Raw genomic sequence first — 455,172 nt, forward strand, 5'->3', positions numbered from 1 at the left:
CCCACACGGGCCCGGGGCTTCCAGCGGACCCGGCTTTTGAACTGACCGTCTACAGGATCGTTCAGGAGTCGCTGACCAATGTCCTGCGCTACGGTCGGTCGCTGAGCCGCGTTGACGTGCAAGTAGCCCGCGACGGCGATTTGGTCACCATTGACGTGCTCGACGACGGCCGGGGAACCCGCGAGGGCAGCAGCGAATCCGTGGGCAGCCTGGGAACCGGCCAGGGCATTGCGGGAATGAATGAACGTGCCGGAATTTATGCTGGAATCGTTACTGCCGGTCCAGGAAAAAGGGGAGGCTGGGCGGTCCATGCCGAGCTCCGCTGGAACGGCGAAAAGGGGGAATCATGACCGAAGGCAACATCAAAGTGCTGCTGGTGGACGATCAGCCACTGCTGCGGATGGGCTTCCGGCTCATTCTTGAAGGCCAGGAGGACTTCCACGTTGTGGGCGAGGCTTCCGATGGGATTGAGGCCGTGCGCCAGGTGGAGGCCCTGCAACCGGACGTCGTGCTGATGGACGTACGCATGCCCGGAATGGACGGCATTGAAGCCACGCGTCGGATCTCGGATTCAGGCTCCGATGCACGGGTCATCATCCTGACCACGTTTGACCTTGATGAGTACGCTTTCACCGGGCTGCAGGCCGGGGCCTCCGCTTTCCTGCTCAAGGATGTTGCTCCCTCTGAGCTGGTCCACGCAGTCCGCCTGGTGGCCAGTGGAGATGCTGTGGTTGCGCCGAGGGTCACCCAACGGCTGCTGGAAACGTACGTTCGTGGCGCCGTCGTGCCCGGTCACTCACCGAGTCCGCACCGGGACCCGCTCCTGGACGAACTCACACCGCGGGAAACTGAAATCCTTACCACCATCGCGGAGGGCCTCTCCAATGCTGAGATCGCCCACAAGTTTTTCCTATCCGAGGCTACGGTGAAGACCCACGTCCGGAGAATCTTGAGCAAGCTGCAGCTCAGGGACCGGGTTCAGGTTGTGGTCTACGCCTACGAAACCGGGCTCGTGGTGCCGAGCAACCCGGACTACTGATACTCCGTTGTTGCCGCGAACGAGGGCGACGTGTGGCGGGTCGCATCGCGGCGCGGTGTGCGTTATATACATTCATAAATGCATTTAACGCTCATACGAGCTTCGTTCTGTGTTACCTTCGTCACTACAAGCGCCGCTTCCGCCCCCAATACCGAAAGTCTCGGCGCGCCGTTCGCATCTGTCACTTAACGGAGACAAGACATGGAATCTTCTACACCCCTGAAATTGGACGATCCATCCGACGCCCTTCCGGCGCCGGTGGAAACCGGCCTGCGCCGCTCAATGGGACCACGGCACTTGATCATGATTGCAATGGGAGGCGTCATTGGTTCAGGCCTGTTCCTGAGCTCCGGTTACACCATCTCCCAAGCAGGACCCCTCGGCGCCGTCATTGCCTATCTGGTGGGAGCCTTCGTGGTCTACCTGGTGATGGCCTGCCTCGGAGAGTTGGCCATTGCGTACCCGGTCTCCGGCGCCTTTCACATCTACGCTTCCCGTTCCATCGGTCCGGCAACAGGCTTCGCCACCGCTTGGCTTTACTGGCTCTGCTGGGCCGTGGCAATCGGATCTGAGTTCACAGCCTCGGGATTGCTCATGCAGCGGTGGTTCCCGGACATTGAGGTCTGGGTGTGGTGCCTCGTCTTCGCCGCCATGCTGTTCGGCTTCAACGCCTTTTCCTCCAAGTTCTTTGGGGAATCCGAATTCTGGTTCTCAATCGTCAAGGTGGGGGCCATCATTGCCCTGATCGTCTTCGGCGGGGCTGCCCTGTTCGGCTTCCACCCATTGTCGGAGTCCAACAACCACCCGTTCCTCTTGGAAAACTTCAACACCTCGGATGGTCTATTCCCCAACGGCTTTACCGGAGTTCTGGTTACTGCGCTGGCTGTCTTCTATGCCTTTTCCGGCTCGGAACTCATTGGCGTAGCGGCCGGGGAAACCAAGGATCCGGCCAAGAACATCCCCAAAGCCATGCGCAGCACAGTCATCCGACTCCTGATCTTCTTTGTGGGTGCCATTGCAGTCATCGCGGCCACTGTGCCCTTCGACCAGGTGGGCCTGGACGAGAGCCCTTTCGTCACGGTCTTTTCCTCCGTCGGTATCCCCTTCGCAGCGGACATCATGAACTTTGTGATCATTACCGCGCTTTTGTCCGCCGGGAACAGCGGCCTGTTCTCCTGCGCACGCATGCTCTACTCACTGGCAGATGAAGGGCATGCTCCCAGAGCGCTCAAGCGCCTGACCCGGCGTGGGATACCCCTCATTGCCCTTTCCGTCAGCATGGTGGGTGGGCTGGCATCACTGGTCAGCAGTGTGGCTGCACCGGAGACCGTCTACCTTGCGCTCGTTTCCATCGCAGGCTTTGCCGTGGTGGGAGTATGGATGTCCATTACGGCATCCCATTTCTTCCACCGCAGGGCTTTTGTCCGTAATGGTGGGCGAGTGGAGGATCTGGCTTACAAAGCCCCTCTTTTTCCCTTGGTGCCCATCCTGGCCTTCACGCTCTGCCTGGTGTCCCTGGTGGGCATCGCTTTTGACCCGTCCCAGATTGCCGCCCTGTACTTCGGTGTTCCCTTCGTGGCCGCCTGCTACCTGTTCTTCCACTTCCGGTACGGCCGGAAGTCCAGGGTAAAGCGGCCTGCTTGATCTGACCCCTTCACCAAGCTTCGCGGCCGGGCGACTTATCCGGCCGCGAAGCCTGCTTTGCTAGCGAGCCGCAATGACCATGCGCTAACACCCGCGTGTGAGAATTGCGTGAACGCTTGGTGGAAGGAGCGGTTTCGTGGATGTGTCACCCGAAGCGTCGTCATTGGCGCAGGGCCTTCGTCTTGTTCGCTTGGTAACGGACCGCGAGAAGCAGGGCCGCCAACTCTTGGGAGTGTCGCAGCTGGCGGCGGAGCTGGACATGGAGCAAAGCCGGGTGTCCCGGTTGGCTCAGGAGCTGTGTGATCTGGGACTGCTCGAACGCGTAGACCGCGGTCCCTTTCGGACAGGACCTCGGTTCTTAAGTCTCGCTGCCGCCCTTAATACCGGGTGGGTTCTTCAGTCACGTGCTGAGCTGGAGGAGCTGGTATCTGCTTTTGATTTGAGGTCCCGGCTCTCGGTGCGCGACGGCGTCAGGGTTCTCTTGCTGCGTTCGTCCACAAATAATTCGGTGCTGGGTGGGTTCGCCAAACCCGGCATGGTCACTCCGGTGTGGTGCACGGGCTCGGGGCGGGCATTGCTATGGGACCACTCAGTCACTGAGTTGGAGTCCCTGCTTACCGAGGTCAATTTCATTGGCGTCGGCGGGCCGGCTGCAGCGCATTCTGCAGCGGAGGTCGCCGGACTGATGGAACGCGATCGACCCCAGGGTTTTGTGCTGGCCACCGAAGAGTTTGAGCACGGAGTATCGGAGTTGGCTGTCCCTGTCCGCGAAACCGGAGGCCGAATTGTGGCGGCCCTCAGCGTTCTGGGAAGCCGGTCAAACCTTGATACGGCCGCCCCGGAGATTGCTGCGGTTCTTCAGTCTGCTTCGAAGCGGCTGGGGGCAGGGGGAGAGCTCGCTGTTCAAGGCTGAATGAGGGACGACCCGCGCCCGCCCACCTGGACCTCAAGCCACTCACGCCATGAGCCGAGTGCTATGGCGAATGCCTCCCGTTGGGGTTCGATGCGTGATTTGGGCCCAACGATCTGCAGCGCCGCTGAGACGTCCCCCTTGAAGTCCCTGATCGGGGCTGCCAGGGAATAGAGTTCGGGCTCGGCTTCCTCATCAACTATTGAGTAGCCGCGGGTGCGCGCTTTGTTGAGCCGCTTCAGGAAGTCGTCGACGGACTCCGGCGTATTGGGTGCGTGTTTGACGAACTCCACGTCATCAAAGATCTTTCCTATCTCAGCGTCGTCGGCATCCCAAAGGAGCGCTTGGCCGGCGTCGCTACAGTAGGCAGGGTAGGGGCGCCCAAGCCATGAACCCACAAGATTGGCACTTTCCGGAACTTGCTCGCCGATGGTAACCGTGCTGTTTCCGCTGAGCACGCCCAGGAAACAGGCCTCATTGGTTTCGGAAGCCAGGCCTTCCAAGGCAGTGAGGCCGTCAGTCTTCAGCCGTTGCTCCGTCACCAATTGAGCGTCCGTCAGGATGGACCAGTCCAAGCTATATTCACGCTGCCCGGTACGCCTGAGGAAGCCTTCCAGCTGTGCACCCTTGAGGCTCCGCGACACTTGACTACGGTCCTTGCCCAAGCGGGCTGCGATGTCAGCCACCGTGCCGCCGTCGAATCCCTCGGCATGACGTGCCCCCACTGCAAGAAGGGCCATCATTCCACGGCCCATGCTGGAGGTCTTTGACATGGATCGATTCTAGCCACCCGGCAAAGGCATCCGTGTAAGGAGACGGACAGGCTTAGTGAATGGAGAAGACCCTGGCCGGGAAGCCACTTCCCTCGAGCGGCTTTGCCCACGACGCGATCAGGGCGGCTCCAGCCTCAGGAACATGTTCCAGGTTGGCCATTAGTTCGATCTGCCATTTGTCCTGTGCAAGGACGTATGTTTCCAAGCTGAAATCCTGGCGGGAGGTGGCCATGCCAGGGTCGGTGTCAGTTTGTTCATGGCCGACGGCGGTGATCCGCCGCTTTTCGATGAGGTACTCCAGCGCTTCCCGGGACCACCCGGGAGTATGGCTTATTCCGGCGTCGTCGACGTTCGCCATGGCTACGGTGTCCGGCCAGCGGCGACTCCATCCAGTGCGCAGGGCCACGAATGAACCTGCCAGGATGGTGCCGTTTCGCGCTTCCCACTGCAGGATATCGTCCACGCTGGGTGTGGCATCCGGATCGGCGTGGACCCGGTTGCGAATATCCAGGACAACCAACGGCAAGACCATGTCCTCGACGGGAAGCTGATCGAGTGTCCGTCCGCCGCGGACAAAATGCGACGGCGGATCCACGTGGGTGCCCCACTGACCCACAATCGAATACCTGTGGGCAGTGAAACCATCCCCCTTCTCCAGGTCGAAGAGTGTTTCCCTCGCCTCGTCCGGGAATGCCGGAAAGTGGGGCTGGCCGGGATGAAAGGCATGGGTCAGGTCCGTGAAAGTTCTGTTGAGGAGAACTGGCGCCAAGTCCTGCCATAGGGGGGAGGTCATGATGCCAGCCTCGTTTCGACCTGAGCGGCGCTGCTGGAGACACTGAGTGGTCCCGAGACTTCGATGACGGGAACTTCCCACGGGTGGATGTCGACTATTCGTTGAACGAGGGCTTGGACAGCGGACTGATCCAGGGAGTCGTCAAAGTAGGTGGTGAACACGAACGTGGGTGAGATTGTTCGCTGGCCTACGGTGCCCAGCGTGGGGTTGGCACCTTCGGCCACGGTGAAGCCTTCGAAGCCCGCGGAAGACTCGAAGACGTGGTGATAGTTACCGAAGCCGCCCAGTTCCGGTGTGTCCTGAAGTTCATCCAGCAGGGAGGTGATGCCCACATCCGTGTTCAGTGCTCGGAGGTCGCCGCCTGCCAGTTGCGTCATCGTCTCCGCTGCAATGGGCCAGTGGATGCGAAGCTTACGCACCGCTTTGAGTTCGATGTTCATGTGGGGACCCTTCCGTCGGTGTGTCTTCGAGTTATCGTGCCATGATGTGACGGTCATTACAAGCATATAGAAATGTTTATATTGCACAAACTCGCTATTCTTCACAGACGGGGCCGAGTTACCCCATGTACAACCCGTAGGCGCGGCGCGTTTCATGGATGCATGAACACTCCTCACCCGAACCACGATCGTGGCCTTGAATTCGATCTCTCCACGCTCTTGAGCCGGCGTCGAAGTTTGGGGGTTCTTTTGGGTGCCGGGACGGCAGCAGCCCTTGCGGCCTGTACGCCTGGTACGGGAGGCGGCAGTGCATCGCCGTCGAGCCCGGCCACCACTACCGCAGCGGCAACGGAAGGCACGACGGCGGCCGCGTCACCATCCGCGACGAGCACGGTGACCCGCGCCTTCGCAGAATGCGGAGTGGAGATTCCGGAAGAGACTCTGGGGCCCTACCCGGGTGACGGTTCCAACGGCCCCAACGCGCTGGAGGCGTCCGGAGTGGTCCGCCGCGACATCAGGTCCAGCTTTGGAGGGTCCACCACCAAGGCCGAGGGCGTGCCGTTGACGGTTACCTTGACGCTCCTGGACAACGCCAACGGTTGCGCTCCTTTGGCCGGCGCGGCTGTGTATGCCTGGCACTGCGACAAGGATGGCAAGTACTCGCTTTACGATTCAGGCCTTGAGAATGAGAACTACCTTCGCGGCGTCCAGGAAGCCGACGCCAACGGTCAACTCACGTTCAGCACCATTTACCCCGGTGCTTACAACGGACGCTGGCCTCATATTCACTTCGAGGTATTTGAGTCCTTGGGCAACACCACAGCTGCCGGGCAAGTGCTCGCGGTCTCGCAAATCGCCCTCACTGAGACGGCGTGCAAGGAGGTCTACGCAAGTTCCGGTTACGAGTCCAGCGCCCGAAACTTCCCGAAGACTACCCTGACCTCGGACAACGTCTTTGGGGACGACGGAGGCATATACCAGCTGGCGACTGTGTCCGGTTCAGTCGCGGGCGGTTATACGGCCGCGCTGAACGTCACCGTTTAGGCCGTTCTGCTACCCAAGCGGGGCTAGACTCGGGGGCATGCCTTCGAATGCAACCGCCGCAGTTGACCACATCAAGGACCTGGGCGAGTACGTATCCGCGTCTCCGTCGAGCTTCCACGCGGTGCATGAGGCTGCTCGGCGGCTGGACGCGGCAGGCTTCACCGCGTTGGATGAACTGCAGCCCTGGGACGGGGGAGCAGGCAAGTTCTACATCATCCGGGACGGTGCGCTCATTGCGTGGGTGACCCCCGAGAACGCAGGCCCAACCACTGGTTTCAATATCCTGGGTGCACACACAGATTCGCCGTCGTTCAAACTCAAGCCGAAGCCAACCACCGGTAAATTCGGCTGGCTACAAGCGGGGGTCGAGGTCTACGGCGGACCCTTGCTCAACTCCTGGCTGGACCGTGAATTGCAACTGGCCGGCCGATTGGTGCTGCGTGACGGCACTCAGCACCTGACCGCAACGGGTCCGCTCCTTCGCTTCCCGCAGCTTGCCATTCACTTGGATCGCGGCGTCAACGACAATGGGCTCCATTTATCCAAGCAACAGCATATGAACCCAATCTTCGGCCAGGGCAACCCCGCCGGTGAGGACCTTTTGGGGCTGCTCGCCTCTCGTGTAGAAGGCATCACCATTGATGCTGCGGACATCGGTGGTTACGACGTCGTCGTGGCGGACACGCAGGCGCCGGCAGTTTTCGGGGCCAAGGGTGAGTTCTTTGCTTCCGGCCGCTTGGACAACCTTTCATCCACACACGCAGGCCTGGTGGCGTTGGTAGCGCACGCGTCCTCTGCACCGACGACGGGTCCGATCGCTGTCCTCGCGGCGTTCGATCATGAGGAGATCGGCTCCAACTCGCGCTCCGGTGCCTGCGGACCTATCCTCGAGGACGTCCTGGTGCGCATCTCCGACGATCTGGGCGCGTCGGTGAGCCAAAGGCGGCAGGCTATCGCGGCGTCGTTCTGTGTTTCCGCGGACGCCGGCCACGCTGTCCACCCGAACTACGCGGAGAAGCACGATCCCGCCAACAGGCCGGTGCTGAACGGGGGTCCGCTGCTCAAGATCAACGCCAACCAGCGCTACGCCACGGATGCTGCAGGCGCGGCTTTGTGGGCCCGGCTCTGCGATGAGTCCGGCGTTCCGTATCAAGAGTACGTTTCCAACAACGACCTCCCCTGTGGTTCCACCATCGGGCCCCTGACTGCTACCCGCCTCGGCATCCGAACGGTGGATGTGGGTATCCCGCTCTTGTCCATGCACTCTGCGCGCGAGCTGTGTGGAGTGGAGGATGCAAAGAGCCTGGGGACTGTAGCTGAGGTGTTCTTCCGCGCAGTGGCCTAGCGGAAGCCTCAAGCAGTCATTTCAGGGGCATTACAAAAGTTTTCTATAGGAAACTTTAGATTCCCCACGGTTTACATTTTGTGCTCGCATCTCTTTTTGCCGCGCGCAATTTGTTCAGTTGCACAGGATGAGTGCTGGCGTAGCAGGTTAGCGTGATTTAGTCATGTGGCCCGTGGCACACCACTGCGGCCAACCTCAATACCTAAAGGACGGCGCCGATCCATGCACGCTGACCAACAGCTTTCAAAGTCCCTCAAGCCCCGACACTTGTCCATGATCGCTATCGCCGGCGTCATTGGAGCAGGCCTCTTCGTTGGCTCCGGGGCTGCCATCCAGCAGGCGGGCCCGGGCATCCTTGTGGCTTACCTTGCGGCCGGCCTCGTGGTCATCCTCGTCATGCGCATGCTTGGTGAGATGGCTGCGGCCAACCCTGAGACCGGGTCGTTCTCCACCTATGCTGACAAAGCGTTAGGCCGTTGGGCCGGATTCAGCATCGGTTGGCTTTACGCCTGGTTCTGGATCATTGTGCTCGGCATCGAAGCAACGGCCGGTGCGGCCATCATGCATCGCTGGGTGCCGGGCGTTGACCAATGGGTCTGGGCACTCATCCTCATGGTGCTCCTCACGCTGACCAACCTCGGCTCAGTGAAGTCCTACGGCGAGTTCGAATTCTGGTTCGCGTCCATCAAAGTAGCGGCAATCGTCATCTTCCTGCTCGCGGGAATCGTGGCCATTCTCGGTTTCATGCCGGGCGTCCCGGCACCCGGCGTCGCCAACCTGCTGGAGCAGGGTGGCTTCATGCCCAACGGTCCGGGCGCGGTCCTCGCGGGCATCCTCGTGGTGGTGTTCTCGTTCTTCGGCGCGGAGATCGCAACCATTGCTGCTGGCGAATCCGAGAACCCGGTGGACGCCGTAAAGAAGGCCGTGAAGTCTACTGTGTGGCGCATCCTGATCTTCTACATCGGCTCCATTGCCATCGTGGTGACTTTGCTGCCTTGGAATGACGCCTCCGTCGCCAAGAGCCCGTACGTTGCAGTCATCGAGCTCTACGGAATCCCGGGCGCCGGCACCATCATGGACATTGTTGTCCTCACCTCGGTGCTCTCCTGCCTGAACTCGGGCCTGTACACCGCCAGCCGTATGCTGTTCTCGCTCTCGCAGCGCGGTGACGCTCCCAAGTCCTGGATGAAGATCTCCAAGCGTGGCGTGCCTGCCGCGGCAGTGCTCGCTTCCACCGTGGTGGGATTCCTCACCGTCGGCGCGAATTACATTGCCCCGGACTCAGTGTTCCTGTTCCTCGTGAACACCTCGGGTGCCATCGCGTTGTTTGTCTGGCTGGTCATCGCGACCTCGCAGCTCATCCTGCGCAAGCGAATGGGCGCGGCCGCCAAGGATCTCGACCTCAAGATGTGGTTCTTCCCGTACCTCACCTGGATTGCGATCGGCGCCATCGTGGCACTCATCATCGGTATGGTCATCATCGAATCCACCCGCGAATCGCTGTTCCTGTCGCTGGCCTTGGCCGCGATTGTGGTGGGCATCGGCGTGCTTCGCTACCGCAATAAAGGCAACACCCCCGCCACTCCGGTGCTTGGCGGGGAAGCCGAACGCGCCAGGATCGGTTCCTGACCGGCGTCGCCTTTTCGCAGCGGGACAGCCGCCGTCAATGCTCGACGGCGGCTGTCCTGTTTCGCTTTATAGTTCGGCTTGCTCGTTGCGTTTTTTGTCGGCCTGCAGAATGCCGTCGCGTACGCCAGCGCGGATCACGAAGTACAGGAAATAGAGGGCGATCGCTGAGAACACAACTGTCAGGACCAGGGCGTTCAGGGGTGTGGCATCCATGGCCCCAACCCTAATGGGAGGCTCCCCGGGCAACAGGAATCCACGGATTGCCGTACTTCGTGTTAGGGTTTTTGACGCTGTCAAGGAGAATAACGAAACATGTTCTCCTGATCACCTTGCGCGGGTGGCGGAATGGCAGACGCGCTAGCTTGAGGTGCTAGTCCTCGAAAGGGGGTGGGGGTTCAAGTCCCCCTCCGCGCACAAAGAAACCCCCGGAAGTTATCTTCCGGGGGTTTTGAGGTTCCTGGGCCTTGTTCCGGGCCTTAGGTGCCCCGCTTAAGCCGTCCCACTTCAGGCGCCCGGTCTCGGCGCAAACATGATGACGCCAACCCCAACCAGACAGATTGCGGCGCCGATAACGTCCCAGCGGTCCGGCCTGAAGCCATCCATGAGCATGCCCCATGCGAGCGAGCCTGCGATGAACACGCCGCCGTAGGCCGCCAGGACCCGGCCAAAGTGTGCGTCCGGTTGGAAGGCCGCGAAAAAGCCGTAGATGCCAAGGGCCGCTATGCCGAGTCCTGCCCACCACCAGGCTTTGCCTTCGCGCACAGACTGCCAGATCAGCCAGGCCCCGCCGATCTCTGCGACGGCGGCCAAAACGAACAGAATGATGGACTTCAGGACGGTCATTACCCCAGTATTCCGTGCTGTGCCGCCAAGTTATCCACATACGTAACCTGACCGGTTCCGGCCGACCATCCCGCCGAATAGCTTTGAGTGCAGGAGATGCACTAAGATATTGAAGTCTGTGTTACGCCCTCTTGCCGTGTTTTCGGTCGGGGAGCGCCAACGCAGCATCGCAAATGAACCTCCTGTTACGGAAATACCGTAACCGCTTAGCCCAAAGGAGGTGGGTTCACATATGCGTCCTTACGAATTGATGGTAATCATCGACCCCGAGGTCGAAGAGCGTACCGTAGAGTCGTCGCTTCAGAAGTTCCTCAATGTCATCACCACCGATGGTGGAACCATCGAAAAGGTAGACATCTGGGGCCGTCGCCGTCTGGCGTACGACATCAAGAAGAAGTCCGAAGGTATCTACGCCGTGGTGAACTTCACCGCAGCACCGGCTACCGCCAAGGAACTTGATCGCCAGCTGTCTCTCAACGAGACGATCATGCGCACCAAGATCATCCGCCCTGAAGACCAGAAGGTCGTTGCTGAGTAATCAGCCCCTTCCAGATCTTTACCCCGAAGGAACGAACAAGGAGGCAGTAGATGGCAGGCGAAACCACTATTACGGTCATCGGTAATCTCACCAATGACCCCGAGCTGCGGTTCACCCCGTCTGGCTCAGCAGTAGCGAACTTCACCATCGCTTCTACTCCCCGGACCTTTGACCGCCAGTCCAATGAGTGGAAGGACGGGGAAACCCTGTTCCTCCGCGCATCGGTATGGCGCGAAGCAGCCGAGAACGTAGCAGAGTCCCTCACCAAGGGCATGCGCGTCATCGTTTCCGGCCGTTTGAAGAGCCGTTCTTACGAAACAAAAGAAGGCGAGAAGCGCACTGTAATCGAGCTTGAGGTCGATGAAATCGGCCCGAGCCTGCGTTACGCAAACGCCAAGGTCAACCGTACCCAGCGCTCCGGCGGTGGCCAGGGTGGCTTCGGTGGCGGTAACGCCGGTAATTCCGGTGGCTTCGGAGGTGGCGCTCCTGGTGGAAACCAGGGCGGCGGCAACTCCGGTGGAACCTGGGGCGGCAACCAGCCCGCACAACAGCAGGATGACCCTTGGGCTACGCCCGGTGTCAGCAACGCTGGCGGCTGGGGCAACGGCCCGGATTCCGAACCTCCCTTCTAAACACCAAATAAACGTCCGACGCCGGACGCTCGCCGGAAGTGCCGAAGGGCGCCATGGCGATAACCGCCGTCGAACACCACCATCCCGTGGATCAATATCCACGGGCTCCATAGAAAAGGAGCTCCACGATGGCTAAGGCTGAACTCCGTAAGCCCAAACCAAAGTCCAACCCCTTGAAGGCCGCTGACATCACTGTCATCGACTACAAGGACGTAGCATTGCTGCGCAAGTTCATCTCCGACCGCGGAAAGATCCGCGCTCGTCGCGTCACTGGCGTTACCGTTCAGGAACAGCGCAAGATCGCCCAGGCAATCAAGAACGCCCGCGAAGTTGCTCTGCTGCCTTACTCCGGCGCTGGCCGCGGCTAAGGGAAGGGATTAACTAACATGGCAAAGCTCATTCTGACCCACGAAGTAACCGGTCTCGGTGCTGCTGGCGATGTCGTCGAGGTGAAGGACGGTTACGCACGTAACTTCCTGCTGCCCCGCGGCTTCGCTCTGACCTGGAGCAAGGGTGGCGAGAAGCAGGTTGAGTCCATCAAGGCTGCTCGTGCCGCTCGTGCGCACGCTTCTGTTGAAGCTGCACAGGCACAGGCTCAGGCTCTGTCCTCCAAGAAGGTCAAGCTCGAGGTGAAGGCCGGCGAGTCCGGTCGTCTCTTCGGTACCGTCAAGCCTGCTGATGTCGCTGCTGCTGTTGAGGCCGCTGGCCTCGGCGCCATCGACAAGCGCAACGTTGAACTGCCGAACCACATCAAGTCTGTCGGTTCGTACACGGCTAACGTTCGCCTGCACGAGGATGTTTCTGCTGTCATCGACCTCGAGGTCGTAGCCAGCAAGTAGTCTCTGACTGCATCTGAAGACCCCCGCTACCGGATTCCGGTGGCGGGGGTCTTTTGTTGCCCGGACCCCACGCCGAGATGGCACTTAACCCCCATCTTTGCGCGCAACATGGGGGTTAAGTGCCATCTCGGCGAGGGATTTACGGGGTGTGGAGCTCTTCCATGACGTGCTTGTAACCGGTGCGGATCATCTCGGCCAGAGTGTTCCGGTCCACGTCGTCCAGCTTGTTAACGTAGAGGCAGGCGGCACCGGTCTTGTGCTTGCCGAGATCAGGAAGCAGGCGATCGGCATCGGGTCCGTAGGTGAGCCCGTACAGTGCCAGATTGCCCTTGCGCGGTGAAAAGCCGACGGCGGCTGAGTCACCTTCGCGCCCGGTTTCGTATTTGTAGTGATAGCTGCCGAATCCAATGATCGACGGGCCCCACATGACGGGTTCCTGGCCGGTGATGTCGCGCATCATTTCCAGCAACTCGAAACCGTCCTCGCGTCGCTGTGCGTGCTCCACCGCGGCCAGGAATTCTTCCACGGAGACGTCCGTGGGCTGGGTCTTGTTCTCTGCCATAGGGGTAGTTTCGCAGACGTGGGACGGGTGCGTCAGCAAAATCCGGTCAGCACCCGATGATAGCCTTCAGCGGTGACTTCAGAAGCCCTGCGCATCCGCCCGTTCCACCAAGTGGACGTCTTCTCCGAGGTGCCGTATCTCGGCAACCCACTCGCCGTCGTCGTGGATGCGGAAGGCCTCAGCAATGAGACGATGCAGCACTTCGCTCACTGGACCAACCTCTCCGAGACCACGTTCCTACTCCCGCCCACTGACCCCCGAGCAGACTACAAGGTGCGGATTTTTACCGGCAGTGAGGAGTTCCCGTTCGCCGGTCACCCCACGCTCGGTTCAGCTCATACGTGGTTGCAGGCAGGGGGAGTGCCCAAGACTGACGGCGTTCTGGTCCAGGAATGCGGGGCGGGTTTGGTGAGGGTAAAGCACGACGCCGGTCGATTGGCTTTCGCTGCGCCACCGTTGACCCGCTTCGGCCCGGTGGATAACGAGGTTCGGGCGCAGCTCGCGGCCGGCCTGCAGCTGCCCGAGGATGCCCTGCTGGATGTATCGTGGTTGGTCAACGGGCCCACATGGATCGGCGTTCTTCTCGGTTCAGCGGAACAAGTCCTGGCCATCGAACCGGACCTCGTCGCCATGGGTGACCTCAAGGTCGGGGTGATTGGCCCACACGAGCCGGGTGCCGGCGTCGACTTTGAAGTCCGCACCTTCATTCCGGGCGACGCCATGGTGGAGGACCCGGTGACGGGCAGTTTCAATGCCGGTGCAGCTCAGTGGCTGATTGGCAGCGGCCGCGCCCCTGATGAGTATGTAGCCGCTCAAGGTACTGCCCTAGGCAGGGCTGGCAGGGTTCACATCAAAGCTGATGACGGAGAGATTTGGGTTGGTGGAGCGTCGGCCACCTGCATCGAAGGTACGGTGCTCCTTTAGCGCCCCATCAGATGCGCTTTGCCCGCGACAGCACCACCACCAGGAAAATGCAGGCGCTGAAGACCGCTTGGATAATCACAATGGACATTGGCACGCTGCCCAGGTACAACACCAACAGCAGTGGAACCATGGCCAGGATGGTCACGTCCAGCCCGCGCATCAGTGAGCCCAGCTGAGCACGCGGGACCGGGCCGAACGGGGTTTCCACCGGCGGCGCGGTCCAGTCCGGCGGGGTCCTGGTTGCCGCGCGGAGAGTCCCCGCACCCATGCCCACGCCGGTGAGGGCACCTACTCCTATCAACCAGGGATTCGCCGCCCCCAGGACAACCAATAGCCCACTCAGCACGGCCATCCACAGAGCCATCGCCAAGCACGGCATGAGCGCACGACTGGTCCTCACCAGTGCAGGATGCAGCGGCAGCAGCGCGTCGAGCTCAGGAACCAGGGCCGTCTTGCGGGCCACCACCCCCATCTCGGAGGCCGTGGCACAGCCGGAGATCACGATGACCGCCAACTGCGCGAACGCGGGCAGCCCGCCTTCCACAAGCAATATGGCAATGCAGGCGGTGAGCCAAAGAACCGGCGGCACCACCGGGGGATTGAGCCTCAGGAAAGCGACCACATCAGCGCGAATCAGTGCGCGAAATGGCCCCTGCACAGGGCGGGCGTAGAACTGGGCTGCCCGGCCGCCGTCGACCGTCTTGCGGGTGCCACTAAGCGAACGCAGCACCTCGTTGGAGTCCATCATGAACAACGATGCACTCGCGTGACCTGCGACGGCGCCGCCGCGGACCAGCTCGTCACCCCGCACCTGACCGGTGCGCGGCACAACAAAGGCAAAGAGTCCGACGGCGGCGACGGCCACCAGCGTTGTCGGCCATGGCGAGGATGACCACGCAGGAAGGACAGAGCACGCAAGAAGTACGGTCGCCGTCGTCGCCTTGCCAAGCCGGGGGCCCAGTAAAGCGAGTTGCTGTGCGGCCGCCAGCACCACCGCAATAGCGCCGGCGGCGCCGAAGGCGAGTGAGGCAAGAATGTGCTCGAGCGGCGCGCGGCTAACAGCAGTCACCATGCTGAAAGGCAGGTAAATGACGGCCGAGCCAGCTGCCGTAAGCGCGACTTTGCGAACGAAGGGTGGCAGGACCATGGGGCGGCGGTCAACCGGAAGCGTCAGCCACCACGTGCTCTCTGCTCCATTGACAGTCATTGGTCCAAGCTTCCGCGCAAGGTTGCTGATCACGACGAGGGCAGCGAAAGTAACGGATACCCACAGCAGTGACTCCGGCAGGACGAGCCATTGTGACCGGATGATGCTGTTGGTTGTTGATGACCGGTCTGCGATCTCGTTGCGCAACGCAAAGACGAACGAGGCAGCAATAGTCAGCGAAACACCAATTCCGAGTCCCCAGCTGTAAGCATCGACAAAAAGGTCCCCCCACGATGTCCGGCTGCGTTTGTAGCGTCTGGCGGAGCGGCGGGTGAACCGGACAATCTCAGAGGCCAGCTCCCGATTCTGCGAGGAGCGTTCAGGGGCGAGCATGTCAGGACCCGGCAATGATCGAGGCCCCCTGCTCCGGTTTGAACTCCCGTACTTCCTCGTCAATGACCAAACACGTGGAGGCGGTGGCGAGCAGCATTTGTGGATCGTGGGTGACCAGCACTACTGCGCCGCCGTCCCTGGCATGGTCTGCGATCCGCTCCCCAACGGCTACCCGCATCCGGGGGTCAAGCCGCTGTTCCGGCTCGTCCAGGATCAGCAGCGACGATGGGCGGATGAGTCCAGCGGCAAGCAGCAACCTGCGACGCTGGCCGGAAGACAACGCATCGGGGATGGCGTGGCCCCTACCCAGCAGCCCGAAGAACTCCAGTTCTTCCTCAACACGCGCTTCGGGGTCATCCAAGGAGTGCCCCCGCGCGATGAGGAGCAAGTGCTCGCGGACGGTAAGGGAGGGGAAGAAGAGGTCATCGTCGAAAACGGCGGAGACTTGCCGGCGGAACGGCACGGCGTCCGGATCGATGAGGAGGCCGTGGACCTTCACGTCTCCAGCCAGGGAGGCCTGCCGCCCCGCAATGGTTCGGGCTACCGTGGACTTTCCTGCGCCGTTGACGCCGACGATTCCCAAGACCTCACCCGCGTCCACCGACGCAGAAACTTCGCCGCAAACCGGAGCCCCGGCATAGCCAACCAGCAGGCCTTCGGCCTCCAAAACTGTCCCCATGGTGCAACCCTACCGGCGGGATTGGCGCGACCCCGCTGCAGCGTTTAGCGTGAGTCTTATGTCCGCATCTGATGCTTCCGCGAAGGCCAACGGCAACCCTTTGCTTGTCCTGGGCAAGATCACGTCCATCCTGGATGCCTTTTCCTTGTCAAAGCCGGTACTTCAGTTGGCCGATATCCGCGAATTCACCGGCATGCCCACGTCCACGGTGCAGCGACTGGTCACGAATCTGACATCTCAAGGCTTTCTTGACCGCGAGGGCGACGCTTACCGCATCGGAATGCGGATGGCCTACTGGGCAGCGCCTGCAACCCGGGGGATGGAGGTTGTGGACATCCTGAGTCCGCTGCTCAAGACCCTGCGGGACGCCACCGGCGAGACTGCATGCTTTTTCAAGGCCGAGCAGCACTATCGGGTTTGTGTCGCCATGGCCGATACCCATCACGCGTTGCGGCGCGAAATGCACTTGGGCAAGATTGTCCCGCTTCATGCAGGTTCTGCAGGCAGGGTTCTGCTCGCATGGTCTCCCGAACTGATGGACGCTGTCCTGCGGGATCCCTTGGAGTCCATCACGGACTACACCATCACTAGCTCTGAGGAACTGGAAGCCGCTGTAAAAAAGACCCATGCGGACGGGTTTGCGATCACTGTGGGCGAGAGGGAAGACGGGGCATCAGGCCTTTCTGCGCCCGTTTTCGACTCTGCTGCGGGTTTGGTGGGAGCCGTGACCATCAGCGGACCGACTCTTCGAATGCCACTGGAGACCTGCGAGGCCTGGGTGGAACCCCTTCTCGCTACAGCCGAGCACATGACCAGGCTCATCGGCGGCCGGTTCCCCGGCGAGAGCTGAATCCTCAACCCCAGGGAGAATGACGATGACTGAGAAACCCTCAACGGTGGACGCGTACATCTCCGCCCAACCTGACGCCACTCAGCAGATTCTTCAGGAAATCCGCCGGACCATGCACGCTGCCGTGCCGGATGCCGGGGAGATGATCAGTTACGGCATTCCCACCATCACCATTGGCGGGCACTACGTGGTGTACTTCGCGGCCTGGGCGCACCACGTTTCGATCTATCCGGTCCCTCGTGGTGATGAAGGCCTGGCCACGGAGATGGCCCCGTACCTGTCCGGCAGAGGGACATTGAAATTTCCGCTGGCCAAAGAAATTCCCTTGGATTTGATAGCCAAAGTTGCTGCCCAGCTGGCGGCAGAGAAGAGATAAGAGCCCCCGACTTCTCCGTTGAGGGCTATCGTGACAAACTCAAGGAGCTGGACAAACAAATGAGAGCTGGCCGCCCCTTCATCGCTCACTCCACCCGGCACCTGATTGACGCCCAGCGCATTGGGTAGAAGTTAAGCGGGCGCAACTAGGAGGAGCACGTATGGATTCTGCACGGACCTTTGAGTCGATTGTCATCATCTTCAATCCCAACAGCACTGGGGATGCGCCTGAGCTGGCGCAGCAACTGCACGACAGGCTGAAGGAGCTGCTGACCTATCAGCCCGAAATAACACTCCAACCCACCGAGCACGCCGGGCATGCCGTGGACCTGGCCCGGGAAGCAGCATCGAAGGGCGGTGACGTCCTGGTGGTCTCGGTGAGTGGCGACGGTGGCTACAACGAGGTGGTCAACGGTGTGATGCAGGCCGGGAACCCGAGGGCCGTCTGCGCGGTCAGGGCCGCCGGAAATGCGAACGACCATAGCCGGATCATCGCGACTAAACCTTTGGAAGAGGCCATCGCAGAGGGGCATGTCCACAACATTGACCTTCTCCGGATTCACACAGGCCAAAAAGAGAATGAGCCTCTTGAATACGCCCACTCTTATATCGGATTCGGCCTCACCCCGGTGGTTGCCACTGAACTCGAAAAGGGAAGCAAAGGCGCTCTCAAGGAAATGGTGACGGTGATCCAGACCTTCTCCAAGTTTGAGCCCTTTGGGATCCGCTTAGCTGACGGAAAACGCCGGAAGTTCGACAGTCTCGTCTTCGCCAACATCAATGAAATGGCAAAGTACGCCACATTGAGCGAAGCAGAGGACCACCCCTCGGATGGGAAATTCGAAGTGATCGTCTTCCCGCACATGCCTAAATGGCGCACTCTCCTGACTGCACTGAAGGCCACCACGCAAGGCCTGGGCGATCAGCCGAGTGTGAGTAGCTACGAATTCACCACGCTCAAGCCGCTGCCATACCAAATGGACGGCGAAGTGAAGTCCGTGGAGGCAAACGTCAAGGTCAAAGTGGAGTGCGCTCCACGGGCCTTGGCTACCCTCGGTTAGGCCCTTAGCCTGCGCAGGCCGCCGTGACGAAGTCGTAGATCCGGCCGCGCAAGTCATTCGGCGCTGCAATCTTCAGCACGCCCTTCCTGTCGCCAATGGCCACCCTCAGCGGCAAGAGCGTACCCACCTTGTCCTCAGCAACAGCATGCGGATCACAACGGGCGGGCCGGATGGTCAGTAGCAGCTCTTGCTTGGCCGCGCCTAGGGAGACATTGCTGGGCCAGGGGGCAGCGGGGGATTGGGCCAATAAGGTGGTTTCATCGATCGATTCAATAGTGAGGCTTTGTGCGTCAGTTCCCGGCGTGGCTGGCGAGATAACAAGGCGTACGACGGCGGTGCGGCCGTCGGCGGCCACCTCAAGTACCGGATCCAAGACGATTGTTGCGACGGCGGCTGCTTCCGCTGCAATGCATAGCTCGTCGGCGTTCCTGGGCAGGACACCGAAGGGATCACTTGCGCTCGTCCTCGCCTCCACAGGGTCCCTGCCAGGCGTTGAGTAGTTGATCGTGGCATTGAGTTCAGGTGGCGCGTCCTCTGATGTGTCGCAGGCGGCTGCGGGCAATGCAGCAGGAAGGCTCTTGGGCTGATGGGGTGGCAACTCAAGGCTGCCCGCTGAAGATGCCCAGGAAATGTCACCTTCAAACAGCATGGATCGCAAGCGGGCTTCGGTGACGGTCAGGGGCGTGTCTGTGGTGTTGGTGAGCTGTATTTGGATGGCTTGCTTCCCGTATTGATCCCGCGATTGATTGATCTCCACGGTGACGGGTCCGGAACTTCCGCTGGTGGGCCCTGAGGCTGAAACGCCCGGGTCACATCCGGCCACGAGCGGCAGCGTGACAGCGACCAGACCCACAGCGAAAGAATGCCACCGCCGGCTCATCATGCCATCAGTGTAGGGGCGCCGCTAAGTTGCACGGTACCTAAGCAGGACACTGCAGGATAAACATGTAATTGTTCGGATCAGGGCCAGCCACTGAACTGATCTTCGCTGTGATTCGTGGGTGGCGGGTTCTTATAGATCCGGCCGCGCTGGGATTTTGCCACTCCCTGGTGCCGTGGCGGCCGCGTCCGCCGATGCCAGATCATGTTCAAGATGAAAACGGTCACCATGACCAGGAGCAAACAGCCTAGGCACGCCAGCAATGCAATGCTCTGGTCCATCGGTCACCCTTCTCTGTGACGCTGATGCCTTATTGGGTCCTATCTTAGCGAGCCGGGCATCAAAGCCCCCCATGCCCGAGGGGCGGTGCCAGTAGGATGTGGCTCACGCGTATCTTCGAATTCCGCCCATGAAGTTAATAAGCGAAAGGCGACACTGATGTCATTCCAGGCTTACCTCGACGCTATTGAAGATAAAACAGGGCTCACCCCGCTGCAACTAGTCGAAATTGCGGAAACCAAGGGATTCAAAGACCCGTCGGTTAAGGCCGGAACCATCCTTGAATGGCTCAAAGCTGATTACGATCTTGGCCGTGGCCACGGAATGGCACTGGTGCACGTCATCAAAAAGGGGCCAAGGATCGACAGCAAGCACGTGGCATCCGACGGGACCCACCGCGACGATTCGGACATGCTCTGGCTGGATGGCAAGGCCAGCAAGCCAACTCCCTGAAACATGCTGGCAAGCCAACACTAAGCATGCTTAGCTTAGTGTTCAGCCATTTCTTGATGTGCACGCAGAGAGGAACACCATGTCTACCGTGACGCAGCTGTTCAAATCCCCTGCCGCTGACATCTGGAAGGTCATTGAAGACGGCTGGCTCTATTCCGGCTGGGTTGTGGGTGCCTCAAGAATCCGCGCCGTGGACGAGCAGTGGCCGCACGTGGGCGCAAAGTTGCACCATTCCGTTGGCTCTTGGCCTTTCCTGATAGATGACAGTACCCGGGTGACAAGCATGGAACCTGGCCAAAAGTTGGAGCTGCTCGCAAGGGGGTGGCCCTTGGGCGAGGCAAAAGTGCTGATCATCCTTGAGGACCTCGGAGGCGCTCAATGCCGCGTCTCCATAGCCGAGGATGCCGTGCGTGGGCCGGGAAAAGTGGTGCCCAAGGCCGTGCGGGATCCACTGATTTCCGTACGAAACCGCGAGACCCTCAGGCGTCTGGAACTCATGGCCGCGGGCGGGGCTGGCCGGAAGAACTAAAGGCAGACGCGATTACCCTGCCCCTTGAAACTGTCCGGGGTCACCAGGATGCTCATGCCCGTACGAGCGCGCTGACGGGGTGGAGTGGTAGGCGGCCTTCGGCGATGGCGATGGCGTTGAGGGCGCTGAGTCTGGCCATCTCGGCGCGCACGGGGACGGTTGCGCTACCCACGTGGGGCAGAAGGACCGTATTGGGGAGCTCGGTGAGGCCCGGCGCGAGTTGTGGCTCATCCTCAAAGACATCCAGGCCAGCGCCCGCGATCACGCCGTTGCGGAGCGCTTCCACCAGCGCGGCTTCGTTCACCACCGGTCCCCGGGCCGTGTTGATGAGGATGGCCTCGGACTTCATCCGTTGCATAACAGGCGCGTCCACAAGATGCCTGGTTTGCTCGTTGAGCGGAACGTGCAGGGACAGGAAATCGCTGCGTTCCACGAGTGATGCCCACGGTACTTGCCGGACCTTGCCCGCGAACTCACCCAATTCCTCATCGCTGACCGCACGGTCACCCGGAGGACGCGGTGAGAACAGAACTTCCATGCCGAATCCCAGGGCACGTCGAGCAACGGCGCGGGCGATCCTGCCGAAACCAGCGAGCCCGAGGACGGCGCCGGAGACATCCCGGCCCAACATGAACTCAGGCTCCCACCCGAGGAACTTTCCCTCACGAACTACTCGGTCCGCTTCCACCACGCGGCGTGCGGTGCCCAGGATCAGCAGCATGGCGATGTCCGCGGTGGCATCTGTCAGAACGCCGGGTGTGTTGCCCACTAGGATGCCGTGCCGGGTGGCGGCCTCCACATCGATGTTGTTGTAGCCCACCGCATAGTTGGAGACACCCTTCACCCGGGCGTTCGCCAGGAGGGGCTCGTCGATGACATCACGCAGTTGCGTCAGCACGACGTCGTAATCGCCTGTGGCGCACAATGCCGAGAGTGTTGCGTAGTCAGGCGGCTCGGGCAGGACGGTGACCTGACCGGCGTCGGACAGCAGTTGCAGCCCACATTCCGGGATGGCCGTGGTGACCAGAAAATGGTGCCCCATGGTCAGTTGCCTCCGGCGGAGGAAGTCTTTTTAGCGCCAGGCATGACCCAGTTAAAGGCCTCAGCCTTGGAGCGGGCTCCCTGGGCTGCCTTGGAGCGGTTCGGTTCGCCCAGTTCGGCCAGCAGCTTTTCCGAAAGCACCACCAGCTCGCCGAACGCGTCCGGAGTGAGCCACCCAGGGCGGGTTGCAAAGAGAATGTCTTCGCTGGAGGTGTTGCCGCTGGCGCCGGGTGCGAACGGGCAGCCGCCCAGACCGCCGAGGGCGCCGTCCACCATGGCAGCTCCGGCTTGTATGGCGGCGAGTGTGTTCGCTACACCCAAACCCCAGGTGTCGTGGCCGTGGTACACGATCCGCCGCGCAGGCGACTCCTCCCGCACTCGGGTGATGAGCCGTGCTACCTGCGCTGGTACGGCTTGCCCCAGGGTGTCGCAGATGACGATGTCCGTGGTGCCTGCAGCGCGGGCATCGTTGGCGATGGCGAGGATGCGCTCCTCCGGAACGTAACCCTCAAACGGGCACGTGAAGGAGGTGGCAATGCACAGCTGGATTCGGCCGTTCACTGCACGGGTGTACTCGACGGCCTCGGGCAAAGCGGCCAGACTCTCGTCCGTGGTCCGCCCGATGTTCGCCTTGTTGTGCGAATCCGAGGCTGACAAGCAGTACTGGAAGTTCCTCGCTCCGGCAGCGGAAGCCTTGGCAACGTGGCCCGGTGTAGCTACCCAGATCCAGCACTTTTCCAGTTCCTCAGGGGTGAGGGCCTTGACCACTTCCAGTGTGTTGGCCATGGTGGGGACCAGGTCTGCGCGGGCCATGGAACCCAGCTCGATCGCGGGCACTCCCAGTCGCAGCAGTTCCCGCACGGTCTCGATCTTCTGCTCTGTCGGCAGGAGTTTACCGGTGAGCTGGAGCCCATCGCGCAGCGTGACGTCCCTCAGGATGACGTTGCCCAGCGTTGAGGCAAGGGGGCTTTCAAAGCGGTTCATGGTCGGAGGGCCTCCTCGCGGCCGGAAGCCGCATTGATCTGTGCGGCGTCCATGTTCAGGAGCCCGCCAAGAATTTCTTGCGTGTTTTCGCCCAGGTCCGGGCCCAGGTTCCGAATGGGCAGGGACTGGTCCCCGATCACCGGAACAATGCCCGGGAAACCAACGCCGGGGAGGATTTCCTCACCTGTGGATACATCGAACTTTTGGATCATGTTTCGGGCGGCGTACTGGCTGTCCGTGCTGATATCGGCCGCGGTATAAATGGGGCCGGCGGGGACACCGGCGGCTTCAAGCGCTGTCAGGGCTTCAGCTCCTGAAAGCGTCGCTGCCCACTCGCCGATTGCCTGATCCAGTTCTTCGCGCTTTGCCCAGCGCCCGGCATTCGTTTGCAAGGAAGGGTCCTCTGCGAGGTCGGGGCGGCCGATTGTCTGCATGTATCGCTGGTAGATCGAGTCACCGTTGCCGGCTACCACGATGCTCGCACCGTCCTTGCACACATACGCGTTGGAGGGAGCGATGCCCTCCATGCGGCCACCAACTCGCTGCCGGTCCACACCGTAGGCCTGATAGTCCGGAATCAACGATTCCATCATCGAGAACATGGCCTCGTTCAGCGCGACGTCGATGATGCGCTCGGTGAGCGGAACAGCGCCAGCCGAGTCCCGGCGTCGTGCTTCACGTTGGTAGAGGCTCATCATGGAGCCGAAGGCGGCATACAGGCCCGCGATGGAATCCCCGATGGAGACACCAACCCGGACCGGCGCTCGGTCCGGGTCGCCCACCAGGTTGCGGAATCCGCCGTAGGCTTCGGCGACGGCGGCGAAGCCTGGCCGCTCGGACAGCGGCCCGGTCTGTCCGAAAGCAGAGATGCGGGTGACAATCAGGTCCGGATTGGCTTCATTGAGGACCTCTGGGCCCAAGCCCCACTTCTCCAGGGTGCCGGGGCGGAAGTTCTCCAGCAGGATGTCGCACTTGGCCACTAGTTCCAGCACTGCCTGCTTGCCTGCCTCTGTGCGGAGATCCAGAACCACGGACTTTTTGTTGCGGTTCAGCGTTCGGTAGAGCATGGACGTGTTGCCCTTATGCAGGCGCCAGTTACGCAGTTCGTCGCCGGTGCCGGGCCGCTCCACTTTGATGACCTCAGCTCCGAAGTCGGCCAGCAGCCTGCCGGCCGTTGGCGCGGCGATGTAGTTACCGAGTTCCAAGACCCGGACGCCGTCCAGAGGGGCGATTGTTTGGTGTGTCATGGTCTTCTTTCGTGCGTGGTGGGTAGGCGGTAGGCGGGACCGGTCAGAACAGCAGGCTCATGGGCAGGATCAGCAGGATCGCCACCACGGAGGCTACGGACACTCCCACCGTGACGGATTTGAGTGCACCCCTCACACTCTGACCTAAAAGTGACTGTAGGAGCCAGAACGTGTTGCTGGTGACGTGAACCATGAAGAGCGATCCCGCGCCTGCTGCCAGCGCGATGAGTACCGGGTCCAGGCCGATGGCCGGTGCAATAGGTGCCAGCAACCCGGCCGCAGTGATGGCGGACAACGTTACGGACCCGACGGCGATGTGCAGCACGGCGGCGACAGCCCAGACCACCAGCAGCGGGGCCACAGTGCTCGCGGAGAAGAAGCCGCCCAGAATGTCTCCCAATCCGGCTGCCGCGACTGTTGCGGCGAGCGATCCGCCCACACCCGTGAGGATGAGGATCTGGCCGCTTTCCTTGAAACCGACCGCGATGGCCTCCTCCACTTTTTTCTGTCCGATGGCCGCCCGGGTCACCAGGCAGGTACCGATCAGGCCGATAAGCAGGGCAATCACCGGCTCGCCGAGGAGCTGCAACCAAGGGAGCTGGATTTCGAAGATCTCCAGGATGGCGCCTGCGCCGATGAGAAGCAGGGAAGTCAGCAGCGGTGCGAAGAGAAGGATCAGCGGGGCTTCTTTGCGCTCGCGTTCGACGACGGCGACACTTCCGCCGGCAGGCTGGGTGCTTGATGCCGTAGTGCCACGCTCGCTGCTGGTGGTCGGCGGCACTGGTGCCTGGCCGTTGTCCGCAGACTTCTCGCCTTCGCTGTCCTCCTCGGCCACGAACGTGCGGTCCTCGTCCTTGGCCTCATTCCAGAATCCGCGGCGGAACAGGAACGTCATGATGGCAATGGAGATGATGATCGTGGGGATGACAAGCAGGAGGCCGAAGAGCAGCATCTTGCCGAGCGGCACATTCAGTAGGCCGGCCAGCGCGAGCGAGGCGACGCCGGGAACCGTGAACACGATGCCGCATTCCAGCGCAATAGCCATGGCCGCAGCCATCCGTGCCGTACCGAGTTTGCCGATTTTCGGCGCCAATTTGCGGGCAAGCGGCGCCGAGATGACCAGCAGGACATCCAGGAAGATCGATTGAAGGACCGTTCCGATGGCCAAGCCCATGGTGTAGGGGAGCCGCTTGGGCCCGAAGGTCTTGAGGAGGTGCTCCACCAGGCGGCGGATAGCCCCGCTCTGGTTGAGGATGGAGCCCATCAGCACGCCAAAAGCGATGAGTAGGCCGACGTCCACCATAATCTCGCCAAACCCGCCGGTGATGGTCTTGACGGTTTCTTCGACGCCGAGGCCCACCGCCAAGCCGAGATACACAGAAGCAAGTATCAGCGAAATCACCGGGTTGACCCGGAAGCGGACGATCAACAGGACAGCGGCTAGGACCGCCACAGCTGTGTTGATCAGAACAGCAATGTCTGACATGGGGAAATCCGATCGTTGGGCCTTCCGCACTGAAGGCAGGAATCTGATGCGCGCCGTGAGGGAGGCCACATCGCTAATCCCATATTATGAGTTTGAACTCATAATGCAAGCCTTTCCCGAAACTAAACTAACAACATGACCTTTGTGATTCGTGCGGCAAGCCAAGCTGACGTTCCCGGCATCCTCGCTGCGGAACTGGATGCCGGACGCACTTCAATCGCTCACGCTGACCGATTCGCAGCGAGTATTAGCGCCGCGGTCGAGGACCAAGCACGTGTCGTCGTCGTCGCCGAAGTGCAAGATGACGCGAATGCGGGCGGAGGGGCCGACGTCGTAGGTTGGGCAAAAACCCATTGCTGGGACTATGCCGACGGCCCTGCGTTGTCCGGTCATTACTTGGGTGGTGTCACTGTGCGGCCGGATTTTCGGCGCCTTGGAGTGGCTTCGGAACTGACGGGCGCCCGCATGGCGTGGATTTGGGAGCGGGCTGACCACGCTTGGTATGTGGTGAATGCGCTGAACGAGGCGTCGCTGGCTTTGCACCGGAGGTGGGGATTTCGTGAGGTTGCTAGGGGGCCCGGATTTCATACGGTAACGTTCGACGGCGGCGAAGGGGTCCTGCTGCAGGCGGCGCGGCCGCTGTCCTGACCCTCGGGGACGCCCTTCAGCCTTAGCATGGTCCTCAGATGCGCCGACCGGGGGAGTGTGTGATGGGGCCGTTGGAATCAATTCAAGCGAGCACGAGGCAGAGTGGGCCAGCCCGAAAGGGATTGCCCTCGAAGACCCAGCGGAAGCGGTCTACGCGGCAACGAAAACTCGAGTTGGCGATTTTGCTGGTGCTGCTCGTAGCCCTGGCACTTTCGGCTACGCCATGGCCTTCGGCAATGCTGATACGAAGTGTTTTTGAACGCGGGGCGCAGGCAACGATTGACGAAATGACGCCGTACGTTCCGGATACACCGCTGCAAACCCAGGCCGGCGTCGTGTACAAGCCCGGTTCCACCTTCGATGTATTCAGTCCTGCAGGCACTACTGCGCCCCTTCCTACTGTGGTGTGGATTCACGGCGGCGCTTGGATTTCCGGTGCCCAGCGTGATGTCAATCCGTACCTCCAGATCATCGCGGCCGAGGGTTACACCACCATTGGCATGAGTTATCCGATTGCCCCCGAGGCCACCTACCCCACGGCTGTGGGTGACATCAACGAAGCCCTTGCCTATATCAAGGCCCATGCCGCCGAGCTGAACGTGGACACCAGCCGCATCGTCCTGGCCGGTGACTCTGCCGGTGCACAACTCGCGAGCCAGATGACCACGCTCACCGTAAATCCGGAGTATGCCAATCTCATGGGAATCCAACCTGCGCTACAGAAGTCGGAGCTGGCGGCCACCATCCTGCATTGTGGCGTCTATGACCTTCGGGCTATGGCCGATCTCAGCGGAATCGTAGCTTGGGGATTCAAGACGTCCTTGTGGGCTTACACGGGCACGAAGGATTGGTCCGCTACCTATGCTGGCGCGACTATGTCCACCATCGATTTCGTGACCGACGACTTCCCGCCGACGTTCGTCAGTGGCGGCAACGGCGACGGGCTCACGTGGCTGCAGTCTGTTCCCTACAGCAACCGGCTGAAGGACGCGGGAGTCCCGGTGACCGAGCTCTTCTGGCCGGCTACGCACGAGCCTGAACTGCCGCACGAGTACCAGTTCCACCTGAACTTCGACGAGGCACGCGAAGCGCGGGACAAGACCTTCGACTTCCTCTCCACGCACGCCCAGAGGCAGTAGTCGCTGGGCGCCAGGGAGGATCGGCCCAAGGGCGGATTGCCGAGGCGACTGTGTCGTTTTTGATGCAGCTCAAGGGTAGCTAGGGCGTCCCGGGAATACTTCGGGGCACGGCCCTGTTCATTGATTTAGATGCAAACGCATGTAAGCTGGATGAACGAGCAACAGGAGAATGCCATGGAAACCCGCCGAATCACCGTACTTTCCGCCGGACTCGGCGTCCCGTCGTCGAGCCGCTTGCTGGCCGACCAGCTGGCCGCGTCCGCTGAGAGGCAACTCCGCGCGGCAGGGTATGACGCGAAGATTGACGTTGTTGAACTGCGCGACCTCGCGGTGGACATCGCCAACAACTTCGTCACCGGCTATGCCGCGCCCCGCCTCGCGGACGTGATTGCCGGCGTCGAGGATTCAGACGCCATCATCGCGGTCAGCCCTGTCTTCAGCGCGTCCTACAGCGGTCTGTTCAAGTCGTTCATCGACGTCCTGGACCCGAAGTCGTTGGAAGGCAAGGCTGTAGTGCTTGGAGCTACGGGCGGCACCGACCGTCACCAGATGGTCCTCGACTACGCAATGCGTCCCCTATTCAGCTACTTGCGCACCAGGATCGCAGCCACCGGCGTCTTTGCAGGGCCCCAGGACTGGGGAAACACCGACGACGGCGCCTCGCCCCTCTCGGTGCGCGTAGACCGGGCCGCGGGTGAACTCGTGCAGCTGTTGAGCGGGTCGCAGCCGCGCCGCAAGAACGACTCGCTTGAGTCGCTGCCATTCGAACAGCTGCTTGCCGGGATCTCAGCAGGCAGATAGAGCGAACTTATTACCCGGGCCGATCGTTGGGGCAAACATGAAGTGTCCTGTGGATTCCATTGACCTGGTGATGAGTGAACGAAGCGGCGTGGAGATCGACTACTGCCCGCAGTGTAGGGGTGTGTGGCTGGACCGTGGGGAGCTGGACAAGATCATTGATCGCGTCGCGGCGGAAACCATTCCAGCTCCGGCCCGGCCCGCCGCCGCGCCGTCCCAGCCTCCTATCGCGCCGCCGCCCATCTACAATCCCTTTGAGTCACGTCCCCAACAGCCGCGTTACGACGATAGGGACCGGCGCGACTACGACCGGAGGGACAACGATCGTCGCGACGGCTACGACCAGTACGGCCGCAAGCGCAAGAAGAAGGAAGGCTTCCTGGGCGACTTGTTCGACTTCTAGTCGCCCTTAGTCGTCCAAGAGTTCGATGAACTCACGGGCCTGCTTGATGTTGATGTCTGAGTGGCGCGTCAAAGCAAGTGCCGCGCCCTCCACATCACCGCTCTTTGCCAGCGTGCGGATTCGTCCGTAGATCTCGTCGTTGAGCATGTTGCTGCTCACTTCGCGGGTGACGTCGCCCTTGCTGACGATTGCCCTGTACCTGTAGGGGAAGCGTTCGGGCTCGTCGTCGTCATCGGCAAGCAAGTCTTTGGGCGTGGCCTCCGGCGTGAACGGCTGGGGATGCGCCGCGAGAGCGCCGACGGCGTTGCGCGAGGCCCGTAGGCCCTCTCCAGTCGCCTGCAGGTAAAGTTTGATGGCCGCCATGCCCTGTCCTTGGGCGATGAGCGAGTAAAGCTGTCGGTGCTGTTCCTGGTTGAGTTTGGCCGCAGACTCCTTGGCCAGCTCCAACGGGTCCTTGGGTGCATTCGCCGCTGCGATGCTGGCTTTGCTTTCAGCTGAGCGTTTGGTGAACGAGCGAATAAGCAGGAGCACGCCCGCAATGACCGCAATGAGGATCAGGAGCGGGATGAGGATGGAATCCATGGCGTTGTCAGAGCCGATCTACGTAGTTCTTGGCGGTAAGTAAATCTGAGTGGGTGGCCTGGCGCAGGACTTTGATGGCCTCGATCTTTTTCCCGCTCCGGACCAGGTTCTGTAGCTCGAAGGCGAGTTGCGGGTTCAACTGACCATTTGGAAGTACGGCGGGCTGATGTGCCGTTTGACCCCCAGGGCGTCCGGTCTGGGCTTGGATGGGGGTCCTGGCGTTCTCGGCCTGCTCCCTTTGACTGGCCACGTTCTGGCTCGGCTTGGTGGTGGCTTCGATTCGCGCACGTAGAGCCAGTGCTTCCTGTACTTGGGAGGCTTGATGCGCAGCGGAACGTGCCGCTAGTTCACGCTGATACTTCTCGGCATCCGAGAGGCCCGTGTCGCGCGGTTTGAAGGCCGCCGTGAGTGCCCACAGCAGGCCTACGAGGACAAGAAGCGGAAGGACAATCGTCAGTACGTCACCAAAGTTCATCCCCATGCTTAGAGCTTATGCCAGAAGTTGGTTATCCACAGCACATTCCACTTCCGGCATAGGCTTCTGAGAGGGTTGTGTCAAATTAAGGGACTCTTTGTTAGACGCATCACAATTTCGGCATGTTTAGCATGATTTACCGTGCCTGAAGGACCCGGCGCCGCACGGTCACTGTGGATTAGTTTCGTCCAAATCTTTCTTCAGTCCACAGCGTGTGAAAAGCGTTTCCGCAGGTCAGAGGCTAATTTCCCGCAAAAGAAATTCTCTATCCACAGGGTAACGCACAGTCTGTGCACAACGTGGAGCTTGTATTCCACAGGTTTTCCACAGGGGGTGTCAGGCACCTGCTGTAACGTGTCTGAAGTGTCCATTTTGGGCATGAATATCCCGCGCTGGGTTTCCCGGATTCCTATAAAGTCACTGCTTATGACGGGTCTACGGAACCGACTGTGGATAACTTGTGGATACGGCTATTCTGTCGGACCTGCCTGACATCGTGGGATGCACCAGGCGGACCCTGTAGCCACACTGCGCTTTACGGGCCGCCAGGGAAGTACACCCTGCAGCGGTACACAAATGGAGGACGGCTTTGTCAGTTACGCACTTGGACTCAATCGAGGGCTCACGCGCTTCGGACTCGAGCCGGAAACCTCCCCAGGACATCCCCGCTGAACAGTCGGTGCTCGGCGGCATGATGCTCTCCAAGGATGCCATTGCCGATGTAGTCGAAATCGTCCGCGGGCACGACTTCTACCGGCCAGCACACGAGACCATCTACGAGTCCATCATTGATCTCTACGGCCGTGGCGAACCCGCCGACGCCGTCACAGTCTCAGATGAACTGACCAAACGGGGTGAGATCAACCGGATCGGCGGTCCCGCCTACCTCCACGAGCTCATCCAGACTGTCCCCACTGCGGCCAACGCCGGCTACTATGCCGAGATCGTTGCGGAACGCGCAGTTCTGCGCCGCCTGGTCAACGCCGGTACCAAGATCGTTCAGATGGGCTACGGCCAGGACGGCGAAGTGGAAGACCTCGTCAACCAGGCCCAGGCGGAGGTGTACGCGGTAGCTGAAAAGCGTACTGCGGAGGACTACGTGGCGTTGAAGGACGTCATGGAATCCACGGTGGATGAAATTGAAGCGTCTGGTCACCGCGGCGAAGGCATGACGGGCGTTCCTACCGGCTTCTACGAGTTGGACGAGTTGACGCACGGACTCCACCCCGGCCAGATGATTGTTATCGCGGCCCGTCCTGCCGTGGGTAAATCCACGTTCGCACTGGACTTTGCCCGATCCGCGGCCATCAAGAACAACTTGGCCACGGTCATGTTCTCCCTGGAAATGGGCCGGAACGAGATCGCTATGCGTCTTCTCTCCGCAGAAGCAACCATTGGCTTGCAGGATCTGCGCAAGGGCACCATCAAGGACGAGCAATGGTCCAAGATCGCCACCACCATGGGCCGCATGAACGATGCTCCGCTGTTTATTGACGACAGCCCCAACATGTCCCTCATGGAAATTCGTGCCAAGTGCCGCCGCTTGAAGCAGCAGCACGACCTCAAACTCGTGATCCTCGACTACCTCCAGCTCATGAGCTCCGGTAAGAAAGTTGAATCACGCCAGCAGGAAGTCTCCGAGTTCTCCCGTGCCCTCAAGCTGCTGGCCAAGGAGCTGCAGGTTCCCGTCATCGCACTGTCACAGCTGAACCGCGGTTCCGAGCAGCGCCAGGACAAGCGCCCCATGGTGTCCGACCTCCGTGAATCAGGCTCCATCGAGCAGGACGCCGACATGGTCATCCTGCTCCACCGCGAAGATGTCTACGACAAGGAATCGCCCCGCGCCGGCGAGGCAGACATTCTGATCGCCAAGCACCGTAACGGTCCCACCAAGGACATTGTGGTCGCCTTCCAGGGTCACTACTCACGCTTTGCTAACATGGCGGGCGAAACAGGTGCCGGGGGCGGCGGCTTCTAACGGCAGCGCGGCCTGGCCGCGAGAGAGTATCCGGGACAGTAGTGTTGTTTGCTCCGCATCCGCGGGCGCACCACGCAGATTTATTTGGGGGAAACAAGTGAAGAAGAATTTGTTGCTCGGCTTTGGGGCATCGGCACTGGCAGCCATGGCCCTGACAGCATGCAGTGGCGGTACTGCGGCGGCACCAGTCTCGGCCCCGCAGAGCGAAACTGCGACAGCAACGCCGACGCCCGTCAAGCAGTACAGCAATGAGGAGCTCGTGTCTTTGGTCAGCCAGATCAAGGCCTCCGACGGCAGCAGCCTCTCAGCAGTTTCAGGCGAAGAACTCGCCGGCCGGTATCAGCCGCTTCGGGACACCTTGGGCAAGACAACCATTGAACCAGCCGCGTGCAAGGATCTGAGTGCAGTCGGCGTGCCCCAGACTATTGCCGGATCAACGTCGGCGGGAAGCACGCGGGTCAAGACTGACGGTGTGTTCACCGATCTGACCCTTACCTCCGGCGTCGATGTCGAGCTTCTCGAGGCGAAATTGGACGCTAGCAAGTCCAAGGCAGAGGAGTGCAGCCAAATGACATTCTCCTCATCGGGCCAATCGATCAAAAGCACCACTGAGAAGTTTGCTGGCATCGGTTCCGTCCCTGGCACTATCGCTTTCAAGACCGCCATGGTGTTGCCTGACGGAACAGAGGGAATCATTTATACAGCGCATGTGATTAAGGATGGTGTCCTGATCTCTGCCACTGCCTCCAGCGATGCCGCCGAAACCGGCGGACCGGCTGCTGCCGGTGCCCTCCTGGATCAGTCCGCCGCGCTTATTAAGTAGTTACACCCCAAGGGGCTCTGCCGGCGTCGATTCATCCGTCGGTAGAGCCCTTTTGGGTGCCCTATTGAGTGGACACGGCTAAGGTCTCCATGAGGCGCGTGTACGTCTCCTCAATGTGGTCTCTGCGGCTGGTGATGGTGGCGGCAGTTGGACGGGCATCAAGGCCGATCCTGAGGTCCTCATACATCGACTCCAACAGGCGAGAACCACCACCTTGTTCCACAATGGCGGTAACGCGGGAATGCCAGGGATCATGGCTGTCCTTGCGGGAATAGAACCTCTCAACAGAGGCCTCGCGGCTGTCTATCAGGACGATTTCCCTAAACCGGGCGCCCGCCTCTTCCGCAACACTACGGAACAGCAACACTTCATCTCCGGAGTCGAGATACTGCGGCATGATCACGGTGTGCCCAGCCGTCAGGTGCGTGACAGCCATGCTGAGCGCAATCGGACGCACTAGGTTCCCGGCAGCTTGGAAGTCCTCCTCCCAGCCTCCGATCAAGCATCGAACCTTATCGACATCCAGGTTGAGGACACCGGGATGACCATCCGCGTACATTCTGGCGAGCGTCGATTTCCCAATGCCGGGCGGACCGTTCAGCAGGATCAGTTCAGCCATCGAGTGGCCTGTCGCTTGAAGCACGTGGTAGTAGACATGCCTGACACTCTAGCCAACCCGAGGGCTAGGACTGGGCGTTCGGCGACAGGCTGGTTCGGCTGGGCTGGTTCAGCCGAGCAACAAGTAGAAAACCACGGCAAGGCCTGGGAAGAGTGCCTGCCCTATGGCGCTTAGAAGCAGGCGCTTTTCCGTGACCCACAGCCAGAAACCCAGAAATACATGGCTCGCGCAGCAAAAAAGGACAATAGCTGCCCCGCCGGCCGGGTTGCCGGAGTTCACCATCCACAAACCCACGGCCATGCCGACCCCGAAGGTTACGTTGTAGGCGCCAACGTTCATTGCCCACATGCGGACGGCACGAACATCCTGAGGTTCGATCAGAAAAAACCGGTGCAGACGCTGATCACCGTGCCGGAAGATCTCCATCAAGCCGACGCTGATCAGTGCCAGCGCAGTAGCGCCGGCCAGAACCTGACTCAGTAGATTCATGAGCGCGTCCTCCAGACGGAAGCCAGGATACCCAATTGCCTGTTCGTGGAGAATACGCCGCCGACGCAACGCCCTTCAAGAGGTACTCAGCAGCCTTCGAAGTCGCTGAGTACCTTCACTTTCGCGGCCGAACCTGATGAAGGATCGAACGCGTAGCCGATCCACTCCTTGGCCAGGCGACGGGCCAACTCCACTCCCACAACGCGCTGTCCCATGGTGAGGACCTGGCAGTCGTTGGACAGGATTGAGCGTTCCACGGAGAACGAATCGTGTGCTGCTGTGGCCCTGATGCCAGGAACCTTGTTGGCCGCGATGGCCACGCCGATCCCTGTGCCGCAGAACAGGATGGCACGGTCAGCTTGGCCGTCGCGGATCATTTCACCGGCCGCGATACCCACGTAGGGGTACGGCCTGGTGAAGTCCTCATCTGCGCGGTTCACGCCTATATCTATGACCTCCGTGATGCGGGGGTCAGCTTCGAGGTCCGCCAGGATCCGGTCTTTGTAATCGACGCCGGCTTCATCGGCACCCACAATGATGCGCATGAAAATTCTCCTAGTTGCTTGCTGCGGCTGGAACGGGAATTGCGGTGAAGTGTGGCCCGACGGCGGCAAACACCATGGCGAGCGACGTCGCACCGGGATCCGGCGTGCCTATGCTCTTCTCGGCCAACGGTCTGGCGCGTCCCTTGAGGGGACGAAGACCTGCGGTAGACGCAGCCGCCGCGGTAGCGTCTGATGCAGCTGCTGCCCACGCGTCCTCCGCAGCAGCGCCCGACAGGACGCGGTCTTCAAGTGAGGATGCAAAGGGCAGCAGCGCATCCATCATGGTTTTGTCGCCGATCTCGGCCTTTCCAAGGTTCGAGATCCGGTCCGCGAAGGCTCGAACAGACTGGGCGAGGACATCCGGCGTCGGGGTCTCTGCATCTCCCAACCGCTCGCCAAAGGCGCGTAGTCCCGCGCCCCACAGCACGCCGGACGTTCCGCCTGCTTTGTCTGCCCAGGCGTCTCCGGCTGCCGCCAGCAGCGAACCGGCGCCCGCGCCGCGTTCGAAAGCAAGGGCCGCGGCGTCCAGGGCTGCCGTGGATCCACGCACCATACCGCGGCCGTGATCGCCGTCGCCGGCAATCGCATCCATGTCGCCCAGCATTGCTTCGGAATCGCGAAGCAGTGCGACCGTGGTCTCCAAAGCGCTCAGGCACTGCGCAGCGTAGACACGGGACTCGTCTGTGGAGGAGTAGTCGGCAGCGGCAACGGCGTCCAGCTCAGCTTCCGCGGCCTGTGAGGAAGCGACGTCGAGCCCAACAGCACCCCGGCGGTACGCTGGCGTCAGCGCCGGAGCGGTCCAGTACTGTTCCAGCTCCTCATCCAACCACGTCACCGTCAGCGAAGCGCCGGCCATGTCCAGGCTGGTCACCAACTCACCCACCTCCGGCATCACCAGGGTGTAGCCGGCTTCGCGCAGCAACGGAGCCACGGTACGCCAGAGGACAAACAGTTCCTCGTGCTTCGTGGAACCCAAGCCGTTGAGGATCACTGCCAGCCGGGTTGAGCCGCTCGAGGGATTTTCCGCCAACACGCGACGCACGAGTTCCTGCCCCAGCTCGACGGCGGACGGCAGTTCCGTATCGAATAGTCCAGGCTCGCCGTGGATACCCAGGCCCAGGCCCATCTGCCCCTCGGGAAGGCGGAACAACGGCTGATCGGCACCGGGGAAAGTGCAGCCGCTGAAGGCTGTGCCAATGGTCCGCGTAAACTCATTCGCCTTCCGCCCCAAGCGAACCACGGAATCCAGGTCCAGTCCGGCTTCGGCCGCTGCTCCCATGACCTTGAACACCACAAAGTCACCGGCGATGCCGCGGCGCTTCTCGATCTCCTCGAGGGAGGCGCTGGCGATATCGTCCGTGACCAGCACGTTTTCCGTGGCGATTCCCTCGGCATTCAGTCGCTCACTGGCCATACCGAAGTTCATGACATCCCCGGCGTAGTTGCCGTAGGTGAACACAACGCCGGCTCCGGAGTCGGCAGCCTTGGCCACGGAATAGGCCTGCTGGGCTGAGGGTGAGGTGAAGATGTTGCCCACCACGGCACCGTCAGCGAAGCCCGGCCCGATGATGCCGGCGAAGGCAGGGTAGTGTCCCGAGCCCCCGCCCGCGATGACGGCGACTTTCGGCGTTGCCGGGCGGCTGCGACGGACAGCGCCGCCTTCAACCTGGCGGACAAGGTCCGAGTGGGCGTCACAGAAACCGGCGAGGGCTTCGTCAGCGAAGTCGGCGGGATCGTTGAAGATTCTGGTCATGGGGTCCTGATTCTGAATTTCGGACTGGGGGAGGGACTTAGTGGATGTGGCTGCCGCCGTTGATGTCGATGGTGGTGCCTGTGAGGTACGCGGAGTCCTCGGAGGAGAGGAACGTGATGACGGCCGCTACTTCCTCCGTGGTGGCGTTGCGGCCCAAGGGGATGCCGGCGTTGATGGCGGCTTCCTGCTCTTCGGTGCTGCCGACGCGGATGTTGGTGTCCACGGCGCCGGGAGTGATGGCGTTGACGGTCACGCCGGTTTCGCCGATTTCGCGGGCCAGTGCCTTGGTGAAGCCGAGGATGGCGGCCTTGGCTGCGGAGTAGGGAACCTTGCCGAACACGCCGCCGCCGCGCTGCGCGGAGACCGAGGACATGTTGACGATGCGGCCCCAGCCGTTGGTGATCATGTCAGGCAGGAACGCCTTGGTGACGAGATAGGTGCCAGTGGCGTTGACGTCCATGACCTTGTGCCACAGCTCAAGCGTGGTTTCCAGGAAAGGAACGGGGGAGGTGATGCCGGCGATGTTGGCCAGGGCGCCCACGGGCGGGAGGTTTCCGGCGGCAACTTCTGCCGCGACTGCGGCCTGGGCTGCGGTGACGGAGGCTTCGTTGGCTACGTCGATCTCATAGCCGAAGGCCGGAACGTTGAATTCGTTGGCGATCTCGGCGGCAACCTTGGCGGACTTCTCGCCGTCGAGGTCCAGGATGACGATGCCCCAGCCCTGGTTGGCGTAGCGGCGGGCGGTGGTCAGGCCGATGCCGCGATCGGAGGTAGCTCCGGTGAGGACGGCGGTGCGCTGGATGGTGGTCATGGTGCTCCTTGAATATGAGGTGACGCGGTTTAGATGAGGTCTGAGATGTAGCTGGCCGCTTTGGCAGCGGCGGCGGGGCGTTCGTCGTGGGTAACGTCCCGGGTTTCGAGTTCCAGGGAGAAGTGGCCGGTGTAGCCAACGCTCCGTAGTGCTGCCAGTCCGGCCGCGAAGTCGGCCTCGCCGTTGCCGATACTAAGGTTGATATTCCCCGGTTCGTCGTCGGTGGCCGCTACGGCGTCCCGCAGGTGGACGTGCTTGACGCGGCCAGCGAAACGGTCCACGAAGTCCACGGGGTCGCCGCCGGAAGCGACGATGTGGCTGAAGTCCATGACAATTCCGACGTCGGAACCGGCAAGGCGGTCGGCGAGCAGCTGTGCACGCTCAGTGTTCCAGCACAGCCGGTAGTAGTGCAGGGATTCGGTCCACAGCTCCACGCCGAACTCCGCCGCGCGCCCAGCAGCATGGATCAGTTGCGCGGCCACGAGGTCGATGTCCTCATCAAGGCTCCGCAGCGGCTCGTGATCGATAGCCCCGCACGGCAGGACGAGCGCCCTCGCGCCGGTCTTGGCGGCCAGGGTGAGCAGCATCTCAAGGTGCCGTTCGCGCGCTTCTTGCGCACCGGCGTCGAGCTCTGCATTTAAGTCACCGATATCGCCGTTCACCGAACGGACGCGCAGTCCCGAGATATTTACGACGGCGGCGACCGCCTCCACAGCCTCGGTGTCCAGCACGTAGGGCACGTGGTCGCAGACGCCCGGGAGTGCACCTAGGTCGATTTCCTCGAAGCCAAGGCCGCGCATGGTGTGCAGGGCAGTGGCCAGATCCTGGTGGCGGAAGCTGATGGACGAACAGCCCAGTCGTTGATGAAACATCGTCGTTGATCCTCAGATTGGGGCCCTCGCCAGAGAGGGACCTTAGTGATGGGGACCACGTTACTGCCGTTAACTGTTAACAGTCAACCTCCTAAGTTGACTGTTGACATACCTGGTGTCGTCGGTCACAGTTGACGTATTATGTTGACTGTCGACAGTGGGGTTGCCGAAGAAGCGCCGCACTTTTGAAAGGGAAAGACACACATGAGCAATGAAGCTCTGACCATGCGTGGTCCGGTTCATGGAACCAAGGAAGCAAAGCGCGTCGCCGTCGGTTCCGGCGTTGGCGCAGTCATCGAAACCTACGACTTCATCGGTTTCGGCACCGCCGCAGCACTGTACTTCGGTACAGCGTTCTTCCCGGGCGCCGACCCGGTGACTGGCACCCTGGCCTCCTTCGCGACCCTCGGCGTCGGCTTCGCTGCCCGTCCGCTGGGTGGCATCATCGGTGGCCACCTCGGCGACAAGCTTGGCCGCAAGCCGGTCCTGGTTGCATCACTCATTTTGATGGGCCTTGCCACCTTCGCCATTGGCCTGTTGCCCACTTACCAGCAAGTGGGGCTCCTGGCTCCCGCACTGCTGGTCCTCGTCCGCATCATTCAAGGCCTGGCCTTCGGTGCTGAATGGGGCGGTGCCATCCTCATGAGTTACGAGCACGCGCCGTGGCGGAAGAAGGGGCAGTTCACGGGCATCGTCCAGGCCGGCTTCCCCGTTGGCCTCCTGCTCGCCAACCTCGTCTTCCTGAGCAGCGTGGGCCTCGGCAGCGAATGGGCCTGGCGTGTACCGTTCCTGGCCAGCATTGTATTGGTGGCCGTCGGCTTGATCATCCGGTCCAAGGTTCCCGAGTCCCCGGTATTCGAGGACGTCAAGGCCAAGGGCGACATCGTGAAGTCGCCCATCGTCGAGGTCATCAAGACCGACTGGCGAAACATCGTCCGCGGCATCGGCCTCCGCATCGCTGAAACTGCCGGCTACGCCGTGTCCGTGACGTACATGATTTCTTACCTGCACACCAACAACCTGGCGGACAAGACCGAAACGCTGGTGGCACTCTGCATCGCGGCCGGCATCGGTATCTTCGCCACGTACTTCTGGGGCAAACTGACGGACCGCGTTGGTCGCCGCCCTGTCTACATCTGGTCCACTGGGTTCGCAGTTGTGTTCGGCATCCCGATGTTCATGCTGGTCAACACCGGCCTGTTCCTCCTGATCATCGCAACAATCGTCATCGCCTACGCTGTTTGCCAGAACTCCCTCGCCGGCGCCCAGGGTGCTTGGTTCCCGGAGCTCTTCCAAGCCAAGACCCGATCTTCCGGTGCCTCGCTGTCCTACCAGATCTCCGCCATGGTCTCCGGCTTCACACCCTTCGTCACCACCCTGCTGTTCGTCAGCATGGGATGGATGGGGCCGGCCCTGCTGTTCAGCATCTACGCAGCCATCGGTCTGTGGGCAGCACTGATTACCCGGGAAACCTGGGGAAAGCGTGAGCGTGCTCTCGCTGAAGAAGCCGCCAGCAAAACTCCCCAGACGGTAAACGCCTAAGTAGCCATCGACGTCGGGCGCGTTCTCCCAGCAGCACGCGCCCGACTCCGGAAGGAAACCAATGACTCTCTCTTCAGTCGAAGTGGCACCCGTGGCCACTCCTACACCCGAGCGTGTGGACCGCATCCGGGCCGCCGCCTACCGCATCCGTCATCACGCCCTGAATATGGGCGAAGTGCAAGGCCAGGGCTATGTTGGCCAAGCCCTCGGTGCGGCCGATATGCTCGCCGCCGTCTACGCCGATCAGCTGACGTACCGCGCCGAAGATCCGCACTGGGACGGGCGCGACCGCTTCCTTCTTTCCACCGGGCACTACGCCATTGGTCACTATGCAGCGCTGGCCGAAGCTGGAATCGTTCCCGTGGCTGAGCTCGAAACGTACGGTTCCGATGATTCCCGCCTGCCGATGTCCGGTATGTCCACCTACACCCCGGGCATGGAAATCTCAGGCGGTTCGCTGGGACACGGCTTGACGGTTGCCGTCGGAATGGCTCTGGGCTTGCGCCTTCAGAGCTCAACGTCCCGCGTGATCAACTTCCTGTCCGACGGTGAGTTGGATGAGGGTTCCACCTGGGAAGCTGCCATGGGTGCACACCACCACCAACTCGGAAACCTTACCGCCATGGTAGACATCAACGCCCTCCAAGCAGATGGGGCCACAGACACAGTGCTCCGCACAGAACCGGTCACCGAAAAGTGGGAATCGTTCGGCTGGTACACCCAGCGCGTGGACGGGAACGACGTCGGTGCGCTGCTGGCAGCGTTCGACAACATCGCTGCTGTCGCGGCTCCCGTCGGGCGGCCCTCGGTGATCCTCTGTGACACCAAGGTAGGTCGTGGTGTGCCGCTCTTGGAGACCCGCGAGAAAGCGCACTTCATGCGCATCGAAGAAAACGAGTGGCAGATCTGCCGCGAACAGTTGACCGCAGGATTCGAAGGGACGGCTTCAGCATGAGCACAATTACGACGACGACCAGTGCCGCTGCTTCATCGTCCGCCGCTTCATCCGTCGCCGCTTCCGCGGCCAAGCCGAAGCTGAAGACCTCCGCCATGATCGCGTCCTTCGCCGATCCCGGCCAAAAGACCACCTCCGCCCCGTTCGGGCATGCGCTGGTCAAGGCGGCCGAAGCCGACTCCCGGATCGTGGGTCTGACCGCGGATCTTGGTAAGTACACGGACATGCACATCTTCGCCAAGGCGTTCACGGAGCGGTTCTTCCAGATGGGCATGGCCGAGCAGCTCCTCTTCGGCGCTGCTGCAGGCATGGCAGAGACTGGCTTGATCCCGTTCGCTTCCACCTACTCGGTGTTCGCGGCACGGCGTGCATATGACTTCCTGTGCTTGGACATCGCCGAGCCGAACCTCAACGTCAACATCATCGGGGGGCTCCCTGGCCTCACCACCGGGTACGGACCGAGCCACCAGGCCACCGAGGACATGGCAATCTTCCGCGGCATGCCCAACCTCACCATCGTGGATCCCTGCGACTCCGTCGACATCGAGCAGGCCGTTCCGCAACTTGCGGCCTCCGATGGACCAACGTACCTGCGCTTGCTGCGCGGTAACGTGCCCACCGTCCTGGACGAGTACGACTACACGTTTGAGCTGGGCAAGGCCAAGGTCCTGCGCGGTGGCAACGATGTTGTCTTCGTTTCCTCCGGCCTGATGACCATGCGTGCTTTGCAGGCGGCAGATGCGCTGGCGAAGCACAACGTGGATGTCGCCGTGGTGCACACGCCCACCATCAAGCCCTTCGACTCCGCCACCGTACTGGCAGAGCTGAACACCGACCGGCTGGCCGTCACTTTGGAAAACCACACGGTTGTTGGCGGTCTGTTCGAAACTGTTGCCTCCGCCGTCGTAACCGCCGGCCTCGGCAAGCGCGTGGTGCCCATCGCGCTTCCCGACCAGTTCCTCGACGCCGGTGCGTTGCCCACCCTGCACGAACGGTACGGATTGTCCGTGGACCGGATCGTGGCAAAGGTGCTTGCCGAACTCGGCTGAGCTTTCCTGGCGGGGCGGGCGGACATGACTGCCCGTCCCGCCCCGCTGCCCGTAGTATCGACTGTTAACAACGGACTGTTAGCAGTCGCCCAATGAACCGAGGACACACCATGACCGTCACCGCATCCCTGCTGGGACTTGAGAAGAAGAGCCTGCGCGAACAGGCACTCGCAGCACTGCGGACCGCGATCACCAGTGGCGAACTCGAACCCGGGCGACACCTCGTGGAAACCGAGCTCTCCGAGATGCTCCAAATCAGCCGCGGCACCCTTCGGGAAGCCCTGCGCCAGCTGGAACAGGAAGGCCTGATCTCCGCCGGAGCACGCGGCCGCATGTCCGTACGGCACCTGGACGTCAAGGAAATCCGGGATATCTTCGCCGTCCGCGGAGTATTGGAATCGTTGGCCGCCAGGACCCTCAGTGACATGCCGGACAAGGAAGCCGCGCTCGCAGAACTGCGTGCCGCCGTCGACAATATGGACAAGGCCGCCAAGTCCTCACTGCAGGAACGGATCGAATCCGACCTTGAGTTCCACCGCACGCTCTGCCGCCTGTCCGGAAACGAAACGTTGCTGCACTCCTGGGAATCCCTGGAAGGCTCCATCCGGATGTCCATCATGTTCGCCGGATTGGAACGCGCCACACGGAACATGAGCGTTGGCCGGCATCACGACATCGTTGCTGCCATCGAGACTGGAAATGCGGCGAAAGCACGGGAAACGATCATTGCGCACATGGACAGTGCGGCGGAGAATCTGGTCGGCTAGTTCCGCGATTGCGTTGGTTGCCCGCTTTTCCGTTGTTGGGCAACCACACAGCAGCGGGGAGCAGCGGTGTTGCCGGAATGAGGCAGGGGTATAGGGTAAGTCGTCATGGCGTTGAGACTTGTTCAGGTGAATTTCAAAGCAAGGGATGATTCAGCTCTCGGGCAGTTTTGGGCTGAAGCTCTCGGCTGGGGAGTCTCCAGTGAGGGACCCGGTGTGACCAACGTTGAACCCCTGGATTTCACTTGGCCGGACCCCTCAGCTGTGTGCGTTGACGTTGTGACAGTTCCGGATCCGGAAACGGTGCAATACCGCGCGCACCTCGATCTCGCTACCACTTCCGCAGCTCATCAAAAGGAGCTGGTGGCGCGGCTCAAAGAGCTTGGCGCTACGCCGGCGGACGTGGGCCAGGGAGATGTGCCGTGGACAGTCTTGGCTGACCCCGAGGGCAACCTGTTCTGCGTTCTGGAACCCCGTCCGATCTACCAGGACACAGGTCCCATCGCCACTGTGGTGGTCAACTGTACCGATCCGCGGGTCATGGCCGACTTCTGGAGTGAGGCGATGGACTGGACCCTGCACGAAGTGAACGATGATCATGCGAGGCTGCGTTCGTCCGAGGGAGTCGGGCCATATTTGGAGCTGCTTCGCACGCCGGACCCCGACACACTGCCGAACCGTATCCATCTGGACCTGATGCCGTATCCCGGTGATGATCAAGCCGCTGAAGTGGCCCGGCTACACAGACTGGGCGCGGCTAACATCGACATCGGCCAAGGCGATGTGCCGTGGCGTTGCCTCACAGACCCTGAAGGCAACGAGTTCTGCGTCCTGACGCCTGGCTGACAATGTGGCTCTTACACCCCGGCCGTGGCGGCTGTTAGCTGCCTGACGCCTTCAACAGGTGATCGGGCAGCCGGTTTCCGGGAGCACGCCCACGGATTTCCAAGAGTTCACGGGCGTGTGCGTGCAGCTTCTTGTCTTCCTCGGATACTGGCACCCAGGAAGGAATCGGTACGGCAGTCCCTGTTTCGTCGCGCGCCACCATCACAGTGAGGCAATACGTGGTGAGGTTCATTTCGCGGGTCTTGGGATCCCCGGAGCGTACGTGGACCGCGATGTGCATGCCCTTGGCACCGGTGTAGACCAGACGCGCCTCTACCTCGACGACGTGGCCAATCAGCAGGGGTCGGTAGAAACGGACGCCCCCGGAGAACACAGCCACGGTGTCTTTACCGCAGTATCGGGAGGCGCAAACGTACGCTGCTTCGTCGATCCACTTCATCACGATGCCACCGTGGACCTTGCCGCCCCAGTTCACGTCGGTGGGGGAAGCCATAAACCGCAGGACAACACGCTCGGCGGTCCCGGCGTCGGTATATTCCTGGGCGTTCATCGCGTTGACAATCTGTTCGCGGACCTCGATACGCGCGAGTGCGTGGTCGCGCTGCTCGACCTCCTCGGGCGTGGACGGCTCAAACTGGGGAACAGGAATTGGCTTGCCGTCGGGTCCAACGGCCACGAAGATCACCATGCATTGGCTGTGCATCGTCTCCGGTCCGCCTTTGGGATCGCGGGAGCTGACCACTGTATGGATATGCATGGAGGAGCGGCCTGTGTAGACGATGGTGGAGGTCACTTCCACCATGTCGCCACTGTTGACCGGATCCGTGAAGTGGATGTTGCCCACATATGCGGTGACGCAGTACGACTTCGACCAGCCAACTGCTGCTGCGTAAGCGGCCTTGTCCACCCATTCCAGGACGGTGCCGGCGTCGACTGACCCGCTGTGTCCTACGTCCATGGGCGCCGCAAGGAAGCGGAGGGTCACTGAATTGGTGGCGTCATCGCTCATGCTTGGAATCTTACTGTCGTCGTGTTTCTGTTACGTGACTAAGTCCGATTACCCGCGCTGGATGCCAAGGGTGGCAATCAGGTCCTCGTGGAGTTCGAACCAGACCCGGTGGAAGGAATCCCGGTCGGTAGCTGTCAACCAGGCTGTGTCCTGGACGGCGTGCTTGAGCGCCCCCAGCAGGCGCTCGGAGTAGCCCTCGAACCGAGGCAACAAACCGCTCAGCTGTGCTTCCAGTAGACGCCAGGACGCTAAGGCGCCTATCAGGACGTCCATGGCGCCTTCACCTGCCGAAGATTGCAGTTGGATGGCACTGCAGGCACCGACGACGCCGGTGTTGATGTCCGTGAAATTGTCATGGGCTGCCAGCACCGCGTCTCGTGCGCCGGCGCGGTCCAGTTCATCGGCCAGCAGCCGCTCGTTCTCCATTCTCCCGCGACTCGACAATGACCAACCGCTGGTCCCCGCGAAGGTGCTGTGGGAAACAAAGCCGTTCACGCCGGCGTCGATGAGCTGGGACTCCACCAACCCGGGGTCTTGCGAGAAACGAGCCGCCACCGCGTGGGTATCAGCGAAACCGAGAAGCCGGACCGCGTGGAGGGTGAGGAGTGTCATTCGGTATCCATCAGGGTGACTGTTCCCCGGGACCCGTCAATGGCCAGGGTCCCTCCGTCAGCGAGAAGGTTCAGCGCATCCCGTACACCCAGTACGGCAGGGATCCCGAACTCCCGTGCAACGATCGCGGCGTGCGACAACATTCCACCCGTTTCCGTGACCACTGCCGATGCCATTCCGAAGAGCGGCGTCCACGCGGGGTCGGTGGTACGGCAGACCAAAACATCCCCTGACTGGAATCGCGTGAACTCGTCGGGTCCGTGAATGAGCCGGGCATTGCCGCGGGCTGTACCAGTGCTGGCGCCGACGCCGCTGAGGATGGTCATCATCAGGCTATTTCTACTACAGAAAACCCTGCCCCGGCACCAACTACCGATGCGGCCGTCGAGCCAGCTGAGGCATCAAACCTGGAACGGTCTCTCACATCCCGGCCCTTAAAGCCCGATGCTCTCTCACTTTCCTGAAGAAAGTGAGAGAGCGATCGGCTGAAGGGCTTGTTATGTGCGAGAGGGTCGGGGGGTGGGGGCGCTACGCGAGGACGCGGAGTTTCGAACCCGAGCGGCCGAACAGTGCGGCGTCGGCAGAAAGCTTGCCCGCGCCGGCCAGCGCCAGGGCCAAGGCGGCGCCTGCGAAGAGCAGTACAAGCTCATACCCGCCGTTGCCGACGAAAACCCCGGCCGGCGCGTGCACCAGGAACAGCGCGCCGAGCATGTTGACGGCCAGCAAGGCTGCGAAGACGCGCGTCAGGAGGCCGATGATCAGGGCAATGCCGCCCACGAGTTCGAGGGTTGCGACGATCGGCGCTACTGCCGATGCGGCCGGGACTCCCATCTGGGTGAAAGAGGCCTGGGTTCCGGCGATAGTGAATTCGTTGAACTTCTGCCAACCGTGCGCGGCGAAGAGAAATCCTGCGATGACTCGCAGGATGGTCAGGGCTGTGGTGGTCAAGCTGGACTTGTTCATACCTTCAACCATTCCCGAGGAAACTTGAAGTGTCAACTAATTGTGGTCCTTTATGACCAAACTCCCAGCTACCGGCCCTGCAACCGCCGCTTGCTGCGCGGCTTAGCCTGGAGCCAAGGCTGCAGCAGCCGCGTAGTGATGGGCAGGAAGATGTAGGTCATCAGCGGGGTCAGGATCACGATGTTCAGCAGCACCGCGAATACCAGCGGCCAGTCCTGAGTCAACGGGTGCAACAGGAAATTGGCCAACAGGCTGAGCGGGAAGAACGGCAGGAAAATGCTGATGGCTTGCTTCCAGCGCGGCGGAACTACTGTTTCCGGCACAACCACAGAGACATCTCCGGGCCGCGAGAACCATCCTTCGATCCCCGTGTGGCGCTCCACCCGGGTTGTCTCCATCATGTCCCTGGCACTATCAATCCACCAGCGACGCTCCTCGGAGTCCTCCCACTCTTGCAGCGATTCGGCGTCTGCGAACCGGTAAAGCATGTGCCATTCAGTGGAATCCACCCCATTGCGTACCCATCCGGATCCCAGATATCCAGGCCATTCGCGGGCGAGTTCCTGTCCGGCGTGGGCCCAGGCATTCGCCTGCCGGGTATAGCCGGGAAGGATAGTGCGGGCGACGGAAACGGTGACGGGATGCTCATGTGACACGGCCCAAATGTACCCGGCCTGCGGCGGACTAGGCTTGTTTAGTGCCTCAAACCACAACCGCCCCCGCCCGCTCCAACGCCCGCGAGATCCTGCGCCTGGCCGTACCGGCATTCGGTGCGCTCATCGCCGAGCCCCTATTCCTGTTGGCTGACTCCGCCATTGTGGGGCACCTGGGCGTCGATCAACTCGCCGGCGTGGGACTTGCGTCCACCATTCTGCACACCGCTGTGGGGCTGATGGTCTTTCTGGCATATTCGACGACGCCGGCAGTCGCCCGGGCGATCGGCGACGGTAAGTTGGGGAAGGCTTTGGCAGCAGGGCGCGACGGCGTCTGGCTGGCGCTGCTGCTCGGGTTGGCGCTCGCTGTGGTCGGCTTCGTGGCGGCCGAACCGTTGGTTGGCTTCATGGGGGCGACCGGAGAGGTTAAGCAATTCGCCGTCGACTATCTGCGATGGTCCATGCCTGGGCTGGCCGCGATGCTCCTCATCTTCGCCGGCACGGGTGTCCTTCGTGGACTACAGGACACCCGGACACCGTTGGTGGTGGCAACCGCAGGCTTCGCCCTGAACATCGCCCTCAATCTGTTCTTCGTCTATGGGTTGAACATGTCCGTGGCGGGTTCGGCGGTGGGTACAAGCATCGCGCAGTGGGCCATGGCTGCCGTATATCTGGTGATGGTCAGCCGGAATGCGCGGCAACACGGCGTGTCCTTGAAGCCCGACTGGCACGGCGTCCGGGCCATGACCAAGGTGGGTTCGTGGCTCATGCTGCGTACGCTGAGCCTCCGCCTCGCCATCCTTGCGACTGTTTTGGTGGTGACTGCGCAGGGTGCCGTCAACCTGGCCGCGCACCAGTTGGCCATGACCATCTTTTCCTTCCTTGCCTTTGCCCTGGATGCGTTGGCGATCGCCGCGCAAGCCCTGATCGGCAAGGAACTTGGCGCCCGGAACGCCCAACGCGTCCGTGAATTGACCCGCACCATGATTCGTTGGGGCCTCGGATTCGGTGTGATCACCGGCGCGCTCCTGGCGATCGTGGCCCCGTGGGCCGGTTACCTCTTCACGTCCGACTCCGGCGTTCGATCAGCCCTGACCATCGCCCTCTGGGTCCTCGCGGTGGGACAGCCGCTTGCCGGCTATGTCTTCGTCCTGGACGGTGTCCTCATCGGCGCAGGCGACGCACGCTACCTGGCGATTGCCGGCGTCGTAAACCTGGTGGTCTACTTGCCGTTGCTGCTGGCCATCCACCAGACAAGGCCCGACGGCGAGGCGGGGCTGCTGTGGTTGTGGGCCGCGTTTGCGCTGGGCTACATGCTGGCCCGAGGCGTGACTTTGGGGCTCCGCGCGCGGACGGATCGGTGGATGGTGCTCGGTTCGCACTAAACTGGACGGGTGACTCTCCCAGCGACTCCTGCCCAGACTCCTTCTGCTCCCGCGGACGGACTCTGGAAACCCGTGCTGATCCGTGCCACGGTTGCGCTGCTGTTCGGGGCGGTCACCATCTTCTGGGCGTCGCCGTCGGTACACGTCCTGGCGTGGGCTGTGGGGCTGTATTTGCTCGCGACTGCAGGCGCTGTGTGGATGTCCAGGGCGTTACCAGTGGCCGTTCCGGTGGTTGTTGCACTCGGAGGCATCGGTGCGTTGGTCACCCAGTCTGACGAGGGTGTTGCCCTCTCGGCCATGTTCGCGTTGCTGGTATTGGGCCTCCTTGAGTTCGTCCATGGTCTCCGGAAGCGGGACGTGTTGGCGCGTGATTGGCTCATTTCGGGTGTTATCGCCGTGGGCACTGCCGTGATGCTGCCCTTCTTTACTTCGCTGGGCGCACATGCGCTGCTGGGCGTGGCTGGTGGTGGTGCCATCATTTCCGGCGTGCTGTGGATCCTCTCCGGGTTGACGCTGCGGCACGATGCCCGGAACGGGGCAGGCGGCCCTTCCCGGAACGCTGCGCCCGGCGCTTCGCCCGAGGCCGTAAACTAGTAGCTGGACGTTCTACTCTTTGTAGAACTTTTGCAGACCGGCGGATACGAACCGCCATCATTGGAGGAATGACCGTGGCAGACCAGACACCAGGAGAACCGCGCAAGATGCGGACCTCGGTCAAGGGACCCCTCATGTTCTCCGCGTTCTTTGCAGTACTGGCCTTCGTTGCCGTGCTCATCTTCGCCTCCGGCGGCAGCGCTCGCGCGCCACGCTTCGACCTCGCCTTCACGGGTGCAGGCATCGCGTTCATCGTGAGCCTCGTTGTGGCGGCCATGCTGTCCATGAGCCACAAGGAGAACGCCGACCACCTCGGCAAAGGCTCCGGCGTCAACCTCAGCTCCAAGCGCCCCGGCCACGGTGGCCCGGGCGCTCCGGATAGCGAGACTGAAACCCCCGACGCCGGCCACTAACCTTCCACGGTTCGGCGCTCCACTCCCGTGGAGCTGGCCTTGAGTGGACGGATGCTGACTAATTCCTGGTGTTGCGCCGGTTCCTTACGAACAGGAGTCCTGCGCCGACGACCAGGAGTGCTCCGGCTGCGTAGAGCAGGCCGGTTCCGACGCCACCGGTGAGGGGCAGTTCGAAGCCGCCGTTGGACGGGATGTTCTTCACGCTCAGGTCAATGCCGACACTGGTGCTGGCAGAGTTGATCAGGAAGGAGATCGGCTCGGCGAGCAGCTCGTATCCGGCCGGGGCGGTGGTCTCGACCAGGTAGTAGGTGCGGTAGTCAACCGAGCCCGGTGCAACAGCTGCACCATCTGCCCAGTCCGAGTAGCGCAGACCGGAGATGGTCAGCGTGCCATCGGCAGCGACGGTGAAGACGCTCTGGCCGTTCAGCGCGACCGGGTTGGTGCCGGCCAGTGCGTCAGCTTCGTTGGTGTAGACCGAGAAGGAAGCGCCGGCGAGGGCTGTGCCGTTCTCGTTGACCTTCTGCAGGGTCATTTCGCCCCACTTGGTCACGACCGGGGGAGTTACGATCGGGCCGCCGGGCTGGCCCGGGGTGATGGTGAAGCTGCCCAGGTTCGGGTAAACCAGAGCCTCGTTCTCGATTTCACCGATGGTGTTGACGGTGGTGTTCACGATGACCTGAACGCGGGTGTCCACGTGTGCGGCCAGTACTGCCAGGCCTGCGGGGGTGAAGACGATGGAGGCCGTGTTCGTTGCTGCGTCGAAGACCACGTTGTAGTGGGTGCCTTCGGTGATGACGGTGCCATCAAGCAGGGTGGCGGTGGCGCCCACGTAGGTCAGTTTGGGATCGAGGACGTCCACGATCTTGTAACCATCAATGACGGCTTCGTTGGGAATGTCACCGGTGATGGTGAAGTCAATCTGGTCGCCCAGCTTCACGTCGGGGGCATCCGTGACGGTCTTTTCTGCACCGGCAATGGAGTTCTTCGGGTAAACGTGAACATCGTAGATCCAGTTGTCCTGGTTATCCGGGTCGGTCAAGGGAACCGAGACCAGGAAAGGAGCTGCAGGAGTCACACCGGCGGGGTAGTTGGTCTCGGTGACCAGGTACAGACCCACGGGGAGGTTGGCGAACGCTGCGGTGCCGTCAGCAGCGGTGGTCTGAGCCTGCCCTGCACCCAAGGTGTAGCCGGCACCGGTAATGGAACCGGCCGGGTCCGACGGGGCGAAGACGCTGCTCAGGTTATGGGCTGCGTCCCAACCGGCGTTGGTCGACAGGTCAATGGTATTGACCTGCTGAATCGTGAACTCAATGCCACCCAACGGCGTCAACCCGGAGGTGTCGGGTGTTGCCATGGCGAGAGCGTCCCCCGCTCCAAAGTTGTTCCCGCCGCCATTGATCGGGGGTCGCGGTGGTTTCTCAAATTTGTGGATAGTAATGGAACCGCTCTGGTCCCCGTCAACCACCGGGGCGGCAGACGCCGGGGCAACGGAGAAGGACATTGCCAAGACCGCTCCGGCAATCGCTGTGGCCAAGGTGCGTGTACGCTCGAACTTTTTCCGCATGGAATTCCTATCCCTGACGCGCTGGCGGGCGGCCCTCGCGGAGGGTTGCCCGGATGTCCTTGCTTAGGGATAGGTGACGTCAATCCGGGATTCGTGATGCAAAACGAGGTGTGAACGTAGTCACATCTGGATAAGACGTGCGGCCTTGCCCGCCAGAGTAAGCGGCCTGCAGGTCGTTATCACTCGCCCTCGGCCGCCTTCCTGGCGCGATATGCAGCAACGTGGGCGCGGTTGGCGCAGTTCCCTGTGTCGCAGTAGAGCTTGGAGCGGTTGCGGCTGAGGTCAAGCACGACGGCGTCGCAGTCGTCCGCCGCGCACACCCGCATGCGGTCCATTTCCTTGCTTCGGATGACGTCGATGATGGCCATGGCGGCTTCGGTCCCCATCCGGACTGCCAGTGGTGCTTCCGGGGTGGTGGCGTGGAGATGCCAGTCCCAGTGGTCATGTTTCACGAGTTGGGGGAGCGCCTTCGCGTCGGAGAGCAGCTTGTTGACGGACTTTGCCGCAGTGTCCTCGTCAGCGCTCCAGAGTGCCGTCAGTTCGCTGCGGAGGCGCTTGATGCTGCTCAGTTCCGCCGGAGTGTTTACCCGTGATCCGGTGAACTCTTCGGCGTCCAGGAAAGAGTCAAGATCCTCTACGGTCACCAGTAATTCCCCGCCGTTGGCGGCCGTGTTGATCAAATTGACGACGCTACGAAGGGCAACCACGGTGTCAGGCGCAAAAAGCACTTTGACTCCTTACATGTTTCGAGAGTACTGTCATGACCATAAGCCCACTTTACTCCTGACAGGAGGCTGCTGTGTCAGCTCCAACGACGAAGGCTGATGCAAAGAGTTTCCTGGCATCAGGACTCGGCATCGCACTCTTTTCTTCCGCTGTTTTCGGCACGTCCGGCTCGTTTGCCAAGTCGATGCTTGAAACCGGTTGGTCACCCGGCGCCGCAGTTGCCGTGCGCCTCACCGGTGCCGCACTGATCTTGGTGATTCCCGCCGTCGTGGTTCTCCGCGGCCGATGGCACCAACTCAAGGACAACTGGCTTACTATCCTGCTGTTCGGGCTCATCGGAGTTGCAGGGTGCCAGCTCTTTTACTTCAATGCCGTGGCCCGCTTGTCCGTGGGCGTAGCTCTGCTGCTTGAGTATCTGGCTCCGGTGATGATTGTGCTGTGGCTCTGGATTGCCAGCCGACGGCGGCCCCGCGCGCTCACTGCTTCCGGTGCCCTGTTGTCCCTGGGCGGACTGGTCATGGTGCTTGATCTGACGGGTGCCGTGAAGGTCGACTTTATTGGAGTCCTTTGGGGTATGGCCGCCGCAGTCTGCCTAGTGATCTACTTCTTCATCACTGCCAAGGAGAATGACAGCCTCCCTCCGCTGGTGCTCGCTTCCGGGGGCCTCTTGGTGGGCGCGCTGGTCATGTGGCTCGTCGGGCTGCTGGGGCTGCTGCCCATGACCTTCAGCACCGCAGACACTACGCTTGGGCCGTGGACCACTCCGTGGTGGGTCTCCGCCGTCGGCCTCATCATCCTAGCCACAGTGCTCGCGTACGTTTCCGGCATCATGGCAGCACGCAGCCTGGGTTCCAAGGTGGCGTCCTTCGTGTCCCTGACCGAAGTTTTGTTCGCCGTGATCTGGGCTTGGCTGCTCCTGGGTGAACTCCCCGGTCCCATTCAGCTGCTGGGCGGCCTCCTCATCGTGGGCGGCGTGGTCCTGGTCCGGGTTGATGAGCTGCGGGGAGATCGCAGGGCGGCCAATACTGCCCAAGAAGCGGCCCGCGTTCTGGATCACCCGAACGACGTGGAACCCGTCCCTTACGGTCACATCACCAAGGCGCCCCGCAACTAAGCCACGGAACTCCCGGGTTTGTTCGAAGTCCCAGCCATACAACGGCGGTACGGGCGAACAACACCGGGAGCCCTGCTCTTAACAGTGAAAACCCCGGACGCTGATGCGTCCGGGGTTTTCCCAACTGTCTTAGTTGGAGGCCTGCTGCTGCTGCTCAGCGTTCTTCTGAGCGCGGTCGCCGGCTTCGCGAAGTGCGTCGGCAACCTTCTTCAGGTTGGAAGCGTGCTGGCTGTCCCACTCGCCGCGGAACTTGTCAGCGTCCGGGCCCTTCCAGTCGGTGCCGTCAAGTGCGCCCTTGAGCTGTGAACGCTGCTGCTCGATGTTCTCAGCACCGGCCTTCAGCTTGTTGCCGAGCTGACGAAGCTGATCAACATCTGCACCCCAAATAGCCATGAGATTCTCCTTCATTTTTTCGGACCCGAGCTCTTCGGCATCCCCAACGGCCTCCGGCTCATCCGGAAGATCCAATAGCTAAAACCTATCCCGGGAATCCAAAAACCGTCGATGGGCACCCCTCCCCATGTAGCAGTGCCCATAGTTAGCATGGGGTTATGTGCCGCAATATCAGGACCCTGCATAACTTCGAACCGCACGCTACGAGCGCCGAAGTGGAGGCCGCTGCCCTGCAATACGTGCGCAAAATCAGCGGATCCACCAAGCCATCCAAGGCCAACGAGGAAGCCTTCGCGGAGGCTGTCCACGAGATCGCGCACATTACGCAGCATCTCTTGGACTCCTTGGTGAGCCACGCCCCGGCGAAGAACCGCGACGAGGAAGCCGCCAAAGCGAAGGCCCGGGCTGCGGTCCGTTTCGGAACCGCGTAGCCCGGGCCACAACTGCCAGTCAGTTGCGTTACTTCCCGAACGAGCGCAGTCTCAGCGAGTTGGCAACTACCAGCACCGAGCTGGCTGCCATTGCTGCGCCCGCGATCATCGGGTTCAGGAATCCAAGTGCTGCCACCGGGATGCCAATCGCGTTGTAGAAGAACGCCCAGAACAGGTTGGTCTTGATGGTGGACAGTGTCTTGCGGGACAGCTCGATTGCCTGCACCAGCTGACCCAAATCACTGCCCATCACGGTCAGGTCCGACGCTTCGATGGCAACGTCCGTTCCAGAACCCATCGCGATACCGAGGTCCGACTGTGCCAAAGCTGCGGCGTCGTTGACGCCATCACCGGCCATAGCAACCGTGGCGCCGGATGCTTGGAGCTTCCGGACCGCCTCAACTTTCCCCTCCGGCAGCACACCGGCGAACACGTCGTCGGGTGAAATCCCGACGGCGGCAGCCACTTGGGCGGCTACGGCAGCATTATCACCGGTCAGCAGGATGGGGCGGATGCCCATGTCCTTCAGCTTCTGTATCGCAGCTGCGGAACCGGGCTTGATGGTGTCGCTCAGGCTTACGATTCCTGCGGCCTGGCCGTCCACTGCAACCCAGATAGCTGTGGCACCGCCGTTTTCCTCTGCCGCCAAGGCTTCCCGTTGGCTTGAATCGAGCGCGACACCGTTCTGCTCGAGCCAGCCTGAGCGTCCCACAACCACGATCTTTGAGGCCCCGTCCACTACAACGGTTCCCCTCACGCCGCCGCCGGGAGCGGAACTGAAGACGTCAACACCAGGCAAGGTGCCGGCGTCGGGCATGGCGTCCTTTGCCGCGGCGGCAATCGCGTGGGCGATCGGATGCTCAGAGGCCGCTTCAACAGCGCCCGCCAAGGTCAGGACGGTGGCCGGGGCGTAGCCGTTGAGGCCCACAGTGTGGTCCACAGCGAGCTTGCCGCTGGTCACGGTGCCCGTCTTGTCCAGCAGGATGGTGTCTACGTGGCGGGTGTCCTCAAGAACCTGCGGGCCCTTGATGAGGATGCCCAGTTGAGCTCCGCGGCCCGTACCCGTCAGCAGCCCGACGGGAGTTGCCAGGCCTAAGGCGCAGGGGCAAGCGATCACCAGAACGGCAACGGCTGCCGTGAAAGCCGCGTTGAGGTCGCCGGAGAAGAACAACCAAAGGATGAACGTGAGCAGGGCAATGACCAGCACGATTGGAACGAAGACGGCACTGATTCTGTCCGCGAGCCGCGCAATGGGTGCCTTACCCGTCTGTGCCTGGCTGACCAAGCGCCCCATCTGAGCGAGCGTCGTGTCGGAGCCCACGCGGGTGGCCCGGACCAGCAAACGACCGGAGGTGTTGATCGTAGCGCCCGTCACCAGGCTGCCCGGTCCAACCTCCACCGGCACCGATTCGCCAGTGACCAACGAGGCGTCGACGGCGGAAGCACCGTCCGTGACCACGCCATCGGTGGCAATTTTCTCGCCCGGGCGGACAACAATAACGTCATCCACGAGGAGTTGATCGGCGGGGATCTTCTGCTCCATCCCCTCCACGAGGATGGTTGCATCCTTGGCACCCAGGTTCAGCAGCGCCTTGAGAGCGTTGCCGGCTTTAGCCTTGGCGTTCGCTTCAAGGTAGCGGCCCAGAAGCAGGAATGTTGTGACCACCGCGGCAACCTCGAAGTACAGGCCGCCCCCGGACATGTTTTCCATGCCGGGGTGTTCAGTCATGCGGGGATCCACAAAGAGTTGCCACGCCGAGTAGAGGTAAGCAGCGATGACGCCAATGGAAACGAGCGTGTCCATGGTGGAGGCGAAGTGCCGGGCATTGACAGCCGCTGCCCTGTGGAAGGGCCAGGCCGCCCAGCTCACCACCGGTAGGGCCATCGCGCCCACAACCCATCCCCAGTTGGCGAACTGCAAGGCGGGGATCATCGAGATTGCGAACACTGGAATGGTCAGCAGCGCCGCGACGATCAGGCGGGGGCGCAGGGTTGAGGCTGCGGGGCCGTGAGCCATATGGTCTGTGTGCGCGGAGTGCTCATCGTGGTTGGCTTCGGCGGCGCCACTGGTGCCATGCTCGGCATGCTCGGTCGTGCCTCCCTTAGACGCATGCTGCCGCACGCCACCGGCGGCGCCGTGTGGTGCGGTTTCCGGTGTCAGTACAGCGCCAGCATGCTCCTGGGGTCCTTTAGTGGAGGTGTGTCCGTGGGCAACGTGGGCCTGAAGGTCATTGGTGTGCTGATGGGTGGTTTGGGGTTCGGGGGAGCGGGGGTTGCGGGTGTGGGGCGCGGGGGCTTGGCGGACAGTGGCTTTGTAACCCGTGGCGTTTACGGTGTCCACAATCTGCTGATCTGTCACGGTTGCCGGGACTGTGACGTGGGCTGATTCGAGGGGGAGGTTGACGCTGGCCTCCACGCCTTCGAGCTTGCCCAGTTTTCGTTCCACTCGATTAACGCACGAGGCGCAGGTCATGCCCTCGATGTCCAGTTCGATGACCCTGTGTGCGGGTTGGTTGAAGGTCTCCTGGCTACTCAAGAGGACTCCTAAGCTTCGTTGGCTACCACCAGGTAGCCGGCTTCTGCCACGGCCTCGCCAATTTCTGACGGCGAGAGCTCCTTGGTTGATGTGATGGTCACGGTGGACAGGCCGCCGGGGTTGAGATCCACGGCCACGTTTTCGACGCCGCTGAGCGACTCAAGTTCTTCGCTCACGCTGGATATGCAGTGGCCGCAGGTCATACCCGAAACGTTGACGTTGGTCTGGATGGTCTGGCTCATGGCGCTCTCCTTGGTGATGAGTTGAATGGTGTGGTGGTTATTGGCGGAGTTACCGCAGCAGGCGCCCGATGGCATCGGTGGCCTCCTTTACTTTGGCGTCGATCTGTTCGGCGCGGGCTTCGGGGTTGGGCTCGGAGGCGGCACCCACGACGCAGTGGCCGATGTGCTCTTCTACGAGTCCCAAGCTGACTGCATGGAGGGCCTTGGTGGCAGCTGCTACCTGGGTGAGGATGTCGATGCAGTATTTGTCGTCCTCCACCATCCGCGCGATACCGCGGACTTGCCCTTCAATCCGTTTCAAGCGTTTGAGGTAGGCATCCTTGTTGCTGGTGTACCCATGGGGTGCGGCGTGCTCCAGATCCACCTCGATGATGGGTGCATCCGGATTGCTCATGCTCAGGTCTGGCGTGCTCATGACTTGAAGCTATACCCATAGGGGGTATCACGTCAAGTACCCCCTGGGGGTATAAAAACAATCATGAACCCACGAGCCCTAATAGTCATCACGCCAGTAAAGGACTAGACCAACCAAGGCGGTAGGTATAGACCAAAAGATCCAAAAACTGGATTCTTGTTTTGCAATGCAAACCTTTTGGTAAATGTGCTTCCGCCCACACCCGCACGTTCATAGTGTTTGGTCTCATAGCCGCGGAGGGGGAAATCCCGCGGAACCCAACTTTCTCCTTGGAGGACACTTGAAACTCGCACGCTCCGCAGCGGCCATAGCCATCGCAGCGCTCGCCTTGACCGCTTGCGCTCCGCCCACCTCAAACAACGCAGCCTCCAGCTCGGACGAGCAGACGGGCACCGTCCGCGTCTGGCTCTTCTCCGAGGTCAATCAGGATCCCAAGGCCGCAGTGGTCAAGGAAGCCGTTGCTGAATTCGAAGCGGAACACAGCGGTGCCAAGATCGATGTCCAGTACATTCCCGTCGACAGCCGCGCCGAGCGATTCAAGGCGGCATTCAACGATCCTTCCAGCGCGCCGGACGTGGCTGAGTTCGGTAATACCGACCTCGCTAGTTACGTTGCATCCGGCGGACTGGCCGACGTCACCGAGGACATCAAGTCCTGGGATGAGTCCAAGGACCTGGACGAGAAAATCCTGGACACCACTGAGATCGACGGCAAGAACTACGGTGTTCCGTGGTTCGTTGGCGTTCGCGCCCTCTACTACCGCACGGACCTCCTGCAGCAGCTGGGCCTTGAGGTTCCCAAGACCTTGGATGAGGTAGAAACCGTTGCCCGTGCTGTCCGTGCAGCGAACCCGGACCTGCTGGGCATTTCCGTGGGTGGCGCCGCGCAGTTCTCGGCCATGCCGTACCTGTGGGCCAACGGCGGCGAGATCGCCACGAAGGAAGGCGACGCGTTCGTTTCCGGACTGGACTCCGCTGAGTCGCGTGAAGGCGTCGCCGCCTACACGCGACTCCTCAAGGACGATATTTGCCCGGCCCAAACCTGCGCCGAGTTCGGTGGAAATGCCAGTGTCCAGCAGTTCATTGCAGGTAAATCGGCCATGACCATCGGCGGCGACTTCAACTACAAGGCTGTCGCAGCCAGCGCCATCAAGGACAAGTTCGCCGTGGTTCCCGTTCCCGGCAAGACGGCCGGCTCCATCGCACCGGCCTTTGCTGGCGGTAACAACCTGGGTGTCTTCAACAGCAGCGAACGCCGCACCCTCGCAGCCGACTTCGTAAAGACGCTGGCCAGCAAGAAGTACCAGCAGAAGATGTTCGATTCCATGGGCAACCTCCCCACCTTCAGCGACGTGCAGAAGTCCGTAGCGGAGAACAACAAGCAGGTGGAACCGTTCATCAACACCCTCGGCGCCGGCACCAAGTTCGTCCCGGTCACTGAAAGCTGGTCAACCATCGACGCCCAGGGTGTGTTCACCGGCATGTACCAGAAGGTGGTCACAGGGAAGGCTGACGTCAACGCCGCAACCACCGAGGCTGCAACGGCCATGAATACGGCATTCGGGTCCAAGTGATGCGCTGCAGTATAAAAATCAAAGGCACATCATGACGGCGCTCACACCGGTTCTGCCGGATGCGCCGCAGGGCGGCAGGCCGGGTAAGGGATCGACGACGGCGGCCCGCAAGTCCCGGCGTTTCTCCAACGGAAAGCGCCGGCTGGAGCCATGGCTCTACCTGGCCCCGGCGTTCATAGTCCTGATCGCACTGCTTGGCTACCCGATCTTCCAGCTGATCAACGTCTCGCTGTACGACTACCGCCAGGCACAGGTCAGCGGCAAGGCGCCCCTGAACTTCGTGGGCCTCGAGAACTACCAGAAGCTCTTCGCTGACCCACAGTTCTGGACTGTCCTTGGCAATACGGTGGTGTTTGCCACCGCCTGCGTGGTCTTCACCTTGCTGGTGGGCAGCTCCCTCGCAGTGCTCGCAACCAGGCTGCGCCCGTGGGTCCGTTCGATGCTGTTCGTCGTCTCGCTCGGCGCGTGGGCTACCCCTGCGGTCACGGGCAGTGCCGTTTGGCTTTTCCTGTTCGAGCCAACCTTGGGCCTGGTCAACAAGACGCTGGTGGCTATCGGGCTCACCCAGTTTGAGGGCTACTCCTGGACCTACGACAAATGGTCGGCGTTTGGGCTCGTTGCCAGCGAAGTGGTGTGGTGCTCGTTCCCGTTCGTGCTGGTCACGGTCTACGCCGGCATCCAGGCGATCCCCACGGAGGTCATTGAAGCGGCCAGGATTGACGGTGCTTCCATGCCCAGGATTGCGCGCAGCATCATGCTCCCGATGCTCAGGCCAATCGTGATCGTGGTGACCATCCAATCCATCATTTGGAACTTCAAGATCTTCTCGCAGATCTACATCATGACCAACGGCGGTGGGATCGCGGGCCAGAACCTGGTGCTCAACGTGTACGGCTACCAGCAGGCATTCGCCGCCAGCCTCTATGGCCTCGGTTCTGCGCTCGGCGTCATCATGACGGCCCTCCTCATGGTCATCACCCTGGTCTACCTCCGGATCCTCAAGAGAACAGGCGAAGCCCTATGACCGCCGTCGACGTTTCCTCAGTCCCTCACAGAAAGACGCAAGCGGAGGCTCCGCAGAAGCTGCGCAAGCAAGGCAAGCGCCGCTTCGGAGCCGATGCCGCGGCGATTGTCATCGCCCTGATCGTTGCCTTCCCACTGTTTTGGATGGTGCTGTCCGCGCTGAAACCCAAAACTGCGCTCGACGCCGGTGATGCGGCACCGTACACGGTGGAACCGTCGCTGGACTCGTTCGGGCGCGTCCTGGGTGTGAACAATTTTGGCCAGTACTTCCTCAACAGCGTGATTGTGGCTCTGGTGGTGGTGGTGCTATCCACCGTCCTGGCGTTCCTCGCAGCCGTGGCCCTGACCCGCTACAACTTCAAGATGCGCACCAAGCTGCTGATTATCATCCTGGTCTCGCAAATGGTGCCAGTTGAAGCACTGACCATTCCGCTGTTCTTCCTCCTGCGCAATGCCGGGGAGGCCATCCCATTAGTGGGGCTGAACCAGTTGGGTTCGCTGGTGCTGGTGCACGTGGGATTCAGCATTCCGTTCGCTATTTGGATGCTGCGTGGTTTCGTGGCTGCTGTACCGCTGGAGGTTGAGGAGGCCGCCCGCTTGGACGGCGCCAGCAGCTTCCGGTTTGTCCGTTCCATCCTGTTCCCGCTGGTGGCACCCGGAGTGGTGGCATGTTCGGTGTTCTCCTTCATTTCCACTTGGAACGACTTCCTGTTTGCCAAAACATTCATCATCTCCGCCCAGGAGAACCAGACGCTGCCCATGGCACTGCTGACGTTCTTCAAGCCTGACCAAAACGATTGGGGAGCCATCATGGCCGGCTCGGTCATCATGACCATTCCTGTGCTGATCTTCTTCGTATCAGTTCAGCGCAAGCTCGTGTCCGGACTGGCCGGGGCGGTGAAGGGATGAGCGCAGCGCACCAGTTGGTTCCCGCACCGTGGTCTTACTCTGCGGGCACGGGCGAGTTGGAGCTCGACGCCGGCACAACCTTGGGCGCCGATCCTGAACTGCGCGGTCCTCGCCGCTGGCTCGCCCGGGCTTTGGGCGCATCGACGGGTTGGGACGTGGCCCCCGTGCCGTCTGAGGAAGCGGACATTCGCCTCCGGCTGGACCCTACGCTCGACGCCGAGGCCTACCGCTTGGAGGTGAGTGACGCCGTCGTGATTTCTGCGGGTGGTGCTGCCGGTGCCTTCTACGGTGCACAGACGCTGTTGCAGTTGATGGGGCCAGCGGCCCTACGGCAGGCTCCCCTTGCTTCCGTTCGAACCTGGCCAGTGCCGCGGGTTTCTGTGGAGGACAAGCCGCGCTTTGGCTACCGCGGGACCATGCTGGATGTCGCGCGGCACTTTATGCCCAAGGACAACGTGCTCCGGTTCATCGAGGTGATGGCCATGCACAAGCTCAATGTCCTGCACCTGCACCTCACGGATGATCAGGGGTGGCGAATCCAGATCAACCGGTATCCCAAGCTGACGGAGGTCGGGGCGTGGCGACGTGAATCATCGCTGGGTTCCTGGCGCGCAGGCGTCTTCGATGGCCGCCCGCATGGCGGCTTCTATACGCAGGACGACCTCCGGGAGATTGTGGCCTTCGCAGCTGACCGGCACATCACCGTCATCCCGGAGATCGACGTTCCCGGGCACAGCCAGGCTGCCATCGCTGCCTATCCGGAGCTCGGCGCGACGTCATCCGATGAATCAGCGCCTGTGGAGGTGTGGACGCGGTGGGGTATCAGTGAAACGGTCCTGGAAGTGTCCGATACCTCGCTCGAGTTCTACCGGAACGTGCTGGACGAAGTGGTGAAGATCTTCCCCTCCCCGTGGATAAGTCTCGGCGGGGACGAAGTGCCACTCACCCAATGGCAAGCCAGTGCAGAGGCGCAAGCGAAGGCCAATGAGCTGGGCTTGGAGGATGTTTCCGGCTTGCACAGTTGGTTCGTGGGGCAGTTGGCGTTGCATCTGAAACGCCATGGCCGCGCCACCTCCGTGTGGGATGAAATCGGCGACGGCGGCCTCCCGGACGGTGCCCTCGTGGCCTCTTGGCGCGGATACGAGGGCGGGATGGATGCCCTGAGGAACGGGTACGACGTTGTGATGTGCCCTGAGCACAAGCTGTACCTCGACCATCGCCAAGCCGATGGTGACGACGAGCCAGTGCCCGTTGGCTTTGTGACAACTCTGCAGGCGGTCTACGAGTTTGAGCCATTACCAGGTGTAGACGGCACGGAATTCCCCGGACGTCTCCTGGGTGCCCAGGCCAACATTTGGAGCGAGCATCTGGATTCGCCCCGGCGCGTGCAGTTCGCAGCGTTCCCGCGCCTCAGCGCCATCTCCGAAGTGTTCTGGTCCAAGCCGGAGGGCCGGGACTACGATGAGTTCCTGACCCGGCTTACAGGTGCACATCTGGCGCGCCTCGAGGATATGGGCGTGGAATACCGTCCCCTTGCAGGGCCGGCACCATGGCAGCAGCGGCCGGGTGTGGAGGGTTGGAAACGAGATTACGACGCCGAGCAGCTCGTGAGGAACTGAGTGACTACTGAAGGCAAGGATGCCCGTAATTCCTCGGCATCGCTTCGCAAGGCGCTGGCTTTGCTGACTGTGGTGGCCGAGGAGCCCGGCAACGGTGACGGGCTTGCGCTCGTGGAGCTTACCCGGCTGTCCGGTTTGAACAAGAGCACGCTGTTGCGTTTAGCCGCACCTTTGCTGGAGGAAAATCTGCTGGAGCGCGACCACGAGACAGGCAAGTTCCGCCTGGGCCACGGCTGTTTGCGGCTGGGCCAGTCATACCTTGACCGGGTGGATCTGCGCAGCGTAGCCAACGGCGAGCTCCGGAGCCTCATGCGCGCCACGGAAAGCACCTGCCACTTGGTGGTGCTTTCAGGGCACGACGTCGTCTACCTGGACAAGGTGGAGGACGAGGCCACGGTGCGGATGGCTTCCCGCGTCGGAGCCACCATGCCGGCGTACTGCACTGCCGTGGGCAAGGCCATGCTGGCGTTCAGTCCGGAGGAAGTGGTAGGACCGATCCTCGCGGCGGAGCTCCACCCGCTGACGGAGAAGACCATTACGGACCCTTCCCTGCTTCGCGCTGATTTTGAGGCCATCCGGCGGCGTGGCTATTCCATAGACGATCGTGAGAATGAACCGGAAGTACGCTGCGTGGCCGCTCCGATCTTCGGCCACGACGATCACGTGGTTGCCGCACTATCCGTATCGTCGTTGTCCTCCCGGATGACTGCTAAGCGTGTCCGGGAGGTTGGGCCCATGGCAGCTGAGACCAGCCTCCGGATCTCCGCCAAGCTGGGCTCGCGGCGGGCAAGCGCGAAACTGGCGAAGCTCGCATGAGTATCAGCGCAGCGGACTACTTTCGCGCCAAGCTGCAGTGCGAGATTGATGTCATGGAAGTGGCTGAGTCCCAACCCGGTTCATTGGTTGTGGTGGACACACGCCGGCAGTCCTCGTGGGATCACGGACATATTCCCCATGCCGTACATATTCCGACGGCGGATATTCCGGCCTTGGCACAAGAACTCATCCCAGCCGGTTCCCAAGTAGTGGTCTACTCCTGGGGGCCCGGGTGCAACGGGAGCACCTTCGCTGCGCTCGCCTTCGCTGAACTCGGCTACTCCGTGAAGGAAATGGTCGGTGGCATTGAGTACTGGATCCGGAACGGGCTTCCCATGGCAACAGCAACAGCCGCGGGGACCGTGCAAAGCAAGCCGGATTCGTTGGTGACAGCACACACGTCCTGAAGTGAAAGCGGGAATGATGGCGGTTTTCGTACTGATTCACGGTGGTGGTTCCACCGCATGGGACTGGCATTTGGTCAGCCCGCTGCTTGAAGCATCAGGGCATGGTGTGGTGGCAGTTGACCTGCGCATCGAAGACATCGACGCCGGACTTGAGGACTATACCCGCGCGATGACGGAAGCAGTTGGCGATGCTGAGCACACCATCGTGGTGGGCCACTCGCTGGGAGGCTTCACGGCACCGTTGGTGTGCGACAAACTCCACTCCGACGGCCTGGTGTATCTCTCGGCCATGATTCCCATGCCGGGTGAGACCTTCGGGGACTGGTGGGCCAACACCGGGCATGACCGGGAGACGATCCCCGATGACGCTTTCTTCAATCTCGTGCCTGATGAGTTGGCTCGCGAAGCCACTGAGAGGGAACGGGACCAGCAAGGCGCTTGGATGTCAGGGCCGTGGCCCGGCCTTCATCCGAACGTTCCCACCTTGGCAATTTTGTGCCGGGATGACCAGTTCTTCCCAGCGCCCTTCATGAGGCGACAAGTACAAGAGCGGCTTGGGGTTGAACCGGTCGAGATTCCAGGGGGCCACTACGTTACCCTGAGCCATCCGGACGCTGTTGCGGCGGTACTCACCGACTTTGCTGAACGCACCGCAAGGGAACGCTGAGGAACCCGTTAGGCGGGGTCGATGTCGGTTCGCTTTGCCCGGACAACGTCCTTGGCGTCGGTGACATCGGACGGCTGGGGAGCAGGCACGAACAATGCAAGAGGCGGCGCGGCAGTACTGCAGTCCAAATCCGGAAGTGTAACGACGCTGCTGATCCGTTGTTGCCCTCCCGCGAGTTGTTCCATCCGGAACATCACGCCGGAGGCACTCAAATCATCGGGCACGTCGCCCGTTTCTGATGCCCAACGCACCAAGCAGCCGTGCACTTCGGCAGTCCCGGGAACCGGACCGGGTTGGACCTTCATGGGGAGGAATGGATCAGGTCCCGGGCGGATGTCCGGGCGACGTTTCTGTACGACGTCGTTCAACGGAGGCCTCGAAATGCGGACGCGGACTTCCAGGCCAGTGGTCTCCACTAACTCGGGCAGGGTGAAGTCCGTAATATTCTGCGCGACAGCCTGGGCCTCGAGGGATTTGCGGGCCGCCATGACCCACGGGTCAGCCTCAATGGGCTCACTCGGCGCACCCCCTTGCCATTCAACCGCCGGATAAGGGGGTGCAGGTTTCTTCTCCTCCCCGCACGCCGAGAGTCCGCCGGAGACGGTAACCAGCAACAGCGATGCAGCAACAGCCTTGAAATACCGCGGCCGGGATGTCCTTGCGTCGCCCATGGTCAACCACCTTTGTTTGCGTTTTTTCGCCTGTCGAATCTATCACGGGCTATTCCTCTGGCTCCTGCCGGCGTCCAGTCCGATATCGGCGAGGTGGCCGCCGTACAGCGCCGTAGCCCCAGCGCATAGGCTTGGACCATGCTGAACCTGGTCCTTGGACTTCTCTTTGCGGGGTTCTTCCTTGCCTCGTTCCAGTCCGACCGGCGTCGGCTCCGAAATGGTGTGTTCCTGCTGGTGGCGGCATGGTTCCTCTTGCAGGCTCTTCTGGAGTTCCTCATAGACCTGAACCCGTGGTTCGAATGGTTGAACCTGGTGGTCTTGGTAGTCCCGGTGGTGAGCATTTTCGTGTTCGCCGGTTTCCTGATCGCCAACGGCATCACGATGGTCCGCAGGGAAGGCCCCGGTATCACCAGTTTCCTGCCGATCGCAGTGGGTCTGGCAGTGTTCCTCGCCCCGGTAGTCGCCTTCCTTTTTGTTCTGAGCGGCCAGCCGGTGTTGGCCGGCATTGCTGCTCTGGCCTTCTTCCTCTGCTCCTACCTGGGCTGCGCTTTCGTGGTGTTCCTGGGGTACGCGGTGGTGTATTCACGGATGCGCTTCAGCCCGAACCCGGCGGCCGTCATCGTCCTCGGCTCCGGCCTGATCAACGGCAAGGTCCCGCCGTTGCTCGCCGCGCGCTTGAACAAGGCACTTGAAATTTACGACGGCGGTACCCCGGCCAAGCCGGTCCTGGTACCTTCCGGCGGCCAGGGGTGGGATGAGCCGCGGCCAGAGTCCACCGCCATGAAGGAGTACTTGGTGGCAAAGGGCGCGGCTGCTACGGATGTTTTGGAGGAGAACCAAGCTACCACCACCCGCGAGAACCTGGCTTATTCCGTTGCACTGCTGGCAGACAAGGGCATTCAGGGGCCCTTGCTGGTGTGCACCAACAATTACCACGTATTGCGCGCAGCACTCTTATCCCGTCGGCAACGGATTAACGCCGAGGTTGTGGGTGCTCCCACGGCCAGATACTTCGTGCCCAGTGCCTTCCTTAGGGAGTTCGTGGCCGTGATGAGGGACAACCGCCTGACAAACATCATTCTTTGCCTGCCGATGTTCGGGATTGCCCTGCTCATCACGGTCGCACTGATGAACTCTCCGGTGGTGTAGCTCTTCCTAGGGCTTGGGGAGCCCTGTGGTGAATGTGTGGCTCCACTCCGTGACGGAGCCAGCGGTGAAGACGTATCCCGGCTTGGGTTCCGCTGTGACGGTCACAGTGCCGGCAGGCTTCCTGTAGCTCCCGGCTGCGACTTCCTTGCCGTCAATCAGGTAGGTCACACCCGGTACGGAGGGGATGGTGTAGTCATCCTGCCCTTGACCCGGGCGGTCAGTAAAGGTGACGGCCGCCGGCGTCGCCGATTCGTAGCTCAGACCGAAGCCCAGCGGCAACAGCACGCCGTCGCCGTCGGCTTCGGGAATGTTGACCGGCAGCTTGCCGCTCGGGTTGATCGCGCCCGAAATGGCGCGGACGGCACCGTGGAAGTTAACCTCCTTGACCCCATAACTGTTGAGCGCGGCGTCGGCACCGGGGAAGACGCTGATGTCGTAGGGATTTCGCGTGGCCACAACGATGACCGGCGTCCCCGTGGCTGCCAGTTCCGCAACCATCTGTTGCTGTGCAGCATTGCTGGTTGCGTTGTACGAAGCGAAGACGACGGCGTCGACGTTGCTGGCGGCGGCTACTGCACGCGCGCGGTAGGCCGCGGACGGCGAGGCCCCATCCTCGTAGTCTTCTGTCACCGCGAATCCCTGATTCTTAAGCATTGGACCCACGAGCTCCGGCCATGCCGATCCGGCACCCACCATGAGCACCGAGCTGCCCGAAGCGAGCGGCAAAACCTGGCCTTCGTTGCGGAGCAGCGTGACAGCACGCTCGGAGATCAGCTCGGCTGTGGCCAGGTTCCCTGCGCTTCCAACAAGGGCGTCCACGGCGGCGGGGTCGGCCAACGGTTGTTCGAAGACCCCGCGCTTGACCTTCCATTCAAGGATCCTTCGGACTGAATCGTCCAAGCGGGCTTCGGTGATCTCGCCGGACTCGACGGCGGCGCGAACCCCAGCGAACGATGCATCCACATCCGGGGAGTTGAGGAGGATGTCAGAGCCGGCCTGGATCGCCTTCACTGCGATCTCTTCTTGAGGCCATTCGGCAGCCATTGCCGCCATATCCAGGGCATCCGTTGTCACCAAACCCTTGAAGCCCATTTCATCCCGAAGCAAGCCCGTGAGTACCTTGTGGGACAGGGTGCCGGGCATCTCTGCGTCAATGGCCTCCACAATGATGTGAGCCGTCATGACCATATCCACGCCGCCATCAATTGCGGCTTTGAACGGCTTGAGATGCTGGTTGAGGGTCTCGCGATCGTAGGTGACGGTGGGCAATCCATAGTGCGAATCGACTGAGGTGTCGCCGTGGCCGGGGAAGTGCTTTGCGGCTGCACCTACGTTGTGGGCTTGAATGCCTTCAATCTGGGCGACGCCGAGTGCACTGACCAGCGCCGGGTCTTCACCCATGGAACGGATGCCAATGACGGGGTTGTCAGGATTGGAGTTGAGATCCAGGACCGGTGCGAAGTCAACATTGATACCCATGGCACGCATTTCGGATCCCAGGATTTCACCTTGCGCCCTGGCGAGACTAGCGTCTGCGGTGGCGCCGAGGGCCATGTTCCCCGGGAGCACTGTGGCCGGCGGCCCGATGCGGGCAACCAAACCGCCTTCCTGGTCAATGGTGACTGCCAGCGGGATGCCGTTTCCATCCTCCCTCATTGCCGTTTGCTGCAGACCGTTGGAGAGGCCCGCGACCTGCTGAGGATTGGCGGTGTTTCCCGACCATGCGAAGTAGAGGACGCCGCCGAGGTTGTACTTTTCCACCACCTCCGCGGGCGTGTTGACGCCATACCGCTCTTGGTTCTTTGCTGCCATGGAGGTGTCGTCCGCTGAGGAACCGTAAACATGCGTCCACGTCATCTGGCCGATCTTTTCGTCCAGCGTCATGGCGGCAATCATCGCCTCGATATCCGGCGAGGCGGAGACCGTCGTCGTACTTCCCGTGGTGGGTACGGCCGCAAGTGCCGTGCCCGCGCCAGCCAACACCCCCGCGCCTGTCATCAGGAGCGCAGTGGCGGCCGCCGTCATGAGTGAAGTCCGTTGTCTTTGCATGTGAATCCCAATCCCATCGTCCTTGTTGCGGTTGAGGTTTGCGTGTCTGTAGGACTAGCGCTTGCCGTTATAGAGGAGGTACTCGCGGGTGTCGCGCACGAATTGGTCAAGTTCGGACCGCCAGCTGTCCATGATCGTCTTGGCATCAGCACCGGCGTCGAGCTGTTCAGCAAAGCGGGCCGAGCCGCTTAAGAGGCCCATCCATCGTCCGCCGTCGCCACGCCAACCGAAACCGGGGTACAGGCGCTTGGCTTCGACCAGCATGTGGGTTCCCACTTCCAGGGCTTCGACGCGGGTGGTGTCGGTGATGTGAACTTGGACGCCGCCACAAATGAGGCCCTGGTTCTTTGAGAGGGTCGGCTGGAAGTACGCCTCGCGGAAGACGACGCCGGCGAGGCCCTTGCTGTTCAGGGCCTCCGCCCAGCGATAGTCCACGTAGGGTGCGCCGATGAGCTCAAACGGCCGGGTGGTTCCGCGCCCTTCTGACATGTTGGTGGCCTCGAACAGGGCTGTGCCGGGGTACAGAGTCGCGGTTTCAGGTGTTGGCATGTTGGGGCTCGGCAGGATCCACGCCGCCCGATTGTCCGGTCCCGTCATATCGCGGCGCCACCCCTGGACCTCCACCACCTGAAGGTCATGGATGGGTGTGAGGCCGGCGGCCGGAAGGTGAACTGCGTTGAAGTATTTGGCGAGCTCGCCCACGGTCATCCCATGCTGCAGCGCAATGCCCAGTTGGCCGACGCCGGATTCGAACCCCTTTTGCAGGACCGGCCCACGGGCCTGACCCCCGATGGGGTTCGGGCGGTCGAGGACAACAAACGTGGCTCCTGTCTTCGACGCGGCCTGCATGGCGCCCCACATGGTCCAGATGTAGGTGTAGAAGCGTGCGCCGACGTCCTGGATGTCGAAGCAGATGGTGTCCACCCCGGAGGCTTCGAAGAAGCCCACATAGTCGGCAACGGTGGCCCCGTAGGAGTCGTAGACCGTGATGCCGGTCCGAGGGTCCACGGATGTTCCTTCGCTGGCGCCATCCTGGGCGGTCCCCCTGAAACCGTGCTCGGGTCCAAAAACCGCTCCGACCTCCACGCCTTTGACCGCCATATCATCCACGATGGAGCGGAAGTTGGCGAGGACGCCCGTGGGGTTGGTGATGACTCCCACCTTGCGGCCGGCGAAGATGCTCCAGTTGTTGGCGGCGGCTACATCGGCGCCGCAGATGGGAGATCCCGGCTTCCCCGGCCTGTTCTGGTGAGGACTGGCGGTTGCGCTGGGGGCGAAGGGCGCGACGACGGCGGCAGCGGCCGCCAGCCCCGATGCATGGAGCAGCTTTCTACGGTCGAGTGCCATCAAGAAGCCTTTCGAAAGGGAGCGAAGAGCATGACAAGGTTTGTGATCTTCCTTACATTGACCGTATTCGCTCTCCGGGAGGGCGTCAATGACTTACCTTTCTGTCGTTGCCTGTGTAACTTAATGACAGGCCCTGGATTAGGACCTTGGATCGGTACCGTGGGTAGGGTTCGACCCATCGGAAGGAAATGATGCTGGAAGCGCCGGGAAATGCGCAGCTGTCCCGCACTGTTTTGGTGCGGATTCGCTCTGTCCTGCCAGCGTTACGCCCATCGGAGCAGGCCGTAGCTGAGTTGGTCCTGTCGGATCCATCACGGGCTGCCACCATGTCCATCGGCGACCTTGCCGAGGAATGCGGAACATCCACTACCTCGGTGGTCCGCTTCTACAAGAAGGTGGGCTACGGCGGCTACTCGGATTTTCGCCTGGATCTTGCCCGTGAAACTGCCCGTGAGAGTGTGGCACATGGCGTTTCGACCGAGGTCTACGAGGACATCAACACTGCCGACTCGCTGCAAGACATCGTTTCCAAAATCGCCTTCAACGAAACCATGTCCATCGCCGATACTGCCCAGGTGCTGGATGTCGAACAGCTGGCTCGGGCCATTGACGTGGTGTCCGGCTCCCGCAAGATCGACATCTTCGGCGTGGGAGCGGGAGGTTTGGTGGGCCAGGACCTGCAGCAAAAGTTGCACAGGATTGGCCTGGTTTCCTTTGTTTGGCCCGAAGTGCATGCCGCCCTTACCTCAGCGGCACTTCTGGATTCCGACGGCGTTGCTGTCGCCATCTCCCACTCGGGTGCCACCTCGGACACCATCGATTTCCTGAAGGCGGGCAAAGCAGCCGGCGCCGCCGCCATCGCCATCACCAACCATGCCGACTCACCACTGGGGAGGGTGGCTGACATTGTGCTGAGCACGGCAGCCCGTGAAACTCCTTTCCGCCCTGGTGCCATGGGGAGTCGGATAGCGCAGATGATGATCATCGACTGCCTGTTTGTGGGCGTCGCCCAGAAGTCCTACGACTCTTCCATTGATGCGCTGCACAAAACGCACGCAGCTGTCCAAAGCCGGAAGTTACGCCGGGGCAACTGACATGCGCATTGCCTGTACGGGACAGCCTCGAGTTACTGGACAGGTTCCGTCTGCTTGACCTCTCCTTTTACTTCACTCGGCCTCAGCATGGAGTCTGAATTGATCGCAAGAATTCCCGAAAGCAGGGCCGCCAGGAGGATGGAGCCAAAGGCCATGAATGATGAGACGCCCATCAAGAATGTGGCAACTGCAAGGCTGAGGGGACTGGATACAGTTTCAAGAAACTGGACGGCCGTCATGGTCTTGCCCAGGTCAGATGAGGGAATCTGTTGATGGATAAGGGATGTACGTCCCACCGTCCATGCAATGCCGCCCGTGCAGACGACGAAAAGGGCGCCTGCCACAGCAATCCACGATGGGATGAAGAAGAGCAAGGCCCCTGCTGCCATAAGCCACGAGGAGCGTTGCATAAGAAGATTTGGGCGCCAGTCGGAGAGCAAGCCTGACAGAATCGAACCGCAGAAGAGCCCCGCCGCTGCTGCTGCGCCCACGATTCCTACTTCCGTAGTGGACCCCTTGAGGCCAACCGAGGTCTGGAAAATCGCCAACGTGGACAAGGGGGCCGACAGGAAGCCGACGAGGACAACTGTCCCGGCAAAACGCCACCAACCATGGATTTGGGTAAGCCTCCGGTACCCGGCAGAAAGTTCCTTGAAGAAACCCGGCCGATCCGGCAGGCTGCCAGGGCGCTCCGGCCAAGGCAGGAAATTCATGATCAAGGCAATTACCGTAAACGACACTGCGTCAACAGCCAGCAACCACCACGGACCCCAGACGGCGCTCAAAGCTCCACCAATTGCCGGACCCACGATGGAAGCTGAGGTCCACGCGGTGGACACTGCGGCGTTGAACTTCGCAGTGCCGTCGCCGTACATCTTCGGGATGGCCACGAAGGTGGCTGTCCGGGCGAACATGTCGAGGCTGCCGCGTAGGAAGGCGCCTAGTACGAGGACCCAAAAGGGCGTGTGCCAAGGGCCTATCAGCAGCGCCATCGCAGCAACAACCAGTGCTTGACCCCAATAGCCTATGTGGGTCATGGTGCGGGGGGACATGCGATCTGCGAGTCCGCCGATGAGCACTCCGGGGAAAGCCTTCGGAAGTTGTGATGCCACGGCAACGATGGACATCTGGGCAAGGCTGCCGCTTGTCTGCAGAACTATGAGCGGGAGTGCAATGTTGTACGCACCTCCACCCAACGAATTCACCCACATTCCCGTGAGGTGCAGGCGCCTTTGCCATGGTTTTGCTAATGACACTTCAGTTACCTCGGGATGAATGGAGAATGGTGACAAGGTCGGGCTGCTTTTCCACCGATGTGAGAAGCCATTGCATCACGGGAGCCTGCCAAAAGCTGATATTCCACGTGCGGGCAATGACCATGTGAAAGATGGTGGTGCAGCAGGGAACTACAATCCGCCATTTGCCGGGAAGAATGAGTGCAAGGGGGAGTGCGGCTAATTCAAGAAGGGGAATTGCGCGGGTCAGGGCACGAACGGGAACTCTGTACCGCTCTTGGGCAAACGGGTGAGTATCCGCGGCCAACAGGTGCGAGTGATAAATATGGTTGGCATCGCCGCGCCTGACCCAAGCGTCATAGCCGTGGAGGAGTTTGGACAAGCCGGCCTGAGTGTAGGGCAGATATAGCGCAACCCGTGAGACCGAAAGCGGCAGGTTCGGGGACTGGCCACTGCCCGGCTTGGACATCTGACTGATGACGAGTACCGCTTCAATGAACGTGTCATATGGCCAGCGGCCCGGTAGGGATCGGGCATCCAAAGCCCGTGTTCCCAAAAACAATCCCAGCGCTGCCCGCCGAATCCAAGAAGAGGGCTTTGAGTCGGGGTTTCCACAAACCTCGCCGGCCGCCGCGGCCGCCATCAGAAGCCCGGCCGCCGCACGTCGGCTCTTCCAAGCGGTCCCGTCATCGGGCGTGGGATCCACCGCTGACTCCTGTGAAGCAACCGCAGCTCGATAATCCCGGGAAGCAGCCGGGCCGGGGCGGAGCGTCAGCGCCAGGGCGGCAACGACCCACACTGCCGCATTGCGTAGATGCTGGAGTTGGACTGGTCTACTGCGAAGTTGTCGGAACATAGCTGTACACAATTTCCTTTTCCTCAGGCATTCCGCGAACAGTAGTTGCCACCAGGATGTCCATCCTCAAGGGAAGACCAGGCAGGTGAGCGGGGGTGCGAACCTCGTCAAACGCTTTCCACGCGTTGCTTCGAAGCCTCTGGATGATTCTCTGGCAGAGGACCTTCTTTGGTTGTTCATCCTCACCCATGAAGATGCCGGCGAACACTGCTCCGGCCCGGAAGAACTGGGTTGGCAGGCAGTTTGCCGGGCCGCAAGCAATGGCTGTTCCATCAGGCATGTGAAATTCAACTGCGAATCGTGAGACGCGGTCCCGGAACTTTGCATTGAACATATTGTTTGACGCGATTGGCCAGAAGTTTCTGTTGGCCACCGTTGCGGCTATCGACGCGACTGCGTAGGCCCCCGCTAGGGCAACAAGTGCCGTGCCCTTATTGCAGTCAGGAGCACGTAGCACAGTGGTCATTCCTGGCGAAATCCTCGAACTCCGACGCCAACTCCAGGGAGTCAAACACCAGCCTCCTGCCGTCAAGGTTGGTGGATCCGGTCAGCAGGTAGCGGAACACTTCCATGGCGGTAATGGAAGCCACGATGGAATTAAGCGGCCCAAAGCTTGGAGCCTGGTACGAGCTATTGAGGTTTGTTGTGGAGAGCGAGGCCTGTGATTGTGTCCTGCCGTCGTTATCTGTTGCTGCGCATTGCAGGCAGGGGGTGATGCCTGGCCGTACAACAGGGCCTACCACTCCACGCGTATCTTGATACCCCGCGCAGGTGAAAGGTGTGCCGGTGGCGATGGACGCCTGGTTGGACCATTCGAGCACATCCTGTGGCGTGTCGGCGGAGACCACAACGAAGTCTGAGTCCTGAAAAACAGGCAAGAGATCTTCCACTCCGGAGATCATGGAGGCGACTTCCACCGTGTTGATGTCGGGGGCCCTGAGGTGAAGGTTTCTTGCAGCGGCCTGGATCTTGGGGGAACCAATATCTTGCGCCGTGAAGAGGTACTGCCGGGTCAGGTTGCTTTCTTCCACAGTGTCCCCGTCGACCAGGACAATGGAACCAACTCCGGCCGTTGCAAGTTGCATGGCTACGTTTGTTCCGATTCCTCCCACGCCGATCAGCGTGACCCTTCGGTTGCTCAGCATATCGCTGGCTCCGGGACCGGTGCTGTGTGCAAGTTCAAAGTACAAGTCGTGGCGGCTGTACCGGCCGGAGAGGTCGAACCTGTACGGCACCAGAATCTCGGCGTCGATAAGTTCCTCGACGATCGCTCCGGAGCCTTCGCCCAACAGGAGTTGGGCCTTCCCGCCCAAATCGTCGAGCGTCCGTGGCTGTGAAGCGAAGCTGAGTAGTTCAGCCAGCCCGTCAGGAGCGTCTTCGATTTCGATTGCGTTGGGTGGTGCCAATCCGATCTGCACGGCCGTTGCCGTGGTGATCACCGGTAGCGACTGCTTGAGGGAGTAGGTTACGGCTGCCAATTCTTGCCTCCAATGATGAGTGGGGACCACGCGGTGCGTGGTCCCCACTTTTTATTCTTGGGTTAGTTGAACACGAAGTTCAGCTTCGAACGGCGCTTGGCCAGTCGCTTGAGCTTAAGCACTTGAATCACTCCTTTGTGTTTATAAACTTGTTGGACGGAATGAATCTACGACACCTGTCATGGATATGACAAGTTTGTCGATTACTTTCTTCTGCGTGTCGCTTCGAGGGGTCCCTGGCGGGGTGCGTGCGGTATAGAGTCGAGGACATGTTTGAAATCGTCCCGCCGAATGTTGCCTTCCACCAGTCATTCCTCGAGTCCCACCGTGAGTGGGCAGGAGCCCATCAGGATGGTGCCGCCGTCTTCATGGCGGGCGACGTCACCAGCTCCGAGGGCTTCGCTGATTGGGTTGGTAAGTTGCTGGACGCTGAAAGCGCGTCCGAGAAGGATGGCATTGTTCCGTGCACCTACCTCTGGATCACGGAGGGCCTGCGCTACGTCGGAGCCATTGCTTTCCGTCACCATTTGACTCCGGCTCTCCTGAACTCGGGTGGGCACATCGGCTACGGGGTTCGACCCTCGGACCGCAGGAGGGGGGCGGCGTCCTGGGCCTTGCGGGAACTGCTGTCCCGGTTGGCTGTGCAGGGCGAGTTGGGTGGGGCTCTGCCGGATCGTGTTCTGCTGACCTGTGACGACGACAATTCGGCGTCGATTAGAACCATCGAGCGTTGCGGTGGGCTGCTCGACGATGTGCGGACGGGTGAAGATGGGCGGCCTTTCCGCCGGTACTGGATTGACGTGGGAACGTTCGGGAAGGTTGCTACATTCTTCTGACTGCCGGACATTAACAGGGTATGAGCTTGCAAACGGAGCAGGGGGATCGCGTGGAGCCGGGCAGGCAGGAGCATTTCCTTGCAGCCCACGCGGCGTGCCACGACAAGGTCTACCGCTACTTCCGACGTCGAACGGAGGGCGCGTCCACGGCAGAGGATCTCACAGCCGACGTGTTTCGCATCGCTTGGGAGAAATCCATCCAGGACCAGGAGCTGTCCGTGCTGGTTGTGTTTGGCATTGCCCGCAATGTCCTTCGAAACCACTACCGTTCAAGCCTTCGCTCTATGAACCTCACGCAGCAACTGGAGCGGCAGAGAACGCGCGAGCTGGATTCCGACGACGGCGAAGTGAGGGACGCGCTGGACCGGCTCAAGCCCGAGGAGCGCGAGGTTCTCCTGCTGACGTACTGGGACGGATTCAGTTCCGCCGAGGTCTCGGACCTGCTCGATGTCACTGCCACGGCCGTCAGGATGCGTCTGCACAGAGCAAGAAAACAACTCAGCAATCTGCTTCGGGCGGACAACATCACAGAGGATGCCAGCAATGAATAGGGAAGAGCGAACTGTGGAATGCCTGACTGCTGCAGATCCGGCCTTGTTGGTCACCGAAGATGACCTGGCCCGCAGCAGGGAGAAGAGCCTGGCTGTCCTGGCCACCGACGCGGAGCAGCTCAGCGTTGGTGGGTCCGTCACAGATTTCCGTCAACTGCCTGCCGGGCGACGTTTGCGTTTGATGGCAGGATTTGGCTTGCTGACGGCGGTAGCTGCAGCTGTAGTTGCCGGGGTGGTGGTGACGTCCTCCATTACGGCTCCGCCGAGGGAGCAAGCTGCGCCGGCGGTCACGCAGTCGGATACGGCGCCGGAAACAGGCTCCTCCAGCGGGCTACCGCTGCCCGAAATTACGGGCATGATGCCGACGTTCGAGGCCGAAATCATCACCGGCGGCAACGGCACCAAGGCAGCTGTTTCCATAGGCAGAGAGTCAGACTTTCACATGGACGCTCTGAACATGGGAAAGCTTGGCCTAAACGCCGCCGGGTGTTTTTCCGACGTCACCACCGAGGGCAGCCCGGGCGGACTCATTTTTCCCTTCGGGACAAGAGTCACAGAGACGGGAGTGGTCTTCCCGGATGGCAAATCCTTGAATATCGGAGATGAATTCGCGTTCGGTGGAGGACTTTCACCAGACCGTGAACTGGGGGAATGCTCCCCAACGGGAGCGGCCTTCCTGGTTCAAAGCTGGGACTCGTTGCCCTGATCTGCACCCTGCGCAACCAAACCGCGACGTCGGCACTCACCGTAAGTGCCGACGTCGTGCTTCCTATTCGGTGACCTCGTCCTCCACTACCGGGTCCTTCAAGAGAAGCGCAGTGCCTTGGAAGGCGGGCAGTTCCAGGAAGAAGCTGTGGAGGTCATCCACTTGGCTGACGTCCTCGCTGCTGAACAGATCATGGACGGTAGACCCCGGAACCAGGTGCGAGGACTGGATGCTGCCGGCAATGTCCTGGTCCGAGAAGTTCAGGACGGTGACTTGTAGCGCTCCGTCGGCGAGCTGGTTGACCAGCACCAGCAGCCCTCGGTGGGAAACGTCGGGCACATCCAGGAGCGTGCTGGTGGCGATTCCCGACTCCTCCCGCACAGTCAGGATCTGCTGGAGCCGCCGGGCGTAGGAGTTGGGATCCTTCAGCTGCTCGGGCAGCGGACCGTAGAGGCTCCGGGCACGGGGCATGCCGGCCAGGGAGGTTTTCGCGTCCGGGCTGGTGCCCATGAGATCGTGTGCGCCACGGTTGATCCAGCGGGTATCACCCTGCGACGTGAGCTCGCGGACCGTCTGGCGATCAAGCGCTGTGATGCCCGTGAGGTCCCAACCGGAAAGCGCGAAAACCCCAGGCTGCAGCGCGTTGTACATGGACAGCAGCACGTGGGCGTCCAGGACCTGCGCTTCCTGCTCCTCAGTGATGGCATCCTGGTCCTTGATGCCAAGGGCAGCCATGATGAAGCTGACCGTGGTGCAGGCAATGCCGTTGGTGGTGAACACCGCGTTGTACGGTCCGTTCTCCCCCGTGAGCCGTTCCCGCATGGTGTTCTGGACCTTCTCGGCCACCTCAGCGCCGCTGAGCTCCTCGCCGGCAAGTTCGAAGACGTCGTCCCTGTGTCCCGCGGCAAAGTGAAGCAGCTCGTAAGTCAGTTCGTCGTGGTTTTGGAGGGCGTGGACCAACGATGCCTGGTCCACGCCGATCTCCATGGAAAGCCGCAGGGTCAGGCGCAGGAACTCTGTATCTCCGATGACTAAGGCGTAGTGATACGCGGGCCTGGTGATGAAGTCGTAGGAGAGATCCGGGCCGGACTCAGACTGGGTCTTGATGTCATCAATGGTGAGGTTGAGTTCCTGGAAGGAGAACCCACCCACCTTGCGTATCATGGAACCAATCAGCTGGTTGGCGGCCTCGGACAAGGGGTGGCCCTCGGACCAACCCGGTTCTTCCTCGGCGCTCTTCTCCACGCCCAGGAACCCGTTGGCATCAAGTCGGAGAGCGCCGGTTCCCAGGTCCAGCAAAGAGTGCAGGGCATCGCCAACCACAAGGCGCATGCCGGCGAACGTTGGGTCCAACCAGTTGATGGAAGGCTGGCCGGCCTTGAAGTAGTGCAAATAGACCCACCGGCGGGTTTTGCCCGTGGTGTCGATGATGGGCTTAGTGGCGCTCCAGTTGGTTTCCTTGACGCCGGGTTCGTAGAAGATGACCCTCTGCAATCGGCCGATGATGTACCCGGCCTTTTGCAGGGCTTCCTCAGTTGCCGGACTAATGTTTACCGAATCCTCGCCCTCGGGGACGTCGGGCAGCAGGTGCCAGTCCTCTTCGGGGATATCCACCATGTGATAAATGCCGGGGTAGTCCCGGAAGTTCATTTCGGCGAGGCGGAAGTCCGCTCCCTTGCCTGTGTGCCCGGGAACGATGTCGTCGATGACGGTGCCGCCATGGTCATTGGCCACCTCGCACATCTGGCGGAACTCTTCCTCGGTGCCGAAGGCGGGGTCGATCGCCATGCTGATCCGGTCAAAGTGGCCGTCCACGCTGGGTGTTTGGGACCATCCGCGGATACCACCGGCAAGCTTGACCGGTCCGGTGTGCAGGCCCCGGATGCCGATCTCGCTGAACGCGTCCCAGAGTGCGGGATCACCCAGCGCTGAAAGGAAGGACTGTCCGTCCTTGGTGATGAAGGACAAGGGGTAGGCCGTGAACCAGACGGGTGCACGCTCCACGGCTGAGCGCGGATTCGGCCTGGCATAGGAGTTTTGCCACATGCTGGCCTGCCCGGACAATTGCCGGGCCATGGTGTTGGCGTCACCCAGCATGGATTGGTTTCTGAGCCAGTCCACATAGGTGGAGTTCAGGCCGTCGAATTCCAAGGAGGGCCGGGCGGCGAAGAATTGCCGCCTCCGGGCGATCGGCCGCAGTGCCTTGGGGCGAGCTGGATAGAACTGTTCGTCAAACGTGATTTCCGCCGGTTCGCTTGCGGTTTCATCGGGCGTTTCCTGTGGCGTCTCCTCCGGATTTTCTTCCGAAGTTTCGCTGATTTCTGACACGCTCTCGTTGACTGCAGGCTCCCGCACAGTTTTCTCCTTTACGTGGTCGCCGCGTCAACGCCGACCGTCCGAGGGGGTCGTTCAAGAGGTCACGTACCCGGGCTTGCCCGGACTATTCATGCTAGTCCGGGGAGCCTGCCGTTTGTCTAACCCGGGAACAAGTAAGTCTCGTTATTATGTGTTGGGTTGACCTTGGTGGTGCTGCGGTTTAGCCAAACTGTGCCTCGTGGAGATCGGAGAACAATGAGAATCGTTGTGATCGGCGGCAGCGGCCATATCGGGTCCTTCCTTGTCCCCAGGCTCGTGCGGGGTGGTCACGAGGTCATCAACATCAGTCGCGGGACCAGCGCGTCCTATGCTGATGTCCCCGAATGGCAGCAGGTCCGCCAAGTGGTCGCTGACCGGGAGCAGGAGGACCGAGAGGGCAGCTTTGGTGACCGGGTAGCGGCGCTGGGTGCCGACGTCGTGGTTGACCTGATCTGCTTCACGCTCGAATCAGCCACTGCGCTGGTTGAAAGTCTCCGAAACGAGGTGGGGCATCTGCTGCACTGCGGCTCCATTTGGCGGTACGGCGTCAGCTTGAAGTTGCCCCTGACCGAAGGAGCCTCGTCCGCGGAAGGAGCCGCGTGCGCCGCCGAGCCTCTGGACGAGTACGGGATCCAGAAGCGCGACATTGCCCGCATGCTCAAGGAGGAGACTGCTTCCGGAGGTTTGGCCACAACATCGATTCACCCCGGCCACATCGTGGGCCCCGGCTGGCAGCCGATCGGACCGCTGGGCAATCTGGATCCTGGGGTTTGGCAGACGATTGCGTCCGGGCAGACACTTCAGGTTCCCGGAAGCGGGACAGAGTCGATGCACCATGTGCATGCCGACGACGTCGCGCAGGCCTTCGAGAAAGCCATCCGGAAACGGGACGCTGCAGCCGGTGAGGACTTCAATATTGTCGCTCCCACCGCGTTGACTGTTCGGGGTTACGTGGGCATCGCTGCTTCCTGGTTCGGGCAGGAACCCCGCATGGAAACCGTCAGCTGGGAAGAGTTCCGCCGGAACACCACGCCGGAATCTGCCGATATCAGCTGGGCGCACCTCTCCCGGAACCACTGCATGTCCATTAACAAGGCCACGTCGCTTATTGGGTACGCGCCGGCGTATGAGCCGGAATTGGCGGTGCACGAATCCGTGCAATGGCTCATCGACAACGGGCAGCTCCGAGTGCCGAACCTGCTGCCCTAAGCCTGTACAACTCCTACCCGAAGCCTGAAGCTTAAGGGGCACAAGGGGGAGCTATATGTACAAGGTGCCGAACAAGGAAGTCACTGACAGTCGGCTTGACCATGGATTCTTCATCCTCGGCGGAGCAGCAGCAGTGTGGCTGGCTTTCCTGCTGGTGGGGGAGAGCTTCCATCTGGGGTGGGGGCAGTTGTGGTTTTCTGTCGTGTTTTGGGCGTTCCTCGCGTACCTGCTGTTGCCCCGGCTACATCGGATCCTGACCACCATCTACGTGCCCGGCTACTTCATTGGCCGCGCGCGGACCAGCGACGGCCTGCTCGGTGACCCCGTCAACGTTGCTTTGCTGGGTGCCGAACCCCAGATCCACGCGATGATGAGGTCCGGCGGCTGGACCATGGCCGACGACGTCACTTTCGCCAGCAGCCGGCGCATCATCAGCTCCACCATCTTCAGGCAGAGCTACACGGAGGCGCCGGTCAGTCCCCTTTATCTTTTCGACCGCCAACAGGACTTCGCGTACCAGCAGGAGGTCAATAACACCCCTGGCAAACGCCACCACGTCCGCTTCTGGCGTTGCCCCGAGGGCTGGCTCCTGCCGGGCGGCCACAAAGTGGATTGGCTGGCGGCGGGCACGTACGACCGTAGCGTGGGCTTCTCCCTGTTTACCCTGCAGATCACGCACAAGATTGAACAGAACACCGACGTTGAACGGGACCACATCGTTTCTACCGTTTCGGCCGCTGAGCCCGCTGTGACTGTGCAGGTCATCGAGGACTTCTCCACCGGGTATCACACGCGCAATGGCGGGGGTGACTCCATCTCCACCGACGGCGACTTGCCGATCATCGATGCACGCCGTGTCCGGGTCCCCTCGGATCAGCCGCCCGGCCGCACCGACAGCAGGGACAGGCGGCCCGCCCCCATCTTGATGGGCGCTGCTTTGGTGGTGGCCAGGGCGGTGGCGGCACTGGTCCTGGCGATCACCTTGTTCACCTCCGGGGGCGAAATATCCGGGCTCACCTTCGATGACGACTCGTCAGACCCGCAAAGCACGACGGCGGCAATCGCCTTGATAGCGGCTGTGGTCCTGATGTTCGGGCTGGGTGAAGTTTTCCTGGCCTGGCGCATCTTCCTTGGGAGCAACGGCGCACGCGTGATTGCCATGGGCTTGAGTTCCATCTCGATCCTGGTCCAGGCAATCGACTATTCCACGGGCAGCGCAAACATCACCCTCGAAGCCGGCCTCTCCGGCCTCGCCACTGACATCCTGGTGCTCCTGGCACTGTCCAGCCAACGTGCCCGCGTGTATGCAAAGCGACAGCGCATTCCGGCGGTCCCGGCGTCGGTAGTTGGCCGGCGCGTGGCTTCCTGACCCACTTTGGGGGCCGCCTAGGTCCGACGCGCCGTCGTTCGCGGCGTGTCGGGGTGGTTTCAGATCCAAAGCGGGTGGTGAAGCTACACGCCTTGGTCAGCGCCGCTACTCCCCGGGAGCGCTTTTAGCTTGTTGGGGCCGGATCAATAGACTGACTGGGCCGACCATGTGTGCAAAATAGCACCGCGCTTTGGCTTGATTCGAAAACGAATTGGGGACCCACGCTTTGACTGCAAATCCGAAAATCACCGTTGTTGTGCCTACTTACAATGAGCGGGAAAACCTACCTCTTCTCATTGACCAGCTCGGCTCACTGGGGAGGCAGGATCTCAAGGTGCTGATTGTGGATGACAATTCGCCGGATGGAACCGGGGCCGTCGCTGATCAGCTGGCTAAAGAATCCAACGGGACGGTGTCGGTCCTGCATCGGAAGGAAAAAGATGGGCTGGGCCGGGCATATGTGGCAGGCATGACCCGTGCCTTGGCTGAGAACGCAGACGTCATCATTCAAATGGACGCGGACCTGTCCCACCCCGTGTCGGCCATTCCCACGATGCTTGACCGTATCCGCACCTCCGGCGCCGAGGTGGTTATCGGCTCACGCTATGTTGCCGGTGGATCTACGGCGACAGAATGGCCTTGGCACCGAAAGGCACTCTCTGCATGGGCGAATTTCTACGTGGGTGTAATTCTGGGTTTGAAGGTGAAAGATTCCACAGCGGGATTCAAAGCGTGGACAGCCTCCGCTCTCCGCCAAGTTGATGTGGCGTCGATTCGAAGCGATGGCTACTCATTCCAGGTTGAGATGAATTACCGGGCGGCCCGGGGGAGCCTGAAAATCGTCGAGGTGCCCATTCATTTTGAAGAACGGGTGGAGGGCGCTTCCAAGATGAATATCCGTGAACAGCTGGAGTCCGCGCTGACGCCGTGGAAGCTTCGGTTTCAAAAATAGGGTGTGCTGTCACCACCAACTTTGAACCCGGGAGGCTTGAACACGCCCGGCATCGCGGCGTGTCGCCTCGCTGGGAAAACCAAAGTGGGTTGTGACGGCACACAGCTAGGAACCCAGCCACCCATAAAAGCTCGACGGCGGCACTCAAGGTGAGTGCCGCCGTCGTGTGCTTCAGCGGATGTGACAGAGCGTCAGCGTGAAGCTGTAGGGATGTGAGAGAGCGTTACGCAGTGACCGCCAGGGCATCGATCTCCACAAGCATGACCTCGTGCGGCAGATCAACGAACACGGTGGTGCGGCTCGGCAGCAAACCGCTGGGAACGTTCTCCCGGATGAACTCGCCGTAGACCTCATTCATGGCGGCGAAGTCGTCGCGGGTGGTGAGGTAGACACGGAACATGAGGACGTCTTCAACGGAAGATCCGCCGGCTTCGAGGATGGCCTTGACGTTCTCCAGGGTGCGACGGGTCTGGACGCGGACGTCGCCCTCGCCGATGTACTGGTTGGTGGCGGGGTCCATGGGGCCCTGGCCGGAGACCTGGAACATGCCGCCCTTCTTGATGCCCTGCGAGAATACGTGCGCCGGGGCGGGGGCGTTTTCGGTCAGTACTACGGTTTTTTCACTCATGCTGAGTTCCTTTCGTGGCTGATCCAGCCGAGGTCGTTGGAGATGGCCTCGGTGCTGGCTTTGAGGTCGGGCAGCAGCTCAAGCAAGCCTTCATAGCTGAGCATCACTACCGGTACCGAACAAGAGGCTGCGGCAACAACAGCGCCGCTGGCGTCGCGGATGGGGGCCGCGATGCAGTGCACGAAGGCTTCGTGCTCAGCGTTGTCGTGGGCCCAGCCCTGTTCCTTGACCTGCTCGAGTTCGGCCAGTAAGGCCTCCGGCGAGGTCAGGGTGTTCTCGGTAACTTTGACGTAGTCCAACCCCGCGGCGATCTTTTCCTGCCGGCTGCGCGGCATATCGGAGAGGAGGACTTTGGACACAGCGGCCGAGTGCAGCGATGCAGTCAGGCCGATGCGCGAGTACATGCGGACGGGATGGTGCGACTCGAACTTGTCGATGTACACCACCTCATTCCCTTCAAATGCGGCGAGGTGCACAGTGTGCCCGGTTCGGCCGTTGAGTTCGGCCAGGTGCGGATGCGCCACTTTGCGGATGTCCCGCTGTTCCAAAGCCAGCGATGACAGTTCAAAGAGCTTGGAGCCGAGCATGAACCGTTGGTCTTCGTCCCGCACCACGAAGCGCTTTTCTTCCATGGCGTGCAGGAGCCGCATCACGGTGGTCTTGTGCACGGCGGCCTTGGACGCGAGCTCGTCCAGGGTTGCTGGCTTTGCGGCGAGTTCGCCGAGCAGGTCGATGGCTCGCATGAGGCTCTGGCTCACGATGTCACGCTCCGGTTCTGGTGTTGAATTGTCCGTCTTCAACATGGATAGCAGCCCACGCGTCATCCGAAGAATCGAGAATGACTGCGAGCTCGGCGGCGTGGGGCAGCGGACCGCGATCACCGTGGACAGTCAGGGTGCACGCTGCGGCTACATGTCCGCGCCGGAGGCTTTCCTTTTGGCCCAGACCGAACAGCATGCCGCTGAGGTAGCCGGCGGCGAACGAGTCGCCGGCGCCAACAGGTTCGACGACGGCGACGGACAGTGCGGGCACCTCTTCCCGGGTGCCGGTCCGGTCCAAGGAGATGGCGCTGATCGCCTCGTTCTTGATGACCAGCACCTTCGGATCCGGCATCATGCGGCGAAGTTCTGCTTCATCGGTGGTACCGAAGGCGTGTTCGGCTTCGTCTTTCCCAACGAGCACGACGTCGGCCAGGTTCGCCAGGCGCTGCAGGACAGAGCGGTCCTGGCCTGCCCAGAGGGCTTCGCGCCAGTTGACGTCGAAGCTGATGATCCGGCCATTGCGAGGTGTGGTGAGGATTGCTTCCAACAGGGAAAGGCACTCGGGGGAGAGGGCAGCGGTGATTCCACTCAGGTGGATGAGTGCAGCGTTCTCAAGCAACGAGGAAACGGCGGGATTGGAAAGTGTGTTCCGTCCCATGGCCGACGCCGCGGATCCTTGCCGGTAGTACAAAACCGAACTGCCGCCGTCGGGGTCCGTATCCTGCGCCGGGACCTTGACGTACAGGCCCGTGGGCAAGGACTCGTCCACTTCCACGCCGGAGATTCCCACGCCGTGATCCTGGAGCTCGTGCAGGATCCGGGTGCCGAAGCCATCGTGGCCCACCCGGCTGACCCAGTGCGCGTCCAGGCCCATGGCTGCCAAACCGATGGCGACGTTGGATTCCGCGCCGCCGATGCCGAAGTGGAGTTCCGTTGCCAGGTGCAGGGGGACGGCGTGGACAGGGGTAAGCATGGCCATGGTTTCGCCCACGCATACAGCTGAAAGCATCGTTCTCCCACTAGTTCGTGCGCTTCTCAGCGGCCTTGACTCTCGATCCGCCACCATGTTAGACATATCACCAGCAGGTTTGCAACCAGCGTTGCAAAATACGCAACGCATCAGAATTACCCGGCAACCCCACAACGCAGCTTCAAGAACGCAGCACCGCGAAGGGAATGAAACGCGTGAACACCTCCGAAGCCATCTCGGCATCCGCTGTGTCAGGCCTGGCTGAACGCCGTCTCGACTGGCGTCACAAAGCTGTGCCCGCAACCGCGAACGGCACCACCCACGCGGACTTCCTCGCCGCCAAGCACACGCTCGCTGACCTCCAGACGCCGCTGCTCACCCTCGATGCCGGAGCGCTCCGCGCCAATACCGATCGGCTGGCCGACTGGTGCAGAGACCACGGTGTCTTGCTCGCCCCGCACGGCAAAACCACCATGTCGCCGCAGCTCTGGACCCAGCAGCTCGACCGAGGCGCCTGGGGCATTACGTTGGCGAACTTCGCACAGCTCCGCGTGGCCCGCGAGTTCGGCGTGAGGAACCTGCAGCTCGCCAACAGCCTCACGGATCCGCACGCCATTGAGTGGGTTGCCCGCGTTGCCACGCCGGACGCGCCCATCCTTTCCTGGATCGATTCCTTGGGGACCGTGGACGTCATCAACCGAACGCTCGCCGGCAGTGATGCTGTGCTGGACGTCCTTGTGGAGCTCGGCGCGCACGGTGGCCGGACCGGTGCCCGCTCTGTGGAGGCTGCCATGGAGATTTCCCGCGCTGTTTCCGAGTCACCAAACCTGCGTTTGGTGGGCGTCAGCGGCTATGAAGGCTCCCTCGCGCACACAGCGGACGACGCCGGATTGGCCGCCGTTCGCGGCTATCTCGCCCAGATGCGGCTGCTTCACGAGGAACTGCTCGCCGCAGGGTTGTATGGCGCCAACAAAGTGATCATCACTGCAGGGGGCAGCGCCTACTTCGACGACGTCGTGACCGTCCTCTCCCCGTGCATCAGCACCGGCGCTGAACTTGGCGGACCCGCTGTGGACCTCATGATCCGCAGCGGCGCCTACATCATCCACGACGACGGTTTCTACCGCGGAATTTCGCCATTTTCCCGCGAGGGCGGCCAACCCTTCAAAGCCGGCATGTACGGCTGGGCAAGGGTTGTGTCGCAGACTGAACCCGGCCTCGCCATCCTCGACGCCGGGAAACGCGACCTCCCGTTCGACGAAGGCCTGCCCGAACCGCAGTTCATTGGACCTGTTCTGGGCGGGGCAATGGAGCCGCTACTTGGCGCCCGGATCACCTCGGTCAACGATCAACACAGCTTCATGACCTATGACGCCACCTCCACCACGGTCCGTCCCGGCGACGTCGTCCGGCTGGGCCTCTCCCACCCGTGCACCGCGTTCGACAAGTGGACCGTCATTCCAGTGCTCGCGGACAGCGGGTCCGCCGAAGGCCCAGGTAACCAGACCGTCGTCGACCTCATCCATACCTTCTTCTAGGACCATGCCATGAAGACCCTCATCAGCAATGCCACCTTGGTGGATGGAACGGGAACAGACCGGCGCCGTGCGGACGTCCTGCTGGACGGAGCGGTGATTGCCGCCGTCGTCGACGCCGGAAGGCTCGACGCCGATTCCCTCAGCGAAACCGGCACGGACCGCGTCATCGATGCCACGGGCCTTGTCCTGAGCCCGGGTTTCATTGACATGCACGCACACTCGGACCTGCAGCTCCTGGTGAACAGGGACCACTACCCCAAGCTCAGCCAAGGTGTCACCACCGAACTGCTGGGCCAGGATGGCTTGTCCTACGCGCCCGTGGACGATGCCACCCTGGCCGGCGTCCGCGAGAAAATCGCCGGCTGGAACGACAACCCGGCCGACTTCGACTGGAACTGGCGGACCGTGCGCGAGTATCTGGACCGACTCGATGCAGACGAAAACGGTGGCCGCATCGCCACCAACGCCGCCTACCTTGTTCCCCAAGGAACCGTCAGGGCCATGGTGATGGGATTCGCCGAAGGTGACCCCACGCCGGAGCAGCAGCGGCAGATGCAGGACGTCATCCGCACGGCGATGGAGGAAGGCGCGGTGGGAATGTCCTCAGGCCTGACCTACACGCCGGGCATGTATGCGCAGACCGAGGAACTGGCTGGGCTCTGCCGGACCGTGGGCGAGCTCGGGGGTTTCTACGCGCCGCACCATCGCTCCTACGGCAAGGGTGCCCTGGGTGCTTACGCTGAGATGATTGGGCTGAGCCGCGACACCGGCTGCGCACTCCATCTATCCCACGCCACCATGAATTTCGCGGAAAACAAGGGCCGCGCCGGGGAACTCCTGGACCTGATCGACGAAGCGCTGGACCACGGCGTGGACATCACCCTGGACACCTACCCGTATCTTCCCGGCGCCACCACGTTGAGCGCGATCCTGCCGAGCTGGGCGTCATCGGGCGGGACAGAGGCAACGTTGGCGCGGCTGGCCGACCCGACAACCCGGGCACGCATCCGGGAAGCCGTGGAGATCTACGGCTCCGACGGCTGCCACGGCGTGGTGGCCGAGTGGGACACCCTGGAAATCAGCGGCGTACAGAACCCGGCGCTCGCGGGCTACGTCGGCAGAACCATCAGGGACATCGCTTCAGAGACCGGCGAAGATCCGTTCGACGTTTTCGCACAGATCCTCACAGAAGACCGCCTCGGCACAGGCATCCTCCAACACGTCGGCCACGAGGAAAACGTCCAGGCCATCATGAAGCACCGAACCCACACCGGCGGCAGCGACGGACTCCTGGTCGGCGCCAAGCCACACCCGCGAGCCTGGGGCACGTTCCCGCGCTACCTCGGCCACTACTCACGTGACCTCGGACTCCTGAGCCTTGAGGACATGGTCCATCACCTCACGGGCCGGCCCGCCGCACGACTCAAGCTCCATAACAGGGGACTCGTTCGGGAAGGCTACGCGGCCGACGTCGTGCTTTTCGATCCGGAAACCGTCCGCGATGAAGCCACTTTTGAGAATCCACGCCAGGCCGCCAGCGGCATCCAGTACGTCTTCGTCAACGGCACGGCAGCGATCGACGGCGGCAAAGCCACCGGTGCCCGCGCCGGCCGGGCCCTCCGTCGCAGCAGCGACGGCCTCACCAGAGAAGGACAGCATGACTCCTGAACAATTCCTCCAGCAGCTCGAAGCCGACCGAACCCTGGCCGTGGTCCGCGCCCCGTCCATCACGGACGCCGCGGATCTTTGCCGGGCACTGTCCGACGGCGGCATCCGCAGCGTCGAACTGACATTCACCACCCCGGATGTGCTCAAGCACGTCCAGCGCGCGGCGGAGACTGCGGCGGAGCATGGTGCCGCCGTCGGAATTGGCACCGTGATGACCGCTGACCAAGCCCGTGCAGCGATCGACGCCGGTGCGCAGTTCCTGGTGACGCCCGGCCTTCGCCCCGAGGTGGCCGCCGTTGCAGTCGCCGCCGGCATCCCGTTCAGCCTCGGTGCCATGACCCCCACGGAGGTGGCGCAGGCCTTGGACCTGGGCTCGGCCGCCGTCAAGATTTTCCCCGCCCGCCAGCTCGGCCCGGCGTATTTGAAGGATCTGCAGGGCCCGTACCCGGGCATCCGCTTGCTGCCTTCGGGGGGCATCGACGCCTCCAACGCCAAGAGCTACCTCGACGCCGGTGCTGCCGCAGTCTGCTGCGGCACCAGCGTAGTCCCGCCCGCAGCGGTTGCTGCAGGTGACTGGGCAGACATCGCGGCACGTGCCGCAGCCTTCACCGGCACCCTCAAGTAGGACTTACCCAGAAAGACTCGTCATGACTGAATTCCTTGAATGGCTGCGGCACGACACCGCCGGCCTGCTCCTCCTGGCAGGTGCCGGCATCGCCCTCCTGCTGTTCCTGATCATCAAGGTCAAGCTCGAACCGTTCATCGCCTTGGTGGGAACCGGTGTGATCGTGGCTCTGGTGGGCGGGATTTCCGTGGAGGCCCTCGTCGGTTCGGCCACCAAAAGCAGCGACGCCCTGATTGAAAAGGGCTTTGCCGGCATCCTTGGCCACATCACGGTAATCATCGGCCTCGGTACCGTCCTCGGTGCCATTCTTGAGCGGTCCGGTGGTGCTGAGGTGCTGCTCGGAAGACTGGTGAAGATCTTCGGCGAAAAGGGCACTCCGTTGGCCATGGGTATCACCGGCTTCGTGCTGGGTATCCCCGTGTTCTTCGACATCGGCATCTTTGTCCTTGCTCCGCTTGTTTACGTCGCCGCAATCCGTGGCGGCAAGTCGCTGGCCCTTTACGCACTGCCGTTGCTCGCAGGACTCTCCGTAACGCACGCCTTCCTTCCCCCGCACCCCGGCCCCGTTGCTGCTGCCGGACTGTTCGGCGTGGACCTTGGCTGGATCATCCTCATGGGCCTCATCTGCGGTATTCCTGCATGGTTCGCTTCGGGCATCCTGTGGGGCACCTGGATCGGTAAGCGCGTCATGGTTTCCGTACCGGAGGATCGGATCGTCCCCGAGTCCGACGCCGCCAAGGGTCACGAACCGTCCATCGGGCTGGTCCTGCTGGCCATCGGCTTGCCCATGATCCTCATTCTCGGCGGCACATTCGGCAACATCTTTGCTCCCGCCGGCACGTTCCGCGATATCCTCCAGTTCTTCGGCAACCCCGCCATCGCGCTGACCGTCGCCGTGCTCCTGGCCATGTGGCTCCTGGGAATCCGCCGCGGCATGACCTCGTCCGAACTCAGCGAAATCACGGGTTCCTCATTGCGTCCCGTGGGCATGATCCTGCTGGTTGTTGGTGCGGGTGCCTTCTTCGGTGCCGTCCTCTCCGCCACTGGTGTTGGCAAGGCTGTGGCGGATACGTTGTCCCAGGCCGGGCTTCCCATCATCCTGTCCGCGTTCGTGATCAGCGCCGGTATGCGCATCGCCCAGGGCTCGGCCACGGTGGCGATCGTGACCACCGGCGGCATCCTGGCTCCAAGCCTCGCTTCGGGGTACTCGCAGCCGCAGCTCGCGTTGATCGTGGTGGCCATCTCGTCGGGCTCCATCATCGCCAGCCACGTGAATGACGGCGGATTCTGGATCATCTCCAAGTACTTCAACATGTCAGTCAAGGACACCCTGAAGACGTGGACCGTGCTCGAAACGGTGCTCTCCATAGTGGGCTTCGGGATGGCGGCGCTGCTGTACACGTTCGTTAGGTGATCCGGCGGCAGGTGAGTTTCCGTCAGGTGAGCCGGCGGCACTCAAGCCAGGTGGCGGCGTCGTGCGCTTCTTCCCGCGAGCTGTACCGTCACCACCCGCTTTGAAATGAGAACGGCCTCGACGCGCCTACAAAAGGGTGTGTCGGGGCCGTTTTGCGTGAAAGAAGGTGGTGGCAGCACGCGGTGCAAACCCTTAATTGAACGGTGAAACCGTCGCTTAAACAAAGAGCTCCGGAGTGCGTTATTGGGGGATACGCACTCCGGAGCGGTCTTTGAGCAGGGGCTCTCGCCGTCCTGCAGTAATTACTCTACGTGCCGTGCGACGCCTTCGCCACCACCTCGAATAAGTACTTTCGCTTTAGTTTTTATGGGCAGCTTCGTGCCTCTTCTTTTGGGGCACAATCAGCACCGGTCGCCTTTGGTGATGACTCAGCCAAGCTGCCACCGAGCCGTTAAGGGCTTCGGAAATCCGGTGTCCCAATCCAAGTTCGGGGGTCCCTACGATGATCATTGACGCATCGATATCCGAGGCCAAGCGACCCAGGGCACGAGCAGGATCACCGGCGAGCAAGCGCAGCGTCCAATCCGCCGTGCCGCCATCCATTGCCTCCGCGATGGCCTTGCCCAGATCACCACGGACGGCAGCGACGTCCTCGTCATCCTTTTCGGGATGCAGCGACATCCGGTGAGTCTCGCGCGAGGGGTCCCACTCCACCAGGTAGCTGGCCTCATCCACATAAGCGCAAACCAGCGGCACGCCCATTTGTTCGGCGAGGATCCTTGCAGTCTGGAGGACCTCCACATGCTGATCCGGCAGCACTCCGACCACCAAGGGGATCCGTCCGCTGAAACCTTCCGCAGCCATACCCTTATTGTTGCGCTGCGGCGCGTCCTTGAACAGCTACTTGGGCTCATCGGACCCTTGTAGACGTTCCTGACGCGGCCTACGGTTAATCCGGGTCCACGGCTCATCCGAAGGAAGGCGGTCCGCGATGGAAATCTACATGTGGTGGCTCGATCTGCACTTGGACAGCAAGGAATGGCTGCGCGAAAACCTGCGCGCCGAAGAACTGCCGCTGCAGGTGCTGCAGCACATTGCCGAGGCCGGCGGGCCTCATCCGGACAAGGTCAGTGGTGTGCTGACCGTTGCGGATTGGGACTTCATCGAGACCCAGTCAGAATTCGTGGACTGACGGAGTTCGTGGAGTTACGGGGCCTCTCCCCAGCGGGGTGGCGGTTCCCCGTGAGGTCGCTAGGCGCAGCCCGCGGCTGGCCGAGCGGCTGAGACGATGACCTGGGCGGCAGTGTCCGGACCAAGTGAAGGGCTCTCTTGAGTTTGGGCCACGGTCTGCGCAGGCCTCTGCTTGGCCCGCATCCGGAGGAGGGCTACGGCTGAAATCAAGAACCAAGCCACGTTCGTCACTACGGAAGGCCATGCTCCATGGAGCGTGCCGTTGACGATGAAGGCGCACGAACCAAAGAGATTCACGGTCTGGAAGGTGCTGCCCGCCTGCAACCAGCCCATGGACACCGCCATATAGCCGCCGAGCATCGCCACTGCGCCGGCCCAACCGGTAATTTCGAACAGCAGTTCCATGGGAGTCCTTTCAGAATTTGGGCATTCCGAATGAAGCCGACGGGCGGCGTTCGATCCGGGATGGGGGCTTGATTCGTAGTCGGTATTGGGCGACTGAATCGTGCTTTTGAGTCAATATTGAGTGACGAACTCGTTTAGTTCAATTGCAATATTCTGAAGCCGGTGTTTAGGAGTGCTTAACATGGAGATGGACCCCCGCCGGCTGCTCGTGCTTCTTGCTGTCGCGCGCACTGGAGGCGTCCTTGCGGCAGCTGATGAATTGCGGATTACGGCCTCCGCAGTGTCGCAGCAACTGAGCAAACTCGAGAACGAGGCAGGGCAGGCGCTACTCCTCCGCACCCCCAAAGGCTCAGTACTCACCCCCGCAGGCCTGGCAATGGCAGAGGCGGGGGAGGAGATAGAACGGGCGCTCAACGTGGCCCGGGCCCGGATGCAAAGCGAAGTCAATATCGCGGGAGTGGTGCGGGTGGGCGGATTCACCAGTTTCATGCGCACCGTGGTCATCCCGCGCCTTCCGGAATGGCGCAGCCAATACCCCCAGTTGCAGATTCAGATCGTTGAGGACAGTTTTCCAGCTCTGATGCGGCTGCTCCGGCAGCGGCAGCTCGACGCTGTTGTGATTGAACAGGATTCGACGGCGGCGGAGCAGCGTCCGATGGCGGCCGGAATGGTCCAGGAACCCCTGTTGGATGAGCCGTGGAAGCTCGTGGTGCCCGCAGGAAGCCTGCTCGGCACGGACAACATTGACCTGAGCCGCTTGCACTTGCCGTGGCTGGGAGTCGAGCCATCAGCGGCAAACACTGCAGTACTTGGGCGCCTCCGTCACTCGACGGGGGCCCGGATTGAAACTGTTCATCAGTATCACGACACACTCACCGCGCTGGCACTCGTCGCTGCTGGTGAGGGAGTTGCGATTGTGCCCACTCTGGCGCTGACGGGCGTCGTCCATGACCAAGTGGACATCCTGGATGTTCCGGGCCTGGGAACCCGGCACATCGCGTTGCGTCGCTTCGACCGGAGAAAGGCCGCGAGCCTGCCCTTGGACACGGTGGCCCGCCTGCTTCGGGAGTCGGCGGCCGCGTTCGACACCCGTTCGGGTTCCTGACCTGTCCCGCCACCAAAGACGGGACAGGTCAGGACCGGTCAGGCAGACTGCACCCGGGCAGGCGTCAGCTAGTTCAGCGCAGGCGTGTCGGTAGGGACTACGCCCGAACCATAGAGGTCCGTGGCCAAGTCCCGAAGGGCCCGCAGAGCCACCCGCTGGGTAAACGGACCATAGGAAACGCGGGCCACACCAAGTTCCTGAAGCTCGGCTGCCGGGAGGGCGCCGGGTGCGCCAATCACGGAGAGCTTCCCGTGTCCGAGGCCTTCAACCAGAGGTTCGATGACCTCACGGGTCATGGCACCGGGCACGAAGACCAGCGAAGCGCCGGCGTCGAGGAAGGCGCGTCCCCTGACGATGGCGTCCTCAATGCTGTCCTTAATGGGACGGTCCCCACCACGGGCAATCGCGTCAGTGCGTGCGTTCAGCTGGAACGCGACGCCTTCATCCGCGGCGGCCGAAATGATGGCCTGCACGCGGGCAACGGCTTCGTCGAAGGGCCGCAGGCGGTCCTCAACATTCGCCCCAACCACGCCGATGCCAATCGCCCGGCGGATGGTCTCGGCAGGGTCCTCGTAGCCGTCGTCCAGGTCTGCAGTGACCGGGTGATCCACGGCGTCGACAATTCGCTTGACACCATCCAGCGCAACGTCCAACGGCATGCTTCCGTCGGCATAGCCAAAGGCTGCAGCAATGGAATGCCCTGCTGTGGCGATGGCCTTGGTTTCAGGAAGTTCTGCAACAGTGCGGGCACTGACGGCGTCCCACACATTAACCACGCTCAGGATTTCCGGTGCCTCGTGCAGGGCTTTCAGCTGTTGCGCACGTACGTTGGTGTTTGCTTCAGTCATCGTTGCTCTCCATCATCGTTGTTCTCGGTCATCCACGCAGGGGAACTCTCACTTGCCACCCACAGCCTAGGCATAACGTCACACAACGCGATACCAGGCGCTTGCAGTGGGAGCGGGCAGGACGGGTGACAGCATCAATATCGAGTGCAAAACGGGCCGTAAGAAGAGGTTACGGGTGAGGCCCGACACTATGTCCATGTACTACGGCCCTTGGTGAAACTCAGGCAGTGAAATTTCCGCTGGGTCTGCGCCGACAACCCTGTTACGTCCTTGGGCCTTGGCGCTATACAGCGCGGCGTCTGCCACTTTGATCATGAAATCCAGGTCTGGAGCCTCAGTACCAGTGGACGTGACGCCATAGCTGACTGTGGGAAACGGCAAGCCTTCCGGATCTTGCATGGCAGATAGGCGGTGGCTGATCTCCGAGGCAATGGCTTCAGCCCGCTGTTGCGTCGCCCCGGGCAGCAACAGGATAAATTCTTCTCCGCCGTATCGCCCAACAAGGTCGGTTGACCTCACCGAAGCGGTGCAGGCCTCAGCGAAGGCACACAAGGCGGCGTCCCCGGCCGCATGTCCATGTTCATCATTGACGGCTTTGAAGTAATCGAGATCGGCCAGGATCAAGGCACCACCTCGTTGGGAAGACGGACCTGACAGTTCCTTGGCAGCCAGGCCAAGGAAGGCGCCCCTGTTTAACAGACCGGTGAGATGGTCCCGTTCGGCGCGTTCCCTGAGTTTTGTGATCAGGTGGTTATTGCTGAGCGCGTTCATGGTGAAGGACAGCGACACCAGGAGAATAAGGTGCACCAGCGCGGCCGGCGCATAGCTGAAGATGGTCCGGAAGAGATTCCCATCAGGCCCTTCCAGGACAAACGTGATTGCCCGGCCCAAGTAGTACAGGGAGGTAAATGCTGCCGTGAGGGCCAGGAACTTGGTGGCCCGGGAATGGGTTGATTTCGTGAACCACAATTCTGCCGCAGACATGCCAAGGCCTGCCGCCGTCAGACCCAGATAGACCAAACCACCGGACCAGAGACTGGATTCCGCGTTGTCCATCACCGACGCAACGTAGGTGATTAGTGGGGCCGGTGCCAACTGCCAAGCGCTGACTTTACGGTTCCGAAGTTTTCGTGCTCCTGCCCAGACGCTGAATGCTCCGGCGACCACCAGCGCTTTGCCGGGCGGATTGGCCCACGTCAGTAAGGAGGTTCCATTGAGCAGGAAGGCGCAATTTCCGGCAAAGAAAAGGCACAGGGCTACCCGCCACCAATCGGTGAACGGTGACCGGAGGCGTCGGGAGGAGACGCAGGAGAGAACTATCAGGGTTAGGATGACGGCGCCGAGGACCATTCTTACGGAGAACGGGTCCAGGACTATCGCTCCCTCTTGCATCGAGACTGCAATCATGGCTCGGTTCCGCTTACCGGCCGACCACCGCGAAATTCCCTTTTGTTGGTCTCATGGCTCTTTGACCTCGCGAAACATGTATTCCCCCAGTAAGTTGTTGCGGCCTCTTGACCGCAAAACCACAGTCAAGCACGTTTTCTCCAATCAGTAGACAACGGCCGCCACATCAGGCGGAAAAAGTTTTTTCGATTTTCGCGTCACGATTCGGAGTTTGGGCGCACTGTAACCGTAAGGAAGGTTTTGCTCGGAAATCGGACTATCCACATAGGCCCAAAAAACCGTTGCCACCCATACGCCCTGATGGTTCGATGGGGATCATGGCTACTGCAGAGAGTTACGTCATCGCGATCGGGACCAAGAAAGGACTGTGGCTGGCAACCAGCCCGGACCGCAAAGAATGGTCCCTCTCCGGCCCGCACTTCCTGATGAGTGAGATACCCAGCATCGGGATAGACACGCGGAACGGCACTACACGAATCATGGTTGGCGTAAGATCCGAACACTGGGGTCCCACAGTGGCCCACTCCGACGACCTTGGCGCCACATGGACCGAGCCCGAGCAGGGCGCCATCAAATTTCCGGACGGTACGGACGCCGCGCTGGAACGCATCTGGCAGATATACCCCGACGCCGACTCCCGACCAGGTGTGGTCTGGGCCGGTTGTGAGCCCATTTCGGTGTGGAAATCAACCGACGGCGGCGAACACTTCGAGCTGAACCGCGGACTTTGGGACCACCCCCACCGCAGCGAGTGGGGTGCCGGCTACGGCGGAGCGGCCGCACACTCCATCGTGGTTGATCCGTCAGGCGAGAAGGTCCACATCGCCATGAGCACGGGCGGCGTTTACAGATCGCTCGACGGCGGTGCCTCCTGGGAGCCCCGCAACAAGGGAATTTCGGCCTACTTCATGCCCGATCCCAACCCCGAGTTCGGCCAGTGCGTTCACAAGATCGCGGCGGATGCCGCCGTCGAGAATCGTTTGTACGCGCAGAACCATCACGGGGTGTACCGCACGGACGACGGCGGCGAGAACTGGGATTCAATCGCGGACGGGTTGCCGGCGGATTTTGGGTTCGTCATGCTGACCCATCCGCGCCGCGAGGGCACCGCTTGGGTGATCCCGTTGAAAGCGGACGGCGAACGCATCCCGCCGGACAGCAAGCTCAGCGTCCACCGCACAGACGATGCCGGCGGAACGTGGAAAGAACTGCACACGGGCCTTCCGGACCACGAATACAACGCCGTGCTCAGGGACGCCGCTTCCGTGGACACCGCCGAACCAACCGGCGTGTACTTCGGAACCCGCGGGGGTGCCGTGTATGCCAGTGCTGACGAGGGCGAGACGTTTACTGAAGTGGCCTCGCACTTGCCCGACGTGCTGTGCGTGCGTGCCGCCGTCGTGGTTGGCGCATCTGCCGGCACCGAAGAAAAAGCCAGCGCCCCGGTGCTTGGGTAGGCCCGGGGTGGCTGAGTTTACGGTCCTGCTACCTGGTGTCCTGCAGCCCCTCGTTGGCGGACAGTCCTATCTGACTGCGTCCGCCGACGGGGCTGTGACCGTTGGACAGTTGCTGGACTCGGTAACCGGAGATTATCCGGTGCTGGCCAGGCGTTTACGTGATGAAACCGGGGCGCTGCGCCGCTACGTGAATATTTACGTGAACGGTGATGAGATCCGGCGGATGAAAGGTCTTGAAACGGAGGTTGCGGCTGGCCAGGAGGTCTTGATCATCCAATCCGTGGCTGGCGGCTGAGAGGCGTTTGGGGTCAAGCCGGATCAGGCGACGCGCCAAACACTGCATTCGTCAGTATTGATGGCTTTCCGCATTCCGGAGGCGTGGTCCATGATCCACACCACGCCGATTCCCGGAGCCGTTTCCTGGACGCGTCCGCGGCGGATCACTACGTCATCGTAAGCGGGCCCTACGGACAGGCGGGCTTCGATCTCGTCTCCGCGGTGGAGCTGGCTGATAGCACGTATACGTGTTGTGTGAGTGGTGGCTTCCTTCAGCATGGTTTCCTCCTGGCTGGAGCTGGTGCCTGCACTTGCCGGCTATTCCAGTGTGGCGCGGCAATGTTGCCACGGTATTTCGGCCCGGTTAGGGTCCCGTTAGCATTCCGGGATGGTTGGGTTTCCACGCGGCCAGCCCCGCCTGCCGGGCTCGCCGCCTGCCCGGTTGTAGCCTGATCTCGGTTGTTGAGTCTCACAGCAACCACAGGCTCCGTCCCCGGGGAGATCAAATGGGTATGCTACGGCGAACAATCGCGTTGTCTACAGGCTTGGTGGTTTTTGCTACCGGCCTGTTTTTCGTACAAACCCCCGCGACGGCGGTGCCGTTGCCCGGGCCGGACAACCCAAATGTCCAGTTCGTGGAGGGAACCCCGCACTCTGAGCATACGTTCGAGGTTCCCCCCGAGCTCGCCACCCCGTTCAACACGTCACCCGACGCCGGTCCGGCAGTGGTGGGGCCCAGTGGCGACATCCGGGTACGGCTGGTCACTGCCAAACTAGCGGACAACACCAATACGGTGTCCATGACGGGCGCGGAACAGGCTGTTGCGGCGTCCAGCAACTATTGGAAAGCGATGACAGCCAACAAGCTGTCCATGACGGTGAGCACCAAGGTTGCCGGCCACCAATCCAAGGCGAAGTCCACGGATAGCTACAGCACCATCATGTCCATCATCACCAGTGAACTGAACTGGTCGGCAAGCCCGTACACGGCGCTGGTGATTTTCATTCCTACATCCACTCTGTCCGGAAACGCCCTCGGAGCCGGATACAGCAGCGGAAGCTACAGTGGCCGCGTCCTCCTGCCGCAGATCAGCGGGTTCACGAACAACGTGATAAGCCACGAGTTCGGGCACGTCATCGGCCTCATGCACGCGGACGCGTTGCAGTGCGGAAGTGGAGCGTCCGACGTCGGAGTTGACGGTAGCGGACGATTCACGGATCCCTCCTGCTACATCCGGGAGTACGGCGACACCACGGACATCATGGGGGCAGCGCAATTCGCATCGCCCGTGATCAGCAGCTCGCTGTGGGACTATGCAGGATTGGGCCGTGGTGATGAAATCCGTGATGTTGGCGTCGCTACGGGCGCCAAGACCTACACGCTCAAACCGTGGGGCGGGACTGAAGCACAGCGTGCCATCAAGTTCACCGATCCCATCAGCAAAGAGGTCTACTACCTGGAGTTGCGGCAGGCCGCAGGCTATGACAGTTACCTCGACGACTCGGGAAGGCCGGCCGGAAACAGGGGTGTCAAGATCGTCCAGCGCGGCGGAGCCACCGTCGCTTCGTCCCTGATCCTCATGCCATCCACCAAGCCGTTCCCGGAGCCCTGGTATGCCAGCAACCACGCCTGGCAGGCGGGCAGCACTTTCACCACCTATACCGGCACCCAGGTGACCATCAATTCGGTGTCCACCACATCGGCGTCGGTCACTATCTTTGCCGATCCCAAGCTCACGGCGAAGATCCGCTTCTCGGCGGGCGACTTCGACGGCGACAGGCTCGCCGATGTCCTCACCCGCGAGGCTGACGGCTCCCTGATGCTCTACGCAGGGCTGCCCGGCAACAGGCTTGATAATCCCCGGAAGATCGGCTCGGGATGGAACATCTTCGACGCCATCACCGGCATCGCGGACTTCAATGGCGATCGTCGAGGCGACATCCTGGCGCGCACCAGCGACGGCGTCCTCTGGCTGTATCCGGGTGACGGAAATGGCGGTTTCCTGGCCAAACGGCAGGTCGGTTCCGGTTGGCAGGGCTTCTCGAACCTCATAGGCGTGGGGGACTTCGACGGCGACGCCCGGCCCGACGTCATGGCCACCAAGCCCGACGGCACTCTGTGGCTCTACCCAAGCGACGGCCAGGGGGGCTTCCGTGCATGGTCGCAGATCGGCTCGGGCTGGAATGGCTTCACCAGCATCACTTCTGACGGTTCCTTTAGCGGTGCCGGAGCCGGACTGCTCGCGCGGGCCAGCGACGGCACTCTCTACCTATACCCCGGCAATGGTTGGGGTGGTTTCGCGCCGCGAATCGCCGTCGGAAGTGGCTGGAATGCCGTGGGCGACATCGTGGGCGGGCAAGACTTCACGGGTGACACGCGCTCCGACGTCCTGACGGTGACATCGGCAGGAACCATGCGTCTCTACCCGGGCAGCGGCTCAGGTTTTGCCGAACGCCTGGCCATCGGGGCCGGGTGGAACCAGTTCAGCCAGGTGTGGGAGGCGGGAGACTTCGACGGCGATGCTGTCGCTGACATTCTGGCGCGCGGCACCGACGGCGTCCTGTGGCTTTACCCCGGCAATGGTTCCGGCGCTTTCCTGCCGCGAGTGCAGGTGGGGTCGGGTTGGGGTGCGTTCACTTCGGTCCTCAGTGCAGGTGATTTCGACGGCGATGGCCACCCGGACCTTGTGGCGCGGGCGTCCAACGGGGTGTTGTGGCTGTATCCGACGGATGGTCGTGGTCAGTTCCTGGCGCGTAAGCAGATCGGAACGGGGTGGCAAGGGTTCACTCAACTGCTCGCACCGGGTGATTTCTCAGGTGACGGCAAAGCGGACCTTGTGGCGCGGGCTGCCGATGGAAGCCTGTGGCTCTACCCGGGTAACGGAGTTGGAGGTTTCCAGCCGTGGCGTCAGATCGGCACGGGCTGGAACATCTTCAATTCGCTCATGCAGGGCGGTGACTTCAACGGCGATGGCTGGGAAGACATCATGGCCCGCGGAACCGATGGCGCGCTGTGGTTATACCCGGGTAACGGCAACGGAGGCTTCCTGGCCCGGGTGGCCATGGGGGCTGGATGGAACATCTTTAGTTCCTTCGCAGCCTTGGGTAATGCCTTTACCGGGACAGGCAATCCTTCCGTGGTTGGCGTGGCCGGCGACGGCGCACTATTCCTCTACACAGGTACCGGCCGGGGGGCGTTCCAAACGGTGGTGCTGGACCCGCGATAGGTCTTTGGCAGAGGTGAGATCCGGATTCCATTTTTGTCGTGGCAAGGCACTAGCATTGGCCCTATTCGTCGTGACTGCCACGGCAATCCACTCTTGATCTTGGGGGAAATCCGTGTCTTTTTTGAGGATCTGGCATTGGCGTAAGGCCGCCATGGCCATGATTGCAACACTGACGGCTTCACTGGTGTTGGGGTTGTTTCCTGCGCCGGCCTTGGCTTTGGGCCAAACGACGGTTCCAGCGGAGACCGCAACGGTCAGCGGCACAACGGGCGGTTCGATCAGCGGAACCATTACAGTGCGTTCAGATGTGGATTTGGGGAAGGTAGCTGTCTGGGCCATCAACCTTTACAACCCGGCGAACTCCGGTGGCGCCGTATCGGTGCAGCCTAACGGTACCTATACGATTTCCGGGCTGCAGGCCGGTGAATACAAGGTCTACTTCTATTCCAGCGAGGCCGAGTGGTGGCCCGAGGAAATCTATGGCGGTTCCAACTTCGACACTTTCGTGCCGGTGGCGGTCAACGACGGGCAGCAGGTGACTGGAATCGATCTCCGTATGGGTGGCGGACGGATTCAGGGCAGAGTCGAGATGCCCTATCACGTGGACACGAACACGGTAGTAGTGGAAGCCCTTGACGGTTCGGGTGGGATTGCGGCGTCCGAATATCCGGATTCCACCGGCAATTATGATCTTCGTGGACTACCCAGCGGAGACTACAAGGTCCGGGTCTCCGGCGGTGTACTGCCCACTTGGTATGGCGGTGGCGCGTCTTTCTCTGAAGCGGCAACGGTCTCCATCGCAGGAGAACAAGACGTCTGGAACACCCCAATAAATGCTGACGCTGGCGCGAGCATCAGCGGCTACGTGAATGGGCCCTGGCCCACAGCCGGAACCATCAGTCACCAGATTTCTGTATGGGATCTCGAAGGCAATATCGTCAAGGAAGTCATCGTTGGCCAAAGTGGACGAAGCTTCACAGTGAGTGGCCTACTGCCGGGACAGTACAAGCTTGGCTTGGATATCTTTACTGGTCGCCGGGCCTTCGAGGGGCAGTTCTACAGCGGAATCCTTGAGCATGAGGGTGCTGACGCGGCGCCGGTCATCACACTCGCAGCAAACGAGGAAAAGACGCGATTCGACTTCACTGCCACAAATGGCGGAACTATGACTGGGACGCTTCGCGACCAGCAGGGCCATCCTTTGCCCTTCGCGGTAGTCGAGGCTTACACGCGCGACGGTTCGCTGAGCACCCGAAAAGCCGTCACCGATGCCCAAGGAAAATTCGAGATCACAGGCCTGACCACCGGATCTTATCGTCTTCGTGGCAACACGATGAACGTGCGTTTCGCTGGACTCACCTATTCGGGAAATGTTGCTGAGCAATCCGAGGCGAAAGAGATCGCGATCACCAGTGGCGCCCGGACCGACGTCGGAACGGTGGGGTATTGGTCCCGCGCCAACTTCACCGACGTCTTCGAAGGCCAACAGTTCGACCACCAGATCAGTTGGATGAAGTCCACCGGCATCTCCACGGGCTGGCCTGACGCCACGTTCCGCCCCTTGCTGTCCGTGAACCGTGACGCCATGGCTGCGTTCCTGTACCGGTTGGCAGGGCAACCCGCATTCAAGCCGCCGGCTACATCGCCCTTCGTGGACGTCCCCACAACCAACCAGTTCTACAAGGAAATCGCGTGGCTCGCGTCCACCAAGATTTCGGGTGGTTGGCCGGACAAAACCTTCCGACCCGTGGAGCCAGTGAACCGCGACGCGATGGCTGCGTTCTTGTACCGCTTCTCCAAGGTCACAGACTTTGAGCCGCCGGCCACCTCGCCGTTTACCGACGTTCCGGCCAACGGCCAGTTCTACAAGGAAATCGCTTGGTTGGCTTCCGCGGAAATCAGCACTGGCTGGGACGATCACACCTTCCGGCCGGTGACACCCGTCAATCGTGATGCCATGGCGGCCTTCATGTACAGGTTCAACGCACTGGACAACTAAGGACAACGAAATGCCCGGCATGTCAGGAAGACGTGCCGGGCATTTCCGCGCTCCAAGACCCGCAACCGGGAAGGAGCTCAAGGCTTTCTTAGTGGTGGGCCTGCTTAGTGCTGGGCCTGCTTAGTGGTGTGGTGGCTCAGTGAACTTGCTTGTGCAGGCCGAGCTCCGTGGTGGGAGTTTTGGCTGATTCGCGGGCGGTCATGGCCGAGACAGCTGCGATCACACAGATCACGGCGGTGAAGATGGAGATCTGGACCCATCCGCCGGGCTTGGTGCCACCCAAGGCTGTGACGATGGCGGGTGCGAAGCCTGCCATGAGGAAGCCCAACTGGGTGCCAATGGCCAAGCCGGAGAAACGGACCTTGGTGCTGAACATTTCGCCGTAGAAGGACGGCCATACGGCGTTGGCGGCAGCGTATCCAAAGGAGAAGAACACCACGGAGACCAGGAACATCAGCGGCACGTTGCCGCCTTCGAGGGTCAGCAGGAACACCGGCGTCATGATCGCGCTGGAAAGGGCTCCGTAGATAAACACGGGCTTGCGGCCGATCTTGTCCGAGAGCATGCCGAACAGCGGCTGCGTTCCCAAAGCAACAACGTTGGCTGCGACCACCAGCCAGAGTGTGATGGTGCTGTTCACCCCTGCAACATCCTGGGCGTACTTGATGGCTAGTGTTCCAAAGACCGTACTCACTGCGGCGATGAAGGCGCAGCAGACTACGCGGAGGACATCGCGCCAGTGCAGCCTCAGGAGATCGGCAACGGGGAGCTTGGAGATCTCATTGTTCTTCTTGGCTTCCGCGAAGGCCGGCGGCTCGTGGAGGGTGCGGCGGATGAAGAAGGCCACCAAGACAACCACTGCGCTGAGCCAGAACGGAATGCGCCAACCGATGCCGTACTTGATGTCGTCCGGAAGTGCCACCACAGGAATGAACACCAACGCAGCGAGGATCTGGCCACCCTGGGTCCCGGTGAGGGTCCAAGAGGTGAAGAAGGAGCGGCGGTTGTCCGGGGCGTGCTCCAGTGTCATGGAGGAAGCGCCGGCCTGCTCACCAGCGGCGGAAAGTCCTTGGCAAAGGCGGGCAACTACCAGCAGGATGGGTGCCCACCAGCCGATTGTCTTGAAGTCCGGGAGGCAGCCAATCACGAAAGTGGCGGCACCCATGAGGACCAGCGTGAACATGAGGACCTTCTGCCGGCCAATGCGGTCACCGAAATGGCCCAGGATCACGGCACCCACGGGACGTGCGATGTATGCGAAACCGAAGGTCGCGAAGGACATGATCGCCGCGTTGGCATCGGCGGAGGGGAAGAAAACGTGGGGGAAGATCAGGGCCGCGGCAGAGCCGAAGATGAAGAAGTCGTAGTACTCGACGGCACTGCCCAGGAAGCTGGCAAGCGCGGCCTTCTTTGGGGTTCCGGCGGTGGTTTCAGTGCCTGGCGTCGCTGACGGCATTGTTTGGCTCATGGGTGTTCCTTCTGTGACGACGATGTCGCGGATCTGGCTTCTGTAGGGAGACCCAAGCGAGGTGCGGCCGGTCAATCCCTGCATAAGTAACCGCATGGTGAGAGCTACTTGTGCAATACAGCAATAGTGGCTGTGAGTGGGGTCACTTGTCAAGAGAAGTCCCCACCATCTAGAAATAGCTCTCACTATGTGAGAGCATCGAGTTATGAATGTGAAAGAGGACACAAAGACCGACATGGTCGGCAAGGCCTTGAGCCTGCTGGTTTTACTGGGCAATGAACCCCGCGGGGCGAGTGCAGCGGACCTGGCGAGGAGTGCGAACCTCCCCTTCAGTACTACCTACAGGCTGTTGGGCTCGCTGACGCGCGATGGGTTTGTTGACTACGAGCCGGATGGGCGCCGCTACCACCTGGGATTGCGCGTCTTCCAACTCGGTCAGCGTGTCTCCAATCATCATGGTTTCGCCGCTACAGCGCTACCGGTCCTTCAGCGGGTCACCGAGCGCACGCATGAGGCCACAATCTTGTCCGTCCGCGACGGCAATCATCACCTCACCGTGAACAAGGTGGATGGCCCGAAGACCTTTCGCGTCACCAGTGACCCGGGCCATCTCGGCGCACTCCACACCACCTCTGTGGGCAAGGCGATCGTCGCGTTCGAGGATGAGCTTGAGCGGAAGCGGCTCCTAGAGGAGCTGCCCCTCGATCCATTGACCGATCGCTCCATTACCGACAGGGACAAGTTTCGGGAGGAAATCGAACAGGTCCGCCGTCAGGGCTACGCCGTGATGGATGAAGAAAACGAGATCGGTATGCGGGCAGTTGCGGTGCCGGTCCTCAACTCCCAGGGGCACGCGTTTGCCTCGCTGGCCACGGCCGTGCCGGTGTTCCGCCTCACCATGGAGGAGCTCATCTCGCATGTGCCTACTCTCCAGGAGGCCGCGGCCGAACTCGCGGCCCGCCTGCCTCAGCGATGACCTCCTTGTTGCGGGGCCTGATGTGCGCGGCAAATGCGCGGCGGAGGGTGCAGAGTGGGCCCCGCAACCTCAGCTACCTCCGTTGTGAGGCCCGCTTTGCATGCCAAATGCGCGCCGGAGGGTGTAAAGCGGGCCTCGCAACGAACCGGCCGCAATGCCCTTGTTCGCGATAAGAACAAGCGTGCGGAATATGAACACTTGTAGTAATCTAAATAACACCCGGTCAGGCGGCGCCCTAGAACAGCGCCAAAAGCCCCGGTGCTGAAGTCAAAGGAGCTTTAGGATGAGCAACCGAGCCGAGTCCGTTCTGGTGGGCCTCATAGGCGAAGGCGTCATGCCCTCGCTCACACCGCCCATGCATGAGCGCGAAGCCGATGTGCAGGGCCTTCGCTTGCTGTACCGCCCCATCGACCTGCTGGAACTCGCGTTGCCGGCCGCCGCCGTCGGAGATCTCCTGACCGCGGCGCAGCGCATGGGCTTCAACGGCCTGAACATCACGCACCCGTGCAAGCAGTTGGTGCTGGAGCACCTCGATGACATTTCCGACGACGCCCGTCGCCTGGGTGCAGTCAACACAGTCCTGATCCAGGACGGTCGGTTTATTGGCCACAACACAGACTTCTCGGGTTTTGGCTCGGCGCTCGCCGACGGGCTCCCTGGCGCGAAGCTGGGCCGTGTGGTCCAGCTTGGTGCTGGCGGTGCCGGTTCGGCAGTCGCCTACGCCCTCCTTACAGCCGGCGTCAGCACTTTGGACCTGGTGGACATGGATGCGGCCCGCGCAGCGGAACGTGCCGCCGAACTCGGCGGCCTCTTCCCTGAAGCCATTGTCACTCCACGCACTCCTGCAGAACTCGGTGAGATCATGCCCCTTGCCGACGGCTTGGTGCACTGCACCCCGATCGGCATGGCCGCCCACCCGGGCCTTCCCCTGGACATCGGGCTGCTTGAGTCGCGGCACTGGGTAGCGGACATTGTCTACCGCCCCATCGAGACTCAGCTGGTCCGCGAAGCGCGCGCCAAGGGTTGCGACATCCTCGACGGCGGCCGCATGGCAGTTGGGCAGGCGGCCGACGCTTTCCAGCTCATCACAGGACGCGAAGCCGACCGGGAACGGATGCGCGCGCACTTCCTTGAGCTGATCGCGGTGGAGGACGCCCAAGCTGCGGCCCCCGAGCTGGCGAAGGCAGGCCACTGATGCGCACCGGCATAGCGACCGTCTGCCTGTCCGGCACGCTGAAAGAAAAGATGCAGGCCTGCGCCATCGCGGGCTTTGACGGCATCGAGATCTTCGAGCAGGATCTGGTCACTTCGCCGCTCAGCCCTGAAGACGTACGGAAAATGGCCGCGGATCTTGGCCTTGGTCTGGATCTGTACCAGCCGTTCCGCGATTTCGACGGCGTCACTCCGGAGCTGCTGAAGGCCAACCTCAAGCGGGCCGAGGCCAAGTTCAACCTGATGGAACGCCTTGGCATGGACACCATCCTGGTCTGCTCCAACGTCGCAACGGCCACGATCGACGACGACGACCTCAGGGCCGAGCAGCTGGGGCAACTCGCCCGGCTTGCCGGGAATTATGGCGTCAAGGTTGCCTACGAGGCCCTCGCCTGGGGTAAGTACGTGAACGATTATGAGCACGCGTACCGTCTGGTCGAGGCCGTGGACCATCCCAACCTCGGCACCTGTCTGGACTCCTTCCACATTCTGTCCCGCGACTGGGACACCGCGCCGATCGAGAACATCAACGCGGAGAAGATCTTCTTCGTCCAGGTTGCCGACGCCCCCAAACTCTCCATGGATGTGCTCTCTTGGAGCCGCCATTACCGCGTTTTCCCGGGTGAGGGTCAGTTTGAGCTCGCCAAGTTCATGGGTCACGTGGTCCGGGCAGGCTACACAGGTCCGGTCTCCCTCGAAGTCTTCAACGACGTCTTCCGACAGTCAGACACGGAGCGCACCGCCGTCGACGCTATGCGCTCCCTGATCTGGCTGGAGGAGCAGAGCGCCAAGTGGCTGGCAGGCACCTCTAAGGACGCCGCGGGCGGCAACGGCAGCGCGTCCCGCCGTCGTTACCCCATGGAACTGGCCACGCTGCCCAAGGTGAATGAACCCGCCGGTTTCAACTTCGCCGAGGTCAAGGCGGACGACACCGCGCAGCTGGAGAAGCTCCTGGGGCAGCTCGGCTTTGAATTCGAAGGCCGCCACCGTACCAAGGATGTCCAGCTGTGGACCATGGGCCAGGCCCGGGTGATCATCAACGAGCAAGCGGCATCGCACTCGGAACCGGCTATCGCCGCGTTGGGGTTCGACGTCGATTCGCCAGTGATTGCCTCCGCTCGCGCCCAGCAACTCAAGGCGCCGGTAGTGGCTCGCAAGGTTCAGGCCGACGAGGAAGTCTTCCAAGGCATCTCAGCTCCGGACTCCACCGAGATTTTCCTCTGCCAAGGCAGCCCGGATGGCACCGCTGCGTGGACGCATGAGTTCGGCGAAGGGCTGGAGCACTCCGCAGGGCAGCAGAACGCCGTCATTGACCACGTGAACCTCGCCCAGCCCTGGCAGCACTTTGACGAAGCTGTCCTCTTTTACACCAGCGCCCTTGCCCTTGAACCGCAGCCGTTCGCCGAGGTCCCCAGCCCCAGTGGGCTGGTTCGCTCGCAGGTCATGGAGACCAGCAACGGAGCGGTCAGGCTGGTTTTGAACCTGGCACCCGCGCAGCAGGCACAAGCAGCCCGCAAAACGTACCAGGAACACATCGCCTTCGCTGTGGACGACCTCGTGGCGACTGCCCGGTCTGCCCGTGATCGTGGCCTCGAGTTCCTGCAGATTCCGGCCAATTACTACGAGGACCTGGACGCCCGGTTCGATCTTGAATCCGGATTCCTGGCCACCCTCCAGGAGCTTAACCTCCTGTATGACCGGGATGCCGACGGCGAATTCCTCCACTTCTACACCGCCACCGTGGGCAGCGTGTTCTTCGAAATGGTGGAACGCCGGGGCAACTACGACGGCTACGGGGCGCCCAACGCTCCAGTACGCCACGCCGTCCAATACGACTCGCTTCACCGGGTTTAGGCCCGTAAACCAACAAGACCCATAAACCGAAAGGAGCCGGCCGTGCCGCAAGAACAGACCGCACAAGTCACTACCGCACAAGCGCTCGAATCCGAGGAACTCGTGCCGCCCGCCGAGGCGCATGCCGCGCACGTTTCCCCCAAGAAGGTGGAAACCCAAGCGGACCTCAGTGCTGAGATGAAGGGCATCAGCGATCGCTACGCCGCGGCCCTGACGAACGGCCGGGGGCCGGAGACCATGCCGCGCCTCGACTACGCGCCGTACCGCAGCAGCATCCTGCGCCACCCCACGAAGAGCCTGCATCACGCGGACCCGGAGACCATTGAGCTCTACTCGCCCGCGTTCGGCCACCAGGACGTGCATGCGCTGGAATCCGACCTGACCATCCAACACAACGGCGAGCCACAGGGTGAGCGCATCATCGTTGCAGGCCGTGTCCTTGATGGCGACGGTCGCCCTGTTGCCGGCCAACTCGTGGAGATCTGGCAGGCCAACGCCGCCGGACGCTACATCCACAAGCGCGATCAGCACCCCGCGCCGCTGGACCCGAACTTCACCGGCGTCGGCCGTTGCATCACAGGTGATGACGGCTCCTACAGCTTCACCACCATCAAGCCCGGCGCATACCCGTGGAAGAACCACCTGAACGCCTGGCGGCCGGCGCACATCCACTTCTCCATGTTCGGCTCGGAATTCACCCAGCGCATTGTTACCCAGATGTACTTCCCGGGCGATCAGCTGTTCCCGCTGGATCCCATCTACCAGTCGATCGTGGACCAGGACGCGCGCGACCGCCTCGTGGCCGAGTACGACCACGAACTCACCAGTCCTGAATGGGCGCTCGGCTACAAGTGGGACATCATCCTGACCGGTTCCAAGCGCACCTGGACGGAAAACGAAGCATACGGCGACGCCGGGGATGAGGAGTAAGCACATGGGCAAGCTGACACCCACACCGGGCCAGACCGTAGGACCGTTCTACGGCTACGCACTTCCCTTCAACAAGGACAACGAACTGCTGGCACCAGGCAGCCCGGGCAGCATCCGCCTGCAGGGCACGGTGTACGACGGTTCCGGCAGCACCATCCCGGACGCCATCCTGGAGATCTGGCAGCCCGACTCCGACGGCAACATTGTTCAGCGCACCGGCTCCTTGGTCCGCGACGGCTACACGTTCACCGGCTGGGGCCGCGGCTCCGTTGGCAACTCCGGCGTGTACACCTTCACCACCGTAAACCCCGGCCCCACGGCTCCCGGCGCTGCAGCCTTCATCTCCGTGGCCGTCTTCGCCCGCGGACTCATGAACCGCCTCTTCACCCGCGTGTACCTGCCGGAAAACGAGGAAGCATTGGCCAACGACCCGCTGCTGCGCTCCCTGGAACCTGAACGCCGCAAGACGCTCATCGCCCGCCGCGACCCCGACGGCGGCCTCACTTGGGATATCCGCCTGCAGGGCGGTGACGAGACCGTCTTCCTGGACTTCCAGCAGGACGGCTCACTGGAAACCAGCGTCAACGCGGACCATCCTTCAACGGAAAACCAAGCATGACCGACGGCGACTTCGGCCTCCTCAGCCCCGTCTCGGCGTCGCCCGCTGTGGCGGCACTGACGGGCGACCATGCCGTCATCGCGGCAATCCTCGACGTCGAAGCCTCCTGGGCTGCCGTCCTCGAGGAAGCGGGGCTGGTCCCGGCTGGCTCCGCCGCTGTGGTGGCCGAAGCCGCCGATGCCGGCTCATATGACGCAGCTTCTGTGGCGGAACGTGCCCAGGGTGGCGGCAACCCGGTCATTCCGCTGCTCGGCGACCTTCGCGCCCGGGTGAAATCCTTGGACGCCGGCGCGGTAGCCGCTGTCCACACCTCGCTGACCAGCCAGGACGTCCTCGACTCCGCCTTGATGCTCCTCGCCAACCGCACCATCTCTGCGTTGCTGGATAACGCGAAGCGCACGACGACGGCGCTCGCCACCTTGGCCGGAGAGCATGCGGACACGCTGTGCGTGAGCAGGAGCCTGACGCAGCATGCGCTGCCGTACACGTTCGGGCTTAGGGCTGCACAGTGGTTCCAGGGCGTCGCGGCTGCGGCTGCTCGGCTGGAGTCGCTTCGGTTGCCGGTTCAGTTCGGCGGAGCCGGAGGAACGCTGGCTTCGGGGACCAAGCTGACTGCGGGATCTGCTTCCACTCCGTTCGATCTGGCTGATTCCTTGGCCTCCCGGCTTGGCCTTGCACCAGCTCCCGCTCCCTGGCACACCAATCGCCTCGCAGTCACAGCCCTGGGTGATGGCCTCGCTGCCCTCCTTGATTCCTTCGGGAAGATCGCCGCGGACCTGTTGTTCCTGAGCCGCCCGGAAGTTGGGGAAGTTGGCGAACCCCTGGCCGCCGGACGCGGAGTTTCCTCGGCCATGCCGCAGAAGCAAAACCCTGTGCTGTCCGTACTGATCCGTAGCGCGGCATTGCAGGCGCCCGGACTCGCATCGCAATTGCACCTCGCCGCCACCATCTTCAACGATGAGCGGCCGGACGGTGCCTGGCACAGTGAGTGGCCCGCTCTCCGGCAGTTGCTGGCGTTGGCCTTGGGCGCTGCCGGACACCTCCGTGAACTCACGGAGGGCCTCCGTGTCTTCCCCGATGCCATGCGCCGGAACCTCGAGATCTCGGGACCGCTGCTGCTCAGCGAAGGCGTGACGGCCGCCGTCGCGCCTCTCCTGGGCGAGGAAGGAAAGCAGAAGCTGCAAGCCGTCGTCGACCAAACCCTCAAGGCGCCCACAGGGGAACAGTCCCGCATCTACACCAAGCTGCTGCGCGAAACCGTCCCTGCGGACAAGCTCTCGGATACCCAACTCGATGCGCTGCTTGACCCCGCGAGCTACCTCGGGGAAGCCCAGGAGATCGGCCGACGGATCCTTGCTTCTTACCCGCAATTCACTGGAATCTCTTCGAAGGGAACCGCCCGTGGCTAAGCCAACTGTGAAGGGCGTGCTGCTCTCCCCGCAGCGCGAACTGGGAACCAATCCGCTCCTGGTGGTGGGCCCGTCTCTGGGTACGTCCACTGTTCTCTGGACCGAAACCGCGGCACTTCTTGGCGATCACTTTGACGTCATCGGATGGGACCTCCCCGGCCACGGCATTTCGCCGACCGTCACCGAGGGTTTCGATGTGGCGGAACTGGCTGACGCCGTCGTGGATCTTGTTGACTCTGTTTCGCCGGGCGCGAGGTTCCACTACGCCGGCGTCTCGCTGGGTGGGGCCACCGGCCTGCAGCTCGGCATCAAGCACGGTGACCGACTGCTCAGCTTGTCCGTCCAGTGCAGTGGCGCCAAGCTCGGCACCCCGGAAGGCTGGCTGGAGCGCGCCGAAACCGTGCGGAAACTCGGCACCCCTGTCATGATCCAAGGCTCCGCTGAACGCTGGTTCGGTCCCGGTTTCATGGACCGTCAGCCGGACATTAGTAGCCGGCTCCTGCACGCCCTGCGCGATGCCGACCGCTTCGGCTACGCGTTCTGCTGCGAAGCCCTTGCCGTGTTCGATGTCCGCGAGCAGCTCGGCAGCATCACCGTCCCCACGCAGGTGATTGCCGGCGTCGAGGATTCGGTAGCGCCGCCGTCGATGGCTGACGCTGTTGCCGCTGGCATCAGCGCTGGAGGTGGTACTGCTCAGGCGGTGGCGCTCGACGGCGTCGCCCACCTCGCCCCTGCCGAGGCGCCGGCCGCCGTGGCTGATTTGATGCGCACCTTCATGAAGGAGAACGGACGATGAGCACTTCTTCCCCCGATAGCTTCGCCCGGAATGGCGCAGTCCAGCCCGACGCCACCGCCCAGGACATTTACGACGCCGGCATGGTGGTCCGCCGCGAAGTGCTGGGCAATGAGCATGTGGACCGCGCCAACGCCAACAAGGATTCCTTTACCGAGGACTACCAGGACATGATCACCAGGATTGCCTGGGGTGGCATCTGGACGCGGCCAGGCTTGAGCCGGCAAATGCGCTCGGCGGTCACCCTCACGGCGCTGGTGGCGCACGGTCACTGGGAGGAGCTGGCCATGCATATTCGGGCAGCCCTCAACAACGGCCTGAGCAGGGACGAGGTCAAGGAAATCCTGCTGCAGACCGCCATCTATTGCAGTGTGCCGTCGGCCAATTCGGCTTTCAAGACGGCCCAAAAAGTATTCGCAGAGATCGACGCTGCTTCCCCGCTTAACGAACCCAACTAATTTCCCCACCCCACCCAACTAGGTCGCACTTCAGGTCGTTTTCAGCCTTCAGAACGGCCTGAACTGCGACCTAGTTGGGCAGACAGAAAGAGAAACCCATGAACCAGGCTTTTGTGTACGACGCCGTGCGCACGCCCTTTGGTAAGTTCGGGTCCGGACTTGCTGCTGTCCGCCCGGATGACCTTGCCGCCCATGTGGTCCGCGAGTCCGTTCGCCGGGCGCCGGGGCTGGATGTTGAGCGGATCGACGAGGTGGTGTTCGGCAACGCCAACGGCGCCGGCGAGGAAAACCGGAACGTCGCCCGCATGGCTACCCTGCTCGCTGGGCTCCCGGTCTCCATCCCGGGCACCACGGTGAACCGTCTCTGCGGCTCGTCCCTGGATGCGGCGATCATTGCCTCCCGTCAGATCAACGCCGGCGACGCCGACCTGATGCTGGTGGGCGGCGCGGAGTCCATGTCCCGTGCGCCCTGGGTGCTGCCGAAGACCTCCAAGCCCTACCCCGCCGGTGACATGACACTCGCGTCCACCACACTCGGTTGGCGCCTGGTGAACCCGGCCATGAACAAGGACTGGACCATCTCCCTGGGTGAAGCCACCGAGCGTCTGCGCGAGAAGTACGGGATTACCCGTGAACGCCAGGACCAGTTCGCTGCTGACTCGCATAATCTGGCTGATGCAGCGTGGAATGACGGCTTCTACGACAACCTTGTGGCTCCGGTTCCGGGCACCGACCTGGTCCGTGATGAGGGAATCCGTGCCGGTTCTACGGCCGAGAAGCTCGCCACACTGAAGACCGTGTTCCGGAACGAGCCCGAGGGTGCAGAGGTTGGCGGGACGGTCACCGCCGGCAACGCTTCTCCTTTGTCTGATGGCGCATCCGCGTCATGGATCGGCTCGGAAGCCGCTGCTGGGATGCTGGGCTTGGAGCCCCTGGCCCGCATCGCTGGCCGTGGTGCGCATGGCAACGATCCCCAGTACTTCGGTTTCGCACCGGTGGAGGCCGCGAACAAGGCCCTCGCGAAGGCGGGCATCGGCTGGGACCAGGTCGGCGCCGTCGAACTTAATGAGGCGTTTGCCGCGCAATCGCTGGCGTGCGTTGACGCGTGGGGGATCGACCCCGCAATCGTGAACCAGCACGGCGGTGCGATCGCGATGGGCCACCCGCTCGGCGCCTCCGGTACCCGCATCCTCGGAACGCTCGCCCGGTCACTGCAGGCTTCGGGGCAGCGTTGGGGTGTCGCGGCAATCTGCATCGGCGTGGGTCAGGGCCTGGCCGTGGTGCTCGAAAACGTCACTGCCGGCGCATCGGCATAGAAGGGTAAAGAGTCATGCTGAATTTCATTGACACTGTTGGCGAGGCTGTCGCCGGCATCAAGGACGGTTCCACAGTGATGATCGGCGGGTTCGGCAACGCCGGGCAGCCGTTCGAACTGATCGACGCCCTGATGGATTGCGGCGCGAAGGACCTGACCGTGGTGAACAACAACGCCGGCCAAGGCGATCAAGGCCTCGCGCTGCTGATCAAGGAAGGCCGCGTTCGCAAGATGATCTGCTCCTTCCCGCGGCAGTCCGATTCCTGGCACTTCGACGCCAAGTTCCACGCCGGTGAGATCGAGCTGGAACTCGTCCCGCAGGGCAACCTTGCTGAACGCATCCGCGCCGCGGGGGCCGGCATCGGGGGCTTCTTCACGCCCACCGGGTACGGCACCACCCTGGCTGAGGGCAAGGAAACCCGGTTGCTGGACGGGAAATGGCAGGTCTTCGAGACACCCATCCACGCTGATGTCGCGCTGATCAAGGCACTCAAGGCTGACGGCAAGGGCAACCTCGTGTACCGCAAAACTGCCCGGAACTTCGGTCCCATCATGGCCGCTGCAGCCAAGCACACCATCGTGCAGGTCTCGGAGATCGTGCCCACGGGTTCCTTGGATCCAGAGAACGTGGTGACCCCGGGGATCTATGTCAACAGCGTGGTCCGCGTCGATTCTGCTGACTCAGTCGATTCTGCTGACTCAAACAAAAAGGTGGCGTGATCATGAGCACCCAAACCAGCATCCAGACCTCCGAAAAGCCGCTGGGCCGCGACGAACTCGCCCAGTTGGTGGCCCGCGACATCGCCCCCGGCTCCTTCGTGAACCTGGGCATCGGCCAGCCAACCTTGGTGTCCAACTACCTCACAGAGGAACAGAACATCACGCTCCACACGGAGAACGGGATGCTCGGCATGGGCCCGGCCGCCCTTGGGGCTGACGTCGACGGTGACCTCATCAACGCCGGTAAGATCCCCGTGACCGAACTGCCTGGGGCTTCGTACTTCCACCACGCTGACTCGTTCGCGATCATGCGTGGCGGGCACTTGGACATCTGCGTGCTCGGTGCCTTCCAGGTATCCGCCACGGGTGACCTCGCCAACTGGCACACCGGCGCCCCGGACGCGATCCCCGCCGTCGGTGGCGCGATGGACTTGGCGACGGGAGCCAAGGACGTGTTCGTGATGATGACGTTGCTGACGCGAGAGGGCGTGTCCAAGCTTGTGGAACAGTGCACCTACCCGCTTACCGGCGTCGGCTGCGTCACCCGCGTGTACACGGACAAAGGTGTGTTCCTCACAGGACCTGACGGCGTCACCGTGCGCGAGACGTTCGGCTGCACGTTCGAGGAAATCCAAGAGCTCGTGCCGTTACCCCTGAAGAAGGCAGAGTAGGCCCCGCAAGTTGCGGCCCTCCCGTTGTGGGGCCCGCTCTGCTTGGTATTTCGCGAGCTAAACGCGCAGAGTAGGCCCCGCAACGCAATCTAGGATTGGTAACCATGACCGATTCCGCGCTTACCCCCGATTCCCCGGTAACCCCGCAGGCCAGCGACCAGTATGTTCAGTCGTTGGCGCGGGGTCTGGCCGTGATTCGGGCGTTCGATGCGAACAACCCCCTGATGACCCTCAGTGAGGTGGCGGCCCGCACGGACCTGACCCGGGCCACGGCACGCCGTTTCCTGCATACCCTGGTTGAGCTCGGCTACGTCCGCACCGACGGCAAGACCTTCGCGCTCACGGCCAAAGTGCTGCAGCTTGGTTACTCGTACTTGTCGGCCTTGTCCCTGCCGCAGCTGGCCCAGCCGCACTTGGAACAGTTGAGCCTGAGGCTGGGCGAGTCGACGTCCGCCGCGGTCCTGGACGGTCAGGACATCTTCTACGTAGCCCGCGTCGCCACACGCCGGATCATGAACGTAGGCATTACCGTGGGCACGCGCTTCCCGGCGTACGCCACGTCCATGGGTCGCGTCCTGCTCGCCGGATTGCCGCAGGCCAAGCTTGAGGCCTACCTCTCGACGGCGGAACTAACGCCGCTCACGCCGCGAACCGTCGCCAGCGTTCCCGACTTGAGGGCCGCCGTCGAGCAGGTCCGTTCGCAAGGATGGTGCCTGCTGGACCAGGAGCTGGAGATCGGGCTGATGTCCATTGCAGCGCCGGTGTGGAACCACAACAATGGCGACAACGTCGCGGCCATTAACGTGTCCCTGCAAGCTCAGGCCGTCGCGTCCCAGCCGAACCCGGCGAAGTACCTCGACGCCGTGCGCCAGGAAGTGGTGGCTACGGCCAACACCATCTCGCAGGATGTTTCCGCCAAGCACTAACCCACCCAAGTAGGTCGCAGTTCAGGTCGTTATGAGGGGGTGGTTTCTAGCGGTTATCGCAACAGGAAGGTTCTGATCATCTCATTGGGGGTGCAGAAGTCGAATCGTTGGCGGGGTCTGTCGTTGAGTTCGTGGGCGACGTAGTCGAGGTCGGTTTGGCTGTAGATGCTTAGGTCTGCGCCTTTGGGGAAGTACTGGCGCAGGAGCCCGTTGGTGTTCTCGTTCGAGCCGCGTTGCCAAGGTGAGTGGGGATCGCAGAAGTAGATGTCGATGTCGGCTGCGATCTTCACTTCCTTGTGCCTGCGCATTTCGGTGCCTTGGTCCCAGGTCAGTGAGAGCCTCAGTTCGTCGGGAAGGGCGCCCATTTTGCGGATCAGCCCATCCCGAACAGACTCGGCACGGTTTTGACCGGTCGGGACATGGAGGAGCATCACGAACCCGGTTGTGCGCTCCACGATGGTGCCGATGGCGGTTTTTCCGTCCTTGCCTACGATCAGGTCCCCTTCCCAATGCCCTGGCACGGCACGGTCTTCGACCTCGGCGGGACGGTCGGCGATCATGACCTTGTCCTGGATTCTGCCGCGGCGTTCGTCGGGGCGGCGTTGGGGTTTGCGCAGGGTCCGGCCGGTGCGCAGGTTCTTGACCAGTTCCCGCTTTAGCCCGCCCCGGGACTCGAGATAGAGGGACTGGTAGATGGTCTCGTGTGACACCCACATCTCCGGGTTGTTCGGGAAGTCCTTGCGGAGTCTGCCAGCGATCTGGACCGGTGAGTCTTTCTTTTCGAGCCGCTTTTCGACTTCCAGGCGCAAGGGCTTGTTGCTGTTGAGCTTAGCGGTCTTGGGCCTGGCTGCCCGGGCGTGGGCGCGGGCATGGGCGGTGGTAGCCCGGTAGAAAAAGACCTTGTCAGCGTTCCGCCGGAGCTCCCGGGAGATCGTTGACGGGGAACGACCCAAACGTCTGGCGATCTCACGGACCGATTCCTTGCCCCGCCATAACGAGATCAACTCCCGCTCCTGGAACGATAGGGAACGGCCGGTCAGGGTCCGGCCCCGACGGGGCCGGACCCCTCCTGAGGACCTCAGCTCACGGCGGACCGTCGTTACGGACCACCCGACGAACGCACCAGCATCTTCAAAACGGGCACCGTCCGCAACCTGCTGCCAGAACGACTGGACAACCTCAGCAACCAAACGATTCGTGAACTTCACCATGGCAATCGACACCCTTCAATAATCAGGTGTTGCGATCACCGCATGATTCAGCGGGCTCAAAACGACCTGAACTGCGACCTAGTTGGGTCCGGACGGGGCTACTTTCGGATCGCTGCCAACCGCGTCTCAAGGATCCGGCGCACCATGGAGTCCGGCACGGGATTATCCGCAGAAAAACGAAGCGTCCCCGGCGACCACGAATAACCCCCAAGCTCCTCCGACATCTCCGGCAGGATCTGCCCGCTGAATGGGTACAGGGCCAAGTGCTTTGTGGTTTCCTGCACGCTCAGGAAGCCCTTGCCATCAACCAGCAGCGCGGGCATTCCGTAGCTGACGCCTTCTTCGGCGTCGGGGGCCAGCTCGCGGGCGATCCCCACAATCCGCTCCAGAATCGAGCGGTTGGCCTCGCTGACGCCCTCAAGATATTCGGTGACGGTTCCCATAGGGACATGCTTCACTACGGGCACCGCAAGGGCCAGAGGTTTAGCGTTCCGGAATCACCGCGATGCCCTGGATTTCGATCAGGGCCTCTTTCTGCCAGAGGCGAGTGACGCCGATGCCGGCCATTGCGGGGTACTGCGAGCCCGCCATTTCCCGCCAGATTCGTCCGATTTCGCGACCGTTGGCCATGTAGTCGTCCACATCGGTGAGGTAGATGGTCACGTTGACCAGGTCTTCGGGCTCTCCGCCGGCTTCACGCAGCGTGGTGATCACGTTGGAGAACGCCTGCGTGAACTGCTCCACGATTCCGCCGGGAACGATGTTCATGTTCTTGTCCAAGGCGGTCTGCCCGCCCAGGAAAACGGTGTTGCCGGCAAGGATGCCGTGTGCGTAGCCGGATGGTTTGGCCAGCGATTCCGGGTTGATCGTTGTGTGGCTCATGCTGTTCCTCCTCGTTGTGGCAACTGCAAAAACTTTTGGAAAGCCTCTGTGCAGATCATTTCCGCCGTGCTACGTTGAGCATATGTGACGATCGTAAAAAAGTCGACACATCACAAAACCTCGAAGGGAACCCGCAATGAAACTAGCCACCTTGCGCACGGCCGGCGGAAGTACGACGGCGGCACTCGCCACGGGCGCCGGCTCTTACCTCACGTTGCCCGCCACTGACGTCGGGGCGCTCCTGGCGCAGACGGGGTGGCGGTTGGTCATCGAGAAGGCAAAAGGGGCTGCCGCGTCCAAGGAGCAGAAAGTCATCGCGGAAGGCGAAGCCCACCTCGCACCGCTCCTTCCCCGCGCCGGCAAAGTCATCTGCTGTGGCCTGAACTACGGCGACCACATCCAGGAAATGGGACGCGAACTTCCCCAGTACCCCACGCTCTTCGCCAAGTACGCGGACACCCTGGTGGGAGCAAACGACACTGTAGAGGTCCATGGCAGCGGCCGCGTCGACTGGGAAGCCGAGCTCGCCGTCGTCGTGGGTTCTGAACTGTTCCGTGCGGACGAGGACCAGGCCCGTGAGGCCATTGCCGGCTACACAATTGCCAACGACGTTTCCATGCGCGACTGGCAAAACCGGACCCTGCAGTGGTTCCAAGGCAAAGCCTGGGACGGCACCACCCCCGTAGGCCCGGTCATGGTCACGGCAGATGAAGCCGGGGAACATTTCGACGTCCGCGGCTACGTCAACGGCGAACTCGTGCAGCAGGGGAACACCAGCACTTTGGTGTTCGGCCCGGCGCAGCTGCTGTCCTACATTTCGCAATTCACCACCCTGCGCCCCGGCGACCTCGTCCTCACCGGAACGCCCGGGGGAGTGGGGATGGGAATGACCCCGCCGCGCTTCCTCAAGGACGGCGACGTCCTCACCACCGAAATTGATGGGATCGGCCGGCTGGAAAACCAGTTCCGGATCCACGCAGCAGTCCCAGCAAACGCCTAAAGCCTCACACCTCAATAAAAGGAGAGACCAAATGAGCCAGACCACCACCGAATACCGCCTCGAAGGCGACAACTCCATCTACGCTCAGGCTGACGGCAAAGTTGTCCCCGTCGTCACCCGCGCCGGTGCCGAAGACACCAACACGGCGCAGTCCGGCGATTGCATCCGCGTCTCCGGCGTGAGTATCCAGCACACCCCGGCAACCAAAATCTGGTTCGGCCAGGTGTCCAACACCCCGGGCTACCGCTCACTTCCGCACCACCACGGCGAGGCAGAGACCGGTGGCTACGTGCTCCGCGGCCACGGCCGGATCTACTTCGGCGAGAACTACTCAGAATTCATGGACATGAAGGCCGGCGACTGGGTATTCGTTCCGCCGTTCATGCCCCACGTCGAGGCAAACATGTCCGTCACGGAAGAACTCGTCTGGCTCACCGCGCGCACGCCGGAGAACCTCGTGGTCAACCTCGAAGACGTCGCCGACGAAACTCTCGCCGACTACCGCCGGGCCTAAGCCATGATTACTGGAACCCTGACGTCCGAAACCTTCCTCAAGGCCGTTGAACTCACGCCCACAACGGCCGAGGTTTTCGACGAAGCCTATGAAGCAACCACCCAGTACGTGCCGTGGCCAAAAGCCTATGGTGGAGACATGGTGGCACAGGCTGCGGCCGCAATGATGCGGTCCGTTGATGCTGACAGGACTTTGCACTCGATGCACAGCTACTTCATGCGTCCGGTGGATATCGGTTCCAGTGTCCGCTACGAAGTGGAGCGTCTGCGGGACGGTCGCGGGTACTCCACCCGCACGGTCCGCGGCTTCCAGAACGGCAAGCCAGTCTACGCAGCCATGGGCTCGTTCCAAGTGCCCGAGAGCGGGCCGGACTTCCAGCCCGAGGCCCCTGCCGCCGTCGAGCCTGAATCACTGCGGACTGCGGCCGAAGCACTGGACGGAACGGATGGTCCGGCTGCGGACTACTGGTCCACGGGCCGCAGTTTCGATATGCGCCATATTCCAGGACCCGTATATATCGAACTCGAGGGCGGATCGGTGCCCCAGCAGGCGATTTGGGTCAAGGCTTTCGACGCCCTGCCTGACGACGCCGACCTCCACCGCACAGCGCTGGCTTACGTCTGCGACTACACAATTTTGGAGCCGCTGCTCCGGGTGAACGGATTCAATTGGTCCAGCCCGGGACTCGCCACCGCCAGCTTGGACCACTCCATGTGGTTCCACCGCGAGGGTCGCGCTGACGACTGGGTGCTCTACGCCCAGGAAGCTATCTCCGGTCAGAGCAACAGGGGCCTCGCCATGGGCCGCTTCTTTGATCGGCAAGGAAGACTGCTGGCCACGGTGGCCCAAGAGGGCATGATCCGGGCCGGCTCCTAAACAGTTTTGAACCTCCCCAACCCCAATCCGCTTCAACGACGCACCACTGAAAGGAACGGCCATGAGCATGATGCCATCGGCCCACGTGGACACGTTCACCCGCGACCACCTGCCGCCCGCCGATACCTGGCCTGCGCTTGAATTCACCCTCCCCGAACTCCACTACCCGGAACGGCTCAATGCTGCTGCCGTACTGATCGACGACGGCGTTGAACAGTACGGCGCGGACAGCCCGGCCCTGCGGACCCCGGACGGCGTTATCTGGACCTACGGTCAGCTCCAGCAGCATTCCAATCAGGTGGCCCAGGTCCTCACCGAAGACCTTGGTGTTGTGCCGGGCAATCGCGTGTTGCTGCGCGGGCCCAACAACCCCTGGATCGTTGCTGCCTGGCTCGGTGTGCTGAAAGCCGGCGCCGTGGTGGTCACCACCATGCCCATGCTGCGTTCCAACGAAGTCTCCACGCTCATCGGCCTCACCAAGCCGGTGGTGGCCATCTCTGATCACCGCTTCGTGGACGAGCTCAGGGTCGCGGCGGGGGACGAGGTTAGGGTCCTGAGCTACGGAGCACACGACGACGACGATCTCTCCTCGCGCTGCGGGCAAAAGAGCGGCGTGTTCACGGCTGTGGATACCTCAGCCGACGACGTTGCGCTGCTGGGTCCGACGTCGGGGACTACCGGAGTGCCGAAGGTGACCATGCACTTCCACCGGGACATCCTGGCAAACGCGGACACCTTCGCCCGCTTCATTCTGGAGCCAACGGCCGATGACGTCTTCGCTGGTTCGCCGCCTCTGGCTTTCACTTTCGGGCTGGGTGGCCTGGTGGTCTTCCCTCTCCGGTTCGGCGCATCGTCGCTCCTGACTGAGAAGGCCGGGCCCGTGGAATTGGCCGAGCACGCCTCAGCCGCTGGTGCCACGATCCTCTTCACTGCACCCACTGCGTACCGGGCCATCCTGAAGGAGAAGCGCGGGGACCTCCTGCGCGGACTCCGCGTTGCTGTCTCTGCTGGAGAGCACCTGTCCAAGGAAACCTGGGAAGCTGTTCGGGAGGCTACCGGCCTGCGTCTGGTCAACGGAATCGGTGCTACTGAGCTACTGCACGTGTTTATTTCCGCCGCTGGCGATGACATCCGTCCTGGAACCACGGGGCGTGCCGTTCCGGGCTTCCGGGCCACCATCTTGGACGACGACGGCAACGAGCTCGGCCCGGGCAGCATCGGCCGCCTCGCCGTCATTGGGCCCACGGGCTGCCGCTACCTCGACGATGCCAGGCAGGCAAACTACGTGGTCCGGGGCTGGAACGTCACCGGCGACACGTTCGCCATGGACGCCGACGGATACTTCACCTATCAGGCCCGCTCGGACAACATGATCGTTTCCTCCGGTTACAACATCGGTGCACCAGAGGTTGAAACGGCCATAGACCAGCACCCGGATGTAGTGGAAAACGCGGTCATCGGCGTCCCGGACGAAGAGCGTGGCAGCATCGTCTGCGCTTTCATCGTGCTGCGCGAAGGCGTCACCGGCGACGCCGCAAAACGCAAGGAAATCCAGGACTTCGTGAAGCAGGCCATCGCCCCATACAAGTACCCCCGGGACGTCCGCTTCGTCAGCGAACTGCCACGCAATCCCAGCGGCAAACTCCAGCACTTCAAGCTCCGCGACGGCCTCCAGAAGGAGAACCCCGCAGCCAAGAACGAACAACTTACCCCTGCCGGCCAGAGCCAGGCCTGAGAAGGAGAAACACCCATGAAAATCGCAATCGTTGGAGGCGGCCCCGGCGGCCTGTACTTCGCAGCACTGATGAAGCAGCTGGATCCGTCGCACGACATCACCCTCTGGGAACGCAATGCTGCCAGCGACACCTTTGGCTTCGGCGTCGTGTTTTCCGATGAGACCCTCGGCGGCATCGGCAACGCCGATCCCGTGGTGGCTGAATACATGAGCCGCCGCTTCGCCCGCTGGTCCGACATCGACATCCACTTCCGCGGCGAAATGATGACAGTCGGCGGCCAGGGCTTCGCTGCCATGAGCCGCAAGGAACTGCTGGAGCTGCTGCAGCGCCGCTGCATCGAACTGAACGTTGACGTGCGGTTCAGCACCTTGGCTCCCGCCGTTGAGGAACTTGAAGCCAACTACGATCTGGTTCTTGCCGCGGACGGCATCAACTCGCAGATCCGCGCCAAGTACGCTGACTCCTTCAAACCAAACCTGGACATGCGGAGCAACAAGTTCATGTGGCTTGGCACAGACCAGGTGTTTGAGGCCTTCAAGTTCTTCGTGAAGGAAACCGAGTGGGGCGTCATGCAGATCCACGGTTACCCCTACTCGGATGAGGGCTCCACTTTCATTGTGGAAATGCACCAGGACGTGTGGCACGCGGCAGGTTTCGACGAGACCGACAACGAGGTTTTCCCTCCCGGCGTCTCGGATGAGAAGGCGATTGCCAAGATCCGCGAGATCTTCGCCGAGGAACTGAACGGCTACGAGGTCCTCACCAACAACTCAAAGTGGATCAACTTCACCACGGTCCGCAACGAAAACTGGCGCCACAACAACGTTGTGCTCCTGGGCGATGCCGCCCACACAGCCCACTTCTCCATTGGTTCGGGCACCAAGCTGGCCATGGAGGACTCGCTGGCACTGGCCGCTTGCCTGCACGAGCACGCAGATGTTGAGTCGGCTCTGGCAGCTTATGAGGCTGAGCGCCGGCCCGTGGTCGCTTCCACACAGCGCGCAGCCCAGGCTTCCCTTGAGTGGTTCGAACGGATCGGACAATACAAGGACCAGGACCCCACCCAGTTCGCGTTTAACCTGCTCACCCGCAGCCGCCGCATCACCCAGGAAAACCTGCGCCTGCGTGATCCCGAGTTCGCAGAGGCGGTGGACCGCGGCTTCGCTTCCTCGCAGGGACTGTCCGAGGTTGCCCCGGCCATGTTCCAGCCATTCCGTATCGGCGAGCTGGAGCTGAAGAACCGTATTGTGGTCTCCCCAATGGACATGTACTCGGCCACGGACGGCGTTCCGGGCGACTTCCACAAGGTTCACCTGGGCTCCAAAGCACTCGGTGGCGCCGGCTTGGTCATGACCGAAATGGTGTGTGTTTCCGAATCCGGCCGCATCACCCCTGGCTGCAGCGGCCTCTACACAGATGGCCAGCGTGACAGCTGGAAGGAAATTGTGGACTTCGTTCACAGCCGCTCCACCGCCAAAATCGGCGCGCAGCTGGGCCACTCCGGCCGGAAGGGTTCCACCAAGCTCATGTGGGAAGGCATTGACCAGCCCCTCGACTCCGGAAACTGGACCGCCGTCGGCCCTTCTGCCCTTCCTTACAGCCCGGAGAACCAGACCCCCGTGGAGTTGGATCGTGCGGGAATGGATGTCATCAAGGCGGAGTTCGTCGCTTCGACAGTCCGTGCTGAGGATGCTGGTTTCGACCTCCTGGAAATCCACGCCGCCCACGGCTACCTGCTGTCCTCCTTCCTGTCGCCGGTCTCCAACAAGCGAACAGACGAGTACGGTGGCAGCTTGGAGAACCGGCTGCGGTTCCCGCTGGAAGTGTTCGACGCCGTTCTCGCGGCATGGCCTGCCCATAAGCCTGTGACGGTGCGCATTTCCGCGACGGACTGGATCGAGGGTGGCAACACTTCTGACGATTCGGTGGCCATCGCCAAGGCGTTCGTTGAGCACGGCGCTGCAGGCTTGGATGTTTCCACCGGCCAGGTGGCCAAGGAAGAGAAGCCCGCCTTCGGCCGCAGCTACCAGACCCCGTTCGCCGACCGCATTCGCCAGGAAGTTGCCGCCCCGGCAGGCGTGGCGGTGATCGCCGTCGGCGCCATCTCCACCTACGACGACGTGAACTCCATCCTCCTCGCGGGCCGTGCCGACCTGATCGCCTTGGGCCGTACGCACCTTTACGATCCTCAGTGGACGCTGCACGCTGCAGCTGAACAGGAATACAAGGGCCCTGGCGCTGACTGGATTCCGCAATTCCATGCCGGACGCCGGAAACCACCGAGCTCGCGCACTGACGCCGTTCGACCCCGACTGTCGCTGCTCAAGGAAGCCGATATCCAAGAGGCCAACACCCACCTTCGCTGGACTCCCGAGTCCGCCGCGGCATCGGTTTTGGTGAAGTAGCCATGGCAACCGCACCCCTCAACACCTGGAATGTGCCCAAGAAGACCACCGGACTGGTGTTGTTCTGCTGCTGGCTCGCGATCCTCGCCGAAGGCTATGACGTGGGCGTACTCGGGGCCATCCTTCCTGCCCTTGCCGAGTACAAGGAATGGAACCTTAGCCCGCTGGCACTCGGTGGTCTCGGCTCATATGCCCTGATCGGCATGCTTATCGGAGCCCTGTTCATCGGTACTCTTAGCGACCTTGTAGGCCGGAAGAAGATGCTCCTGGCTTCCATGGCGATCTTCACGCTCACCCAAGCCGGCGCCGCGTGGGCCCCGACGCCGGAGCTCTTCGGCCTGTTCAGGCTCATCGGCGGCCTGGGAATGGGCGGTGTCATCCCGGTGGCAGCGGCCCTGACCATTGAATACTCGGCACCGAACAAGCGCTCTTACAACTACGGCCTCATGTATTCCGGTTACTCGTTGGGCATCGTCGCCGCCGCTCTTGCCGCCCTGTTCGTCCTGCCCATGGGCGGCTGGCGTGCGGTCATCGCCATTGGTGCTGCACCTGTGGTGCTGATTCCGATCATCTGGAAGTTCCTTCCCGAGTCCTTGGAATTCCTGGAGTCAAAGGGCCGGAAGTCCGAAGCGAAGGCGTTGGCAGCGAAATTGAACATCGCGGACTACCGCCCCGTGGTCCCAGTGGCTCCTGCAGCTCCTGGTGCCCAAGGCGGTCAGGCCGATCCTTGGTGGAAGACCATCACCACCATGTTCTCCCGGAAGTACCTCCGTTCTACGGTGTTCTTCTGGATCTCACTGTTCTGCGGTTTGGTGCTGGTCTACGGCCTGAACACGTGGCTGCCGAGCATCATGAAGAAGGCCGGCTACGACCTCGGCTCGTCCTTGACGTTCCTCCTGGTCTTCAGCCTTGCTTCCGCGATTGGTGGCCTGCTCCTGGGTCGCGCCGCGGACAAGTACGGGAAGAAGCTCATCCTGGTAGTGTTCTACATCCTGGGCGGTCTGGGCATCATGCTCCTGGTCTTCCCTAACACCATGGTGGTCAACCTGCTGTTCGTGGCCTTCGCGGGCGTGGGTTCCATCTCCACCTCGCTGGTCCTGACCGGCTACATCGCCGACTACTATCCGGCGAAGGTTCGTGGCACGGCAACGGGCTGGGCCCTGAGCTTCGCTCGACTGGGTGCCATTTCCGGACCGTTGATCGGTGGCTGGATCGCAGGCTCGAAGCTTCCCTTCGAGGCCAACTTCGCCATCTTCGCAGGTATTGCCGTACTGGCAGCAAGCGCTGTGGCAATGATTCCAAAGCCGCAGCCTGAGGTGCCGGTTGCCGCCGTCGACGTTGATCCTGACGACGCCACCGTCAGCGCGCGCTAGGAGAATCATGGATAGGTTTCCGGAGGCATGCGTCGAGCGAACGGTGGAATGGGTGGACACCGATGCCTCCGGACACCAGCACAACTCGGCAATCCTGCGCTGGGTTGAGGCTGCGGAAGCTGAGCTTTTCCGCTCGCTGGAGTTGCCGGACTACTTCCCCAGTGCTCCGCGGGTGCAGCAAGTGATCAATTACAAGGCCAAGCTGTGGTTCGGCCAGCGCATCACCGCCACGGTGAAGATTCAGGCGCTCGGCCGGACTTCGCTGACCATGGCTTTTGATGTAACGTCCGACGCCGGTGAGGTCGCCGCGTACGGGACGGTCACCACGGTGCACGTCCCTCACGGCAGCACCGCTGCGCAGCCTTGGCCGGAACATCTGATCCGGGCCATCACGGCTGTGCAGGCAGCCGAATAGCCCCGGCGAGATGGCAGTTAACACCCATGTTGAACCTTGGGATTGGTGTTAACTGCCGTCTCGGCGAGTGGTTTTTGGCTAGCGCAGGCCTTTCAAGATGTTCTTGGGTCGCTGCATCTCACCGTGCTTGGCACCCAGAATGATCACCCAGGCAGCGAACGCAGGAATGGCCCACTGGAGTGCTTTCAGCTGAGTCTGAGCGGCTTTCAACTCGTCCGATGCGTCGGGCCGCGGCTCCGTGGCACCCTCGGCGCCTTCGTCGGAGAGCTCATCCACCTTCTTGCCCACTACACCTGCGTACAAGGTGACAGCTGCACCAGCCAAGGTCACCACTGTCTTGTAGATGGTGTTTGCGGCGACGCTGTCCTGCTTGGCGATCCGGCCTTTGTTTTCCCAAGCGATGGCCAGGTCAGCGGCCAGGTGTCCGGCGAAAGCTGCCGTCTGAACCGGAGCCCACTTACCCCAGCCTTTGCTTGAGAGGCGGGTTCGCTCGGTGGGGTCCTTGGCTTCCGCTGCGGCACCGTTGAGTCCGATGGCCCCCATCAGTGAACCGCCGAACCATGCTGCGGCTGTGAGGTCGTGAATGGAACGGGCTACGAGATTTCCTGCCATGATGTGCTTCCTATCGTCGATCCGGAAAGTACCTATTAGGCCGTGTCAGCCTCGAAACAGCGTGCTTCTATACTAAGCATGCTTACTAAGATGCGGCCAGTCGGTAGAGCGACACCTTGCGGTTACGCTTAGCCCGTGGAACAGCTCTACGCGATTCTCGCATGCATAATTCTTGGTTGTTTGACCGTTTTCCAGCTGGCGTTGGTGGTTGGCGCGCCCCTAGGGCGGTTCGCTTGGGGTGGGCAGCATGACGTCCTGCCGCAAAAGCTACGGGTGGGCAGTGTGGTCTCTATCGTGCTGTACGCCCTGTTCGGCTACACGGCGTTGGCAAAGGCCGGATTGGTGCCGGTGCTGGTCAGCGAAACCTTCACCGATATTTTCATGTGGGTACTTACCGCCTACTTCATTCTGGGCGTTGCCATGAATGCGATCTCCCGCAGCAAGCCCGAGCGTTTCGTGATGACCCCGGTGGCGTTGGTTCTGGCGGCCCTCTTCCTGCTTCTTTCATTGGGTTGATCCCGAACCCGGGACGCACGCGGCCGCGACGCTCCAGTTAACCCCGATGTTCGTCCCGAGCATGGGGGTTACCTGCCAACTCGGCGGGGACCACGCCGCACCTATGATGAACTGGACTGGCGCCGGAACTACGGCGCGGAAATGAGGACCCTTAGATGTTCGCCGTCCCGGTACCCCCGGTGCGCCATCAGCAACTGCTCGTCACGATTTTCGGTCTTTACGGCCGGAACGCCGGCGACGCGTTGCCGGTTTCTGCGCTGATCTCCATGCTGGGCTCCCTAGGGTACGACGCTCCCGGTGTGAGGTCGTCCGTCTCCAGGCTTAAGGCCAAGGGCGTACTGAAGAGTGTCCGTGAGGGAGGAATCGCCAAGTACAAGATCTCCGAGTCCGTCAGCGACGTGTTCCGTGAGGGTGACCGGCGAATCTTCGCGCCAGAGCAGCCTGCGCCGGTGGATACCTGGGTGCTGGCCGTCTTCTCAGTGCCCGAATCCATGCGAAACCGTAGGCACCAACTGCGGTCTGCTCTGCTGGGGCTTGGTTTTGGTTCCGTTGCCAACGGTGTGTGGATCGCGCCCGCACATAAGCTGGAGCAAGCCCGGGAACGCCTTACTGCGAGCGGGCTGATCGAGTTCGTTGATCTTTTCCGGAGCGACTACGTGTTCGACGGTCCCATGCGCCCCAAAATATCTGAGTGGTGGGACCTCAAGGAACTCGATCAGCAGTTCACCGAGTTCCTCGAGGTGTACAAAGGCGCGGAGCAGCAATGGACCGAGCGGGTAGGAGATGATCCGGAAGCTGCGCTGGCTACCTCCACCGAAGAGCTGCGCCGCGACGCATTCCGCTATTACATTCCCATGCTCACCATGTGGCGTAAGTTCCCGTACCGGGACCCGAACCTGCCCACCGACTACCTTCCGCCCGAGTGGCACGGACCAGCGGTGCGCAAGACCTTCCTGGCCGTACACCGCTTGGCGGCGCCCCTGGCAGCGGCCCACGCACATGAGGTCATTGCGGAGGCCTTGAACCCGGCCGCCGCCTGAACCTGCCCCTTTCTGAGCCCTGAGGCCTTGACCCCGGCTGCCTGGGACTTGGGCTGTTCGGTTACTCGTCGATGCGGGGTGCGTCGATGATGCCGAACACTTCACCCTGCGGCGCCTGAATGATGGCCATGCGTCCCAGGGGGCTCTCCGTTACGGGCATGAGAAGGGTGGAACCGAGCTCCACTGCCCGTTCCGCAGTGCCTTGGACGTAGTCGCTGGCGAACCAGGTCAACCAGTGATTGGGGGTAGCCTCGGGGATGTCGGCGTCATGCTGGATTCCTCCCACTTCCCGGCCGTCGAGCGGCCTGCGAAAAGTGGAGTAGGGAAGGCCGTCCTCGGTGGCGTCCTGGTAGCTGATATCGAAGACCTCAGAGTAGAACGACCTGGCGGCGGTGAAGTCCCGGGTGTGGAGCTCGTTCCAGCACAGTGCGCCGTGTTCATTGACGCGTTCCGCCCCGATATGGGTGCCGGCTTGCCAGATGCCGAAGGCCGCACCAACGGTGTCCATGGCCATCGCCATGCGGCCGGATTCCATGACATCGAACGGAGGCGCGATCATTTCTCCCCCGGCCGCGCTGATTTTTTTGGCAGTGACGTCCACATCGTCCGACGCCAGGAACGTGGTCCAGACGGTGGGTATGCCCGGTGCCTGCTTCGGCCCCAAGCCCGCGACGGCGCGCCCGCCAAGGTGCGCCAGGAGGTACTCCCCGGCGTCCTGGCCACCGGATACGAATTCCCAGCCGAAAAGATCCGCGTAAAAGGATTTCGCCGCTGCGACGTTGTCCACGCCCAGGTCCACCCACATGGGCGTTGCTGCCGGCCAGCTCGAGATTTTGGTGGACATGGGACTCCTCGGGGTAGGGCGCTTAGGGGGCGGCTGACCCTCCGGACGCCCGATGCGCCGGGCGTCCGGAGAGACAGCCACTATAAAGTGCGCCGTAGTCCCGGTTCGTGACACGATTTCGACCTCGGATTTTGAGCCCCTCTAAACCGCTGACCCCAAAAGTGCCAACTCCAAAACAGCCAGCCCCGAAAAGATGGCGGGAAAGCGAAAGCCGCCTTCCCGCCGTCGTGCGTTTCCAGTTAGACCGTGCGCGTTGCCTTCGCGAGGTTCTCGCGGAGTTCGTCCGCGTTCTGCCGGATGACGTAGGCCGGGCGGTCGCGCTCAACGCGCCAGCTGTCCTCCAGCGGGCCGATGTTGACGGTGTCGAAGCCGAACTCGTCGTAGATCTTGGAGACAAGCTCGGCTGCTTCCGGGAAGTCACTCGAGGTGGCCAGGGCGCGACGGTTGGCGCTGCCTGCGGGGGCGCCGTCGGTGGTGATGTCTTTGGCAAAGATGTGGTTGAAACCCTTGGCCACCTTGGAGGTTGGGAGGTGCTTCTGGAGCAGGCCGGAGGTGGTGGCTTCTCCGTTATCCAGCTCGGGAATGCGGCCGTCGCGCTCCCAGTAGTAGTTGTTGGTGTCGATGACGATCTTGCCCTCGAGCGGCTCAGTCGGGATGTCTTGGTAGTTCTTGAGGGGAACGGTCACGACGGCGAAATCACCCGCCGCTGCTGCTTCGGCTGCCGTCGCAGCCCGGGCGCGCGGCCCCAGCTCCGCCACCAGCTCGCCGAGGGTCTCGGGACCCCGTGAGTTGCTGATGACGACGTCATAGCCAAGTTCTACCGCTTTGCGGGCGACCTGGCTGCCAATGTGTCCTGCACCGATGATTCCGATTGTTGTCATGACCTTGCCAACACCAAGTTGCAGACGCCTCATTCCCGCGTTACGTAATATTTCCGAGAGGCCTATACTAAGTAGTCTTACTATGCTGGTTTGCATCGAAGACGAGGAGGTAGGGATGGCCGGGCATTTGGAGCTGGTTGAAACGCCTGATGGGGAATTCCGGATTTTGATGGTGGACGGCCAAGACGTGTTGATGGGCCTTTCCAAGCGGTTCGCCTCAGTGGATGAGGCTGTTGAGGGAGTTGCCGCCATCAGGGAAGTGGCGGGGACCGGTCTCCTTCGCACCTCAACGGCAGAGCGATATGCCGTGCTGATGTTGGAGGAACCTGTGATTGATTCAGCGCTGGCAGCGCAGGGTGCGCAGGGCGCACACGGAGCGCAAGCCCAGGCGAAGGTGGTTAGCTGTGGCAGCTGAAATGACGACTCAAAAGAAGCGCGGTGTTCTCTTCGATGTGGATGGAACGCTGATCGATTCGAGCTACTTCCACGCGATGGCCTGGTGGCAGGCGTTCCGACGCGAAGGGTTGGATATCGAAATGTCCGCCATCCATCGTCGAGTAGGCATGGGTGGCGACCGGCTCATCCAGAGCCTGGTTCCGGACTGCCCTGAGGATATGCAGGAAGATCTGAAATCCGCGCACGGTGCGGTCTTCTCAACCTTTTGGCCGACGCTGCGTACCTTCGATTCGGTTCGGGACCTTCTTGCAGCGTGCTCCGACGCCGGATTGGCGGTGGGCTTGGCGTCCTCGGCGCAGGAGCGCGACCTGGAAGTGAGCAGGCACCTCCTGGACGCCGCATCTTCCATTGATGCGTGGACCAGTTCCAATGACGCCAAGGAGAGCAAGCCCGCTCCGGACATCCTTGAGGCGTGCCTGGAGAAGCTCGGGCTTAGCCCGGAAGACGTGGCGTTTGTTGGGGACGCAGTATGGGACGTGAAGGCCGGCGGTGCCATTGGCATTCCTGTCATCGCACTGACCTGCGGTGGAATCAGTGAAGCCGAGCTGCGGGACGCCGGTGCCGCGGAAGTCTATGACAATCCGCGGCACCTGTTGGAGCAGCTGGAGACCAGCATGATCGGCAAGTTGATGGCTGGTTCGCGCGACGCCTAGTGGCGGTCGCTGGCGCCTCTAGCGCGGCTCGTCGCTGATTCCTTTGTCCCGCCCGCGCCGGTTCCGCAGGGTCCAAATGATCAACGCAATGATGATGACTGCCGCAACGCCCGCCAGAATCCACGGAACGACGTCGGTGCGGGTCTGCTCCTGCTGTTCGGTCTCGCTGGTGCCAGGGTTGGCGGGCCCGGTGCCCGCGGGATTCGAGACGTCCGTGGTCGGCTCCGCGGTGGGCGTCGCCGTGGATGGCCCGGAGGGGTTGCTGGGTTCCGGCGAGGGGGTGGTGGTGGCAGCTACGCTGCCCTGCACACCCACTGCTGCGTTGGCTGCAACGGCAGTGGAAAGCATGGACCCGGCGAAAAGGGTCAAAGCAAGGGTGGTCATGGCTAATCTGCGAAGCATCGTTCCTCCTGGGTTACTAGCATGATTCCTCATATAGTAAGCATACTGACTAAGCCCCGGCTGTGGATGCTTTTTAGCGGGCGCCGCTGGCAGTAGATCCGCAGCGGCACCCGCGGGCGCCTTAGCGCGTAAGCTTGGCGGAATCCGGTTCCTGATCGCCGATGTGGCCCGGCGCGTTGGCAGCGAGGACGCGCTGGACGAACGCACTGTACTCCTCCATGTAGTGCCGCAACAGCCCGGCGGTTCCTTCGTCCTTAACTGAACCGTCGTCGTCGTACGCGTCTGCGACGAAGCGGATATAGGCCTCAGGCGCGTTCAGCTGCGGCGCGTCCAGGAAGCTCAAAACGCTGCGCATGGACGACTGCATGACCGCTGTCCCGATACCGCCCGGTGAGGCGCCGATGATTCCGGTGGGCTTGCGCGCGAACGAGTTGCTGCCCCAGGGGCGTGAACCCCAGTCGATGGCGTTCTTCAACGCGCCCGGAATGGAGCGGTTGTACTCGGGGGAGACGAAAAGGATGCCGTCCGACGCGGCGATGGCATCCTTCAATTCCCGGCCTGCCGGAGGAAAGTTAGCGTCGTAGTCCGAGCTGTACAGAGGGAGGTCCTTGATGGCGATTTCATGGAACTCGAGTTCCGGCGGCGCCACGCTGATGAGGGCCTTGGAGAGGACCCGATTGATGGAATTGCTTGCCAGGCTTCCGACGAAATAACCGATTTTGAACGTGTCCATAGCGGCCTTCCTTTCCGACGGCACGGCCGGAACCGGCTCGTCGACGGTGTGGTGGCTGGTTGCCCCAGCTTCCACCGACCCTAGTTGACTTATGCACATAGCGCAGCCCCTACTCCCGTCGGGACCGTTGCGGTCATAGACTCATGCCAACTGAGTTCTGGATAGTTCCGGAAAAGGGGTGGCGGGTGAAAGCAGGCATAGCGCGTGAGACGCTCGACGGCGAGCGACGTGTTGCCGCAACGCCGGAAACGGTGAAGCAACTGGTGGCCTTGGGCCTTGAGGTCGAGATCGAGTCCGGCGCGGGGCTGGCGTCCGGCCATAGCGACGGCGACTACCGGACCGTGGGCGCCACTGTGGTGCAGTCATTGGATCTCGGATCGCTGGATGTTTACTGCCACGTGCGTCCCATGGAACCGTCGACGGCGGGAGCTCTCCGCCGCGGTTCGGTCACCGTCGGTTTAGGGTCACCGTCCTCGGAGCTTCCTACTGTGCGGGCACTTGCCGCTGGAGGAATCACGTCCTTTGCACTTGAACTGGTTCCGCGTATATCGCGTGCCCAGTCCATGGATGCACTCACTTCCCAGGCCCTGGTGGCTGGCTATCGCTGCGTCCTCGAGGCGGCCATGCGGCTCCCACGGTTCTTCCCGCTGTACATGACGGCAGCAGGGACCATTCCACCCGCGCGCGTCCTGGTCCTCGGTGCTGGAGTGGCTGGCTTGCAGGCTATCGGAACGGCGAAGAGGCTCGGTGCACGGGTTTCAGCCAACGATATCCGCCCGGCCTCGGCTGACGAGGTGGCATCCATGGGAGGCACGTTCATCAAGCTGGACCTGGAGACCGCCGAGGCATCCGGCGGGTACGCGCGGGAACTCAGCGCGGACCGGGGTGCCCTGCAGCGGGCCCTTTTGGCGCCACACGTGGCCCAAACCGATGTCCTGATCACCACCGCCGCTGTCCCTGGAAGACGTGCGCCGCTCCTGGTAACCCGCGAGATGGTCCAAGGCATGCGCCCGGGATCCGTGGTGGTGGACCTGGCAGCGGAATCCGGCGGGAACGTGGAGGGCAGCATCCCCGGCCAAGACATTTCCATCCCCACTGGCGACGGCCAGGGTGTGGTGACACTGGTGGGCATCAAGGACCCGGCCTCGGCGATGCCCGCTGACGCCTCGCGCTTGTACGCCAAGAACGTGTCCAACCTATTGGCCCTGATCACCCAGGACGGCGTAGTCGCTCCGGACTTTGAGGATGAAGTTGTTTCCGGCACGTGCCTCACCCACGCCGGCGAGGTCCGGCACGCGCCAACTGCGGAAGCTCTGACGGCGCTCGCAGGGGAGACCGCCCCCTTTGGTGGCGGGCATGCAGGCAGTTCCCATACCGGCAGTTCTCACACGGGCAGTGAAGGAGTGCGCTGATGGACGGCATGAGCCTGCTAACGATCACGGTCCTGGCGGTGTTCGTGGGCTTTGAAGTGGTTTCCAAGGTCTCCAGCACCCTGCACACGCCGCTCATGTCAGGGGCCAACGCCATCCACGGCATCATCCTGGTGGGCGCCATCATCGTGGCCGGACAGGCTGCTGATCCATGGGTGTTGGCGGTCGCCCTGCTGGCTGTAGTCCTGGCCACGGCCAACCTCGTGGGTGGGTTCGTGGTGACCGACCGCATGCTGGAGATGTTCCGCGGACGGCAACGGCCGCCGTCGAACGCTGGCCAGGGAGGTCAAGGAAGCTCAGGAGGCCGGGGAAGGTCGGTTGCTCCCAACGGTCCTGAGGGTTCCGGCGCCGGGGAACCGGTTCGAGGGGAGCGCCTGTAATGACGATTCTCAATCCCACTTGGACGGCACTTCTGTACCTGGCCGCCGCGGCCTGCTTCATCCTCGCCCTGAAGGGACTGAATTCGCCAAAGACTGCACGGCGCGGCAACCTGATCGGAGCATTTGGCGCCCTGCTGGCTGTGGTGACGGTGTTTGTTTCGGTGAAGCTGGACAATATTCCGTGGATTCTTGGGGCCATAGCTGTGGGCTCGGGCGTTGCTGCGCCTGTGGCCCGTCGCGTGCAAATGACTCAGATGCCGCAGCTCGTCGCCCTCTTCAATGGTGTGGGTGGTGGTGCCGCGGCGCTTGTCGCACTACTGGAACTCTCGCATGCGGACGACCCGTGGGTTCGACTGGCGATCGTCTTCACGTTGCTGGTGGGTGCGGTGTCCTTCGCTGGCTCCGGTGTCACTTTCGCCAAACTTCAGGGGCTCATGACCACCCGGCCGGTGACGTTCCCTGGCCTGCCCGCCCTGATGGCCGTGGTGCTGCTGGCCGCCGTGGGAGCCGGCGTCGTGGTGATCCTGAACGGCTCGTTGGCGTTGGCGCTGGTCCTGCTACTTTTGGGGCTGGTTACCGGAGTCCTGTTGGTGCTCCCGGTGGGTGGTGCTGATGTGCCGATTGTCATTTCGCTCCTGAATGCCTTCACCGGCCTGGCCGTCGCGGCCTCTGGATTGGTCCTGGGCAATGTCCTCCTTGTGGTTGCCGGCACGCTGGTGGGAGCTTCCGGCACCATCCTTACCCGTGCCATGGCTGCTGCGATGGGACGCAGTGTTGCAGGCATCATGTTCGGGGCCTTCAAGGGTGGGTCCACGGCTGGATCCACTGCCGTGAGTGAGCGGCCCGTGCGTTCCTCCAGTGCGGAAGACGTGGCAGTACTGCTCGGCTATGCGCAGCGGGTGATCATCGTCCCCGGCTATGGGCTCGCGGTCGCGCAGGGGCAGCACACCGCCGCAGAGCTTGCACTTGCCTTGGAAGCACGCGGTATTGAAGTGGACTTCGCCATTCATCCTGTAGCCGGACGCATGCCGGGCCATATGAACGTGCTGCTCGCGGAGGCCAACGTACCGTACGAGTCCCTGAAGGAAATGAGCGACATCAACTCAGAATTCAAGACCACCGATGTGGCCTTGGTGGTGGGCGCCAACGATGTTGTTAATCCTGCAGCAAAGACCACCTCGGGATCACCGATCTACGGAATGCCCATCTTGGAGGTCGCCGACGCCCGCCAGGTGGTGTTCCTCAAACGCTCCATGCGTCCAGGGTTTGCAGGGATTGAGAATGAACTGTTGTACGAACCGCAAACCACCCTGCTATTTGGCGATGCCAAGGACTCGTTGACTAAGGTTCTGGGTGCCGTCAAGGCGCTCTAAGATCGACGTCTTGGAAGCATCCTCGCTTGGCTGCGGGACCTTCCGGACGGTCCGGGGTGGTCCTATGCTGAACCGTACGAGTTGCCCTACCCATGCCGAACCGCCAGACCCAAGCGAGGTTGCGCCATGACCGTGAAACTCAACAAGAAGGCTTTTGACCACGCGAAGCATCTGATTCGCGACGGCAAGGTGGTCAAGGACACCCGCGATGACTGGAGTGAGCACGCCCCCACCGCCAAGGAGGAGAGCGCGTTCCTGGACAAACACGGGCACTCCGAGTACTCAAAGTGGTTCCTGGGCGTGGACGACGATCACCCGGACGACCAAAAGGGCCACTACAAATTCCCGATTGGTGACTTCAAGAAGATCCACCGCTGTGGTGTGATCTCCGCTGAGAGCAGGGCCGGCCAGTACGACTACGACGATATTCGTGATGCCTTGGGAAAGCTGCTCGATAAGATCGACGAGGGGTGAGCACTCCTGACCACTAAGTTGCGTGCAAGGGTGCGGTGACACCGACGTTTCGCGCGGAACTATTGCTGTTCGATGCACTAACCGGGAGGGACCGCGCAGACTGCAGGCCTATACGCCAGGATTTCTGCGAGCTCGGCCAACCTGTGCGCGCGTGCCGATTCGGCGGGAGAAAATGGTTCGCCGGGTCGGGAAAAGACCAGCGGCCCGTGCCACGCCGTCGGGATTTTGAGGATGTCAGTTGAAGGCCCGACGACGGTGGGCACCTCAGGCCTGGGACGCTCCGGATCGATCGGGACCACTTTTGCGGACAGGAGTTCGGCCACAGCCATGGCAAGTTCCGTCGGGTTCCCGGCAATACGGGCGGCGAGACTCAAGGCCTTGGTTTGGCCATCGGCCATGGCCAAAGCAGTGGTGGGCCAGACGTAAGACTCATGCCCGCCGCCGTCGTGCAGTGCTTTCAGCAGTTCCTGTTCCGTGACCTCGCCCGGGGTGGAGAGAACGAACTCATCCATCACCCGCCCATTGAGGCCCGTCTGAGCGGAGCCTGTTCCGGTCATCGGGTGGACGTGGAGGCTGAGGATGTTGGCGTCCATCTTGGCGAGGGCATGGGTAATTTTCTGCAGGGACCCTGGCTGGTCCATCAGCACTGTTCGTGCACGCCACAGGGCAGGAGCGAGGTGCAGTTTGTGCCGTTGTCGGAGGGCAGGCGCATGCAACCAGCGCCGGAGGACTTTGGCTGCCGAAGGTTCAGCCACCCAAATGACCAACACAGTGGCGGTAACGGCCAGCAGCAGGACCTTGGCCACGTAGGGAAGGGTGGTTCCAACCACTGCCGCATGAACCAGTAATTCGATGGGAAGCATAACTGCGATGTTCGCGATGGTAAGCCGGGCTTTGGGCGGTTCGGGCAACTGACCGCAGACGTCACAGAGGAGCTCAGCGGTGACGGGCGTGCTCGGGTTGGGCTTCATGATTTCATGCTGCCCCGCCCCTGTTTCGGACCCGTTGCCTTCGCGTCACGTTCTGGGGACAGGCCTGTGAACGAACGAACCCGGCACCCTCGAGGTGAGGACGCCGGGTTCGGTCAAGCAAGTGGGAAGGAGCGCTCGCGGAGAGCGATCGGCCTTTAGCGCGTGCGGTCGGAGTCGAAATCCGGGTCCAGTTCGGAAGCCTGGCTTGCGTTGCGATGGGCCGCCGCGTCCTTGAGAAGATCCCGGATTTCGGCAAGCAGGGCAGTATCTGCGGGGAGCGGCTCTTCCTCGGGTTCCTCGGTGGACAGGCGGTTCTTGACCAGGGAATTGATCTTGTTCATCGGCGCTACGAAGATGAAGTAGACCACGGCGGCGGTGATCACGAAGGTCACGAGCGCGGTCAGTACAGCGCCGAAGTTGATGAACGTGGCGGGGTTGTTTTCCCAGATCTTGAAGCCGAGTCCGTCAGCGTTCATGCCACCGGCGGCGGCGATCACGGGATTAATGATGTTGGTGGTGAAGGCAGCAACGAGGGCGGTGAACGCACTGCCAATGACCACGGCAATGGCCAACTCGATCACGTTGCCGCGAAGTATGAAGTCCTTGAAACCCTTAAGCATGGATGTTCCTCCGAATAGGTGCAGTTTCTGCCTCCAGCAGAGATCAAACTACCACTCCGAAGTTTCAGGGAGTTGTCACAGGGATGTGAGAGAAGGTTGGGGAAAGGGGCCGGGATGTGAGAGACGGTTGGCCGGAAGGGCTAGGGATGTGAGAGACGGTTGGGGGGAAGGGGCAGGGATGTGAGAGAGGATCCCGGCCCCTTCCCCGTCAGGCGAGCAGCGACCTGGTGTGGTCGTTGAGGAACATTCCGCGGGGATCAAATTCCCTGCGGACCTGGATGAAGGTGTCCAGCTCCGGATAGAGGCGTTCCAGCCGGCTCCGGGTCATGAAGTGGATCTTCCCCCAGTGGGCTCGCGGCTCGAACTCCTGAAGGACGGCATCGGCGTCGCGGAAGAACTGCCAGTAGTCGGTTCCAGGCTCGGTGGTCAGTGTGATGACGGTGCTGTCGCGGCCTTGGAACTGGGACATGTAGGCGTCGTCGGACTTTACCCAGCGGACCTCCACGGGGTACTTCTGTTCGGGATACTTGCTGCGGATAAGGTCCTGGATAGCCTCTACGGCGACCAAACCGTCCTCGCTGCGGACGAAGTACTCGAGTTCATGGAACTGGGTGGTGAAGCCGCCCGGGTAGATCCGGTAGGAACGGTCCAGCCGCGCACCTTCAACACTGGATATCTGGCTTTCGTCCTGGACGGAGGCAACGTTGTATCGCTTGGTGTAGCTGCGGCCTCCCATGCTGTGGTCCGGCGAACCTGGAAGGTCCAAGAGCTCACAAGAGTCATCTTCCGGGCACCACAGGAAGGAGTAATGCCGGTTGTCATCGATGTCGCCCTGCCATGTCGAAGCAGTTTCCGCCCACGTGGGGTAGGTGATCTGTTCTTGGAGGTAGTAGCTGTCCTCCACGGCCAGCTCCACCTCCAGGAAGATCCCCAGCGTGCCCAACGCAACCTGCGCTGCCCGCAGCTCGCGGAGCTGGCTCTCCCCGATTTCCACAATCTCGCCATAGCCGTTGATCAACTTCACCCAGCGAAGGTTGGAGGAGAAGCTGCCCAGGTTTTTGCCCGAGCCGTGCGTGCTGGTGGCCAGGGCGCCGGCGATCTGCTGCTTGTCGATGTCCCCCTGGTTCCCCAAAGCCAGCCCCTTCTCCCACAAGGCATCCCCGAAAGCGTTGATGGTTGTGCCGGCCAAGGCCCGCGCGCGGCGCCCCGACTGGTCAGTTCCGGTGATGGCCGAAAGGCCGGCCATGTCCATCAGGACCCCGCCGGTTTGAACCAAGGGCGACGACGAGTGTCCTGAGCCGACTGCCCGCACAGGCAAGCCTTCGCGGATGGCGAAACGGACGGCGTCGAGCGCTTCTTGTTCATTCCTGGGCCGAACGGTGAAGGCAGGCGTCGCGCTTTGATTACCGCCCCAGTTGGTCCAGGTGGCGTCCGTGGCAAAAGGGGCCGAAGGGGTAGCGGCACCTGGCAAGGAGGCCGGGCGGGAAACATTGGTGGTCATGGTGGAAGCTCCGTTGCTTGTCTGAACGCTCACGCGCCGTGGTTGATCATGACGTGCTTGGTGCGCGAGTAATCGTCCAGGGCGTAGAGCGAGAGGTCGCGGCCGTAGCCGGAACCTTTGAATCCGCCCCACGGTACCTCGCACGCGAGAACAAGGTGTGCATTGACCCACACGGTGCCGAAGTCCAACTGCTTGGGAATCCGGAGGGAAAGGCTTGAATCGCGCGTCCACACCGAGGCTGACAAACCGTACGGGCTCTCGTTGGCGCGGGTCACAGCTTCTTCGGTAGTGCTGAAGGTTTCCACAGTGACCACTGGGCCGAAGATCTCGTGCGTGGCGATGTGAGCGCCCGCGGGCACCTTGCTGATGACCGTGGGCTCGATGAAGTAACCGGGACCTTCCAGCGCGGAGCCGCCGATAGCCACGGTGAGGCCTGCCTCCTGGGCTTCCGCGAGCGACTCCTTGACTCGTTCGTAGTGCGGGAGGGAGATCATGGGACCGATTTCGACGTCGTCGCCGGCGTCGGGTGCGCCGATCACGAGGGTGCTGACTTCCCTGACCAGGTGTTCGGTGAATTCTTCGGCCACGGACTCGTGCACCAGCACGCGGCAGGCGGCACCGCAGTCCTGGCCGGCGTTCCAGAAGCCGGCGTTTCGCACGCCCGCAGCGGCAGCGCGGAGGTCGGCGTCGGGGAAGACAATAACGGGAGCCTTGCCGCCGAGTTCCAAGTGGACGCGCTTGACGGATTTTGCGGCAGTTTCGGCCACTGCCTGGCCACTGACGACGCTGCCGGTCAGGGCGACCAAGGCAATATCAGGATGCTCGGACAGGCGCTGTCCCACGGTCCGGCCACGGCCGGTGACCACGTTGAGGATCCCGTCAGGGATGCGTCCGGCCAGCACTTCCACCAGCTTCAGCGTAGACAACGGGGTTTGCTCGGAGGGCTTGATGACGATGCTGTTGCCTGCTGCGAGGATGGGTGCGATCTTCCATGCGGCCATCAGCAGCGGGTAATTCCACGGCGTGATCACGCCGACCACACCCACAGGTTCGCGGAGGATCACCGACGTGTGGTCCGTGGCGTAGTCGCCGCCGGCCATGGAGGTCAAAGTCCGTGAGGCGCCGGCCATGAACCGGAAGGTGTCGATGGTGCTGGAGACGTCGTCCTCGGACACGGCCTGCGGCTTGCCGGTGTTGGCGGATTCCAGGACTTCGAAGACCTTGCGGTTCTCCTCAACGATGTTCGCTATGAGGTTCAGGACATCAGCGCGTTCCTTCGGAGTGGTGGCACCCCAGGTCTTTTGAGCCACGACGGCGGCAGCAACAGCGACGTCCACATCATCGGCCGTGCCGGCCTGCACGGAGGCGATGACCTGTTCCGTGGTGGGATCCACGACGTCGATGGACTGGCCTGAGGAGCCCTGGACGAAGGATCCGTTGATGAAGTGCCCTGCCGGAGGCAGCGGCAGTTGCAGCGGGAGCGACGAGGCTTGGGCGTCGGCGGATGCGCGTCGGACGGTGAACTGTTCAGTCTGGGTGGTAGTCATGATGATTCGCTTTCAGATGAGGTCTGGCGTGAGTGCAGTTGCGGGAAAGGGGGCGGCTTCTGTCTTCTTGCCGAACAACCGGGCCGCGAAGTAATAGAGGGGAGCGACGACGACGAGGCCGACGATCCAGGAGATGTCCACACCGCCCATCGCGGCGGCCAACGGACCCGTGTAGATGGCGGTGGCCGAGAAGGGAACCTGGATCAGGGCGCCTGCTACATAGGAGCCGATGGCGACCCAATTGAACCGCCCGTACACGCCGCCGTCGCGCTTGAAGAAGTCTTCAACCCGGTACTCGCCGTGCCGCAGAAGGTAGTAGTCCACCAGGTTGATGGCCGTCCACGGAACCAGGACGTACATCAGGAAGGAGAGGAAGTTGGTGTAGAAGAGGATGAAGTTATCGCGGGCAAAGAGGGCGATGGAGACTGCGACAACGAAGAGGATGATCGCGGCGATGCTACGGGTCTTGGCGCGTGGCAACCAGCTCGGCTTGAAGGTTTGCCCGATGGTGAGGGTGCATAGGACGCCGCAGTACAGGTTCATGGCGTTCGACGCCGCCACGCCCAGGCAGAAGATGCCAACGATGATCAGGGTCCACGGCTGAAGCATCTCACCCAGGCTGCCCACGATTTCCACGTCCCCTGTGCTCATGGAGACGGCTAGCGTGCCCACCAAAGCGCCAAGGATCATGGGGAAGAGGGTTCCCAAGACGCAGCCCGAATAGGAAGCCCAGAACGCCGGGGCGGAACCGGTTCCCTGCGGCATGTAGCGGGAGTAATCAGAGACATAAGGCGCGTAGGCCAGTTGCCACAGGGCGGAGACTGAGATGGTCCCCATGAAGCCGACCCAGTTGAAGTTGCCCGTCTCCAGGAAGTTGCCGGGCAATCCGTGGACCATCAGGATCCAACCGAAGGCCAGCAACAAGGCCAGGCCGGCTGCGACGCTGAGGACGCGTGCATAGGCGTGGATGAGCCGGTAACCGAAGATCGTGGCGACAACGCTGACAACGCCAATGATGATGATTCCCGCGTCAACGCTGATGCCCGGGCTCACCGCAGCCATTGCTTCCCCGCCAAATACCAGGTTCGCTGCGAAGAAACCGACGTACATGATCACTACGATGACCACGATCAGCAGGGCTCCGAAGGAACCAAACTGGCCACGGGTCTGGATCATCTGGGCCACACCCAATTGCGGGCCTTGGGCTGAGTGCAGCGCCATGAAGATGCCGCCCACCACGTTGCCGATGATGATTCCCACGATTGCCGGAACGAAGCCGAGGCCGAACACCGTGGTGGCGAGTCCGCCGGTCACGATGGTCATGATCATGATGTTGGAGCCGAACCAGATGGTGAAGAGGTCCCGGGCCTTGCCGTGCCGCTCATTCAAGGGGATGGGCTGGATGGTTTTGTCCTCGAGCCGGGGTACGTCCGTGGTGGGCCTCGGTGCCTCGGTGGAGGTACTCATGACGCGCTCCGGGATGCCGAAGCGAGTTCACGAACAGCCGTGTTGTCCGCTTTGCTGCGGTTCACCATGAGGCCGAGAAGGTCGAACACCAAGGTGGCCGCGGCCACCGTGGTGATGTCCGCATGGTCGTAGGCCGGGGCGACTTCCACGACGTCGGCGCCCACGATGTTGATGCCGTCCAGTCCGCGGAGCAAGGCCAGGAGCTCGCGGGAGTGGAGCCCGCCCATTTCGGGGGTTCCGGTGCCGGGTGCGAACGCGGGGTCCAGGACGTCGATGTCGATGGAGACGTAGACGGGGGTATCGCCGAGCCTGTCCTTCACGCGCTGGATAGCTGCCGGAACACCGATCACGTCCAAGTCCGAGCAACGGATGATCTGGAACCCGAACTCGTGGTCACGGAGGAAGTCGTTGCGGTCATAGACCGGTCCGCGGATACCCACGTGCATGGACTTGTCCTCCACCAGGAGGCCTTCCTCGAACGCGCGCCGGAAGATGGTTCCGTGCGTGATCGGCTGGTCGAAATAGGTGTCCCAGGTGTCCAGGTGAGCATCGAAGTGCAACAGGGCCACAGGGCCATGGACCTTGTTCAGGGCCCGCAGCATGGGAAGGGCGATGGTGTGGTCGCCGCCGATGGAAATGAGGCGCTTGTCCGCGCTGATCAGGGGCAATGCCTGCTCTTCGATCTCACGGACTGCCCGGGTGATGTCATAGGGGGTGCAGGCGATGTCGCCGGCGTCCACAACCTGGGCTTCGTACACCGGTTCCACGTCGAGCTCCGGGTGGTAGCCGGGGCGCAGGAGCCGTGAGGCCTCGCGGACTGCGGCAGGACCAAAGCGGGCGCCCGGCCGGAAGGAGGTTCCGCCGTCGAACGGTACGCCGACGATCGCGATGTCGTAATCCGGGACGCGGTCGATTTGGGGAAGGCGGGCGAAGGTGCCGAGGCCTGCATACCTGGGGACTTTGGTTGCGTCGACAGGACCGATGGGCTTGTGGGTTGTCATTGACGGATCCTTGGGTTGAGGGGTGCTCGCCGTTGAGCGGGAAGTAAGTAATTCCATTCTTGGTGACGTGGATCACCCCCGATAGCGGTACATTGACTACAAATGGCCGAGCCATTTAGACGAATGTCTAAGTGCCACTCAATCCGGCGGCAAAAGCCGAACAAACAGAAGGAATCGGGGCGGAAAATGGCGATCACCGTGGCTGAACTCATCGCCGAGCCGCAGCTTGGACTCACCCTGATGGCCGGACCCGGTGGCTTGGACAACCGCATCACCTGGGCCCATACCTCGGACCTGCCCAGGCTGTGGGAGTGGGTAACCGGCGGAGAGCTCATGATGACCAACGGCCTCTCCATTCCTGCCGACGCCGAAGGCCAGGTAGCGCTCGCCGAAGCTTTGATGGACAGCGGCGCCAGCGCGTTGGCGATCGGTGAGAAGATGCACGCGCCGCCGCTCACGAAGGAATTCCTGGAGGCCTGCAACCGCCTTCCGCTGCCCCTGATCAACATCCCGTACCCGCTGCCGTTCATCGCGATCGCCCGTTCGGTGGCCGAATCCTCGCTGCTCGAAGAGTCCCGCCGTTTACGGCAAACGGCCCGTGTTTACGACCTCCTCCGCACTGCGGGAGCTTCCGAGGACCATTGGCAGAGCCTCGTGCAAAGGCTCACCACCGAGCTCGATGCGGACCTGTTCGTGGTGGACCGGCGCTGCCTCCATCCGTGGCATCCCGATGGACAATCACTCCCGGTGTTCCTCGCCGAGGAGTGGGCTCCGCTATCCGGCCAGGCATCACTCGCCGGGAAGAACTTCCAGTGGCACCGTATCCGTGGCAGGCACGTGCTCACCATGGATATTCCCACCCATGCCAACGCGCTCCTAGTGGTGCTGCCCAACAGCGAACCGCACCCGGACGCCGTCGTGCTTCTTCACGCCGCAACCGTGCTGGGGCTGCAGCTTTCGCGCATCGTTTTGTCGCTGGAAGGGCGCCACCGACTGGCGGGCGAGTTCCTGCTGCAGGCCATGGATGGGCGTTTGGGCGCGGCCGAGATGGAGAGCCGGCTGGCCGGTTTCGAGGTTCCGCCACAGGATTTCCTGATCGCCTCCATGGCCAAGGCTGCCGGCCATAAAACAGCGGACGACGGCGACAGGCTGGCTAATGTTCATATCGAACTGTGGCGGCACGGGGTTGCGTCGGCCACGTTGAAGCGGAACAACAGGCTCCACGTGGTGGTCGCGGCCGACGTTTCTGGCGACGTCCTGGTGCACTGCGCCGGGGCGGATGCCGCCATTGGAATCAGTGCGCCTGCGGCCGTCGCCACCATCCAGCGCGCACTGCAGGAGTCCCTCTGGGCGCTCGGTTCGGCCCGAGCCGCCAACCTGGGACTGACCCGTTATGCGGAGGGGCCATCGTGGCTTGGACTCACCAGTTTCGAGGAAGGAACGGCGCTGGTGCGGCGTCTTTTGGGCCCAATTTTCGATTACGAGCAGGGCCAGGAAGGCGATCTCCTGGTCACCTTGAAGACGTATTTGGACTCGCAACGCTCTTGGCAAAAGACTGCTACGGCACTCTTCGCCCACCGGCAGACCATCATCTATCGAATGCGGAAAATCGGCGAACTGACGGGGCTGGACATGGGTGAAACGTCCACGATTGCCCAATTGTGGTTTGCGCTGCAGATCCATGAAGCGATGCATCAGTAGTCATACCTTGCTTGCGCATTTTCACAACAACCAGCTATGGTGTGAAGCGTGTCACCCAGGTGATGCAACGCTATTGATCTGCGGCGGGAGAGTCCTGCCGGTACATCCAGTCAGGCGCCGTAGGAGCAAATCCTCCCCAGGAATCTCTCAGGCCCATGTACCGCCGCGGTTAGGCAACTCTGGAAAGCAGTCCGGGTAACCGGGCTCACCGACGGTGCAAGCAGGCAACATTCCTGCGGAATCTCTCAGGTCCAATACAGAGCGGGGAGGAACCCACATCATCGTGGCGCTCACTGGGCGCCTGAATCATGGAGTTCCTCTTGACTGTTCAATCAACCCCCACCGCCTTCGCGGACCGGCACATCGGCGCCCGCCGCCAAGCCGACGTTGACACCATGCTCAAGGCCATCGGCTACGACTCTGTCGACGGCTTGGTAGACGTCGCCGTCCCCGATTCCATCCGCCAGGAAACTGCGCTCAAGCTGCAGGACGCCCTCACCGAGGTGCAGGTCCTTACCGAGCTCCGCAAGCTCGCGTCCAAGAATAAGACCGCTGTCCAGATGATCGGGCAGGGCTACTACGACACCGTGACGCCGCCGGTGATCCGCCGCAACATACTGGAAGCTCCCGCTTGGTACACGGCCTACACGCCGTACCAGCCGGAAATTTCACAGGGCCGCCTTGAGGCACTGCTCAACTTCCAGACCATGGTGCAGGACCTCACGGGACTTCCCGTAGCCAACGCCTCGCTGCTGGATGAAGCCACCGCCGTGGCCGAAGCCGTGCTGCTGATGCGCCGTGCCAACAAGAACAAGACTGCCAAGGATGGCAAGACTGTCCTCGACGCCGACCTCCTTCCGCAGACCATCGCGATCGTGAAGGGCCGCGCCGAGGCGCTGGGCTTCGAGGTTGAGATTGCCGACCTTTCGGCGGGCCTTCCTGACGGCGACATCAACGGCGTCGTCCTGCAGCAGCCCGGCGTTTCCGGCCGCGTATTCGACCACTCCGGTGTCATAGCGTCGGCCAAGGAACGCGGTGCGCTGGTCACCGTTGCAGCTGACCTGCTGGCGCTCACGCTCATCACGCCCCCGGGCGAACAAGGTGCGGACATCGCCGTCGGAACCGCGCAGCGCTTCGGCGTCCCGCTGTTCTTCGGTGGCCCGCACGCTGCCTACATGGCCGTGCGTGAAGGAATGGAGCGCACACTTCCTGGCCGCATTGTTGGTGTTTCCAAGGACAACGCCGGCGTCCCTGCTTACCGTCTGGCCCTCCAGACCCGCGAGCAGCACATCCGCCGCGAAAAGGCTACGTCCAACATCTGCACCGCGCAGGCTCTGCTCGCGATCGTGGCCTCGATGTACGCGGTTTACCACGGTCCGGAAGGCCTGAAGGCGATTGCTGAAACCGTCCACGGCCAGGCCCGTGTTTTGGCTGCGACCCTACAGAAGGCCGGCCGCGAACTCGTGTCCGAGGTCTTCTTCGACACCCTCACCGTCCGGGTGCCCGGCAAGGCCGACAAAGTCATTGCCGCCGCCGAAGCGCGCGGCATCAACTTGCGTCTGATCGATGCGGACACCGTTGGCGTCTCCGTTGATGAAACCACGACGCCGGAGGTCCTCTCCGCGGTGGCCGTCGCCTTTGGTGCCGGTCCGGTAGGGGACACCGCTGGGTTCGAGCTTCCCGCCAACGTGGTCCGTACCTCCGATTTCCTGCAGCACCCGGTGTTCAACACGCACCGTTCCGAGACACAGCTGTTGCGCTATATCCGCAAGCTGTCCGACCGGGACCTTGCCCTGGACCGCACCATGATCCCGTTGGGTTCCTGCACCATGAAACTCAACGCGACGGCTGAGATGGAAGCAATCTCCTGGCCGGAGTTCGCCTCCATCCACCCGTTCGCTCCGGACCATCAGACAGCAGGTTGGCGCGAACTGATCGAGGACCTGGAAGCTGACCTCACTGAGATCACTGGCTACGACCAGGTCTCCATCCAGCCGAATGCCGGCTCCCAGGGTGAGCTCGCCGGGCTGCTGGCGATCCGCGGCTACCACCTGTCCCGCGGAGATGAGCAGCGCACCGTCTGTTTGATTCCGGCATCTGCCCACGGCACCAACGCAGCCTCTGCTGTGCTGGCGGGCATGAAGGTTGTGGTTGTGGCCACGGCCGGTGACGGCACGATCGATCACGCAGACCTGGCCGCCAAGATCGAAGCCAACAAGGACGTCCTGTCCTGCATCATGATCACCTACCCGTCTACTCACGGTGTGTACGACGCCGACGTCCGCGAGGTCTGCGACGCGATCCACGCCGCCGGCGGCCAGGTGTACGTGGACGGTGCGAACCTGAACGCGTTGGTTGGCCTGGCCCAGCCGGGCAAGTTTGGCGGCGATGTTTCCCACCTGAACCTGCACAAGACGTTCTGCATCCCGCACGGCGGCGGTGGACCGGGTGTTGGCCCTGTTGCTGCGAAAGCTCACTTGGCTCCGTTTATGCCCGGCGACGCTAACAGTGCTGCTACTCCTGAGGACGCTGCCTCTACCGGTGTGGCAATCTCTGCCTCGCGTTATGGCTCTGCCGGTGTGCTCCCGATTTCGTGGGCATATGTGAAGCTCATGGGCGGTCAGGGGCTGACGGAAGCTACCAAGTCGGCGTTGCTGGCAGCCAACTACGTTGCTTCTCGCCTGGATGAGCACTTCCCCATCCTCTACACGGGCGAGGGCGGACTCGTGGCCCACGAATGCATCCTGGACCTCCGCGAATTGACCGCTCGCACCGGTGTGACGGCCGAAGACGTAGCCAAACGCCTGATCGACTTCGGCTTCCACGCCCCCACCCTCGCGTTCCCGGTTGCCGGCACCTTGATGGTGGAGCCCACCGAGTCCGAGGACCTGGCCGAGATCGACCGCTTCATCGAAGCCATGATCACCATCCGCGCCGAGATCGAGCAGGTGGCAAGCGGTGATTTCACTGTTGAGAAGTCGCCGCTGCGCAACGCACCGCACACGGCTGCCGCCGTCGTGAGTTCCGACTGGGACCGCGAGTACCCGCGTGAGCAGGCAGCGTTCCCCGTCCACCACCTCAAGCAGGACAAGTACTTCCCGCCGGTCGGCAGGATCGACGGCGCCGCAGGTGACCGGAATCTTGTGTGCTCCTGCCCGCCTCTCGAAGCATTTGAGAACACTGCTGACTTCGAAAAATAAGGACTCCCGATATGTCTGAGAACTACACAGCCCTCTATGAGCAACACAAAAAGGCCGGCGCTTCCTTCACCGACTTCGGCGGCTGGCAGATGCCCCTCAAGTACGAGTCCGAGCTCGCCGAGCACCACGCCGTCCGCAAGACCGCCGGCCTGTTCGACCTCTCCCACATGGGCGAAGTGTGGGTCACTGGTCCCGAGGCTGCCGCCTTCCTGGACTACGCGCTGGTGGGCAAGATGTCCGCGGTAGCCGTGGGCAAGGCCAAGTACTCGCTGATTTGCAACGCCGACGGCGGCATCATCGACGACCTCATTTCTTACCGTCGCCCCTCTCCCGAAGAAGGCGTGGACAAGTACCTGGTGGTCCCTAATGCGGGCAACGCGACGGTAGTTGCCGCTGCGCTGGTGGAGCGCGCATCCGGTTTCGACGTCGTGGTGGAGGACGCCTCGGCTGAAACCTCCCTCATCGCAGTGCAGGGCCCGAACGCCGAAGCCATCCTGCTGACCCTTGTCCCGGCCGAACAGCACGCGCGGGTTACCGAGTTGAAGTACTACGCGGCGGCGGAGGTCGCCGTCAACGGGCAGGACCTGTTACTGGCCCGCACCGGGTACACGGGCGAGGACGGCTTCGAGATTTACATCCCGAACGTCGACGCTGCTGGCCTCTGGGAAGCGCTGCTCGAAGCGGGCGAAGGCCACGGACTCATCCCTGCCGGCCTAGCAGCCCGCGACTCCCTGCGCCTTGAAGCCGGGATGCCTCTGTACGGCAACGAGCTTTCGCGCCACGTCAATGCCTACGCGGCAGGGCTTGGTCCGGTAGTTTCCCTTGCCAAGGAAAGCGACTTCATTGGCCGCGACGCGCTCACTGCTATCAAGGCTGCCGGCGTCGGCTCCGCTCTTGGACAGAAGCTCGTGGGCCTCAAGGGCGCCGGACGCCGCGCCGCCCGCGCCCATTACTCGGTGCTCAAAGACGGTTCGCTCATCGGTGAAGTCACCTCCGGCCAGCCAAGCCCGACGCTCGGCTACCCGATCGCCTTGGCGTATGTCGACGTCGAGCATTCAGAGCCGGGCACCATCGTGGACGTCGACCTCCGCGGCAAAGCCGAACCGTTCGAAGTTGTGACGCTGCCGTTCTACAAGCGCGCTAGGTAGCCGGCGGGAGTGACTGGGTGTTACGAAGCCCGGCGGGAGTGACATCCTCCGCGGGCTCGGTCGCAGAAGCGCCCGCTGGGCGGACGCGATGCTTCCTTGGACGCCCGCTTCCGGATGTCACTCCCGCAGGGGCGTGTTGCCGGATGTCACTCCCACAGGGCTGCGGCGCTGGTTGAACCCCTAAGCGCTGGGGATGGGTCAACCTGCCGCAAGAGATCTTGGAAAGTTTTCAGTAAGTGAGAGAAGGAATTGGAATGAGCAAAGTAGTCGCCGAGCTGAAGTATTCGGCTGAACACGAGTGGGTTGCCGTCGATGGTGACGGGCCTGTGGGGATTGGGATTTCTGCGGTGGCCGCTGACGCCCTGGGCGACATTGTGTATGTGGACCTGCCCGAGGTTGGCTCCACTGTGACCGCCGGCGAGACGTGTGGCGAGGTGGAATCGACCAAGTCCGTATCGGACCTGTACTCACCCGTAACGGGCGAGGTGACCGAGATCAACGACGCCGTAGTGAGTGATCCCGCCCTCATCAACAACGATCCCTATGGTGCCGGCTGGCTGTTCAAGGTGGCCGCCACCGAAGAAGGGCCGCTCATGTCGGCCGAAGAATACGCTGCAACGAACGGTGGAGAACTGTGAACCCGGTATCTGTAACTGACTTTCAGCAGGTTGTGTCGGCGTCGTTGGACGCCCAGCTGTCCGAGCTGGATCCTGAGATCGCTGCAAAGATCGACGACGAACTGGGTCGCCAGCGCGACGGCCTGGAAATGATCGCTTCCGAAAACCACACAGCTGTTGCCGTGATGCAGGCTCAGGGTTCCGTGCTGACCAACAAGTACGCCGAGGGTTACCCAGGCAAGCGGTACTACGGTGGCTGCGAACACGTTGACGTGATCGAACAGCTTGCGATTGACCGCATCAAGTCCCTGTTCGGCGCAGAGTTTGCCAACGTTCAGCCCCACTCCGGAGCCCAGGCCAACGCCTCCGTGATGCACGCCCTCATCAAGCCCGGCGACACCATCATGGGCCTCAACTTGGCCCACGGCGGCCACCTGACCCACGGCATGCGGATCAACTTCTCCGGCAAGCTCTACAACGTGGTCCCTTACGGCGTCCGCGAGGACACCCACACGGTAGACATGGCCGAAGTTGAGCGCTTGGCGCAGGAGCATAAACCTGCACTCATCGTTGCCGGCTGGTCCGCGTATGCGCGGCAGCTGGACTTCGCCGAATTCCGCCGGATCGCCGACTCCGTTGGTGCCTACCTCATGGTGGACATGGCCCACTTCGCCGGTCTGGTTGCTGCAGGCCTCCACCCGTCACCGGTCCCGCACGCCCACGTCACCACGTCCACCACGCACAAGACCCTCGCCGGTCCGCGAGGCGGCATCATCCTCTCCAACGACGCCGACATCGCCAAGAAGATCAACTCGGCCGTGTTCCCGGGCCAGCAAGGCGGACCGCTGGAACACGTCATCGCCGGGAAGGCCGTCGCGTTCAAAATCGCCGCTTCCGAAGAGTTCCGTGAGCGCCAGGAACGCGTTCTGGCCGGTGCCCGGATCCTCGCAGAACGACTCGTCCAGGCCGACGTCGCCGCCAAGGGCATCAGCGTGGTCTCCGGCGGCACCGACGTGCACCTGGTCCTCGTCGACCTCCGCAACTGCGAACTCGACGGCCAGCAAGCCGAAGACCGCCTCGCCGCGATCGATATCACCGTCAACCGCAACGCCGTCCCCTTCGACCCCCGCCCGCCCATGGTCACCTCCGGCCTGCGCATCGGCACCCCTGCGTTGGCTACGCGCGGGTTCGGCGAAGAGGCGTTCCGCGAGGTTGCGGATGTCATCGCCGAAGTGTTGATCGCCGACGCCGATGCGGACCTTTCCGGGTTGCGGCACCGTGTTGATGTGCTGGCGAAGGCACACCCGCTGTACCCGGGTGTTGCGAACCTCGGCTGATCGGTCGGGTTCGCCCATTGGGGCCGGCATCCTCTGCGGGCTGGGTCGGGTTCGCCCGTTGGGGCCGGCATCCTCCGCGGGCTCGGTCGCAGAGGCACCCGCTGAGCGGATGCGATGCTCCCTTAGACGCCCGCTTCCGGATGTCGGCCCCAAAGGGGGCGGCGGCCCGGGCACCGGGATGGTTTGGCAGCGTGGGGGTGTCCTGGTCCGTTTCGGGGGTTGGCTGCGGAAGGTGCCGGGCGCACGGCATGTTTGGCAGGGAACCCACGAAACGGCGACGGGGTCGGGCCGATTGGTCGTCCGGGCGCCGGGTTTTGTTGGGGGTCGCTCCGCTGCTTCGTTCGGTACCGGGATTGAGTGGTTTAGCTGCCGGGGGTGTTCCTTGGGGGCGGGGATGGTTTGGCAGCGTGGGGGTGTTCTGGTCCGATTCGGGGGATGGCTGCGGAGCGTGCCGTGCGCACGGCATGTTTGGCAGGGAACCCACGAAACGGCGACCGGGGCGGGCCGGGGTGGTCGTCCGGGCGCCGGGTTTTGTTGGGGGTCGCTCCGCTGCTTCGTTCGGTACCGGGATTGAGTGTTTTAGCTGCCGGGGGTGTTCCTTGGGCGCCGGGTTGGTTTGGCAGCGTGGGGGTGTCCTGGTCCGTTTCGGGGGTTGGCTGCGGAAGGTGCCGTGCGCACGGCATGTTTGGCAGCGAAGCATCGAAACGGTGAAGGGGCGGGCCGGAGTGGTCGTCCGGGCGCCGGGGTTTGTTGGGGGCGGGGCGGGTTCTTTTTCGTTTTACTTAGTTAGGAAATGACATGGCCGTTGGGGTCTTTGATCTGTTCTCTGTGGGTATTGGTCCGTCGAGCTCTCACACTGTGGGGCCGATGCGCGCCGGGGCGGTGTTTGCCCATGAGCTGCGTGAGTCCGGAATGCTCGAATCCGTTGCCGGGTTGCGGGTTGACCTGTACGGATCCCTGGCTGCTACGGGCAAGGGACACGGGACTTTCACGGCCGTCTTGCTGGGGCTTGAGGGCTTCGATCCCGAGGAGATCCTGCCTGACGAGGTAGAGGAGCGATTGGCTTCAATTGCCGAGACGGGGAAGCTCAACCTCGCTGGCGGTGTGCTCTTGGACTACGCAGTGGCGGACATGATCTTGCATCCGTTGACGGTGTTGCCGCGGCATACGAATGGGATGAAGTTTGCTGTCTCTGATGCTGAGGGGAAGGTGCTGAGGGAGGCGACGTTCTTTTCGGTGGGTGGTGGGTTCATTGTCCGTGAGGGTGAGGAGAGCGCTGCGCAGCAGGAGTTGGAGGAGTCGAAGAAGGAGTTGCCGTTGCCGTTCAGGACGGCTGCGGAGTTGCTGGGCCGGTGTTCCTCGAAAGGTTTGGGGATTTCCGAGATCATGTTCATCAATGAGCGTGCGTCCCGGTCTGAGGAGGAGATCCGGGAGGGTCTGCTGCATATTTGGTCCGTGATGGAGGCCTGTGTTGAAACGAGTCTGAAGCGTGAGGGTGTGTTGCCTGGGGGGTTGAAGGTTCGTCGTCGTTCTCCTGATTGGTTGGAGCGGTTGTTGAAGGAGGACAAGGACCGGAACGATCCTAAGTACTGGCAGGAGTGGGTGAACCTGATCGCGTTGGCGGTCAATGAGGAGAACGCTTCTGGTGGGCGGGTGGTGACGGCGCCGACGAATGGTGCTGCGGGGATCATTCCGGCGGTGCTGTATTACGCGTTGAATTACGCGCCGGGGATGGACAAGGCCACGCAAGCCGATCGGGACGATGTGGTGGTGAAGTTTCTGCTTACTGCCGGGGCTGTGGGTGTGTTGTATAAGGAGCAGGCGTCCATTTCCGGGGCTGAGGTTGGTTGTCAGGGTGAGGTGGGTTCGGCGTCGTCGATGGCTGCTGCTGGGTTGGCTGAGGTGATGGGTGGTACGCCGGGTCAGGTGGAGAACGCGGCGGAGATCGCGATGGAGCACAATCTGGGGTTGACGTGTGATCCGATCGGGGGTTTGGTGCAGATTCCGTGTATTGAGCGGAATGCGATTGCGGCGGCGAAGGCGATCAACGCGGCGAAGATGGCGTTGTGGGGTGATGGGACGCATCGGGTGTCGCTTGATGAGGTGATCGTGACCATGCGTGAAACGGGCAAGGACATGTCCTCCAAGTACAAGGAAACCGCGATGGGCGGCCTCGCCGTCAACGTCGTCGAATGCTGACGCCGGGCCCACCTGCGAAAATGGAATACCAACAAGGAAGAAACTCATGACACTCGCACCTGAAGGCCGTAAGTTGCTGCGCGTTGAGCAGCGTAACTCGGCGGTCCCGGTTGAACGTAAGCCTGAGTGGATCAAGGCCAAGGTCCAGATGGGTCCGGAGTTCGTCCAGCTCAAGAACCTGGTGAAGAAGGAAGGCCTGCACACGGTGTGTGAAGAGGCCGGGTGCCCGAACATTTTTGAGTGCTGGGAAGACAAGGAAGCAACATTCCTGATCGGCGGGTCCGAGTGCACCCGGCGCTGTGATTTCTGTCAGATCGATACCGGCAAACCCTCCCCGGTGGACATGTTCGAACCCACCAAGGTGGCCAGGAGTGTGCAGGCGATGCAGCTGCGCTACGCGACCGTGACCGGGGTGGCCCGTGATGACCTGGCCGATGAAGGTGTGTGGTTGTACGCCGAAACGGTCCGGAAGATCCATGAACTGAACCCGGGCACCGGGGTGGAGTTGCTGATCCCTGATTTCTCCGGCAAGCCCGAGCACATCGCGGTGATCTGTGATTCCAAGCCCGAGGTGTTCGCGCACAACGTCGAGACCGTGCCGAGGATTTTCAAGCGGATCCGTCCGGCGTTCCGGTATGAGCGGTCCCTGGATGTCATCACACAGGGCCGGGATCTGGGCATGGTGACCAAGTCCAACCTGATCCTGGGCATGGGTGAGACCCGCGAGGAAATCTCCGAAGCGCTGCGGGATCTGCACGCGGCCGGGTGTGATTTGATCACGATTACCCAGTACCTGCGCCCGTCCGAGCGGCACTTGCCGGTGGACCGGTGGGTCAAGCCGCAGGAGTTCGTGGACCTCCAGCACGAGGCCGAGGAGATCGGGTTCCTCGGGGTCATGTCAGGTCCGTTGGTGCGCTCCTCGTACCGGGCCGGGCGTTTGTGGGCCACCGCGATGCGGAAGAAGGGCTGGGAGATCCCGGTGGCCCTGGCCCACATCGAGTCCTCCGGAACCACCCGCCAGGAAGCCTCCACCATCCTCGCCGCCCACGGCTAAGCACCACGCACAGCAGCCGGTCTGATCTCATCCGGGCGATGTTCGCCCGCCGGACGGGTGTCAGTATCGTCACCAGCAGTAGTACGACGGCGGTTGGTTGCCTCTCTGAGGTGACTGGCCGCCGTCGGAGGTTAAGTGCCGCGGCGTTAGGTAATGAAACCGAAGCAATCGAACACCAGCGCAGTTTTTGCTCAAGACAGGCACAATGTTCGCGCATTGCTCAAGGAGAGCCGGACGCGTCCGGCGGTTTTGGCTCCGCAAGTGCCCTGAAGCTGCGACTCCACAACTGAGTACAAATGGCCCCGTCCTGACTGGGGACACGGGCTCGCATCCAAGTAGTCCGCCGCCAAAAACTGAGTACTTGCCTGTGGGATGAACGTATTTCCGACCCCTTGGTCGGGCGGAAAAGTGGGGTACATCCGAGAGTAGCCACGGCTGGGCACGTGGCTGAACTATTGGGGTCATCGCTTCATCCGACAACACCGATCGGATGCTGGGGGCTGCGATGCGGCTCCCCGGGACGTAGATCAACCAAGGAGCCTTATCATGCGCAAGCTTTCCAAGAAGAGCCGGATTACAGCAGCCGTCGCCGGTGTGGCACTGGTGGCAGTTGGCGGCGGAGCCGCTTACGCCTACTGGACCACCACGGGTTCGGGCAGCGGCGAGGCCACCAATGCGGCCGGTGGCGGAACCGTAACCCTCCACGCTACGTTTGCCGGCGGGCTCGCTCCGGGCAACGAGGTTGCTGTGGCCTACACGGCAGACAACGCCACAACCTCCAGCACGGTAGTGGGCGATCTCAGCGCCAACGTCACCACCAATGTGGCGACCTGTCTTCCGGCCTGGTTCGAGGTCACCGCTGTCACCACCAACACCCCCGTGGCAGCAAATTCCACCGGAACGTCGGTGGGCAGCGGCGTGCTGAAGTTCAACGACAGCACCACGGCCAACCAGGACGCCTGCAAGGGCGCAGTGGTAACGGTCAACGTCACCAGCCTGTAGCGCCTGACCGCCGGGGACCACCTTGCGAGTGGTGGTCCCCGGCCCACGCTTTCCCTGTTGCCTGCAATGAACCCAGCACTGAACACGCCTGAAAAGAGCCTCCATGGACCCCCGAGCAAAGCGCGCCGCGTCACCGCAGATTACCGGGCCGTTGCACAGCGCTGGCCTTCCACTACGGGCGTTGTTCCTGGTGCTTGTGGTGGCGCTCGTGCCCATGGTCACGCTGGCCGCCAGCGGCGGACAGAGCGACGCCCTGGCGAATGCGGCCAAGGTATCCAAGGGGATCACGGTGACGCTGTCTCCCTCCAGCCGCACCGTGGACCAGGGGCAATCTGCCAGCTATACGGTGTCTGCCTCATCGGTCGGAGGCTTCGCCGGTCAGGTGACATTCTCCGTCGTCGGCCTTCCAACAGGAGCGGCGGCCACGTGGCAACCGTCGTCGGTGGTCCTCTCCTCCGGCGGCACAGCCCAGGCGACTCTGACCGTGGCCACGGCCCCCACCACGCCTGCAGGAAAGACTGACTTCACGCTGAAGGCGACAAGCGGAACAACTCAGGTGTCATCGCAAGCACAACTGCACGTCCTGGAAGCCAATCGGACGTTCGGTGTTTCCGGCTCAGTGGACGGGCTGCTGGCCCCCGGAGTCTCCAGCCCCCTGGATCTGCAAATTTCCAACCCGAACAACAAAAGCATCGCGGTAACCAACCTGACTGTGGCCATTAGCCAGGTGATCAGAACCCCAATGGCGGTGGCAGCCAACTTGCCCTGCACCACTGCCGACTACAACCTGGTCCAATACTCCGGCCAGTATCCGTTGACCGTGGTGCCGGGCACCCGCTCATTGTCGGCCCTAGGTGTTTCCCAAACGAAGTGGCCCCGAATCCAGATGCTCGACACCGCCCAGCTTCAAGACGGTTGCAAAGGCGCGACCCTCAAGCTCACGTACTCCGGCACGGGACAGGCGAACTGAAATGACTGCAACAGTCCGAAACCCCCGCGCTCCTCGCACCGGGCGACTTGCCCGAACAGCTGCTGCCACTGTGGCCCTCTCCATCCTGGGCGGGGCAGGGACAGCCTATGCGTACTGGGCCTCGACGGGCACCGGAAGTGGATCAGCAACGAATGGCACCTTGCAGGCCGTCTCGGTGGACGCACTCGTCCCGGGCGATACCCTGCAAACCAGCCTGGCGCCCGGTGGAACCGCCGACGTCGTCCTCCGCGCCTCCAACCCGAATCCTCACCCCGTGACCATCCATGGTTTTATGGCAAACGGCCCAGTGACAGCCGACGCCGCCCATCCCGCCTGCACCATCACAGGCGTGACGTTCACGCCTCCGCCAACACCGCTGACGCCGCCGGTAACCATTCAGGCGAACACGTCCATGTTGTTGACGCTTCAGGGGGCCGCAAGCATGAGCGCGGCTTCGCAGTCAGCGTGCCAGGGCGCCCAGTTCAACGTTCCCGTGACGCTGGAGGTTCGGAAGTGAGCAAGCATCGCCGGTCAACGGGTCCAGGGGTCACCTTTAGCCTCTGGAACAGAATTGCCGTGATTGTGGCCGGCGTTCTCCTCGTCTCATGGGGAGGGCCGGCCGCCACCGCCTTTTGGGGCTCGATCAGCGGTGGCTCCGGAGTAGCCACGGCCGACGCCGTAGCCCAAGGCTCCAAGCCCATTACCGCCGTTTCCGGCACCAGCGTGACGGTCACCTGGACTGCAAGTACGACGGCGGCAGGTCGGCCCGTGACCGGCTACAGCATCGCTCGCTACGCCACAGCGACTGCGGGTACCGGGATCGCAGCGGCTGGAACCTGCACGGGAACTATCGCCGGCCCAAGTTGCGTGGACACCAACGTTCCTACCGGTACTTGGTACTACGCAGTCACCCCGTTGCTCTCGGCATGGCAGGGCGCGGAAAGCACGCGGAGCGTCCCTACGGCCGTGGACGCGACAGCGCCTGGAGCACCTGCGCTTACGGTTCCCGCTAACGTCAATCTCAACAACGTGAACGCAGTTCCCGTCTCAGGCACGGCGGAAGCAAACTCGTCAGTTTCGTTGACAGTTACAGACGCCGGTGCGGCTAACACATCGACCCAAACAGTCACTGCCAACAGCTCGGGAAACTGGACTGCTACGCCGCTGAACCTGAGCACTTTCAATGAAGGAACCATCACCTATTCAGCCCGGGCGACGGACGCGGCGGGCAACTCCGGACCTGCGGGAACGGCGGCCTCCACCAAGGACGTGACGGCGCCGACCGTGACCGGGGTTCAGCTGAACAACGGCGGAAACAACCCGGGCAAGGTTGAACAGGGCGACTCGGTAACGTTGAGCTTCTCTGAAGCGCTCAATCCGAGCATGATCTGTGGTGCGTGGACCAACAGCACCGCCACCCAAACTCATTCCGGCAACAACAGCAATCAGGTCGTTGTAAGAATCAGTGCCGAGAATCTCCTTACGGTAACCGCTCCAGGCTGCTCCACCCTCAGGATCGGAACTGTAGCGCTAGGCGCCACCTACACCTCCACAGCCCTCACTTTCGCAGGAAACGGTGGCAACGGATCGAGCCTCCAGTGGAATAACTCGGCCAAGACCCTCACCATCACTTTGGGAGCAGGGCCAACCCCTCCGAGCACGGCACCTCTGACCACAGCTCCTGCTACCTATACCCCAGCCTCCGGTCTGATCGACACCGCGGGCAACTCACTGACCCCTTCACCGGTCACAGGGACTCCGTCCCGGTTCTAGTCCAGCTACCTACCCCGACAGTACGGCGCAGATAGTGCCCCTCGCATTCGTGATGAGGGGCACTATCCGGGCCTAATGCCGGGGCAGCCCTAAAGCCCGGGCGTAACCTTGAAGCGGACGCCAGCGCCGCCGTCGTACGTTTGATCCTGCGACGAAAGGCGAGCTGCCACTTGAAGGCTGTAACGGAAATGTTCACGATGGGTCCTGGCAACAAGGACCACCATCCCGCTCTCCGCTGCGCTGTAGGTGTGTTTGTTCCGCTGATTACGTTGACCGTGCTGGGACGACAGGACCTGGCAGTGTTCGCCTCGTTCGGTGCGTTCACCGGAATTTATGGCCGGAATGAGCCCCACAGCGTGCGTTTTCGGAGCCAGTTGCGCGCCGGCGGCTTCATGCTTTTGATCGTTCTCCTGGCCACACTTATGGCCCGCTTTGCGCAGGCCGCGGGCATCGAAGGTGCAGCGTATTCCTGGCTCCTGACGGCTGCCACCACTGTGGTGGCCGGTGTCTGCTCCGTGGTGGTGGCTGCTTGGAGGTTACGGCCCGGCGGCTCGCTCTTTCACATTTTTGCCTTCGCTGCCATTGCCTCCATCGCCGCGCAGCCTCCCCTTTGGGAAGCAATGCTGGTGGCGGTGGGGACTACCGTCTTTTGCTTGCTCATCGGCATGTCTTCACGCGTGCTCAGAAGCCACCGGACACCGTGGAAACGGCCGCCACCCATCCGTCACACCGCAGCTGAGCGCCGGGCGATCTGGCTAGAGGGCGGTGGCTATCTCGTGGCAGCAGGCCTGGCGGGGACCATCGCAACGCTGGTAGGGGAGCGGCTCGGGTTCGGGCACACCTATTGGGCCATGGTGGCGGCCGTGGTTCCGTTGGTGGGTCACTCGACGCGCCACAGGGTCAGTCGTGGCATCCAAAGGATCGCGGGAACGGTGATCGGGCTGGTGCTGCTGGCTGGCATTCTCTGGCTGAACCCTGCACCGTGGGCCATGGTCCTGGTCATTGCCGCGTGCCAGTTCGGGGCGGAGATGTTCATCGCGCGCCAGTATTTGGTGGCACAGGTCTTCGTGACGCCGCTGGCCTTGATTGCCACGCTGTTGGCCGCGCCGGTTGATCCGGCTTTGCTGCTCCGTGACCGCATCATCGAGACCGTCATTGGTGCCGCCGTCGGAGTTGCGGTAGTAGTTGCTCCGGCTGTTTGGCGGCGTCTGCGGGCAAGTGGGCCGGGCGCCTAAGCTCTGATACCCAAGGGCCGGGTCCGCATCACCTCTGCATATCACCTAGGATCAACTGGTTAGACAAGCGAGATATACGTCTACCAAAGGACTGGTGATGAGCGACAAAAGTGAACGTCAGGGCTATTGGTACGGGCTGGAGAGCCGCAAGCGGATGGGTGCCGTGGACGTGCTGAATGCACTCAGGGACTACCGATCCGCCGAAGCCGAGATGCGGCGCCGAACTCAGGCATCCATGGGGATGGGCGAAACGGACCTCATGGCGCTGCGTTACTTGCTGGAAGCGGAGCGTGCAGGCCGCGACGTGGGACCCAAGGAGTTGACTGTCCGCTTAGGAATCACTTCCGCTTCCATGACCTCGCTGGTGGACCGGCTGGTCAGGTCGGGCTATGTCACCCGGGAGCCGCATCCTACTGATCGACGAGCACTTATTCTCCGACCAACTCCAGGATCGGACCAGGAGGTCCGCGGTACGTTGGGCGATATGCATGCCCGAATGATGGAGGTGGCTGGCACCCTGAACGCGGAAGAATCAGCGGTTGTGGTGGGCTTTCTTAGACGTATGCGAGGAGCGATCGACGGCGTTGCCACCTGAGCCCGACTGGACTTAAGTAGTAAGTACACATATAACTAGATAGCCAAGATACTTACTAGGGAATGTGTGGGAGAGAACGATGACAGTCGCGCTGCGTGAACCAAGCTCCACACCAGTGGCTGAGAACACCGTGGACGTTGTCACGGAACAGGCTATCCCCCAGGGCCCCGTGCACTGCGGTTCCCGTATGGCAATCTCCGCCGGGCCATCCTACGACTCCATGCAGTGGGTCTCCGTCGAGCCAATCTGGCCGGAGTGGGCCTGCGGTTGCGGCTTCCGGATGGATATTGACGCCTTGGACCCCGTAAGCGGTGTCTGGATTGCGGCTCTCCGCCGCCAGAGCCTGCAGCATGAACTTGCCGTCGCCCAGAACACCCTCGAGCTCACGTTCAAAAAGGCGGTCGACGCCGGTGTCGATCCTCGCGCTCTGGCCGACGTGACCGGAGTGCCTGCCACCGAAATTGAATCCCTCCTTCAGTGATGCTCCTTGACCGGGCGGCCGTCCGCGCTGATCGCGGGGCCGCTGGAATCGATCGGCAGATCGCTGGAAATGATCGCGGCACATTAGCTGGCCACCGCGCCCTAGCTGTAAACGCGGTGCACCCTGAGGTGGTGCTTGGAGGACGCTACCGACTCGGCGCCCAGCTGGGTGGAGGTTCGGAAGCGTATGTCAACGAGGCCTGGGACCTGCTCTCAGGCAAATCTGTAGCGGTGAAGATTTTCAGGTCAACGGACACCATGGACAACGCCCCATTTCGGCGGGAGCTTGAAATCCATGGGCGGCTGCGACACAAGAACATCGTTCGGGTCCTCGACTCCGGAGACACCGGTAAAACCGTGGACGGCGGCAGCCAGAAAAGCCGCAGGTTCGTGGTGATGGAGCTGGCAGGCGGAAAGGACCTGCGCGGGTACCTGCAAAATAATGCCGCCTCTCCGAAGCAAACGGCCACCTGGATGACCGACATTGCCCGCGCCTTGGCCCACGTCCACCGCAGGGGAATCGTCCACAACGACATCAAGCCAGGCAACATCCTGGTGGACTTCGCGTCGGACCCGGGCGGTCCTGGAATCGCGAAACTGGCGGACTTCGGAATTGCCCTCGACGGCCGCCGCGCGGCGCCCAACTCTTCCTCGGGTACGCCGCATTACCTCAGTCCCGAAGAGGTATGCGGCGGAACGTCCACAACCGCCAGCGACATCTACTCGCTGGGCCTGGTTGCGCTCGAATGCCTGACAGGAACCAAAGCGTTCCCAGGCCCTCCCCTCGAGTCCATGGTGGCAAGGACTCTGGGGGAACCCCGAATTCCCGGCACGGTGCGGCGGCGCTGGTCCATGGTTCTTCATGCCATGACAGACCCCGATCCTGCCGGCAGGCCGTCTGCCAGCCAAGCCGTCGGTATGCTCCGACGGCTCAGCTGGTAGCCAACAATCAGGCAGATAGCGGCATGCGTCCTTATGCCGAACTGGGGCCTCCTTTATGAAAGAGGGAATGAAAAATGGGAATCATTGGTTGGATTATTTTGGGTTTGATTGCCGGCGCCATTGCAAAGGCCATCATGCCCGGTAAGCAGGGTGGCGGTTGGATCACCACCATCCTCCTCGGTGTCGTGGGCGCCGTGCTTGGCGGTTGGATCGGCAGCGCACTCTTCAAGGTGGGCATCAACGAGTTCTGGTCGCTTTCCACCTGGCTGCTCGCAATCGGCGGCGCCCTGCTGGTCCTCATCATCTGGGGACTGGTCACGCGCAAGAAGGCCTAACTGCCTGAACGCCAAGAGGCCCCGGCCCTGCAGTTTCTGCAGGGTCGGGGCCTCTTGGCTGTGTTCGCGACCCTGACGTCTACCTGATCATATTCGCGTAGAAAGCGATGGGCAGGGGCGTCCTGGCTGATGGAGGCGCGAAGACGTACCCGAGCGAGCAGCCCTGATGCGACAGAGCCCGTAGTCGCCGCCCCTGTTTCGATGTGCAAAGCGATATCCACATCAGCCCTTCGGTCACAAATCCCCCATAGCTGGACGACTGCAGACGACATCGAAGGGTCGGTTACGCTGCTCAAAGCCACGCCCACTCCGCACGCATAGGGCCACCAATGACGCACTCTTTTGCAGCTGACCACGCCACCCCGCAGCCGGGAACTCCGCCCGAACCCACGGCCGAACCCGGCGTCGAACGCAGCGCTGCCGGCACTGCGTTCGGAGCCTTCGGAATGGTGGCCGTCGTCGGTATATTCGCACTTCTCCTCCATATGCTGGCCCAGCATTCGCCGCAGATTGGTCCTGGCTACGTGGGATGGCCGCAAGACGCCGTTGACACCCCGGGGGCCGCAGTGCGCTGGTTCGTGGGCGACATGACCGAGCCACTGTTCTACAAGTCCCATCTCGCAGGGCTCGGACTACTCGCAGGCGCCGCGGCCGCATGGTGGGCTGGCCGACGAGGTGCGAAATGGGCGGGATCGCTCAGTTACGGGACGGGCCTTTGGCCTTGGGTTCTGGCATCCGCGTCAATGAGTTTGATTCTGTCCAACCTGGTGTTCGGATGGATGCTCGACGGCGGATGGCAGCCTACGTTCGTGCCTTTCGTTTGCGTCGCGCCCGCTCTGGTCCTTATGTACGGGGCGGGTTGGCGGACCTGCATCACCGGTGCGGTCCTTGGGGCAGCCACCACCACACCCTTGGCCTTGTTGTTCATAGCAACGGTCTCAGAACCGTTCGGCCTCCCGGCCGTGGTTGGGAGCGTCCTCGCTATGTCGGTGGGCTCGGTCATCTCGTTCCTGGTCGCGCGGCGGATGCCGTGGCTTGTCCTTCGGGAGCCTCCACCCGGGACGAAACCGGAGTTGCCGCCGTCGAGCCTCAACCGAAACTTGGCCGGCGACGCTGCCTGGGCTGCGCGCAGGGTGCTCAAGGACTTCACTGAAACGCATTTTTTCGCCAACGAGCTCGCCGCCGCCTGCGTGATCCTGGCTGTGGCGGCGGCCTTTGTCCTGAACCCGGCGCTGCCGTCGTACGGGACGGGCCTGCTGCCGCACATACTTTTTGCCCAAGCGTTGACCTCGGCCATCGGCGTCACGCTGTGGCGGGGCTGGTACCGCGACGGCGGGTGGGCGGCCACCTACGCGTCCGTGGTGTCGGTTGCTCCTGCCGCAGTCCTCGCGTATGCCGGCTCGTGGACGGGAATGGTGGGCGGTGCCGTGATGGGTGCTGTCCTCGCGCCGCCTCTGGCCAGGGCAATCTCCGCGCGGCTGCCGGCCGGCTTCCATCCGGTCATCGGCAATACAGCGGCCATGGCAGTCTCGACGGCGGTTGCCTTGCCGGTGCTTGGGCTCCTGCCTTAGGTTGCAGGGACTTTGCCTACGACAACTCAGCCGCCGATGTGGTGAATAGTAAAGGCGCTCAGGAATCCGACGGCGGCCGTCAGCCCGGTCAGGTTGTGGTGCTGCTCAAAGGCTTCAGGGATCATAGTGTCGGCAAGCATGGCCAGGATTCCACCTGCGGCGATGGCCGTGATGAACGCGATCACGGTCTCCGGAGCGTTTTCCAGGGCGGTGTACCCGAGGAGTGCGGCAAGCCCACTGAACACCGCAATGCCAGCCCACGTGCCAAAGACGTATGCGGGGCTGCGTCCGGCCTTCTTCATGCCTGCTGTGCTGGACAGGCCCTCCGGAACGTTCGATATGAAGACGGCGGCGAGCATGGCCGGGCTGACTGCCCCTCCTGCGAGGAGGCCCACGCCAAGGACCACTGATTCGGGAATGCCGTCGATGAGTGCACCTACTGCGATGGCGGTGCCGCTTCCAGGGGAGTCCTTTTCCGAGGGCTGGGCTCCGCCGGAGCGCTTACGATGCTTGGCGCCGGCGCGGGCAAGCACGGCGTTGGAACCCACAAAAATCAGTGCGCCAAGGAGAAAGCCCAGAACTGTGGGAAACAACCCGCCGCCTTCCACGGCTTCGTCCACTAATTCGAAAGCCAAGGCAGAGATCAGTACCCCGGCGCCGAAGGCCATCACCGTAGACACGATTTTGGGCGGGACTTTCCACATCCAGGCGATACCCGCCCCGAGGACCAATGCACCCCCGGCAAGCGTTCCCCACGCCAGGGCCTGTAACCACATTGGCATTGTCGTGCTCCAATCAGCCGTTTATGTGCACCATGAAGTGTTGCACATGAGGTCTGTGTGGCTGCTGAAAGTCTTGATGGTTTCCTGAGGAAGAGCAGGATTTGTTCTTGATCCGGGCCCGGCACAGTAGTTCTTGTCAGCCAGAGAGGCTGGAAAATGAACGGCCGGCCGGACCCGCGGTGGCCTCCCGAAAGGACCATACTCAGATGGCCATCAGCCTCAAGACCACCTCCGGTAAGATCCTCGCGTCCGTCGCACTGGTCGGCACCGCAGCCGCAGTAGCAGGCATGGGCACCTACGGCGCCTTCACCTCCTCCACCTCCGCCTCCCAGGCAGTCACCGCCGGCACCGTCACCATCGCCCTCGGCGCCCCTGGCCCGGCCAACACCCTCAACGTCCCCGTCGCAGGCCTGCTCCCGGGCGACAAGGTCGAAAAACTCGTCACCCTGGCCAACACCGGCAACTCGGACCTGAACAACGTCACCCTCACCACCTCCGCCGGGACCACCGCGTCCCTGCTCACCACCGACGCCACCAACGGCCTGCAACTGACCATCGAAAACTGCTCCGTTGCCTGGACCGGCACCGCAGCCCCCTACACCTGCACCGGCACCAAAACCACCGTGGTCGCGTCCTCACCGGTGATCGCCGCGAACAAAGTCCTGAACAACCTCACCTCCCTGACCTCGGCCAAAACCGACAACCTCAAAGTCACCACCGCGTTCCCGACCACCGCGAACAACGACTTCCAAGGCGCCACCTCCACCATCGCCTTCGCCTTCACAGGCACCCAACGCACCGAAACCACCAAATAAACGCAGCAACACAACAGCCCCGCCGGGCCTGGTCGGGCGCCCCCCTGCCCGATCAGGTCCGCCGGTAAAGCCCTACCCAATAACGAAAGGAACGCCAGGCAATGAGCACCATCACCAGCATCAACGAACCCGCAGTCCAGGGCCGGCGTTCCGCCGAGCAGATCATTGAAACCGCAGCACCCGTCACTGGGGCGGGCGCCGTAGTGACACCCGCCTCCGGGACCCGGCCCACCGCCGTCGTGATTCCGCCCGAAGCTGCCATCACAGCAACGGGCAGTGGAAAACCGAGTGCCTTCCGTAGGGTTGCCGGCACGGTGGTGAAGGGCATGGGCGTGGGCATGCTGGTCCTGGCCGCCGTGGTGTTCCTTTTCCTGGCCATCGGGCCGCGGACCTTCGGCTACCAAACTTCAACCATGCTCACCGGTTCCATGGCCCCGCTGATCAACCCGGGCGACGTCGTCGTCACCGTCCCCACCTCCATCACGGACATCAAAGTAGGCGACGTCATCACCTACCACATCCCCGTGGAAGACCAGCGCGTGGAAACCCACCGCATCACCGAAATCACCACCACCGCTGACGGTGGCGTCGCAGTCCAAACCAAAGGCGACGCCAACAACGGCATCGACCCCTGGATTGCCACCCTCCAAGGCACAACCGTGGACAAGCAAGTCGCCGCCATCCCCTACGTCGGCAACGCCATCCGCACCCTCCGCGAACCCATCGTCATGAACACGCTCATGTACGGTGCCCCGGCCATCCTGGTCATTGGAATGCTCGCCTCCATCTGGACCAAAGACCCCAACAAGTCAGCCCTGGAAGGCACCCCAGTTCCCCAGGCAGCAAGCGGTGAATGAGGACCCGGGCCCCACACCCGAGGTGGTCGTCCTGGAACCTTGCAGGCTGCAAGCGCTGGCTGATGAGTTGGGAGACTCAACTCCAGCGCTCCGTTTTCTCTCTACCTACTTGTCCATGCTGCCTGAACGCATTCGTAGTATCTCCAGCGGCCTGTGCGAGCACGACGTCAGCGCCAGCATGGATGCCGTCCTGAGCCTGAAGATTTCCTCGGCCATGGTCGGTGCCCTGGAGACGGAGAGCCAGTGCCGGGCCATCGAGCAGATGATCCGGGAAGACCACTTCGACTCGGCAGTCCAGGCATTCCCGGCTCTTCAAAACTCAACCGACCGTTGCTTTGCTGCCGGACCTCAGCTGCTGGGCAAGGCTTGGGAGTCGCTCTGCTCCCCGCCCCGGACTCGCTTTTAGCGCTCAGGGTACCGTTCAGCGCTCGACCGGCACGCTGCTGTCTGTGGCCTTGACCTCATGCGGCACAAGGAACAGCGCTGCTACTGCCAACACGCCTGCGGCAGCGAACACATAGAAGCCGGTGGGGTAGGCAATGTTTGCGGCAACCAAGGTCCCCGTCACTGCAGGTCCAACGATCGCGCCGAGCCTTCCTACCCCTGCGGCGAAGCCCAGCGCGGTTCCGCGGAGACGGGACGGGAATAGCTGACTAACCCAGGCGTAGACCAGCACCTGCGAGCTGAAGACAAAGACGCCAGTGACAAACACGGCAGCGTTGAGCAGGAACTCGTTCTGGATCTTGACGCTCAGAATGGCCAGGAACACGGCCGAAAGGCCGAACCACATCAGCACGATCTTCTTGGTCCCATGCTTATCGGCCAGAATTCCGGCCACGAACAGGCCCGCGACGGCACCGAGATTCAGGACCAACAGCAACGTCAGTCCAGTGCTCACGGGATATCCGGCGGCAGCCATCAACTGCGGCAGCCAGGTGTTCAGGCCGTAAACCAGCAGCAGCCCCATGAACGACGCGATGCCAATGCCCACCGCAACCAGCGGATAAGGCTTCTGCAGGAGGTCGCGGAACCCGGTCTTCGGCTTTGTGCCCGTTGAATGCTCGACGGCGGTTGGTGCCTTTTCGGATGCCCTCGGTGTTCGTTCGCCATTCTTGGTGGAGCCAGCCTTGGCGGAGGCAGCTTCGGGAAGCGATTCCGGCAGCTTGACCCACAGGAAGGGCAGGAGCAGCAGGCCAGCGACGCCACCGATGATGAACATGAGTCGCCAGTTGGGAACGATGAAGATGGCCAGTAGTGCCGTTGCTACGGCGCCAACGTGGTAACCGGTCATGGTTCGGGTGGTGGACTTGCCCGCAGATCCGGCTGGTGCGTAGTCGTTGATGTATGCCAAGGCTGCAGGAAGGCAGGCTCCCAGTCCGAGCCCTGCCAGCATGCGAAGCAAAGAGAAGACGGCGACGTTCGGGGCGAAAGCGACACCAATGGTGAAGAGCGAGAAGCTTGCCACGCAGGCGATCAGCAGTTTCCGGCGTCCGAACTTGTCCGAAAGCGGCGCGATAAAGAGGGCGCCAAGGCCCACGCCCACCAAGGAAATGGTGGCTGCGAAGGTGGCACCGACGGCGTCGAAGCCTAGCTCACCGGTCTTGATGAGTGTTGGGATGACGGTGCCCAGGACCACGAGATCGAACCCGTCCAGAACCATGGCCAGCCAACAGAGCCAGACGGGCCATTGGGAGCGGTGGGCAGATGACATCGTTGGCATAGCGTCCTCGGTGGTTAGTGCCGACCCCAGAACGGTCGGTCGGTCGGGTTATGAGAGTTGTATCACCGCACGATGTTGCCTGGCACACGTTCTACCATTGAATGGAAGACGGCTCACCGATAACCCAAGGAGCGCATCATGGCCAACTCAGCATCAGGTGATTCTGTGGTGGACCGCGTTGTGCGGGTTATCGAAGCTTTTCCGGAAGGCGTCACCTCCCTGCAACTGAGCGATTTGGCCGACCGCGCCGGACTTCCGTTGTCATCAGCTCATCGGCTGGTGCGGCAACTTTCAGAGCACGGGCTCCTGGATCTTGGGGCCGGCGGGACTGTTCGTTTGGGACTGCGCTTATGGGAGCTCGTCAACCGGAATTCACCTACGCTGGCTCTCCGGCAGGCCGCCATGCCCTTCATGGAGGACATTCAGCAGGTCCTCAACCAGAATGTGAACCTGGCCGTACTTGATGGATGGGAAGCGCTTTTTGTTGAGCGGCTTTCCCGGCGGGGGTCGGTAGCCAACCGGGCGCGTGTCGCCGGGCGGATGCCGGTCCACATATCCTCTGCGGGACTTGCGCTGATGTCCCACCAGCCGCGTGAACTGCAGGCGGAGTACCTCGAGCAGTTCGCAGATCCATCCGGAAAAGTGACTGTCGACGTCGTGCGTCATTTCCTGGCCGAAGCAGCCCAGCAGGGGTACGCGCAACTGGCTGGTGTGGTGGATCCGGAGACGTGGGGCATTGCCGTACCGGTGATCAATGCCAAGCGTCGAACCGTGGCGGCGCTCGGAGTAGTGGTGCCCCTTGCGGAGATGCGGCTGCAGGCTCTGGTGCCCGCGCTCCAAACAGCGGCCCGGGGGATCGGCCGCCAATTGGGGGACTAGCCCGGCCTTCCGTTCAACGGAATTGTTGTAACGCCAATCACGCCATGCGGGCCACACTGATTCCAGATTCATCCCGCTTCCGAGTAAGCCGGGATCCGCAACGAAGCGAGGAAAACCATGGCACGTACACCAATCACCACCCAAGTCGCCATCATGGGCGCAGGTCCCGCGGGCCTCATGCTCTCGCACTTGCTGGCCAAGCAGGGCATCGAATCCGTGGTGGTGGAGATCCGCAGCCGCAAGGAAATTCAGGAGACTGTCCGCGCTGGAATTCTCGAGCACGGCACCGTTAACCTGCTGGTCGATTCCGGCGTCTCTGACCGGGTGCTGCGCGAAGGTGACCGGCACGATGGCATCGAACTGCGCTTCAACGGCGAGAGCCACCGCATCAACTTCAAGGAACTGGTGGGGGAATCTGTGTGGCTATACCCCCAGACGGATGTCTTCATGGACCTCGCCGCGAAACGGGAGGCCGACGGCGGCGACGTCCGGTACAGCGTCACCGACACCACCGTGCACGACCTCGAGGGCAAGCCCAAGGTATGGTTCACGGACGCCAATGGCCAGGAATTCGAAATCCAGGCCGACTTCCTGGTCGGAGCCGACGGGTCGCGCAGCCACTGCCGTTTCCAGATTCCCGAAGCGAACCGCAAGTGGTACTTCCATGAGTACCCGTTCGCATGGTTCGGCATCCTCGCAGAGGCCCCCCGCAGCGCCGACGAGCTCATCTATGCCAACTCTGAGAACGGCTTCGCCTTGATCAGTCAGCGCACCGAAACTGTTCAGCGCATGTATTTCCAATGCGACCCCAAGGAAAACGTGGCCGATTGGGATGACGAACGAATCTGGACGGAGTTTCGCAAGCGCGTCAACGGCAACGGCTTTGAGCTCAAAGAGGGACCCGTCCTGGAAAAGATGGTCCTGCCTTTCCGCAGCTTCGTGCACACCCCTATGCGCCATGGCAACCTTTTCCTCGCGGGCGACGCTGCCCACACCGTCCCACCCACCGGCGCCAAGGGCCTCAATCTGGCTATCCACGACGTCAAGGTGCTCTTCGAAGGCCTTGATTCCTTCTACTCGAACGGTTCGACTGCGCTGCTCGATTCCTATAGCGAGCGAGCCCTGGACCGTGTGTGGAAGGCCCAGCACTTCTCGTACTGGATGACGTCCATGCTGCACACCGTTCCCGGAGCCGACGACTTCGATCGCGCCCGCCAGCTTGGTGAACTTCACTCAGTCGTCACGTCCGAGCACGCCAAGGCATATCTGGCGGAGTCATACACAGGCTGGCCGACTGCGCGGTAGATCAGGTCGCTGGTCGCCAGTAGGCGGCACCGGCGCACCCGCGTAAAGCGGGTCGCAGGCAGCACCCGCGTACCCCCATGCTCTGCCTTGCACACCCCACGCAGCGCCGTACCCCACACACCCTTACTCAGACAGTCCCGCCGATCACACCACCTCTTATGTTCTGTGGGGTGTGTGGTGGTGGTTGCGGTGGGGTGTTTGTTGGGGGTCGATGTGGGGTGGGGGGATGAACCAGGGGGTCCCGGTTGTGATGTTGATGCGCCATTGTTCTTTGTGGATGAGGTGGTGGTGGTGGCTGCAGAGGAGGGTGCCGTTGTGTGTTGAGGTGGTGCCGCCGTTTGACCAGTAGGTGGTGTGGTGGGCTTCGCACCAGGGTGCGGGGATGGTGCAGTCGGGGAAGGCGCAGCCGCCGTCGCGGGCGGTGATGGCTTTGCGGATGTGGGGTGGGAAGATCCGGGTGGTGCGGCCGATGTCCAGGACGCGGGAGTCGGTTCCGAGGAGGACGGGGATGATGTCGGCGTCGCAGGCGATTTTGCGGATGGTGTTCGGGTGGATCGGGCCGGTGAAGGTTGCTGTGCCGGTGCTGAGCGGGTTCCGTGCGGGTCCGGCGCCGGGTTGTTCGTGGTTGTTGTGGTTGTTGAGTCGTTCGAAGAGGTCTCGTTCGTCGATGGTGACGGTGAGTTGGGGTCGGAGTCCGCCGTTGGAGGGCAGTTTCCCGGTGGTCATCGCGAGGGCGCAGGCTCCGACGAGTCCGTTGAGGAGTTTCTGGGCCCGGCTGCGCCGGTCCAGGTCGGGGCCGGTGCCGGGCCCGTCGTTGTTGGTGGTGAGTCGTGGGTTGGTGGCGGTGTTCATGGCGGTGGCCAGGGTTTCGTATTGTTCGGCGGTGGCGAAGATTTCGATGTGGTGGAGTCCGTGGCGGCGTCGGCGGCGGAGGAACGCGCCTTGGAGTTGGCGGAGGACTTCTTCGGAGGGTTCGGGGCCGTCCTGGTCGATCATGTCGGTCCAGCGTTTGGTCATTTTGGTGAGGAAGTCCGGGTCGGAGTCAATGGCTGTGGCGGTGAGGGCGTGTTCCATCCGGGTGATGGTCTCGTCATCGGTGAGCTGCCGGACCTGGTCCAGCGCGGTGCTGATGATCGTCGCGGACCGGGAAGATACCAGGGCTGAGGCCACCGCGTCGGCCAGCGCTTCGCGCCGGGCCGGGATCTGTTGCCCGGCCATTCCGGCCTGCGGCAGCACCTCGGGGGCGAGGGCCAACCTGCGCCGGGCCTCCGCGATGCTGATCCGCAGCCGGGCCCGAAGGAACTCAGCGGCGTTCCGGTACCCGTCATCCAAAGGGCTCGCTTGTGAATCGGCGCTCAGTCCTCCGGAGTCCGCGCTGAAGACCGAACCGCGCCCAGGTACTGGCCCTGGACTGGTCACGGAATCGGGTCCAGGTACTGGCCCTGGACTGGTCACGGAGCCTGCCCCACTCACGGCAGCTCCTGCGCTTGCGGAGCGTGCTTCACCAGCGGAAACGGATGCCACACCGGATGCTGGCTCTGGTTCTGTCCAACCGGTCCGCCATTCCGGCGCCGCTGCCGACGACCCCGCCACCCCTGACGACCCCGCCGCCCCTGACGACCCCGCCGACCCCGCCGACCCCGGCGACGCTTGCTGTGCTTCCTTCCGGGTTCGTTCCACCGCCTGCGCCGCGACAACCTGCAAGTACTCCAACGACCGGGAGATCTCCTCGATCCGCCCGGCAAAGTCAGCAGCCTCAACGAACCCAAACAACCGCGCCTCATCGGAAGCTATTGATCTCAACGCGTCCGCTGCGGCAGCACCCTCAAGGAGCGCCGCTTCCAGTACCGGCAAAACCGGCGCCGAGGATTCCGGCCACAGCGACTCAGGCCACAGCGACTCCGGCAACTGTTCGGGGGCGGAGGCCTTTGGCCAGGGCAACTGCCCGGGCACCTCCTCAGGAGCTGCACTTTCCGGCGCGGACGTTGCGGGCGCCCCTAGTGGCGGGGAATCTCCGGCGTTAGGCGCCGACGCGAATCCAAGAAGCAGCTCAGGGGTCCGTGAGGTTTCCGCGTCGGTGCCGGCCGCCGTCGGGCACTCAGGCGTTGAAAGCCGAGAAAGCGTGTCTGGCGAGACGCGCCTGGGCACCTCACTGGCATCGGACGGACCCGTCCGCCGCACCAAAACCTGCCCTTTGCCTTCCATAACTCAACCCTGTCAGGATGGCGCGACAGCTATCAGCCCTCATCGACGCTATGTGGAAAAAGTCAGTCTAAGTCTCCGGTTGTGGAAAGATGCGGGCTGCAGGACCTACCGTACAGACATGACTAACGACCCAAGTCCAAAATCACCGGTCCGGCAGCTGCGCCTCGTCGTGCAGGCGGAGGACTACGAAGCTGCGTTGGCGTTTTTCCGTGATGCCCTGGGCCTCCCCGAGCAGGCTGCTTTCGAAGGAGATGGGGATGCCCGCGTTACGATCCTCGAAGCCGGCCGCGCCACCCTGGAGATCTCTAATCCCGCCCAAGTGCGGCTGATCGACCAGGTAGAGGCCGATGGCCAGCCCAGTGCCAAGATTCGCATCGCCTTCGAAGTGGATGATTCCGCCGCAACCACTAATGAGTTGGTGGAAGCAGGGGGCACCTTGATTGCTGAACCCAGGGAAACCCCATGGAAGTCATTGAATTCACGACTCGAAACACCCGCAGGTCTCCAGATCACGCTGTTCCAGGAGCTTGAATCAATCGACGAACGCAGCGCGAAGCCCGGTTTCAAACGACCGTGAGCAGGTGACCCCTAGTCGACGACTCCGTCTTGGTGATCGATGCCCACCTGGTCGACTTTTCTGTGGAAGCGCATGCCTGCCTTGCCGCCGACGATGGCGCCGAGGAGGGGGATGATCAGCGCGATGACGAGACCAATGATGCCGCTGGTGGTCATCAGGCTTCCGTCGACGGGAATCTGGGGTGCGCCGTTAAGATTGTCGAGAATGTTGAACTGGCTCCCTGCCACTGCAGCAAGGACTGCCACGATGATGGCGATGATGATGCCCCACAGCCAGACGGCCAGACCTTGCTTGGCTCCGTCGAAACGGGCCATCCGACCGGCGACGTAGCCTCCGCAGTAATACGCCAGGAACAAGACCACTGCAAGGACGATTCCACTGACGATTCCCAGGGTTTCCACGTTCTGCTGCGCCTGGTCTGCTGCTTGGTCGGCGCCGGATGGATTCGCTGCTCCTACGCCTACGCCGATGGCAGTAGCCAAGGCGCTGAGCAGGACGGTCATCCCGATCGCCGTCAGCCAACCAAAGAAAGCCGAGCCCCATTTGATGCCGCCGAAGCGATCCTTTTCCGCTCTGACGACGTCGTTCCTGCGGGCTTTGGGAGTGCTTGAGCCCGCACCGTTTTCGTAGACCATGTCAGCTCCTAAGCCGGGTGCCTTTGGTTAATCAAGCAAAACACCACCCTCAGTAAGAAAGCAAGCATGCTTACTAAATTCCCGCATGGCTCACGAGTCTATTTCTACCAAGCTACGCGGGACTCCTTCGGTGTCACCTGAAACCTGAAGCAATTGCAGGGCTCCCGCAGCCGCTGATCCCGGGTCTGCGGCGTACAGGAGCACCCGGTGCCCCGATTCATCCGGCGGCGTGAGTACCTCGAAGTTCAACTCCAGATATCCCACTTCAGGATGATGCAGGTATTTCACACCGGACATGCAGTTCTCCACGGGGTGCCGCGCCCAGAGCTTTGCAAAATCAGGGCTCTTCAATGTCAGCTCACCAACCAGGGACGCCAATTCCTGGTCATCAGCGGACTTTCCCGCCACGAGGCGCAATGACGCAACCGCCCTTCTCGCCTCCTCCGGCCAGTGCGCATACAGCTCCCGTGTGTGATCGTCGAGGAACAACAGCCGGGTCATGTTGGGACGAGTAGAAGGGGCCTCCGGTGCTGCGAAGTCCACGTGGCCGGCAACGAGCCGGTGCCCTAACGCATTCCACGCCAGCACCTCACTTCGACGCCCCAATACCACTGCCGGCGTACCGGACATGGACTGGATCAGCCGCAGTGTCCCGGGCCGCACTCTATCCGGCTTTGCCGGCATGCGCCGTTTCTTATTTCCCGGACGCGCCAGGTTGAAGAGATGCACGCGTTCGTCCTTGCTGAGGTTCAGGGCGCGAGCGATTGCATCGATGACAGCTTCTGAGGCGTTTGTGCTCAGGCCCTGCTCCAGACGTGTGTAATACGTGGTGCTGACCCCGGCCAGCATGGCCAGTTCCTCCCTCCGCAGGCCAGGGACGCGCCGGATGCCGTAATTCAGAACGCCCACGTCCTCGGGCTGCAAGGCTGCCCGACGCACGCGAAGGAACTCCCCAAGTTCACTGTGTGTACCCATGCCCTCATTGTTCAGCTAATTGCCGGGGTTGTCCTGTCACTGCGAGTGGTACCCACGGCGGGGTGTGGTTGCCACTCACAAAGACGGTCACGCTGAACGCATGCCAACAACCAAACGCATGCCAACAACCAATACAGTCAGCCATCCCCGCGTCGAGCCAGCACAAAACAAGGCCCCACAAAGCATGACCACCAGGCAGCGTCTGGCGCTCATCGTCCTCCTGGCTGCGAGTTTCACCTTGGCCGTCGATTTCTCGATCCTCAACGTCGCCCTGCCTGCAATTGGCTCCGACGTCGGTTTCTCGCTGGAAAACCTCCAATGGGTCGCAACGGCTTTTGCACTGTGTGCCGCTGGCTTAACCTTGCTGTTCGGCCGGGTGGCAGACTTGGCGGGGCGCCGAAGGATATTCCTGATCGGTATGGCGCTGCTCGGGGCAGCCTCACTGGCGGGTGGCCTCGCCACCGAACCGGCGTTGCTGCTCCTGGCAAGGGTGGGCCAAGGCATCGCCACGGCGATGGTGGTGCCGGCGGCCCTGTCGCTGTTGCTGGTTTCATTCCCGGAAGGTCCTCTGCGGGACAAAGCACTCGGGCTCAACGGATCCCTGATGGCTGCCGGATTCACCACCGGGGCAATCCTGGGTGGGCTGCTGACCGACCTCCTGAGCTGGCGATGGGCGTTCTTCATCAATGTGCCCGTGGCGGTAGCCGTTCTCCTCATCGCACCCGTTGTAATCGCCGAAAGCCGGGCAACATCCAAGCTCCGGCTCGACGTTCCGGGCGCCGTCACGGTCACCCTTGGCCTGCTCGCCTTGGTCTTCGGACTCACGCATGCCGCCGAACACTCCTGGACCCACCCCTTGACGCTCGGTGCGCTTGCGGCCGCCGTCGTCCTCTTTGCGGGGTTTGCCATGGTTGAAAGCCGGACGCCGCATCCGTTGGTGCCCCTCGGCATCCTCAAGCGTTCGAGCATAGCGTGGGGCAACCTCGCCGGGTTGCTGGCGTTCCTTACCGAGACGTCGCTGGTGTTCCTGCTGACCCTGTACCTGCAGCAGGTCCTCGGCTACACGCCGCTCGGTGCGGGTCTTTCTTTCGCGGTCCTTGGCTTGGGCACCGTCCTCGGCGGCATGCTGGGACCCAAAATAATTGCGAGGATCGGCAGCAAAAAGGCAATCGTGTACGGGTTCGTGGTTCAGGCAGTGGCTACCGGAGCATTGGTCTTGCTCAGCTCAGATCAGGCCTCCATAGGGCTCCTCCTGGTAGCGACATTCATTGGAGGTGTCGCCAACCTGGTGGTCATTGTGGGGTTCATGGTTGCCGCCACTTCAGGCTTGCCGGACGCAGATCAAGGCATGGCGACCGGTCTGGCCACCATGAGCCAGCAGATCGGCATCACCATGGGCATCCCGGTGATGAGCGCGGTATTCACCGCTCAACTGCTTGCCGCCGGCGCCAGCGACAAGCCAGCGGTGCTCACTGCCGTCACGGTGGCCATCACGGTGAATGCCGCCCTATGCCTCGCGGCTGCCACAGCAGTGGCGGTCTTACTCAAGAAGCCGGTGTGCCAGAACGTCGGCTAAGCGGTATACCGCCGCAGAAAGGCGCCAAGCGCACGACGGCGGTGGCTCGCCGTCGTGCGCTCTTTCGCTCTGGTTCCGGTGAAGTCAGTCGCGGGTGGCATCAGTGCCGATGATCAAGCGGAGCTACTCGGGAATCTCCATCTGGAACCCGCACTCATCGCAGTGCAGGACCCTCGTGTTGAGATACACCTCCAGTTCCGGGTCAACGGTCTGGCCGGTGGCATCGACCATGAGGACGTGTTGCTTCCCGGCCCCCGTATGCATGGGAACTCCGCAGTGGAGGTGATGGTTGCCGAACTGGAGCAGGCCGGGCGGATTCGTGGATCTGTGCAGGACATCCGCGACGTCGGCAACTGTTGCTGCGTGGGCAAGGAACGAGCCGCATTTTTCGCAGTTGTAGCCCACCTCCACCAGCCCGGAGGCGAGGTCGTGATGGGCGCCAATGGTGTCCACTGTGAGGTGCTGGCTGCTGCCGCAAAGGTGGCATCGGGGAGCTTTCGCGGGAGTTGGGCTGGGGAGGGGGAAGTGTTCTGGCTGAGCAGACATGATGAACCCTCGCGGGTAAGAGAGAGTGGATACCTTTGGGCACAAGTACTAATTTCTCCGCCTCGAGCCTACGGTCGGCGGGGCAGTGTGGCAAGCGCCACTGATTCTCCAATTAGGGCTTGCCAAGCAAACACTAAGCATGCTTATTGTATTGGTGTTCCTTAACGTCCGCGGGTTGAATCCACTCCCCGTTCCGGCGTCCGGAAACCATGCCTGGTGATGCAGCCCGCTTGGCAATCCACAGTAAGAGAACCGCATTCCAAGGAGACATCATGCTCGCGAGGGAAAACATTGACCGTTTGATGGGGCTCAACGGAAACGTCCGCACCACCGAAGGTGACAAGGTCGGCTCCATTGGCACGTTCTACACCGACGACGACACGGGTGAACCCACGTGGGTGACCGTTAAGACTGGCCTCTTTGGCAGCTCGGAATCGTTCATTCCGCTGCAGGACGCCACGGTGGAAGGTGACGACGTAGTGGTTCCCTTCAGCAAGGACCACATCAAGGACGCACCCCGCGTTGCCGAAGACGGGCACCTGGATCCGGGCGAGGAGAGCCGCCTGTACAACCACTATGGACTGGAAGGCAGGGACGGCTTCAGCGGCCACGGCGACTACGCCGGCACCACTACCGGGACTGTCGGGACGACGGGCACTACCGGCACTCGGGATGCCGTGGATACAGACGCCAGCTATGCCCGGGATGCAGACACCAGCCGCGGCGACGACGCCATGACCCGGTCGGAAGAGCAACTGAACGTGGGTACCGAAAGGCAGGCCACCGGAAGGGCACGACTGCGCAAGTACATCACCACGGAAAATGTCACCACCACAGTGCCGGTAGAGCGCGAAGAAGTCCGTTTGGAGCGCGAGCCCATTACGGACGCCAACGCCGGCGACGCCATGTCCGGTCCGGATCTGACCGAGAGCGAACACGAGGTAACCCTTCATGAGGAACGTCCTGTGGTGGAGAAGGAAACCGTTCCTGTTGAGCGCGTTCGCCTCGAAAAGGACACGGTGCGGGATGACGTCCAGGTAGACGAGGAAGTCCGTAAGGAACGCATCGAAACCGAAGGAACCGGCACAGGCGAGACCCGCCGCTAAACGCTGATTGTGAGGCCCGCCCTGCGCCCCAAAACTCGAATGAGTGCGCAGGGCGGGCCTCGCAACGGCAGTTTTAGCTATCGCTGGCGAACTGGTGATGGGACCATTGGGGTATGGGCGAACAAGAGCAAGTGCAGCCCGCCGCGTCAATCGGCGCAGCGTCGGAAGATCGGGGTGACCCCACCACGCAGCAGATGCGGACCGTAGGCCAGCGTCGGCGCGAAGCCGAACGCAAGCTGGACCTCCATTTGGAGGAAGCGAGCCACAAGGGCGAACCGTCTGCTACCGAAGGCGAGGATCATTCCGAAGGGTAGAGCCGCTTGCCTGCGCCGGATGCTTGGGTTTGTGAAGCGGGGTGTCGCTGCTGTGGGCCTCGCCTTGGTGAAGTTGCAGCGCGCTGTGAATCAGCGGGAAATGGCTGAACGCCTGCGGGGTGTTGCCCAGGTGCCGCTGCGTCCGCGGATCCCACTCCTCACTGAGCAGTCCCACATCGTTTCGCAAGCTAAGCAGTCGCTCAAATAGCTCGGTAGCCTCGCCGGAGCGGCCGATTCCCAGCAGCGCATCCACCAGCCAGAACGAACATGCCAGAAACACGCCTTCATCACCCGGCAGTCCGTCATGCCCGGACTGGGTGCGGTACCGAAGGACCAGTCCGTCGTCGGTGAGTCCTTTCTGGATGGCGTCCACCGTTCCTATAACCCGCGGATGCCGGTGGGGCAGGAAGCCGACGCGCGGAATCAGGAGCAGGCTCGCATCCAGTTCCTTGCTGCCGTAGGACTGGACGAAGCTGTTGAGCTCATTATCGAAGCCCTTGGTCATGACGTCTGCATGGATTTCATTACGGAGGGTAGCCCACCTGTCGGCGGGACCCGGCAAACCCGACGTTCGGACGGCTTTGACCATTCGGTCCGCAGCCACCCACGCCATCACCTTGGAGTGGGTGAAGTGCTGCCTTGGTCCGCGCATTTCCCACAGCCCGTTGTCCGGCTGGTCCCACGCCCCCTCCAGGAATTCCATCAGAGCCACTTGAATGTCCCAGGAGCTATCCACTGTGCCATCCGGGGATGCCGCCCGGGTCAGTGAAAGCCCATCCAGGACCTCGCCCCACACATCGAGTTGAAGCTGCGGAGCGGCCGCGTTTCCGGTGCGGACGGGCAGGGAACCTTCGTAACCCGATAACCAGGGAATGTCCGCCTCCGGGAGTCTCCGGGCGCCGTCGAGCCCGTACACAATCTGAAGTTCTGACGGGTCGCCCGCTATCGCCCGCAGCAGCCAGTCGCGCCACGCGGCGGCCTCTTCCGTGTAGCCGGCAGCGAGCAGTGATTGCAGGGTCAGGGTGGCGTCCCGCAGCCAGCAATACCGATAATCCCAGTTGCGGGGCCCGCCGATTTGCTCGGGCAGGGACGTTGTTGCGGCGGCCACAATGCCGCCTGTGGGTGCATACGTCAGCGCCTTGAGGGTGATCAGTGACCGCTCCACTGGTTCTTTGTACTTGCCGGTCATCTCGCTGCGGCCGATCCATTCCAACCAGAACGACTCCGTCGCCTCCAGGGCATGCAGCGGATTGATCCGGCGTGGCGCGCGTTCGTGGCTTGGCGCCCAGCGAAGCACGAAGGGAACGCGTTCGCCCGCACGGACGGTGAATTCGCTGACCGTGCGCTTGTCCCGGCCCTGCAGGGGAGCAAGGGTGGTGAGGTAGGCCGAATCGGGGCCGGCCACCGCGCTGATGCCGTGCTCGCCGTGCCGTACCCAGGGCACTACCCTGCCGTAATCGAAGCGCAGCACCAGCTCCATCTGCATGGTGACCTCGCCGGACAGTCCTTCGACGATTCGCACCAGATCCACGGCGTCGTCGCGGACGGGCATAAAGTCGATGACCCGGACGGATCCGCCGTCTACTTCCCATTCCGTTTCCAGGATGAGGGTGTCCTCACGGTATTGGCGTCGCGTGCAGTCGCCCCCGTCAGGTGTCCCGGCGGGCGCCAGCAGCCAGCGGCCTGCGTCGGGAGTGTGCAGCAGTGCTGCAAAGCACGCAGGGGAGTCGAAGCGCGGCAGGCACATCCAATCGATGGAACCGCTGCGCCCCACCAGGGCAGCAGTGTTCAAGTCCCCGATGATCGCATAGTCCTCGATCCTGGCCATGAACTCAGCTCCCTCACCTCGGCGTCGTCAGCTATGCCTGACCGTACCCCGTTGGCCTGGGCGCCTCCAATGAGACTCGCGACTCCAGCACAAAGGAGCTCATTCCTCGCCGGTTTTCAGCCGGTTGAGGCCATCGAGGATGAGGTTCAGGCCGAACTCGAACTCGTCACCAAAGTCGTAGCCGGGTTTGAGGACATGTTCGACGGCGATCTCCACCATGCGCGGATACTCACCGGTGGCGAAGCGCTCCATGATGGGGTTGGTAATCTCGGCCGCGGTGTCCCTGCCCTCGAAGGGGAGAGCTGCTTCCTGAAGGGCGAAGCCGTAGATGTAGCTGTCCAGCAGGGCGTAGGCGTGGGCTGTCAGCTGGACGGAGAAGCCGGCCTCCCGCAGCGTCGCCAACGTTGCTTCATGGTGCCGGAGCGTTGCCGGTCCCGGCGCTGACCGGCTTTCCAGCAGCCCGACTGCCCACGGGTGGCGCTTGAGCGCTGATCGCACTCCGTGGGCCCTCTGCTGCATTTCCCCGCGCCAATCACGCCCCGGCATCGGCGGCTCGATTTCGCTGAAGACCATGTCCACGATCCCATCAAGGATCTCTTCCTTGTTGGCTACGTAGTAGTAAAGCGACATGGGCTTGGTTCCCATGCTCTGGGCAAGCGTGCGGATGGTCAGCGCGCTTAGCCCGGATTCGTCAGCGAGGGCAACTGCGCACTCCAGTACTCGTTCCCTGCTGAGGGGCAGGCGCTGGGATGCTGCGGTGGACACGTGGACTCCTTGTTCGAGTGAAGGACTCTAGCGGTTTAGTACAGTGTACGGTAGCGTATTTAGTACAGCGTACGAAAAGCGTAGCCCCCCAATCGAGCGTTATCGGTACTGAAAGGTCAGGCCATGACCACTGGTCAGCAATCCAAGGAAGCACGCAAGGATCAGGCGTCGCCCGGAACCATGCGGGCCATCGTCCAGGAGGCATACGGCTCCGCCGATGTGCTTCATGAGGCGCAGGTTCCCCGCCCGGCCATCAAGGAGAACGAGGTGCTGGTGAAGGTCCGGGCAGCCGGGCTCGATCGAGGTACGTGGCACGTCACCACGGGCTTGCCCTATGCGTTGCGCCTCGCCTACGGCTTCCGCGCGCCAAGGAACCCCGTTCCCGGGCTGGACCTCGCGGGCACTGTGGAGGCTGTAGGGGCAAAAGTGACGCGGTTTGCCGTGGGCGACCAGATTTTCGGGTCAGGGAAAGGAGCATTCGCAGAGTACGCCGCTGCCCGCGAAAACCAGCTGGCCCACAAACCGGCGGGCATCAGCTTCGAGCAAGCGGCCGCGGTTCCTGTGTCCGCCTGCACGGCCCTGATCGCGTTGCGTGCCGGCGGTATCGATCCGGGCAAAAGCCCGGTAGCGAAGGAGCTCAAGGTCCTGATCACTGGTGCCTCGGGCGGTGTGGGCAGTTACGCGGTCCAGATTGCCAAGGCGGCCGGCGCCGACGTGACCGGGATGGCCAGCGCTGCCAAGGCGGACCTGGTTCGGGACCTCGGCGCCGACCATGTCATCGACTACACCTCACGGGACTTCGCTGATGGCAGCGAGCGCTACGACGTCATTATCGACATCGCCGGTAACCCTTCGGTTTCCCGTCTTCGCCGGGCGCTCACCCCTTCGGGAACAGCGGTGATCACCGGTGGTGAGGAAGGCGGGTCCTGGACAGGCAGCTTGGATCGCCAGTTCCGGGCCGTGGCGCTGTCTCCCTTCATCCGCCAGCGGCTCACCATGATCGTGGGCACGCAAAATGCAGCGGATCTGGAATACCTTGGGGGCATCCTCGAAGCGGGAATCATTAGGCCCGCAATAGACCGCACGTATCCGCTGGCCCAGGTCCCGGATGCCATGCGATATTTCGACGCCGGTAAAGCCCGCGGGAAGGTTGTCATCACCATTTGAGTTTTAGTGTGAAGCTGAAACGCCCCTAGCCCCGAGCTCCAGCCGCGTGCTACCACTGACCCTAGGAACAAACCCCTGAGGAGAAACTGTGGCCGAAGACCTGCCTGTCCTTGTTGTTGGTGCCACTGGGTTCTTGGGTGGACAAGTGGTGGACGAGCTTCTCAAGCGCGGAAAGAAGGTCCGGGCCTTGGTGCGGCCCAAGTCCAATGCCGCCAAGCTTGAGGCCAAGGGCGTAGAGATTGCCCGCGGAGACATGTTGGGCGCCGCCTCCTTAATCAGTGCGATGACCGGCGTTTCCGCGGCCATATCTACGGCCGCGGGCTACACGCGGAACGACAAGAACGCCAAAGCCATTGACACTTTCGGCAACAGCAACCTGGCTGTGGCTGCCAAGCACGCCGGAGTGCGCCGTTTCGTGCTGATCAGTATCGTCACCAGCGATCAAACTCCCCAGATTCCCCACTTCTGGAACAAGAAGCTGGCCGAGGACAAATTTGAGGAGCTCGGCGTTCCCTTTGTGGCACTGCGCCCGGGTGCCTTCTTCGACCAAGCGGTAGGTATGGGTGGCGATCCCTTCGCTAAGGGGCGCTTCGTCTGGCTTGGGTCCAAGGACGCCAGGCTCACGTTCGTCCTGGCCAGCGACGTCGCCGGCTACCTTGCGGAGGCGGTTGACGCGGACATTGTTGAGGGGGAGCGCATCGATATTGGCTGGAGTCGGCCCGTGAGTATCCACGAAGCCGCGGAAATCGCCGGACGCCGTGCCGGGAAACAGATCAAGGTGATGTCCATTCCCGCCGGCGCCATTGCGGGTCTCGGGAAGGTGACCGCGAAAATCCTTCCGTTAGTGGGTGATATGGCAAGTATGGTGGCGTGGTTCGAGACCGGAAAGTACGTTGCGGATGTCACGCGTCAGGAGCAGGTCTTCGGCCCCGCGCCCACGCCCGAGGACGCCATCGCCCGGGTGGCGGCACGCTACGGTCACTGACAAGCGCGCCGGGTTGATGCTGGTCGGCGAGGTGGAACGTAAGTATCCTGATGATACAGATTCGGCTGCAGGCCCTGACTGAGCCGAAAAAACATGAGGAGCACGTTATGAGAATTGGTTCTTCCATCGCCCTGATTGCCATCGGAGCTATTCTGGCTTTCGCGCTCGCCCCCGGAATCATCCCCTTCCTCGACCAGGTCCTGGTCGGCTACATCTTGATGGTGGTCGGCGTTATCGGCCTCATCATTTCCATCGCCATGTCCAACCGGACCCGCCGCAGCGTTGTTGAGCGCCGCGGCGATCCCCACACGGTTGTCGAGCGGCGCCCGGAGGTCTAGCAACTGCAAGCTACAGAAGAAGCGCACGACGGCGGGCACCCGCCGTCGTGCGCTTTCTTTCGTCAGTGCCTCTTGGGTTTAAGCTCCAGCGGCTCAGGCGAGCGAGAGCGTGAATGACAAGACAAATCCTGCCGCCGTACTCAGGGCAACGGCCGGCCCGCCGTGTTCATAGGCCTCCGGCATCAGTGTGTCCGCGAGCGACGCAATCACGGCGCCCGCTGCAAATGCCAAGGGTAGGGAGATTGTCTCGGGCTGGGCTGAGGAGAGTGGCCCTGCGCCCAGCACAACGGCGGCAACCAGCAACACCGCGCACGCGCTCCAGAGCAGCAGGATGAAGCCGGCCTTTTTGCCCTGGCTGCGCATGGACGACGCCCCCACCAAGGCTTCGGGCAGGTTGGAAACGAAGATTGCCGCCAGTAGTGCCAGGCCTCCTGATCCCTCTCCCAAGGAGATCCCCAAGGCAACGTTTTCGGGCACGCCGTCCAGGGTGACCGCGGCCAAGAGTGCCATGCCGGCAGCGCCTCGTGTTGAGGCGGAGGTGGCGGCTTTATCGGACGCGGCTGCATCGGTGTCCAGCTTGGGGCTGCCCTGTATTTCATCTGCGGGTTTGGATTTCGAAGCCCGCCCGGGTTGCGCCCAGCGGTCCAACAGGGCGCTCAACGCCGTGAACACGATGGCCCCGGCAAGGAGCCCCACCGCCGCGCGCACGATTCCGCCCTGTTCGTACGCGTCCTCGAACAGTTCGAAGGCCAAAGCCGTGATGAGTGAGCCGGCGGCGAAGGACAGCAGGATGGCCAGGAGCCGTTTCGGCAGTTCGAAACGCACGCCGATGATTGCGCCCATGACCAGGGCGCTGGAGGCAATCAATCCGAACCATAATGACGCCATCACAACGCCAGTATAGAAGTAAGTAGCCTGATCTTCTCTAGGGTGGGGAAAAGCGTTCGACGGCGGCAGCCCGCCGTCGAACGCTTCTCAGGTTTGGCGTGTGGTCAGGCCCGTCCGCTGCCCTGTCGTGCTGGAGCGGAATCCTCACTCCACTCCGGCGCTTGGAAGTGGGCTCCGCCGAACATCGGGAAGCGCAGCAGGCCTTCCTGGTCCCGGAGCTGGGCCCAGGGGCGGTTGATGCCGTGAGTTCCATAGCGGCGGAGTTGCGTGACGCGGTCCAAGTCCAGGATGGCGAACAGGATCTCTTCACCGCCTCGGGCGTGCTGCATGATGGTGCCCTCGGGGTCCACGATGACGCTCTCGCCCACGCCGGAGGGGGATGCTCCGTTGACGTTCACCACGTACACCTGGTTGGCGAAGGCGTTGGCCTGGGACATGACGATTTCCATGGCACGGTCCCGCGTGGTGGTGAGCGTGGGCTGGATGATGACCTCTGCGCCGAGCCATGCCAACTGGCGTGCTACCTCCGGGAAGCTGCCGTCGAAGCAGATGGCCAGCCCGATGCGTCCGCAGCCGGGGATGTCGAAAGTGACGAAGGAATCGCCGGGGGTGGTGGTTTCGAACGGGCGCCATGGAAAAAGCTTCCGGTAGCGCGCCACGATCTCGCCTTGCGGAGAGACAGCGATTGCTGTGTTGTACGTGTTTCCGTTGTCCGTTTCCAGCAACGAGCCGGGCACAAGCCATACGTTAAGCCTGCGGGCCAGCGCGGAAATGCGGTGGGTGAGAGGGCTGGGGATGGGCGCGGCGGAACGGGTTTCGCCGTCGGGGTCCGGGAGCAGGAACTCGCCCGGCGCGGACAGCAGCAGTTCCGGCACCACAATGACGTCCACATCGGGGCCCAGCTTCTTGGCTGATTCGGCTTGGGCCTCGAACCGGGACCACGTGGCCTCAAGGTCATGAGGGACGGGGTTGGTCTGAATTGCTGCGATGGACAGGATACGCATTTATGCCTCGGTTTCGTTGCTGAGAGTTTCGTTGTCAAGAATGTCGTTGCTGAGAATGGACGAAAGTTGGTGGCGGGCGGTGATGTTTCCACGCGGGATGGCTTCGCCTGAGAAGAAGCGGCGCAGCCTGGTCCTGAGGATCGCGGTGACCAGCAGGCCCAAGACCAGCGCACCGATGCCGATCCAGAACACAGAGCCGATGCCCAGCCACGACAACCCCACATATTCAGGGGACAGCATGTCCACGGCGCTGTAGGCGAACGCTCCGATCATGAGGACTGCTCCGAGGCCGGGAAGGATACCTTTCAGGATCAGCGCCGATGCAGAGGTGCGCATCAGCGGGGCGAAGTACACCACCGAGGCCAAGGCTGTCGCGGCGTAGTAGGCCGCGATCATCAGGCCCACCGAAAGGATGCCCAGCCCGATGAAGTCCGGGCTGATTGCCGTCAGCCCCAACGTTATGGCCATGGTGATGATTGCCCACCAGACGATGGAGGTGGTGGGGGTACCCCTCTTGGAATGCATCTTCGTGGTCGACCTGGGCAGCGCGCCATAGGTGCCCATGCTGAGCCAGGTCCGCGGCGTGCTGACAGCAACAGTCATCAGTGCTGCCAGCGCCGAAAGTCCCACCGCCAGGATGATGACCTGGCCAAACACTTCTCCTGTCGCCTGCGGGCCGAGGACTGAAAGGACATCCGAGACGGTTTCCGGATTGGTGATGCTTGCAGTTCCGGCGTATCCGACGGCGGCCGTAGCGGTCACTACGTAGAAGAACAGCAGGATGACCGTGGTGATGACTACTGCCTTGCCGGGCGTTCCCTTGCGGTCCGTGGTTTCCTCATTCACCGCTATCAGCGCATCCCAGCCCCAGTAGATGAACAGGCACAGAATGACGCCGGACACCAGGCCGGATATGTCGCCCGAGGCAAAGGGGTTGAACCATTCCAAGGCCGGTTTTTCTGAGCCTTCGGTGGCGTTGCCCGTGGCCATGGCGCTGAAAGCCGCAAGGCAGAATCCGCCGAGTGCCACTAGCTGGAGGCCAATCAGTGCGTACTGTACCCAGGCAGAGAGCTCGATTCCCCTTGCCGCGATCCATGCACTCAAGGCGATCAGCCCGCTGGCGATGGCAGCTACAGCGATAGGCTCCGCGGCGATCCAGGCCAAGCCAAAGAAGTTGAGCAGATAGGTGGTGGCCACTTGGGCTAGTGCGGCGCTCGCAATGAAGGTGGCCACTTGTGGCACCCACCCGCCGAGGAACCAGCCAGCGGTCGGCCCGAAAACACGCGTGATCCAGACGAACACGCCACCGCAGTCGGGCATTTCCTTGTTGAGGTCCCTGAACGCGAGGGCGGTGAAGAGGATGGGGACGAAACCCAGCAGGAACGCGGCAGGGGTGCTCGCTCCAACGGCGAGGACCACGAAGCCGAGCGTCACGGCCAGGCTATAGGCCGGAGCGACGGCGGCCAGCCCGAGGGCCACGGTCGGGCCGATGCCAATGGAGCCGGCTTTCAGGCCCTTGGACGTTGACTCGCTTGGTGCCGGGTTTTTTGATGTTGCGTCTTTTGGGGTTGGGTGGCGTGGGGTCGGGTCGCTCGCGAGCGGAGTGGGGGAGGGGGGATGTGACACGGAGACTCCTCGTTGAATCAGTAAGTCGTATCTGGGATCAGTAATTTGAATCACATTCAAATTTGAATGCCATTCAATACTCGTCTAGAGTCAATGTCAACAGGAATCTTCGGGAGTCCACAGGGGAGCGGCAGTGGCCAAGGCAGACAAGAAGGACATCCGGCGGCAGGAAATCGTTGCGGCAGCCCAGGCCGTGGCAGCCCGCGACGGTGCTGAAGGGGGCACGCTCCGCGCCATCGCGGCCGAGGCAGGCATGGCCGCCAATGCCGTGCTCTACTACTTCGGCAGCCACGCCGAGATCATCGCTGCCGCCGTGCAGGCTTCCTCCGGCAGATTTCTGGAGAAGCTCGCAGACGCCGATGACCTGGAGATGGCTCCCACCGCCAGGCTCGCCGCCGTCATCAGCGCCGGCACTACTGCAGGATTGGACGACGACGTCTCCCGGATCCTCTACGAGTACTGGCCCCACATGCTCCGCGACGCGGAGCAACGCCGGATCCAGGACGAGCTCACCAGCGCACAGGAACGCGTCTACCGGGAAATCATCGACGCCGGAAGGAGCTCAGGTGAGTTCTCTCCCCTGCTGGATCCAGCCAAGATCGCCCGCACCCTTGTTGCCCAGGAGGATGGCCTCGTCATGGATGTGCTGGCCGGGAGCGCCACCAGTGAGTATGTGCTCGACTTGATGGCTAGCCTTGCGGCCGCCCTTCTTGGCATCAAGGCAGAGGCGCTGCTTGAGCTCATTGCTGTCCGGGGCGGGTCAGTTCCTGCTACGTAACGGCGTAGGCTGCTGCCATGGAGAAGTCATTCGACATTGAACTGGTCAATCAGAACGAGTACTTGGTGCGTTGGGCATCGGAAGGGCAGAACGGGGAATCCCTGGTTCACACCAACCCGGAGTTCCTTGCAGAGGTGGGTCTGGGTGGCTTCGACGAGCAGCTTGTTGTCGAAGAAACCACCAACTACTTGGCAGAACACCAACCCGTGATCGACTTCCCGCAAACGGTTGACCTGGAAGAGATTGCCGCCGCCTACGCGGACTACGCTGAGCAGCTGAAGGCGCGGCTCGAAGCCAAATGACTGACTGCTGAAATCAGGCCTCGACGTCGGCCGTGATGCGCTCGCCGTTGAAGTACTCCAGTTGCCAGCCGTCCGTGACGTGGTGATGGGCCAGGTTGAGCACCGCGTTCTGCACGCTGTCCAAAGTGCGCCCGATGGCGCGGCTCAACGTCAGTCGGATTAAAGTTCCGTGCGCCACTACCAGGACGCGCTTCCCGGCAAACTCCCCGGCCAGCTCTTCCAAGGCAGCGATGCCACGGTCAGCCGCGGCCTCGTCGGACTCGCCTCCGCGGAAACCTCCGGGAATCCGAAGGGCTTCCAGCTCAGGACCGGCTTGAAGACCCTCAGCCGGGCCAAAGCTGCGCTCGGTTAGCTCCGGAACCAGTCGAGCAACCGTGAGTCCCAGGCCTTCGGCAATGATGCCGGCCGTCTCGGCAGCGCGGCTCAGGGGTGAGGACACTACGGTGTCCCATTGCTGACCGGACAGGAAGGCGACGGCGTCGCGCGCCTGGCCGCGGCCGACGTCGTTAAGCGGGATGTCAGTGGATCCCTGCAACCGGCGCTCCGCGTTCCAATCGGTCTGGCCGTGGCGGACGAGGGCGAAAGTTGTGAGGGTCATGCGTTCCATTGTGCCTTGCGGGTGCGCCGGGCCGCAGTTTCCTACGTCACGTAAGGCCGCTACGTCATGCTTGGACCGAATGCGTACACCGTCCGCCCGCCCACCACTGTCTGAAGAACCTTCGCGTCCAAGAGTGCGTCCGGGCTCTCGGCAGCGAGAACGTCGGTGTCCAGGACCACGAAGTCCGCGTACAGGCCAGCAGCAAGCCGACCAATCTCGTGCTCCGCGCCGCACGTCCACGCGGAGTCGCGCGTAGCATGTTCGATCGACTCGGCCAGAGGCAGTGAGAAGTCCGGGAGGTTGGTTCCGGCGGAAGCGTCCAGGGCTGAAGCCCGGGTGGTGGCTACGTACATGTTGGGCAGCGGCGCGTGCGGGGACGTGGGGGAGTCCGTGCCGAAAGCCAGCCGCGCACCCGCCTGGGTAATCCACGGCCACGGGAAGCCGCGCTCCACGCGGTCATCGCCCAACTTAGCTGCCCAGTTTTCGCTGATGGCCGGATCGGCGTGGACCGGCTGCATGCTGGCGGTGATGCCCAGCGCGGCGAGGCGATCGACGTCGGCCCTGTCCACCAACTCGAGATGCTCGATGCGATGGCGGCGTTCGCGGGGCCCGTTCTCGGCCACGGCGTGTTCTACGGCACCGATGGCGATCCGCACCGCTTGGTCGCCGATGGCGTGCATGGCAACCTTCAGACCGGCGGCATCGGCAGCGGCAACCACCGGCGCGAGTTGCTCGAGGCTCCAAATCGGTTCCGCGTTGGAACCATCGGCGTACGGCATTCCGAGGGTGGCCGTGCACCCATCGATGGTGCCGTCAATGATGACCTTGATTCCCACCACGCGAAGGAACGGCGATCCATGCTCGACGGCGAGCGCTGCCGCCCGCTGGACCTGGGCGATGTTTTCCTCCGCCGATCCAGTGTTGTTCACACGCCAATAGGCGATAAGCCGGCTGGTCAGCGTGCCGTCCTTGTCGGCACGGATAAAGGCTTCAAGGTCAATCTCGTTGAAGCCCATATCGCACGCAGTGGTCACGCCGGTCTCGCGGTAAGCCTGCTGGACTGCCGCAATGCTGGCCTCATGTTCATCCTTGCCTACTTGGGCATCGAGGTAGGGGAGCACCATGTCGTAGAACGCGTTCTCATCGATGTAGCCGGTGGCGTGGCCGTCTGCGTCACGCTTGATGGTGCCGCCGTGGGGATCCTTCGTGTTGTCGTCAATCCCCAGCTCAGCCAGCGCCGCCGAGTTCACCCACACTGAGTGGAAGTCGTAGGCGAAGGCATAGACCGGCTTGTCCTGGACCACGGCATCGAGCATCGCCGCGTCGGGGACGCCGCCCGGAATTGCGCCATGCAGCCAGCCGGTAGCCAGAATCCGCTCGACATCCGGGCGTTCGGTTGCCCTTGCCCTGATTCGATGCTGGATCTCCTCCACTGACTTGGCACCCCACAGGCTGACCTGTCCCAAGGCTTCGCCGGTACCGACAACGTGGGCATGCCCGTCGACGAAGCCGGGGACAACCAGTCGGCCTTCGAGGTCAATCCGCTCGGCGTCCGGGCGAAGGCGTTCCGCTGTGTTGGTGTCTCCGACGTAAAGGATGCGCTCGCCCTGAACGAGTAGCGCTTCAGCCCAGCGACGGGTATCGGAGGTGAAGATGCGGGCGTTGGTGTAGAGCTGGGTGGTCACGCTGCGTTTTCCTTGCTTTCCGGTGCTGATTCTTCTTCTGGGATTTCTTTTGTTGCGAGGGGCTCATCCAGGGATTTGCTGACATCGAGGAGCAGCTGATTCTGAAGTTCGTGCAGGTGCCCGCTGTCCGGTTCCGGCCACGTGGACATCTTCACGATCACGGTATCGGTGCCGGGGTCGAGCCAGAGGTATTGGCCGTAGATGCCGATCCCGGTGACATTGCCGCGCTCATTGCCCGTGCACCACCACTGCCGGGTGTAGGAGCCGCGGGGGTGAATGGCGGTGAAGGAGGAGTCGGCCATGGCTTCGGGGTCTCCGCCAGCGAGGACGCTGCGGACCCACCCCTCGGACACCACCCGACCTGCTGGACCTTCGCCGCCGTCGAGCATTAACCGGCCCACCCGGGCGAGGTCGCGGGCGGTGCACGAGACCCCGCCGTTCGCGAAGCCGAAACCAGCGGAATCAACTGTGATGCTGGCGTCCCGATCTGCGTCCAGCCGGGACCACAGGTACTTGGAGAGTGCGTCCGAATACCGCAGTCCGGTCACGCGCTCGATGATCCAAGCCAGGACGTCCGTGTTCGCGGAACAGTACTGGAACGTGCCCACGGTGCCGTTGCCCGTGAGGGTGGTGAGGAAGGCGTACGTGTCCTCAGGGTCGCCATCTTGTCGGGTGCGCCAGCCGGAGGAGCGATCATGCGTCTGAACTTCGGAAGCGGGATCCAGATAGTCCTCGCTGTAGTTGAGGTGGATGACCATATCGAGTACGTGCTGGACGGTGGGCCCGTCGTAGGCCGATCCGGCTAGTTCGGGTACATAGTCAACCACGCGGTCGGACGTGTTGATATCTCCAGAATCAACCAACGCCCCCACCACCAGGCCGCACATGGACTTCGAAATGCTCATGACCAGATGAAGATCATCCGGGGCAAAGCCAGGTCGGTAATACTCCGCGATGAGATCGTTGCGGTGCAGGACCAGGAAGGCATCGGTGTAGCTCTCTTCCAGCCGTTGCTTTAAACCAGGAACAGCCAAGGAGCTCAAACGGTCAGTAGCCGACGCCGGGGCGGTCGGAAAGCGGCGGGTGACTGACGCCGTCGGCAGTAATTCGCTCAGGCGCGCGAACGCCCAGCGGTTGTGCGGTCCCTCCTGCCAGGTGTCCAGGGTTGGCTGGCCCACGGCGCCGCGGTAACGCGGGGGATGGCTTTGGGCGGTGGTCATGCGGGGGCTCCCTCTATGGCGGGTGTTTTGTGGATGCCGCGGCGTAACGCCGGGCTCAGGGCGATGTACACGCCGGCGCTGACGATCATGGATACCGGCACGGAAAGGTCCATGGAGCCCATTGCTGCTGCGATAGGACCCGTCCACGCCGCGTTGCTGAGGAAGAGTGAGGCCACAACCGCACCGAGGATGACGGCGAGCAGGCCTGGGATGTGCCAGCCCCCGCTGTACCAGAAGGGGCTGCCGGGCTTCTCATTGAAGAGGTCCTCACCCCTATAGCGGTTGCGCCGAAGGATGACGTCAGTGGCGAAGATGGTCATAGTCGGGCCCGAAATGAGGACCAAGAGCTGCAGCATCAGGTTGACGGCCTCAAGGAGGCTCGTGGACATGACGAGGTAGATGGTCAGCGCTGTGCCGATCGCTCCCACCACCACCGCGGACGGGATGCGGCGGATCGGGACGCCGATGGACTGAAACGCCATGCTCGCCGTGTAGGTGGTCATGCCGTTCAGCGAAATGGTGTTGATGATGACGCCCACCACGAAGATTGGTCCGAGCCAGGCTGGCAGTAGGGCAAGAAGCGCGGATTCGATGCCAAGGTCCATCGCTGCTGCATCAATTCCCGTGGCGAGCAACGCACCTACCGAAGTGAAGAAGATGCCTGGTAGGGCGCCGCCGAGGGCCGTAGCCGCAATGATGTGTGACCGCTTGGTGGACGTGGGGAGGTAGCGTGCCAGGTCGGGGCTGTTCGAGTACGACAGGGGAGAGGACGCCAGGATGGCGAAGCCGATGGTCATCGCGGCCCACAACGGCACACCTTCCAAAGGTGACGGAGCAGCATAGCCCCACTGCACGTGGGGCAGGATGAAAGCCGTAACCAGCAGGAAGATGGCCAGCAATACCGACGCCACAATGGGGTAGCTGCGCAGGATCAAACTGTGGCCGAACACCGCCACCAGAACGGTGATCGCGGCAACCAGGATGGTGACGAATAACGGAACCAGGACAGGATCCGTGAAACCAAGCTGTGCCAGGAGCTCAGCGCCCATGAACGAGGATGCGAGCCAGTTCAGGGCCAGGAAGACCGCGGAGATGAACCATCCAAAGAAGGCGACTACAACTCTGTTGCCGCGGATTCCGTAGATAGCCCTGGTGATGACGGAGCCTGACGTCCCCGCTGCCGGGCCACTGGTGGCGACGATGCCGGTGAGGATCCAGGGGAGGCTTCCGGCGATGATGACAACGAACGCCTGCCAGAGTTCCATTCCGAGCAGGATCAGTGAGGCGCCCACCGTGAAGTTCAGGACGCTGACGTTTGGGGCCGCCCAGACCGGGAAGAGGTCTCTGGCGCGGCCATGACGTTCGGAAGCTTCAATGAATTCGATGCCCCGGGTTTCGGGGTGGGCCAGGGGTTCCGGGTAGCTGGCCGGACCGGTCATGTGGGGTTGGGACAACGCTGTTCCTCTCGGGCAAGGTCCGGCTCGCAACGCTGGGAAGCCGGTCCGTTGACGCTATTGGTCGCACGACCAATGAGCTATTGGTCACTAATCCAATAGACTGAACGGCATGGTGTCAAGCCCCGCATCCCAACGCGTCCGCAAGTTACCCGACGAGCGCCGCGCCGAAATCCTGGCCGAAGCCGCTTCCATTGCCTTGGGTGAGGGGCTCGAGCGGATAACCCTTCGCGCCGTTGCCGACCGCCTTGGTGTCCGGCCTGGCCTGATCAGCCATTACTACCCGGCTGCCGAGGATCTGGTGATCGCCGCGTTTGTGCGCGCCGTTTCAGAGGAGCGGGAAGAACTGTTTCCCGACGACGGCACTCCCCTTGAGCGTATGGCTCACCTGGTTTCGCGCATCGAAGGCAGCGGCACCGTTGAACTCACGCGGCTATGGCTCAACGCCAGGCATCTTTGCCGCTTTATCCCTGCCCTGACCGAGGCGCTGTTGGGGCAGGAATACCTCGATCGGAACCGGCTGACCGCGCTCATCGAGGACGGAGTCGCGTCCGGCGATTTCATGGTGGAGGACCCCTTTGCGGCTTGCATCCGGATATGGGTGGCCATTGACGGCGTGGGCTCCTACGTTAACAACGCCGAGACCTTCGAATATGACGCCTTCAAGCGGTTCGTCACCGACGTCGCAGAATGGTCGCTGGGCGTTCAGGCGGGCGAACTTCGCGCGGCTGTGGACCGGCTGCAAGCCGCCTGATTTCGCAGCCGCTGAGCCTTCACATTGCCCTTCCCGCGATTTAATCAGTATCCTGATAACTTATCTGGTGAAACCGGATGATGCTGTTTGGGCTCATTGCCTGGGCCGCACGTGGCTGAAGCAGTCGGCCGCGCGGCCATCGTGAAAGTTTGATTGACGGCATTGCTTGGTGACGCAGGGACAGTGGTTAAGTCCGTGTCTCCAGGTATGCCTGAAGGACGTGACATTCGTGGGCAACAATGACGAGGCCGTGGACCCCCAACTCCGCGCCTCCAGCGAAACCGCAGGAACAGACGCCACTGAAGTACTTGCCGGCCGCTACCAGCTGGGCTCTTTGCTGGGTAGGGGAGCTATGTCTGCCGTCTACCAGGCGACTGACATGCTTCTTGGCCGCGAGGTAGCCATCAAGATTTTCCTGCCCGGTTCAGGCGACGAGTCGTTCCGTGCCCGGCAGGAAAATGAAATGCGGCTCCTGGCCGCCTTTGATCACCCAGGGTTGGTGGCCGCCTTTGACGCCGGCGTCGATACGCGCAACGACGAAGAACGCGCGTTTCTGGTCATGGAACTGGCTGAGGGCCGGGATTTGCGCGCCATACTGGCCGAGGGACCACTCACTGTTCCCGAGACCGCGCGCATCGGGATCCGGCTCGCCGGGGCACTGTCCCAGGTACATGAACACGGAGTTATCCACCGCGACATCAAGCCGGCCAACATCCTGGTATCCGATGACGACGGCGTGGGACAGTCGGTGAAGTTAGCGGACTTTGGCGTCGCACTGGTCATGAACGACAACCGCCTCACCGCAACAGGCTTTACCGTGGGAACCGCCCAATACCTCAGCCCGGAACAGGCGCAGGGGCTTGGGCTGACTCCCGCGAGCGATATCTACTCGCTGGGCTTGGTACTCCTCGAATGCCTCACCGGCAGGGCCGAGTACCCGGGGACGCCTATTGAAACGGCATCAGCCCGTCTTCACCGCCCGCCGCAGGTTCCCCTGGAGTTGCCTGGTCCGCTACGGGAGCTCCTCGAAGCCATGACGGACATGGATCCCGAAAAGCGCCCAACGGCACAGCACGTCGAACAGGCGCTCGGGGATGAAGGGATCCAGTCCGGGCGCAGGACTGCGCTGCTGCCGGCCGTGCCTTCGCGGCCACCACTCCGCACGCCAACTAAGAGGCAGGCCACAGTCACCAGCCTCAGGGACTTCAATAAGCGACGACCCAGGACCGTTCGGGGCGTGGCCGCAGCGGCGGTCACCATTCCGCTCGCTTTGCTGATCCTGTCCCAGGGGCTTACGCCTACGGGCAACACAACGGACCCCTCCCAGACTGGGGATAGCGGCGTTTCCCAAGCCGAGCCGCAGCCGACGACGCCGGTGGTGCCAGCTCTCCCTGTTGCGCCGGCGACCGCCGAAGCCGTGCCCGCCGAAGCCGTGCCCGCGGATGACCAGCCCGCCGAAGTGGTCAATCTGCAGGAGCCCGCGCAAGCTCCAGTGCCTGCACCCGTTCAGGAGCCTGCGCCGGCTGTAGTGCCTGGCCCGGAGATCGCCAAGGAAAAGAGCGACGGCAAGAGCGAGAAAAAGCCAGAAAAGGGCAAGGGGTCCGGGGACGGCAAGTAGCCCTGGCAGCGTGAACAACGCACGACGGCGACCTGCCGCCGTCGTGGGATGCTTTCCGGAAGTTCAGCGTTCTTGGAGGTCAACGTTCTTGGAGTTCAGCGTCCGGCAACGCATCCCGGCGCTGTTCCGCGGCACTTGTAGGACGCGCCGGGCTTCAGTTCGATTCCCGCGAAAAGCTGCGGGAGCGTGACCAGGTAGAAGCCCTTGCCTTTGAGTTGGGCAATGAGCTCCACCTGGCCATCCACGGTGGAAGCGTGGACGTCGTGCTGGAGGATGATGGATCCAGGCTTAACCAGGCTCATGACCCGGGGTAGGAACAGGGATTTGTTCTTGGACTGCCAATCCAGGGAGTCGACGTCCCAGATAATTTGGGGCAACCCCACAGAGGCGGAAACCGTCTTGTTAGTTGCTCCGTACGGTGGCCGCATGTAAGCGGGCACCACACCTGTTGCCATTTCTATGGCGCCTTGGGCCCGCTGAACTTCGCTCTCGATGCTCGACGGCGACAATTTCGTCAGGTATGGATGGCTCATGGTGTGGTTTGCGATGGTGTGGCCCGCAGCTGCCACGGCTTTCGCCACCGTCGGATTGGCCTTGACGTAGCCTCCCTGCTGGAAGAACGTGGCGAGCACTTTGTGCTTTTCGAGTATCGCCAGAAGACGGGTGGTTTGGGCGTTGGGCCCGTCATCGTAGGTGAGGGCAGCACAGGCCACCAGTTCGCAGTTGATCGGAGCCAGCCCGCCGGGTGCGGGCTGGGGGGCCTTGAACGGAGCCCCAGTGATGACTGCGGCGCGAAGGATCTGTCCTGCAGGCGAAATCACCTCGCCCGTTGCTGCGGCGTTCAAAGTAACGGTGACGGGGCCGGACAAGGCGGCGCCTGTTACAGGGTCCCGGTGGATGGTGACGCTGAGATTTCCGGCGGAGGTAAACGCGACGGCGGTGAGCAACTCGGCGTCGGAAACCGGGCCTGGTGCCGGGGGCTGGCTTGGGTCCGGGCCCGGAGGCTGCGTCGGGGACGCAGGACCGATGGCGTCTCCGAGTATTGTCCGTAAGGTGCTGGTCATGGCCTGGTTGATCAAGCTGGCACTGCCCGTCACATCGCCCGTGCTGAGGTCCTCGTAGGTGATCTCGTCGCTGCGAGCGGTGCGGACGCCTCCGTCCATGGTTGTTTGCACGAACCTGGATCCAACAACACTTCCGGTGGCCAGGACAATTTCATGGGTGATTGAAACGCCGTCGGCCAGCAGCGCAGCGGGGGTAGCCGGCAGTGCCGCGGGTTCGTGGCGACCGCCGGCCCGGGCATCAAAAATGCTGAGCAGTCGGGCATCGAGCTTGCTGTTGAAGGTCTCGGCACCGCTGATGTATTGCCACGTCGCAACCGTGGGCGTTGCTCCGGCTGTGCGGGTGGTCATGTCCACGACGGATGTCGGGAGGGCGATCCTGGATGGAGGTGTCCCGATGACTGCCGTTGGTGCCTGGGACGTCGGCGGGGTGGCCATAGGGACACAGGCCACCATGAAGAGCACGATGACTACGAGCGGGATCGTGAACGGTGAGCGGACTGGGGCGGGCCGCTGCATGGTTTCCTCTACCGGAAGTACGAGGTGGTCATGCCTCGAATAATGGCAGTCGCAGCGCCAAAGTCTCCGGAGACACCCCGGAGGGGCTAGAAACCGGCTGGAAAGCTAACAGTGACTGTGGTTCCGCCGTCGGGAGTTTCAGCCAGGGTGAGATCGCCTCCATGTGCTTTGGCAATGTTGCTGCAGGTGGCAAGGCCGAGCCCGGACCCCGGGCCATCACCTTGCCGCCGCAGACGCACCAAGGGTTCCAGGACCTTGGCGCGATCCTCGGGTTTGATGCCCTTGCCGTTGTCCGCCACGAAGATCGTGGTGCCCTGATAGTTGGAAACCCCGCTCACCCGGACTCGGAGATCGCGCTCGGGACTGCGGTAGTTCATGGCGTTGGAGAGCAGGTTTTGCAGCAGCGTGCGGAGCTGTCCGCGGTCGGCCTGGAGAGTCAGATCTTCGACGTCCACAATGCCGTCGTTTTCGATGCCCAAGTCGCGTGCCACTTCTTCGGCGATCTCGCGCAGGGAAACTTGCACCGGCTGGATTGCGCCGCCCACGCGGGAGTAGCTCAGCACATCTTCGAGCATGCCGAGCATCCGCCGTCCACTGGAGCCAATGCGGTCCAGGTAGCGCGCGGCGGTGCTGTTCGGTTCCACGTCGGGATCGTCTTCCACCAGTTCCACATAGCCCAGGATGGTGGTGAGGGGAATGCGGAGATCGTGGCTGACGCGGCCGGCGAATCCGGCGAGCTTGGCGTTGCTGTCCCTCAACTCGGCATAGGTGCGGTCCAGCTGTACCGTGCGGTGCTGAAGCTCCAAAAGCTCAACTACCTGCTTCGCCAGGACCTCCAGCATGCTCACCTGTTCGGGGCGCAGCTCATTGGTTTTATCCGAGAACACGCACAATGTTCCGGGCACGAAACCCGATTCTGTCTGCAGCGGGACGGACGCATAGAAGCGGACTCTGCCAATTTCGCCAGTGACAAAGGGATTGTTCGCGAAGCGGGGGTCCTTGGACGCATCGGCCACCACTGTTCGCTCGCGGGTGAGGAAGACCTTGGCGCACATGGAATCCTCGCGCGAGCAAACCCCGGGATCAACGCCCCAAGCACCGATTTGGTGCTGGTACTCCGCGCTGATGATGTTGACCACGCCAAAAGGTGCGCCGCAAAGCTCGGTAGCCAGCCGCACGAGGTTTTGCAGGGCACTCATGACGGCGGTATTGGGAAGGAGCGTGGAATCCACCGCGGGGTCCAGGCCATACTCCTGCAATTCCAGGTCACGGCTGATGTCATCGGTGAAGGACAGATGCCCTTGAACTTCCGTCATGTTATTACTCCCCCAAGCGTCTTTAGGATTCCTTGCCGATACTACCGGGACGCTGGCGGCGGTGGTTTACTGGGACGCATGACCGAGCAGGAACCGGCCTCCGCCGCGTCTACTGACAGCATCGATCTCTCCGTACGCACTCCCGCGCAAAGATCCCGGACCTTCACCGGGATACTGGTGAACACCGCCTTCGCGAACATCACCACAAGCTATCTGTGGTTCGCCCTGACGTTCTGGGTGTACTTGGAGACGCGGAATGTGATCGCCACGGGGGTGATCGGCGGTGCATACATGCTCCTGATCGCCCTCTCCAGCATCAGTTTCGGAACCTTCGTGGACCGTTACCGCAAACTTGCCGTGATGCGTTTCGCCGCAGCCTTCACCATGGTGATGTTCGTCCTCTCAGGCATCATGTTCCTGCTGACACCCGAGCAGGCACTACTAGACCTGACACAGCCATGGTTCTGGATTTTCACCATGATCATCCTGATCGGCGCAGTGGTGGAGAACATGCGGAATATTGCCCTGTCCACCACCGTGACCATCCTGATCGAACCTGATCGGCGGGCCAATGCCAACGGGCTCGTAGGCATGGTGCAGGGGCTCATGTTCATCGTCACCTCGGTCCTTTCCGGGCTATCGGTAGGGCTCCTGGGCATGGGCTGGACGGTAGTTGTCGCCTTGGTGCTGACCGCCTTGGCCTTTGGGCACTTGCTCATGCTGCGCCTGCCCGAGGAAGTGAAGGCAGCGCCCTCCGACGCACAAGGCGGATTCGACTTGCGCGGATCGTGGGCCGCCGTCATGGCGATATCCGGCCTGTTTGCGCTGATTCTCTTCTCCACGTTCAACAACTTCATTGGCGGCGTCTATATGGCGTTGATGGATCCATACGGCCTGGAGATGTTCTCGGTGGAGATGTGGGGAGTTGTCTTCGCCATTGGTGCCACGGGGTTCATTGTTGGCGGTGCGCTGATCGGGAAGTTCGGCCTCGGGTCGAATCCTCTGCGGACCATGCTCATCGCTGTGGTGCTGATGGGGTTCATCGGTGCGGTGTTTACCCTTCGCGAGTGGGCCTGGCTTTATATCGTCGGAATCTGGCTCTACATGGCGCTGGTGCCTGTGGTTGAAGCCGCTGAGCAGACTGTCATCCAAAAAGTAGTGCCACTTCCTCGGCAGGGCAGGGTGTTTGGTTTTGCCATGGCCTTCGAGTCCGCGGCGGCGCCCATCACCGCGTTCCTCATCGCACCGATCGCCCAGTTCTGGATCATCCCCTACGCCCGATCCGAGGAGGGGGCGGCCAGCCTTGATCCATTGCTGGGCGAAGGGATTTCCCGGGGCATCGCCTTGGTGTTCCTGGTGGCGGGCATCATCATGATCTTGGTGGCGCTGATCGCTTTCCTGACACCCGTCTACCGCCGCGTGTCTGCCTCGTATGCGCAGACAGCGGCGGAAGAACGGGAAGGCCAGGACGCGGAGTCGCCGTCGTCGCATTGAAGTGCGTCCTCGCATGGAGGGCGAACACGATCCTGATCAGGAAGCTGCCTGCAAGGCGGCTCCTGCCATGGCAGAGCTGCCCAGATCGCTCTTTTCCAAGGCTTGCCCGGACTCAACGGCCGTGGCCCATGATTCGGTGGGTGCAACGGCGGCCCAGTTGGAATTCAACAGCGCCATCAATGTGGTGTGAACGGTCTTCGCATCCGCGGTTCCGGCGTCGTTGCTGAGGTTGATGGAACCCGTGGCATCTGAAAGTACTTCGGTGGAGAAGCCGAGGAATTCTGCTTCAACGGCCGAGGCCAGGATGCAGTTGTTGGTCATATAACCCACCAAGGTGACGGTGTCGACGTCGTGCTTCCGCAGCCAGGCGGTAACATCCGTGCCGGCGTACACCGAGCTGTACTGTTTGGTGACGTCTTTCCAGGAACCGGTCCTGCGGGCTTCCACTTCGGGGTGCAGCTCATACTCCGCTGTTTCCGGGGCGAAGACTGGTGCGCCTTCTCCGGCACTGTGCTGGATGGCCGCAATGGGGATACCGGCTGCTGTTGCGGCGTCAATAGCTTTGGTGATCATCGCAAGCGACTCTTGGTGCTGCGGGTACTGAATTTCCAGGGGCCCGCTGAAGTACTGCTGCTGGACATCGACCAGGACGAGGGCGCGGCGGGGTGTGCTCATGGTGTTCTCCCGTAGTGGTTGTTCGGCGCCTTTTGGCGGTCCCTTTCATCATTCGTCCATTACCCGGCAACCACCAGTGGCACGAATGCCCATATACGATTGATTCGGGCCAAAGAATAGGGGAGGCCATTATGAGGATCGCGGTGTACGCATTCAACGGGGTCACGATGTTTCACCTTGCCGTGCCGCAGATGGTTTTCGACGAGGTCTCGCGCCAGGGTTTGGCCGAGTGGAACACCGTCCTGTTCTCAGACCGGGCTGGCCATATCCGAACCGCCGAGGGTTACGTGCTGGGGGAAGTCCAAGGACCCTCGACGGCGGAACACGCCGACGTCGTAGTGGTGCCGTCCTGGTTCGACGACGAACGCGAGACCGGCGAAGCCCTCAGCAATGTCCTCCGGCAAGCCCACGGTAGGGGAGCAACCATCGTGGGTCTCTGCTTGGGAGCCATTCCCGTCGCCGACGCCGGGCTCCTGAACGGACGATCCGCCGTGACCCACTGGCAGGCCTTTGACTCCCTCGCCGTCCGGCACCCCGATGTCACGCTCGACCAAACGGTGCTGTACATCGATCACGGCGACGTCCTGACCTCGGCCGGTACAGCATCCGGACTCGATGCGTGCTTGCACGTGGTGAGAGGCCGTTTGGGGGCGGAAGCAGCCAACCAGGTGGCACGAAGCCTGGTCATCGCCCCGCACCGTGAAGGTGGGCAGGCCCAGTACATCGAGCGTCCCCTTCCCGCGCGAGCTGAAGGCGACCCCATGGCCCGGCTGCTTGAGTGGGCGATTGGCCGGCTGGGTGAACCGCTCAGCATTGACCGGCTCGCGGCCCAAGCCCACATGAGCCGGCGAACTTTCGTGCGCGCCTTCCGCGCCTCAACCGGGACCACGCCGTCGTCCTGGATACGCACGCGCCGACTGGATGCTGCCCGCCGTCTGTTGGAAACCACTGACCTGTCCATCGACCAGGTTGCGGCCGACTGCGGGTTCGGCAGTGCCGTGACCCTCAGGCAGAACTTCGCCAGCGCCTTTTCCACCTCACCCACGGACTACCGGCGCCGCTTTACCGCCTGACGGCCTTCACGGCAGGCCACGGAAACCAAAGCAAAGATCATTCTTTTCGGATGAGACGTGGTGATTGCTGCGTAGTGCAGGGTGGAGTCAGCCCGTGGCTTGCGGGCAGTCCTGCAATCCTGCAGAGATGGAGACGGTTCTATGGCTGAAGCGGACCACATCGATTACACCATCCAGCTCGGACCGGACAATGTCTTGTTACTGGCTTGGGAGCCGGGCGTCAGAATCGAAGCCGGCAACGCCCGGGCTGCCGTGGACGCCGTCAACGAGTTCGCTGCCGGTAGTCGCTATCCCTTGCTGGTCAGGATGGCCAATGCAAGCCATTTGAGCCGCGCGGCACGTGACGTTTTCATCGAGCCTTGTGCGGCCTCCAGAATCGCTTTGCTGGGTGAAAACGCCGTTGACCGCATACTCGTCGACTACCAACTGGCCGCCCAGCCCGCGCCCTGCCCTACGAGGTTCTTTACCTCCCAAGCGGAGGCGATGACTTGGCTCTTGGAACGGGAGCAGAAAGTCGATGAGCAGCAACAGGGCAGCACAGCAACTTGGTGAGAACTCCGTGACGCTCTATACCTCCAACAGGAGGTGTGGAATCATCGGCGAATGGACCAATATCTGTGGGTGTTGAAACAAGATCAACTTGATTTGATTCGCGAATTGGAGCCAGCCAGACTTGAGCTCCTCGACGAGGAAGGCCTGCTCCAACTCCATAAACGGGTGCGGAAGGCCCGGAACAAATACACCACCAACTATCGACGCAAAGCGGCAGACGAAGTGCTGGAAGCTGGCGGTCGCGGAGCCGCAGCCAACAAGTCAGACAAAGCGCGTGCCCGTGCTTTCGTGTTCGAGGAAGCACTCTCCATCGTGAGCACCGAACTCGCCAGGGTGGCTCACGAGGCGGCAGAAGAACTCAAGGATGAGCGACTGGAACGTGCCAGCGCCGACAAGTCCACCGGGCCGGAGAGCTCTGGAACCGGCAGCAAATCCACCACCGGTTCAGGCAGGGCAAAGTCTCATCAGAAGACCACCGGCGGTGTGAAGCGGGACGCTTCCAGCCGGTCGCAAGGTGCCCAACGCCAAGCAAAAAAGGACGCACGCTAAGATCCTTTTCCTTCAGCCGGACCCGCCGAGATGGCACTTGATGACAATCGCGACGCGGAACATTGCCATTAAATGCCATCTCGGCGGGGCGGATTCGCCGCGCCGGGAGGAATCTTGAGGGAATCTTGAGATGACCCGGCGTCCTTCTTGAGGACCCCGTCCGATGGTTGAAACATCAGCCAATCAGCTGACGGGAACTTCCAGGAAGGACCACCGAAATGACTGATCAGACCTCCGCCAAGTCCGTGACTACCGGCGCTGCCCACACGAACTCCGACGCCTTCGCAGGCACGGCGGACGCTGCCGGTCACACTGGAGAAACCGCTAGCCAGACCCGTGCAGTGGTGACAGTCCGTGAGCAGTTCAACCCCCTTGGTGCGGGGCTTCGGAGCATCTGGCCGCAGTCGGTCGTCGGGTTCTAGGGCGCCAGGCTTTACTAGGGCAGGCACCTCGTTATTCGGGCGAGTACCTGCCCGTCGCCGTTTAAGGGACGATGGAGTCCAGCGCGAAAATAAGGAGGCTTGCCATCAAGGAAGAGATGAGAAAGGCCGCTGATGTGGCCGAGGAAGCCGCGAATTCGCAGGCTTTCGCAGCTGTTGCCCGGGCCGGATATGCCGTGAGCGGGCTGCTGCACCTACTCATTGGCGTGATCGCAATCCAACTCGCGGTGGGCCGCGGCGGCGAGGCTGATGTCAGCGGCGCGGTGACCGAGTTGGCCAACAAACCGGCAGGACCCCTCCTACTCTGGGCCTGCTTTGGAGCCTGTGCGGCGCTGGCCCTGTGGCAATTGGGAAATGCCATCCTTGGCTATCGCATCGCCTCCGACAACAAACTGACCAAGCGGTTATCGGCTTTAGGCCAGGCCTTGGTGTTCGCTGCATTGGCGGCCACCATCATGTCGTTCGTCATAGGGCGGGGCCAGAACAGCCGGGAGTCCAGCAGCGACTTCACGGTCACTCTTATGAAGGCACCGTTCGGGGTATTCCTGCTGATCGCCATCGGCACCGGTGTCGCGATTACCGGCATCGTCTTCGCGGTGAGGGGGTTCCGTCGAAAGTTCACCAAGGACCTTTCCCTGTCATCCAGCCCGGGCGTGCACAAGTTCCAAATCTGGGTTGGCGTGGTGGGTTACATTGCAAAGGGGATCGCCCTCTTCCTTGTGGGTCTGTTGGTGGTCATTGCCGCGGTTCGGGCCCAGCCCGAGCAATCAACCGGGCTTGACGGAAGTTTGAAAGCATTGAAGGAACAGCCTTATGGTCCATACTTGTTGGCTGCCGTGGCACTTGGGCTCATCGCCTACGGGCTGTTCCTTATGGTCAAAGCGAGGACCCTCCGGACCTAGTCCTGACTGCGTTTAGGAGATCGCGGGGCGGGGTACAGGGCAAAAGTACCGGCAGTGAAATCCGAAAAGGGGCAGAACCATGACTCAAGGTGATTCGAACCAGGCTGATAAGCCGCAAACCGACGGGAACCGCCTCACCTCGCCGCCATCGGACCCCCGCAGCGGATACCATTCGGGCGAATTCCCCCAGCAGGAGCAGGAACAACCGGGCCTCACCAAGCCACTGGATCCGCAACCGGACCATGGCGAGAAGAGTTACGTGGGGCATGGACGCTTGCAGGGTAAGACCGCGCTGATCACCGGCGGTGACTCCGGCATCGGTGCTGCGGTAGCCATTGCCTACGCGCGCGAGGGCGCTAACGTGGCCATTAGCTATCTTCCGGAGGAAGAGGAAGACGCGCAGTCGACGGCGGAATGGATCCGTGAGTGCGGAGCGCAGGTCCTGCTGTTGCCCGGTGATGCGCGGGATGAAGGTTTCGCGGCTGAGATCGTGGAACGTACAGTGAAGGAGCTTGGCGGGCTCAACGTGGTGGTGTTGAACGCGGCTTATCAAAAGAACCGCGAAGGCCTGGAAACCATACCCACCGAGGAGTTCGACCGTGTCTTCAAAACCAACCTCTACTCGCTGATCTGGACGGCGCAGGCAGCCATTCCGCATCTCCGGCCGGGCGCCTCAATCATTGTCACGGCATCCATCCAGGCGTTCAATCCGTCCGCCCAGTTGATCGACTATGCCATGACCAAAGCGGCCCAAGTGGCCTTCACCAAGGCCATGGCCGAGGAACTCGGGCCCAAGGGAATCCGCGTCAATGCAGTGGCGCCAGGCCCCATCTGGACTCCACTGATCCCAGCTACCGAATGGCCGGACAAGCTCCCCACCTTTGGGCAGGACACGCCACTGGGCCGTGCCGGCCAGCCTGCAGAGCTGGCGCCCGCCTACGTGCTGCTGGCATCCGACGAAGGGTCCTATATTTCGGGTGCAGTCCTTCCTGTCACGGGCGGCAAGGGACTCTGATCCCTGTCCGGGCGGTTTGTTGAGGTTCACGTGTGAGGGGAGAAAGAATGATCGCTGTGTTGGTGATCGACATGCAGAACGCCTACTTCGAAGACCCTGCTCTGAAGGGGCGTCAGGAAGAAATTGTTGCTGCCTGCAATTCGTTGACCAGTGCAGCGCTCCAAGCCGGGGCCAAAGTGCTCCTGGTAGGAACCGTGCATGAACGGGACAAATCCACGTGGAGCCTGAACATGCTCGACGATGACCAGGGCTTCATCTTCAGGGGCAGTGAGCAGGCCGAGTTCGTTCCCGGACTGCTCACTGCCGATCATCCCCGGTTGGTCAAGACTCGGGACAGCGCCTTTTTCGGGACAGACCTGAACATGCGGCTGAGGAACTGGGGTGTGGACACCGTCATTCTTGCCGGTATTTCAGCACATAACTGCATCGCCCAAACGGCCGCTGACGCCTTTGCCCACAACATCAAGGTGATTTATGCGGCCGAGGCCATTGGGACGGAGAATGCAGAGGCCGCCGAGTCCGTACTCCGTGCCCTTACCCGTGAATACCGGCAGAATGTGTTGCCCCTGGAAGAGATCCGTCAGCTTCTGGAGTCAGTTCCTTCAGCGTAGTTCCTCCCTTTCAATGGGGATCCACAGTTGCCCGCGGCCATGCGTGCCGCCGGGTTCCACGTGGACGCTGAGCATTTCCGGTCCCGGTGCCCACCTGTAGGGGTTGGCGGGAAACCACTCCGTGGCGGCATCAGCCCACATGCCCTGCAAGACTTCCGGGAACCTTCCCTCGGTTTCGAAGACCACCCACAGACCGGCCGGGACCTCAAGGAAGTCGAAACCTTCCGGGACCGATTTGGTAGAGGCCACTGCGTGCCAGTAGTCCAGTTCGCTTCCCTCGGTGCGCTGCTCTTTGATGTTGTCAGTAACTGAGAGGGGGCCCACCGGATCCAAATCCGCAAGCTCCAGTAGGGACTTGGTGACCGCAGGGTCCAGTCCTTTCTGGAAGTCGATGATGGCCTGGTTGGGTCCCTCGTGGACCAATGGGACACGTGCTTTCAGGCCGATGAGGCGGAAAGCGGGTTGATCTTCTATGCGGTGCTTCATGTCGGTGTTTCCTTCGACTCGGAGGTGGAACCTCAATTGAGGTTGGGAATGGAGAACCGCGCCCGGCATTCGCGCCTCTGAGGGGCTTAGCCCGTGCAGGGCCCTGAAAGCGCGGGTGAAGGCCTCTGCCGATCCGTAGCCATAGCGAACGGCAACGTCCAGCACAGTCCCGCCCTCCAGGATTTCCGCAGTGGCTGCTGTCAGGCGCCGTCTGCGGATGTACTCAGAGATTGGCAGACCGGCCAGGGAGGAAAACATCCGCCGAAAGTGATACTCGGATGTCAAAGCGGCACGCGCCAAGACGCCCACCTCGATATCCGCGGCCAGGTCTTGCTCAATGAGCTCTATGGCCCGGTTCCACCCCTGCATCATGTCTCCCTCTTCCACCCGGTGCTCCATCCTTTTCATCGACGCTACGCGGACTTCCGAGTCGATGACCCAACAATCCATGCCCGAAAATATCAGGTCGGACAGCGTAAGAAACGGGACACTGTAGGCCCCGGACAACGCAAGAACCCGGAGACTGCAGCTGCAGTTCTCCGGGTTCTTGGCTGTATTCAGATATTACGGTCGACTGGAGCCTGACGCTTCTTCGTCCGGTTCAGAGGAGAAGGGCCGGTCTTCAGGGACGTCTTCCGTGTTCTTCTCATTCAGTTCGGCGTCGGCCGAAGGCACCGTCTTCTCGGCGTAGTCACCCTCGGTGTAGTCGCCTCCGGCATCTTCCTTCAGGGTTTCCGGGGACACTCCGGTGTCGCCGTAGTCGCCTTCGGAGTACTGGCCTTCGAGTTCGTCGCCGTTGGCGTCGCGGTCCTGGTTATTAGCCATGGTGTGTCCTGCGACGTCCGGTGACCAGGCCGTAGATCAGCAGCACGATGATGGAGCCGCCGATGGCCAGGAGCCACGTGGTGAGGGAGAAGAATTCCTGCAGGCCCGTGTTAAAGATGAGCCCGCCGATCCAGCCGCCCAGGAGTGCGCCGACGACGCCCAACAGGAGGGTGACCAGCCAGCCGCCACCCTGGCGACCGGGAAGAATAAGCTTTGCGATAGCGCCGGCCAAAAGGCCGAGCAGAAGAAAACCAAAGAAACCCATTTTTGCTCCTACTTTCTTGTTGATGGAAATTCCATGAACGTGATGAAGCGAGTAAGTTCATCGGGTGCCTGTTCCAAGCTGTAGGCACCGTAATGGGGCCCCTGAAGGCCCTATGGAATGTGGGGAATTGGAACTAGTGTGAAACCCCGATGAATTTATGAAATGAAGCCAATAAAGCACTCCTGCCGATTGGGTCGGACTCAGTACTACACGAGCAACGCTAGCGGCTCCCGGGGCAAGTAGCAAGTAACCTGACTATTAGCCGCCCCTTGCTTGCGGGCCCGGAATGCCGCGGATTCGCGGCCTAGTGGTCCTTCAGGGAGTCCGCAACTCCCTTGGCCGCGTCCTTGACTTTCTCGCCCGACTGCTTGAGGTTCGCCTCGGATTGCTCGCCGACCCCTTCGGCTTGCAGGTCCCTGTCGCCGGTTGTTTCGCCGGTCTTTTCCTTAACCTTGCCGCCTGCTTCTTCGGCAGCATTATTAATCTTGTCACCCAGTCCCATGGTTTTCGCTCCTCGGGTTGTGATGCAGTTACTTCCTGCGGTTGTCCGCTGGTTGGCATAACAGTTTAGTCGAATGTTCTATTTCGGCAAATTACTATTAACCGGCGCGCAATCAATGGGCAGGTGACAGGGCGTGCTCTGCGGGGATAGTGTCGAGGAATAACACCTCGGAAGGAGTGATTGCTGTGAAAGGCAAAGCATTGTTCGCCGTTGGCGTGGCTGTCGGTTACGTATGGGGATCGAAGTCCTGGCCGGAGGTGTACCGGCGGGTCCGCGGAGGCACCGAGAAGCTTTGGAAGAACCCTGAAGTTCAAGAGAACGTGCACCAGGCCACGGAAGCAGTCCAGGAATCCGTGCCGGATATTCTGGACAACCTGTATGAGGCCGGCAAGAAGTTGCTGGAAAAGGCAGAAGCGATGTTCCCTGGCATCACTTCCCCTAAGGCGGGTCAGCATACTGACTCCTCTTCCAGCAGCAAGCCCACCGTCACTACCGTGCCCACTATCACGTCCGACGTGGTGTCCGATCCTGCCTTGGATGACGCCACGGGAAGTGACTGGACGGACGAAGGCGGCGCTGCCCCGGAAGGACCGGCGACCAACACGCCGCCCAAGGCCTGAACCCTCCTCACTGAAGGCGACAGCGTCGGGAAAGTGCCGACGTCGGGGTCTACTTGGTGCGATCCACTGCCGTCAGGATCGCTTCGCCCAGCTCTTTGGGTTTGGTGAACTGCGGCCAGTGTCCGGTGGGGAGGTCGATGTACTCGACGTCCCGGATCCTGGCGAGTTCCGCCGTGAACGGGTGCCCGGCATCCATCCACTCCTTGAGGAGCGATGACGGGAATTGGCAAGCAATGATCGTGGCTGGTACGTCGTAGCGCCGGACGTCGCTCAGGTGTTGCTGGTCGAAGGCAACGCCCTTGGGCTCCGGAATGGCCTGTGCCCGGAAGGCCTCCTTGAGGTCGTCAGTCAGGTCTACGAGGTCTTCTTCCTCGAACAATTCCCACTGCGGCAGCGGGACGTCGTGGCCGTCGTCGGGCAGTTCGTCATTGATGACCCCTCCCTCACCGAGCGGTCCGCTGTCAACGTAAATGGCGCGGGCAACTCGGTCCGGGCGGGCGTCTGCCACACCGTGGATGATGGCACCGCCACCTGAATGGCCCACCAGGATGGCCTTGCCGTCGAGGGAGTCTACTTTTGCCACCACGGCGTCGATATGGGTGCGAAGGCCGATGCCCGCGCGTGATGCGTCCACCGACTCCAGCCCTGGCAGCGTCAGCGGATGAACCGTGTGGCCGGCTGCTTCCAGCGGCGGCGTCACCTCCTCCCACGACGACGCGTCCAACCAGAAACCGGGTACAAGGATGATGTCCATGCCGGTACCCTACGGGAGCCCACCGACAGTTTGTAAGAGTAGCTAGCTTCGCTCGGCCAGCTTCTCCACTGCCTTCGCCAGGATCTTGGCGCGCGACTCCGGGGAACGGGCTTTTAGCACCTGCAAAATGATGAGGTAGCGCTCTGTCTTGCCCAGATTTTCAAAGGTTTCCTTTGCAGCCCGGTTTCCGGCGAGTGCGGCCTGCAGATCCTCCGGAACTTCTGCGTTGGCCTGCGAAACGTAAGCGGCTTCCCACCGGCCATCAGCTTTGGCTGCATCTATTTCGGCGTATCCGGCCGGTTGCATGCGTCCTGCGCTTATCAGTGTTTCCACTTTGCCCACGTTCACTTGGGACCACGAACTCCGGGCCCGGCGCCGCGAATAGCGTTGGAGGAAGGTTTTCTCGTCGTGGCCCTTGCGTTGGCCGTCGATCCAGCCGAAGCAGAGGGCGCCGTCCAAGGCGTCCTGTATCTCGATGAGGCCTGCGCCCGAGTTCCTCTTCCCGATCACAAGCCAGGCTTCGGCCTTGGTGTTGTGGTTCGCGGAGAGCCAGTCTTCCCACTCCGCGCCGCTGGCAAATCTCAGCAACTCCGGCTCACTCTTCTGCTCCATGCTTTTCCCTGCCCGCTGCTCCTCGTTCACGTACCCAGCATCCCCCAAGTAAGTAGCAGATCAGGTCGTTCTGAGGGCGCTGAATCATGCGGTGATCGCAACACCTGATTATTGAAGGGTGTCGATTGCCATGGTGAAGTTCACGAATCGTTTGGTTGCTGAGGTTGTCCAGTCGTTCTGGCAGCAGGTTGCGGACGGTGCCCGTTTTGAAGATGCTGGTGCGTTCGTCGGGTGGTCCGTAATGACGGTCCGCCGTGAGCTGAGGTCCTCAGGAGGGGTCCGGCCCCGTCGGGGCCGGACCCTGACCGGCCGGTCCCTATCGTTCCAGGAGCGGGAGTTGATCTCGTTATGGCGGGGCAAGGAATCGGTCCGTGAGATCGCCAGACGTTTGGGTCGTTCCCCGTCAACGATCTCCCGGGAGCTCCGGCGGAACGCTGACAAGGTCTTTTTCTACCGGGCTACCACCGCCCATGCCCGCGCCCACGCCCGGGCAGCCAGGCCCAAGACCGCTAAGCTCAACAGCAACAAGCCCTTGCGCCTGGAAGTCGAAAAGCGGCTCGAAAAGAAAGACTCACCGGTCCAGATCGCTGGCAGACTCCGCAAGGACTTCCCGAACAACCCGGAGATGTGGGTGTCACACGAGACCATCTACCAGTCCCTCTATCTCGAGTCCCGGGGCGGGCTAAAGCGGGAACTGGTCAAGAACCTGCGCACCGGCCGGACCCTGCGCAAACCCCAACGCCGCCCCGACGAACGCCGCGGCAGAATCCAGGACAAGGTCATGATCGCCGACCGTCCCGCCGAGGTCGAAGACCGTGCCGTGCCAGGGCATTGGGAAGGGGACCTGATCGTAGGCAAGGACGGAAAAACCGCCATCGGCACCATCGTGGAGCGCACAACCGGGTTCGTGATGCTCCTCCATGTCCCGACCGGTCAAAACCGTGCCGAGTCTGTTCGGGATGGGCTGATCCGCAAAATGGGCGCCCTTCCCGACGAACTGAGGCTCTCACTGACCTGGGACCAAGGCACCGAAATGCGCAGGCACAAGGAAGTGAAGATCGCAGCCGACATCGACATCTACTTCTGCGATCCCCACTCACCTTGGCAACGCGGCTCGAACGAGAACACCAACGGGCTCCTGCGCCAGTACTTCCCCAAAGGCGCAGACCTAAGCATCTACAGCCAAACCGACCTCGACTACGTCGCCCACGAACTCAACGACAGACCCCGCCAACGATTCGACTTCTGCACCCCCAATGAGATGATCAGAACCTTCCTGTTGCGATAACCGCTAGAAACCACCGGCTCAAAACGACCTGATCTGCTACTTACTTGGGTTTGAAAAGGGGGTTGACGTAGATCACGTTCCGGTCCATAGTTATCGTATACGATTTCGTACTTGATAAATGTTCGATCAGGAGGAGGCGCCGTGACACTGGAGTTCCGGACCCAGGAAGTCAGCCAGGACATGCTGGCTCGGACGCGCAAGGTCATTGCCGTACACATCAACTACCCCAGCCGTGCGGCGCAGCGCGGGCGTACTCCTGAACAGCCGTCGTACTTTCTGAAGCCTTCTTCTTCTCTGGCGCTCGGCTCTACGGAGGTGCCCGGCACGGTTGAGCGCCCCTCAGGGTGTGAACTGCTGGGCTATGAGGGCGAGATCGCCTTGGTGATGGGCAAGTCCGCCCGTCGTGTCGGGTTGGAGGATGCCTGGAGCCACGTCGAATGGGTCACTGCGTCCAACGACCTTGGCGTGTACGACCTTCGTTATGCAGACAAGGGATCCAACGTCCGGTCCAAGGGCGGCGATGGCTTCACTCCCGTTGGCCCCGCGTTAATCCCTGCCGACGCCGTCGACCCGGCCGGATTACGAATCCGCACTTGGCATAACGGAGACCTGGTTCAGGACGACACCACCGAGGACCTGCTCTTCCCGTTCGCCCAACTCGTCGCGGACCTCTCCCAGTTGCTCACGCTCGAAGAGGGCGACATCATCCTCACCGGCACCCCCGCCGGCGCCTCCGTGGCCAAGCCGGGCGACGTCGTCGAAATTGAGGTCACCGGCGGTGACTTCAGCAGCGGCCGCCTGGCCACCAAGGTAACGGAAGGCACGACGCCGTTCGCGGACTTTGGTGCCCGTCCCAAGACTGATGACACCCAGCGGGAAGAGGCGTTCGGATCGCGGGAAGCTGCCGGGCTGCCTGCCCCGGTTTCCCAGGCTTCGGTGCTAATGCCGGAGCTGAAGGCGAAGCTGGAGTCAGTTGCTACGGCCACACTTTCTTCCCAGCTCCGCAAGCGCGGGCTGAACAACGTGAGCATCGATGGCCTGCAGGCCACCCGCCCGGACCGCAAGGTAGTAGGCCTGGCCCGCACCCTGCGCTACGTGCCCAACCGCGAGGACCTCTTCAAGACCCACGGCGGCGGATTCAACGCCCAGAAGCGCGCCATTGATTCCGTGAATGAGGGCGAAATCCTGGTCATGGAAGCCCGCGGCGAAAAGGGCACCGGCACCGTGGGAGACATCCTGGCGCTGCGTGCCCAAGTCCGCGGGGCTGCGGCCATCATCACCGACGGCGGCGTCCGCGACTACTCCGCCGTGGCCGACTTGGAAATGCCAACCTACTTCGCCAACCCGCACCCGGCAGTACTGGGGCGCCGGCACATCCCCTGGGACACCGACATCACCATCGCCTGCGGCGGCGCCACCGTCCAGCCCGGGGACATCATCGTGGCCGACTCGGACGGCATCCTGGTGATCCCTCCGGCCATCGCCGAAGAACTGGTGGACGACTGCATCCAGCAGGAAAAGGAAGAGACGTTCATCTTGCAGATGGTCCAGGAAGGCAACAGCGTTGACGGGCTGTACCCGATGAACAAGGAATGGCAGGCACGCTTCCAGGAGTGGTCGGCCAGCCAAAGCCCGGAAGGAGCCTCCGGTGACTGAAACCGCCGTCGAAAGCAAGTCCCAGCAGGCGTATGCCGCCGTGAAGGCGCGCATCATCGAGGGCACGTACACACCCGGTTACCGGCTGGTGCTCGCCAAGATCGCGGAGGACCTGGGCTTCAGCGTAGTCCCCGTGCGCGAAGCGATCCGTCGACTGGAAGCCGAAGGATTGGTGAAGTTCGAGCGCAACGTGGGCGCGACGGTGTCCGGGATCGACCCCACCGAGTACCTCTATACGATGCAGACTTTGAGCATCGTGGAGGGCGCGGCCACGGCATTGTCAGCGCCGATGATCGATTCTGTAGCCATTGCCCGCGCCCGTGCGGTGAACGAGGAGATGCGTGAGTGCCTGGAGCACTTCGACCCCGTCCGTTTTACCGCACTGAACCAAGACTTCCACAGCGTCCTCTTTGAACACTGCCCTAATCCGCACATTCTGGACCTGGTCCACCGCGGCTGGAACCGGCTGGCCTCGCTTCGTTCGTCAACTTTCCGGTTTGTTCCGGGCCGCGCCCAGGAATCGGTGCGCGAGCACGAGGCTTTGCTGCAGCTTATTGAGGGCGCTGCAGACGCCGACACCATCGAAAAAGCAGCCCGGCAACACCGCGCCGCCACGCTGGACGCATATCTGGCCCAAGCCAAGCAATAATCACCGCCCCAAAGCAATCACCAGCCACTGATCACTAGTTAGGACTTCAACGATGACGACCTCAGTAGAGACCGCCAAGCATTACATCCCCGAGAACCTGCCGTCTCACATTCAGCACTTCATCAACGGCGAGTTCGTTGACTCCCTGTCCGGCAAGACTTTCGATGTCCTGGATCCGGTATCCAACGGCAACTATGCCACCGCTGCTGCTGGCCAGAAGGAAGACATCGACCTCGCTGTCGCCGCCGCCCGCGAAGCATTCGTCAATGGTCCGTGGCCGAAGATGAAGCCGCGTGAGCGTGCCCGGGTGTTGAACAAGATCGCCGACGCGGTTGAGGCGCAGGAAGCCCGCCTCGCTGAGCTCGAAACCTTCGATACCGGCCTGCCGATCACCCAGGCCAAGGGCCAAGCACTCCGCGCTGCCGAGAACTTCCGCTTCTTCGCAGACTTGATCGTTGCGCAGTTCGATGACGCCATGAAGGTCCCGGGTTCGCAGATCAACTACGTGAACCGTAAGCCGATCGGCGTCGCGGGCCTGATCACGCCGTGGAACACCCCGTTCATGCTGGAGTCCTGGAAGCTCGCCCCGGCTTTGGCCACCGGTAACACCGTGGTGCTGAAACCGGCCGAGTTCACCCCGCTGTCTGCCTCACTGTGGGCGCAGATTTTCAAGGATGCAGGCCTGCCCGACGGCGTGTTCAACCTGGTCAATGGCCTGGGCGAAGAAGCCGGTGACGCGCTGGTGAAGCACCCGGACGTGCCGCTGATTTCCTTCACCGGCGAGACCACCACGGGCCAGACAATCTTCCGTAACGCCGCAGCCAACCTCAAGGGCCTGTCCATGGAGCTCGGCGGAAAGTCCCCGTGCGTTGTCTTTGCCGACGCCGACCTTGATGCTGCCATTGATTCGGCTCTGTTCGGTGTGTTCTCCCTCAACGGCGAACGTTGCACCGCCGGCTCCCGCATCCTGGTTGAGCGCGCCATCTACGACGAGTTCTGCGAGAAGTACGCCGCCCGTGCCAAGAACATCGTGGTGGGCGATCCTCACGATCCCAAGACCCAGGTAGGCGCGCTGGTCCACCCCGAGCACTACCGGAAAGTGGCTTCGTACGTGGAGATCGGCAAGTCCGAAGGCCGGCTCCTGGCTGGCGGTGGCCGACCCGACCACCTCCCCGAAGGTAACTACATCGCACCCACGGTGTTTGCCGACGTCGCGCCTGACGCGCGGATCTTCCAAGAGGAAATCTTCGGTCCCGTCGTGGCCATCACGCCGTTCGAGAACGACGACGAAGCCCTCGCCTTGGCGAACAACACCAAGTACGGCCTGGCGGCCTATATCTGGACCCAGAACCTGACCCGGGCACACAACTTCTCCCAGAACGTCGAGGCCGGCATGGTGTGGCTTAACAGCCACAACGTTCGCGATCTCCGCACCCCGTTCGGTGGGGTCAAGGCCTCCGGCCTGGGCCACGAGGGTGGCTACCGTTCCATCGACTTCTACACCGACCAGCAAGCCGTGCACATCACGCTCGGCTCTGTGCACACCCCCAAGTTCGGCAGCATCGACGCTTCTGCTGCCAACGAGGGCTAAATCGACTCCCCACTGACCCCTTTCAACGAAGAGAGACCATCATGAGCAACCCCTTCACCGGCCCCATCGCCACCCCCACAGTCCCGGCACCGGACATCGTGCGCTGCGCCTACCTGGAACTCGTGGTCACGGACCTGGCCAAATCCCGCGCGTTCTACGTGGACCTCCTGGGCCTGCACGTCACCGAAGAGGACGAGAACACCATTTACCTGCGCTCCTTTGAGGAGTTCATCCACCACAACCTGGTCCTCCGCAAGGGCCCGGTTGCGGCGGCTGCAGCCTTCGCGTACCGGGTGAAGTCCCCGGCCGAGGTTGACGCCGCTGAAGCGTACTACCGCGAACTCGGTTGCCGGGTGGAGCGACGCAAGGAAGGCTTCACCAAGGGCGTGGGCGACTCCGTCCGCGTGGAGGACCCGCTGGGCTTCCCGTATGAGTTCTTCTACGACGTAGAGCACGTCGAGCGCCTGACCCAGCGCTACGACCTCTACTCCGCCGGCGAACTGGTCCGCCTGGACCACTTCAACCAGGTCACCCCGGACGTCCCGCGCGGCCGCAAGTACCTGGAGGACCTCGGCTTCCGCGTCTCGGAAGACATCAAGGATTCCGACGGCGTCACGTACGCCGCGTGGATGCACCGCAAGCAGACGGTGCACGACACCGCGTTGACCGGTGGCAATGGCCCCCGCCTGCACCACATCGCGTTCTCCACCCACGAGAAGCACAACATCATCCAGATCTGCGACAAGATGGGCGCCCTGCGCATCTCCGACCGGATCGAACGCGGTCCAGGACGGCACGGTGTGTCCAACGCGTTCTACCTCTACATCCTGGACCCGGACGGCCACCGCGTAGAGATCTACACCCAGGACTACTACACCGGTGATCCGGACAACCCCACCGTCACCTGGGACGTCCACGACAACCAGCGTCGGGACTGGTGGGGCAACCCCGTGGTCCCGTCCTGGTACACCGAAGCCTCCCTGGTTCTGGACCTCGACGGCAACCCGCAACCGCTCATCGAACGCGAGGACAAGTCCGAAATGGCTGTTACAGTTGGCGCCGACGGCTTCTCCTACACGCGCCCCGAGGGTGCCTCCGGCGACGCCGCAGAGGGCTTCAAGCTGGGAGCGCAGGTCTAGAGCATGCTGGACGCGAAGACGATCGAAGCCATTGCCGACGAGCTCCTTGAAGCCGGCCGGAACCGCAAGCCGGTCCCGCGCCTCACGGCCCGCTACCCGGACATGACGGTGGAGGATTCCTACGCCGTTCAGCAGCTGTGGATGCGGCGGAACGAGGAAGCCGGACGCACGTTGGTGGGGCGCAAGATCGGCCTCACGTCCAAGGCCATGCAGGCCGCCACGGGGATTACGGAGCCGGATTACGGAGCCATTTTTGATGACATGGTCCTGGAAACCGGCTGCTCCCTGGAGTGGGACAAGTACACGCACCCCCGGGTTGAGGTGGAGCTGGCATTCGTGCTCAAGTCGGGTCTCAAAGGGCCGGGCTGCACAATTTTCGACGTCCTCAACGCCACCGACTACGTGGTTCCGGCCCTCGAGATCCTGGACTCCAGGATCGAAATGGAGGGCCGGACCATCGTGGACACCATCTCGGACAATGCCGCGATGGGCGCCATGGTGGTGGGTGGTCGACCGGTGCGTCCCGACGCCGTCGACCTCCGCTGGGTGTCGGCCATTCTGTACAAAAACCAGACCGTGGAGGAGACCGGAGTGGCCGCTGGCGTGCTGGATCACCCGGCCAACGGAGTCCATTGGCTGGCCAACAAAATCGCAGCACACGGGGACTCAATGAAAGCTGGAGATATCATCCTTGCGGGCTCGTTTACACGCCCCTTATGGGTGTACAAAGGTGATACCGTACACGCGGACTACGGACCGTTGGGAGTTGTGACATGTCACTTCAGCTGAGCCCCACCTTCTATTCGGCCCTTGGCGACGCGGCTCGCCCGCTGGCCGGAATGTGGGTGTGTTCCGGTAGCCCGCTGGTGGCGGAGATCTGTGCCGGCTCCGGTTTGGACTGGCTGCTGATTGATGCGGAGCATAGCCCCAACGGGCTCGAATCCATTGTGGCGCAGCTTCATGCGGTGAGCGGCTATCCGCTCCAGGTCATGGTTCGACCTCCGGTGAATGACACCGTGGTCATCAAGCAGTATTTGGACCTCGGCGTGCAGAACCTGCTGATTCCCATGGTGAACTCGGCATTCGAGGCCGCGGCGGCCGTTGCCGCGGTTCGTTATCCACCGCTCGGCGTTCGCGGCGTTGGCTCGGCACTGGCCCGGGCCTCGCGATGGAACCGCGTGCCGGACTACTTGGCTGTGGCTTCCGACTCGATCAGTCTCACCGTTCAGATCGAGTCCGAGGCCGCGGCATCCGCCGTTGAGGAGATTCTTGCCGTCGACGGCGTTGACGGAATCTTCCTTGGTCCCTCGGATCTCGCCGCCTCCATGGGCCTGCTGGGACAGCAGGAGAATCCCTTGGTGAGGGCCGTCGTCGAGCATTGCCTTGCAGCCGCGAAAGCCGCCGGGAAACCGGCAGGCGTGAATGCCTTCAATGAGGCAACTGCCCGCGCATATCTCGACGCCGGTGCCTCCTTTGTGCTGGTCGGCGCGGATGTCGCTGTTCTGGCCCGCGCTTCCGAGGGCTTCGCGTCAAAGTTCATTCCGGTGTCTGAAACGGCTGAGCGCGAAAGCTACTAAGCCAGTTGCCCGGGCTAGCTGGATGATGAGTTCTTGCGGGCCATGTACCACTCGGTGAATTCGCGGGCGCGACCGTCTTCGGCGAACCGGATAACCCAGAGATTGTCATAGGTGGGCTCGCCGTTCAGGTACGTGGTGAGGCCCTGGACGAATACGGTGTCACCGTCCTGGCCGAGCAGCGTCCATTCGAAGGTCCAGTCCTCGGGCTTGTCGCCGGCGTCTGCCCAGGCTTTGACGATCTCGTCGTGGCCGTTCCATTGTTTTTCGGTGTTCGGCCGATCGGAATAGACGGCATCTTCGGTAAACAGGGCACGGATATCGTCGGGCTCGTTCGAGGTCCACGCGCGTACGTACTGATCCATCCAAGAGTTCACGTCGTTGGTCATTTATCCGTTCTACCCTCCGGTGGTCCGAGGTTCAACGGTGGCTTGCGCTGTTTGCCCAACGTTCCTGCCTGGTTGGCGGGCTGGTTTCACGCCGCCAACCTGCAGGAACGCACGACGCCGGGTGGTTCAGTCCTCGTCCAGGGTTTCCGTGAGGTGGTGGGTGGGAATGCGGTCGCGATCGTACGTGATCTCGGTATAGCCATGCGGCTGAGGCCGGCCGTCGGCGCCGAGATTTACGAAGACGATTTCCTCGATGGTGAGGATGGCCTCCCGCGTGATCATGTTGCGGACCTCGGCCCGCATGGTCAGGGACGTGCGTCCGAAGCGTTTCGCCGTCAGGCCCATCTCCACCAAGTCGCCCTGGACCGCGGAGCTCACAAAGTTGATCTCGGAAATGTACTTGGTGACGGCGCGGCCGTTGCCCAATTGGAGGATGGCGTAGATCGCGGCCTCTTCATCGATCCACTTCAGCAGGCTGCCACCAAAGAGTGTGCCGTTGGCGTTAAGGTCCTCGGGCCGCACCCATTTGCGGGTGCGAAAGGTGATGTCTGCTTTTTCCATAATCCGAGATTATCGAACCGGCGCAACCTTCGCTTGATATTGCACCCGTGACCTATGCCATTGCAGTGTGCGAGGCGCTGTGTGAGTCGATTCGCTTGGAATAGCAATACGATTCGCTGACGCCGACGTACGGACCGAAATTTGGCACGGCGGCAAACCCCGCACTTTCATAGAAACTCCGACCATCCGACTGGGCCGACCCTGCCTCAGCTGCGATCACACTGAATCCATGGGAATGAGCCTGCGCTTCGAGCGCTGCGAGGATGGAACTCGCCACTCCCGAACCCCGGGCGTAGGGGACGACGTAAAGCCGCTTGATTTCGGCGGTCTTCTCATCCAGCATTCTCAGGCCGCCGCAGCCGAGAGGTTGGCCTGAGCACTTCTCGTAGGCCACAACAAACACGGCGGTGTCGGCCTCCGACGGCGGGGGACCGGGCTCGTGGTCCGTGGTTCCGAACCTCGCATCGAGTTCTGCCTGCTGTGCGGCGCGGAGGTCTGCGCCCACGGGGTTCGCCCAAGTTACCTGTCGGATGTTGAGCCGTGGGTTGGTCTGCATCTTGCCTCATTTCGCCGGGTTTCGGGGAGGTGTCTATGCGTCTTAAGCCTAGGGAACTGTGGTTACCGCGGTGTTTCCTGCGCGTAAGCGTCGGGAGAAATGCAGGCCTCTTCGCGTTGCGGGGCCTGCTCTGCGCCCTCCGGAGTAGGTTTTCCATGCAAAGCAGGCCCCGCAACGTACCGGAGCCCTGCAACGTCCCTAAATGGGTCATACGTATCAGGGCTGAAGGGCCTCGCCTGTGGGATCCTCGGCGGTTTGGTCTGCCAGCGCCATGCCGCCAACCGGGATCTGGTCCCAATGCAGAACGCGCCATCCGCCTTCGGGATCGCCTTCCAAGGCCACGATCCCGGTGTTCGGGAGTTGATGCGTTTCGGCGAACGCCGTGTCTATGTCCGTTGCCCTGCGTCCTGCCCAGCAGCGGATCGCCGCACCGTGGCTGACGATGGCCGCTGTGGAGTGTCCAGCTTCGGCGACTTTCTGTACGGAAGCATCAAATCTGGCGAAGAAGTCGTGCCCGCTGAATGCTCCGGGCATGCGCACATCCAAGTCACCGTCTGTCCAAGCGAAGACCGTGCTCATGTAGCGGAGGTGGGATTCGTGGTCGGTCTTCTTCTCCAACGCCCCAGCCTCAATTTCATGGACACCGTCCAGAATTGTCGGCTCCAATCCGGTGGCCTTCGCCAAAGGTGCGACGGTCCGGTGGGTGCGCAGCAACGTCGAGGTGTACAGCGCTTCAATGGCTTCGTCAGCCAAGGCCTCAGGCAGTGCGGCCGCTTGCCGTTCGCCGAGCTCGGTGAGCCCCGGCCCCGGGAACGCTGTGTCCAATTGGCCCGCGACGTTGCCGGGTGTCTGTCCGTGCCTGATCAACAGGAGCTTCATGCGTGCTCCGCTCCTTACGTCGTAACTGTTCCGGGATTATCGGGTGAGGGAACGCGATTCTGTTCACCAGCCTAAACGCCGACGGCGGGCCGAGGCACCAAGCCCCGGTCCGCCGTCGTCGAGCGTTTGCATTACTGCAAGTGGTCCTTACTGCAGGTGGTCCACCAGTTTGTCGGCGATGCCGGTGTACTTGCCCGGGGTCAGGGCGAGCAGACGCGCCTCGGCGTCGGGGGAGAGGCCAAGACCCTGAACGAATTCCTGCATGCGGGCGCCGTCCACGCGCTGGCCGCGGGTCAGGTCCTTAAGTCGTTCGTACGGGTTTTCCATGCCTTCGACGCCTGCGATGGCTTCGGCGCGCATAACCATTTGGATGGCTTCACCCAGGACTTCCCAGTTGGTGTTGAGGTCGCCAGCAAGGACTTCCTCTGCGACGTCCAAGGCCTTCAGACCCTTGGCTACGTTGGAGATCGCGAGCAGCGAGTGGCCGAAGGCAACACCGATGTTCCGCTGTGAGGAGGAGTCCGTGAGGTCGCGCTGCCAACGGGAGGTGACCAGTGTGGCGCCCAGGGTGTCCAGGAGGCCGTTGGAAATTTCCAGGTTGGCTTCGGCGTTCTCGAAGCGGATCGGGTTGACCTTGTGCGGCATCGTAGAGGAACCGGTGGCTCCGGCGACCGGGATCTGACGGAAGTAACCGATGGAGATGTAGCTCCAGATGTCCGTGCAGACGTTGTGCAGGATGCGGTTGAAGCGTGCGATGTCGGCGTAAAGCTCTGCCTGCCAGTCGTGGCTTTCGATCTGCGTGGTGAGTGGGTTCCAGGTGAGGCCCAGACCTTCCACGAACGTTTTGGCGACAGCTTCCCAGTCAGCACTGGGAACGGAAGCGACGTGCGCAGCGTAGGTGCCGGTGGCGCCGTTGATCTTGCCCAGGTATTCAGTTTTTGCAATGCGCGCCAGTTGGCGGTTCAAGCGGTGCGCTATGACAGCAAGTTCCTTGCCAAGGGTGGTGGGCGTTGCAGGCTGGCCGTGGGTACGGGACAGCATGGGGACGGAGCGGTTTGCTTCCGCCATGGCTTCGATCTGCTTCACGAGGGCGGTGGCGTTGGGCAGCCACACGTTCTCCACGGCACCCTTGATGCCAACAGCGTAGGAGAGGTTGTTGATGTCCTCTGAGGTGCATCCGAAATGCACCATGGCGGTGAGGTTCTCGATGCCAATGGCCGGCAGCCGGCGGCCGATGTAGTACTCAACGGCCTTGACGTCGTGGACGGTGACGGCTTCGATCTCGGCGAGTTCGTTAACAGAGGCGGCATCGAATTCGTTAACGATGGCACGCAGCTGGGAAACCTGCGCGTCGGACAGCGGCCCCGCGCCGGGCAGTACGGACTGGCCGGTCAGGTGGATGAGCCATTCAACTTCGACGTGAACGCGATCGCGGTTAAGCGCAGCCTCGGACAAGTAGTCAACGAGGGGTGCGACGGCGGCACGGTAGCGGCCATCAAGGGCGCCAAGGGCGAGGGGTTCGGAAGCGAGGGACACGCGGGTGGATTCAGCCATGTCGCCTATTGTTTCATGCTCCGCGCAGGGGTCGGGAGTCGATGACGAGCCTATGTGGACGGCTGATCGGGTTATCCACATAGGCGACGGCGGCCCTTCCGTTGGGTTCGGCCGCTGCGTAGCGTCGACCCTACCGATCAGCAGAACAATCAATGGAGTACACAGACAATGAGCGTCGGCTTGATGCCTGCACCCAACCCGCCCATTTTTGATCCCTTGGAGTGTGCTTCGCGAAGCCACGAAGTCCAAAGGCTCGCTTGGCGGATGCAAGCGTGCGTAGACCAAGTGGACCAGGTTCTCACGTCCCTGCGGAGAGCGCAGGTGGATGACTGGCTTTCTCCCGCGGGACGGGCCTACCGGACCACCCTTGCCCTGCATGCTTCAGCGTTGATGCGTGCGCGTGAGTCGGTGGAAGCTTCCGTTGCCATCGTGCTCCGACACTCTCAGAACGTCTCCGTCTCAGGCGAACGGGGTCTGTAATGGCAGATGCATCTCCCGTTGGCGCCGGCGCAGCGCCACAGCCCTCTCGCCCAGCCAGTGACGGAATCCTCAGTATCAGGGGAGGGGTGGGAGGGATGTCTTTTCAACTTGAGGAGCTCCTAAGGGGTGCGGGCACGCTGGACGACCTGGTCCAACAGCTCGTGGCCATCGAAGAAGAAGCGCGCCAGGTCCAAGACTGCCTGGAACTCTTTCTCTACGATTCCTATGACACCGGCTGTAATGCCCTCAACGCTGTGGCTGAGAGCCGGACGCAAGTGGGAAAGGTTCGCCAGGAATTGGTGGAGGTCAGTGGAAGTGTGCGCGCCAGCCACCGGGATTACGAGGCAGCGGAGGCCAAGAACGCCAGGCCGCACGCGTTGAGTTTTGACCAGTATCGATTCTCTGACGCACCTGTCCTTTTGTCACTGGGGCGGGACCTCACGGAGGAGGGCTATAACCGCCTCATCCCCGATGGCTATGAGCTATCAGACATACTGCGTACACTTCTTGATTCACCACTAGTGGCCACCTATCAACCCCGCCCGATAAGCATCGAAAAGATGGGTATAACGGACGAAGACGTGGATCCGTCCATGGCGGAAAGCCTTCGTCGTCTCGAGAGGCTTCACGCCCGGAACGACGGTGAGGTCGAAGTGATTCGCTTTGATAACAACGGCTCTGCTTCGTGGATGGTGCTGATCCCTGGAACCCAGCCTGATTCACCCCCTACCAATCCTTTCGACATGCAAGGAATTGGCGAAGCAATGGGCTATGACTCCGAAGAAGTTGTCCCGGCCGTTGGCGCGGCGCTGCGTGAAGCCGGGGCTGAAGCGGGCGATCAAGTGGTGGCAGTGGGACACAGCCAGGGAGGTATCCACGCCATGAACCTCAGCCGGGACAAGGCGTTTCTCAGCGAATTCGATCTCAAGTATGTTCTGACGGCGGGGGCACCCGTCGGCGGCATCTCGGCTGAGTCTGGCATCAGTTCACTCCATTTGGAACACTTCCAAGACTGGGTTCCAGGGGCAGACGGCCGAATCAACGCCGATACAAAGGATCGTGTGACCGTCACTCTGACTAACGAGGTCAAGACACCCGAAGGGGAAGACTCCGGCATCGGCCCTGGACACGATCAGGAAAACTACGCTGCAGGAGCAGAACTGGTTGAGGCAAGCCACGACGAGTCACTCGCAGCATCGACTGCCGCGTTCGCGGGCGTTATCGGAGCTGGTGGCGTTGCCAAGGTGACGCGGTTCAAGCTGGAAAGAGCGCCCCTCCAGGTTCTCCGTCCCGCAACGCCAGCCACTTCCGGATACGAGGGCTGGAGCCGGAAAAAGGTAAAGCCCTGAAGAAGGAGACGACGAGTATCCGGAGCTGCTAGCGCTTCCTTGCACCCGGAATCAGGCCTGCCACCATGGAGATGATGCTGATGATGATCGACGCCAGGATTGCTGTCCAGAAGAAAGAATCGATAGTGAGGTGCACGGGTGTGAAGGTGCTCAGCCATGCCGTCAGATACAGCATCGCTGCGTTGATCACGATGGTGAACAAGCCAAGCGTCAGGATGGTCACAGGCAGGGACAACAGCCTCACCAACGGACGGACAAAGGCGTTCACCACTCCAAAGATCAGGCCGATGAACAGATACGCCAAAATGATGCCGGCGGTGTCTGCCCCCTGCGTAAGTCCTGCGTTAGCTGCGGCCGACTCTGTGGCACTTGTGGAGATGTCCATGCCTTGCAGGAGCCAGGTTGCAACCCACAGGGCAAGCCCGTTGATCAGGACACGAATGATGAAGGAACCCATGAGCCCATGCTTTCACACGCGCCTGTTAAAGAGCTCGGCGCCAGCCGTAAATGGGCAAGTAGGCTTGAAGCCATGACTACTACTGACAACGTACCGGAGAGCGTACTCCCTCGTCCGGTCGTGGACAGGCTCCCCAAATATGCGGCGGGTAAACCCCCCGCTGCGATTGAGGGCCTCACCAGCTACAAATTGTCGTCCAACGAAAACCCTCTGCCTCCGATTCCTGCAGTGTTGCAGGCAATTGCTGACCAGACCGACATCAATCGCTACCCGGACCCCCTGGCTACCAAGCTACGGAACGCTTTGGCCGGCTTCCTGGAGGTTCCCGCTGACGATGTCGTCACTGGCGCCGGGAGCCTTGGGGCACTGAACCAGATCCTGGCCACCTTCGCCGGCCAGAATGAGGACGGCAAGCAGGACGAAGTGATCTACGCCTGGCGTTCCTTTGAGGCCTACCCCATCTGCGTGGGCCTTGCAGGGGCAGCCAGTGTGCTAATCCCCCTGTTGTCGGACGGGCGCCACGACCTCGAGACCATGGCTGCCGCAGTCACCGTACGCACCAAAGTGATTCTCCTGTGCACGCCCAATAACCCCACCGGACCGATTCTCACGGCCGAGGAAACGGAGCAGTTCATCCAAGCCGTGCCGCCCAATGTTGTGGTGGTCATCGATGAGGCCTACCAGGAATTCGTGCGGGACGCGGAGGCTGTGGACGGCATCAAGCTCTACAGCAAATATCCCAACGTGGTGGTGCTCAGGACTTTCTCGAAAGCCCACGGCCTGGCTGGCCTGCGTGTTGGCTACAGTGTCGCCGGTCCTTTGCTTACTCAGCACCTCCGGGTGACGGCCACTCCTTTTGCCGTTTCCCAAATTGCAGAACGTGCCGCTGTTACTTCGCTCGAGAATTTCGATCAGGTTGTGGAAAGGGTACAAAGCCTGGTGGACGAACGGGATCGCGTGACGGCTGGCCTGAGGGAACTGGGATGGTTCGTTCCCGAGGCTCAAGGCAACTTCGTTTGGTTGAATCTCGGGGAGAACAGCGGGGAGTTTGCTGCCTTGGCGGCAGAGCAAGCCTTGTCTGTTCGTGCCTTTGGAAGTGAGGGTGTTCGGGTCAGCATCGGCGAGGTGGAAGCCAACACCCGGTTCTTGGATCTCTGTGCAGGTTATACAAAGGCTCCGCAAGGTTCCTAGCGGTTAACAAATGCGCCAACGCTACTTACTGCGGATAAAGTAAGGGACGAAAGCCAAAATATATGCCCGTTCCGGAATGCATTCCGGAACGGGCATATATCCCAGCGACAGACATTGCCCGGCGCCTCGCCACGGCAAGCAAGGAGACGGAATGGGCTCGACACAACTGCCCCCCGGGACGGAAGAAAGTCTCGCGGCAACCACCGCGGCAGCAGCCGCACCAGGCGAACCAGTGGAAATGGTGCAGTTGCTCGGGCCCGACGGGAAACTCGGATCCGATCCCGTCTTCTCGGACTATGCCAAGCGGATTGATCCGGAAAAGCTCCGTGTTTTCTACACAGACATGGCCAGGATCCGTCGCTTTGACCAGGAGGCCACCGCACTGCAGCGCCAAGGCGAGCTTGCCTTGTGGGTGCCGCTGACCGGCCAGGAGGCCGCGCAGATTGGTTCGGGCCACGCAAGCCAGTCCCAGGACTACATCTTCCCCACCTACCGCGAACACGGCGTCGCGCTGGTCCGCAATGTAGACCTCGCCGAGCTGCTCAAGCAGTTCCGCGGTGTATCCAACGGCGGCTGGGATCCTCGGGAGAACAACTTCCACCTCTATACATTGGTGCTCGCAGCCCAGACGCTTCACGCTGTTGGCTACGCCATGGGTATTCAAAGGGACCAGAAGTTCGCAGCGGCATCTGACTCCACAGACCCCAAGGCTGCCGTCATCGCTTACTTCGGTGATGGCGCCAGCTCCGAAGGCGACGTCCATGAGTCGATGGTCTTTGCGGCTTCGTACAACGCCCCGGTTGTTTTCTTCTGCCAGAACAACCACTGGGCCATTTCCGTGCCTACTGAAGTCCAGACGAAGGTTCCGCTCGCGAACCGCGCCAAGGGCTATGGTTTCCCTGGAATCCGAGTGGACGGCAACGACGTCATCGCAGTCCATGCCGTTACGGAGTGGGCACTCGAGCACGCCCGGGAGGGCCGGGGCCCTGTACTGATCGAGGCCTACACCTACCGGGTGGGCGCACACACCACTGCCGATGACCCAACCAAGTACCGGGAATCCGCCGAAGAAGCTGCCTGGCGCGAGAAAGATCCGCTGGACCGCCTGGAGAAGTACCTGCGCGCGGAGGGCCTGGCGGATGAAGCCTTCTTCGACCAGGTCAAGGCCGACGGCGATGAGCTCGCCAAGTACGTCCGAAGCACAACACATGGCCTTGAGGTCCCGGATATCCGCGAAGCCTTTGCCAGTGTCTACGTCGAACAACACCCGCTGATCGCGGAAGAACTGGCTTGGTTCGAGGAATACTCGGCCGGCTTCGAGAGCGACCAGGAGGCAGCTAACTGATGGCAACAATGACCATTGCGAAAGCCATCAACGAAGGTCTCCGGGCATCGCTGACGAAGAACCCCAAGTCGTTGCTGATGGGCGAGGACATCGGACACCTGGGCGGTGTTTACCGCGTCACCGATGGCCTGATTAAGGAGTTCGGCGACGAACGCGTCGTGGACACGCCCCTGGCCGAGTCCGGCATCGTCGGTACCGCCATTGGGCTCGCTCTTCGCGGATACTCGCCAGTCTGCGAGATCCAATTCGACGGCTTCGTTTACCCGGCTTTCAACCAGATCACCACCCAGCTGGCCAAGATTCACTCCCGCAGCCTCGGCAAGTTGACTGTTCCTGTGGTCATTCGCATTCCGTACGGCGGCGGCATTGGCTCTATCGAGCATCACTCGGAGTCTCCTGAAGCTCTGTTCGCCCACACCGCGGGCCTGCGCATCATCTCCCCTTCCAATGCCCATGACGCCTATTGGATGATCCAAAAGGCCATCGAGTGCCAGGACCCCGTCATCTTCTTCGAACCCAAGCGCCGTTACTGGCTCAAGGGTGAGGTGGATGTCCAGAATGCAGGTCTTTCCGAGGACCCCTTCAAAGCGCACGTTGTCCGTGAAGGAACGGATGCGACCATTGTGGCCTATGGCCCGCTGGTTCCGGTTGCGCTGGCGGCTGCCAATGCTGCCACTGAGGACGGAAGGAGCATTGAAGTCATCGACCTCCGTTCCATCTCACCTTTGGACTTTGACACTGTGGAAGCCTCGGTCAAGAAGACGGGCCGCCTGATCGTAGCCCATGAAGCCCCTACCTTTGGTGGCATCGGTGGTGAGATCGCCGCGCGCATCAGCGAGCGGGCATTCCTGCACTTGGAGGCACCGGTCATTCGCGTTGGCGGGTTCCATATGCCGTACCCCGTCGCCAAGGTGGAAGAGGACTACTTGCCGGACATTGACAAGATCCTTGAGGCGCTCGACCGCTCCTTGTCCTACTAGAACTGCGGTCCTGGCAAGACCTCTTGCTCTACCAACCGCCGTCCTACTAACCGCCCTGATCCAGCCCGGCTTCGCTGCCGGGTGACCGGAAATCGAGGACCACTGTGACTGTAAAGAAATTCAACCTGCCGGACGTTGGCGAAGGCCTGACCGAGGCCGAGGTAGTGGCTTGGAAGGTCAAGCCAGGTGACGTCGTCGCCATCAATGATGTCTTGTGCGAGATCGAGACAGCCAAGTCCCTCGTCGAGCTCCCTTCGCCTTTTGCGGGCACTGTCACGGAGCTGCTGGTTGAGGAAGGCATCACGGTTGAAGTCGGCACGGCGATCATCGCTGTTTCGGAAGGCCAAGAGGGTGACCCGGCGCCGGTGACGCCTGCTGCCCCGGAGGTACCCGCCGTCGAGATGCCCCTATATGGCAAGCTACCCGCCGACGACGACACCGACGACAACCGTCCGGCCGGCGGTCCGCTTGTGGGTTCAGGACCCAAGGCCGACGCCGTGAAGCGCCGCGCGCGCAAGCGTCCGGCCGGGGCCGTGGTTGAGGCAGCTACCCTCGCAGAGAGCGCCGAAGGTACCGTCCAGGACCACCAAGCGGTGGTGGAAGCCAAAGCGGCCGAATCACCGGTTTCACACCGCACGACGTCGGCCCCCGCCGTCGTCACGACTGGCATCCAGGCGCCTGTTACGCAAGCCCCTGTCGCCCAAGCACAGTCCGTCTCGCCGGGAGCCCAAGCGCCGCAGGCGACGGCATCCCGCGGTGCAGCTATCAGCGGAACGATTAGTGGGCTGGTCAACAAGGTCCTGGCGAAGCCCCCAGTGCGCAAGTTTGCCCGCGACCTTGGCATCGATCTCGCTGACGTCGTGGCTACCGGTGAGCGCGGTGAAGTGACTCGCGAGGACTTGGTGAGCTACCAAGCCCAGCGCGACGCCGAGCATGACCAAGCGGATAGTTTCTGGGGTGCCTCGAAGAAACCGCAGGATCAGCGAGTGGAACGGATGCCCGTCAAGGGGGTTCGTAAGGCGACCGCCAAGGCCATGGTTGATTCAGCTTTCTCGGCTCCCCACGTCAGCATTTTCGTGGACGTGGATGCCAGCCGCACCATGGAGTTCGTCAAGCGGCTGAAGGTCTCCCGCGACTTTGAAGGTATCAAGGTTTCGCCGCTGCTCATCCTTGCAAAGGCAGTGATCTGGGCTGCTGCCCGGAACCCCAGCGTCAACGCAACCTGGGTGGAGAACGCTGACGGTAAGGGTGGCGCGGAGATCCTGGTGAAGCACTACATGAACCTTGGCATCGCCGCAGCAACCCCACGCGGACTCATGGTGCCCAACATCAAGGACGCCCAGGACCTTTCCCTCAAGGAACTGGCCCTTGCGCTTAACGAGTTGGCGACCAAGGCCCGGGCTGGGAAGACTCAGCCTGCTGAGATGCAGGGTGGAAGCCTGACCATCACCAACATCGGCGCGCTTGGCATTGATACCGGAACCCCTATTATCAACCCGGGTGAAGTAGCCATCATTGCCTTCGGAACCATCAAGCAGAAGCCTTGGGTCCTGGACGGCGAAGTAATCCCGCGCTGGATCACCACGCTTGGCGGTTCGTTCGACCACCGCGTGGTGGACGGGGATTTGTCCGCTCGTTTCATGGCGGACGTCGCATCCATTCTTGAAGAACCGGCACTTCTGCTTGACTGACGAGCAAGCCGACCCAGGCGCTGGCCGTGGAACGGAGACCATAACAGAGGAGTCGGGCCATGTGCCCCCTCAGTGGGTGACGGGTCCATGGCGCACGGTAGCCAGGGTGCTGACGGAAGTTTTCCAGCCACCGGTTGTTGTTCTGGTCCTCCTGCTGATCAGTCCTGCCATTGAACCGGGTTTCCCGGGCACTATGTGGTTCGGGCTGCTCGCGGCTATGTTCGTCTGTGTCCTGCCGCTGGCCTACGTGCTGGTGATGGTGAAGCTGGGCAGAATCACGGATCACCATGTCAGTGATCGACGCCAGCGGCCCGCGTTGCTGCTGATGACGTTGGCGTCAGTGGTGGTTGGCCTGCTCGTGCTGCGTTTGCTCAGTGGTCCGGTGAGTGTCACGGTGATGATCATCGCGCTCATCGGAGGCATTGCGGTACTTGCCGTGGTCAGCGCGTTCTGGAAAATGAGCGGGCATGCGTCGGCTCTTGCGGCGGCTGCCGTTATCTCCGTGATGATGTTCGGACCGGAGTGGCTTCCCCTGCTGCTCCTCGTGCCGGCGGTTGGCTGGTCACGATTGGTATTGCGCGCCCACACCCTGGCTCAGGTTATTGCAGGCTCGTTGTTCGGAGGCATTGTCATCGCCGGCCTGTGGTGGCTGATGCGGGAGTGGATGCTCTAGGAGCTAGAACGCCGGGTAACTGACCAGCAGCGCCTGCAGTTCCGTCGTCGACATGTGGTTTGCCATCTCCACGCTGATGCCCATGGCGACGGCGGCAACCGTGACCATGGCAACGCATGCCACGGAAAGGAACCGCCAATCCTTGCGGAAGACACTGCGGAAGGTTTCAGGCATTTCAAGGCTCGGGGAGATCATGTTCGGGGCGCTGTCCCACGAGCCGTCGTCGAGCATGGCGATGATGCGATCGTTGCTTCGGTCATAGCGCATGGTGCTGATGTGGTTGCCATGACGGGCAAGCAGGATGTCGTGTCCCACGCGCTGGCGCGGCTGCAAAGTAAGCAAGAAAATGATCCCCTGAAGTCGGTAAGTGGAGGTGGCACGCGCCAATGCGGGCATCTCGATTTTATAACGATGACTTCTAGGGGTCGGCCCAAAAGACGCCAGACGCCGGGTGAGGCTCCCCACCCGGCGTCGTGATCCAGCTCGCGTTACGGCTGGTCGGTCTTGGCGATGTAGACGTCGCAGGGTGCGGTGTGTGCAACCGTGTTGGCTACGCTTCCAAGGACGCGACCCAAGCCCTGCATGCGACGGTTGCCCACCACAATCAGGCGGGCATCCTGCACTTCGGCTTCTTTAACCAAGGCTTCACCGGGTTTGCCGCGGGCGGCCGAGTAGGTGACCTCGAGACGGTCATCCGTCAGGCGCTCGGCGACGGCGCGGGCAACAGCTTCAGCTTCGGCAGCGTCAGAGACGATCCACTTGTCGGTGCCGATCTCAACCACCTCTGTCCGGTTGCTGTCGAAGGCACTGACCACGCGAAGGCTGGCCCCGAGGCCGATCGCCAACTGCTGGGCGGCCTGTGCTGCCCTCATTGCGGTCTCGCTGCCGTCTACTCCGACGATCACAACTCCGGTCATTGTGGTGCTCCTTCATTGGTAGCTTCAATGGCATTCGCCAGGACAGGGGCCAAGCGGCGGACACCTTCGGCTATCGTATCCGGCGGTACGGCGCTGAAAGCGAGGCGGAGCTTGTTGGACGGTCCATCAGCCGGGGAGAAGGCGGCGCCCGGGATGAAGACGACCCCCGCGTCAATTGCCTTTCCGAGCAGGGGATAGGTATCCACGCCCTCAGGCAGCGTGACCCATACGAAGAAGCCGCCGTCCGGGCGGGTCCACGTGAGGCCTGCAGGCATGTACTCGTCGAGTGCGGACAACAAGGCCTGGCAGCGTTCCGCATAGAGCGTCCGGTAGGTTTCGATCTGCCCTTCCCAGTCGTACTCACGGAGGTATGCCGAGACGAGCATCTGATTCAGCGGAGGCGGGCAGAGGGTCACCGCCTCGGAGGCGAGGTAGAAACGACGCTGCAGGTGTGCAGGAACCAGGGCCCAGCCGATGCGGAGTCCGGGGGCGAAAATCTTGGAGAACGAGCCCAGATAGATGACGTCATCCGGGTTGGCGGCTCGCATCGGTGCGATCGGGTGGCCATCGAACCGCAGGAGCCCGTAGGGATTGTCCTCGAGGACAATGATATTCGCGTCACGGCATATATCGACGATTTGCTGCCTGCGTTCCTCGGCCAGCGTGATGCCGGAGGGGTTGTTGAAGTTAGGGATCGTGTAGAGGAACTTGATGTTCTTGCCCTCGGACTGGAGCGCCGCGATCCTGGCCTCAAGGAGTTCGGGTACCAGGCCGTCGTCGTCCATTTCGATGGGTTCCACCTGGACTTGGTATGCCTCAAACGTGTTCAGGGCGCCCACGTAGGTGGGGTTTTCCACCAGGACAACATCGCCGGGGTTGCAGAACACCTTGGTGGCAACATCCTGCGCGGACTGCGATCCCGCCGTAATCACAATGTTCTCTGGGGCGGCGTCAGCGATTCCCTCGGCGGCCATGATGGTGCAGATCTGCGCGCGGAGTTCTTCCGTGCCCTGGCCGCCGCCGTACTGCAGGGCGGTCATACCCTCTTCGGCGATGATGCGGGCCGCGGTGTGGCCAAGCTTCTCCAAAGGCAATGACTGTAGGTACGGGTTGCCCCCGGCGAGGGAGACCAGGCCCGGCTGCATCGAGATGTCGAAGACGTCCCTGACAGCGGACTGTTTGATATTGGCGGCCCGCGCGGAGAACAATTCCTCGTGCGGGTGGGCGGCCGTGGCGGCCCGCTCAATGGCGTCGATGGCTTCAGCGGGCAACGTTGCGCCGGCATCCAGTGTTTCGTGGGTCACAGTGACAGGATACTCCTCGATGTTGCTAATGAGGCAACACTTGTTTTCGAATCAGTTCGTTTTCGCAGCTTATCCTTTACGCCGCGATCGTGAAGGGCTGGAATGTAGCTATGACAGCGCACCGGGGATCCGTAACCAAAGCAGAACACTTCCATAAACTTCACGACGCCGGGCCAACGCCGCTTGTGCTCGTGAACGTGTGGGACGCGGCTTCCGCCCGCGTTGTGGAGGAGGCGGGTGCGACGGCGATTGCCACCTCGAGCTCGGCCGTCTCCTGGAGCCTGGGGTTCAGGGACGGCGACCACGTGCCGTGGGGCCTGGCAATGGCCGCACTCGGTCGCATAGCGGGGGCAACCCGGTTGCCGGTCTCGGCAGACATTGAGACGGGCTACGGGCGCACCGACGACGAACTTCGTGCCACTGTCCACGCCGTTTTGGACGAGGGAGCAGTGGGGATCAACATAGAGGACTCCGCCACCGAGCCGCTTACGGACATCGATGAACAGTCGCGTCGGATTGCCTTGATCCGCGCAGCGGCCGACGATCGTGGAATGCCCCTGTTCATCAATGCCCGTACCGACACTTACCTGTCGGGCCAGTTCGCGGACACCGCCTATGACGAAACCTTGCGACGAGCCGAGGCCTACCTCACTGCCGGTGCGGACGGAATCTTCGTTCCCGGCGTCGTGGATCTACATGTCCTCCATGAGCTCTCCAGCCGCATTCCTGCGCCGCTCAACGCGTTGGCGGGTGTCGGGGCTCCGTCTCCACTAGAGCTCCACGACGCCGGTGTGCGGCGGGTCAGCATCGGCGGAAATGCAGCCAAAGCGGCGTATGCCAAGGTGGCACGGGTGGCGAAGGAAATCCTCGGCGACGGCAATTGGGCGGGGCTGGCTGGCACGCGCAGCCACGATGAAATGGACTCCCTGTTCGCGCCGGGGCCCAAATACAGCCTTTGAATGCGGCCTCCGCCTGCGAGTTGAAGGCACGACGCCGGCACCCGGCCTTAATGTCAGACCTCGCCGTTAGCGTGGGTCATGGAAAACGAGGGGAGGATCCATGGCACGGCGCAGTGTACAGTTCTGGCGGATCGAGCAGCTGAACGGTGACGAGCTCAGCCGACCATTTCCAGCGCGCCGCGTAGCCGAGGTGCTGAAGAAGGCCCAAGATTCGGGGATAGACCGGCACTTCACCAGTGTGGACGGGACTGTCTTGCTCGCCCAGGCGGTGGCATCGTCACCTCATCCCGTGCTGCTTTTGGACCGGGTCCGGGACACTAATCTTCCCAGCGTCGGCGACGCCCTGGGGCGGCGCAAGCCCTTGCCGTTGGCTCCGGGTGACCATCTGTTGGAGACCACGTATTTCGCCTTTCTGAAGAGGAATGTCATCGCGGTGCTGACCAGTGGCAATGGGCCCCGTGCATCCAGGATGGGCGAGTACCTCGAAGGGATGCTGGGGCTCGAACCAAGCCTGGTGCCGGTTGTGCGCGAGGACATCGAAGAAATCCTCACCCGTCTGGAGGTGAGCCGTTTCGAGTTCGCGCTTCCTGCCGAACGTCTGTCCGGGAAGCTAATGGAAGGTGAATGGGCTGACGTTCTGGACAGCGCCTCACGGCTCATGAATGAGGGTACGTTCCGGATTTCCTTGAGCGTTGGCAGGTCAGGCAAGGCCGAGGACAAGCAGCGGATTCGGGACCGGATCCAGCAGCTGATTGATCTCTTCCGCAGGGCCGGTTCCGTGGAGCATTTCGATTATGTGGTGGCTGAGGGCAAGGACTCCCTGACCGGGGACCGTGAGGTGGTGGACCTGCTGAAGGAGCGATTCATTTCGCACATTGAGGTGGACCCGGATGTTTTCAACGATCCCCAAAAATCCACTACCGAGGCGATCGCCATCCTCAATAAACAGGCCAGGGATAACGAGGCATTTTTCGCCAAGACCCTGCCGGACATCAAGGGTTCGGCTGATTCCGCATTGGTTCCGGACATCGTTGCGGGCGGAATGGCCACTGTTCGGGCCGCTCTGGCGGCGGCTGCGGCGAGCGCTGAAAAGGTGGGCCAAGCATCCGAGGAGAACCAAGGCGGTGCAGATCATGAGCTTGTACGAGGTTGATGTGGAGCGAACCGGGCGCCGCAGGACTCTGTGGCGTTGGTTTCTGTTGCATCCCAGCGCGGATTTCGGATGGGCTGCGCTTGCCGTCCTGATCTGGCTGGGAATCGCGCTGCTTGCGCGTCAACCGCTGATGCTGGAAGGCGTGGACCCCGGTGCGCGGCGCACCCTGCTCCAGACACTCGCCACGCTGGCCGGTGCCACGGCTGGCCTGACTCTGACCAGCGTGTCCATGCTGATCAACGTGCTCGGAAAGAAAGCTGCGCCGGGTCAGCGGGAACTTCCCTTGGAGAAACTGTCTGCCACTCACCGGCGCCAAATCGGCGAGGTCTTCCTTTTTGCCATCCCGGGTCTTGGCTTAGTGGTGGTTGCTGCCTTGGTCACTGTGGTTCTGGAAGGAGACGCCCTCACGGGCCTGTGGATTCCTGAAGCACTGGTCTTTGTGTTGACCTTCGCTTCAGTCCTCGCCCTGTTGCGTGTGGCGTGGGCACTCCGGAGGGTGCTGGCGATCGCAACGGCATGAGCACGCAAGCCACTAGCCCTGTGCTTGCCAATCCGTTTGCCAGCCCGCTATTCCGTTGCCGGGCCGCTATTCCGTTTGCCAGCCCGCTATTCCGTTGCCGGGCACCCACGGAATAGCGGCAAGGCAACGTGAAAGCGTGCCCAGGCGGGCCAGCTTGGACTGCAGCCTGGATCTGATTCGGCACAGTTCTGGGACATTCACCGCAGTGCCCGGAGATACCGCCGGCGCACCACGCGCTGCAGGATCAGAAGGAACGGGTAGAGCACTCTCCAGGGCTGCTGCGAGGCCGGGCCGGTCAGGGAGCGAATGGTGAGGCGCACTTCTTCCTCGACGCGATGCACAATGAAGGCTTCCTCGCCGGAAACGGGATGCCCTGGGAGAGTCCGGTATGCGAAGCCCACCCTGTCCGGCTCCTGAACAACTGCGACAACTTCAACCGGTTCCAGGACTCGGGCACCGAGAAAATGCGCTGTGACCACAACCCGATCACCTGCGGACACGGCCCCGGGCGTGTCGACGGAAAATCCGCTGGCCGTCTTCACGCCCCAGCGCAGCACCTCATAGGTGGCGTGTTCCCAAAGGGCATCTCCATGTCCCACCAAGGCTGATACCTCAGAGCGGCGGTACCCGCCATCCAATGCTGGCCACTCGTGAAGATCCGGACTCGTCATGGTCCCATCCTCCTGCAGCACGTGGTTGCCCCGCTATTCCGTTGCGGGGCAACCACGGAATAGCGGTTCGGCAACGTGGCAGCGGGGAACCCACGGCACTGCCCGCCCCGAATCAACGCTTACCGCACGCTCAGCGCCTCCGTTAGTGTCCTGCCATTCACATAGATCTCGGCCCTCGACGCACCGCTGGCCGACACGATTGTCTGCGTCAGTTGCGCCTGGATCCGTGGGATGTCGCATACGCCCCCGGTCCGCAATGAGCCGCTGAGGTTAACCACCACCGTTGCGCCGCTCATGTAACCGGAGAGGTAGCGCAGGGACGAATTAGCTAGTGCGTCGTAGAGGGCCGCGTCACTGTCCACCGGCATTCCGGCCTCCAGTAGCCGGCCGAGAGCCACGGACAACGGATCGCCGGGCACGGCAACACCCCTGATGGGTACCAGGCTGTCGTTGCAGCCGAACCGCACGCCGCGGGCGCCGCCGTCGTCGATTGCCACGTAGTAGACCGCTGGTCCGGAGTTCTCCGAGTCCACGGGAATGACTGTTGCGGTGGCTGTTGGTTCTGGCGCGCTGGTGCCCGGTTGGGGTGAAGGCTCGACGACGGGCGCCGGTGGGGTGGGCGAAGCCGCGGTTGAAGCGGGAGTACTCGCGGACTGTGCTGGAACTGGTGCTGCTGCCGGGGGCGACGCGGCGGGGACGGCAACGGACGGAGTCCCCGGGCTTGAAAGGGCAGGGGGCGAGGCAGCGGGTGCGGAAGCAGCGGGCGAAGGTGTAGGGGCCGGAGAAGCCACGGAAACTGTAGGCAAGGGACCTGCGGCCTGGGATCCGGAGGGATCGGTCGGGACGCTAGTGCAGCCAGCTACCCACAGACCGAAGATGAGGCAGGCAGCCGTGATCGCCGTCGTACTTTTTGGTCCCCGTCCGGCATGCATGACAGCCCCGCGCTCCTGTCCGTCCACCTGTATCTCCAACGTTAGGACGGGGAGGCGGAACACAACATGCCGTTACGGTGACGGTTCGGACAAGAGTTGATCACGCCCGCCCAAGAAGCCCAAAAAACGCGGATGCCCCCGTCCCGCGGATGCGGAACGGGGGCATTGAAAAGCGAGGAGGCTAGGCTGCTGCTTCTTCGTCCTGAACGGCAGTCAGGGGCTCGAAGATGCCCTTGATCTGCTCAACAACCTCAGCGTCGTCCTTCGGGTGCAGTTCAGCGAAACGGATCATGGACCCCGGAACGGCCAGCTTGACGTCTTCGAGTACCTTGGCGCCGGCGATGCCAGCAGCCTTGCGGGCTTCGTCCTGGGCCCACACGCCACCGAATTGGCCAAAAGCGGTTCCGACGACGGCGGTCGGCTTGCCGGAGAGGGCGCCGGCACCGAAGGGGCGGGACAGCCAGTCGATGGCGTTCTTCAGGGAGGCGGGCATGGTGCCGTTGTGCTCGGGCGTGACGAGGAGGATGGTGTCGGCGTCGGCTGCTGCAGCGCGGAGGGCGGCGGCTTCGGCGGGAACCTGGCCTTCGACGTCGATGTCTTCGTTGTAGAAGGGGATGGTGCCCAAGGAGCCGTGGATCTGCACATCAACGTTCTCGGGCGCGTTTAGCTGGATGGCTTCGGCGAGCTTCTTGTTGTGGGAATCGGCGCGCAGGCTGCCGACGAGGGTAAGAACGGTGCTCTTGGACATGGTGTCTCCTTTTGTCTGGCCGGTTGAGGTGCCGGCCGTTCGATGTCTGGGCTTGGAGCCTTCATCGATACTAAACGGACTATGGTCCGCTTTCTATTCCCGGGGTCTAGAATATTTCTGTGAGCTCGATCCCCATTCGGCCGGACGTGCCCCTAGGTGCGCCTCACGAGCGCAGCGACGCAGCGAGGAATCGCGAGCGATTGCTTAGCGCTGCCCGGGACTTGGTGGCCGAGCTTGGCGCCGAAGCGCTGACCATGGACGCGCTCGCTTGCAAGGCCAAGGTTGGCAAGGGGACAGTCTTCCGCCGCTTCGGTAGCCGCGCCGGGCTCATGATGACCCTGTTGAGCGACTCGGAGTCCGAATTCCAGCACGGTTTTATGTTCGGACCGCCTCCGCTGGGTCCAGGAGCCGCGCCAAAGGAGCGATTGGTGGCCTTCGGTGAGGGGCGAATCTACTTCGTCCTTGAAAACGGCGAACTCCTGAAAGCGGCGGGCGCTGCTACCCGTAACCGGTTTGATGTTCCCGCGACAAAGCTTTCGCATCGACATATGGAGGTCCTGCTGCGGGAGGCGGGAATCGCGGATCCTTGGGTGATGGCGATGTCCCTGACCTACGCGCTGGACCCTGAGCGAATAGTGGACGATGTTCGCGTTCGAGGCATTTCACCCACGCGGCTTGCGGATTCGTGGCGTGAGTTGGTCACCCGTCTCCTGAGCGCCGACTAAGCCGCGCTGCCACATCAGCCGCAACCAGCGCAGCCGACCCCTGTTAGCGCCACCAATCCTGACGCAGTAAGCGCAACAGTGGCGCCGACGTCGTAAACATGACGCAACCTGCACATAACAATCTGGCCGCAGGCGCGAAACCGGCCGCCTCGAAGCAAAACGTGAAGCAGTTATTGTGGTAGTTTCCTCTTGAATGTGACGCATGCCATACAAGGCTGGTGATCACTGAAGGGGTGCGGGGGGCCCAAGAACCCGCTGCGCCAATTCGTAGCTGACGCCGGCCACAGCCGGGAACCGCGGAAGGACGAGCATTGAGTTTTGCCACGATTCGGGGCAGCCGCCCGACATGCTGAAATATCTGATGAAGCGGTCGGGCATCTACCTGATCATGATCTTCCTGACCACGAGTGCAGGTTACTTCCTGGCGGTCTCGTCGCTGAAACCCGCAGTGCTCGAGCAGGAAAAGATCCCGCGGCCAACCCCTGAACAAGTAGCTGCTTCTTTCCGGGGACTAGGACTGGATCCGGACAAGAACGCCTGGGAGCGTTACCTGGATTGGCTATGGGGCATCGTCACCCGTTGGGACTGGGGCCGCAGTCCGAACGGCGCTTTCGTCAACGCCGAATTCGCGGACCGCGTGATGGTCTCCACCCGGCTGTTCATCGCCTCGATCATCCTCACCCTGGTCATCGGCGTCGCGCTCGGTGTCTACTCCGCCGCCCGGCAGTACAAGTTCCAGGACCGCGTCATCACGTCCTACAGCTATCTGGTCCACATTCTCCCCGCGCCCATCGCGTACTTCCTGGTGCAGCTCGGTGCCATCGGCATCAATGAGGCCGTTGGAGAGCGCATCTTCTTCGTGACGGGAATATCGACGCCGGGAATCGAGCCGGGTTGGCCGGCTTTCGTTGACCTTGTGGCCCACTACGCCGTGCCCACCTTTGCAATGACCATCTTCGGTTGGGCCGGTTACCAGATCGCCCAGCGCCAGTACCTCCTGGACAACGTGAACGCTGACTTCGTCCGCACTGCCCGGGCCAAGGGACTGACTCGAAACCAAGCCATCAGGAAGCACGCCCTGCGTGTCTCCTTCATTCCGGTGGCGCAGAGTATCGCCTTCACCATCCCGGCCATCTTCACGGGTGGTTTCTTCGCGGAGGCCATCTTCGCCTGGCCAGGTATCGGCCTCTGGAGCATCCAGGCAATCAGCCTCCAGGACGTCAACGTCGCCACCGCCACGCTGGCCTATGGCTCAGTAATCTTCGCCATCGGCGCCATCCTTGCCGACTTCGCCACCACGCTGGTCGATCCACGAGTGAGGGTCCAGTAATGACCAACATCATTGATCCCATTGCGGAAATAGACGAGTCACGGGTCGCGGACCAGGACGTCGTCATTGGGAAGTCCCGGATCATCTTTCGTCGCTTCATGCGGAACCGGACCGCCGTCGCCGGCTTGTTCATCTTCCTAGCATTGTTCCTCTTCTCGATCTTTGGCGGATTCCTGACTTCGTGGGACAAGGACACCCTTGATCCGTTGAACATCGGCATGCCGCCGTCACCGGACCACTTGCTGGGTACCACCCAGGCCGGCATCGACCTCATGGCGCTCATTGTGGACGGCACCCGGACCTCCATTCTCATCGGCCTGATCGTTGGCGGGGTTTCCGTCCTGATCTCCGCGGTGTACGGCTGCACCATGGCGTTCTTCGGGGGCAAGGTTGATGCCACCATGCTGTTCATCCTTGAAGCGCTCATCATGATGCCCGCCATCCTCGTGGTCGCCGTCGCCACCAGCGGAAGCGGCGGCCTGAAAGATCTCCCCAGTTGGCTCCTGCTGATCGTCGTACTGCTCTTCTTCAGTTGGATGGGCACCGCCCGCCTGGTGCGCTCACTGTCCATGTCCCTGATGCAGCGCGATTACGTCAAAGCCGCCAAGTACATGGGTGTCCCGTCCCGCCGCATCGTGTGGCGCCACCTCGTCCCGAACATCGGTTCCCTGCTGGTCCTCGACTTCACCCGTGGCATCACCGGCGCAATCCTGGCCGAGGTCGCGTTCTCCTTCATCGGCATCGGCATCAAGCTCCCGGACGTCAGCCTTGGTGTCCTGATCGGCCAAGCGACGGGCCAAGTGTCCTCCTTCCCATGGATGTTCTGGGTCCCGCTGACTGTCATGTTCCTGTTGACCGGTTCGCTGGCCATGATGAACGACGGCCTCCGTGACGCCTTCGATCCCAGCTCCAGCTCCATCGGACGGGCCAAGACCAAGACCGCAAAGGCTGGCAAATGAGCACCAACATTTCCCACACTCCCGCCGAGCGCCTTCGCGATGCAGGACTCTACGCTCCCGGCGACGCCGTCCTCAGCGTCCGTGACCTCAACGTCCGCTTCAACTCCGAGAACGGTGTGGTCCATGCGGTGCGCGGCGTCGACTTCGACCTCATGCCCGGCAAAACGTTGGGCATCGTGGGCGAGTCCGGTTCCGGCAAGTCCGTCACGTCCATGGCCATCATGGGACTCCTCCCGGAAACGGCGGACATCACCGGTTCCGTGCGCTTCAAGGGCAAGGAACTCCTGGGCCTCAGCGACAAGGCCATGTGCAAGCACCGCGGCAATGACATCGCCATGGTCTTCCAGGATCCGCTGTCCTCGCTGACCCCGGTTTATACCGTGGGCCACCAGATTATCGAGGCGCTCACGGTCCACAACCCCACCATGAGCAAGCAGGCCAAAGAAGCCCGCGCCGTCGACCTCTTGCGTATGGTGGGCATCCCGAGCCCCAAGGACCGTCTGAAGGCCTTCCCGCACGAGTTCTCCGGCGGCATGCGCCAGCGCGTCATGATCGCCATCGCCATCGCCAACGATCCGCGGGTACTCATCGCGGATGAACCCACGACGGCGCTGGACGTCACCATCCAGGCGCAGGTGCTGGAAGTCCTGCATACCGCGCAGGAGGAGACCGGCGCCGCCGTCGTCATGATCACGCACGACCTCGGCGTTGTAGCGGGCATGGCTGACGACATCATGGTCATGTACGCCGGCAAGCCGGTGGAAACCGGGACCGTGGAGGACATCTACTACAACCCGCGGATGCCCTACACGCTGGGCTTGCTCGGCGCTGTTCCTCGAGTGGATACCGCCACCAGGCAGTCGCTGGTGCCCATCGAGGGAACACCGCCCAACCTCGCGTTGCCGGTGACAGGATGCTCCTTTGCCGCCCGCTGCCCGCTGGTCAGCGATGCCTGCCTCCACGGCGAGCCGGACCTCATCCCCGTCCCCGGTGTTGAAGGCCAGATGCTTGGACACAAGGCAGCCTGCATCAAAGCAGACGAACTGTCCGGTAACGCCGACGCCCACAAGATTTTCCACGCGCCGCCCAAGCCCGTTTCAAAGTTCGACGGCGTCCCTCGCGTCGAGCGCGAAAAGGTCCTGGAACTCAAGGACGTAAAAAAGCACTTCCCGCTGCTCAAGGGTGCCTTGATCAAGCGACGGATCGGCACGGTGAAGGCCGTGGATGGCCTGAGCTTCGATATCCGCGAAGGCGAGTGCATTTCGATTGTGGGTGAGTCCGGCTGCGGCAAGACCACCACTCTCCTGGAGATCATGGAGTTCCACCCGGACCAGGTGGGCGAAGTGGTTATCGGCGGCGTCAGCAACAAAGCAGCCACGGACCACAAAACCACGATGGCCATGCGCAAGGAAATGCAGATGGTGTTCCAAGACCCCACGGGTGCCTTGGATCCGCGTTTCACTGTGTACGAGGTCCTTGCTGAGCCGCTGGAAAACCTCGGGATGCCCAAGGCCGCCATCAGGAAACGCATCATGGAACTCATGAAGCTTGTGGGCCTGCAGCCTGACCACGTCAACCGCTTCCCCAACCAGTTCTCCGGCGGGCAGCGCCAGCGCATCGGTATCGCCCGGGCACTCGCCGTCAATCCGAAGCTCGTGGTGCTGGACGAACCGGTCTCTGCGCTGGACGTGTCCGTGCAGGCCGGAGTCATCAACCTGCTGGACAAGCTCCGCGCTGAGTTGGGCTTGAGCTACCTGATGGTGGCCCACGACCTCTCCGTTGTCCGCCACATCTCAGACCGTGTCGCCGTGATGTACCTCGGCAAGATCGTGGAAACCGGCGACGTGGACGACGTCTTCGACAACCCGCGCCACCCTTACACGCGGGCCTTGTTGTCAGCGATCCCGGTTCCCGATCCCAACCTGGAACGGACCCGTGAACGCATCATCCTGCAGGGCGACCTTCCCAGCCCGCTCGATGCTCCCCAGGGATGTAATTTTGCGACCCGTTGCCCCGTGTTTGCCGCATTACCTGCCGCAAAGCAGGAGAAGTGCCTTACTCTGGAGCCGCCACTGGCTTCGGAGAAGGAGGACACACAGGACTTCGCATGCTTCTTCCCGGACGGTGAGATAGATGCCGACATGCTGGTGGTGCATGCCTGACAACATATGACACATCTATTGAAACCCTGTTATTCAACTCGCAAAGATTTCCAGTCGTAAACATGAAGGGCAAACCATGAAAAAATACACGACGATCGGTGGCGTAGCGCTCGCAGCAGCGCTTATGCTGACCGCTTGCGGCGGGGGAACGCCGTCGGGTCCGGCCTCGCAGAAGGCCGAAGAGAGCGGCGGCGATATCAGCAAGCTGATTAGCGTCAACGCCAAGGAAGCAAAGGATCTGGAGCAGGGCGGCACAGTCACCTTGCCAACCGTGGATCTCGGGCCGGATTTCAACAATAGTTCCAACGTCGGGAACAGTGGCCCCACCGCAGCTGTGTTGACTCCAGTCAATCCGGCAGGCCTTAGCAGCGGCGGGATCGGCGGTTGCTGGAAGCTGGATTTCAACGGCAAGGCGGAGCCCAACAAGGACTTCTGTGAAGAGGTCAAGAGTGAAGTCAAGGACGGCAAGCAGACCATCACCATTAAGGTCAACGACAAGGCAACCTGGAACGACGGTACGCCTATCGACGTCAAGACGTTCGAGAACACATGGAAGATGTCCCGCGGCGAGGATAAGGCGATTGACATCGTCAACCCTGGGGCGTATCCGTTTGTTGAATCAGTCAAAGCTGGTGCCAACGACAAGGAAGTCATTGTCACCACTACGCAGCCGGTCTATCCCCTTGAGGATCTTTTCTTCGGACTGATCCACCCTGCCGTCAACACGGCGGAAATCTTCAACAATGGCTTTGCGGGCAACATGCATCCTGAATGGATGGCCGGCCCGTTCAAGGTGGAAAATTACGACACCACCGCCAAGACCGTCACCATGGTTCCAAACGATAAGTGGTGGGGCCAGAAGCCTGTCCTGGACAAGATCATTTGGCGCCAGATGGAACCTAGCGCAACCATCGCCGCCTTCAAGAACGGCGAAATTGATGCTACTGACGCTCGCTCCCTGAGCCGCTACAAGCAGCTTGAAGGAACCAAGAACGCCGAGGTTCGCCGCGGTCAGCGACTGTTCGCCGGTGGTCTCAACCTCAATGCCGAGCGGCCGGCCCTCGCCGATGTGGCCGTCCGCAAGGCGATCTTCACGGCAGTTGACCGAAAAGCTCTCCGAGATGTTCAGTTCAACGGCCTGAACTGGTCTGAGGAAAGCTCGGGCTCCATGATGCTCATGCCGTTCTCCGAGTACTACCAGGACAACTACCCCGTGAAGGACGCGGACGCTGAGGCCGCCAAGAAGGTCCTCACCGACGCGGGTTACACTGCCAATGACAAGGGCATCATGGCCAAGGACGGCGTCCCCGTAACCTTCAAGGTGACCTACTTTGGAGAGGATCCCACACGGGCGGCCGTCTCACAGACACTGCAGAAGCAGCTACAGGCAGCGGGCATGGATGTCGCGGTTGAGCAGCGCGGTGACGCGGACTTCCAGAAGGTTCTGGGGTCGCGGGAGTTTGACCTGACGATTTCGGGCTACACGGTTGGCCCGGATGCGACCAGCGGCGTCAAGCAGTTCTACGACTCAACCACCAACGAGAACAAACTCGGCGATGCTGAGTTGGACGCTGAAATCAAGCGCTTGGCAACCATTGCTGATGACAAAGAGCGCAATAAGGCCGCCATGGAGGTAGAGAAGAAGCACATGGAGAAGTACTTCTCCATGGGTACCCTACTGAACGGCCCGGAAATCCAGTTCGTCCGGACAGGCCTGGCCAACTACGGTCCGTCGCTGTTCAAGAGCAACTCCAACGTTCCGGACTGGACCACCATCGGCTGGGAAAAGGGCGCCAAGAAGTAGCCCCTCAGCAGTAGTTTCCTGAAGGCCGGGAACTTCACTGAACCTGTAACGGGTTCGGGGAAGTTCCCGGCCTTTGCCGTCCCCATCGCTCGCTCACATCCCGCGTGCTTGAGCCCGACGCTCGCTCACATCCCGCGTGCTTGAGCCCGACGCTCGCTCACATCCCGCGTGCTTGAGCCCGACGCTCGCTCACATCCCGCGTGCTTGAGCCCGACGCTCGCTCACATCCCGCGCGTGCTTGGGCCCGACGCTCGCTCACATCCCGCGCGTGCTTGGGCCCGACGCTCGCTCACATCCCGCGTGCTTGAGCCCGATGCTCGTTCACATCCCGCGTGCTTGAGCCCGATGCTCGTTCACATCCCGCGTGCTTGAGCCCGATGCTCGTTCACATCCCGCGTGCTTGAGCCCGATGCTCGTTCACATCCCGCGTGCTTGAGCCCGACGCTCGCTCACATCCCGAGCCCTTCAGCGGAATCCTCTCTCGCCCGGTGATAGAGGGTTGGCGCGAATGGGCTATTACGTGCGAGAGGATCGGTAGCCTAGGGTCATGACTTCCCAGCCGATCCGTACCGCCGTCGCAGGTTTTGGCCTTTCGGGCAGCGTCTTCCACGCGCCTTTCATCGCCAGCAATCCCGCGTACGAGCTCGCCGTCATCGCAACTTCGGACGAGGCGCGCCAGACGAAGGCGAAAGAGCGCTACCCGGAAGCACTCATCGTCAACACCCCTCAAGACATCCTGGCGCGGGCTGACCAACTGGATCTCGTCGTCCTGGGCACACCACCCGCAACCCACTTCCCATTAGCGAAAGCTGCGCTGGAAGCGGGGCTCGACGTCGTCGTTGATAAACCGTTCACGGTCCGCAGCGCCGAGGGCGAGGAACTGATTCAGCTGGCTGCGAGGCTGGGCCGCGTCCTCACCGTGTACCAGAACCGGCGCTGGGACGGTGACTCGCTAACCGTAAAAAAACTGCTCGACGCCGGAACGTTGGGTACCGTGACCAGGTTTGAGGTGGGCATGGAGCGCTGGGCACCCGAGATCGCCAAGGCCTGGAAAGCCAGTGCCACGGCGGAAGACGGCGGCGGCGTCCTATTCGATCTCGGCACTCACGTCCTCGATCTCACTCTCCGGTTCTTTGGGCCGGCCACCGTCACGTTCGCAGAAATCACAGCCCGCCGCCCCCAGGAAAGCGCCGATGACGACGTTTTCTTGGCACTCCAGCATGAGTCGGGTGTCATCAGCCACGTCACCATCAACCTCAACAGCCACCTCAATGGCCCGCGTTTCCGCATTCTCGGCTCCGAAGGTGGCTTCGTGAAGTTCGGCACCGACCCGCAGGAGCCCTACGTGCTGGCCGGTGGGTTGCCTACAGACCCTGAGTACGGCGTCGAGCCTCCCGAAAACAGGGGCACCCTGGAACGGAGCGGGCAGCGCACCACCATCCCCACGGAGCGCGGCGCCTACCCCGAGTTCTACCGCATCCTGGCGGAAAAGCTCGACGACGGCGGCACCGCCTCTGCACTTCCAACACCTGTGGATCCGGCTGACTCCGTTGCGGTGCTGAAGCTGATTGAGCAGGCTAGGGCGCTGGCGTAACGTCCGCGCTGGCAACCAGCGAATAGATGGCCTTGAGGTCGTGGTTGCCTTCAATGGGCTGGCAGCTGCCGGTCAACTGAACCACATCCGCTGCGGCATCCTGCTGGACCACCGTCACGGCTGTGAACTGTGCCAGCGAACCTGCCTGCGGGTGCGTGTAGCGCGCCTCGCGTACGTGCCAATCCCGGCCATTGATTACCACTGGCTCTGTGGCGAGCAGGACCGCGTCCGGCAGGGCGTCCAGGAACGAGTCCACGGATGCAGCGATGTCCCGCAGCTGGTAGCCGGGCAAGCGGCGGGACACGGAGATCACCACATTTGCTGTGTAGCGACCTTCTGCGGCCGGGGCCATGAGTGCCCCCAGGGCATCGGGGACCACTTGGTGCGTCCAACCGGCCGGCGGGTTGAGTTTGATGGTGGGGTAGGCGGGGAAAGATGCGGACGGGAAAACCTGTTGCGACATTGGAGCCTTTCCGGCGGTGGTGTGGTGGCGAAGGTCAGTTGTTCAGGAAGTCGACGAATCCGGTCACGGAATCCACAAGTCCTTTGGGGCTGAGGGTGATCTGGCCACCTGCGCCCAGCCCCAGTTCGGCGGTGAGCTTGGCTCCCGCGCCTAGCGTGAGCCCATCTTCATCCATGGACGCCGTAAAGAAGTGCCCCTCACCCGCTCCGGCGGCCACCGTCGCGTTGAATGTCAGTGTTTGGCCCAGGACTTCGACATACCGGCTCCCTGTCAGCTCCGCACCCGCTCCTGCGCTGAACGCAGTGCCTGAGACATCGCGGCCCTTGACGCTTATTTCGCCTTCACCGGCGCTGGCCCAGGCCCCGGCGCGGAATTCTCCGCCTTGTCCCAAGGCGAACAGCCCACCAGCGAACTCGGTCTTGTTGTCCACGGTGACTTTTTGACCCGCGAAGCCCTCACCACCGGCCGAAAACAGGAAGGGGCTGCTCGCGTTGGCGTGGGCGCTGGCTTCGACTCCTGTCATCGCGCGCGTCGTGGACGTGTTGCTGACCCAGCCGTCAAAGAAGTCGGATCGTATGGTGGTGATGTTTTCCGCGCCAGCGAATGCTTCACCGTTAACGTGGGCATTGGGAAGCCCGAGTCCGAATGGCACACTGGCTTCGAACTCGCCATCGGCGCGGGCGCCGACGAACGTTTCGTTGGTGACTGTTGTCTTGCCCGGCCCGTACTCAGTCTCCGCCTTCCAGGTCATGTCACCTCCGCTGGAAGCCTCGCCGGATCCTCCGAATGCGATGCCGCCGGGACCTACGGAGCCGTGGGTTTCGCCCGTTGCTTGACTGTCGATTGAACCGCTGCCTTCAACGGTGACGGGGCCATAGCTGGTGGGATCAAAAGTAAACCCGGGCGCCCCAGGGGTGCTCTTTCCCTGCCCTGAGGGCGGACCTCCCTTGGGACCGCCTCCCGGACTGCCCGAGGACGCTTGTTCCTGCTGTTCGGCGTTGAGTTTCAGGGCGCGGGCGTTGGTGCGCAAGCAAGCAGCTGCTGCTCCCAACCGCCCATGGAGATCGCTCTGCCACCGGCTTCGGAACTGGTCAGCGTCATTTCCCCGCCAGAAGTTGCCGTTCTGAATCAGCACATTGAGCTGTTGTTGAAGCTTGGTGATTTTCTCCGCTTCGGAGTCCATCACTGCCGAAAGCCGCCGGAGATCCCCGACGTCAGCGCCCACCAATCCCTGTCCCACTAGGTACCCAACCCCATTACGTATCCCCTGACGTAGTGATCTGTCGATCGCCGGGCATCCAACGAGCCAGGCGTTTCCTGAGCATAGTTGGCCACAGCGGACGCGGCCATGGGGACATCTAACCAGTGTGGATAAAGAGCAGCATGCCGAGACCTGAAAAAGAATTTCGGACAACGCGTAACCTCACCGGCGCCGCGAACGATGTAAGGGGAGTGCGGGCCACGTCTGCACGCTGATCATCCGGTCGCGACCCAACCGCGGCCGGGGCAATCCCAAAATCGTTTGTCGGAGGGTTTCATGTCCTTGTTCACTATCCTTGCCACCAGCAAAGTCGCCGCGGGCGTCCTGGCTGCCGGAGCCGTAGCTGCCGGTGGAACCGGCGTTGCTGCCTTCAATGGCGCGCTTCCTACCGGAATCCAGCAGACCGCGCATGACCTCGTTGGCGCACCGGCCCCTGTTGCTGAGAAGGCCGCTGAAGCAGCCGACGCCGCCGAAACCGCCAAGACCAAGGCTACTGACGCCGTCGAGACCGCGCAGGCAACTGCAACCGAGGCCGCCGAAGCGGGCCAGGCCAAGGCTGCCGACGCCGTGTCCGATGCCAAAGCAACGGTGGAAGACGCTACGTCCCCGGAGGCTTTCGGGCTCTGCACCGCGCTCCTCAATGGCGGCCTGAAGTCTGACGCCAAGGTCCCCGGCTTCGAGTCCTTGACTATTGCTGCCGGCGGCGAAGCCAAGGTGGAAGCGCACTGCGAGGCCGTGGTCGAGGCCGGCAAGGCTGCAGGCCTGAAGGCTGACGGCTCGGTGAAGGCAGAGGCCGACGTCGACGCTGCCGTGACGTCCGAACTGCCGGCAACGCCTGCCGTTCCTGCAGTGCCCGCTGTGCCGGGAGTTCCCGCTGTTCCCGCCGCACCCGCTGTCCCCGCTGTTCCTGCCGTCCCCGCGACGCCTGAGCTGCCGACACAGGTTCCCACCGACGTTCCGGCTGCACCCCTCGATTCTGTCCGCTAAGCAAGCAGCGGTTACGGTTTAAGGGCGGGGCTCCTTGGCTTAGGACAAGGAGCCCCGCTACGTAGTGTGTGGGACGGAGGCATCCACGGGTGCTTGACCCTTTGGCTGATGAATATGTGCAGGCGGATCAGGACGATCCCGCCCTGCTCTTCACGGCTGCCTACAATAACTTCGCCGGACCGGTGTTTGGCTACCTCCGGGCACGAGGCGTGGACGACCCCGAAGCAGTGACGCAGGACGTCTTCCTTGCCCTGTATCCGAAGCTGGAAACGCTTCACGGCGGGCTGCCCGGGGCCAAAACCCTGTTGTTCTCCATAGCGCATGCGCGGATGGTGGACCACTATCGCAAACGCGAACGAACGCCCGACTCGACGCCCTACGAACCGGACCTGGACGCGCGGCGGTCGCCGTCAGCCGAAGACCAGGCCTTCGGACGGGTTGCCGGCCTGGGCGTCACTGAAATTTTGGATGACCTTCCTGACGATTATCGGGAGGTACTTGCCCTCCGAGTTGTCGCCGACGTGTCAGTGGAAGATACGGCGGCGATCATGGGTAAGTCCCCAGGAGCCGTCAAACAGCTACAGCGCAGGGCATTGAATGCACTGAAGAAGCGTGCACTACTAAGGAACGGCACATCATGAGCGAACAACTTACGCCTCGCGGACGTCATGACCAGCAGGCAATCGACCACCTGCTGGCCGACGCCGGCCTCACAGGCGACGCCGACCTCCGTACTGAACTCCTCGAGCTCCGTTCACTGGCCAACACTGCCCCCTTGCCGTCCGATGCAGTCCGCGCGCTCATGGTCAGCAGCCCGGCCGATGCCACGCAGGAGATCGCAGCCACGCAGCAGATCGCAGCCACTCAGCAGATCACGACGGCGGACGGTCCGGCCACGTCGTCCGGTGCGCCCACTGCGGTGCTCGCCACAGTTGCTGCGGAATCCGCTCCTGCCAATGACCTGCCTGTTGACGAACTTGCCGCGCGACGTCGGAAGAAGCGCCGGACGGCCATCGCAGGCCTCGCTGTGGCGGTGTCCTTGGCCGGCGGCGCCACCGCCGCCGTAGCTTCCGAGGGCGGCCTGCCGGGTGCTTTCCAGCATCTCGGGGCGGCAATCGGTTCGGTGGTCTCGCAACTAAACCCCGGTTCCGGCAGTGCTCCCCAGCCTGATGCTCCCGCCGGTACCACCCCCGAGCCGTTGCCTGTCCGGGAAGAGCCTCAGCAAGCTCCTGCCACGGTCAAAACCCAGCCGACTCCGGCCCCGCCGGTCAGCCCGGTTCCTGCTCCCCAGCCGCAACCCGGTGGTGCGTCGCCGCATACACCTAAGGTGCCGTCGCACAAAGAGCCCGGCAATGGCGTCATCCCGTCGCCGCCAGAGTTGCCCGTGACCCCACCGGAGAGCGACCCTTCCAAGATCGATCCCTCAAAGCTCGGCCCCTCGGGCGTCCCCGTCCCGGTTCCCTCGGAGCTGATCCCGTCCCTCCCCGGAAAGCCCTAGGCTCCAGACCCAAACCTCCCGCGAGTTGGCACTTAATCCCAATGTTTGGTGCGAACATTGGGATTAAGTGCCATCTCGGCGCGGGGTTAAACCACGACGGCGGGGTGCGGCTTCACGTGGAAGCCGCACCCCGCCGTCGAGCTTGAAGCTATGCGGAGACCAGCGTGTGCCAGTCGTTGACGAGGGGCAGGTTGTGCGCCTCGGAAACGGAGTGGTGTGCCACGTGGCCGGCGGCGATGTTGAGGCCGGCAGCCAGTGCCGGGTCGCGGTCGAAAGCGGCCTTGACGCCCAAGTTGGCCAGTGCAACGGCGTAGCGCAGGGTGACGTTGGTCAGTGCGTAAGTGGACGTGTTCGGAACAGCGCCAGGCATGTTGGCAACGCAGTAGAAGATCGAGTTGTGGACCTTGTACGTCGGTTCCTGGTGGGTGGTGGGGTGCGTGTCCTCGAAGCAGCCGCCCTGGTCAACAGCGATGTCCACCAGAACCGAGCCGGGCTTCATGCGGGCAACCAGTTCGTTGGTGACCAGCTTGGGAGCCTTGGCGCCCGGGATCAGGACGGAGCCGATCACCAGATCTGCGTCGATAACTGACTTCTCGATCTCGTAGGCGTTGGAGGCAACGGTCTTCAGGCGGCCCTGGTAGAGGGCGTCCAGTTCGCGCAGCCGGTTGATGTTGATGTCCATGATGGTGACATCAGCACCGAGGCCCAGCGCCATGGCGGCAGCGTTGGTTCCCGCAACGCCTGCGCCGAGGACAACAACCTTCGCCGGACGCACGCCCGGTACGCCGCCCAGGAGGACGCCCTTGCCGCCGGCCGGAGCCATCAGCGAGGAAGCGCCGACCACGACGGACAGGCGGCCCGCGACCTCGGACATCGGGGCGAGCAACGGAAGGGTGCGGCCTTCCTGCACGGTTTCGTAAGCGATGGCCGTGACGCCGGAGTTGATGAGCTCGGCGGTGAGTTCGGGCTCTGCGGCGAGGTGCAGGTAGGTGAAGAGAATAAGGCCCTTGCGGAAGCGGTGGTACTCGGCCGCGATAGGTTCCTTGACCTTCATGACCATGTCCGCACGGGCCCAGACGTCATCTGCCTCGTTGACGATTTCGGCGCCGGCGATCGAGTATTCCTCATCGGTGATGCCCGAGCCGAGGCCTGCGCCGCGCTCTACCAGAACGGTGTGTCCGTGGGTGCGGAACTCGTGGACACCGGCGGCCGTGATGGCTACGCGGAACTCGTTGTTCTTGATTTCTTTGGGGACACCGATGATCATCTGTGGGCTCCATCGTTAGCGGCCACTGGGCCGAAAATTTGTTGCGGGATGTGATTCCAGAATAGATCCGGCTGTGAGGCAGACGACATGGGCCCGGAACCGCCCTCGGGAGGAAAACCCGCAAATACAACGATCTTCTGCAAGTCAGCGCGACATTTGTCGAGCAGTGAAGCGTCAAGTGTCGCCTGCTGTTGGTACGCTTTCCAGATGCTGCAGGACGTGGAACAGATCGTTGAACGCGTTGCCTTGAAGCTGGGCCGCGGGCTGTCCCTGGAAGATCTCGACGGCGTTCTTCTCGCCTATAGCTCCAACCAGTCCCACGCCGACCGCGTTCGCGTGAACTTCCTCCTCAGCAAGCGGGTCCCCAGCGACGTCAGCGCCTGGCAGCTCGCCCATGGCATCGCCACGGCCGTGCGTCCCGTCGTAGTTCCCGCCAACGACGAACTGGGCATGCTGGGCCGCGTCTGCGTGCCACTTTTGGTCCGGGGTTTCCGCGTGGGGTACTTGTGGGTGCAACTGGACCTTGAAGAACAGAGTCCGACGGCGATACTCGCCGAATTACCCGGCGTGCGGGACGAGCTGGACCTGTTGGCAGGCTTGCTCCTGGATTCCAATACCGCCGAATCGGAGTTCCGGCGAAGGCGTGAGCAGGAGTTCCTGTCAGCCTGCGGCGGCGAATCGAACGCTGTGGCCGCCATCGCAGGTTGGAAGGAAATCCAAGGGCGCGGTCCGTGGCAGTTGGTGACCATACTCGATCCGGATGGTGCGAGGTCCGACGTCGATCCTCTTGCCGCTACCCTGACGCATCGATCAGCGGCGCTGCAGTCCACTATCGGCGTCAACGCCGCCTTGTTCAGCGCCGGAACGGAGACGCATTCGGTGGTCCTGTTCCGCGAGTCCGGTGGCCGGGCGGACCATGCCCAGGTGTTGGTGCACTATCAACTGGAGCTTGCGAAGCGCGCTGGCCGCAAGGTGGACAGGGTAATCCTGGGCATCAGCGAACCCTTCCAGGTCATCCGGCAGCTATCGGGTGCCTACCGTCAATCGAAGGTTGCTGCCCAGGCGGCTGCCGTGGACCTCCCACTAGGTGAGCTCGTGGATAGCCGGACTGTTGGTGTCTATCAACTTTTCGATCGCTTGGTGGCACCCGGAGGCTGGGATGACACAGGTTCGGTGCACTTTCAGACGCTTGAGGACCAGGACAAAAACGGCGAGCTCCTGCCCGTCCTGGAACTGCTCTATGACAATGACGGCTCGGTGCAGGACGTCGCCGCCAAACTTCACCTCCACAGGAGCAGCATCTATAACCGGCTCGGCCGCATCCGCCAACTCATCGGTGCCGATCCGTTGAGTGGCGCGATCCGGCTCGAGTTGCATGCGGCCCTGAAGGCGCGGCGCTGGGCCGGGCGGCCGCGGATCTGACACTACGAACGAAGGCGGACGTTCGAAACAGACAGGAGGCAGGCACCCGGCCGGGTGCCTGCCTCCTGTCTTTTAGTGGTTGTGCACTTGCTTATGAGCGCCGCAAACGCTGGCAGCTCCAACGTCCCATCCGGCGACGGAAGGTGGCCGTCCGGCTGCTGCTGCAGTACCGGCTATGCCACCCCGCATGCGCGGAGGTACGGGGCAGGCGGGTGCTCAACCGAGAACCTCCTGGGCTGCATCCAGGATGTCTTGAAGCGCAGATTCGCTGGGCTGGGGTGCCGGGGCGGCCTGCGGTTTGCCCGGTCGGGGCTTGGACGTCGGCGTTGCAGTTTCCGTTGATGTGGGTGTCGGCGTGGGCGTGGGTGTGACCGTGGGGGTCGGCGAGGTTGTGGGCGTCGGAGTTGTGGGCGGTGTGGTGACCGTGTCCGACGGCACCTCGCTCGGCGCGGGAGCCGGCTGGGTCGGGGCCGGACTCGTCACTCCAGGGACGGCCGGGACTGAGGAGGGGAAAGCCGACGGAACCCATACAGGGTCGGCAAGCGATACCTTCGGGGTCGGAGCCGACGACGACGACCCGGCCGTGGGTGCCTCCGCTAGTGTCGCGGGCTGGCCGGCTTCGGAGGACGCTGTGGCAACTGACGAGGCTGCTGGCGACGACGCTGATGGTGCGGAAGCCGTGGAATACGAGGCACTGGGCGCGGGGGATGCGGAGCCTGAGTTCCTGTCGCCGCCGCTTGCTTCCTGCGCAGGGGTTTCCTGGCCGAAGAACGGAAGCTCGAGGGCTTGCCCCAAGGTTCCGGCCGTCAGCACGAGTCCAAGCGCCCCTGCAACCACGGCCATGCGCTGGCTCATGTGTTTGACCGATGCTGCTTTCCGAAGGGCGGCGTGGGGTTCGCGGCCGAATGAGGACGTGGACCCCAAGCTGGACCTGGCTGCAGAGGGCGCGGCAGCCTGCTTGCGAACATCCTTGCGGCTTGCCAGTGCTGCCGATGCCGTTGCAGCGGCAGCAAGCTGCGCCTGAGACGTGCCCCGAGGTGACTCAGTACGCAGGGATTCGTCGTGCGGAGGCTCGGCGGCTTCTGTTGTGGTGGTGGATTCTTCGCGTGCAGACATCACGGGAATGGCTGTCGTGGCGGGTTCCGGCGTTGAAGCCTGAACAACTGGAATGGCTGCGGTTGCGGGCTCCTGAGCGCTGAGCTCCTGAGAATCAGGCTCCACGTTGGCCGGGGACGCACTTGCCGGAGTCACAATGGGGATCGCCGCGGTAGGGGGTCCCGGTGTGGTCGACGTCCGAGCCGCTGGCTGCACAGTAGGTACCACTGCAGTAGCGGGTTCCGCCTGCTCGGCCCACTGGGGCGATCGCTGCGGTGCCGGCTGTGACGCCGAGGCCTCGGGCGCAATCACGGCGAGGGCTTCACGCTCCCGCTCCGCTGCACGAACTTCCGCACGAGTGGCAGGCGCCGCCACGGTGGGGATGGCCGCAGTGGCGGGTTCCGGCGTCGTGCCTGTGCTGGTCGCGCCAGGGTCATGTGGGTTTGTGGACGCAGCGGCGGAGTCCGCCAGTGCGCCGGTGGGGAATCCGCTGGGTTGGGCCCGACGGCGTCCGGTTGGCTTGGTGCGCTCGCCTTCAGAGTGGGCGCGGCGCGGCTGATCCATGGTTGGGGACATGGTGGTTGCCTCTCAACGCCTTCGAGGTTAGCTGTCGGGTTCGGACGAGGCTGTCCGGCCGCCAAAGCGGCTTCACCCCGAGGGCTTGCATACCAAGCCCGGGAACTGTGGGTCCCCCGCCTCTGCCGCGGGTCTGGCGGATCCCGGATTGCGGCAGAGCTCGGCGTCAATCCGGAAGCGGCCCAGCGGAGATACGGGTCGCCCTACGACGGTACATGAGCCGGAAAGTAAAGTCACATTAATGTAACGGGCGGTAGGCCTGTCCAAGCGAGGGGGTTCTATGACTTAGGCTTTGGCGCCGGTGCAGGAACTCCGAGCACTGCCGCCAACACGAGCAAGATATCCATGGCCTAACACTAGCTTCGCGGTGCACCGGCAGGTAGACATTGTCTATGGACCTGCCTGTGATGCCACCCGTCTCGCCCATGCTCGCCAAATCCGTTCCGGCCATCCCGGATGTTGGGCACTACGAACCCAAGTGGGACGGATTCCGGACGATCGTCTTCAAGGATGGGGACGAGATCATCCTGGGCAGTCGCAATGAGAAGCCAATGACCCGCTACTTCCCCGAGGTGGTGGAGGCGCTGAGGAAGAATCTGCCGGACAAATGCGTAATCGACGGCGAGATCGTCCTGATCGAGGGCAAGAGGCTCGAATTCGAGGTACTCCAGCAAAGGATCCACCCCGCCGACAGCCGCGTGAGGATGCTCGCCGAGAAGACTCCGGCTTCCATGATTGCGTTCGACATCCTTGCCCTGGGCGATGAGAACCTCATGGACAATCCCTTCTCCGAGCGCCGCGCCATCCTGGAACGCGCGCTCGCCAAGGCCGAGCCACCCGTCTACGTGACCCCTGCAGTGACGGATCTCGAACGGGCTCAGGAATGGTTCGTGCAGTTGGAGGGTGCAGGACTGGATGGCGTCCTGTCCAAGCCCTTGACCGGGACCTATCAGCCCAACAAGCGCGTGATGTTCAAAACCAAACACGAGCGCACGGCGGATTGTGTGGTTGCTGGGTTTCGTTGGCACAAGACCGCGAAGGTTGTGGGTTCGATGTTGCTGGGTCTTCACGACGACACTGGCCGCCTGCATCATGTGGGAGTGGTGGCCTCTTTCCCCATGGCCCGAAGGCAGGCCTTGGTGGCCGAGCTTGAGCCGTATCAGATCGAACTCGGCGAACACCCGTGGGGTGAGTGGGCCAACCAGGACGAAGCTGCCGGAGGTTCACGCATGCCCGGCGCCCAAAGCCGGTGGAGCGGGGGCAAGGATTTCTCGTTCGTGCCCCTTCGCCCCGAACTCGTGATCGAAGTGGCGTACGACTACATGGAAGGCGACAGGTTCCGGCACACCACACAGTTCCGCAGGTGGCGGCCGGACAGGACCCCCGAGAGTTGCACGTACTCCCAGCTTGAAGAGCCCGCTGAATACGATCTTGGGGAAATCCTGAAGCTGCCGAACGCCTAGGACGTTGCCAACCCGCTGCTACGTTGCTGGGTAGCAACGGAGTAGCGGGTTGGCGAGTGTGTTACTCCTCGTGGCCCTGATCGCTGCTCATGCTGCCTTCGGCGGGCGGGGTTTCTCCCGGGGGGACTCCGCCGCCAGGCTCCAGGCCAGTGACGTTGCCGTCGAGGGGATCGGGGTTGGCGGATGCAGCGGGGTCCTCGTCCTCATCCTCGCGCATGTCGGGATCCTCGTGGATGCTGTCGGCATCGGACGTAGTGTCAAACGGTCCTGTGGCGCCGGTTGCGCCGAAGCCTTGGGTTTCCTCGTTCGATTCTTTGTTGGTCACGATCAGCCCTTTCGTAAGCAAACTTACTAATGTGCTTGCTCCGTCAGCCTAACCGCGACCAGCTAACCCGACAAGCTAACCCAACAAACCGAGACAACAAACTGAGCCCCCAACCCAGCCCAACACGGGGCGCCAACTCAGGCGCCGGCGTCGTGCGTCAGTGCTCAACGGTGAGGCGTCGTGGCGGTGACAAAGCTCCGGATGGCATCCGCCACAGCCATGGGGCGCATGTGTTGCGCCACGTGCCCGACTCCCGGAATCTCCACGAGACGCCCCTGCGCGACTGCCCTTGATAGCCGCAGCGCCCAGTCCGGGCCTGCCACATGGTCGCGGCTACCCCGCAGAATCAGCACAGGCACCCCAACGCCCGCCAGCCGCTCCTCGGTCCGGTAAGACATCATGACGGGAAGCTCAGTGAGGTACCAGCGGGGGCCGCACCGGAAGTAGTCCGAGATGACGATCCAGTTGGACGACGGGCTCTCACGGAGCAGCCCGTCCAGGAAGAGTGCCATGGATTGGCGGCGAACGTTCTTGTGCCGGGAATCCACCACCGGCCCCATCAGCACCAACTGACTGATCTGATCCGGGGCATGCAGGGCCGCTTCGATGGCGAACTGCACTCCCATCGAATGGCCCACCAGGACATAGGAATCGATGCCGCAGGTTTTGAGTGCCTCAGCAATGAAGGCGCCGTAATCCTCTACGGATAGCGGACGGCCGGGCTTGGGTGTGCCGCCAAAACCGGGCAGGTCCAGCGAATAAGTAGGCGCGTTCGCGGCCAGGACTCCATGCAAGCGCGCCAAGTACCGATGCGATACGCCAATGCCATGAATCAAGATGTATGCGGGCTCGTTCCGGGACTCTGCGCCCGGTTCCGGCCGGGCCGTGCCCTCCGTCCAGAGAATCCGCCCGGTCAGGCCCATCACGTCGATGTCGGCGGACAGGAGTGTTGCCGCTTTGGAGCGCGCCTTGCCCCGCGCGTTCACTGGTTCTCCATGCGCTGCAGGAAAACCGGAGCCCCCGGCCCGCTCACTTCGTCGTGCCCGATCGGCCGCCCGGACACCGCGAGCAGCAGAGCTATAGCTGGACCTTCAACCGTGGGACCGTTGCCATGATCGAAGGGCGTGTCAGTGGCCACCAAACGCCAGCCCTCCGCGATTTCCTTGCCCCCACCAATTTTGGTGGTGGTCTTCACCTGGTAGCCCAGGGCCGTGGCCACGTGCTCGCTGGGGTAGTTGCGGCGTATTCCCAAGGGGCGCCGGATGTCCTCGCCGTGGACGAACGCCTCAACCAACCGGGTGGCCAAGCTCGCCGGCGGGCCTGAGGTCCGCGAAATCACCGCGCGCAGGCCGTCCAACGTCTGCGCAGGTTCTTTTGTTTTTTCGCGCTCCACACCCACGGCGTTGTCGCGGTCAAAGTCCATTCGGGAGGCTATCAGCCGGCGGATGAAGTTCAGCCGCGTCGTCTTGGCGCTATCGATAGCGTGCGCCAGGACGTCGTGCACATTCCAACCGGCACACAGCGACGGCGTCTGCCATTGAGCAGCCGGAAGCGGCTCCAAGTCCTGCAACAGGGCGCGGCGTTCGTGGTGCACCACGGGCCAGACGGTGGAAGGGGAACTTGAAGCCATACCGCTATTCAACAGCATGCCGGGATTCGAGGGCGGTTACGTGGTCGCTTCGTTCTCTTCCGCGGCGTCCTTGCCTGCGCTCGCCTCGGCCTGCTGCTTCTTGTTCTGCGTTTCCAGCCAGGCCATGATGGCAGCCTGCCGGATCCGACGATGCGTTCCCCGGTACTCCACCGGGATCTCGCCACGGTCGGTCATGTTGCGCAGATAGGTGTGAGAGATGCCCGCGAGCTCCGCGGCCTGCGATGTGGTGAGCATTTCCTCCACGCTGCTCACCGTCACCGTTTCGCCACGGCTCAGTCTCGCAAGGAGGTCGACGACGGCGTCCCTCGCCTCATTCGGTAGGCGGTGGACCGTGCCATCCACGAACACGGTGATGTCGTTGCTGTCCTCGAGGGAGCGCGCCAGATTCCGGGCGTCGTCGGCGGGGAGGCCGGCTGTGACGCGGGGAGCTATCAATGCCATGGCAGAAGCCTAGCCTGTGGGAGCCGGGGGCCCTGAGGGGGGTGCCCATTTCGATGGCAAGCTGCGGGCAGTGCCGTGCGCACGGCACGATGTGCAGCCTGGCCGTGAAACGGGTGAGGGCAGCCAAGCCGGGCAGCCTACAACGACGCCCGGAGCTCCGCGGCGTTGGCCAACTCTGCAGCCAACCCTTCACGTTCCACGGGGTTCAGGGCCAGGGAGTCCACGGAATCCAGGGCTTGCGCCGCGAACTCGAGGTTCCCGATGCGAAGCTGCAACTCAGCGAGATACACCAGCAGCGGTAGCTTTTCCACGTCCGGGGCATCCGCATGACGTGACAACCCGGCCTCAAGCACCGATATCGCTATGGCGTCATCCCCGCGGGCATCTCCTTGCCGCGTAGCGTTCATCAGTACTCTTTCCAGGCGGCTCTCCGAGCCCTTGCCATCTTCCTCCGTTGCCCCCAGAGCGTAGATCCGTAGCCAATTCCCTCCCGGATCCACAACGGTGAACCCGGCCGCTGTCCCCTGCTTCCTGCGGGGCCGAGTGATCCGGGGGATTCCGGAAATCGGCAACTTCCCGAAGGCAGCACGAAGTCCGGCGGCGAACTCGTCGTAAAGCACACCCGTATCCGGGACCAGCAGGATCGCGCTGCCCATGGAGTTCTCCGGCGCGAAGGCTTCCAAGCCGAAAAAGTGGAGGTCGATCCCGCCCCTGTTGAAGCACACATACGGGTTGGGCCGGGCCTGCCGAAAGGTCAGTGTGAAGCCCAGCGCCTCGTAGAACGGCACGACGTCGTCCACGTTACGGCAGGGCAGGATAGCGATCACGTGCTCGTTCATAACCCGAACCTACGCCCGGCCGGGCCAGCGGGCTACCCGATCCGCGGGTTCCCTGCGGGGCATGCCGTGCGCACGGCATTGTTGGCAGGGAACCATCGAAACGGGCGACAAAGACGGGCCAGCGAAACGCTACTCCGCGTCCAAGTCCGTCTCCAGCAGCTTCACCAGTGCGTCCAGCGCAGCGTCCGCACCGTCGCCCTCGGCCCGCAGCACCACAACGTCTCCCTTGGCGGCGCCGAGCGTCATGAGCGAAAGGATGCTGGCGGCGTCGAGCGCGTCATCGGCAGGGTCGCCTTGCATGGCAATGGTGACCTCCACGGGCTGCTCGCCCGCGGCTTCCGCGAACAAGGCGGCGGGCCGGGCGTGCAGGCCGGAGCGGCTGGCGATGGTGGCTGTGCGTTCAGGCATGGTTTCTCCTTCGACGGAAACAAACAGAAGTTAGAGGCCGAGCTCTTCGAGCACGGGCAGTTTGGCGCGGACCCAGTCACGGGCCTCAAGGGCGCTGGGAGCGGACAGGGCAAGCGTGGCCAGTTCCTGCGCCTGCTCCAGCGTCACGGTTTTCAGCACAGTCCCGACGGCGGCCAACGAGCGCGCGGTCATGGACAGTGTGGTGACGCCCAAGCCGGTCAGTACGACGGCGAGCGCCGGGTCTGCGGCTGCCTCACCACAGACGCCGACGGGCTTGGCAGAGCCCTCGCGGCCAGAGCTTTCCTGCTCCGCACCTTCAACGGTGAGCTGCACGAGCCGCAGGACGGCAGGCTGCCAGGGGGTGTTGAGTTCCGCGAGGGGTCCGAGCTGGCGGTCCGCGGCCATGGCGTATTGGGTGAGGTCGTTGGTTCCCAGCGAGGCGAAGCCGACTTCGCGCAGCACCGTGGCAGCAGTCAGGGCAGCGGAGGGAACTTCCACCATCACGCCCGGTGTTTGGATTCCGGCGGCCGCACAGAGTGAGGCGAAGCGTCCGGCTTCCGCGGCCGTGGAGATCATGGGGGCCATGACCCAAACGTCTGCCTCGGACTCCGAAGCTGCCCGGGCGATGGCTTCAAGCTGACGCTCCAACACACCCGGTGTGGTGAAGTCGGTGCGGTAGCCGCGGACACCCAGTGCAGGGTTGGGCTCGGTGGCGTCCGTGAGGAAGGGGAGCGGCTTATCGGCGCCGGCGTCAAGGGTGCGGAGGACAACTTTCTTGCCCGGGAACGCGTCGAATACGGCCTTGTAGGCTGCGGCTTGCTCGTCCACGGAGGGTTCGGTGTCCCGCTCCAGGAAGCAGAACTCCGTGCGGAACAGGCCGACGCCTTGGGCGCCCAAAGCGGCAGCAGCCACTGCGTCCTTGGCTCCGCCCACATTGGCGAGGAGCGGCACCAAATGGCCGTCCGCCGTCGTGCCATTTCCGTCGAATGCGGCAAGAGTGGCGGAGGTTTCCGCCCAGGCCGTAGCGGCGGCGCGGTGTTCGTCAGTGGGCGAAACGGCAACGAAGCCTGCCGCGCCGTCCACGTACACCTCGGTTCCATCCGCGATGTCGTCAACACCATGGGCTGCAACCACGGCGGGCAGGCCGAGCGAACGCGCAATGATGGCCGTGTGGGACTGCGGGCCGCCACCTGAGGTCACCAGCGCCTGCACCACCGCGGGATTCAGTGTTGCGGTGTCGGCGGGAGCGAGGTCCTCGGCCACCAGGATGAAGGGCGTATCAGAGGCGGGGATGCCGGGAGCGGGGACGCCGCGAAGTTCGGCCACGATGCGCGCGCGCACATCCAGGACGTCCGTGGCACGCTCGGCCATATAGCCGCCCAGGTTGTGCAGCATTTCGGAGACGGACGCACCGGCTTCCCAGATGGCCCTCTCAGCTGAGGAGCCAGCGTTGATGAGCTTGCTCGCAGACTTCAGGAGCATGGTGTCTTTGGCCATGAGGGCTGTGGCTTCGAGGACAGCTTTGCCGTCGCCGGAGGCGCTGTCCGCACGTCCCTTGAGCTCATCATGGACGGCCTGCGCAGCCGCTTTCAAGCCCGCGACGGCGTCTTCCGGGCTCACGTCCGTAGCCAATCGTTCTCCCGACGGCGGCTCACTCACCGGCTTGGGCATCTGGCGGACGGAACCAATGATGCGGCCAGGGCTTACCCCTACTCCTTGGAAATTCTGCACTGAATCCTCTGTTCCTGCTTGTTGGTTCAGGCCCGCCGGCGACGGCACCGGGAGCCTCGAAAACTAGCCTACAAAATTCCTTTGTGAGCCACTTCATATAGCAACGCTATAGGTGCTAGGGTAGCGGTTATGAGTTTCGATGACCAGCTTCCGCCTAAAATTCGGTTGCTTCGCGCAGCTGCCGAATTGCTGGCGAATTCGGAGGGGTCAGCGGTCTCGACGCGCCAGATCACCAAGCTTGCAGGGGTCACGGCGCCCACGCTCTACCACCACTTTGGCGACAAAGAAGGCCTGTTCGACGCCGTCGTATCAGCCGGATTTGAAGAGTATGTGGCGGGGGAGCGGGATTTTGCACCGTCCGGGGAGCCCTTGGAAGACGTCAGGCGAATGTGGGATAACCACGTTCAGTTCGGACTGAGCCAACCCCATCTTTACCTGGTCATGTTCGGCAACATCAGGCCGGAGAGTCGCCCGGCAATCGTGGCCGATGCTGAAGCGCTCCTGGAGGAAATGCTGAACAAGGCCGCCATCTCCGGCCAGATCAACGTGCCGCCCCGGGAAGCGGCGCGCAGCATTCTTGCGGCCAACGTGGGCGTCACGCTCATGCTGATCGCTGAACCGGTGGAGGAACGGAATCTCGAGCTCTCAACCATGACCCGGGATTCCATGATTTTTGCCGTCTCCACGGACACCGCCCGTGGCGCCGCAGCGGAGGACTCCGGTAAGTCCTCGGTAGTTGTTGCGGCAATCGCCCTGAATGCGGCACTGCAGTCCTCGCATTCGGACCAACTATCCAGCTCTGAACTGAAGCTCTTCCTTGAATGGCTTCACCGCATTTCCAGCAGCTCCTAAGGCTGCGCTCTCTCGATCTATATCGACTGACCCCGCGCCGCCGCGGGACACACGTTAGGAATTCACATGGCAACAGAGACAGTTGCGAAGCCCCGCACCAGCGTGCGCGTTGGTGTACAAAAGTTCGGCACCTTCCTGTCCGGCATGATCATGCCCAACATCGGCGCCTTCATCGCCTGGGGCCTCATCACGGCCCTCTTCATCGAGAAGGGCTGGATTCCAGTTGCGGAACTGGGCGGTTTCGGCACCAACGCCGAGGGTGATCCCAACGTGGGAATCGTCGGCCCCATGGTCACGTACCTCCTTCCGATCCTGATCGCCTACACCGGCGGCCGGATGGTTTACGAGGTCCGCGGCGGTGTGGTCGGCGCCATCGCAACCATGGGCGTCATTGCAGGTACGGACGCGCCGATGTTCATCGGGGCCATGATCATGGGCCCGCTGGGTGCCTGGACCATGAAAAAGATCGATGCCCTGTGGGACGGCAAGATCCGCCCCGGTTTTGAGATGCTGGTCAACAACTTCTCCGCCGGTATCTGGGGCGCGCTATTGGCTTTGGGCGGCTTCTACGGCCTTTCCTGGCTGGTCCAGCGTTTCACTGACGGCGCAGGCGCAGTAGTCGGGTTCCTCGTCAACAACGGCCTGCTGCCATTGACCAGCATTTTCATCGAGCCGGCCAAGGTCCTGTTCCTCAACAACGCCATCAACCACGGCGTCCTCACTCCGTTGGGCATCCAGCAGTCGTTGGAACAGGGCAAGTCCATCCTGTTCCTGCTTGAAGCAAACCCCGGCCCGGGCTTCGGCATCTTGCTGGCTTACATGTTCTTCGGCCGAGGCGCCGCGAAGGCTTCGGCTCCCGGTGCTGCAATCATCCACTTCCTCGGCGGTATCCACGAGATCTACTTCCCGTACGTCCTGATGAAGCCGATCATCATCCTTGCTGCCATCGGCGGTGGCATGACGGGCATCGCGACCCTGGCCATCACCAATTCCGGCCTGGTCGCACCTGCCGCGCCTGGTTCCATCATCGCGGTTCTGGCCCAGACGTCCCGCGACAGCTACGTTGGCGTGATTCTCGCCGTCGTTCTGGCCACGGCCGTGTCCTTCGTCATTGCCGCGGTCATCCTGCGAACCTCCAAGAACAAGGGCGAGGACGACCTCTCCGCAGCTACATCCCGCATGGAAGCCATGAAGGGCAAGAAGAGCTCCGTCTCGTCGGCACTGACTGGTAACAATGCCGGCGCCCAGGGTGGCACTGTCCTCACCCGCCCTATCCAGAACATCGTGTTCGCTTGCGACGCCGGCATGGGTTCCAGTGCCATGGGTGCTTCGGTCCTGCGCAACAAGATCAAGGCCGCAGGCTTCCCGGACGTCAAGGTCACCAACTCGGCCATCGCCAACCTCAACGACAGCTACGACGTTGTGGTCACGCACCAGGACCTGACCGAACGCGCCCAGCCGCGGACGGCCAGTGCCGTTCACTACTCGGTGGACAACTTCATGAACAGCCCCGAGTACGACGACATTGTTGAGCTGGTCCGCAGCAGCAACACTGAAGGTTCGGCTTCCCACGCAGGAACGACGGCGGAATCAACCGCCGGAGCGCAGCCCGCCGCTGCTGCAACCGCTACTGCCCCTGCCTCCCACGGCGCGCATGTCGCCGAGCCGGCTGCCGCCGTCGAGGGCCAAGCCGCCGAGGGTAAAGGTGTCCTGCTCCGCGAAAGCGTGGTCCTGAACGGCACTGCAACGGACCGTGACGCAGCGATTGACGAGGCCGGAAAGCTCCTGCTGGACCGTGGTGCCGTTGATGTCAGCTACGTCCACGCCATGCATGAGCGCGAGGAATCCGTGTCCACGTACATGGGCAGCTTCCTGGCCATCCCGCACGGCACCAACGATGCCAAGGAACACATCAACCACTCGGCGGTGTCCATCATCCGCTACCCCGAGGGCATTGACTGGGGCGGCAAGCAAGTGAAGTTCGTGGTTGGCGTGGCCGGCCTCAACAATGAGCACCTCCACATCCTGTCCTCCATCGCAAAGATCTTCACCAACAAGGCCCAGGTGGCCCAGTTGGAGGAAGCAACCACCGTTGATGAAGTCTTGGAGCTGTTCGGAAAGGTCAACGCATAGTGAAGGCAGTCCATTTTGGGGCAGGCAACATCGGGCGTGGCTTCGTGGGGCTGCTGCTTCACGAGGCCGGCTATGAGGTGGTGTTCGCGGATGTTGCGGATGCGCTGATCAGCCAGCTCGCGTCGGCCAGCAGCTACGACGTCCATGAGGTTGGCGAGAACCCGGCGGTCAAGACCGTCACCGGTTTCCGCGCGTTCAACTCGGGTTCGCAGGAAGTCGCTGTTGTGGAGGAAATCTCGACGGCGGATGTGGTGACCACTGCTGTGGGGCCGCACATCCTGAAGTTCGTGGCACCGGTGATCGCCCGCGGTCTGGCAGCCAGGCCCACGGACTTGCCACCTCTGCAGGTCATGGCTTGCGAGAACGCCATCAACGCCACGGATCTCCTGCACACGGAGATCCGGGCGGCTTGGGACGACTCCGCCGGGGACTTGGACGCCGTCGCGGTTTTCGCCAACACGGCGGTGGACCGCATCGTCCCGAACCAGGCGCCGGGCCAGGGCCTGGATGTCACGGTTGAGACCTTCTATGAGTGGGTCATTGACCGCACGCCGTTTGATGGCAACGCGCCGGTGATCCCGGGGGCCACGTTCGTGGACGAGCTTGGCCCGTACATCGAACGCAAGCTGTTCACGGTGAACACCGGCCATGCTTCGGCGGCGTACTTTGGTTATCAGGCCGGCTTGGAGAAGATCTCCGATGCCATGGCGGATCCGGCCGTGGCTGTGAAGGTCCGGGCAGTGCTGGAGGAAACCAAGGAACTTTTGGTGGCGAAGCACGGGTTCGTGGAGGCAGAGCAGGAAGCGTACGTGCAGAAAATCCTGTCCCGCTTCACTAACCCGCACCTGCCCGATACGGTGAACCGAGTGGGCCGGGCGCCCCTGCGGAAGCTAAGCCGGCATGAGAGATTTGTTGGCCCTGCCGCAGAATTGGCTGAACGTGGCGTGACGCCGGTGGCCCTCCTCGAGGCGATGTCCGCAGCCCTCCGTTTCGACGACGGCAACGACGACGAAGCCGTGGAACTCGCCAACTTGCTGACCGAACTGGACGCGGCTGCCGCCGTCGAACGCATCACGGAGCTTACGCCGTCGCACCCGCTGTTCCCGGCCGTCCAAAAGCTCGTGGAGGATCGTCAGGCGGAAGCGTAAACACTCCGACGTGACGTCATAAAGGCTCTCCGGCGGGAGAAAAATAAGTGAGTTCGATCACTTTTACCCGCTGGAGAGCCTTTCGGTTTTGAAGTTAGTCTCACCTTACTAATAGAGTCAAAAGCAATTAGGCAACACATCTATGACTTATTAGCGAGTGGAGTACCGGCATGAAAAAGAGGCTGTCGAGCTACATCGGAGCACTGGCTGCAGGCGCTGCCTTGCTGGCCGTTACGGCATGTGGAGGCGGGGCAACGGCGTCCTCGCAGCCCGAGGAAGCCAGCACCATCACCATCGAACACGCCCAGGGCTCCACCTCCAACGTTCCCGTGAACCCGGCCAAGGTTGTCACGTTCGATCTCGGCGTTTTGGACACCATGAACGCGCTCGGCGTCGAACCCACCGGTGTTCCCGAAGCAAGCTACCCCGAGTCACTGAAGAAGTTCTCCGAGGCAAAGTACGCCAAGGTCGGTTCTCTCAAGGAACCCGATTTCGAAGCCGTCAGCTCCGCCGCTCCGGACCTCATCATCGTCTCCGGCCGCACCGCCGGCGCCTATGAGGAACTGAGCAAGATCGCACCTACCATCGACCTCTCCGTTGACGCTGCCAAGCCCATGGAAAGCTTCAAGGCTCAGACCGAGAAGCTCGGCAAGATCTTCAAGAAGGAAGACGAAGTCGCTGCCAAGCTCGCAGAGATAGACAAGACGGTCGCGGACACCAAGACCAAGGCTGCTTCGGCTGGCAAGGGCCTGATCGTTCTTACCTCGGGTGGCGAAGTCACGGCATACGGTGCCGGCTCCCGCTTCGGCATCATCCATGACGTCCTGGGCGTTCCGACCGCCGCCGACGTCAAGGCCGAGGGCTCCCACGGCGAGGCCGTTTCCTTCGAGTACATCAAGGAAACCAACCCGGACATCCTCTACGTCATCAACCGCGACACCGCCGTCGGCACAGCAGGCTCCACCGCCAACCCGATTCTGGACAACGAGCTCGTGAAGTCCACCAACGCTGCCAAGAACAACAAGATCGTCAACCTGGATCCTGCTGGTTGGTACATCGTTGGCTACGGCTTGAACAACGTTCAGGCCATGGTCACGGCAGTGGCCGATTCCGTCGCCTAATACCGCATCACCTGAAATCCTGACGTGACAACTACAGTCGTGCGCCCCACGGCAACAGCAAGCCGCAACCGGACTGGCGAAACCGCCCGCCTGGTTGCGGCTGCTGCCGTTGTGCTGGTGATCGCCGTCGGCAGCATCTTCGTTGGGGTCAGTGACGTCTCACTGCCTGCCTTGTTGGCGAACGACGCCGGTGCCTGGGAGATTTTTTGGGTCTCCCGGGTGCCGCGCACGTTGGCTGTGGTCCTGGCGGGGATGGCCGTCGCCGTTGCCGGGTTGATCATGCAACTCATGGCCCGGAACCGCTTTGTTGAGCCCTCCACAGTAGGCACCGTGGAGTCGGCGACACTCGGCATCCTGGTGGTCACCGTGCTGGCGCCGGACTCTCCGATCCTCATCAAGATGCTGGTGGCTTCCGTGTTCGCCGTTCTGGGCACTGCTCTGTTCCTGGCCATCCTCCGCAGGCTGCCGGCCCGGAACACGCTGCTCATTCCACTGGTGGGCATCATGCTTGGCGGCGTCATAGCGGCAGTCACTACCTTCTTCGCCTACCGTTTTGACCTCCTCCAAACCCTCAGCAACTGGATGATCGGTGACTTCTCCGGCGTGCTTCGTGGCCGGTATGAACTGCTGTGGATTGTGGCTGTGCTGGTGTTGGTGGGCCTCTTTGCTGCTGACCGCTTCACCGTTGCCGGCATGGGCCAGGATTTCACCACCAACCTGGGCCTCAACTATGCCCGCACCATGCGGCTCGGCCTGATGATCGTTTCGTTGATCTCGGCTGTCGTGGTTACCACGGTGGGGGCCGTGCCATTCCTCGGCCTGGTGGTCCCCAACATCGTCTCCTTGCTGTTCGGCGACAACCTCCGCCGGGCTGTGCCGTGGACCGCCCTTTTTGGAGCGGCGTTCGTGCTGGTCTGCGACATCATCGGCCGGACCATCCGATTCCCCTACGAGGTTCCAGTGGGCATGGTCATGTCAGTCCTTGGCGCCATCCTCTTCCTCTTCCTGCTCCTGAGGAAACGCAATGCCTGAAACTTCCGTGACGCCCGAATCCTTGGCGCCTGGCGCTCCCGTTTCCGGCCGCATGCGCTGGTTCACTCCTAAACGCTGGCGCGACGCAATCCGCAGCACCCCGCCGGGACTGGTCATCGCCATCTTGGCGATTGCCGCCGTCGTGCTTGTTGCTGTTTTCCTGACGATAGACCTCAAGGGCAACATCGCGTATGTGCTGCCGCGTCGGGCCATCAAAGTGTCCGCGATGCTGCTGGTGGCCGTAGCGGTTGGAGTGTCCACCCTGCTGTTCCAGACCGTAACGGCCAACCGCATCCTGACGCCGTCCATTATGGGCTTCGATGCCCTCTACATCCTGGTGCAGACCGCCCTGGCGTTCGTTGCCGGTGCCGCGACGCTGGCGACCGCTCCTTCCACGCTCAAGTTCGGGGTGGAGATCCTGCTGATGGTGGGATTCAGTGCGTTCCTTTACCGGTGGATGTTCACCGGTGCCACGCGATCTTTGCATCTGCTGTTGCTCGTGGGGATCGTGCTGGGCACGTTGTTCCGCGGTTTTTCCTCGCTCCTGCAGCGACTCATGGAACCCAGCGAGTTCATCATCCTCCAAGATTTGTTCTTCGCCAGTTTCAACAACGTGGATCCAGGGCTACTGGGTGTTTCCGCTGTACTGATTGCCCTTGTATGCGTTGCTGTGTGGCGCATGCGGCACACTTTGGACGTGTTGGCGCTGGGCCGTGAAGTGGCTATCAACGTGGGCGTCGATCACAAGCGCGTGGTGATGCGGGTGCTGCTCGCGTGCTCACTGCTCGTGGCGATTTCCACAGCGTTGGTGGGTCCCGTGACGTTCTTCGGCCTCCTGGTTGTCAGCCTCGGTTACCAGCTATGCCGCGGATTCCGGCACGCTTGGCTCCTGCCGATCGTGGTCTTGATTGGAGCGATCGCACTGGTGGGCGGCCAGTTGTTACTGGAGCGGGTGTTCGGGTTCGCCACTGCCCTGAGCGTGATCATCGAGTTCACGGGCGGCATCCTCTTCCTCTACCTGTTGTTGAAAGGCTCACTGAAATGACCACTGTTATGACCTGGGTCCGTCCATGATTACCGTCCGCAACGTGACCAAGCGCTACGGCGGCATCACAGTGCTGGATGACGTGTCCTGCGAGATTCCCCGCGGCGGCATCACGTCCATCATCGGTCCCAACGGGGCAGGCAAGTCCACGCTGCTCTCCCTGATCAGCCGACTCCAGCCCATGGACGCCGGGGGAGTGTCTGTTGCCGGCCTGGATGTCACGGCGACGCCCAGCAAGGAACTGGCCAAGACCATGGCCATCCTCCGGCAGGAAAACCACCTGACCATGCGTCTCACGGTCCGCGACCTCGTGGCGTTCGGGCGCTTCCCGCACAGCGGTGGCCGGCCTACGGTTGAGGATCTCGAGCACGTTGACGAGGCCATCCGCCAGCTGGACCTCACATCCATGGCGGACAAGTTCGTGGACGAGCTGTCCGGCGGTCAGCGTCAACGAGCCTACATTGCGATGGTCCTTGCGCAGGACACTGAATACCTGTTGCTCGACGAGCCGCTCAACAACCTGGACATGAAACACTCCGTGGAAATGATGCGGCTGCTGCGGCGTTTGGCCGATGAGCTCGGAAAGACAATCGTGTTGGTGGTCCACGACATCAACTTCGCGTCCTGTTACTCGGACACCATTTTGGCCATGAAAAACGGCCGCCTCATCCATCAGGGCAGGCCCTCGGACATCATGCGTGCGGGGATGCTGCACGACGTCTACGACATCGATATCCGCATTGAGGAGATCGACGGCAACCGCATCGGCGTGTACTTCGCCTGAAGCTCCTGCTTGGTCAGGGTGTGCTTGCTCCGATGAAGGTCAGCAACCTTACTTTCGAGGGAAAAGGCTGCTACTTTGGCAGCATCGCTGATGTGGATCGCCGGACCGGACCGTGGCCCGGCAGCGGAAAACAGGAGGTATCTTCAGTGAACGACACCCCTCAGCACAATGAACTGCCCTTGGCTGACTACGATCACATCCCCAGTGGAACCTTGCCGTCCCGCATCTCGGGCCTTGACCAGGGGGGAATCGAGCAGCTCCTCAGCTACGAGCGCGCCCATGGCAACAGGCTCCCGGTCGTCCAAATTTTGGAGCACCGGCTGGATGCACTCAAGAACGGTGCTGAGCCCAGCGGGACCACCTCGCCCAGCACTCCCGAAGTCAGCAGGACCAGTACGGGTTCACCCGTCAGCCCGGCAACGTCCGGCCCGCCGATAAACCCGCCGTCACAAGGCGTTCCCACCAATCCTTCCCAGCCGCGGTGATGTGAAAGGTGAGGTGAATTAAACGCCGACGTCGGCACCCATGCCCGGGTGCCGACGTCGTGGTTTCTGTGTGTTCCAGCGTTAGCGCGCTGCTGCGGTTTCGCCTTCAGCCATCGCTTTCCACTCGGCCACGCGGGCCTGATGCAGGGGCGACTTGCGGACCACAGCGTACGCGATGCCGAGGATGGCGAACCAGATGGGCGTCACCAGCAGCGCGGTGAGCGTGTCGGGCTGCGTGGTCAGGGCCCACACGAGGAACGCGAAGAACGCGAACACCACCCACACCATCGGGATGCCGCCGGGCATCTTGAACGGCGAGGCCGCGTGCTGATCGGGGCGGCGTTTGCGGTACACGAGGTAGCTGGCCAGGATGATCGACCAGACGAACATGAAGCAGACGGCGGACACGGTGGTCACCATGTCGAACGCCACGCCAACGTCCTTGCCTGCGTAGAGAAGCGCGACGCCGGCCAGCAGCAGGACGCAGGAGAGGAACAGTGCGTTCTGGGGTACTTTGCGGCTGGAGAGGCGGCCGAAGAGCTTGGGTGCGTCGCCGTCGTGGGCCAGACCGTACACCATGCGGGACGTGGAGTAGATGCCCGAGTTGGCCGAGGACATGGCCGAGGTGAGCACTACGAGGTTGACCACGGTTGCCGCCATGCCGAGGCCGGCGAGCGAGAACATGGCAATGAAGGGGCTCTGGCCAGCCTTGAATTCGGTCCACGGGGTGACGGACATGAGGATGATGAGGGCGCCCACGTAGAAGAGCATGACGCGCAGGGGAATGGCATTGATGGCGCGGGGGAGGTTGTGCTCCGGGTTCTTCGTTTCAGCGGCGGCAGTGCCCACCAGCTCGATGCCCACGAACGCGAAGACGGCGATCTGGAAACCGGCCACGAAGCCCATGAATTCCTTGGGGAAGAAGCCGCCATGGCTCCAGAGATTGGTGAAGCTCGCGGTGCCTGCGTTGGACTGGAAGCCGGTGAAGATCATCACCAGGCCCACCACGATCAGTGCCACGATGGCCACGATTTTGATGAGGGCGAACCAGAATTCGGTCTCACCGAAGGCCTTCACGGTGGGCAGGTTGAGGAGAAGCAGGATGATGATGGTGGCAATGCCCGGGATCCAGAGCTGGATTCCTGGCCAAAGTTCGTTGGCGTAGCCCGCAATCGCGATGACGTCGGCCACTCCGGTGACCACCCAGCAGAACCAGTAGGTCCACCCGGTGAAGAAGCCTGCCCAAGGACCAAGAAGGTCTCCTGCGAAGTCGCTGAAGGACTTGTAGTTCAGGTTGGAAAGCAGCAGTTGGCCCATGGCCCGCATGACGAAGAACAGCATGAAACCGATGATCATGTACACGAAGATCACGGAGGGGCCGGCGACGGAGATGGTTTTGCCGGAACCCATGAAGAGGCCGGTTCCGATTGCGCCGCCGATGGCCAGGAGTTGGATGTGGCGGTTGCTGAGCGAGCGTGACAGGTGCGGCTCGCTGTCCCTGCTGGAGACGTGGAGCTTCCCCTGTGTTGTCTGATCGGACATTAGTTCAAGAACCCTTCGAAGGACCCGCCAAAATGGTGACGGCCGTTACAAATCTGTTCGATAAAGCTATAGCTAATGTCTGACTAATGGCGAATCGGTCTGCATGGCGAAAGCTCCCTTGTGGAGAAAAGGGAGCTTAGGCCGTTGTTTTGGCTTGATGAATCACTAGGCGATCTGGCGCTTGTAGGCAGCTGTGGCAAACGCATAGGCGACGATGAGGATCCCCAGGCACCAAGCCAGGGCCACCCAAATGTCGCCGCCCACCGGGCGTTGTGCGAACAGGTCCTGGATGGTGTTCACGATTGACGTCACCGGCTGGTTTTCGGCGAACCAGCGGACCGGCCCGGGCATGGTCTCCGTCGGAACGAAGGCCGAGCTGATGAATGGCAGGAAGATCAGTGGGTAGGAGAACCCGCCCGCGCCATCCACCGACTTCGCTGAGAGGCCCGCGATGATCGCAATCCACGTCAACGCCAGCGTGAAGAGTGCCAGGATGCCTGCCACGGCCAGCCAGTCCAGCACGTTGGCCGAAGTGCGGAAACCCATGAGGAGTGCCACCAGAACGATGATCACCAGCGAGAGTCCGTTGGCCACCAGCGACGTCAGCACGTGCGCCCAGAGAATCGAAGAGCGTGCGATCGGCATCGACTGGAACCGCTCGAAGATGCCGCTCTGCATGTCAGTGAACAGCCGGACGGCCGTGTAAGCGATGCCGGAGGCGATCGCAATCAACATAATGCCCGGAAGCAGGTAGTTTACGTAGTTCTCGGTGTCGGTCCTGATGGCTCCGCCGAACACGTAGACGAACAGCAGCATCAGGGCGATAGGCGTGATCGCAGTGGTGATGATGGTGTCCACGCTCCGGAAGATGTGCCGCATGGAACGGCCCAGCAGGACCGAGGTGTCTGCGAAGAAGTGGGTGCTCATGACCTGTCCTTTACTGACTCGTTGGTACCCGATTGGGCATTGGCGTTGGCACCCGTTCCTACCAGGGCCAGGAAGATGTCCTCCAGGCTCGGCTGCTTCTCCACGTATTCCACCTTGGCCGGCGGCAGCAGCTGCTTGAGCTCGGCGAGGGTGCCATTGGCGATGATGCTGCCCTCATGCAGAATGGCAATGCGGTGGGCGAGCTGCTCGGCTTCGTCCAGGTACTGTGTGGTGAGCAGGACCGTGGTTCCTTTTTTGGCGAGGTTCTTGATGATCTGCCATACCTCCAGCCGGGCCTCCGGGTCGAGGCCGGTAGTCGGTTCGTCCAGAAAGATCACCTTCGGATTGCCGATCAGGCTCATGGCAATGTCCAGGCGGCGGCGCATGCCGCCCGAGTACGTAGCCACCTTGCGGGAGCCGGCCTCGGTGAGGCTGAACTGCGCCAGCAGATCCTCCGCGATTCCGCCTGGGTTCTTCAAGTGACGCAGCTTCGCCACCAGGACCAGGTTCTCCTTGCCGGTCAGGACTTCATCCACGGCGGCGAACTGTCCGGTAAGGCTGATGGACTGCCTTACTTGGAGCGACTCTGTTGCAACGTCAGAGCCTTCGACGGCGGCCGAGCCGGCGTCCGCCTTCAGCAGTGTGGACAGGATCTTCACCATGGTGGTCTTGCCCGCTCCATTGGAGCCCAGCAGGGCAAAGATGCTGCCGGGCTCTACCTCAAAGTCCACTCCCCGGAGCACATGGAGGTCCTTGTACGACTTTTCAATACCTTCTACACGGATTGCCGGGGCAGTCATAATCCCGCCTCCTTCGCTTTGTCGATTGCCTTGGTAAGGCGTTCGCGTTCCTTGTCGATCCAGCGCTTACCGCCGTAGGCCTGGGCGAAGCTTTCGGCGAATTCGATGGGATCGTCACCCACGATTTCGTTCACGGGCGTGCCGTCGATTGCGGCCCGCTCCCACAGGTCAGCCAGGTCGGTGAACATCTGCACCATGGTGTCGCCCTCAGTCACGCCGCCGTAGTACATCAGGTACCGGTTGAAGGCGGTGGCCACGGTCAGGTAGGGCTCAGGCAGGGCATTCATCCTGGCCTTGGCTTGCTTGTACTGCTTCTTCTGCTCGAGTGATCCGGTGACCAGTTCGATCCATTTCGCTGCCATGTTATTTTCCTTCCTTGCGGAGCTCTTCAATCCGTCCGGACAAGAAGCTCCAGGTGTTCCAGAATTCGTTCAGTTCCTTTTCGCCCTGTGTGTTGAGCGTGTACACCTTGCGGGGTGGCCCTTTTTCGGACGGGCGCTTCTCAACGTCCACCAGCCCCTTTTGCTCGATCCTGACCAGCAGCGCGTACACGGTGCCTTCAGCGATCTCGGTAAATCCTTGCTCCCGGAGCAGCGTGGTGATTTCGTACCCGTACGCTGCCTTTCCGGTCAGGAGGGCCAGAACAATGCCCTCCAATGTGCCTTTGAGCATCTCCGTCATTTGCTTGCCCATCGGACACCTCCCTCGCTACTCAGTATTACTAGCTACCACTACATAGTACAACTAGGTACCGGTACTTAGCAATACTGAGTTCCGGGGGTTTGTTCTGTCGGATGGCAAGCTGTGGTGGTGACTACTCAATCCGGTGCCGTGCCCACCTTGTTTACCGCCGCCGTCGAGCATGGAACCTTCACGCTCAGGCGTGCCCGGAAGGGCGACGTGCCGCGGATCCTCGCGTTACTGGCCGACGATCAGCTGGGCGCTACCCGCGAAAGTGCCGATGATTTAGTGCCGTACGAGCGGGCTTTTGACGCGATCGACGCCGACCCTGCGCACCTTCTGGTGGTGGGCGAACTCGACGGCGATGTTGTGGCTACCTTCCAGCTCAGCTACATCCCGGGCCTCTCGCGCAAGGGGTCCTGGCGGGCGCAGATAGAGGCGGTGAGGGTTTCTGAGGTGTTGCGGGGACAGGGTGTGGGTGCGCTCATGATCCGGTGGGCTATTGAGCAGGCCCGGGAGCGTGGCTGCTCGCTCGTGCAGCTCACCACGGATAAGTCCCGGGTTGCCGCTCATCGTTTCTATGAGCGGCTGGGCTTTGTTGCCAGCCACGAGGGCATGAAGCTGACGCTGTAAACCGGGGTGTCCCGAGCTTGTTCGCCTGACGCTGGCCCGGTCCCGCGCTTGTTCGCACGGCGTGCCGCAAAGCGGAGGGATGGGCGGACGGGATGTGGATTCGTTGGGCTCTTGGTACCTGCAATGGGCCCAGGGTCAGGTTGTTTTCCACATAGGCAGATTCCAGCCTTATGCGGACCTGTGCCCGCTGGAAGAGTTGGGCCATGGAGACAATTCGAGAGTGGCGAGGCGTTGACACCGGTTCATTTGCCTCCGGGGTTGGGAACAAGGCCGGCGAGTCCGCGCTTGGTGTTTCGGCTCTCTTCACGCTGCTGAGGGATTTTCGCCTTGGTTCTTCCAGCGCTCAGCTGATTGACCAGCTGCGTGGGTTAGAGGAGGTGAAATCTGCTATTACCAGTGTCCAGGCTCGTGCCGCGGTGGCGTTGGATCTTGCGCAACGGCGTGAGCAGGCAGTCGCTGGTGTTCCCGCTTCGGAGCAGGGGCAAGGTGTTGCCGCTCAGCTTGCGTTGGCCCGGCGTGAATCGCCGAACCGAGGCTCCCGTCTCCTTGGAGTCGCGAAGGCGTTGGTCACCGAGATGCCACGCACCATGGCCGCGTTGGAATCGGGCCAGCTCAGTGAATGGCGCGCAACCTTGCTCGTAAGAGAGACAGCCTGCCTCTCCTTGGAGGATCGGCGGGCCGTGGACCAAGAACTCGCGCCTGATGCGGGCACCTTCGAGGGCGCCGGTGATAAAGCAATCATCGCCGCCGCCAAAGCCGCCGCCTATCGGCGCGATCCCCGTTCCGTTGCCCAGCGCGCGAGTCATGCCGCCACGGAGCGAACAGTGACCCTGCGCCCGGCAACAGACAGCATGACTTACCTGACTGCACTGCTTCCTGTATCCCAAGGGGTTGCCGTCTATGCCGCGCTTACCCGTAAGGCAGACTCTGCACGTTCCGGTGGGGACTCCCGGATCCGCGGACAAGTCATGGCGGATACCCTCGTCGAACGCATCACGGGGAGGCGTGGCGGGATTGGCGGCGTCGACCTCGAGATCATTATGACGGACCGCGCGCTGTTGCAGGGGGACAGTGAGCCTGCCCGGCTTAAGGGCTACGGGATAGTCCCGGCGGCGTGGGCAAGAGCCTTGGTTGGTGCTGGAGGTGCTGCCCCATCCGGCGGCGAACGGGCGTCCGCGACGGGCGGTAGTCCGGCACCGAAGAAGGACGAGGAGTTTGCCGTGTGGCTTCGTCGCCTCTATACAGCGCCGTCCACGGGGGAGCTCATCACCATGGACTCCAAGGCGCGGCTCTTCCCGCCGAGGTTGAGGCGTTTTATCGAAGTCCGGGACGACACCTGCCGCACGCCTTACTGCGACGCGCCCATCAGGCATATCGATCACGTTGTCCCGTGGCATTCAGGTGGTACCACATCCGTAAACAACAGTGCTGGGCTCTGCGAAGCATGCAACCACACCAAGGAAAACCCTGGATGGGCGGCAAAACAGCTGGTCGAAGATGTCCACACGCTGGAAGTCAGCACACCAACAGGGCATAGCTACCGATCGTCCGCACCGCCCTTGCCTGGGCACGTGCGCAGGCCCCCTTCGCCAGTGAGGGCTTGACTATTAGGTACCCTAACTATTAGGGTACCTAAGTATGAGTACCTTTGATCCCCGGCTACTTGATCTTGCGCAGGAATTTCGCGAGTCACTACGACTCGGTGTGTACATGTTCCGACGTCTCGATCCTGAAGGTGACCTTACGGCCGCGCAACTCAGCCTGCTGTCCATGATTTCCGACGGCGGTCTACGCGTGGGCGATATCGCCAAGAACCTGGGCATCAAAGTCCCCAGCGCTACGGAGCAAATCATCAAGCTTGAGCGTTCAGGCCTGGTCACCCGCCAGCAGGATCCTGACGATTCACGAGCCGTCCAGGTGGTCATCACCGTAGCCGGCACGTCCGCCGTCGCCTCTGCCAACCAGCGGCGCAACGCCATGGTGGCTGAGCTGCTGCAGGACCTCAGCCAAGACGAAATTGAACATCTCGCAGCCGCCTTGCCCGTGATCGCCAAGCTCAACAGCTCGTTCCAAAACTAAGAAAACCAGCACGACTAAGAAAAACCCGCACCGACAAGGAGCCATTGAATGTCACGCCAGTTGGCTGACGCTTCAGCAAGCGCCGAAACAACCACTGAAACCGTCTTGGAAGCTGAGAAAGTTTCCTTCCTCAAACAGCCCAAGGCGGTGTGGGCCACTGCGCTCGCGGCCGTTTTCGCCTTCATGGGCATCGGGCTCGTCGATCCGATTCTTCCGGCTATAGCCAAGAACCTTGAGGCATCCACCAGTGAAGTCTCGCTGCTGTTCACTAGCTACTTCCTGGTGACGGCGATCGCCATGTTGATCAGTGGATTCGTGTCCTCAAGGATCGGTGGGAAGAAGACCCTGCTGATCGGGTTGGCGATCATCGTGGCGTTTGCGTCTTTGTCCGGCCTTTCCGGCAGCGTTGAACAACTGGTGGGGTTCCGGGCGGGCTGGGGTCTTGGTAATGCCTTGTTCGTTGCAACCGCGTTGGCAGTGATCGTGGGGGTGGCCAGTGGTGGTACCGGGACGGCCATCATCCTTTATGAAGCAGCACTTGGTTTAGGCATCTCGCTGGGCCCCCTGCTTGGCGCCCTCCTTGGCGGCTGGCAGTGGCGCGCACCGTTTTTCGGCACCGCAGTGCTCATGGCCGCGGCCTTCATCGCGCTGCTCGCATTGTTGCCCAAAACGCCGCCTCCCGCTAAGAAGTCCCGCCTCAGGGATCCGCTGGTGGCTCTCGGGCATAAAGGCCTCCGCACTACTGCCGCCAGCGCGTTGTTCTACAACTACGGCTTCTTCACCATCCTCGCCTTCACCCCCTTCATCCTGGGCATGGACGCCTATGGCATCGGGGGAGTGTTCTTCGGCTGGGGTGTAGCTGTTGCCGTATTCTCTGTGTTCGTGGCTCCCGTGCTGCAGAAGCGGTTCGGGGCCGTCAAAGTCCTGACCGGAACATTAGCGGCGCTGATGCTCGACCTGATTGGCTTGGGACTGGCCGCTGGGCACTCGGTGACGGCCGTCGTCGTGCTTGTCATCGTGGCAGGTGCCCTTCTGGGAATCAACAACACGGTTTACACGGAACTGGCCATGGGTGTCTCTGATTCCCCGCGCCCCGTTGCATCCGCCGGCTACAACTTTGTCCGCTGGATGGGTGGCGCGCTTGCACCATTCGCAGCAGCCCAGCTGGGGGAGCACTTCGGCCCGCAGGTCCCATTTTTCGCTGGTGCCGTTGCCATGGTTATCGCCATCCTGGTCGCTTTCGGAGGACGCGCCTACCTGAAATCCCACGAACCGCACTTGGTCTAACCGGTTACGAAACACAAAAAGCCCGGCGGAACTGAACTGATCAGAATCTGCCGGGCTTTTTGGTGAACTACTTGGCTTCGTCCGAGGTAACCGGCAGCGGCGCTACTGGTGCCCCCTTTGGAACAAACAAGGTTTCAGCCTGTTCCAAGGACATACCGTTCGTCTCGGGCACCTTGAACATGACAAAGAAGAACGACGCCGCCGCGAAGGCTGCGTACATTGCGTACGTCAGGGGCAGCGAACCTGCTGCCATGATGGGGAAGCTGAGCGTGATGGCAAAGTTCGCGATCCACTGCGCAGCGGCAGCCAGCCCGAGGGCCCGGGCGCGGATGCGCGACGGGAAGATTTCGCCCAGCAGCACCCATACGAGCGGACCCCACGAGGCACCAAAGCTGATGACGAAGACGTTGGCAGCCACAAGGGCCACCGGGCCCCAAGCGCCCGGAAGGCTGATCTCGGAGCCGGTGCCAACAGCAGAGGAGAACGCCAGCGCCATAACGCCCAGGGATGCGGCCATGCCGATGGAGCCGGTCAGAAGGATGGGGCGGCGGCCGATCCGGTCCACCAAAGCGATGGCCACCAGGGTCACCAGGATGTTCGTGACGGACGTGGCGACGGAGATCGTCAGGGAGTCCTTTTCCTGGAACCCGACGGCCTTCCACAGCGTGGTGGAGTAGTAGAAGATAACATTGATGCCAACGAACTGCTGCAGCACGGACAGGATGATGCCGATCCAGACCACTGGGAGCAGGCCGAACCTGTTACCTCGGAGCGAGCCCTTCTTGGTGGAGAGCTTTTCCTGTTGGATGGATTCCTGGATCTCGCGGATGTGGCGTTCGATGTCATCGCCGGGGATGAGTTTATTGAAGATGGTGCGGGCTTGCTCTTCCTTGCCGTTGAGCACCAGGAAGTGCGGGGACTCCGGGAGGCGGAAAGCGATCCAGCCGTACACCGCGGCGGGCAAGGCGCAGGCGATAAACATCCAGCGCCAGGCTTCAATGCCCAGCCACAACGTGCCGTCCGCACCGCCAGCCGAATTTGCGAGCACAGCGTCGGAGAGCAGGGCTGCAAAGATGCCGGTGGTGATGGCGAGCTGCTGAAGCGATGCCAAGCGGCCACGTACGTGCCGTGGAGAAATTTCTGAGATGTAAGCCGGGGCAATGACCGAGGCAAGCCCGATGCCCAGGCCGCCCACCAGCCGCCAGAAAATGAGGTCCCAAACGCCGAACGCAAGACCGGTTCCCACCGCGCTCACCAGGAAGAGCAATGCGCCGATCTTCATGGCGGGGATGCGGCCGTACCGGTCCGCAATCTTGCCGGCGAAGTAGGCACCGGCGGCACAGCCCAAAAGGGCGACGGCCACGGCGAAGCCTGTTAGCGCTTCGCTCATGACGAACTCGTCCGCCATCGCATCCACGGCACCGTTGACCACGGACGAATCGAAACCGAAGAGGAAGCCGCCCACGGCACCGGCGACGGCCAGGCCGATCACCTTCCGTGAAACAGGTGGCGCGCCTTCGGTGCTGGAACTGGACATGGGTCTCCCTTGGGGAATGGGGTTTTGGGAAGCGAAGTGCGGGGTCGTCGTCGGCTGTCCGACGGGGACGCCGGTGCACTCGCGCTACACAGTGTGGCACGTCATATCCGCCAAGTTCCAGTCAAGTGACGGACGTGACATGCATTCAGATCATTAACGCAACACCGCCTGTCTGGTGGCTGGATGTTGGCTGGAAGCCTCCGGAGCGGGTTCCCGGGCCGCCACAGGGGTGCTTGAGTCCACTAATTGAACACAAAGTACGACGACGGTGGCGACTCATGTAGCCAAGCTGAGTGCCGCCGTCGTCACCTTTTCGGTCGCTGGAGGCGCGGCTACGAGAACTCCTCGAGCGCTGCAGTCAGAAGGTCTCCCGGCGCGCCGAGGCGCGTGTGCACTCCGTGGGAAGCCATCAATTCACCGGCGATGACTACTTCCGTTACATCGCTGGCCGTCGCGCTGAAGGCCAATTGCAGCGGCCGGGATCCGGCAGTCCGGGCGGACGCGGGATCAACCACCATTAGGTCGCAGAGGGCACCGAGCTTCAGTGCAGACGAGGCGACGGGTGTGGCCATGGAGCGCGCTGCTCCTTGCGTTGCGGCCAGCAGCAGTTCCCCTGGCGAGAACCTTCCACGCTGCCCACTGCCTAGCCGCTCTCCGTGTTCCAAGGTGCGCATTTCAATCCAGGGATCGATCACCGCATGCTGGTCGGTACCCAAAGCGATAGTGGCTCCGGCATCGGAAAGTTCACGGGCGGGGCCGATCCCGTCCGCGAGGTCGGCTTCCGTGCTGGGACACATCACTATGGTGGTTGATGCTGCGCCCAGCAACGAAATATCCTGCTGCGTAAGGTGCGTGGAATGAACCGCCGAAAGCCTGGAAGACAGTAAGCCGTGGCGTTCCAAGAGACCGGCGGGAGTGGTGCCGTAGGCCTCCAAGCATGCTTGGTTTTCGGCAGGCTGTTCGCTCAGGTGGATGTGAAGGGGAATGTCGCGGGGTAGCTGCTTGGCAACAACCTTCAGCGCCTCTTCCGGCACTGCGCGAACGGAGTGCAGGGCGGCTCCGACGCCCACCCTGTCGGGTGGAAACTCCTGTGCTATTGCGGTCTGGAGGGAACGTAACCGATCCAGCCACGCATTCACATCTGTGTCCCCGAACCTTGCCTGCTCGGGACTGAGCGAGGTACCGATTCCGCCGGACAAATACAAGGTGTCCAGAAGTGTTAGGCGGATCCCTGCTGACATTGCCGCGCGGGCAAGGGCCAACTCCATGGCGTGCGGCTCCAGGTACGCCGTGCCATTGGGTTGGTGGTGGACGTAGTGGAACTCGGCCACGCTGCTGAAACCTGTCACCACCATTTCAGCGAATACGGCAGCAGCGAGCTTCTGGTACTTCTCAGGAGTCAGCTCCGACGCGCTCCGGTACATTTGCTCCCGCCACACCCAGAAATCTCCGCGCCCGTCATGCGTTCTTCCGCGGAGGATCCTGTGGAAGGCGTGCGAGTGTGCGTTGGCAGCGGCGGGGAAGGTGACGCCCATCAGTTTCGTGTCGCCGGATTGGGGCTGCGCGCCGCTTTCCATGGCCGAGATGCGTCCATCGATGGTCTCCACGCGCACGCCCGTAGCTACCTCCGGAAGGCCGGTACCGTCGTCGCCACCGCCGGTGATAATGGCTGTCTCGCACCAGAACGTGCTCACAGGAGTCCTTCCAGAACATCAGCCAACGCAACTGCACCTGCGGAGGCGTCCTCGTCCGCTACGTACTCCTCGGGCGAGTGTGAAATGCCGCTGGGGTTACGGACAAAGAGCATCGCCGAGGGGACGTAGCCGGCCAGTACTCCGGCATCATGCCCTGCGCCGGTTGCCAGCACTGGAGCTCCCGGCAGAAGGTTGGTGATACGACGACTCAGGCCGGCATCAAAGTGCACCGTGTCACTGTAGGACTCTTCAGTGAGGGTCACTGTGCAAGCCTCCGCCGCAGCAACGTCCTGGGCTGCGCGATAAATTGCTTCGATGAGTTGAGCGGTCACGGCGTCGTCGGGATGGCGGGCGTCCAACCAAAGGTCCACGCGCGAGGCGATGACGTTGGTTCCACCAGGAACGGGCGTAAGGCGGCCCACTGTCGCTCGCGCGTCGGGTAGCTTGGCGGCTGTTTCCCGAACGGCCAGGACGATCTGGGCGGCTGCGACCATCGGATCTGCGCGGTCTGCCATGAGTGTGGTGCCGGCGTGGTTGCCTTGGCCGTTGACGCTGATCTTCCAGCGGCCGTGGCCCAGGATTGAACTTCCTACGGCGATGGGAGGACCGCCCTGCCCCAGGCCCTTGCCCTGTTCCACGTGCAGTTCAACGAAGTCGCCAATGCGTCCCATGGCTTCCGAATCCGGGCCTACATGACGGGGATCCAGGCCGTTGGCGCTGGCGACGTCGGCGAAGGAATCGCCGTTGACGTCGCGCAGATTCAGGGCCTTCTCGACGTCGATCGCACCCGTGAGGAGCCGCGAACCCAGGCACGCCACGCCAAAGCGCGACCCTTCCTCCTCCGGAAAAACGGTGACTGCCAACGATCGCGGAGGCTGGAGTCCGCGGGCCTTGAGGATGTCGACGGCGGCCAGCGCGGAAGCGACGCCGAGGGGACCGTCGAATGCGCCCCCGCCGGGCACCGAATCGAGGTGGCTTCCGGTGACCAGGGCGCCCTGGTGGGGCTTTCCCCACCACGCCCAAATAATTCCGTTCCGGTCCGTTTCCACGTCGAGGCCGCGCTGTGCGGCTTGCTCGATGAACCAGTCCCTGAGATCGAGTTCGGGTGTTGTATAGACGGCCCTGGAGTAGCCTCCGCGCACCGCGTCGCGGCCCACATCCTGGATTGAGGCTAGGAGCTGATTGACGGTTTCCACGTTTTCCTCCGATTGAAGACTGCCACCAAGTAAAAACCAGATGCCACCACATGACAAGGGCTTGGAGGACTATTTACGTGGTGGAAACATGGCCGCCGCCACTGAGGGCACCGGGGCGTCTCATAACTGGAACTTCCCGCAATCTTCAGAAATCTCTTGCCATTTAGTGAAAATTGATTTTTACTAAGTGGCAAGACATGGTGATGTAGACCACTTGAAAGCAGGTCAGGCAGTGGCAGCTGATTCTTCCACCCGAACAGTCGAGAGGGCTTTGGCCCTCCTCAGTGCGGTCTGTACTGACGGCTCCATCAGCCTCAGCGACGCAGCACGGGTGGTGGATCTGTCGGCCAGTACCGCGCTCCGCCTCCTCCGCACCTTGGAAGGCAGCGGCTTCGTGACGCGGGACCCCGGGGGCAACTTCCGCCCGGGGGCCAGTGTCATTCAGCTGGGAGCGCTGGCATTGGGCCAGGAGTCCTTGGTGTCGCTTTGCACACCGCACATGAAGCGGCTTGTGGCTGAGACAGGCGAGTCCTGCTACTTGAGTATTCCCGGTCCTGGGGAAACCGGAATCTACATTGCCATCGTCGAAGGTACCCGCTCTGTCCGGCACACCAGCTGGGTGGGCAGGAGCATCCCGCTGGAAGGGTCCGCCGCTGGCAAGGTGCTGACAGGCGGACAAAACGGTCGCGGTTACGCCATTGTGCGGAGCGGCGTCGAAGACGACATAACGGCCGTCGCTGCACCCATTGTGATCGGCGGCCGAACAGTGGCAGCCCTCAGCATCGTGGTGCCTAGCTACCGCTTGGACGAGGCGAAGGCCCACACAATTGGCGAGGAACTGGTGAAGGTAGCCGACAACATCCTCGTGGAACCCGACGGAAACCATGAAGTGCCCCAGGAAAGCATGGAAAAGTAATGATCAAATTTGAAAATGTCACCAAGGCCTACCCTGACGGGACGGTGGCAGTCGACGGCCTCAACCTGGAAGCCCCCACCGGAAAGCTGACCATCCTTGTTGGTCCTTCCGGCTGCGGCAAGACCACCTCCCTGAGGATGATCAACCGCCTCATCGAACCCACCAGTGGCACCATCTACCTGGACGATCAGCCCACTTCCGGCATGGACGCAGCGTTGCTCCGCCGCCGGATCGGATACGTCATCCAGCACGCAGGGCTCTTCCCGCACAAGACCATCGTGGACAATGTCTCCACCATGCCGCTCTTGCTCGGGGAAAGCCGGCAGAAGGCCCGGTCCAAGGCGCTCGAACTGATGGAGCGCGTTGGACTGCCCACGAGCTTCGCCAAACGTTATCCCTGGCAGCTTTCCGGTGGCCAGCAGCAGCGCGTGGGTGTTGCCCGTGCGTTGGCATCTGACCCGGCGTTCATGCTGATGGATGAGCCTTTCAGTGCCGTGGACCCAGTAGTACGCGCGCAGCTTCAGGAGGAGTTCCTTCGCCTGCAGCGCGAAATCGGCAAAACCATCATCATGGTCACCCACGACATCGACGAAGCCCTCAAGCTCGGGGACCAGGTTGCCGTGATGCGAGTAGGCGGCAAGCTTGCGCAGATGGCGTCCCCTTCAGAGTTACTCACAGCGCCCGCAGACGAGTTTGTGGCCGACTTCGTGGGCCGTGACCGCGGTTACCGCTCGCTCGGCTTTACGAAAACGGCCGGTGCCGTTGCTATCGGTGAAGAAGCTGTTGTTCACCTCGGTGCTTCAGCTGATGAGGCTCGCGCCAAGTCGCTGGGTGCTTGGGTGTTGGTTGTCGACGGCGGCCGGAAGCCTCTCGGTTGGGCTCAGACACAGCTTCTCAATGGTGAAGTGAAGCGGGAGAACCTGAATCTCAGCGGGATACCGGCTGCAGCATCAGGAACCATGCGGCAACTGCTCGATGCTGCGCTCTCCTCGCCGAGCCGCCGCGGTGTGGTTGTCAACGAGCATGGCGAATTGATCGGGACCGTGTCTGCAACGGACGTGGTCAAGGCCATCGAGGCCGAACCACATCTGGAGACGATCTGATGAACTTCGAGTGGCTGGGCCGCCAGTTCGACAACATTGTGTTCCTGCTCGGCTGGCATGTCTTGCTGGCCGTCACCCCGCTGATCCTGGGGCTGCTCATCGCACTGCCCCTTGGCTGGTGGGCGCACCGGAGCCGTCGGATCTACCCGCTCTTGGTGGGTGTTGCCGGGCTGCTCTACACCGTCCCCTCCCTGGCACTCTTTGTGCTCCTCCCCCTGGTTTTGGGTACCAAGATCCTGGACCCGCTCAACATTGTGGCCGCACTGACCATCTACACAGTGGCACTGCTGGTTCGGGTAGTCGCGGATGCCCTCGATTCCGTTCCCGAGGACACCGTCCAAGCCGCCAAGGCCATGGGGTATCGCGGCTACCAGAGCCTCCTGAAAGTTGAACTTCCCGTGGGTGTTCCGGTGATTTGCGCAGGCTTGCGCGTCGCCGCCGTCTCCAACGTCAGCCTCGTATCCGTGGCCGCCCTGCTGGGTATACCGCAGCTCGGTTCACTCTTCACACAGGGCTTCCAGCTCCGTTTCTACACTCCGATCATCGCCGGCATTCTGCTTTGCGTGGTCCTGGCCATGGTCCTGGACGGGCTGATCATCCTCATTAACCGGTGGCTGACACCGTGGACCCCCAAGGTGGTGGCATCGTGAACTACTTGTTCGACCCCGCACACTGGAGCGGCGCAGACGGCATCCCTACCCTGATCGCTGAGCACCTCCTGTACTCCCTTATTGCCCTGGCAATTGCCGCCATCATTGCCGTGCCACTGGGTATCTACATTGGTGTGACAGGCAAGGGCGTGTTCATGATCGCCGGCCTTGCCAACGCCCTCCGGGCACTTCCCAGCGTCGGCTTGTTGATCTTGCTGGTCCTGCTCATTTCGCCAGCCTTCCCATCCCGTATGGGTTACGTACTTCCCAGTCTCATCGTGCTGGTATTGCTGGCAGTTCCGCCTATCCTGACCAACACCTACGCCGGCGTGCGCGCTGTGGATGCTGCCGCCGTCGACGCCGCCAAGGGCATGGGCTTCCGGACCATGAAGATCCTCACGGACGTCCAGCTACCTTGTTCTCTTCCGCTGGTTTTGTCCGGTGTCCGCAGCGCATTGTTGCAAATCATCTCGACCGCGACCATCGCTGCATACATTTCGCTCGGCGGTCTGGGCCGCCTCTTGATCGACGGCAAGGCCCAGAACGACTACGGACAAATGGTGGCGGGCGCCGTTCTTGTCGCCCTGCTGGCACTGTTCTTCGACCAGCTTCTCGCTTTCATCACCCGCCGAGTTGTCTCACCCGGATTGACCCGGCGAACCATCAAATCGGCCACTGTGGCCGAATCCGTGAAGACCCCCGTCACGGTCTAACCAACCCCGGCGCCGGTGGTTCGGCGCACCAGATCCACCTCCACCCACCCCATCTGGCCGCTGCATGCCTTGCAGCACCCATCGCAGGAGAGTTGACATGAAGAAGTACCTCACCGGATTCACCCTGGCAGCCGTCGCTGCCATCACCCTGAGCGCCTGTGGCGGCGGGGACCCCATGAGCTCGTCCAACACAGCCGCAGCAGGGGGTTCGGCCGACAGCATCATCGTAGGTTCCGCGGACTTCCCCGAGAGCCAGCTGATCGCCAAGATCTACGCCGAAGCCTTGAAGGCCAAGGGCGTCGAGGTAACTGAGAAGCCGAGCATCGGCAGCCGTGAGGTCACCATCCCCGCCCTCAAGGACGGTTCCATCGACCTCATGCCGGAGTATGGCGGTGCACTTCTGCAGTACCTCGACTCCGCCACCAAGGCTGTTTCTTCCGAGGATGTTGCCAAGGAGCTGACCACAAAGATCCCGGCCGGCCTGACTGCATTGACTCCTTCCGAAGCAGAGGACAAGGACGTCCTCACCGTCAAGAAGGAAATCGCCGATCAGTACAAGCTGAAGACCATCGAAGACCTCCAGCCCGTTGCCAAGGAACTTGTGTTGGGCGGCCCGCCGGAGTGGAAGACCCGCCTCAACGGCGTTGCCGGCCTGAAGTCCGTCTACAACCTCGAGTTCAAGGAATTTTCAGCGCTCGACGCCGGTGGGCCGCTCACGTTGAACGCCCTTCTTTCCGGTCAGGTACAGGTAGCCGACCTCTTCAGCACTGACCCCGCGTTGGCTGAGAACAACCTCGTGGCACTTGAGGACAACAAGAACCTCTTCCTCTCCGAGAACATCGTGCCGGTCATCAACGAGAAGAAGTCCACGGACACCGTCAAGGAAGCGCTGAACAAGGTCTCCGCCGCCTTGACTACTGAAGATCTCATCAAGATGAACGGCCGCGTGGCCAAGTTCGAGGACATCGGCGAAATCGCCAAGGAATGGCTCAAGACCAAGAACCTGGGCTAAATCCCTGCTGGTTCATTTCGTGGTTGCTTTAGAGGAGTAAAGAATGACTGCCGATTTCACTACAGGAGCCCGTCCGGTTAAGGCCGCGCGGGGTACTGAGCTTACTGCCAAGTCGTGGCAGACCGAGGCGCCGTTGCGCATGTTGATGAACAACCTGGATCCGGAGGTTGCTGAGCGTCCTGATGATTTGGTGGTCTACGGCGGTACGGGTCGTGCGGTGCGGTCGTGGGCTGCGTTTGATGCGATCACCCGGACGTTGGAGTCGATGGAGAAGGACGAGACGCTCCTGGTTCAGTCCGGTAAGCCGGTGGGTGTGTTCCGTACGCATGAGTGGGCTCCCCGGGTGTTGTTGGCCAACTCGAATTTGGTGGGGGATTGGGCGACGTGGCCTGAGTTCCGCCGGCTCGAGGCCGAGGGTTTGATGATGTATGGGCAGATGACGGCCGGGTCCTGGATTTACATCGGTACCCAGGGCATCTTACAGGGCACGTATGAGACGTTTGCTGCGGTGGGGAATAAGCTCGCTGCGGAGGGCCGTCACCCGGCACCGGCTGCGGAGGGTTCCACGGAAGGACCTCTTGCGGGGACCCTGACGTTGACGGGTGGGTGTGGTGGCATGGGTGGTGCGCAGCCGTTGGCGGTGACGTTGAATGATGGTGCGTGCCTGATTGTCGACGTTGACGAGACCCGCCTGCGCCGTCGTGCCGGGAAGCGGTACCTGGACGAGGTTGAAACCGATCTGGACGCCGCGATCGCGAAGGTTAAGAAGGCCAAAGCTGAGCGCCGCGGCTGGTCGGTGGGGTATGTGGGTAACGCCGCGGAGGTGTTCCCGGAGCTGCTGGCCCGGCATAAGGCCGGCGAGGTGACTTTTGATGTGGTCACGGACCAGACGTCCGCGCATGATCCGTTGTCCTATCTGCCCGAGGGCATCACGGTGGCGGAGTGGCACGCCGAGGCCGAGGCGGATCCGGAAGGGTTCACGAAGAAGGCCCAGGCGTCCATGGCCCGGCAGGTGCAGGCGATGGTGGAGTTCCAGGACGCCGGGGCTGAGGTGTTTGATTACGGTAACTCGATCCGTGACGAGGCGCGCAAGGGCGGGTACGAGCGGGCGTTTGAGTTCCCGGGGTTCGTTCCGGCGTATATTCGTCCGTTGTTCTGTGAGGGCCTTGGTCCGTTCCGCTGGGTCGCCCTTTCCGGGGATCCGGAAGACATCGCCGTGACCGATAAGGCGATCAAGGAGTTGTTCCCGGAGAACAAGCACCTGCACAAGTGGTTGGATGCTGCTGCGGAGCGGGTGGAGTTCGAGGGCCTGCCGGCACGTATTTGCTGGCTCGGGTACGGTGAACGGGCCAAGGCCGGGTTGTTGTTCAACCAGCTCGTGAAAGAGGGTAAGGTCAAGGCCCCGATCGTGATCGGCCGTGACCACCTGGACTCCGGCTCGGTTGCGTCTCCGTACCGGGAGACCGAGTCCATGGCTGACGGGTCCGACGCTGTTGCTGACTGGCCGTTGCTGAACGCCCTGCTCAATACCTCTTCGGGTGCTACCTGGGTGTCGATCCACCACGGCGGCGGTGTCGGTATTGGCCGGTCCCTGCATGCCGGGCAGGTCTCCGTCGCTGACGGCACCGATTTGGCCGCGGAAAAGCTCGAACGGCTCCTGACCAACGACCCCGGCATGGGCGTCATCCGCCACGTCGACGCCGGCTACGACCGCGCCGTCGACGTCGCCCACGAACGCGGCGTCCGCATCCCCATGAAGGAGACCGCCAGGACGCGGTAACTGCCTCTCGAAGAAAATCCCAGGACGGCTATGCAATGCATCCTTGCCTAGCCGTCCTGGGGCAACGTAGGCACAGGTTCGAATAACACACGTCAGCACGGCCATCTGAGAGCGAGGAAACGCACTATGGACAGGGAGAGCCCGGGACCGTGGACATCAGTTGCTAGGGGAACGCGGGTGACAATGACAAAAGGCGGCCACAATCCGTTTCGGGGGACTGTAGATGATAGAACCCCGGACGGCACAATTCTCAGGATCCTTTCCAGGACAGGGATTCGGAAGCTCTTTCATACTGAGGACGGGTTTCAGTTGACCCCTGGTGAACGATGACGGCACAACTCTCACCACTGGCCTTCCAGCCTGATACCCGCGACAGTGCAGGTGTCGAACAAAACCAGTTGTCTTGTCCGGAAGACTGCTTCTACTGCACTGCACCGGAAACGGATTAGCGCCGGAAACTGACTAGCGACGGAAACTGACTGGAAAGGACCGGGTTTATGGTCACGATAGATGGCTTGACGCTGGACTTGTCCGATGTCGTCGCAGTAGCCGACGGCGAAGACGTCGCGTTGGCTCCGGAAGCTTTGGTCCGAATGGACGAATCGCGGAAGTCTGCGGAAGCTACGGCATTACGACGTCCGGTCTATGGGCGATCGACCGGGGTTGGAGCGAACCGCACCGTTTCGCTGACGGAAGCCGAGGGCCGGGACACTCACGGGCTGAAGCTCCTGCGCAGCCACGCTGTGGATGCGGGCAAGGCCCTGGATCGCAGGACCGTTCGGGCGATGTTGGTTGTCAGGCTCAGCCAATTGGCGGCTGGCGGATCTGGGATCAACCCCTCCATTGCCGAAAAATTGGTGGAAATCATCAATAGCGACGTCGTTCCGGAAATTCGGGAGTTCGGTGGCATAGGAACTGCGGACCTGCAGGCATTAGCCGGAACGGCGCTCACATTGTTGGGCGAACGCCAGCCATTGGGTGGCGGCAACGTTCCGTTTCGCTTAACGGAGTGGGCCACTGCCGATGCCCTTCCGTTCATCAGCTCCAGTGCGCTGACTATTGGCCAAGCGACCTTGGCGCAACAAAAACTGTCGAGGCTCGTGGACAATGCAGCGTCAGCGGCTGCAATGTCCTTCATTGCGATGTCCGGCAACTCCGAGGCGCTGAGCCCCGCAGTAGCGGCTGCTGCGGATACTCAAGAGGTGGCGTCGGCCGCAACGATGTTCCATGGCATGGTTTATGGCAGCGGCGAGCCTGCCCGCATTCAGGATCCTTACTGCTTGAGGACCTTGCCGCAGATTTTTGGTTCCCAAGCCGAGGAACTCGCAGGCTTGCATGCTCTGCTGACTCGTCTTGTCACAGCGGGCAATGAGAATCCGCTCGTTCACGGCTCGCCGTCTGACGGAACGAACGACGTCGCCCACCACGGGCTCTTCCAGATGACTAACCTTGCCCGCCGCGCGGATACGTTACAGCTGGCCATCGGTGCGGCGTGCGCCACTCACCTGCGGCGGATCGATCTCCTGTGCGACCCGAAGTACACGGGCCTGCACCCCTTCCTGGCTGAGGACGGTTCAGGTCAGTCAGGGGTGATGATGCTCGAATACGTGGCTGCTGCCGCCGTCGGCCGGATTCGGGCCAACGCCCAGCCGGCAAGCCTGCAGACTGTGGTGCTGTCCCTCGGGGCTGAGGAAGATGCCAGCTTCGCAAGCGTGGCCACCGCCCAGTTGGAGTCGACGGCGGACGCACTCGCCACCGTTGCCGCCGTCGAGCTTGTTTGTGCTTCACGGGCCCTGCGGCTGCAGGGGCGACGACTCGAAGAGTTCGCCAGCGCACGGCTGCGCGCCATGATGCAGGCTGGCTTCACGCTGCCGTCCGACGTGGGGGATCGCGACCTTCGCGGTGATCTGGAGCAGGCCATCGAGCTCATAAAGGGTTCGTACTAGGCGTTGTCGATCAAATCACACAACGATGGGCCAAAGGAGAGCGGCAGGCGGTCCGGAGACTGCCTGCCGTTCTCTATAAACAGCTATGCATGAACCCGCTGTTGATAGGCCAGCTCTTCAGGAGCCGTCTCTGTATGTCCAGGGATCAGTGCGCCGGAACGGATTCCTTGGCGGCTGCCTTGGGATCCGTGAGCTTCTTGTTGGGCAGGGCAAAGCTGATCAGGAAGGCTACGAGCATAAGCCCGGCAGCCGTGAGCATGACGATGTCGATCGCCTGGGCAAAGCCTTCAGTGATGGGCCGTGTCAGCGTGCTGTTGGCCGTGTGAAGCCAGCTGGTGTCATTCAGGGACTCGTTGTTGGCGCCGTTCTTGAAGAAGTCGAAGAGCTTGGCGTTTGCCGGGTCCGATGCCACGGCCGGATCTGTCATCACCGCTTGGTAGTCCGGGCTGGAAGCGGCGGTCTTCATTCCGTCGGCGATCTTGTCGGCTGCCGTGCTGAACAGCATGGAAATGAACACTGCCGTTCCCACAGCGCCGCCCATGGAACGGAAGAATGCTGCAGTGGAGGTGCCTACGCCCATGTCCTTGGGCGGGACCGACACCTGCATGGCGAGCGTGAGCGGCTGCATGCAGAAGCCCAGACCGACGCCGAAGAACACTGCAATCAGGCCGGGAACCCACAGGCCGGTATCGACGCCGAGCACCAAACCCATGACGGTGGCTGCAGCCGCCAAGATAGCGGTGCCCAGGATCGGGAAGATCCGGTATACGCCTGACGAGGAGATGGTTCGGCCGGCAGAGATCGAGCCGAAGAGGATGCCCACAGTAAACGTGATCATCATCAGGCCAGCCTCGGTAGGAGTCAGCCCCTTCACGAGCTGCAGGTACATAGGCAGCATTGCGATTGCGCCGAACATGCCGATGCCGATGATGAAGTTCAGCAGCGAGGACAAACCGAAAGTGGTGTTCTTGAAAAGGCGCAGCGGGATCAATGCGTAGTCCCCGGCACGCTTCTCAGCGAGCAGGAACGCCACAATGCCGATCACGCCAAGTCCATAGCAGAGCCAGGATGCGCCCGAGGCCCAACCCCAAACACGGCCCTGTTCTGCAACCAACAGCAAGGGCACGATGGCCAGCGTGATGGCCGCCGCACCCCAGTAGTCGATCTTTTGCTTCACGTGCCGCGCCGGCAGGTGAAGGTACATGAAGACAACCACAAGGGCGGCGAGCCCGATGGGAAGGTTGATGAAGAAGACCCAGCGCCAACCTTCGAAGCCCAGGATGTTGGCCGAGCCCGCGAAAGCCCCGCCAATCACCGGGCCCAGGACGGAAGAAATGCCGAAGACTGACATGAAGTAGCCCTGGTACTTCGCCCTGTCCTTCAGTGCCACGATGTCACCAATGATGGTCAGCGCCAATGCGAGCAAGCCACCGGCGCCGAGGCCCTGGATGCCGCGGGCAATGGCGAGCTCCGTCATGGAGTGGACCGATCCAGCGTAAAGGGAACCAACCAGGAAGATCACGATGGCCACGAGATAGAGCGGGCGGCGGCCGAAAATATCGCTGAGCTTGCCGTAGAGCGGGGTGCTGACCGTCGATGTGATGAGGTAAGCCGTGGTGGCCCACGCTTGGAGAGACAGGCCATCGAGGTCGTTGGCAATGGTGTAGATGGACGTGGACACGATGGTTTGATCCAGCGAGGACAGGAACATGCCGAGCATGAGCCCCACCATGACGGTGAGTGTCTGACGATGTGTCAGGACCTCACCGGCAGCCCGTACGGGCGCAGTTTTGGACATATCTTCTCCAGAGGTGGCAGAAAAGTGGATTAAGCAGGATAGTTGCTTTCAGTAACTATCTTACGGCTCGATTGATTCCCATCGGGAGAATGTTTCTTTCACTTCTCTTGTAAGTCGGCGCTTTCAGGAGGGTTAGCGCTCCACCAAAATGCCGTCCGTGTCGCAGAAAATCATCACGCCGGGCTGGATCCGCACGCGATCTATCACCAGCTGAACGTCCACCTCACCCACGCCCGTCTTGGCGCTCTTCTTCGGATTGCTGCCGAGTGCCTTCACGCCCAGAGGCAGGCGGGCGATGGCCTCGCGGTCACGAATGGCACCGTTGATAACTACTCCGGCCCAGCCGTTTGCTACGGCACTCTCCGCGATCATGTCACCCATGAGCGCAGTCCTCAGCGACCCTTGGCCATCAATGACCAGGACGGCTCCGTCCCCGGGAGTGCTCAGGACGGTCTTCACCAGGGCGTTGTCCTCGAAGCAGCGAATAGTGCGGACAGGCCCACTGAAGTGTGTGTGGCCACCCAAATTCTGAAACTGGACGGCGATGGATTCCAGTTCCTCGCCGCGTTCGTCGTAGAGATCGGCGGTATTTACTTGCTGGCTCATAGTGCTGCTCCTCTATCGGTTTGAGGCCACACTAACGCTTGCGTCAGGGCTGCCGCAGGAGATGTTTCGGCCTATGTGGATAAAAAGTGCGACGGCGGTTCAGTGTCGCTCCACCGCGCTAGGCTGAATCCAAACATCGAAACGAGGGGGAACCTGCTATGAGCTTGTCCGATCTACCGGGCCCGGTGCCGGATCCAGCTGTAGTTCGCGGTGGAACCACCACAGCCTTGGCTGAGCCTGTTACCCGAGTTCGGCCGATTTGGGTCACCGGCGTTGTGCTGGTCAACCTAGGCATCAACGCAGCGTTCTTTGGCCCCCTCCAAGTTCTTCTCGGGCAGCAGGCAGCCCACTTCGATGAGGGCCAGAAGGAAGCGATCCTGGCTTTGGTGACAGGCTGTGGTGCCGCAGTTTCAATGGTTGCGAATCCCTTGTTCGGCGCCTTCAGCGATCGCACGACGTCACGATTTGGACGCCGTGTTCCTTGGGTTCTGATGGGTGCCATCCTGGCAGCTGTTGCGCTTGTTGCTTTGGCCGGTGCCCCCAGTGTTGCAGCAATGACTTTGCTTTGGTGCCTGGTGCAGGCCGGAGCCAACGCCATGTACGCCGCCATAACGGCCGCCGTACCTGACCGCGTCCCGGTTCCGCAGCGCGGAACGGTCGGCGGACTCGCGGCCATGGGGCAGACGGTAGGTATTCTGATCGGCGCGGTGATCGCGGCGGTGGTTGTCGGGAACTTTGCAGCCGGGTACTGGCTGTGCGCCGCGGCGTTGCTCGCCGGCGTCGTGCTCTACCTTTTCAAGAATGACGACCAGCAGCTTCCCGCAACCGAACGCCCGCCCTTCAACCTGGCGGAGTTCCTTAAGGGCTTCTGGGTTTCGCCTAAACGCTATCCCGATTTCGCTTGGGCCTGGCTGACGCGTCTGCTGGTAAGCACCGGTAACCACATGGTCACGTTGTATCTGTTGTTCTTCCTCAGCGATGCGGTTCGCCTAAAGGAAACCGAGGGAATCGATCCTTCTTTTGGTGTCCTCGTTCTTACCGGGCTTTACGCGGTCTCGGTCATTATTACCAGTGTTCTCGGTGGACGCCTAAGCGATAAGTTGGGCAAGCGGAAGCCTCTAGTAATCGCGTCATCGGTCATCATTGCACTGGCTTCGCTGATCCTTGCCTTCGCACCAACGTGGATCGGCGGGCTCGCCGGTGCGGTGGTGTTGGGGATCGGATTTGGCGCATACCTCGCCGTCGACTTCGCGCTTATCACGCAGGTCCTTCCGACCGGGATGGACCGCGGACGGGACTTGGGTGTCATCAATATAGCCAATTCACTTCCCCAAGTGATCGCCCCTTTGATCGCATCGCCGTTTGTCCTTTACTGGGGCGGCTACGTCTCCCTGTACGTAGCCGCCGCGGTCATCGGCCTTTTGGGCGCCGTGTTCGTGGTGAAGATCAAGAGCGTGGCTTAGGGCTCAAGGGCCCGGGCCTAGAACACCGCGTTCATGACGTTCCAGCCGCTGCCAACAACTGGCTGGCCCTTCCATGCGAAGCCGTAGATGCCCCGGCTGCTGAAGCCAGAAGGATCGGCGAGGTACATCGTCAGCAGACCGTTCGGGCTGATGCCGTAAACGTCGTTGTAGCCATCGCCATTGAAGTCACCGGCCACCCCAAAACGACTGAGCACTTCCCAGCCCCTGCCAATGACTCCGTCGTAGCCGCTGGGATGACCGTACTCATAGAAGAAACCGTTACGCGGAGAGGACCGAACCTGTAAGTCACCCCACCAACTTCGGGTGAGGACCACGGCCTCGGGTGTGCCATAGAAATGCCCTGCCCCGGCAGCATCCAGGCCCTGCCAGGCCGAGGAGACCTTGCTGGGCGCGAGCCAGCCGCCCCGCCCGTTTCCTGGGTAAAGGAACACGTTGCCTGCTGCATCCTGGGCAAGGATGTCGTTGGTGCCATCGCCGTTCAGGTCGCCGGGTGCGATGAGGTTGATAAAGCCCTGCCACCCTTGGCCGATCTGGTACGCCTGTTTCCAAGCCCCGCCGCCATTTCCTTGGTAGAGGAAGAGGCGTCCATAGCCATCGCGACCCATGACGTCCACTGTTCCGTCACCATCGAAGTCGCCCGGCGAAACCAAGAGGTTATAGATGTGCCAGCCGTTACCGATGACTTGCGGTGCCCGCCAGTTGCCTCTGCCGTCGGTGGGGTAAAGGAGCAAGCGGCCTGCGGCGTCGCGAGCGAACAGATCGAAGGTGCCGTCGCCGTCGAAACCTCTCGACCGCGGGGCTGCTTCAACGGGGAGCCCTTGGGCGGTCTCCTTGGTGGGCATCGCCTCTGTGTTGAGGGAGGCTTTGGTGTCCACCGCTTGTTCGGCGGCCGAAGCAGGGAAGGCCGCGAGTAGGAGGCAAGTAGCTAAAGCCGGGGCCATAATGAGTGCAAGCAGTTGGCGGGGACTGCGGCGGCGCGCAGGCGCGCGAAGGGCAGAGTTGTAGCCCAAGGTTTCTCCCGGAGAAATAAGGCGGCACAGAGTTGGCCGAAGAGATCAATTGGGATGACACTACCGCCCGCGGAGGCCTTGGCATATAGCTGGCCCTTTTATTGCGGGAACCCCACCCGGATCGCTCCGAATGGGGTTCCCAACAACGCGGCTAGACAACTAGACGACCTAGACAACGAGACGACCTAGACAACGAGACGACCTCGACAACAAGACGACCTCGACAACAAGACGACCTCGACAATAAGACAACCTAGAACAGGTCCGTGAACCCGCCCCAGCCCCAGCCCACCACTTCAGCGCCAGCCCAGCCGGCGTTGCCGTTGCCGTAATAGGCGCGCAGTTGGCCTGAGCCGTCAACAGCAAAGACGTCGAGGCTGCCGTCGGCGTTGATATCGCCGGCACTGCCGATCTTGCTCATGCCGTTCCAGCCTTGGCCAACAACTGTCATGCCGTTCCAGCCACCGGTGCCGTTTCCGCTGTAGAGCCTCAGGTAGCCGGAAGCATCGCGAGCCAGGACGTCAACGTTCGTGTCGCCGTCGAAGTCGCCGGGGGTGATGATCGCGTTCAGGGCGTTCCAGCCTTGGCCCGCTACAGACCTGGGCAGCCATCCGCCCTCCCCGTCGCCGGGGTAGAGGTAGAGGATTCCGTTGGCGTCGCGGGCCAGGATGTCGTTGGTGCCATCGCTGTTGAAGTCCCCGGGGGCAACCAGCGACGTGAAGATGTTCCATCCGGTACCGACTTTCCGGGGACCGTTCCAGCCCCCTGAGCCATCACCGCTGTACAGGTAAAGGCCGCCGGCCGAGTCCCTGCCCAGGACGTCATTGCTGCCGTCGCCGTCAAAGTCACCGGGGGAGAGCACTGTGGGGAAGATGTTCCAGCCGGCGCCGACGGTCCGTGCCGGCTCCCAGCTGTTGAATACGCGCGGGTACATCACCAAGGCGCCATCGGTGCGGCGGGCGAGCAACTCGAACGCGCCGCGACTCGTAAAGCCGTTGGGGCGGTTCGAGGCAGAAATCGGTGCAGTTTCTTCGCTGGCAACTTCCAGGCCCTCGCAGGGATGGTTTGCCACGAGGTGTGCTGCGATGGTTTTGCCGCGGTCTTCTTCGCCGAGGAGGTAATGGGGCCAAGTGGTGTGGTCGGCCGCCAACTCGCCGTCGCGAGTCCAGTAGATGCGCGTATCCGGCCCGGAGGCCTGGGCGCAGCCCTTATAGGCCATAGGGTCCCACGAAACTGTCAGCGTGGAACCAACATAGGGAGCGCCGGTAATTACTGGAGGGTCAGGGTCCATGGTGGCCATGGCGGGAGCGGGGGCAAGTACTATTGCCGCAAAGATCGCAGCCACTACTCCGGCAATTGCCCGGCGCACGCCGGACGTAGGGCGTGATGAAGCAAACATTGTGTCCTCCCCAGACTTTATGCGGTTAATGGTACCGCGTCTGGGATTTTCCTAGAAGACTGCTGTGAACCACCCAAAGCCCGCGCCCACAATCTCGGAACCCTTCCAGCCGGTCCTTCCGTCGCTGTAATAGGCAAGCAAACGGCCTTGCTGGTCCACCCCGTAAACATCGGGGAAGCCATCGCGATTGAAGTCACCGGCGCTGCCAACGAACCTGAGTGCATTCCAACCGACGCCGATCATCCACGACCGTGACCAGCCGCCTGCACCGTTGCCCCCGTAAAAGAACAGGTACCCGCTGCGGTCGCGCGCCAGGATGTCCACATTGCCGTCGCCATTGAAGTCGCCGGGGGTTGCCAATGCGTCCATAACGTTCCAGCCGGTTCCGACGGCGGTTCGAGCCAACCATCCGCCGGCACCATTGCCCGGGTAGAGGTAAAGGGCGCCGCCGGGTTCTCTCGCCAGGACGTCGTTGTGGCCATCGCCGTTGAAGTCACCAGGGCTGATGATGGAGTCGAACACGTTCCATCCATTGCCGATTGACTTGGCCGGTTTCCATCCCCCGGCCCCGTCTCCGCCGAAGAGATAGAGCCCGCCGACGGAGTCGCGCACGATCACGTCGCTTTTGCCATCGCTGTCGAAGTCGCCGGGGGAGAATGCCGTGTTGAAGATGTTGAAGCCATATCCCACTGTTCGGGCAGGGTCCCAGGCGTTGCCATTTCGCCCGTAAAGCAATAGCGAGCCGTCATTGGCGCGGGTTAATAGTTCGAAGCTGCGTCCCGTGAAACCTGCCGCCCGGTTCACCGCGCCAACAGGCTTGGTTTCGTTGCTGTGCAGGGATTCTCCGCCGCAGGCCGTTCTGCTGGCCGTGACATGGGCGGCCATCCGGGCGCCTGTGTCATCAGGTTCAAGGAGGTAGCTCCGGGTCGTTTCGCCGGCCACGAGGAAGCCATCCCGGGTCCAGTACACCGTGAAGTCCGGGCCTTTGCCTCCGCCGCAGCCATAAAAAGTGTAGGGACCTATGTCAGCGGTCAGCTTCTTGCCCACAAATGCTTCACCGTTGAGTACGGGGTCCGGTCCGCTGCTGGGCGCGGCCGACGCCGGTAGGGGACTAAGTGCCATGGCCGCCGCAGCGGCGGTCAGCAGCGCCGCGGCAATCCGACGTCGTAATGTCCCCATGTGTGTTCCTCCCGGTGCGCCATCCAAACCTGCATGAAGTTTATGTGTCTGCGGGGTAGATGGCCGGGAACGGCATGGCTCCGGGGCGCAAAGGGAGCTCTCAGGAAACGGTCATTTTGCTCCCGTATCATTGATGCGATCGGCCAGCCGCGGTCCTTGACCCAGCCGGCCGTTTCCTTGTCAGCCTGCCAAGAGATCGCCGGAAATGCCCGCATCAAACTCACTGGAACCCTACTCCCTTGACCTGACCACGGGGCTGCCCCGTATGGCTGCCGCACCCACCACGCCGCGGCAGCAGCTGCGCTATGCCCGCATCCTGAAGACGGCCGAAGGATTTGCCCAGCGGCAGTTCGATACCTTGAGCTTGTCTGACGTTGCGGCCCGCGCTGATATTCCACTTGGTACGCTCTACCGCTACTTTCCCTCCACGGCCCACCTCATGCTGGCCGTCTATCGGCAGCAATTGCGGGAACTCCGCGACGGCGTCCGGCTGCGGGAAGGCAAAGGCCATGCCCTTGCGGGTTTGATGATGGAAATCTTCCATCTGCGGGTCATGCAGCCCGGCGTGGAACACTGCCTCATCAGGCCTGCGGGCAAGGATGATGACACGGCCCAGCTACTGCGGGAAATTGATGCCCTGTCCGAGGAAGTGGTTGGTTCGCTGAGCAGGGACCCCGGGAAGGACTCCGTCAGGGCCCGGATTTTGTTGCACCTGGTAAGCGGGTTGGTGCAAGCGGTCCGTTGTCGCAGGCTCTCTTTGTTTGAGGCCGAGAAGGATCTCAAGAAAGCGTGCACGCTCCTCACTGGCGAGGAGTAAACCTGCGGCTGGTCTAGACCGGCAAGGCCTAAGAACACGTTTTTTGGAATGACGTAGATCACATTCATCGTTGGTTGAACGTTTTACTCTCGAATCGTCTCTCTTGGTATTGAATCTTGTACCCTCAACGCTTCCCTAGGCTGGGAACACCGAAGCGGCTAGCAGCCCCCTATCTGCAGAAGCAATGCCGGACCAGTCACCCTTGGTCCGCACCAGCAGTTCTGTTCCTGCCCGAATCATGCCGTGGGTCCACGGCTAGCCTGAGGAGACAAAGACGTGTCCATTGAGACAATTGCAACTGATAACGACGCCTTGGTACTGAGCGAAGAAGAGATCTTCGCCGCACACGAGGGCGGCAAGCTGACCATTTCCAGCACCGTTCCGCTCAATAACAAGCGCGACCTTTCCATCGCATACACCCCGGGCGTCGCCCAGGTCAGCCGCGCAATCCACGCCAACCCCGAACTTGCCCGCACGCACACCTGGGCTGAACGCCTGGTTGTTGTGGTCAGCGATGGCACCGCTGTTCTGGGTCTTGGCAACATTGGCCCCAGCGCCTCCTTGCCGGTAATGGAGGGCAAGTCGGCCCTGTTCAAGTCCTTCGGCGACCTCGACTCCATCCCGCTGGTGCTCAACACCACCGACGTGGACGAGATCATCGAGACCCTGGTCCGTCTCCGCCCGAGCTTCGGCGCCGTGAATCTTGAGGACATCTCGGCTCCGCGCTGCTTCGAACTCGAAGAGCGCCTCATCGAAGCCTTGGACTGCCCGGTCATGCACGACGACCAGCACGGTACCGCCGTGGTGGTTCTTGCAGCACTGACCAACGCCGCCAAGGTGACCCAGCGCGAACTCTCCGGCCTCAAAGTTGTTGTTTCCGGCGCAGGTGCCGCAGGTATTGCCATTGCCGAGATTCTTCTTGCCGTTGGCATCGAGGATGTCATCCTGCTCGACTCCAAGGGCGTGGTCAATGCTGACCGTGCCGACCTCGTGGCTGATCCCGGCAGCGTCAAGGCCCGCATGGCCCAGCGGACCAACCCGCGCGGCATCACCGGTGGTCCGGGTGAAGGTCTGACGGGAGCCGACGTTTTTGTAGGCGTCTCCTCCTCCAAGTTGGACGAAGAACACCTGAAGCTCATGAACGACCAGTCAATCGTGTTCGCCCTGTCCAACCCGGACCCGGAAGTCCTTCCCGAGGTTGCCCAGAAGTATGCAGCAGTAGTTGCCACCGGCCGCAGCGACTTCCCGAACCAGATCAACAACGTGCTGGCCTTCCCCGGCATCTTCCGCGGCGCACTCGACGCCAAGGCCCGCCGCATCACGCCGGCTATGAAGATCGCCGCAGCCAACGCCATCGCCGAACTGGCCGCAGAAGACCTCTCGGCGGACTACATCGTGCCGAGCCCACTGGACGCCCGAGTGGCGCCGGCCGTCACCGCGGCAGTCGCTGCCGCCGTGGCTGAATAGCGGTTACCGACGTAGAACCGACGACGGCGACGCTTCCCCTGCTGGGGAGCGTCGCCGTCGTTTGTAGTTAAGCGGGTCTGGCTGCGCCGTTGGCTGGCCAAGCGGCCCATAGACTTGGGGCCATGAATGCCGAACTTATCGTGACCATCCTGTGCGGCCTGGCCATTGCGGTAGGTGTCGCCGGAACCATCATTCCCGTGCTGCCCGGGAGCATCCTCATTGGCGCGAGCCTGCTGGCTTGGGCCATCTGGGGAGGTGCCGGTCCGCTCGGCTGGGTGATCTTCGCCGTCGGAATGGTGTTCGTGGTGGCGGGAATGGCGGCCAGTGCTGTACTCACCGGACGGAAACTGAAGCAGCACGGTATCCCCAACAGGTCCGTGCTGATTGGCGTGATCCTGGGTGTTGTGGGAATGTTCGTCATTCCCGTGGTGGGGCTCTTTGTTGGGTTCGCCGTCGGACTTCTCCTCAGTGAAGTCCAGCGGACCCGTGACTTCCGTACAGCTGTGCGTTCGAGCGGCGCTGCCCTGAAAGCGACCGGCATCGGCATCCTGGTGGAGTTCGGACTCGCCTGTGCCGCTGCCAGTACGTGGATCATCGGCGTCTGGATCAACGCCGTGAACGGCTAGGCCCCCTAAAAACCTGCGTCGAGATGGCACTTCACCCCCATGTTGCGGTTCAACATGGGGGTGAGCTGCCATCTCGGCGGAAGAAATTAGTGGTGCGCGGGGACGTGGACCTGCGCGGGGCGGAAGCTTGCGCCGGCTCCCGGGAACAGTGGAACCGCGATTCGCGCGTGGGTGTGGATTTCCTGCACGGTGTCCTTGGTGTGCTGAGCTATGTCAGCCAGCGTGGTGACCCACATGCCGTCCAAGTCCTTGACCCTCTCGATCAGCTGCTCCAAGGCAACGGCACGGGACGGACGACCTGAAATGAACGGGTGATTGGTCAGGACGAAGCAGCTTCCCTGGGAATGGTGCGCTTGGGCTTCAAGGGTCCACATTTCCAGCGCCTTGGCCGGACTCTCGATGACCCCGCTGCCGGTGACTCCCGGGTAGAACCCGTACTGCTCCCAGTCATCCAATGCCCAGTCCACGGGGATCTCCACGATGTCCCGGGAATCGCCTTCGGCTATGGACATGCGGTAGGGGGCGTCGCCGTCGAGCAGGCTTGAATCATAAAGGAAGCCACGGTCCGCAAGGAGTGCGGGCGACTGCCAGTTCAACTCCCACCAAGGTGCCCGATAACCAACCGGTCGGATCCCCGCAACGTTGGCCAGGGCTTCGAGTCCCCGGTCCAGGTAACTGGCCTCGGTTGCGGCGTCGATGCCCTGCATGGGCTCGTGAAGGTAACCGTGATGGGCGATTTCGTGCCCGCCATCAGCGATCCTGCGGACGACGTCCGGGTAGCTTTCCGCCGTGAAACCCGGAATGAAGAACGTTGCCTTGACATCCTGACGGTCCAGGATCTGAAGCAGACGCGGCACCGCGATCTTGGGCCCGTACGACTGGTGGCTCATGAGGGACATTCGCCTGGTGCTGGAAGGATCGTGCGCGATGGTGCAGGACTCTGCATCGACGTCGAAAGTGAAGGACGCTGCTGCCTGGTAGCCCTGTGGCCACGTGATCGTGTGGAGCGGATCAGCGAAAGCGGGCTGGTTCATGCTGTGGTCCTTTCGGGAACTACGGGAGTGGGTGCGGCCGGCTGCGTGACTGAGACGTGGTTCGAGTCCGCTAGGAGGTATTTCTTGTGTGCCCGCGGGCCGAGGACTGCGTAACTCGCAGCGCTGGTTAGGCCACCGGCCAGCCAGGAGAGGTCCCAGCCGCCGAGGGCCACGGCGACGGGGCCTTGCATGGCAGGAACCAGTCCGTACATGAACAGCCAGGTGGAAAAGATGCCCACCAGGAGGGACACGATTCCGGCCCAGTTGATGACGGGCAGGCGGTGCGTTCCTACGGCATCGAAGAGCCGATCAACCTTTGCGGGCCAGCGCTTTTCGAGCCAGAAATAGTGCACCAGCATGACGCCACCCCAAGCGGCCACCCAGGCGACCAAGCCGATAAGCCAGGCGTCGAGCACTGCGGCGAAGTCCTCTTGGAAGATGAAGAACACGACGGCGATGAGCGAGAAGACGCCCACGAACAGGTTGAGTTTGCGGCGGCTGATCTTGATGTCCAAAGCCTGGGTGGCCACGGAGAAGGTGTAGATGTTCAGGATGTTGGTAGCGATGGGGCCGTGCAGCACCATGAGCAGGACGGGGAGGGCCAGGACGCCGAAGTTTTGGACGATCAGCTTGCCGGGGTCGATCTCGCCGCTGTTCGTAGCGAGGCTTGCGCCAAGGACGCCCAGCCACACTACGGGGATGAACTGGCCGAGGACCGAGGCGAGGTAAACCCTGCGCTTGGGAACCGAGGTGCTGACGAAGCGGGAGTAGTCGGCTGCGTACGTGAACCACGTGATGCCCCAGCCGATACCGATGGCGGTCATCACTGCGCTCATGGCTGCAATACGCTCGGACCCCTCGAGGATGTTGCCGGCGGGCCCGGCATAGCCCCAGTCGATCTTCATACCGAACCATGCCACGCAAGACATGACGGCCAGGATGATGATGGTGGGCGGGACCGTCCACTTCTCAAAGGCCGCAATGGCCTTGTAACCGAACCAGGCGATGGCGACCTGCGCCGCCATGATGGCCGTGGCAACGCCGATCTTCCAGCCGTAGTTTTGGGCTTCGGGGTCCACCCAACCAAGGGTTCCGAAGAGCGCCATCACCAGGTCCAGGATGATCCACGTGTTGACGGCACACCAGCCGATCACCAGGAGCGCCTGAATGGCGGCGGGAAGGTAATTGCCGCGACGGCCGAAAGCGGCGCGGGCCAGCACCATGCCCGTGGCACCGGTCTTCTGGCCAAGGAGAACAAAGCAGCCGAACAGCAGCATGCCGATCAGGTTTCCCAGGACCAGGACGATCACTGTGTCTGCGAAGCCAAGGCCGAGGTGGATGCCAAGGGCGCCGAGCACCCAGTTGATGGGTGCGAGGTTGGCGCCCGCCCAGATCCAGAATTGTCCGGAAACTTTGTGGGTTCGGTCTGCCTCGGGGATGGGCTGGAGCCAGGCTTCGCTGTCATGCCCCGGCGCCGTTGCCGGATCTGACTGCAATGAACCTGATTGCGATGAACTTGAAGGTGCTGAGCCTGAATGCCCTGGACTTGAAGGCGCAGGGGAGAGGTTGTCTTGCATGGGGAGAGCCTCCGTGTGTGAAAGGGACTCTTTCAGCGTATGTGCCCCGGATCACAGCAACAAGATACGATGTGTATAAGCAAATCCTCAACCACCATACGGAGTGTCATGTCCATCGCCTTAGGTGCGGCTTTGGAGTACCAAAGCCTCAAATCTGCCGAACCCCGGTTCGTTAATGATGTGCCGGAAGCACCTAACCGACCGGTCCGTTGGGTGCACTCCAGTGAGGTATTGGACATCGCACCGCTCCTCAGCGGCGGCGAGCTGTTGCTGAGTGGCGGCCAGGCGCTCGCCGGCATCACTGCAGAGCGGCAAGCCGAGTACGTCCGTGAACTGGCAGCGCGGGGGATCGCTGCGTTGGCCCTGGAGACCGGTCCGGCACTGCCTGAAGTTCCGGAGAGCATGCTGAAAGTTGCCGAGGCTGCGGGGTTGCCGGTGATCGAGCTGCGCCACGTGGTCCCGTTCGTTGGAGTCATGCAGGAGATCAATTCGCTCTTGGTGAGCGAATCCGTGGAGCACCTTCAGCGAGGTGACCAGGCCAGCCATGCGATGGCCGCTGAACTTGCCCACGGCGGCGGGATCGACCAACTCCTGGCTGTCTTATCCGAAAGGACAGGTGCCAGCGCCAGGCTCGTCTCGCCGTCGGGCCTCACCCTCGGCGCCGCCGGATCCTTCGACGACGCCGGCAGCGTCACCACGGTGGATGTGCCTGTGCGCGGCGTCCTTGCCGCGCGACTTGAACTGCACATGCCCGACGACGGCGATGGCAGCCTCGCGCGGGTGGCGGGCGAACGTTCCGTGGACATCCTCGGGCTGGCGTTGCTGCAACGCATGCCGCCCGGGCTGAAGGAGCTCGCGGGTATCGAGCTCATGCGTGCCATCAATTTCGGGAGCCAGCCGTGGCAGCTGCAACAACTCGGACCGGCGTCGGGATTCCCGGTCAAGGGCGCGGTGGCGGCGGTAGTGATTCGGTCAACCGGTGCCGGGCAGCTTCGTCCGGCAGTGGACGCACTGCTTCGTGAATGTGTGCCTCACAGCGCAAGCTACGCCAACAATGCTGAACTGATCGCACTCGCGTCGTTGGTCGGAGGGGCGGCGGGGAATGGGGCGGGCACCCGCCGGGCACTGATGGATGCACTGCGTCAGCTGGACGTGCCGGCCGGATCCTTGGTGGCGGTCGGACCTTTAGGCAGGGGAATCGGTGAGGCGCCGTGGTCTTTGGCTGAGGCGCGTCGTGTACTGGATTTGCCCTGGGCCGGCGGCGGTGTTGTGGACGCTGACACACTGGCCGTGGAGCTCCTTGCCCAAGAGTCTTTGGACGCCGCCACCCGCGAGGTGTTCGTACACCGGCAGGTGGGTGCCGTCGTCGAGCACGATCGCCTGAAGAAGTCCGAACTGATGCGGACCCTGGCCGTCTGGCTGGATACAGGGTGCAACACTGCCCAGGCTGCGCGGGAACTGCACTTGGAGCGGCAGTCGCTACATCACCGGCTCCAACGGATTTTTGAACTGTGTGGCGGAGATCCACGGGGAACCGGCAGGCTGGCAGCGCTGCATCTGGCAACGCGGCTCGCCCGATTGTAGGTCCTTAAACGCCATTTCGATGGTTCCCTGCACACGCCGCCGTTCGCACAGCATCTGCGCAGGGAACCATCGAAATGGGTGCTTGCAGGGCCTACTTCAGCACGATCGTCCTGTTCCCATTCAGGATGATCCGCCCCTCGCAGTGCCAGCGAACGGCGTTGCTGAGGGCCTTGCATTCGGTGTCCCGGCCGGCGGCTACGAGATCGTCCGGCCCGAACGTGTGGTCCACTTCCACTACCTGCTGGGCGATGATGGGACCTTCGTCCAACTCGCCGTTCACGTAGTGGGCGGTGGCGCCCACAGTTTTTACTCCACGCGCGTATGCCTGGTGGTAGGGCTTGGCACCCTTGAAGCTAGGCAGGAACGAGTGATGGATGTTGATGGCGCGGCCGTCCAGCTTGCGGGCCAGATCGTCGCTGAGGACCTGCATGTATCGGGCCAGGACAATGAGTTCCACGTCCAGTTCGTCGATGATCTCCAGCAGGCGTCCCTCAGCCGCGGGCTTGGTGGCAGCGGTGACAGGGACGTGGAAGAACGGAATTCCGTGCCACTCCGCCAAACCCTGGTGGTCCGTGTGATTGGAAACCACGCCCACCACATCGATGGGAAGCTCTCCGATCCGTGCGCGGAACAGGAGGTCATTCAGGCAGTGCCCGAACTTGGAGACCATGATCAGCACGCGTCGCTTGTAGCCCTGTTGCTCCAGTTGCCAGTTCATGCCGTACTTCTCGCCAACTGGAGAGAAAGCGTCCCGCAGCTTATCCACCGTGGAGGTGTCGCCGTCGGACGCGAAGTGCACCCGCATGAAGAAGTGGCCTTCGGCGCGATCACCGAACTGCTTGTTGTCGATGATGTCGCAGCCGTGTTCCAGCAGGAAGCCGGACACAGCGTGCACAATTCCGGGACCCTCGGGACAGTCGAGGGTGAGCACGTGCTCCACCGTGGTCTCAGGAGAGGAAACGGCGGTTGTTTCAGTTTGGATGGCAGTCATGGCTAGCACTCCACTACGTTGACGGCGAGGCCTCCACGGGAGGTCTCCTTGTATTTGGATTTCATGTCAGCGCCTGTCTCGCGCATGGTCTTGATGGCTTTGTCCAGGGAAACCTTGTGGCTGCCATCGCCATGAAGGGCAAGGCGGGCGGCGTTGATGGCCTTGACGCTGGCGATCGCGTTGCGCTCGATGCAGGGGATCTGCACCAGTCCGCCCACGGGATCGCAAGTGAGGCCGAGGTTGTGTTCGATGCCCACTTCGGCGGCATTTTCCACTTGCCCGGGCGTTCCACCGAGGACTTCGCAGAGGCCGGCGGCGGCCATGGAGCAGGCGGAACCCACCTCACCTTGGCAGCCCACCTCGGCGCCTGAAATGGACGCGTTGATTTTGAACAGGATTCCGACGGCGGCCGCCGCCAGTAGGAAGCGCACGACACCGTCGTCGTTGGCTCCCGGAACAAACTTTGTGTAATAGTGCAGCACTGCCGGGACAATTCCGGCGGCACCATTGGTTGGCGCGGTGACGATCCTGCCGCCCGCGGCATTCTCCTCGTTGACAGCCAACGCGAACAGGTTGACCCATTCCATGGCGAGGAAAGGGTCCGCTGAGGACTCGCCGTTCAGCTCGGCGTCGGTCACGGAGAGCTTCTTGAACAACGACGGCGCCCGTCGCGTTACATTGAGCCCTCCCGGCAGGATTCCCTCCGCAGAGCAGCCGTTGTTCACGCACTCCTGCATGACAGCCCAGATGCCCAGGAGCCGTTCGCGGAGCTCCTCCTCGGAACGCCAAACGAGTTCGTTGGCCAGCATGATGTCCGAGATCGACTTGCCTTCCCGGAGGCAGATGGCCAGCAGCTCGTCGGCAGTGGTGAAGGGGTAGGGCAGGACGGTGTCATCGGCTACCACTTTGTCGGCTCCGGAGACGTCCCCGTCCACTACGAAGCCGCCCCCAATGGAGTAGTAGCTGCGTTCCCGCAGTACGCTGCCCGTGTGGTCCAGCGCGCGGAACGTCATGCCGTTGGGGTGTGCCGGAAGCGACTTGCGGCGGTGGAGGACCACGTCCTCGTCCCAGTTGAAGTCCACCCGGTGGTCGCCGCCCAAGCGAAGTTCGGCGTCGAGGGCTGCGGCCGCCACTTGGTCATCAGCCGTTTTGGTATCGACGGTTTCGGGTGAGTGGCCCTGCAGCCCCAGCACCACGGCTTTGTCGGAGCCGTGGCCCCGGCCGGTGGCGCCCAGGGAGCCGAAGAGCTCAGCCTGGACGCGCACCGTGGCCGGAAGCTGGCCGGACGATTCAAGACCGTCCGTGAACTGCTTTGCCGCCCGCATCGGACCGACCGTGTGTGAAGACGACGGCCCGATGCCAACAGAAAACAGATCAAGCACACTCAGTGCCATTAGGGGACCTCTGGGGAGGCGTACTCCCGCATGGCGTCGAGGAGCCAGCGTCCCAGGAAGTCGGCAAACGAGGCCCGGGGAAAGATCCGGTAGGACTCGTCCGAGGTCTTCCAGAGCATCACCGGGATGTGCGCGAGCTCCGTGGAGACAGCGGTGCCGGCCTTGAAGACGCGAGGGTGTAAGTCCAGTGCGCAAGTCTTCTCCAGCACTGCGCGGGCGTGGCTGCCGGAGAGCTCGAACGTGGTGCGGTTGGCAGACAAGTCCACTACCTGGCCGGCGTCGTTGCCCAGTGCCGTGGTCAGATCGCTGACCAGGGATCCGCCCAGGGAATCGTGAGCTTCCTCCGGTGCGGCCACCAGGAACTCAGTGGGGCCAAGCCACAGTGTGTTCACCGAGCCGCTGCCCGTCACGTCACCGCAAGTGGCAGGCAAGCCGCCGGTTACGGACGCAACCCGGGCGCCGGCGTCGGACGCTGGGTGAACCCTGATCCCCACCATGGTCTGGTACGGAATTTCGGTGAGCGTCACCGTGCCCGGCACGGAGCCGGAGGTGAAGGCGTCAGCCAGGTGTTCGGCCGGGCTGCGGCGGGCACCCCGAACGCGGTTGACGTGTGCGGTTTCTGCTGGTGTTGCTGTTTCAGCCATCTTTGCGGGTCCCTTCAGCATCGAAAAGTACGGTTTCGCCAACAACCACGTCCACCAATTGGTCTCCCAGTGAGGCCACCAGGGTCTCGCCGATGCGGTTGCGGCCGTTTTGAATGAGTGCCAGGGCGAAGGAACGGCCCAACGCGGCGCTGTGATAGCTGGAGGTCACGAAGCCCTCCATGGGAACGGGTCCGTGAGCCGGGTTGACCGGAATGCCCTTTTCCACGAGCTGCGTGCCTTCCGGCAACCTCAGCTTGTGGTCCACGGGAAGGACGCTGACCAAGTGCTTGCGGTCCTCTCGGCTTGCGTCTTCGCGGAGGTAGGAGCGCTTGCCGATGAAGTCCTTGGCCTTGGAGACAATCCAGTCCATGCCGGCATCCTGCGGGGTGACCGTGCCATCGGTGTCCTGCCCGACAATCGGGTAGCCCTTCTCGGCGCGGAGAACGTGCATGGTTTCGGTGCCGTAAGGGGTGATGTTGAACTCTGCACCTGCGGCAGCGACCGCTTCCCAGGTGTTGAGTCCATACCAGGACGGGATGTTGATTTCGTAGGCCAGTTCGCCGGAGAAGGAGATGCGGCAAACACGTGCCTGCACTCCTGAAGCCAGCGTGGTCTCGCGGAACGTCATGAACGGGAAGGCTTCTGCGTCCAGGCCACCGTTTTCGGCGAGCTGGGGAGCAACCTTGGCGATCACGGCGCGAGACTTCGGGCCGACGACGGCGATGGTGCTCCACTGTTCCGTGACGGACGTGCAGACCACATCGAGTTCCGGCCACTCCGTCTGGTGCCACTCTTCCAACCAGTCCAGCACCTTGGCTGCGCCGCCGGTGGTGGTGGTCATGAAGTAGCGGTCGTCGTCCAAACGGAGGGTCACGCCGTCGTCGAAGATCATGCCGTCCAGGGTGCACATGACACCGTAGCGGGCGGACCCCGGCGCGAGCTTCTTGAAGGCGTTGGTGTACACGCGGTTCAGGAATTCGCCGGCGTCCTTGCCACGGATCTCGATCTTGCCGAGCGTGGTTGCATCCATGAAGCCCACGGAATCGCGGACCGCTGCGCACTCGCGCAGGACTGCCGTGTCCATGTCTTCCCCGGCCTGCGGGTAGTACCAAGGGCGCTTCCACTGTCCAACATCTTCGAACAGTGCGCCCTGGGCAACGTGCCACGGGTGGATGGAGGTCACGCGGGCGGGATCGAACAGTTCGCCACGCTGGCGGCCAGCCAAAGCGGCGAAGGCCACAGGCGTGAACGGAGCACGGTAAGCGGTGGTTCCGATCTCACCGACGCCCGGAATGTTCTCGGCTCCACCGAACTTCAGCGCTGCGGCGATGACGCCGATCGCGTTGACGCCCGACGTCTTGCCCTGATCATTGGCCGTGCTGATGGAGGTGTACCGCTTGACGTGTTCTACGGACCGCATGCCCGCTCCGGTGGAGCGGAGGACATCGGCCACTGACTGATCGCGCTGGAAGTCGACGAAGTGATGGTGCCACTCGCCCGGTTCGCCTGTCTGGCCGGGAACCAGCCAGAGCTGGCGGCTCGGTGCGCTGGCCACGGGTGCCTGTAGCTCTACGGGAGTGGTTGCGGACTCGAAACCAGCCGCGATGGAGGCTGCAGCTCCAGCCGAGATGCCCTCAGCCAGGCAATCCTGCAGTTCGAAGCTGCCACGGCCTGCGCCCACAACGTGCTGGTCCCTGACAGGAGCGGTGGGAATGAACGCTGCGAGCTCATCATCCCAACGCAGCTTGCCCTGGCGCTGGCTGTGGAGGTGAACCACCGGGCTCCAGCCACCGGAAACTGCAAGCAGATCGGCATCCAGCTGCTCGACGCCCGAGGTGAGTTCGCCGTCGTCGCTAATACTGCGGATGGTGACGCCATTCAGGCGGCCGTTCTCGTCTGCGGAAGTGTCAGCCACGGCACTGCCGATGAGGACCCGGATACCGGACTCGACGGCGGCAGCGGCCTTTGCGCTGATCTGCGGACGGGCATCGACGACGGCGGCAACCGCCACGCCTGCTGCCTTCAGGTCCGCGGCAAGAGCGTAAGCGGAGTCGTTGGTGGTGCTGATGACAACGCGTGAACCGGCTGCCACGGCGTAACGGTTCAGGTAGGTGCGCGCGGCCGAGGCGAGCATGATGCCCGGGCGGTCGTTGTTCTCGAACACCAGCGGACGCTCGTGGGCGCCCGGTGCCAGGACAACCTGCTTGGCACGGATGTGCCAAATACGCTGGCGGGAGACACCCGAAGCGGCCGGAACGCTCAAGTGGTCCGTGCGGTTCTGGGCTGCAATGAAGTAGTTCGAGTCATAGGAGCCGAAAGCCGTGGTGCGGTTCAGCACCGTGCATTCGCCTGCGGAAACCAGCTCGGCTTCCACGTCAGCAACCCATTCCAGGGCCGGCTTGCCTTCGATCTGTTCGGCCAATTCCTGGGCGGTGGAACCGGAGAGCAGTGCGCCGCCAAGTTCGGGCTGGTCGTCGATCAGGATGACGCGGGCGCCGGTTCGGACTGCTTCGCGGGCTGCAGCCAGGCCGGCGATACCGCCGCCGACCACCAGGACATCCGTGTGAACGTACTTCTTGTCGTATTCGGCCTTGTCCTCGTTGGGATCGAGTTTGCCCAGCCCGGACAGGAGCTCAATGTTCATGCCGTCCACCAATGACACTGCGGTGGCGGGAAGCATGGACTCGGCGACATGTCCGCGGAAGCGGGGAGCGATCTTGACCAAGGCGTTGGACTCTTCCACGCCGGCGGCCATGATGCCGCGGGGGCGGTCCTCATAGAGGGAGTTGCCGGCGTTGATGTGGCCGTTGGCCAGCAGCGCCGAAGCGATGGTGTCGCCCGGGTGACCAGTGAATTCCTGACCGTCCACGGTGAAGCGCCAAGAGATGCTGCGATCGATGCGTCCGCCGGTGGCGAGGCGTGCGTTCTTGCTGGTCACTTCTAGACTCCTTCCGAGGAGGTGGGTGCTGTGGCGCCTGTTGTTGCGGCGCCGGGTGCGAGGCCTGGTTCGCCGGCTTGGCCGAAGTCCCCGCTTTGGGTGAACTCACCGGGCTGGGCCGGTTCGCTCTTCGGGCTTTCGCCGGTTCCTGCCGCCTTGCTCTTTGCCAGGTCGGGGCGGGGCTGGCCCATCGCGTAGATGGAGTGGATTTCGTAGCTCACGGTGTCGCGGAGCATGTTGAACCACTGGCGGCAGCCGGTGCTGTGGACCCAGCGCTCAGCGAAGGTGCCCTTGGTGTTCTCCCGGTAGAACAGGTACTCAGCCCATTCGCGGTCCGTGAGGTCGTTGGGGTTCTCCGGGTAGGCAATGTGTGCCTGCCCGCCGTAGTGGAATTCGGTTTCGTCGCGTGGCCCGCAGTTGGGGCATGAAATGAGGAGCATGTCTTTCCTGTCCTGTCCTGGCTAGTGGGCCACGGCTGCGGCGCCGTGTTCGTCGATCAAGGCGCCGGTCTCGAAGCGCTCCAGGGCGAAGGGCTTGTTCAGCTTGTGCGGAGCGCCGGTAGCAATGGTGTGTGCGAAAGTCAGGCCCGCTGCCGGGGTGCCCTTGAAGCCGCCGGTTCCCCAACCACAGTTGACGAACATGTTCTCCACAGGGGAGAGTCCGACGATCGGCGAGGCATCCAAAGTGGTGTCCACGATGCCGCCCCAGGTCCGGAGCACGTGTGCCCGGGCGAAGATCGGGAAGAGCTCAACGGCTGCTGCCATCTGCTCCTCGATCACGTGGAACGAACCGCGCTGGCCGTAACCGTTGTAGGAGTCCACGCCGGCGCCCATCACCAGTTCGCCCTTGTGGGCCTGGGAGACGTACACGTGAACGTGGTTGGACATGACCACCGTGGGGTGGACGGGCTCGTGCAGTTCGGACACCAGCGCCTGGAGCGGGTGCGACTGGATGGGCAGGCGGAAGCCGGCCATCTCTGCCAGGACTGAACTGTGGCCGGCGGCGCACAGGCCCACCTTTTCGGTGTTGATGGTTCCGCGGCTGGTCTTGACGCCGGTGACGCGGTTGCCGTCCTTGATGAAGCCGGTGACTTCACAGTTCTGGATGATGTCAACGCCGAGTTCATCGCACTTGCGGGCGAAGGCCCAGGCCACGTGGTCGTGCTTGGCGATGCCTGCACGCGGCTGGTACGTGGCGCCCATAACGGGGTAGCGGATGTTGTCGCTGATGTTCAGGATGGGGCAGAGTTCCTTGACCTGCTGCGGGTCCAGCCACTCAGCGTCCACGCCGTTGAGACGGTTGGCGCCCACACGGCGTACGCTTTCGCGGACATCGCCCAAGGTGTGGGCCAGGTTCATGACGCCACGCTGGCTGAACAGGAAGTCGTATTCCAGCTCTTCCGGCAGGATCTCCCAGAGCTTGAGGGCGTGCTCATAAATGGCGGCGCTCTCGTCCCAGAGGTAGTTGGAACGGATGATGGTGGTGTTGCGGGCCATGTTTCCACCGGCCAGCCAGCCCTTTTCCAGGATGGCGATGTTGGTCATGCCGTGGTTCTTGGCCAGGAAGTAGGCCGTTGCCAGGCCGTGCCCGCCGCCGCCCACAATCACGGCGTCGTAGCTCTTCTTCGGTTCCGGGTTGCGCCAGAGGAAGTCCGGGTGTTCGGGGAGGTGGTCTGCACTCACTGGGCTGCTCCAATCAGTTCTGCTTCGGTTGCGGCGCCATTGCCGTTGTTGAGGTGTGGGTAAAGCGGGTACTTGTCGGCCAGAGCGGTTACGCGGCGTCGGAGTTCGACGGCGGTGGCGTCGTCCAGGGCGACGTCAGCTTCGGTGCCTGCTTCAGTTCCTGCTTGGGTGCCGCCGGCTCTGGTGCCGCTGTTCGCTGCGGCGATCAACGCCGTCGCAATGATGTCCGAGACCTCAGTGAAGTCCTCGGCGCCGAAACCGCGGGCAGCAAGCGCGGGGGTGCCGATGCGCAGACCGGACGAAACCATCGGCGGGCGGGGATCGAAGGGAACGGCGTTGCGGTTGACCGTGATGCCGATGCGGTGCAGGGTGTCCTCGGCCTGCTGGCCGTTGAGGACTGAGTGGCGGAGGTCTGCGAGGACCAGGTGAACGTCTGTTCCGCCGCTGACAACCGAGATGCCGGCAGCAGCTACGTCTTCCTGGAGAAGTCGCTGAGCAAGGATCTTGGAGCCTTCCAGAACGCGGACCTGGCGTTCCTGGAATTCCGGCTCGGCGGCCATCTTGAAGGCTACGGCCTTGGCGGCGATGACGTGCTCCAGCGGACCACCTTGCTGGCCGGGGAAGACGGCGGAGTTAACCTTCTTGGCGATGTCGGCGTCGTTGGTCAGGATCACGCCGCCGCGGGGACCACCGAGGGTCTTGTGTGTTGTGCTGGTGACGATGTGGGCGTGCGGGACCGGGCTCGGGTGCAGTCCAGCTGCAACCAGACCGGCGAAGTGGGCCATGTCCACCATGAGGTAGGCGCCCACCAGGTCCGCAATGCGGCGGAATTCAGCGAAGTCCAGCTGACGGGAGTATGCCGACCAGCCAGCGACGATCAGCTGAGGCTTGCTCTCCAAGGCGAGGCGTTCAACTTCAGCCATGTCCACGGTGTGGGTGTCTTCACGAACGCCGTAAGGAACAACCTTGTACAGCTTGCCGGAGAAGTTGATGCGCATGCCGTGGGTCAGGTGGCCGCCGTGGGCGAGGTTCAGGCCCATGATGGTGTCGCCGGGGGTAATCAGTGCGTGCATGGCCGAGGCGTTGGCCTGGGCTCCGGAGTGGGGCTGGACGTTAGCGAACTCTGCGCCGAACAGGGACTTCAGGCGGTCTATGGCCAGCTGCTCGATCACATCAACGTGTTCACAGCCGCCGTAATAGCGCTTACCCGGGTAGCCTTCGGCGTACTTGTTGGTCAGCACCGATCCCTGGGCTTCCATGACAGCCGTGGGAGCGAAGTTCTCAGAGGCGATCATTTCCAGCGTGGACTGCTGGCGGATGAGTTCCAGGGCGATCGCCTGATCGACCTCCGGGTCCGCCTGTGCTAGCGGGCGGATCAGCGGTTCAACCATGGTGTTCTCCTTCAAAGGCTTGTCTAGTGGCCGACTGTTAGGCAACTGATATATTAGAACTATTGCCATAGTATGTTGAAGATCACATGGTCGTCAACAGGTCTGCGGTAACTCATCCAGCAGACTGAAGTACGACGACGGGAGAGAGCAATGAGCGCTGCATTGGAAGCACTGGAATCAGCTCCGCAGGGGACATCCCTCGCGGAGAACGCCTACCTGCTGCTGCGCGACAGGCTCATCATGCTGGACGTCAAACCCGGCGACCCCATCAACGACGGCCAAATCGCTGCTGAACTGGGGATCGGGCGCACGCCTGTCCGGGAAGCCATCAAGCGACTCGAAAGCGACCACCTCGTGGTCTCCTATCCGAGGCGCGGTACGTTCGCCACCGGCGTGGACATCACCCAACTTGCCGAGGTCTCAGAGATCCGCGAACTCCTGGAGCCACTCGCCTCAAGGAAGGCTGCCCGCATGGCGAGCCCCGCCATGCGTTCCGAGCTGCGCGCCGTCGCTGCCGCAATCCGTGATCTTGAAGGCCAGGACAACTCCTCCCAAGAACTCATGCGGTACGACATCCAAGTGCACCGGCTCATCTACAAAGCCTCGGCCAATGCGCACCTCGAAGACGTACTCATTCGCTATGACAACCTGGCCACCCGAATCTGGTGCCACATGCTGGAAAAAATGCCCTCCGTTTCCGGCCACATCTCCGAGCATGCCGACCTCCTGACGGCCATAGCAGACGGCGACGAAGAACGCGCCGCCGAGCTCGCCCTGCACCACGTTGTCAGCTTCGAAGAGACCATCCGCAAGGTCCTCTGACCCTCTCTCACATCCCTAGGGTTTGGGCGGGTCGCTCTTTCATGTCCCGCGTGCTTCACCGCGTCCCTCTCTCACGTCCCGCGTGCTTCACCGCGTCCCTCTCTCATGTCCGGCGTGCTTCACCGCGTCCCTCTCTCATGTCCCGCGTGCTTCACCGCGTCGCTCTTTCGTGTCCCGCGGTATGAGTCGGGGTCGAGGGGGCAGGGTCATCCTCTTCGCGCTCGCTACTTCGTCGCTTAGACGCGCGCTGCCGAAGAGCCCCACCCCTCCTCGGATCCTCTATCACATCCCTAGGGCTTGGGCGGGTCGCTCTCTCATGTCGCGCGCGCTTGAGCTCAACCCTCTCCCCTTTGGTGTTTTTAGGGTGCTGCCGCAATCGCCCGTGGGCGCACTTGGGCTGTGGCGTCGATGTTTCCGTTGCCCACCGACGGCGAACTTTCTTCAAGGGGGTGAGCGGCCGATCGAGTGAAGGGGCAGGGATGTGAGAGAGCGTCGGGCGGGTTGAAGATGCGCAGAATGCAACTTTGGTGCGGTGGGAACAACAACCGCATACCGCAGTGGAATGTTCAGTCCGGCGTTGCCAACCTCCGAGATCTCTAAATGCACCCCTTGACCGTGGCGTCGCTCACACATACTCTGGTGCAACAGCGTTGCGTTGAATGCAACCCCAAGGATTTTGGTGGACACATGAGCAATGAATCCTCTGTGGCAGCCGAGCAGGGTGTTTCACCCGCCTCCGGCTCCAACCACACCCTCAGCCCTAACAACACAGTCAGCAAGGACACTCGACGGCGAGTGGTCACGGCCAGCTTCATCGGCAACTTTGTTGAGTGGTTCGACTACGCCGTTTACGGCTATTTGGCCGGTATCATCTCAACAGTTTTCTTCCCGGAGTCAGACCGGCAGACAGCCCTCCTGGCAACCTTCGGTGTCTTCGCCATCAGCTTCTTCGTGCGGCCGCTTGGTGGTTTCATCTGGGGCCATATTGGCGATCGCCTCGGACGAAAGCAGGCGCTCTCCCTCTCGATCGTGTTGATGTCAGTGGCCACGTTCTGCATCGCACTGATACCGGGCTACGCCACCATCGGCGTGATGGCGCCGATCCTGCTCCTCCTCGTAAGAGTTGTCCAAGGATTCTCCGCAGCCGGCGAGTACGCAGGGGCGTCTGCCTTCCTGGTGGAATATGCGCCTGCGAATCGCCGCGGACTGTATGCCGCTGTCGTGCCTGCCAGTACTGCAGCGGGACTACTGCTGGGATCCTTGCTTGCCGCCCTGCTGACGTCAGTACTTAGCGCGGAGCAGCTCAACGAGTGGGGCTGGCGGTTGCCGTTCCTGCTCGCGGCGCCGATGGGGCTCATCGGCAGGTACATCCGGATCAAACTGGAGGACACTCCGGCGTTCCGTGAACTGGCCGAGAAGGACGACGGCGTCAAGGCTCCCGCGTTGGCCATGTTCAAGACGTACCGGAAGCAACTCGTCATCGCCACGGGCGCGGTGCTGCTCAACGCGGTGGGCTTCTACGTGATCCTCAGTTATATGCCCACGTACTTGTCGGAGGAGCTGGGCTTCGGCGCCACGGAGTCGTTCCTCGCCACCACCATTGCCCTTGCCAGCTACATCGGCTTCATCTTCCTGACGGGCATCGCCTCGGACAAGTTCGGCCGCAAGCGCATGCTGATCACCGCGTCGGTCCTGTTCATCCTGCTCACGGTGCCAGCGTTCATGCTCCTGGACACCCGCAACTTCCTGGTGATCGTGTTGGTTCAGATCCTTCTGGGCGGCATGCTCACTCTCAACGACGGCACCCTGCCCAGTTTCCTGGCCGAACTCTTCCCCACGAAGGTCCGGTACACGGGCTTCGCCGTCAGCTTCAACCTCTCCAATGCCTTGTTCGGCGGCACCGCGCCGTTCATGGCCACCCTCCTGATCGGCATGACCGCCAGCAAACTGGCACCCGGCTGGTACCTCGTGGCCGCCGCCATAGTTTCCCTCATCGCAGTCCTGTTCGCCACGGAGACTTCCAAGAAGCCCCTGCTGCAGGACTAGTTCAACCCACCCATTGAAAGGAACCACCATGACCATCACCCAGAACGAGGCCGTCAACGATGTGGCCAAGCTCGAGCGCACCAAGGTCCTCAACAATGGCGAGAAGGTCTCGCTGACCTTCTCCGACGCCGAGTTTGAGCGGCGTCTCAGTGGCTTGCGCAGCATCATGGCCGAAAAGGACCTCGACGCCGTCATCCTCACCAGCTACCACTCCATCAAGTACTACTCCGACTTCCTCTTCACCTACTTCGGCCGTTCCTACGGCATGGTGGTCACCAAGGAAGACACCGTCACCATTACGGCGAATATCGACGCCGGGATGCCTTGGCGCCGCAGCTACGGCGATAACCTGGTGTACACGGACTGGCGCCGGGACAACTACATCCACGCCATCCAGGAAGTGCTGCGCACTCGCGGTATCAACCCGCGCCGCATCGGCGTCGAAGATGACTCGCTGCCCCTGGACAACCGCAACAAGATCCAGGCAGCTTTCTCAGGAGCCACGCTGGTGGACGTCGCGCAGGCGGCGATGCGTCAGCGGATGATCAAGTCTGACGAGGAGATTGCGGTCATCAAGCATGGTGCCCGCATTGGTGACCTAGGCGGCGAGGCCATTCGCAACGCCATTACAGCCGGGATCACCGAGTATGAGGTTGCCTTGATCGGCACGGAGGCCATGGTTCACGAGATTGCCCGTACGTTCCCGGACTCTGAAATCCGTGACACGTGGGTTTGGTTCCAGTCGGGCATCAACACTGATGGCGCGCATAACTGGGCCACCACCCGCAGGATTCAGGAACACGACATCCTGTCCCTGAACTGCTTCCCCATGACCAGCGGCTACTACACCGCATTGGAGCGCACCCTGTTCTATGGCGAACCGGATGCCCGCTCCCTGGAACTGTGGAACATCAACGTGGAGGTCCACAAGCGCGGCCTGGAACTCATCAAGCCTGGGGCGGTCTGCAAAGACATCGCCGCCGAGCTGAACGAGATCTACGTCAGCCATGGCTTGCTGGCCAACCGCACCTTCGGCTACGGCCACTCGTTCGGCGTGCTGAGCCACTACTATGGGCGCGAAGCGGGCCTGGAACTTCGCGAGGACATCGACACCGTTCTGGAGCCGGGCATGGTGGTATCCATGGAACCGATGATCACGGTGCTGGACGGCCAGAAGGGTGCGGGCGGTTACCGGGAGCACGACATCCTGGTAGTCGGTGATGACGGCGCAGAGAACATCACCAAGTTCCCGTTCGGCCCCGAGTACAACATCATCGGAGCCTAGTGACCCGGCCGGTGGGCACAGCGTGGTGTCCACCGGCCGGTGCGCCTGCCCAAGCGAAATATAGTGAACCCATGACCCCCACTGAATCCAGCGACACTCCTGAGAACAGCAACAGCACTGGTGACAGCAAAAACACCTCGGTGATCGTCAACGCCATCGCGGTGCTGCGGAGCTTCACCGCCGACGAACCGCTCCTGGGAGTCACCGAAATCGCGGGCCGCGTTGGCCTGCACAAGAGCACCGTTTCCCGTATCCTCGCGACGCTGGAACAGGAAAACCTTGTAGAGCGCGACGTCGATTCGCGCAGGTTCCGTTTGGGGCTGGGAATGATCGCCATGGCGGGCCCGCTCCTGGCGGAACTCGAAGAACGCCGCGTTGCATACCCTGTGCTGCGCGAACTTACTGAGCGCACGGGAGAGACGAGCGCGCTCATGGTGTGGAACGGCAATGAGTCCATGTGCGTGGAACAGATCCCCAGCCGGCACCAGGTCAAACACCTCGCTCCGCTGGGTGCCCGATACAACGAGGCCCTCAGTTCATCGGTGCAGGTGTTCCTTGGCGCGGAGAATGAGGACCGGGTGCGTCAGTTGTTGCGCAGCGGTTCCATCACCCTGCCAGGTCTGGACGAGGATGCCGTCGAGGCGTATCTGGCGCGGGTGTCAGAATCCGTGGAGCGTGGCTGGGCAGTGAACTTCGGGGAGACATCCATTGAGGAAGTGGGTGTGGCATCGCCCGTTTATGACCATCGGGGCGACATCGTGGCCTCTGTCCTGATTCCTGCGCCCAAATTCCGTGTTTCGAAGGATACCTTGGACAGCCTCGGTGAAGCCTGTGCCGCAGCCGCCGCCAAAGTCACCACCCGCCTGGGTGGCCGCGCCCCGCGCTAAGCGCAGGCTAAGTCCGGAAGCCAAACTTGTCCCAAAAGATGAATCTACTGGCCCATGGGTGGAGATCGGCTGCAGGCGCCGGTTATTGGCAAAGCTGCATGCCTGCCGTGGATAGTCTGACTCGCATGGAACGAACACTGAGAGTTGTCCGGCATTGGGGCGCCCCCGCGGCGGCTGCCATCTTTTTTGTGCTGTGGTGCGTGGGGGAAGCTGGGCGGATGGGACCGTGGCCGGGCCTTTATTGGCCGGGCGCCATACCGCTTGTGGTGATGACAGCGGCGATCGCAACCGCGAAGTGGAAGCCGTACCTTTCGCTCGGACTAACTGGCGTTCTGCTGCTTGGACAGCTTGTGCACATCGTCCCCGCTATGTTGGCAAACCACTGGGCCATCTACATGGGATCTTTCATTTCCCTGGGTTTTATCATGTGGACAGGCAACAAGAAGCAGAGAATATTGGCAGTCACCGCCAACGTCCTCTTCGCCTTGGTCATGACCTTCATGATGATTTCCTGGCGCTATGGCGGGGGAGTGGGCTGGTTCATCCCGCTCCATCATGGAGATGCTTTTGCGCTGCGTCACTATGGATGGCAGCTGTTGAGCATTCTGCTGCTAGTTGCTGCTGCTTGCGGCGCCCTCGGCATCCTCGTAGCCCTTTACGAAGACCGCCAGACACTGTCCAAGGCACAGATCGTCACCCAAGCAAGCCTGAAAGAAACTGAAATCGAACTGGTCATCGAGCAGGAACGCACTCGGATCGCCCGCGATCTGCATGATGTCCTGGCTCATTCTTTGGCAGTCATTACGGCGCAGGCCGATGGCACGCGATATCTGAGCAAAGGCCAGCCAAAGCCTGTCCTGGACGCCTTGGAGAACATCGCCGTATCAGCCAGGCACGCATTGGTTGATGCGCAACGCGTCATCGAAGGCGTTCGGGACGATGGCATGGTTGCCCCACAACCCCTGATCAGCGACGTCGGCCCGCTGATGGAACGCATGCGTCAAGGCAGCCTTGAGATTGAGCACAGTGAGAGCGGTGTACCCGTTGAACTGGGAGCAGGTCAGCAGCTGGCAGTATTCAGGATCGTCCAGGAATGTCTCACCAATGCGCTGAAACATGGTGGCCGGGGAACCGCCGTGCGCGTGCATTTTGATTGGAGCGGCCCAGGGCTGACACTTCATGCTTCCTCCGCGCTGCCGGCGTCCGTTCCGTTGGGGGAAACGGACGCCGGGCAAGCCAAGGAACGTTATGGACGGGGCATTCCCGGAATGCGGGAGCGTGCGCATCTGGCCGGTGGTTGGCTGACAGTGGGTCCGGATGGGGAGCAGTTTCGGGTAACTGCTTTTCTTCCTTATGGAACCGGGAAGCTGCAGGTCACCTCCCAGCCGTCCAAGGCATTGACGGATCTGGGAGAACGGACCTCGGCGGGAGGGGCCGGTGGCCTTGGCTGAATCGTCTGCGCCCATATCTGTAGCGTTGGTTGACGACCAGCCATTGTTCCGGGCGGGCATCCGGATGTTGGTTCAAAGCCAGCCGGACATGCTGCTGGCCTGGGAGGCCGACGACGGCAGCCAGGCACTTGCTCTCGCGACAGAGCAGCCGCCGGACGTCATGCTTATGGATCTCCGTATGCCTGTGATGGATGGCGTAACTGCCACGAAGCACCTCTGGGATGCTGCGACGCGTGACGGTTTGGAAAAGCCTAAGATCATCGCCTTGACCACCTTCAACCGCGACCAAGCTGTGGTGGAAGCCGTGCAGGCGGGAGCAAGCGGGTATTTACTCAAAAGTGCCGAGCCGGAATTCTTGCTGGCCGCAATACGGACCGTTCACTCCGGGTACTCGGTGATCGCGCCCGGATCCGTGCATGACCTGTTTCAGCACGCTGCCCGGACAGTGCCGGTTCCGGGTCCGGATCTTTCTGTCCTGGATCCGTTGTCGGTTCGGGAACGGGATGTCTTCCTCTTGGCGGCCAAGGGTTTGAGCAACAGTGCTATGGCTGAGAGTTTGTTCGTGTCCGAAGCAACGGTCAAAACGCATCTGCGCAGTGTCCTTACAAAGCTGGGCGTTGGGACACGGCTTCAACTGGTGTCGTTCGCTTACGAGTACCGGCTGCTCGGATAGCCGGGTACCCGCCGTCGAGCCTTCAAAACCTCCGCCGAGATGGCACTAGATGACCATCACGAGCGCGAAGATTGTCATTAAATGGCATCTCGGCGAAAGAAATAACGGCGGCCGTCCCCTCACGGGGAGCGGTCGCCGTCGTCTATTTATAAGCCGTGCGGAAGGCCTACATCTTCCGTCGCGTTGTAGTTGTTTCGTCCATGGCATCCCTGCCCAGCCAGGCGCCCAGCCCGATCATGGCAACGCCGAGGATCAGGTGCAGCCAGTTGTCAGCCGTATTGAACGGGACGAAGTTGGCAGCTGTTTCCTGGTTGATGACCAGGCCATAGATCCAAAGAACGATGTACACGGCGCCGCCGCCCAGGAGGAACAGGCGAGCCATGCGTGCGTTCCTTGCCATGGCCAAGCCGGCCACGCCAAACAGCAGGTGAACGATGTTGTGGAGTATGGACACTTGGAAGATTCCAAGCAGCATGGCGCCGGATTCATGTCCCGCAAAGGTCATGGCGCCGAAATTGGTGGTGATTCCCGGGATGAAGCCCAGAATGCCTACCAGCAGAAATACAATGCCAACGCCCATGGCGGTGTTGCGAAGCGTCAACCCCATCATGTGGTGGTGTTCGGCGGGGTGCGAAGCGGTGGTCATCAAGTCCTCCCTTTCACGCTGTTACCCGGCTCTTCTCATGGAGAGCCGACCTGCGGCAAGGGGTGTCGCAAAACCTTGCCGACGCCGCCATAATACTCCTGAAATGCCTCCGATAGCAGGGGATGAGCCCGGTTCAGCGGCCGTTAGCATGGATTTATGAGCCAAGCTCCAAACGGACGTGTGCACACGATCTTCCATGACACCCGCGATCTCACGCCTTTCCGCGAGGGCTACGTCCGCACGCCGGTCCGTGGCTTGGCCGATGGCGTCAATGACGTGCTTTCCGGGGTCCTCACCGGCCGCGACCACGCGAGGTTGTCCGTGGTGGGGAATGTCCCGCGATTGAAGATGCTGTCCTCCAAGACGGCGAAGGCCATGCATGAGGCCGTGTTCACTTCCACGGAGCCCGATCGGCTCCTTGCTTTCGGCCGCACATATCCGGGCTGGGCCGGCTTATGCCACGTGATGGCAGGGCTGCTCACGTACAAGCATGGCGGATTCCTGAGGGCTTCCGAGCTGTTGCGGCGCGGTTTAACAACAAGGATCGACGACGACGCCAGCCAGTTCTCGGCTACCTACCTTGGGCAGGTGGTCACCAAAGTCGAGGTAGCCGAACGCATTGAGGTTCCGGTCCTGTTCAGCGAGGAATCCGTGTTTTTGGCGTTGTCCCACTGTCTTCGGGAAATGGGGATGACCGAGGCGGCCTTGGAAGCGGTGGTGACTTTGCCGCCGTCGTTGCCTTCTGCGTTGGCGCGCTGCACGGCGGCGTACTCGTTGGAGCGCCACCGCGACGTGGTGCTGTGGACCGAAGGTTTGCTCAACACGGATGACCTGTCCGCCGCACTGTTGCTGATCCGGGCGCGGTCGCAGCGGGCGCGCGGCGATTTCGAGTCGGCCCAGGCGGCCCTGAAGGAAGTCCTCCGGCGTCGGAAAACCAACCTGGCCTTGAAGAACGATGCATTGACCGACAGGGCGTTGCTCGCGCTTGACCAAGGGCGCCGAACCCTCACTCCGCGATCCAGGCGGCCGGCCCCGCCTGCCGAGCTTGAGACCTTGGAAGTCATCCGCAAAGACGCTGAGATGCGGCGTCTCTGGGAGAACGACTTCAGGCAGCTGGGCGGCGAATAAACACCCTTGTGCCGTGCTAAGGAGAGGCGTATTCTCTTAATCAACCAATCAGTTGATCAATGAGTCAGTTGATTAGCATTGGTTGAAGGAAGGGTTGAAGCGGAGATGGAACAAGATGCCCTGGGGTCGGAATCCCTGGACAGGGCCTTCATGGCGTTGGCGGATCCGGTGAGACGGGCCATGGTAGCCCGGCTGTCGCGAGGAGATGCCACTGTCAATGAGCTGGCCGAACCATTCGCCATCACCAAGCAAGCGGTGTCCAAGCACATTCAAGTCTTGGAGCATGCCGGTTTGGTTACCCGATCCCGCGACGCCCAGCGCAGGCCGGTCCATTTGGATGCAGCGGCCCTGGAACGACTGACAGCTTGGATTGACCAGTACAGGCTGATCGCCGAGTCCCGCTTCCGCCAGTTGGACCAGTTACTTGGCGTCGGCGTCTCCCACCATGAACAAGAGAACATACCAGCAAAGAAGAAAGAGGAACTGAAATGAGCAATCCAACAACAATCACCGCTGATAGTGGCGTCCCGTTCGTTGATACAGTCCGCGAATTCGATGCCCCGGTCAGTGCAGTTTTCAAAGCCCACGTTGACCCGGACCTCTTGGCCAAATGGCTGGGCCCTCGGAGCACGGTGACGAAAATTTCTGAGTACAACGCCACCACCGGCGGCAGCTGGCGGTACGAAAACGGCGACGATAGCGGGATGTACGGATTCCGCGGCGTGTTTCACACGGTCGAGGCCGACGCGTTGATCATCCAGACAATCGAGTTCGAGGGGGCGCCGAACCAGGTGGTCATCAGCACCACAACATTCGAGGAAGTAGACGGCAGGACCAGGATGTCGGCACACGAGGTCTACCCCTCGGTTGAAGCGCGCGACATGGCCGTGGCTACCGGGATGGACTACGGCGTCATCGAAGGATACGAGCGGCTTGACGAACTCCTCGCCGCCTAGCCGCCTATCGCTTAGCTGCTTGCAGCCTGGAAATGCGGCAGAAGCGGCAGTAGTTGCTCTGATAGCAGCACTGTCCCGAGCCCGATCATGATGATTCCGCTGACCAAGGTCACAACCCGCGCGGCGCCGGGCCGGGAGGCCAGCAGCTTCCTGGAAGTCAATGCGACGGCGGTGTAAACCAACCCGGCTAGGATCACGAAGGTCAGGCCCAGCAGGCCCGACTGGATCGGAACAGGCAGTGCTGCCTCGGGGCTGACGAACTGCGGCACCAACGCCACGAAGAAGAGCAGGCCCTTTGGGTTAATGCCGCTGGTGCCCATGCCTTGAAGGAAGGTGCGGAGCTGGTTTCCGGACTGCACGACGCCGCCCTCCGCACTAAAGCTGGCACCTCGCCACGAGCGGAGGGTAGCGACGCCGAGCCATAGCAGGTAGGCAGCTCCCGCGATGGTCAGCCACCCCAGCAGTCCTGGAACTCCGGCCAAGAGGGCCGCCAGCCCTGCCACCATCAGCAAAGTGTAGATGACGTAGCCGCTGCATAAGCCAGCGACGGCAGGGACGAAGCTGCGCTGACGGAGGCCCGCCGAAATCGAATACGCCCAGTCGACGCCGGGCGTGCACGCCAAGCTGACGGCGACGAGCATGAAGGCGAGGAACAGTTGCGGATTCACGTTTTCTCTCCAGGGCTAGATGGTAGGAAAACTCTAGGGAAAATCGGCACATAAGTGTTCCCATATTTAGCCCGGAAGGAGCGGTGTTCGGTAAGATTATTGCGTGATTGACGGGATTGATAGAACTATTTTGCGCCACCTCAAAGAGGACGGCCGGATGACTGCCACAGCCCTTGCTTCCACGGTGGGTCTGACCGTGGCTCCATGTCATCGGAGGCTCCGCGATTTGGAGTCCTCAGGGGTAATCCGCGGCTACCGTGCAGACATCGATCCTGCCGCGGTGGGCCTGGGCTTTGAAGCGATTGTTTTTGTCACGCTCAAGCAGGTGGAGCGCACCATTCTGGCGGAGTTCGAAGAGCGTGTGACTGCCAGCCCCAACATTGTGGAGGCTCAGCGGCTCTTCGGATCCCCTGATTACCTGCTCAAGGTCATTGCTGCGGACCTGCCCGCGTATCAGCGCTTCTACGACGACGAACTCGCGGCACTTCCCGCAGTGGAACGCCTCACGTCAACACTGGTTATGAAGAACCTGAAAACCAATATAGGACCGCCGGTCTGAGGAGACCTACTCTGCCAGCAGTCCGGTGGTTCGGTACGGAATCACTTCCCGGAGGAACATGCTGGTGGACGTGCGCACGATGCCCGGGCACAACCGGATTTCCTCGGAAACCCGGTAGAGGTCATCCGGGCTCTTGGCTACCACCCTGATGATGAGGTCTGTATCGCCGGCGGGAGCATGGCATTCGAGAACTTCAGGGATCTCCCTCAGGGCAGCAATAGCCTCGTTCAGGTGGCTTTGATCGAGCTCGGCACTGACGGCGGCAGCCACGCCACGTCCCAAGGCCGAGGGTAAGACGCGACTGCTGTTGGGGCGGAGGGCTCCGGACGCCGTCATCCGCTCCAGGCGCGACTGAACTGTCCCGCGAGCGAGGTGCAGTTTCTGGGCCAACACCATGATGGGCACGCGAGGGTCTTCGTCCAAGGCGGCGAGGATTCGACGGTCCGTGGCATCGAGTTCCTGCAAAGTGACCACTTCCTGTCGAGCTTTCCACGTGAGACTGGTCAAATCGATCAATCAATATGGTGTCCGTTGCACCAACTGTAGACCCTCTGCTGAAATGATGACAACGAAGCAGGTCGCGGCTACCGCCAAATCCCGCAGGCACCAGGAACCCGGAACATCACCCGGGGCCCTGCACAGGTTTCCCGCAAGGAAGCAGCCGCTGATTGACTCTTGTTCACAGCATTGTCATTCTGCACCCGCCCTTTCACTGGGGCGCCACAGCAAGAGCCCCTGAGCTACCGGATCGTTGCGGTAGCTGAGGGGCTCTTGTGTTGTCCGGCGCCAGTCTCTCTCTCCCGTGCCCGGCGAATAGGCTTGGATCATGACTGCTGCTGGCCGCTTCGCCCCGAGCCCCTCCGGCGAACTGCACGTGGGCAACCTGAGGACCGCGATTCTCGCTTGGCTGTTCGCGAAGTCCAGTGGCCGCGATTTCCTGCTGAGAGTCGAGGATCTGGACCGCGCCCGATCCGGCGCTGAGGCGGAGCAGCTCCGTAATCTGCGGGATGTCGGCGTCAGTTGGGACGCCGACGTCGTACGCCAGACGGAACGCGCGGCGCTGTACGACGAAGCGATTGCGCGACTGACGGCCCAAGGGCGGACCTACGAATGCTTCTGCACGCGAAGGGAAATCCAAGAGGCCCCCTCCGCGCCGCATGCTCCGCAGGGCGCTTATCCGGGAACGTGCCGACGGCTTTCCCAAGCCGAACGTGAGATCCGGCGAGCCACGCGTCCCGCCTCCATCCGCTTACGGGCAGAGGTTTCGGAGTGGGCCGTTGAGGACCAGTTGCACGGTAAATATGTGGGTGTGGTGGACGACTTTGTGCTTCGCCGCAACGACGGCGTGACCGCCTACAATCTCGCGGTGGTGGTTGACGATGCCCACCAGGGAATCGACCAAGTGGTTCGCGGCGATGATCTCCTCCCATCCACGCCGCGGCAGGCCTACTTGGCGACCCTGCTTGGGCTGCCGAACCCTGAATACGCCCACGTTCCGTTGGTTGTTAATCACGACGGCGTGAGGCTGGCGAAGCGCGACGGGGCCGTCACGCTGAACGACCTCGCCGCCGTCGGAATTCCTGCAGAACGTGTGCGTGACCTTCTACTGGAGTCCGTTGGATTGCCCGCGGGAACCTTGCAGGATGCCCTGCCGCACTTCACCCCGCATATCGTGCCAAAGACGCCTTGGGTGTGGAAAACTCCCCGGAGCTGAACCGACCACCGGGGAGGCGGTCGCCGGTTTCGGGGCTTAGCTGCGGCTTAGTGGTGCGGCGCTGCTTAACTGAGCTGCGCTGCCGGGACTCCGGCCTCCATTCCCGCCCATAACGTGTCGGTGGTAGCCGTGACGACGTCTTCCACTGAATTTCCGTCCAACTGACCGCCAGCGGCGAGAAGGGCCGTGCCATGAAGGCTCACGAAGCACACCATGGCCAAGGTTTCGGGTTCCCCGGCGGCCAGGACACCGGCTTCCTGTGCCTCGGCAATCATTGCTCGGGCAACCTGTATGCCTTGCGCGCCGGTGCTTCGCAGCTCTTCGCTGGAATCGGGATGGTGCTTGGTGGAGTACATCACCGTGAGCAGGGCGGGGTGCTCAACAGCAAAGTCGACATAGGCCTTCCCAACACTGACAAAACGTCCCCGGAGTTCATCGACGGATTGGGCGGCATCCTGGATGCGGCGGTTCATCGACTCAAAGCCAGCTAGCGCCAGGGCATCGATCAGGGCCTGCTTATCCCGGAAGTGCTTGGCGGGTGCGCCGTGGCTGACGTTCACATCACGGGCCAGCTGCCGCAAGGACAGTCCGTCCACGCCAGCTTCTTCAATGGTTTCCATGGCTCGTTCCAGGAGCGCTTCCCGGAGTTTGCCGTGGTGGTAGGGCTGGTCAGTCATGGCTCAAGTCTATGTCAATGTAGTCATTGACAACAAAGTAGGCAGTGCCTACCATGTAGACAGCGACTACATTAGTCTCCGACTCAATCGATGGGATTTCGCCATGACCACGACTTACGCAGGCACTACTGCACTCATCACGGGCGCCAGCTCCGGCCTCGGCGCTGAGTTCGCCGGACAATTTGCGGCCCGAGGCTCAAACCTAGTCCTTGTGGCCAGGCGTGCGGACCGTCTGGAGGAGTTGGCTCAGGACTTGCGCTCACGCCACCGCGTCACTGTGACCGTCCTCCCTATGGACCTGGGCCGCGCAGGAGTGGGACGCGAGCTCCTCGAAGAACTGGCCGGCCGCGGAATTACCGTGGACACCTTGATCAACAACGCGGGTTTCGGCACCCACGGTCCTTTGGTTGAGGAAGACCCGAGCACCATCGCATCTGAGATTTCCTTGAACGTTGCCGCCCTCGTGGACATTACGCGTGCCTTCCTCCCGGAACTGCTCGCCTCCGGGAAGGGTGCCCTGGTGAACGTCGCCAGCACTGCTGCGTTCCAACCCATCCCCGGCATGGCCGTCTACGGTGCCACCAAGGCCTTCGTCCTGAGCTTTACCGAAGCCGTTGCCCACGAAACCAAAAACTCCGGACTCAACGTCCTGGCCCTTTGCCCCGGCGCGACACGCACTGAGTTCTTTGACGTCCTCGGTGGTGAGTCCGCAGCAGTAGGCAAGATGCAGACCTCTGCGCAGGTTGTGGGGACTGCCCTCAAAGCCCTCGATCGCAAGGACACCCCCGGCAGCGTCGTTTCGGGTTGGGTCAACCGGGTGACGGCCGGCTTCGCCCAGCGTTTGCCACGAGCCGTCACCGTCGCCATCGCTGCACGCGCTGTACAGGACTGGTAAGCCAGCAGGACGGGTAGGACCGCTAGGACGGGTAGGACCGCCGGGATGATGCGATTGGTAGGGCGGTGCTGCGGGTCCGGAAACAGCGGATAGCCTGAAGGTGAGGACCGATCCCCGTCGGTCCCTCTTCAAGCCGGAGGCCAGCATGACCGAACCACGCTTTACCGTTGAGACAGCCCAGGTTTTGGCCGAAGTGGCTCACAACCGGCAGAAGGACAAGCTCAAACGTCCTTATCGGGAGCACGTTCTGGCCGTGGGAGATGCGCTCGCCGACTTTGACGAAGATATCCAGATCGCAGGCTACCTTCATGACATCGCCGAGGATACGCCCATCACCCGCCAAGCCCTGCTTGAAATGGGAGTGTCCGAGCGGGCGGTAGACATCATCGAACGCGTCACCCGCCGCTTCCACGACGACCCTGATGATTACGACGCCGGCATCCGTTTCGTTGCGGAGGACCACGACGCAACGTTGGTGAAGATCGCGGACAACGCTCACAATTCCTTGCCCGAGAGGGTCAAGGCGCTTGCTGAAAAGTGGCCGGACAAGCCGCCGGTAACCCGCTATGCCGATGCCCGACCCGTGCTTTACACGGCGGTTCCCCGCGAAGAAGTTCGGATGATCCTGGAACGGATCAACCCCTACTTGCTTCGGGAACTGGACGAGATCGTGCCCGAGTAGCCCACACGCGCTCGTTGTGGGGCCCACTCTGCATGCCATGGGACGGCCTTAGGGTGCAGAGCAGGCCTCACAACGTACGGGAATGCCTTAGCCCGCTGCGGTTTCCAGCCGCCGCAGCGCTGCTGCCCGGCCCTTGTGCCCGCGTCGTTCGTCGTAGGCGATCGACAGGCCCAGGACCAGCATCATTGCCAGCATGCAGATCGGCACGGAGGCTCCCGCTGCAGCCATGGCAATGCTTGCAGCCAAGCCCAGGACCACCAGCGCGGAGCTCCAGAAGTGTTCGCGGTCCAGGCCGAGCATGATGCCGTACAGCGTGCTGAGCGAGACCTTGAAAATGATGATGGGAATGGCGATTGAGGCCACCGCAGCGGCCGCAGGAATGTGGGCTTCGTGGTCAATGTAGTAAGCGGCAACGTGCAGTCCTGCACCTGTGGCGGCAATGGCAGCGAAGATCGGCATGTGCCCATAGCCGAACACCCATGAACGGTGCCGCTGGACGTGAAGTGCCGGACCCGAGGGCAGGATGAAGTAGATCCACCACATGGCGAAGGCCAGCCCGGTTCCACTCAATCCAACCAAGGCGGCATCCATGGACCACTGGTGGGTGGCCACAATGGCACGCAGGGTTTCAATGGCACCAATCAAACACTCACCCAGGGCGATGATGGCCAGGAGCCCGTACCTCTCCGCAATGTGGTGGGCGTGCCACGGGGTACGGATCTGGCGTTCGGCGAAGTACGGTGCTGCCATCTCCATGATGAACAGTGGGGCTGCCATGAGGAAGGTGGTGAGGACGCTCGCATCGACCAAGAGAACCACGACCCATCCGACCTGGACGATCGCCACGTACTTCGCGTAGCGCAAGCAGGTTTCCCGCCGTTCTGGATCCTGCCGGGCGGCACGCAGCCACTGGAAAATCAGGGCCACCCGCATGACGATGTAGCCGAGCACCATGGTGAAGTTATCTACGTGCTTGCCCTCGATGATGGAGTGGAACACCGGCTCGACGCCCATGGCCAAGATCAGGACGCCAACCATCTGCACCATGGTGACCACGCGGAACACCCAGTCGTCGGTGTCGTAGGCGCTGGCGAACCAGGTGAAGTTGATCCAGGCCCAGATCACCGCGAACATGGCGAACGAGAAGGCGAGGAGGCCTGGCCAGAAATGCGCCTCTGCCACAGCATGGGCGAACTGGTTGCCGGCGACACCAAAAGCGATAACAAAGGTCAGGTCAAAAAAGAGCTCCAGCGGAGTTGCTGTGCGGTGCTTTTCATGGGGATCGCGGCCGCCCATGCGGGACAGCGCATGGCGAAGGGGATTCGAGGACATGGCTCAAAGATTACCGTTGCCCCTGCCTCCACGCCGAGCTCGCCGGAATACGTCGAGATCCCTTGGAATGTTCCAACGATCCCGCAGCATTCCGGCGAACTCGCGGCGAAAGTAACCCCTACACGCGCCCTAACACGTCGATGTCCTCCAGGAAATCCTGGTGCACCTCGGCGCTAACGGTGGTCCGGGTATCACCGATCGCATCGAGGTAGTCCTGGGTGACCGGTCCCTTACGTCCGTTGGGCGCAAGACCGGAGTCGCCGTCGTCGTACACTGCTTTTTCCAGGGCCCGCTGGGAGGCGCTGCGGGCAGCGAACTCGATATCCGCGGGGGAGAAGCCCTCGGTTCGCTCCACCAACTGGGCGATATCCACGGAATCCACCACGGTAGCGGGGATGAATCGCTGCCACATGGCTTCGCGGGCGTGAACGTCGGGGAGCCCGATGGGGATGACGTAGTCGAACCGGCCGTGGCGCAGGAACGCGGTGTCCAGGGCGCGGATGAAGTTCGTAGCGCACACCAGCAAGCGGCCGGGTTGTTCCCGGAAAGCCGGGATGATCTTGAGGAGTTCGTTGGTGACGCCCTGCAACGGCGACGGCGGATCACCGGCGCGCTGGGACGCGATCTCCTCCACTTCGTCGATGAAGACCACGGCGTGTTCCAGCTCGGCGATTTCCAGGAACGTCTCACGGAGTGCCCCGGCCAGTCCCTTGGGGTCAGCGGCCAGGCGGGACGGGAAGACTTCCACGAACGGCCACTCAAGCCTGGATGCGATGGCTTTGGCGAAGGTGGTTTTACCGGTACCTGGCGGGCCGAACAGGACTACTGCCCGGGGCGGGACCACACCGTATTCGTCTGCGAGGTCGGCCTCTGCCAAAGGCAAAACCAGTCGCCGCTCCAGCAGCTCCTTCTCGCGGCGCATGCCAGCCACGTTCTCCCACAGGTCCCGGGCAAGAATCCGCCCGCCCAACAGGCTTAACGGTTCCAGTTCCTGCCGCTGCACGGGGATGGTCCGCTCGAAGTAGCGCAGGTTTTTCTTCACCACGAACCCGCGCCCCAGGAAGGCTTCGACGCGTGTTTCGGTTTCCGGCATGAGCGCGGAGAGTTTGTTGAGGCCGTGCGGGGCCATGCGGTTCTCGACGGCGGACAGCAGCGAGGTGCCAATGCCGCGGCCGCGGAACTCCGTCAGCGTGGCCAGGAAAACGACCCACCCTTGGTCATGGGCGGCGCGTCCGACGGCGGCACCCACCACTTGGTCGCCTTGGACAGCCACCACGGCGTGGTCCTTCTCGCAGGACGCCAGTACCTCGGACAACGCGTACACGGGCTCCACGCCATCGGCTTTGAGTGACTCCCAGAGGTGCAGGATGCCGTCCAAATCGGACGAATGGAAGTCCCTGATGCGCCAGTTGCTCATGGCTGTATCTCCTGAGTCTGCTAAGTGAGTCGCCGTTGATCTCTTGGAGTTGAGCATAGGCGAACCACGGCTACAGGAGGTTGCGGGTCCGTTGCGTTACGAAACCCTACAGCCGCTCACCCCTACTGAAGCGGCCCTATTGAACCGGCCGTAGGCGCAGACCCTGCATGCCGCCGTCGACCGCCAGCGAGGTTCCCGACGTCGAACCCGACAGCGGGCTCGCGAGGTAAGCGACGGCGCCGGCTACCTCAGCGGGATCGACCATCCGCCCGTGCGGTTGGCGGGCGTTAAGGGCGGTTCGCTCAGCTGCAGGGTCAGCGGCTGAATCGAGCAACCGGCCAACCCACGGAGTGTCCACGGTGCCGGGGTTTACGCAGTTCACACGGATCCCCTCGCGGACGTGGTCTGCCGCCATGGCGAGCGTCAAAGACAAGACCGCGCCCTTCGACGCCGAGTACAGGGCACGCTGAGGAAGCCCGGCAGTCGCCGCAATGGAACAGGTGTTAACGATCGCGGCCGCCGGCGACTCACGCAGGTGCGGCAGGGCCGCCCGGCTGACACGGGCGATTCCCACCACGTTGACGTTGAGGACACGCAGCCACTCGTCGTCGTCGTTGGTCGCGATGTCACCTTGGGCGCCGATGCCGGCGTTGTTGATGACGATGTCCAGGCGGCCGAACTTCGTGGCCACAGCGTCGACGGCGGCTCGCACCGAGGGGTCATCGGCCACATTGCACTGCACACCGAAATGCCGGCTGGCCTCAGGAGCGAGGTCCAGGACTGCCACCTGCGCACCGCCGGCAGCGAGGCGGTCGGCGATCGCGGCCCCGATTCCGGAGGCCCCACCGGTCACGAGCGCTGCCAGGCCTTCGAATTCGTTGCCCACAGAGGGTGCCATGGCAGCGTCAGGCGTTGATGCGGACGGGAGCAGATGCACCGGGCTGTGATGGGGAGCCGGCCTGCGCGCGGAAGTACTCCTGCCGTTGGCGGCCCAGTCCTTCAATTTCCAACTCCACCACGTCACCTGGCTGGATGAAGGGGAATCTGCCGGACAGTGCCACGCCCTCGGGGGTGCCCGTGATGATCACGTCGCCCGGCTCCAGCAGCATGTACTGGCTGAGGTGGTGGACGATCGTTGCGGGGTCGAAGATCATGTCCGAGGTAGTGGAGTCCTGGCGGCCTTCGCCGTTGACTAAGGTCTGCAGGTGAAGGTTGCCGGCATCAATATCCGAGGATGGGACCAGCCACGGACCCAGGGGAGTGGAGCCGGGGAGGGTCTTGCCCTTGGTCCACTGGCCCGCCGCTCCGGGGATCTGGTAGTCGCGCTCGGAGAGATCGTTGGCTACGGCATAGCCGGCGATGCAGCCCTCGGCCTCGGAAACGGAGGAAAGGTATGACGCTTCCTTGCCGATCACGATTGCCAGTTCCACTTCCCAGTCGTACTTTTCCGACGACGGCGGGATGGGGGCTGCGTCGAACGGGCCGGCGATAGTGTTGGTCGGCTTGAGGAACACCACGGGAACCTCGGGCGGCGTAGCACCGGATTCGGCAGCGTGCGCGGTGTAGTTGAGTCCAATGGCAACCACTGCACCGGGTCGCGCGACGGGGGCGCCAAAGCGTAGGCCTTCCGGGGAGATCTCGGGAAGTTCCCCTTTGTTGAGCGCTTCGCGGGTGCGTTCGATGCCATCTGAGGCGAGGAAACCGCCGTCGATGTCGTTGGTCAGGGCCTTAAGGCTGAAGTACTTCTCAGCGCCGTCAGCGTCCTGGGCGATGACGGCCGGTTGTTCGTTTCCGGCCGTACCCAGCCTGGCGAATTTCAAGGTCATGGCTTCCTCCGTGCGTTCGGGACTAACATCCGAGCTCTAGTGTGGTGTTTTCACCCATAATACGGAAATGTGACCCATTGACAAGGTAGACATCGGATGTTTAGGCTCGTGAAGAATCGTGACGCACTACAGGAGCCGCATGAGCATCATCACCGCAATGGATACGTTCGATATCCGCTTTCCCACATCCTTGGAACTGGACGGTTCCGACGCCATGAACCCGGATCCGGACTATTCCGCCGCGTACCTGGTCATCCGCACGGATGCCGGGGACGGACATGAGGGCCACGGCTTTGTGTTCACCATCGGGCGGGGGAACGAGGTGGAGACGGCGGCGATCGAAGCCCTCCGTGGGTACCTTCTTGGCCGCACGGTTGAGGACCTGCTGGCAGACATGGGAGCCATGTGGAAACTGTTGACCCATGACTCGCAGCTCCGGTGGCTGGGTCCCGAGAAAGGTGTCATGCACATGGCTATCGGCGCCGTGGTCAATGCGCTGTGGGACTTGAAGGCCAAACGCGCAGGGCTGCCCCTCTGGGAGTTGCTCTCCGGCATGACGCCCGATGAGCTCGTAGCACTTGTGGACTTCCGCTACCTCACGGACGCGCTTACCCCGGACGAAGCTTTGGACATTCTCCGCGCTGCCGAACCCGGAAGGGAAGAGCGCAAAGAGGCACTTCGCGCTGACGGCTACCCCGCGTACACCACGACGCCGGGCTGGTTGGGCTACAGCGACGAGAAACTCACACGGCTGGCCAAGGAAGCCGTGGCTGACGGATTTTCCCAGATCAAGTTAAAGGTTGGCGCCTCCTTGGAGGACGACATCCGGCGCGTGCGGGCTGCCCGCGCTGCCGTTGGTCCCGACGTCAAGATCGCGGTCGATGCCAACCAGCGCTGGGATGTGCAGGAAGCCATCGACTGGATGGCGCACCTTGCCCCCTATGACATCGCCTGGATTGAGGAACCCACCAGCCCGGACGACATCCTCGGCCATGCCGCCATCGCCCGCGGAGTGGCGCCCATCCCCGTAGCCACTGGCGAGCACGTCCAGAACCGGGTGGTGTTCAAACAGATGCTCCAGGCCGGGTCGCTTCAGGTCCTCCAGATTGACGCGGCCCGGGTAGCGGGAGTGAACGAAAACATCGCCATTCTCCTTCTCGCTGCAAAGTTCGGAGTGAGGGTTTGTCCGCATGCCGGTGGTGTCGGTCTGTGTGAAGCAGTCCAGCACCTGTCCATGTTCGACTTCATTGCGGTGTCCGGGACCAAGGAGAACAGGACCATCGAGTTCGTGGACCACCTCCATGAACACTTCATCACACCTGTGGACGTCCACGACGGCGCGTATTGGCCGCCGTCGGATCCTGGCGCTGGAAACGAAATGCTCCGTGAAACACTGGCCGCGTACAGCTTTCCGGACGGCCCCGTATGGAAGGAATCCCGTTGATCCAGCACGCACCTTGGTTTGAAGAGGCACGTTTTGGGATGTTCGTTCACTGGGGCATCTACGCCCTGCCTGCCCGGCACGAGTGGGTGATGAACCAGGAAGAAATCACAGTGGAGGAGTACTCCAAGTACTTCCAGCGTTTCGACCCCGACCTCTACGATCCCCGGGAATGGGCACGCGCAGCACGGGACGCCGGGATGAAATACGTGGTCCTCACCACCAAGCACCACGACGGCTTCTGCCTGTGGGACTCCGCGCTGACGGATTACAAGGCCACCAACACGCCTGCCGGCCGCGACCTGATAGCGCCTTATGTGGAAGCACTCCGGGCCGAGGGGCTGAAGGTCGGCTTCTATCACTCGCTTATCGACTGGCACCACCCCGACTTCACCGTGGACGGCGTACACCCCCAACGGAACGCGGCCGACGTCGAAAGCTTGAACGCCGGACGCGACATGGCGCGCTACCGCGAGTACCTGCACGGCCAGGTGCGCGAACTCCTGAGCAACTACGGCAGCATCGACTACCTGTTCTTCGACTTCTCCTACACAGGTGGGCACGAAGAAGAATTCTGGGGTGGCAAGGGCCGGAAGGACTGGGATTCGGAGGCATTGCTCGCCATGGTGCGGGAATTGCAGCCCGGCATTGTGGTCAATGATCGTTTGGAGATCCCCGGCGACTTTGTCACTCCCGAGCAGTACCAGCCCGCCGGCCCCATGATGGTCGACGGCGAACCGGTCGCCTGGGAGGCCTGCCAGACCCTCAACGGTAGTTGGGGTTATGACAGGGACAACCTGAACTACAAATCCGCGGACCTGCTCATCCGGATGCTGGTGGATGGTGTGTCCAAGGGCGGCAACCTGCTGCTCAACGTCGGCCCCACAGGCAGGGGAAATCTCGATCCGCGGGCCCTGGCGTCCTTGGAAGGCATCGGCCAGTGGATGAAGCTGCACTCGCGGTCCATCTACGGAACGGGGGCCTCCCCGTTCAAGGCACCGACGGACGCCCGGTACACCCAGCGTGGGAACAGGCTCTATGTTCACTTGTTCGCTTGGCCGTTCGAGTATGTCCACCTCCCGGATCTCGCCGGGAAGGTCGAGTACGCGCAGTTGCTGAACGACGCATCCGAGGTGTTCCTCAAAGAGGTAGACCCCGGGCAGCAGGCCATGAATATGACCCAGGGAGGGCAGCCGCCAGGCACCTTGACCATCAAGCTGCCTGTCCAGCGACCGAACGTTGCTGTGCCAGTGCTGGAACTGTTCCTGACACCCGAGGCTGCGGAGCCGTCGGCCGCGGAGCCCGAGGCCGCTCGTGACTGAGAGCATCGCCCTGCACACCAAGCTGAAGCCGGGAACCGAAGAAAAGTACGCGGACGCGCACGCGACCATTCCCCCTGACCTGGTGGCAGCGCTCAAGGACGCCGGGGTCCGGAACTGGCGGATCTGGCGCAGCGGCCTCGATCTTTTCCATGTAGTAGACGTCGATGACTACCAAGCAATGCGCCACGCGCTCGCCGACCATCCGGCCAATGTGCCGTGGCAAGCCCGAATGGCTGAACTTTTGGAGGTCCAGGACGATTACTCGGGGGAGGATACGGGTATCCAGAAGATATGGGAGCTGCGATGAACTCACTTGACCTCGGCAAACCAGGAAAACCAGGAAAACCAGGCAAACTAGGCAAACTGGGCTTCGGCGGAGCGGGCATCGGAAATCTCTATCGGGAGATCCCGGACGGGGAGGCGCTCGCCACCGTGTTGGCTGCGTGGGACGCCGGCATCCGCTACTTCGACACAGCGCCTCACTACGGCCTTGGCCTCTCGGAGCAGAGATTGGGCGCGGTCCTCCGTGATAAACCCCGGAACGAATTCGTCATCTCCACCAAGGTGGGCAGGCTACTCGAACCCAACTCCGGTAGCGGCCAGGACCCGGAGGGCTTCGAGGTCCCCGCGACGTCACGACGCGTGTGGGATTTCTCCGAAACAGGCATCCGGCGCAGCATCGAGGACTCCCTGGAGCGGCTCGGCTTGGACCATGTGGACATCGCATACCTGCACGACCCCGACGTTCACGATCTTCAGGCCGGAATCTCCCAGGGCCTTCCAGCACTGGAGAAACTGCGCTCCGAAGGAGTGGTCCGGGCAATCGGTGTGGGCATCAACTCCGCAGAGGCAGCCTTGGAATGTGTCGAAGCCGCCGATCTCGACCTCGTGATGCTCGCCGGCCGCTACACCCTGCTCGAGCAGCCCAGCGTCCCGTTGCTTGAACGCTGTGTGGAGCGAAGCACCGGCGTCGTAAGCGTGGGCGCCTACAACTCGGGCCTCCTGGCCCGAGCCGACGTTCCGGAAGACGCGCATTACAACTACGGCCAAGCACCGCCGGAGGTGCTGGAGCGTGCGCGTGCGCTCGCGGCCCTCTGCCGGGACTTCGGCGTGGAACTTCCGACGGCGGCGCTCCAGTTCCCGTTGCGGCATCCGGCCGTGGTGAACGTGACAGCCGGGGCGACTTCTCCTGAACAGGTGGCCACGAACGCTGCCAGAATGGAGGCGCCCGTGCCGGACGAACTGTGGAAAGTGTTGGAGGAGCGCATGGCGTGATTGATTCGCATCTGCACCTGTGGACCTTGGACACCTTCGTCAGCGGCGGTGTGCGCCACTATCCATGGCTCGGACCGCAACACGGTGCGCTCTTCCGCAGCTTTGGCGAGGACGAGGCGCGTGAGACGTTGGACGCTGCCGGGGTGAGGGGAGCCGTTCTGGTCCAGGCCGACGACACCGTAGCCGACACCGAGAGCATGTTGGCCGTTGCAGCGCGGAATCCCTGGGTGCTCGGAGTAGTGGGCTGGATCAGGTTGGATTCGCCTAATGAAGCTGCAGAACAGTTGCACCGTTTCACAGCACATCCCGTCTTCAAAGGCGTTCGGCACCTGGTGCATGACGATCCCCGCAATGACTTTCTGGATCTTCCCGCTGTAAGGAATTCCCTGGCATTGGTGGCTGGGGGAGGGCTCACTTTGGACATCCCGGATGCCTTCCCCCGGCATCTGGGGTCTGCGGTTCGGCTGGCCCGCGAGATGCCGGAACTGACGGTTGTGTTGGATCACCTGGGTAAGCCGCCGCTGGCTGATCCTGAGCTCATGGACTCGTGGAGCGCTGATTTCCGGGCGCTCGGGCGGGAGCCGAACTCGGTGGCGAAGCTCTCCGGACTGCATTTACCTGGCGTTGAGTACACCCCGGATGCGTTGCGACCTCTGTTTGAATCAGCGTTGGAGGCTTTCGGGCCGGAGCGTTTGATGATCGGCTGCGACTGGCCAGTGAGCACCTTGGGCGCCCCCTATGGCCGGACTCTGGATGTACTGCTGGAACTCGTGTCTACCTTGCGTCCTTCGGAGCAGGACCTGGTGCTTGAGGAGACGGCTATTCGGACCTACGGCCTGGCGGTCACCCCTATCGCCGAAGGTTAGAGCGCCTGCCGCAGCCAGTTCTCCACGCCACTGATATGCACAGTAACGAGGGCCCGCACTAGTTCGGCATCTCCCCGTTCAAGTGCGTCCGCAATGGCGCGGTGTTCAGCCAAGGTGTGCGCCACGGCCTTTTCCTGTGTCAGGCCACGCCAGATCCGGGCGCGAACGGTGCTGCTGGACAGGGCCTCCAGGAGGCTCCCCAGGTAATCATTTCCGGCGGCCTCGGTGATGATGCTGTGGAACTCAAGGTCGTGGGCAACAAGCTCCTCAACGTCAGTGTTCTCGTCGATGCCGTCCATCGTGCTCCGCAGGGCAAGCAGCTCGTCCGGCGTGATTTTTCCCGCGGCCAAGTGTGCGGTGGCCGGCTCCAGGATTCGTCGGACTTCAAAGAGTTCCAGGATGGACCGGTCCTGGTGCAGGTCCACCACAAAGGCCACGGCTTCGTTGAGCAGCTTCGCATCGAGGCTGGTCACGTAGGTGCCGTCACCACGGCGGACATCCAGCACGCGGATCAGCTCGAGGGCTTTCACGGCCTCACGCAACGAACTCCTGGAAAGACCGAGCCGTTCGCTCAGTTCCTTTTCCGGCGGAAGTCGATCGCCGGCCTTGAGTTCGCCGCGGATCAGCATGTCTTTGATCTTGCTGATCGCCTCGTCTGTGACAGCCATGGACCAATAGTAGCCACGAATGATCGGATGTCTGTCTGCGCCGCGTCCTCACCCCACTAAGTCGCAGTTGAGGTCGTTTTCAGCCGGTGGTTTCTAGCGGTTATCGCAACAGGAAGGTTCTGATCATCTCATTGGGGGTGCAGAAGTCGAATCGTTGGCGGGGTCTGTCGTTGAGTTCGTGGGCGACGTAGTCGAGGTCGGTTTGGCTGTAGATGCTTAGGTCTGCGCCTTTGGGGAAGTACTGGCGCAGGAGCCCGTTGGTGTTCTCGTTCGAGCCGCGTTGCCAAGGTGAGTGGGGATCGCAGAAGTAGATGTCGATGTCGGCTGCGATCTTCACTTCCTTGTGCCTGCGCATTTCGGTGCCTTGGTCCCAGGTCAGTGAGAGCCTCAGTTCGTCGGGAAGGGCGCCCATTTTGCGGATCAGCCCATCCCGAACAGACTCGGCACGGTTTTGACCGGTCGGGACATGGAGGAGCATCACGAACCCGGTTGTGCGCTCCACGATGGTGCCGATGGCGGTTTTTCCGTCCTTGCCTACGATCAGGTCCCCTTCCCAATGCCCTGGCACGGCACGGTCTTCGACCTCGGCGGGACGGTCGGCGATCATGACCTTGTCCTGGATTCTGCCGCGGCGTTCGTCGGGGCGGCGTTGGGGTTTGCGCAGGGTCCGGCCGGTGCGCAGGTTCTTGACCAGTTCCCGCTTTAGCCCGCCCCGGGACTCGAGATAGAGGGACTGGTAGATGGTCTCGTGTGACACCCACATCTCCGGGTTGTTCGGGAAGTCCTTGCGGAGTCTGCCAGCGATCTGGACCGGTGAGTCTTTCTTTTCGAGCCGCTTTTCGACTTCCAGGCGCAAGGGCTTGTTGCTGTTGAGCTTAGCGGTCTTGGGCCTGGCTGCCCGGGCGTGGGCGCGGGCATGGGCGGTGGTAGCCCGGTAGAAAAAGACCTTGTCAGCGTTCCGCCGGAGCTCCCGGGAGATCGTTGACGGGGAACGACCCAAACGTCTGGCGATCTCACGGACCGATTCCTTGCCCCGCCATAACGAGATCAACTCCCGCTCCTGGAACGATAGGGAACGGCCGGTCAGGGTCCGGCCCCGACGGGGCCGGACCCCTCCTGAGGACCTCAGCTCACGGCGGACCGTCGTTACGGACCACCCGACGAACGCACCAGCATCTTCAAAACGGGCACCGTCCGCAACCTGCTGCCAGAACGACTGGACAACCTCAGCAACCAAACGATTCGTGAACTTCACCATGGCAATCGACACCCTTCAATAATCAGGTGTTGCGATCACCGCATGATTCAGCGCCCTCAAAACGACCTCAACTGCGACCTACTTGGGGACGTTAACTGACGACGGCGGCACCTGGGTTCCGATTGGTACGGAACCCGGGTGCCGCCGTCGTGAGTTAGCGGTTGTTACCTGTGGGGGCTGTTACTTGGCGCCTACTTGTCGCCGCCGGGCAGCGGGCGGTTTGCAATCACGGGCGCGCTGCCCGTGTAACCGTCGCGGGTGGCAGCAAGCTCATGAATTTGCTTGCGGCACAGGAACCAGCCCCACACCATGAGTCCGCAGGCAATCGCGGTGACCAGCATGGTCAACGGGGACTCGATGAACACCATGATCAGCACGGCCGCCAGGAAGAGCAAAGACAACCAGCCCGTGTAGGGAGCACCGAACATCCGGAAGGACGGACGCTTCAGCCATCCCTTGTCGGCCCAACGTTTGAGTTGCATCTGGCACAGGACGATGGTGGCCCAGGTGACGATGATGCCCACGGAAGCGACGTTCAGGACGATCTCGAAAGCGTCGGCCGGAACAAGGTAGTTCAGCGGAACTCCCAGGAGGGAAACGCCGGCGGTGATGGCGATTCCACCGTAGGGGACGCCTGCCTTGTTCATGCGCTGGGCGAACTTCGGGGCAGAGCCGGCCACCGACATGGAGCGGAGGATGCGACCTGTGGAGTAGAGCCCGGCGTTCAGCGAGGACAGTGCTGCGGTGAGCACCACGAGGTTCATGATGACGTCCACGCCCTCCACGCCGATGGAACCGAAGAACGTCACGAATGGGCTGACGCCCTTCTCGTAAGAGGTGTACGGCAACAGGAGTGCCAGCAGAATCACGGAGCCAACGTAGAAGAGGGCGATGCGGATGACCACGGAGTTGATGGCCTTGGGCATGATCTTCTCCGGGTTGGCGGTTTCGCCGGCTGCGGTGCCGATGAGCTCAATCGAGGCGTAAGCGAAGAGCACACCCTGCATGAGGATGATCATGGGAAGGACGCCGTTGGGGAAGACTCCGCCGTTGTCTGCGATGAGGCTGAAGCCGACTTCCTGGCCCTCCACCGGGGTGCCGAAGATGACGAAGTAGGTACCCACCAGGAGGAAGGCCACCAATGCTGCCACCTTGATCAGCGCGAACCAGAACTCCATTTCACCGAAGACCTTCACGGAGACCAGGTTGAGGCAGAGCACTACGACCAGCGCAATGAGCGCCCACGCCCACTGCGGAACGGCACCTATCCAGGCGACGTATTTGCCGAAGAACTCCATGTAGAGCGCCGCTGCGGTGATGTCCACGATGGTGGTGGTGGCCCAGTTGATCCAGTAGAACCAGCCCGAGACGAAGGCGGCCTTCTCGCCGTAGAACTCACGGGCGTAGGAGACGAAAGATCCTGACGACGGGCGGTGCAGAACGAGTTCACCGAGGGCGCGGAGGATCAGGAAAGCGAAGAAGCCACAGACTGCGTAAGCGATAACGAGGGAGGGACCAGCTGCGTTGAGTCGGCCGCCGGCGCCCAGGAACAGGCCGGTGCCGATTGCGCCGCCGATCGCGATCATCTGGATCTGGCGGGGCTTGAGGTCCTTGTGGTAGCCGGAGTCCTCCTTGTGGAGGGCTTTCTCGCTGGCGTGCGCTTGGGCCGGGACCGTGTGGTCCGTGATGGGATTGGTCATTGGAATCCTTAGGGGTGTCCTGTTGGGGGTGTCCTGGGCATGTCCGGTCGGGGGTCCGGGCACGCGGAACAAAGCCTCGTGGGGGTGTGCCTCATGGGCGGGACGACTGGGGCGTTTAGAAAGCCAGTTTCGGCCTATTTGCTGAGATTTGCCAGACGTTCGGGGCTAAGCAGTTCCTCAAGCTGGGTGGCGGTCAGGAGACCGTGCTCCAACACGAGTTCCGCTACGCCCTTGCCCGTTGCCAGCGCTTCCTGGGCGATAGCGGTGGCGGAGGCGTAACCGATATGGGGGTTCAATGCCGTGACGAGACCGATCGACTGCTCCACGGTAAGCCGTAGCCGTTCGGTGTTTGCAGTGATGCCCCGGACGCAGCGCGCCGTAAGGGTGCGGCACGCTGCTTCCAGGTGGGAGATGCTCTTGTGCAGGCTGTGCACAATGATCGGTTCGAAGGCGTTCAGCTGAAGCTGGCCGGCCTCCGCGGCCATGGTGACTGTGACATCGTTGCCGATGACTTCGTAGGCCACCTGGCTGACCACTTCCGGGATCACCGGATTGATCTTGCCGGGCATGATCGACGAACCGGACTGCACGGCCGGAAGGTTGATCTCGCCCAAACCCGCACGCGGTCCGGAGGACAGCAGGCGGAGGTCGTTACAAATCTTGGAGAGTTTCACTGCCACGCGTTTCAGCACGCCGGACAAGTGAACGAAAGCTCCTACGTCCTGCGTGGCCTCAATGAGGTCAGCAGCGGTCAGGAGGGGAAGGCCCGTAATTTCGGCGAGATGGCGGCAGGCGGCCTCAGCGTAGCCGGCCGGGGCATTCAAGCCTGTGCCGATTGCCGTGGCTCCAAGGTTGATCTCGTGGATCAGCATGTGGGACTCGTCCAAGCGGGCCCGGTCCTCGCCGATTGTTACGGCGTAACCGCCAAACTCCTGGCCGAGGGTCATGGGAACGGCGTCCTGCAACTGCGTGCGTCCCATCTTCACGACGGTCCGGAACTCCCGGCCCTTCTCAGCGAACGCCAGCTCGAGTTCTTCGAGGGCTTCCAGGAGTTCTTTCACGGAGAAGATCGTGGCGAGGTTCACCGCCGTCGGATAGACGTCGTTGGTGGACTGGCTCAGGTTCACATGGTCGTTCGGGTGCAGCTTGGAATAGTCGCCCTTGGGGTGGCCGAGGATCTCCAGCGCGCGGTTGGCGATGACCTCGTTGGCGTTCATGTTGGAACTGGTTCCCGCGCCGCCCTGGATCACATCAACCATGAACTGCTCCTGGAGCATGCCGTCCATGATGTCCTGGCAAGCCTGCTCGATGGCACCCGCCTTTTCGGCGTCCAGTAGGCCAAGCTCGTGGTTGGTGCGGGCCGCAGCCTGCTTCACGGCGGCCAGGCCCCTGACGAGGTGCTTGTTGGTGGAGAGCGGCTGCCCGGTGATGGGGAAGTTCTCGATAGCGCGGAGAGTGTGGACGCCCCAGTAAGCATCCGCGGGTACATCGCGGTCACCCAAAAGGTCGTGTTCGGAACGGAGGGGGATCGCCTGATCGACGGTGGTCATAGCTGTCCTTGGTTTAGTTGCTGAAAATTTGGGCTGCGCGGAGCTCGCCGACCGGAAGGCCGCCGCCCAGCACGGGTGGGCTCTGAAGCGTGGCCAAGCTGCCGCCGTCGACGCCCAATTGGCGGAGGACCTCAACGGTGACGGGCATGCGGGCGCGATCGCCGCCGTCGGAAATCTTCACTGCCACGCCGGTGCCGTTCGGGAGGCCGACAAGCTGGAGTCCCTCAAAGCCGTCCTTGGCGAGGAGTCCCGGGACCGCCCGCATGAGGGCGGTGACATCGCGGCCTTCGCCGGCCACCATCTGTGGGTAGCGGCGCATGGCGTGGGCAACCTTGCCCTCGTCTGTGCTTTCGTCGGCAGCGGCCAAGCGGCCGTAAGCACGCGCCATGCCATGCAGGGTGTGGGCGAACAGCGGAGTGCCGCAACCGTCAGTACTAACCGCCGCAGCTTCCTCACCCGTCAGATCCGTGATGGTGTCGCGGACCAGGACCTGAAGCGGGTGCTCGGGATGCAAGTACCCCTCCACAGGCCAGCCGTTGATGACGCAAACTGCGGTCATGGAAGCGTGCTTGCCGGAGCAGTTCTGCGCAATTTGGGTGGGGCTGTTGCCTTGGCGGAGCCACTCTTCACGTTCAGCGACGCCGTAAGGGAGGTCGGTGCTGTTACCCAGCGCCGCTTCGGTGAGGCCATGCAGCTTCAGGATCTCGGTGGCGCCATCGCGGTGCATCTGCGCGCCGGAGTGGCTGGCAGCCGTCAGTGCCAAGAGGTCCTGGGGTATGTCCAAACCGGCCTTGAGCAGCGCAACAGCCTGGAGCGGCTTCAGGCTTGAGCGCGGGTACATGGGGGCATCCGGTTCGCCGGCCTGGACTGCGGTGCCGCCATCTGCGCTGAGCGCGATCAACGAGCCGTAATGAACGCTTTCGACCAGGCCGTCGCGGGTTACCTCTACGAGCGGGACGTGGTTCGGCGCTTTTTTCGCGTGGGCCTGGGCCGGTGCTTCGGGGGCGGGCATGGTGGCAGTGTCCTTTGGGTGTGTCATTTGCTGAGGATCGTGTCCAGCGCGACGCTGACGGCCTGCAGGTGAGCGGCCATCGCTTTGCTTGCTGCTTCGGAGTCGCCGGCTTCGATTGCGTTGAGCACTGCGACGTGTTCCTCGTCAGAGCGGTGTTGCCGGTCTGCCACGAGGTTCAAGGTTTCGGACTGATGGGCCAGGGCTTCACGTATATCGGAAACCACGCTGGCAAACACCCGGTTTCCGCTGGCGCGGGCCACGGCTGAGTGGAAGCTCGCGTCCAGGTTCACCCAGGCTTCGGGATCGTTCTCCGTGAGCATTTCCTGGACGATGTCCTTGAGGTGCTCCAGCTCTTCCTCGGTGCGGCGCTGGGCGGCGAGGCCGGCCGCCGGGATCTCGATGTGCGGGCGGGCTTCGTTAAGATCACGCGCACTGTACTGACCCAAGGTAAGGTCATTAGCAACCTTGTTGGCAACAATGAACGTGCCCTTGCCGGTCTTGGTCACGGTAAGGCCCAAGGTGTTGCAGGACCTCAACGCTTCCCTGATGACTGAACGGCTTACGCCATACTGGCCTGCCAGGGTCGCCTCGGAGCTCAGCTTAGTTCCGATATCGAACTGGCCGCCTTCGATGGCGCGCCGAAGGGCCGCAAAGACCGCTTCAGCTGCGGAAATGCGTGAGATAGGCGTATGCCCACCCTGGGGTCCTTGCTGTCCGGCTGTCCGGCTGTCTGACAGGTTCACGTTTTGAATATGGCACGGGTCACAAGTGCCTGTCAACGCTGAAAGGTTTGCTTCAGGCTTTGGCGGCTTTGGGCCTATCAGGGGCGGCCCGCACAATGGAGCATGCTCTTCACCAAAAAGTCACTCACTGAGGACGGGTTCACCGGATTCCGGCCCCTCGACGAACTCGATCCCATGAGGATTCCCCAAGGACCTGGGATCTTCGCAATCCTATGTCCCGCGGATTTCGAGCCGGTGTTTCTTACCAAGAGCACCGCCGGTACGTTCAAAAAGAAGGACCCCAACCTCAAGCGTGAATCCCTGGAGTCCGAATGGATTCCGGATGCTTCTGTGCTGTATATCGGCAAAGCCAGTGCCGGGAGCCAAGGTAATCGGGGCCTCCGCAAGCAGTTCCAAGAGTTCATGGATTACGGACGTGGACGACCCACCGTCGTCTGGGACGCCCGGCTCATCTGGCAACTCCGTGACGCCCTGGACCTGATCGCTGCGTGGAAGGAACTCCCTGCCTCCGAAGTAAACGCCGCCGAGGCCGCCTATCACGCTGACTTTGTTGCCGCCCATAGCCGTCTTCCGTTCGCCAACCTGGTTCAGGCCCGCTCCAAGAAGTAGGGCTTCACGTACGACGGCGGTACTCGGCTTGCGTCGTCGGCCTGCCGCTAACCTGGATTCCGGCGCATAATGGCATCCATGACGGCCCTTGTCTCCCCTGGAAGCAAACCTCATGGATCCCGCATCACTGTGGAGGTGCCCGTCGTACGTGTCGGGGCAGGGCCCTCGGACTACGACGGACTAAACCGCTTTGTCGACTCCCTTCGCAAGCCGCAAGGGCTGCACATGACATTGCTGCACGTTGGGATCCTGGACGAGCTGGGAACGGACATCTTGGGGTGGACGAAGGGGCTGTCACCCCCGGAGAAGGTACTTCCCGAGGTGGCTGGTTGGTTGACGGAGTTGCCGGTACTGCAGGGTTTTCTGGGGAAGCCGGACAAACTGATCCCCTTGGGTGGTGGCCGTCTCATGGGGCTCGAAGTGGACGTGCCACAGGAAGTACACGACTACCAGGCACTTTTGGTGCAAGGGCTGCACGTACTTCTTGACGACCTCGGCCTCGACAACATCGACGATTTCATCTTGAGCTCGCCCGCACTTGGCTACAAGTCACCCCGGTGGTTGCCCCACATCGCAGTTGGCAAGGCCCGCACTAGGCACGAGCCTGCGATAGAGATTGCACCCGTGGCCATTGAGTTCGGCGACTCGCGGATCCGCAATCGCGAGGCACTACCTTCGCCCTAACCGACGGTTGCACTGACTGACGCAAGGGAAGTTCTACAGCCGGTAAAATAGGGTGTGTCTCCCGTTTTCTACCTGAGGACTTCCATGCAGCCCCGCACCTTGTTCCGTACCGTTGCTTTTGCCGAGGCCGTGACATGGACGCTGCTCTTGATCGGACTGTTCCTTAAGTACGTCACGCGCACCACAGACGTTGGTGTGAGCATTGCCGGAGGCATCCACGGGTTCGTGTTCCTTTGCTATGCCGCGACGGCTGCTTTCACCTGGATCAACCAGAAGTGGTCTACTCGGACGGGTTTGCTGGCCATCGCTTCGGCAGTGATTCCGTATGCCACTATCCCCATGGAGAAGTCGCTGGACCGTCGTGGCCTCCTCGCCGGTGATTGGCGCTTGGCGGCTGGGGGAGAATCGCCCCAAGGCGGCTTCGAGAAAGCCCAGGCTTGGGTCCTGCGTAACCCGATTCTTGCCATAGTTGTCACCCTGGTTGCCGTGGGAGCAGTGTTTAGCTTCCTGCTGTTCATGGGCCCTCCCGGGACCTGGTTCTCCTAGGCTTCAGCAGGCGAAAAGCATCAGTCCTTAGGAACTGATGCTTTTCTTCACTTAAGGCGAAGGATCCCTGACTCCATGGGCCGCAACCACCCACTTTGAATCGTGGGTGGTCTCGACGCGCCGTCTTTTTGGTGTGTCGCCAGGATGCGGCGATCAAAGTGGGTGGTGGCGGTACGTGGCGCCGTCCGTCTATCTGCTCTCCGCGCCGGGGCAGCCCCAGGAGTTGGGGTTTTCCTGGCAGGTGTCGGCGACGAGTGCTTTTTCTGTTTTCCAGACTTGGACTGTTTTGGCGGGTGTGGTGATGTCCAGGGTTCCGTTGATGGGCAGTGGTGGTCCGTTGTTGACGGAGTAGGTGCCGGCGAAGCTGGTGGTGAGGCTGGCTTGGTAGTTGCCGGTGTCTGTGTAGGTGTGGCTGGTGCGTGTCTCGTTGTTGAGCCATTCGGCCTCGGGGATGGAGTAGCCGGCGGCCGGGGTTGGTCCGAGGGCGGTTCCGTCGCCGAAGGTGTAGGTGTAGTTGGTGGGTGTGGCGGTCAGGTGGACTGCTTGGCCGAGGATGGTGACGTCGAAGCCTTGTTCTCCCGCGGTGGCATAGAAGTTGGTGGGTCCGCCTTTCAGGGTGTGGGGGAAGGGCTGGGCTTCAAGGCTTCCCGGGTTCACTGGAAGTTGGCGGAAGTCGGTGAGGATCCTCGCGGCGATATTGGCCAGGACGTTCTCCGGCTCGGCATCGTAGAGGCAAGTGGGGCCGGTGGTCGCACGGTACTCCGTCCAGTCGGGGTTGGTAATGGCCTTCGGAGCTTTCTTCCAGACCACTGGAATGCCTTCAGGTCCGCCAGGAGTTTTGGGCGGGCATTGAAGCCCTTGGCACCCCAAGCCTCCACCGCCGGCGCGGCACATGGTGTCCGGTTTGTATTGGTAAGGGTCTTCTGTCGCAGGTTCTCCAAGACTTGCGGTGGGCACTCCGGTACTGCTGTCGAGGACGTAGTGTGCGCTCAGAACCAACCCCGTTTCACCCCTGTTGGCCCGGACCCCTGGTTCCTCAGCCGCTGCACTGAAAGGCGAACCGAGAATCATGAGTATTGAGGCACAAGCGAGGACATATACCGCGGTCTTTCGATGGGTGCGCATCCTCAGCCCAGAATCAGTCCGTTGTCGATCACTAGCCAATTACCACTCTTGAAGGTCACCTTCACAGCCTCTGCAGTGTTTGAGGCTTCCGATGCCATCTGGCTGATCGTCGCGTTGGCATCGAAGTACAGGATTTCCTCCTGGATGACCTGGACCTTCGCCACCTGAGAATCAGCTCCGTTCTGCCAGAGGACTTCGATCGACGGGACGGATATTCTGCCTCCAACCAACCACCGACCATCCGCATAGTTCACCTCGATGGCCTTCTTATAGGCGACACCCGACTCTGTGGTCGTGTCTGTCGACATCATCCACGCCGTCAAATCACCCGTTTCCGTCGCATAGGAGTATGTCGCGTACCAGTACCCAATGAACGCCTCCAGCCCCGCCTTTGAGTTCTCCTTCGCCAGCTCCGGCATCACCGGAACAGGCACGTTCTCCGCCTTCCCCTTCGCATCGGCAGGCTTGTAGACAGGAGGCGCTGACGGAGTAGCCGAAGCCGAGGGAACCGAAACACTCGTGGTGGGCGACGCCGTCGTCGAACTTGTTTCTGAGCGTGGGCCGCCAGGTGCGGAGCCACCCTGACAACTGCTCAGAAGCAGCGCAGCGGTCAGAGCCAAAACCGCCGTTCGGACGTGAAGAGACGGAAAATAGGCAAACGAATGGCGTGACATGACAGGCTCCCCAGCAGCTGTTTGGCGGTGTGCCGGTCAGTCTAGGCGGGGGACGGGTAACCATTCATGTCAGAAAACGCGGCCTGTGGATAACCGGTCTCACACTAAGCAGGATCAGGGGGAGCGGGAAAAAGCTATGTGCTACGTGGGGGTCCTTCAGCAGCTAACTTCTTGATCCAATCAGGAGTCACTTTTCCGAGGCGTCGATCCGTGACGAGTCGCAGCTGTGCCGCCGCGGTCTGCACCCCGCGGTCCCGCGCTGCGGCGCCACGATCGATGCGGGTCGTTGTATCTATTGGAGACCTGATTTGTCCCGATGGTCCCACCGGTTCTGCACTCATCGCTGGCCTCTCAAATGATGTCGTGTCTAGTTGACTCATTGTTGCGGGAATCGGACTTCTGGTCCAGTGCGTTGTTCAGGCCGGAACTTGGGTGATCAAGGAAAGGTTCACCGGATGAAGCGGTGCCCACCCGTCGAAGATCTGAGGAGCCAGAGCTGACAGGAAATGCCACCATCGGTTGGTGCCGCGTGCAAGGCCACATTGACGGGAACAGGAACTGGCGGCAGCGTGGTCACAACTTCAACCTAAAGAAGATGTCCCGGGAATGGGCGGCCAAGCGGTGGTATGTGGAAAACCACTACCCCCGCAGCTTCTCCATGTCCCGGCGGTCCTTCTTGGTGGGCCGGCCGGCGCCGCGGTCACGCTGGGGGAGTCCGAGTTTTGGAGCAACGGGTCGCGGGGGAGTGTGGTCGGTGAAGCAGTGGGACGCGGCTTCCGCCCCTACACGCTTGGCGATGAGTCGCCGGACTTCGAGGATTCGCTCCCAGCCGGACTCTCGGACCCGTATGGTGTCGCCGATGATCACGCTTTGCGACGCTTTGACAGGGTTTCCGTTGACGCGGATGTGCCCGGCACGACAGGCAGCGGTGGCGGCCGAGCGGGTCTTGTAGGCACGGATCGCCCAAAGCCAGGCGTCGACGCGGACGTTTGCCGGGGATGATGACGGGATACTCATGATTGGGAAGAGTCTAACCGGGCCTCGCAAGACCCGCGAGAACGCCGGAAACATGCGAGTACGCGGGGAAGCCACCGAATACGCCGGAGCGCTCCGGCGATCACGCAGCGTTCCGGCGATCTCGGCGAGGCGGCCGGGCCCGCGGCCCGGGCGTCGCCGAGGCCGGAACCGAAAGAACCTACCGCACCGTCACCTCAACCACCTGAGCCATGTTGTTTCCGATGCCCTGGTAGTTCCACACCTGCTCGGTGGGCTGCAGCGCGCCCGAGGTATCCATCGCCCTGCACCGCAGAACGTGCTCGCCCGGACTCGCGACCCACACCATGGACCACGAGCGCCAAGCGAAATCACCCAGAGGAGGTTCGAGGTGCGCGGGCATCCATTCGCCGTCGATTCCTACCTCAACGCGCTCCACCTCGCCGTGGCCGGACCACGCACGCCCGTGCAGCATCACGGGACCGGCGTCCACCACGCGTCGCCGGGTGTAGAAGTCCGGGATTCCCGGCGGAATCATGAGGGAGCGCACCCGGATATGGGAAACGGGAATCCCCGGCCCGTCAGGGCCCTGAAGGTAGTGATACGCCACAGCCTGCTGGAACCCCATGAACCGCGACTTCACGGCCTCGATCGACGTCAACCACTTCACACTCGCCATGCCATACCAACCCGGCACCAGCAGCCTGAGCGGGAACCCGTGCTGGATGGGCAAAGGGTTGCCGTTCATGGCGTAGACCAGCATGACTTCGGGATGCATCGCTTCTGCCACTGAAAGGCTGCGTGCATAAGGCTCTTCGACACCGCCTTGGATGCCGTTGTCGGCGCCGGTAAAAACAAGTTCGACGGCGTCGCTCGCCAAACCGGCTTCCTCCAGCAACGGCGCCAACGGGGTGCCGGTCCACTCGGCTGTGCCTACGGCGCCTAGAACCCACGGTTGGCTGACGGGACGAGGTTGCAGAAGCGACCGGCCGTTGCCCGCGCATTCAAGGGTGACAGGCATGGTGACGGCGGGCCGGGCTTTGATGTCCTCAAGACTCAACTCGAGGCTCCGCTTAACGGCGCCGCCCAGGCGTAGTCGCCATGTCTCTGCGGAAACGTGCGGGATGTCGAAGTGGATCAGCAGGTAGTGAAGGCCGGCCGGCGTGATGTCGTCGTGCAGGGCCTCAAGTGGCATGGAGTGATTCCGCCCGGAGAGCTGCAGTTCTTCGTGGGTCAGCGGGCCTTGGGTCGGCTGACCGGGGTTGGCGGCCTTCGTTGCTCTTTGTTTGATGTGGTGCTTGGACATGGGACGGCGGCGTTCTACTGGAAGCTAAACGCTGCGGAGTGCCGCAGCACTTAGGTCAAGGATCACGCCGCGGGCGAACCCCGTCAATAGCTCGTTGTGAGGCCTGCTCTGCGCCCAAAAGCGAGCACATAGCGCGCAAAGCGGGCCTCACAACGCAAGGGGGCTACCGGCGTCGTAATTCCGGGTACTCAAGGTGGGGTGCAACCGTGCCGGCATCGCGCTCCAGGAAGTTAACGGCCGGGGCAACGATGTCGTCGATTTCGTCGAGGATCGCCTCGCTGAGCACCACATCCGCGGCCTTCAAATAGTCGGTGAGGTGGTCCTCGGTTCGCGGCCCGATGACCACGCTGGTGACTGCCGGGTGGTTAAGGGCGAAGCCCACGGCAAGCTGGATCAGGGTCAACCCATGGCGGGCGGCAAGCTGCGCGAGGGCATCTGCGGCGTGCAGTTTCCCTTGGTTGAAGGGTGCGTTGACGTCGAAGCGGCCCGGAACCGCAGCCGATCGCGAACTTTCCGGCTGGCCGCCGCCGACGCGATAACCGCCAGCCAGCCACCCGCCGTCGAGCGGTCCGTAACTCAGAACGCCGACGCCGTACTGCTGGGTGATGGGGAAAACGTCCCGTTCATTCGCGCGTACCAAGAGCGAATACGGAACCTGGTCCACCACAGGCGGCGTCAGGTGGTTGGTGTTCGCGATCCACTGGGCCTCCACAAGCTGGGCAGGGCTGAACACGGACGTGCCGTAGTACAGGATTTTGCCTTGCCGAATAAGGTCATTGAGGGCTGTGATGGTCTCCAACAGATCAGTGTTGTAGTCCGGTCGGTGCGCTTGGTAGAGGTCGATCCTGTCCGTGTTCAGCCGCCGCAAACTGTCCTCCACAGCCCGGACAATCCACCGGCGCGAGTTTCCGGCGTGCGCAGGGTTGGATCCCATCTGGCCATGGAACTTGGTGGCAAGGAAAACATCGTCACGGCGGCTGTGGATGGCCTGGCCAACCACAGTCTCGGCCTCGCCCTGAGAGTAAATGTCGGCGGTGTCGACGCTGGTGATACCGGCGTCGAGGGCCGCCTTGATGATGCGGATGCTCTCCGCCGGACCTGTGGGTGCGGCGCCGGTGCCGAAGTTCAGGGTGCCCAGAGTGAGGGGGCTGATCAGGGCGCCAGTGCGTCCAAGCGTTCGTAGCTCGTTGAGGCTCATGTCGGCTTCCTGTGGTGGGACAGTGCTGGTGGGATGTTCAATCGAGGCTACACACGGCCGCCGGAGGCATAAACGCAAATGGTAGAAGTTCTTCGTTTTTCGTCTTGGGAGGTAATGGAAGCGGCCATACTTCGCGACATTTCTTGACATGCGGCAACACAAATGTCTTCCGAATCAACAAATATTGCTGTTTCAGGAAGCAGGTGAATTATGGGAAAGGAACACAGGCTACGCACGATAGGGGACAGCGGAATGACACAGACCACAGTGGAAGAAACGGCGGCCATCAAGGCAGCATTTGCGCAGTTTCCGTCCGGAGTTGCTGCGTTCAGCGCGATGGTGGACTTCACGCCGGAAGCCCTGGTGGCATCGTCCTTCACGGTTGGCGTTTCACTGGAACCACCGTTGGTGATGTTCGCCGTGCAAAACACCTCCACCACCTGGCCGAAGCTCCGGCAGGCTCAGCGCCTGGGCGTTTCGGTGCTCGCGGAAGGTCAGGAAGGGGCGGCCCTCCAGTTGGCCTCCAAGACACGCGACCGTTTCGCCGGGCTGGACACCAGCGTGAGCGATTCAGGTGCAGTGCTGATCGACGGCGCGGTGCTGGGTTTCGAATGCGAAGTCATCTCCGAGACACCGGCCGGTGATCACGCGATTGTGGTTCTCGAGGTCAAAGCGACCACCATCAACCTCGAGTCCAAGCCCTTGATCTACCACGGTGCGACGTTCCGCCAGCTTGCAGCATAAGCGGCAGCTGGCAGCGTAGGCGTCAGCTGGCAGCGTAGGCGTCAGCTAGGAGTTGCGGCTGGCGCCGCTGAGCGAACCTTTTCGAATCGGGCTCGGAGACTTTCCACTCTTGGAAGCGTTCGGGCCCGATTTCTTCGCCCCGTTGCTCGAGCCAGAGCCCTTGGCATCGCCGGGCTGCGTCGGGCCGTTGTCCGGCCTCTTGGGCGGGAAGTCCGGACGCTTGGGAGCCGGAGTTTTGCCATTGGACGACGGCGCGGGGTCGTCAAGGTCGCGGACAGTCACCTTGATGGCGGGCGGCTGTTGGGCTTTGGCGCGCGCAGCCGCCCGTTCGTCTGCTTCTGCCACAGCGTCGGCCCAGTCCTTTGCGAGCACAGGCGGTTCTTTGGCTGCTGCAACGACTATGGGATGGTGGGCGGTCTGATGTTCCACCACCGATTTCACCTCGGCCGGTTTTGGCAGGTTGCGGGGGTCGACTTTTGCCTTCCACGCGCCTTCCTTGAGTGTGGAAGACGCACCCGAGAGCCGACGTCGAACATCTCCCATGAGGTCGCGCTTAGGCGCGGCAGCTGCGGCGGGGGCGGTGACCGGGGCAACTGCTGCGGGCGCGGAAACTGCTGCTGGTGCAGGTGCGGGCATCAAAGCAGGCTCTGGTGCGGAAGGGGCGGAATCCTCGGCGTCAACAGCCGCGGGATCAGGCACGTGCACCGGATGCTGGGGGAGGTGAACGATGGGAGTGTGGTCCTTCTTGGGGAAAATCCCCACCATCGCCAAGAGGATGATCGACAGTAGCCGTCCAATTCCGGCGACCACCAGAGTGATGATAATGATCAACCCGAGCCCCAGGAACATCAGGACTGCGAGTCCCAGCGTGCCCAAATACGTCAGATTGATGGCGAGTGTTGTCGGATCCTCCACGTTAGCCTCCCCTGGCCGTCGTTTTGTGATGCGCCCATTGCCCACCCAGCTTGCATCTATAAGCCTAAGGTCCAGCACCGACGGAATCACGCCCCGCCCCACACTCTGGCGGGGTTGTTTCAAAGCTGTTATATGGCATGCGAAAATATGTTGCCCAGCTCTCATTTTTAGCCCCAGATTGGGAACTCGTGACCCCTGATTCAGCCCGACTCCGCAACGGTGCTTGCCCATGTCTCTCCGGCGAGCAGTACGTCGATTGCTGCGGACGGTTCCACCGCGGCGAGGCGGACGCGCCCACAGCCGAGCAACTCATGCGCTCCAGGTATGCGGCCTTCGTCGTTCTTGATGCCGGCTACCTCCTGCGCACCTGGCACGCCTCCACCCGTCCAACGTCCGTGGACCTCGATCCAGACACGGAGTGGCGCAGGTTGGACATTGTTTCCGCAACGAACGGCGGCCCCTTGGATGCGACGGGCACCGTGGAGTTTGCTGCCCATTACAGGCTCGACGGCGAACGCGGCGTCCAGCGCGAAATCAGCCGCTTCGTGCGGGAAGAGAAGCGCTGGTTCTATGTGGACGGGGAAGTTCGTTAGCGGCTCACCGGTAGCTGCGGTGTAGGTTCTCCTTGGTTGAGGCGCCCGGCGAGGCATCGCCGATCCACGGGCCGGTTCCTTCGGATTGGTCCAGGACGCCGGCTTCCAACCAGGCGTAGTCGCCGGCGAGGACCTTGCGCGAAAGGTCGTGATCGCCGTCGTCAGTATTCCTCCACAGCTGATCGAAGTATTCGTCCACCCGCACGCGCGCCTGCTCGCAGAATGCCTCGGCCAGCTCGTACGCGGCAGCGCCTTGTTCGGGGTGGGTCCGGAGCAGCATTTCGGCGCGTGAACAGCATGCGGCCATGGCGAACAGCTCGGCGCCAATGTCCACGATCCTGCCCAGGAACGCCTGCTTGTGCTCAAGCTTGGCCTGCCATCTGCCCATGCCATAGAAGGTCTGCCGGGCAAGCCGACGCGAGGACCTTTCAACGAAGCGCAGCTGCTTGCCCAAGCGACCGAACTCCGCATAGGACCGAGGATCCATCCCGGCGCCGGCCACGAGTTTCGGCAGCCATTTTGCGTAGAAGCCGGAGGCCCCGACGGCGGCCCTCGCCTTATCCTGCAGGCTGGCGTCCGCTGAGGCGAGGTCGCCCGCGGCGGCAAGGTGGGCGTCCACGGCTTCGCGGGCAATAAGGAGTTTCATGATTTCGCTGGAGCCCTCGAAGATCCGGTTGATGCGAAGGTCCCGTAGAAGTTGCTCGGCCGGTACTGCCCGTTCCCCGCGTGCTTCCAGAGAATCGGCTGTTTCGAAGCCCCGGCCGCCGCGGATCTGCACCAGTTCGTCCGCGATGCGGCAGCTCAGTTCCGTGGACCATAGTTTGGCCAACGCGGCTTCGATACGAACGTCCTTTTGGCCGGCATCAGCCATTTCCGCGGAAAGTTCGAACACGGCTTCCAGCGCGAAAGTGGTGGCGGCGATGAAAGCGATCTTCTTGCCCACGGCCTCGTGTTTGCCCACCGGCCGCCCCCACTGGGTCCGGGCGTTGGACCATTCGCGGGAGATCTTCAGGCTCCACTTTCCGGCAGCGACGCAAAGGCCGGGGATGGAGAGCCGTCCGGTATTAAGTGTCGTAAGGGCGATCTTGAGGCCTTGGCCTTCGCGGCCGAGCCTGTTGGCCGCAGGGACGCGAACCTGGTGGAAGCGCGTCACGCCGTTCTCGATGCCGCGCAGGCCCATGAAGGCATTGCGGTTCTCCACGGTGATGCCGGGGGAGTCCATTTCCACTACGAAAGCGGAAATACCGCCCTTGTGCTCGGTGCCGTCAGCATCGGTGTGGGAAGGCACCCTGGCCATGACCACCACGAGTTCGGCGATCACGCCGTTAGTAGTCCACAGTTTCACGCCGTCCAGAAGGTAGGACTCGCCGTCGTCGGACAGCACTGCAGTGGCGCCCATGCGCGCGGGGTCGCTACCGACGTCGGGCTCTGTCAGGAGAAACGCGGTAATGGCGCCGGCGGCGCAGCGCGGCAGGTATTCCTGCTTCTGCTCAGAGCTGCCAAATTCTTTTACGGGTTCCGGAACGCCGATGGATTGGTGGGCGGAAATGAGGGCACCGAGGCTCGGATGTACCGACCCCAGCAGGGCAAGGGCGCGGCCGTAATAGACCAAAGACAAGCCCAATCCGCCATATTCACGTGGAATCTTCATGCCGAAAACACCCAGGTCCGCGAGCCCTTTCAGGTATTCGTCGGGAATCCTGGCATCGCGCTCGATGACGCGGCCGGACATGGTTTTGGCGAATGTCACCAAGCGGGTCATGAATTCCTCACCACGCTGCACATCGTCAGTTCTGGCTTGCGGCCACGGGTGTATCAGGCTGAGGTCAAAGCTGCCCAGGTATAGGCCCTTGGCGAAACTGGGCCGGTTCCATTCTGTTTCCCGGGCAGCCTCCGCAACGGCGCGGGCTTCTTCTGCGGTGGCATTGACGCTTGCAGCGGCGAGACTGTTGTCAGTGGCGGACGTCATGGGATAACTCCTCTAGCCGGTGGTGCCGGATGGAGCCAGGGTCCGCCTTGGGTGCGAACCCTTCAGCTGTCCCTCAATGCTACCCGCGAGTAGCTACCGGTGCTAGGGGAAACCTGCGGCTGGAATTCGGCAGGAATTTCCACTTGTCCGGCGTGGTGAACCACGCGGTCCCATGCAAAGTTAATGCCGTGGACCAAGCCGCCCAGCACTGCCTTAATGGCGTACCAAGCGAGGCCCGCTGCTCCGATAAGAATAATTGTTGCCATTGCTGCTGCGGCGATAAAGGCCACGAGAATTGCAGCGAAAACCAGCGTTCCAATGAATACGTAAGTGGCTGTATCAAGCGCTGTGAAGTCGAAATTCATGGTTCCCCCCGGGGCGACGATGCATGGGTTGACGCGGCGTGGCTGCGTCGATGCTCTGACACTAGGGGCGGGCGCACTTTCCGGCCAGAGCAGAAACGCGTCGTGACGGCGTTGATATGGGATCGAAACCATACCGGGCGGTAGGTTACGGAATGGTTGCGGCGAGCAAGCTTCTGAATGATCGGGACGGGCACGACGACGGGACTTGGGGCGGGCTCGACGGCGGCACCTCGGGTGGGTTCACCGTCGGATCTTCGGCCGCCAGCCGACCCGCCAGACGGCCAGCGATGGGCCCGTCGGTGGCCCCCGCGACGCTCTGCGTTAACCTTGTACGGGGCAGTTTTCGCTGCCAGCCAAGTTTCGCAGCAGCTGAAGGAGAGTAGTTGTCCCGTTCAGCCATGTCCTCCGCCGACGCCATTAGTGCGAGGCTCCGTGACCTCGAACAGTTGACCAAGGGCCCCGCATGGGCGCTAACGCGGTCGGCGCCGTGGGTGATCGCGGTGCTGCAGGCTTCCTTTACCCGCACCCGGCCGCAGCTTCCTCTCGAAGAGTTCCACGCCGACGTCGACGCTTTCCTTGAGCAGCTCCGCCGGCAGGACCCGGCGTTGGGCGGCCAGCAGAACGGCAAGCTTTTCGGCGACGAATGGACCCGGAAGCAGTTCCTGACGCGGCGCAACCAATCAGGCCAGATCGTTTACGAAGTAACCGAGCCCGCTGCCCGCGTCCTCGCGTTCCTGGACAGCCTCTCCAGCGAGCGTTCCACACTGAACGGTTCGCGGCTTGGCACGCTGCTGGGCGACGTGGAGAAGCTCGCCAACGAGACCAACCCGGACCAGAGCGCACGACTGGAAGCCCTTGAAGAGGAAATCCAAGAGCGCCAGCAGTTGGTGGAAGACATCAGCTCCGGAGAGTTCGATGGGCTCTTGGACGACGAAGAAGCAGTTGAAGCGGCGGGCAACATTCTGGACCTCGCGGCAAGCCTGCCCGCAGATTACAAGAAGATGCGTGACCGCATCGAAGAGCTGGTGGGCGAGCTCCGCAACCAGATCATTGAGGAATCCCTGAGCAAGGGCGCCACCATGGCCCAGGTTTTGGAGGCCGACAAGCGCCTGCGGCAAAGCCCTGAGGGCCGTACCTTCCGCTCGTTCACTGCTTTTCTGGAGGACCCGCAGCAGCAGTTGCGGTTCCGCTCCGCTATCGGCGAGGTGCTGAGCCGGCAATTCGCGGATGACCTCTCCCACGAGGACCGCGAAACGCTGAAAAACCTGGTTGCCGAGCTGCGCACACAGCACAGCCAGATCCAACGGATTTACGGCAAGCTCTCCGAAAGCCTGAACACTTACATCCAAAGCGACGACGTGAGGCAGTCCGTCAGCCTTCGAAAGGTGCTGGCTGAGGCAGAGCAAGCCATCCGATCCATGCCCTACGAACGCGACCGACCCGGCCTGATCCGCGGACCGGTGCTTTTCAACGCAGGGTTCGAGTCGCTGGCCATAGTCAAACTCTTCGACCCAGACGAATTTGCAACACCACCACGCCTGGCCGATCCCATCGCCTTCAGTGACTCCGACCGGGTGCGGTCAGCGCGCACGGGCAAAGCACGGTCTGAGGTTGTCCGGGCAGCCATGGCCGGTGCAGCCACGCTGGGCGACGCATGGGAAAACCTTCCCGCCGAAGAGCGCCACATCAACACCGTGCGCACCCTGCTGTCCATGGCCCTCCAAACAGGTGCGGCCTTCGACCGGGCCGCCTGGGAACACATCGACTTCGAACAAATCGACGGCAGCATCCGCACCGCGTACCTGCCTGTCGTCTCGCTGAACAAGGACTCTGATGACTGAAGAAATCACGACGACGGATATCACCGGAGCGGACGAGGTCACCGGCGGGGATGAGGTCACCGAAGAGGGGACTGACACCAGTGTTGCGGCGGCCGAGCCCGCTCCTGACGCTGAGTCCACTCCTGAAATCAGCCATGCGGACCCCTTCCGGGTCACGCCGCGGGATACGTTCGTGGACGGCGCCGCGCTGTTCCCCGGCGACACGGGAGTGTTGCCCATGAAGGTGCGGCATGCGCTGGTGAAACTGCTCAAGGGCCCGTACATCGACGGTGGCCGCGACGAGAAATTGTGGACCACGCTGTTGGATAACCAGTTAATCCTCCGCAGCCGCCTCTCCGAGCTCTTCCTCAGCCTCCAGCTCGACCACGACCGCAAAATCGCGGTCCTCCGACCCGTTGACCCGGAAGTCATCGGCGCCAGCTCCCGCTCCAGCATCCTGCGCCAGCAGCGTGCCCTGAGCCGGGTGGAAACCATCGTCCTGCTTCGCCTGCGCCTCCTGCTGGACCGCCACGTCACAGCCCAGACGGACCCGACCATTACCCGCGAAGAAATCGCGGACCTCGTCGCCAACTACACACCCGCCGGCCAACAGGACGCCCTCCGCGACTCTGACGTTGTCACCCGCACCATCACAAAGCTCCTGGCCCGCCAACTCATCCTCCCCACCCCGCTGGACGACACCTACACCATCAGCAACGCCCTCCCGCTGGCCCTTCCTTTCGAAAACATCGGCGACATCCCGGCCCAAATCGAGGCCCTGATAGCAGTAGCAGCCGACGAATCCGGCACAGAGCCCCTCCTGGACCTCGACCCCTCCGCTGAAGACGACGACGCCGATGCCGCCCCCGCCCCTTCGCCGGACAGCACTCGTCCTGCGGACGATGCTGCCGGCTCCGACAGGCCCGATGCCACTCCCGGGGCGGCATCGGCGTCGTCTACCTCGAGCGCGCACCTCCCCGCCGCGGACGCAAACACGACTGACGGGACACAGAAGTGACTATCGCAAGCATGCTCCCGCTCGGCGAGCTCACGAACCCCGGACAGATGCGTCTTGCTTTGGTGCAGGTGGTCAACTGGGGCACCTTCCATGGGGCGCACACCATGCACGTGGACCGCAAGGGCACCCTTCTTACGGGTAACTCGGGCGTCGGCAAGTCAACCCTCTTTGATGCGATGCTCCGCGTGTTTGATGCCCGTCCGCGCTCGAACGAGGCTGCGGCCCAGCGATCCGGTGGGGCTGTAGAGGACAAGAGGACCACGTTCACTTACATGCGCGGCAAGGTGGGTGATAAGGCGGTGGGGGATAGCTCGGCGAGTGCCTTCCAGCGCCCCGGTGCCACCTGGTCCGCCGTCGCGCTGACGTTTGATAATGCGGCCGGCACTAAGGTGACGGTGTCGGCTCTGTTCGACTTGCCAAAGAATGGCACGGAGTCGAGCGTCGGGCGTTTTTATGTGATTGACAGCAAGCCGTTGGACCTCGAAGCGATCGAGGGCATTGCGCAGAAGCGTTTCACCAAGGGCGCGTTGGAGTCGATCTTCCCTGAGGGCCAGGTCTTTGACGTGCACAAGGCGTTCGCTGAAAGGTTCCGCAGGCTCCTGGGAATCAACTCGGACCAGGCGCTTCCACTGCTTCGCGTGATCCAGGCCGGTAAGGGCTTGGGCGGCAGCGTGAATACGTTCTTCCGTGACCAGGTGCTCGACGCTCCGGCCACGTTGGCTGCCGCCGATGATGTGGTGGAGGAGTTCAGCAACCTGATGTCCATCCGGCAGCGGTTGGAGGACGTACGGCAGCAGCGGGACCAGTTGGCTCCTGTGCCGGAGTTGAACAAGGAGTACGCGCAAGCTTTGCTGGACGCGAACCGCCTCCGGGAGTTGGCTGGCGAGGAGTTCGAGGCCTACAAGCAGCAGCTTGCGGTCACGGTACACGCCAAAACGCTGACGCGTTTCAAGGAGTTGGCTCAGTCCAAAGCCCAGGAACTGGCGGCCGAGCGCAGCGTGCGGGATGCCCTGGCCAAGGAGCTCCGCGACCTTGAACTGGACTACAACAATCGCGGCGGCAACGCGATTTCGGCTATCGAGCAGTCGTTGGAGAACGCCCGGGTTGGCCTCAAGTTGCGTCAGCAAGTTGAGGATTCGGCCAAGAAGGCGTTGGCCGATGCCGGACTGAATCTTGAATGGTCCGCCGAGGGGTGGGATCAGGCGCATGAGCAGGCAGCAGCTCGCTCCGCGGAGTTGAAGGACGATTCCGAGGCGCTCAAGGAGCTTCGTTTTGAGGCCTTCGACGGCCATGCGACCAAGAAACGCGAGCTTGCCGCGGCTCAGCAGGAGTTGCTTTCGTTGCGTTCGCGCAAGTCGTTGCTGCCGCCGTCGAGCATCGAGAACCGGGCTGCCATCGCAGCAGCAACCGGGGTTCCGGAAGAGCGGATGCCTTTTGGCGGTGAGCTGATCGACCTGGCAGAGGGCCAGGACCAGTGGCGTCCGGCCGCCGAGCGAGCGCTGCGTAACCTCGCCACCACGTTGCTGGTTCCGGGTGAGCATTTCGCCGCTGTGACGCGGTACCTGAACGACAACACCGTACGGGGCGCGCTCCGCGCTGTCGATGTTTCCAAGCCGCTCGCCGGTGGCGCGCTGGCTGTGGAGGACGTGTCCGACGGCGACCTCTTGACTAAGTTGAGCATTCTCACCTCGGGCGCCAATGCCGACGCCGGGGAGTGGATCCGAGAGCGGATCGCCTTGGACTTCGCTTACCCGTGCGTCGAGGACCCTGACGAGCTTGCGTCGATGGACAAAGGCCTGAGCTTGGGTGGCGTGGTCAAGCGCAACCGGCACACCGTGGAGAAGGACGACCGTTTCACGAGCCGCCAGGACTACGTCCTCGGTTTCGACAACGCTTCCAAACTCGAACTGGTGGCAGCGCGCGTGGGGGAGTTGGAAAACGAGCTCGTGAAGGCCGCGGAACTTGCCCAGAGCCGCGAGGATTCGCATCAGGGCATGGCCCGTCAGCTCGAAGCGCTGCGCAGGGTCGCTGAAGATGAGCGCCCGTGGCAGCAGGTCTCCGCAGCCGTCGCCGCAGATGAACTTGCCAGGATCGAACAGCGTCTGACGGACGCCTTGGCCGCGCAGGCAGACCTGGAGCCGTTACGTGCCAACATCGAAACTGTCCGGGAAAAGCACCAGTCCTCCACAGGTACGGCCGCCGTCCTGCAGAGCGAATACAAGGCGCTGGACCACAAGATGACCACGGCGGACGGCCTGCTCGATGCGGCGAGGTTGAAGCTGGAGCAAGCACCGCCGTCGGCCTCTACCGTCAGCGCGCTGGAGCCGTACTTCGAGGGCGTCAGTGAAGTCTCCGAACTGTACGAGCTCGACAACCTCGCCAACAGCGTGCGGAATAAGCTGCTCGACGAACTGCATGCCGCGGAATCCCGCGGCCAGGCGACGGCCGAACGGCTGACCCGCATGTTCGAGGCGTTCGTGCGCGACTGGGGAAGCGCCATTAGCGCCGACCACGGCACATCGATCGGAGCCGCCGGGGACTTCGAATCCCGGTACCACGCGATCGTCAGCGACGGCTTGCCTGCTCAAGAAGCCGAGTTCCGGCTGTTCTTCAATCAACGCACGCACGAATCGTTCAGTACACTCCTGCACTTGCTGGACGAGGAACGCCGCAGCATCACCAGTCGCATCCTGCCCCTCAACGGCATCCTGTCGCAGGTCAACTTCCATGAGGGCAGCTTCCTGGAACTGGACATCAAGCAGACGCTTCCGTCCACGGCCAAACAGTTCAAGGACGCCATCCAGAACGCCCTGAAAGCGAAGCACACGCGGCCGTCACGCGGCGCTGCTGCTTCAACGGGTGCTGGTTCAACGGCAGAAATCGACGACGACGCCGAGCTCACCGCGCGCTATAAATCGTTGGAGACCTTGGTGAAGCGGCTTGGATCGCAGACACCGGAGGATCGGCGCTGGCGGGCTGAGGTGCTGGACGTCCGCGGGCACCTGTTTATCCAGTGCAAGGAACACCGCGAGGTTGCTTCGAAATCGGGCAAGGCCGGCGCCTCTGGAAAGTCGGGCAAAAAGAAGACCGAGGTCTTCATGCATGCCGACACTGGCTCCATGTCCGGCGGTGAGCGCCAACGTTTCACGGCGTTCATCATGGCCGCGGCTCTGAGCTACCAGTTGGGAATCGCCGAGCAAGGCTTCACCACGTACGGCACCGTGATGATGGACGAAGCCTTCGTGCTGGCTTCCGAGGAATTTGCGGGTGCCGGCATCAAGGCGCTGCACGAATTCGGGTTCCAGTTGCTCCTTGCGGCCCCGGAAAACGTGATTGACCTGTCCAGGCACCTTGGTTCCGTCACTGAGATTCTCCGGGACAAGCGAACCAACCGCTCGGGTGTGCTCACGGCTCCGGTCATCGCCGGACCCGGCGAGCCGGGAGCATGGCGTTCCGAAGCCAACCCTGTGGACATCGTTCTGCGCTGACGTCACCTGTCGTCCGGCGGGCCCAAGTAGGTAGCAGATCAGGCCCTTTTGAAGGTTCTAAACGGCACCTGCTGCTACCTACTTGGGCTTGATACCTGCAGTTACTTTGCGCGGACCCGGTCAAGGAACTGCTCGGTCCTGGACTCCAGTCCTGCGATTTGTCGAACAACGACGGCGGCCGGGTCCGGGTTGATCTCGTTGGCGGGCGGTTCCTTGCGCACGTTGGCGCTGCAGCCGAATTCGGCGCAGATCAGTGTCCCCACCGTGTTCCCGTCCTTGCCGGATTGTCCGGCTTTCTTGGCGACCCACAGGTAAACGTCGTCCTTCGAAAACACGTCGCGACAGAGTTCGCAGAGGACTACGCGCCTCTTCCCGGAGCCGCCTTCAGGTGCGCGGAGCATGATTCCGGTGAGTTTGCCCCGGTGCGGAACCACGAGGTATCCGCGCTGGGGCATCTTTTCGTCCCGCCAACCCAGGAATTCCAGGTTGTCCCAGTCGATGGTTTCGAAGTCGCGGGGGAGGTTGGCCTTGGTTGCTTCGGAGCGACTTGCGTTAATGAAGGACGAACGGATCTGTTGGGCAGTGATTTTCTGCATGGCATGGCTTCTTTCGGGAATGGTCGACGTCCGCGCGCTGAAAACGTGCACGGGAAATGGCAGAAGTCGTCGGTCATCGGCGAAGGAAGGGCACAGCTCTATGGCCCCTACTAAAGGGGCGTGCTTGAAACCCGTACTTGAAACCTAGGAAGATGCCGACGTGCGGGGGAGTGCCAAGTAGGCCAAAACGGCCACCTCGCCAACCATGGCTGCAGCAACTGAAACCGTGCGCACGCTCATCCCCTCGTCGTGATATTTGGAAGCGGTAGTCCGCTGCCGATAATACTTTCAAAACTTCCGGGCAGATGTCCACTGCGAGAGCGATCGGTTGAAGGGCGCGGGACGTGAGAGAGGGATCGGTTGAAGGGCGCGGGACGTGAGAGAGCGATCGGTTGAAGGGCGCGGGGCGCGAGAGAGCGTGTGACCTGCGTCTCATTTTGGCGTTGCGTTGGATTAGGTGACGCAAACGTTTCTTAATTCCCGGCAGGCTAGGCTAGCCTTACTTAGGTTCGCATCACTTACTTAAGGAGTCCCGTGGCTTCCCTTCTTCCACGCCGCGCCCTGCTGAAAACAGCAGGAACCGCGACGGCCGCTTTGGCCGCCGTCGCTCTTTCCCTCACCGGCTGCTCCACTGGCCCCGCAACTTCCGCTCCGGCAACTGAGCAGGCAGCCTCCGCAACCTTCCCGGTGACCATCAAGAACGTCTTTGGCGAGACCACCATCAAGGAACAGCCCAAGCGCGTAGTTACCGTCTCGTGGGTCAACGACGACATCGCGATCGCACTGGGTGTTGTCCCGGTTGGCGTTCCCAAGAACGAGTGGGGCAACAACGACAAGGGCTCAACTCCTTGGAAGGATGCAGCACTGGAGAAGCTCGGCGCCGGCTTTGGCACCGACAAGGCTCCGGTCCAGTTCTCCGAGGCCGACGGCATCAACTTCACTGAGATCGCCAAGCTCAGCCCGGACGTTATCCTGGCCACGTACTCCGGCCTGGAGGAGGCTGACTATAAGAAGCTCAGCGAAATCGCCCCCGTTGTGGCACAGCCTGAGCTCGCTTATGGCACTCCTTGGCAGGAGAGCACCACCCTGATCGGCAAGGCACTGGGCAAGGAAGCCGAAGCCAAGAAGCTGATCGAGGACACCGAAACCACCGTCAAGGACAAGGTTTCCAAGTTCCCGCAGATCAAGGACAAGACCTTCATCTACGGCAACCTCGAACCCGCCAAGGGTGACGGCGCCAACGTCTACACCGCAATCGACAACCGTCCCCGCTTCCTCTCCGAAATCGGCATGAAGCTGGCTCCGGTAGTCACCGAGAACACCAAGACGTCCACGGACTTCTTCATCCCGTGGTCCGCCGAGAAGGCCAACGAGCTCGAGTCCGACATCTTCGTGACCTGGGTTCCGGACGCCACCACTGCTGAAGCGATCAAGGCTGACCCGTTGCTCGGCCAGATCCCGGCTGTCAAGAAGGGTGCGTTGGTTGCCGATTCGGACAACACGCTGACGCTGGCCATCTCCGCTTCTTCGCCGCTGAGCCTGCCGTGGGCGCTGGACACGTTCCTGCCGCAGCTGGGTAAAGCAGCAGACGCAGCGGGCAAGTAACTGCAATGAAACTGAGTACGACGGCGGCAGTCCAGGGGCGGGGCAACGGCACTTTGGTGCCGGCTGGCCCGGGAGGCATCACCCCTGAAACTGCGGGAACCGGAGGGGGAACCGGCTCCCGTAGCACCGCAGGCAAGCGCACCGCTTGGTTGCTGGCGGCCGTCGTCGTACTCACCGCAGTGTGTGCTGCATCCCTGGCGATCGGCGCACGCGGCCTTCCCCTTAATACCGTGTGGGAAGCACTCACCAACTTCAATTCGGCAGACGGCAACCACGCCGTGGTGATCGCCCGGATTCCCCGTACTGTGCTGGGGCTCCTTGCCGGGGCCGCACTTGGTTTGGCCGGTGCAGCCATGCAAGGCGTTGCCCGCAACCCCTTGGCCGACCCCGGCATCCTGGGGCTCAACGCCGGTGCTGCCCTTGCCGTCGTCGTGGGGATCTACGTTTTCGGTATCGGCTCCCTGTCCGGCTACATCTGGTTCGCCTTCATCGGCGCCGCTGCGGCCGCCGTCGTCGTTTATGCCGTCGCGTCCATAGGCCGTGACGGTGCGACGCCGGTCAAGCTAGCTCTCGCGGGTGCGGCCCTGAGCGCCGGCCTGTTCTCCCTGATGAACGTGATCCTGGTTTCGAGCCAGGACACTTTCGACCGCTTCCGTTTCTGGCAGGTAGGCACCATCGGTGGACGTGACTGGTCCGTCCTCCTTCCCGCGCTGCCGTTCCTCGCAGTCGGGGCCGTGATTGTCCTGGCCGGCGGTCGCATTCTCAACAGCCTTGCCCTGGGCGATGACATTGCCCGCGGCCTCGGCCAAAACGTCACGCTGGCCCGCAGCATCACAGGGCTGGGCATCGTGCTGCTGTGCGGATCCGCCACTGCCGTAGCCGGGCCCATTGCCTTCCTTGGCCTGGTCATACCTCACGCCGTCCGCTCGTTGACCGGCCCGGACTACCGGTGGATCCTGCCGTTTTCCGCAGTTGTAGCCCCTATCCTGCTGATCAGCGCCGACATTGTTGGCCGCGTGATCCTTCTCCCCGGTGAAGTCCCCGCAGGCATCATGACCGCCATCATTGGCGCTCCCGTCTTCGTCTGGCTCATCCGCCGCGGAAAGGGGGCCGGACTGTGACCACCGTTCACAAACTCCCCACCGAGTTGGCACTTAGCACCAATGATTCCCACAAACATGGGCATCAACTGCCACTTCGGCGGGTGCTGAGCCCCACATTCTTCCTCGGGCTGGCAGTCGTCGTCATGTTCGCGGTGTACGTTCTCCTGGGCAGCTACACCGTGACCATCCCCGACTTCTTCACCATCGTCGTCAACCACCTGACCGGCGGCGAGAAAATCCCCGGTGCCAGCTTCATCGTGATGGAGCATAAGCTGCCCCGTGCCGTCGTGGGCACAATGATCGGTATCGCTTTCGGCTTGGCCGGCGCACTGTTCCAGACCATGCTGCGCAACCCGCTGGCCAGCCCGGACATCATTGGTATCAGCTACGGCGCCAGCGCCGCAGCCGTGACGGCCATCGTGATCTTCGGTGCTTCCGGAGCCGTGGTTTCCGGTGCCGCCCTCGGCGGAGCGCTCGGCGTCGCGGCCATCATCTACGCAATCTCCCGTGGTGGTTCCGGCGCGGGAGGAGGCAGCCGCGGCAACGCCGCAGGCAACCGGCTCATCCTGGCGGGCGTTGGTATCGCCGCTGCACTACACGCAGTGGTCAACTTCCTCATGACCCGCGCGGACATCCGCACCGCCGCCGACGCCCTCATCTGGCTCAACGGCTCCCTCAACTCCGCCACTTGGGACAGGGCAGGCGTCCTCGCAGTGTCATTGGTGATCTTGGTCCCCGCCGTCATTGCCCTTGCCGGCCCCTTGCGCATCCTCGAACTTGGCGACGACGCCGCTGCGGGGCTCGGGATCAGAGTCAACGCCGCCCGACTGGCACTGGTGCTGACCGCCGTCGGACTTGCCGCCGTCGCAACCGCTGCTGCCGGTCCGGTAGCGTTCGTCGCTTTCCTCGCCGGACCGATCGCCCGCCGCATCGTCCGTAAACCAAGCCTCCCGGCGTCGGCACTTACCGGCGCCCTGATCGTGTTGCTCGCAGATTTCTTCGCCTCCAACATCGCTCCCGTCATCCTCGACGGAACCGTCCTTCCGGTCGGCGTCATTACCGGCGCCCTCGGTGCCCCCTTCCTGCTGTGGCTGCTGGTCACGTCGAACCGAAAGGAGGCCTGACATGGCCATCCTTAATGCCAAGGACCTCACGCTCCAGTACGAGGCACGCAAGGTGGTGGAGGGACTCACCACCGAGATCCCCGAAGGCAAAGTGACTATGATCGTGGGGGCCAACGCCTGCGGCAAGTCCACCCTCCTGCGCGGCTTGTCCCGCCTCCTTAAGCCAGCCGGCGGTGCCGTGACATTGGACGGCAAGGACATCCACACCCGCCCCGCCCGCGAACTCGCACGGACGCTCGGACTCCTTCCGCAGCACCCCACCGCCCCGGATGGTATTTCCGTGCGCGACCTCGTGGGCCGCGGCCGCTATCCGCACCAAGGCTTCTTCCGTAGTTGGAGCGCAGCCGACGACGCCGCGGTGCAGCGCGCGCTGGACGCCACCTCCACGCTGGAACTCGCTGAGCGAAGCATCGACGAGTTGTCCGGCGGACAGCGCCAGCGCGTCTGGATCGCCATGGCTCTCGCGCAGGAAACCGAAGTCCTGCTGCTGGACGAGCCCACAACGTATTTGGACCTGGCCCACCAAGTCGAAGTCCTGGACCTCATCACGGACCTCAACCGCAGCCGCGGAACCACCGTGGCGATCGTGCTCCACGACCTCAATCTCGCTGCCCGCTACGCCGACCATGTCATCGCCATGAAGGGCGGGTGCATCGTGGCCGAAGGGCCGGCGCCGGTCGTCGTGACGGAAGAACTGGTCTTCAACGTTTTTGGCCTGGAATCCCGAGTGGTTCTGGACCCCATCTCAGGCACACCGCTGATCGTCCCCATCGGACGCCACCACGCACGCCCCGCTTCAACCAACGAACTGGAGATCGCCTCATGAGTGCACAACCGACACAGGCAAAAGCAAGTGCCGCCGTGGAGCCCATGACCCTCGCCTTCGACGTCACCGTGACGGCCGTGCAGGAGCTCAGCCCCAACTTCCGTCGCATCACCTTCGGCGGCTACTCGCTGCGTGACTTCGGCGTTGCAGGGGACACTTTGGACCTCCGAGTGAAGTTGATGATCCCGTCCTTCGACGCTTCCGGACAGCAGATCCCGCTCCCTCCGTTCAAGATGGAGGAAGCTGGCTGGTACCAGGAATGGCTGGCCATGGACCCGTCCGTCCGCGGTGACATGCGCACATACACCGTCCGATCCGAGCGCCTCGACGCCGTGTACCCCGAGATCGACATCGACTTCGTCATGCACTTCGACGATGCCGGACACGGTGGACCCGCTGCCAACTGGGCTGTTTCTGCAAAACCAGGGGACGCCATCACCATCATCGGCCCCAACAACCGCGCAGCCCAGTGCACCACGGCCGGAGCCTACGGCGGCATCGAATGGCGTCCGGGTTTGGCCCAGCGCGTACTCCTGGCCGGCGACGAAACCGCTGTCCCTGCCATCAGCGCCATCCTGGAAAGCCTGCCCGCCGACATGACCGGCCACGCGTTCCTCGAGGTACCCGAAGCCGGCGACTTCCAGGACATTTCCACTGAAGCGGATATCGAAATCACCTGGCTCGCACGTGGCGCAGCCATCGGACGCTCACGTCCCCACGGCGAGCTCCTCAAGGAAGCCGTCGCCAAGGCTGTTCCCGTCCCGGGCTGGGTAGGCATCAAGGGTGCGGGGACCGCCGCCGGGCCCGAGCCCGAAGACGTCAACGTGGACCGGGACATCCTCTGGGAAACCCCGCAGCGCATGGACACCGCAGCCATCGAAGCCACCAAGAACCCCACCCTTCCCGCAGGCGCCCTCCCGTTCTACGCATGGATCGCCGGTGAAGCATTCGTGATCAAGGAGATGCGGCGGTACCTGGTGCGGGACGTTGGCATCGACCGCAAGCAGGTTGCATTCATGGGTTACTGGCGACGCGGCAAGGCCGAGGGCTAAGGCTCCTCTGCTAGTCCCCGCAGCGGCTGGGTGGCCGCTCGGTGGCCATCCTCGGCGTGCTCCTTCGTCGCTTTGACGCACCCTGACGGATGCCCACCGAGCGGCCCGTCCTCCCGCCATTTTCCAACGCTCTCTCACTTCCCTCGGGCTTGAGGGTGACGCTCTTTCACTTCCCTGCGGTTTGGGGCGGACGCTCTCTCACATCCCATTGGCTTGTTCACTTTGGGTTGGCTCCGGTGTAACCGGGGAAGCGTAGCGTCGGCTACGTGCGGGAGGAATTCGGAGACGGGAAAAAGGTTCGACGGCGGTATGTCGCCATCGGGGATTCCTTCACCGAAGGCGTGGGGGACCCGAGCAAGGTCCTGCCCAACGGTGTCCGTGGATGGGCCGACAGGGTTGCCGAGAAATTGGCGAAGGCCCAGCCGGGGTGGGAGTACGCCAATTTGGCAGTCCGCAGCAAACGGCTCCGGCACATCATCGATGAACAACTCGAGCCCGCTCTCGCCATGGAGCCAACGCTCATCACGCTCTACGCAGGCGGCAACGACATCCTCGATTTCGGTACCGATATGGATGCTCTCCTCAATGACTACGAGTTGCTCGTCGCGCGCCTCAGCGGAACCGGGGCCACTTTGGTCCTGTTTACAGGGTTCGACGTAAAGGTTTCTGCCATCCTGGAACCCTTTAAGAAGCGCAACACCCTCTACAACCAGAGAGTCCGTGATGTCGCAGCCAGATATGGCGCAGTCCTTGTGGACTACTGGTGCTTCGACGCCTACAGGGACTCGCGGATGTGGGCCCCGGACCGGCTCCACATGTCCAAGGCGGGCCACAAATATTTGGCTGCCCAGGTTCTGGATCACCTCAACGTCCCGCACAAAATCTCCCCGAAAGAATGGGACCCGCCCACCCGCATGTCCATGCGCGAATGGGAACGCCGGCAACGCCGCTGGGTCAACGACTGGGTGGTCCCGCTCTTCGGACGCAAACTACGCGGTGTCACTCTAGGGGACTCCATCAGCCCGCGATGGCCGGAGCCCGTAAAAGTCCCACGCAAGGGCGGCCTGAAAAAGCTCATGGAAGACCCGGAGGAAGCGAAGTGAAAAGCCAGATCCGCTTTGTGGCCCTCGGCGACTCCTTCACTGAGGGCGTCGGCGACAACGATCTCAGGCTCCCCAACAACTGCCGGGGCTGGGCGGACCGAGTGGCCGAAGAACTGGCAAGGCACGACGAGACCGTGAAATACGCCAACCTCGCCATTCGCGGGCGGCGCCTCCAGCGGATCATCGACGAACAAATAGAGCCCGCCCTCGCCATGAATCCCACGATGGTCAGCTTCTACGCCGGTGGGAACGATCTCCTGATGGCAAGGCTCAACATGGCCAAGCTCATCCGGGACTATGAAGATGCCGTCAAAAGGATCAAAGCCAGCGGAGCCACAGTCCTCCTCTTCACGGGATACAACGTTCCCTTATCGCCTTTGCTCGAACCGCTCAAATTGCGCACCGCCATCTACAACCGTCACATTCGGCGTATCGCAGCAAAGTACGGAACGCTCCTGGTGGACTATTGGTGCTTTGAGAAGTTTCAGGACCCGCGAATGTGGGCCCCGGATCGCCTGCACATGTCCAACCCCGGCCATAGCTACATGGCCAAGAAAGTCCTCGAAGTCCTCGGGGCCCCGCACGCACTCACCTCACCGGTGCTGGCAACGCCACGTCCGCGGACGCTCACCGAGAACATCGCCGACGACGCCGCCTGGCTGAGGCGCGACGTCGGGCCTTGGCTTTCACGGCGGGTCCGCGGCGTATCGAGCGGTGACCATCTGGGAGCGCGGTGGCCGGAACTGATGCCGGTGGTACTGCCGGAATGGCTGGGAACCGCTCGGGCAATGCCTCAGCTGTCGAGCAGGTTTTCGTAACCCTCAGCCACGCTGGTGGCAGTGAATTCAATGATCTCGAACTCGGCCACTCCGTTGCTATAGAACGGATCCTTTTCCAAGGAAGCCTCCAGTGTCGCTCTATCCACTTTGGAGAGCAGAACACCGCCAGTGGCTGGGACGCGACGTCCGGACGCAAGGAAGGTCCCGGCGTCGAAGGCTTCCTTAAGCCAGGCCATATGGCCGGGGCGGTGGAAATCGACAATTTCGTCGGGAACTTTGTAGGTCAATGAGACGACAAACATGCGGCCAGCCTATCGCCTGAGCCCGGGCCGGGACCTAAGGAAGTAGGGAATTCTCATAAGATGGAGGCATGACGCAACCCCGCTGGCTGAACGCCGACGAACGCCGTGCTTGGCTGGCCCTGCTGAGCATCAATACTTTGCTCCCCTCGGCGTTGGACACCCAGCTTCAGTCGGCCGGCAAATTGTCCCTGTTCGACTACAACGTGCTTGCGATGCTCTCCGAAACCGAGGGCCGATACCTTCCTATGAGCGAGCTCGCCGCACGGACAAGTGCCTCGTTGTCGCGCCTTTCCCACGTGGTTACCAAGCTGCAGAAACGCGGTTGGGTGGAACGGCAAGCGCATCCCGGCGACGCCCGTGTCACCGTTGCGCACCTGACCGATGCCGGCATGTCCACCATAGTGTCCCTCGCCCCGGGACATGTGGAATCCGTGCGGACGCTGATGCTCGATTCCCTCAGTCCCGACGACGTCGCGGACCTTGCGCGCATCGGCGAGAAGATCGTTGCCCGTTTGGACAACAACCACTGGATCCTGCGCGATTCCTAGCTTGCCCGTTGCGGCTTTGTGGCTCCGAGCGTTGAAGTGGCAGACTGACGGCATGGATTTTTCTGCCCGTTATGTTGCCCTGGGGGACTCGTTCACTGAGGGTGTGGGAGACGACGACCCCAGCCGACCCAACGGCGTTCGCGGCTGGGCAGACGTCGTCGCAGGGCAGCTCGCCCACAGCAACACCGACTTCGGCTATGCCAACTTAGCCATCCGCGGCCGGAAGCTCCGGCAGATCATGGCTGAGCAGGTGGATGCCGCTGTCGCGATGAAACCAACGTTGGTGACGTTGTACGCGGGGGCGAACGACATCCTGCGGCCCAAGATCGATATTGACTCGCTTTTGGAGGAGTACGACGCCGGCATCGCCAAGCTGAGCGCGTCGGGAGCCACCGTGGTCCTCTTCACGGGCTTTGATGCGAAGGGCTCGAAGGTTTTCAGCGCCATGCGCGGCCGCACGGCAATCTACAACGAACTGGTGCGCGAAATCGCCGAAAACCATGGCGCCCTGCTGGTGGATTACTGGCGTTTCGACGAGTACGACGATTGGCGCCTCTGGGGCGAGGACCGGATGCACATGTCCACCGCAGGCCACGTCAACATGGCAAAGCGTGTCCTGGATGTCCTCGAGCACGAGCACGTCATCGAGGTTCCCGAACTGGCTCCGGTCCGACTGATGAACCGTGTTGAGGCATTGAAAGCAAACGCACGATGGTTCCGCGAATCCGCGGCGCCATGGGTTGCCCGCCGCGTCCGGGGAGTTTCCTCCGGCGACGGTCTGAGCCCGAAATACCCGGAACTGATCCGGCCGCTGTAGTCCGAGTTCCCGGGCGACCCGCCAAGCTTGAGTCGGTGTTCCGGCAGCGGACGCCAAGGGCTTATGATGCCGGATTGGTCTTAATTTGGCCTGACCAGTAGAATAGTTAGGCGCTAGGTAGTGCGGATCGTGTGCAATTGCTCCGGTTGGTGGTGACTGTCGGTTTTACTGACATCCCGGTGGCCGGTAGTTAGGGGCTCAAGTTGCGTGCATTCCTGTATTCGCCCGGTATCCCAGGATCTGTTCCAGTGATTATCACTGCCCGGTCCTGAGGCCAACCTTCTTCGCCGCACTTGCTGCGGAAACTACCGAAATGGTCTGGACCCGGATGCGGACGCTGCCTGTCGCACGGCAACGCAGGAACATCTGCACGCCGTTACATTCAATCTTTGGAGGAGAGTCATGGCAGCACACTGCCAAGTGACCGGAGCCGAGCCGGGCTTTGGACACAGCATTTCGCACTCGCACCGTCGCAACAAGCGTCGGTTCGACCCGAACATTCAGAAGAAGCGCTACTGGGTTCCGTCCCTGCGCCGTAACGTCACGCTGACCCTGTCAGCCCGTGGCATCAAGACAATCGACGTACGCGGCATCGACTCAGTCGTCGCCGACATCCTGGCACGAGGAGTAAAGCTCTAATGGCAAAGGACAAGGACGTACGTCCGATCATCAAGTTGAAGTCCACCGCGGGCACGGGTTACACCTACGTAACCCGCAAGAACCGTCGTAACGATCCTGACCGCCTGGTCTTGAAGAAGTACGATCCCAAGATCCGCCAGCACGTCGAATTCCGAGAGGAGCGCTAAACACATGGCAAAGAAGTCAAAGATTGCTCGCAACGAGCAGCGCAAGGTCATTGTTGAGCGTTACGCTGCCAAGCGTCTCGAACTGAAGAAGACCCTGGTTGACCCCAACGCGACTGACGAAGCACGCGAAGCTGCACGCCTCGGCCTGCAGAAGCTGCCCCGCAACGCCTCCCCGATCCGTCTGCGTAACCGCGACCAGATCGACGGCCGTCCCCGCGGCACGCTCCAGAAGTTCGGTATCTCCCGTGTTCGCTTCCGCGACATGGCTCACCGCGGTGAGCTCCCGGGCATCACCAAGTCTTCCTGGTAATCACGAAGCTCTAAAAGGGCCGGCAACTGTTATGGTTGCCGGCCCTTTTTGCGTTTAAGCGCGTCTACCCGCCCCCTTTCGATCCTCTCTCACTTCCCTCGGGTTTGGGCTTGACGGTCTCTCACTTCCCTCGGGTTTGGGCTTGACGGTCTCTCACTTCCCTCGGGTTGGGTTGAGCGTGCGACGGCGGTGGTGAGCGTGGGTTGCGGAGCGGAGGCCTTGGTGCGGTGATGGTCTTGTGACGGGCTTCACTTGGGCTGTTTTTGGGGGTTTTGCTTGGTTTCAGACCTTGGCGGGGGTGTTTGGCCCGTGTTTGCAGGGGTTTTGGTTGGTACTGGGGTGATTTGTGCCGGGGGCCGCGGACGTGTAATGTCTTCTGAGTCGCCGCGAGTGAGACAGCCTGGAGCTGAGAACCGCGGAGGCCGACCCCCTTGATAACAGCCTGGAAAATGGCGCGCTTTTGAGCGTGCCTGTGCCGGGTGGGGCCGAGACCTGGATCGGAAATCGCGGAAACGCCGGTTTGCAAAGATCTGGTTGATCGGGTAAGATTGAAAAGTTGCTCCGGAGCGATCCTGGCCCCTTGTGGGGGGTTTGGTGGTGCCGGGTGTGTCTGTTGTTTGAGAACTCAATAGTGTGCCAAGTTTGTTGATACCGATTGTTTTTCAATTGGTTGAAATTATGGCTGGATCATTGCGCACCCCCGTGTGTGGTGGTCTGGTTTTCAGCTGGTTTCGAATTTTGTGCAGCCGCGTTCTACCGTTATTTCCGGTGGGTGTGGTTGTGTCTGTTTGGTTTTGTTTTACTTCAACGGAGAGTTTGATCCTGGCTCAGGATGAACGCTGGCGGCGTGCTTAACACATGCAAGTCGAACGATGATCCCAGCTTGCTGGGGGATTAGTGGCGAACGGGTGAGTAACACGTGAGTAACCTGCCCTTGACTCTGGGATAAGCCTGGGAAACTGGGTCTAATACCGGATACGACCATCTGGCGCATGTCATGGTGGTGGAAAGCTTTTGTGGTTTTGGATGGACTCGCGGCCTATCAGCTTGTTGGTGGGGTAATGGCCTACCAAGGCGACGACGGGTAGCCGGCCTGAGAGGGTGACCGGCCACACTGGGACTGAGACACGGCCCAGACTCCTACGGGAGGCAGCAGTGGGGAATATTGCACAATGGGCGCAAGCCTGATGCAGCGACGCCGCGTGAGGGATGACGGCCTTCGGGTTGTAAACCTCTTTCAGTAGGGAAGAAGCGAAAGTGACGGTACCTGCAGAAGAAGCGCCGGCTAACTACGTGCCAGCAGCCGCGGTAATACGTAGGGCGCAAGCGTTATCCGGAATTATTGGGCGTAAAGAGCTCGTAGGCGGTTTGTCGCGTCTGCTGTGAAAGACCGGGGCTCAACTCCGGTTCTGCAGTGGGTACGGGCAGACTAGAGTGCAGTAGGGGAGACTGGAATTCCTGGTGTAGCGGTGAAATGCGCAGATATCAGGAGGAACACCGATGGCGAAGGCAGGTCTCTGGGCTGTAACTGACGCTGAGGAGCGAAAGCATGGGGAGCGAACAGGATTAGATACCCTGGTAGTCCATGCCGTAAACGTTGGGCACTAGGTGTGGGGGACATTCCACGTTTTCCGCGCCGTAGCTAACGCATTAAGTGCCCCGCCTGGGGAGTACGGCCGCAAGGCTAAAACTCAAAGGAATTGACGGGGGCCCGCACAAGCGGCGGAGCATGCGGATTAATTCGATGCAACGCGAAGAACCTTACCAAGGCTTGACATGAACCGGAAAGACCTGGAAACAGGTGCCCCGCTTGCGGTCGGTTTACAGGTGGTGCATGGTTGTCGTCAGCTCGTGTCGTGAGATGTTGGGTTAAGTCCCGCAACGAGCGCAACCCTCGTTCTATGTTGCCAGCGCGTTATGGCGGGGACTCATAGGAGACTGCCGGGGTCAACTCGGAGGAAGGTGGGGACGACGTCAAATCATCATGCCCCTTATGTCTTGGGCTTCACGCATGCTACAATGGCCGGTACAAAGGGTTGCGATACTGTGAGGTGGAGCTAATCCCAAAAAGCCGGTCTCAGTTCGGATTGGGGTCTGCAACTCGACCCCATGAAGTCGGAGTCGCTAGTAATCGCAGATCAGCAACGCTGCGGTGAATACGTTCCCGGGCCTTGTACACACCGCCCGTCAAGTCACGAAAGTTGGTAACACCCGAAGCCGGTGGCCTAACCCTTGTGGGGGGAGCCGTCGAAGGTGGGACCGGCGATTGGGACTAAGTCGTAACAAGGTAGCCGTACCGGAAGGTGCGGCTGGATCACCTCCTTTCTAAGGAGCTGCTAGCAACTGCTGGTGTCCGTGCATGCGGATATGTGAGTGGTTGTCAGTGTTGCCCATTGCGCAGGCGTCTGTTCTGCGGTGGGTGCTCATGGGTGGAATATCAACGAATCAAACTTGTTTGGCATGGCCTTCACCGGTTGTGTCCTGGTGCCAGTACGGCAATCCTGTGTCCCTTTTGGGGGGTGTGGTGTTGTGTGGAACGCGTCGGGGCGTGGTGTGTGTGGGGTTGTGTTTGGCGCACTGTTGGGTCCTGAGGCAACAGGACCTTTTTGCAGCAATGCAGAGAGCATCTTCTGGTGTTTCTTTTGTTCCTGCTTCCGGTACTTACCATCGTGTCCCCGTTTTGCGGGGTGGTGGTGGTCTGGTTGACGGGGTTGTTGTTTGAGAACTACATAGTGGACGCGAGCATCTAGAACACACACGTGGCTGGCCCCTTTTTGGCGGTTGGTGTGTGTGTTCTTACAGCAATTTCTTATGAATGAACCTGGCCCTTGTGGTCATGGTTCTCTCGAGTAAGTTTATTGATCTTGTGTGGTCAAGTTTTTAAGGGCACACGGTGGATGCCTTGGCATTAGGAGCCGAAGAAGGACGTAGGAATCTGCGATAAGCCTGGGGGAGTTGATAACCGAGCGTTGATCCCAGGATGTCCGAATGGGGAAACCCCGCACAACGCTGCAAGGTGATTGTGTGACCCGCATCTGAACACATAGGGTGCGTGGGGGGAACGCGGGGAAGTGAAACATCTCAGTACCCGCAGGAAGAGAAAACAATAGTGATTCCGTTAGTAGTGGCGAGCGAACGCGGATCAGGCTAAACCGTTTCCATGTGTGATAGCCGGCGGGCGTTGCATGGGCGGGGTTGTGGGACTTTCCGTTCTGGTTCTGCCGGACCAGTGAGGTGAGGTGCAGGCATAGGTGAACGGTCTTGAAAGGCCGGCCAGAGAGGGTGTGAGCCCCGTAACCGTAATGTTGTGCACGGCCTGGGGAGTATCCCAAGTAGCACGGGGCCCGAGAAATCCCGTGCGAATCTGTCAGGACCACCTGATAAGCCTAAATACTTCCTAATGACCGATAGCGGACCAGTACCGTGAGGGAAAGGTGAAAAGTACCCCGGGAGGGGAGTGAAACAGTACCTGAAACCGTGTGCTTACAATCCGTCGGAGCAGCCTTGTAGTTGTGACGGCGTGCCTTTTGAAGAATGAGCCTGCGAGTTAGTGTTACGTCGCGAGGTTAACCCGTGTGGGGTAGCCGTAGCGAAAGCGAGTCTGAATAGGGCGAGTGTAGTGGCGTGATCTAGACCCGAAGCGGAGTGATCTACCCATGGCCAGGTTGAAGCGACGGTAAGACGTCGTGGAGGACCGAACCCACTTCAGTTGAAAATGGAGGGGATGAGCTGTGGGTAGGGGTGAAAGGCCAATCAAACTCCGTGATAGCTGGTTCTCCCCGAAATGCATTTAGGTGCAGCGTTGCGTGTTTCTTGCCGGAGGTAGAGCTACTGGATGGCCGATGGGCCCTACAAGGTTACTGACGTCAGCCAAACTCCGAATGCCGGTAAGTCAGAGCGCAGCAGTGAGACTGTGGGGGATAAGCTTCATAGTCGAGAGGGAAACAGCCCAGACCACCAACTAAGGCCCCTAAGCGTGTGCTAAGTGGGAAAGGATGTGGAGTTGCGAAGACAACCAGGAGGTTGGCTTAGAAGCAGCCATCCTTGAAAGAGTGCGTAATAGCTCACTGGTCAAGTGATTCCGCGCCGACAATGTAGCGGGGCTCAAGTACACCGCCGAAGTTGTGGATTTCACATAATGCCCTAGCCTTCGTGGTTCAGGGGTGTGGAGTGGTAGGGGAGCGTCGTGTGGGCAGTGAAGTCGCGGTGGAAACCAGCGGTGGAGCCTACACGAGTGAGAATGCAGGCATGAGTAGCGAAAGACGGGTGAGAAACCCGTCCGCCGAATGATCAAGGGTTCCAGGGTCAAGCTAATCTGCCCTGGGTAAGTCGGGACCTAAGGCGAGGCCGACAGGCGTAGTCGATGGACAACGGGTTGATATTCCCGTACCGGCGAAAAACCGCCCATGCCAAGCGGGGGATACTAACCGCCCGGAGCCTGCCCGCTCACCCTTGTGGTGTTGTGGGTTTTGGCCGAGCGCGGGACCTGATCCCGGGAGGTAAGCGTATTAACAGGTGTGACGCAGGAAGGTAGCCGGGCCGGGCGATGGTTGCCCCGGTCTAAGGATGTAGGGTCAGGGATAGGCAAATCCGTTCCTGTGTGCTTCGAGCACGTTCCTGAGATCTGATGGGACCCCCGTATGGGGGGATCCGGTGATCCTATGCTGCCAAGAAAAGCATCGACGCGAGGTTTTAGCCGCCCGTACCCCAAACCGACACAGGTGATCAGGTAGAGAATACCAAGGCGATCGAGAGAATTATGGTTAAGGAACTCGGCAAAATGCCCCCGTAACTTCGGGAGAAGGGGGGCCTGCCCCGTGATGGAGACTTGCTCTCCGTGAGCGGGTGTGGGCCGCAGAGACCAGGGGGAAGCGACTGTTTACTAAAAACACAGGTCCGTGCGAAGTCGCAAGACGATGTATACGGACTGACTCCTGCCCGGTGCTGGAAGGTTAAGAGGACCGGTTAGCCCCTTGCGGGCGAAGCTGAGAATTTAAGCCCCAGTAAACGGCGGTGGTAACTATAACCATCCTAAGGTAGCGAAATTCCTTGTCGGGTAAGTTCCGACCTGCACGAATGGAGTAACGACTTCCCCGCTGTCTCAACCATAAACTCGGCGAAATTGCAGTACGAGTAAAGATGCTCGTTACGCGCAGCAGGACGGAAAGACCCCGAGACCTTTACTATAGTTTGGTATTGGTGTTCGGAGTGGCTTGTGTAGGATAGGTGGGAGACGTTGAAACCCGGACGCCAGTTCGGGTGGAGTCATCGTTGAAATACCACTCTGGTCACTTTGGACATCTAACTTCGGCCCGTGATCCGGGTCAGGGACAGTGCCTGATGGGTAGTTTAACTGGGGCGGTTGCCTCCTAAAAAGTAACGGAGGCGCCCAAAGGTTCCCTCAGCCTGGTTGGCAATCAGGTGTCGAGTGTAAGTGCACAAGGGAGCTTGACTGTGAGAGAGACATCTCAAGCAGGGACGAAAGTCGGGACTAGTGATCCGGCGGTACATTGTGGAATGGCCGTCGCTCAACGGATAAAAGGTACCTCGGGGATAACAGGCTGATCTTGCCCAAGAGTCCATATCGACGGCATGGTTTGGCACCTCGATGTCGGCTCGTCGCATCCTGGGGCTGGAGTAGGTCCCAAGGGTTGGGCTGTTCGCCCATTAAAGCGGTACGCGAGCTGGGTTTAGAACGTCGTGAGACAGTTCGGTCCCTATCCGCTGCGCGCGCAGGAAATTTGAGAAGGGCTGTCCTTAGTACGAGAGGACCGGGACGGACGAACCTCTGGTGTGTCAGTTGTACTGCCAAGTGCATCGCTGATTAGCTACGTTCGGATGGGATAACCGCTGAAAGCATCTAAGCGGGAAGCTCGCTTCAAGATGAGATTTCCATACACATTTATGTGTGAGAGGCCCCCAGCCAGACCACTGGGTTGATAGGCCGGATGTGGAAGCGAGGACTAAAGACTCGTGAAGCTGACCGGTACTAATAGGCCAACAACTTACACCACACACAACACACTGCACGCGTCCACTATGTGGTTCCCGAACAACAACCGTTCCAGGAACCAAACACAACTAAATACACAACAGCACAGTTGTAACCACAAAGACTTCCCACCCCCAACACCAAACGGCACGGGGGGACGGGTAACAAGGTTACGGCGGTCATAGCGTGGGGGAAACGCCCGGTCCCATTCCGAACCCGGAAGCTAAGACCCACAGCGCCGATGGTACTGCACCCGGGAGGGTGTGGGAGAGTAGGACACCGCCGGACAACCATTAAACCGGGGAGCCCCGACCACGAAGGTCGGGGCTCCCCGCATTTAACAACCAAACCCATAACAGAAGCCTCCACCACCCATGGAGGCTTCACCCCTTTAACCACCTACCGAGACAGCAGCCACCTCAAGCAGCCCCAAGTAGTGATCAACGCAGCCGAGGTCCACCACGCCGCTTCCGGCAGCCCGTTCACCCTTGGCCGGTTCCAAGGCACCCAATGCCCGGCGGATCACGGAGATCTCGCCCAATTCAACGGCTGACTGGGCAACGATGCACCAGGTCGCCTCGAGCAAAAGATCCGATGGCGGATCCGGAAGTCGCCGAAGAGCTTCGGTCGCCTCATGGCACGAGCCCGCCCTCACCAGCAAAAGGGGCCGAACCCAGCGCTCATAGGGGCCAAAATCGCCGTCACTTAATTCAGTGGCCTCGCGCAACTCGCGGGCCAAGGTGGACAAAGCCGCGATTCCGTCCGTGAAGCCAGGCATTTCTACAGGCAGCGGAGGCGGCAGGCTGTCGCCGAGGAAAGTCCACCGGAACCATTGGGTGAAGACGGTTGCCAACGGTCGCTCATGCCGCAGGGCCAGTCGGTCCACCGCATCGGCCTCGGAGCTGGCCGCACTGAGGTCATCCAGAGCACACAACGCCTGCATACGAATCAGCCGCCCGTTGATCTCAAAGGTGGGCGAATCGGCGTCGAACGCTATTGTTATCAGCTCCTGGCCGATATCGGCGCGGTCGGCTGCAAGCCCGGCTGAAGTGAAGGCTTGCATAAATCGGGCGCTGAGGGCGAAGCAGAGCAATTGCGCGTCTCCCAATCTTCTGGCGATCGACTCCGCTTCGCTGGCTTCCGGGTGGCGACCGCCGGTCCCCCGGGTTTCCATGGCTATGGTGGCCAGAAGACGCGCGCGGCTTCGATCGCTGAGGTTGGGGTTGGCTGCAAGCGCATTCTCGGCAGCGGCAATCACGATGGCGGCAGCGGCGGGGTCATCCGGGCGCGTCCATATCCCGGGTATGTCGTAGCCTCCAATGACGCGGGCGGCGAGTTCGGGATCGTTCAGCTCTGCAGCAGCTTGGATGGCCGCTATGCGTTGGGTGCGAGCTGTCTCAAGATTGCCGGCGACTGCCAAGCTGCCCAACACAGCGTTCGAGGCTTCCAACTGAACCCTCGTGCCGCTTCTGGAGTAGGCGGTGGCAGTCATAGCCAAACCGAGGGGTTCCTTTCGGTGCAACCGGGGATCCCTGCGGAGCATCTTGCTCTCAAGATCCACGAGCGCGGGGCTGGGGTCCAGCCCCAGTTCGTTGGCATGCTGCGCCCGTGCCCGCCGAAGGACGGCCAGTGCATCGCCTTGGCGGTGACTTTGGTACAGGGCCATGGCCAGCAAGCGCCATCCTTCTTCGCGCCAGGGGTTTTCCTCCACCTGTGCTTCCAGCATGGGGATGACCTCCGCCGGCCACCCGAGGTCCAGGCATGCAGAGGCAAAGCGTTCGACGGCGGTCTGCCGCAGCTCGGTCAGCCGTCTCACCTCAGTGAGGGCCCACGGCCGCTCGGCGAATTCCTGAAAGGCTGCGCCCCGCCACTCGCGGAGTGCAGTGGACAAGAGTGATTCGGCCTGGTTGGGCGTCGCTCCAGCTGTCCGGGCTACTGCCGACTCGAACCTCCAGGCATCAACGGCGTCGACGTGGAGTCGAAGGGCGTACCCGTCGCGCACTGTAACGAGCACCGAGGGTGGGGTGCGGGGTAACCGATGTGGTTCCAGGACGCGGCGAAGTTCACCAACGAAGGTGCGGACTGCTCCGACAGCTCCCGGTGGCGGCGCACCGTCCCACAGTTCGTCAATGAGTGACGCCGTCGAGATGTCGCGGCCTCCCAGTGCAACGAGTATGCCAAGGATTTCCCTGTGCCGGCGCTTGGATAGTTCCCGCACCTCTCCATCGACGGTCACCTGGAGGGGGCCGAGGACTCGGATCTGCACAGTATTTCGGATTGACGCAGTAACCACGAGTCAATCGTAGTGAGGAAGTAAGACAATCCAGGATGTCCCGTGCCTGCTACGGGTCCAGCTGATTGGCTGCTGATTCGCTGGCAGGAGAGTGGTTCTACCAACAACGAATGGAGGATCCATTGACTTTGACACTGCTTCCCGAGGCCACCTATCACCGTGTACCTGTAGCACCCGACGTCGAACTCAACGTCGCAGTAGCGGGGCACGGGCCCGCCGTCGTACTTTTGCATGGCTTTCCGCAGACGCACCTGATGTGGAGGCACATCGCCGCGGATTTGGTGGCGGACCACACTGTCATTTGCCCGGACCTTCGTGGCTACGGGGCGAGCGATAAACCGGCAGAAAAAGGGGAGGAAACGTACTCGAAGCGAACGATGGCCGCGGACATCGTCGAGGCGGTCAGTGCCCTTGGGCACCATCGCTTCGCACTGGCAGGTCACGACCGTGGTGCCTTGGTTGCTGTGCGGGCAGGCTTGGACCATCCCGGCGTCGTCAGCCACCTGCTGGTCCTGGATGTGCTGCCGACGTTGGATATGTGGGATATCCTCCACGGGGCGGATGCGAAAGTGGCTTGGCACCTTTATCTGATGGCTCAGCCAGCGGGAATCCCCGAGCCCATGATCGAAGCGACTGCAGACTCCTTCTTTGCATCGTTCATCGACGGATGGACGGCCGATCCTGAAGCGATCCCGCCACGGTATCGGGAGGAATATCTGAAGGCATCGGGTCAGGCAGTGTGGTCAATCGTTGCGGACTACCGGGCTTCTGCGGGAATCGACGTCGCGCATGATCGCGCAGATAGGAACGGCACACGCACCCTGCCAATGCCAGTGACGGTGATGCAACAGGACTGGGGAGCGGTGCTGGGCTATGACGCCGCTGCCCTGTGGAGTGCTTGGGCGCCGGATCTTAAACACATGACCGTGAACACTGGCCACTTCATGGCCGAGGAGAATCCCGCGGCGGTGGTTGCGGCCCTGCGTGAGTTGATGGAGCGCTAGTGAGTGGCGTTCGACGGCGGTTTGGTGGGGTTTTGGGGGTATGTGGGGTGGGGTTGGGGGTGGATTTGCGTTGGGGGTGTGGGGGGTGTATTGTTTTCTGAGTCGCCGGGTGCGAAACGGAAAGCCGGAAGGTGTGTACGGTTCGGTAGGCGGCCAAAAATAACTCTTCTTTTCCAATGGCCCTGTTGGGTGCGCTGCTTTTGTGGTGTGCTGTGGGTGATGTTTTGGGGGGTCTGTTGTTTGAGAACTCAATAGTGTGCCAAGTTTGTTGATACCGATTGTTTTTCAATTGGTTGAAATTATGGCTGGATCATTGCGCACCCCCGTGTGTGGTGGTCTGGTTTTCAGCTGGTTTCGAATTTTGTGCAGCCGCGTTCTACCGTTATTTCCGGTGAGTGTGGTTGTGTCTGTTTGGTTTTGTTTTACTTCAACGGAGAGTTTGATCCTGGCTCAGGATGAACGCTGGCGGCGTGCTTAACACATGCAAGTCGAACGATGATCCCAGCTTGCTGGGGGATTAGTGGCGAACGGGTGAGTAACACGTGAGTAACCTGCCCTTGACTCTGGGATAAGCCTGGGAAACTGGGTCTAATACCGGATACGACCATCTGGCGCATGTCATGGTGGTGGAAAGCTTTTGTGGTTTTGGATGGACTCGCGGCCTATCAGCTTGTTGGTGGGGTAATGGCCTACCAAGGCGACGACGGGTAGCCGGCCTGAGAGGGTGACCGGCCACACTGGGACTGAGACACGGCCCAGACTCCTACGGGAGGCAGCAGTGGGGAATATTGCACAATGGGCGCAAGCCTGATGCAGCGACGCCGCGTGAGGGATGACGGCCTTCGGGTTGTAAACCTCTTTCAGTAGGGAAGAAGCGAAAGTGACGGTACCTGCAGAAGAAGCGCCGGCTAACTACGTGCCAGCAGCCGCGGTAATACGTAGGGCGCAAGCGTTATCCGGAATTATTGGGCGTAAAGAGCTCGTAGGCGGTTTGTCGCGTCTGCTGTGAAAGACCGGGGCTCAACTCCGGTTCTGCAGTGGGTACGGGCAGACTAGAGTGCAGTAGGGGAGACTGGAATTCCTGGTGTAGCGGTGAAATGCGCAGATATCAGGAGGAACACCGATGGCGAAGGCAGGTCTCTGGGCTGTAACTGACGCTGAGGAGCGAAAGCATGGGGAGCGAACAGGATTAGATACCCTGGTAGTCCATGCCGTAAACGTTGGGCACTAGGTGTGGGGGACATTCCACGTTTTCCGCGCCGTAGCTAACGCATTAAGTGCCCCGCCTGGGGAGTACGGCCGCAAGGCTAAAACTCAAAGGAATTGACGGGGGCCCGCACAAGCGGCGGAGCATGCGGATTAATTCGATGCAACGCGAAGAACCTTACCAAGGCTTGACATGAACCGGAAAGACCTGGAAACAGGTGCCCCGCTTGCGGTCGGTTTACAGGTGGTGCATGGTTGTCGTCAGCTCGTGTCGTGAGATGTTGGGTTAAGTCCCGCAACGAGCGCAACCCTCGTTCTATGTTGCCAGCGCGTTATGGCGGGGACTCATAGGAGACTGCCGGGGTCAACTCGGAGGAAGGTGGGGACGACGTCAAATCATCATGCCCCTTATGTCTTGGGCTTCACGCATGCTACAATGGCCGGTACAAAGGGTTGCGATACTGTGAGGTGGAGCTAATCCCAAAAAGCCGGTCTCAGTTCGGATTGGGGTCTGCAACTCGACCCCATGAAGTCGGAGTCGCTAGTAATCGCAGATCAGCAACGCTGCGGTGAATACGTTCCCGGGCCTTGTACACACCGCCCGTCAAGTCACGAAAGTTGGTAACACCCGAAGCCGGTGGCCTAACCCTTGTGGGGGGAGCCGTCGAAGGTGGGACCGGCGATTGGGACTAAGTCGTAACAAGGTAGCCGTACCGGAAGGTGCGGCTGGATCACCTCCTTTCTAAGGAGCTGCTAGCAACTGCTGGTGTCCGTGCATGCGGATATGTGAGTGGTTGTCAGTGTTGCCCATTGCGCAGGCGTCTGTTCTGCGGTGGGTGCTCATGGGTGGAATATCAACGAATCAAACTTGTTTGGCATGGCCTTCACCGGTTGTGTCCTGGTGCCAGTACGGCAATCCTGTGTCCCTTTTGGGGGGTGTGGTGTTGTGTGGAACGCGTCGGGGCGTGGTGTGTGTGGGGTTGTGTTTGGCGCACTGTTGGGTCCTGAGGCAACAGGACCTTTTTGCAGCAATGCATGGGGGCATCTTCTGGTGTTTCTTTTGTTCCTGCTTCCGGTTCTTACCATTGTGTCCCCGTTTTGCGGGGTGGTGGTGGTCTGGTTGACGGGGTTGTTGTTTGAGAACTACATAGTGGACGCGAGCATCTAGAACACACACGTGGCTGGCCCCTTTTTGGCGGTTGGTGTGTGTGTTCTTACAGCAATTTCTTATGAATGAACCTGGCCCTTGTGGTCATGGTTCTCTCGAGTAAGTTTATTGATCTTGTGTGGTCAAGTTTTTAAGGGCACACGGTGGATGCCTTGGCATTAGGAGCCGAAGAAGGACGTAGGAATCTGCGATAAGCCTGGGGGAGTTGATAACCGAGCGTTGATCCCAGGATGTCCGAATGGGGAAACCCCGCACAACGCTGCAAGGTGATTGTGTGACCCGCATCTGAACACATAGGGTGCGTGGGGGGAACGCGGGGAAGTGAAACATCTCAGTACCCGCAGGAAGAGAAAACAATAGTGATTCCGTTAGTAGTGGCGAGCGAACGCGGATCAGGCTAAACCGTTTCCATGTGTGATAGCCGGCGGGCGTTGCATGGGCGGGGTTGTGGGACTTTCCGTTCTGGTTCTGCCGGACCAGTGAGGTGAGGTGCAGGCATAGGTGAACGGTCTTGAAAGGCCGGCCAGAGAGGGTGTGAGCCCCGTAACCGTAATGTTGTGCACGGCCTGGGGAGTATCCCAAGTAGCACGGGGCCCGAGAAATCCCGTGCGAATCTGTCAGGACCACCTGATAAGCCTAAATACTTCCTAATGACCGATAGCGGACCAGTACCGTGAGGGAAAGGTGAAAAGTACCCCGGGAGGGGAGTGAAACAGTACCTGAAACCGTGTGCTTACAATCCGTCGGAGCAGCCTTGTAGTTGTGACGGCGTGCCTTTTGAAGAATGAGCCTGCGAGTTAGTGTTACGTCGCGAGGTTAACCCGTGTGGGGTAGCCGTAGCGAAAGCGAGTCTGAATAGGGCGAGTGTAGTGGCGTGATCTAGACCCGAAGCGGAGTGATCTACCCATGGCCAGGTTGAAGCGACGGTAAGACGTCGTGGAGGACCGAACCCACTTCAGTTGAAAATGGAGGGGATGAGCTGTGGGTAGGGGTGAAAGGCCAATCAAACTCCGTGATAGCTGGTTCTCCCCGAAATGCATTTAGGTGCAGCGTTGCGTGTTTCTTGCCGGAGGTAGAGCTACTGGATGGCCGATGGGCCCTACAAGGTTACTGACGTCAGCCAAACTCCGAATGCCGGTAAGTCAGAGCGCAGCAGTGAGACTGTGGGGGATAAGCTTCATAGTCGAGAGGGAAACAGCCCAGACCACCAACTAAGGCCCCTAAGCGTGTGCTAAGTGGGAAAGGATGTGGAGTTGCGAAGACAACCAGGAGGTTGGCTTAGAAGCAGCCATCCTTGAAAGAGTGCGTAATAGCTCACTGGTCAAGTGATTCCGCGCCGACAATGTAGCGGGGCTCAAGTACACCGCCGAAGTTGTGGATTTCACATAATGCCCTAGCCTTCGTGGTTCAGGGGTGTGGAGTGGTAGGGGAGCGTCGTGTGGGCAGTGAAGTCGCGGTGGAAACCAGCGGTGGAGCCTACACGAGTGAGAATGCAGGCATGAGTAGCGAAAGACGGGTGAGAAACCCGTCCGCCGAATGATCAAGGGTTCCAGGGTCAAGCTAATCTGCCCTGGGTAAGTCGGGACCTAAGGCGAGGCCGACAGGCGTAGTCGATGGACAACGGGTTGATATTCCCGTACCGGCGAAAAACCGCCCATGCCAAGCGGGGGATACTAACCGCCCGGAGCCTGCCCGCTCACCCTTGTGGTGTTGTGGGTTTTGGCCGAGCGCGGGACCTGATCCCGGGAGGTAAGCGTATTAACAGGTGTGACGCAGGAAGGTAGCCGGGCCGGGCGATGGTTGCCCCGGTCTAAGGATGTAGGGTCAGGGATAGGCAAATCCGTTCCTGTGTGCTTCGAGCACGTTCCTGAGATCTGATGGGACCCCCGTATGGGGGGATCCGGTGATCCTATGCTGCCAAGAAAAGCATCGACGCGAGGTTTTAGCCGCCCGTACCCCAAACCGACACAGGTGATCAGGTAGAGAATACCAAGGCGATCGAGAGAATTATGGTTAAGGAACTCGGCAAAATGCCCCCGTAACTTCGGGAGAAGGGGGGCCTGCCCCGTGATGGAGACTTGCTCTCCGTGAGCGGGTGTGGGCCGCAGAGACCAGGGGGAAGCGACTGTTTACTAAAAACACAGGTCCGTGCGAAGTCGCAAGACGATGTATACGGACTGACTCCTGCCCGGTGCTGGAAGGTTAAGAGGACCGGTTAGCCCCTTGCGGGCGAAGCTGAGAATTTAAGCCCCAGTAAACGGCGGTGGTAACTATAACCATCCTAAGGTAGCGAAATTCCTTGTCGGGTAAGTTCCGACCTGCACGAATGGAGTAACGACTTCCCCGCTGTCTCAACCATAAACTCGGCGAAATTGCAGTACGAGTAAAGATGCTCGTTACGCGCAGCAGGACGGAAAGACCCCGAGACCTTTACTATAGTTTGGTATTGGTGTTCGGAGTGGCTTGTGTAGGATAGGTGGGAGACGTTGAAACCCGGACGCCAGTTCGGGTGGAGTCATCGTTGAAATACCACTCTGGTCACTTTGGACATCTAACTTCGGCCCGTGATCCGGGTCAGGGACAGTGCCTGATGGGTAGTTTAACTGGGGCGGTTGCCTCCTAAAAAGTAACGGAGGCGCCCAAAGGTTCCCTCAGCCTGGTTGGCAATCAGGTGTCGAGTGTAAGTGCACAAGGGAGCTTGACTGTGAGAGAGACATCTCAAGCAGGGACGAAAGTCGGGACTAGTGATCCGGCGGTACATTGTGGAATGGCCGTCGCTCAACGGATAAAAGGTACCTCGGGGATAACAGGCTGATCTTGCCCAAGAGTCCATATCGACGGCATGGTTTGGCACCTCGATGTCGGCTCGTCGCATCCTGGGGCTGGAGTAGGTCCCAAGGGTTGGGCTGTTCGCCCATTAAAGCGGTACGCGAGCTGGGTTTAGAACGTCGTGAGACAGTTCGGTCCCTATCCGCTGCGCGCGCAGGAAATTTGAGAAGGGCTGTCCTTAGTACGAGAGGACCGGGACGGACGAACCTCTGGTGTGTCAGTTGTACTGCCAAGTGCATCGCTGATTAGCTACGTTCGGATGGGATAACCGCTGAAAGCATCTAAGCGGGAAGCTCGCTTCAAGATGAGATTTCCATACACATCATGTGTGAGAGGCCCCCAGCCAGACCACTGGGTTGATAGGCCGGATGTGGAAGCGAGGACTAAAGACTCGTGAAGCTGACCGGTACTAATAGGCCAACAACTTACACCACACAACACACTGCACGCGTCCACTATGTGGTTCCCGAACAACAACCGTTCCAGGAACCAAACACAACTAAACAACACAACACCACAGTTGTAACCACAAAGACTTCCCACCCCCAACACCAAACGGCACGGGGGGACGGGTAACAAGGTTACGGCGGTCATAGCGTGGGGGAAACGCCCGGTCCCATTCCGAACCCGGAAGCTAAGACCCACAGCGCCGATGGTACTGCACCCGGGAGGGTGTGGGAGAGTAGGACACCGCCGGACAACCATTAAACCGGGGAGCCCCGACCACGAAGGTCGGGGCTCCCCGCATTTAACCACCAAACCCACCCCGCATGCTGATCTTCAGCAGGACTGAAACCCGGCTAAAGCACGACTCAGCCGGGTCAACAGTCACTAGCGCCAGAATTCCGTGATTTGCCCGGCGAGGGCCCTGCCTTGGCTGAATCCGGCCTGGGCAGCAGCTGGCCGCAGCGTCAGATCCATCGCATTGATGCCGAACATGTGCTCCGCCTCGCTGGCAGGGAAGATTGTCTCAACCCGGCTCCCGCTACGCCGCAGTTCGTCCACTTGCCCGGATAAGTGCATGCCCCAGTCCAACGGAGTCCGTGTCCGGCCGCCAAACGGTGACAGCACCAGTACGCGGCTGTACCCGGCTGCCAGGTCTGCATTCTCAGCGTTGGTCCGGTAGCCGCCGTCGATATAGTGATTGCTGCCGATAGCGTAGGCGAAGCCACTGGCGCAGCTGGCCGCCACTGCGTCAACCAACTCCACTCCGCTATGGCGGTGGAACACCACACCTTTACCGGTTTGGGCATCAACCGCGGTGAGGAGCACTAGTCGTTCCGTCCACTCCTGACGAGGCAGACGGGCTGCAACGGTTGCGCGCCACCGCGCACTGGAACCGTCCATAGCTGCGGCCATGTCTATGGCGGCGGCGCCCATCCTGCGGCGCATATCAGCCATATCCGCAGAGGCCTCCAGGATTTTGCCTGTTCGTTCCATATGGTCGGACACAGGCCGGGCTCTGTCGTTGGCGCCGCTGGCATCAATCAAGCTGGAGGGCCTTTGGGGTGCGGCCGCAAGGATGGCGTCAAAGAGCACAGCGGGGTTGGCCCCGGCAAACTGGGCCGCCGCCGTCGAACCAGCCGATGTACCGACGGTGAGGTCCGCAGCGGTCACGTCCAACCCGGCGTCGTACAGGCCGGCGACGACGCCGATCAGCCAAGCGTTGCCGGTGGACCCGCCACCGCCGAGGATTAGTGCCCGTCCACCGGCGGGCACCCTTTGTGATGCGTCAACCCTCAGCTGAGACTGGTGCGGACCCGGATGGCCGGAAGTCGAGGGATAGGGAAGCGGAGAAGAGGATGTTGTGTTCATGAGAGTCGCCTTTCGCGAATTTGCCTGACGGCGCTCCCAGTGGCGACTAGTTCAGTCGCGGGATCGTGGACTGCAGGGGAGCGCCCACTGTGGATACTGCGTACATGGGACTCACCTCCTGTCGAAAATCACGATCACGGGAAAGCTATCACTCGGCCCACGTGTTCGCAATCGCGAGGGTGGTGGCGGGTAGAGTCTGGGGATGATTCTCACGCGAAGCCTGAACCGCGCCTCCACTGAGAAAGCGTACGGTCAGCTCCTAGTGCGTCCCCTGGAACATTCAGATGCCGCGGCCTTGGCGGTTGCTTACCGGCGGAACCGTGAGCACCTGGCACCGTGGGAACCCACCCGGGTAGATGAGTTCTTCACCACCACGGGCCAGGCTGCGGTGATCCGGGCCAAGCTGAACCTCTACGACCAGGGCTCCGAGGTACCTTGGGTGGTGACGACACCAGAGGGCATCATCGGGATGATCGTGCTCTCCGGGATTGTCCGTGGGCCGTTCCTCAATGCCAACCTCGGCTACTGGGTGGATGCAGCCTGGACGCGCAAGGGCATAGCGTCAGGTGCGGTGGCCGCCGTCGTGAATATGGCCACAAATGAGCTGGGCCTGCACCGCCTCCAAGCCGCTACGCTGGCCCACAATACGGGCTCCCAAGCAGTCTTGGAGCGGTCTGGTTTCAAGCGGATCGGGATGGCTCCGTCCTACTTGCAGATCGCCGGGGAGTGGCAGGACCACGTTCTTTTTCAGCGGATTCTGTTCTAACCGGAGAGGCCCGGCAGAGCGACGGCTGTCCCTACTGCCGATGCCGTAGGGTACGCCAAGGGCGTAAAGCACCCCTAAAAACCCCGAAAATCCGGTGATCTTGGTCAAAAAGGCGCGGAAACACGCGGAATTTGCTGGCCATGTGAGCCCAAGCTGGTAAGTTTTCGAACAGTGGCTTGCTCGCATTCCGCTTGAAAGCTCAAAAACGTATGAGTCCAGGAGGACGTAAATGGCTAAGAACCGTAGTGAACTCGTTGCAGAGGTAGCAGGCAAGGCTGGCACCAGCCAGGCAGCAGTCAACTCCGTGCTCGATGCACTGTTCGAAGTTTTCGAGACTTCTGTCGCCGCCGGCGAAAAGATCACCATCCCGGGCTGGCTCGCAGTTGAGCGCACCGACCGTGCAGCTCGCACGGGTCGCAACCCGCAGACCGGCGAAACCATCCAGATCGCAGCCGGCCACAGCGTCAAGCTGACCGCTGGCTCCAAGCTGAAGGCTGCTGTCGCCAAGAAGAAGTAACTATTCTTCGGCGAATGCCTTGAAGGGACGGCAACCTGATGGTTGCCGTCCCTTTTGCCTTTAATGCCGTTCCAGCTGTTAGGTAATGCACATAGCGCCTCTTTCGATTCGCAGCCCGGCGGCAGGTAGCGGACAATGGATAAGTGCCATCAGCAAGAAGCTCAGCTACTGCCCCTTCGCCTGTTCCCAAGCCGGGAGCGCGGGGAGGCAGTACAGTCGCGGGCATTTCCTTGCCATGGCAGCTGGCTGGTCTGGCGGTGCTGTTCCTGGCTCTTGCGGCCGCCCTCATCTTCTCCGGCGCCTCAGCTGCCCGGCAGGTGTCTGATCCAGGCGAATTGGTCCGGTGGGGCCTTCCCGTAGCGAAAGCCATCCACAACGTGTCAGTGGCTACGGTGGTTGGCGGCCTGATCTTCGCCGTCGGCATCCTGCCTAAGAACCTCGGCGGCTCCCGGTCCCGTGAGAAGGATGTTGACGCGCCCGAACATCCGGCCTTCGCCCGGGCCTTGGCCGTTGCAGCGGCAGCCGGCGCAGCCTGGACTTTGTCCGCGGTGGCGGTCCTTGTACTCACTTACGCAGACGTCGCGGGGCAGGGGCTCTCAGGAGACGCGGAGTTCACGCGCTCCCTGGTCTACTTCATGACGGACATCGAGACCGGCAAGGCTTGGCTCGCCGTCACCATCATCGCTGCGGTCGTCACCACTGCGCTTTTCGGTGTCCGATCGTTGACCGGCCTGGCGTTCACCCTCCTGCTGGCACTGATCGGCCTGATTCCTACAGCCTTGATCGGTCACTCCTCCAGTTCCAGTGACCATGAAGGTGCCATTAACTCCCTGGGGCTCCACCTCGTAGGTGTATCCACGTGGGTGGGCGGCATCGTCATGCTGGCGGTCCTCTCGGGCATCCTGACGGGTTCCAGGAGCAAGGGAACACCGGACATCACCGAGCAGACCCTGCGCCGCTTCTCGACGCTTGCCGGCTTCGCCTTTGTCCTGGTGTTCGCCTCGGGAGTCATTAACGCTGCCATTCGTGTTACCAGCCCCGCCGACCTTTTTGGGTCTGCTTATGGACAACTCATTATCGCCAAGTCGCTGGCAACGTTGGTGTTGGGCGGCATCGGTTTCATGCACCGCCAGTGGGTTATCCCCCAGCTTGGCAAGAACGGCTCCATGTCGGCCCGTCGCGTGCTGTGGCAACTTGTGTTGGTTGAGCTTTTGGTGATGGGCGCGACGTCGGGACTCGCCGTTGCGCTGGGACGCTCGGCTCCGCCGCAGCCCACCACCTACGCACCTGATGCGTCGCCGTCGTTTATTCTCTCCGGCTACGAGCTTCCACCCGAATTGACGCCGGAGCGCTGGCTCACGGAATGGCGCTTCGATTGGCTGTGGGTAGGGGTCGCGCTGTTCGGCGCGGTCACCTATATCCTCGGTATCGTCAAGGTCCGCAGGCGCGGCGACAAGTGGTCCTGGTTCCGGACAGTCAATTGGATCATCGGACTGGTGGTGCTCACGTACATCACTTCGGGCCCGCCCGCTGTCTACGGCCGCGTGCTGTTTTCTGCGCACATGGTGGATCACATGGCCCTGACTATGGTGGCGCCAATCTTTCTTGTCCTTGGTGCCCCTGTGACCCTTGCCCTGAGAGCCCTTCCCGCCAGGGGCGAAGGCGCCCACGGCTCACGTGGCCTGCGTGAGTGGCTGCTGCTGTTTGTGCACTCCAAGTTCTCGCAGATCGTCACGCACCCGTTGTTCGCCGCTGCCAACTTCGCAGGCTCAATCGTGCTGTTCTACTACTCAGACCTGTTTAGCCTCGCGATGCGCGAGCATGTGGGCCACGAGCTCATGAATGTGCACTTCCTGCTAACTGGCTACATCTTCGTGCTGAGCATGATCGGTAGCGATCCTCTTCCGCGCCGTGCCCCCTACCCCATGCGCCTGCTGCTATTGCTGGCCACCATGGGTTTCCACGCGTTCTTCGGTGTGGCCATCATGGGTGGGACAGGGCTGCTGGCAGCGGACTACTTCGGTAACCTGGGCCGGGCTTGGGGTCCGTCGGCCATTGGGGACCAGCAACTGGGAGGTGCCGTAGCGTGGGGTATCGGCGAAGTTCCTACTTTGCTGGTGGCAATCGGCGTGGCCGTGATGTGGTCGCGCTCGGACGAACGGGAGACCCGACGGGTTGATCGTGCAGCCGACAGGAATAACGACGCCGATCTCAGTGCTTACAACGATATGTTTGCCCGGCTTGCTGACCGCGACGCCAAGATGGCCAACCGCACTACCCAAGCAGCCAGGACTACCCAAGCAACCACAACGGCGCAGGCGGAAGGGAATAACGCCGAACGCCCCACCCCAGATGCCTCCGGGCAATCTGAACCGAACACCAAGCTGGAAGGACGCTGATGAGCGAAACCGTACGTACCCAACACCGGGTCCGGGCCTCCGAACTGGAGGGCCGCGGCTGGCTCAACACGGGCGGGAAATCCCTGGACCTCGAGTCCTTGCGCGGCAAGATCGTGCTGCTCGATTTTTGGACCTTCTGCTGCATCAACTGCCTGCACGTGCTGGACGAGCTGCGCCCGCTTGAGGAAAAGTACTCGGACGTACTGGTGACGGTCGGCGTGCATTCGCCCAAGTTCGAACACGAAGCGGATCCCATAGCACTGGCATCTGCCGTGGAACGCTACGAAATCCACCACCCTGTCCTGGACGATCCGGAGCTCGCAACGTGGAAGGCGTACACCGCCCGCGCATGGCCCACACTGGTGGTCATTGACCCCGAGGGATACATTGTTGCCCACCTCTCCGGCGAGGGCCACGCCGACGGCCTGGCTGTCCTCCTTGAGGAACTCGTGGCCGAGCACGAAGCCAAGGGGACCCTCCACCGCGGTAACGGCCCCTACGTGGCTCCCGTGCCGACGTCGGGCACCTTGCGCTTCCCTGGGAAAGCGACCCAGCTAGCCAACGGCAACTACCTGGTAGTGGACTCCGGCCACCACCGCTTGGTGGAACTCCGCCCCGATCTTGAAACTGTGGAGCGGGTCATCGGCTCCGGCACCAAGGGGTACTTGGACGGACAGTCTGAGATCGCGCAGTTCAACGAACCCCAAGGTGTGACCCTGCTGCCCTCCGAATTGGCGTGGAAGCTCGGCTATGACGCAGTGGTTGCCGATACCGTCAACCATCGCCTGCGCGGCGTCACCCTGAGCTCCGGCTACGTGCAGACGCTCGCCGGCAACGGTGTCCAGCGGCTGCTCGACACCGGTCCTGCCCGGGTGACAGACACTGGCGCCGGCACTTGGTCAGAACACCACGACGGCGGCCCGGCTGACTTCGCTGCCGACGCGATCGATGTTGGGGCGCTGGGTCTCGGCACCGAGGTTTCCCTGTCCTCACCGTGGGACGTGGTCTGGAGCGAAAAGTTGCAGCGGGTTGTGATCGCCATGGCGGGAACCCACCAGATCTTCGCCTTCGACCCCCTGGCCAACGAGGTTTCCATCCTTGCCGGGTCCGGACTTGAAGGCCTGCTGGACGGCAAGGCGGAGGAAGCCTGGTTCGCCCAGTCGTCCGGGCTGGCCATCGACGGTGAAGACAACATCTGGGTGGCTGACTCGGAAACATCCTCCTTGCGTCGCCTCGTGGTCACCGATTCCGGTGTGACCGTGGAAACCGCCATCGGCAAGGGCCTGTTTGATTTCGGTTTCCGTGATGGCGAGGCTGCTGAAGCACGCCTGCAGCACCCCCTGGGTGTCACTGTTCTTCCGGACAACTCCGTGGCCATTGCTGACACCTACAACGGTGCTGTTCGCCGCTATGACCCTGTCACCAAGTCCGTATCCACCTTGGCGAGGGGCCTCGCTGAGCCGAGCGACGTCGTCGTGGTTCAGGTGGAGGGCAGCGACCCGCTGCTGGTAGTTGTGGAGTCAAACAAGCACCAACTGGTCCTGGTTCCCATTCCCAAGGAAGCCCAGCAGGTGGATGAGGGAGCATCGCAGACTCACCGTCCCAAGAGCCCGGTGACTCCCGGGAACCTTGAGCTCGCAGTGCGTTTCCAGGCTCCTACCGGCCAGAAACTGGACGACCGTTGGGGCGACCCCACACAGCTGAAGATTTCCTCCACACCGCCGGAACTGCTGGTCTCCGGTGGGGGCACATCGGTGGGCTTGCTGCGCACCCTTGAGCTGTCTGCTGACGTTCCCGAGGGCATCCTTCACATCACAGCCCGCGCGGCCGCCTGTGACGGTCCCGAGACTGAGGACGGCGAAATCCCCGATCACGCAGCCTGCCACCTCTACCAACAAGACTGGGGCATCCCGGTAGTCCTGCAGGCTGATGGTGAGTCCGAGCTGGTGCTGGACCTGCGCGGCATGGACTAAGCCTGACAAACTGAAATGGCCCGGGTCTGACTCATCAGGGGTTGGCCCGGGCTTTTCTTATGCCGTGGAAGCCATCAAAAGTGGGCTGCTCCGTAGCTACGTCTTATCCACATAGCTCACTTTGGCAGTGCCGGCCCTTTGGCTGGAACTGCAGGCTGGAGGGATGGAACCCGAGGAAGCCTTGCGACGACTGGGCGGCGTTGCCATGACACGGCAGGTGCAGGCTCAGGATGTGAGCGAACCAGCGATTCGTTCCGCGGTGCGGGCGGGAAGTATTCAGCGCGTCGAGCGGGGAGTGCTGCGTCTTCCGGGCGAAGATCCTGCGTTTGTCGCAGCGGTCAAAGCGAGGTCGCAGCTCACCTGCGCATCAGCTGCGAGCCGCTATGACCTGTGGTTGCTGCACAAACCCGCCGAGCCCCACTACTGGCAAAGCAACGGCAGGCGTACGGCCGGGTGCATCAGCCACCGGCTGTCCCTGTCCCAACCTCGACCGAGCGGGCCATATGTTGCGCTGCCGGATGTCCTTCTGCACGCACTTCTCTGTCTCCCTCCGTTGGAAGCACTGGTGATGGTCGAAAGCGCTTACATCCGTGGGGACATCACCCTTGATTACCTGGGTCGCCACTTACTTGGCAATCGCGCCGGGCGGGCCCGCGAGGTCCTGGCCAAAGTGGACAGGGGCGCCGGTTCCTTACTGGAAACCCTGGCCCGGGTCCTCTTCCGTGATGTCGGCATTCGTACCGAAACCCAGGTCTGGATCGAGGGCGTAGGAACCGTCGACTTTCTCCTTGAAGGATTCCTCATAGTTGAACTCGACGGCATTGCTTTCGCCGGCCCGCATGTGGTCGAACTAGCCCATTTTAGGTTCGATTTGGTGCCAGTGAGTGGGTTGACCGCGGTCCGTGTCCACGGAAACTGGGCCAGTTAAGCACGCGAGCCAAAAAATCAGAAGGTCAGCATTGGGGTAACGGTCACAGTGTCTGCGCCCACGTCCAGCTGGGTGGTGAAGCTGAAGTCGTGCTCCACGTTGAGGTCGTTGACCAGCCCGGTGAAAAGGTTGATCTCCCGGGCGGTGAGTGTTGCCTTGCCGTTGAGCGGAGCCACCACCCATTTACCGCTGAACGGCTCAATGGTGATCTTGGGGTACTCCGTGATTTCCCATTTGATGGTTCCATCCACCACACGGGCGTTGCTTGCGTGATAGAACGGGCAATCGGGTTGCAGGCGCTGTTGCTCGGTAGCCTGGCCGGCGCACGTGTCCAGGAATTCCCGGACCTTGCCAGCCACGGCTTCGTTCATGGCAGCGGTGGACCGTGTCTGCAGGTTCAGGGGAGCCGTGCCGCCGTCGCGTGTCGAAACAAGGGCCGATGTGGTCGGGGCTTCAAAATAGGTGCCGTTCAGGCTTGCCTCGTACTTGCCGGGGAAGAAGACAGCAAAGTTGTTGCGGCCGTTGGGCATATTCACGGGTACGCCATTCAGCGTGGCCTCGCTGGCGTTGACCACGGTGACTTCAATGGTAGGAAGCGTTGTGGGTACGAACGCCCATTTAGCGAAGAACAGCCACTGGGTCCCGGTCCGTTCCATCAGGAATTCCGTGTGGAGCCGGCTGCCATCAAGGGTGTAGTCCACCGGCACAGCCATCCGGTTGCTGCCCCGGGGTTCGGGGTTTCCAACCTTGATATCGGACAACTTGGAAGCGGCCGTTTGCAGGGCGGTCCCGTCCAGCATGGCGGGGTTTGCACTGGGCACTTTGGCGCGCAGCAAGCCCAAAGCTTCTTCGCCTTCACCCTTCTGCAGGGCTTCCAGATATTCCTTCACAGGCTGTTGAGGACTGGCCAGTGAGGAGCTCACCAGGTTGATGCACACGATGGCTCCGGCGGCAGCAAGCATCAGACCGAGCAGCCATCCGGCTGCGGTCTTGACGAACGCTTGACTCAACTGCACGCCCTTTACGTTACCTGCCGCGGCTGCTATCGCCGTGCAGGAAGGCCTCGGAGCGACTTATATCCACCGATTGGAGAAGGCCCGACGGCGGGTGGCAGTAGGCGCTGCTGCCACCCGCCGTCGTGGTTCCGCCGTCAAAACAGTAGCAAAACAGTACTAGCGGTGACGCCGCGAAGACGTGCCGAAGACCCCACGCATGAGATCGCGTCCAAGCTGCGTTCCCATGGATCGGACCATGCTCTTCAGCCCGCCACCCAGCGCTCCACCGAGGGCGCCGGCGATGTCACCGAGCATGCCGTCCTGCGGGGACGACTGCGGGGACGGTTGGTGGGACGACTGCGGCGCTGGCACCGGCGCAGGCGGTGCAGGGAAAGGCTCAGGGGACGAGGACCGGGAGCTAGGGCGGCCCAGGATTTCTTCCTCAATACGGCGGGCTTCGGCGTCGATGTCGGCCTGCGAATTACCGGAATTCGTAGGGGTAGACGCGGGCACCGGTGGCAACCCGGGCGCTGCGTCTCCGGTAGGAACGGCCGCTTGACCATTGAGTTTCTCGTAGGCCGAAAGGTTGTCCACGGCTGTGCCGTACTTGACCAGCAGGGAGGACGCAGCGACCGTGCTGCGAATGAGCTCGTCAGCGCTGGGCCCCATCACAGACTCGGGCGCACGGAGCCGGGTCAACGCAACGGGGGTGGGTGCGCCCTTCTCGTTCATCACCGTGATGACGGCCTCGCCGATGCCAGCGGAGGTGAGGGTCTCTTCGAGGTCGTAGTCGCTGACAGGGAATGTGGACACCGTGGCCTTCAACGCCTTGGCGTCCTCCGGGGTGAAGGCTCGCAGGGCATGCTGCACGCGGTTGGCCAGTTGGCCGAGGACGTCCGCAGGAACATCCTTGGGTGTCTGGGTGACAAAGAAGATGCCCACTCCCTTGGAACGGATGAGCCGGACTGTGGTGGTGATGGCTTCCAGGAAGGCCTTGGACGCGCCGTTGAACAGCAAATGTGCCTCGTCGAGGAAGAAGACGAGCTTGGGCTTGTCCAGGTCGCCGGCTTCGGGCAGGTCCTCGAACAGGTCGGCAAGTAGCCACATGAGGAATGTGGAGAACAGCAAAGGCTTGGTCTGTAGCGTGGGAAGCTCCAAGCAGCTGATGACGCCACGGCCGTCCGGTGCGGTGCGGAGGAGTTCAGCGGTGTCGAACTCGGGCTCGCCGAAGAACTTCTCCATGCCCTGTGCCTCCAGCGTGACCAGCTCACGCAGGATCACACCGGCTGTGGCCTTGGACAGCCCGCCAAGGTTTGCGAGTTCGGCCTTGCCTTCGTCCGAGGTGAGGAATTGGATGACGGCGCGGAGGTCCTTGAGGTCGATCAGCTCCAGGTTGTTCTTGTCCGCGAAGTGGAAGATCAACTGGAGGCTGGATTCCTGGGTGTCGTTCAGGTCCATGATGCGGGACAGCAGGATGGGTCCGAACGAGGTAATAGTGGCGCGGACGGGGATCCCGTGGCCGTCCCCACCGAGCGAGAGGAACTCAACCGGGAAATTCTTCGCAGACCACTCCTGACCCAGTGCCTCGGTGCGTGCGGTCAATTTCTCACTGCCCGTGGCCGGCGTCGCCAACCCTGACAGGTCACCCTTGATGTCCGCGAGGAAAACCGGAACACCCGCCGTCGAAAGCTGTTCGGCGATCATGTGCAGCGTAACCGTCTTGCCGGTGCCCGTGGCGCCGGCCACCAGTCCGTGCCGGTTCATCATGGCCAGCGGCAAGCGGACCTGCGCCTCTTTGTGGATTTCGCCGTCAACGATCGCGGCACCCAGCTCGATGGTGGCACCTTCCAGGGTGTAGCCCTGCTGGATGGTGGCGAGTTTTTCGGCAGTTGTTGAGGTGGGTTTGTTGGCCATGCGCATAGCTTAGCTGTGCACGGCAAGATCCTTGCTGAAGGCCAAGTGCTTGATGTCCTCGGGGTCCGCGGCGAGGTCGAACAATGCTTTGTAGCCTGTGGCGAGGTAAAGGTTTTTCGCCTCGGGCTGGCGCGGACCGGTGGTCAGGTACAGCTTCCGGTAGCCCCGCCGTCGAGCCTCATTTTCCAGTTCGGCCAGCACCAGCCGCGCCAGACCTCGACGACGATGCGCTGAATGCGTCCAGATCCGCTTCAGTTCGGCGGTGTGGTGGTCGTACCGGCGGAACGCGCCGCCAGCCACGGACTCGCCGTTCTCCTGGATGATGATCAACGCGCCGTTCGGAGCTTCAAATTCCTCGGCCGGGTACCGGTTCAGTTCCTCTGCAGCGCCGCCGGTTCCGAACAGGTTGCCGTAGCGGGTTTCGTATTCGACAGCGAGCTCGTCCAGGAGCGGGCGGACGCGCGGATCGCGCATGGGCAGGCTGAGGACGGTAAGGCCCGACGTCGGCAGGGTTGGCGTTGCGGTCATGTCAGGCCTCTCGTAGGTGGAACCCAAGTAGGTAGCAGTTAACGTCGTTTTGAGGGCTCATAACGACGTTAACTGCGACTCAGTTGGGCGGGTGGCGGCAACCATGGACAGGATCCGGCGTGCCAGGGCGTCGTTCTCCCGGAAGGGTGCTGCGTTGGTGTTGGGACGGGCAAACGCCCCCGCGCCCCACCCGGACGTCCACGGGCCCACCGCGAACAGACCCTTCCGAGGAGTAGTAACAGGGGACAGGACCTCGTGATTCCCGGAGACCAGGAGTTTGCCGGTGGAGTGGGCACCGTCGGAGGTGAGCAGCCTCTGTTCGGTGCCCCAGCCGGCGTGGTGCAGGTCAGCCAGTGCGGGATTCGCCGAACGTTCCACCGAAGCAGCGGGCAGCCGTGCCTCAATGTACGCGGACGCATCCACCACCACGGGCGATTGGAACGTCCCGGCTACGAACCTCCCAACAGAGTCGTCGGCGCGGACCCACATACCCGGGCCCAGGAACTTCAGGAGCCCTGCCCTGTGCAGCGCGAGCATCTCGCGAAGCCGGTGCGCGGGGGGTCCCGAATCCACGAAGCTGAAGAAACCATGCCACCAACCATGGATGGTCTGCTGGGAGCGTGCGTTGAGCCGTTCCTGGGGGACCAAGCGGCCCAGATCCATATACACGAACAATAAAGCGGTGAACAGGGCCAAGGTCTCGGAATGGTCGGGGCTGGTCCTGAGGTCGAGGTCGTTCTGGATATAGGCGGCCACGGAGCGTTGGACCGATTCATGGCTGGCGAACGCGCAGCCGCTCAGCGGGTGGTCCAATTTTTCGAGATCCAAGCGCAGCGCAGGATCCGGCACGGAAAACGCCACCAGTTCTTCCCTGTCGGCGCTGTACCAATCAACGGCGTCGAACCTCGCCTCGAAGCTGGCCCACGTCCCGAGCACCCGCGACGGGTATCCGATAAACAGCTCGCGGTAATACGCGTAGCCCGCATCCTTGGCGATCAACGGCCACAGGTGTGCACGGAAGTCGAGTTCCTGGTGCTCTGCGAGCAAGGCATCAATGGCCTCGGCCGTGAAGTACCGCGGACGGGTGATCGGCTCGCCGCGCAGAACAGAAGAGATCTTGGAGTGGTACGGCACACCGCGTCGGGACCCCGCCCAGACCCGCGGTTCGGCACCGGACGGCACGTACTCGAGTTCGCCGTCGGGCCGCTCTTCAAAGCGGCCGCCGCGGCCCTCAAACAACAGCACCATCAGGTCCACAAAGGCGAGCCCCATGCCGGAGACGATGACGTCCTGCCCTGGCTCAACCGCGGTGTAGTCCACGTCCGTGGTGTACGACGGCGCCGCATGGAACCCGCCGTGCCGGGCAGCGAACTCGCTGAGCCTCGCGGATTCGGGATCAGGCAAGGAATCGGTGTGGCCCAGCGCGTAAACCACGACGTCGGCAGCCACCTCGGCGCCGGAAGCCAGCCGCACGTGATGCGCACCGCCATCGGGCCCGCCATCCGAAGAGCGCACGACGCCGGTGGCCGTGTCGCGATGCACTGTCACGGTCACGTCAGGGCCAAGTGAGGACACGGCCCGGTGAAAGAACCACTCAAGGTACTTGCTCTGCAGCTGCCGGGTGGGAAATGACGCCGGCGTCAGCGCGCGGAGTTGGGCAAGGATGTGCGGCTCGAACGCGGGAACGTCCCGAATGCTGCCATCCAGCACCCCCGAAGCCCAGGTGGAAAGCCCCGGTCCGTCAATCGAAGGTCCGTCGCAGGCAACCGACGCATCCGTGAACATGGTGACGTCCGCCGCCGTGGAATTCAGGAGCAGGCCGGGATCCTGGTCATAGCGCCAGATCCTCCCGGAGCCGGGCTCATGCGGTTCGATGACATGGACATGCAGGGGACCGGCGAACAGTGCGGGACGGTTGGCCGCAAGCCGTTCGAGGACGCCGGCCGTGCGCGGGCCGCCGCCGATGAAGGCGATTGCGGGTACTCGTGACGGCATGGGATCTCCTGAAAAGCGCTGGTTGGTGATGCCCAATCTAGGGACGAAGCAGGCTGCCGGTCGAGGCGGCGGTAACCGCCGTTCACCACACGTCACGCAGCGTTACAGCAAGCAAAATCCCGTCGCATTTAACGGGTCGGGAAGGAGATTGTGACGCTGTGCGAACTCCCGAGAAGCCGCGCGAAGTCCAGTGAAGAAGTGCAAATTCCCGCCTTGCTGCCGGGTTTCACGCGGCCCTAGATTGGCAGCCATCCGATAGACAACAACCGATCTGAAATGAGGTGGCGCATGAGTGCAATCGCACCGCCTGCCACGGCGGAAACGTCACCGCCCACCCCGGACTACTCCGAGTACAAGTTGGTTCCTGCCCGGCATCCTTGGCGTTGGGTGGGCACCGTACTGGTAGCTGCCGGTGTCGCAGCCATTGCCTGGTCGCTGGTCACCAACCCGCGCTGGGAGTGGGGAGTGGTGGCCGAATGGTTCACGGCGCAGTCGGTGGTCAACGGACTCATCGAGACCCTCAAGCTCACGGCTATCTCCGGGGTCCTCGGCTTCGTCCTCGGTTTCATCCTGGCCCTCATGCGCCTGTCTGCCTCACCGCTGCTGGTCTCGGTGTCCTGGACGTTCTCCTGGATTTTCCGCTCCACGCCGCTGCTGGTCCAACTTCTACTCTGGTACAACCTGGGCTACCTGTACGAGAAGATCAGCTTGGGTATCCCGTTCACTGATGTCCGCTTCTTCGAGGCACAGACCACCACGCTCATCAGCCAGTTCGCCGCAGCAGTCCTGGGCCTCACCCTGAACCAGGCGGCGTACTCCGCCGAGATCATCCGTGGCGGCATCCTCTCCGTGGACCAAGGCCAGCTCGAAGCTGCCTCCGCCTTGGGCATCCCGGCATGGAAGCGTTCCACCAGGATCGTGCTGCCGCAGGCCATGCGCGCCATCCTGCCCAACGCCTTCAACGAGATCATTGGCCTGGTCAAGGGCACCTCGATCGTTTACGTCCTGGCCTACTCCGAACTCTTTTACACGGTCCAGGTCATCTACAACCGGACCCAGCAAGTGCTTCCGCTGCTGCTCGTCGCCACGCTCTGGTACGTGGTGATCACCTCGGTGCTCAGCGTTTTCCAGTACTACATTGAACGCCACTTCTCCAAGGGCGCCCTGCGGACCCTGCCGCTCACGCCGTTGCAGAAGGCCCGGAAGTTCTTCACCACCCACGTTGCTGCCACTCCCACCAAGGACGCCCGATGAGCATCATCGCTGCACGCAAAGAATCCACGAAGACGGCCCAGGCAGGCGCTTCAGCTGGCGGTTCTGCCAGCACGACGGCGGCCCGCACCGCCTCGGCGGAAAGGACAGCAACCCGCGGTCAGGTGGACATCACCAACGTCCGGAAATCCTTCGGCGCTACCGAGGTCCTCAAAGGCGTCTCGTTGTCAGTGCCGCCCGGAGGCGTTGCCGTGATCGTCGGCCCGTCCGGCTCCGGCAAGTCCACCCTGCTGCGCACCATCAACCACTTGGAAAAAGTCGACGGCGGTTACATCACCATCGACGGCGAACTCGTGGGCTACGAGGTCCGCGGCAACAAGCTCCACGAGCTTCGTGAGAAGGACATCCTCAAGCAGCGCACCCACATTGGCATGGTGTTCCAGAGCTTCAATCTGTTCCCGCACCTCACAGCGTTGGAGAACGTCATCGAGGCGCCCATCGTCGCTCAGAAGCGGTCCAAGGCCGAAGCCCGGAAACGCGGCCTCGAACTCCTGGACAGGGTTGGCTTGAAGGATCGCGCCGATGCCTACCCTCGACAGCTTTCCGGTGGGCAGCAGCAGCGCGTTGCGATTGCCCGGGCGCTGGCACTTGATCCCAAAATCCTGCTCTTCGACGAGCCCACCTCGGCGTTGGACCCGGAGCTCGTCAACGAAGTCCTGGACGTCATCCGTGAACTCGCCAAGTCCGGCACCACGCTCATTGTGGTGACGCACGAGATGGGCTTCGCCAGGGATGTCGCGGACACCGTGGTGTTCATGGACCAGGGCCAGATCGTAGAGTCCGGCACGCCCCAGGAGATTTTCGCCAACCCGCGTGAGGAACGCACCCGCAGTTTCTTCTCCAAAGTCATCGAACCAGCTTTCAACATCTAGGACATCCCATGCTTCGCGCTACAAAGACCAGGCTCCTGGCACTCGCTGTACTTCCCGCCGTCGTGCTTCCCGTGCTGGCCGGGTGCTCCGACCCTGGGGCGTCGGCAGCCCAACCGGAGTCGGAGGCTGCCAAGAACGGCATCGTCTACAACACGTCAGTGGACCAGAACCGCATCCGCGGTGAAAAAGACACCGCTGCAGCCGCCAACGTCCCTGAAGCCATCGCCAAGGACGGCAAGCTGACCGTTGCCACCACAGCTGGTTCAATCCCGTTGTCCTTCCACGCGACCGACGACAAGACGCCGATCGGTGTCGAGGTGGACATCGCCCAGCTTGTGGCCGACAAACTCGGGCTGGAACTGGATCTTCAGGTGACATCGTGGGAGAACTGGCCGCTGAAGACCCAGTCAGGTGCTTTCGAGGCAGTCTTCTCCAACGTGGGCATCAACGCCGCCCGGGTGAAGCTCTTTGATTTCTCCACCTACCGTGCCGCCTACATGGGCTTCGAAGCGAAGAAGAGCTCCACGTACGACATCAAGGGTTCGGACGACATTTCGGGCTTGAAGATCTCCGTGGGCTCCGGCACCAACCAGGAAAAGATTCTGCTGGCCTGGAACAAGGAACTCGAAGGAAAGGGCAAGGCGCCGGCCACCCTGCAGTACTACTCCTCCGACGCCGACACCATCCTGGCGCTCTCCTCGGGCCGCACGGACCTGAACCTGGCACCCTTCCCATCGGTGACCTACCGGGAGAACACCCGCGACGACCTCAAGGTGGTTGGCAAGGTCAACGCCGGGTGGCCCGCAGAAACACTCGTTGCTGCAACCACCCTCAAGGGCAACGGGCTGGCTCCGGCCATCACCGATGCCCTGAACTCCACCATCAAGGACGGCTCCTACGGCAAGGTCCTGGAACGCTGGGGGCTCTCCGAGGAAGCCATCCCGGAATCCAAGACGGTCACCGAGGCCACGTTCGGTACCGGCAAATGAAGTTCCAGGTTCTTGACATCATTCCCCACGTGAAGAACCCGGTGACGGAGGAGATCGTCTCCACCGCCGACCGGCTGAACCAGGTGGTGGAAACGGCCCGGCGTGCGGAGGAACTCGGCTTCGACAGCTTCTCCGTAGGGGAACGCCACGCAGGCGAGTTCGTTTCCTCATCCCCGACGACGGTCCTCGCCGCGATTGCCGCCGTGACCAGCCGAATCCGGCTCCAAACCGGTGTCACCGTGCTCTCAGTGCTGGACCCGGTGCGCGTGGCTGAGGACTACGCCACCATCGACCAACTGAGCCGCGGCCGTTTGGAACTGGTGATCGGCAAAGGCAACGAAGTCCTGCAGTACCCGCTCTTCGGGCTGTCTCTGGTCGACCAGTGGGACCTCCTGGCCGAGAAGTACGCGCTGCTCCGGGCTCTTTGGCGCAAGGAAAGCGTCACCTGGTCCGGCCGTTTCAGGCCCGCCCTCACCGAGCCAACCACGACGACGCCCCGCCCCTTCGCGGGGTCGCCGCGGATTTGGCACGGCTCGGCTACAACCCTGACGTCCGCTGCGCTCGCCGCCAAATGGGGTGACCCGCTGTTTACGGCCAACGCCATCCAGCCCCGTGAGAACTACAAGGTCCTGATCGACCATTACCGAGAAGAGTACGAGCGTCACGGGCACGATCCGCGGCACCAATACCTCGGCTCGGGCAGTGGCGCAGGAGGTGTTTTCATCGCAAACACAACCCAGGAAGCCATCCGTCAGTACGGGCCTGTTTACGAAGGGCTGACCGCCAGCCGGAATGTCCCCGGGAACAATTCACCGTTCCGGGACATCTAACATGCCGTAGCCGAAGGGCCGGCACTCGTGGGCAGCCCTGAGCAGGTGATCGACAAGATCCTCAGCTACCACTCCCTGTATCAACACGACCTTCAGTCTATCTCCTTGCCCACCACGCTGCCTTTCGAACAGCAGTTGGAGATCCTCGAACGCTTCGCATTGGAGGTCATTCCGGCCGTCCGGGCTTCCGCGCCGAGCACCCTGTGGGAAGCCAACGATCCCTTTGGTGGTCGACCAGAATTTGCCGGGGCCACCCAACCCGACGCCGCAGCAACCGTCACAGCAGACCACGCCTTCAACAGGACGGACAACGCACATGTCTTTGCACACTAAAAGCGCTACGCACGCCGCAACCGCCTCGGAATCCTTTGACCAGGACTGGCAGGAGTGGCACGCCGCCCATGAGCGCCACCGTGCCCACCCTCATGGTTTCCTCGCCGTGACCCACTTGCACTGGCTTAGCAACGAGGCAACTCCGCTGGAAGGCGTGCCCGGCAGCTGGAGTGCGGAGGACGACGTCGTACGTGTTGTCCTGAAGCCAGGCGAAAGCCTGCAGCAGGACGGCGAGGAACTGAACACCGGCAAGACGCTGGAGTTCGGGCCTATCGAGGAGCGCGGCGGCATCAACTTGGTCTCCGGCGATACCGTGATCGAGGTGGCCAAACGCGGCGGTGAGTACATCGTGCGCCCGCGGAACCCCTCCAACGCTCTCTTGAAGGAATACCAGGGCACACCCGCCTACACTCCCAATGCCGCGTTTGCCATAGCCGGTACATTCGTCCCGTTCGAGGCTCCGCGCCCCACCACGGTGGGTGCCGCCGTCGAGGGCATCCACCACGTCTACGAAGCGCCGGGTGAGATTCGCTTCAAACTGGCCGGTGAGGAACTGGCACTGACGGCGTTTAACGGCCACGCGCCGGGTTCGCTGTCCGTACTGTTCACCGATCAGACTTCCGGCAAGACCACCTACGCGGCCAACCGCTCGCTGTCCGTGGTCCCGGCCGCTGATGGCTCGGTGCAGCTCGACTTCAACCGGGCCGTCAACCTGCCGTGCGCCTACACAGACCTTGCCACCTGCCCGTTACCGCCCGCCGAAAACCGGCTTCCCGTGGCTATCGAAGCCGGAGAAAAGATTCCCTACGAACGTCAGGACCAGCAGTGAGCACCTTCGAAGAACGCAAGGCCGGGTTCCTTGCCATTGAACTCGACGGCGCAGGTTATGAGAACCTTGCCGCCGCCGTCCTCGCGGCCGAGTCGGCCGGTTTCCACGTGGCAACCTTCAAGGACGCGCCCGATGCCGGAAGGGTCAACGCCCTGCAGCGTGCGGCTTTTGCCGGACCAGCCACCCGGACCATCGCTGTGGTCCCTGAGGTGGATACCGTCTATACGGAGCCTTTCCACATCTCCACGCAACTCGCGAGCCTGGACTACGTGTCCGGCGGGCGGGCCGGGTGGATCGCTACCGCGGCAGAGTCACCCGAGGCTGCTGCCGCCGTCGGACGCTCTTTTGTCCAGGGCGAGGCGCTGGCACAGGAAGCAGCGGCGTCCATCGAGGTTAGCCGGAGGTTGTGGGACTCCTGGGAGGACGACGCCGTGATCCGCGACGTTGCCACCGGGCGTTATATCGACGTCGACAAGCTGCACTACGCGGACTTCGAAACTCCCGCGGACTTTGCAGGACCGGCCTATTCGGTGAAAGGCCCTTCCATCATTCCCCGGCCGTTGCAGGGTCAGTTGCCAGTGTTGGCCGTGGCATCGCTGGTGGGGGAGGGCTTAGTGCCGGTAGAGGCGGTGGACGCCGTGCTGGTGACCGCGCCGACGCCGGAGCTGCTCACTGCCGAGATCCGCGACGTGCGGGCCCGGCTTGGTGCTTCGGTAGCGATTGTTGCAGAGCTCGACGTCGTACTGGACGCGCGTGGGCAGGCTGCGGACTCGCGGGCCCTCTCCGCTCAAGAAACAGCGTCCGCTCAAGAAGCAGCGTCCGCTCGAGAAAGTGGCCGTGCGCGGTTTGTCGGTTCGGCTGCCGGCCTCGCCGATCTCCTCGACTCGATTCTCCAGGAAGCCGACGGAGTTCGACTCCACCCGGCTGTCCTGGACGTGGAACTGGAAGAACTTTCGCGGCTCGTCCTCCCCGAGCTGCGTCGACGCGGTACGTTGCGTCCGCCCATTCAGGACGGCACGTTCCGTAATGCGCTGGGCCTTGCGCCGGCGGAGAACCGTTATTCGACCACTGCCGCGGCTACTGTTGCCGCCGGAAAGTAGGGGAACACCATGACACGCGACATTTTCCAACCGAGCGGCCAGATCCAGTTCGGGATCTTCTTCCAAGGCGTCAACTCCGGCACCATTTGGAAAGCACCCGAAGCAGGCTCGCAGACGGACTTTGAGTCGTTCCGTCACATCGTCCAGACCGCCGAGCGAGGCAAGTTCGCAGCCTTTTTCCTGGGCGAAGGGCTCCGCCTCCGCGAACACCTTGGGCGTCCCCATGCGCTCGATGTTGTGGGACGGCCTGACGCCCAGACAATGCTTGCCGCATTGGCAGCAGTCACCAAGAACATCGGCTTGGTGGCTACGCAGAACACCACGTACAACGACCCCGCGGACCTCGCGCATCGCTTGTCGTCCCTGGACCTGATCTCCGGTGGCCGGGCTGCGTGGAACATCGTCACCACAGATAACGCCTGGACCGGCGCCAACTTCCGCCGCGGCGGATACCTGGACCATGCTGACCGGTACAAGCATGCCGAAGCATTTGTGGAAACCGCCAAGCGTATTTGGGATTCCTGGGAAACCCCCACCGGACCTGCCCGACGAGTGCTCCACGAAGGCCAGCACTACACCGTTGATGTCACCCCGCGCCTTCCGCGTAGCGCCCAGTACCGCCCCGTGCTCTTCCAAGCCGGCGATTCTCCGGATGGCCGGGACTTCGCAGCCCGCCAAGCAGACGTGATTTTCTCCGCCCACCCCAAGTTCGACGACGCCGTCGAGTTCCGTCGCGACATCGTGGCACGCTCCATCGCAGCCGGCCGCGGTGCCAACGCCGTGCAGATCATGCCGGCAAGCGAGTTCATCCTCGCCGCCACGGACCAGGAAGCCCAGGAGAAGAAGGCCTGGGTGCGGAGCCTGCAGATCGGTCCGCAGCAGGCTATTGCTTATCTGGAACAGTTCTGGGGCCGCGAACTCTCGTCCTACGATCCCGATGGCCCTCTTCCGGAGATCGATCCTGTGGTGGAGGAAACTTCCGAAACCCGCGGCAGTGGCTTCCACGGCGCCAAGGCCCGCCAGCTGGCTGATCAGTGGAGGGCCGAAGCCAAGGACAAGGGCCTCTCCATCCGCCAGTTCGTCACCTCCAAGACGGCACGCATCGACGCCACTTTTACCGGTTCCTACACGGCTGTGGCCGACCACCTCGCCGAATACGCCCGGGTGGGCGCCGTGGATGGATTCAACATCTCGCCATGGCTCATCCCCACGGGTTTGGACGACATCGTGAACCACTTGGTGCCTGAGCTCCAGGAACGCGGCGTCTACCCGACGGAATACCGGGGCACTACGCTCCGCGAAAACCTGGGACTCGAGACGCCGGTGCGGTCCGAAGATTCGGTGCACGTCTGATGAGGGCAGAACGCCTGCTGAAGAACTTGCTGCGTCGGCTTGGCTTTCTGCCGGGCCGACGCGGGACAGGACCCGACGGCGGCGGCTCGAGTGCCGCCGTCGTCGACGTTTCGCGCGGGACGGTCAGCCTGCAGCTGACGGTGTGGGGGCAGGCGCTCTAGCGGCGCAAGGGAGCTAGAGCAGTTCCCTGAACACGTTCCAGCCGCTGCCCACAGGACCTTGGGGACCGTAAAGGCCGGTGGTCATGGCGCCCGTGGAGTACAACACGAGGTCGCCGTTGCCATTGACGGCGGCAAGGTTGTTGTATTTCTGATGGGCGTAACTGCCCAGCCCCGCCACGTCCATAAAGCCGTTCCAGCCTCCACCCATGTACGCCTGGGCACCCCAGCCGCCTTGACCATCGGCGGAGTACAGCTGAAGGCCACCATCATGGTCCCGGCCGAAGATTTCCACCGTGCCGTCACCGTTCATGTCGCCGCCGGGGATGATTTTGTTCATGACGTGCCAGCCCCAGCCCACTTTGGACGGGGCGAGCCAACCGCCGCTTCCATCTCCTGGATAGAGGAACAGGCCGCCCGCACCGTCGCGTGCCAGGACGTCGTTGGTGCCGTCGCCGTTGAAGTCTCCTGGACCGACGATTGAGTTGAAGACGTTCCACCCGGTGCCGACCTGCCGGGCTGAAAGCCAACCGCCGTCGCCATCGCCCGGGTACAGGAAGAGCTGGCCGGACGCGTTCCTGGCGAGGAGATCGTTGGCTCCGTCGCCATCGAAATCGCCGGGCGAGAAGACGATGTTGAACATGTTCCAGCCCGCCCCCACCTGCCGGGGCTCATCCCAGGAACCGAAGTAGACCGGGCATGGGCCCTCGCACATGCCTTTGTAGTAGGTGTAGGTCCGCGGGTACAGGATGAGCCGGCCATCATGCGTGCGTGCGAGGGGTTCGAAGTTGCCGCGTCCTGTCCAGCCCATGGCACGGCTGGAGGCCTTGATGGGTTTGGTCTCGGCGCTCAACTGAGACCCGGTGGGGCAGCCCGGTTCGCCGGGAGTGAGCGGGTAAACCCTCAAAGAGATGCGGCTGCCCTGGTCTTCAGGGAGGACACGCAAAGTTTCACCCTGACGCTGGGCGGGGAGTGGTTGGCCATCGCGCAACCATTCCAAGGTGATCGCGTCCCCGGAACCGTCGGGATTCCTGCAGCCCCAGTAGTCGTAGTTGTACTGGCGTCTCATTTCAGAGCCGACGTAAGGGACGCCGTCGATGAACGGCGTCGGCTGGGATGTTGCAGTGGCAGGCCCGGCACCCAGCAGCCCGGCCACCGGCAGCCCGGAACCCAAGAGTCCCATTGCGATTACGGCCGTGACAGAGCGCCTCAACGAGCGCGATCGAAAGTTCCCCATTTTTCCCCCCGGAAAGTATCGCGTCGTTGCCGCGTGGTGTGCTGAGGTTACCGCACTTCCGTCCGCGGAGTCAGTGGTTCGACGGGGGCCACCATGAACACATCGATGGGGTCCTCGGATTCCAGCACGAAGCCGTGACGTTCGTAGAGGCGACGGGCCGGGCTTCCCTGCAACACATCCAGACGGAACGGACGTTCGTCCACGGAAGCCGACATGACGTGGCGGAGCACGGCACTGCCCAGGCCTCTGCCCTGATGTGCGGGAGCTACATAGAAGTGTTCAATCCACCGGCTATCCGGCTCGGGGCGGACAGCGATCACGCCTGCGTCTACGCCGTCCGAATGAATGATGTACGTGTGCTCGGGCTGGAATCCGTTCAAGAAGCGCTCGCGGACCCGCACAGGATCGAAACGCTGCAACCGCTCAAGGTCCGGTCGCATCACTACAGCGCGAAGTTCGGCAATCCAAGCGGCGTCGGTGGCTACGGAGGGGCGGAGGACAAAGTCAGCGGACATGCCATCAAGCCTATGCCGACCATTGGATTGCTGGTCAGGAAGCCTTCGCCAGGTACTCCGCTAGGGCATCACGCATTATGGCGGAGGGCTTTCGGTGCTCAGCTGCGGCGCGGGCCAAAAGTTGGGCGTCCATTTCCTCTGGAAGCCGGATGGACCGAGACGGTGAAGTGCCCTTGGCACTCAAGGAAGGCTTTCCGACGGCGCGTCGTACTGCCGCCGCCGAGCCCAGCGCAGCCTCAAGGATCGAGTGTCCCGCTTCGGGCCCTTTGGCCTTCGTGATGTGGGCGTCGGGTCCGATGTCTGCAGTCTCCGCCCAATCGGCAAGATCCGCGTAGCGCTCGTCCTCTTTTGCTTCCATCCCATTTTCATTCATCGCGCAGTGCCCCTTTCTGCAATATCGAGAATCTTACGTCTGGCTGCTGCTCGCCCATCTAATCCCCATGAATTATTGTCACACAATATTGCTCGGTATTGCAAGACAATATTGGCAGGGTGGTGGGTATACCCGCGAGGCCTGCGGCCGCCCACGAAAACCATAGGATGAAACGGACGAAAGGTGCAGCCACGATGGTCACACGCGAAGAAGTAGAAGCAGCGTACTCCCGGACAGCGGGCTGGGTACGCCATACGCCGCTCGCCGAGAGTGGCAACCAGGAGCCGTACCACCTGTGGTTCAAGTGCGAGTACATGCAGCACACCGGCTCCTTCAAGGCCCGTGGTGCTTTCAACCGCCTGCTCACGGCGAAGGAAACCGGGGAGCTCAATCCGGAGGTGGGCATCGTGGTGGCTTCAGGTGGCAACGCTGGCCTGGCCAACGCTTACGCCGCAGCCAAGCTGGGAGTCCCTGCAACAGCTTTCGTTCCAGAGTCGGCCCCGGCAAACAAGGTCCACAAGCTCTACGCAAGTGGCGCGAAGGTAGTCCAAGGCGGCGCTGAGTACGCGGAGGCCTATGCCGCTGCGATCCGCTTCGCTGAAGAAAAGGGGGCCGTCTACTGCCATGCCTATGATCAGCCCGAGATCGTGGCCGGCGCCGGTGGCGTCGGGCTTGAGCTCCTTGACGAACTGCCCGACGTCGACACGATCCTCGTTGCTGTAGGTGGCGGCGGGTTGATGGGTGGCATTGCTGCGGCCGCCGAAGGCAGGGCACACGTGGTGGGCGTCGAAGCAGAAACAGTCCCTACCCTGCACACGGCGCTGGCCAAGGGCGAGCCGGTGGATGTGGCGGTCTCCGGGATCACGGCCGATTCGCTGGGTGCTCGGCGGATCGGAGAGATCGGCTTTGGAGTTGCCCGGCGTACCGGTGTCCAAAGCCTGTTGGTCAGCGACGAGGATATTGTCCAAGCCCGAAGGGCCCTGTGGGAGACTCACCGCATCGTGGTGGAGCACGGCGCAGCGGCTGCCTACGTGGCGTTGCTTTCAGGGGCGTACAAGCCGAACGACGGCGAAACGGTGGCGGTCATTCTCTGCGGAGCCAACACAGATCCCGCCCACTTCTAGCCGCACCCAAGTAGGTCGCAGTTCAGGTCGTTTTGAACGCGCTGAATCATGCGGTGATCGCAACACCTGATTATTGAAGGGTGTCGATTGCCATGGTGAAGTTCACGAATCGTTTGGTTGCTGAGGTTGTCCAGTCGTTCTGGCAGCAGGTTGCGGACGGTGCCCGTTTTGAAGATGCTGGTGCGTTCGTCGGGTGGTCCGTAACGACGGTCCGCCGTGAGCTGAGGTCCTCAGGAGGGGTCCGGCCCCGTCGGGGCCGGACCCTGACCGGCCGTTCCCTATCGTTCCAGGAGCGGGAGTTGATCTCGTTATGGCGGGGCAAGGAATCGGTCCGTGAGATCGCCAGACGTTTGGGTCGTTCCCCGTCAACGATCTCCCGGGAGCTCCGGCGGAACGCTGACAAGGTCTTTTTCTACCGGGCTACCACCGCCCATGCCCGCGCCCACGCCCGGGCAGCCAGGCCCAAGACCGCTAAGCTCAACAGCAACAAGCCCTTGCGCCTGGAAGTCGAAAAGCGGCTCGAAAAGAAAGACTCACCGGTCCAGATCGCTGGCAGACTCCGCAAGGACTTCCCGAACAACCCGGAGATGTGGGTGTCACACGAGACCATCTACCAGTCCCTCTATCTCGAGTCCCGGGGCGGGCTAAAGCGGGAACTGGTCAAGAACCTGCGCACCGGCCGGACCCTGCGCAAACCCCAACGCCGCCCCGACGAACGCCGCGGCAGAATCCAGGACAAGGTCATGATCGCCGACCGTCCCGCCGAGGTCGAAGACCGTGCCGTGCCAGGGCATTGGGAAGGGGACCTGATCGTAGGCAAGGACGGAAAAACCGCCATCGGCACCATCGTGGAGCGCACAACCGGGTTCGTGATGCTCCTCCATGTCCCGACCGGTCAAAACCGTGCCGAGTCTGTTCGGGATGGGCTGATCCGCAAAATGGGCGCCCTTCCCGACGAACTGAGGCTCTCACTGACCTGGGACCAAGGCACCGAAATGCGCAGGCACAAGGAAGTGAAGATCGCAGCCGACATCGACATCTACTTCTGCGATCCCCACTCACCTTGGCAACGCGGCTCGAACGAGAACACCAACGGGCTCCTGCGCCAGTACTTCCCCAAAGGCGCAGACCTAAGCATCTACAGCCAAACCGACCTCGACTACGTCGCCCACGAACTCAACGACAGACCCCGCCAACGATTCGACTTCTGCACCCCCAATGAGATGATCAGAACCTTCCTGTTGCGATAACCGCTAGAAACCACCCGCTCATAACGACCTGAACTGCGACTCAGTTGGGTCAGCGAGCTTACTTCTTGGGCAGGCCTGCCGGGTTCAGCTCGGACGCCGGAATGGCCTCGGAGGAGAGTCCCCAGCGGTCCAGGATCTTGGCGTAGTTGCCGTCCTTGATGAGGGTGTTCAGCGCAGCTTGGGCGGCAACGGCGAGGCCGTTGCCTTTCTGGGTGGTGAAGGCAATTTCAGCCTTCAGCGGCCAGCCGCCTTCGAGCGTGCCCACTTCCTTGGTCTTTCCATCTTTCGCCGCCTTGTACGCGGCGGATGCATTGGGTCCGAACGTCAGGTCGGCGCGGCCTGACTGCAGGGCGAGCTGGGAGGCGGAGTCGTCGTCGTAATACTGGAACTCAACCGGCTTCAAGCCGTTTTTCTTGTTCTCCTCGTCCCAGCGCACCAGGATGGCTTCCTGGTTGGTGCCCGAGCCGACGATGATGCGCTTGCCGGCCACGTCCTTGGCTTCCTTGATGGTGGAGATGTCCGAATCGGTCTTGGCGTAGAAGCCCAGGAGATCGTTGCGGTAGGTGGCGAAGTCGAACTTCTCCTTGCGCGCTTCGGTGACCGTGACGTTGGAGAGGACGGCCTCGTACTTGCCGGATTCGACGCCAAGCGGCCAGTCCGCCCATGCCACCGGCAGCACTTCCACCTGAAGGCCCAGGCTCTCGCCCACTGCGTAGGCAATGTCCACTTCGCTGCCAATGAGCGTCTTGTTATCCGTGGCGAAGGTGCTCAGCGGGGGAGTGCCGCCGGTGGTCACCACGGTCAGCTTGCCGTCCGCTTTGATGGCCTCGGGAACCAGTGCGGCCGCGGCGGAATCCACCGTCACCTTGACGCGGTCCTGCTGCGGGGTCAGGTTGAACTCTTTGGTGCTTGATGAAGCGCTCGACGCCGGAGCGGTCGCCCCCGTTGCGGCCGTCGCCCCGGGATCGGAGCAGGCCGCCAGCCCCAGTAACGCCGTAGCGGCCAGCGCCGCCGTGGCGCCGGTCTTGAGAGCAAAGCGTGCCATTATGTCTCCTTGGTTCTTCCTGATCATCGCGACAGGATGGGCTGATGCGTACTTGTGGCTGCAACTATCCGGCAGCATCCGGAAGTGTCAAAGCGGTCTGAAACGCTGGGATACAGGGGTTCACGGCGGTTAATCGGACGTCGAACGGGGTCACAAAACTGCCCCGAAACCGTGGGAAAGAAGCGCGCGACGCAACTCACAGAAATAAGCCGGGTGTCGTCGTCGTTGTCGCTAGAGTGCCCGGCAATCAACCGTGCGGGTACAAAACGTACCGAAAGGCTTTTCCTGTGACTGTTCCTCTTTCCATCCTCGACCTGGCAACCATCGGGAAAGGCCAGACGGTGGCGGAAAGCCTCGCAGGCAGCGTGGCCATGGCGCAGAAGGCCGAAGAGCTGGGCTACCGCCGGGTCTGGTACGCCGAGCACCACAACATGTCCGCGATTGCCTCCTCCGCTACCAGCGTGCTGATCGCCCACGTCGCCGCCCACACCAAAACCATCCGTCTGGGTGCCGGTGGCGTCATGCTGCCCAACCACTCGCCCCTGACCATCGCTGAGCAGTTCGGCACGTTGGAGACGCTGCACCCGGGGCGGATCGACCTCGGTCTCGGCCGTGCCCCCGGCAGTGACCAGAACACCATGCGTGCGCTGCGTCGAGACCACACATCCTCGGACAGGTTCCCGCAGGATGTCCTGGAATTGCAGGGCTACCTCACTGGTCCCACCCGCATCCAGGGTGTTGAAGCGACGCCGGGCAAGGGCACCAACGTGCCGCTGTACATCCTTGGGTCCTCGCTGTTCGGGGCCCAGCTGGCCGCCCAGCTTGGCCTCCCGTACGCTTTCGCTTCACACTTTGCCCCGGCCGCGCTTCAGGATGCCGTAGCTGTCTATCGCCGCGAATTCCAGCCCTCGGACCAGCTGTCCGAGCCGCACGTGATCGCCGGCGTGAACGTCACGGCCGCGGACTCCAACTCCGAGGCACAGGCCATCCACCTGGCCGTGAAGCGCGCCCGTGTCTCGCTGTTCTTCGGCGGCGGCCGCGAGTTCACCGACGACGAAGCAGACATGGTGCTCGACTCCCCGCAGGGACAGCACATCGCCCAGATGATGAAGTTCTCCGCCGTGGGCACCAAGGATGTGGTGCGGGATTACCTCGATGAGTTCGCGGCGTTCGCTGGTGCCGATGAACTGATCGTGGCGCATCAGAGCATCGGTACGGAAGAGCGCCTGCGGTCGGTGGAACTCGTGGCCGAGGTTGCGGGGCTGGTGAGCGCGTAGGGTAGCTCCGCTACCCGAAGTGCCCCGCGAATTCGGGTGTCATAGGGTGGCGATCAGCCCACGGAAGCACGGATTCCACGGCTGCACCGAGGTGGAATACGGTGGCGTCATCGAAAGGATGGCCCACGATCTGCACCCCTGTGGGGATGCCGCAGTCTGCCATGCCGCTGGGAACGGCCAGGACCGGGCATCGATTGGCAATGTTGAACGGCGCAGTCATATGTGCCTGCCAGTAATGGCTGAGGTGTTGGCCGTTGGCGTCGATTCCGTTGAGATAGTCGGCGTCGGCTTCCAAAGCTGGAATAGCCGACGCCGGACACAGCAGCGCGTTGAACCCGGTCATGGCCTCTGCCAGCTGGGCCTGCAGGAGGGTTTCGGCCCGCAGCCCGTCCACATATCGGTTGGCCTTGGCTGCCGCGCGGGCATCAGCCATGAAGCGCATGGTGTAGGCGGCGAGCTGGGGTTCGCCACCGGCCGTTTCGTCCTCCATGGCCGGGCCTAGCAGATATCCGAAGTGCGTGAACATGGTTCGGCTGATTTCCTCGACGCTCCAGGGGAGGACGATCTCCTCCACCACGGCCCCCGCCGCCGTCAGTGCTTCCGCCACTCGCCGCGTGTTGGCCTCGACGTCGGGAGCTACCGGGTAATTGCCCAAGCGCAGGCAAAGCGCGATCCGCAAGCCGGCCACCCTTGTCGGATCCGGAGTTATCGCCGCAGCGTCGGCCACTGTGGTGTGATCACCGGGGTGCCGCCCGGACATGATGTTCGCCAGCAATGCCGTGTCTGCCACGGTACGTGCCATGGGCCCATCACCCCGGTAGTGGTCCGCTGACAACGGGGCTAACCCTGGAATCCTTCCGTAGGGCGCCTTGTAGCCAACTGTTCCAGTGAACGACGCCGGTAGCCGGGTTGATCCAGCGATGTCGGACGCCGTAGCCAGGGGTGCGAACCCCGCAGCCAACGCCGCACCTGAACCACCCGAGGACCCACCAGGGGAGAACTGCTGGTTCCAGGGATTTCGGGTGACGCCCCAGAGCGGGCTGTGCGTGACAGTGGCGCAGCTCAACTCCGGTGTGGTGGTTCGCGCGTGGATGATCCCGCCGGCCCGTCGAATCCTGTCAATCACAGGATGGTCCGCCGCTGCAATGGTGTCCTTCCGCGCCACTAGCCCCTGGGAGAGTGTGCGGCCTTGGAGCCCGTGTTTTTCCTTTGCGGCCACCGGCAATCCCAGCAGGGGAGTGATGTCCCGGCCGCGGGCATACTGGGTGGCTGCCTTTCGTGCCGCCGGCAGGGCCTCCTCAAAGAGTGTCTCTGTCAGCGCATTGATGCCGCCGTTTACCTCCCCGATGCGGTCGATCACCGCTTGCAGTAGTTCCACCGGAGAGAGCTCACGGCGCCGGAACAAATCCAGGGCCGCACTCGCGTCGAGGTAGTGCAAAGCGGTCATGCCAACTCTCCCTGCACCAGCTCCCGGGCAACACCCGTCAGCATTTCCACGCCCGTCACCATATCCTCGTCGCTGGTGAATTCGCGCTCGCAGTGGGATACGCCGTCCACGCTCGGGATAAACAACATCACTGACGGAACGGCCGTATTCATGGCCACGGAATCGTGCCCGGCCATGGTCTGGATGCGGCGGGAAGACAGCCCAAGATTGGCCGCGATCTTGGCTGATAGTTCGAGCCCGGCTTCCGGGAAACGCCGGATGGGGCGGATGTCGAAGTCTTTGACGTTGACCTTGATGTCATGTTCAGCGGCCAGTTTCCCGATGTCGGCCAGCACCCTGACCCGGGCTGCATTGACGATCTCCGGGTCTCCGGACCTCAAATCCGCCACCAAGTGCACACGGCGTGCGACGACGATGGGCGAGTTGGGCTCCAATGTCAGCTGGCCTACGGAAGAGACCAACGCTTCCTCGTCGAAGTCTTTGGTGACCTCGTGGACCATCAGGATGATTTTCGATGCCGCCACCAGGGCATCGTGCCGGTCTGCCATGGCGGTGGCACCAGTGTGGGACTGTTCGCCCAGCACTTCAATGTCCAGCTTCTGCGTGTACCAGCTGCTGTCCACCAATCCGATGTTGATTCCTTCCCGTTCCAGGATGCGGCCCTGCTCGATATGGATTTCCGCGTATCCCGCGGCCGTCGGTCCGGCATCCGTGCCGAGGTAACCAATGCCTTCCAAGGCCTCACGGACTGAGACACCCTGGAGATCTTTGACGGACAACATCTGTTCACGGTCGAACAGCCCCGTGAAAACGGAACTTCCCATGACGGAAGGTGCGAACCTGCCACCTTCCTCGTTGAACCAGTTGACGACGGCCAGGTTAAAGCGGGGCGCGGTGCCGGCCGCCCTGACGTCGAGGTCAATGGACCGGGCCGCGTGCAGGGCGGCAATCACACCGTAGGCGCCGTCGAACCGGCCACCCAACGGCTGACTGTCCAGATGGGAACCGATCAGGATGAAGGGCGCCCCGGGCGTCCACTCAAGCAGCCCGAACATATTGCCGATGCCATCCACCTGAAGCTGCCATCCGGCGTCGTGAATCCACTGCCCAAACCAGGCGCGGGTCTTTGCATCATCCGGTGTTGCGGCTTGGCGGTCCACACCGTTGTTGGCTGTGGCGCCAATGGTGGCCACATGGTGGAAGTCCTGAAGAAAAGTTGAGGAAGTCATGGAGGTCCTTAGAGTGCTTTGAAGTGCAGTGGGTGCGGTAGGTCTAGCCCATGCGGCCGCGGGTCTCAGGCACCTTGGTGAAGAGGATCAGGAGAAGTACGACGGCGGCAGCTGCCGCCATGTAGAGGCCTGGCGCATGCGGTACCCCGGTAGCGCCTACCAGTGCGGTGCCGATCAGTGGAGCGGTGCCGCCGAAGATCGCGTAGGCGCCGTTGTAACTAACAGCTGCCGAGGTGAAGCGTGTCTTGGTGGTGAAGATTTCGACGAAGAACGTGTAGCAGCCGCCACCGTAGATGCAGAGTGCCACCACGAAGATTGACTGGCCGAGCAGTGCAAGGGGCAGGCTGCCGCTGGTCACGAGCATGAAGCTCGGGATGGACAGCAAGGCCAGGGCAGCGGAACCGGCGATCAACATTGGCTTGCGGCCGAAACGATCCCCGAGTCGCCCGCCGATCGGCAGGAGTACGGCATAGAGTGCCAGAGCCGCGGCGTTGACCATCAATGACTGTTCGCGGCTTAGTTTTCCTGTCGTCTGGACATATGACACGAAATAGGCGGAGAGGAAGTAAAAGCCCATGGCTGTCAGGCCCATCACGAAGATGACCTGCAGCATGCGGAGCTTGTTTTCGCGGAAGGCCTCGCGGATGGGGCTGAATTCCTTGGTCTGCCCGGACTGTGCTTTCTTGAAGACATCGCTTTCTTCGGTGCGGCTGCGGATCCACACGCCGAACAAGGCAAGGGGGAGGGCCAGCAGGAACGGCAAACGCCATCCCCATTCCATGAATGCCGAGTTGGGCATCGACTGGCTGAGGATCAGGATCATGGAGCCCGCCACCACCGATGGCAGCGCCGTTGCTGCGATGGTGATGTTGAGCCAGAAACCCCGTTTGCTGACGGGTGCATGTTCAAACACGAAGGACGGCGCACCAACGGATTCGCCACCCGCGGAGAATCCTTGGATCAACCGGCAGAGCACCAGGAGGGCCGGGGCCCAAGCTCCGATTTGGGCGTACGTGGGGAGCAGCCCCATGAGGGCCGTGGCTCCGCCGATCGCGATGAGGGTGATGGTGAGGACCCGGCGCCGACCGATCCGGTCACCCAGTGCGCCGAAGAACAGGCCGCCGAGGGGGCGGACCACGAAAGCTACGCCGAATGTGGCGAACGTGGCCAGCATTGCTGTCAGCGGGTTGCTGCCCGGGAAGAAGAGTTGAGAGAACACCACAGCCGTGAGGCCGTAGAGGGTGAAGTCGTAGAACTCGATGAACTGGCCGACGCTGCCGCCAGCCAGGACACGCTTCTGCATGACTGTGGACTTGTGATGGGGCTGGACATTGCCATCGGTGGTGGGCGTTGAGCGTGCCGGATCCTGGGCCGATTCTTGCTCGGCGAGCTTATTGAGGGTCATGACTGCCACGCTAGATTGCTCAGATTTCCTGCTGCCGATTCGGTGTTTCGGCTGTGGGAAATGATTTCGGCGAATATTGCTTGGTTGTTGCGGATGGGTCCGTGCGGCGAAACCACGCGGACACTTTCTACGCTGTTCTGTACCATCGAATCTCCTCTGATCAAGATGGCAAACGGAGGTCCAGCTGAGGTGACCTTTACTGCAACGGCGGGCACTTTGGGGACATTACCCGCTGGTGCAGTTGCTGGACTTGTTCAACTTTCGGTGACGCGGATCACATCTGTCCAATTGATTGTTTTTGATTCTGCGATCGACTTCTTCGATGACTCCAGTCGTCGAGACCTAGTCCCGGACCGCCCCGTACAACGTCAGGCAGGTCTCTTCGAAGGCCAGCACCCGTTGGGTGGCTTGCACTCCTTCGGGTCGGACCAACATCACCTCGATCGGCGGGAAGGCATCCGTCAATGCCAGGGGAACCACTTTGCCGCCTGAATAAGTGACGTCACTGTGCAGCCGCTGATTGAGGATGGCATAGCCGTGGCCCTTGGCAACGAATGAGCGTACAGTCTCATACCCCGCGAATCGGTGCCGAACATTCTGGACTACCCCGGCCATGGCATACAGCTGCTCGTAGTACTCCCGGCTATGCGGAAGGTCCAGCACCACGGAAGGCTCGCCGTCGAGCTCCCTCAGCGAGATTTCACGTTCCGGGCGCGCGGCCGCCGGGTGCCCCTCGTGGACCAGGATGTGTGGTGGAACCCGCTCCACCACTTTGTAGGCGAAACCCTTGCCAAGGCCCAGGCCGTAGGTGAGGGCGACGTCGCAACGGCCATCCATCAGCGCGTCCTGCAACGTAGCCAGGTCCGCCTCCAGGATGGAAACCTCGACGCCGGGATGTCGGCTTTCGAATGTCTGCAGGATGGCGGGAAGGCGAAAAGGCGCCAGCGGGGCGAAGACGCCGACTTTCAGCTCGCCGACCAGCGTGGTGGACAGGCCTCGCGCGGACTCATACAGCGAATCTGCTTGCTCAAGGAAGGACTTGATGTCCTTGGCGAATTGTCGGCCGCTCTGTGTCAGTCGAAGGCCCCGGGACTTATGGCGAACGAACAGCTGTGTGGCCAGGCTCGTTTCCAGCTGGGCCATCGCCGCGGATAGCGCAGACTGCGTCACCATCAGTCGCTGGGCCGCGGCCGTCATGTTCTCGAGTTCCGCCACCACGGCGAAGTACCGCAGCTGCGTGAGGGTGAAGGGTTTGGCCATCCGTCCATGGTCGCACCAATGGCGCCCGGTTACTGGCCCCGGATGAGATGCGCCAGAAGCGCCACGTGCAATGAGGTTCGCGATTCGGCGTCGTCCAGGTCCACGGCCAGCAGTTCCTCCAGCTTGGCGAGCCGGGCATAAAGCGTGGGGCGGCTCAGGTAACCGCTGCGCGCCATGGCGGCTTTGTTGCCGCCAGACCCGAGGTAAAGCCCCAGCAGTTCCAGGTATTCGCCTTTGCCCTCGGCTTCCGTTTGAAGGACGGCAGACAACTCCGACTCCACGAATTGCTGAACGCGGGGATCCTTGCGCAGGAGGGCCAGGAGCCCGCGAAGGCGCACGTCTGTAGCCCGATAATAGGGCTTGCCCACTTCCCGGAGCGTGGCGGCACTCTCGGCTACATGGGCGGCTTCGTCGATGCCCGCCGCGGCTTCCAACAGCGTTGCCTTCAGGCGGCCCACTCCGATGATCCATGCAGGGGGCGCCGCAGAGTTGGGCTGGACCGCCGGGTTCGCATCTACCCCTGGTCCTGCGGCAGCCTCGGCCAGGATTTGCAGGGTCGCCTCCTCTTGCTGGCGGGCGGGGAGGGCGAGGATCATGCCCACCGAACCGGACTGGATGCTTGCAGCCAAAGCTGTACCGGCGCTGGACTTCAATGCCTTGGCCAGCCGCTCGAGAAGTTCGCGTTCGTCCTGCTGTCCGGCGAAGGGGTCTGCGGGCAGGACCGGGGAACCCCAAGCCTGGAGGGCGGTCCTGAAAACCAGCGGGACGTAGTACGACGAGCGTTTCAAGCCTAAGGAACCAGCGCGTGCCAGTGCCTCCGCTTCGCTGAGTCCACGGGGCTGGCGGAGTGCGTTCAGGAGCCCGGCCTGTGCGTGATGGCTGAGCTCGCGTTGATCGCGGTCCGCCAAACGGTTGATCGCCAGGGTCTGGGCCGCCCGCTCAAGAACCATGATCGCCATATCCTCGTCGGCGTCGAAAGCCGCGGGCGGTGTGGGCGCCACCAGCCTGCCCCAGACTTGTTGCCGGACGCCGACCGCTGCCTGCAGCCATCGCTCTGGTCCGGACCGTGCGGTGTGTGCCGGGAAGGGCGTGGTCCTGGATCGTCGCTCCCAGTCGTCCAGGAGATCCGTGGTGGACACGTGCTGGCCCGCGTAGGCAAGCACCAGGTGCGAAAGGTCCTCCAGCACCACTGAAGCCCCAATCATGGTGGCTGCTTGCTCCACGACGCGTTGAGTGTCCGCACTTTCCAGGCTCAGCACGGTGAATGCTTCATGGACGTCCCGGGCGCGTTCCACTCGCTCCAGTTGTTCGGCCACGATCATCCTGTGGACGATCTCCGTGACTTGGACGAACCGCACCCGATGCTCCACAACGACCACCGGCAATGTTGCCGTACGGGCGGCTTTCTCCAAGGCGGTTCTGCTGCGTTGACGCTGCCCGACCAGTTCCACGATCAATCCTGCGGCTCCGGCCGCCTCCAATGAGCGGATGAACGACGCCGATTCTTCCGGAGATTTCTCAAGCTCAAGGCCCGTGGTAAGAACCAGTTCCCCGCCGGACAGCAGGTTGCCGACGTCGAGGATTTCGCTGACGTGCACCCAGCGAACAGGCGCGTCCAATCCAGTCGCACCGCCAAGCACCTTGGGGGCGGCGGCTCGCAGCACAGGAAGCTGAAGGATATGGCTCACGGTAGGCAGCATTTACACAGTGTAAGGCTTGATGAATATTCCTTTACACATGGGGTCTTCTGTGCGGACTCGACGGCGGACAGACTGATTCCAACCTTTCGAAACCATCCCTGCACCAAGGAGAACTCTTGAACACCATCGAGCACTGGATCAACGGCAGCTACGTCCCCGCCGGCGAGCGCACAGCTCCCGTCACGAACCCGGCCACCGGGAAGGTGACCGGGCAGGTTGCTTTGGCCAGCGTCGAGGAGGGCAATGCCGCCGTCGCCTCCGCGAAAGCTGCTTTCCCCGCATGGCGCGATACCTCTTTGGCGCGCCGCACTCAAGTCCTTTTCGCTTTCCGTGAGCTTCTCAACTCCCGCAAGGATGAGCTCGCGGCGATTATCACCTCCGAGCACGGCAAGGTCTTGGATGATGCCCTGGGCGAGGTAACCCGTGGACAGGAAGTGGTGGAGTTCGCTTGCGGTATTCCGCACCTGCTCAAGGGCAGCTACACGGAGAACGCTTCAACCAAAGTGGACATCCATTCCATCCGGCAGGCACTGGGTCCTGTGGCAATCATCAGCCCGTTCAACTTCCCGGCAATGGTTCCCATGTGGTTCTTCCCGATTGCGATCGCGGCAGGCAACACTGTCATCATCAAGCCCAGTGAGAAGGATCCCACGGCCGTCAATTGGGTCGCCGAGCTCTGGAAAGAAGCCGGCCTGCCCGACGGCGTCTTCAATGTCCTTCACGGTGACAAGGTGGCGGTTGATACCCTGCTGACGCACCCGGACGTCAAGGCCGTTTCCTTCGTCGGCTCCACCCCGATCGCCAAGTACGTCTACGAGACCGCTACCGCCCACGGCAAGCGGGTCCAGGCCCTGGGCGGAGCGAAGAACCACATGATTGTCCTGCCCGACGCCGACCTTGACCTCGCCGCCGACGCCGCCATCAACGCCGGCTTCGGTTCCGCCGGGGAACGCTGCATGGCTGTCTCGGCGCTCCTGGCCGTCGGCGACATCGCCGATGCGCTGGTGGACAAAATCGCGGATCGTGCCCGCAGCCTGCGCACCGGCGACGGACTGCGTGGCTGCGACATGGGCCCTCTGGTGACGTCCCAGCACAGGGATAAGGTTTCGGGATACGTCGACGCCGGTGAAGCGGCAGGTGCCACCCTGGTCGTCGACGGTCGCGGCGTAGTTCCCGACGCCGAAGGCGACGGCTTCTTCGTGGGCCCCACCCTCTTCGACCACGTCACCACCGATATGTCCATCTACCAGGACGAAATTTTCGGACCTGTGCTCTCGGTGGTCCGGGTGGACAGCTACGACGACGCCCTTGCCACCATCAACGCCAATCCCTACGGCAACGGCACCGCAATTTTCACCAACGACGGCGGTGCAGCCCGCCGCTTCGAGAACGAGGTTGAGGTTGGAATGGTGGGCATCAACGTCCCCGTCCCGGTGCCCATGGCCTACTACTCATTTGGCGGGTGGAAGAACTCCCTCTTCGGCGATACGCATGCCCACGGTTCTGAAGGGGTCGGATTCTTCACCCGTGGCAAAGCCGTCACCACCCGGTGGCTGGATCCCAGCCACGGCGGAATCAACCTCGGCTTCCCCCAAAACTCCTAAGCGCCCACGACGTCAGGACAACCACCATGACCGCCACCCTTGAACCAACACAAACGGACCGCGAGGCAGCCCAACGCGCCTACGAACTGGACCGCAAGCATGTCTTCCACTCCTGGTCCGCACAGGACACGCTGGATCCCATGGTCATCACCGCAGCAGAGGGATCACACCTCTGGGACGGTGAGGGCAACAAGTACCTGGACTTCTCTTCCCAGCTGGTCAACACCAACATCGGACACCAGCACCCGGCCGTTGTGGCTGCGATCGCTGCACAGGCAGCAAAACTGTGCACCATTGCTCCCAGCTATGTCAACGACGCCCGATCGGAAGCCGCGAGGCTGATCGCCGAGCGAACCCCGGGGGAGCTGGACAGGATCTTCTTCACCAACGGCGGGGCAGATGCCAACGAACACGCCGTCAGAATGGCCAGGCTGCACACGGGCCGCCACAAGGTCCTTTCCGCCTACCGCTCCTACCACGGCGGAACGCATCTGGCAGTGAATATCACCGGCGACCCACGCAGGTGGGCCAGCGACAACGGGTCCTCGGGTACCATCCACTTCTTCCCGCCATACCTCTACCGCACCGCGTTCCACTCCACCACCGAAGCAGAGGAATCCCAGCGGGCGCTGGAACACCTGGAACAGCTCATCGAGTTCGAAGGTCCGTCCAGCATCGCTGCGATCATGCTGGAGAGCATCCCCGGAACGGCGGGGATCTACGTTCCTCCGGCCGGATACATGCAGGGCGTCCGGGGGCTGTGCACCAAGCACGGTATCGTCTTCATCGCCGATGAGGTCATGGCTGGCTTCGGACGCACAGGCAAGTGGTTCGCCGTCGAGCATTTTGACGTTGTTCCCGATCTGCTCACCTTCGCAAAGGGTGTGAACTCCGGCTACGTGCCCCTTGGTGGGGTAGCCATCAATCCGGAAATCGCAGCAACCTTTGGTACCCGCGCTTACCCAGGCGGGCTGACGTACTCCGGCCACCCGCTGGCTACGGCGGCCGCCGTAGCCACCATCAATGCGATGGAACGCGAAGGCATGGTGCAGCACGCAGCGAGCCTCGGCACTGACGTGATCGGGCCGGCGCTCGCCGGATTCGCCGAACGTCACCAGTCCGTTGGCGAAGTGCGGGGACGGGGTGTCTTTTGGGCCATCGAGCTGGTCAAGGACCGTGCCACCCGCGAACCCTTGGCTCCCTACGGTTCTTCCAGCCCTGAGATGAACCAACTCGTGGCAGCCTGCAAGTCACGCGGACTCATCCCCTTCGCCAACTTCAACCGTATCCACGTGGTTCCGCCGTGCAACATCAGTGTTGAGGATGCACGGACGGGCCTGGCCATTCTGGACGAGGTCCTGGACATCGCGGACACGTTCGCGGCTTAGTGCCTGCGTCAGGTCCCGCCTCGCGCCGGTAAAGCGAGGGCGGGGCCTCGCGCATAAATCCAAGGAAAAGCTTTACTTAATTGCAATCTACTAGGTAGTCAAGCGAAACCGTCCGGGCGGAAACTGTAGCTATCCGCTTCGGAAGGATTCGCCATGCCTACGCACCTGAACCAGGCAGTAGCCGACTCGGCGCTGCTCATGAAATCGCTCCCGCTTGGCCTCCTTCGCACCGTCCTCCAGTCCGACGCGGAGAACGGCATCACGCCGCAGCTCTTCGCGGAACTCAGGGCACTGGCCAAGGTTCCGGGCCTGCTGGTGGCCTGCAACTATGGCGGAACGCTCTGCTCCGCAGAGGGCGTGTCAACGGAAACACTGCCGCTGGATAGCGCCGCCGTGGCACTCCGCGCGCTCGCCGCCTTGCCCAACACGCACACGGCCATCATCTCCGGACGTTCATTGCGGGACCTCGCAGCAGTTTCCCGGCTTCCGGCCGAGGTCCATCTGGTGGGCTCCCACGGGGTGGAGTTCGACATGGGCTACGCCTACACCTTGTCGCTCGCCACGGAGCAATTGCTTCAGCAGGTGGCTACGGCGTTGACTGAAGCAGTCGGCTTCGAGAAGGGCATCAGCGTTGTTCGAAAGCCCGTGGGTGTCGCCGTCCATACCCGTCCGGCCACGCCTGAGGTAGTGGAACGGGTGATCTTCGTGTCCCAGAAGATCGCAATCGAGTTCGGGCTGTATTTCATCATTGATGGAACAGTGCTGGACTTGACCGTTGATGAACCTGCCAAGGGCCAGGCGCTTGAGCAGTTGCGAACACGGCTGGGCGTAAGTGCCGCCCTATTTGCCGGCGACGCCGAAAGCGACGAAAAAGCAATTGCCACGCTCCGCGGACCTGACCTTGGACTGCATGTGGGACCGGGGGATACGACGGCGGCACACACCATCCCGGATCCGGAATCCTTTGCGCATGTGCTGGCTTTGCTGTTCGAACTGCGGCGGGCCTGGCTGTTCGGCGAGGATGCTGTGGGGCTGGAACGGCATTCCATGATTGGCAATGGAAGCTCCACGGCGTTGCTCACCCCGGACGCGAAGGTCTGCTGGATGAGCCACCCCTTGCCGGACTCAGGGTCGATTTTTGCGCATATTCTTGGCGGTGAGCCCGCTGGTCACTTCAGCATCGAGCCAGTGAAAGCGTCGCAGGTACTGGCGCAGCGATATGTGGATAACACCATGATCGTGGAGACGCGCTGGGCCGATGTCACAGTGACCGACTACTTGGAGCCGGCGCCGGAAGGAATCACCAGCCTGGTGCGTGTGCTCTCCGGTACAGGTACTGCGCGCGTAGTGTTTGCGCCCCGGCCGGACTACGCCAACGCGCCCTTCAGCATGGAGATCCGGGGCGACGAAGTCCACATCATGGGCACTTCGGATCCCATCATCCTCTCCGCACAAGGGGTTCAATTCCGGATCACCAGCGACGGTAAATACGCCACTGCCACCGCTGAAGTTCCCCTCCACCACGGTCCTGTGGTGCTGAACCTTCGCTGTGGTGACACTGAGCCGCCGCCCGCGGACCCTGCGGGGGAGCCGAACCGGCGTGCCGGCGTCGGGCAGTCTTCCCGGGAGTGGATCAAGGCACTGCAGCTGCCCACCATCAAGACTTCCCTGGTGCGCCGCTCAGCCCTGGTGCTGAAGTCGCTCGTCCACGAGCCCACCGGTGCAGTGCTGGCCGCGCCCACCACATCGCTGCCTGAGGGCATCGGCGGGACCCGCAACTGGGATTACCGGTATTGCTGGCTTCGTGACGGGTCCATGACCGTGAATGCGCTGGTGTCGTTGGGCTCCACGCTGGAAGCCGATGGGTTCCTGGCCTGGCTGGACCGCATCCTCAAGAATGCTCCAGGGCCCGAGTGGCTGCACCCCCTGTATTCGGTGACCGGGGCGCCGCTTTCCACGGAAGCAATCGTGGAAAGCCTGCCCGGCTATGCTGGCTCGCGACCGGTCCGGATCGGTAACGCGGCAGATCATCAGGTGCAGTTGGACGTGTTCGGGCCCATTGCCGAGCTGATCCACGATCTTGCCGAGCGGCGTGGATTCCTGCCCGATGAACACTGGTTCCTGATGGAGCAGATGGCACATGCGGTGCTTGCCCGTTGGCACGAACCCGACCATGGGATCTGGGAAGCCCGCAAGCCCCCGAGGCACCACGTGTACACCAAAGTGATGTGTTGGGTCACGCTGGACAGGGCCTTCCGGGCTGCCGTTTTGCACGGTCGCCCGCCCCACGCTGATTGGGCTCCCACTGCCGGATCCATCCGCGAGGAAGTCCTCCGCGAGGGCTGGGATTCGTCTGCGATGTCCTACACAGTGGCATATGACAGCTCTGACCTCGACGCCGCCGTCCTTCACATAGGCCTTTCCGGCTTGCTGGATGTCCAGGACCAGCGGTTCCTGGATACCGTCACAGCGGTTGAGCGGGAGTTGCGTGTGGGGCCCACGGTTTTCAGGTACAGGTACGACGACGGGCTGCCGGGTTTGGAGGGCGGCTTCCACATCTGCACTACTTGGCTGATCGAGGCGTACCTTGCCGTTGGCCGCTTGGATGATGCCCTGGAGCTGTTCAACCAGCTGGTGGCACTGTTCGGGCCCACGGGCTTGCTGCCGGAGGAGTACGATCCCGGCACGGAAACGCACTTGGGCAACCACCCGCAGGCATACTCTCACCTGGGCTTCATTCGCTGCGCGCAGCTCTTGGACTATTACTTGGCCAGCGCGGACGTGGAGTAACCCAAGTAGGTCGCAGATCAGGCCGTTATGAGCGCTCATAACGGCCTGATCTGCTACCTACTTGGGAGTTAGGCGAGGAGCAGCGCCACAGCGATCATGGCCGGCACCGCCACGATGGTGGTGACGAGCACGGTGTCTTTGGCCACTGTGATTCCCGCTTGGTAGCGGTTCGCTGCCACGAAGACGTTCTGTGCTGTAGGTAGGGCGGACGTAACCACCACGGCAAATAGCGCATGCCCGTCCGTGCCCAGTGCGAAGCGCGCGAACAGGTACGCAATCAACGGGTGGACAATCAGCTTGAACACGCTGGCCAGCAAGGTATCCAACCTGCGGCCCGCAGCTTTTTGCAGTGGCTTGGACCCGTTCAGGCTCATGCCGAAGGACATCAGCATGGCCGGAATCGCGGCACCGCCAATGAGGTGGATCGGCTCCAGGATCAGCGTCGGAACGTGGAAGCCGGTGCCTGCAACCAGAAGTCCCAGCGCCGAACCCACGATCATGGGGTTCTTCACGATCATCAGCAGGAAGCGGAGAAAAGTGGTGCGGTGCGTGCTGGTGCTGGCGTCGAGGGCCATCAGGTACATCGGCGTGAAGAAGGCCAGCTGGAAGATCAGCAGCGGTGCCACATAACTGGCGTCACCCAGGACGAACACAGCAATCGGGATGCCCAGGTTGGCTGAGTTAGCCAGCGAGGCGCTCATGGATGACATCAGAGATTCCGGCAAGCTGCGCTTGAGCCAGAACTTCACGATCAGGAAAAACAGCAGACCCGTTACTACGGCACCCACGGCCGTAACCAACAAAGGAGCAGCGAAAACGTCATGCAGTTTGGCTTTGCTCAGGGTCTCGAACAGCAGTGCAGGGCTGGCCACGAAGAAGGTCAACGAACTCAGCACCGACCGGGCGTTCTCGCCCAGGATGTTCCGCCGTCCAACAAACATGCCCACCAAGATGATGGCCCAGACCACGAAGAACCCGGACAGGACGCCGATCATGGCGCTGTGCGGGGCAAAGTCTGTTGGGTCACGAATGACAGCTTAGTCATAAATAGGATCTGAGTAAGCGTTTTCTCACGAGAGTTCCGTCATACGGACATTAGGAGATTCAGGACACCGTTGACCATGGTGAGCCATTTCTACGCCAGTATCAGGGCGCTAACGTTCGACGTCGGCGCTCACCCGGGTGCCGACGTCGGGCGTTGTTGTGGAGACTTAGCTGAGGTGCGCTGCGTTACTGAGCGCGTGCGGCGGGCGCATAAGTCCCGGGGTGTGGCCCTCGGCGGGGTCGTTGCCGAGCTGCAGGATCTTGTTGTCCTTGCCCACGTGGACAACCCGGGGCTCGTAGGTCCGTGCCTCTTCCGTGGTCATCTCCGCGTAGGTGATGAGGATGACGGTATCGCCAACGTGGACCATGTGGGCTGCCGCGCCGTTGATCCCGATCACGCCGGAACCCCGTTCGCCGGCAATCGTGTACGTTTCCAGCCGGGCACCGTTGGTGACGTCCACAATGGAGACGAGCTCACCGGGCAGGATGTCGGCGGCGTCCAGGAGGTCCAGGTCGACAGTGACGGAACCGACGTAGTGAAGGTCGGCGTGGGTTACCGTTGCGCGGTGGATCTTGGACTTGAACATTGTGCGGATCATAGTGCGATCAGTTTAGCGCGGCACCCTCCTCCGGCGCTGTGACGTACCAGACTCCCGGGGCGTGTGGCTTCCTGACCTCCTTTGAAACCAGAATGGCCGCGAATCAACCTCACTCGGTTGCTTCGCGGCCATTCCCCGTCCAAACAGGGTCACGAACGGCTGGCCTGCAGGGCGGCCACCGGCTCGTAGTGTTCCAGTGCGGTTCCCGCAGCCACCATCGCACGCAGCTCGGCCAGCCCGCCCGCCACCGCCCCGGCTGCGCGTGCCTGGACCAGGACATTGCCTTGGGCGGTTGCCTCAACAGGTCCCGCGACCACCGGTTTGCCGGTTGCGTCAGCAGTGAGCTGGCAAAGGAGCCGGTTCTGCGAACCGCCGCCCACAATGTGCACCACGCTGGTGCTGCGGCCGGTGAGCCGCTCGGCGTCGGCCAGGGTGCGCGCATAACCGGCCGCGAGGCTATCCATGATGCAACGCACGACGGCGGCAGGCCGGTCCGGGAGCACCGCACCTGTGTTGCGCACGGCTGCACGGATACGGTCCGGCATGTTGTCGGGCGCCGTGAAGGCAGGATCATCGGCGTTGATCTGCGGACCGCCAGCAGGAAGCGCAGCAGCGGCGTCGAGCAGGGCCGGCAGCGATTGGCTGAAGCCTTGGGCGGCCCAGGAGCGTTGGCATTCGCTTAACAACCACAGGCCACCTACGTTGCGCAGGTAGCGGATGGTGCCGTCCACACCGCGTTCGTTAGTGAAATTGGCCTTGCGGCTCGCTTCGGTGAGCACCGGGGCGTCCAACTCCACGCCCACCAGGGACCACGTCCCGGACGAAATATAGGCGAAGTCTGTTGGCCCGTTCGTACCCACAACCTGGGCGGGGACAGCGGCGACCGCGGACGCTGTGTCATGCGAACCCACGGCCACCACTGTGGTGCCGGCAGGCAAACCGGTCTGCTCGAGAATCGCCGGCAACAGCGTGCCCGCGGTTTCACCGGGCTGGACGAGCGGAGGGAAAATCCCCATGGGCAGTCCCAGCACGTCCAGGAATTCAGTGGCCCACTCGCCCGAAACGGCGTCGAAAAGTCCTGTGGTGGAGGCGTTCGTGGCTTCCGTCCGGCGTTTGCCGGTGAGCAGGAAGGCGATCAGGTCCGGGATCAGGAGAGCCTGCACCCCTTCCAGGTTCGCCTCTGCCGCCAGCTGGTACACGGTGTTGAACTGCAAGTACTGCAGGCCAGTAGTGGCATACAGCTTCTCCGGGGAAATGACCGCATGGACGCGCTCCACAGTGGCGCGGCTGCGTTCGTCCCGGTAGCTGTAGGGTTGCGCCGTGAGTTCACCGGCGTCATTCACCAGGCCGTAGTCCACCGCCCACGTGTCAATGCCGATGCTCACCATGTGTTCGCCGTTCTCACGTGCCACAGCAGCGGCGGCCGCCAAGCCCTTGAGCACCTCAGCGAACAGGGCGTTGAAGTCCCAGCGGAGGCCGCCGTCGAGCTCTACTACTCCGTTGGGAAACCGGTGGATGGTCTCGAGGGACACCCCGGCTTCAGGTGACACGCGGCCGAGCATGACGCGGCCGGAGGAGGCCCCGATATCCACTGCTGCGAACACTGGTTTGGGGGCTGCAGCGTTGTTGTCGACGGCGGCAGGCACCGCCCCGGCGTGTGCCGGGGTGGTGCCTGCGGTGGTTCCGTAGTTCACTGTCGGTCCTAGCGGAGGAATGCTGCCGCAACGCCGGCGTCCACGGGGATGTGGAGGCCGGTGGTGTGGGACAGCTCGTTGCTGGTGAGCACGGACGCGGCGTTGGCCACGTGCTCGGGGAGGACTTCGCGCTTGAGGAGGGTGCGCTGGGCGTAGTACTTGCCCAGTTCCTGCTCGTCCACGCCGTACACAGCGGCACGCTTGGCGCCCCAGCCGCCGGCGAAGATGCCGGAGCCGCGGACCACGCCGTCGGGGTTGATGCCGTTGACGCGGACACCGTACTCGCCCAGTTCGGCGGCGAGGAGGCGGACCTGGTGGGCCTGATCTGCTTTGGTAGCGGAGTAGGCGATGTTGTTCGGACCTGCGAAGACCGAGTTCTTGGAGGAGATGTAGATGATGTCTCCGCCCAGTCCCTGGTCGATCATCACCCTCGCGGCGGCCTTGGAGACCAGGAACGAGCCCTTGGCCATGACGTTGTGCTGGAGGTCCCAGTCCTTCTCCGTGGTTTCCAGCAGCGGTTTGGAGATGGACAGGCCGGCGTTGTTAACCACCAAGTCCAAGCCGCCGAACGCGAGCACGGCTTCCTGGATGGCAGCGGCGATCTGGGCTTCGTCGGTCACGTCAGCCTGGACGCCGATGGCGACGTCGGAACCGCCCAGGTCCTCGGCAACCTTTTGTGCATTCTCAAGGTTCAGGTCGGCAATCACTACGCACGCGCCGTCGGACGCCAAGCGGGTGGCGATCGCCTTGCCAATGCCCGACGCCGCACCGGTCACCAACGCGATGCGGGTGGCGTGCGACTTCGGCTTGGGCATGCGGGCAAGCTTGGCTTCTTCCAGCGCCCAGTACTCGATGCGGAATTTCTCGGATTCCTCGATCGGGGCGTAGGTGGAGATGGCCTCGGCGCCGCGCATCACGTTGATGGCGTTGATGTAGAACTCGCCGGCCACGCGTGCGGTTTGCTTGTCCTTGCCGAAGGAGAACATGCCCACGCCGGGGATCAGCACGATTGCCGGGTCAGCGCCGCGCATAGCGGGGCTGTTTTCGTCGGAATGGCGGTCGTAGTACGCCTGGTAATCCTCGCGGTAGGCGGCGTGCAGCTCCTTTAGCCGGGCCACGGAGTCTTCAATCGAGGCGTCCGCGGGGAGGTCCAGCACCAGCGGCTTGACCTTGGTGCGCAGGAAATGGTCCGGGCAGGAAGTGCCCAGCGCACCGAGCCGCGGGTGCTCTTCCGAGGCAAGGAATTCCAGAACGACGGCGTCATCACTGAAGTGCCCCAACTGCGGCTTGTCCGTGGAAGCCAGGCCGCGGATCACCGGTGCAAGGGCAGCTGCCTTGGCTTTGCGCTCAGCCTCGGGGAGGGCGCCATAGCCAGGGAGCTTGGCGCCGAAGGGCTCGGCCTTGCCGTTTTCCTTGATGTAGTTCTCGGCCGCGTCAATGATCCAGAGCGAGTTGGCCTCAGCCTCTTCGCTGGTGGCACCCCACGCGGTGATGCCGTGGCCGCCCAGGATGGTGCCGATGGCCTGCGGGTTGGCTTCCTTGATCGCGGCGATGTCCAGGCCGAGCTGGAAACCGGGACGACGCCACGGAACCCACACAACCTTGTCGCCGAACACCTTGGAGGTCAGCGCCTCGCCGTCCACCGCCGTCGCAATCGCGATGCCCGAGTCCGGGTGCAGGTGGTCCACGTGCGCGGCGTCCACCAGGCCATGCATGGCGGTATCGATCGACGGCGCAGCGCCGCCCTTGCCATGCAGGCAGTAATCGAACGCGGCCACCATCTCGTCTTCACGCTCGACGCCGGGGTAAACGGACTTCAGTGCCTGCAGCCGGTCCAGCCGGAGGACGGCAAGGTTCTCAGCTTTCAGTGTGCCGAGGTCACCGCCGGAGCCCTTGACCCAGAGGAGCTCAACGTCCTGGCCCGTTACAGGGTCCTTCTCAAGGCCCTTGGCGGACGTGTTGCCGCCGGCGAAGTTGGTGTTCCGCTTGTCCGCGCCGAGGCGGTTGGAACGGGAGATCAGGTCTTCAACAGTCTTGTTGGCTGTGCTCTGCATGGTCATGCTTATGCGCCCCATCCGGCTTGCTGGCCGCCTGCGCGGTCCTCATTGATCTTCTTCTGGTAACCGCTGGCCTTATAGGCGGCCATCGGGTCGGCGGGCAGGCCGCGGGATTCGCGCCACTCGGCCAAGGCCGGGCGGACATCGGTGTAGAAAGCATCGTTGAAGATGCCGTTGGCGGCCAGGACATCCCCGGCACGCTGGGCCTCGGAGAGTGCCGCTGTGTCAATGAGCAGCGCGCGGGCCGTCATTTCCTGGACGTTCAGGACCGAGCGGATCTGGCCGGGGATCTTCTCTTCAAGGTTGTGGCACTGATCCAGCATCAGGGCGACGCCGGACTCCTTGCCGAAACCGCCGCCGCGGATGACCTCGTGCATGATGCGGAACAGCTGGAACGGATCGGCCGCGCCAACAATGAGGTCGTCGTCGGCGTAGAAGCGGGAGTTGAAGTCGAAGGAGCCGAGCTTTCCGAGGCGCAGGAGCTGCATCACGATGAACTCGATGTTGGTACCAGGTGCATGGTGGCCGGTGTCCAGGCAGACGAAAGCCTTCTCGCCCAGGGCAAGGGTCTGCGCGTAGGAAGTACCCCAGTCCGGAACATCGGTGTGGTAGAAAGCGGGCTCGAAGAACTTGTATTCCAGGACCAGGCGCTGCTCGTCACCGAGGCCCGCGTAGATCTCCTGGAGGGACTCAGCCAGTCGATCCTGGCGGCCGCGGATGTCATCCTGGCCCGGGTAGTTGGTGCCGTCAGCCAGCCAGATCTTCAGGTCCTTGGACCCGGTGGCGTGCATGATCTCGATGCACTCAAGGTGGTGATCGATCGCACGGCGACGCACGGACTCGTTGGACGAGGTCAGCGAGCCGAACTTGTACTCGTCATCCTGGAAAGTGTTGGAGTTGATGGTGCCCAGTCCAACACCCAGCCCGGCGGCGTACTCGCGCAGGGCAGCATAGTCATCCACCTTGTCCCACGGAATGTGCAACGCCACGGTGGGGGCCAGCCCCGTGAGCTCGTGGACCTTGGCGGCGTCGGCGATCTTTTCCTGGACCGTGCGCGGAGTGCCCGGTGTGCCGAAGACCTTGAACCGGGTCCCGGAGTTTCCGTAGGCCCAGGACGGCACTTCAATGGCCAGTTCCCCTAGACGGCCCAGGGCCGATTCTGTGGCGTTCATGCTTGTTCCTTTTGATGTTCGTTGGCTGGTTCTTTGTCTATGTGTGCGGTGCTGGTGGCATCTGTGACGACACCCGCCACGGCAAGTTGGTCTTCGAGATTGAAAACTTCTTCGACGATCTCAAAGCCCTGGTCCGGAGGGACGTCGCTGTTCGCGAAGAGGGTTGCCATCTCGGCTTGCCATCGGGCATTGACCTCTGTCACGGCCATGCGGGCCTGGGCTGCCTCGTAGTCTTCGCATTCCAAATAGCCGATCAATTGGCCGTCCGTAGCGAGGAACAGTGAGTAGTTGTTCCACCCTGCGTTTTTCAGTGCCGACAGCATCTCCGGCCATACGGCGGCGTGGCGTTGCTTGTACTCGGCCATCAGTTCCGGCTGGACTGAAGAGCGGAAACAAACCCTCATGTGCGGATCTCCAGGGTTACTCGTCTTTGAATCGTTTCATTTGTTACGATTCAAATTACCCTCGTAAACGCGAGGGTGTCAAGGTGTTTCCAGCACATTGACGTCAGCCAGTGGAGATCGGAAAGCATGTCCCAGACAGCGAGCATCAAAGACGTTGCCACCCACGCCCAGGTAGCAGTGGGAACCGTTTCCAATGTGCTGAATTATCCGGACCGGGTTTCGCAGAGGACCAAGGAACGGGTCCTGAAATCCATCGCTGAACTTGGCTTTGTCCGCAACGACGCCGCGCGCCAGCTCCGCGCCGGCCAGAGCCGGACCATCGGCCTGATCGTGCTCGACGTTGGAAACCCCTTCTTCTCCTCCGTGGCTCGCGCGGCGGAAGATGCGGCGGCAGCCCTGGGCAGCGTCGTGCTGGTGGGGGACAGCGGCCAGGATGCTTCACGCGAAGCCCACTACATGGACCTGTTCCAGGAGCAGCGCGTCCAAGGCCTGCTGATTTCGCCGGTTGGCGACGTGGGTCAGCGGATCGACACCCTGCGCGAACGGGGAGTCCCAACGGTCCTGGTGGATGAACTCGCTGACACCGAGCGTTGCAGCTCAGTCTCCGTAGATGATGAGGAAGGCGGTTACTTGGCCGCGAAGCATCTGCTGGACACGGGCCGCCGTCGTCTGGCCTTTGTTGGCACGCCCTCCATCCGCCAGGTGGCCAGCCGACTCAAGGGCGCGCAGCGTGCTGTCGGTGAAGTCCCGGATGCCAGCATCGAGGTGCTCGACTCCGAAGGGCAGACCGTCCTGACCGGCCGAAAGGTGGGCAACAGCCTGGTGGAACGCTCCCCGGAAGAGCGGCCCGAAGCGGTCTTCTGCTCCAACGACCTCCTGGCTCTCGGAGTCATGCAGTCCCTGACGATGCTGCGGACCGTTCGTATTCCGGAGGACATCGCCCTGATTGGGTACGACGACATTGATTTCGCCATCTCGGCAGTGGTGCCGTTGTCGTCCATTCGCCAGCCCACTGAGGATCTTGGCCGGACGGCGATCGAGTTGCTCGCGGAGGAGCAGGAGAGCGGCGGAACCAAACACCGGTCCGTGGTGTTCACCCCCGAACTGGTGGTCCGTCAAAGCACCGCCGGCGCACCCAAGTAGGTAGCAGATCGCGCCGTTTTCAGCGCTCATAACGACGCGATCTGCTACCTAGTTGGGTACTACAGGCCGTAGATGCTCCAGGACGCAATGTGTTCGGCGCCGGGTTCCAGCCGGATCAGGTCCGTGCCGCTGTTGAAGGCATCCGGCGGGCACGTCATGGGCTCCACGGCAAGGCCGATTCGGCTCGGAACGGGTGCGGGCTTGTCTGCCGTATGGATCTGCAGCCAAGGGCAGCTTTCGTCCCAGGACATCCCGACGCCGGTCCCCGCCGGGTCGCGTAGCGACAGGCGCGCCAGCCCGCCGTCGAACGCTATTCCTGTGAAAGCGTGGTCGATTTCCGTGCTGCCAATGGCCCGCGGGGAACGGAAATCGAACTCGTGACCTTCCATGCCCACGACACCCAGGGGCAGCAGCCGGTCCGGCGTGACCTCCAGGAAAGAGTCGGCGGCAAACTCCAGAACCCACTCATCCAGCGGTGACGTGCCGGCCACAAGGTAAGGGTGCGGGCAAACGCCATAAGGGGCAGCGATGTCGGCGGCGTTCCGGGCTGTGACGGATGTGTGAAGACCTGCATCGTCAAGGTTGAATCGGGCCGAAAGCTCCAGCACGAACGGGTATCCCGCCGTGGGTCCTACCGTGCAGGTTAAGGTGAGCGACCCGGCGTCGGACTCTTTCGCGGCCCAATCGAGAGGGAAGGCCAGCCCGTGCAACGCAGTGGCCCGCTCCGGTTCGTTCATCGCCACGTGGTGTTCGGCGCCGTCGAAGCTGTACGTGCCGTCGGCGATCCGGTTCGGCCACGGCGCGGCAATCACGCCACGGTAGTCCGGGATCGGACCGCCCTCCGGAAACGGGACAATGAGGTCCCGGCCTTCAAACTGCAGGACGCGCAGCGCAGCCGCGCGGGCGGTAACAACTGCCGTGTAGCCGCCCGCGCTCAGCGTGAATTCGGTGCTCACAAGCCGCCGGCCAGCTTGTAGTAGGCGGCGTTCCAGGCGAGCTCTTTCTTGAACTGTTTGATGGTGGTGCCTTCGTCGATGGTGAGGAGCTCTGTCTTGGCGATTTCGGCGAAGTCCTCGAACACGTCCAGGCCCACCTGCGTGGACAATACCGTGTGGTGCGCGGCGCCCGCGGTGAGCCACGCGGCGGCAGAGGTAGCGAAGTTGGGCTTGGGCTCCCAGAGCGCGCGGGCTACAGGCAGGTTGGGGAGCGGCTGGTCGAGGTCGACGACGTCCACCACGTTGGCGACCAGGCGGAACCGATCGCGCATATCGGACAGCGCCACCACGATGCCGGGGCCGGCGTCGGTGTCGAAGACCATGCGAACGGGGTCTTCCTTGCCACCAATGCCCAGTGGGTGGATCTCGACCCGGGGCTTCCTGGCGGTGAGCGACGGGCAGACCTCCAGCATGTGGGCGCCCAGGATCTTCTCCGAGCCCGGCTCGAGGTGGTAGGTGTAGTCCTCCATCAGCGACGCGCCGCCGGGCAGGTCGCCGCCCATCACCTTGGCGGCGCGGACAAGGATCGCGGTCTTCCAGTCGCCCTCGGCGCCGAAACCGTACCCGTCGGCCATGAGGCGCTGGACGGCCATTCCCGGCAGTTGACGCAGCGCGCCCAGGTCCTCGAACGACGTCGTGAAAGCTGCAGAACCGTTTGCTTCCAGGAAGCTACGGAGACCCAGCTCGATCCTGGCGCTGTAACGCAGCGACTCATGGCGATCGCCGCCTGCTTTGAGTTCGTCAACCACCTCGTACAGGCGCTCGTACTCCGCAACCAAGGCGTCGACGTCGGACTCTGCTGCGCCATGGACGGCGTCGGCGAGCTCGTTGACGGACCACGTGTTGACCGAGACGCCGAAGCGGAGCTCAGCTTCAGTTTTATCGCCTTCCGTGACGGCGACGTTGCGCATGTTGTCGCCGAAACGGGTCAACTTCAGGCTTCGGACTGCGGCCCAACCGGCCGAGGCGCGCTGCCAGGCGCCAACTTGTCGGGCAACCTCTGGGTTGCTGACATGCCCGACGACGGTCTTCCGCGGCACGCCGAGGCGCGATTGGATATAGCCGAATTCGCGGTCGCCGTGGGCAGCCTGGTTGAGATTCATGAAATCGAAATCGATGTCAGCCCATGGAAGGTCCCGGTTAGCCTGCGTGTGCAAGTGAAGCAAGGGCTTGCGCAGGGCATCCAAGCCTTGGATCCACATCTTGGCGGGACTGAACGTGTGCATCCACGCGGTGACGCCGATGACGGAATCGTTCGAGTTTGCTTCCAGCGCTGTGCGACGGATGGCGTCGGAATCGGTGAGGACAGGCTTCCAGACAAGCTTGACCGGAACGTTGCTGTTGGCGTTGAGGACGTTGGCAATCTCCTGCGACTGCGCTGCGACCTGCTTGAGGACGTCCTCGCCGTAGAGGTGCTGGCTGCCGGTGAGGAACCAGACCTCGTACTGATCGAGGGAAGTGTTGTTGGCGGCCGTGTTGACGGGCATGAGGTGCTCCTGGAGTGTGGTGGTCCGAATGGTTTCTACGACGGAGTAAGCGGCGGTGCTGTGACTAAGTCGCTGTAAGCGGCCGCGCCTTAGCGGCCGTAAACGTTCTGGTATCGGTCGTAGAGGGACTCGATCTTGGCTTGGTCGATGGGCAGCGGCTCGCCGAGTTGGCGGGAAATGTGCACTGTCCTGGCCACTTCCTCGCACATGACCGCAGCCTTGACGGCGTCGCGGGCGGACTTGCCGATGGTGAAGGGGCCATGGTTCTGCATGAGCACCGCGGGGGAGTTGGAGTTCTTGAGCGTCTCCACGATCCCTTGCCCGATGGAATCGTCGCCGATCAAGGCGAACGGTCCAACCGGAATGGGCCCGCCGAATTCGTCTCCCATCATGGTCAGCACGCACGGAATTTCCTCACCGCGGGCAGCCCAAGCCGTTGCATAGGTGGAGTGCGTGTGGACCACACCGCCCACCTCCGGCATGTGGCGGTAGACGTACGCGTGCGCGGCGGTATCCGATGACGGAGAGAGGTCCGGGTTGCCCCAGTCCACGGTCCCGGCGCTTCCGGTGTTGATGCCTCTGACAGGTGTGCCGTAGAGGTCGGTAACCACCATGAGCTCGGGTGTCAGGTTGTCATAGGAGACGCCGGATGGCTTGATGACCATGAGGTCATAGCCCGGGATCCGGCCCGAAACGTTGCCCGCGGTCCAAACCACAAGTTCGTACCTGGTCAGTTCGGCGTGCAGCTCGCAGACTTCCTTGCGAACCCTCGCGATGGTTTCCAGAAGGCTGCTCATGCCGACACCCGCTCTGCGGCGTCGGAGGAGGAGTTCGACGCCGGTTCGGCCACTTCACCGGTGCCCTGCGCTTGGCGTTGGATGGCCTTGAGACGGTGCATGACGTTGTTGGTACCGCGGCCGAAGTAGTCGTGCAGAGCCTTGTATTCCTGGAAGAGGGCCTCGTAGGCGGCCACGTTTTCAGGGATGGGAGTGTAGACGGCGCCGGGAGCAGCAGCCATGGATGCTGCGGCTTCACGGATGTCCTTGTACTTCCCGGCAGCAACAGCGGCATGGATCGCCGAACCCAGCGCAGGACCCTGCTCGGAACCGATCGTGGAGAGCTGCAGGCCAGTGATGTCGGCGTAGACCTGCATCAGGAACTTGTTCTTCAGCAGACCGCCGGCCACGATGAATTCCTCGACTGGAACACCCGAATCGCGGAAGGCGTCCACGATGGTGCGGGTTCCGAAAGCCGTAGCTTCCAGCAGCGCACGGTACGTGTCCTCGGGCTTCGTGGCTAAGGTCTGGCCCACCACCACGCCGGAAAGTTCGTGGTCGACCAGCACTGAACGGTTGCCCGAGTGCCAGTCCAGGGCGATCAGTCCGTGCTCGCCGATTGCCTGCTTTTCCGCGAGTTCGGTGAGGTATTCGTGGATGCCCAGACCCTTGTTCTTGGCGGCCTGGTGGTATTCCGGCGGGACTCCGTTCTTGGTGAACCAACCGAAAATGTCGCCAACTCCGGACTGGCCTGCTTCGTAGCCCCAGAGCCCGTCCACGATGCCGCCGTCGACGACTCCGCACATACCGGGGACTTCGCGGAGAACATCCCCGTTCATGACGTGGCAGGTGGAAGTGCCCATGATTGCTACGAGCTGTCCTGGTTCAACAGCGTTCGCGGCCGGCGCACTGACGTGGGCGTCCACGTTCCCTACAGCCACGGCGATTCCTGCCGGAAGCCCGGTCCAAGCCGCGGCTTCTTCAGTGAGGTAACCGGCGGCGTCGCCCAAGCGGCCGATGGTGTGTTCGAGTTTGCTGCTGACGAAATCTTTGAAATCAGCGTTCAGCGCGGCCAGGAAGTCCTCGGACGGGTACTTTCCATCCTGGTAGATGCCCTTATAGCCAGCAGTGCAGGCGTTGCGGACGTAACTGCCGCAAAGCTGCCAAACGATCCAGTCGGCGGCCTCAACCCAGTGATCCATGGCGCCGTAGACCTCCGGATCCTCATCGAGGAGCTGCAGTCCCTTGGCGAACTCCCACTCAGAGGAAATGAGGCCGCCGTAACGGGGAAGCCAGGATTCGCCGCGTTCTTCAGCGAGCTGGTTGATGCGGTCCGCTTGGGGCTGGGCCGCGTGGTGGCGCCACAGTTTGACGAATGCGTGCGGCCGGTCCGCGAAGCGTTCCAGCTCGTTCAGCGGCGTTCCGTCCGCCGTCGTCGGAACCATGGTGCATGCGGTGAAGTCGGTAGCGATGCCCACCACATTTTCCGCATTGATTCCGGCATCGGCGACGGCGGCCGGTACAGCATTGCGCAGGACGTCGCGGTAGTCGTTGGGCACCTGGAGGGCCCAGTCGGCCGGGAGGCGCTGGCCGGTGCCCGGGAGCTTTTCCGTCACGACGGCGTGCGGATACTCGAACACGCCGCTGCCGAGTTCGGCTCCGTCCGAAACGCGCACGACGACGGCGCGGCCGGACAAAGTGCCATAGTCCACGCCGATGACGAACTGCTCGTCCAGCGGGAGATTTTCAAAGGTATTCATGGGGTCTCCATCCGGCTGGCCAAGGCCTCATTGCCGGGGGTCGGGGTGGAAAACGAAAGAAGGTCTGATGCAATTGTTAGCGCTCACAACTTTGATGTCAAGAGGAGGCGACTCAGAACACTTGCACATGGCGGGGGTCAGCCGCAGGCGCACCCAAGTAGGTAGCAGCAGAGGTCGTTTTGAGCGCGCTGAATCATGCGGTGATCGCAACACCTGATTATTGAAGGGTGTCGATTGCCATGGTGAAGTTCACGAATCGTTTGGTTGCTGAGGTTGTCCAGTCGTTCTGGCAGCAGGTTGCGGACGGTGCCCGTTTTGAAGATGCTGGTGCGTTCGTCGGGTGGTCCGTAACGACGGTCCGCCGTGAGCTGAGGTCCTCAGGAGGGGTCCGGCCCCGTCGGGGCCGGACCCTGACCGGCCGTTCCCTATCGTTCCAGGAGCGGGAGTTGATCTCGTTATGGCGGGGCAAGGAATCGGTCCGTGAGATCGCCAGACGTTTGGGTCGTTCCCCGTCAACGATCTCCCGGGAGCTCCGGCGGAACGCTGACAAGGTCTTTTTCTACCGGGCTACCACCGCCCATGCCCGCGCCCACGCCCGGGCAGCCAGGCCCAAGACCGCTAAGCTCAACAGCAACAAGCCCTTGCGCCTGGAAGTCGAAAAGCGGCTCGAAAAGAAAGACTCACCGGTCCAGATCGCTGGCAGACTCCGCAAGGACTTCCCGAACAACCCGGAGATGTGGGTGTCACACGAGACCATCTACCAGTCCCTCTATCTCGAGTCCCGGGGCGGGCTAAAGCGGGAACTGGTCAAGAACCTGCGCACCGGCCGGACCCTGCGCAAACCCCAACGCCGCCCCGACGAACGCCGCGGCAGAATCCAGGACAAGGTCATGATCGCCGACCGTCCCGCCGAGGTCGAAGACCGTGCCGTGCCAGGGCATTGGGAAGGGGACCTGATCGTAGGCAAGGACGGAAAAACCGCCATCGGCACCATCGTGGAGCGCACAACCGGGTTCGTGATGCTCCTCCATGTCCCGACCGGTCAAAACCGTGCCGAGTCTGTTCGGGATGGGCTGATCCGCAAAATGGGCGCCCTTCCCGACGAACTGAGGCTCTCACTGACCTGGGACCAAGGCACCGAAATGCGCAGGCACAAGGAAGTGAAGATCGCAGCCGACATCGACATCTACTTCTGCGATCCCCACTCACCTTGGCAACGCGGCTCGAACGAGAACACCAACGGGCTCCTGCGCCAGTACTTCCCCAAAGGCGCAGACCTAAGCATCTACAGCCAAACCGACCTCGACTACGTCGCCCACGAACTCAACGACAGACCCCGCCAACGATTCGACTTCTGCACCCCCAATGAGATGATCAGAACCTTCCTGTTGCGATAACCGCTAGAAACCACCCGCTCAAAACGACCTCTGCTGCTACCTAGTTGGAGGCGGGGGCCGTGGTGGAGCGGACTACCAGCCGGGGCGCCACCGTGGCAGGCGTGCCGGTGGTGCCGCTCTCCAACCGATCCAACAGCAAGGCAATGCAGCGTTGGCCGAGCTCCTCGAAATCCTGGGCCACGGTGGTCAGCGGCGGGATGAAGTAGGCGGACTCCGGTTGATCATCGAAGCCCACCACGCTGATGTCCTCCGGTACCCGGACGCCCAGTTCGTTCAGGGCCCGGAGAACGCCGAGGGCCATTTGGTCATTTGCGACGAAGAGGGCCGACACGGAGCGGTCGGCGGCGATTTTCAAACCTTCGCGGTACCCGCATTCGGCGCTCCAGTCGCCCTCGATGAGCGTCACGGGTTCAATCCCGGCCTCGGTCAGGGCGTCCCGCCAACCCTCAATACGGGCGGCGGCGTCTATCCAATCAGCCGGACCGGATAAGTGTCCGATCCGTTGGTGCCCCAGTTCCAAGAGATGCTCGACGGCGAGTCGCGCACCCTGCCGCTGGTCCACGGTGGCACCCGTGAGGTGTTCGTCGCCGATGGATCCGACAGCAACCATGGGGACTTGGGCGGTGATGTCTTTGAGGACGTCAAAGGTCCCCGGGTGGGGCACCGTTACTACGACGCCGTCGACGCCTTGATCCATGAAGTGCGCCATGGCGTCCCTAATGGTCTCTGGTGTCACTTCGCGCAGGCCTGCGACGCTGACGAAATAGCCCGCCTCCCTCGCCGCCTGCTGAACTCCGAGGAGCGTGTGCGATGGCCCGTACTGCGCCATTTCGCTGCCGAGCACGCCAATGGTCTGTGATCGCCGTGTAACCAGGCTTCGCGCGGCGGTGTTCCGGCGGTACCCCAGCTCAGTGATGGCCTGCTCCACACGTTCGCGGGTCTTGGAGCTCACATTGGGGTGGTTGTTCAACACCCGGGAGACGGTCTGGTGGGAGACACCCGCCACTCGGGCAACGTCCTCCATGACAGGAGGCCGGGACGGTGCGGATTGTTCAGTGCTCACCCTGTCACGATAGAGCACCGCGATGTTGATCAGCCTTTGGCTACCTTGGCAGCGTAGTGGCGGTACCTCGTCAGGAACTCGGGATTACCGTCAGTATTTCCGTGAACAACTTCAATTCCCTCAAGTGGCCATTCCGGCAGTTTTCCCGTGAGTACGCCTGCAGCTTGCCGGGCTGCGCCGTCCGCCACGTATTCTCCGGGTTGAGGGACGAATACGGGCAAAGCGAAGGCTGCTGCCGCGATTTGCTGGACCGCGCTCGATTGCGCGCCTCCGCCCACCAGGATGATGCGCTGGGCAGAGACTCCCTGTGCCTGCAGGGCCGCCAGGCCGTCGGCCAAGGAACAAAGCACACCTTCTACTGCGGCCCGCGCCATGTTGGCGGGGGTGTAATTCGAAACGGTGATGCCGTGGAGGGAACCGGTGGCTTCCGGCAAATTAGGGGTCCGTTCACCCTCGAAATACGGGACGAGAGTCAGCCCTTCGGCACCCTCCGGAGCGGACAGTGCCAAGTCGCCGAGTTCCTGCAGGGTCACACCCAGCAGGGCAGCTGTGGCATCAAAGATCCTCGTCGCGTTGAGCGTGCAGGCCAGCGGTAGGTAGTTGCCGGTAGCGTCCGCGAAGCCTGCCACCAGCCCACTTGCATCAAGCGCAGGGACATCTGAAACCGCAAAGACCGTCCCCGACGTTCCGACCGAAATCACTACGTCCCCGACGCCCGCATTTACTCCCAGACCTGCTGCTGCATTGTCGCCTGCACCGGGCCCGATGAGTGCCCCGCCGGGTGTCTTTCCCACGGCCTCCAATGGCCCGGCGACAACGGGCAACACGGGAATGTGGCCGAGCGTGCTGTTGAGGACCTCTGGGAGGTATTCGCCGCTGCTGGCAGAGAAGTAGCCCGTGCCGGAAGCATCCGAGCGGTCTGTACGGAGGAGATCCAGGGCGGCCGGCCCGCTTCCTGGCCCGTGTCCGGCCAATCGCCAGGACAGCCAATCATGGGGTAGGCAAACCGCTGCTGTCCGTTGGGTGTTAGCGGGTTCGTTCCGCGCCAACCATCGAAGCTTGGTGGCCGTCAAAGAGGCCACCGGCACGGTTCCGGTACGCGATGCCCAGTAGGAGGCGCCGGCGGTGGCATCGCCATCGCCGGCTTCGAGGATCAGCTCTTCCGCGTCTGTGGCCGAGCGGGTGTCATTCCACAACAAGGCCGGTCGGACAACGTCTCCGGACTCATCAAGGCACACCATGCCGTGTTGCTGACCGCCGACAGAAACGGCATCGACGTCATCCAAACCGCCTGCCTGTGTGATTGCTTCCTGGAGGGCTGACCACCAATGGTCCGGGTGAACTTCGGTGCCCTCCGGATGGGAGGCCCGCCCTTGACGCACCAAGGCGCCAGTGGCTGAATCCCGGATGACCACCTTGCAGGACTGGGTGGAGCTATCGATCCCGGCTACGAGAGGCATGCGTTCATTCCTTATGGGGACCGCCGCCGGGTGGCAAGGGAAACCCTGCAAAGAGAAGACCTTGGGGTGCCCGGCGGCGGGATGACGGTGGGTGGGAGTGACCTAGCGGGCGCCGAGCAGGTGCTCGATGGCCAACTGATTCAGGCGGACGAAGGCGAACGAGCGCTCGGCGGCCTTATCGGCGTCGAACGTGTCGAAGGCACTGGCGTCAGCCAGCAGGTCGGCAGTGGTCTCGCCAGCGTTGAGCGTTGGTTCGCCCAATTCGAAGACACCTGACGTGGCGAGTGCTTCCTGGACATCCGGGTCCGCGCGGAAGGCCAGGGCGCGTTCCTTCAACAGGAGGTACATGGACATATTGGACTTAGCCGATTCCCACACGCCGTCGTAACCATCCGTACGGGACGGCTTGTAGTCGAAGTGGCGCGGACCGTCGTACTTTGGACCGCCGTTGGGGAAGCCGTTCTCCAGAAGGTCTACGGTGAAGAAAGCGCTGGTGAGGTCGCCGTGGCCGAAGACAAGGTCCTGATCGTACTTAATGCCGCGCTGGCCGTTGAGGTCGATGTGGAAGAGCTTGCCCGCCCACAGGGCCTGGGCGATGCCGTGGGTGAAGTTAAGCCCGGCCATCTGCTCGTGACCCGTTTCCGGGTTAAGGCCCACGATGTCGCCGTGTTCCAGCTGCGCGATGAACGCCAGGCCGTGGCCGACCGTGGGCAGGAAGATGTCGCCGCGGGGTTCGTTCGGCTTGGGCTCCAAGGCAATCCGAAGGCCGTAGCCCTTCTCCTTGATATACCCGGCTGCGGTGTCCACGCCTTCCTTCATGCGATCCAGCGCTGCGGAAAGGTCCTTGGATCCGTCATATTCGCTGCCTTCACGGCCGCCCCACATCACGAAGGTCTCGGCACCCAGTTCCGCAGCAAGGTCAATGTTCCGGAGGATCTTGCTCAGGGCAAAGCGGCGGATGGAGCGGTCGTTTGAGGTAAATCCGCCGTCCTTGAACACCGGGTGGCTGAACAGGTTGGTGGTGACCATGGGCGTTTTCAGGCCGGTCTCTGCCAAGGCTGCCTTGAAGTTCTTCAGGATCAGGTCCCGCTCCGACGCTGTGGCATCGAAGGGAATCAAGTCATTGTCGTGGAACGTGATGCCATAGGCGCCAAGCTCGCTGAGCTTGTGAACAGCTTCCACCGGATCCAGGGCGGGGCGAGTGGCGACGCCGAACGGATCGGCGCCAGTCCAGCCAACGGTCCAAAGGCCAAAGGTGAAGCGGTCCTGCGGGGTGGGCTGCGGGGTCATTTTTGCTCCTTTGCAAAGCACTGGGGAAGAACTGGAAGAAGTGCATTCCAATTAGTTTTCAATCTGAACTATATGAGGGATGATGGATCATGGTCAATGGAAGTCGGAAAAATTCTTCGAATGTGCAGGGAGGTCCCACGCCGGTGAATGAGCGAACCGCGCCCGGACGCGTAGGCGACGTCCGCCGTCGAAATCTTTCATTGGTGATGGACTCCATCGCACGGACCGGGGATGCCAAGCCCAGCCGCGCGCAGTTGGCCGCCGGAACCGGACTCACCAAAGCAGCGGTTTCCAGCCTGGTTGCCGACCTCGTGGAAGGCGGGCTGGTCTCGGAAGTGGGCCTTTATCGCGACGGGGAGCGGGGGCGGCCCGGCCAGGGCTTGGAACTCAGTGCGCGCCGTGGCGTAGTAGGCATGGAGATCAACGTGGACTACCTGGCCGTTGGCCTTGTGGACCTGGGAGGGAACCTCCGCTTCCATTCCACGGTTGAATCGCGAAACCGTGGTCTGCCGCCTGAAGAGGTCATGGAACGCTTGGGTGGCCTGGCCGCCGCAGCATTAACCGCTGCGGCCGCTGCAGACATCTCGATCCTCGGTGGCGGACTGGCGGTTCCGGGCTTGGTGGATGAGCGGCGCAATCTTGTCTTGTCCGCTCCTAACCTGCATTGGGAGCACGAAGCGCTGAATCCGCAGCACCTGCTGGAAGGCGCACCACTTGGCGTCAGGTTATCCAACGAGGCCAACAGTGCAGCACTCGGAGAGCTTTGGTATGGCGGTGGCCAGCCGGATTTCCTCTACGTTTCGGGCGAAGTGGGTGTTGGTGGGGGCGTCATCATCGGCTCGGAACTTTACACCGGACCAGGTGGATCAGCCGGCGAACTCGGCCACATTGTTGTCCACCCTGACGGGCCTGGTTGCTCCTGCGGTGGTGCGGGGTGCTTGGAAACCTTCGCCGGCCAGGAAGCCATTTTCGATGCGGCAGGCATCCCTGACGGATCGCTGGGCGGGCGCACGGAGCTGCTGCTGGCTGCCTTGGCTGCCCGGGAGCCGCAGGCCACCCAAGCAGTTCACGACGCCGGGAGGTACTTGGGCGTCGCGCTCGCCTCTTCTGCCCGGTTGATGGACATTGAAGCCGTCGTCCTCGGCGGACACTTTGCCGTGCTGGCGGAATGGCTCAGGCCGGCGCTGCTCAGTAGTTTGGAGCGCTACGCGCCGGGTTTGCTGGATCCGAGCAACCTGACAGTTTCCGCCCTTGAGCATTCCGGAACGCTCCTCGGCGCTGCCGGCCAAGTGATCCGGTCAGTCATTGAGTCGCCGTTCGAGTTCCTGCTGGCGAGCAAGTTGGCTTAGCCTGCCCGGTGGGTTCCGCCATAACCTTCCGGGGTCGCGGGTCTTAATCGTCGGCGATTAACCGGCGTGGGCGCTTCCGTTGTATTCATCAGCATGCTTACTATTGAGGGGTCAGTTGTTCGCGCAAACTACCCACGGACGAGTGCCCCATGACTACAAAAGACTCAGCCCACACCAGCACAGCCAAAGCGCAGAGTGCTCCTTCTCCCGAGGACTCACGCAAGCCGGACAGTCCCAATGACCTGGTGAAGCCCACGTGGATGTACGTTGCCAAGCGGACGTTGCGGGAATTCACTAAGGATCAGTGTCCGGATGCGGCGGCAGGTCTGACCTACTACGCTGTCCTCTCGCTGTTTCCCGCGCTTCTGGCCTTGGTTTCGCTGATTGGCATCTTTGGCGACGCTGGACGCACCACATCGGCGCTGCTGGACATTGTGCAACAGTTCGCGCCGGGTCCGGGCGTTGATGCCATGCGCCAGCCGATCGAGGAACTCACGCAGTCCAACACAGCTGGGCTCGCGTTGGTTTTCGGTATCTTGGTGGCGCTCTGGTCAGCCTCCGGCTACACCACAGCTTTCAGCAGGGCCATGAACCGCGTGTACGAGGTGGATGAAGGCCGCGGCTTCGTTAAGCTGCGCGGCACCATGCTCGCCGTCACCATCGTCGCCGTCGTGGGTGCAGCGATCGCCGCAGCCATCCTCGTCCTCAGCGGCCCAGTGGCAGAAGCCATTGGGGGCGCTATCGGATTGTCGGAGACCGCCCTCACCGTGTGGAACATCGCCAAGTGGCCGGTCCTCATCCTCATTGTGGTCGCGATCATCGCGGTGCTCTACTACTTCACCCCCAACGTGAAGCAGCCCAAGTTCCGGTGGATGAGCATGGGTTCGTTCATCGCACTGATAATTTTCGCTTTGGCCTCCCTCGGTTTCGGTTTCTATGTGGCTAATTTCAGCAACTACAACAAGACGTACGGTGCCCTGGCAGGCGTCATCATCATGCTGCTGTGGCTCTGGATACTGAACATGTCCCTACTGTTTGGTGCAGAGTTCGACGCCGAGATGGAACGCGGACGCCAACTTCAGGGCGGCATTGAGGCGGAGAAGAGCATTCAGTTGCCACCGCGCGATACCAAGAAGAGCGACAAGATGCAGGAAAAGGAAGAAGAAGTAGTTCGCCGCGGTGAGGAACTTCGCGAAACCCATGGGAAGGAAACCCAGGGGGACGAAACCCGCGGGAACCATTCCCGAGACGACGATTCCCGGAAGAACAAGTAGTGGGAATGGAGGATCCGGCCATGGAATCCGGTACAAAGAGCAAGAAGCTCAAAGCCATTAAGAACGGCGACAGCGTCCGGATCAGCGGTGAGGTTTTTCACGTCAACTCCGTCGAACCCCAAGACGGCTCACGGAACATCAGGTTGGAACTGGAAGGGCTCGACGGCGGGTCGGTCACCTTTATCGGCCTGCCGAAGGCCAAAGTGCAGCTCGCTGCGCGAGCCTCCTGAACCAGGGCCCGTGGCGCGTTGAAGCTCAGGCTTCGGCGGGAAAGCCTTGATCGGCGTCATCCCACCAGCCCTCCCAGGCGCTTGAGGTCAGGCGCTCCGTTGCAATGGTTGGAGAGTGCTCGGGGCTGGATTCGCCGGACGGGCCGCTGTGACTGCCGCTGGCGTCGAGGAAAAATTTCAGGGTCTTCAAGAGCATCATGGTGGTGTCCTTTCAGTGGTTTCGTGGACGTCTTTGTCCAGGTAAAACCAGCGTAGGTGGCCATTGTTTCCTCCCGTCGACGCAATGTTTCAGCTGTGTACCACTTATCTCACCTGCGCACTCCACGACTTATAGCGGACACAAACAGGGTTTGCCGTCACTACCTTCTTTGGACCCGGAACTGCCGCGACACACCCGCAATGCGGCGTGTACGGGCAGTTTCAGAATCAAAGTGGGTGGTGGTCGTACCTTCGCAGTGATAGCTGTGGCCCGGAGGAACATGGTGGCACAAAAAAGCGGGCCCCCGCCGTGACCTTGGCAGGAACCCGCTGGTTTTTGGAGCGATTCTCCCGCGGAGCTTAGGGCATCCGCGGGAGAATCACGTTGTTACGCAAACGGGAGGACGAGCTCCGCGTAGCGCTGCTTCATGGTTTCCAGGACTGTGTCGCCGTCGGCGTCCCAAATGTCCTGGTTGAAGATTTCAACTTCGATGTCGCCTGCGTATCCGGCGTCCCTGACCCAGGTGCCGATGGTCGCGAAGTCGATGACGCCGTCGCCCATCATGCCGCGGGACAGCAGCGCATCCGCAGCGATCGGCAGGTTGAAGTCGCACACCTGGTAGGAGGCGATGCGGTTCTCGCGGCCGGCACGTTCAATCTGCGCCTTCAGTTCCGGATCCCACCAGACATGGAAGGTATCGACGGCGACGCCAACAGCCTTTGCGTCGTACGGCGCGGCGAGATCGAGGGCCTGCCCAAGGGTTGAGATGAGCGCACGGTCTGCGGCGTACATCGGGTGCAGGGGTTCGAGCACCAGTCGCACGCCATTCTCGGAAGCGAACGGAACCAGTTCCTCGAGCCGGTCTGCAACGCGCTGGCGAGCAGCCACCACGTCCTTCTCACCCGGAGCAAGCCCGCCGACCACCAGGAATAGCTCCTGCGTGTCCAGCGCTGCTGCCTCGCGGACAGCTTCGAAATTGTCGGCGAGGGCTGCGGCCTGCCCTTCAGCGTCGGCCGCGGTGAGGAAGCCCCCGCGGCAAAGCGAGGATACCCGGAGGCCTGCGTCCTTGATGAGCTTGGCTGCCTTATCCAGGCCGGCCTCGGCCACGCGGTCACGCCACGGTCCGATCGCGGGGATGCCGGCGCGGGCACAGCCATCCACGGCCTCGGCCAGGGTCCACTTTTTGGTGGTGGCGCTGTTGAGGGAGAGTCGTGAGAAGTCGCTCATGCGCCCACTCCGTTGATCCGCAGGAAGTCAGACATCCGGAACGCGGCCAGCGACGGATCCTTCAACAGGCCGGCTTGGTCGGCCAGTTCGAAGGTCTTGGCCAGATGCAGGACGGAACGGCCGGAATGCAGGCCGCCCACCATTTGGAAACCTGGCTGCTTGCCGTTGAGCCAGGACATGAAGGCGATACCGGTCTTGTAGTAGAACGTGGGTGCGCTGAAGATGTGCTTTCCGAGCTCACGGGTGGAGTCCAGGATCGCGCGTCCTTCGGCGCCTTGACCGGCGTCGTACTTCTGCAGGGCCACCGAAGCGGCAGGATAGATGGCAGCGAAGATGCCCAGCAGCGCGTCCGAGTGGTGCGTCGCGTCGCCGTCGATCAGCTGCGGGTAGTTGAAGTCGTCGCCCGTGTAGAGGCGGACGTTTTCCGGAAGTGCCGCGCGCAGGGCGACCTCATGCGAGGCATCCAGCAGCGAAACCTTGACGCCATCAACCTTGTCCGAGTGCTCACGGATCAGGCTGAGGAACGTTTCGGTGGCCACGGAGACGTCGTCGGATCCCCAGTATCCGGCCAGTGCGGGGTCGAACATGGTGCCGAGCCAGTGCAGGATGACGGGCTGATCCACTTCCTGCAGGAGCGTCGAGTAGACGTGGAGGTAGTCGTCTGCACCGTTGGCGACCTTGGCCAGGGCGCGGGACGCCATGAGGATGACCTTGGGGCCGGCCTCACTGACGACGGCGATCTGCTCACGGTAGGCGTCGATGACGGCTTGGATACCAGCTGCGCCCTCGGGAAGTGCAGTGATATCCAGCTGATCTGTGCCTGCGCCGCAGGAGACGAGGTCGCGGACGGACTTGCCGGTGATGGCGGCGTTACCGGCCGCAACAACGGACGCTGCCTCGGCGCCGGTGCGCTTGATGAGCTGCTGGGTGGCTGCCCAGTCCAAGCCCATGCCGCGCTGCGCGGTGTCCATGGCGTCAGCGACACCCAGGCCGTAGGACCACAACTCGTGCCGGTAGGCCAACGTGGCGTCCCAGTCGAGCTGCGCCGGTGCGCCGGGAGTGTTGTCCGCAGCGACCTCGGGGATGACGTGGGCTGCGGCGTAGGCGCGGCGGGCGGTCAGAGGCGCGGTCGGCTTGGCCCACGATGTGGCTGCCTGAAGGCGGTACTCGCGGGTGCCGCCGTCGTTGGTGGGAAGGATTAGTGACGTCATTAGAGGGTGATCTCCGGGATGTCGATGGTGCGGCGCTCGGCGGAGGACTGCAGGCCGAGCTCGGCCAGCTGGACGCCGCGCGCTGCGGAGAGCAGGCCGAAGCGGTGCTCGCGGCCGGCCACGACGTCGCGCAGGAATTCTTCCCACTGCAGCTTGAAGCCGTTGTCCAGTTCGGCGTTGGCCGGAACTTCCTGCCACTGGCTGCGGAACGATTCGGTGACGGGCAGATCCGGGTTCCAGACGGGCTTGGGGGTGTGGGCGCGCTGCTGCGCAACGCACTTGTTCAAACCGGCGACGGCGGAACCGTGCGTGCCGTCGATCTGGAACTCAACCAGTTCGTCGCGGTAAACGCGGACAGCCCAGGACGAGTTGATCTGGCCGATGACGTCGTCGCCGCCCGGGGTTTCGAGTTCGAAGATGCCGTAGGAGGCGTCGTCAGCGGTGGCCTTGTATTCCTTGCCGGCCTCATCCCAACGTGCGGGGATGTGCGTGGCGGTCTTGGCATTGACGCTCTTGACCTTGCCGATGATGCCCTCAAGGACGTAGTTCCAGTGGCAGAACATGTCGGTGGTCATTCCGCCGCCGTCTTCCTTGCGGTAGTTCCAGGACGGACGCTGTGCAGCCTGGACATCGCCTTCGAAGACCCAGTATCCGAATTCGCCACGGATTGAAAGGATGCGGCCGAAGAAACCTTCGTCCACCAGGCGGCGGAGCTTGACCAGGCCGGGGAGGTACAGCTTGTCGTGCACAACGCCGGCCGTGACGCCGGCTTCCTTGCCGATCTGTGCAAGCTCGATGGCCTCTTCGAGGGTCTCTGCCGTGGGCTTCTCGGTGAAGATGTGCTTACCGGCGCGCATGGCCTTCTTCAAGGTTGCGGCGCGGAGGCTGGTCATGGAGGCGTCAAAGATGATGTCCACGGTGGGATCGGCGATGACTGAGTCGAGGTCCGTGGTCCATTCGGAAACCTTGTGGAGTTCGGCGAGTTCGCGGATCTTGGCTTCATTGCGGCCAACGAGGATCGGCTCGACCTGAACCTTGGTGCCGTTTTCGAGGGTGAAGCCGCCGGCGTCGCGGATGGGCAGGATGGATCGCAGCAAGTGCTGGCGGTATCCCATACGGCCGGTAATGCCGTTCATGGCGATGCGGATCGTCTTTGTTTCGTAGCCCATGTTTTCTCCAGTGCCTTGTGTGCCGGTCGCTCTGCGGATGCCGGTGCGTGCAGTTCTTGATGTGGGAAAGCGCATTCCCGCTGCAATCGATCATGCACCATGGCGCGCCGTGTTGGCAAGCGCTTTCCCAAAAATGGTGGAAGACTGCCATAATTTTCTTAGCGCCAGTCCCGACGCTTGCAGAAAAGGAGGGCCCCCGTGGCCGCCAGCACACTGAGTGAAGTTGCCCGATTGGCCGGGGTCTCCCTTGCCACGGCATCCCGAGTCCTCAACGGCTCGTCCCGTAAGCCGGCTGAGGATATCGCGGAGCGCGTCCGCGATGCTGCCGACAAGCTGGGCTACGTCCCGAACGCGCAGGCGCAGGCGTTGGCGAAGTCGAGCTCAGGATTGATCGGCCTCATTGTTCATGACATTGCCGACCCCTACTTCTCCGCCATCGCCCGTGGTGTCCAGGAAGCAGCCCGCCAGCAAAACCGCATGGTGTTGCTGGCTAGCACATCCGGCGCCGCGCAGGACGAAAAAGAAGCAGTGGCCGCGTTCGCCGCCCGACGCGCCGACTCCATCGTGATCGCCGGCTCGCGATCCGTGCGCGCCGAGGACAAGCAAGGCAACATCGAACTGGCCGCCGAATTGGACCGCTACTGCCGGAATGGCGGACACGTGGGGGTGGTGGGCCACCCCGTGGTTGGCGCCTCCAGTACTGAGGGCTACCACGTAGTTGAAGTCCCCAATGAAGAGCTTGCTGCAGGCCTCGCTGCGGAATTGGCCGCTACGCATGATGGTGAATTCCTGATCGTGGCGGGTCCCGAAGGGCTGTACACCTCCGATGATCGGGTCCGCGGTTTCCAGCGGGGCCTCACAGATGCTGGGAGGCCCGCAGCAGAGATCATCCGCACCGGCTTCAACCGTGCAGGAGGATACAACGCCGGGCCCGCACTCGCCGAGCGGATCAAGGCCTCTAAAGAACGGCTCTGCATCTTCGCCGTGAACGATGTCATGGCCATAGGCGTTACCGCTGCGCTCCGGCCCCAAGGCGTATGGATTCCCCGGGATGCCACCATCGCGGGTTTTGACGACATCGAAACCCTCCGCGACTTCCGCCCGGCCTTGTCCACAGTGCATCTGCCGCTGGAGGACATCGGACGGCTCGCGGCCGGTGACCCTGACACCCCGCCGGTCAGCGGCGCGGTGAAGCTCCGCCGCAGCACCGAAACTCCGGTGGAATCGCAAGTTTGACCGGGTCAGAAGGCATAACCGTCGTGGACGCCAAGGCGCCCCGGGCCCTCACGGTGATTCCCGCCGTCGGACATTCCGCCCAAGTTGAGACTTCAACGATGGTGCCAGCCGTCCTGGTCCTTCCCGGCGGAGGCTACGCGAAGACGGCAGACCATGAGGCCGAACCCGTGGCCGAATGGCTTGCTTCGCTGGGGATCCATGCTTTTGTACTGCGTTACCGGGTGGCACCGGACCAACATCCTGCGCCCTTGGAGGACGCCAAGCAGGCGATGCTGTGGATTCGGAATGGTGATCATGGTTTGAATGTCGATCCAGCGAGGGTGGGGGTCCTCGGCTTCTCTGCCGGTGGACACCTTGCGGCTACCTTGTCTGTACGGGTGCCCACCGCGGATTCTGCATTGGATGTTTCCGGGGCCGTGCCGGACCTTAGCATCCTCTGCTATCCGGTGATTTCCTTCGTGGATTCCGTGCATCAGGGGTCCGCGGACAACCTTGCCGGCGTGGGTGCCGCACCGCAGGTGCTGCGGGAGCTGTCAGCGGAACTGCACGTCTCTTCGGCCACGCCGCCCGCATTCCTGTGGCACACCGCCGACGACGAATCCGTCCCCGTCAGCCACAGCCTTGCCTATGCAGGTGCGCTGAGTCGGGCCGGTGTTCCGTTGGAGCTTCACGTCTTCCCCAGCGGAATTCACGGGATTGGCATGGCGCTGGAAACGCCCGGCGCCAAGCAATGGACTGAGCTTTGTGCCGCCTGGCTTTGTCGGATGGGGTGGACTGCCTGACGGCTTTAGTCACGCGATGTCGTTGCTAGTCCTCGCCCAAAGTGATCGTGTGCAGGAAAGCGGCGTCGTTGAGGACGTTGTCCGGCAGGTCGTCCTCGACGAATTCCAGCATGATGTCCATATCCTTGCCGTTGCCCCGCAGGACATCCGTGACGGTCTGCCACAGCAGCTTTCGGTTCCGTAGCGGAAAGCGCTCGGCTTCGGGTCCCCAAGAGAAGCAATGAACGCCCGCCAGGTGCGGCAAGACTTCGTGGAGGGACTCAAGCGCCTGCTTGTCCGAAAGCCCGACGGCGGGCTGCCAGTAGGTGCCGACGTTGGGGTGATTCACCCGGTTCAGTAAGTCGAGGGTGGTGGCAGGGGAGTCGGTAAGGGTGTTGCCGTGGTACTCGAAAGCGATGGCGATGCCGCGGTCGGCCGCCATATCGGCAATTCGCCGGGTATCTTTGACCACCGCATCCCAGTGACCCTCATTGGCCTCGGCAGAGCCAAGTTCCCCGGCCCACACTCGGATCCTTGGAGCGCCCAGAGCTGTGGCAAGGTCCAACGCCCGCCCAAAATCGCCGAACGCGCCGCAGCGGTAGTAGGAGCCGAGCGAGAGGACGGCGAGTCCGGCAGCCACCGTGGCTTCCTTGGCGTGCGCCGCTGACTCGGAATCGCCGACGTGCACATCGGTACCCCACTCGATCCCGGCCAAGCCTGCGTCCGAAGAAATTCGGACCACATCGTCTATCCCGTGCGAGCGGAGAGTGACGGAGCAGATGCCGGGCGTGAGGTCAGCCAGAGTCGTGAGGTCGATCATGGTCACAGGATATCGGGAATGCGCTTACCCAGTAAGGGCGTATCGCCTGTTGAACACATCCATACCTACTTCCCGCCGTTTGCACCCCTTACGCCCCAAAGGCCGCACCCGTTCCCGCCGTGCGCACCCCTTGAGCACTAAGGCCGCACCCGTTCCCGCCGTGCGCACCCCTTGAGCACCAAGGCCGCACCCGTTCCCGCCATGCGCACCCGAGGTTACTGGTGCAAACGGCGGAAAATGCAGCGAACGCCCCAAGTCAGCCATGACCATGGCCGCGCTTCTACAGATCGATCCAGTATCTTCGGATCGATTCGGTGACACCAAGCTCCGGGGCAAAACTCTCTGGAGTGCGGACGCTCTCAAGGATGCCTCCGCACGACTCGATGGTGCGGGCGGATGCCACATTGGGCTGCTTGCAAGTCACCAGGACGCGCTTCATTCCGAGCGCGCGTCCTTCTTCCATGGCACCCTTCAGGGCAAACTTGGCGAGGCCGTGGCCTCTTGCGCTTGGCCTTATTCCGTAGCCGATGTGACCGCCTACTTCGGTCAAGTATTCGTTTGCGAGTGCGTGCCTCAGGCTGACGGAGCCCAGGTAGGTAGCATCCCGAACCACCCAAATGGTGCTTTGGTTGGCCAACCCCTCGGGCGGCCGGAAGCTTTGCCTGGGCAATTCATGCAGTACTTCAACCCATTTCGCGAAGTCACTGCTGTCGCGAAGATCCAAGTCGTATTTCGCTGCCACAAAGGCCGCAGAACCGTCTTGGTCGAGGGTTCCCCACTCGTCAAAACTTTCCAGCCAGGAGGTATGGAAACTTGCCGACGGCGTAGTGAGCTTGTGAATCATTTGGTGAGCCTACTACGCACGCCCGCTAGTTCGACTTGCTCAGCGTCCTGCCCATGATGGCCTGCGTGAGGGCATCGATGAC

Annotated in this window: 435 protein-coding genes, 1 tRNA gene, 6 rRNA genes, 1 pseudogene and 2 riboswitches (2 of these 445 running past the window's edge); of the genes and pseudogenes, 252 read left to right on the plus strand and 191 right to left on the minus strand. The window is 62.1% G+C overall.

Annotated elements, in window-relative coordinates; translation table 11 throughout:
• The 4 genes from M1D89_RS02235 to M1D89_RS02250 all read left to right on the plus strand — a co-directional run.
• A protein-coding gene (locus tag M1D89_RS02235) for a sensor histidine kinase (protein WP_498647634.1) crosses the window boundary here: on the plus strand, positions 1-350 show its 3' end. It extends 940 nt beyond the left edge of the window; only the last 350 of its 1,290 coding nucleotides appear in the window; its start codon lies off the left edge, out of view; it ends in the stop codon at positions 348-350.
• Positions 347-1,039, plus strand: coding sequence for a response regulator (locus M1D89_RS02240; RefSeq protein WP_498647636.1), 693 nt, complete (start codon positions 347-349; stop codon positions 1,037-1,039). The genes M1D89_RS02235 and M1D89_RS02240 overlap by 4 nt, the downstream gene beginning before the upstream one ends.
• A gap of 201 nt (positions 1,040-1,240) precedes the next feature.
• Positions 1,241-2,683, plus strand: a complete 1,443-nt coding sequence (locus tag M1D89_RS02245; RefSeq protein WP_498647637.1) for an amino acid permease — start codon at positions 1,241-1,243, stop codon at positions 2,681-2,683.
• 136 nt (positions 2,684-2,819) lie between these two features.
• Entirely contained in the window at positions 2,820-3,596 is a 777-nt protein-coding gene (locus M1D89_RS02250; protein WP_498647639.1) for an IclR family transcriptional regulator, read from the plus strand.
• On the opposite strand, the gene M1D89_RS02255 is transcribed toward M1D89_RS02250, so the two are convergent.
• From M1D89_RS02255 to M1D89_RS02265, 3 genes are read right to left on the minus strand one after another with little or no spacing between them, the layout of a single operon-like run.
• On the minus strand, positions 3,587-4,366 hold the full coding sequence (locus M1D89_RS02255) for an IclR family transcriptional regulator (protein ID WP_498647640.1): 780 nt from the start codon (positions 4,364-4,366) through the stop codon (positions 3,587-3,589). The genes M1D89_RS02250 and M1D89_RS02255 overlap by 10 nt on opposite strands.
• A gap of 52 nt (positions 4,367-4,418) precedes the next feature.
• Complete coding sequence (locus tag M1D89_RS02260; RefSeq protein WP_498647642.1) at positions 4,419-5,159, minus strand: cyclase family protein; 741 nt, start codon at positions 5,157-5,159, stop codon at positions 4,419-4,421.
• Complete coding sequence (locus tag M1D89_RS02265; RefSeq protein WP_498647644.1) at positions 5,156-5,599, minus strand: hypothetical protein; 444 nt, start codon at positions 5,597-5,599, stop codon at positions 5,156-5,158. Before M1D89_RS02265 ends, M1D89_RS02260 begins: the two co-directional genes overlap by 4 nt.
• Before the next feature lie 162 nt (positions 5,600-5,761).
• Here M1D89_RS02265 and M1D89_RS02270 point away from each other — a divergent pair, with 162 nt between their 5' ends.
• The 3 genes from M1D89_RS02270 (at position 5,762) to M1D89_RS02280 (ending at position 9,617) form a co-directional block, all read left to right on the plus strand.
• Positions 5,762-6,643: an intradiol ring-cleavage dioxygenase gene (locus M1D89_RS02270; RefSeq protein WP_498647646.1), complete on the plus strand. Its 882-nt coding sequence runs from the start codon at positions 5,762-5,764 to the stop codon at positions 6,641-6,643.
• A gap of 37 nt (positions 6,644-6,680) precedes the next feature.
• Positions 6,681-7,988: a M18 family aminopeptidase gene (locus M1D89_RS02275; protein WP_498647648.1), complete on the plus strand. Its 1,308-nt coding sequence runs from the start codon at positions 6,681-6,683 to the stop codon at positions 7,986-7,988.
• 222 nt (positions 7,989-8,210) lie between these two features.
• Positions 8,211-9,617: an amino acid permease gene (locus M1D89_RS02280; protein WP_498647650.1), complete on the plus strand. Its 1,407-nt coding sequence runs from the start codon at positions 8,211-8,213 to the stop codon at positions 9,615-9,617.
• A 66-nt stretch (positions 9,618-9,683) separates the two neighbouring features.
• On the opposite strand, the gene M1D89_RS02285 is transcribed toward M1D89_RS02280, so the two are convergent.
• A complete protein-coding gene (locus M1D89_RS02285) occupies positions 9,684-9,830 on the minus strand; it encodes a hypothetical protein (RefSeq protein ID WP_498647652.1) in 147 nt (48 codons plus the stop codon).
• Positions 9,831-9,948: 118 nt separating this feature from the next.
• On the opposite strand from M1D89_RS02285, the gene M1D89_RS02290 reads away from it, so the two are divergent.
• A tRNA-Leu gene (locus M1D89_RS02290) sits at positions 9,949-10,031 on the plus strand.
• Between the two features lie 90 nt (positions 10,032-10,121).
• Here M1D89_RS02290 and M1D89_RS02295 read toward each other — a convergent pair.
• Positions 10,122-10,460, minus strand: coding sequence for a YnfA family protein (locus M1D89_RS02295; RefSeq protein ID WP_498647654.1), 339 nt, complete (start codon positions 10,458-10,460; stop codon positions 10,122-10,124).
• Between the two features lie 232 nt (positions 10,461-10,692).
• On the opposite strand from M1D89_RS02295, the gene rpsF reads away from it, so the two are divergent.
• The 4 genes from rpsF (at position 10,693) to rplI (ending at position 12,469) form a co-directional block, all read left to right on the plus strand.
• Positions 10,693-10,998 carry a 30S ribosomal protein S6 gene (gene rpsF / locus M1D89_RS02300; RefSeq protein WP_011776755.1) on the plus strand — a complete coding sequence of 102 codons (306 nt, stop codon included), beginning with the start codon at positions 10,693-10,695 and terminating at the stop codon, positions 10,996-10,998.
• A gap of 50 nt (positions 10,999-11,048) precedes the next feature.
• The gene (locus M1D89_RS02305) at positions 11,049-11,630 is read left to right on the plus strand and encodes a single-stranded DNA-binding protein (protein WP_011776754.1); all 582 of its coding nucleotides are present in this window, start codon (positions 11,049-11,051) and stop codon (positions 11,628-11,630) included.
• Between the two features lie 128 nt (positions 11,631-11,758).
• The gene (gene rpsR, locus M1D89_RS02310; RefSeq protein WP_003800144.1) at positions 11,759-11,998 is read left to right on the plus strand and encodes a 30S ribosomal protein S18; all 240 of its coding nucleotides are present in this window, start codon (positions 11,759-11,761) and stop codon (positions 11,996-11,998) included.
• Between the two features lie 18 nt (positions 11,999-12,016).
• Complete coding sequence (rplI, locus tag M1D89_RS02315; RefSeq protein ID WP_024818808.1) at positions 12,017-12,469, plus strand: 50S ribosomal protein L9; 453 nt, start codon at positions 12,017-12,019, stop codon at positions 12,467-12,469.
• Between the two features lie 139 nt (positions 12,470-12,608).
• On the opposite strand, the gene M1D89_RS02320 is transcribed toward rplI, so the two are convergent.
• Positions 12,609-13,031, minus strand: coding sequence for a DUF1801 domain-containing protein (locus tag M1D89_RS02320; RefSeq protein WP_498647658.1), 423 nt, complete (start codon positions 13,029-13,031; stop codon positions 12,609-12,611).
• A gap of 72 nt (positions 13,032-13,103) precedes the next feature.
• Here M1D89_RS02320 and M1D89_RS02325 point away from each other — a divergent pair, with 72 nt between their 5' ends.
• A complete protein-coding gene (locus M1D89_RS02325) occupies positions 13,104-13,955 on the plus strand; it encodes a PhzF family phenazine biosynthesis protein (RefSeq protein WP_498647663.1) in 852 nt (283 codons plus the stop codon).
• A gap of 7 nt (positions 13,956-13,962) precedes the next feature.
• On the opposite strand, the gene M1D89_RS02330 is transcribed toward M1D89_RS02325, so the two are convergent.
• Entirely contained in the window at positions 13,963-15,495 is a 1,533-nt protein-coding gene (locus tag M1D89_RS02330) for a DUF6297 family protein (protein ID WP_498647665.1), read from the minus strand.
• Position 15,496: 1 nt separating this feature from the next.
• Entirely contained in the window at positions 15,497-16,174 is a 678-nt protein-coding gene (locus M1D89_RS02335) for an ABC transporter ATP-binding protein (RefSeq protein ID WP_498647668.1), read from the minus strand.
• Between the two features lie 58 nt (positions 16,175-16,232).
• Here M1D89_RS02335 and M1D89_RS02340 point away from each other — a divergent pair, with 58 nt between their 5' ends.
• The 3 genes from M1D89_RS02340 (at position 16,233) to M1D89_RS02350 (ending at position 18,460) form a co-directional block, all read left to right on the plus strand.
• Complete coding sequence (locus M1D89_RS02340; protein ID WP_498647670.1) at positions 16,233-17,024, plus strand: IclR family transcriptional regulator; 792 nt, start codon at positions 16,233-16,235, stop codon at positions 17,022-17,024.
• Between the two features lie 25 nt (positions 17,025-17,049).
• Positions 17,050-17,400 (plus strand): iron chaperone, encoded by a 351-nt coding sequence (locus M1D89_RS02345; RefSeq protein ID WP_498647673.1) that lies wholly within the window; start codon positions 17,050-17,052, stop codon positions 17,398-17,400.
• Between the two features lie 160 nt (positions 17,401-17,560).
• Positions 17,561-18,460 carry a diacylglycerol/lipid kinase family protein gene (locus M1D89_RS02350; protein ID WP_402938950.1) on the plus strand — a complete coding sequence of 300 codons (900 nt, stop codon included), beginning with the start codon at positions 17,561-17,563 and terminating at the stop codon, positions 18,458-18,460.
• 4 nt (positions 18,461-18,464) lie between these two features.
• Here M1D89_RS02350 and M1D89_RS02355 read toward each other — a convergent pair whose 3' ends face one another.
• The gene (locus M1D89_RS02355) at positions 18,465-19,343 is read right to left on the minus strand and encodes a hypothetical protein (protein ID WP_498647675.1); all 879 of its coding nucleotides are present in this window, start codon (positions 19,341-19,343) and stop codon (positions 18,465-18,467) included.
• Between the two features lie 435 nt (positions 19,344-19,778).
• Between M1D89_RS02355 and M1D89_RS02360 the strand changes: the two genes are divergently transcribed.
• Positions 19,779-20,072 carry a DUF4287 domain-containing protein gene (locus M1D89_RS02360; protein ID WP_498647677.1) on the plus strand — a complete coding sequence of 98 codons (294 nt, stop codon included), beginning with the start codon at positions 19,779-19,781 and terminating at the stop codon, positions 20,070-20,072.
• Positions 20,073-20,151: 79 nt separating this feature from the next.
• On the plus strand, positions 20,152-20,601 hold the full coding sequence (locus M1D89_RS02365; RefSeq protein WP_498647679.1) for an SRPBCC family protein: 450 nt from the start codon (positions 20,152-20,154) through the stop codon (positions 20,599-20,601).
• Between the two features lie 52 nt (positions 20,602-20,653).
• Here M1D89_RS02365 and M1D89_RS02370 read toward each other — a convergent pair whose 3' ends face one another.
• From M1D89_RS02370 to M1D89_RS02385, 4 genes are read right to left on the minus strand one after another with little or no spacing between them, the layout of a single operon-like run.
• Positions 20,654-21,643 (minus strand): 2-hydroxyacid dehydrogenase, encoded by a 990-nt coding sequence (locus tag M1D89_RS02370; protein ID WP_498647681.1) that lies wholly within the window; start codon positions 21,641-21,643, stop codon positions 20,654-20,656.
• Positions 21,644-21,645: 2 nt separating this feature from the next.
• Positions 21,646-22,626 carry a hydroxymethylglutaryl-CoA lyase-like TIM-barrel protein gene (locus M1D89_RS02375; RefSeq protein WP_498647683.1) on the minus strand — a complete coding sequence of 327 codons (981 nt, stop codon included), beginning with the start codon at positions 22,624-22,626 and terminating at the stop codon, positions 21,646-21,648.
• Positions 22,623-23,873, minus strand: coding sequence for a CaiB/BaiF CoA transferase family protein (locus M1D89_RS02380; RefSeq protein WP_498647685.1), 1,251 nt, complete (start codon positions 23,871-23,873; stop codon positions 22,623-22,625). The genes M1D89_RS02375 and M1D89_RS02380 overlap by 4 nt, the downstream gene beginning before the upstream one ends.
• A gap of 43 nt (positions 23,874-23,916) precedes the next feature.
• Positions 23,917-25,359 (minus strand): GntP family permease, encoded by a 1,443-nt coding sequence (locus M1D89_RS02385; RefSeq protein ID WP_498647687.1) that lies wholly within the window; start codon positions 25,357-25,359, stop codon positions 23,917-23,919.
• A gap of 135 nt (positions 25,360-25,494) precedes the next feature.
• Between M1D89_RS02385 and M1D89_RS02390 the strand changes: the two genes are divergently transcribed.
• The 4 genes from M1D89_RS02390 to M1D89_RS02405 all read left to right on the plus strand — a co-directional run bounded on the left by M1D89_RS02390 (position 25,495) and on the right by M1D89_RS02405 (position 28,347).
• Positions 25,495-26,007, plus strand: coding sequence for a GNAT family N-acetyltransferase (locus M1D89_RS02390; protein ID WP_498647688.1), 513 nt, complete (start codon positions 25,495-25,497; stop codon positions 26,005-26,007).
• A gap of 287 nt (positions 26,008-26,294) precedes the next feature.
• Entirely contained in the window at positions 26,295-27,146 is an 852-nt protein-coding gene (locus M1D89_RS02395) for an alpha/beta hydrolase (protein ID WP_498647690.1), read from the plus strand.
• 174 nt (positions 27,147-27,320) lie between these two features.
• On the plus strand, positions 27,321-27,947 hold the full coding sequence (locus tag M1D89_RS02400; RefSeq protein ID WP_498647693.1) for an FMN reductase: 627 nt from the start codon (positions 27,321-27,323) through the stop codon (positions 27,945-27,947).
• A 49-nt stretch (positions 27,948-27,996) separates the two neighbouring features.
• Entirely contained in the window at positions 27,997-28,347 is a 351-nt protein-coding gene (locus M1D89_RS02405) for a TFIIB-type zinc ribbon-containing protein (RefSeq protein ID WP_402938977.1), read from the plus strand.
• A 6-nt stretch (positions 28,348-28,353) separates the two neighbouring features.
• Here M1D89_RS02405 and M1D89_RS02410 read toward each other — a convergent pair whose 3' ends face one another.
• Both M1D89_RS02410 and M1D89_RS02415 read right to left on the minus strand, forming a co-directional pair.
• Positions 28,354-28,929: a hypothetical protein gene (locus M1D89_RS02410; RefSeq protein ID WP_498647695.1), complete on the minus strand. Its 576-nt coding sequence runs from the start codon at positions 28,927-28,929 to the stop codon at positions 28,354-28,356.
• A 7-nt stretch (positions 28,930-28,936) separates the two neighbouring features.
• Entirely contained in the window at positions 28,937-29,404 is a 468-nt protein-coding gene (locus tag M1D89_RS02415; protein WP_498651026.1) for a hypothetical protein, read from the minus strand.
• Positions 29,405-29,993: 589 nt separating this feature from the next.
• Here M1D89_RS02415 and dnaB point away from each other — a divergent pair.
• Complete coding sequence (dnaB, locus tag M1D89_RS02420; protein WP_017197290.1) at positions 29,994-31,382, plus strand: replicative DNA helicase; 1,389 nt, start codon at positions 29,994-29,996, stop codon at positions 31,380-31,382.
• Between the two features lie 97 nt (positions 31,383-31,479).
• Positions 31,480-32,205, plus strand: coding sequence for a hypothetical protein (locus M1D89_RS02425; protein ID WP_498647697.1), 726 nt, complete (start codon positions 31,480-31,482; stop codon positions 32,203-32,205).
• Positions 32,206-32,266: 61 nt separating this feature from the next.
• Here M1D89_RS02425 and M1D89_RS02430 read toward each other — a convergent pair whose 3' ends face one another.
• The 6 genes from M1D89_RS02430 to M1D89_RS02455 form a co-directional block, all read right to left on the minus strand.
• A complete protein-coding gene (locus M1D89_RS02430) occupies positions 32,267-32,824 on the minus strand; it encodes a P-loop nucleotide/nucleoside kinase family protein (protein ID WP_498647700.1) in 558 nt (185 codons plus the stop codon).
• Positions 32,825-32,932: 108 nt separating this feature from the next.
• Entirely contained in the window at positions 32,933-33,313 is a 381-nt protein-coding gene (locus M1D89_RS02435; RefSeq protein WP_498647701.1) for a DUF1304 family protein, read from the minus strand.
• 86 nt (positions 33,314-33,399) lie between these two features.
• Entirely contained in the window at positions 33,400-33,858 is a 459-nt protein-coding gene (locus M1D89_RS02440) for a ribose-5-phosphate isomerase (protein WP_498647703.1), read from the minus strand.
• 10 nt (positions 33,859-33,868) lie between these two features.
• Positions 33,869-35,611: a dihydroxyacetone kinase family protein gene (locus M1D89_RS02445; protein WP_498647705.1), complete on the minus strand. Its 1,743-nt coding sequence runs from the start codon at positions 35,609-35,611 to the stop codon at positions 33,869-33,871.
• 37 nt (positions 35,612-35,648) lie between these two features.
• Entirely contained in the window at positions 35,649-36,422 is a 774-nt protein-coding gene (locus tag M1D89_RS02450; protein WP_498647707.1) for an SDR family NAD(P)-dependent oxidoreductase, read from the minus strand.
• Positions 36,423-36,451: 29 nt separating this feature from the next.
• Positions 36,452-37,294 (minus strand): sugar phosphate isomerase/epimerase family protein, encoded by an 843-nt coding sequence (locus M1D89_RS02455; protein ID WP_498647709.1) that lies wholly within the window; start codon positions 37,292-37,294, stop codon positions 36,452-36,454.
• A 204-nt stretch (positions 37,295-37,498) separates the two neighbouring features.
• On the opposite strand from M1D89_RS02455, the gene M1D89_RS02460 reads away from it, so the two are divergent.
• The 5 genes from M1D89_RS02460 to M1D89_RS02480 all read left to right on the plus strand — a co-directional run bounded on the left by M1D89_RS02460 (position 37,499) and on the right by M1D89_RS02480 (position 42,450).
• Entirely contained in the window at positions 37,499-38,836 is a 1,338-nt protein-coding gene (locus M1D89_RS02460) for an MFS transporter (RefSeq protein ID WP_498647710.1), read from the plus strand.
• Positions 38,837-38,897: 61 nt separating this feature from the next.
• A complete protein-coding gene (locus M1D89_RS02465; protein WP_498647712.1) occupies positions 38,898-39,791 on the plus strand; it encodes a transketolase in 894 nt (297 codons plus the stop codon).
• A gap of 95 nt (positions 39,792-39,886) precedes the next feature.
• Positions 39,887-40,840 (plus strand): transketolase family protein, encoded by a 954-nt coding sequence (locus M1D89_RS02470; protein WP_498651027.1) that lies wholly within the window; start codon positions 39,887-39,889, stop codon positions 40,838-40,840.
• A gap of 110 nt (positions 40,841-40,950) precedes the next feature.
• Positions 40,951-41,607: a GntR family transcriptional regulator gene (locus tag M1D89_RS02475; RefSeq protein ID WP_498647714.1), complete on the plus strand. Its 657-nt coding sequence runs from the start codon at positions 40,951-40,953 to the stop codon at positions 41,605-41,607.
• A gap of 105 nt (positions 41,608-41,712) precedes the next feature.
• Positions 41,713-42,450: a VOC family protein gene (locus M1D89_RS02480; RefSeq protein ID WP_498647716.1), complete on the plus strand. Its 738-nt coding sequence runs from the start codon at positions 41,713-41,715 to the stop codon at positions 42,448-42,450.
• A 34-nt stretch (positions 42,451-42,484) separates the two neighbouring features.
• Here M1D89_RS02480 and M1D89_RS02485 read toward each other — a convergent pair whose 3' ends face one another.
• The 5 genes from M1D89_RS02485 to M1D89_RS02505 form a co-directional block, all read right to left on the minus strand.
• Positions 42,485-43,459: an acyl-CoA thioesterase gene (locus tag M1D89_RS02485; RefSeq protein WP_498647719.1), complete on the minus strand. Its 975-nt coding sequence runs from the start codon at positions 43,457-43,459 to the stop codon at positions 42,485-42,487.
• 48 nt (positions 43,460-43,507) lie between these two features.
• The gene (locus M1D89_RS02490; protein WP_498647721.1) at positions 43,508-44,071 is read right to left on the minus strand and encodes a hypothetical protein; all 564 of its coding nucleotides are present in this window, start codon (positions 44,069-44,071) and stop codon (positions 43,508-43,510) included.
• Positions 44,068-44,400, minus strand: coding sequence for a PEP-utilizing enzyme (locus tag M1D89_RS02495; protein WP_498647723.1), 333 nt, complete (start codon positions 44,398-44,400; stop codon positions 44,068-44,070). The genes M1D89_RS02490 and M1D89_RS02495 overlap by 4 nt, the downstream gene beginning before the upstream one ends.
• 199 nt (positions 44,401-44,599) lie before the next feature.
• A complete protein-coding gene (locus tag M1D89_RS02500; RefSeq protein ID WP_498647725.1) occupies positions 44,600-45,034 on the minus strand; it encodes a DoxX family protein in 435 nt (144 codons plus the stop codon).
• 68 nt (positions 45,035-45,102) lie between these two features.
• Positions 45,103-45,690, minus strand: coding sequence for an antibiotic biosynthesis monooxygenase (locus M1D89_RS02505; protein ID WP_498647727.1), 588 nt, complete (start codon positions 45,688-45,690; stop codon positions 45,103-45,105).
• Between the two features lie 41 nt (positions 45,691-45,731).
• Between M1D89_RS02505 and M1D89_RS02510 the strand changes: the two genes are divergently transcribed.
• The 3 genes from M1D89_RS02510 to M1D89_RS02520 all read left to right on the plus strand — a co-directional run bounded on the left by M1D89_RS02510 (position 45,732) and on the right by M1D89_RS02520 (position 48,079).
• Entirely contained in the window at positions 45,732-47,072 is a 1,341-nt protein-coding gene (locus tag M1D89_RS02510; RefSeq protein ID WP_498647729.1) for an MATE family efflux transporter, read from the plus strand.
• A 9-nt stretch (positions 47,073-47,081) separates the two neighbouring features.
• Positions 47,082-47,666 carry a hypothetical protein gene (locus M1D89_RS02515; RefSeq protein ID WP_498647731.1) on the plus strand — a complete coding sequence of 195 codons (585 nt, stop codon included), beginning with the start codon at positions 47,082-47,084 and terminating at the stop codon, positions 47,664-47,666.
• Positions 47,667-47,734: 68 nt separating this feature from the next.
• Complete coding sequence (locus tag M1D89_RS02520) at positions 47,735-48,079, plus strand: hypothetical protein (protein ID WP_091464094.1); 345 nt, start codon at positions 47,735-47,737, stop codon at positions 48,077-48,079.
• 58 nt (positions 48,080-48,137) lie between these two features.
• Here the strand turns inward: M1D89_RS02520 and M1D89_RS02525 are convergent, their stop codons facing one another.
• On the minus strand, positions 48,138-49,586 hold the full coding sequence (locus M1D89_RS02525; RefSeq protein WP_498651028.1) for a SpaH/EbpB family LPXTG-anchored major pilin: 1,449 nt from the start codon (positions 49,584-49,586) through the stop codon (positions 48,138-48,140).
• Between M1D89_RS02525 and M1D89_RS02530 the strand changes: the two genes are divergently transcribed.
• The gene (locus M1D89_RS02530) at positions 49,516-49,710 is read left to right on the plus strand and encodes a hypothetical protein (RefSeq protein ID WP_498651029.1); all 195 of its coding nucleotides are present in this window, start codon (positions 49,516-49,518) and stop codon (positions 49,708-49,710) included. The genes M1D89_RS02525 and M1D89_RS02530 overlap by 71 nt on opposite strands.
• A 112-nt stretch (positions 49,711-49,822) precedes the next feature.
• On the opposite strand, the gene M1D89_RS02535 is transcribed toward M1D89_RS02530, so the two are convergent.
• The gene (locus M1D89_RS02535; protein WP_498647733.1) at positions 49,823-50,371 is read right to left on the minus strand and encodes a CGNR zinc finger domain-containing protein; all 549 of its coding nucleotides are present in this window, start codon (positions 50,369-50,371) and stop codon (positions 49,823-49,825) included.
• A gap of 71 nt (positions 50,372-50,442) precedes the next feature.
• Here M1D89_RS02535 and M1D89_RS02540 point away from each other — a divergent pair, with 71 nt between their 5' ends.
• On the plus strand, positions 50,443-51,483 hold the full coding sequence (locus M1D89_RS02540; protein ID WP_498647735.1) for an EamA family transporter: 1,041 nt from the start codon (positions 50,443-50,445) through the stop codon (positions 51,481-51,483).
• 129 nt (positions 51,484-51,612) lie between these two features.
• On the opposite strand, the gene M1D89_RS02545 is transcribed toward M1D89_RS02540, so the two are convergent.
• On the minus strand, positions 51,613-51,876 hold the full coding sequence (locus M1D89_RS02545) for a WXG100 family type VII secretion target (protein WP_011776688.1): 264 nt from the start codon (positions 51,874-51,876) through the stop codon (positions 51,613-51,615).
• 158 nt (positions 51,877-52,034) lie between these two features.
• Here M1D89_RS02545 and M1D89_RS02550 point away from each other — a divergent pair, with 158 nt between their 5' ends.
• Positions 52,035-52,307 carry a DUF2277 domain-containing protein gene (locus M1D89_RS02550; RefSeq protein ID WP_216924537.1) on the plus strand — a complete coding sequence of 91 codons (273 nt, stop codon included), beginning with the start codon at positions 52,035-52,037 and terminating at the stop codon, positions 52,305-52,307.
• Between the two features lie 28 nt (positions 52,308-52,335).
• Here M1D89_RS02550 and M1D89_RS02555 read toward each other — a convergent pair whose 3' ends face one another.
• The 3 genes from M1D89_RS02555 to M1D89_RS02565 are packed head-to-tail and all read right to left on the minus strand — an operon-like array spanning position 52,336 to position 55,500.
• Positions 52,336-54,843, minus strand: coding sequence for a heavy metal translocating P-type ATPase (locus tag M1D89_RS02555; protein ID WP_498647738.1), 2,508 nt, complete (start codon positions 54,841-54,843; stop codon positions 52,336-52,338).
• Between the two features lie 8 nt (positions 54,844-54,851).
• Positions 54,852-55,085 carry a heavy-metal-associated domain-containing protein gene (locus M1D89_RS02560; protein ID WP_498647740.1) on the minus strand — a complete coding sequence of 78 codons (234 nt, stop codon included), beginning with the start codon at positions 55,083-55,085 and terminating at the stop codon, positions 54,852-54,854.
• Between the two features lie 49 nt (positions 55,086-55,134).
• The gene (locus M1D89_RS02565) at positions 55,135-55,500 is read right to left on the minus strand and encodes a metal-sensitive transcriptional regulator (protein ID WP_420179463.1); all 366 of its coding nucleotides are present in this window, start codon (positions 55,498-55,500) and stop codon (positions 55,135-55,137) included.
• Positions 55,501-55,780: 280 nt separating this feature from the next.
• Here M1D89_RS02565 and M1D89_RS02570 point away from each other — a divergent pair, with 280 nt between their 5' ends.
• The 7 genes from M1D89_RS02570 to M1D89_RS02600 are packed head-to-tail and all read left to right on the plus strand — an operon-like array spanning position 55,781 to position 62,514.
• The gene (locus M1D89_RS02570) at positions 55,781-57,073 is read left to right on the plus strand and encodes an extracellular solute-binding protein (RefSeq protein ID WP_498647742.1); all 1,293 of its coding nucleotides are present in this window, start codon (positions 55,781-55,783) and stop codon (positions 57,071-57,073) included.
• 31 nt (positions 57,074-57,104) lie between these two features.
• Positions 57,105-58,097, plus strand: a complete 993-nt coding sequence (locus M1D89_RS02575; RefSeq protein ID WP_498647744.1) for a carbohydrate ABC transporter permease — start codon at positions 57,105-57,107, stop codon at positions 58,095-58,097.
• Entirely contained in the window at positions 58,094-59,005 is a 912-nt protein-coding gene (locus M1D89_RS02580; protein ID WP_498647746.1) for a carbohydrate ABC transporter permease, read from the plus strand. The genes M1D89_RS02575 and M1D89_RS02580 overlap by 4 nt, the downstream gene beginning before the upstream one ends.
• Complete coding sequence (locus M1D89_RS02585; RefSeq protein WP_498647748.1) at positions 59,002-60,624, plus strand: beta-N-acetylhexosaminidase; 1,623 nt, start codon at positions 59,002-59,004, stop codon at positions 60,622-60,624. The genes M1D89_RS02580 and M1D89_RS02585 overlap by 4 nt, the downstream gene beginning before the upstream one ends.
• A complete protein-coding gene (locus M1D89_RS02590) occupies positions 60,625-61,440 on the plus strand; it encodes an IclR family transcriptional regulator (RefSeq protein ID WP_498647750.1) in 816 nt (271 codons plus the stop codon). It begins immediately after the preceding gene.
• Positions 61,437-61,847, plus strand: coding sequence for a rhodanese-like domain-containing protein (locus M1D89_RS02595; RefSeq protein ID WP_498647752.1), 411 nt, complete (start codon positions 61,437-61,439; stop codon positions 61,845-61,847). Before M1D89_RS02590 ends, M1D89_RS02595 begins: the two co-directional genes overlap by 4 nt.
• A 13-nt stretch (positions 61,848-61,860) precedes the next feature.
• Entirely contained in the window at positions 61,861-62,514 is a 654-nt protein-coding gene (locus M1D89_RS02600) for an alpha/beta fold hydrolase (RefSeq protein WP_498647754.1), read from the plus strand.
• An 8-nt stretch (positions 62,515-62,522) separates the two neighbouring features.
• Here M1D89_RS02600 and M1D89_RS02605 read toward each other — a convergent pair whose 3' ends face one another.
• Positions 62,523-63,185: a hypothetical protein gene (locus M1D89_RS02605; RefSeq protein ID WP_498647756.1), complete on the minus strand. Its 663-nt coding sequence runs from the start codon at positions 63,183-63,185 to the stop codon at positions 62,523-62,525.
• 138 nt (positions 63,186-63,323) lie between these two features.
• On the opposite strand from M1D89_RS02605, the gene M1D89_RS02610 reads away from it, so the two are divergent.
• The gene (locus tag M1D89_RS02610; protein WP_498647758.1) at positions 63,324-64,334 is read left to right on the plus strand and encodes a YdcF family protein; all 1,011 of its coding nucleotides are present in this window, start codon (positions 63,324-63,326) and stop codon (positions 64,332-64,334) included.
• 6 nt (positions 64,335-64,340) lie between these two features.
• Here M1D89_RS02610 and M1D89_RS02615 read toward each other — a convergent pair whose 3' ends face one another.
• Positions 64,341-66,359 carry a glycoside hydrolase family 3 protein gene (locus M1D89_RS02615; protein ID WP_498647760.1) on the minus strand — a complete coding sequence of 673 codons (2,019 nt, stop codon included), beginning with the start codon at positions 66,357-66,359 and terminating at the stop codon, positions 64,341-64,343.
• 78 nt (positions 66,360-66,437) lie between these two features.
• Complete coding sequence (locus M1D89_RS02620; protein ID WP_498647762.1) at positions 66,438-67,730, minus strand: exo-beta-N-acetylmuramidase NamZ family protein; 1,293 nt, start codon at positions 67,728-67,730, stop codon at positions 66,438-66,440.
• Positions 67,731-67,918: 188 nt separating this feature from the next.
• Between M1D89_RS02620 and M1D89_RS02625 the strand changes: the two genes are divergently transcribed.
• On the plus strand, positions 67,919-68,824 hold the full coding sequence (locus M1D89_RS02625; protein WP_498647764.1) for a MurR/RpiR family transcriptional regulator: 906 nt from the start codon (positions 67,919-67,921) through the stop codon (positions 68,822-68,824).
• A gap of 32 nt (positions 68,825-68,856) precedes the next feature.
• On the opposite strand, the gene M1D89_RS02630 is transcribed toward M1D89_RS02625, so the two are convergent.
• From M1D89_RS02630 to M1D89_RS02645, 4 genes are all read right to left on the minus strand, one after another.
• On the minus strand, positions 68,857-70,080 hold the full coding sequence (locus M1D89_RS02630) for an MFS transporter (protein ID WP_498647766.1): 1,224 nt from the start codon (positions 70,078-70,080) through the stop codon (positions 68,857-68,859).
• Between the two features lies 1 nt (position 70,081).
• On the minus strand, positions 70,082-70,765 hold the full coding sequence (locus M1D89_RS02635; RefSeq protein WP_498647768.1) for a hypothetical protein: 684 nt from the start codon (positions 70,763-70,765) through the stop codon (positions 70,082-70,084).
• Between the two features lie 127 nt (positions 70,766-70,892).
• On the minus strand, positions 70,893-71,195 hold the full coding sequence (locus tag M1D89_RS02640) for a hypothetical protein (protein ID WP_498647770.1): 303 nt from the start codon (positions 71,193-71,195) through the stop codon (positions 70,893-70,895).
• Between the two features lie 160 nt (positions 71,196-71,355).
• The gene (locus M1D89_RS02645; RefSeq protein ID WP_498647772.1) at positions 71,356-72,393 is read right to left on the minus strand and encodes a TOMM precursor leader peptide-binding protein; all 1,038 of its coding nucleotides are present in this window, start codon (positions 72,391-72,393) and stop codon (positions 71,356-71,358) included.
• Between the two features lie 269 nt (positions 72,394-72,662).
• On the opposite strand from M1D89_RS02645, the gene M1D89_RS02650 reads away from it, so the two are divergent.
• The 3 genes from M1D89_RS02650 to M1D89_RS02660 are packed head-to-tail and all read left to right on the plus strand — an operon-like array spanning position 72,663 to position 74,486.
• The gene (locus M1D89_RS02650; RefSeq protein ID WP_498647775.1) at positions 72,663-73,229 is read left to right on the plus strand and encodes a GNAT family N-acetyltransferase; all 567 of its coding nucleotides are present in this window, start codon (positions 72,663-72,665) and stop codon (positions 73,227-73,229) included.
• A 20-nt stretch (positions 73,230-73,249) separates the two neighbouring features.
• Positions 73,250-73,780: an RNA polymerase sigma factor gene (locus M1D89_RS02655; protein ID WP_498647777.1), complete on the plus strand. Its 531-nt coding sequence runs from the start codon at positions 73,250-73,252 to the stop codon at positions 73,778-73,780.
• Positions 73,773-74,486: a hypothetical protein gene (locus M1D89_RS02660; RefSeq protein WP_498647779.1), complete on the plus strand. Its 714-nt coding sequence runs from the start codon at positions 73,773-73,775 to the stop codon at positions 74,484-74,486. The genes M1D89_RS02655 and M1D89_RS02660 overlap by 8 nt, the downstream gene beginning before the upstream one ends.
• A 63-nt stretch (positions 74,487-74,549) precedes the next feature.
• Here the strand turns inward: M1D89_RS02660 and treS are convergent, their stop codons facing one another.
• Positions 74,550-76,841, minus strand: coding sequence for a maltose alpha-D-glucosyltransferase (gene treS / locus M1D89_RS02665; protein WP_498647780.1), 2,292 nt, complete (start codon positions 76,839-76,841; stop codon positions 74,550-74,552).
• A 216-nt stretch (positions 76,842-77,057) separates the two neighbouring features.
• On the opposite strand from treS, the gene M1D89_RS02670 reads away from it, so the two are divergent.
• From M1D89_RS02670 to M1D89_RS02680, 3 genes are all read left to right on the plus strand, one after another.
• The gene (locus tag M1D89_RS02670) at positions 77,058-78,050 is read left to right on the plus strand and encodes an NAD-dependent epimerase/dehydratase family protein (protein WP_498647782.1); all 993 of its coding nucleotides are present in this window, start codon (positions 77,058-77,060) and stop codon (positions 78,048-78,050) included.
• Positions 78,051-78,105: 55 nt separating this feature from the next.
• On the plus strand, positions 78,106-79,419 hold the full coding sequence (locus tag M1D89_RS02675; RefSeq protein ID WP_498647784.1) for an LssY C-terminal domain-containing protein: 1,314 nt from the start codon (positions 78,106-78,108) through the stop codon (positions 79,417-79,419).
• Between the two features lie 226 nt (positions 79,420-79,645).
• Positions 79,646-80,371, plus strand: coding sequence for a polyprenol monophosphomannose synthase (locus M1D89_RS02680; protein ID WP_498647786.1), 726 nt, complete (start codon positions 79,646-79,648; stop codon positions 80,369-80,371).
• Between the two features lie 223 nt (positions 80,372-80,594).
• Here M1D89_RS02680 and M1D89_RS02685 read toward each other — a convergent pair whose 3' ends face one another.
• From M1D89_RS02685 to M1D89_RS02695, 3 genes are read right to left on the minus strand one after another with little or no spacing between them, the layout of a single operon-like run.
• The gene (locus M1D89_RS02685) at positions 80,595-80,999 is read right to left on the minus strand and encodes a RidA family protein (protein WP_024818727.1); all 405 of its coding nucleotides are present in this window, start codon (positions 80,997-80,999) and stop codon (positions 80,595-80,597) included.
• Complete coding sequence (locus M1D89_RS02690) at positions 80,996-81,802, minus strand: IclR family transcriptional regulator (protein WP_474661878.1); 807 nt, start codon at positions 81,800-81,802, stop codon at positions 80,996-80,998. The genes M1D89_RS02685 and M1D89_RS02690 overlap by 4 nt, the downstream gene beginning before the upstream one ends.
• Positions 81,762-82,769 carry a sugar kinase gene (locus M1D89_RS02695; protein ID WP_498647788.1) on the minus strand — a complete coding sequence of 336 codons (1,008 nt, stop codon included), beginning with the start codon at positions 82,767-82,769 and terminating at the stop codon, positions 81,762-81,764. Before M1D89_RS02695 ends, M1D89_RS02690 begins: the two co-directional genes overlap by 41 nt.
• 167 nt (positions 82,770-82,936) lie before the next feature.
• Here M1D89_RS02695 and M1D89_RS02700 point away from each other — a divergent pair, with 167 nt between their 5' ends.
• The 4 genes from M1D89_RS02700 to M1D89_RS02715 are packed head-to-tail and all read left to right on the plus strand — an operon-like array spanning position 82,937 to position 87,975.
• Positions 82,937-84,268, plus strand: a complete 1,332-nt coding sequence (locus M1D89_RS02700; RefSeq protein ID WP_498647789.1) for an alanine racemase — start codon at positions 82,937-82,939, stop codon at positions 84,266-84,268.
• Positions 84,269-84,277: 9 nt separating this feature from the next.
• Entirely contained in the window at positions 84,278-85,936 is a 1,659-nt protein-coding gene (locus M1D89_RS02705; protein WP_498647791.1) for an N-acyl-D-amino-acid deacylase family protein, read from the plus strand.
• On the plus strand, positions 85,926-86,561 hold the full coding sequence (locus M1D89_RS02710; protein ID WP_498647794.1) for a bifunctional 4-hydroxy-2-oxoglutarate aldolase/2-dehydro-3-deoxy-phosphogluconate aldolase: 636 nt from the start codon (positions 85,926-85,928) through the stop codon (positions 86,559-86,561). Before M1D89_RS02705 ends, M1D89_RS02710 begins: the two co-directional genes overlap by 11 nt.
• A gap of 22 nt (positions 86,562-86,583) precedes the next feature.
• Complete coding sequence (locus M1D89_RS02715; protein ID WP_498190312.1) at positions 86,584-87,975, plus strand: GntP family permease; 1,392 nt, start codon at positions 86,584-86,586, stop codon at positions 87,973-87,975.
• Between the two features lie 357 nt (positions 87,976-88,332).
• Here M1D89_RS02715 and M1D89_RS02720 read toward each other — a convergent pair whose 3' ends face one another.
• A complete protein-coding gene (locus M1D89_RS02720; RefSeq protein ID WP_498647796.1) occupies positions 88,333-88,839 on the minus strand; it encodes a universal stress protein in 507 nt (168 codons plus the stop codon).
• 127 nt (positions 88,840-88,966) lie between these two features.
• Here M1D89_RS02720 and M1D89_RS02725 point away from each other — a divergent pair, with 127 nt between their 5' ends.
• The gene (locus M1D89_RS02725; RefSeq protein ID WP_011776649.1) at positions 88,967-89,167 is read left to right on the plus strand and encodes a hypothetical protein; all 201 of its coding nucleotides are present in this window, start codon (positions 88,967-88,969) and stop codon (positions 89,165-89,167) included.
• A 59-nt stretch (positions 89,168-89,226) separates the two neighbouring features.
• Here M1D89_RS02725 and M1D89_RS02730 read toward each other — a convergent pair whose 3' ends face one another.
• Entirely contained in the window at positions 89,227-89,571 is a 345-nt protein-coding gene (locus tag M1D89_RS02730; RefSeq protein ID WP_498647798.1) for a CBU_0592 family membrane protein, read from the minus strand.
• 181 nt (positions 89,572-89,752) lie between these two features.
• Between M1D89_RS02730 and M1D89_RS02735 the strand changes: the two genes are divergently transcribed.
• Positions 89,753-90,676 carry a LysR family transcriptional regulator gene (locus tag M1D89_RS02735; protein WP_498647800.1) on the plus strand — a complete coding sequence of 308 codons (924 nt, stop codon included), beginning with the start codon at positions 89,753-89,755 and terminating at the stop codon, positions 90,674-90,676.
• A gap of 68 nt (positions 90,677-90,744) precedes the next feature.
• Here the strand turns inward: M1D89_RS02735 and M1D89_RS02740 are convergent, their stop codons facing one another.
• Together M1D89_RS02740 and M1D89_RS02745 are read right to left on the minus strand one after the other, a co-directional pair.
• Positions 90,745-91,524 carry an isocitrate lyase/PEP mutase family protein gene (locus M1D89_RS02740; RefSeq protein WP_498647801.1) on the minus strand — a complete coding sequence of 260 codons (780 nt, stop codon included), beginning with the start codon at positions 91,522-91,524 and terminating at the stop codon, positions 90,745-90,747.
• A 201-nt stretch (positions 91,525-91,725) separates the two neighbouring features.
• The gene (locus M1D89_RS02745; protein WP_498647802.1) at positions 91,726-92,931 is read right to left on the minus strand and encodes a GGDEF domain-containing protein; all 1,206 of its coding nucleotides are present in this window, start codon (positions 92,929-92,931) and stop codon (positions 91,726-91,728) included.
• Positions 92,932-93,239: 308 nt separating this feature from the next.
• Here M1D89_RS02745 and M1D89_RS02750 point away from each other — a divergent pair, with 308 nt between their 5' ends.
• Together M1D89_RS02750 and M1D89_RS02755 are read left to right on the plus strand one after the other, a co-directional pair.
• A complete protein-coding gene (locus M1D89_RS02750; RefSeq protein ID WP_498647804.1) occupies positions 93,240-94,388 on the plus strand; it encodes a WD40/YVTN/BNR-like repeat-containing protein in 1,149 nt (382 codons plus the stop codon).
• 7 nt (positions 94,389-94,395) lie between these two features.
• Positions 94,396-94,683: a MoaD/ThiS family protein gene (locus tag M1D89_RS02755; RefSeq protein WP_498647805.1), complete on the plus strand. Its 288-nt coding sequence runs from the start codon at positions 94,396-94,398 to the stop codon at positions 94,681-94,683.
• A gap of 23 nt (positions 94,684-94,706) precedes the next feature.
• Here the strand turns inward: M1D89_RS02755 and M1D89_RS02760 are convergent, their stop codons facing one another.
• Positions 94,707-94,943 carry a hypothetical protein gene (locus M1D89_RS02760; RefSeq protein WP_017197342.1) on the minus strand — a complete coding sequence of 79 codons (237 nt, stop codon included), beginning with the start codon at positions 94,941-94,943 and terminating at the stop codon, positions 94,707-94,709.
• 227 nt (positions 94,944-95,170) lie between these two features.
• On the opposite strand from M1D89_RS02760, the gene M1D89_RS02765 reads away from it, so the two are divergent.
• Positions 95,171-97,891, plus strand: a complete 2,721-nt coding sequence (locus M1D89_RS02765) for an FG-GAP-like repeat-containing protein (RefSeq protein ID WP_498647808.1) — start codon at positions 95,171-95,173, stop codon at positions 97,889-97,891.
• Between the two features lie 112 nt (positions 97,892-98,003).
• The gene (locus tag M1D89_RS02770; protein ID WP_498647810.1) at positions 98,004-99,890 is read left to right on the plus strand and encodes a carboxypeptidase regulatory-like domain-containing protein; all 1,887 of its coding nucleotides are present in this window, start codon (positions 98,004-98,006) and stop codon (positions 99,888-99,890) included.
• A 136-nt stretch (positions 99,891-100,026) separates the two neighbouring features.
• Here M1D89_RS02770 and M1D89_RS02775 read toward each other — a convergent pair whose 3' ends face one another.
• Complete coding sequence (locus M1D89_RS02775; RefSeq protein WP_498647813.1) at positions 100,027-101,358, minus strand: MFS transporter; 1,332 nt, start codon at positions 101,356-101,358, stop codon at positions 100,027-100,029.
• Positions 101,359-101,563: 205 nt separating this feature from the next.
• On the opposite strand from M1D89_RS02775, the gene M1D89_RS02780 reads away from it, so the two are divergent.
• The 12 genes from M1D89_RS02780 (at position 101,564) to M1D89_RS02835 (ending at position 113,241) form a co-directional block, all read left to right on the plus strand.
• Positions 101,564-102,334: an IclR family transcriptional regulator gene (locus M1D89_RS02780; RefSeq protein WP_498647815.1), complete on the plus strand. Its 771-nt coding sequence runs from the start codon at positions 101,564-101,566 to the stop codon at positions 102,332-102,334.
• A 283-nt stretch (positions 102,335-102,617) separates the two neighbouring features.
• On the plus strand, positions 102,618-103,529 hold the full coding sequence (locus M1D89_RS02785) for a shikimate dehydrogenase (RefSeq protein WP_498647819.1): 912 nt from the start codon (positions 102,618-102,620) through the stop codon (positions 103,527-103,529).
• The gene (locus tag M1D89_RS02790) at positions 103,529-105,400 is read left to right on the plus strand and encodes a bifunctional sugar phosphate isomerase/epimerase/4-hydroxyphenylpyruvate dioxygenase family protein (RefSeq protein WP_498647821.1); all 1,872 of its coding nucleotides are present in this window, start codon (positions 103,529-103,531) and stop codon (positions 105,398-105,400) included. The genes M1D89_RS02785 and M1D89_RS02790 overlap by 1 nt, the downstream gene beginning before the upstream one ends.
• A gap of 42 nt (positions 105,401-105,442) precedes the next feature.
• A complete protein-coding gene (gene pcaH / locus M1D89_RS02795) occupies positions 105,443-106,330 on the plus strand; it encodes a protocatechuate 3,4-dioxygenase subunit beta (RefSeq protein WP_498647823.1) in 888 nt (295 codons plus the stop codon).
• 4 nt (positions 106,331-106,334) lie between these two features.
• A complete protein-coding gene (pcaG, locus tag M1D89_RS02800) occupies positions 106,335-106,949 on the plus strand; it encodes a protocatechuate 3,4-dioxygenase subunit alpha (RefSeq protein WP_498647825.1) in 615 nt (204 codons plus the stop codon).
• Positions 106,946-108,358, plus strand: coding sequence for a lyase family protein (locus tag M1D89_RS02805; protein WP_498647828.1), 1,413 nt, complete (start codon positions 106,946-106,948; stop codon positions 108,356-108,358). The genes pcaG and M1D89_RS02805 overlap by 4 nt, the downstream gene beginning before the upstream one ends.
• Positions 108,351-109,154, plus strand: coding sequence for an alpha/beta fold hydrolase (locus M1D89_RS02810; RefSeq protein ID WP_498647830.1), 804 nt, complete (start codon positions 108,351-108,353; stop codon positions 109,152-109,154). Before M1D89_RS02805 ends, M1D89_RS02810 begins: the two co-directional genes overlap by 8 nt.
• On the plus strand, positions 109,151-109,609 hold the full coding sequence (pcaC, locus tag M1D89_RS02815; protein WP_498647832.1) for a 4-carboxymuconolactone decarboxylase: 459 nt from the start codon (positions 109,151-109,153) through the stop codon (positions 109,607-109,609). Before M1D89_RS02810 ends, pcaC begins: the two co-directional genes overlap by 4 nt.
• Positions 109,610-109,707: 98 nt before the next feature.
• Positions 109,708-110,925 carry a thiolase family protein gene (locus M1D89_RS02820; protein WP_498647835.1) on the plus strand — a complete coding sequence of 406 codons (1,218 nt, stop codon included), beginning with the start codon at positions 109,708-109,710 and terminating at the stop codon, positions 110,923-110,925.
• A 14-nt stretch (positions 110,926-110,939) separates the two neighbouring features.
• Positions 110,940-111,644: a 3-oxoacid CoA-transferase subunit A gene (locus M1D89_RS02825; RefSeq protein WP_498647837.1), complete on the plus strand. Its 705-nt coding sequence runs from the start codon at positions 110,940-110,942 to the stop codon at positions 111,642-111,644.
• Positions 111,645-111,646: 2 nt separating this feature from the next.
• Positions 111,647-112,315 carry a 3-oxoacid CoA-transferase subunit B gene (locus tag M1D89_RS02830; RefSeq protein ID WP_498647839.1) on the plus strand — a complete coding sequence of 223 codons (669 nt, stop codon included), beginning with the start codon at positions 111,647-111,649 and terminating at the stop codon, positions 112,313-112,315.
• A 104-nt stretch (positions 112,316-112,419) separates the two neighbouring features.
• Entirely contained in the window at positions 112,420-113,241 is an 822-nt protein-coding gene (locus M1D89_RS02835) for an IclR family transcriptional regulator domain-containing protein (protein ID WP_498647841.1), read from the plus strand.
• 53 nt (positions 113,242-113,294) lie between these two features.
• On the opposite strand, the gene M1D89_RS02840 is transcribed toward M1D89_RS02835, so the two are convergent.
• The 3 genes from M1D89_RS02840 to M1D89_RS02850 form a co-directional block, all read right to left on the minus strand.
• Positions 113,295-114,452, minus strand: a complete 1,158-nt coding sequence (locus M1D89_RS02840; RefSeq protein ID WP_498645340.1) for an IS30 family transposase — start codon at positions 114,450-114,452, stop codon at positions 113,295-113,297.
• A gap of 98 nt (positions 114,453-114,550) precedes the next feature.
• Positions 114,551-114,895 carry an iron chaperone gene (locus tag M1D89_RS02845; RefSeq protein ID WP_178994487.1) on the minus strand — a complete coding sequence of 115 codons (345 nt, stop codon included), beginning with the start codon at positions 114,893-114,895 and terminating at the stop codon, positions 114,551-114,553.
• Between the two features lie 40 nt (positions 114,896-114,935).
• A complete protein-coding gene (locus tag M1D89_RS02850) occupies positions 114,936-115,334 on the minus strand; it encodes a RidA family protein (protein WP_017197358.1) in 399 nt (132 codons plus the stop codon).
• A gap of 136 nt (positions 115,335-115,470) precedes the next feature.
• Between M1D89_RS02850 and M1D89_RS02855 the strand changes: the two genes are divergently transcribed.
• From M1D89_RS02855 to M1D89_RS02885, 7 genes are all read left to right on the plus strand, one after another.
• Complete coding sequence (locus M1D89_RS02855) at positions 115,471-116,334, plus strand: fumarylacetoacetate hydrolase family protein (protein ID WP_498647843.1); 864 nt, start codon at positions 115,471-115,473, stop codon at positions 116,332-116,334.
• A gap of 31 nt (positions 116,335-116,365) precedes the next feature.
• Positions 116,366-116,848, plus strand: coding sequence for a cupin domain-containing protein (locus M1D89_RS02860; RefSeq protein ID WP_498647845.1), 483 nt, complete (start codon positions 116,366-116,368; stop codon positions 116,846-116,848).
• Between the two features lie 3 nt (positions 116,849-116,851).
• Positions 116,852-117,724, plus strand: a complete 873-nt coding sequence (locus M1D89_RS02865; protein WP_498647847.1) for an acyl-CoA thioesterase — start codon at positions 116,852-116,854, stop codon at positions 117,722-117,724.
• 61 nt (positions 117,725-117,785) lie between these two features.
• Positions 117,786-119,459, plus strand: coding sequence for an AMP-binding protein (locus tag M1D89_RS02870; RefSeq protein WP_498647848.1), 1,674 nt, complete (start codon positions 117,786-117,788; stop codon positions 119,457-119,459).
• Positions 119,460-119,474: 15 nt separating this feature from the next.
• Positions 119,475-121,865, plus strand: coding sequence for a bifunctional salicylyl-CoA 5-hydroxylase/oxidoreductase (locus tag M1D89_RS02875; RefSeq protein ID WP_498647850.1), 2,391 nt, complete (start codon positions 119,475-119,477; stop codon positions 121,863-121,865).
• Positions 121,866-121,867: 2 nt separating this feature from the next.
• Entirely contained in the window at positions 121,868-123,238 is a 1,371-nt protein-coding gene (locus M1D89_RS02880) for an MFS transporter (RefSeq protein WP_498647852.1), read from the plus strand.
• Positions 123,239-123,245: 7 nt separating this feature from the next.
• A complete protein-coding gene (locus M1D89_RS02885) occupies positions 123,246-123,653 on the plus strand; it encodes an acyl-CoA thioesterase (RefSeq protein ID WP_498647854.1) in 408 nt (135 codons plus the stop codon).
• 78 nt (positions 123,654-123,731) lie between these two features.
• Here M1D89_RS02885 and M1D89_RS02890 read toward each other — a convergent pair whose 3' ends face one another.
• A complete protein-coding gene (locus M1D89_RS02890; protein ID WP_498647856.1) occupies positions 123,732-124,265 on the minus strand; it encodes a hypothetical protein in 534 nt (177 codons plus the stop codon).
• Positions 124,266-124,400: 135 nt separating this feature from the next.
• On the opposite strand from M1D89_RS02890, the gene M1D89_RS02895 reads away from it, so the two are divergent.
• Positions 124,401-124,781, plus strand: coding sequence for a hypothetical protein (locus M1D89_RS02895; protein WP_498647858.1), 381 nt, complete (start codon positions 124,401-124,403; stop codon positions 124,779-124,781).
• A gap of 155 nt (positions 124,782-124,936) precedes the next feature.
• A complete protein-coding gene (locus tag M1D89_RS02900; RefSeq protein WP_498647860.1) occupies positions 124,937-125,821 on the plus strand; it encodes a PaaX family transcriptional regulator in 885 nt (294 codons plus the stop codon).
• A 61-nt stretch (positions 125,822-125,882) separates the two neighbouring features.
• Here the strand turns inward: M1D89_RS02900 and M1D89_RS02905 are convergent, their stop codons facing one another.
• Both M1D89_RS02905 and M1D89_RS02910 read right to left on the minus strand, forming a co-directional pair.
• Positions 125,883-126,665: a VOC family protein gene (locus M1D89_RS02905; RefSeq protein WP_498647862.1), complete on the minus strand. Its 783-nt coding sequence runs from the start codon at positions 126,663-126,665 to the stop codon at positions 125,883-125,885.
• Positions 126,666-126,904: 239 nt separating this feature from the next.
• Positions 126,905-127,546, minus strand: coding sequence for an NADPH-dependent F420 reductase (locus tag M1D89_RS02910; RefSeq protein ID WP_498647866.1), 642 nt, complete (start codon positions 127,544-127,546; stop codon positions 126,905-126,907).
• Positions 127,547-127,628: 82 nt separating this feature from the next.
• Here M1D89_RS02910 and M1D89_RS02915 point away from each other — a divergent pair, with 82 nt between their 5' ends.
• Together M1D89_RS02915 and M1D89_RS02920 are read left to right on the plus strand one after the other, a co-directional pair.
• On the plus strand, positions 127,629-127,961 hold the full coding sequence (locus M1D89_RS02915; protein ID WP_498647868.1) for a hypothetical protein: 333 nt from the start codon (positions 127,629-127,631) through the stop codon (positions 127,959-127,961).
• A gap of 1 nt (position 127,962) precedes the next feature.
• On the plus strand, positions 127,963-128,655 hold the full coding sequence (locus tag M1D89_RS02920) for an HAD family hydrolase (protein ID WP_498647870.1): 693 nt from the start codon (positions 127,963-127,965) through the stop codon (positions 128,653-128,655).
• Positions 128,656-128,673: 18 nt separating this feature from the next.
• On the opposite strand, the gene M1D89_RS02925 is transcribed toward M1D89_RS02920, so the two are convergent.
• Together M1D89_RS02925 and M1D89_RS02930 are read right to left on the minus strand one after the other, a co-directional pair.
• Entirely contained in the window at positions 128,674-129,057 is a 384-nt protein-coding gene (locus tag M1D89_RS02925) for a hypothetical protein (protein WP_309074244.1), read from the minus strand.
• A 121-nt stretch (positions 129,058-129,178) separates the two neighbouring features.
• A complete protein-coding gene (locus M1D89_RS02930) occupies positions 129,179-129,790 on the minus strand; it encodes an NADPH-dependent FMN reductase (RefSeq protein ID WP_498647873.1) in 612 nt (203 codons plus the stop codon).
• A 185-nt stretch (positions 129,791-129,975) separates the two neighbouring features.
• Here M1D89_RS02930 and M1D89_RS02935 point away from each other — a divergent pair, with 185 nt between their 5' ends.
• The 4 genes from M1D89_RS02935 to M1D89_RS02950 all read left to right on the plus strand — a co-directional run bounded on the left by M1D89_RS02935 (position 129,976) and on the right by M1D89_RS02950 (position 133,447).
• Positions 129,976-131,202 carry a Re/Si-specific NAD(P)(+) transhydrogenase subunit alpha gene (locus M1D89_RS02935; protein WP_498647875.1) on the plus strand — a complete coding sequence of 409 codons (1,227 nt, stop codon included), beginning with the start codon at positions 129,976-129,978 and terminating at the stop codon, positions 131,200-131,202.
• Positions 131,202-131,600 carry an NAD(P) transhydrogenase subunit alpha part 2 gene (locus M1D89_RS02940; RefSeq protein ID WP_498647877.1) on the plus strand — a complete coding sequence of 133 codons (399 nt, stop codon included), beginning with the start codon at positions 131,202-131,204 and terminating at the stop codon, positions 131,598-131,600. Before M1D89_RS02935 ends, M1D89_RS02940 begins: the two co-directional genes overlap by 1 nt.
• Entirely contained in the window at positions 131,600-132,973 is a 1,374-nt protein-coding gene (locus M1D89_RS02945; RefSeq protein ID WP_498647879.1) for an NAD(P)(+) transhydrogenase (Re/Si-specific) subunit beta, read from the plus strand. The genes M1D89_RS02940 and M1D89_RS02945 overlap by 1 nt, the downstream gene beginning before the upstream one ends.
• A 126-nt stretch (positions 132,974-133,099) precedes the next feature.
• A complete protein-coding gene (locus M1D89_RS02950; RefSeq protein ID WP_498647881.1) occupies positions 133,100-133,447 on the plus strand; it encodes a hypothetical protein in 348 nt (115 codons plus the stop codon).
• A gap of 77 nt (positions 133,448-133,524) precedes the next feature.
• On the opposite strand, the gene M1D89_RS02955 is transcribed toward M1D89_RS02950, so the two are convergent.
• The 6 genes from M1D89_RS02955 to speB all read right to left on the minus strand — a co-directional run bounded on the left by M1D89_RS02955 (position 133,525) and on the right by speB (position 140,554).
• Positions 133,525-134,418 (minus strand): amino acid-binding protein, encoded by an 894-nt coding sequence (locus M1D89_RS02955; protein WP_498647882.1) that lies wholly within the window; start codon positions 134,416-134,418, stop codon positions 133,525-133,527.
• Positions 134,419-134,573: 155 nt separating this feature from the next.
• A complete protein-coding gene (gene mscL / locus M1D89_RS02960; RefSeq protein WP_498647884.1) occupies positions 134,574-135,038 on the minus strand; it encodes a large conductance mechanosensitive channel protein MscL in 465 nt (154 codons plus the stop codon).
• A 208-nt stretch (positions 135,039-135,246) separates the two neighbouring features.
• Entirely contained in the window at positions 135,247-136,572 is a 1,326-nt protein-coding gene (locus M1D89_RS02965) for a D-arabinono-1,4-lactone oxidase (protein ID WP_498647885.1), read from the minus strand.
• Positions 136,569-138,086 carry an aminobutyraldehyde dehydrogenase gene (locus M1D89_RS02970; RefSeq protein ID WP_498647888.1) on the minus strand — a complete coding sequence of 506 codons (1,518 nt, stop codon included), beginning with the start codon at positions 138,084-138,086 and terminating at the stop codon, positions 136,569-136,571. The genes M1D89_RS02965 and M1D89_RS02970 overlap by 4 nt, the downstream gene beginning before the upstream one ends.
• Positions 138,087-138,098: 12 nt before the next feature.
• Positions 138,099-139,553 (minus strand): purine-cytosine permease family protein, encoded by a 1,455-nt coding sequence (locus M1D89_RS02975; protein WP_498647889.1) that lies wholly within the window; start codon positions 139,551-139,553, stop codon positions 138,099-138,101.
• The gene (speB, locus tag M1D89_RS02980; protein ID WP_192811967.1) at positions 139,550-140,554 is read right to left on the minus strand and encodes an agmatinase; all 1,005 of its coding nucleotides are present in this window, start codon (positions 140,552-140,554) and stop codon (positions 139,550-139,552) included. The genes M1D89_RS02975 and speB overlap by 4 nt, the downstream gene beginning before the upstream one ends.
• Positions 140,555-140,740: 186 nt before the next feature.
• Here speB and M1D89_RS02985 point away from each other — a divergent pair, with 186 nt between their 5' ends.
• From M1D89_RS02985 to M1D89_RS03065, 17 genes are all read left to right on the plus strand, one after another.
• The gene (locus M1D89_RS02985) at positions 140,741-142,255 is read left to right on the plus strand and encodes a PucR family transcriptional regulator (protein WP_498647890.1); all 1,515 of its coding nucleotides are present in this window, start codon (positions 140,741-140,743) and stop codon (positions 142,253-142,255) included.
• A gap of 74 nt (positions 142,256-142,329) precedes the next feature.
• Positions 142,330-142,428, plus strand: a riboswitch (glycine riboswitch).
• Between the two features lie 135 nt (positions 142,429-142,563).
• Positions 142,564-145,455 (plus strand): aminomethyl-transferring glycine dehydrogenase, encoded by a 2,892-nt coding sequence (gene gcvP / locus M1D89_RS02990; RefSeq protein WP_498647892.1) that lies wholly within the window; start codon positions 142,564-142,566, stop codon positions 145,453-145,455.
• An 11-nt stretch (positions 145,456-145,466) separates the two neighbouring features.
• Positions 145,467-146,603, plus strand: coding sequence for a glycine cleavage system aminomethyltransferase GcvT (gene gcvT, locus M1D89_RS02995; RefSeq protein ID WP_498647894.1), 1,137 nt, complete (start codon positions 145,467-145,469; stop codon positions 146,601-146,603).
• A gap of 254 nt (positions 146,604-146,857) precedes the next feature.
• Positions 146,858-147,241 carry a glycine cleavage system protein GcvH gene (gcvH, locus tag M1D89_RS03000; RefSeq protein ID WP_017197389.1) on the plus strand — a complete coding sequence of 128 codons (384 nt, stop codon included), beginning with the start codon at positions 146,858-146,860 and terminating at the stop codon, positions 147,239-147,241.
• Positions 147,238-148,557, plus strand: coding sequence for a serine hydroxymethyltransferase (gene glyA / locus M1D89_RS03005; protein ID WP_498647896.1), 1,320 nt, complete (start codon positions 147,238-147,240; stop codon positions 148,555-148,557). The genes gcvH and glyA (M1D89_RS03005) overlap by 4 nt, the downstream gene beginning before the upstream one ends.
• Before the next feature lie 798 nt (positions 148,558-149,355).
• The gene (locus M1D89_RS03010; protein ID WP_498647898.1) at positions 149,356-150,756 is read left to right on the plus strand and encodes an L-serine ammonia-lyase; all 1,401 of its coding nucleotides are present in this window, start codon (positions 149,356-149,358) and stop codon (positions 150,754-150,756) included.
• Between the two features lie 46 nt (positions 150,757-150,802).
• Positions 150,803-151,810 carry a lipoyl synthase gene (gene lipA, locus M1D89_RS03015; protein ID WP_498647900.1) on the plus strand — a complete coding sequence of 336 codons (1,008 nt, stop codon included), beginning with the start codon at positions 150,803-150,805 and terminating at the stop codon, positions 151,808-151,810.
• 546 nt (positions 151,811-152,356) lie between these two features.
• Entirely contained in the window at positions 152,357-152,812 is a 456-nt protein-coding gene (locus tag M1D89_RS03020; protein ID WP_498647902.1) for a hypothetical protein, read from the plus strand.
• 103 nt (positions 152,813-152,915) lie between these two features.
• Positions 152,916-153,782: a COG1470 family protein gene (locus tag M1D89_RS03025; protein ID WP_498647904.1), complete on the plus strand. Its 867-nt coding sequence runs from the start codon at positions 152,916-152,918 to the stop codon at positions 153,780-153,782.
• Position 153,783: 1 nt separating this feature from the next.
• Positions 153,784-154,299, plus strand: coding sequence for a hypothetical protein (locus M1D89_RS03030; protein ID WP_498647906.1), 516 nt, complete (start codon positions 153,784-153,786; stop codon positions 154,297-154,299).
• Entirely contained in the window at positions 154,296-155,555 is a 1,260-nt protein-coding gene (locus M1D89_RS03035; protein WP_498647907.1) for an Ig-like domain-containing protein, read from the plus strand. Before M1D89_RS03030 ends, M1D89_RS03035 begins: the two co-directional genes overlap by 4 nt.
• Positions 155,556-155,725: 170 nt before the next feature.
• Complete coding sequence (locus tag M1D89_RS03040; RefSeq protein ID WP_498647908.1) at positions 155,726-156,790, plus strand: FUSC family protein; 1,065 nt, start codon at positions 155,726-155,728, stop codon at positions 156,788-156,790.
• Between the two features lie 97 nt (positions 156,791-156,887).
• The gene (locus M1D89_RS03045) at positions 156,888-157,385 is read left to right on the plus strand and encodes a MarR family winged helix-turn-helix transcriptional regulator (protein ID WP_498647910.1); all 498 of its coding nucleotides are present in this window, start codon (positions 156,888-156,890) and stop codon (positions 157,383-157,385) included.
• Positions 157,386-157,464: 79 nt separating this feature from the next.
• A complete protein-coding gene (locus M1D89_RS03050) occupies positions 157,465-157,866 on the plus strand; it encodes a hypothetical protein (protein ID WP_498647911.1) in 402 nt (133 codons plus the stop codon).
• Positions 157,867-157,997: 131 nt separating this feature from the next.
• Entirely contained in the window at positions 157,998-158,807 is an 810-nt protein-coding gene (locus M1D89_RS03055; RefSeq protein ID WP_498647912.1) for a serine/threonine-protein kinase, read from the plus strand.
• 74 nt (positions 158,808-158,881) lie between these two features.
• Positions 158,882-159,142 carry a GlsB/YeaQ/YmgE family stress response membrane protein gene (locus tag M1D89_RS03060; RefSeq protein ID WP_091463889.1) on the plus strand — a complete coding sequence of 87 codons (261 nt, stop codon included), beginning with the start codon at positions 158,882-158,884 and terminating at the stop codon, positions 159,140-159,142.
• Between the two features lie 329 nt (positions 159,143-159,471).
• On the plus strand, positions 159,472-160,713 hold the full coding sequence (locus M1D89_RS03065) for a hypothetical protein (protein ID WP_498647913.1): 1,242 nt from the start codon (positions 159,472-159,474) through the stop codon (positions 160,711-160,713).
• Positions 160,714-160,739: 26 nt separating this feature from the next.
• Here the strand turns inward: M1D89_RS03065 and M1D89_RS03070 are convergent, their stop codons facing one another.
• The gene (locus M1D89_RS03070; RefSeq protein ID WP_498647915.1) at positions 160,740-161,495 is read right to left on the minus strand and encodes a ZIP family metal transporter; all 756 of its coding nucleotides are present in this window, start codon (positions 161,493-161,495) and stop codon (positions 160,740-160,742) included.
• Positions 161,496-161,701: 206 nt separating this feature from the next.
• Here M1D89_RS03070 and M1D89_RS03075 point away from each other — a divergent pair, with 206 nt between their 5' ends.
• The 3 genes from M1D89_RS03075 to M1D89_RS03085 all read left to right on the plus strand — a co-directional run bounded on the left by M1D89_RS03075 (position 161,702) and on the right by M1D89_RS03085 (position 163,573).
• Positions 161,702-162,310 (plus strand): TasA family protein, encoded by a 609-nt coding sequence (locus M1D89_RS03075; protein WP_498647917.1) that lies wholly within the window; start codon positions 161,702-161,704, stop codon positions 162,308-162,310.
• Between the two features lie 101 nt (positions 162,311-162,411).
• On the plus strand, positions 162,412-163,167 hold the full coding sequence (locus M1D89_RS03080) for a signal peptidase I (protein WP_498647919.1): 756 nt from the start codon (positions 162,412-162,414) through the stop codon (positions 163,165-163,167).
• Positions 163,160-163,573 carry an Hpt domain-containing protein gene (locus M1D89_RS03085; protein ID WP_498647921.1) on the plus strand — a complete coding sequence of 138 codons (414 nt, stop codon included), beginning with the start codon at positions 163,160-163,162 and terminating at the stop codon, positions 163,571-163,573. The genes M1D89_RS03080 and M1D89_RS03085 overlap by 8 nt, the downstream gene beginning before the upstream one ends.
• Before the next feature lie 15 nt (positions 163,574-163,588).
• Here the strand turns inward: M1D89_RS03085 and M1D89_RS03090 are convergent, their stop codons facing one another.
• On the minus strand, positions 163,589-164,887 hold the full coding sequence (locus tag M1D89_RS03090; protein ID WP_498647923.1) for an MFS transporter: 1,299 nt from the start codon (positions 164,885-164,887) through the stop codon (positions 163,589-163,591).
• A gap of 138 nt (positions 164,888-165,025) precedes the next feature.
• Between M1D89_RS03090 and M1D89_RS03095 the strand changes: the two genes are divergently transcribed.
• Positions 165,026-165,766 carry an IclR family transcriptional regulator gene (locus M1D89_RS03095; protein WP_498647926.1) on the plus strand — a complete coding sequence of 247 codons (741 nt, stop codon included), beginning with the start codon at positions 165,026-165,028 and terminating at the stop codon, positions 165,764-165,766.
• Positions 165,767-165,883: 117 nt separating this feature from the next.
• A complete protein-coding gene (locus M1D89_RS03100) occupies positions 165,884-167,071 on the plus strand; it encodes a 4-hydroxybenzoate 3-monooxygenase (RefSeq protein WP_498647928.1) in 1,188 nt (395 codons plus the stop codon).
• Positions 167,072-167,227: 156 nt separating this feature from the next.
• Here the strand turns inward: M1D89_RS03100 and M1D89_RS03105 are convergent, their stop codons facing one another.
• A complete protein-coding gene (locus tag M1D89_RS03105) occupies positions 167,228-169,276 on the minus strand; it encodes an HNH endonuclease signature motif containing protein (protein WP_498647930.1) in 2,049 nt (682 codons plus the stop codon).
• 118 nt (positions 169,277-169,394) lie between these two features.
• Between M1D89_RS03105 and M1D89_RS03110 the strand changes: the two genes are divergently transcribed.
• Entirely contained in the window at positions 169,395-169,853 is a 459-nt protein-coding gene (locus tag M1D89_RS03110) for a VOC family protein (RefSeq protein ID WP_498647932.1), read from the plus strand.
• 11 nt (positions 169,854-169,864) lie between these two features.
• On the opposite strand, the gene M1D89_RS03115 is transcribed toward M1D89_RS03110, so the two are convergent.
• Together M1D89_RS03115 and M1D89_RS03120 are read right to left on the minus strand one after the other, a co-directional pair.
• Entirely contained in the window at positions 169,865-170,488 is a 624-nt protein-coding gene (locus M1D89_RS03115; protein ID WP_498647934.1) for a hypothetical protein, read from the minus strand.
• Between the two features lie 90 nt (positions 170,489-170,578).
• A complete protein-coding gene (locus M1D89_RS03120) occupies positions 170,579-171,463 on the minus strand; it encodes a helix-turn-helix transcriptional regulator (protein WP_498647936.1) in 885 nt (294 codons plus the stop codon).
• A 184-nt stretch (positions 171,464-171,647) separates the two neighbouring features.
• On the opposite strand from M1D89_RS03120, the gene M1D89_RS03125 reads away from it, so the two are divergent.
• Positions 171,648-173,039 (plus strand): MFS transporter, encoded by a 1,392-nt coding sequence (locus M1D89_RS03125; protein WP_498647938.1) that lies wholly within the window; start codon positions 171,648-171,650, stop codon positions 173,037-173,039.
• 123 nt (positions 173,040-173,162) lie between these two features.
• On the opposite strand, the gene M1D89_RS03130 is transcribed toward M1D89_RS03125, so the two are convergent.
• On the minus strand, positions 173,163-173,585 hold the full coding sequence (locus M1D89_RS03130) for a hypothetical protein (protein WP_498647940.1): 423 nt from the start codon (positions 173,583-173,585) through the stop codon (positions 173,163-173,165).
• Positions 173,586-173,857: 272 nt separating this feature from the next.
• On the opposite strand from M1D89_RS03130, the gene M1D89_RS03135 reads away from it, so the two are divergent.
• Together M1D89_RS03135 and M1D89_RS03140 are read left to right on the plus strand one after the other, a co-directional pair.
• Positions 173,858-174,691, plus strand: a complete 834-nt coding sequence (locus M1D89_RS03135; RefSeq protein WP_498647942.1) for a PRC and DUF2382 domain-containing protein — start codon at positions 173,858-173,860, stop codon at positions 174,689-174,691.
• 113 nt (positions 174,692-174,804) lie between these two features.
• A complete protein-coding gene (locus tag M1D89_RS03140; protein WP_498647944.1) occupies positions 174,805-175,005 on the plus strand; it encodes a hypothetical protein in 201 nt (66 codons plus the stop codon).
• Here the strand turns inward: M1D89_RS03140 and M1D89_RS03145 are convergent.
• Entirely contained in the window at positions 174,974-176,833 is a 1,860-nt protein-coding gene (locus tag M1D89_RS03145; RefSeq protein WP_498647946.1) for a glycoside hydrolase family 15 protein, read from the minus strand. The two genes, M1D89_RS03140 and M1D89_RS03145, sit on opposite strands and share 32 nt — an antisense overlap.
• A gap of 99 nt (positions 176,834-176,932) precedes the next feature.
• Positions 176,933-177,598, minus strand: a complete 666-nt coding sequence (locus tag M1D89_RS03150) for a TetR/AcrR family transcriptional regulator (protein ID WP_498647948.1) — start codon at positions 177,596-177,598, stop codon at positions 176,933-176,935.
• A gap of 123 nt (positions 177,599-177,721) precedes the next feature.
• Here M1D89_RS03150 and M1D89_RS03155 point away from each other — a divergent pair, with 123 nt between their 5' ends.
• From M1D89_RS03155 to M1D89_RS03165, 3 genes are all read left to right on the plus strand, one after another.
• Positions 177,722-178,765, plus strand: a complete 1,044-nt coding sequence (locus M1D89_RS03155) for an NAD(P)-dependent alcohol dehydrogenase (protein ID WP_498647950.1) — start codon at positions 177,722-177,724, stop codon at positions 178,763-178,765.
• Between the two features lie 88 nt (positions 178,766-178,853).
• On the plus strand, positions 178,854-179,750 hold the full coding sequence (locus tag M1D89_RS03160; RefSeq protein ID WP_498647952.1) for an SDR family oxidoreductase: 897 nt from the start codon (positions 178,854-178,856) through the stop codon (positions 179,748-179,750).
• Between the two features lie 107 nt (positions 179,751-179,857).
• Positions 179,858-180,088: a DUF6458 family protein gene (locus M1D89_RS03165; RefSeq protein ID WP_017198862.1), complete on the plus strand. Its 231-nt coding sequence runs from the start codon at positions 179,858-179,860 to the stop codon at positions 180,086-180,088.
• A 93-nt stretch (positions 180,089-180,181) separates the two neighbouring features.
• On the opposite strand, the gene M1D89_RS03170 is transcribed toward M1D89_RS03165, so the two are convergent.
• From M1D89_RS03170 to M1D89_RS03180, 3 genes are all read right to left on the minus strand, one after another.
• Positions 180,182-180,979 (minus strand): ZIP family metal transporter, encoded by a 798-nt coding sequence (locus M1D89_RS03170; RefSeq protein WP_498647954.1) that lies wholly within the window; start codon positions 180,977-180,979, stop codon positions 180,182-180,184.
• Between the two features lie 101 nt (positions 180,980-181,080).
• Positions 181,081-181,980 (minus strand): carbon-nitrogen hydrolase family protein, encoded by a 900-nt coding sequence (locus M1D89_RS03175; protein ID WP_498647956.1) that lies wholly within the window; start codon positions 181,978-181,980, stop codon positions 181,081-181,083.
• Complete coding sequence (locus M1D89_RS03180) at positions 181,981-183,606, minus strand: APC family permease (RefSeq protein WP_498647958.1); 1,626 nt, start codon at positions 183,604-183,606, stop codon at positions 181,981-181,983.
• Between the two features lie 133 nt (positions 183,607-183,739).
• Between M1D89_RS03180 and M1D89_RS03185 the strand changes: the two genes are divergently transcribed.
• Entirely contained in the window at positions 183,740-184,384 is a 645-nt protein-coding gene (locus tag M1D89_RS03185; RefSeq protein WP_498647960.1) for a TetR family transcriptional regulator, read from the plus strand.
• Between the two features lie 17 nt (positions 184,385-184,401).
• Positions 184,402-184,686 carry a hypothetical protein gene (locus M1D89_RS03190; protein ID WP_498647962.1) on the plus strand — a complete coding sequence of 95 codons (285 nt, stop codon included), beginning with the start codon at positions 184,402-184,404 and terminating at the stop codon, positions 184,684-184,686.
• 13 nt (positions 184,687-184,699) lie between these two features.
• On the opposite strand, the gene M1D89_RS03195 is transcribed toward M1D89_RS03190, so the two are convergent.
• Genes M1D89_RS03195 through M1D89_RS03210 form a run of 4 tightly spaced genes read right to left on the minus strand, consistent with a single transcriptional unit; the run spans position 184,700 to position 189,628 of the window.
• Positions 184,700-185,293 (minus strand): histidine phosphatase family protein, encoded by a 594-nt coding sequence (locus tag M1D89_RS03195; protein ID WP_498647964.1) that lies wholly within the window; start codon positions 185,291-185,293, stop codon positions 184,700-184,702.
• 50 nt (positions 185,294-185,343) lie between these two features.
• Complete coding sequence (locus tag M1D89_RS03200; RefSeq protein WP_498647966.1) at positions 185,344-186,969, minus strand: amidohydrolase; 1,626 nt, start codon at positions 186,967-186,969, stop codon at positions 185,344-185,346.
• Positions 186,966-188,189 carry a serine hydrolase domain-containing protein gene (locus M1D89_RS03205; RefSeq protein WP_498647968.1) on the minus strand — a complete coding sequence of 408 codons (1,224 nt, stop codon included), beginning with the start codon at positions 188,187-188,189 and terminating at the stop codon, positions 186,966-186,968. The genes M1D89_RS03200 and M1D89_RS03205 overlap by 4 nt, the downstream gene beginning before the upstream one ends.
• Positions 188,186-189,628, minus strand: a complete 1,443-nt coding sequence (locus M1D89_RS03210; RefSeq protein ID WP_498650885.1) for a purine-cytosine permease family protein — start codon at positions 189,626-189,628, stop codon at positions 188,186-188,188. Before M1D89_RS03210 ends, M1D89_RS03205 begins: the two co-directional genes overlap by 4 nt.
• Before the next feature lie 127 nt (positions 189,629-189,755).
• On the opposite strand from M1D89_RS03210, the gene M1D89_RS03215 reads away from it, so the two are divergent.
• Positions 189,756-190,397, plus strand: coding sequence for a TetR/AcrR family transcriptional regulator (locus tag M1D89_RS03215; protein ID WP_498647970.1), 642 nt, complete (start codon positions 189,756-189,758; stop codon positions 190,395-190,397).
• Positions 190,398-190,626: 229 nt separating this feature from the next.
• Positions 190,627-192,015, plus strand: coding sequence for a serine/threonine-protein kinase (locus tag M1D89_RS03220; RefSeq protein ID WP_498647972.1), 1,389 nt, complete (start codon positions 190,627-190,629; stop codon positions 192,013-192,015).
• A 95-nt stretch (positions 192,016-192,110) separates the two neighbouring features.
• Here the strand turns inward: M1D89_RS03220 and M1D89_RS03225 are convergent, their stop codons facing one another.
• Both M1D89_RS03225 and M1D89_RS03230 read right to left on the minus strand, forming a co-directional pair.
• Entirely contained in the window at positions 192,111-193,595 is a 1,485-nt protein-coding gene (locus M1D89_RS03225; protein WP_498647974.1) for a polysaccharide deacetylase family protein, read from the minus strand.
• Positions 193,596-193,681: 86 nt separating this feature from the next.
• Complete coding sequence (locus M1D89_RS03230) at positions 193,682-194,911, minus strand: GAF domain-containing sensor histidine kinase (RefSeq protein ID WP_498647976.1); 1,230 nt, start codon at positions 194,909-194,911, stop codon at positions 193,682-193,684.
• A gap of 78 nt (positions 194,912-194,989) precedes the next feature.
• Here M1D89_RS03230 and M1D89_RS03235 point away from each other — a divergent pair, with 78 nt between their 5' ends.
• On the plus strand, positions 194,990-196,405 hold the full coding sequence (locus M1D89_RS03235; RefSeq protein WP_498647978.1) for an MFS transporter: 1,416 nt from the start codon (positions 194,990-194,992) through the stop codon (positions 196,403-196,405).
• Between the two features lie 36 nt (positions 196,406-196,441).
• Here M1D89_RS03235 and M1D89_RS03240 read toward each other — a convergent pair whose 3' ends face one another.
• A complete protein-coding gene (locus M1D89_RS03240) occupies positions 196,442-197,080 on the minus strand; it encodes an isochorismatase family protein (protein ID WP_498647980.1) in 639 nt (212 codons plus the stop codon).
• Between the two features lie 131 nt (positions 197,081-197,211).
• Here M1D89_RS03240 and M1D89_RS03245 point away from each other — a divergent pair, with 131 nt between their 5' ends.
• The 7 genes from M1D89_RS03245 to M1D89_RS03275 all read left to right on the plus strand — a co-directional run bounded on the left by M1D89_RS03245 (position 197,212) and on the right by M1D89_RS03275 (position 202,222).
• Positions 197,212-198,153, plus strand: coding sequence for a GlxA family transcriptional regulator (locus tag M1D89_RS03245; RefSeq protein WP_498647982.1), 942 nt, complete (start codon positions 197,212-197,214; stop codon positions 198,151-198,153).
• Positions 198,154-198,294: 141 nt separating this feature from the next.
• A complete protein-coding gene (locus M1D89_RS03250; protein WP_498647984.1) occupies positions 198,295-198,705 on the plus strand; it encodes a DUF7793 family protein in 411 nt (136 codons plus the stop codon).
• A 51-nt stretch (positions 198,706-198,756) separates the two neighbouring features.
• Entirely contained in the window at positions 198,757-199,254 is a 498-nt protein-coding gene (locus M1D89_RS03255; RefSeq protein WP_498647986.1) for a hypothetical protein, read from the plus strand.
• Positions 199,255-199,472: 218 nt separating this feature from the next.
• Positions 199,473-199,676: a hypothetical protein gene (locus M1D89_RS03260; RefSeq protein WP_498647988.1), complete on the plus strand. Its 204-nt coding sequence runs from the start codon at positions 199,473-199,475 to the stop codon at positions 199,674-199,676.
• A 116-nt stretch (positions 199,677-199,792) separates the two neighbouring features.
• Positions 199,793-200,596: a DUF1206 domain-containing protein gene (locus M1D89_RS03265; protein ID WP_498647990.1), complete on the plus strand. Its 804-nt coding sequence runs from the start codon at positions 199,793-199,795 to the stop codon at positions 200,594-200,596.
• A 79-nt stretch (positions 200,597-200,675) separates the two neighbouring features.
• Entirely contained in the window at positions 200,676-201,611 is a 936-nt protein-coding gene (locus M1D89_RS03270) for an SDR family oxidoreductase (protein WP_498647992.1), read from the plus strand.
• Positions 201,612-201,658: 47 nt separating this feature from the next.
• Positions 201,659-202,222 (plus strand): cysteine hydrolase family protein, encoded by a 564-nt coding sequence (locus M1D89_RS03275; protein WP_498650886.1) that lies wholly within the window; start codon positions 201,659-201,661, stop codon positions 202,220-202,222.
• Here the strand turns inward: M1D89_RS03275 and M1D89_RS03280 are convergent.
• From M1D89_RS03280 to M1D89_RS03295, 4 genes are all read right to left on the minus strand, one after another.
• Positions 202,214-203,077 carry an AraC family transcriptional regulator gene (locus tag M1D89_RS03280; RefSeq protein WP_498650887.1) on the minus strand — a complete coding sequence of 288 codons (864 nt, stop codon included), beginning with the start codon at positions 203,075-203,077 and terminating at the stop codon, positions 202,214-202,216. The two genes, M1D89_RS03275 and M1D89_RS03280, sit on opposite strands and share 9 nt — an antisense overlap.
• Positions 203,078-203,272: 195 nt before the next feature.
• On the minus strand, positions 203,273-203,533 hold the full coding sequence (locus tag M1D89_RS03285) for a hypothetical protein (RefSeq protein ID WP_498647994.1): 261 nt from the start codon (positions 203,531-203,533) through the stop codon (positions 203,273-203,275).
• Positions 203,526-203,798: a GlsB/YeaQ/YmgE family stress response membrane protein gene (locus M1D89_RS03290; RefSeq protein ID WP_498647996.1), complete on the minus strand. Its 273-nt coding sequence runs from the start codon at positions 203,796-203,798 to the stop codon at positions 203,526-203,528. The genes M1D89_RS03285 and M1D89_RS03290 overlap by 8 nt, the downstream gene beginning before the upstream one ends.
• Positions 203,799-204,102: 304 nt before the next feature.
• Complete coding sequence (locus M1D89_RS03295) at positions 204,103-204,300, minus strand: CsbD family protein (RefSeq protein ID WP_498647998.1); 198 nt, start codon at positions 204,298-204,300, stop codon at positions 204,103-204,105.
• A 185-nt stretch (positions 204,301-204,485) separates the two neighbouring features.
• Between M1D89_RS03295 and M1D89_RS03300 the strand changes: the two genes are divergently transcribed.
• Positions 204,486-204,920, plus strand: coding sequence for a hypothetical protein (locus tag M1D89_RS03300; protein ID WP_498648000.1), 435 nt, complete (start codon positions 204,486-204,488; stop codon positions 204,918-204,920).
• Positions 204,921-204,969: 49 nt separating this feature from the next.
• On the opposite strand, the gene M1D89_RS03305 is transcribed toward M1D89_RS03300, so the two are convergent.
• Both M1D89_RS03305 and M1D89_RS03310 read right to left on the minus strand, forming a co-directional pair.
• The gene (locus M1D89_RS03305; RefSeq protein WP_498648002.1) at positions 204,970-205,674 is read right to left on the minus strand and encodes an alpha/beta fold hydrolase; all 705 of its coding nucleotides are present in this window, start codon (positions 205,672-205,674) and stop codon (positions 204,970-204,972) included.
• Between the two features lie 42 nt (positions 205,675-205,716).
• A complete protein-coding gene (locus tag M1D89_RS03310; protein ID WP_498648004.1) occupies positions 205,717-206,286 on the minus strand; it encodes a YdeI/OmpD-associated family protein in 570 nt (189 codons plus the stop codon).
• A gap of 130 nt (positions 206,287-206,416) precedes the next feature.
• On the opposite strand from M1D89_RS03310, the gene M1D89_RS03315 reads away from it, so the two are divergent.
• The 7 genes from M1D89_RS03315 (at position 206,417) to M1D89_RS03345 (ending at position 214,186) form a co-directional block, all read left to right on the plus strand.
• Positions 206,417-207,574, plus strand: a complete 1,158-nt coding sequence (locus tag M1D89_RS03315; protein WP_498648006.1) for an IS30 family transposase — start codon at positions 206,417-206,419, stop codon at positions 207,572-207,574.
• A gap of 180 nt (positions 207,575-207,754) precedes the next feature.
• The gene (locus tag M1D89_RS03320) at positions 207,755-209,230 is read left to right on the plus strand and encodes a fumarylacetoacetate hydrolase family protein (RefSeq protein WP_498650888.1); all 1,476 of its coding nucleotides are present in this window, start codon (positions 207,755-207,757) and stop codon (positions 209,228-209,230) included.
• Positions 209,223-209,879, plus strand: a complete 657-nt coding sequence (locus M1D89_RS03325; RefSeq protein WP_498648007.1) for a GntR family transcriptional regulator — start codon at positions 209,223-209,225, stop codon at positions 209,877-209,879. Before M1D89_RS03320 ends, M1D89_RS03325 begins: the two co-directional genes overlap by 8 nt.
• Positions 209,880-209,931: 52 nt before the next feature.
• Positions 209,932-211,470, plus strand: a complete 1,539-nt coding sequence (gene hpaE, locus M1D89_RS03330) for a 5-carboxymethyl-2-hydroxymuconate semialdehyde dehydrogenase (RefSeq protein ID WP_498648009.1) — start codon at positions 209,932-209,934, stop codon at positions 211,468-211,470.
• A gap of 41 nt (positions 211,471-211,511) precedes the next feature.
• Positions 211,512-212,609 (plus strand): 3,4-dihydroxyphenylacetate 2,3-dioxygenase, encoded by a 1,098-nt coding sequence (gene hpaD / locus M1D89_RS03335; RefSeq protein WP_498648011.1) that lies wholly within the window; start codon positions 211,512-211,514, stop codon positions 212,607-212,609.
• A 3-nt stretch (positions 212,610-212,612) separates the two neighbouring features.
• On the plus strand, positions 212,613-213,398 hold the full coding sequence (hpaH, locus tag M1D89_RS03340) for a 2-oxo-hept-4-ene-1,7-dioate hydratase (RefSeq protein WP_498648013.1): 786 nt from the start codon (positions 212,613-212,615) through the stop codon (positions 213,396-213,398).
• Positions 213,383-214,186: an HpcH/HpaI aldolase family protein gene (locus tag M1D89_RS03345; RefSeq protein ID WP_498648015.1), complete on the plus strand. Its 804-nt coding sequence runs from the start codon at positions 213,383-213,385 to the stop codon at positions 214,184-214,186. Before hpaH ends, M1D89_RS03345 begins: the two co-directional genes overlap by 16 nt.
• 14 nt (positions 214,187-214,200) lie before the next feature.
• Here the strand turns inward: M1D89_RS03345 and M1D89_RS03350 are convergent, their stop codons facing one another.
• The 5 genes from M1D89_RS03350 to purB all read right to left on the minus strand — a co-directional run bounded on the left by M1D89_RS03350 (position 214,201) and on the right by purB (position 218,122).
• A complete protein-coding gene (locus M1D89_RS03350; protein ID WP_498648017.1) occupies positions 214,201-214,572 on the minus strand; it encodes a nuclear transport factor 2 family protein in 372 nt (123 codons plus the stop codon).
• 126 nt (positions 214,573-214,698) lie between these two features.
• On the minus strand, positions 214,699-215,133 hold the full coding sequence (locus M1D89_RS03355; RefSeq protein WP_017198826.1) for an acyl-CoA thioesterase: 435 nt from the start codon (positions 215,131-215,133) through the stop codon (positions 214,699-214,701).
• Between the two features lie 52 nt (positions 215,134-215,185).
• Positions 215,186-215,689: a GNAT family N-acetyltransferase gene (locus tag M1D89_RS03360; RefSeq protein ID WP_017198825.1), complete on the minus strand. Its 504-nt coding sequence runs from the start codon at positions 215,687-215,689 to the stop codon at positions 215,186-215,188.
• Positions 215,690-215,905: 216 nt separating this feature from the next.
• Positions 215,906-216,568: a histidine phosphatase family protein gene (locus tag M1D89_RS03365; protein ID WP_498648020.1), complete on the minus strand. Its 663-nt coding sequence runs from the start codon at positions 216,566-216,568 to the stop codon at positions 215,906-215,908.
• Between the two features lie 147 nt (positions 216,569-216,715).
• On the minus strand, positions 216,716-218,122 hold the full coding sequence (purB, locus tag M1D89_RS03370) for an adenylosuccinate lyase (RefSeq protein WP_498648022.1): 1,407 nt from the start codon (positions 218,120-218,122) through the stop codon (positions 216,716-216,718).
• A 168-nt stretch (positions 218,123-218,290) separates the two neighbouring features.
• Here purB and M1D89_RS03375 point away from each other — a divergent pair, with 168 nt between their 5' ends.
• Both M1D89_RS03375 and M1D89_RS03380 read left to right on the plus strand, forming a co-directional pair.
• The gene (locus M1D89_RS03375) at positions 218,291-218,602 is read left to right on the plus strand and encodes a hypothetical protein (RefSeq protein WP_498648024.1); all 312 of its coding nucleotides are present in this window, start codon (positions 218,291-218,293) and stop codon (positions 218,600-218,602) included.
• Between the two features lie 95 nt (positions 218,603-218,697).
• Positions 218,698-219,951: a hypothetical protein gene (locus tag M1D89_RS03380; protein WP_498648026.1), complete on the plus strand. Its 1,254-nt coding sequence runs from the start codon at positions 218,698-218,700 to the stop codon at positions 219,949-219,951.
• 28 nt (positions 219,952-219,979) lie between these two features.
• On the opposite strand, the gene M1D89_RS03385 is transcribed toward M1D89_RS03380, so the two are convergent.
• The gene (locus tag M1D89_RS03385; protein ID WP_017198820.1) at positions 219,980-220,408 is read right to left on the minus strand and encodes a phage holin family protein; all 429 of its coding nucleotides are present in this window, start codon (positions 220,406-220,408) and stop codon (positions 219,980-219,982) included.
• A gap of 72 nt (positions 220,409-220,480) precedes the next feature.
• Here M1D89_RS03385 and M1D89_RS03390 point away from each other — a divergent pair, with 72 nt between their 5' ends.
• From M1D89_RS03390 to M1D89_RS03410, 5 genes are all read left to right on the plus strand, one after another.
• On the plus strand, positions 220,481-221,599 hold the full coding sequence (locus M1D89_RS03390; protein WP_498648028.1) for a histidinol-phosphate transaminase: 1,119 nt from the start codon (positions 220,481-220,483) through the stop codon (positions 221,597-221,599).
• Positions 221,600-221,750: 151 nt separating this feature from the next.
• Positions 221,751-222,944: a pyruvate dehydrogenase (acetyl-transferring) E1 component subunit alpha gene (gene pdhA, locus M1D89_RS03395; RefSeq protein ID WP_498648030.1), complete on the plus strand. Its 1,194-nt coding sequence runs from the start codon at positions 221,751-221,753 to the stop codon at positions 222,942-222,944.
• Positions 222,944-223,924 carry an alpha-ketoacid dehydrogenase subunit beta gene (locus M1D89_RS03400; RefSeq protein ID WP_498648032.1) on the plus strand — a complete coding sequence of 327 codons (981 nt, stop codon included), beginning with the start codon at positions 222,944-222,946 and terminating at the stop codon, positions 223,922-223,924. The genes pdhA and M1D89_RS03400 overlap by 1 nt, the downstream gene beginning before the upstream one ends.
• A gap of 104 nt (positions 223,925-224,028) precedes the next feature.
• Positions 224,029-225,615: a dihydrolipoamide acetyltransferase family protein gene (locus tag M1D89_RS03405; RefSeq protein ID WP_498648034.1), complete on the plus strand. Its 1,587-nt coding sequence runs from the start codon at positions 224,029-224,031 to the stop codon at positions 225,613-225,615.
• A gap of 76 nt (positions 225,616-225,691) precedes the next feature.
• A complete protein-coding gene (locus tag M1D89_RS03410; protein ID WP_498650889.1) occupies positions 225,692-226,288 on the plus strand; it encodes a phosphatase PAP2 family protein in 597 nt (198 codons plus the stop codon).
• Between the two features lie 3 nt (positions 226,289-226,291).
• Here M1D89_RS03410 and M1D89_RS03415 read toward each other — a convergent pair whose 3' ends face one another.
• From M1D89_RS03415 to M1D89_RS03425, 3 genes are all read right to left on the minus strand, one after another.
• Entirely contained in the window at positions 226,292-226,603 is a 312-nt protein-coding gene (locus M1D89_RS03415; protein ID WP_498650890.1) for a hypothetical protein, read from the minus strand.
• A 173-nt stretch (positions 226,604-226,776) separates the two neighbouring features.
• Entirely contained in the window at positions 226,777-227,205 is a 429-nt protein-coding gene (locus M1D89_RS03420) for a universal stress protein (protein WP_475037461.1), read from the minus strand.
• A complete protein-coding gene (locus M1D89_RS03425) occupies positions 227,202-228,509 on the minus strand; it encodes an aminotransferase-like domain-containing protein (RefSeq protein ID WP_498648036.1) in 1,308 nt (435 codons plus the stop codon). Before M1D89_RS03425 ends, M1D89_RS03420 begins: the two co-directional genes overlap by 4 nt.
• 110 nt (positions 228,510-228,619) lie before the next feature.
• Between M1D89_RS03425 and M1D89_RS03430 the strand changes: the two genes are divergently transcribed.
• The 3 genes from M1D89_RS03430 (at position 228,620) to M1D89_RS03440 (ending at position 231,141) form a co-directional block, all read left to right on the plus strand.
• On the plus strand, positions 228,620-229,468 hold the full coding sequence (locus M1D89_RS03430; protein WP_498648038.1) for an isocitrate lyase/PEP mutase family protein: 849 nt from the start codon (positions 228,620-228,622) through the stop codon (positions 229,466-229,468).
• Between the two features lie 100 nt (positions 229,469-229,568).
• Positions 229,569-230,621, plus strand: coding sequence for a hypothetical protein (locus M1D89_RS03435; RefSeq protein WP_498648040.1), 1,053 nt, complete (start codon positions 229,569-229,571; stop codon positions 230,619-230,621).
• The gene (locus tag M1D89_RS03440; RefSeq protein WP_498648042.1) at positions 230,602-231,141 is read left to right on the plus strand and encodes a hypothetical protein; all 540 of its coding nucleotides are present in this window, start codon (positions 230,602-230,604) and stop codon (positions 231,139-231,141) included. The genes M1D89_RS03435 and M1D89_RS03440 overlap by 20 nt, the downstream gene beginning before the upstream one ends.
• A 197-nt stretch (positions 231,142-231,338) precedes the next feature.
• Here the strand turns inward: M1D89_RS03440 and M1D89_RS03445 are convergent, their stop codons facing one another.
• From M1D89_RS03445 to M1D89_RS03455, 3 genes are all read right to left on the minus strand, one after another.
• A complete protein-coding gene (locus tag M1D89_RS03445; RefSeq protein WP_498648043.1) occupies positions 231,339-231,812 on the minus strand; it encodes a DUF1990 domain-containing protein in 474 nt (157 codons plus the stop codon).
• Positions 231,813-231,931: 119 nt separating this feature from the next.
• Positions 231,932-232,345 (minus strand): GerMN domain-containing protein, encoded by a 414-nt coding sequence (locus tag M1D89_RS03450; protein WP_498648045.1) that lies wholly within the window; start codon positions 232,343-232,345, stop codon positions 231,932-231,934.
• Between the two features lie 580 nt (positions 232,346-232,925).
• Complete coding sequence (locus tag M1D89_RS03455; RefSeq protein WP_498648048.1) at positions 232,926-233,492, minus strand: NAD(P)H-dependent oxidoreductase; 567 nt, start codon at positions 233,490-233,492, stop codon at positions 232,926-232,928.
• A 119-nt stretch (positions 233,493-233,611) separates the two neighbouring features.
• Here M1D89_RS03455 and M1D89_RS03460 point away from each other — a divergent pair, with 119 nt between their 5' ends.
• The 6 genes from M1D89_RS03460 (at position 233,612) to M1D89_RS03485 (ending at position 242,066) form a co-directional block, all read left to right on the plus strand.
• Positions 233,612-234,217 carry a TetR/AcrR family transcriptional regulator gene (locus M1D89_RS03460; protein WP_498648050.1) on the plus strand — a complete coding sequence of 202 codons (606 nt, stop codon included), beginning with the start codon at positions 233,612-233,614 and terminating at the stop codon, positions 234,215-234,217.
• Positions 234,218-234,563: 346 nt separating this feature from the next.
• On the plus strand, positions 234,564-235,547 hold the full coding sequence (locus M1D89_RS03465; RefSeq protein ID WP_498648052.1) for an ABC transporter permease: 984 nt from the start codon (positions 234,564-234,566) through the stop codon (positions 235,545-235,547).
• Positions 235,547-236,506: an ABC transporter permease gene (locus M1D89_RS03470; protein ID WP_498648054.1), complete on the plus strand. Its 960-nt coding sequence runs from the start codon at positions 235,547-235,549 to the stop codon at positions 236,504-236,506. Before M1D89_RS03465 ends, M1D89_RS03470 begins: the two co-directional genes overlap by 1 nt.
• Positions 236,503-238,668 carry a dipeptide ABC transporter ATP-binding protein gene (locus M1D89_RS03475; protein ID WP_498648056.1) on the plus strand — a complete coding sequence of 722 codons (2,166 nt, stop codon included), beginning with the start codon at positions 236,503-236,505 and terminating at the stop codon, positions 238,666-238,668. Before M1D89_RS03470 ends, M1D89_RS03475 begins: the two co-directional genes overlap by 4 nt.
• Positions 238,669-238,744: 76 nt before the next feature.
• Positions 238,745-240,472, plus strand: coding sequence for an ABC transporter family substrate-binding protein (locus M1D89_RS03480; protein WP_498648058.1), 1,728 nt, complete (start codon positions 238,745-238,747; stop codon positions 240,470-240,472).
• A 547-nt stretch (positions 240,473-241,019) separates the two neighbouring features.
• On the plus strand, positions 241,020-242,066 hold the full coding sequence (locus M1D89_RS03485) for a Gfo/Idh/MocA family protein (RefSeq protein ID WP_498648060.1): 1,047 nt from the start codon (positions 241,020-241,022) through the stop codon (positions 242,064-242,066).
• Here the strand turns inward: M1D89_RS03485 and M1D89_RS03490 are convergent.
• Together M1D89_RS03490 and M1D89_RS03495 are read right to left on the minus strand one after the other, a co-directional pair.
• A complete protein-coding gene (locus M1D89_RS03490) occupies positions 242,050-242,529 on the minus strand; it encodes a hypothetical protein (protein WP_498648062.1) in 480 nt (159 codons plus the stop codon). The two genes, M1D89_RS03485 and M1D89_RS03490, sit on opposite strands and share 17 nt — an antisense overlap.
• A 34-nt stretch (positions 242,530-242,563) precedes the next feature.
• Positions 242,564-243,769, minus strand: a complete 1,206-nt coding sequence (locus M1D89_RS03495; protein ID WP_498648064.1) for a WXG100 family type VII secretion target — start codon at positions 243,767-243,769, stop codon at positions 242,564-242,566.
• A 297-nt stretch (positions 243,770-244,066) separates the two neighbouring features.
• Between M1D89_RS03495 and M1D89_RS03500 the strand changes: the two genes are divergently transcribed.
• From M1D89_RS03500 to M1D89_RS03510, 3 genes are all read left to right on the plus strand, one after another.
• On the plus strand, positions 244,067-244,777 hold the full coding sequence (locus tag M1D89_RS03500) for a hypothetical protein (RefSeq protein ID WP_498648066.1): 711 nt from the start codon (positions 244,067-244,069) through the stop codon (positions 244,775-244,777).
• Between the two features lie 89 nt (positions 244,778-244,866).
• On the plus strand, positions 244,867-245,418 hold the full coding sequence (locus M1D89_RS03505) for an RNA polymerase sigma factor (RefSeq protein WP_498648069.1): 552 nt from the start codon (positions 244,867-244,869) through the stop codon (positions 245,416-245,418).
• Positions 245,415-246,275 (plus strand): hypothetical protein, encoded by an 861-nt coding sequence (locus tag M1D89_RS03510; RefSeq protein WP_498648072.1) that lies wholly within the window; start codon positions 245,415-245,417, stop codon positions 246,273-246,275. Before M1D89_RS03505 ends, M1D89_RS03510 begins: the two co-directional genes overlap by 4 nt.
• 148 nt (positions 246,276-246,423) lie before the next feature.
• On the opposite strand, the gene ald is transcribed toward M1D89_RS03510, so the two are convergent.
• On the minus strand, positions 246,424-247,542 hold the full coding sequence (gene ald, locus M1D89_RS03515; RefSeq protein WP_017198625.1) for an alanine dehydrogenase: 1,119 nt from the start codon (positions 247,540-247,542) through the stop codon (positions 246,424-246,426).
• 207 nt (positions 247,543-247,749) lie between these two features.
• Here ald and M1D89_RS03520 point away from each other — a divergent pair, with 207 nt between their 5' ends.
• Positions 247,750-248,964 carry a PucR family transcriptional regulator gene (locus M1D89_RS03520; protein ID WP_498648075.1) on the plus strand — a complete coding sequence of 405 codons (1,215 nt, stop codon included), beginning with the start codon at positions 247,750-247,752 and terminating at the stop codon, positions 248,962-248,964.
• Positions 248,965-249,180: 216 nt separating this feature from the next.
• Here M1D89_RS03520 and M1D89_RS03525 read toward each other — a convergent pair whose 3' ends face one another.
• Positions 249,181-250,635, minus strand: a complete 1,455-nt coding sequence (locus M1D89_RS03525; protein ID WP_498648077.1) for a hypothetical protein — start codon at positions 250,633-250,635, stop codon at positions 249,181-249,183.
• A gap of 2 nt (positions 250,636-250,637) precedes the next feature.
• A riboswitch (cyclic di-AMP (ydaO/yuaA leader) is annotated at positions 250,638-250,784 on the minus strand.
• A gap of 243 nt (positions 250,785-251,027) precedes the next feature.
• On the opposite strand from M1D89_RS03525, the gene M1D89_RS03530 reads away from it, so the two are divergent.
• Entirely contained in the window at positions 251,028-252,098 is a 1,071-nt protein-coding gene (locus tag M1D89_RS03530; protein ID WP_498648079.1) for an ATP-dependent DNA ligase, read from the plus strand.
• Between the two features lie 61 nt (positions 252,099-252,159).
• On the opposite strand, the gene M1D89_RS03535 is transcribed toward M1D89_RS03530, so the two are convergent.
• The 7 genes from M1D89_RS03535 to ptsP form a co-directional block, all read right to left on the minus strand.
• Positions 252,160-252,423: a DUF6480 family protein gene (locus M1D89_RS03535; protein WP_498648080.1), complete on the minus strand. Its 264-nt coding sequence runs from the start codon at positions 252,421-252,423 to the stop codon at positions 252,160-252,162.
• 164 nt (positions 252,424-252,587) lie between these two features.
• Positions 252,588-253,346, minus strand: coding sequence for an alpha/beta fold hydrolase (locus M1D89_RS03540; RefSeq protein ID WP_498650891.1), 759 nt, complete (start codon positions 253,344-253,346; stop codon positions 252,588-252,590).
• Positions 253,347-253,405: 59 nt separating this feature from the next.
• Positions 253,406-254,071: a maleylpyruvate isomerase family mycothiol-dependent enzyme gene (locus tag M1D89_RS03545; RefSeq protein WP_498648082.1), complete on the minus strand. Its 666-nt coding sequence runs from the start codon at positions 254,069-254,071 to the stop codon at positions 253,406-253,408.
• An 18-nt stretch (positions 254,072-254,089) separates the two neighbouring features.
• Positions 254,090-254,515 carry a helix-turn-helix domain-containing protein gene (locus M1D89_RS03550; protein ID WP_498648085.1) on the minus strand — a complete coding sequence of 142 codons (426 nt, stop codon included), beginning with the start codon at positions 254,513-254,515 and terminating at the stop codon, positions 254,090-254,092.
• Between the two features lie 137 nt (positions 254,516-254,652).
• The gene (locus tag M1D89_RS03555; RefSeq protein ID WP_498648088.1) at positions 254,653-255,354 is read right to left on the minus strand and encodes a DUF8817 family protein; all 702 of its coding nucleotides are present in this window, start codon (positions 255,352-255,354) and stop codon (positions 254,653-254,655) included.
• A gap of 129 nt (positions 255,355-255,483) precedes the next feature.
• Complete coding sequence (locus tag M1D89_RS03560) at positions 255,484-255,762, minus strand: HPr family phosphocarrier protein (protein ID WP_011776464.1); 279 nt, start codon at positions 255,760-255,762, stop codon at positions 255,484-255,486.
• A 30-nt stretch (positions 255,763-255,792) separates the two neighbouring features.
• Positions 255,793-257,493: a phosphoenolpyruvate--protein phosphotransferase gene (gene ptsP, locus M1D89_RS03565; protein ID WP_498648090.1), complete on the minus strand. Its 1,701-nt coding sequence runs from the start codon at positions 257,491-257,493 to the stop codon at positions 255,793-255,795.
• Positions 257,494-257,622: 129 nt separating this feature from the next.
• On the opposite strand from ptsP, the gene M1D89_RS03570 reads away from it, so the two are divergent.
• From M1D89_RS03570 to M1D89_RS03605, 8 genes are all read left to right on the plus strand, one after another.
• Complete coding sequence (locus M1D89_RS03570; RefSeq protein WP_498648091.1) at positions 257,623-258,345, plus strand: TetR/AcrR family transcriptional regulator; 723 nt, start codon at positions 257,623-257,625, stop codon at positions 258,343-258,345.
• A gap of 66 nt (positions 258,346-258,411) precedes the next feature.
• A complete protein-coding gene (locus M1D89_RS03575) occupies positions 258,412-260,478 on the plus strand; it encodes a PTS mannitol transporter subunit IICBA (protein WP_498648093.1) in 2,067 nt (688 codons plus the stop codon).
• The gene (locus M1D89_RS03580; RefSeq protein WP_498648095.1) at positions 260,478-261,626 is read left to right on the plus strand and encodes a mannitol-1-phosphate 5-dehydrogenase; all 1,149 of its coding nucleotides are present in this window, start codon (positions 260,478-260,480) and stop codon (positions 261,624-261,626) included. Before M1D89_RS03575 ends, M1D89_RS03580 begins: the two co-directional genes overlap by 1 nt.
• A gap of 170 nt (positions 261,627-261,796) precedes the next feature.
• The gene (locus M1D89_RS03585) at positions 261,797-262,747 is read left to right on the plus strand and encodes a siderophore ABC transporter substrate-binding protein (RefSeq protein ID WP_498648097.1); all 951 of its coding nucleotides are present in this window, start codon (positions 261,797-261,799) and stop codon (positions 262,745-262,747) included.
• Positions 262,748-262,771: 24 nt separating this feature from the next.
• On the plus strand, positions 262,772-263,779 hold the full coding sequence (locus M1D89_RS03590; RefSeq protein ID WP_498648099.1) for an ABC transporter permease: 1,008 nt from the start codon (positions 262,772-262,774) through the stop codon (positions 263,777-263,779).
• Positions 263,772-264,824 (plus strand): iron chelate uptake ABC transporter family permease subunit, encoded by a 1,053-nt coding sequence (locus M1D89_RS03595; protein ID WP_498648101.1) that lies wholly within the window; start codon positions 263,772-263,774, stop codon positions 264,822-264,824. The genes M1D89_RS03590 and M1D89_RS03595 overlap by 8 nt, the downstream gene beginning before the upstream one ends.
• Positions 264,825-264,849: 25 nt before the next feature.
• Positions 264,850-265,608, plus strand: coding sequence for an iron ABC transporter ATP-binding protein (locus M1D89_RS03600; RefSeq protein WP_498648103.1), 759 nt, complete (start codon positions 264,850-264,852; stop codon positions 265,606-265,608).
• A 146-nt stretch (positions 265,609-265,754) separates the two neighbouring features.
• Positions 265,755-266,093 (plus strand): DUF8129 domain-containing protein, encoded by a 339-nt coding sequence (locus tag M1D89_RS03605; protein ID WP_309075134.1) that lies wholly within the window; start codon positions 265,755-265,757, stop codon positions 266,091-266,093.
• Positions 266,094-266,174: 81 nt separating this feature from the next.
• Here the strand turns inward: M1D89_RS03605 and cycA are convergent, their stop codons facing one another.
• The 5 genes from cycA to M1D89_RS03630 form a co-directional block, all read right to left on the minus strand.
• Positions 266,175-267,635 carry a D-serine/D-alanine/glycine transporter gene (gene cycA, locus M1D89_RS03610; RefSeq protein WP_498648105.1) on the minus strand — a complete coding sequence of 487 codons (1,461 nt, stop codon included), beginning with the start codon at positions 267,633-267,635 and terminating at the stop codon, positions 266,175-266,177.
• A 165-nt stretch (positions 267,636-267,800) separates the two neighbouring features.
• Positions 267,801-268,562: an ABC transporter permease gene (locus M1D89_RS03615; RefSeq protein WP_498648108.1), complete on the minus strand. Its 762-nt coding sequence runs from the start codon at positions 268,560-268,562 to the stop codon at positions 267,801-267,803.
• The gene (locus M1D89_RS03620) at positions 268,559-269,362 is read right to left on the minus strand and encodes an ABC transporter ATP-binding protein (RefSeq protein WP_498648110.1); all 804 of its coding nucleotides are present in this window, start codon (positions 269,360-269,362) and stop codon (positions 268,559-268,561) included. Before M1D89_RS03620 ends, M1D89_RS03615 begins: the two co-directional genes overlap by 4 nt.
• A complete protein-coding gene (locus M1D89_RS03625) occupies positions 269,359-269,724 on the minus strand; it encodes a DUF1048 domain-containing protein (RefSeq protein ID WP_498648112.1) in 366 nt (121 codons plus the stop codon). Before M1D89_RS03625 ends, M1D89_RS03620 begins: the two co-directional genes overlap by 4 nt.
• Position 269,725: 1 nt before the next feature.
• A complete protein-coding gene (locus M1D89_RS03630) occupies positions 269,726-270,055 on the minus strand; it encodes a PadR family transcriptional regulator (RefSeq protein WP_141283837.1) in 330 nt (109 codons plus the stop codon).
• 114 nt (positions 270,056-270,169) lie between these two features.
• Between M1D89_RS03630 and M1D89_RS03635 the strand changes: the two genes are divergently transcribed.
• The 4 genes from M1D89_RS03635 (at position 270,170) to M1D89_RS03650 (ending at position 274,042) form a co-directional block, all read left to right on the plus strand.
• Positions 270,170-270,676 carry a GNAT family N-acetyltransferase gene (locus M1D89_RS03635; RefSeq protein WP_498648116.1) on the plus strand — a complete coding sequence of 169 codons (507 nt, stop codon included), beginning with the start codon at positions 270,170-270,172 and terminating at the stop codon, positions 270,674-270,676.
• Positions 270,677-270,879: 203 nt separating this feature from the next.
• A complete protein-coding gene (locus tag M1D89_RS03640; RefSeq protein WP_498648118.1) occupies positions 270,880-272,280 on the plus strand; it encodes an HNH endonuclease in 1,401 nt (466 codons plus the stop codon).
• 34 nt (positions 272,281-272,314) lie between these two features.
• Positions 272,315-272,755, plus strand: a complete 441-nt coding sequence (locus M1D89_RS03645) for a MarR family winged helix-turn-helix transcriptional regulator (protein WP_498648119.1) — start codon at positions 272,315-272,317, stop codon at positions 272,753-272,755.
• Between the two features lie 48 nt (positions 272,756-272,803).
• Positions 272,804-274,042: an MFS transporter gene (locus M1D89_RS03650; RefSeq protein ID WP_498648120.1), complete on the plus strand. Its 1,239-nt coding sequence runs from the start codon at positions 272,804-272,806 to the stop codon at positions 274,040-274,042.
• Positions 274,043-274,109: 67 nt separating this feature from the next.
• On the opposite strand, the gene M1D89_RS03655 is transcribed toward M1D89_RS03650, so the two are convergent.
• From M1D89_RS03655 to M1D89_RS03665, 3 genes are all read right to left on the minus strand, one after another.
• Complete coding sequence (locus M1D89_RS03655; RefSeq protein WP_498648122.1) at positions 274,110-275,579, minus strand: sugar porter family MFS transporter; 1,470 nt, start codon at positions 275,577-275,579, stop codon at positions 274,110-274,112.
• A 332-nt stretch (positions 275,580-275,911) separates the two neighbouring features.
• Positions 275,912-277,273, minus strand: coding sequence for a formimidoylglutamate deiminase (locus M1D89_RS03660; protein ID WP_498648124.1), 1,362 nt, complete (start codon positions 277,271-277,273; stop codon positions 275,912-275,914).
• Complete coding sequence (locus M1D89_RS03665; protein ID WP_498648126.1) at positions 277,270-278,469, minus strand: allantoate amidohydrolase; 1,200 nt, start codon at positions 278,467-278,469, stop codon at positions 277,270-277,272. The genes M1D89_RS03660 and M1D89_RS03665 overlap by 4 nt, the downstream gene beginning before the upstream one ends.
• Before the next feature lie 187 nt (positions 278,470-278,656).
• Here M1D89_RS03665 and M1D89_RS03670 point away from each other — a divergent pair, with 187 nt between their 5' ends.
• From M1D89_RS03670 to M1D89_RS03700, 7 genes are all read left to right on the plus strand, one after another.
• Entirely contained in the window at positions 278,657-279,385 is a 729-nt protein-coding gene (locus tag M1D89_RS03670; protein WP_498648128.1) for an IclR family transcriptional regulator, read from the plus strand.
• A complete protein-coding gene (locus M1D89_RS03675; RefSeq protein ID WP_498648130.1) occupies positions 279,385-280,488 on the plus strand; it encodes an ABC transporter ATP-binding protein in 1,104 nt (367 codons plus the stop codon). The genes M1D89_RS03670 and M1D89_RS03675 overlap by 1 nt, the downstream gene beginning before the upstream one ends.
• Positions 280,488-281,138 carry an ABC transporter permease gene (locus M1D89_RS03680; RefSeq protein ID WP_498648133.1) on the plus strand — a complete coding sequence of 217 codons (651 nt, stop codon included), beginning with the start codon at positions 280,488-280,490 and terminating at the stop codon, positions 281,136-281,138. Before M1D89_RS03675 ends, M1D89_RS03680 begins: the two co-directional genes overlap by 1 nt.
• Positions 281,099-281,851 (plus strand): ABC transporter permease, encoded by a 753-nt coding sequence (locus M1D89_RS03685; protein ID WP_498648135.1) that lies wholly within the window; start codon positions 281,099-281,101, stop codon positions 281,849-281,851. The genes M1D89_RS03680 and M1D89_RS03685 overlap by 40 nt, the downstream gene beginning before the upstream one ends.
• Before the next feature lie 97 nt (positions 281,852-281,948).
• Positions 281,949-282,863 carry an ABC transporter substrate-binding protein gene (locus M1D89_RS03690; protein ID WP_498648138.1) on the plus strand — a complete coding sequence of 305 codons (915 nt, stop codon included), beginning with the start codon at positions 281,949-281,951 and terminating at the stop codon, positions 282,861-282,863.
• 43 nt (positions 282,864-282,906) lie between these two features.
• Positions 282,907-284,643, plus strand: coding sequence for a urocanate hydratase (hutU, locus tag M1D89_RS03695; RefSeq protein ID WP_498648140.1), 1,737 nt, complete (start codon positions 282,907-282,909; stop codon positions 284,641-284,643).
• Positions 284,644-285,140: 497 nt separating this feature from the next.
• A complete protein-coding gene (locus M1D89_RS03700; RefSeq protein ID WP_498648141.1) occupies positions 285,141-286,589 on the plus strand; it encodes an aromatic amino acid lyase in 1,449 nt (482 codons plus the stop codon).
• A 145-nt stretch (positions 286,590-286,734) separates the two neighbouring features.
• Here M1D89_RS03700 and M1D89_RS03705 read toward each other — a convergent pair whose 3' ends face one another.
• Both M1D89_RS03705 and rraA read right to left on the minus strand, forming a co-directional pair.
• Positions 286,735-288,387, minus strand: a complete 1,653-nt coding sequence (locus M1D89_RS03705; protein WP_498648144.1) for an MDR family MFS transporter — start codon at positions 288,385-288,387, stop codon at positions 286,735-286,737.
• A gap of 132 nt (positions 288,388-288,519) precedes the next feature.
• Positions 288,520-288,993: a ribonuclease E activity regulator RraA gene (gene rraA, locus M1D89_RS03710; protein ID WP_498648146.1), complete on the minus strand. Its 474-nt coding sequence runs from the start codon at positions 288,991-288,993 to the stop codon at positions 288,520-288,522.
• 158 nt (positions 288,994-289,151) lie between these two features.
• Here rraA and M1D89_RS03715 point away from each other — a divergent pair, with 158 nt between their 5' ends.
• Positions 289,152-290,456, plus strand: coding sequence for an MFS transporter (locus tag M1D89_RS03715; protein ID WP_498648148.1), 1,305 nt, complete (start codon positions 289,152-289,154; stop codon positions 290,454-290,456).
• Positions 290,457-290,473: 17 nt separating this feature from the next.
• On the opposite strand, the gene M1D89_RS03720 is transcribed toward M1D89_RS03715, so the two are convergent.
• The 3 genes from M1D89_RS03720 to M1D89_RS03730 form a co-directional block, all read right to left on the minus strand.
• Positions 290,474-291,487: an FG-GAP repeat domain-containing protein gene (locus M1D89_RS03720; RefSeq protein ID WP_498648150.1), complete on the minus strand. Its 1,014-nt coding sequence runs from the start codon at positions 291,485-291,487 to the stop codon at positions 290,474-290,476.
• Positions 291,488-291,740: 253 nt separating this feature from the next.
• The gene (locus M1D89_RS03725) at positions 291,741-292,886 is read right to left on the minus strand and encodes an FG-GAP-like repeat-containing protein (protein WP_498648153.1); all 1,146 of its coding nucleotides are present in this window, start codon (positions 292,884-292,886) and stop codon (positions 291,741-291,743) included.
• Positions 292,887-292,937: 51 nt separating this feature from the next.
• The gene (locus M1D89_RS03730; RefSeq protein WP_498648156.1) at positions 292,938-294,065 is read right to left on the minus strand and encodes an FG-GAP repeat domain-containing protein; all 1,128 of its coding nucleotides are present in this window, start codon (positions 294,063-294,065) and stop codon (positions 292,938-292,940) included.
• Between the two features lie 205 nt (positions 294,066-294,270).
• Here M1D89_RS03730 and M1D89_RS03735 point away from each other — a divergent pair, with 205 nt between their 5' ends.
• From M1D89_RS03735 to M1D89_RS03745, 3 genes are all read left to right on the plus strand, one after another.
• A complete protein-coding gene (locus M1D89_RS03735) occupies positions 294,271-294,882 on the plus strand; it encodes a TetR/AcrR family transcriptional regulator (protein ID WP_498648159.1) in 612 nt (203 codons plus the stop codon).
• 276 nt (positions 294,883-295,158) lie between these two features.
• Positions 295,159-296,349: an NAD(P)-dependent malic enzyme gene (locus tag M1D89_RS03740; RefSeq protein ID WP_498648161.1), complete on the plus strand. Its 1,191-nt coding sequence runs from the start codon at positions 295,159-295,161 to the stop codon at positions 296,347-296,349.
• A 122-nt stretch (positions 296,350-296,471) separates the two neighbouring features.
• Positions 296,472-296,975, plus strand: coding sequence for a DUF456 domain-containing protein (locus M1D89_RS03745; protein ID WP_498648163.1), 504 nt, complete (start codon positions 296,472-296,474; stop codon positions 296,973-296,975).
• An 86-nt stretch (positions 296,976-297,061) separates the two neighbouring features.
• Here M1D89_RS03745 and M1D89_RS03750 read toward each other — a convergent pair whose 3' ends face one another.
• The gene (locus M1D89_RS03750) at positions 297,062-298,009 is read right to left on the minus strand and encodes a polysaccharide deacetylase family protein (RefSeq protein WP_498648166.1); all 948 of its coding nucleotides are present in this window, start codon (positions 298,007-298,009) and stop codon (positions 297,062-297,064) included.
• Positions 298,006-299,586, minus strand: a complete 1,581-nt coding sequence (locus M1D89_RS03755) for a purine-cytosine permease family protein (protein ID WP_498648167.1) — start codon at positions 299,584-299,586, stop codon at positions 298,006-298,008. The genes M1D89_RS03750 and M1D89_RS03755 overlap by 4 nt, the downstream gene beginning before the upstream one ends.
• A 108-nt stretch (positions 299,587-299,694) precedes the next feature.
• Here M1D89_RS03755 and M1D89_RS03760 point away from each other — a divergent pair, with 108 nt between their 5' ends.
• Positions 299,695-301,170, plus strand: a complete 1,476-nt coding sequence (locus tag M1D89_RS03760; RefSeq protein ID WP_498648170.1) for a PucR family transcriptional regulator — start codon at positions 299,695-299,697, stop codon at positions 301,168-301,170.
• A 91-nt stretch (positions 301,171-301,261) separates the two neighbouring features.
• Here the strand turns inward: M1D89_RS03760 and purU are convergent, their stop codons facing one another.
• The 7 genes from purU to glyA (M1D89_RS03795) are packed head-to-tail and all read right to left on the minus strand — an operon-like array spanning position 301,262 to position 310,210.
• Positions 301,262-302,161 carry a formyltetrahydrofolate deformylase gene (gene purU / locus M1D89_RS03765; RefSeq protein WP_498648172.1) on the minus strand — a complete coding sequence of 300 codons (900 nt, stop codon included), beginning with the start codon at positions 302,159-302,161 and terminating at the stop codon, positions 301,262-301,264.
• 2 nt (positions 302,162-302,163) lie between these two features.
• Positions 302,164-303,555, minus strand: coding sequence for an L-serine ammonia-lyase (locus M1D89_RS03770; RefSeq protein ID WP_498648174.1), 1,392 nt, complete (start codon positions 303,553-303,555; stop codon positions 302,164-302,166).
• Positions 303,555-304,199 (minus strand): sarcosine oxidase subunit gamma, encoded by a 645-nt coding sequence (locus M1D89_RS03775; RefSeq protein ID WP_498648176.1) that lies wholly within the window; start codon positions 304,197-304,199, stop codon positions 303,555-303,557. The genes M1D89_RS03770 and M1D89_RS03775 overlap by 1 nt, the downstream gene beginning before the upstream one ends.
• Entirely contained in the window at positions 304,192-307,137 is a 2,946-nt protein-coding gene (locus tag M1D89_RS03780) for a sarcosine oxidase subunit alpha family protein (RefSeq protein ID WP_498648177.1), read from the minus strand. The genes M1D89_RS03775 and M1D89_RS03780 overlap by 8 nt, the downstream gene beginning before the upstream one ends.
• Positions 307,138-307,139: 2 nt before the next feature.
• A complete protein-coding gene (locus tag M1D89_RS03785; protein ID WP_498648178.1) occupies positions 307,140-307,577 on the minus strand; it encodes a sarcosine oxidase subunit delta in 438 nt (145 codons plus the stop codon).
• A gap of 21 nt (positions 307,578-307,598) precedes the next feature.
• Positions 307,599-308,819 (minus strand): sarcosine oxidase subunit beta family protein, encoded by a 1,221-nt coding sequence (locus M1D89_RS03790; RefSeq protein WP_419202222.1) that lies wholly within the window; start codon positions 308,817-308,819, stop codon positions 307,599-307,601.
• Complete coding sequence (glyA, locus tag M1D89_RS03795; protein WP_498648180.1) at positions 308,816-310,210, minus strand: serine hydroxymethyltransferase; 1,395 nt, start codon at positions 310,208-310,210, stop codon at positions 308,816-308,818. The genes M1D89_RS03790 and glyA (M1D89_RS03795) overlap by 4 nt, the downstream gene beginning before the upstream one ends.
• A gap of 150 nt (positions 310,211-310,360) precedes the next feature.
• On the opposite strand from glyA (M1D89_RS03795), the gene M1D89_RS03800 reads away from it, so the two are divergent.
• The 6 genes from M1D89_RS03800 to M1D89_RS03825 all read left to right on the plus strand — a co-directional run bounded on the left by M1D89_RS03800 (position 310,361) and on the right by M1D89_RS03825 (position 317,374).
• A complete protein-coding gene (locus tag M1D89_RS03800; protein ID WP_498648182.1) occupies positions 310,361-311,032 on the plus strand; it encodes a GntR family transcriptional regulator in 672 nt (223 codons plus the stop codon).
• A gap of 687 nt (positions 311,033-311,719) precedes the next feature.
• Entirely contained in the window at positions 311,720-313,078 is a 1,359-nt protein-coding gene (locus tag M1D89_RS03805; protein WP_498648184.1) for an MFS transporter, read from the plus strand.
• 28 nt (positions 313,079-313,106) lie between these two features.
• Positions 313,107-314,363: an aminopeptidase P family protein gene (locus M1D89_RS03810; RefSeq protein WP_498648185.1), complete on the plus strand. Its 1,257-nt coding sequence runs from the start codon at positions 313,107-313,109 to the stop codon at positions 314,361-314,363.
• Between the two features lie 71 nt (positions 314,364-314,434).
• A complete protein-coding gene (locus tag M1D89_RS03815) occupies positions 314,435-315,250 on the plus strand; it encodes an IclR family transcriptional regulator (protein WP_498648187.1) in 816 nt (271 codons plus the stop codon).
• A 125-nt stretch (positions 315,251-315,375) separates the two neighbouring features.
• A complete protein-coding gene (locus tag M1D89_RS03820; protein WP_498648189.1) occupies positions 315,376-316,701 on the plus strand; it encodes a sensor histidine kinase in 1,326 nt (441 codons plus the stop codon).
• Positions 316,694-317,374, plus strand: coding sequence for a response regulator (locus tag M1D89_RS03825; RefSeq protein ID WP_429330741.1), 681 nt, complete (start codon positions 316,694-316,696; stop codon positions 317,372-317,374). The genes M1D89_RS03820 and M1D89_RS03825 overlap by 8 nt, the downstream gene beginning before the upstream one ends.
• 166 nt (positions 317,375-317,540) lie before the next feature.
• On the opposite strand, the gene M1D89_RS03830 is transcribed toward M1D89_RS03825, so the two are convergent.
• On the minus strand, positions 317,541-318,020 hold the full coding sequence (locus tag M1D89_RS03830; protein WP_498648192.1) for a DUF4383 domain-containing protein: 480 nt from the start codon (positions 318,018-318,020) through the stop codon (positions 317,541-317,543).
• 156 nt (positions 318,021-318,176) lie between these two features.
• Between M1D89_RS03830 and M1D89_RS03835 the strand changes: the two genes are divergently transcribed.
• The 3 genes from M1D89_RS03835 (at position 318,177) to M1D89_RS03845 (ending at position 320,104) form a co-directional block, all read left to right on the plus strand.
• Positions 318,177-319,148 (plus strand): hypothetical protein, encoded by a 972-nt coding sequence (locus M1D89_RS03835; RefSeq protein WP_498648194.1) that lies wholly within the window; start codon positions 318,177-318,179, stop codon positions 319,146-319,148.
• Positions 319,149-319,253: 105 nt separating this feature from the next.
• Positions 319,254-319,640 (plus strand): ArsR/SmtB family transcription factor, encoded by a 387-nt coding sequence (locus M1D89_RS03840; RefSeq protein WP_498648198.1) that lies wholly within the window; start codon positions 319,254-319,256, stop codon positions 319,638-319,640.
• Complete coding sequence (locus tag M1D89_RS03845; RefSeq protein WP_498648200.1) at positions 319,637-320,104, plus strand: SRPBCC family protein; 468 nt, start codon at positions 319,637-319,639, stop codon at positions 320,102-320,104. Before M1D89_RS03840 ends, M1D89_RS03845 begins: the two co-directional genes overlap by 4 nt.
• A gap of 11 nt (positions 320,105-320,115) precedes the next feature.
• Here the strand turns inward: M1D89_RS03845 and M1D89_RS03850 are convergent, their stop codons facing one another.
• Positions 320,116-320,772: a LysE family translocator gene (locus M1D89_RS03850; RefSeq protein WP_498648202.1), complete on the minus strand. Its 657-nt coding sequence runs from the start codon at positions 320,770-320,772 to the stop codon at positions 320,116-320,118.
• 103 nt (positions 320,773-320,875) lie between these two features.
• On the opposite strand from M1D89_RS03850, the gene M1D89_RS03855 reads away from it, so the two are divergent.
• A complete protein-coding gene (locus M1D89_RS03855) occupies positions 320,876-321,331 on the plus strand; it encodes an Lrp/AsnC family transcriptional regulator (RefSeq protein WP_498648204.1) in 456 nt (151 codons plus the stop codon).
• Positions 321,332-321,337: 6 nt separating this feature from the next.
• Here M1D89_RS03855 and M1D89_RS03860 read toward each other — a convergent pair whose 3' ends face one another.
• Positions 321,338-321,796: an Lrp/AsnC family transcriptional regulator gene (locus M1D89_RS03860; RefSeq protein ID WP_024818488.1), complete on the minus strand. Its 459-nt coding sequence runs from the start codon at positions 321,794-321,796 to the stop codon at positions 321,338-321,340.
• A 361-nt stretch (positions 321,797-322,157) separates the two neighbouring features.
• Here M1D89_RS03860 and gluQRS point away from each other — a divergent pair, with 361 nt between their 5' ends.
• Positions 322,158-323,045, plus strand: a complete 888-nt coding sequence (gene gluQRS / locus M1D89_RS03865; protein WP_498648206.1) for a tRNA glutamyl-Q(34) synthetase GluQRS — start codon at positions 322,158-322,160, stop codon at positions 323,043-323,045.
• Positions 323,046-323,110: 65 nt separating this feature from the next.
• Here the strand turns inward: gluQRS and M1D89_RS03870 are convergent, their stop codons facing one another.
• On the minus strand, positions 323,111-323,722 hold the full coding sequence (locus M1D89_RS03870; RefSeq protein ID WP_498648208.1) for a TetR/AcrR family transcriptional regulator: 612 nt from the start codon (positions 323,720-323,722) through the stop codon (positions 323,111-323,113).
• 103 nt (positions 323,723-323,825) lie between these two features.
• Between M1D89_RS03870 and M1D89_RS03875 the strand changes: the two genes are divergently transcribed.
• Both M1D89_RS03875 and M1D89_RS03880 read left to right on the plus strand, forming a co-directional pair.
• Entirely contained in the window at positions 323,826-324,617 is a 792-nt protein-coding gene (locus M1D89_RS03875) for an SDR family NAD(P)-dependent oxidoreductase (RefSeq protein WP_498648209.1), read from the plus strand.
• A gap of 145 nt (positions 324,618-324,762) precedes the next feature.
• Positions 324,763-325,299 carry an HD domain-containing protein gene (locus M1D89_RS03880; RefSeq protein ID WP_159732660.1) on the plus strand — a complete coding sequence of 179 codons (537 nt, stop codon included), beginning with the start codon at positions 324,763-324,765 and terminating at the stop codon, positions 325,297-325,299.
• Positions 325,300-325,386: 87 nt separating this feature from the next.
• On the opposite strand, the gene M1D89_RS03885 is transcribed toward M1D89_RS03880, so the two are convergent.
• From M1D89_RS03885 to M1D89_RS03900, 4 genes are all read right to left on the minus strand, one after another.
• Positions 325,387-326,631, minus strand: coding sequence for a low temperature requirement protein A (locus tag M1D89_RS03885; protein ID WP_498648214.1), 1,245 nt, complete (start codon positions 326,629-326,631; stop codon positions 325,387-325,389).
• Positions 326,632-326,749: 118 nt separating this feature from the next.
• Positions 326,750-328,048 carry an ATP-binding protein gene (locus tag M1D89_RS03890; RefSeq protein ID WP_498648216.1) on the minus strand — a complete coding sequence of 433 codons (1,299 nt, stop codon included), beginning with the start codon at positions 328,046-328,048 and terminating at the stop codon, positions 326,750-326,752.
• A 136-nt stretch (positions 328,049-328,184) separates the two neighbouring features.
• Positions 328,185-328,946, minus strand: a complete 762-nt coding sequence (locus M1D89_RS03895) for an SDR family NAD(P)-dependent oxidoreductase (protein WP_498648218.1) — start codon at positions 328,944-328,946, stop codon at positions 328,185-328,187.
• Between the two features lie 7 nt (positions 328,947-328,953).
• Positions 328,954-329,874: a fumarylacetoacetate hydrolase family protein gene (locus tag M1D89_RS03900; protein ID WP_498648220.1), complete on the minus strand. Its 921-nt coding sequence runs from the start codon at positions 329,872-329,874 to the stop codon at positions 328,954-328,956.
• 139 nt (positions 329,875-330,013) lie between these two features.
• Between M1D89_RS03900 and M1D89_RS03905 the strand changes: the two genes are divergently transcribed.
• From M1D89_RS03905 to M1D89_RS03925, 5 genes are read left to right on the plus strand one after another with little or no spacing between them, the layout of a single operon-like run.
• Positions 330,014-331,318 (plus strand): L-fuconate dehydratase, encoded by a 1,305-nt coding sequence (locus tag M1D89_RS03905; RefSeq protein ID WP_498648222.1) that lies wholly within the window; start codon positions 330,014-330,016, stop codon positions 331,316-331,318.
• Positions 331,315-332,637 carry an alpha-L-fucosidase gene (locus tag M1D89_RS03910; protein ID WP_498648224.1) on the plus strand — a complete coding sequence of 441 codons (1,323 nt, stop codon included), beginning with the start codon at positions 331,315-331,317 and terminating at the stop codon, positions 332,635-332,637. The genes M1D89_RS03905 and M1D89_RS03910 overlap by 4 nt, the downstream gene beginning before the upstream one ends.
• The gene (locus M1D89_RS03915; RefSeq protein ID WP_498648225.1) at positions 332,630-332,944 is read left to right on the plus strand and encodes an L-rhamnose mutarotase; all 315 of its coding nucleotides are present in this window, start codon (positions 332,630-332,632) and stop codon (positions 332,942-332,944) included. Before M1D89_RS03910 ends, M1D89_RS03915 begins: the two co-directional genes overlap by 8 nt.
• Positions 332,941-333,912: an aldo/keto reductase gene (locus M1D89_RS03920; protein ID WP_498648226.1), complete on the plus strand. Its 972-nt coding sequence runs from the start codon at positions 332,941-332,943 to the stop codon at positions 333,910-333,912. The genes M1D89_RS03915 and M1D89_RS03920 overlap by 4 nt, the downstream gene beginning before the upstream one ends.
• The gene (locus tag M1D89_RS03925; RefSeq protein WP_498648228.1) at positions 333,909-334,778 is read left to right on the plus strand and encodes an amidohydrolase family protein; all 870 of its coding nucleotides are present in this window, start codon (positions 333,909-333,911) and stop codon (positions 334,776-334,778) included. Before M1D89_RS03920 ends, M1D89_RS03925 begins: the two co-directional genes overlap by 4 nt.
• On the opposite strand, the gene M1D89_RS03930 is transcribed toward M1D89_RS03925, so the two are convergent.
• The 6 genes from M1D89_RS03930 to M1D89_RS03955 all read right to left on the minus strand — a co-directional run bounded on the left by M1D89_RS03930 (position 334,775) and on the right by M1D89_RS03955 (position 341,709).
• Positions 334,775-335,446: a FadR/GntR family transcriptional regulator gene (locus M1D89_RS03930; protein WP_017198766.1), complete on the minus strand. Its 672-nt coding sequence runs from the start codon at positions 335,444-335,446 to the stop codon at positions 334,775-334,777. The genes M1D89_RS03925 and M1D89_RS03930 overlap by 4 nt on opposite strands.
• Before the next feature lie 100 nt (positions 335,447-335,546).
• Positions 335,547-336,704, minus strand: coding sequence for an IS30 family transposase (locus tag M1D89_RS03935; RefSeq protein WP_498645340.1), 1,158 nt, complete (start codon positions 336,702-336,704; stop codon positions 335,547-335,549).
• A 191-nt stretch (positions 336,705-336,895) separates the two neighbouring features.
• Positions 336,896-338,404 (minus strand): amino acid permease, encoded by a 1,509-nt coding sequence (locus M1D89_RS03940; RefSeq protein WP_498648230.1) that lies wholly within the window; start codon positions 338,402-338,404, stop codon positions 336,896-336,898.
• A gap of 134 nt (positions 338,405-338,538) precedes the next feature.
• Positions 338,539-339,954, minus strand: coding sequence for an aspartate ammonia-lyase (locus tag M1D89_RS03945; RefSeq protein WP_498648232.1), 1,416 nt, complete (start codon positions 339,952-339,954; stop codon positions 338,539-338,541).
• A gap of 13 nt (positions 339,955-339,967) precedes the next feature.
• A complete protein-coding gene (locus M1D89_RS03950; RefSeq protein ID WP_498648236.1) occupies positions 339,968-340,993 on the minus strand; it encodes an asparaginase in 1,026 nt (341 codons plus the stop codon).
• Complete coding sequence (locus M1D89_RS03955; protein WP_014923019.1) at positions 340,990-341,709, minus strand: FadR/GntR family transcriptional regulator; 720 nt, start codon at positions 341,707-341,709, stop codon at positions 340,990-340,992. The genes M1D89_RS03950 and M1D89_RS03955 overlap by 4 nt, the downstream gene beginning before the upstream one ends.
• Positions 341,710-341,811: 102 nt before the next feature.
• Between M1D89_RS03955 and M1D89_RS03960 the strand changes: the two genes are divergently transcribed.
• From M1D89_RS03960 to M1D89_RS03970, 3 genes are all read left to right on the plus strand, one after another.
• Complete coding sequence (locus tag M1D89_RS03960; protein ID WP_498648238.1) at positions 341,812-342,318, plus strand: hypothetical protein; 507 nt, start codon at positions 341,812-341,814, stop codon at positions 342,316-342,318.
• Between the two features lie 78 nt (positions 342,319-342,396).
• Positions 342,397-343,002, plus strand: coding sequence for a hypothetical protein (locus M1D89_RS03965; RefSeq protein ID WP_498648240.1), 606 nt, complete (start codon positions 342,397-342,399; stop codon positions 343,000-343,002).
• 84 nt (positions 343,003-343,086) lie between these two features.
• Positions 343,087-343,548, plus strand: coding sequence for a DUF3817 domain-containing protein (locus tag M1D89_RS03970; RefSeq protein WP_498648242.1), 462 nt, complete (start codon positions 343,087-343,089; stop codon positions 343,546-343,548).
• 189 nt (positions 343,549-343,737) lie between these two features.
• Here M1D89_RS03970 and M1D89_RS03975 read toward each other — a convergent pair whose 3' ends face one another.
• From M1D89_RS03975 to M1D89_RS03995, 5 genes are all read right to left on the minus strand, one after another.
• Positions 343,738-344,358, minus strand: coding sequence for a PKD domain-containing protein (locus M1D89_RS03975; protein WP_498648244.1), 621 nt, complete (start codon positions 344,356-344,358; stop codon positions 343,738-343,740).
• Positions 344,359-344,675: 317 nt separating this feature from the next.
• Positions 344,676-345,347, minus strand: coding sequence for a DUF6318 family protein (locus M1D89_RS03980; protein WP_498648246.1), 672 nt, complete (start codon positions 345,345-345,347; stop codon positions 344,676-344,678).
• A 639-nt stretch (positions 345,348-345,986) separates the two neighbouring features.
• The gene (locus M1D89_RS03985) at positions 345,987-346,364 is read right to left on the minus strand and encodes an RNA-binding S4 domain-containing protein (protein WP_159732710.1); all 378 of its coding nucleotides are present in this window, start codon (positions 346,362-346,364) and stop codon (positions 345,987-345,989) included.
• A 178-nt stretch (positions 346,365-346,542) separates the two neighbouring features.
• Complete coding sequence (locus M1D89_RS03990; protein WP_498648248.1) at positions 346,543-347,646, minus strand: sulfite oxidase; 1,104 nt, start codon at positions 347,644-347,646, stop codon at positions 346,543-346,545.
• Positions 347,647-347,809: 163 nt separating this feature from the next.
• Positions 347,810-348,844, minus strand: a complete 1,035-nt coding sequence (locus M1D89_RS03995; RefSeq protein WP_498648250.1) for an aldo/keto reductase — start codon at positions 348,842-348,844, stop codon at positions 347,810-347,812.
• A gap of 252 nt (positions 348,845-349,096) precedes the next feature.
• Between M1D89_RS03995 and M1D89_RS04000 the strand changes: the two genes are divergently transcribed.
• Complete coding sequence (locus M1D89_RS04000; RefSeq protein WP_498648251.1) at positions 349,097-349,588, plus strand: flavin reductase family protein; 492 nt, start codon at positions 349,097-349,099, stop codon at positions 349,586-349,588.
• A 45-nt stretch (positions 349,589-349,633) separates the two neighbouring features.
• Here the strand turns inward: M1D89_RS04000 and M1D89_RS04005 are convergent, their stop codons facing one another.
• Complete coding sequence (locus M1D89_RS04005) at positions 349,634-350,503, minus strand: hypothetical protein (RefSeq protein ID WP_498648253.1); 870 nt, start codon at positions 350,501-350,503, stop codon at positions 349,634-349,636.
• Positions 350,504-350,640: 137 nt separating this feature from the next.
• Between M1D89_RS04005 and M1D89_RS04010 the strand changes: the two genes are divergently transcribed.
• Positions 350,641-351,096, plus strand: a complete 456-nt coding sequence (locus M1D89_RS04010; RefSeq protein ID WP_498648254.1) for a YchJ family protein — start codon at positions 350,641-350,643, stop codon at positions 351,094-351,096.
• 4 nt (positions 351,097-351,100) lie between these two features.
• Here M1D89_RS04010 and M1D89_RS04015 read toward each other — a convergent pair whose 3' ends face one another.
• Complete coding sequence (locus tag M1D89_RS04015; protein WP_498648256.1) at positions 351,101-353,065, minus strand: acyl-CoA dehydrogenase family protein; 1,965 nt, start codon at positions 353,063-353,065, stop codon at positions 351,101-351,103.
• Between the two features lie 62 nt (positions 353,066-353,127).
• Positions 353,128-353,430: a hypothetical protein gene (locus M1D89_RS04020; protein WP_498648258.1), complete on the minus strand. Its 303-nt coding sequence runs from the start codon at positions 353,428-353,430 to the stop codon at positions 353,128-353,130.
• A gap of 383 nt (positions 353,431-353,813) precedes the next feature.
• Between M1D89_RS04020 and M1D89_RS04025 the strand changes: the two genes are divergently transcribed.
• From M1D89_RS04025 to M1D89_RS04035, 3 genes are read left to right on the plus strand one after another with little or no spacing between them, the layout of a single operon-like run.
• Positions 353,814-355,271, plus strand: a complete 1,458-nt coding sequence (locus M1D89_RS04025; protein ID WP_498648260.1) for a DUF3375 family protein — start codon at positions 353,814-353,816, stop codon at positions 355,269-355,271.
• Positions 355,264-356,268: a DUF4194 domain-containing protein gene (locus tag M1D89_RS04030; protein WP_498648262.1), complete on the plus strand. Its 1,005-nt coding sequence runs from the start codon at positions 355,264-355,266 to the stop codon at positions 356,266-356,268. The genes M1D89_RS04025 and M1D89_RS04030 overlap by 8 nt, the downstream gene beginning before the upstream one ends.
• Complete coding sequence (locus M1D89_RS04035; RefSeq protein ID WP_498648263.1) at positions 356,265-359,756, plus strand: ATP-binding protein; 3,492 nt, start codon at positions 356,265-356,267, stop codon at positions 359,754-359,756. Before M1D89_RS04030 ends, M1D89_RS04035 begins: the two co-directional genes overlap by 4 nt.
• A gap of 101 nt (positions 359,757-359,857) precedes the next feature.
• Here M1D89_RS04035 and M1D89_RS04040 read toward each other — a convergent pair whose 3' ends face one another.
• Positions 359,858-360,352, minus strand: coding sequence for an FBP domain-containing protein (locus M1D89_RS04040; protein WP_498648265.1), 495 nt, complete (start codon positions 360,350-360,352; stop codon positions 359,858-359,860).
• A gap of 534 nt (positions 360,353-360,886) precedes the next feature.
• Between M1D89_RS04040 and M1D89_RS04045 the strand changes: the two genes are divergently transcribed.
• From M1D89_RS04045 to M1D89_RS04075, 7 genes are all read left to right on the plus strand, one after another.
• A complete protein-coding gene (locus tag M1D89_RS04045) occupies positions 360,887-361,957 on the plus strand; it encodes an iron-siderophore ABC transporter substrate-binding protein (protein ID WP_498648269.1) in 1,071 nt (356 codons plus the stop codon).
• Positions 361,958-361,962: 5 nt separating this feature from the next.
• Positions 361,963-363,078 carry a FecCD family ABC transporter permease gene (locus M1D89_RS04050; RefSeq protein WP_498648271.1) on the plus strand — a complete coding sequence of 372 codons (1,116 nt, stop codon included), beginning with the start codon at positions 361,963-361,965 and terminating at the stop codon, positions 363,076-363,078.
• Positions 363,075-364,184, plus strand: a complete 1,110-nt coding sequence (locus M1D89_RS04055; protein WP_498648274.1) for a FecCD family ABC transporter permease — start codon at positions 363,075-363,077, stop codon at positions 364,182-364,184. Before M1D89_RS04050 ends, M1D89_RS04055 begins: the two co-directional genes overlap by 4 nt.
• A 1-nt stretch (position 364,185) precedes the next feature.
• Positions 364,186-365,010: an ABC transporter ATP-binding protein gene (locus tag M1D89_RS04060; RefSeq protein ID WP_498648275.1), complete on the plus strand. Its 825-nt coding sequence runs from the start codon at positions 364,186-364,188 to the stop codon at positions 365,008-365,010.
• On the plus strand, positions 365,007-366,062 hold the full coding sequence (locus tag M1D89_RS04065) for a siderophore-interacting protein (RefSeq protein ID WP_498648277.1): 1,056 nt from the start codon (positions 365,007-365,009) through the stop codon (positions 366,060-366,062). The genes M1D89_RS04060 and M1D89_RS04065 overlap by 4 nt, the downstream gene beginning before the upstream one ends.
• A gap of 266 nt (positions 366,063-366,328) precedes the next feature.
• Positions 366,329-367,165, plus strand: a complete 837-nt coding sequence (locus M1D89_RS04070; RefSeq protein WP_498648279.1) for an SGNH/GDSL hydrolase family protein — start codon at positions 366,329-366,331, stop codon at positions 367,163-367,165.
• Complete coding sequence (locus M1D89_RS04075) at positions 367,162-367,983, plus strand: SGNH/GDSL hydrolase family protein (RefSeq protein WP_498648281.1); 822 nt, start codon at positions 367,162-367,164, stop codon at positions 367,981-367,983. The genes M1D89_RS04070 and M1D89_RS04075 overlap by 4 nt, the downstream gene beginning before the upstream one ends.
• Here the strand turns inward: M1D89_RS04075 and M1D89_RS04080 are convergent.
• Positions 367,959-368,246, minus strand: a complete 288-nt coding sequence (locus tag M1D89_RS04080) for a YciI family protein (protein WP_498648283.1) — start codon at positions 368,244-368,246, stop codon at positions 367,959-367,961. The genes M1D89_RS04075 and M1D89_RS04080 overlap by 25 nt on opposite strands.
• A gap of 68 nt (positions 368,247-368,314) precedes the next feature.
• Here M1D89_RS04080 and M1D89_RS04085 point away from each other — a divergent pair, with 68 nt between their 5' ends.
• The 8 genes from M1D89_RS04085 (at position 368,315) to rrf (M1D89_RS04120) (ending at position 377,007) form a co-directional block, all read left to right on the plus strand.
• Positions 368,315-368,794, plus strand: coding sequence for a MarR family winged helix-turn-helix transcriptional regulator (locus tag M1D89_RS04085; RefSeq protein ID WP_017198795.1), 480 nt, complete (start codon positions 368,315-368,317; stop codon positions 368,792-368,794).
• Positions 368,795-368,846: 52 nt separating this feature from the next.
• Positions 368,847-369,611 carry an SGNH/GDSL hydrolase family protein gene (locus M1D89_RS04090; RefSeq protein WP_498648287.1) on the plus strand — a complete coding sequence of 255 codons (765 nt, stop codon included), beginning with the start codon at positions 368,847-368,849 and terminating at the stop codon, positions 369,609-369,611.
• A 402-nt stretch (positions 369,612-370,013) separates the two neighbouring features.
• Positions 370,014-370,250, plus strand: coding sequence for a 50S ribosomal protein L28 (gene rpmB / locus M1D89_RS04095; protein ID WP_011776361.1), 237 nt, complete (start codon positions 370,014-370,016; stop codon positions 370,248-370,250).
• The gene (rpmG, locus tag M1D89_RS04100) at positions 370,250-370,417 is read left to right on the plus strand and encodes a 50S ribosomal protein L33 (protein WP_003798558.1); all 168 of its coding nucleotides are present in this window, start codon (positions 370,250-370,252) and stop codon (positions 370,415-370,417) included. Before rpmB ends, rpmG begins: the two co-directional genes overlap by 1 nt.
• A 4-nt stretch (positions 370,418-370,421) precedes the next feature.
• Complete coding sequence (gene rpsN, locus M1D89_RS04105) at positions 370,422-370,727, plus strand: 30S ribosomal protein S14 (protein WP_011776360.1); 306 nt, start codon at positions 370,422-370,424, stop codon at positions 370,725-370,727.
• An 804-nt stretch (positions 370,728-371,531) separates the two neighbouring features.
• Positions 371,532-373,052, plus strand: a 16S ribosomal RNA gene (locus M1D89_RS04110).
• A gap of 545 nt (positions 373,053-373,597) precedes the next feature.
• Positions 373,598-376,741 (plus strand): 23S ribosomal RNA (locus M1D89_RS04115).
• Between the two features lie 149 nt (positions 376,742-376,890).
• Positions 376,891-377,007, plus strand: a 5S ribosomal RNA gene (rrf, locus tag M1D89_RS04120).
• The 16S, 23S and 5S rRNA genes sit together here, the layout of an rRNA operon.
• Before the next feature lie 103 nt (positions 377,008-377,110).
• Here the strand turns inward: rrf (M1D89_RS04120) and M1D89_RS04125 are convergent.
• Positions 377,111-379,012: an AfsR/SARP family transcriptional regulator gene (locus M1D89_RS04125; RefSeq protein WP_498648293.1), complete on the minus strand. Its 1,902-nt coding sequence runs from the start codon at positions 379,010-379,012 to the stop codon at positions 377,111-377,113.
• 122 nt (positions 379,013-379,134) lie between these two features.
• Here M1D89_RS04125 and M1D89_RS04130 point away from each other — a divergent pair, with 122 nt between their 5' ends.
• The 4 genes from M1D89_RS04130 to rrf (M1D89_RS04145) all read left to right on the plus strand — a co-directional run bounded on the left by M1D89_RS04130 (position 379,135) and on the right by rrf (M1D89_RS04145) (position 385,918).
• On the plus strand, positions 379,135-380,016 hold the full coding sequence (locus tag M1D89_RS04130) for an alpha/beta fold hydrolase (RefSeq protein ID WP_498648295.1): 882 nt from the start codon (positions 379,135-379,137) through the stop codon (positions 380,014-380,016).
• A 427-nt stretch (positions 380,017-380,443) separates the two neighbouring features.
• Positions 380,444-381,964 (plus strand): 16S ribosomal RNA (locus M1D89_RS04135).
• Positions 381,965-382,510: 546 nt separating this feature from the next.
• Positions 382,511-385,653 (plus strand): 23S ribosomal RNA (locus tag M1D89_RS04140).
• A gap of 148 nt (positions 385,654-385,801) precedes the next feature.
• Positions 385,802-385,918, plus strand: a 5S ribosomal RNA gene (rrf, locus tag M1D89_RS04145).
• A gap of 132 nt (positions 385,919-386,050) precedes the next feature.
• Here the strand turns inward: rrf (M1D89_RS04145) and M1D89_RS04150 are convergent.
• Complete coding sequence (locus tag M1D89_RS04150) at positions 386,051-387,034, minus strand: patatin-like phospholipase family protein (protein ID WP_498648297.1); 984 nt, start codon at positions 387,032-387,034, stop codon at positions 386,051-386,053.
• Between the two features lie 202 nt (positions 387,035-387,236).
• Between M1D89_RS04150 and M1D89_RS04155 the strand changes: the two genes are divergently transcribed.
• The 5 genes from M1D89_RS04155 (at position 387,237) to M1D89_RS04175 (ending at position 393,617) form a co-directional block, all read left to right on the plus strand.
• A complete protein-coding gene (locus tag M1D89_RS04155) occupies positions 387,237-387,800 on the plus strand; it encodes a GNAT family N-acetyltransferase (protein ID WP_498648299.1) in 564 nt (187 codons plus the stop codon).
• A 229-nt stretch (positions 387,801-388,029) separates the two neighbouring features.
• The gene (locus M1D89_RS04160) at positions 388,030-388,317 is read left to right on the plus strand and encodes an HU family DNA-binding protein (RefSeq protein ID WP_011776355.1); all 288 of its coding nucleotides are present in this window, start codon (positions 388,030-388,032) and stop codon (positions 388,315-388,317) included.
• A gap of 143 nt (positions 388,318-388,460) precedes the next feature.
• Positions 388,461-390,716, plus strand: coding sequence for a bifunctional copper resistance protein CopD/cytochrome c oxidase assembly protein (locus tag M1D89_RS04165; protein WP_498648301.1), 2,256 nt, complete (start codon positions 388,461-388,463; stop codon positions 390,714-390,716).
• A complete protein-coding gene (locus tag M1D89_RS04170; protein WP_498648303.1) occupies positions 390,716-392,689 on the plus strand; it encodes an NHL domain-containing thioredoxin family protein in 1,974 nt (657 codons plus the stop codon). Before M1D89_RS04165 ends, M1D89_RS04170 begins: the two co-directional genes overlap by 1 nt.
• A 163-nt stretch (positions 392,690-392,852) precedes the next feature.
• Positions 392,853-393,617, plus strand: a complete 765-nt coding sequence (locus M1D89_RS04175) for a type IV toxin-antitoxin system AbiEi family antitoxin domain-containing protein (protein WP_498648304.1) — start codon at positions 392,853-392,855, stop codon at positions 393,615-393,617.
• 17 nt (positions 393,618-393,634) lie between these two features.
• Here M1D89_RS04175 and M1D89_RS04180 read toward each other — a convergent pair whose 3' ends face one another.
• From M1D89_RS04180 to M1D89_RS04195, 4 genes are all read right to left on the minus strand, one after another.
• On the minus strand, positions 393,635-394,663 hold the full coding sequence (locus M1D89_RS04180; RefSeq protein ID WP_498650892.1) for a hypothetical protein: 1,029 nt from the start codon (positions 394,661-394,663) through the stop codon (positions 393,635-393,637).
• A 126-nt stretch (positions 394,664-394,789) separates the two neighbouring features.
• Positions 394,790-396,532: a helicase HerA-like domain-containing protein gene (locus M1D89_RS04185; protein ID WP_498648306.1), complete on the minus strand. Its 1,743-nt coding sequence runs from the start codon at positions 396,530-396,532 to the stop codon at positions 394,790-394,792.
• 3 nt (positions 396,533-396,535) lie between these two features.
• Positions 396,536-397,054, minus strand: coding sequence for a GNAT family N-acetyltransferase (locus tag M1D89_RS04190; RefSeq protein WP_498648307.1), 519 nt, complete (start codon positions 397,052-397,054; stop codon positions 396,536-396,538).
• Positions 397,055-397,111: 57 nt separating this feature from the next.
• A complete protein-coding gene (locus M1D89_RS04195; RefSeq protein ID WP_498648309.1) occupies positions 397,112-399,049 on the minus strand; it encodes an FAD/NAD(P)-binding protein in 1,938 nt (645 codons plus the stop codon).
• Between the two features lie 288 nt (positions 399,050-399,337).
• Here M1D89_RS04195 and M1D89_RS04200 point away from each other — a divergent pair, with 288 nt between their 5' ends.
• From M1D89_RS04200 to M1D89_RS04235, 8 genes and pseudogenes are all read left to right on the plus strand, one after another.
• A complete protein-coding gene (locus M1D89_RS04200) occupies positions 399,338-400,303 on the plus strand; it encodes an amino acid ABC transporter permease (protein WP_192812011.1) in 966 nt (321 codons plus the stop codon).
• Positions 400,300-401,193, plus strand: a complete 894-nt coding sequence (locus M1D89_RS04205) for an amino acid ABC transporter ATP-binding protein (RefSeq protein ID WP_498648311.1) — start codon at positions 400,300-400,302, stop codon at positions 401,191-401,193. The genes M1D89_RS04200 and M1D89_RS04205 overlap by 4 nt, the downstream gene beginning before the upstream one ends.
• An 8-nt stretch (positions 401,194-401,201) precedes the next feature.
• A complete protein-coding gene (locus tag M1D89_RS04210) occupies positions 401,202-402,182 on the plus strand; it encodes an ABC transporter substrate-binding protein (protein ID WP_498648313.1) in 981 nt (326 codons plus the stop codon).
• A pseudogene (locus M1D89_RS04215) lies at positions 402,179-403,345 on the plus strand (LLM class flavin-dependent oxidoreductase). Before M1D89_RS04210 ends, M1D89_RS04215 begins: the two are co-directional and overlap by 4 nt.
• Entirely contained in the window at positions 403,329-404,174 is an 846-nt protein-coding gene (locus tag M1D89_RS04220; RefSeq protein WP_498648315.1) for a DUF1684 domain-containing protein, read from the plus strand. Before M1D89_RS04215 ends, M1D89_RS04220 begins: the two are co-directional and overlap by 17 nt.
• Positions 404,171-405,274, plus strand: a complete 1,104-nt coding sequence (locus tag M1D89_RS04225) for an LLM class flavin-dependent oxidoreductase (RefSeq protein WP_498648317.1) — start codon at positions 404,171-404,173, stop codon at positions 405,272-405,274. Before M1D89_RS04220 ends, M1D89_RS04225 begins: the two co-directional genes overlap by 4 nt.
• A 9-nt stretch (positions 405,275-405,283) precedes the next feature.
• Entirely contained in the window at positions 405,284-406,627 is a 1,344-nt protein-coding gene (locus M1D89_RS04230) for an NtaA/DmoA family FMN-dependent monooxygenase (RefSeq protein WP_498648318.1), read from the plus strand.
• Positions 406,627-406,788: a hypothetical protein gene (locus M1D89_RS04235; protein WP_498648320.1), complete on the plus strand. Its 162-nt coding sequence runs from the start codon at positions 406,627-406,629 to the stop codon at positions 406,786-406,788. Before M1D89_RS04230 ends, M1D89_RS04235 begins: the two co-directional genes overlap by 1 nt.
• A gap of 13 nt (positions 406,789-406,801) precedes the next feature.
• Here the strand turns inward: M1D89_RS04235 and M1D89_RS04240 are convergent, their stop codons facing one another.
• From M1D89_RS04240 to M1D89_RS04250, 3 genes are read right to left on the minus strand one after another with little or no spacing between them, the layout of a single operon-like run.
• The gene (locus M1D89_RS04240; protein WP_498648322.1) at positions 406,802-408,022 is read right to left on the minus strand and encodes an FG-GAP repeat domain-containing protein; all 1,221 of its coding nucleotides are present in this window, start codon (positions 408,020-408,022) and stop codon (positions 406,802-406,804) included.
• A gap of 47 nt (positions 408,023-408,069) precedes the next feature.
• Positions 408,070-408,537 carry a GNAT family N-acetyltransferase gene (locus M1D89_RS04245; RefSeq protein ID WP_498648324.1) on the minus strand — a complete coding sequence of 156 codons (468 nt, stop codon included), beginning with the start codon at positions 408,535-408,537 and terminating at the stop codon, positions 408,070-408,072.
• Positions 408,538-408,571: 34 nt separating this feature from the next.
• Positions 408,572-408,895, minus strand: a complete 324-nt coding sequence (locus M1D89_RS04250) for a ribbon-helix-helix protein, CopG family (protein WP_498648327.1) — start codon at positions 408,893-408,895, stop codon at positions 408,572-408,574.
• 209 nt (positions 408,896-409,104) lie between these two features.
• On the opposite strand from M1D89_RS04250, the gene M1D89_RS04255 reads away from it, so the two are divergent.
• Together M1D89_RS04255 and M1D89_RS04260 are read left to right on the plus strand one after the other, a co-directional pair.
• On the plus strand, positions 409,105-410,034 hold the full coding sequence (locus M1D89_RS04255; protein WP_498648329.1) for a threonine/serine dehydratase: 930 nt from the start codon (positions 409,105-409,107) through the stop codon (positions 410,032-410,034).
• Between the two features lie 92 nt (positions 410,035-410,126).
• On the plus strand, positions 410,127-411,284 hold the full coding sequence (locus tag M1D89_RS04260) for an IS30 family transposase (RefSeq protein ID WP_498645340.1): 1,158 nt from the start codon (positions 410,127-410,129) through the stop codon (positions 411,282-411,284).
• Between the two features lie 58 nt (positions 411,285-411,342).
• On the opposite strand, the gene M1D89_RS04265 is transcribed toward M1D89_RS04260, so the two are convergent.
• A complete protein-coding gene (locus M1D89_RS04265; protein WP_498648331.1) occupies positions 411,343-412,329 on the minus strand; it encodes an ABC transporter substrate-binding protein in 987 nt (328 codons plus the stop codon).
• Positions 412,330-412,616: 287 nt separating this feature from the next.
• Between M1D89_RS04265 and M1D89_RS04270 the strand changes: the two genes are divergently transcribed.
• Positions 412,617-413,606 carry an LLM class flavin-dependent oxidoreductase gene (locus tag M1D89_RS04270; protein ID WP_498648335.1) on the plus strand — a complete coding sequence of 330 codons (990 nt, stop codon included), beginning with the start codon at positions 412,617-412,619 and terminating at the stop codon, positions 413,604-413,606.
• 10 nt (positions 413,607-413,616) lie between these two features.
• Here the strand turns inward: M1D89_RS04270 and M1D89_RS04275 are convergent, their stop codons facing one another.
• The 5 genes from M1D89_RS04275 to M1D89_RS04295 all read right to left on the minus strand — a co-directional run bounded on the left by M1D89_RS04275 (position 413,617) and on the right by M1D89_RS04295 (position 420,635).
• Positions 413,617-415,053 (minus strand): amidase, encoded by a 1,437-nt coding sequence (locus tag M1D89_RS04275; protein WP_498648337.1) that lies wholly within the window; start codon positions 415,051-415,053, stop codon positions 413,617-413,619.
• Entirely contained in the window at positions 415,050-416,282 is a 1,233-nt protein-coding gene (locus M1D89_RS04280; RefSeq protein ID WP_498648339.1) for a M20 family metallo-hydrolase, read from the minus strand. Before M1D89_RS04280 ends, M1D89_RS04275 begins: the two co-directional genes overlap by 4 nt.
• Before the next feature lie 43 nt (positions 416,283-416,325).
• The gene (locus tag M1D89_RS04285; RefSeq protein ID WP_498648341.1) at positions 416,326-417,687 is read right to left on the minus strand and encodes an MFS transporter; all 1,362 of its coding nucleotides are present in this window, start codon (positions 417,685-417,687) and stop codon (positions 416,326-416,328) included.
• A gap of 342 nt (positions 417,688-418,029) precedes the next feature.
• Positions 418,030-418,947 carry a LysR family transcriptional regulator gene (locus tag M1D89_RS04290; protein WP_498648343.1) on the minus strand — a complete coding sequence of 306 codons (918 nt, stop codon included), beginning with the start codon at positions 418,945-418,947 and terminating at the stop codon, positions 418,030-418,032.
• 29 nt (positions 418,948-418,976) lie between these two features.
• The gene (locus M1D89_RS04295) at positions 418,977-420,635 is read right to left on the minus strand and encodes a PucR family transcriptional regulator (RefSeq protein ID WP_498648345.1); all 1,659 of its coding nucleotides are present in this window, start codon (positions 420,633-420,635) and stop codon (positions 418,977-418,979) included.
• A gap of 128 nt (positions 420,636-420,763) precedes the next feature.
• Between M1D89_RS04295 and M1D89_RS04300 the strand changes: the two genes are divergently transcribed.
• From M1D89_RS04300 to M1D89_RS04310, 3 genes are all read left to right on the plus strand, one after another.
• The gene (locus tag M1D89_RS04300) at positions 420,764-422,251 is read left to right on the plus strand and encodes a CoA-acylating methylmalonate-semialdehyde dehydrogenase (protein ID WP_498648347.1); all 1,488 of its coding nucleotides are present in this window, start codon (positions 420,764-420,766) and stop codon (positions 422,249-422,251) included.
• Positions 422,252-422,277: 26 nt separating this feature from the next.
• The gene (locus M1D89_RS04305) at positions 422,278-423,639 is read left to right on the plus strand and encodes an aspartate aminotransferase family protein (RefSeq protein WP_498648349.1); all 1,362 of its coding nucleotides are present in this window, start codon (positions 422,278-422,280) and stop codon (positions 423,637-423,639) included.
• Positions 423,640-423,792: 153 nt separating this feature from the next.
• Positions 423,793-426,429 (plus strand): trehalase-like domain-containing protein, encoded by a 2,637-nt coding sequence (locus M1D89_RS04310; protein WP_498648351.1) that lies wholly within the window; start codon positions 423,793-423,795, stop codon positions 426,427-426,429.
• 68 nt (positions 426,430-426,497) lie between these two features.
• Here the strand turns inward: M1D89_RS04310 and M1D89_RS04315 are convergent, their stop codons facing one another.
• The 6 genes from M1D89_RS04315 to M1D89_RS04340 form a co-directional block, all read right to left on the minus strand.
• Positions 426,498-427,424, minus strand: coding sequence for an AEC family transporter (locus tag M1D89_RS04315; RefSeq protein WP_498648352.1), 927 nt, complete (start codon positions 427,422-427,424; stop codon positions 426,498-426,500).
• A 216-nt stretch (positions 427,425-427,640) separates the two neighbouring features.
• A complete protein-coding gene (gene panD, locus M1D89_RS04320; protein ID WP_178995752.1) occupies positions 427,641-428,072 on the minus strand; it encodes an aspartate 1-decarboxylase in 432 nt (143 codons plus the stop codon).
• A gap of 149 nt (positions 428,073-428,221) precedes the next feature.
• Positions 428,222-429,766, minus strand: coding sequence for a rhamnulokinase (locus M1D89_RS04325; protein WP_498648354.1), 1,545 nt, complete (start codon positions 429,764-429,766; stop codon positions 428,222-428,224).
• Between the two features lie 8 nt (positions 429,767-429,774).
• Positions 429,775-431,826 carry a bifunctional aldolase/short-chain dehydrogenase gene (locus tag M1D89_RS04330; protein WP_498648356.1) on the minus strand — a complete coding sequence of 684 codons (2,052 nt, stop codon included), beginning with the start codon at positions 431,824-431,826 and terminating at the stop codon, positions 429,775-429,777.
• Positions 431,827-431,828: 2 nt separating this feature from the next.
• The gene (rhaI, locus tag M1D89_RS04335; protein WP_498648358.1) at positions 431,829-432,995 is read right to left on the minus strand and encodes an L-rhamnose isomerase; all 1,167 of its coding nucleotides are present in this window, start codon (positions 432,993-432,995) and stop codon (positions 431,829-431,831) included.
• Positions 432,992-433,399: an L-rhamnose mutarotase gene (locus M1D89_RS04340; protein WP_498648360.1), complete on the minus strand. Its 408-nt coding sequence runs from the start codon at positions 433,397-433,399 to the stop codon at positions 432,992-432,994. The genes rhaI and M1D89_RS04340 overlap by 4 nt, the downstream gene beginning before the upstream one ends.
• A 126-nt stretch (positions 433,400-433,525) precedes the next feature.
• On the opposite strand from M1D89_RS04340, the gene M1D89_RS04345 reads away from it, so the two are divergent.
• Positions 433,526-434,542 (plus strand): LacI family DNA-binding transcriptional regulator, encoded by a 1,017-nt coding sequence (locus M1D89_RS04345; protein WP_498648362.1) that lies wholly within the window; start codon positions 433,526-433,528, stop codon positions 434,540-434,542.
• A gap of 59 nt (positions 434,543-434,601) precedes the next feature.
• On the opposite strand, the gene M1D89_RS04350 is transcribed toward M1D89_RS04345, so the two are convergent.
• The 4 genes from M1D89_RS04350 to araB form a co-directional block, all read right to left on the minus strand.
• On the minus strand, positions 434,602-435,498 hold the full coding sequence (locus M1D89_RS04350; RefSeq protein WP_498648364.1) for an aldose 1-epimerase family protein: 897 nt from the start codon (positions 435,496-435,498) through the stop codon (positions 434,602-434,604).
• Positions 435,495-437,024 (minus strand): L-arabinose isomerase, encoded by a 1,530-nt coding sequence (gene araA / locus M1D89_RS04355; RefSeq protein WP_498648366.1) that lies wholly within the window; start codon positions 437,022-437,024, stop codon positions 435,495-435,497. The genes M1D89_RS04350 and araA overlap by 4 nt, the downstream gene beginning before the upstream one ends.
• Positions 437,025-437,113: 89 nt before the next feature.
• Complete coding sequence (locus M1D89_RS04360) at positions 437,114-437,821, minus strand: L-ribulose-5-phosphate 4-epimerase (protein WP_498648368.1); 708 nt, start codon at positions 437,819-437,821, stop codon at positions 437,114-437,116.
• Positions 437,818-439,560: a ribulokinase gene (araB, locus tag M1D89_RS04365; RefSeq protein ID WP_498648369.1), complete on the minus strand. Its 1,743-nt coding sequence runs from the start codon at positions 439,558-439,560 to the stop codon at positions 437,818-437,820. Before araB ends, M1D89_RS04360 begins: the two co-directional genes overlap by 4 nt.
• 239 nt (positions 439,561-439,799) lie before the next feature.
• On the opposite strand from araB, the gene M1D89_RS04370 reads away from it, so the two are divergent.
• Complete coding sequence (locus M1D89_RS04370; RefSeq protein WP_498645340.1) at positions 439,800-440,957, plus strand: IS30 family transposase; 1,158 nt, start codon at positions 439,800-439,802, stop codon at positions 440,955-440,957.
• 40 nt (positions 440,958-440,997) lie between these two features.
• Here M1D89_RS04370 and M1D89_RS04375 read toward each other — a convergent pair whose 3' ends face one another.
• The 3 genes from M1D89_RS04375 to xylA form a co-directional block, all read right to left on the minus strand.
• Positions 440,998-441,981: a LacI family DNA-binding transcriptional regulator gene (locus M1D89_RS04375; protein WP_498650893.1), complete on the minus strand. Its 984-nt coding sequence runs from the start codon at positions 441,979-441,981 to the stop codon at positions 440,998-441,000.
• 68 nt (positions 441,982-442,049) lie between these two features.
• Positions 442,050-443,480, minus strand: coding sequence for a xylulokinase (locus M1D89_RS04380; RefSeq protein ID WP_498648371.1), 1,431 nt, complete (start codon positions 443,478-443,480; stop codon positions 442,050-442,052).
• A gap of 102 nt (positions 443,481-443,582) precedes the next feature.
• Positions 443,583-444,770, minus strand: a complete 1,188-nt coding sequence (xylA, locus tag M1D89_RS04385; protein WP_498648373.1) for a xylose isomerase — start codon at positions 444,768-444,770, stop codon at positions 443,583-443,585.
• A gap of 143 nt (positions 444,771-444,913) precedes the next feature.
• Between xylA and M1D89_RS04390 the strand changes: the two genes are divergently transcribed.
• From M1D89_RS04390 to M1D89_RS04400, 3 genes are all read left to right on the plus strand, one after another.
• Complete coding sequence (locus M1D89_RS04390) at positions 444,914-446,119, plus strand: ROK family transcriptional regulator (protein WP_498648375.1); 1,206 nt, start codon at positions 444,914-444,916, stop codon at positions 446,117-446,119.
• 149 nt (positions 446,120-446,268) lie between these two features.
• Positions 446,269-447,393 carry a YihY/virulence factor BrkB family protein gene (locus M1D89_RS04395; RefSeq protein ID WP_498648377.1) on the plus strand — a complete coding sequence of 375 codons (1,125 nt, stop codon included), beginning with the start codon at positions 446,269-446,271 and terminating at the stop codon, positions 447,391-447,393.
• Positions 447,394-447,413: 20 nt separating this feature from the next.
• The gene (locus tag M1D89_RS04400; RefSeq protein ID WP_498648379.1) at positions 447,414-447,623 is read left to right on the plus strand and encodes a hypothetical protein; all 210 of its coding nucleotides are present in this window, start codon (positions 447,414-447,416) and stop codon (positions 447,621-447,623) included.
• Positions 447,624-447,648: 25 nt separating this feature from the next.
• On the opposite strand, the gene M1D89_RS04405 is transcribed toward M1D89_RS04400, so the two are convergent.
• The 4 genes from M1D89_RS04405 to M1D89_RS04420 form a co-directional block, all read right to left on the minus strand.
• Positions 447,649-447,822: a hypothetical protein gene (locus M1D89_RS04405; RefSeq protein ID WP_498648381.1), complete on the minus strand. Its 174-nt coding sequence runs from the start codon at positions 447,820-447,822 to the stop codon at positions 447,649-447,651.
• Between the two features lie 387 nt (positions 447,823-448,209).
• Positions 448,210-449,049, minus strand: a complete 840-nt coding sequence (locus M1D89_RS04410) for a sugar phosphate isomerase/epimerase family protein (protein ID WP_498648383.1) — start codon at positions 449,047-449,049, stop codon at positions 448,210-448,212.
• Complete coding sequence (locus tag M1D89_RS04415) at positions 449,046-450,260, minus strand: dihydrodipicolinate synthase family protein (protein ID WP_498648385.1); 1,215 nt, start codon at positions 450,258-450,260, stop codon at positions 449,046-449,048. The genes M1D89_RS04410 and M1D89_RS04415 overlap by 4 nt, the downstream gene beginning before the upstream one ends.
• A complete protein-coding gene (locus M1D89_RS04420; RefSeq protein WP_498648388.1) occupies positions 450,260-451,429 on the minus strand; it encodes a Gfo/Idh/MocA family protein in 1,170 nt (389 codons plus the stop codon). The genes M1D89_RS04415 and M1D89_RS04420 overlap by 1 nt, the downstream gene beginning before the upstream one ends.
• A 198-nt stretch (positions 451,430-451,627) precedes the next feature.
• Here M1D89_RS04420 and M1D89_RS04425 point away from each other — a divergent pair, with 198 nt between their 5' ends.
• The gene (locus M1D89_RS04425) at positions 451,628-452,665 is read left to right on the plus strand and encodes a LacI family DNA-binding transcriptional regulator (protein WP_498648390.1); all 1,038 of its coding nucleotides are present in this window, start codon (positions 451,628-451,630) and stop codon (positions 452,663-452,665) included.
• Positions 452,653-453,447 (plus strand): alpha/beta hydrolase, encoded by a 795-nt coding sequence (locus M1D89_RS04430; RefSeq protein ID WP_498650894.1) that lies wholly within the window; start codon positions 452,653-452,655, stop codon positions 453,445-453,447. Before M1D89_RS04425 ends, M1D89_RS04430 begins: the two co-directional genes overlap by 13 nt.
• A 25-nt stretch (positions 453,448-453,472) precedes the next feature.
• Here the strand turns inward: M1D89_RS04430 and M1D89_RS04435 are convergent, their stop codons facing one another.
• The 3 genes from M1D89_RS04435 to M1D89_RS04445 all read right to left on the minus strand — a co-directional run.
• The gene (locus M1D89_RS04435; RefSeq protein WP_498648393.1) at positions 453,473-454,246 is read right to left on the minus strand and encodes a sugar phosphate isomerase/epimerase family protein; all 774 of its coding nucleotides are present in this window, start codon (positions 454,244-454,246) and stop codon (positions 453,473-453,475) included.
• Between the two features lie 280 nt (positions 454,247-454,526).
• A complete protein-coding gene (locus M1D89_RS04440) occupies positions 454,527-455,090 on the minus strand; it encodes a GNAT family N-acetyltransferase (protein ID WP_498648395.1) in 564 nt (187 codons plus the stop codon).
• Between the two features lie 25 nt (positions 455,091-455,115).
• A protein-coding gene (locus tag M1D89_RS04445; RefSeq protein ID WP_024818365.1) for a LysR substrate-binding domain-containing protein crosses the window boundary here: on the minus strand, positions 455,116-455,172 show its 3' portion. It continues 798 nt past the right edge of the window; 57 of the gene's 855 nt are visible here — the last part of the coding sequence; its start codon lies beyond the right edge, outside the window; the stop codon is at positions 455,116-455,118.

The organism is Arthrobacter sp. D3-18 (assembly GCF_054408525.1).

Coding starts and splice junctions, on each gene's coding strand:
- M1D89_RS02240 (WP_498647636.1), top strand. CDS start 347: ATGACCGAAGGCAACATCAAAGTGCTGCTGGTGGACGATCAGCCACTG.
- M1D89_RS02245 (WP_498647637.1), top strand. CDS start 1,241: ATGGAATCTTCTACACCCCTGAAATTGGACGATCCATCCGACGCCCTT.
- M1D89_RS02255 (WP_498647640.1), bottom strand. CDS start 4,366: ATGTCAAAGACCTCCAGCATGGGCCGTGGAATGATGGCCCTTCTTGCA.
- M1D89_RS02260 (WP_498647642.1), bottom strand. CDS start 5,159: ATGACCTCCCCCCTATGGCAGGACTTGGCGCCAGTTCTCCTCAACAGA.
- M1D89_RS02265 (WP_498647644.1), bottom strand. CDS start 5,599: ATGAACATCGAACTCAAAGCGGTGCGTAAGCTTCGCATCCACTGGCCC.
- M1D89_RS02270 (WP_498647646.1), top strand. CDS start 5,762: ATGAACACTCCTCACCCGAACCACGATCGTGGCCTTGAATTCGATCTC.
- M1D89_RS02275 (WP_498647648.1), top strand. CDS start 6,681: ATGCCTTCGAATGCAACCGCCGCAGTTGACCACATCAAGGACCTGGGC.
- M1D89_RS02280 (WP_498647650.1), top strand. CDS start 8,211: ATGCACGCTGACCAACAGCTTTCAAAGTCCCTCAAGCCCCGACACTTG.
- M1D89_RS02285 (WP_498647652.1), bottom strand. CDS start 9,830: ATGGATGCCACACCCCTGAACGCCCTGGTCCTGACAGTTGTGTTCTCA.
- M1D89_RS02295 (WP_498647654.1), bottom strand. CDS start 10,460: ATGACCGTCCTGAAGTCCATCATTCTGTTCGTTTTGGCCGCCGTCGCA.
- rpsF (WP_011776755.1), top strand. CDS start 10,693: ATGCGTCCTTACGAATTGATGGTAATCATCGACCCCGAGGTCGAAGAG.
- M1D89_RS02305 (WP_011776754.1), top strand. CDS start 11,049: ATGGCAGGCGAAACCACTATTACGGTCATCGGTAATCTCACCAATGAC.
- rpsR (WP_003800144.1), top strand. CDS start 11,759: ATGGCTAAGGCTGAACTCCGTAAGCCCAAACCAAAGTCCAACCCCTTG.
- rplI (WP_024818808.1), top strand. CDS start 12,017: ATGGCAAAGCTCATTCTGACCCACGAAGTAACCGGTCTCGGTGCTGCT.
- M1D89_RS02320 (WP_498647658.1), bottom strand. CDS start 13,031: ATGGCAGAGAACAAGACCCAGCCCACGGACGTCTCCGTGGAAGAATTC.
- M1D89_RS02330 (WP_498647665.1), bottom strand. CDS start 15,495: ATGCTCGCCCCTGAACGCTCCTCGCAGAATCGGGAGCTGGCCTCTGAG.
- M1D89_RS02335 (WP_498647668.1), bottom strand. CDS start 16,174: ATGGGGACAGTTTTGGAGGCCGAAGGCCTGCTGGTTGGCTATGCCGGG.
- M1D89_RS02340 (WP_498647670.1), top strand. CDS start 16,233: ATGTCCGCATCTGATGCTTCCGCGAAGGCCAACGGCAACCCTTTGCTT.
- M1D89_RS02345 (WP_498647673.1), top strand. CDS start 17,050: ATGACTGAGAAACCCTCAACGGTGGACGCGTACATCTCCGCCCAACCT.
- M1D89_RS02350 (WP_402938950.1), top strand. CDS start 17,561: ATGGATTCTGCACGGACCTTTGAGTCGATTGTCATCATCTTCAATCCC.
- M1D89_RS02355 (WP_498647675.1), bottom strand. CDS start 19,343: ATGATGAGCCGGCGGTGGCATTCTTTCGCTGTGGGTCTGGTCGCTGTC.
- M1D89_RS02360 (WP_498647677.1), top strand. CDS start 19,779: ATGTCATTCCAGGCTTACCTCGACGCTATTGAAGATAAAACAGGGCTC.
- M1D89_RS02365 (WP_498647679.1), top strand. CDS start 20,152: ATGTCTACCGTGACGCAGCTGTTCAAATCCCCTGCCGCTGACATCTGG.
- M1D89_RS02370 (WP_498647681.1), bottom strand. CDS start 21,643: ATGGGGCACCATTTTCTGGTCACCACGGCCATCCCGGAATGTGGGCTG.
- M1D89_RS02375 (WP_498647683.1), bottom strand. CDS start 22,626: ATGAACCGCTTTGAAAGCCCCCTTGCCTCAACGCTGGGCAACGTCATC.
- M1D89_RS02380 (WP_498647685.1), bottom strand. CDS start 23,873: ATGACACACCAAACAATCGCCCCTCTGGACGGCGTCCGGGTCTTGGAA.
- M1D89_RS02385 (WP_498647687.1), bottom strand. CDS start 25,359: ATGTCAGACATTGCTGTTCTGATCAACACAGCTGTGGCGGTCCTAGCC.
- M1D89_RS02390 (WP_498647688.1), top strand. CDS start 25,495: ATGACCTTTGTGATTCGTGCGGCAAGCCAAGCTGACGTTCCCGGCATC.
- M1D89_RS02395 (WP_498647690.1), top strand. CDS start 26,295: ATGACGCCGTACGTTCCGGATACACCGCTGCAAACCCAGGCCGGCGTC.
- M1D89_RS02400 (WP_498647693.1), top strand. CDS start 27,321: ATGGAAACCCGCCGAATCACCGTACTTTCCGCCGGACTCGGCGTCCCG.
- M1D89_RS02410 (WP_498647695.1), bottom strand. CDS start 28,929: ATGGATTCCATCCTCATCCCGCTCCTGATCCTCATTGCGGTCATTGCG.
- M1D89_RS02415 (WP_498651026.1), bottom strand. CDS start 29,404: ATGAACTTTGGTGACGTACTGACGATTGTCCTTCCGCTTCTTGTCCTC.
- M1D89_RS02430 (WP_498647700.1), bottom strand. CDS start 32,824: ATGGCTGAACTGATCCTGCTGAACGGTCCGCCCGGCATTGGGAAATCG.
- M1D89_RS02435 (WP_498647701.1), bottom strand. CDS start 33,313: ATGAATCTACTGAGTCAGGTTCTGGCCGGCGCTACTGCGCTGGCACTG.
- M1D89_RS02440 (WP_498647703.1), bottom strand. CDS start 33,858: ATGCGCATCATTGTGGGTGCCGATGAAGCCGGCGTCGATTACAAAGAC.
- M1D89_RS02445 (WP_498647705.1), bottom strand. CDS start 35,611: ATGACCAGAATCTTCAACGATCCCGCCGACTTCGCTGACGAAGCCCTC.
- M1D89_RS02450 (WP_498647707.1), bottom strand. CDS start 36,422: ATGACCACCATCCAGCGCACCGCCGTCCTCACCGGAGCTACCTCCGAT.
- M1D89_RS02455 (WP_498647709.1), bottom strand. CDS start 37,294: ATGTTTCATCAACGACTGGGCTGTTCGTCCATCAGCTTCCGCCACCAG.
- M1D89_RS02460 (WP_498647710.1), top strand. CDS start 37,499: ATGAGCAATGAAGCTCTGACCATGCGTGGTCCGGTTCATGGAACCAAG.
- M1D89_RS02465 (WP_498647712.1), top strand. CDS start 38,898: ATGACTCTCTCTTCAGTCGAAGTGGCACCCGTGGCCACTCCTACACCC.
- M1D89_RS02470 (WP_498651027.1), top strand. CDS start 39,887: ATGATCGCGTCCTTCGCCGATCCCGGCCAAAAGACCACCTCCGCCCCG.
- M1D89_RS02475 (WP_498647714.1), top strand. CDS start 40,951: ATGACCGTCACCGCATCCCTGCTGGGACTTGAGAAGAAGAGCCTGCGC.
- M1D89_RS02480 (WP_498647716.1), top strand. CDS start 41,713: ATGGCGTTGAGACTTGTTCAGGTGAATTTCAAAGCAAGGGATGATTCA.
- M1D89_RS02485 (WP_498647719.1), bottom strand. CDS start 43,459: ATGAGCGATGACGCCACCAATTCAGTGACCCTCCGCTTCCTTGCGGCG.
- M1D89_RS02490 (WP_498647721.1), bottom strand. CDS start 44,071: ATGACACTCCTCACCCTCCACGCGGTCCGGCTTCTCGGTTTCGCTGAT.
- M1D89_RS02495 (WP_498647723.1), bottom strand. CDS start 44,400: ATGATGACCATCCTCAGCGGCGTCGGCGCCAGCACTGGTACAGCCCGC.
- M1D89_RS02500 (WP_498647725.1), bottom strand. CDS start 45,034: ATGAACAAGTCCAGCTTGACCACCACAGCCCTGACCATCCTGCGAGTC.
- M1D89_RS02520 (WP_091464094.1), top strand. CDS start 47,735: ATGACCGTGGCAGACCAGACACCAGGAGAACCGCGCAAGATGCGGACC.
- M1D89_RS02530 (WP_498651029.1), top strand. CDS start 49,516: ATGGAACCGCTCTGGTCCCCGTCAACCACCGGGGCGGCAGACGCCGGG.
- M1D89_RS02545 (WP_011776688.1), bottom strand. CDS start 51,876: ATGGCTATTTGGGGTGCAGATGTTGATCAGCTTCGTCAGCTCGGCAAC.
- M1D89_RS02550 (WP_216924537.1), top strand. CDS start 52,035: ATGTGCCGCAATATCAGGACCCTGCATAACTTCGAACCGCACGCTACG.
- M1D89_RS02560 (WP_498647740.1), bottom strand. CDS start 55,085: ATGAGCCAGACCATCCAGACCAACGTCAACGTTTCGGGTATGACCTGC.
- M1D89_RS02565 (WP_420179463.1), bottom strand. CDS start 55,500: ATGAGCACGCCAGACCTGAGCATGAGCAATCCGGATGCACCCATCATC.
- M1D89_RS02575 (WP_498647744.1), top strand. CDS start 57,105: ATGACGGCGCTCACACCGGTTCTGCCGGATGCGCCGCAGGGCGGCAGG.
- M1D89_RS02580 (WP_498647746.1), top strand. CDS start 58,094: ATGACCGCCGTCGACGTTTCCTCAGTCCCTCACAGAAAGACGCAAGCG.
- M1D89_RS02585 (WP_498647748.1), top strand. CDS start 59,002: ATGAGCGCAGCGCACCAGTTGGTTCCCGCACCGTGGTCTTACTCTGCG.
- M1D89_RS02595 (WP_498647752.1), top strand. CDS start 61,437: ATGAGTATCAGCGCAGCGGACTACTTTCGCGCCAAGCTGCAGTGCGAG.
- M1D89_RS02600 (WP_498647754.1), top strand. CDS start 61,861: ATGATGGCGGTTTTCGTACTGATTCACGGTGGTGGTTCCACCGCATGG.
- M1D89_RS02605 (WP_498647756.1), bottom strand. CDS start 63,185: ATGGGCGACGCAAGGACATCCCGGCCGCGGTATTTCAAGGCTGTTGCT.
- M1D89_RS02610 (WP_498647758.1), top strand. CDS start 63,324: ATGCTGAACCTGGTCCTTGGACTTCTCTTTGCGGGGTTCTTCCTTGCC.
- M1D89_RS02615 (WP_498647760.1), bottom strand. CDS start 66,359: ATGACGGCGGCCGCCACTGCGCTCCTGATGACAGGCGCGGGGGTGTTG.
- M1D89_RS02620 (WP_498647762.1), bottom strand. CDS start 67,730: ATGGCACTCGACCGTAGAAAGCTGCTCCATGCATCGGGGCTGGCGGCC.
- M1D89_RS02625 (WP_498647764.1), top strand. CDS start 67,919: ATGATGCTGGAAGCGCCGGGAAATGCGCAGCTGTCCCGCACTGTTTTG.
- M1D89_RS02640 (WP_498647770.1), bottom strand. CDS start 71,195: ATGCCTGATGGAACAGCCATTGCTTGCGGCCCGGCAAACTGCCTGCCA.
- M1D89_RS02650 (WP_498647775.1), top strand. CDS start 72,663: ATGTTTGAAATCGTCCCGCCGAATGTTGCCTTCCACCAGTCATTCCTC.
- M1D89_RS02655 (WP_498647777.1), top strand. CDS start 73,250: ATGAGCTTGCAAACGGAGCAGGGGGATCGCGTGGAGCCGGGCAGGCAG.
- M1D89_RS02660 (WP_498647779.1), top strand. CDS start 73,773: ATGAATAGGGAAGAGCGAACTGTGGAATGCCTGACTGCTGCAGATCCG.
- M1D89_RS02670 (WP_498647782.1), top strand. CDS start 77,058: ATGAGAATCGTTGTGATCGGCGGCAGCGGCCATATCGGGTCCTTCCTT.
- M1D89_RS02675 (WP_498647784.1), top strand. CDS start 78,106: ATGTACAAGGTGCCGAACAAGGAAGTCACTGACAGTCGGCTTGACCAT.
- M1D89_RS02685 (WP_024818727.1), bottom strand. CDS start 80,999: ATGAGTGAAAAAACCGTAGTACTGACCGAAAACGCCCCCGCCCCGGCG.
- M1D89_RS02690 (WP_474661878.1), bottom strand. CDS start 81,802: ATGTTGAAGACGGACAATTCAACACCAGAACCGGAGCGTGACATCGTG.
- M1D89_RS02695 (WP_498647788.1), bottom strand. CDS start 82,769: ATGCTTTCAGCTGTATGCGTGGGCGAAACCATGGCCATGCTTACCCCT.
- M1D89_RS02700 (WP_498647789.1), top strand. CDS start 82,937: ATGAAACGCGTGAACACCTCCGAAGCCATCTCGGCATCCGCTGTGTCA.
- M1D89_RS02705 (WP_498647791.1), top strand. CDS start 84,278: ATGAAGACCCTCATCAGCAATGCCACCTTGGTGGATGGAACGGGAACA.
- M1D89_RS02710 (WP_498647794.1), top strand. CDS start 85,926: ATGACTCCTGAACAATTCCTCCAGCAGCTCGAAGCCGACCGAACCCTG.
- M1D89_RS02715 (WP_498190312.1), top strand. CDS start 86,584: ATGACTGAATTCCTTGAATGGCTGCGGCACGACACCGCCGGCCTGCTC.
- M1D89_RS02720 (WP_498647796.1), bottom strand. CDS start 88,839: ATGGCTGCGGAAGGTTTCAGCGGACGGATCCCCTTGGTGGTCGGAGTG.
- M1D89_RS02725 (WP_011776649.1), top strand. CDS start 88,967: ATGGAAATCTACATGTGGTGGCTCGATCTGCACTTGGACAGCAAGGAA.
- M1D89_RS02730 (WP_498647798.1), bottom strand. CDS start 89,571: ATGGAACTGCTGTTCGAAATTACCGGTTGGGCCGGCGCAGTGGCGATG.
- M1D89_RS02735 (WP_498647800.1), top strand. CDS start 89,753: ATGGAGATGGACCCCCGCCGGCTGCTCGTGCTTCTTGCTGTCGCGCGC.
- M1D89_RS02740 (WP_498647801.1), bottom strand. CDS start 91,524: ATGACTGAAGCAAACACCAACGTACGTGCGCAACAGCTGAAAGCCCTG.
- M1D89_RS02745 (WP_498647802.1), bottom strand. CDS start 92,931: ATGATTGCAGTCTCGATGCAAGAGGGAGCGATAGTCCTGGACCCGTTC.
- M1D89_RS02750 (WP_498647804.1), top strand. CDS start 93,240: ATGGGGATCATGGCTACTGCAGAGAGTTACGTCATCGCGATCGGGACC.
- M1D89_RS02760 (WP_017197342.1), bottom strand. CDS start 94,943: ATGCTGAAGGAAGCCACCACTCACACAACACGTATACGTGCTATCAGC.
- M1D89_RS02765 (WP_498647808.1), top strand. CDS start 95,171: ATGGGTATGCTACGGCGAACAATCGCGTTGTCTACAGGCTTGGTGGTT.
- M1D89_RS02775 (WP_498647813.1), bottom strand. CDS start 101,358: ATGAGCCAAACAATGCCGTCAGCGACGCCAGGCACTGAAACCACCGCC.
- M1D89_RS02780 (WP_498647815.1), top strand. CDS start 101,564: ATGAATGTGAAAGAGGACACAAAGACCGACATGGTCGGCAAGGCCTTG.
- M1D89_RS02785 (WP_498647819.1), top strand. CDS start 102,618: ATGAGCAACCGAGCCGAGTCCGTTCTGGTGGGCCTCATAGGCGAAGGC.
- M1D89_RS02790 (WP_498647821.1), top strand. CDS start 103,529: ATGCGCACCGGCATAGCGACCGTCTGCCTGTCCGGCACGCTGAAAGAA.
- pcaG (WP_498647825.1), top strand. CDS start 106,335: ATGGGCAAGCTGACACCCACACCGGGCCAGACCGTAGGACCGTTCTAC.
- M1D89_RS02805 (WP_498647828.1), top strand. CDS start 106,946: ATGACCGACGGCGACTTCGGCCTCCTCAGCCCCGTCTCGGCGTCGCCC.
- pcaC (WP_498647832.1), top strand. CDS start 109,151: ATGAGCACTTCTTCCCCCGATAGCTTCGCCCGGAATGGCGCAGTCCAG.
- M1D89_RS02820 (WP_498647835.1), top strand. CDS start 109,708: ATGAACCAGGCTTTTGTGTACGACGCCGTGCGCACGCCCTTTGGTAAG.
- M1D89_RS02825 (WP_498647837.1), top strand. CDS start 110,940: ATGCTGAATTTCATTGACACTGTTGGCGAGGCTGTCGCCGGCATCAAG.
- M1D89_RS02830 (WP_498647839.1), top strand. CDS start 111,647: ATGAGCACCCAAACCAGCATCCAGACCTCCGAAAAGCCGCTGGGCCGC.
- M1D89_RS02835 (WP_498647841.1), top strand. CDS start 112,420: ATGACCGATTCCGCGCTTACCCCCGATTCCCCGGTAACCCCGCAGGCC.
- M1D89_RS02840 (WP_498645340.1), bottom strand. CDS start 114,452: ATGGTGAAGTTCACGAATCGTTTGGTTGCTGAGGTTGTCCAGTCGTTC.
- M1D89_RS02845 (WP_178994487.1), bottom strand. CDS start 114,895: ATGGGAACCGTCACCGAATATCTTGAGGGCGTCAGCGAGGCCAACCGC.
- M1D89_RS02850 (WP_017197358.1), bottom strand. CDS start 115,334: ATGAGCCACACAACGATCAACCCGGAATCGCTGGCCAAACCATCCGGC.
- M1D89_RS02855 (WP_498647843.1), top strand. CDS start 115,471: ATGAAACTAGCCACCTTGCGCACGGCCGGCGGAAGTACGACGGCGGCA.
- M1D89_RS02860 (WP_498647845.1), top strand. CDS start 116,366: ATGAGCCAGACCACCACCGAATACCGCCTCGAAGGCGACAACTCCATC.
- M1D89_RS02865 (WP_498647847.1), top strand. CDS start 116,852: ATGATTACTGGAACCCTGACGTCCGAAACCTTCCTCAAGGCCGTTGAA.
- M1D89_RS02870 (WP_498647848.1), top strand. CDS start 117,786: ATGAGCATGATGCCATCGGCCCACGTGGACACGTTCACCCGCGACCAC.
- M1D89_RS02875 (WP_498647850.1), top strand. CDS start 119,475: ATGAAAATCGCAATCGTTGGAGGCGGCCCCGGCGGCCTGTACTTCGCA.
- M1D89_RS02880 (WP_498647852.1), top strand. CDS start 121,868: ATGGCAACCGCACCCCTCAACACCTGGAATGTGCCCAAGAAGACCACC.
- M1D89_RS02885 (WP_498647854.1), top strand. CDS start 123,246: ATGGATAGGTTTCCGGAGGCATGCGTCGAGCGAACGGTGGAATGGGTG.
- M1D89_RS02890 (WP_498647856.1), bottom strand. CDS start 124,265: ATGGCAGGAAATCTCGTAGCCCGTTCCATTCACGACCTCACAGCCGCA.
- M1D89_RS02900 (WP_498647860.1), top strand. CDS start 124,937: ATGTTCGCCGTCCCGGTACCCCCGGTGCGCCATCAGCAACTGCTCGTC.
- M1D89_RS02905 (WP_498647862.1), bottom strand. CDS start 126,665: ATGTCCACCAAAATCTCGAGCTGGCCGGCAGCAACGCCCATGTGGGTG.
- M1D89_RS02910 (WP_498647866.1), bottom strand. CDS start 127,546: ATGACAACAATCGGAATCATCGGTGCAGGACACATTGGCAGCCAGGTC.
- M1D89_RS02915 (WP_498647868.1), top strand. CDS start 127,629: ATGCTGGTTTGCATCGAAGACGAGGAGGTAGGGATGGCCGGGCATTTG.
- M1D89_RS02920 (WP_498647870.1), top strand. CDS start 127,963: ATGACGACTCAAAAGAAGCGCGGTGTTCTCTTCGATGTGGATGGAACG.
- M1D89_RS02925 (WP_309074244.1), bottom strand. CDS start 129,057: ATGCTTCGCAGATTAGCCATGACCACCCTTGCTTTGACCCTTTTCGCC.
- M1D89_RS02930 (WP_498647873.1), bottom strand. CDS start 129,790: ATGGACACGTTCAAAATCGGTTATTTCGTCGGAAGCCTGGCAAGCAAT.
- M1D89_RS02940 (WP_498647877.1), top strand. CDS start 131,202: ATGGACGGCATGAGCCTGCTAACGATCACGGTCCTGGCGGTGTTCGTG.
- M1D89_RS02945 (WP_498647879.1), top strand. CDS start 131,600: ATGACGATTCTCAATCCCACTTGGACGGCACTTCTGTACCTGGCCGCC.
- M1D89_RS02950 (WP_498647881.1), top strand. CDS start 133,100: ATGACCGTGAAACTCAACAAGAAGGCTTTTGACCACGCGAAGCATCTG.
- M1D89_RS02955 (WP_498647882.1), bottom strand. CDS start 134,418: ATGAAGCCCAACCCGAGCACGCCCGTCACCGCTGAGCTCCTCTGTGAC.
- mscL (WP_498647884.1), bottom strand. CDS start 135,038: ATGCTTAAGGGTTTCAAGGACTTCATACTTCGCGGCAACGTGATCGAG.
- M1D89_RS02970 (WP_498647888.1), bottom strand. CDS start 138,086: ATGACTACCACCCAGACTGAACAGTTCACCGTCCGACGCGCATCCGCC.
- M1D89_RS02975 (WP_498647889.1), bottom strand. CDS start 139,553: ATGAGTACCTCCACCGAGGCACCGAGGCCCACCACGGACGTACCCCGG.
- speB (WP_192811967.1), bottom strand. CDS start 140,554: ATGACAACCCACAAGCCCATCGGTCCTGTCGACGCAACCAAAGTCCCC.
- M1D89_RS02985 (WP_498647890.1), top strand. CDS start 140,741: ATGGCGATCACCGTGGCTGAACTCATCGCCGAGCCGCAGCTTGGACTC.
- gcvP (WP_498647892.1), top strand. CDS start 142,564: ATGGAGTTCCTCTTGACTGTTCAATCAACCCCCACCGCCTTCGCGGAC.
- gcvT (WP_498647894.1), top strand. CDS start 145,467: ATGTCTGAGAACTACACAGCCCTCTATGAGCAACACAAAAAGGCCGGC.
- gcvH (WP_017197389.1), top strand. CDS start 146,858: ATGAGCAAAGTAGTCGCCGAGCTGAAGTATTCGGCTGAACACGAGTGG.
- M1D89_RS03010 (WP_498647898.1), top strand. CDS start 149,356: ATGGCCGTTGGGGTCTTTGATCTGTTCTCTGTGGGTATTGGTCCGTCG.
- lipA (WP_498647900.1), top strand. CDS start 150,803: ATGACACTCGCACCTGAAGGCCGTAAGTTGCTGCGCGTTGAGCAGCGT.
- M1D89_RS03020 (WP_498647902.1), top strand. CDS start 152,357: ATGCGCAAGCTTTCCAAGAAGAGCCGGATTACAGCAGCCGTCGCCGGT.
- M1D89_RS03025 (WP_498647904.1), top strand. CDS start 152,916: ATGGACCCCCGAGCAAAGCGCGCCGCGTCACCGCAGATTACCGGGCCG.
- M1D89_RS03030 (WP_498647906.1), top strand. CDS start 153,784: ATGACTGCAACAGTCCGAAACCCCCGCGCTCCTCGCACCGGGCGACTT.
- M1D89_RS03045 (WP_498647910.1), top strand. CDS start 156,888: ATGAGCGACAAAAGTGAACGTCAGGGCTATTGGTACGGGCTGGAGAGC.
- M1D89_RS03050 (WP_498647911.1), top strand. CDS start 157,465: ATGACAGTCGCGCTGCGTGAACCAAGCTCCACACCAGTGGCTGAGAAC.
- M1D89_RS03060 (WP_091463889.1), top strand. CDS start 158,882: ATGGGAATCATTGGTTGGATTATTTTGGGTTTGATTGCCGGCGCCATT.
- M1D89_RS03065 (WP_498647913.1), top strand. CDS start 159,472: ATGACGCACTCTTTTGCAGCTGACCACGCCACCCCGCAGCCGGGAACT.
- M1D89_RS03070 (WP_498647915.1), bottom strand. CDS start 161,495: ATGCCAATGTGGTTACAGGCCCTGGCGTGGGGAACGCTTGCCGGGGGT.
- M1D89_RS03075 (WP_498647917.1), top strand. CDS start 161,702: ATGGCCATCAGCCTCAAGACCACCTCCGGTAAGATCCTCGCGTCCGTC.
- M1D89_RS03080 (WP_498647919.1), top strand. CDS start 162,412: ATGAGCACCATCACCAGCATCAACGAACCCGCAGTCCAGGGCCGGCGT.
- M1D89_RS03090 (WP_498647923.1), bottom strand. CDS start 164,887: ATGCCAACGATGTCATCTGCCCACCGCTCCCAATGGCCCGTCTGGCTC.
- M1D89_RS03095 (WP_498647926.1), top strand. CDS start 165,026: ATGGCCAACTCAGCATCAGGTGATTCTGTGGTGGACCGCGTTGTGCGG.
- M1D89_RS03100 (WP_498647928.1), top strand. CDS start 165,884: ATGGCACGTACACCAATCACCACCCAAGTCGCCATCATGGGCGCAGGT.
- M1D89_RS03105 (WP_498647930.1), bottom strand. CDS start 169,276: ATGGAAGGCAAAGGGCAGGTTTTGGTGCGGCGGACGGGTCCGTCCGAT.
- M1D89_RS03110 (WP_498647932.1), top strand. CDS start 169,395: ATGACTAACGACCCAAGTCCAAAATCACCGGTCCGGCAGCTGCGCCTC.
- M1D89_RS03115 (WP_498647934.1), bottom strand. CDS start 170,488: ATGGTCTACGAAAACGGTGCGGGCTCAAGCACTCCCAAAGCCCGCAGG.
- M1D89_RS03120 (WP_498647936.1), bottom strand. CDS start 171,463: ATGGGTACACACAGTGAACTTGGGGAGTTCCTTCGCGTGCGTCGGGCA.
- M1D89_RS03125 (WP_498647938.1), top strand. CDS start 171,648: ATGACCACCAGGCAGCGTCTGGCGCTCATCGTCCTCCTGGCTGCGAGT.
- M1D89_RS03130 (WP_498647940.1), bottom strand. CDS start 173,585: ATGTCTGCTCAGCCAGAACACTTCCCCCTCCCCAGCCCAACTCCCGCG.
- M1D89_RS03135 (WP_498647942.1), top strand. CDS start 173,858: ATGCTCGCGAGGGAAAACATTGACCGTTTGATGGGGCTCAACGGAAAC.
- M1D89_RS03140 (WP_498647944.1), top strand. CDS start 174,805: ATGGGCGAACAAGAGCAAGTGCAGCCCGCCGCGTCAATCGGCGCAGCG.
- M1D89_RS03145 (WP_498647946.1), bottom strand. CDS start 176,833: ATGGCCAGGATCGAGGACTATGCGATCATCGGGGACTTGAACACTGCT.
- M1D89_RS03155 (WP_498647950.1), top strand. CDS start 177,722: ATGACCACTGGTCAGCAATCCAAGGAAGCACGCAAGGATCAGGCGTCG.
- M1D89_RS03165 (WP_017198862.1), top strand. CDS start 179,858: ATGAGAATTGGTTCTTCCATCGCCCTGATTGCCATCGGAGCTATTCTG.
- M1D89_RS03175 (WP_498647956.1), bottom strand. CDS start 181,980: ATGCGTATCCTGTCCATCGCAGCAATTCAGACCAACCCCGTCCCTCAT.
- M1D89_RS03190 (WP_498647962.1), top strand. CDS start 184,402: ATGGAGAAGTCATTCGACATTGAACTGGTCAATCAGAACGAGTACTTG.
- M1D89_RS03195 (WP_498647964.1), bottom strand. CDS start 185,293: ATGGAACGCATGACCCTCACAACTTTCGCCCTCGTCCGCCACGGCCAG.
- M1D89_RS03205 (WP_498647968.1), bottom strand. CDS start 188,189: ATGACCACCGCCCAAAGCCATCCCCCGCGTTACCGCGGCGCCGTGGGC.
- M1D89_RS03210 (WP_498650885.1), bottom strand. CDS start 189,628: ATGACCGGTCCGGCCAGCTACCCGGAACCCCTGGCCCACCCCGAAACC.
- M1D89_RS03215 (WP_498647970.1), top strand. CDS start 189,756: ATGGTGTCAAGCCCCGCATCCCAACGCGTCCGCAAGTTACCCGACGAG.
- M1D89_RS03225 (WP_498647974.1), bottom strand. CDS start 193,595: ATGCAGCGGCCCGCCCCAGTCCGCTCACCGTTCACGATCCCGCTCGTA.
- M1D89_RS03230 (WP_498647976.1), bottom strand. CDS start 194,911: ATGACGGAAGTTCAAGGGCATCTGTCCTTCACCGATGACATCAGCCGT.
- M1D89_RS03235 (WP_498647978.1), top strand. CDS start 194,990: ATGACCGAGCAGGAACCGGCCTCCGCCGCGTCTACTGACAGCATCGAT.
- M1D89_RS03240 (WP_498647980.1), bottom strand. CDS start 197,080: ATGAGCACACCCCGCCGCGCCCTCGTCCTGGTCGATGTCCAGCAGCAG.
- M1D89_RS03245 (WP_498647982.1), top strand. CDS start 197,212: ATGAGGATCGCGGTGTACGCATTCAACGGGGTCACGATGTTTCACCTT.
- M1D89_RS03250 (WP_498647984.1), top strand. CDS start 198,295: ATGGCTGAAGCGGACCACATCGATTACACCATCCAGCTCGGACCGGAC.
- M1D89_RS03255 (WP_498647986.1), top strand. CDS start 198,757: ATGGACCAATATCTGTGGGTGTTGAAACAAGATCAACTTGATTTGATT.
- M1D89_RS03260 (WP_498647988.1), top strand. CDS start 199,473: ATGACTGATCAGACCTCCGCCAAGTCCGTGACTACCGGCGCTGCCCAC.
- M1D89_RS03265 (WP_498647990.1), top strand. CDS start 199,793: ATGAGAAAGGCCGCTGATGTGGCCGAGGAAGCCGCGAATTCGCAGGCT.
- M1D89_RS03270 (WP_498647992.1), top strand. CDS start 200,676: ATGACTCAAGGTGATTCGAACCAGGCTGATAAGCCGCAAACCGACGGG.
- M1D89_RS03275 (WP_498650886.1), top strand. CDS start 201,659: ATGATCGCTGTGTTGGTGATCGACATGCAGAACGCCTACTTCGAAGAC.
- M1D89_RS03280 (WP_498650887.1), bottom strand. CDS start 203,077: ATGCAGGGGTGGAACCGGGCCATAGAGCTCATTGAGCAAGACCTGGCC.
- M1D89_RS03285 (WP_498647994.1), bottom strand. CDS start 203,533: ATGGCTAATAACCAGGACCGCGACGCCAACGGCGACGAACTCGAAGGC.
- M1D89_RS03290 (WP_498647996.1), bottom strand. CDS start 203,798: ATGGGTTTCTTTGGTTTTCTTCTGCTCGGCCTTTTGGCCGGCGCTATC.
- M1D89_RS03295 (WP_498647998.1), bottom strand. CDS start 204,300: ATGGGACTGGGTGACAAGATTAATAATGCTGCCGAAGAAGCAGGCGGC.
- M1D89_RS03305 (WP_498648002.1), bottom strand. CDS start 205,674: ATGGACATCATCCTTGTACCCGGTTTCTGGTTGGACGCGTCGTCGTGG.
- M1D89_RS03310 (WP_498648004.1), bottom strand. CDS start 206,286: ATGGAGCAGAAGAGTGAGCCGGAGTTGCTGAGATTTGCCAGCGGCGCG.
- M1D89_RS03315 (WP_498648006.1), top strand. CDS start 206,417: ATGGTGAAGTTCACGAATCGTTTGGTTGCTGAGGTTGTCCAGTCGTTC.
- M1D89_RS03320 (WP_498650888.1), top strand. CDS start 207,755: ATGCTGGCTCGGACGCGCAAGGTCATTGCCGTACACATCAACTACCCC.
- hpaE (WP_498648009.1), top strand. CDS start 209,932: ATGACGACCTCAGTAGAGACCGCCAAGCATTACATCCCCGAGAACCTG.
- hpaD (WP_498648011.1), top strand. CDS start 211,512: ATGAGCAACCCCTTCACCGGCCCCATCGCCACCCCCACAGTCCCGGCA.
- hpaH (WP_498648013.1), top strand. CDS start 212,613: ATGCTGGACGCGAAGACGATCGAAGCCATTGCCGACGAGCTCCTTGAA.
- M1D89_RS03345 (WP_498648015.1), top strand. CDS start 213,383: ATGTCACTTCAGCTGAGCCCCACCTTCTATTCGGCCCTTGGCGACGCG.
- M1D89_RS03350 (WP_498648017.1), bottom strand. CDS start 214,572: ATGACCAACGACGTGAACTCTTGGATGGATCAGTACGTACGCGCGTGG.
- M1D89_RS03355 (WP_017198826.1), bottom strand. CDS start 215,133: ATGGAAAAAGCAGACATCACCTTTCGCACCCGCAAATGGGTGCGGCCC.
- M1D89_RS03360 (WP_017198825.1), bottom strand. CDS start 215,689: ATGCAGACCAACCCACGGCTCAACATCCGACAGGTAACTTGGGCGAAC.
- M1D89_RS03365 (WP_498648020.1), bottom strand. CDS start 216,568: ATGAAGCTCCTGTTGATCAGGCACGGACAGACACCCGGCAACGTCGCG.
- purB (WP_498648022.1), bottom strand. CDS start 218,122: ATGGCTGAATCCACCCGCGTGTCCCTCGCTTCCGAACCCCTCGCCCTT.
- M1D89_RS03375 (WP_498648024.1), top strand. CDS start 218,291: ATGAGCGTCGGCTTGATGCCTGCACCCAACCCGCCCATTTTTGATCCC.
- M1D89_RS03380 (WP_498648026.1), top strand. CDS start 218,698: ATGTCTTTTCAACTTGAGGAGCTCCTAAGGGGTGCGGGCACGCTGGAC.
- M1D89_RS03385 (WP_017198820.1), bottom strand. CDS start 220,408: ATGGGTTCCTTCATCATTCGTGTCCTGATCAACGGGCTTGCCCTGTGG.
- M1D89_RS03390 (WP_498648028.1), top strand. CDS start 220,481: ATGACTACTACTGACAACGTACCGGAGAGCGTACTCCCTCGTCCGGTC.
- pdhA (WP_498648030.1), top strand. CDS start 221,751: ATGGGCTCGACACAACTGCCCCCCGGGACGGAAGAAAGTCTCGCGGCA.
- M1D89_RS03400 (WP_498648032.1), top strand. CDS start 222,944: ATGGCAACAATGACCATTGCGAAAGCCATCAACGAAGGTCTCCGGGCA.
- M1D89_RS03420 (WP_475037461.1), bottom strand. CDS start 227,205: ATGACCGGAGTTGTGATCGTCGGAGTAGACGGCAGCGAGACCGCAATG.
- M1D89_RS03430 (WP_498648038.1), top strand. CDS start 228,620: ATGACAGCGCACCGGGGATCCGTAACCAAAGCAGAACACTTCCATAAA.
- M1D89_RS03435 (WP_498648040.1), top strand. CDS start 229,569: ATGGCACGGCGCAGTGTACAGTTCTGGCGGATCGAGCAGCTGAACGGT.
- M1D89_RS03440 (WP_498648042.1), top strand. CDS start 230,602: ATGAGCTTGTACGAGGTTGATGTGGAGCGAACCGGGCGCCGCAGGACT.
- M1D89_RS03445 (WP_498648043.1), bottom strand. CDS start 231,812: ATGACGAGTCCGGATCTTCACGAGTGGCCAGCATTGGATGGCGGGTAC.
- M1D89_RS03455 (WP_498648048.1), bottom strand. CDS start 233,492: ATGTCCAAGAGCACCGTTCTTACCCTCGTCGGCAGCCTGCGCGCCGAT.
- M1D89_RS03465 (WP_498648052.1), top strand. CDS start 234,564: ATGCTGAAATATCTGATGAAGCGGTCGGGCATCTACCTGATCATGATC.
- M1D89_RS03470 (WP_498648054.1), top strand. CDS start 235,547: ATGACCAACATCATTGATCCCATTGCGGAAATAGACGAGTCACGGGTC.
- M1D89_RS03475 (WP_498648056.1), top strand. CDS start 236,503: ATGAGCACCAACATTTCCCACACTCCCGCCGAGCGCCTTCGCGATGCA.
- M1D89_RS03480 (WP_498648058.1), top strand. CDS start 238,745: ATGAAAAAATACACGACGATCGGTGGCGTAGCGCTCGCAGCAGCGCTT.
- M1D89_RS03485 (WP_498648060.1), top strand. CDS start 241,020: ATGACTTCCCAGCCGATCCGTACCGCCGTCGCAGGTTTTGGCCTTTCG.
- M1D89_RS03490 (WP_498648062.1), bottom strand. CDS start 242,529: ATGTCGCAACAGGTTTTCCCGTCCGCATCTTTCCCCGCCTACCCCACC.
- M1D89_RS03500 (WP_498648066.1), top strand. CDS start 244,067: ATGTCCTTGTTCACTATCCTTGCCACCAGCAAAGTCGCCGCGGGCGTC.
- M1D89_RS03510 (WP_498648072.1), top strand. CDS start 245,415: ATGAGCGAACAACTTACGCCTCGCGGACGTCATGACCAGCAGGCAATC.
- ald (WP_017198625.1), bottom strand. CDS start 247,542: ATGATCATCGGTGTCCCCAAAGAAATCAAGAACAACGAGTTCCGCGTA.
- M1D89_RS03520 (WP_498648075.1), top strand. CDS start 247,750: ATGCTGCAGGACGTGGAACAGATCGTTGAACGCGTTGCCTTGAAGCTG.
- M1D89_RS03525 (WP_498648077.1), bottom strand. CDS start 250,635: ATGTCCCCAACCATGGATCAGCCGCGCCGCGCCCACTCTGAAGGCGAG.
- M1D89_RS03530 (WP_498648079.1), top strand. CDS start 251,028: ATGGACCTGCCTGTGATGCCACCCGTCTCGCCCATGCTCGCCAAATCC.
- M1D89_RS03540 (WP_498650891.1), bottom strand. CDS start 253,346: ATGGGCCTGACCGGGCGGATTCTCTGGACGGAGGGCACGGCCCGGCCG.
- M1D89_RS03545 (WP_498648082.1), bottom strand. CDS start 254,071: ATGCTGTTGAATAGCGGTATGGCTTCAAGTTCCCCTTCCACCGTCTGG.
- M1D89_RS03550 (WP_498648085.1), bottom strand. CDS start 254,515: ATGGCATTGATAGCTCCCCGCGTCACAGCCGGCCTCCCCGCCGACGAC.
- M1D89_RS03555 (WP_498648088.1), bottom strand. CDS start 255,354: ATGAACGAGCACGTGATCGCTATCCTGCCCTGCCGTAACGTGGACGAC.
- M1D89_RS03560 (WP_011776464.1), bottom strand. CDS start 255,762: ATGCCTGAACGCACAGCCACCATCGCCAGCCGCTCCGGCCTGCACGCC.
- M1D89_RS03570 (WP_498648091.1), top strand. CDS start 257,623: ATGAGTTTCGATGACCAGCTTCCGCCTAAAATTCGGTTGCTTCGCGCA.
- M1D89_RS03575 (WP_498648093.1), top strand. CDS start 258,412: ATGGCAACAGAGACAGTTGCGAAGCCCCGCACCAGCGTGCGCGTTGGT.
- M1D89_RS03585 (WP_498648097.1), top strand. CDS start 261,797: ATGAAAAAGAGGCTGTCGAGCTACATCGGAGCACTGGCTGCAGGCGCT.
- M1D89_RS03595 (WP_498648101.1), top strand. CDS start 263,772: ATGCCTGAAACTTCCGTGACGCCCGAATCCTTGGCGCCTGGCGCTCCC.
- M1D89_RS03600 (WP_498648103.1), top strand. CDS start 264,850: ATGATTACCGTCCGCAACGTGACCAAGCGCTACGGCGGCATCACAGTG.
- cycA (WP_498648105.1), bottom strand. CDS start 267,635: ATGTCCGATCAGACAACACAGGGGAAGCTCCACGTCTCCAGCAGGGAC.
- M1D89_RS03615 (WP_498648108.1), bottom strand. CDS start 268,562: ATGAGCACCCACTTCTTCGCAGACACCTCGGTCCTGCTGGGCCGTTCC.
- M1D89_RS03620 (WP_498648110.1), bottom strand. CDS start 269,362: ATGACTGCCCCGGCAATCCGTGTAGAAGGTATTGAAAAGTCGTACAAG.
- M1D89_RS03625 (WP_498648112.1), bottom strand. CDS start 269,724: ATGGCAGCGAAATGGATCGAACTGGTCACCGGATCACTCGAGCAGAAG.
- M1D89_RS03630 (WP_141283837.1), bottom strand. CDS start 270,055: ATGGGCAAGCAAATGACGGAGATGCTCAAAGGCACATTGGAGGGCATT.
- M1D89_RS03640 (WP_498648118.1), top strand. CDS start 270,880: ATGGAGACAATTCGAGAGTGGCGAGGCGTTGACACCGGTTCATTTGCC.
- M1D89_RS03645 (WP_498648119.1), top strand. CDS start 272,315: ATGAGTACCTTTGATCCCCGGCTACTTGATCTTGCGCAGGAATTTCGC.
- M1D89_RS03650 (WP_498648120.1), top strand. CDS start 272,804: ATGTCACGCCAGTTGGCTGACGCTTCAGCAAGCGCCGAAACAACCACT.
- M1D89_RS03655 (WP_498648122.1), bottom strand. CDS start 275,579: ATGTCCAGTTCCAGCACCGAAGGCGCGCCACCTGTTTCACGGAAGGTG.
- M1D89_RS03675 (WP_498648130.1), top strand. CDS start 279,385: ATGATCAAATTTGAAAATGTCACCAAGGCCTACCCTGACGGGACGGTG.
- M1D89_RS03680 (WP_498648133.1), top strand. CDS start 280,488: ATGAACTTCGAGTGGCTGGGCCGCCAGTTCGACAACATTGTGTTCCTG.
- M1D89_RS03690 (WP_498648138.1), top strand. CDS start 281,949: ATGAAGAAGTACCTCACCGGATTCACCCTGGCAGCCGTCGCTGCCATC.
- hutU (WP_498648140.1), top strand. CDS start 282,907: ATGACTGCCGATTTCACTACAGGAGCCCGTCCGGTTAAGGCCGCGCGG.
- M1D89_RS03700 (WP_498648141.1), top strand. CDS start 285,141: ATGGTCACGATAGATGGCTTGACGCTGGACTTGTCCGATGTCGTCGCA.
- M1D89_RS03705 (WP_498648144.1), bottom strand. CDS start 288,387: ATGTCCAAAACTGCGCCCGTACGGGCTGCCGGTGAGGTCCTGACACAT.
- rraA (WP_498648146.1), bottom strand. CDS start 288,993: ATGAGCCAGCAAGTAAATACCGCCGATCTCTACGACGAACGCGGCGAG.
- M1D89_RS03715 (WP_498648148.1), top strand. CDS start 289,152: ATGAGCTTGTCCGATCTACCGGGCCCGGTGCCGGATCCAGCTGTAGTT.
- M1D89_RS03725 (WP_498648153.1), bottom strand. CDS start 292,886: ATGTTTGCTTCATCACGCCCTACGTCCGGCGTGCGCCGGGCAATTGCC.
- M1D89_RS03730 (WP_498648156.1), bottom strand. CDS start 294,065: ATGGGGACATTACGACGTCGGATTGCCGCGGCGCTGCTGACCGCCGCT.
- M1D89_RS03735 (WP_498648159.1), top strand. CDS start 294,271: ATGCCCGCATCAAACTCACTGGAACCCTACTCCCTTGACCTGACCACG.
- M1D89_RS03745 (WP_498648163.1), top strand. CDS start 296,472: ATGAATGCCGAACTTATCGTGACCATCCTGTGCGGCCTGGCCATTGCG.
- M1D89_RS03750 (WP_498648166.1), bottom strand. CDS start 298,009: ATGAACCAGCCCGCTTTCGCTGATCCGCTCCACACGATCACGTGGCCA.
- M1D89_RS03755 (WP_498648167.1), bottom strand. CDS start 299,586: ATGCAAGACAACCTCTCCCCTGCGCCTTCAAGTCCAGGGCATTCAGGC.
- M1D89_RS03760 (WP_498648170.1), top strand. CDS start 299,695: ATGTCCATCGCCTTAGGTGCGGCTTTGGAGTACCAAAGCCTCAAATCT.
- purU (WP_498648172.1), bottom strand. CDS start 302,161: ATGACTGCCATCCAAACTGAAACAACCGCCGTTTCCTCTCCTGAGACC.
- M1D89_RS03770 (WP_498648174.1), bottom strand. CDS start 303,555: ATGGCACTGAGTGTGCTTGATCTGTTTTCTGTTGGCATCGGGCCGTCG.
- M1D89_RS03775 (WP_498648176.1), bottom strand. CDS start 304,199: ATGGCTGAAACAGCAACACCAGCAGAAACCGCACACGTCAACCGCGTT.
- M1D89_RS03785 (WP_498648178.1), bottom strand. CDS start 307,577: ATGCTCCTCATTTCATGCCCCAACTGCGGGCCACGCGACGAAACCGAA.
- glyA (WP_498648180.1), bottom strand. CDS start 310,210: ATGGTTGAACCGCTGATCCGCCCGCTAGCACAGGCGGACCCGGAGGTC.
- M1D89_RS03800 (WP_498648182.1), top strand. CDS start 310,361: ATGAGCGCTGCATTGGAAGCACTGGAATCAGCTCCGCAGGGGACATCC.
- M1D89_RS03805 (WP_498648184.1), top strand. CDS start 311,720: ATGAGCAATGAATCCTCTGTGGCAGCCGAGCAGGGTGTTTCACCCGCC.
- M1D89_RS03810 (WP_498648185.1), top strand. CDS start 313,107: ATGACCATCACCCAGAACGAGGCCGTCAACGATGTGGCCAAGCTCGAG.
- M1D89_RS03815 (WP_498648187.1), top strand. CDS start 314,435: ATGACCCCCACTGAATCCAGCGACACTCCTGAGAACAGCAACAGCACT.
- M1D89_RS03820 (WP_498648189.1), top strand. CDS start 315,376: ATGGAACGAACACTGAGAGTTGTCCGGCATTGGGGCGCCCCCGCGGCG.
- M1D89_RS03830 (WP_498648192.1), bottom strand. CDS start 318,020: ATGACCACCGCTTCGCACCCCGCCGAACACCACCACATGATGGGGTTG.
- M1D89_RS03835 (WP_498648194.1), top strand. CDS start 318,177: ATGAGCCAAGCTCCAAACGGACGTGTGCACACGATCTTCCATGACACC.
- M1D89_RS03840 (WP_498648198.1), top strand. CDS start 319,254: ATGGAACAAGATGCCCTGGGGTCGGAATCCCTGGACAGGGCCTTCATG.
- M1D89_RS03845 (WP_498648200.1), top strand. CDS start 319,637: ATGAGCAATCCAACAACAATCACCGCTGATAGTGGCGTCCCGTTCGTT.
- gluQRS (WP_498648206.1), top strand. CDS start 322,158: ATGACTGCTGCTGGCCGCTTCGCCCCGAGCCCCTCCGGCGAACTGCAC.
- M1D89_RS03870 (WP_498648208.1), bottom strand. CDS start 323,722: ATGACTGACCAGCCCTACCACCACGGCAAACTCCGGGAAGCGCTCCTG.
- M1D89_RS03875 (WP_498648209.1), top strand. CDS start 323,826: ATGACCACGACTTACGCAGGCACTACTGCACTCATCACGGGCGCCAGC.
- M1D89_RS03880 (WP_159732660.1), top strand. CDS start 324,763: ATGACCGAACCACGCTTTACCGTTGAGACAGCCCAGGTTTTGGCCGAA.
- M1D89_RS03885 (WP_498648214.1), bottom strand. CDS start 326,631: ATGTCCTCGAATCCCCTTCGCCATGCGCTGTCCCGCATGGGCGGCCGC.
- M1D89_RS03890 (WP_498648216.1), bottom strand. CDS start 328,048: ATGAGCAACTGGCGCATCAGGGACTTCCATTCGTCCGATTTGGACGGC.
- M1D89_RS03895 (WP_498648218.1), bottom strand. CDS start 328,946: ATGGCACCCTCTGTGGGCAACGAATTCGAAGGCCTGGCAGCGCTCGTG.
- M1D89_RS03900 (WP_498648220.1), bottom strand. CDS start 329,874: ATGACCTTGAAATTCGCCAGGCTGGGTACGGCCGGAAACGAACAACCG.
- M1D89_RS03905 (WP_498648222.1), top strand. CDS start 330,014: ATGAGCATCATCACCGCAATGGATACGTTCGATATCCGCTTTCCCACA.
- M1D89_RS03920 (WP_498648226.1), top strand. CDS start 332,941: ATGAACTCACTTGACCTCGGCAAACCAGGAAAACCAGGAAAACCAGGC.
- M1D89_RS03930 (WP_017198766.1), bottom strand. CDS start 335,446: ATGGCTGTCACAGACGAGGCGATCAGCAAGATCAAAGACATGCTGATC.
- M1D89_RS03935 (WP_498645340.1), bottom strand. CDS start 336,704: ATGGTGAAGTTCACGAATCGTTTGGTTGCTGAGGTTGTCCAGTCGTTC.
- M1D89_RS03940 (WP_498648230.1), bottom strand. CDS start 338,404: ATGACCAATCCCATCACGGACCACACGGTCCCGGCCCAAGCGCACGCC.
- M1D89_RS03945 (WP_498648232.1), bottom strand. CDS start 339,954: ATGACCACCGTCGATCAGGCGATCCCCCTCCGTTCCGAACACGACCTT.
- M1D89_RS03950 (WP_498648236.1), bottom strand. CDS start 340,993: ATGACACACCCAAAGGACACTGCCACCATGCCCGCCCCCGAAGCACCG.
- M1D89_RS03960 (WP_498648238.1), top strand. CDS start 341,812: ATGCTCTTCACCAAAAAGTCACTCACTGAGGACGGGTTCACCGGATTC.
- M1D89_RS03965 (WP_498648240.1), top strand. CDS start 342,397: ATGACGGCCCTTGTCTCCCCTGGAAGCAAACCTCATGGATCCCGCATC.
- M1D89_RS03970 (WP_498648242.1), top strand. CDS start 343,087: ATGCAGCCCCGCACCTTGTTCCGTACCGTTGCTTTTGCCGAGGCCGTG.
- M1D89_RS03980 (WP_498648246.1), bottom strand. CDS start 345,347: ATGTCACGCCATTCGTTTGCCTATTTTCCGTCTCTTCACGTCCGAACG.
- M1D89_RS03985 (WP_159732710.1), bottom strand. CDS start 346,364: ATGAGTATCCCGTCATCATCCCCGGCAAACGTCCGCGTCGACGCCTGG.
- M1D89_RS03990 (WP_498648248.1), bottom strand. CDS start 347,646: ATGTCCAAGCACCACATCAAACAAAGAGCAACGAAGGCCGCCAACCCC.
- M1D89_RS03995 (WP_498648250.1), bottom strand. CDS start 348,844: ATGAGCCTCAACGAGCTACGAACGCTTGGACGCACTGGCGCCCTGATC.
- M1D89_RS04000 (WP_498648251.1), top strand. CDS start 349,097: ATGACACAGACCACAGTGGAAGAAACGGCGGCCATCAAGGCAGCATTT.
- M1D89_RS04010 (WP_498648254.1), top strand. CDS start 350,641: ATGCGAAAATATGTTGCCCAGCTCTCATTTTTAGCCCCAGATTGGGAA.
- M1D89_RS04015 (WP_498648256.1), bottom strand. CDS start 353,065: ATGACGTCCGCCACTGACAACAGTCTCGCCGCTGCAAGCGTCAATGCC.
- M1D89_RS04020 (WP_498648258.1), bottom strand. CDS start 353,430: ATGAATTTCGACTTCACAGCGCTTGATACAGCCACTTACGTATTCATT.
- M1D89_RS04030 (WP_498648262.1), top strand. CDS start 355,264: ATGACTGAAGAAATCACGACGACGGATATCACCGGAGCGGACGAGGTC.
- M1D89_RS04040 (WP_498648265.1), bottom strand. CDS start 360,352: ATGCAGAAAATCACTGCCCAACAGATCCGTTCGTCCTTCATTAACGCA.
- M1D89_RS04050 (WP_498648271.1), top strand. CDS start 361,963: ATGAAACTGAGTACGACGGCGGCAGTCCAGGGGCGGGGCAACGGCACT.
- M1D89_RS04060 (WP_498648275.1), top strand. CDS start 364,186: ATGGCCATCCTTAATGCCAAGGACCTCACGCTCCAGTACGAGGCACGC.
- M1D89_RS04065 (WP_498648277.1), top strand. CDS start 365,007: ATGAGTGCACAACCGACACAGGCAAAAGCAAGTGCCGCCGTGGAGCCC.
- M1D89_RS04080 (WP_498648283.1), bottom strand. CDS start 368,246: ATGTTTGTCGTCTCATTGACCTACAAAGTTCCCGACGAAATTGTCGAT.
- M1D89_RS04085 (WP_017198795.1), top strand. CDS start 368,315: ATGACGCAACCCCGCTGGCTGAACGCCGACGAACGCCGTGCTTGGCTG.
- M1D89_RS04090 (WP_498648287.1), top strand. CDS start 368,847: ATGGATTTTTCTGCCCGTTATGTTGCCCTGGGGGACTCGTTCACTGAG.
- rpmB (WP_011776361.1), top strand. CDS start 370,014: ATGGCAGCACACTGCCAAGTGACCGGAGCCGAGCCGGGCTTTGGACAC.
- rpmG (WP_003798558.1), top strand. CDS start 370,250: ATGGCAAAGGACAAGGACGTACGTCCGATCATCAAGTTGAAGTCCACC.
- rpsN (WP_011776360.1), top strand. CDS start 370,422: ATGGCAAAGAAGTCAAAGATTGCTCGCAACGAGCAGCGCAAGGTCATT.
- M1D89_RS04150 (WP_498648297.1), bottom strand. CDS start 387,034: ATGAACACAACATCCTCTTCTCCGCTTCCCTATCCCTCGACTTCCGGC.
- M1D89_RS04155 (WP_498648299.1), top strand. CDS start 387,237: ATGATTCTCACGCGAAGCCTGAACCGCGCCTCCACTGAGAAAGCGTAC.
- M1D89_RS04160 (WP_011776355.1), top strand. CDS start 388,030: ATGGCTAAGAACCGTAGTGAACTCGTTGCAGAGGTAGCAGGCAAGGCT.
- M1D89_RS04170 (WP_498648303.1), top strand. CDS start 390,716: ATGAGCGAAACCGTACGTACCCAACACCGGGTCCGGGCCTCCGAACTG.
- M1D89_RS04175 (WP_498648304.1), top strand. CDS start 392,853: ATGGAACCCGAGGAAGCCTTGCGACGACTGGGCGGCGTTGCCATGACA.
- M1D89_RS04185 (WP_498648306.1), bottom strand. CDS start 396,532: ATGCGCATGGCCAACAAACCCACCTCAACAACTGCCGAAAAACTCGCC.
- M1D89_RS04190 (WP_498648307.1), bottom strand. CDS start 397,054: ATGACCGCAACGCCAACCCTGCCGACGTCGGGCCTTACCGTCCTCAGC.
- M1D89_RS04195 (WP_498648309.1), bottom strand. CDS start 399,049: ATGCCGTCACGAGTACCCGCAATCGCCTTCATCGGCGGCGGCCCGCGC.
- M1D89_RS04200 (WP_192812011.1), top strand. CDS start 399,338: ATGAGTGCAATCGCACCGCCTGCCACGGCGGAAACGTCACCGCCCACC.
- M1D89_RS04205 (WP_498648311.1), top strand. CDS start 400,300: ATGAGCATCATCGCTGCACGCAAAGAATCCACGAAGACGGCCCAGGCA.
- M1D89_RS04210 (WP_498648313.1), top strand. CDS start 401,202: ATGCTTCGCGCTACAAAGACCAGGCTCCTGGCACTCGCTGTACTTCCC.
- M1D89_RS04220 (WP_498648315.1), top strand. CDS start 403,329: ATGTCTTTGCACACTAAAAGCGCTACGCACGCCGCAACCGCCTCGGAA.
- M1D89_RS04230 (WP_498648318.1), top strand. CDS start 405,284: ATGACACGCGACATTTTCCAACCGAGCGGCCAGATCCAGTTCGGGATC.
- M1D89_RS04235 (WP_498648320.1), top strand. CDS start 406,627: ATGAGGGCAGAACGCCTGCTGAAGAACTTGCTGCGTCGGCTTGGCTTT.
- M1D89_RS04240 (WP_498648322.1), bottom strand. CDS start 408,022: ATGGGGAACTTTCGATCGCGCTCGTTGAGGCGCTCTGTCACGGCCGTA.
- M1D89_RS04245 (WP_498648324.1), bottom strand. CDS start 408,537: ATGTCCGCTGACTTTGTCCTCCGCCCCTCCGTAGCCACCGACGCCGCT.
- M1D89_RS04250 (WP_498648327.1), bottom strand. CDS start 408,895: ATGGAAGCAAAAGAGGACGAGCGCTACGCGGATCTTGCCGATTGGGCG.
- M1D89_RS04255 (WP_498648329.1), top strand. CDS start 409,105: ATGGTCACACGCGAAGAAGTAGAAGCAGCGTACTCCCGGACAGCGGGC.
- M1D89_RS04260 (WP_498645340.1), top strand. CDS start 410,127: ATGGTGAAGTTCACGAATCGTTTGGTTGCTGAGGTTGTCCAGTCGTTC.
- M1D89_RS04265 (WP_498648331.1), bottom strand. CDS start 412,329: ATGGCACGCTTTGCTCTCAAGACCGGCGCCACGGCGGCGCTGGCCGCT.
- M1D89_RS04275 (WP_498648337.1), bottom strand. CDS start 415,053: ATGACCGCTTTGCACTACCTCGACGCGAGTGCGGCCCTGGATTTGTTC.
- M1D89_RS04280 (WP_498648339.1), bottom strand. CDS start 416,282: ATGACTTCCTCAACTTTTCTTCAGGACTTCCACCATGTGGCCACCATT.
- M1D89_RS04285 (WP_498648341.1), bottom strand. CDS start 417,687: ATGACCCTCAATAAGCTCGCCGAGCAAGAATCGGCCCAGGATCCGGCA.
- M1D89_RS04290 (WP_498648343.1), bottom strand. CDS start 418,947: ATGGCCAAACCCTTCACCCTCACGCAGCTGCGGTACTTCGCCGTGGTG.
- M1D89_RS04305 (WP_498648349.1), top strand. CDS start 422,278: ATGACCGCCACCCTTGAACCAACACAAACGGACCGCGAGGCAGCCCAA.
- M1D89_RS04310 (WP_498648351.1), top strand. CDS start 423,793: ATGCCTACGCACCTGAACCAGGCAGTAGCCGACTCGGCGCTGCTCATG.
- M1D89_RS04315 (WP_498648352.1), bottom strand. CDS start 427,424: ATGATCGGCGTCCTGTCCGGGTTCTTCGTGGTCTGGGCCATCATCTTG.
- panD (WP_178995752.1), bottom strand. CDS start 428,072: ATGATCCGCACAATGTTCAAGTCCAAGATCCACCGCGCAACGGTAACC.
- M1D89_RS04330 (WP_498648356.1), bottom strand. CDS start 431,826: ATGACCATGCAGAGCACAGCCAACAAGACTGTTGAAGACCTGATCTCC.
- rhaI (WP_498648358.1), bottom strand. CDS start 432,995: ATGAACGCCACAGAATCGGCCCTGGGCCGTCTAGGGGAACTGGCCATT.
- M1D89_RS04340 (WP_498648360.1), bottom strand. CDS start 433,399: ATGAGGGTTTGTTTCCGCTCTTCAGTCCAGCCGGAACTGATGGCCGAG.
- M1D89_RS04345 (WP_498648362.1), top strand. CDS start 433,526: ATGTCCCAGACAGCGAGCATCAAAGACGTTGCCACCCACGCCCAGGTA.
- araA (WP_498648366.1), bottom strand. CDS start 437,024: ATGCCCGTCAACACGGCCGCCAACAACACTTCCCTCGATCAGTACGAG.
- M1D89_RS04360 (WP_498648368.1), bottom strand. CDS start 437,821: ATGAGCAGCCTTCTGGAAACCATCGCGAGGGTTCGCAAGGAAGTCTGC.
- araB (WP_498648369.1), bottom strand. CDS start 439,560: ATGAATACCTTTGAAAATCTCCCGCTGGACGAGCAGTTCGTCATCGGC.
- M1D89_RS04370 (WP_498645340.1), top strand. CDS start 439,800: ATGGTGAAGTTCACGAATCGTTTGGTTGCTGAGGTTGTCCAGTCGTTC.
- M1D89_RS04375 (WP_498650893.1), bottom strand. CDS start 441,981: ATGGAGGACGTTGCCCGAGTGGCGGGTGTCTCCCACCAGACCGTCTCC.
- M1D89_RS04380 (WP_498648371.1), bottom strand. CDS start 443,480: ATGCCTCTCGTAGCCGGGATCGATAGCTCCACCCAGTCCTGCAAGGTG.
- xylA (WP_498648373.1), bottom strand. CDS start 444,770: ATGACCCCGCAGCCCACCCCGCAGGACCGCTTCACCTTTGGCCTTTGG.
- M1D89_RS04395 (WP_498648377.1), top strand. CDS start 446,269: ATGACTACAAAAGACTCAGCCCACACCAGCACAGCCAAAGCGCAGAGT.
- M1D89_RS04400 (WP_498648379.1), top strand. CDS start 447,414: ATGGAATCCGGTACAAAGAGCAAGAAGCTCAAAGCCATTAAGAACGGC.
- M1D89_RS04405 (WP_498648381.1), bottom strand. CDS start 447,822: ATGATGCTCTTGAAGACCCTGAAATTTTTCCTCGACGCCAGCGGCAGT.
- M1D89_RS04410 (WP_498648383.1), bottom strand. CDS start 449,049: ATGAGCGACTTCTCACGACTCTCCCTCAACAGCGCCACCACCAAAAAG.
- M1D89_RS04415 (WP_498648385.1), bottom strand. CDS start 450,260: ATGACGTCACTAATCCTTCCCACCAACGACGGCGGCACCCGCGAGTAC.
- M1D89_RS04420 (WP_498648388.1), bottom strand. CDS start 451,429: ATGGGCTACGAAACAAAGACGATCCGCATCGCCATGAACGGCATTACC.
- M1D89_RS04435 (WP_498648393.1), bottom strand. CDS start 454,246: ATGATCGACCTCACGACTCTGGCTGACCTCACGCCCGGCATCTGCTCC.
- M1D89_RS04440 (WP_498648395.1), bottom strand. CDS start 455,090: ATGATTCACAAGCTCACTACGCCGTCGGCAAGTTTCCATACCTCCTGG.